Genomic DNA, 456,807 nt, shown 5'->3' with positions numbered 1-456,807 from the left:
CGTTGGACACCGCCTGCACGCGCGAGCCGCGCATGCCGATGCAGGCGCCGATCGGATCGGTGCGGGTGTCGTGCGCCAGCACCGCGATCTTGGCGCGGTCGCCCGGATCGCGCGCGCAGGCCTTGATCTCGACCAGGCCCTGGCCCACTTCCGGCACTTCCAGCTTGAACAGCTCGATCATGAATTCCGGCGCGGCGCGGCTGATGAACAGCTGCGGGCCACGCGGCTCCGAACGCACTTCGGCCAGGTAGCCGCGCACGCGGTCGCCGGCGCGCAGCACGTCGCGCGGGATGCCCTTGTCCTTGGGAATGAAGGCCTCGGCGTTGCCGCCCAGGTCCACGTAGATGTTGCCGCGCTCGGCGCGCTTGACCACGCCGGTGACCAGCTCGCCGACGCGATCCTTCCACGCGTCCACCACCTGCTGGCGCTCGGCCTCGCGCACGCGCTGCACGATCACCTGCTTGGCGGCCTGCGCGGCGATGCGGCCGAAGTCCGGATTCTCGATCTGCTCTTCGATGTAGTCGCCGACGTCCACGCCTTCGGCCTCGTCGACCGCGTCCATCAGGCGGATCTGCCGGTCGGGCGATTCCATCACCACGTCGTCGGCCACCACTTCCCAACGCCGGAAGGTCTCGTAGGTGCCGTCCTTGTGGTCGATGGTGACGCGCGTCAGCACGTCCTGGTCGGGGTAGCGCTTCTTCGCCGCCGACGCCAATGCGGCCTCGATCGCGTCGAAGATCACTTCGCGCGGCACGCCCTTTTCGTTGGCCACCGCGTCGACTACCAGCAACAGTTCCTTGCTCATTCTTTCGCTCCGCGCGCAGCCTCGTCGACCGCCGGTTCGTTGGATGGTTTCTTATTGGATTTTGCGTTCTTGCCGGCCGGCTTCGGCCCCTTGCCCGGCTTGGTCGGGGCCAGGCCCAGCGCCGCCCAGTCGGGCATGATCCGTGCCTTGTCGATGTTGTCGAAGTCCACCGCCAGTTCGGCGCCGTCGACCTCGAAGGTGATCCGGCCGGCATCGGCGTCGGCCTGCACGATGCGCCCCTGCAGGCGCCGACGGCCCTGCTGCGGCAGCTTCAGCACCACCTTGGCCGATTCGCCCAGGTGGCGGGAAAACTGTTCGGCGCTGAACAGCGGCCGGTCCACGCCCGGTGAGGACACTTCCAGCGTGTAGTTGCCGCTGATCGGGTCTTCCACGTCCAGTTGCGCCGAGACCTCGCGGCTGACCCGCTCGCAATCGTCGATGTTGACGATGCGCTCGGGCTGCTCGGCCAGCGGCACGTCGATGTACAGGCGCAGCGTGGCGCCACCGGGAGCCGGCAGGTACTCCGCCCCCAGCAGTTCCAGGCCCAACGCGTCCACGGTCGGGCCCAGCAGAGTCGCGATTTCGTTTGCCTTGTCGCTCACAGCCTGCCTTGCATCTGAAATGGTTGAAGAATCGGTTCGTGCATTTTCCGGACCCCGGAAACGACAAAGGGCCCTCTGGGCCCCTTGTCCGGTAAAACTCCGGTCACGCTGGATTCCGGTTGCGACGACGGGAACATGCGTCATCGCGAAGCCCAGATTTCCCTGCCGCAGACAACCGATGGACTGGTTGCCGCTGCAGACAAATATGGTAGCGGGGGCAGGATTTGAACCTGCGACCTTCGGGTTATGAGCCCGACGAGCTGCCAGACTGCTCCACCCCGCAGCAGAAGCGGAATTATGAAGAATCAGTGCGTCGATTGCAAGCCCTGATTTTCATCTCGACGCGGTAGCGAGGCTGCCGTGCGAAGGACGCCATGATAACCGCACACGATGGAAAACGAAACAGCAATCGCATCGCCGAATGCAAAAACGCCGACGCCGCCTTGCGGCGGCGTCGGCGGAAACAGCGGGAAAACCGCCCTTTCGCAATCAGGCCAGGTGCGCGAAGGCGCGCTGGCACCACGCCATCAGCGGGCTCCAGGCCAGGCCGAAGGCCAGCAGGCCCAGCGCGTTGACGCCCAATGCCACGCCCAGCACGCGATCGTCGTTGGCCGGCAGCGGCGAACCGACCGGCTCGTCGAAATACATCACCTTGATCACGCGCAGGTAGTAGAAGGCGCCGATCACCGCGCACAGCACCGACAGCACCGCCAGGCCGGTCCACCACAGGTTCTGGTCGGGCACCGCGACCACCGCGCCCAGCACCGCCAGCTTGGCCCAGAAGCCCAGGAAGGGCGGCACGCCGGCCAGCGAGGCCATGATGCACAGCACCAGCAGCGCCATCCACGGGTTGCGCGCGTTCAGGCCCTTGAAGTCGTCGATGTTCTCGGCCTCGAAGCCCTTGCGCGACAGCGCGATGATCGCGCCGAACGACGCGGTGGACATCACCGCGTAGCAGATCGCGTAGAACAGCGCCGCCGCATAGCCGCGCTCGCCGCCGCCGGCCACGCCCAGCAGCAGGAAGCCGATGTGCGAGACCGTGGAGTACGCCAGCATGCGCTTGAGGTTGCTCTGCGCCACCGCCATCAGGTTGCCGACCACCAGCGACAGCGCAGCCAGGCCGCCGATCACCCAGTGCCACTGCGCCGCCAACGGGCCCACGCCCACTTCCAGCAGGCGGTAGGCCATGCCGAACGCGGCCAGCTTGGAGGCCGAGCTGATGAACAGCGCGATCGGCGCCGGGGCGCCCTGGTAGACGTCCGGCAGCCACATGTGGAACGGCGCGGCGCCGAGCTTGAAGGCGACGCCGGCGATCATGAACACGGTGCCGGTGAGCAGCAGCATATGCTCGCGGCCGTTGCCGATCGCCTCGTGGATGCCGCTCAGGCTCAGCGTGCCGGTGGCGCCATAGATCAGCGACATGCCGTACAGCAGCAGGCCGGAGGCCAGCGAACCGAGCACGATGTACTTCATCGCCGCTTCGGTGGCCATGCCGTTGTCGCGGTTGGAGGCGACCAGCGCGTAGGAGCACAGCGCCAGCAGTTCCAGGCCCAGGTACACCATCAGCAGGCTGCCGGCCGACACCAGGATCATCATGCCGACCGTGGCGAACAACACCAGCACCGGGATCTCGCCCTGGTACAGATTGCGCTCGCGCAGGTAGCTCCAGCCGTAGATCAGGGTCAGCGCGCTGAGGCCGACGATCACCGTCTTCATCACGTCGGCGGCGGCGTCGCGCACGAACATGCCGTTGAATACCTCGCCCTGCCCGCCCACGCCGGCCAGCAGCATCGCGAACACCGCGACCAGGATCGCCACCGAGACGATGTGGGTCCAGGCCTTGTTGCGCTCGCTGATGAACAGATCGAGCATCAGCAGGAAGAAGGCACCGGCCGTCAGCACCAGCTCGGGCAGCAGGGGCGGCAGGTCGACGGTGGTCAGAGGCAGCAGCGCAGGGGTGGTCATCATCAAATCTCTGGAATCAATACGCTCGACGGCCGCTTACAGCTTGCTGGTGGCGATCTGCGCCGCCAGCTTCGCGATCGAGGGCTCCATCAGGTCGGTCAACGGCTTCGGATACAGGCCCAGGGCCAGCACGCCGAGCGCGAACACGCCCAGCACCAGCGCCTCGCGGCCGTTGATGTCCTTCAGCTCGGCCACGTGCGCATTGGCGACCTCGCCGAAGAACACGCGCTTGTAAAGCCACAGGGTGTAGGCGGCGGTGATCACCAGGGTGGTCGCCGCGCCGAAGGCCAGCAGCGGATGCGCCTGGAAGCTGGCCATGATGACCATGAACTCGCCGACGAAGCCGCTGGTGCCCGGCAGGCCCGCATTGGCCATGAAGAACAGCATCGCGAAGGTCGCGAACCACGGCATCACGTTGACCACGCCGCCGTAGTCGGCGATGCGGCGGGTGTGCATGCGGTCGTACAGCACGCCCACGCAGGAGAACATGGCGCCGGACACGAAGCCGTGCGAGATCATCTGCACCATCGCGCCCTGCAGGCCCAGCCGCGCGGCGTCGACGCTGCCGAAGCCGACCAGGGCGAAGGCGACGAAGGTGCCGAGGGTGACGAAGCCCATGTGCGCGATCGACGAGTACGCGATCAGCTTCTTCATGTCGTCCTGGACCAGGGCGACCAGGCCGACGTAGATCACCGCGATCAGCGACAGCGCGATCACCAGCCACGCCCACTCGTTGCTGGCGTCGGGCAGGATCGGCAGGTTGAAGCGCAGGAAGCCGTAGCCGCCGATCTTCAGCGCGATCGCCGCCAGGATCACCGAACCGGCGGTCGGCGCTTCCACGTGCGCGTCCGGCAGCCAGGTATGCACCGGGAACATCGGCACCTTGACCGCGAAGGCGATCAGGAAGGCGAAGAACAGCCAGGTCTGCTCCTTGGACGTGAGCGAGAGCTGGTACAGGTCGGCGAGCTGGAAGCTGCCGCCCTTCAGGTACAGGTAGATCAACCCGACCAGCATCAGCACCGAGCCGAGGAAGGTGTACAGGAAGAACTTGACCGCGGCATAGATGCGGCGCGGGCCGCCCCAGATGCCGATGATCAGGAACATCGGGATCAGCATCGCCTCGAAGAACACGTAGAACAGCATCGCGTCGGTGGCGGAGAAGATGCCGACGGTGACGCCTTCCAGGATCAGGAACGCGGCCACGTACTGGTTGACGCGCTTGTCGATCGAGGTCCACGCGCCGATCAGCGCCAGCACCGTGACCAGGGTGGTCAGCACGATCAGCGCGACCGCGATGCCGTCGGCGCCGAGGTTGTAGCCGATGTCGTACGCCGGGATCCAGGCGTGGGTCTCGACGAACTGCAGCGCGTCGCTGGCGTAGTCGAAACCGGTGAGCAGCGGCACGCTGAGCGCGAAGGTCAGCAACGCCACCAGCAGCGACGCCCAGCGTGCCGCACGCGCGTCGCGCACGGCGAGGACCAGGGCGCCGCCGATGATCGGCAGCCAGATCAGGATGGAGAGTAGAGGCCAGTTCGACACGTGTTCTTATTCCGTACAGGTCAACGCCAGAAATGCATCAGCACGCCCAGCAGGGCAATGAGACCGACGATCATCGCGAAGGCGTAGTGATAGAGGAAACCGGATTGCGTGCGACGCAGCAGGTTGGCCGCCAGGTCGATCACGCGTGCGGTGCCGTTGACCATGACGCCGTCCACGACATGCGTATCCACCGCGCGCGACACCTTGCCCAAGCGTACGCCGCCGCCGGCGAAACCGCCGATCCAGAGCTTGTCGAAACCGTACTTGTTCTCGAGGATCCACACCGGCACCGAGAAGGTCTTGCGCGCCTTCGCCGCCAGTTCCGGCTTCCACAGGTACAGGATCCAGGCCAGGACGAAACCGGCCAGGGTCAGGAAGAACGGCGGCTGGGTCAGGCCGTGCAGGGCGAACGCGACCGGGCCATGGAACTCCTCGGCCAGCGCACCGACGGTGTCGCGCGCCGGGTCGTAGAAGTCGACGATGCCGGTGAAGAAGCTGACTGCCTGGCCCTTGATCGCCGCCGCGGCATGGTGCCCCGCCCAGTCGGTGCCGAACAGCATCGGGCCGATGGTGAAGAAGCCGATCGCGATCGACGGGATCGCCAGCAGGATCAGCGGCACCGTCACCACCCACGGCGACTCGTGCGGTTCGTGCGCGCCATGGTGGCCGTGGTGGTCGTCATGCGCATGCGCGTCGTGCGCATGGGACTGCGCTTCGGCGTCGGTGTGGGCGCTGTCGTGGTGGGCATGCACGTCGTGCGCGTGCGCATCGCGGAAGCGCTCCTGACCGTGGAAGGTCAGGAACAGCAGGCGGAAGCTGTAGAAGCTGGTGATCAGCACGCCGCCGAGCACGGCCCAGTAGCCGTAGGTCGCGATCCAGCCATGCGAGGTATGCGCGTGGTGCTGCGCCGCCTCGATGATGGTGTCCTTGGAGTAGAAGCCGGCGAAGAACGGGGTACCGACCAGCGCCAGGGTGCCGATCACGCTGGTCCAGTAGGTGATCGGCATGTACTTGCGCAGGCCGCCCATCTTGCGCATGTCCTGCTCGTGGTGCATGCCGATGATCACCGAGCCGGCCGCCAGGAACAGCAGCGCCTTGAAGAAGGCGTGGGTCATCAGGTGGAACACCGCCGCCGAGTACGCCGACACGCCCAGCGCCACGGTCATGTAGCCCAGCTGCGACAGCGTCGAGTAGGCGACCACGCGCTTGATGTCGTTCTGCACGATGCCGATCAGGCCGGTGAAGAACGCGGTGGTGGCGCCGACGACCAGCACGAAGTTCAGCGCGGTCTGCGACAGCTCGAACAGCGGCGACATGCGCGCCACCATGAAGATGCCGGCGGTGACCATGGTCGCGGCGTGGATCAGCGCCGAGATCGGGGTCGGGCCTTCCATCGAGTCCGGCAGCCACACGTGCAACGGCACCTGCGCCGACTTGCCCATGGCGCCGATGAACAGGCACACGCAGATGATGGTGGACACGTTCCAGGCATGGCCCTGGAACAACTGCACCTGGGCCAGGCCGCCGGCGGCCTCGTTGCCCAGCACCGCGGTGGCGTTGGCGAACACGCTGGCGTAGTCCAGCGTGCCGAACCACAGCAGCACGCCGGCGATGCCGAGGATGAAGCCGAAGTCGCCCACGCGGTTGACCAGGAACGCCTTCATGTTGGCGAACACCGCGGTCGGGCGCTTGAACCAGAAGCCGATCAGCAGATACGACACCAGGCCCACCGCTTCCCAGCCGAAGAACAGCTGCAGGAAGTTGTTGCTCATCACCAGGCTCAGCATCGAGAAGGTGAACAGCGAGATGTAGCTGAAGAAGCGCTGGTAGCCCGGGTCATCGGCCATGTAGCCGATGGTGTAGATGTGCACCAGCAGCGACACGAAGGTCACCACCACCATCATCATCGCGGTCAGGCGGTCGACCATGAAGCCGACGTGGGCCGAATAGTGGCCGACCTCGAAGAAGGTGTAGAGGTTCTGGTTGAACGGCGAGGCGCCCTGCCCCACCAGCTGGTACAGGGTCCAGCACGACAGCGCGCAGCTGACCGCGACGCCGAGGATGGTGGCGAACTGCGCGCCCTTGCGGCCGACCTGACGGCCGAACAGGCCGGCGATGATGCTGCCGACCAGCGGGGCCAGCACCACCGCGATCAGCAGACTCTTGGAGAGCGTAATTTCCATCTGCAGGTCAGCCCTTCAGCGAATCGACTTCGGCCACGTTGATCGTGTGGCGGGTACGGAACAGCGTCACCAGGATCGCGAGGCCAATGGCGGCTTCGGCCGCGGCCACGGTCAGGATGAAGAACACGAACAACTGGCCGGCGGCGTCGCCGAGCTCGCGCGAGAAGGCGACGAAGTTGATGTTGACCGACAGCAGCATCAGCTCGATCGACATCAGCAGCACGATGACGTTCTTGCGGTTGAGGAAGATGCCGGCCAGGGCGATGCAGAACAGCACCGCGCCGAGCGCCAGCAGATGGCCTAGGGAGATCATGGCTGGCCCTCCTGCGATGCCGGCGGAGTGTGGAGCGTGGGCTTTTCGACGTCCATCTTGACGATGCGCAGACGGTCGCTGGCCTTGACCCGCGACTGGTCGCCCGGGTTCTGGGTCTTGATGCCGGTGCGCTTGCGCAGGGTCAGCATCACCGCGGCGACCACCGCCACGGTCAGGATGATCGCGGCGAACTCGAACGGCAGCAGGAACTGGGTGAACAGGGTCTTGGCCAGCCAGGTGATGTTGGAGGTGTCGGCGGCCTGGGCCGCGGCGTTGTCGGCCGGGAACGGCGCCGCGCTACGCGCCTTGACCCCGATCAGGGTGACCATCTGCACCAGCATCGCCACCGCCACCACCAGGCCGACCGGCAGGTAGCGCACCCAGCCTTCGCGCAGGCGGGCGGTGTCGATGTCCAGCATCATCACCACGAACAGGAACAGCACCATGACCGCGCCGACGTAGACCAGCACCAGGGTCACGCCGAGGAACTCGGCGCCCACCAGCAGCCACACGCAGGCGATGGAGAAGAAGGTCAGGATCAGGCACAGCACCGCGTACACGGGGTTGCGCACGCTGATCACCGCGCCGGCGGCGACCGCGGCGATGGTGGCGAAGATCCAGAAAGCGATATTTACCCAATCCATTTCGGAACCTCAGCGGAAGGGAGCGTCGGCAGCGCGGCGCTCGGCGATCTCGGCCTCGAGCCGGTCTCCGATCGCCAGCAACTGCGGCTTGGTGACGATGTTCTCGCCGCGCTTCTCGAAGTGGTACTCCAGCACCTGGGTCTCCACGATCGAATCCACCGGGCAGCTTTCCTCGCAGAAGCCGCAGTAGATGCACTTGAACAGGTCGATGTCGTAGCGGGTGGTACGACGGGTGCCGTCCTCGCGCTTGGTCGAGTCGATGGTGATCGCCAGCGCCGGGCACACCGCCTCGCACAGCTTGCAGGCGATGCAGCGCTCTTCGCCGTTGGGATAGCGGCGCAGCGCGTGCAGGCCGCGGAAACGCGGCGACTGCGGGAACTTCTCCATCGGGTACAGCACGGTGTACTTGGGACGGAACGTGTACTTCAAGGTCAGCCACAGGCCACCGAGCAGCTCGAGCAGCAGCAGGCTCTTGAAGTAATGGGTGATTTTATTCATCGCTTACACGCCCTTCTGGATCACGCCGTAGAACACCATCAATGCCGTCACCGCGATCCACACGATCGTCAGCGGGATGAACACCTTCCAGCCCAGGCGCATGATCTGGTCGTAGCGGTAGCGCGGGAAGCTGGCGCGGAACCAGATGTACGCGCTGGCGAAGAACAGCACCTTCATCAACAGCCACGGCCAGCCGCCGGTCCAGATCCAGTTGACCCAAGGCGAGACGTCGGCGGTGACCCAACCCTGGATCGGGCTCAGCCAGCCGCCCAGGAAGAAGATCGAGACCAGGAAGCTGACCAGGATCATGTTGGCGTATTCGGCCAGGAAGAACAGCGCGAACGCACCGCCCGAGTACTCGACCATGTGGCCGGCGACGATTTCCGACTCGCCCTCGACCACGTCGAACGGCGCGCGGTTGGTCTCGGCCACGCCGGACACCCAGTACACGATGAACAGCGGGAACAGCGGGATCAGGAACCAGTCGAAGAACCCGGAGCTGCCGGCCTGCGCCTGCACGATCGTGCTCAGGTTCAGGCTGCCGGCGGCGATCATCACGCCGACCAGGGCAAAGCCCATCGCGATCTCGTAGCTGACCACCTGCGCTGCCGAGCGCATCGCACCGAGGAACGCGTACTTGGAGTTGGACGCCCAGCCGGCCAGGATGATGCCATACACGCCCAGCGAGGTCATCGCCAGCAGGTACAGCAGGCCGGCGTTGGCGTTGGACAGCACCAGCTTGGCGTCGAACGGCACCACCGCCCAGGCGGCGAAGGCCGGCGCCAGGGTGATCAGCGGCGCGATCACGAACATCGCCTTGTGCGAGCTGCTCGGCTGGATGATTTCCTTGAACAGCAGCTTGAAGACGTCGGCGAAGGCCTGGAAGATGCCCATGCCCACGTACATCGGCCCGTGGCGCACGTGCATCCAGCCGATCAGCTTGCGCTCCCAGACCACGTAGAACGCCACCGCGATGATCACCGGCATGGCGATCACCAGGATCTTCAGCACGATCCACAGGACCACGCCGAGGGCGCCCAGGCCGAGGAACCACTGGTGCAGCGGGTCGACCACGTTCAACAGCATCTCGTTCATGCAGCCACCACCGTCACCCGACCGGCGCCCAGCGGCGCGGTCGCGCCGTGGCCCGTTTCGATCCAGGCCGCGCCCGGCGCGACCCGCTTGTCCGTCGCCAGCGGCAACGTGGCGCTACCCGCCGCGGTGCCGACCTTGACCATCTGCCCGTCGCGCAGGCCCAGCCGCGCCGCTTCGTCCGGATGCAGCGCCACGCCCGGCGCGCGGTTCAGCGGATGCTGCTGCAGCGCTTGCGCGCGGCGCACCACCGCATCGGTGCGGTAGATCGCCGGGCTGGCGGCCAGTTCCAGGCCCTCGTCCTGGCGTGCCGGCTGCGCCGAGCTCGCCGCGGCGACCTCGCGCGGCTGCAGGCCATCGCGCAGCCCGGCCAGGTCGATGAACTCGAAGCCCTGCAGGCCCAGTTCGCCGCCGAGCGCACGCAGCACGCGCCAGCCCTCGCGGGCCTCGCCCGGCAGCTTGCCGCCGGCGCGGGTGCGCTGGTCGCTGCCGTTGAGGTTGGTCAGCGTCGCCTCGATTTCCGGCAGCGCACCGATCGGCAGGATCACGTCGGCCACGTCGCGGGTGGAGGCGCAGGCGAAGTGGCTGAACGCCACCACCTTGGCACCGGCCAGCGCGCTGCGCGCGGCCGCGGCGTCGGCGAAGTCCAGCCCCGGCTCCAGGCCGTACAGCACGTAGGCGCTGCGCGGCTCGGCCAGCATCGCCGCGGCGTTGCGGCCGCGCGGCAGCACGCCGTAGCGCGACAGGCCCAGCGCGTTGGCGCCCTGCGGGATGCGGCACAGCGCCGCGCCGGTGGCGGCGGCGAAGTCGCGCGCGGCCGCACGCAGCGCCGCGGCCTGCGGATGGTTCTCGACCAGCGCACCGACGATCAGCACCGCACGGCCGGCGCCCTGCACCGCCTCGCGCAGCGCGCCGTCGGCCAGCGCCTCGGCGAACTTCGACGGCGCCACGATCTGGCGGCCGGCCTGGTCGAAGGCCACGTCGAAATCGACCGGGTTGATCGAATACACCTTGGTCTGGCGCTGCATCCGCGCCTTGCGCAGGCGTGCATGCAGCAGCGGCAGTTCGTGGCGCAGGTTGCTGCCCAGGATCACCACCACGTCGGCCTGCTCGATCTCCGCCAGCGGCAGCGCGAACGGCTCGGCCAGCGCGGCATCGGAGAAGTCGCGGTTGTACACGCGGTGATCGAGGTTGCCGCTGTCCAGGCCCTCGGCCAGGCGCGCCAGCAGCGCGCCCTCCTCGTTGGAGGTGGACGGATGCGCGAGCACGCCCAGCGCGTCGCCACGGTTGGCCTTGAGGATCTCGCCGGCGGCGGACAGTGCTTCCGCCCACGACACCTCGCGCCACTGTCCGTCGACCTTGCGCATCGGCCGCAGTGCGCGGTCCTCGGCGTACAGGCCCTGGTGCGAGTAGCGATCGCGGTCGGACAGCCAGCACTCGTTGACCGCCTCGTTGTCGCGCGGCACGGTGCGCAGCACTTCGCCGCGACGCACGTGCAGGAACAGGTTCGAACCCATCGCGTCGTGGTAGCCCAGCGACTCGCGCGCCACCAGTTCCCAGGGGCGCGCGCGGAACTGGAACACCTTGTTGGTCAGCGCACCGACCGGGCACACGTCGACCACGTTGCCGGACAGCTCGGTGGTCAGCGGCTTGCCGTCGTAGGTGCCGATCTGCAGGTTCTCGCCGCGGTACATGCCGCCCAGCTCGTAGGTGCCGGCGATGTCCGCGGTGAAGCGCACGCAGCGGGTGCACTGGATGCAGCGGGTCATCTCGGTGGCGACCAGCGGGCCGATGTCCTCGTCCGGCACCACGCGCTTGCGCTCGTTGAAGCGGCTGACCGAGCGGCCATAGCCCAGCGACACGTCCTGCAGTTCGCACTCGCCGCCCTGATCGCAGATCGGGCAGTCCAGCGGGTGGTTGATCAGCAGGAATTCCATGACGCTGCGCTGGTACTTCAGCGCCTTGTCGCTGCGGGTCTGCACCTTCATGCCGTCCATGACCGGCGTGGCGCAGGCCGGCGACGGCTTGGGCGACTTCTCGACGTCGACCAGGCACATGCGGCAGTTGGCCGCGATCGGCAGCTTCTCGTGGTAGCAGAAGCGCGGGATCGGGATGCCGGCCTTGTCGGCGGCCTGGATGATCATCGAGCCCTTCGGCACGACCAGCGACTGGCCGTCGATCTCGACGGTCACATGGCCTTCCGGCACGACCGCCGGGGTCGCGCCGGGATTGTTGGGTTGCGCGCTCATGCGGCGGCTGCCTCCAGCTTCTTGCCGTCAACCATCGAATGACCGTTGACGATGTAGTACTCGAATTCGTCCCAGAACTGGCGCAGGAAGCCCTGGATCGGCCAGGCCGCCGCTTCGCCGAAGGCGCAGATGGTGTGGCCTTCGATCTGCCCGGCGACGGTGCGCAACTGGTGCAGGTCTTCCATCGTGGCCTTGCCGGCGACGATGCGCTCCAGCACGCGGTGCATCCAGCCGGTGCCTTCGCGGCACGGGGTGCACTGGCCGCAGGATTCCTTGTGGAAGAACTGCGAGATGCGGCAGGCGAACTTCACGCAGCACACGCTGTCGTCCAGCACCACGATCGCGCCCGAGCCCAGGCCGGTGCCCAGCGCGCGCAGGGTGTCGTAGTCCATCTGCAGGCCCTTGAGCTGCTCGGCCTTCAGCACCGGCATCGACACGCCGCCCGGGATCGCGCCCTTGAGGGTGCGGCCCGGCTTCAGCCCGCCGGCCATCTCCAGCAGTTCGTCGAAGGTGGTGCCCAGCGGCACTTCGAAGTTGCCGCCCTTCTGCACGCAGCCGGAAACCGAGAAGATCTTCGGACCGCCGTTCTTGGTCTTGCTCAGGCCCAGGAACCATTCCGGGCCGTTGCGGATGATCGCCGGCACCGAAGCGTAGGTCTCGGTGTTGTTGATCGTCGACGGCTTGCCGTACAGGCCGAAATTGGCCGGGAACGGCGGCTTGTAGCGCGGCTGGCCCTTCTTGCCTTCCAGCGACTCCATCAGCGCGGTCTCTTCGCCGCAGATGTAGGCGCCGGCGCCCAGCGCGCCGTAGATGTCGATGTCGATGCCGCTGCCGAGGATGTCCTTGCCCAGCCAGCCATTGGCGTACGCGTCCGCCAGGGCCTGTTCGAAATGTTCGAACGGCTCGTGGTGGAACTCGCCGCGCAGGTAGTTGTAGCCCACGGTGGAGCCGGTGGCGTAGCAGGCGATGGCCATGCCTTCCACCACCGAATGCGGGTTGTAGCGCAGGATGTCGCGGTCCTTGCAGGTGCCGGGCTCGGACTCGTCCGAGTTGCACAGGATGTACTTCTGCGGTGCGCCCTTGGGCATGAACGACCACTTCAGGCCGGTCGGGAAGCCGGCGCCGCCACGGCCGCGCAGGTTCGACTGCTTGACCATCTCGATCACCTGCTCCGGCGGGATCTTCTCTTCGAGGATCTTGCGCAGCGCGGCGTAGCCACCGGTCTTCAGGTAGCTCTCGTAGGACCACGGGGTGTCGTAGTGCAGCGTGGTGTACACCACCTGGTGCGGCTGCGGCGCGGGGCCGACCGGGCCGGTGGGGGCGTGGGGATGCTGTGCCATTGCCGTTACTCCAACCCGTCCAGCAATTCGTCGACCTTGTCCTTGGTCAGATGCTCATGGTAGTGGCCGTTGATGACCATCATCGGTGCGCCGGCGCAACCGGCCAGACACTCTTCCTCGCGCTTGAGGTAGACGCGGCCGTCGGCGGTGGACTGGCCCAGCTTGCAGCCGAGCTTCTTCTCGGCGTGCGCGACCAGGTCTTCGGCGCCGTTGAGCCAGCAGCTGATGTTGGTGCAGAACGCGACGTTGTTGCGGCCGACCTTCTCGGTCTCGAACATCGAGTAGAAGCTGGCGACCTCGTAGGCCCACACCGGCGGCAGTTCCAGGTACTTGGCCACGCCGGCGATCAGCTCGTCGGTCAGCCAGCCCTGGTTCTGCTCCTGCGCCGCGTGCAGGCCCTGCAGCACCGCCGAACGCTTGCGATCCGGCGGGAACTTGGCCAGCCAGTGATCGATGTGCGCGCGCGTCTTGTCGCTCAGCACCACCATCGGATCGACGTCGCGCGCCGCTTCGAAATTACCTGTCGCCTTCATCGGTCGACCTCACCAAACACCAGATCATAGGTACCAATCATCGCCACCACGTCCGCCAGCATGTGGCCGCGCACGATCGCGTCCATCGACGACAGGTGGGCGAAGCCCGGCGCGCGCAGGTGCACGCGGAACGGCTTGTTGGCGCCGTCGGACATCAGGTAGCAGCCGAACTCGCCCTTCGGCGCCTCGACCGCGCAATAGGTCTCGCCGGCCGGCACGCAGTAGCCTTCGCTGAACAGCTTGAAGTGGTGGATCAGCGCTTCCATGTCGTCCTTCATGTCGGCGCGCTTGGGCGGCGCCACCTTGAAGTTCTCGACCATGACCGGGCCCGGGTTGGCCTTCAGCCACTTCACGCACTGCTTGATGATGCGGTTGGATTCGCGCATCTCGGCCACGCGCACCAGGTAACGGTCGTAGCAATCGCCGTTGGTGCCGAGCGGGATGTCGAAATCGACGCTGTCGTACTTGGCGTAGGGCTGCTTCTTGCGCAGGTCCCAGGCGATGCCCGAGCCGCGCAGCATCGCGCCGGTCATGCCCCAGGCATAGGCCTGCTCCGGGGTGACCACGCCGATACCGACGGTGCGCTGCTTCCAGATGCGGTTGTCGGTGAGCAGGGTCTCGTACTCGTCCACGCGCGCCGGGAAGGTGTCGGTGAACGCCTCCAGGAAGTCCAGCATCGAGCCTTCGCGCGCGGCGTTGAGCCGCTTCAGCGCGTTGCCCTTGTGCCAGCGCGATTCCTGGTACTTGGGCATGCGGTCCGGCAGGTCGCGGTAGACGCCGCCCGGGCGATAGTAGGTCGCGTGCATGCGCGCGCCCGACACCGCCTCGTAGACGTCCATCAGCTCTTCGCGCTCGCGGAACGCGTACAGCATCACCGCCATCGCGCCCAGGTCGAGCGCGTTGGAACCGACCCACATCAGGTGGTTCAGGATGCGGGTGATCTCGTCGAACATGGTGCGGATGTACTGCGCACGCTCCGGCGCCTCGATCCCCATCAGGGTCTCGATCGCGCGCACGTAGGCGTGCTCGTTGCACATCATCGACACGTAGTCCAGGCGATCCATGTAGCCGATCGACTGGTTGAACGGTTTGGACTCGGCCAGCTTCTCGGTGCCACGGTGCAGCAGGCCGATGTGCGGATCGGCGCGGACCACGGTCTCGCCGTCCATCTCCAGGATCAGGCGCAGCACGCCGTGCGCGGCCGGATGCTGCGGGCCGAAGTTCATCGTGTAGTTGCGGATTTCCTGCTTGGCTTCGGCAGGATTGCTGGCGAACCCGTCGTGCGCCTGGTGGTACTCGCTCACTTGGCGGACTCCTTCTGTGCTTCGCCCGCCGCAGTCTGGTAGCGCGCATCGTCGCGGATCACGCGCGGCACGCCCACGCGCGGTTCCACCGAGGTGACCGGCTCGTAGATCACGCGCTGCTTCTCTTCGTCGTAGCGCACTTCGACGTTGCCGATCAGCGGGAAATCCTTGCGGAACGGATGGCCGACGAAGCCGTAGTCGGTGAGGATGCGGCGCAGGTCCGGGTGCCCGGAGAACACCACGCCGAACAGGTCGAACGCCTCGCGCTCGAACCAGTTCGCGCCCGGCCAGATGTCGGTGACCGAGGCCACCACCGGCAGGTCTTCGTTCGGCGCGTAGCAACGCACGCGCAGGCGCTGGTTATGGCGGTAGGAGATCAGCTGCGCCAGCACCGCGTAGCGCTGCTGCGGGACCGGCATCGGCTGCACGCCGGCGGCGGTCTCGGCGCTGGGGAACTCGCCCCAGGCGAAGCGGCCCATGGCCTTGCCTTCGACGCCGCGGCTGAAGCCGTGCGAGGACACGTCCGAGGTGTCCCACTCGTCGCTGCCGTAGCCCAGGTAGTCCACACCGCACAGGTCGGACAGCTGTTCGAAACCGAACTCGTCGCGCAGCGCCAGGCAGGTGGCGTGCCAGGCGTCGGCCGGCACTTCCAGGGTGACTTCGCCGCGCGGAAGGGCCACGAAGACCTGGCTGCCGGGGAAACGGGCGCCGAGTCGGTCGCTAAAGGAAGATGCTTGCTCTGCCATGGGGGCTTGGCGTGCTCTCTGAGGAAAGAGGAATCAGCGCGCGATGGTCTGGGTTCGCCAGATCTTCTTCTGCAACTGCAGGATGCCGTAGACCAGGGCCTCGGCGGTCGGCGGGCAGCCGGGGACGTAGACGTCCACCGGCACGATGCGGTCGCAACCGCGCACCACCGAATACGAGTAATGGTAGTAGCCGCCGCCGTTGGCGCAGCTGCCCATCGAGATGACCCACTTCGGGTCCGGCATCTGGTCGTAGACCTTGCGCAGCGCCGGGGCCATCTTGTTGACCAGGGTGCCGGCGACGATCATCACGTCGGACTGGCGCGGCGACGGGCGGAACACCACGCCGTAGCGGTCCAGGTCCAGGCGCGCGGCACCGGCGTGCATCATCTCGACCGCACAGCAGGCCAGGCCGAAGGTCATCGGCCACATCGAGCCGGTGCGCGCCCAGTTCAGCAGCGCATCGACGCTGGTGGTGACGTAACCCTTCTCCAGCAGCGGGTTCTCGCCTTCGGGACGCAGGATGTCGTCCACCCGCCCTTCCGGGATCGGGTTGGTCATCAGGCGATCCAGGGTCTGAATCACTCCCATTCCAGCGCTCCCTTCTTCCACACGTAGACAAAACCGAGGAACAACATGCCGACGAACAGGCCCATGGTGACCAGGGAGCGAGCGCCCAGGTCCATGAACACCTGCGTCCACGGCACGATGAAGATGATTTCCAGATCGAAGACGATGAACTGGATGGCGATCAGGTAGTAGCGCACGTCGAACTTCATGCGCGCGTCCTCGAAGGCCTCGAAGCCGCACTCGTAAGGCGAGAGCTTCTTCAGGTCAGGACGCCGGGGACCGAGGAACCGCCCCACCAGCATCAGCGCGACGCCGATACCGGTGGCCACGATCAGAAACAGCAGGGTCGGCAAATATTCGGCCAGCACTCGCGATTCTCTCTTGCCTGTGCCCGCGCGCGTGCCGCGCAGGCATGGGATAGACGATTCTCCGGACAAGGGCGTGACGCCCCTGCGCAGAAACCGTAGCCAAACAATGGTGCCCAAGAGGGGACTCGAACCCCTACGACCTAAGTCGCTACCACCTCAAGGTAGTGCGTCTACCAATTCCGCCACCTGGGCTTGCGTAAAACCTGCGCGGCAATCCCGCCGCGCAGCATATTGTAACCGTCTTCAGTCTTTCTGCGACGGGGCAGGCGACTTTTCTTGTGCTTTTTCCGGCGCCTGCTGGGCAGCCGGGGCGGCGGCGGGCGCCGCAGGGGCCGCCGACGGCGCCTGCGGCACCTGCAGCTCGCCGGCCGGCGCGGCCGGCGCCGGGGTGGCGGACTGCGACATCACGCCCAGATTGGCGTCGGCCGGACGCGCGCTGTGGCCGGCGTACCAGGCCATGAACAGGCTGATGGCGAAGAACACCACGGCCAGCCACTTGGTCGACTTGGACAGGAAGTTGGACGCGCCACGCGATCCGAACACGGTGCCGGACGCGCCGGCGCCGAACCCGGAACCCGCCGCCGCACCGGCGCCGCGCTGCATCAGGATCAGCGCGATCATCGCGATCGCCACCAGCACGTAGACCACATTGAGGATGACCATCAGCATTTCGAAATCCGTCCGGACAGTACGACTTGGGGGACCAACGGCCGCCATCGGCGGCCGTTCGCTCAACAGGCGGCCGCCGCTCGCACGATGGCCAGGAATTCCGCGGCGACCAGCGAGGCGCCGCCCACCAGCCCGCCATCGACGTCCGGCTGCGCGAACAGCTCGGCGGCGTTGTCGGGCTTGACGCTGCCGCCATACAGGATCGGCAACGAATCCGCGATTCTAGCATCGCGCGCTGCCACTTCGCCACGGATGAACGCATGCACGGCCTGCGCCTGCGCCGGGCTGGCGGTGCGGCCGGTGCCGATCGCCCAGACCGGCTCGTAGGCCACCACCGCCCGGGCGAAGCCCTCGGCGCCGACCAGGTCCAGCACCGGCGCCAACTGCGCGGCGATGACCGCCTCGGTGCGCCCGGCTTCGCGCTGTTCCAGTGTCTCGCCCACGCACAGGATCGGGACCAGCCCGGCATGCATGGCGGCGGCGAACTTGCGCGCGACCAGCTCACTGCTCTCCTGGTGGTACTGGCGGCGCTCCGAATGCCCGACCAGGCCGTAGTCGGCGCCCACGTCGACCAGCATCGCCGCCGACACCTCGCCGGTATAGGCGCCCTTCTCGTTGCTGCTGACGTCCTGCGCGCCGAAGCGCAGCATCCGGTCCTCGAAATTTTCGATCAGGTCGCCCAGGTACGGCAGCGGCGGCAGGATCACCACCTCCACGTCGTGACCGGCCTCGTGCAACCCGGCGACGATCTCCCGCACCAGCTCGGCGGCGAAGTGGCGGGTGCCATGCAATTTCCAGTTTCCGGCTACGATCTTGCGTCGCATCGGCGCATCTCCGGCGAAAAAGTGCCGAGAGGATAGCCGATGCGCCGCCAAGGGCAGGTATCGCCGCGCCCCGCCCGCCGCCCCGCCCTTCCCCGCCGCCCGCTCCACGCGCAGAGACCGCCATGACCCAGCTTCCCGGCTACGCCCTGATCACCGGCGCCTCCAGCGGCATCGGCCGCGAGATCGCCCGCGAATACGCCCGCCGCGGCGTCCCGCTGATCCTGACGGCGCGCCGCGAGGCACAACTGCAGGCGCTGGCCGCCGAGCTGCGGCCGCAGGTGCCGGTGGAGGTGCTGGTCGCCGACCTGGCCGACCCGGCGGCGCCGGCGGCGCTGGTGGCGGAGCTGGAACGGCGCGGGCTGGCGGTGCGGATCCTGGTCAATAACGCCGGCTACGGCGTGCCCGGCCGCTACATCGCCCAGGACTGGGCGGTGCACGCGGCGTTCCTGCAGGTGATGGTCGGCGCGGTGTGCGAACTGACCTGGCGGCTGCTGCCGTCGCTGCGCGCCAGCGGCCACGGCCGCATCCTCAACGTGGCCTCGTTCGCCGCCCTGGTGCCCGGTGCCGACGGCCACACCCTGTACGCGGCCGCGAAGAGCTTCATGCTGCGCTTCAGCGAATCGCTGGCCCTGGAGAACGCCGACCGCGGGGTCGGCGTGTGCGCGCTGTGCCCCGGCTTCACCTGGTCCGAGTTCCACGACGTCACCGGCACCCGCGAACAGATGGACGCCCTGCCGCGCTGGATCTGGCTGCAGACCGCGGCCGTGGCCCGCGCCGGCATCGACGGCGCCGAACGCGGCAAGGTGCGGGTGGTGCCGGGTGCGGTCTACCGCGCCCTGCTCGGCCTGACCGCGCTGTTGCCCAATGCCCTGCTGCTGCGCCTGATGGGGCGTGGCTCGCACCGGATCAGGTCGGTGGAATAGCCCGCGACCTGCCGGCCCGGCGAGCGCGGTTCGGGTATCGCGCCGCGCAACGCCGGCAGCGCGCCTGCCAGACCCGACGCGGCCTACTCGGGAATGGGTGACACGTCCTAGGGCTGGTTGACGATATCGCCGTGCAGCGGCGCCAGCCTGGCCAGCAACCGGTTCTGCACGCGGCGCGGGATGCCGCGCTGGTCCATCGCCCACACCAGGTCCTCGACCAGCGCGTTGAAGTCCGCCTCGTGGATCGGCAGATGCTGGTGCGCCTGCTTCATCGGCTTGGCGGTATCGGCGCACGGCCCGTCGCTGAGGTGGCAGAACTTCTGCACCAGGCGCTGGTCCAGCATCACGATGTTGATCCGGGCGAAGTGCTGGACGATGCGCGGGTCGTCGGCGATGCGCGACAGCAGCGTCTCCACCAGCGCCTCGATGCCGGGCTGGCCACCCAGGTCGGCGTACAGCGTGCGCGGCGGTCGCGGGGCGCTGGCGCAGCCGGCCAGCAGCGCGGCCGTCGCCAGCAGGATCGGGATCAGGACGCGCATCGGCCTGGCCATGTCAGAACGCCACCTGCAGGGAGAGATAGGGCCCACGCTGGTCGCGCAGGGTGGCGACGTCCCCGAGGTCGGCCCAGGCGCCGACCACGGACACGCGCTTGTTTGGAAACCATGCCACGAACGCATCCGCCCAGGCGTCCTCGCGGGCGAACCCGAGGTTGTCCGGTTTCTGCCGGTATTCCAGGCCCAGCACCCACGACGGGTCGAGCACCACCGCGACGCTGGCCTCGGCCACCAGCCGGTAGGCATTGCCGCGATCGCCGCCGAACCCGAGCAGTCCGGTCTGGTTGGCGCGGGTGGCGCGCAGGGTGCCGTTGACCAGCAACTGGTAGCCGCCGGCCGCGTCCAGCCACAGCTTGGCGGCGCTGAGATAGACGTCGGTGCCATGGTCGGCACGCGCGCCGACCGCCAACGGCAAGCTGCCGTCGCGCAGCCGCTTGTACTGCACCCCCAGCGCCACCTGCGGCGCGGCGCCGTAGACCAGGTCGCCGCCCAGCCGCAGCTTGGCGCCAATCACGTCCTGGCCGAGCGCATGCCACGGCAGCGCCAGGCGCCGCTGCAACGTGCCCAGGTCCAGGCGCTGCCGCGCCAGCGACAGCTCCAGGCGGTTGCCCAGGGTCAGCGCCGCCCCCTGCACGTCCAGCCGGTAATCGCCGCTGTCCACGTGCGTGGCGAACAGCACCGCGCCGTCCTGATCGCGCGTGCCGTAGCCGGACAAGGTCGCCCACGGCACGATGCCGCCACCGCCGCTGCCTTCCACGCTGGAGGCGCCGCCGGTGGCCAGCAGCCGCCCCTGCCCGGCCCACGCCAGCCCCGGCAGCAAGGCCGCGACCGCTAGCAGCGCGCATCGTGGAGATCGGGGTCGGGTCATCGGGACGTCTCCTCGATCGGGGCCGGCGTGGTCGCACCGTCCTCCGCGCGCCGCGCACACCAGGCCAGCAGCGCCGGCGCATCCAGCGGCGGCGCGTACAGATAGCCCTGCGCCATGTCGCAGCCGTAGCTGCGCAGCAAGGCCTCCGCGGCGGCGTGCTCGACGCCCTCGGCCACCACTTGCAAGCCCATGTGGTGGCCCAGGTCGATGGTACTGCGCACGATCACCGCGTCGTCGCTGCCCGCGGCCAATTGCAACACGAAGCTCTTGTCGATCTTCAGTTCGTGCACCGGCATGCGCTTGAGCTGCGCCAGCGACGAATAGCCGGTGCCGAAGTCGTCGATGGACAGGCGCACGCCGCAGCGGCGCAGCTGCTGCAGCATGTGCAGGGCGTGCTCGACGTCGCGCATCAGCGCGCTTTCGGTCAGTTCCAGGGTCAGCCGCGGCGCGGCCAGGCCGTGCCGCGCCAGGCAGCCGCTGACGAACGCCGGCAGGCCCGGATCGTTGAGGTCCAATGCCGACAGGTTCACCGCCAGGCCCAGATCCAGGCCCTGGCCGCGCCACTGCGCCTGCAGGCGCATCGCCTCGTCGAGCACGAACTGGGTGAGTTGCTGGATCGCGCCGGAGTGCTCGGCCAGCGCAATGAACTCATCCGGCCCGATCGGGCCGAGCAGCGGATGCTGCCAACGCAGCAACACCTCCACGTGTTCGACCACGCCGCGCGCCAGGCAGATCTTCGGCTGGAAACGCAGCGACATCTCGCCGCGCGCGATCGCCTGGCGCAGGTCGCCGGTCAGGCGCAGGCGGCGCAGGTGCTGCTCGTCCTGCCCGTCGCGGTACACCGATGCGCCGCCGCCGTGTTGTCGCGCCTGCTGGCGAGCGATGTCGGCGCGGCGCAGCAGGGTGTCGGCATCGGCGCCATGCGCGGGAATCAGCGCGATGCCGATGCTGGCGTCGGCCAGGATCCGCGCCTGCGGCAGGCTCAACGGGTGCCGCAGTTGCGCCAGCAGTTCCGCGGCATACGCCTCCACCGCGGCGGCATCGGTGTGCGCCAGCACTACCATGAACTCGTCGCTGCCAAGCCGGCCGACCCGGTCCGGCGCGCGCACCGCCTGTTCCAGCCGGCGCCCGGTATGGACCAGCACCTGATCGGCGAAATCGTGGCCGAAGCTGTCGTTGAGTTCCTTGAAGCGCTCCAGGTCCAGCACCAGCACCGCCGCGGTGCTGGCATCGGCCTGGCAGGCCTCGACCACGGCCTGCAGGTGCTGCAGCAGCGCCGTGCGGTTGGGCAGCCCGGTCAGCGCATCGTGCCGCGCCTGGTGCAGGATGTCCTGCTCGCGACTGGCGATGCGGCGCTGCATGGCGCCGAAGCTGCTGGCCAGTTCGGTCAGTTCGGCGCCGGCGTGCAGCGGCAGCAGCGTCTGGTAGTCGCCGTGCTGGATGCGCCGCGTCGCCGCGACCAGTTGCGCGACCGGGCGGCTGACCCCGCGCGCCAGGAAGATCGCCGCCACCAGCGCGGCCAGCGTGGCCACCCCGGCCAGGATCAGGATGCGCAGCTTCAGCAGGCGGTACGGCGCATCGGCGCGGTCCAGCGAGGCCTGCAGCGCGACCATGACCCGACCGTCGTCGGACGCCGGCCGCACCCGCAGCAGGTAGCGCGCCTGCCCCAGCTGCAGTGGCTGCGCCGCCGCCGGCGCCAGCGGCGTGCGCCGCAGCTGCTGCTGGAACTGCGCGGCACGCAGCGGATCCAGGGTCGAGGCCAGCACCTGCGGGGCGCCCTGGGTGGTGAAGAAGGTCGCGTCCAGCCCGGTGGTCCCGACGAAGTCCTGGCCGAGTTCGTCGCCGGATTCCCCGCCGATCGCGACCCAGCCGACCCGTTGCGGCGCCAGCACCTGCACCAGCGCCAGACGCATGAGGCGCCGGTCCAGCAGCACGATGCCGACCGCGCTGCCGTTGCGCTGCGCCTGCCGCAGCAGCGGCTGCACCGCACGCAGTTGCTGCGCCTGCGGCAGCGCCGACAGCCCGGCCAGGAACTGGCCATCGGCCGTCAGCAGCAGGGCGCTGGGCGCGCGCACCCGCGCGGCGTGATTGCGCAGCGCCGACTGCATGGTCGGCACGTCGCCGCTGGTCACCGCGGCACGGAAGCCGAAATCGTCGGCGAGCACCGAGGCGGCCTGCAACAACTGCTCGTCACGGCGCTGGTCGATGCGCTGCCACACGCGCTCGCCCGTGCGCAGTTCGTCGTCCAGTTGCGCGGCGACGCTGCGCTGGGTCGCCACGTGCACCGCCAGGAACGTCAGCGCCTGGGCCGCCAGCACCACCAGCACCAGCAGCGCGGCGATGCGGGTGTGCAACCGCCACGGCTTCATCGGGTCGGCGCCGTCTGGCTGCGGCGGAACTTGTCCTGCAGCGCGCGGATGCGCGGATCTTCCGGGACGACCGGCGCCGGTCCGTGCGTGGCCAACTGCACCGCCTGGCGCAGCGGCGCGCGCCCCACCTGCAGGGGCTGCGCGTAGCCGGCGCCGCTCAGGCGCGGATGCCACACCCGCAGTTCGTAGGCGCCGGGCGGCACCTCCAGCCGCACCTGCGCGTCGGCGCCGGTCACCGCGAAGTACGGGGTGTCCAGCACCACCACGTAGCCGACCATCCAGTCGTGGATGTTGCAGCCCACCGTGACCAGGCCTGCCTGCTCGAAGCGCACCGGCTTGGCGGTACTGCCCTGGTACAGCGGCAGTTCGAAGCGCTTGGCCGGCGAGAAGGAATAGACCTGGTGGCGGATCTGGTCGCTGTTGGGAAAGCGCACCCAGCTGCCGGCCTGCACCGCCAGCACCGCAGGCACGAACTGCGAGTTGACCTGGTCCATCGTCGCCGTCGCCGAGGCCGGCGCGGGCGGGCGCGCCGGCGCGGCCGGTTGCAGGCTGACCACGGCATCGGCCAGCGGACCGGCGGCGTCGGCCACCAGCACCGTGACCGGGGTGGCCGCGGCCGGCAACGCCGCCATGCCCAGTACCACTGCAAGCCAGCGGCGGCGGCCCTGCCGCCAGAACGATCCCGTCCGCCTTGTCATCGCACCCTCGCTACGGGCCCGGCTGGCAGCGCCCGGACCTCCCGGACGGCGCGTCGAGGGCGACCTGCAAGCGATATCGGCCGTGAACGGACCCGGCTTGAGGCCGGCCCTGCCGCCAGACGTCCCGGCTGCGGCACGCAGCGTTGCGGGCGCGGCTTACTTCAGCTTGATCTCGCGCAAGCGCTCTTCCAGATAGCCCTGCGCGGTGATCGGCTCGGGGTAGCGGCTGGGGTTGTCGGCGCCGACGCAAGACGGCAGCACGTCGATCACGAAATCCGGGTTCGGGTGCAGGAAGAACGGCACCGAGTAGCGCGGCTGGCGCGCCTGCTCGCCCGGCGGGTTGACCACGCGGTGGGTGGTCGAGGGATACACGTGGTTGGTCAGGCGCTGCAGCATGTCGCCGATGTTGACCACGATGGTGTCGGCGTCGGAGGTGAACGGCACCCACTCGCCCTGCTTGGACTTCACTTCCAGGCCGGCGGCGCTGGCGCCGACCAGCAGGGTGATCAGGTTGATGTCCTCGTGGGCGCCGGCGCGCACGTTGGGGATGTCGTCGGCGGTGATCGGCGGGTAGTGGATCGGGCGCAGGATCGAGTTGCCCGAGTCGGTCTTGTCGACGAAGTAGTGCTCGGGCAGGCCGATGTGCAGGGCCAGCGCCGACAGCACGCGCGCGCCGAGCTGGTCCAGCGCCTGGTACAGGCCGTAGCCGTGGGCGCGGAAGCCGGGCACTTCGCTCGGCCACAGGTTCGGCGGCATCACGGCGCGGTACGGGGAGTCGTCGGCGATCTCGCGGCCGATGTGCCAGAACTCCTTCAGGTCGAAGTGCTTGGAGTCCTTGGCGGTCTCCACGCCGAAGGCGGTATAGCCGCGCGCACCGCCGCTGCCCGGCAGGTGGTACGTGCGCTTGGTCTCCTCGGGCAGAGCGAAGAACGCCTTGAACACGTCGTAGGCGGCGTCGATCTGCGCCTGGGCGATGCCGTGGTTGCGGATGCCGGCGAAACCCCACTCGCGGTAGGCCGCGCCCAGCTCGGCGACGAACGCCTCGCGGTCGGTGTCGAAACGGGTGATGTCGAGGGTGGGAATGCGCGCAGTCATGGCAGGAACCGTCATCTCGTAAGAGGGAACAAACGCCGCGCTCAGCGCAGCAGGCGGTACAGCAGGTAGAACGTGATCGCCTTGGCGACGATCACGAAGAGGGCAATGGCGATCGACTCACGCCGCGTCACGGACCGCCTCGGCCAGCGCGTCCAGGGTCTGCCGCATCAGCGCGGCATCGTCGGCCTCGACCGTGACCCGCACCACCGGTTCGGTGCCGGAGGCGCGCAGGAAGGCGCGCCCGCGCCCCTGCACCGCCGCCTGCGCCGCGGCCAGCGCGGTCTTCACGGTGTCGGCCTCGAGTGGGCGCACGCCCGGCTGCAGGCGCACGTTGATCGTCTGCTGCGGCACCGTCTGCAGACCGGCCAGCGCCTGGCGCAGGGTCTGCCGCGAACGCTTGAGCACTTCCAGCACCTGCAGCGCGCTGACGATGGCGTCGCCGGTGGTGGCGCGGTCCAGGCACAGCATGTGCCCGGAGGCCTCGCCGCCGAGCACGCCGCCGTGCTCGACCAGCGCCTGGTGCACGTAGCGGTCGCCGACCTTGGCGCGCAGGAACGGCACCTGCAACGCGGCCAGCGCCCGCTCCAGGCCATAGTTGGTCATCAGCGTGCCGACCACCGGCCCATGCAGGCGGCCGCTGGCCTGCCAGCCGCAGGCCAGCACGTACAGCAGGCCATCGCCGTCGACCGGGTTGCCCTGGTCGTCGGCCATCAGCACGCGGTCGCCGTCGCCGTCGAAGGCGATGCCCAGGTGCGCGCCGTGCTCGCGCACGTTGGCGGCGAGGTTGTCGATGTGCATCGAGCCGACGCCGGCATTGATGTTGAGCCCGTCCGGCGCCGCGCCGATCGCGATCACTTCCGCGCCCAGCTCGCGGAACAGCAGCGGCGCGATGTGGTAGGTCGCGCCGTGCGCGCAGTCCAGCACCAATTTGAGCCCACGCAGATCGAAGCCGCGCGGCACGCTGGCCTTGCAGAACTCGATGTAACGGCCGATCGCCTCGCGCGCGCGCATCGCCTTGCCCAGGCGCTCGGATTCGACCGTGGCGAACGGCGCGTCCAGCGCGGCCTCGATCGCCTGCTCGGTGGCGTCGTCGAGCTTCTCGCCGTGGGCGGAAAAGAACTTGATGCCGTTGTCGTAGTGCGGGTTGTGCGAGGCGCTGATGACGATGCCAGCGTCGGCACCGAGGGTTAGGGTCAGGAACGCCACCGCCGGGGTCGGCATCGGCCCGAGCAACTGCACGTTGGCGCCGGCCGCCACCAGCCCGGCCTCCAGCGCCGACTCGAACATGTAGCCGGAGATGCGCGTGTCCTTGCCGATCACCACGGTGGGCCGCGCGGTGCCGCCGGCGACCAGCACGCGGCCCAGCGCATTGCCCAGGCGCATCACGAAATCGGCGGAAATCGCCCCCTGCCCGACCCGGCCACGGATGCCGTCGGTGCCGAAGTATTTGCGTTGGCTCATGCGCTGGGGAATCGGGAATGGAGAATCGGGAATCGGGAACAGCCGGAGACGTCAAGGAATCGCGACAAACGCGGGCTTGCCGCGCGACGCACCGCACGCGCGACACCACGATTCCCCATTCCCGATTCCCGATTCCCGGCCCTCATGCCGCCTCGCTCTTCGCCGGGGCCGGCTGGCGCATCATCATCGCCAGCAGGTCGGACAGGCGGTCGCGCAGTTCGCGGCGGTCGCAGATCTGGTCGATGGCGCCATGCTCGAGCAGGAACTCCGAACGCTGGAAGCCCTCCGGCAGGGTCTCGCGCACGGTCTGCTCGATCACGCGTGGGCCGGCGAAGCCGATCAGCGCGTACGGCTCGGCGATGTTGATGTCGCCGAGCATGGCGAAACTGGCCGACACGCCACCGGTGGTGGGATGGGTCAGCACCGACACGTACGGCAGGCCGGCCTCGCGCAGGCGGCCGAGCGCGGCCGAGGTCTTGGCCATCTGCATCAGCGAGAACAGGCCCTCCTGCATGCGCGCGCCGCCGCTGGCGGAGAAGCACACGAACGGCGCGCCGATCTTCAGCGCGGTCTCCGCGGCCAGGGCGAAACGCTCGCCGACCACCGAGCCCATCGAGCCGCCCATGAAGGCGAAATCGAACGAGGCCGCGACCAGCGGCTGGCCCTTGAGCAGGCCCTGCATCGCCACCAGCGCGTCGTATTCGCCGGTGCTCTTCTGCGAGGCCTTGATGCGCTCGCCGTACTTCTTCTGGTCCTTGAACTTCAGCGCGTCGGTCGGGCCCAGGCGCGCGCCGATCTCGGTCGGCGCGGTGTCGGCGTCGAACAGCGCGGCCAGGCGCGCGCGCGCGCGGATCGCCATGTGGTGGCCGCACTTCGGGCACACCTCCAGGTTCTCCTCCAGCTCCGGCCGGTACAGCACGGCGCTGCAATTGGGGCACTTCTCCCACAAGCCTTCGGGAACGCTGCGCTTCTTGCTGGGCGTGCTGTCGGTGCGAATGCCCGAAGGCATCAATTTGCTGAGCCAACTCATGCGATGTGACGATCCATTGGGCGGCCGCGAGAGCCGCAGAGGGGCGACAGTCTAACTCGGTCCCCCGGTGGGCTGCAGACGGTGGCGCATGGAGCCGCCAGGCCGGCCGGCAGCTGCACAGGCGCTGCCAGGACGCCTGCTGCGGCTGGCGCGGCGTGGGAAGCGTGGCATCGCCGCCGCCATTCCACTTCGCCAACAATCGGGCCGGGCCAGCGGCGCGCGTCCCATCCGGTCGGCAATGCATGTGCACCGATGGTTCGCCCGCGCAGTGTTTGCGGCATCGCCGCAAACGCGAACGCCCGCGCATGGCGGGCGTTCGCGTACACACCGGGCGTGGCTCAGCCCGCGTCCAGCGCCTGCCGCAGCGGGGTCAGGAACGCCAGGGCGGCGTCGCGTGCGGCCTGCGGGCTGCTGGCCTCGGCCAGCGCCGCGACCAGGGCGCTGCCCACCACGACGCCGTCGGCATCGGTGGCCATGGCCTTGGCGCTGGCGGCGTCCTTGATGCCGAAGCCGGCCACCACCGGCACCGGGCAGCGCGCGCGCAACTGGCGCAGGCGATCGCCGGCGGCACGCGTATCCAGCCGGTCGGCGCCGGTCACGCCGGCGAAGCTGACGTAGTACAGGTAGCCGCGCGCTGCATCGCACAACAGGGCGATGCGCGCGTCGCTGGTGGTCGGCGAGGCCAGCACGATCAGGTCCAATCCCGCCTCGGCGAAGATTGCCAGGGTCTCGGCCGATTCCTCCGGCGGCAGGTCGACCAGCAGCACGCCGTCCACGCCGGCCGCCACCGCTTCCTCGGCGAAGCGCGCGGTGCCGTGGATCTCCACCGGGTTGAGGTAGCCCATCAGCACCATCGGCGTGGTCGCGTCGTCGCGGCGGAACGCACTGACCGTCTCCAGCACGTAGCGCAGGCCGGCGCCGCGAGCCAGCGCGCGCTCGGAACTGCGCTGGATGGTCGGGCCGTCGGCCATCGGGTCGGAGAACGGCACGCCCAGTTCGATCACGTCGGCGCCGGCCTCGACCAGCGCGTGCATCGCCGGCACGGTCGCCTCCAGCGACGGATCGCCGGCGGTGAGGAAGGGAATCAGGGCCTTGCGGCGTTGGGAATCGAGTCGGGCAAAGGTATCGGCGAGGCGGTTCATGGGGGACCTATGCACCCCTCTCCCGCAGGGAGAGGGGTGGGGTGAAAGTTAAGAGGCGAAGCGGTGCGGAGTTTGGGGACGGGGCTGCGCCCGCACCCGCATCCGGCGCTCCGCGCCACCTTCTCCCGAAGGAGAAAGGTCAAGCGTTACAGCGTCAGCCCTTCACGCGCGGCGATGGTGTGCACGTCCTTGTCGCCGCGGCCGGACAGGTTGCACAGCACCAGCGCGTCCTTGGGCAGTTCGCGCGCCAGCTTGATCGACTGCGCCACGGCGTGGCTGGACTCCAGCGCGGCGAGGATGCCCTCGGTATGCGCCAGCAGGTGGAACGCGGCCAGCGCCTCGTCGTCGGTGATGCCCTGGTAGACGGCGCGGCCGCTGTCGGCCAGGAATGCGTGCTCCGGGCCCACGCCCGGGTAATCCAGGCCGGCGGACACCGAATGGGTTTCGATGATCTGCCCGTCGTCGTCGCAGATCACATAGGTGCGGTTGCCGTGCAGCACGCCGGGACGGCCGGCGGCGATCGAGGCGGCGTGGCGACCGCTGCCGATGCCGTCGCCAGCGGCCTCGGCGCCGTAGATCTTCACCGAGGCGTCGTTGAGGAAGGCATGGAACAGGCCGATGGCGTTGCTGCCGCCGCCGACGCAGGCGCTGATCGCATCCGGCAGGCGACCGTAGTCGGCCAGCATCTGCGCGCGCGCCTCGCGGCCGACGATGGCGTTGAAGTCGCGCACCATGCGCGGATACGGATCGGGGCCGGCGACGGTGCCGATGATGTAGAAGGTGTCCTGCACGTTGGTCACCCAGTCGCGCATGGCCTCGTTGAGCGCGTCCTTGAGCGTGGCCGAGCCGGAGTGCACCGGCACTACCGTGGCGCCGAGCAGCTTCATCCGGTAGACGTTGATCTTCTGCCGCTCGATGTCGGTGGCGCCCATGTACACCACGCACTCCAGGCCCAGCCGCGCGGCCACGGTGGCGCTGGCCACGCCGTGCTGGCCGGCGCCGGTCTCGGCGATGATGCGGGTCTTGCCCATGCGGCTGGCCAGCAGCGCCTGGCCGATGGTGTTGTTGATCTTGTGCGCGCCGGTGTGGTTCAGGTCCTCGCGCTTGAGCAGGATCTGCGCGCCGCCGACTTCGCGGCTGAGCCGCTCGGCGTGGTAGATCGGGCTGGGCCGGCCGACGTAGTGGGTCAGGTCCTTGTCGTAGGCGGCGATGAAGGCTGGATCCTGGCGCGCGGCGTCGTAGGCGGCGGCCAGTTCCTGCAACGGGCCGATCAGGGTCTCGGCGACGAAGCGGCCGCCGTAGCGGCCGAAATGGCCGGCGGCGTCGGGATAGGCATGGAAGTCGCTGACGGGAACAGAGGACATGGCGCAAACCGGAGGGCAACAGGACAGGCCTGCACTTTAGCGCACACGTCGGCGCACAAAAACCGATAAAGTCTGACGCAAATTGTCAGGAAAACTCACATGACCAGCACACGCCGCCTGCCCTCGCTCAACGCCGTGCGCGCGTTCGAGGCCGCCGCGCGGCTGCGCAGCGTCGGCGCCGCGGCGGCGGAACTGCATGTCACCCATGGCGCGGTCAGCCGCCAGGTGCGGTTGCTGGAGCAGGAACTGGGGCTGCCGCTGCTGCAGCGCGACGGCCGCGGCATCCGCCCGACCGCCGCCGGCACGCGCCTGTGCGAGGCCGCCGGCATCGCCTTCGCGCAGTTGCACGAGGCGGTGGCGGAGCTGCGCCGTCCCGCGCGCCCGGCCGCGCTGGTGCTGGGCTGCCCCGGCAGCATCCTGGCCCGCTGGATGATCCCGCGGCTGCAGGCGCTGCAGCGCGACCTGCCGGCGCTGACCCTGCACCTGTCCGCGCACGAAGGCGACTTCGCCGCAGACCTGGACGGCCTGGACGCGGCGCTGCTGCTGGGCCAGGCGCCGTGGCCGGCGGACTGGCAGGTCCGCGTGCTGGCGCCGGAGCGGATCGGCCCGGTGCTCAGCCCTGCCCTGCCGCAGGCGCCCCCCCTGGCCACGGCCGCGCCGGCGGCGCTGCAGGACCTGCCGCTGCTGCATACGGTATCGCGCCCGCAGGCGTGGCCGGCCTGGGCCGAGGCACAGGGATTGGCGCCGGCGCAGTTGCACTACGGCACCGGTTTCGAACACCTGTACTACCTGCTGGAGGCGGCGCTGGCCGGGATCGGCGTGGCGATCGCGCCACAGCCGCTGGTCGCCGACGACCTGGCCAGTGGCCGCCTGCTGGCGCCGTGGGGCTTCGTCGCCACCGGCGGGCAGTGGGCGCTGTGCACGCGCCGCGAGGTGCAGGACCCGCGGGTCGACGCGCTGGCCCAGTGGCTGACGCAGGAGCTGCAGCGCTGAGGTCAACGGGACGCAGGCGACGCCGCAACCGCCTGCCTGCCCTTCCGCCGCGACGCGCTGCCGCGCTCAGCAGTTCGTATTCAACTCGTGGCAGTCGGCGCGGCGCACTTCCTCGACGAACTTGCGCATCTTGTGGCCGTCCTTGATGCCGGGCTGGCTCTCGATGCCGCTGGACACGTCCACGCCCCACGGCAGCGTGGCGATGATCGCGTCGAACACGTTGTCGCCATTGATGCCGCCGGCGAGCAGGAACGGCCGGTGCAGGCCGGTGGGCAGCCGCGACCAGTCGAAGGTCTTGCCCGAGCCGCCACTTTCGCCGGGCGCGTGGCTATCGAACAGGAAGCCGGCGGCGTTGGGGTACTGCAACTGCAGGGTGCGCGCGTTGACCTCGCCGCCGCCCATGGGCACCGCCTTCAGGTACGGCAGGTTGAAGCTGCGGCAAAAGCCGTCGTCCTCGTCGCCGTGGAACTGCAGCAGGGTCGGACGCACGGTGCGCAGCACCTCGCGCACCTCGTCCTTGGGGTTGTCGCGGAACAGCGCCACCACGTCGACCATGGGCGCGGCGGCCTGGCGCATCGCCCGCGCCTCGGCCGGCGCCACCCGCCGCGGGCTGCCATGGGCGAACACGAACCCGATCGAGTCCACGCCCAACTCGCCTGCCAGGCGGATGTCGCCGGCGCGGGTCATGCCGCAGAACTTGATGCGGGTGCGATACAACGTGCGATTCATAGCGTGACCTCGTCCGGAAGCGTCCAGTGGGCGGGATAAAGGGGACCGACGAACACCAGGCCCTGCGGCGGTGCCGTCGGGCCGGCGACGCGGCGGTCGCGTCCCGCGAGCAGTTCGCCAATCCAGGACACCGGCTTTTCGCCCGTTCCCACCATGACAAGGGAACCAACGATATTGCGCACCATGTGATGAAGGAATGCATTGGCCTGGACCTGGATCTCGACCAGGTCGCCGCTGCGGCTCACCGTGATCGACTGCAGCTCGCGGCGCGCGTGCAGCGCCTGGCACTGCACGCTGCGGAAGGCGCTGAAGTCCTGCTCGCCCAGCAGCGCCTGCGCTGCGGCGTGCATGGCCGCGGCCTGCAGCGGCCGCCGCTCCCAGCTCAGGGTCTGCCGGTACAGCGCCGGGCGCACCTGGCGGTTGAGCAGGCGGTAGCGGTAGCGGCGCGCGCGGGCCGAGAAGCGCGCATGGAAGTCGTCGGCCACCGGCACGCACCAGCGCACGCACACCGACGGCGGCAGCCGCGCGGTGGCGCCCAGCATCCAGCCGCGCGCCGGGCGCGACGCATCGCAGTCGAAATGCACCACCTGGCATTCGCCGTGGACGCCGGCATCGGTGCGGCCGGCGCAGATCACGCTCACCGGCGCGTCGGCCACCGACGACAGCGCCGCCTGCAGCGTGGCCTGCACGCTGGGACCACCGCTCTCGCCGAGCTGCTGCCAGCCCTGGAACTCGCTGCCGTCGTACTCCACGCCTAGCGCGTAACGCATGGCGACCTCCACTGCAGTCGGACACGGGCGTCGGCCCGCTGCGTGGCCGCCTCGCGCCTGGAACAGCACAATACGCCTGTCACTACGCAGCCGTGGCGGCAGTGCCCCGACAAGACGGGCAGCGCGCACACGCCCGCGCTCGCCCACCGCCGACGGGCAGGGTGCCGCGCCACCGTCCCGCTCCAGGCCGGACGGCCGCGGCGAGCGCGCCGCGCGCCGCCTGCCACCATCAGTCCAGCCGTCCCAACAATTGCAACGCCTCGGCGCGCGCGGCCGGGTCGCCGCTGGCCGCGACCTCGGTCAGCAAGGTACGTGCGGTCTCGTTGTCGCCCAGGTCCATGTACGCCACCGCCAGTTCCAGCCGCTCGCGGCCCACCGGCGGATACGGCGACGGCGCTTCGGCCGGCGCCGGTGCGGCAGGCGCCGGTGCGGCAGGCTGGTGCCAGGTCGGCTCCTGCCGGCCGGCGCCGGCGTCGCTGTCGACAGGAAGGTCGCTGCTCGGCACCGCGGCCAGCGGCGGCGGTTGCCGCCAGGCCGTCTCGGCCGCGGGCTCGACGGCCGGGATGGATTCCGGATGGGCCTCGGCCGGGTCGACGGAATGCAGGTCGTCATTGCCGGCGGACAGCGGCGCATCGGCCGACGCATGGCGCATCGACTGCTGCGCCAGCACGCGTTCGAAGGCGTCGTCGTCGAGCGTGGCGTGGTGGTCGGCGTGATCGTCGGCAACGTGGTCGGCACGCTCCCACGCCTCCAGCGCCTCCTCGTCGCGGGCGGCCGCAGCCTCCTCGGCCAACGGCTCGGGTTCCAGCGGCGGCAGTTCCGGCGCATCGACATCGCGGTGCGCGACCACCGGCACCGCGGCGCTCGCCGCCAGGGCCGCGTCGTCGTCGCGCGGCAACGGCGGCAGCGGCGACGGCTTGCGCCGGCGCGACAGCAACAAGGCACCGAGACCCAGCACCAGCAGGCTCAGCCCGCCCCACAGCCACAGCGGGAATCCCGCATTGGCCGGCGCCGGCGCGGCAGCGGCGGCCGGCGCCGCCTGCCCGGCCTGGGCCAGGCGCTTCTGCGCCGCGGCCAGGTCGCTGTTCTTCAGCGCGATCAGTTGCTGCTGCTGGGCCTTGAGCTTTTCGAGCTGCTCCACCCGCGAGCGCAGTTCCTGGACCTCGGCATCGCGTGCCGCGAGGTCTTCGCGCGCCTGCTGCAATTGTTGGGTCGCCACCATGTCTCCTTCGTCGCCGGCACCGGTGCCGGACTTGGTTCCCGCCTCGCGGCGCGTCGCCGGCACCGCCGGCGCGATTTCCAGGCGCGCGCCGGACGCGGCCGCCGGCGCCGCGGCGGCCGGCTTGGGGGCGGCCTGCGCCGTCGCCGCGTCCTGCTGCGCCTGTGCCGGCTGCGGCACCGGCGCGCGCGCCTGGCGCCATTGCGCCGCCTGCTCGCGCACCACGGCCTCGGCCGCGGCGGCATCCAGGCTGGCCAGGTCCTCCTCGCGCGGCGTGCGCAACACCGCGCCCTGCTTGAGCAGGTTGAGATTGCCGCGGATGAAGGCGTCCGGATTGGCGCGCAGCAGCGCGACCATGGTCTGGTCCAGCGAATGGCCGTTGCCGCGCGCGAGCTGGCCGGCGATCTGCGACAAGGTCTGCCCGGCGCGCACCGGCGCCAGCGCATCGCCGGGCTCTGCCGCCGGGGCCGGCGCCGGACGCGGCGTGGCAGCCGGCCTGGCAGTCGGCGTCGCTGGCGTCGTCGCAGCCGCCGGCGCGGGGGCGGCCGTGGATGCCTCACGGGTGATGCGGTCGGACGGCTGCGCCGCGGCCGGTGCATCTATCGCCGGCGCGTCGATCGCCGCAGCGGTGTTGGGTGCATCGATCAGTGCCGAATACTCGCGGATCAGCCGCCCCTGGCCCCAATCGACCTCGATCAGGAAGCTCAACGACGGCACGTCGACCGGCATGCGGCTGCTGACTTGGATCACCGCGCGGCCCTTGCGGGTCTGGGTGAAGCGGAACTGCAGATCGCTGACCAGGCCCTGCGGGCGTTCCAGCCCCACCCGCGCGAAGGTCGCCGGCGAGGCCAGCGCTACCCGCGCCCGCTCCAGTTCGCCGGGCTCGTTGGAAATCACCGGGATCTCGGCCAGGAACGGCTCGCCCGGCTTGGACAGCACGCGGATATCGCCCAGGCCCAATGCCAGGGCCGCCTGGCTGCAGGCCAGCAACAGCAGCGCCGCGGCCGCGCGACCGACATGGCGCAGCCCGCGCGCGGCAGAGACCGCATCGCCGCTGCAGCGACGGAACAAACGTGGTTGTAGGCGCATCCCGCCCCTGCCCCTTGGAGTCATGTCCATCAATATATATGAAGCGGGGAGTGGGGATTTGGGATTGGGGATTCGTTGCGGGCACTGCAGCGGCGGGGGTGCGCTCGCGCGGGTGCGGAAGCGGCTTCTCCCCTTGCCGGATCCGTGACAGACGAGCACTGCGACGCGCCTTGTCCTGCAGGAGCGGCTTCAGCCGCGATGGCGTTCCCGAGAACGCTTCGTCGCGGCTGAAGCCGCTCCTACGGATGCGCTCGTCATCATCGCGCCCGCAGGCGTTATCGCCGCCGCTTCTCGCAGCACGACACGGACCCCGGACACGACAACGGCCAGGGCATGTGCCACTGGCCGCTGCGTGATTGCCGGGAGATACCGCGCTTCGCAGCGCCGAAACGGCGCTGCGCGGCGCTGACGAACCCCCAATCCCGACTCCCGAATCTCAGCCCTCCTGGGCCACCAGCTCGGCCAACTGCACCGCGTTGAGCGCGGCGCCCTTGCGGATGTTGTCGGCCACCACCCACAGGTTGAGGCCGCGCGGGTGCGAGAAATCCTCGCGGATGCGGCCGACGAACACCGGGTCCTTGCCGGAGGCATGGGTCACCGGGGTCGGATAGCCGCCGGCCTTGTGCTCGTCGACCACTTCCACGCCGGGCGCCTGACCCAGCAGCGCGCGCGCCTGCTCGACGGTGATCTTGCGCTTGGTCTCGATGTTGACCGCCTCCGAGTGCCCGAAGAACACCGGCACGCGCACCGCGGTGGGGTTCACCAGGATGCTGCTGTCCTCGAGGATCTTCTGCGTCTCCCACACCAGCTTCATCTCTTCCTTGGTGTAGCCGTTGGGCTGGAAGTCGTCGATGTGCGGGATCAGGTTGAAGGCGATCTGCGCCTGGAACTTCTGCGGCTCGATGTCCTGGAACGCCAGCAGCTGCGCGGTCTGCTTGCCCAGTTCCTCCATGCCCGAGCGGCCGGCGCCGGACACCGACTGGTAGGTGGCCACGTTGATGCGCTCGATGCCGTATTCCTTGTGGATCGGCGCCAGCACCGGCATCAGCTGCATGGTCGAGCAGTTGGGATTGGCGACGATGCCGCGCGGACGGTGCTTCAGCGCGTGCGGATTGACCTCCGACACCACCAGCGGCACGTCGTCGTCGTAGCGGAAGGTCGAGGAATTGTCGATCACCACCGCGCCGGCCGCGGCGAACTTCGGCGCGTATTCCTTGGAAATGCCGCCGCCGGCGGAGAACAGCGCGATGTCCACGCCGGTCGGGTCGAAGGTGGCCAGGTCGAGCACGGTGACCTTCTGGCCGTTGAACTCGACCTGGCCGCCGGCCGAGCGCTCGGAGGCCAGCGGGTACAGCGTGGCGACGGGAAAACCGCGCTCGGCGAGGATGCTCAGCATGGTTTCGCCGACGGCACCGGTGGCGCCGACGACGGCGACGTTGAAACGACGGGTTGCATTGCTCATGGAAGGATTCGATCCGCAGGAGAAAAAAAGGGGAGGAACAGCCGCACTGCCACGTGGATTCGGGGAACCTGCCGTGCGCGCCGCGCGCGGCGCCGCAGGCTCCCTATCGTTTTTTGTCCGCCATCGTCCGCGCGCCGCCGGCCGCGGCGATCGCGTCCAGGTTCAGCGCATTGGGCGGACGCCCGGCGTCGGCACCGATGCCCAGCGCGGCAAGCAGGTTGTCCACCGCCAATGACACCATCGCGCGGCGCGTGGCCACGCTGGCGCTGCCGATGTGCGGGGTCAGCACCACGTTGCGCAACGCCAGCAGTTCCGGACGGATCGCCGGCTCGCCTTCGAACACGTCCAGCCCGGCCGCGGCCAGGCGCCCATTGGCCAGCGCGTCGGCCAGCGCGACTTCATCCACCAGGCCGCCGCGGGCGATGTTCACCAGCGTCGCGGTCGGCTGCATCTTGGCCAGCGCGGCGGCATCGATGACGTGGTGCGACTGGGCGCTGTACGGCAGCACCAGCAGCAGGTGGTCGGCGCGCGCCAGCAGTGCGTCGAAACCGACGTACTCGGCGCGATGCGCACGCTCCACCTCGGCCGGCAGGCGGCTGCGGTTGTGGTACAGCACGCGCATCGAGAAACCGGCGGCGCGGCGCGCGATGGCCTGGCCGATCCGGCCCATGCCGAGGATGCCCAGCGTGCTGCCGTGGACATCGGCGCCGAGCATGGTCTGGAACGACCACTGCTGCCACTGCCCCGCGCGCAGCCAGCGTTCGGCCTCGCCGATGCGCCGCGCGGCGGCCATCAGCAGGGCGAAGCCGAGATCGGCGGTGGTCTCGGTGAGCACGTCGGGGGTGTTGGTGGCGACGATGCCGGCCGCGCTGAGCGCGTCCAGGTCCAGATTGTTGTAGCCGACGCCGACGTTGGCGATGGCGCGCAACCGCGACGCGCCGGCGATCTCGGCGGCGCCGATGCGCTCGTTGAGGGTGACCAGGGCGCCGTCCAGCGGCGCCAGCGCCTGCGCCAGGTCCTGCGGCGAATACTTGGTCACGTCCGCGGTGGTGGTCAGCGCGCAATGCGCCCCCAGCCGTGCGACGACATCGTCGAACAGCGGCTGGCTGACCCACACCCGCGGCCGCGACTCAGCCATCGCCACCGCCTGGGATGCGCGGCGTCACCGTGCCCACGTCGCCGCATTGCGCGCGGTGGCGAAGCGCCTGGTCCATCAGCACCAGCGCCATCATCGCCTCGGCGATCGGGGTGGCGCGGATGCCGACGCAGGGGTCGTGGCGGCCGGTGGTGATCACGTCCACCGCCTGCCCGTCCACGTCCACCGTGGCGCCGGGCAGGCGCAGGCTGGAGGTGGGCTTGAACGCGACCGAGACGACGACCGGTTGGCCGGTGGCGATGCCGCCAAGCACGCCGCCGGCGTGGTTGGACTGGAACCCGTCCGGCGCGATCAGGTCGCGATGGTCGGTGCCCTTCTGGGTCACCGCGGCGAAGCCGTCGCCGATCTCCACGCCCTTGACCGCATTGATGCTCATCATCGCCGCGGCCAACTCGCCGTCGAGCTTGCCGTAGATCGGCTCGCCCCAGCCCGCCGGCACGCCGTCGGCGACCACGGTCACGCGCGCGCCGATCGAATCGCCGGACTTGCGCAGCGCATCCATGTACGCCTCCAGCTCCGGCACCTGCGGCGCGTGCGGCCAGAAGAACGCGTTTTCTTCCACTGCGTCCCAGGCGAAGCCCTGCGGCAGCAGCGGCCCGAGCTGGGACAGGTAGCCGCGCACGCGCACGCCGTAGCGCTGCGCCAGCCACTTCTTGGCGATGACGCCGGCGGCCACGCGCATGGTGGTCTCGCGCGCCGACGAGCGCCCGCCGCCGCGCGGATCGCGGATGCCGTACTTCTGCCAGTAGCTGTAGTCGGCATGGCCGGGGCGGAACTGCCGGGCGATGTCGGTGTAGTCCTTGCTGCGCTGGTCGGTGTTGCGGATCAGCAGGCCGATCGGGGTGCCGGTGGTGCGGCCCTCGTAGACCCCGGACAGGATCTCGATGGCGTCGGCCTCGCGCCGCGCCGAGGTGTGCCGGCTCTTGCCGGTGGCGCGGCGCTGCAGGTCGTGGGCGAATTCGCTGGCGTCCAGCTCCAGCCCCGGCGGGCAGCCATCGACCACGCAGCCGATCGCCGGCCCGTGCGATTCGCCGAAGGTGGTGACGGTCAGCAGCGTGCCGAAACTGTTCGCGCTCATGGCCGTCGCATCACCGGTCCGCGGCCAGCGCGGCGATGCGCGCGTGGTGCGTCAGCAGTTCGCTGCGCTCCACCGCGAAGATGCCCATCTGCCCGACCTTGAACTCGACCCAGGCAAAATCCACTTCCGGCAGCAGCTGCGCCAGCGCGCGCTCGGACTCGCCGACCTCGCAGATCAGCAGCCCGTCCTCGCTCAGGTGCGCCGGCGCGTCGCGCAGGATCTTCAGCGCCAGGTCCAGCCCGTCGTCGCCCGCGCGCAGGCCCAGTTCCGGCTCGTGCGCGTATTCCGGCGGCAGCGCATCGGTCTCGGCGTGGGTGACGTAGGGCGGATTGGTCACGATCAGCTCGTAGCGGCGCCCGCCCAGCCCGGCGAACAGGTCGGACTTGACCAGTTCGACGTTGTCGGCCAGCAGCCGCTCCTTGTTCTCGGCGGCCAGGCTCAGCGCATCGTCGCTGATGTCGACCGCGTCCACCTGCCAGTTCGGGTTGTAGTGGGCCATGGCGATGGCGATGCAGCCCGAGCCGGTGCACAGGTCCAGCGCGCGCTCGACCGGGCGGCCGGCCAGCCACGGCTCGAAGCCGGCCTCGATCAGTTCGGCGATCGGCGAGCGCGGCACCAGCGCGCGCGCATCGCTCTTGAAGCTGAGCCCGGCGAACCAGGCCTCGCCGGTGAGGTAGGCGGCGGGGATGCGCTCGGCGATGCGGCGCTCGAACAGCGCCAGCACCTGCGCCTTCTCCGGCGTGGTGACCCGCGCGCTGCCGTAGGCCGGGCCCAGGTCGTGCGGCAGGTGCAGCGCGTGCAGCACCAGTTGCGTGGCCTCGTCCAGGGCGTTGTCGTAGCTGTGGCCGAAGCTCAGCCCGGCGGCGTTGAAACGGCTGGTGCCGTAGCGGATCAGGTCGATGATCGTGTGGAGTTCGGCGGCCGCGTCGGCAGTCATGGCAACAGGCAAGGCAATTCGGCCCCCGATTATAGAGGCCCGGCCGCTATGATGAGCGTTCGTTGCATGGGAAATCAGTATGTTCAACCGCACCTTCGGCATCGTCCTGGTGGTTGCCCTGGCCGCCGGCCTGGGGCTGCTGCTGGCCCAGAAGTACTTCGGCGGCAGCGCCGCCCCGGCCTGGCCGGAGACCCGCACGGTGCGCATGTACCCGCAGCCGCGGCCCCTGCCCGACTTCCACCTGCGCCAGACCGACGGCACGCCGCTGGTGCCGGGCGAGCTCAAGGGCCACTGGACCCTGGTGTTCCTGGGCTTCACCGCCTGCCCGGACGTGTGCCCGACCACCCTGGCCGACCTGGCGCACGCGCAGAAGCAATGGGAGACGCTGCCGGACACGCTGCGCCCGCGCGTGCTGTTCGTCTCGGTCGACCCGCAGCGCGACACCCTGCCGCGGCTGGGCGAGTACGCCCATGCCTTCCATAAGGACACCATCGCCGCCACCGCCGACGTGCCCGAGCTGGAGCGCTTCGCCACCGCGCTGGGCTTCGTGTTCCAGAAGGTGCCGGGCAAGCACTACGCCGAGAACCCGAACGACTACAGCATGGACCACTCCGCCGCGATCGCGGTGCTCGACCCGCAGGGCCGCCAGGCCGGGCTGATCCGCCCGCCGTTCGATGCCGCGGCGATCGCCGCCGACCTGCAGGCCCTGACCAAGGCCACCGCCCCATGAGCCTGACCACCCGCCTGACCTACGTGCTGCCGCACCGGCTGCTGTCCTCGCTGGCGCGGCGCCTGGCCTATTCGTCGCGGCCCGGACTGAAGCAGTGGCTGATCGACACGGTGGTGCGCCGCTTCGGCGTGGACCTGAGCGAGGCCGCGCAACCGGATGCGCGCGCCTACCCGACCTTCAATGCCTTCTTCACCCGTGCGCTGAAGCCGGGTGCGCGTGTCGCCGATCCCGATCCGCAGGCGCTGCTGATGCCGGCCGACGGCCGCATCAGCCAGCTCGGCCGGATCGAGGACGGGCGCATCTTCCAGGCCAAGGGGCAGTCGTTCACCGCCGCCGAACTGCTCGGCGACGACGCCGCGGCGGCGCCGTTCGCCAACGGCCTGTATGCCACCGTGTACCTGTCGCCGCGCGACTACCACCGCGTGCACATGCCGTGGACCGGCACCCTGCGCGAAACCGTGCACGTGCCGGGGCGGCTGTTCAGCGTCGGCACCGACGCGGTGCGCACCGTGCCGCGCCTGTTCGCGCGCAACGAGCGCCTGGTCTGCCATTTCGACACCGACTTCGGCCCGATGGTCTCGGTGATGGTCGGCGCGCTGCTGGTGTCCGGCGTGGAAACCGTGTGGAGCGGCGTGGAGATCCCGCGCTACGCCGATCGCATCACCCGCAAGGATTGGCGCGGCAAGGGCATCACCCTGCAGCGGTTCGAGGAAATGGCGCGCTTCAACTACGGCTCCACGGTGATCGTGCTGCTGCCGCCGGGCGTGGTCGCGTTCGACCCGGCGCTGAAGGCGGAATCGCCGGTGCGGCTGGGGCAGGCGCTGGCGCGGTTGATGCGCTGAGGCGTGAGAGGGCCGCGCTGCGGCCCTTTCGCTTGAGGAGCGCCTTTGTGGGAGGGACTTCAGTCCCGACGCCTGGACGGTGAAAGACCGCCGGCATGTGCTGGATGGTGGTGTCGACGCCTCGCCTGAGACTGCGGCCGCCGTACCCTCATCCGGCGCTGCGCGCCACCTTCTCCCGAGGGGCGAAGGGATTGGATCGCGCTTTGTCTCGCAACTGGTGTGCAGCGACAGCCCCACTGTGGGAGGGACCTCAGTCCCGACGCATGGGCGGTGGAAGGACCGCCTTTCCCTGCGATGGATGACGGCAAGCCGGACGCCCGAGACTGCGCATGGCCCGCCCCTCATCCGGCGCTACGCGCCACCTTCTCCCGAGGGGAGAAGGGATTGGATTGCGCTTTGTCTCGCAACTGGTATGCAGCGACAGCGCCACTGTGGGAGGGACTTCAGTCCCGACGCATGGACGGTGGAAGGACCGCCTTTCCCTGCAATGGATGACGGTAAAGCCACAAGCCCGAGACTGCGCATGGCCCAACCCTCATCCGGCGCTACGCGCCACCTTCTCCCGGAGGGAGACGGGATCCTTACTTCTCGCAGCCCACCAGCTTCAGCGACTGGCCCGGCTTCAGGGCATAGCCCGGGGCGCGCAGGCCGTTGGCCTTGGCCAGTTCCTTCAGGTCGCAGTCGTGGCGGTCGGAAATCCGCCCCAACGTGTCGCCCTTGGCCACGCGGTAGTTGCGCACCTGCTTCTGCTTGGGCTTGGCCGGCGCGGGTCGGCCGGTGGCCACCGTGGTCGGCACGCCGGCGACCGGGCTGACGTCGCCCACCGCCACATTGCCGGTCAGGTCGGCGGCCGGCGCCGGGCTGCCGCTGCGCACCGCGGCGGTGACGTCGGCGGTGATCAGTGCGCGCGCCAGGTCGGCGCGCGGGCCACTGACGCAGTAGCGGTTGTACAGGCCGACGATCTTGGTGGTGGCGTTGATGGTCACCCCGGCCGGGATCCAGCCGTCCGGCTCGTAGCGCGGGTTGAGGTTGCGCAGGGCGCGCATGTAGCCGTCGCGGGTGCCGTCGCTGCCCAGGCAGATGGTCAGTTCGTAGATGGTGGTGGACTTGGCCAGGCGCAGCGTGGCCGGCTGCGCATTGATCTTGGGGAAGGCCACGCCGTACTGCTGCGGGTGCAGGAAGATCCACGCCGCGGCGATCACCATCGGCACGTAGTCCTTGGTCTCGGCCGGGAACTGGTTGTACACCGAGGCGTCCCAGAAGCTGCGGCCGGGCATCTGGTTGAACACGCGCGCCGCGCGGCCTTCGCCGCCGTTGTAGCCGGCCAGGGCCAGTTCGACGCTGCGGTTGAGCTCGGCCATGCGCTCGTTGATGTAGACCGCGCTGGCCTCGGCGGCGCTGCGCGCGTCGTAGCGGGTATCGAAGCCGGTGCCGTCCGGGCCCAGGCCGAAACGGCGCCCGGTGGCCGGCATGAACTGCATCAGCCCGGCGGCGCCCACCCGCGAATTGGCATGCACGCGGCCGTTGGACTCCTTGGCGATGATGCCGAACAGCAACGCCTCCGGCAGGCCGCGCTTCTCCCACTCCGGCCACATGATCGCGCGCAGGTTCTGGTAGTTCTCGTAGCTGCTCATCAGCGCCGGGCGCATGTCGGTCAGCCAGCGGCGGATGCCGGCCTGCACCGCCGGGTTGTACTCCACCATCGAATCGAAGGCGTGGCGCTTGTCGTTGAGCAGGCGTGCCGCGCGCGCGGCTTCCGGCACGTCGGCGGCCAGCGGGCTGATGTGGTCGGGGTCGGCCTGCAGCGGCGCCGCGTCTTCGTCGGCGGCGGCATCGGTATCGCTGGCCTGGCCCTGCGCGTCGGTCTTGGCCTTGAGCAGGCGCTTGTACGCGCCCAGGTAGGTGCCGACCTCGCAGCCACGCTGCTTGATGCAGGCCTGGATCACGTCCTCGATGTCTTCCAGCGCGGCGTCGCTTTCCTGGGTGCCCTTGGGGTCGCTGTTGCCGACCAGCACCATGGCGTCGTTGTAGCGCTTCTCGGCGGCGGCCAGGCGCTGGTCGAGGACGGCGATGGCGGCCTGGTCGCGGGCGGACACGCGGGCATGGGCGGCAGGAGCGGTGCAGGTCAGCGCCACGGCAGCCGCGACGGGCCACGCGTGGGTGAAGCGAAACGGAAGGGGCATGGTGGGACGCGGCGACGGAAAGGCCGCAGGGTAGCCCCCGCCGTCGCATCGCGGCAAGGTCGCCGCGGCCCTGGCCCGGCCCGCGGCGGGCCGACGTTCATGGCCGGCGGGCGTCCCGCGCTGCAACACGGACACCGCGCGCACCGTGCCCATGACCCGCGATGCCGTCGCCACGCCCGTGCCACAGCATCGAACGGCCACACCACGCAAAGCCCCCATTTCGCGGGGTGCGCATCGATGTCTGCATGGTGGCGCGACGCCCCCAACGCACCCGCGCGCGTTCGGTCATCCCGCAGACGCTCTAGAATCCAGGCACCTCATTGCGGACCCCGATATGGACCCGATCCTGCTAGGCAAAGGCGTGACCGACGACATCGCGGTGCTGCTGCAACCGCGCCTGGGCAACCGCCACGGCCTGGTCGCCGGCGCCACCGGCACCGGCAAGACCGTGACCCTGATGACCCTGGCCGAAGGCTTCTCGCGGATCGGCGTGCCGGTGTTCCTGGCCGACGTGAAGGGCGACGTGGCCGGCCTGGCGATGCCCGGCGACGGCAGCGAGAAGGTGCTGCAGCGCGCGGCGCAGATCGGCGTGCGCGACTACGCCCCGGCCGCCAACCCGGTGGTGTTCTGGGATCTGTACGGCAAGCTCGGTCATCCGGTGCGCACCACCGTCAGCGAGATGGGCCCCACCCTGCTGGCACGCGTGCTGGAACTCAACGACACCCAGGCCGGCGTGCTCGACATCGTGTTCAAGCTGGCCGACGACCGCGGCCTGCTGCTGCTCGACCTGGACGACCTGCGCGCGCTGCTGGCGCTGGTGGTGGAAGAGCGCAAGGACATCTCCACCGAATACGGCCTGGTCAGCGCGCAATCGGTGGCGGCGATCCAGCGCGCGCTGCTGCGCCTGGCCCAGGACGGCGGCGAAGGTTTCTTCGGCGAGCCGGCACTGGACCTGGCCGAGCTGATGCGGGTCGACCACGACGGCCGCGGCGTGATCGGCATCCTCGCCGCTGCGCAACTGGTGCTCAAGCCGCGGCTGTACTCGACCTTCCTGCTGTGGCTGCTGTCGGAACTGTTCGAGCAACTGCCGGAAGTGGGCGACCTGGACAAGCCCAAGCTGGTGTTCGTGTTCGACGAGGCGCACCTGCTGTTCGACGACGCGCCACCGGCGCTGGTGCAGCGCATCGAGCAGGTGGTGCGGCTGATCCGCTCCAAGGGCGTGGGCGTGTACTTCTGCTCGCAGTTCCCCGACGACGTGCCCGACAGCATCCTCGGCCAGCTCGGCAACCGCGTGCAGCACGCGCTGCGCGCCTACACGCCGCGCGACCAGAAGGCGGTGCGCACCGCCGCCGAAACCTTCGTCGCCAATCCCAAGCTGGACGTGGCCAAGGCCATCTCCCAGCTCGGCACCGGCGAGGCGCTGGTGTCCACGTTGCAGGACAAGGGCGTGCCGGCACCGGTACAGCAGACCCTGATCGCGCCGCCGCGCTGCCGCATGGGCGCGATCACCGAGGCCGAGCGCGCGCAGGTGCGCGCCGGCAGCCCGGTCGGCGCGCGCTACGACATGCCGGTCAACCGCGAATCGGCGGCGGAGCTGCTGGCGCGCCGCGTCGAGCAGAGCGCCGACCGCAGCGCCGCGCCGCCGGCACGCACCCGCGAACAGGACGAGGCCCAGGACAGCGGCTTCGGCCAGGCGGTCAAGGACGCGGTGTTCGGCACCAAGCGCCGCCAGGGCATGCTGGAGGCGATGGCCAAGCAGACCTCGCGCACCATCGGCAACCGCATCGGCCAGCAGATCGTGCGCGGCATCTTCGGCAGCATCTTCGGTGGCAAGCGCTGAGCGCAGCCGACGCCAAAGCAAGCTCCAGCATGGACAGGAACGCGATGAGCGCCTTTCAATGATGTCGCGCGCAGACAAGCTCACAACGCTCCAGGGAAGCTGCCACTGCGGCGGCCTGACCGTCGTGTTCTCGACGGATCAATCGGCAGAGGACATCCGTCCGCGCGCCTGCGACTGCAGCTTCTGCCAGAAGCATGGTGCGGCATACGTTTCCGATCCCGCCGGCACGCTGCGACTGACGGCCACGCATGCCGAGGCCGTGCATCGTTATCGCCAGGGCGCAGAGGCCGCCCAGTTCCAGCTGTGCCGCCAGTGCGGGGTGCTGGTCGCGGTCACGTTCGAGCATCAGGGGCGGCTTTACGGTGCCGTCAATGCCGGCTGTCTGGACAAGACGCCGGCGCTCGGGGCCGCAGCGCCGGTTTCTCCGCAATGGCTGGACGCCGAAGCAAAAATGGCCCGATGGCGGCAGGCGTGGGTGCCGGACGTGCAATGGGTCATCGCTGGCACCTGAGCATGCCTGCCGCACACCGTCGCCACCAGCGATCGACAGGCCCAGCGTGCAGAACGCTGGATTCGCGGGGACGCGCGGCCTTCGATCCAGGCGCTGCCACGCAGGTACAAAAACCGACAACGCGACGCTAGGCCAGCAGCCCGTGCAGCTTGGCGTACTGCAGCAGCATGATGGTCTTGGCGTCGGCGATCTCGCCGGTGTCGATCATCGCCAGCGCGGCATCGAGCGCCAGCTCCAGCACCTCGATCTCCTCGCCCTCGGCGGCCACGCCGCCACCGGCGCCGACCTTGTCGCGCTCCACGTACTCGCCCACGAAGAAATACAGCCGCTCGGTCACCGAGCCCGGACTCATGAACGCTTCGAACACCTTGCGCACGTTCTCGATCCGGTAGCCGGTCTCCTCCTCGGTTTCCTTGTGGATGCAGGTCTCCGGATCGTGGCGATCGAGCAGCCCGGCACAGGCCTCGATCAGCATGCCGTCGGGATTGCCGTTGAGCAGGGTCGGCAAGCGGAACTGGCGGGTCAGCATCACCGTGCCCTTGGCGCGGCTGTACAGCAGGATGGTCGCGCCATTGCCACGGTCGTAGGCCTCGCGCGTGAGCGCCTGCCAACTGCCGTCGTGACGCTGGAAATCGAAGCTGACCTTGCGCAGCACGTACCAGTTGTCCGACAGCACCTCGATGTTGGTGACGCGCACGCGCGGATTGCCGGAAACGAAGGAAGGGTCCAAGCGAGACTCCTGGGAGGGGAACGGCGAAACGGCGGGCTCGACGCGAGACGCACGCATCCGCCGCCGGGCGTGCAGTGTAGCCAGCGCACGCGCAGCCGCTGCGGCACGGGCGGCGCTTAGCGCAGCAGCACACGCCGCCCGTGCCAGCGTCGGCCGTCCGCTGCCGCACGCCCGCCACGGCCAGCGCCCGATTGCACCGGCCGCGGCCGACCCGCACAATCGTCTCACTTCGTAGACAGGGGGAGTCATGGAAGATCGTCGTCGCGCGGGCGCAAGCCGCGCCCATCGCAGCACACCCGAACCGTTCTGGGCGCGCACCCGCGCCATCGCGCTGTATCCGCTGCGCGGCGGCGCGCTGTACGCGCTGATCGCGCTGACCCTGTGCAGCCTGCTGGGACTGCTGCCCGGCATCGGCTGGATCCTTGGCATCGTCACCACCCTGGCGATCTACAAATACGCCTTCGAGATCCTGCGCCACACCGCCGACGGCTACCTGGACGCGCCGGAACGCGGCTTCGATGTCGGCGACGGCGTGGTGCTGCGGCTGCTGGCGATGATGATCCTGCTCGGCGTGGCGGTGTTCGCCGCGCTGCTGCTGGCCGGGCCGGTCGGCGGCCTGCTGATGCTGCTGGCGGTGGTGCTGCTGCAGCCGGGCATCCTCATTTCCCTGGCGATGGACGGCAGCCTGCGCCGCGCGCTGAACCCGGCCGTGTCGATCGGCCTGGCGCTGCGCATCGGCTGGCCGTACCTGGCCGCGTTCGGCCTGCTGTTCGTGATCCAGGCCAGCGCGCTGAGCGCCGCCGCCTGGCTGCAGCGCGCCCTGCCGCCGCTGGTCGCCGACCTGGCGGTCACCGTGGTGACGATCTGGGGCCTGTTCGCCGCCTTCCACCTGCTGGGCTATCTGGTCTACCAGTATCACGCTGTGCTGGGCTACGAACCGGCCGCCGAGGCGGCCAACGCCTTCGCCCGCCACGACCCGGACCAGCGCGTGCTCGACGAGGCCGAACAGCTGGTGCGCGACGGCCACACCGACGACGCGCTGCAGGTGCTGCGCAGCGAAGTGCGCACGCGCGCAGTGAGCCTGGGCGTGCACGAGCTGTACCAGCGCCTGCTGCGCGGCAGCGCGCGCCACGACGAACGCCGCGACCACACCCGCCAGTACATCCACCGGCTGCTGCAGGAAAAGCAGGAACGGCGCGCGCTGGCCTTGCAGCGCGAGGCGCTGGATGCCGATCCCGACTTCGTGCCGCTGCTGCCGGAGCAGGCCACGCTGCTGGCCGAACGTGCGCAGCTGGCGGGCCAGTTCCGGCTCGCCGCCGATGGGCTGCAGGCCGCTGTGCGCGGCTGGCCGAATGCGCCGGAACGCAGCGCCTGGTCGCTGCAGGCCGCGTTGCTGCTGGCCGAACGCTTCGGCGAGGACGCGCAGGCGCGCAGCCTGCTGGAGGACGCGCTGAGCCGCTGCGACGACGACGTGCAGCGCGGCAAGCTGCAGGCGGCGTTGCGCGCGGTGACGATCGCGCCGGTCTAGTCATGCGCGGAGCGGGACACGCTGGCGTGCCCCGCTGCCGTGCCGGGCAGCGCCCTCAGGCATTGGCGAGCAGGAACCGCGCCTTGTCCGCCGGCGGCAAATCCGGGTAGCGCACGATCAGCGCCTCCAGCACGCGCCGCCACTCCGCCGTGGCCTGGCGTTCGCCGTGGCCCAGCGCGAGCCGGAACCAGGCCTGCGCCTGCTGCTCGCGTGGCGAGACCGCATCCTGCGCCAGCAGCGCCTCCGCCTCCGCCAACAAGCCCAGCGCCATCCAGCGTGCGAACAGGGCCGCGCGCGTGGGCGCATCCAGGTCGCCGGCCGCCTGCAGCACGCCGGCCTGCTGCCGCGCCTCCTGCACGGACGGCGCCACCAGGTGCATCACCTCCATCGCCCTGGCCCGCGCCGACGCGGCCTGGCCGGCATTGGCGGCCAGGCGGTAGCGCGCCAGCGCCACATCGAAGCGCTGCGGCGCTTCCGCGGCCAGCGCATCCAGCAGCACGCCAGCCTGGTGGTGTTCCATTCGCCCCAGGTGCGCCTGCGCACGCGCCCAGCGGTCGTCGAGGGGCGCATCGGCCTCGTCGCGCAGGAACGCCTCGCGGGCCTGTCCGGCCGCCACCAGCACCGCGCCGAGCAGCGCGCCGACCACCAGGCCACCGGCATGCGCGTCGAAACCGATGCCGGCATCGCCATTGAACAGCAGGTTGTACAGTTCCCAGCCCAGCCACAGCGGCAGCAGCGCGATGGCCGGGGCGCGCACGTAGTCGAACAGCACCGCCGCCCAGTAGAAGAAGCGCACCGGGCGCCGCCCCCACACCACGCAGAACGCGCCCATCAATGCGGCAATGGCCCCGGAGGCGCCGAGCCCCGCCCCGGCTTCGCCCCAACGCCACCACAGGCTCGCCGCGCTGGCACCGAACGCACCGAGCAGGTACACCGCCAGGAACCGCCAGCCGCCGATCGCGCCTTCCAGCAGGGTGCCCAGCGCCAGCAGGAACAGCATGTTGCCGACCAGGTGCAGGGCGTCGGCATGCAGGAAGGCCGACGTGAGCATGCGTGCCGGCGCCCATTCGGAGCTGCGCTGCACATGGCGCAGGGTGAACACACGCTGCAGCAGCGTGTCGTAGCGCGCGCGCAGCGGCGCCCAGGCCTGTTGCGCATCGGCGTCCGCGAATGCGCTGCCGTCGCGCATGGCCTGCACGAAGCGCACATCGTGCAGGGTGGTGGCGCCGACGAAGGCCGGCCGCTCCGCCGCCGGCACCTGCTGCAGCCGTGCCAGCGCCTCGCGCTCGCCACTGCGCTCCAGGTAGCGCGCATAGGCCGGCGCTTCCAGCGCGCCAAGTCCGGAGTCCAGGTAGACGCGCAGCGCCTGCCGCAGCGGCGCCCCGTCGTGGCGCTGCCAGCCGACGTAGACCGCGACGTTGAGCAGGATCAGCAGCAGCGTGACCAGCGGGAAGTTGTCCCGCGACAGCGGCTTGTGCAGCGGCAGGATCAGCATCGGGCGACGTTCGTGTGCGGGGCGGCGCCAGCTTCGGCCATCGCCTGCGGGTGCGCAAGCCGCAGGCACGCGCTAGCATCGCCACCCCGCTCCACCGCAGTCGCATCGATGAGCCGCTGGCGTCCCCCTGCCGAGAAAAGCACCGCCCTGATCACCCCGGAAGGCCATGCCCGGCTCAAGGCCGAGCTGGAGGAGCTGTGGCGGGTGCGCCGCCCCGAGGTGGTCAAGGCGCTGGCCGCGGCCGCGGCCGAGGGCGACCGCTCGGAGAACGCCGAGTACACCTACCGCAAGAAGCAACTGGGCGAGATCGACCGCCGCGTGCGCTACCTGAGCAAGCGCCTGGAAGCGCTGCGCGTGGTCGCCGAGGCGCCGTCCGACCCGCAGGCGGTGTTCTTCGGCGCGCACATCGAACTGGAGGATGCCGACAGCGGCGAGCTGCGCCGCTACCGCATCGTCGGGCCGGACGAGACCGACGCGGCGCGCGGCTGGATCAGCATCGATTCGCCGCTGGCGCGGGCGCTGCTGAAGAAGCGCATCGACGACGAAGTGGAAGCGCAGTTGCCCGGCGGCCGCCACAGCTTCGTGGTGGTCGCGGTGGACTACGCCACGCCCTGAGCGCGCGGCGCCGTGGCGCCCCGCATGCGGCCGCCTGCGGCCTCAGAGCACCCGCAGGTCCAGCGGTTTTGCCGGCGACGCTTGCACCGGCAGCGCATCGCCGAACAGGTCGTGCTCGTCGCTGTCTGTGATCTCCACCTGCACCAGGTCGCCCGGCTTCAGCCCCAGCTCGCCGCCGTTCTGGATATGCACCAGGCCATCGATCTCCGGCGCATCGGCCTTGGAGCGCGCCACCGCGATGCCATCCTCCAGCAGGTCGACCAGGCACTCCTGCACGCTGCCGATCTTGGCCTCCAGGCGCGCGGCGGAAATCGCCGCCTGCCGTTCCATGAAGCGCGCCAGCCGCTCCTGCTTGAGTGCTTCCGGCACCGGATCCGGCAGCGCGTTGGCGCTGGCGCCTTCCACCGGCGAATAGGCGAACGCGCCAACGCGGTCCAGCTGCGCGGCGTCCAGGAACTCCAGCAACTGCTCGAACTCGGCGTCGGTCTCGCCGGGGAAGCCGACGATGAAGGTCGAACGCAGGGTGATCTCCGGGCACAGCGCGCGCCAGCGCTGCACGCGCTCCAGGGTGCGCTCCACCGCGCCCGGCCGCTTCATCAGCTTGAGGATGCGCGGGCTGGCATGCTGGAACGGAATGTCCAGGTACGGCAGCAGCTTGCCCTCGGCCATCAGCGGAATCACGTCGTCCACGTGCGGATACGGGTACACGTAGTGCAGGCGCGCCCACGCGCCCAGTTCCGACAGGCCCTCGCACAGCGCCTTCATCCGCGTCTGGTAGGCGCGGCCGCGCCACTCGCGCTCGGCGTACTTGAGGTCCACGCCGTAGGCCGAGGTGTCCTGCGACACCACCAGCAACTCGCGCACCCCGCCCTTCACCAACCGCTCGGCCTCGCGCAGCACCTCGTCGACCGGGCGCGACACCAGGTCGCCGCGCATCGACGGAATGATGCAGAAGCTGCAGCGGTGATTGCAGCCCTCGGAAATCTTCAGATAGGCGTAATGCCGCGGCGTCAGCTTGACCCCGATGTCGTCCTCGGCGCCCCGCGCGCGCGGCAGCAGGTCGACGAACGGGTCGTGGCGCGGCGGCAACGCCGCATGCACCGCTTCCATCACGCTCTGGTAGTCCTGCGGGCCGGACACCGCCAGCACGTCCGGATAGGCCGCGCGGATCTGCTCCGAACGCTTGCCCAGGCAGCCGGTGACGATGACTTTGCCGTTCTCGGCCATGGCCTCGCCGATCGCCTCCATCGACTCGGCCACCGCCGAATCGATGAAGCCGCAGGTGTTGACCACCACCACGTCGGCCGCGTCGTAGCTGGGCACGATCGCGTAACCCTCCACGCGCAGCTGGGTGAGGATGCGTTCGGAATCGACAAGGGCCTTCGGGCAGCCAAGGCTGACGAAGCCGACTTTGGGGGTCGCGAGAGACATTGGGGCCGGGGTCCGGGGGCCTGGGAGAAAAACAGCGCGCGAAGTATACCGGGCCGCGGCCGGGGCCGCCGGCGCGGCCGCAGCCGCGCGTGAGGCCACTCACCCCGACTTAGCCTGGGCCATGGATAATCCGCCGCTTCCCCCACGCCACAGGAATGCCGTATGGGCCACTGGACCACGCTCGACACCGCTCACGGCCAGGTTTCCGCCTGGCACGCCCTGCCCGAGGGCACGCCGCGCGGCGGCCTGGTGGTCATCCAGGAGATCTTCGGGGTGACCGACTACATCCGCCAGGTCGCCGACCGCTACGCCGCGCACGGCTACGAAGTGCTGGCGCCGGCGCTGTTCGATCCGGTGGAAAAGGACGCGCAGCTGGCCTACGACCAGGAGGGCGTGCGCAAGGGCCTGGAACTGGTCGGCGCGCTCGGCTTCGACCGCGCCCTGGACATCGTGCAGGCGGCCGCGCAGGCGCTGGCGCCGGCCGGCAAGGTCGGCACCCTGGGCTACTGCTGGGGCGGCAGCGTCGCGCTGCTGTCGGCGCTGCGCCTGGGCCTGCCCTCGGTGAGCTACTACGGCGGCCGCAACACCCAGTTCCTGGACGAGACGCCGAAGGCGCCGGTGCTGTTCCACTTCGGCGCGCAGGACGGCAGCATTCCGGCCGACTCGATCCAGCAGCACCGCGAGAAGCTGCCGCAGATGCAGACCTTCGTGTACCCGGCCGGGCATGGCTTCGACCGCCACGTGGATCCGAACCACTACGACGCCGATAGCGCCGAGCTCGCCCGCGAACGCAGCCTGGCGTTCCTCGCCGAGCACCTGGGCTGAGCCGCGGCATGGCCGACTTCGTCCTGGACCCGCGGCTGCAGGCCGACAGCGCGTTCGTCGCCGACGGGCCGCTGTCGCAGGTGCGGCTGATGGACGACGCCCGCTTCCCGTGGCTGCTGCTGGTGCCGCGGGTGGCCGAGGCCAGCGAGTGGATCGACCTGGACGGCGGCCAGCAGCGCCTGCTGCTGGCCGAGATCAACCAGCTCTCGCAGTTGCTGCGGCAGGAGCCGGGCGTGCACAAGCTCAACATCGGCGCACTGGGCAACGTGGTGCGGCAACTGCACGTGCATGTGCTGGGGCGGCATCCGGGCGATGCCGCCTGGCCCGGCCCGGTGTGGGGCAGCGGCGCGGCGCAGCGGCTGCCGGCCGAGGAACTGCAGGCGCGTATTGCGGCGTGGCGCCAGCGGCTACGATAGGCGCCCTTTTTTGCGGAAGCCGCGCCTCCATGAAATCCAATGTAATCGCCGCCATCGTGCTGATCGTGATCGGCCTGGTGTTCCTGGCCAACAACCTGGGCTGGACCAACCTGAGCCTGGGCCGGCTGATCGCCACCTGGTGGCCGGCGATCCTGGTCGCGGTCGGCGTCGGCATGCTGTTCGGCCGCGGCAAGTAGGTGGGGCGAGGATTGAGGATTCGGGAGTGGGGATTCGCGAAAGCGTTTCCCCCACTCTTAGCTGCTGCGTCGCGCTAGCGGCTTTCGGGGCGGCCCCTCCAAACGCAGGGGCGCCGTGTCGCGACCGCGGGCTCAGCGGCGGACGTTGACCACGCGGGTGCCGGCGATCAGGTCGTGCAGGCAGCGCTTGTCCTGGCGGAAGATGAACAGCGCGTCGACCAGGGCGTAGAGGCCGCCGACGATCGGCAGCAGCGAGATCGCCTGGGTCGGCAGATAGCGCAACGCGATCAGGCGCCAGAACGGCGGCTGCCCGCCGTCCAGGTCGGCGATGCGGATCCACAGCAGCTTCTTGCCCCAGGTCTGGCCGCTCTTGGCCAGCGGGTAGCCCTGCACCAGCAGGAAGATCACCATGCCCAGCACGCCGTAGCCCAGCGTGGCCAGAAACGACACCTGCACGCCGCTGCGTGCGGCCTCCATGACCTCGCCGAAGTAGCCGGTCAGCGCCGCCACCGGGAGGAACGTCGCCAACGAAATCACGCCGTCGATCAGCGCGGCGCCGAGGCGCTCGCCACGGCCGGCGAGGACCTCGCCGCCGGCGGTGTCCGGCAGCGCGGGCGGCAGCGCCGCGTCGGGGGCCTGGTAGGGATTGGGGTCGTTCATTGCGCGCTCCTTGTGCTGTGAAAGATCGGGTCGGGCGGTCAGGTCTTGGGCAGGGTCACGCCGGTCTGGCCCTGGTACTTGCCGCCGCGGTCCTTGTAGCTGGTCTCGCAGACGTCGTCGGCATCGGACTGGAAGAACAACATCTGCGCCACGCCCTCGTTGGCGTAGATGCGCGCCGGCAGCGGCGTGGTGTTGCTGAATTCCAGGGTCACGTGCCCTTCCCACTCCGGTTCCAGCGGGGTGACGTTGACGATGATGCCGCAGCGCGCATAGGTGCTCTTGCCCAGGCACACCACCAGGGTGTCGCGCGGGATGCGGAAGAACTCCACGGTGCGCGCCAGCGCGAAGCTGTTGGGCGGGATGATGCACTCGTCGGCCTCGATGTCGACGAAGCTCTTGGGGTCGAAGTGCTTGGGGTCGACGATGGTCGAGTTGATGTTGGTGAACACCTTGAACTCGCGCGAGCAGCGCACGTCGTAACCGTAGCTGGAGGTGCCGTAGCTGACGATGCGCTGGCCGTCGACCTGCTTGACCTGGCCCGGTTCGTAGGGCGCGATCATGCCGTGCTGTTCGGACATGCGGCGGATCCAGCGGTCGCTCTTGATGCTCATGGGGGTTCCTGATGCGGTGGCGGCGGCCGCAGCCTGCACGCCGGGAACGCGGCCAGCGAAGGGGCCGGCCGCAATAGCCGGCGATTCTAGCCGGTGCAGGGCATTCGCGGCAGGCGCCGCGTGCCGCTCAGCGCAAGGCCGCGGAGATCGGGATAGCCGCGCGCGGGCGCTTGCGCAGCTCTTCGGTCAGGCGCTGCGCGGTGGCCAGGTAGGCCTGCGCCGCGGCCGACGCCGGCGCGGCGGCCACCACCGGGGTGCCGGCGTCGCCCTGCTCGCGGATCGCGATCGCCAGCGGCAGCGACCCCAGCAGCGGCACGCCGTACTGCTGCGCCATGCGCTGGCCGCCGCCCTCGCCGAACAGGTGCTCGACATGGCCGCACTGGCTGCAGGTGTGCACCGCCATGTTCTCGACGATGCCCAGCACCGGCACCTCGACCTTCTCGAACATCTTCAGCGCCTTCTTCGCGTCCAGCGTGGCGATGTCCTGCGGGGTGGTGACGATCACCGCCCCGGCCACCGGGATCTTCTGCGCCAGGGTCAACTGGATGTCGCCGGTGCCCGGCGGCAGGTCGATCAGCAGGTAGTCCAGGTCGTCCCACAAGGTGTCGGCGAACAACTGGGTAAGCGCCGAGGTCGCCATCGGGCCGCGCCAGATCATCGGCGTGTCCTGGTCCACCAGCAGCCCGATCGACATCGCTTCGATGCCGAACGCACGCATCGGCTCGATGCTCTTGTCGTCCGGGCTGTCCGGACGCCCGCTCAGGCCGAGCATGGCCGGCACGCTGGGGCCGTAGACATCGGCGTCCAGCACGCCGACACGCGCGCCCTGGCGCTGCAGGGCCAGGGCCAGGTTCACGGCAGTGGTGGACTTGCCCACCCCGCCCTTGCCGGAGCCGACGGCGATGACGTTACGGATGCGCGGGTGCGGAGCGAGCTTGGGCTGGACGGCGTGGGCGGGGAGACGGGGGCGTTCGGTCATCGGGAACTCAATCAGGAAGCGTCCGGCAGCGCACGCAGCGGTGCACGGGACAAAGAGGACACATGGCCCGCGAATGGGCCGCGGGCAGCGGCAGCGTCGCGGGCCGCACAGACACATGACTATACAAGTGTCCCCGTGCAGGGTCCCGCGGCAACGCGACCGCTGGCGAATTTGCGCAAATGGCACCTCGGTAGCCGCAGCGGCGCGCCATTCGCCCGGGCCGGCCATCGGGGCGGACACCGACCCGTACAGGAGCCCGATGCAGGGATGCCAGGCGGTCGACGGCACGACACACGCCGCCACGCCCCACGATGGCGAATCTCGCTCACCGAAATGGTGCGCCGTCAACCTGACCAAGCCGCCGGAGACATCGATACCAGCTAATGGGGGCGGGCCCTCCCGGGCGCGCCTCGCACCGACGCAACGAAGTTCAGAAACCTGTACCTGTAATGCCCCGCAATGGTGCAAAGCAGCGTGGGATTTGTCTACACATACGCCGAAGCCCGCTGTTTACCGACGTTTCCTGCGTGTTCACGGCACTTTTCGCTTGTAGACGAAAAAAGTGACACCTATGTACAAACGGCGTTAAGTCCGTGTTACGTTTGGGTTGGTCGCAGGATGCGACCCCACTTTCAAGGCACATGTCGCGGCACGAGGCCCCTCGCCTTATCGATTGATTTTCGGGGATAGAGAAAGATGACTGCTCGTCATACTCGTAGTTTCAAGCACAGCCACCTGAGTGCCGCGCTGGCCTCCGCCATGCTTGTCCCGGCCGCGTTCGCCGCCTTCGCGCAGGACGCCACGACCGACGGCAAGACCGACAAGGCGACGGATCTGGAGAAGATCACCGTCACCGGCTCGCTGATTCCGCAGACCGAGATCGAGACCGCCACCCCGGTCACCACGATCAATGCCGAAGAGATCAAGGCGCGCGGCTTCAGCACCGTCGCCGACGTGCTGCAGAAGAGCTCGTTCGCCACCGGCGGCGTGCAGGGCGGGCAGAGCTCGGGCACCTTCACCCAGGGCGCGAAGACGGTGAGCCTGTTCGGCCTGCCGCCGGGCTACGTGAAGTACCTGATCGACGGCCGTCCGATGTCGAACTACCCGGCGCTGTACAACGGCAGCGACACCTTCAACAACATCAGCGGCATTCCGATCGACCTGGTCGACCGCATCGAGATCCTGCCGGGCGGCCAGTCGTCGCTGTACGGCTCCGACGCGATCGCCGGCGTCATCAACGTCATCCTCAAGAAGAAGATGGACGGCGCGGTGTTCAGCATCCGCGGCGGCGGCTACTCCGAGGGCGGCGGCAGCAACTTCCGCGCGACCTTCGCCGACGGCTGGACCTCGGCCGACGGCCGCACCAGCGTCCTGGGCGGCGTGCAGTACGAAGAAAAGGATCCGATCTGGGCCTACCAGCGCGACCTGACCAAGCAGTTCAACACGCAGGGCTACACCCCGCAGTTGGCGAGCCGCGATTTTCTGGTCTACGGTTACAACACCAGTTACAACTTCCTGGATCCGGCCAGGTGCGGCAATGTGACTGGGCTGTTCGGAGGCACAGAGGGCCTGCAGCAACGTCCCGGTTTTGGCGACACCTACTACTGCGGTTCCAAGTACACCCCGGGCTACCGCACCCTGGACAGTGGAAATAAGTCGCTGCAGGCTTACGTACACGCCACCCACGACCTGAACGACAACGTGCAGTTGTACGGCGATGTGCTCTACAGCCATGACGAGGTCAAATACAACTCTGGCTCCAACTACATCTGGTGGGGTACCTCCGCCGACTTCGGCTATTACTACGACCCAAGAGTGGGCGACTTGCTGAATCTGCAGCGCGCGTTCGCGCCTGAAGAAATGGGCATCAACGGCATCAAGGACACGATGAGCCGCGACAAGAGCGACTCGGTACGTGTGACCTTCGGCGCCCAGGGCCAACTCGGCCAGTCGAGCTGGGACTACGATGCCGGCGTCACCTACACGCAGTACAAGCTGGAAGAGCGCCAGCTGGTCCGCTACAAGAACGCGATCGACCAGTTCTTCGTAGACCGTGTACTGGGCCCGCAGCTCGGCCTTGATCCGTTCTACGGCGCTTATCCGGTGTTTACGCCAAACTACGCCGCCTTCTACACGCCGATCAGCCAAGCAGACTTCGCCAGCTTCACCGGCCAGGCCACCAACAAGAGCAAGACCTCCGACGGCATGATTCGCCTGCAGGCCACCAACGGCAAGCTGTTCAGCCTGCCAGGCGGCGACGCCGGCCTCGCGGTGGTCGCCGAGTATGGCAAGCAGAAGTGGGACTACGATCCGGACCCGGTGATTCTCAACGGCGAAGTCTGGGGCCTGACCTCGGTGGCCGGCGGTGGCCAGCGCGACCGCTACGCGCTGACCTCGGAACTGCGCATGCCGGTGTTCGACCCGTTGACCATCACCCTGGCCGGCCGTTACGACGCGTTCAAGGCCAGCGGCCGCACCATCGACAAGCCGACCTACAGCATCTCGCTGGAGTACCGTCCGTTCGAGACCCTGCTGCTGCGCGGCAAGTACGGCACCGCATTCCGCGCGCCGACCCTGTCCGACCTGTACCAGGGCCAGAGCGGCTACTACAACAGCGTCATCGACTACTACCAGTGCGCGCAGCGCGGCTATCTGCCGGGCAACACGGACTTCTGCCCCCCGGCTTACTCCAACCGTCAATTTAGGGGGACCTCGTCAGGCAACCTGGATCTGAAGCCGATCAATGCGGATGTGTGGAGCGCCGGCTTCGTGTGGTCGCCGGTGGATCGCATGGCGCTGACCGTCGACTACCTCAACTGGGACATCAGCGATGAGGTCACCCAGCAGAGCGCCAATGGCCTGAGCCTGCAGGATTACCGTTGCCGCGCCGGCATCGACGATGCCGCTTCGGCGCTGTGCCAGGCCACGTTCTCCCAGGTCACCCGTAACACCTCTGGTCAGATCATCGGCATCTACACGCCGAAGATCAACGTCTCCAACCAGAAGCTGGAAGCGGTCACCGCCTCGTTCCGCTATGGCTATGACTTCGGCCGCTGGGGCGACCTGAGCACCATCGTCAGCTACAGCGAGAACCTGCGCCACAAGTACGTGCGTTATGCAGGCGACAAGCCGGTGGATCTGCTGAACGACCCGTACTGGAGCACCGACCCGAAGCGCAAGTCGGACGCCTCGTTGACCTGGGACATCGGCAAGTTCTCGACCACTTGGTACGCGAGCTGGTTCGACAAGACCCCGAACTACGCCGCTACTATCAGCGCAGCTGGCTACGCAGCTCCTCGCGCCGGCAAATTGCCGTCGTACATCACCCACAACGCCAGCGTCACTTACAAGGCGTTCGAGGGCCTGGAGTTGTCGCTGATGGTGACAAACGTGTTCAACAAGATGCCGCCGTTCGACGCGTCCTATCAGGGCAGCGCACAGTGGGCGTACAACGAATACAACTTCGATGTGTACGGCCGTGCGTACTACCTGGAAATGCGTTACTCGTTCGGCAAGTAAGAGCGGACGCAGGGAGTCACGAAGCCCACCCGCAAGGGTGGGCTTTTTTTTGCCTTGCATTCGCGGCCCGCTCGGCGATCCGGCAATCGCGGAAGCCTGCCCATCGACGCATCGGCCACCCCCCGCCAGACGCGCGCGATTCGCGCACGACAGCGTTCCGGCACCGCGGCCGCCGGCGCGGGCCGCCCATGCTGTAATCGCGCCCAGCGCATCCGTCGTCGCCGATACCTGCATCCTCGTCGACGCCTCCGATGCCGCAATGCTTCCCATGGAGATACCCGGCATGCCGCGTCGCGACTTCGATCCGGCCACCTTCGCCGCGGATGGGCACGGCGTCGTCGCCGGCGCCGCCCTGGGCGGCGCAGTCACCGTGCTGACCTACGGCACCGAGGCGATCGGCGACGGTCCGCCGCTCCATGTCCACCCCTACGACGAAACCTTCGTGGTATTGACCGGACGTGCACGGTTCTTCGTCGGCGACAGGACGCTCGAGGCGGCGGCTGGCGAGGTGGTCTTCGGCCCCGCCGGCGTGCCGCACCGATTCGAGAACCTGGGGCCGGGCCGCCTGCAGACGATGGACATCCAGCATTCGCCGACCTGGATCCAGACCGATCTCGACTAGGCGAGGCCAGCCACGCGCGTGGCGGCAGCGGCGCCGCACTCAGCAACGCTGCGCAGACAAGCACCTAGCGCGCCTCGCCGCGCACCTCGCCTGCATCACGCGCAAGGACGCGGGTCGAATACGACAGCGACCGGCGACGGATCGGTGGAGACCGGCCGCATGGCCGGCCCAGCGGTTACGGGTAGAAAGAAGACAATAGCGCTTTGAGTTCGTCCAGATCCTCGCCGTAGCGCTGCCAGCGGCCCATGTAGGAACGCGTCATCGACGTGCGCACCTGCACCACGCTGGCGGTGGCCACCGGCGCCTGGTTCTGCTCGAAATGCAGGCAAGCCGCGTCCCAGGGCAGGCCGCAGAAGTCCAGCAACCGGCGCGTGGTCGGCTCCTGCGCGGTCACCAGGTCCTCGTAGTCGACCTGCAGGATGCGCTGCGGCAGCACCGCGTTCCAGTGCGCCATCAGCCGGTCGAACATCAGGAAGTAGCGGCCGACATCCATCAGGTCGAAGGAATAGTCGTAGTACGGCGAGGACAGCGCGAACAGCTGGCGGAAGTTGCTCAGGCAGGTATCCATCGGATCGCGCCGCAGGCACACGATCTTCGCCTTCGGCAAGGCGCGCGCGATGTGGCCGGCGTAAAGGAAATTGTGCGGCAGCTTGTCCACGAAGCGCGGCTTCAGCGCGGTGCCGGGGCGCGTGGATTCGACATAGCCGCGGCCGAGCGCACGCCAGTCCAGTCCCTGCACCTGGCTGAGCGTGGCGACGTCGAGGATCTCCGGCGATGGCGTGCCGGTCAGGCGCTTGAGCACCACCGAGAAGTTCTGCAGCTCCCCCGCCGAGTGCACCTGCGGATGGCTGGACAGGATCCGGTCGACCAGGGTGGTGCCGCTGCGCGGCATGCCGATCACGAAGATCGGCTCCTCGCTGTCGAAGCCCGCCACCGGCGCGTCGTCGGCGCGGAAGGTCCGATGCAGGGCGTCGAACAGGCGCGCATCGCGCTCGGAGGTATAGCCGCGCGCCCGCTTGTGTACCGACTTGCCCTGTACATAACCACGGAAGGCCGCGCGGTAGTCGCCGAGGTCCTCGTGCTCCTTGGCCAGCGCCAGGTTCAGGTACAGCACCGCGTCCGGAGTGTCGCCGGCCGACGCCAGCGCGGCGTCGAGCAAGGCCAGATTGTTCTCTTCCGGCGTCCACTTGCGCAGCTGCGACAGCGACAGATACACCTTCCAGTAGCGCGGCTCCAGCGCCAGGCAGGCGCGGTATTCGGCCTCGGCCTCCTGCAGCCGCCCGGAGAACAGCAGCGAGGTGCCCAGGTTGTAGCGGAAGCTGGCCTGCTGCGGCGCCGCCTGCACCGCCAGCGTGAACGCCCGCAGCGACGCAGCATGTTCGTTGACCTGGCTATAGACCACGCCCAGCGTGTCCAGGGTATGCGCATCGGTGGGCTGCAAGGCCATCGCATGATCGGCGAAACGCTGCGCATCCTGCAGGAATCGCCCCATCGCCAGCACCCGCGCCAGTTGCGCCGCGTAGTCGGCGCGCTCGGGGTTCAGGGTCGCCGCCTGATGCAGGTGCATGGCCGCAACCTGCATCTGCTGCAGCTCCAGCGCCGCCACGCCGGCGACGAAATGCACGCCCGGATGCTGCGGCAAGGCCTGCAGCAGATGTTGCGCGATGCGCTGCGCCTGCGGCCAGTCGCTGCGGTTGAGCGCGGCGATGGCCTGGTTGTAGAGCTGAACCTGTTCGCTCATGGATGCGCCCGATCTCCCCTGGAAGGCTGGCCGCGGTGGCATGCAGGCCCGCGACGGTCTCCGATTATGACTGCAGCGCAGCATGCGCGTGCACGCCGAGGGTGTCTGCCGCCCGTGGCTGACGCATGCGCCACGTTGGGCGAACGCGGTGCGAAACACCGCTCGCCTGGATGGAAGCGCCGCCGCGACAAGCAGTTACGTCAGCCCTGACCCCAGCGCGCAGCCGTCGAGGCGGCCCCTACAGCAGGCCCGCTTCAAAACCATGTCATGTAACGAAAATTTTTCGTTACTTTTCCGATTCGTTCATGCTACGGTCACGAAACGTGAAACGGACCTCACACTCTCTACACGTACCTGTCCAGGAAGGGACCCGGGTACTGCACATGCATCTAGGGGAAATTTGTCAATGTCAGTCAAAGCACCGACTCCCAAGCGGAGTCTTCTGGTCGTTGCTGTGTCCGCCATTCTGGCCCTGCCCGCCGCATCGGCGCTGGCGCAAAGCCAGCCCGCGAACGAGGAATCGGAAACGGAACAACTGACCGAGGCCACCGGCGCCAAGGCACGCACCCTCGAGAAGGTGACCGTCACCGGATCGCGCATCCAGCGCACCGAAGTCGAGGGCCCCTCGCCCGTCACCATCATCTCCGCCACCCAGATCGAGCGCGAAGGCTTCAACACCGTCTTCGATGCGCTGAGCACGCTCACCCAGGCCTCCGGCTCCACCCAGAACGAGCTGTTCCAGGGCGGCTTCACCCCCAACGCCAGCGTGATCAACCTGCGCGGCCTCGGCCCCGGCCGCACCCTGCTGCTGATCAACGGCCGCCGCGCCGCGGACTACCCGCTGCCGTACAACGGCCAGAGCAACTTCGCCAACTTCGGCAACATCCCGGCCGCGGCAGTCGATCGCATCGAGGTCCTCGCCGGCGGCGCCTCGGCCATCTACGGCTCCGACGCGGTCGCTGGCGTGGTCAACGTCATCCTCAAGACCAATTACGAGGGCGACCTGGTCAAGCTGCGCGGCAGCACGCTGACCCGCGGCGGCGGCGACACCGGCGACTTCCAGTGGATCGGCGGCAAGACCGGCGACCGCTGGAGCCTGACCTACGCCTTCGAATACACCGCCGGCGAGCCGCTGTACGGCTACCAGCGCGACTTCATGGATTCGGCGCTGGACAATCCGTTACCGCCGGACTTCGTCGGCATCCAGCCGACCGGCACCATGCGCGTGCGCCGCCGCACCGGCTCGACCGCCAACTCCTATTTCGCGCCGCCGGCCGGCGCGTGCGAACAGCTGGGCGACGAGTGGGTGCGCTGGAACTACCGCACTGCCAGCGCCAGCGGTGCCATCACCAACCTCGGCCAGGCCTGCGGCACGTTCAAGGACCCGGCCTACCAGACCATCCGCAACGAGAACAACGACCTGTCCGGCTACGCCTACGGCACCTTCGATTTCGACGGCGGCATGCAGGGCTGGGCCAGCCTGCAGGCGTGGTCCTCCGAGTCCAAGTACACCGCGGGCACCCAGTTCTGGTCCGGCCGCACCAATGGCGCGCTGTGGTTCGACCCCGGCTTCAACGCGCTGGTCGACGCGCAGCGCGTGTTCGCCCCGCAGGAAGCCGGCGGCGTCGAGCACCTGATGGCGCGCAACAAGGAGAAGTCCTACGACTTCGCCGCCGGCCTGCGCGGCAAGTGGGGCGACCGCTTCGACTGGGACCTGACCCTGTCGCGCGCCGAGTACAAGGTGAAGGTCGACCGGCCGCGCCTGGTGGCGTCGGCGGTCAACGACTACTTCCTGGGCCAGCAGCTGGGTACCCGCGTGGTCGGCGGCGCCACCTATCCGGTGTACCGCCTGAACCAGCAGCGCTACTACAGCGCGCTGACCCCGGACCAGTTCGCGGCGCTGAGCACCACGGTCAAGACCGACGCCAACTCGCACGTCAACCAGGGCAGCTTCGTCCTCTCCGGCGACCTGTTCGAACTGCCGGCCGGCGCACTGGGCTTCGCCGGCATCGTCGAAGCCTCGCAACAGGAGTACAAGCTCAATGCCGACCCGCGCATCCTGCCCGACTACACCGGCGCCGACCGTCCGTACAACCTCACCGGCACCGGCGGCGGCGGCAAGCGCGACCGCTACGCGCTGGGCGTGGAGCTGTCGATCCCGATCCTCAGTTCGCTGAAGGCGCACCTGGCCGGGCGCCTGGACAAGTACGACGACGTCACCGCGGTGGACGACGCCAAGACCTGGAACGCCGGCCTGGAATGGCGTCCGCTCGACAGCCTGCTGCTGCGCGGCTCCTACTCCACCAGCTTCCGCGCGCCCGACCTGCACTACGTGTTCGCCGATCGCAGCGGCTCGTTCTCCAGCATTTTCGACACCCGTCGCTGCCTGGAAAGCGGCCGCGCCGCGGCGCAGTGCCCGACCTCGGACACCACGGTGAACTACACCGCGTACGGCGTGCGCCAGGGCACCACCGACCTGTCCGAGGAAACCGGCACGTCGTGGACCGCCGGTTTCGTGTGGGACGTGCTCGAGGGCCTGTCGGTCACCGCCGACTACTACGACATCCGCCTGAAAAACGTGGTGGCCGACATCACCTCCACCTACATCCTCGACGGCGAAGCCGGCTGCGTGACCGGGCTGACCCGCAACCGCAACCCGTTCACCCTGGGTGCGCCGGGTTCGGCGTTCTGCGCCGACATGCTGTCGCGGGTGACCCGCCTCAGCGCGCCGGGCACGCCGAACGACGGCCAGATCACCGAGATCCGTCGCGGCCCGATCAACCGCGCCTTCCTCGGCACCAAGGGCATCGACGCGTCGCTGGACTACCGCCTGGACACCGACCGGCTGGGCGACTTCCGCTTCCAGGTGGGCTACTCGCACACCCTCGAGCAGAAGTCGGCCGAGTTCAAGGGCGACCCGATCCTCGACTACCGCGACGACCTGAGCAACTTCGACTTCCGCAGCCGCATCCGCACCACCGCAACCTGGCAGCGGAACGATTGGCAGGCGGCCGTGTTCATGCTCCGCTACGGCAGCCTGCCGAACTGGCAGGAAACCGGCCGCATCGCGCCGTACTTCATCTGGAACGCCAACGTGGGCAAGAAGCTGACCGACAAGCTGACGGTCAACTTCTACGTCAACAACGTGTTCGACAAGACCCACCCGAAGGACAGCGGCTACAACACGTATCCGTACTTCTGGCGTGCCTACAGCCCGTACGGCCGTGAAGTGGCGGCGGAGTTCCAGTACCGCTTCCGCTGAGCCGCGGCACGCGCACTGGAGGTCAGCGAGAGCCCGGCATCGGGCTCTCGCTGTGTGCAATCACGCAAAAAGGATGCTCGTGAAACGACTCGTTGCTTTCTGCGCGCTGGGGCTGTGCCTGCACGGCAGTGCCGCCGCGGCCGCGCCCCCGCCCATTTCGGATTTCGTCAAGCGCCCCACCTACAGTGCGGTCAAGATCTCGCCGGACGGTGAGTATCTCGCGCTCACCGTGGACCGCGGCGAACAGGACGTGCTGACCGTGCTCGGCACGCGCGACCTCAAGCCGATCAAGGTCAATGTACTGCCCGACGGCAAGAGCGTCGGCGCGTTCTACTGGACCGGCCGCAAGCGGCTGCTGTTCACCGCCGTCAAGAAGGTCGGTGCGTTCGAGCGGCCGATGGGCACCGGCGAATGGTTCGCGGTCGACGCCGACGGCAGCCAGCCGCGTACCCTGATCGAATACGGCACGCAAGGCGTCACCCAGCGCGGCAAGAGCGTGGGCCGCGAAGCCTTCTCATTACTCGACACGCTGCGCGACGACGAGCAGAACGTGGTCATGCAGGTGCGCTACCCGCGCTCCTCGGAGGGCGCCGGCACCGAGGTGGTGCTGATCGACACCCTCAGCGGGCGGCGCAAGTCGCTGGGCCGCGCGCCCAAGGCGAACTGCTCCATCGCCCTGGACGCCGCCAAGCAGCCCGCCTTCGCCACCTGCCAGAGCGACAAGGACGACGACACCGGCTACGACAGCCACAGCGAGGTGTACGCGCTGAAGGACGGCAAGTGGGAGCTGATCAACGCCAGCAAGGCCGACGGCGCGCGTCTGGACATCGCCTGGTCTACCGCCGACGGCCGCGTCTATGCCACCCGCGACGACGGCAAGGCGCCCGGTGCGTTCGGCTACCTGGATCCGCAGAGCGGACGTTTCGTTTCGCTGTTCCAGGACGCCACCAGCGAGGTCGCGCGCACCATCACCGCCACCGACGGCTCGGACACCGCACTGGCCGTCGTCACCGAGGCCGGCGCGCCGCAGGTCAAGCTGATCGACGAGGCGCATCCGGACGCGAGGCTGTACGCCAACCTGGCGGCGGCCTTTCCCGGCCAGTACGTCGACTTCGCCAGCGCCACCCGCACCGGCGACACCATCGTGGTCAGCGTGCGCAGCGACCAGAACCCCGGCGAGCTGTACCTGTACGAGCGCGCCACCGGCAAGGCGCGTTTCCTGATGAAGAGCCGGCCGTGGATCGATGCGGCGAAGATGGCCACGGTCACACCGATCCAGTTCACCGCCCGCGACGGCCTGCGCATCCACGGCTACCTCACCGTGCCGGCCGGGGCACAGGCCAAGAATCTGCCGCTGATCGTCAACGTGCACGGCGGGCCGATGGGGCCGCGCGACAGCTGGGGCTTCCATTCCGAGGCGCAACTGTTCGCCAGCCGCGGCTACGCCACATTGCAACTCAACTACCGCGGCTCCGGCGGCTTCGGCAAGGCGTTCATGGACCGTGCCTACGGGCAGTGGGACGGCGGCATCATGAACGACATCGTCGACGGTACGCAGTACGCGATCCAGCAGGGCCTGGTCGACAAATCGCGCATCTGCATCTACGGCGGCAGCTTCGGCGGCTACGCGGCGATGATGGCGCCGGTGCGCGCACCGGGCCTGTTCCAGTGCGCGTTCGGCTATGTCGGCATGTACGACGCCAAGCTCCAGCTGCGGCTCAGCGACACCAGCAAGAGCGAGAGCGGCAGGCGCTACCTGCTGCGCGCCTTCGGCAGCAGCAGTGCCGAGCAGGAGCGGATGTCGCCGATCCATCACGTACAGGCGCTGACCCTGCCGATCTACCTCGCCGCCGGTGCCCGCGACGACCGCTGCCCGCCGGAGCACACCGAAGCGCTGGCCAAGGCATTGCAGGACGCCGGGCATCCGCCCGAAGGCGTGATCGTGCAATCCGGCGAAGGCCACGGCTTCTACAAGGAAGAGCACAACCTCAATCTCTATACCAGGATGCTGGCGTTCTTCGACGCGCATCTGGGCGGTCGCGCGCAGGCCGGCGCATCCGCGCAGGCCGGCACGCCCTGACCCGGCGCGCAGACAACGCCACGGCGCGCCGCCGTGGCCCGCGCGGCGCGCTGCACACGCCGCGCCTTTCCTCGCCCTGGCCGCCATGCCAGGGTTTTTTTTGCCCTGCCGCGGGACCGCCGCTCAGCCGCGCAGCAGCGCCATCGCCGCGTTGTGGCCGGGCGCGCCGGTCACGCCGCCGCCGGGATGGGTGCCGGAGCCGCACAGGAACAGGCCCGGGATCGCACCGCGGTACGCCGCCTGGCCGAGCATCGGCCGCGCGCTGAACAACTGGTTGAGGCTCAGCGCGCCATGGAAGATGTCGCCGCCGATCAGCCCGAAGGTGCGCTCCAGGTCCAGCGGGCTCAGCACCTGCCGGCCCAGCACCGAGGCGGCGAAGCCCGGCGCGTAGCGCTCGACGGTGGCGATCATCAGCTCGGCGACCTCGTCGCGGTGCGCGTCCCAGCTGCGCCCGTCCGGCAACTGCGGCGCCACGTGCTGGCAGAACAGGCTGGCCACGTGCTGGCCCGGTGGCGCCAGGCTATCGTCCAGGGTGCTGGGAATCAGCAACTCGACGATCGGCTCGCGCGACCAGCCATGCCGGCGCGCGTCGTGATAGGCGCGGTCCATGTAGTCCAGGCTCGGCGCCAGCACGATGCCGGCGGTGAGGTGGTCGCCCGGCCCCGGCAGCGCGCTGAAACTGGGCAGGCGCGACAGCGCCACGTTCATGCGGAAGGTGCCCGACCCGCAGCGCCAGTGCGCCATGCGCGCGCGGGTCGCGGCCGGCACGTGTGCCGGGTCGAGCAGGCGTTCGTACAGCAGCTTGGGATTGACGTTGGCGACCACGCGCCGCGCCCGCAACCGCTCGCCCTGCTCGGTGACCACGCCGACCGCGCGCCCGTCCTCGACCAGGATCTCGCGCACGCCCGCATCGGTGCGGATCTGCGCGCCGGCGGCGGTCGCGGCGCGCGCCATCGCCTGGGTGATCGCGCCCATGCCGCCCAGCGCATGACCCCAGGCGCCCTTGACCCCGTTGCTCTCGCCGAACACGTGGTGCAGCAGCACGTAGGCCGAGCCCGGCGTGTACGGGCTGGCGTAGTTGCCGACGATGCCGTCGAAGCCGAACAGCGCCTGCGCCGCATCGCTCTCGAACCAGCGCTGCAGATACTCGGCGGCGGAGATGGTGAACAGGTCCAGCAGGTCCTGGCGCAGTTCCGCGTCCAGCGCGTGCAGGCGACGGCCGAGGCGGCCAGCGCGCAGCAGTTCGGGCAAGGCCTGCAGCCAGCCGCCGTCGGTCACGTTCGGCGGCGGCTGCAGCGCCAGCGCCCGCAGCACGTCGGCGATGCCCTCCAGCCGCGCCTCGTAGGCCGGCAGGCGTGCGGCGTCGCGCGCTGAGAACTTGGCCAGTTCGGCCTGGGTGTGGCCGGCGCCGGTCAGCAGGTAGCGACCGTCCGGCAACGGCAGGAAGTTGTTGCGCCGGCGCGGCACGACGCGCAGGCCGTGCCCGGCCAGGTCGAGATCGGCGATCACCTTGGGCTGCAGCAGCGACACCGTGTAGGACGCCACCGAGTTGCGGAACCCGGGGTGGAATTCCTCGGTCACCGCGGCGCCGCCGACCACGCCACGCCGCTCCAGCACCGTCACCTTCCAGCCGGCCCGCGCCAGGTAGGCGGCGCAGACCAGGCCGTTGTGGCCGGCGCCCACGATCAGGGCATCGCATGGCGATTCACGGGTCATGGCCGCATGGTAAGCCAGCGCCGGCGGGCCTGCCGACCGGCAGGCGACGCGGCCGTCCCAGGGCCCAACGCGCGCAGCCGCCCATGACCTTCGACACCCCTGAAACCTCCCGTGGCGGCGTAGAGTCTCGCCACGGCCCGTGCGGGCCATTCCTTTATCCACGTCGGCCTGGAGCCTGCCTGTGACCCTTCGCAATCCCAAGATGCTGCTGTTGACCCTGGCCGTGAGCGCCGCGCTGACCGGCTGCAACAAGCCCGAGAGCGCCGCGCCCGCCGCCGACGCCGCCAAGCCCGCGCCGGCCGCCGCCCCGGCCGCGGCGTCGACCGAGCTCAAGCTCGACACCAGCAAGCTGCCGGCCTACAACGCGTTCAACGTCGACGACCTGGACGCCAGCAAGAACGCCTGCGACGACTTCAACGGCTACGTCAACGGCAAGTGGCTGGCCGCCAACGAAATTCCCAAGGACCGCAGCAGCTGGGGCGCGTTCTCGATCCTGGACGAGCGCTCGGTGGCCGTGCAGCACCAGCTGGCCGAACAGGCCGCCTCTGCCGCCAACCCGCAGGGCGTGGAAAAGATCGTCGGCGACTTCTGGTCCTCGGGCATGGACGAAGCCAAGATCAACGCCCAGGGCATCGAGCCGCTGAAGGCCGACCTGGCCGCGATCGACGGCCTCAAGGATGGCCCGGCGATCGCCGAGTACCTGCGCCAGAGCGCGGCCAAGGGCGAGAACGGCCTGTTCGGCTTCGGTGCCGAGGCCGACTTCAAGAACTCGACGATGAACATGGCCTACGCCATGCAGGGCGGCCTGGGCCTGCCCGACCGCAGCTACTACGTCGATGCCGACAAGCAGGACAAGCTCAAGGCCTACCAGGCGCACGTGGCCAAGGTGCTGGAACTGGCCGGCGTGCCGGCCGCCGATGCGGCCAAGCAGGCGCAGGACGTGGTGGCGCTGGAAACCCGCCTGGCCAAGGTGTCCAAGTCCAGCGAGCAGCTCTCGCGCGACGCCGAACTGGCCTACAACCCGGTCACCCCGGCCGAGGCCGACAAGCTGACCCCGAACTTCCCCTGGACCAAGTTCTTCGAGTCGCAGGGCGTGGCCGTGCCGGAGAAGTTCTCGCTGGCGATCCCGGCGTTCCATCAGGAAGTGAGCAAGGCGCTGGGCGACACCGACCCGTCGGTGTGGCGTGCCTACCTGCGCTTCCACACCGTGGACAGCGCCTCGCCGTACCTGAGCGATGCCTTCGCGCAGGAGAACTTCGCCTTCTACGGCAAGGAGCTCAACGGCCAGGCCGAGATGAAGCCGCGCTGGAAGCGCGTGCTCGGCAGCATCGAGAACGGCGCCGGCGAGGCGATGGGCCAGATGTACGTCAAGGTCGCCTTCTCGGCCGACGACAAGGCCAAGATGCAGCAGTTGGTGCAGAACCTGAGCCAGGCGCTGAAGGCGCGCCTGGAGAAGCTGACCTGGATGAGCGACGAGACCAAGGCCAAGGCCCTGGAGAAGTGGAAGACCTTCACCCCGAAGATCGGCTACCCGGACAAGTGGCGCGACTACAGCAGCCTGACCACCAAGCGCGACAGCTACCTGGACAACGTGCGCGCCGCCACCGCGTTCAACTACAAGTACAACCTGAGCAAGATCGGCAAGCCGGTGGACAAGACCGAATGGGGCATGACCCCGCAGACGGTCAACGCCTACTACAACCCGCTGCAGAACGAGATCGTGTTCCCGGCGGCGATCCTGCAGCCGCCGTTCTTCGATCCGAAGGCCGACGACGCGTTCAACTACGGCGGCATCGGCGCGGTGATCGGCCACGAGATGACCCACGGCTACGACGACCAGGGCGCGCGCTTCGGGCCCACCGGCAACTTCGAGAACTGGTGGACCCCGGCCGACGCCAAGAAGTTCTCCGCGCTCACCGGCAAGCTGGTCCAGCAGTTCGACGGCTACGAAGTCGACGGCAAGCACGTCAACGGCAAGCTGACCCTGGGCGAGAACATCGCCGACCTGGGCGGCATCACCACCGCCTACGACGCCATGAAGAAGGCCACCGAGGGCAAGGACGACCCGAAGGTCGGCGGCATGACCCGCGACCAGAACTTCTTCATCAACTGGGCCACCGTGTGGCGCACCAAGTACACCCCGCAGAACGCGATGGTGCGCCTGACCACCGACCCGCACGCCCCGGCGCAGTTCCGCGCGATCGGCGCGCCGTCGAACCTGGAGGCCTTCGCCACCGCGTTCCAGTGCAAGCCGGGCGCGCCGATGGTGCGCAGCGGCGACAAGCGCGTGGTGATCTGGTAAGCGGCAGCGTCACCGCCGTCTCGCGAAAAGGCCCGGCATGTCCGGGCCTTTTTGTTGCGTGGCTGCCGGCCGCCGTCAGCGCCGGCGATGCCGAACGCCCTGCCCGGCCACCGACGCCCGTGGTCACCGACGCCGCTCGCTGAATCCGGTTGGGCGATGGACGCGCGTCATCGCCACAGTTGCACACCGCGGCTTGTTAAACTCCGCCGACTTTAATCCTGACCGGATGCGTTCCCGATGCCCAATGCCCGTCCGCTTGCCCTCGCCGTCGCCCTCGGCCTGATCGCCCTCGCCTCGGCCGCCGACGCCGCGCCCAAGAAGAAGCGCGCCGCCACGCCCAAGGCGCCGCCGATCAGCGCCGCCTGCAGCGATTTCTACGACGACGCCAACGCCGACTGGCTGAAGCAGAACCCGGTGCCGCAGACCGGTGCGGTCACCGCGCTGGGCCAGCTCGCCGAGCGCGCGCAGCAACAGCAGCGCGACCTGCTCGACGCGTCCATGCAGTCGCCGCAGAACGCGGTGCAGAAGGCGCTGGGCGACTTCTGGGCCAGCGGCCTGGACGAGGCCGCGGTGGAGAAGGACGGCTCCAACCCGATCGCGCCGCTGCTCGGCCGCATCGACGCGATCAAGAAGGCCAAGGACGTGCCGGCCTCGATCGCCGCGCTGCACCAGATCGGCATCCCGGTCGCGTTCAACTTCGGTGCCGACGTCGACCTGAAGGCGCTGGACCGCCACATCGGCTACTTCATGCAGGGCGGCATGGGCCTGCCCGACCCGGCCTTCTACACCCGCACCGACGCCGACACCCTGGCGCTGATGGGCCGCTACCGCACCTACGTCAAGCAGATCCTGACCCTGACCGGTACCCCGGCCGACCGGCTCGAGGCCGACACCCAGTCGGTGCTGCAGATCGAGACCGCGCTGGCGCGCAGCGCCAAGTCGCTGGCCGGCATCAACAACCCGTTCAACAACTACGCGCCGATCTCGACCAAGGAGTTGAACAAGCAGTACCGCAACCTGCAGCTCGACGCCTTCCTCAAGGCGCAGGGCGTCAACGACGACCTGGTGTCGATGGCCGACCCGGACATGTTCAAGCAGCTCGACGGCATGATCGTCAGCATCAAGCCCGAGCAGTGGAAGGCCTACCTGCGCTGGCGCGTGGGCGATGCGATGGCGCCGTACCTGTCCAAGAGCTTCCGCGACGCCAGCTTCGAGTTCCGCGGCCGCGTGCTGCAGGGCCAGGTCGCGCCGCCGCCGCGCTGGGCGCAGGTGCTGGACGCGATCAACGTCGCCGCCGGCCCGATGCTGGGCCGCGAGTACGTGGCCCGCTACCTGTCGGCCGACACCCGCCGCCAGGCCGAGACCATCGCCGACCAGGTGCGCGACGCGCAGATCGCCGCGGTCAAGCGCAGCACCTGGCTGAGCGAGCCGGCGCGCACCGAGGCGCAGGCCAAGCTGGCCGCGCTGAAGATCGAAGTCGGCGCGCCGCGCCGCGACCTCGACTACACCCTGCAGCCGATGGGCCGCGGCAGCTTCGGCGGCAACATGCTGATCGCCTCCACCTGGCGTCACCGCGAGGAGATGAAGCGCATCGGCAAGGGCAACGCCGACCGCCGCTGGGACGTGCTGCCGCAGCAGCCGGCGCTGACCTACGACATCGCCCAGAACCGTCTGATCGTCACCGCCGCGGTGCTGCAGCCGCCGGTGTACGCGGCCGGCGGCGACGCCGCGGCGCTGTACGGCGCCTACGGCGCGATGGTCGCGCACGAACTGATCGGCGCCATCGACAACAAGGGCAGCCAGGTCGACGCGCAGGGCCAGTTGCGCAACTGGTGGACCCCGGAGGACAAGAGCGCCTGGAACGCGCTGGCCGCCCGCACCGCCGCGCAGTACGGCGCCTACGACTTCCCCGGCGTGAAGGGGGCCAAGGTCAATGGCCCGTTGACCCAGGACGAGGACCTGACCGACATCGGCAGCGTCGAACTGGCCTGGCAGGCCTACGGCGCCGCGCAGCCGAGCGCCAGCGAGGCCGGCAAGCAGGCGTTCTACAAGGCCTGGGCCGGCCTGTGGGCGCAGCAGCTGTCGCCGAACGAAGCCGTGCAGCGGGTCACCGCCGACGTGCACGCGCCCGGCCGCTGGCGCACCAACGGCGCGTTGGCCAACCTGCCCGCCTTCGCCGCGACCTTCACCTGCAAGCCGGGCCAGCCGATGGTCCGCAGCGAGGCCGAGCAGATCCACCTGTGGCCGTGAGCCGCTGCCGGCGCTAGCCGCCGGCCAGGCACGCACAGCAAGACGGCGCGGGCAACCGCGCCGTCTTGCGTTTGCGACCTATACGAACACTACTGCGCTGTAAGCAATTGCAATCAATCCGCCCTAACTCGAGACAACGAAGGCTATTTCCCTACCCATACGATCAATGGATAAGGCTTGAGCTCATAACTCGCCAGAAGGTTTTTGGCCATTGCCCTCGTTAAATTCTTGAGCCGAAAAGAATCAAGGACCTCAGCGGATGGCTTACACGACCGCTCCAGCAAAAGATGGAACGCCTCCACTTGCGCTTCTTTGCTAGCAATCGCGAGCTGATCAATCGACAAGAACGCCTTGGCAATATGCTCCATGACCCGAAGTTCCCGCTCAGGATTCATATCACGCAACAGAGAATCACTAGTAGATTCACCGCCGAAAAAGCTAGTTGGAAAAATGCCATCCAATACATCGGCACGAAATTTTTGTTCCCGCGTAAGAGTACAATTTCCAATCGGAAATTCTTGCAACTGACTCAACGGAATTTTAAAAAGCACACTAGGAACTTGATCACTACTGCTCTCAGCCCCTGGCGGTAGCCGCTGCCCACCCGCGCAGCCCAATTTGTTTTCTACATGATCATGACGTACCGGCAATGAAAGACCGAGCTCCGCATTGATTTCACAACAGATAGTAAAAACAAAATCAGCCGCAACCTGGGGAGGAACACGAAAGAATTCACGACGCGAGTTTATGCGATAGCTTGCAAGTCGTTTATGGATTCGGCGCTCAGCCTCCCTACAATTCCCCACCAGGACTGAGCACACTAGATCAAAAGCTTTTGGCACACCGCTTGATCCAGCATAAAATTCTTTCGCCCGAACCCCCGGCTCGCGTAAAGTCATACCAATCTTTAGCACGTTCGGTCCAAGCGACGCGTTTTTCAGTACATAAACGCTTCCTTTCATAACCCACCAATAATCTAAAGCCAGCAGACACGAACTACTTATCCATCCGCGCCAAAGCTACGGTATAGATGTCCGCCAGCACGCTGCGCTCAGCGCACGATGCGCGGACGCGGCGGCTTGCGCTTGCCGAACGGCGGCTGGCCGCGCCAGTAGCGGATCATCAGCCAGCCGAACAGCATGCCGCCCAGATGCGCGAAATGCGCCACGCCCGGCTGCCAGCCGGTGAAGCCCATCAGCAGTTCCAGCGCGCCGAACACGATGACGAAGGTGCGCGCCTTCATCGGGATCGGCGGGAACAGCAGCATCACCCGCTGGTTCGGAAACAGCATGCCGAACGCCAGCAGCAGGCCGAAGATGCCGCCGGAGGCGCCCAGGGTCGGATATGGCTCGTTGCCGTTGCTGAGCATCCACCAGCCGACCAGCAACTGGCACAGGCCGGCACCGACCACGCACACCAGGTAGTAGGTCAGGAAGCGCTTGTTGCCCCAGGTCTGTTCCAGCGGCCCGCCGAACATGTACAGCGCCAGCATGTTGAACAGCAGATGCGAGAAGCTGCCGTGCAGGAAGCCATAGGTCAGCAACTGCCAGAGCTGGAAATTCTGCCCGGGCGAGAACGCATCGAAGGCGCCGATCGGCCACAGCATGAAGGGCGAGAACGTGTCCGTGCCGAGCAACATCTGCAGCAGGAACACCACGACGTTGCCGATCAGCAGCGCTTGGGTGACGGGCGGAAGTCTGGGGAACATGGTCGGGTCCGTGGCAACTGCCCCCATCATAGCCGCTCGCCGGAGACTGCACTCCAACCGACGCGGCGGCATCCGGCGCCTCGACTGCGATCGCCCCCCGGGGGAACCGCCACACCCTTCTCGATAATGTTTGTAAGAGCGACTTCAGCCGCGACGAACGACACCGGCCAACCCGCAGGCTGCGCAAAGAGCGTCGGGACTGAAGTCCCTCCCACAAGGACCAAGCCCTCTCTTCCAAGCACCATCACCAGTGCGGTGCGCCGAAGGGCGGATGGTGTTCGGGGCGCAGCCTCGTGCAGTTGAAACACCGCATGCGCTTCGCGCCCCGACCCTCACCCCAACCCCTCTCCCGGAGGGAGAGGGGCCTGCACCCCTTCTCCCCCCGGGACCATGGCCCCCTTTTTGGGGGAAGGTGCCCCGAAGGGGCGGATGAGGGTACGGGCGCAGCCTCGCGCAGTTGAAACATCGCATGCGCTTCGCGCCCTGCCCTCACCCCAACCCCTCTCCCCCGGGGGGAGGAGCCCCGAAGGGGCGGATGAGGGTACGGGCGCAGCCTCGTGCAGTTGAAATACCGCGTGCGCTTCGCGCCCCGACCCTCACCCAACCCCCGCTCCGCGCCCCGGCCCGCGCTTGCGGCGCGGGCGCTCCAGGGCACGCGCGCCAGTGGCGCGCACGCCGTGCCCTTTCGCCCTGGAGGGAGAGGGGCCAAGCCAATCACAGCCGACCTCTTCTGCTCGTTGAGACACCGGCCGCCGCAGTTCTCGTGGGCCTCGTTACCACGGCCCCCACATCTCGGCATCGAGATCGCGCACCGGCGCCGGCGCACGCTTCACCCGTCCGCCCTGCACCGCTACGCCTTCGGCGCGCAGGCGCTGGCATTGTTCGCGATAGCCACGCGAGCCTTCCGGAAACGCGATGCGGCCGTCGCTGCGCAGCACCCGGTGCCAGGGCAGCGCGGCGTCGGTGTTGCCGCCGAGCAGGCGTGCGACCAGGCGCGCGCGCCCCGGCAACCCGGCCAGCATCGCCACCTCGCCATAGCCGCGCACCTGGCCCGGCGGGATCGCCTGGATCGTCGCCAGGATCCGCGCGTGCGCCTGGGCCGTCGTCGTGGCCGACGCCGTTGCCGTCGCTGCGGGCGGCCGTCGTGGACTCATGCCGCCGGCCGCGCCCGCACCGGCCGCGACACCAGCAGCACGCCGCCCAGCACCAGCACGGTGCCGGCGATCTGCCACGGCCCCATCGCCTCGCCCAGCAGCAGCACGCTGAGCACGATGGTGGAGACCGGGCCGAGCATGCCGATCTGCGACGCCAGCGCCGAACCGATCCGCTGCACCGCCAGCATCGTCGCCAGCACCGGCACCGCGGTGCACAGCGTGCCATTGAGCAGCGACAGCGCGTACACGGGTGCCGGCAAGGCCAGCGCCTGCAGCGGCCGCAGCAGCAGGAACTGGGCGATGCACAGCGCGCAGGCGACCAGGCTGGCGTAGGCGGTCAGCCGCACCGCGCCGACCCGCGCCACCAGTTGGCCGCTGCCGACCAGGTAGGCCGCATAGGCCAGCGCGCTGCCGAACACCAGCAGGCTGCCCCAGGCGGTGCGCGCGCCGCCGATGCGCAGGTCGTGGCCGAACGCCAGCAGCACGCCCAGGTAGCTCAACGCCAGCGCCCACAGCTGGCGTCGCTGCGGCCGTCGCCGCCACAGCAGCACGCCGATCAGCAGCACCAGGGTCGGGGTGAGATAGAGGATCAGCCGCTCCAGGGTCGCGGTGATGTAGGCCAGGCCGAGGAAATCCAGGAAGCTGGCCAGGTAGTAGCCGAGCACGCCCAGCGCGACGATCCGCCAGCGGTCGCCGGGCTGCAGCGGCGGCGCGCGCCGCGCCGCCCACAGCGCCATCGCCGCGAAGCACGGCAGCGCCACCAGCATGCGCAAGGCCAGCAGGGTCACCGCATCGACACCATAGCGGTAGCCGAGCTTGACGATGATGGCCTTGCCGGAAAACGCGATCGCGCCGCCCGCGGCGAGCAGTACCCCGCCGAGGCTGGCCTGTGTGGCGGCGGGAGCGACGCTGGCGGAGGTGCCGGGCGCGCTCATCGCGCAGCGCCGCGGCAAGGAGGAGAGAACACGTGCATGCCGCCATTCTACGGCGCGACGGCCGGCCAGCCGTCGGATCGCCGCTTTCTCTCAGCGCATCAGCACCACTTCCTCGGCCGAGGTCGGATGGATCGCCACGGTGTCCTCCAGTTGCTGCTTGGTCACGCCCAGCTTCAACGCCACCGCGAATCCCTGCAGGATCTCATCGGCGCCATCGCCCAGCAGGTGGACGCCGACCACGCGCTCGTCGGTGCCGACGCACACCAGCTTGAACAGGCTGCGCTGCGGCGAGTCGGCCAGCGCCTGCAGCATCGGCCGGAAGTTGCTGCGGTACACGGTCACCGCGTCGGCGCCATAGCGCTCGCGCGCCTGCTCCTCGCCCAGCCCCACCTGGCCCAGCGGCGGGTGCGAGAAAACCACGCTGGGCACGTTCTCGTAGTCCAGCCGCGCCTGCGGCCGGCCGCCGAACACGCGGTCCATCAGCTTGCGCCCGGCGGCGATCGCCACCGGAGTCAGGCCGACCTTGCCGGCCACGTCGCCGATCGCATACAGCCCCGGCACGTCGGTGTTCTGGTAATCGTCCACCACGATCTCGTGCTTGTCGCCCAGGCGCACGCCCAGCGCTTCCAGGCCCAGGTCGCGGGTATTGGGGCGGCGCCCGATCGCGAAGAACGCCTTGTCGACGCTGTCGCCCGGCCGTCCCTGCGCATCGACCACGCACAGGCCCTCGCCGCTGCGGCGCAGGGCGCTGGCGCGGTAGCCGAAATGCAGGCGCACGCCCTGGTGGCGAAGGTTGTCGGCGAGCTGCCGCGCCAGTTCCGCGTCGAACCGCTCCAGCAGGCGCTCGCCCTGCACGTACAGCTCCACCCGGCTGCCCAGCGCCTGCAGCAGCCCGGCCAGTTCCACCGCGATGTAGCCACCGCCGACGATCGCCACCCGCGGCGGCGCCTCGCACAGGTTGAAGAAGTCGTCCGAGACCAGGCCCAGGTCGGCGCCTTCGATCTGCGGCCGCAACGGATGCGCGCCGGTGGCGATCACCACGTGGTTGGCGCTGACCCGCACGCCGTCGTCGCATTCGACGGTGTGCGCATCGACCAGCCGGCCGCGCCGCGGAATCAGCACCACGCCATCGGCATCCAGGCGCCGCCGGTAGCTGGCGTGGATGTTGCCGATGTAGCCCTGACGATGCGCCACCAGTTCCGCCCACGACAGCGTGGCCTCGGGAATGGCGAAACCGACCGCACGCGCCAGGTCGATGCGCTCGACCAGGTCCGCCGCCAGCCACATCGCTTTCTTCGGCACGCAACCGACATTGACGCAGGTGCCACCGAGCGCGTTCGGCTCCAGGATCGCCACGCGCGCGCCGTGGCTGGCGGCGCGGAACGCAGTGGCCAGGCCACCGGACCCGCCGCCCAGTACCAGCAGGTCGTAATCGCGGATCGGCCCGCTCACGACGCACGCTCGGCGCGCAGGGGGGCGGTATCGCTGGCGGGCGTGTTGCCGCCTCTCACGTCATCCATCGGCTGTCCTGTCGCATGTCTCGGTCGCCGCGGAGCATGCCATGGGCGGCCGCGCGGCAGATGTGAGGACGCCGCGGCAGCGCCTGCGCTCAGGCCGCGCCGCGGCGCATCGGCTGCCAGCGCAGATAGCTGGCCGAGCGCCACAGCCACTCCACCGGGCCGAAGCGGAACCGCTGCAACCACCAATGCGACACCACCACCTGCAGCGCGAACAGCGCGATTGCGAACGGGATCTGCCAGGCACGCGGCAAGCGCTCGAAGTTGCCGAAGCCATAGCCGTAGAACAGCGTGGTGCAGACCAGCGACTGCAGCAGGTAGTTGCTCAGCGCCATGCGCCCGGCCGGAGCCAGCCACTGCAGCGCGGGCGCGGCGCGCACCAGCCAGGCCGCATAGCCCAGCGCCATCAGGCCGCTGGCGATGCTGGCCAGGGCGTAGGCGCAGGTCAGGCGCAGATCCAGCCGTGCCGGGTCCATCCACGGCTCCAGCCGGAAGCTCAGCAGCATCAGCGCCAGGCCCAGCGGCAGCACGCCCCAGCGCAGCGAGGCGAGCAGCCGCGGAAAGCGCTGCGGGTGCGCGGCCAGGCCGCTGCGTACGCACCAGGCGCCGAGCAGGAACATGCCGAAGATGCTCGGCGCATTGAACAGCAGCCCGCTCAGCGATTCGGCCAGGTCGCGCGCGCGTTGCGCGGTGGCCTGGACATAGCTGCCGTGGCCGAATACCTCGCGCTGCTGCGCCAGCGCCGCAGCGCTGTGCTGCGCCTGCTCGGCCATGTCGCGCTGCCACTGCGCCGCAGCGTGCGGATCGGCCTGCGCCGCCGACGCCACCGCGCCGATCAGCAGCCACAGCGCCGGCGCGAACAGATACACCGCCAGCGCCATCCCCGGCAGCCAGCGCGTGGGCGCCTCGCGGAACGCCAGCAGCATGAACGCCAGCAGCGCATAACTGACCAGGATGTCGCCGGACCACAGCAGCAGCGCGTGCAGCAGGCCGATCAGCAACAGCCCCGCGCTGCGGCGCAGGAAGAACCCGCCGAACGGCCGCCGCGCGGTCTCGGCGCGCTGCGCCATCACCGCAAAGCCCATGCCGAACAGCAGCGAGAACAAGGTGTAGAACTTGCCCTGCACCAGGATGTAGACCAGTGCGTCGGCGATGCGGTCGGCGCCGCGCAGCGCCGGATCCAGGCCGGTCAGCGCCGCGTCCAGCGGACCGACGAAGCCCTCGATGTTCATCAGCAGGATGCCCAGCAGGGCGAAGCCGCGCAGCACGTCCAGCGTGGCGATGCGCTCGGCGGGCGCGACGGGCTGCAACAGGCGGGCGGAGGAAGCCAAGGCGGGCACCGGGCGGAAGGCCGGCGAATGTCCCCTCGCCGCGATCAGGAGGGCCGCCGGCGTCCGCGGCGGCGCGACGGCGCCGCTGCGCGCGGCGCCAGGGCCGGCGGCACCGGCGCGACCGGCACCGCCGCCAACGCAATCAGTGGTGGTGGCCGCCGTCGCCGTGCACGTGGCCGTGCTCGATCTCTTCGGCGCTGGCCTCGCGCACGTCGACGATCTCCACGTCGAAGTGCAGGTCCTTGCCGGCCATCGGGTGGTTGAGGTCGACGTCGACCACGCTCATGCCGACCTTCTGCACGGTCACCGCGCGCGGGCCGAAGTTGGTCTGCAGCACCACCTGGCTGCCCGGCTGCAGCTTGGCCGCGCCGAAATGCTTCTTCGGCACGCGCTGGCTCAGGCCCTCGCGGTATTCGCCGTAGGCGTCCTTGGCGGCCACGTCGACGCCGAAGCTGTCGCCGGCGGCCTTGTCCAGCATCGCGTTCTCCAGGCCCGGGATGATGTTGCCGTGGCCGACCAGGATCACCAGCGGATCGCGGTCCTTGGAGCTTTCGATCGGTTCTTGACCGACTTCCGAAACGGTGTAGTGGAAACGGACGACGCGGTCTTTTTCGATCTTCATGTGCACTCTGCGCTGTGGCTGCCGGGGGCAGACGGGATGGGCGGCTTGTCGGCCGCCGGGAGCGCCGCCATCATGGCGGCCTTCTGAGGTCGCGCATTATCCCGGCTCCATGCACAACACGCCAGTTTCGCCGCGCGGCCGCCGCGCGTTCCCGTGGTGGCTTCCGCTGCTGTGCACCGCCGCGCTGGCGGCCTGCGGACGCCACGAGGTCCGCCACACCCGGCCGGCACCGGTGACGGTGCGCGAGTGGCCGCAGGTGGCGCCTGCCGACCCGGTCGCGGCCAATGCGGTGCTGATGCGCGCGCTGGGCCTGGTCGGCACGCCCTACCGCTACGGCGGCAACACCCCCGAGTCCGGGTTCGACTGCAGCGGCCTGGTCGCCTACGTCTATCGCGACATGCTCGACCTGCGGCTGCCGCGCACCTCGCGCGAGCTGGCCGCGGTGCAGGGGCCGCGGATCGACCCGCAGCGCCTGAGCACCGGCGACCTGGTGTTCTTCGGCAGCGCGGGCAATGTGACGCACGTCGGCATTTACGTCGGCGAAGGCCGTTTCGTGCACGCCCCCAGCACCGGCGGGACGGTGCGCCTGGATTCGTTGGACGGGGCCTACTGGCGGGACCATTACACGGGCGCAAAACGGGTTTTGCGTTGAATTGTGATTTCACCCACATTCATAATTACGAAAATTTAACCTTATTTGAACTTCCTGTTTCTGTCTACAAGGCATGATCCCTCATCGTTTTATTTTGTGATCCAAGCGTGACGACCGAAGCCAAGACCTCTCCAGGCAAGACCGCCGTTCCCCGCCGGACCGCTTTCCGCCTCTTCTGCACCGCCTCGCTCTGTTTCTCGGCCCTCCCGGCCCTGGCCCAGACCGCTCCCGCCGACACCGTCGTCCCGGAAGCGATCGCGACCGTCGCCCCCGCTCCGGCCCAGGTCGGCGCCGCCGCGACCACCGCCCCGGCCGCCGCGCAGACCAGCAACACCATCGCCTCGGCCAAGCCGGCCGCCGCCAGCCAGACGCCCGCCGCGCCGTCGCGCAGCAAGGCCGACGCCGCCGCCACCGCCACCCTGGCCGCCCTGCTGCCGCACCTGGCCGCCAACGACACCATTCCGCTGATGGACCGCTCGGCGATGTTCGCCGGCGACATCAGCCGCCTGCTGGCCAACTACGACGTGTCCCAGCCGGTCCCGCGCGAAGGCGTGGTACCGGGCGGCGACAAGGTCCAGTCCGTGCTCAAGCGCGCCATGGCGCTGCTGGGCACCCCGTACCGCTGGGGCGGCGAAGACACCGAAGGCTTCGACTGCAGCGGCCTGGTCGGCTACGTATTCCGCACCGCACTGGGCATCGAGCTGCCGCGCGTGTCGCGCGAGATGGCCCGCGAGGCCAACGCCCAGCTGATCAAGGACCGCGACGCGCTGGCGCCGGGCGACCTGGTGTTCTTCGGCCGCAAGGGCCGCGTCGACCACGTCGGCCTGTATGTCGGCGAGGGCCGCTTCCTGCACGCCCCCAGCCGCGGCAAGGACGTGCGCGTGGACACGCTGACTTCGGGCTACTGGGGCGAGAAGTTCGTGCAGGCGCGCCGCGTGGCGATGTAAGCCGCCCCGTCTGCAGACACCTCAGGAAAGGCCGCTGGCGACAGCGGCCTTTTTTCGTTGCGGCGGTTTGCTGCCCCTGGGTGGCCGCCGGACCACTGGCGCACGGCGACGTCGCTCACAGGAGATAGCGACGAGCGGGCTAGCGTCGCAGCGGCCAGCGACACCTGCCCTCGCAACCACGGAGACCCGCCGGCGCGGCCGCACCTGGCATGCCGCGACTTGCGCTGCGCCGGCGGGACTCGCCGCATTGCCCCCCTGCAGTTGCGCGCCGTCCACGTTGCCCATCGGCACGCTACGCTGGCCAGCCTTGATCGCGTCACCGGCACTTCGATGACACTCCTTCCCTCGCCCGCCCTGCAGGTCTGCCATGCGGCCGCGTCCTGGCCGCGCCAACAGGCGGTGCGCTGATGCCGGCCGCCCCCACCCTGCCCACGCCCGCACAGGCACTGGCGCTCGCGCAATCGCTGTTGTCCACCCGTTACGCCGATGCGGCCTTCGGCTTCGCCGCCGGCTCGATCCTGCGCGGCGAAGGCACGCACCTGTCCGATCTCGACCTGGTCGTGGTCTATGCGCATCTGCCGGCCGCACGCCGCGAATCGTTCCTGGCCGACGGCGTGCCGGTCGAGGCCTTCGTGCACGATCCGGGTACGCTGGCCTGGTTCGTCGATGACGATGCGGCCCGCGGCCGCCCCAGCCTGCTGCACATGGTCGCCGAGGGCGCCATCGTCGGCACTGCGACCGACGCCGCACATGCCCTGCAAGGCCAGGTCGCCGCGCGGCTGCAGGCCGGCCCAGCGCCGCTGACGCAGGCGCAACGGGACGCGCTGCGCTACGAGATCACCGACCTGATCGACGACCTGTGCGGCGAACGCAGCGCCGCCGAGATCGTCGCGATCGGCGCCCTGCTGCATCCGCGCCTGGCGGAACTGGCGCTGCGCGGACGCGGCCACTGGTACGGCAGCGGCAAGTGGGTGCCGCGCCTGCTGGCACGGATGGACCCGGCGGTGGGCGCGCGCTTCGAGCAGGCCTTCGCCGCGCTGTTCGCCAGCGCCGACTGCGCGCCGGTGCTGGCCCTGACGCAGCAGGAACTGGCCGCGCACGGCGGCCGCCTGTCGATGGCGACTGCCGCACCGCGCCGGCGGACTGGCGCGCGTAGGCCGCGCGCTCAGCCGTGGTAGTGGGCGATGGTGTCCTCGATGCCCTTGCTCAGCTCCATCACCTTCTGCGCGTACTCCGCCAGGCGATGGTCTTCCGGGGTATCCGGATGCCAGGCCGGGACCGCGGTCGGCCGGCCTTCGACGCCGTCCAGGGCCACGAACACGATGATGCAATGCGTGCACAGGCGCGGCTCGCCGCCCATCGGATCGCGGGCGCGCACCTCGATGGCGAAATGCATGCTGCTGGTGCCGGTGTGGACCAGCTTGGCGCTGACCGTGACCATGTCGCTGATGCGGATCGGCGACACGAAGCGGATGCCGCCCACCGCCACGGTCACGCTGTAGTGGCCGCTCCAGCCCACCGCGGCGGCGTAGCCGACCTGGTCGATCCACTTCATCACCACGCCACCGTGGACCTTGCCGCCGTAGTTGACGTCGATCGGCTCGGCCAGGAAGCGGAAGGTCAGTTCGCGTTGGGTGCCGCTCATCGGGAGTCCATGCAGGGGAAGAAGGCGGCAGTCTGCCATGCGCCGACGCCGCCAATCGCAATGGCGCCGCAATGGCCTGCGGCCACGGCCGCGCTGGCGGCCGATGGAGTCGGCTACGCCGCGGCCAGCGCCAGGTTGTCGCGCTTGCGGATGCACAGCCACGGGAAATGCGGCTGGCGCCAGCGCAGCGCGCGCAGGCAGCGCGCGGACCAGCGGCGCGGGTCGAACAGCCGGCGCAACACGATGCCGTCCAGCGCTGCGTCGGTGTGCTGGTGGTACTGCTGCGCCAGTTCCGCGCAGCCCAGGTCGCTGAAGTAGCGCAGGCTGCGCGCGGCGCTGGCGCGGGCCTGCTCGGCGTCGGCATAGAACGGGCTATCGAGGATGTGCAGTTCGCCGTCGTGCTGCAGCAGCTGCAGCAGGCGCACGATCAGCACACGCGGGTCGGCGAAGTACGGGAGGCAGGCCGGCACCACCACCACATCGAACCGCTGCGTCGGCAGCGGCAGGCGCAGGATGTCGCCGGCGACGAAGCTCAGCCGCGGCGCGGCGGCGAATACCCGCGCCGCCTGCGCCAGTTCGGTGCGATTGACATCGACGCCGCAGACCTCGCGCTGCAGGCCGCTGGCCAGGCGATGCGACAGCCAGCCGTTGCCGCAGCCCAGTTCCAGCAGCGGCCCGTCGCCGCCGCGCGCACGCAGATGGCGCAGCAGGCGCCGGCACGATTCGGCACGCACCCGCCATTCGTAACTTGCGCCGAGTGCGCCGGACGGCTGCGGCAGCGTGCGCACCTGCGCGTCGCCGTAGAGCCGGCCTTCGCGGCGGCGCACCTCGAGATACCGCTGCTCGAACGGGTCGTCCGGCAACGCGTCGTGCACCAGCACGCCCTCGCGCAGCGTCAGCCCCGGCAACTGCCGCAGCTGCGCGCGCAGGCGCTCGACAGGCGCGCTCACGGCAGCATCAACGCACCTGGCCGGAACCGTCGACCGGCGGATCTTCCAGGCCGACATTGCTCGGCGCCGCCTCGTAGATGGTGCGGTCGAGCAGGCCGGTTTCCTTGGCCACCAGCACCGGCACCAGCATCTGCCCGGTCACGTTGGTCATGGTGCGCATCATGTCCAGCACGCGGTCGATGGCGTACAGGTAGCCGATCACCTCCAGCGGCAGGTTGGCCGCACTCAGCACCACCGTGGCCATCACCACCGCGGTGCCAGGCACGCCGGCGGTGCCGAAACTGCCCAGCACCGAGGCGATCAGCACCACGAAGTACTGGTTGGCGGTCAGCGGCACGCCGGTGTACTGGGCAATGAACACCGCGCACAACGCCGGGAAGATCGCGCCGCAGCCGTCCATCTTGATGCTCGCGCCCAGCGGCACCGCGAACGCCGCGTAGTCCTTGTTGACGCCCAGATTGTGGGTGATCGAGCGCAGCGCCACCGGCATCGCGGCGAAGCTGGAGGAACTGACGAAGGCCACCTGCATGCCCGGCGCGGCGCCGCGGAAGAACTTCCACGGGTTCAAGCCATGCACCAGCAGCAGGCCGCTGTACACCACCACGATGTGGATCGCGCAGGCCAGGTACAGCGCCAGCACGAAATTGCCGAACGGCAGCAGCTTGCCGAAGCCGTAGCCGCCGACCAGCGCGGCGATCAGGCCGAAGGTGCCGAGCGGGGTCATCTCCAGCACGAAGCGGGTGACCTGGATCATGATCTCGCTCATCTGCTTGGTGAGCTTGCGCGCCTCGGCCACGCGCTCGCCGAGCTTGACCATGGCAAAGCCGAGCAGCGCGGCGAAGAAGATCACCGGCAGGATCGAGCCGCGTCCGGCCGCCAGCACGGTCTCGCCGGCGGCATTGGTCTTGGTGCCGATGCCGGTGAGCGCGTAGAACGGATTGGACGGCACCACGTCCAGCAGCACCTGCACCGGGCTGGGCACGTCGCGCGGGGTCCAGGCGCTGTCCACGCGCAGGCCCAGGTGGCCGGCGCCCGGCTGCAGCACGGTGCCCACGGCCAGGCCGACGCCGACCGCCAGCGCCGCGGTGACCACGAACCACAGGAAGGTGCGCCCGCCCAGCTTGGCCACCGACTGCTGCCCGTGCAGCGCCGAGATCGCGTTGATGACCGCGAAGAACACCAGCGGCACCGCGATCATCTTGATCAGGGTGACGTACAGGTCGCCGAGCGGCTTGAACCAGGTTTCCGCGGTCGGGCCCAGTGCCCAGCCGGCCAGGGCGCCCAGCACGAAGCCGGCGACCACGCGCTGCCAGAACGGAATGCGTAACCAGGCCGTCACCAGTTTCATCGACGCTGTCCAGAAATCTCGGGGGTTTCGCACGATAGCGCACCCCGGCGGCAACGACGACGCCATGGCTGGAAAGGCGCGATGTCATCGGCGTGCCTTGTCGCAACCGGCATAATGCGGGGGACTTCGTTGTTCAGGACCCGTTCCGCGTATGCGCCTTCCCGTTTCCGCTCTCGCCGCCGCCTCCACCCTGCTGCTGGGTGCCTGCGCCAGCGCGCCGCACGCGCCGGCCGCCAGCGCCAACGTCGCGCCAATCGTCGTCCCCGCCGTCGCCCATCCGGCCGGCGAGACCGCGGCGTGGTGGTACCGCAGCGGCGCGGCCAAGGCCGCCAACAACGGCGCCATGCGCGGCAAGGCCAAGAACGTGATCCTGTTCCTGGGCGACGGCATGAGCCTGACCACGGTCGCCGCCGCGCGCATCCTCGACGGCCAGCGCAAGGGCGCCTCCGGCGAGGAGAACCAGCTGTCGTGGGAGGCGTTCCCCGCCACCGCGCTGAGCAAGACCTACAACACCGATTCGCAGACGCCGGATTCGGCCGGCACCATGACCTCGATCACCACCGGGGTGAAGACCCACATGGGCGCGATCGGCGTGTCCGCCGGCAAGCGCGACGCCTGCGCCGACAGCCTCGGCAAGCAGTTGCTGAGCTGGCTGGAACTGGCCGACAGCGCCGGCATGGGCACCGGCATCGTCACCACCACCCGCCTCACCCACGCCACCCCGGCCGCCACCTATGCGCACGTGCCCGAGCGCAACTGGGAAAGCGATGCCGACCTGCCGGAGAAGGCGGTCGCCGAGGGCTGCCGCGACATCGCCCAGCAGATGGTCGGTGCGCGCTTCGGCCGCGGCCCGCAGGTGATGCTGGCCGGCGGCCGCGGGCAGTTCACCACCGTCGAACAGCGCGACCCGGAGTACGACGACAAGGTCGGCCTGCGCCTGGATGGCCGCGACCTGGTCGGCGAATGGCGCCAGCGCCATCCGCAGGGCGCCTACGTGTGGACCCGCGGGCAACTGGAGGCGGCGCAGAACGCGCCGGCGCTGCTGGGCCTGTTCGAGCCGGACCACATGCAGTTCGACCACGACCGCGACCGCAGCGCCAACGGCGACCCGAGCCTGGCCGAGATGACCCGCGCCGCGATCCGCACCCTGTCGCAGGACAAGAACGGCTACGTGCTGATGGTCGAAGGCGGACGCATCGACCACGCGCACCACGCCGGCAACGCCTACCGTGCGCTTGACGAGACCATCGCGCTGTCGCAGGCGGTGCAGGCCGCGGCGGACGCGACCTCGGCCGAGGACACGCTGATCATCGTCACCGCCGACCACTCGCACACGCTCAACTTCGTCGGCTATCCGCAGCGCGGCAACCCGATCCTGGGCAAGGTGCGCGGCACCAGCGGCGAGGACGCCAACACCGGCGACCTGGCGCTGGACGGCAACGGCCAGCCCTACGCCACGCTCAGCTACGCCAACGGCCCCGGCTACACCGGCGCCAGCAACCAGCAGCCGGCCGGGGTCAAGACCTTCCCGCATGCGCCGAGCAGCTTCGAGCCGGCCAACGGCCGTCCCGACCTGACCCATGTCGACACCGAAAGCCCGGACTTCATGCAGGAAGCGCTGGTGCCGACCAAGGCCGAGACCCATGGCGGCGACGACGTCGGCATCTGGGCGCGCGGACCCGGCAGCAACGCGTTCCGCGGCAGCCTGGAGGAGAACGTGATCTACCACGTGATCGTGCAGGCCACGCCGACCCTGCGCGCGCGGCTGTGCCAGGCCGGCACCTGCAACGGCGACGGCGTACCGGTGGAGCTGCCCAAGCCGGCGGCCTTCATGACCAGCGCCGCGACTGCGCAATGAGCCGGTATCGGTCGCACGGCGGTCGCCTGCGTGCGGCCGTTGCCGTGTGCGCAGTGTTCGCTGCGTTTGCCGCGCTCGGCGCCGCGTCGATGGCCACGGCGCAACCGGCCGCCGAGGCCTGCCGACTGGGCGACCCGAATAGCGACCGGCCGGTGGTGCCGGGCTGCCGGCTCGGCGCCGACGGACGCCTGGTACTGACGCCGCAGGCGTTGCGACACCTGCATTTCGATCGCGACGGCCTAGCGCTGCTGAGCGTCGGCGCACGCTTCTACTATGTGCGCGCCGATGGCCACAGCCTGCCGGTGATCACCTGGGACAACGGCCCGGACGGCTTCACCGAAGGTCTCACCCGCGGCATCGTCGACGGCCGCATCGGCTTCTACGACCGGCAATTGCGCGAGGTGATCGCGCCGGTGCATGACTTCGCCTGGCCGTTCGCGCACGGCGTCGCCGAGGTCTGCGATGGCTGCAGCGCCGGCACACCCGACGCCGACGGTCATACGCCGATGCAGGGTGGCCGCTGGTACTCCATCGACCGCCACAACCGCGAAGTGCCGGCGCCAAAGCGCTGAGCCGATCAGCGTGCGCGGCATGGCCGCGCTGTCGCGGGCAACGTCGCCAAGGCTGGTCCTCTGCAACGCATCTCTTGCTGCAGCTCCACGATGTCGGCGGAAGCGCATCGTCCGCGAGGTGAGAAATTCCCGCGTCGGGACTGACGTCCCTCCCACAAGGAGCTGACTTACCTTTGCGCTGCTTAGGACGCCGTGGCGCGCTGGCCACAGGCCGGGCTTGGCGTGCTGGCGGCCGACGCCGAGCAGGCGCCCTGCCGAGCAGGCGATCGGGATAGTGCCGGCTGCCGAGAGCTGCGCTTGTGGGAGGGACGTCAGTCCCGACGCGCTGAGCCGAAAGGCGTCGGGACTGAAGCCCCTCCTACAGGGGATACTGCAGCTCTGGAGGTCATCTGGAGCCAGACGATCGTCTTCTGCTACCTCTCGCTGCATCGCTGCGATGTAAGGGAAACGCGGAATCTGCGAGATGCGGGTTCCTCGCGTCGGGACTGAAGTCCCTCCCACAGGGAGCTCCCTCACCTTTGCGCTGCTTCGGACGCCGTGGCGCGCTGGCCACAGGCCGGGCTTCGCATGCTGGCGGTCGACACCGAGCAGGCGCCTTGTTGAGCATTCGACCGGGATAGTGCCGAGTGCCGGGAACTGCGCTTGTGGGAGGGACTTCAGTCCCGACGCCTCGAGCTGAAAGGCATCGGGACTGAAGTCTCTCCCTCAGCGCTGGCCAGCCTCAAAGAGCTCGCCCTGGTCGCGCGTCGCGCTGGCAAGCGCTTGCGTCTACAGTGACGCGATGGCTCCGCGCGTCTCCACGTCCCCCTTGTCCGCCCTCGCCGCCGCACTGCCCGATCCGGCACCGGCGCCGCTGCTGCTCGGCTTCAGCGGCGGACTGGATTCGACCGTGCTGCTGCACCTGCTCGCGCAACACCCCTCCTATCGCGCCGCAGGCCTGCGCGCGCTGCACGTGCACCATGGCCTGCATGCCGAGGCCGACGCCTGGGCCGCGCAGTGCGCGCAGCTGTGCGCCGCGCTGGCGGTGCCGCTGCAGGTGGTGCGGGTGCAGGTGCCGCGCGACAGCGGCGATGGTCTGGAAGCGGCGGCGCGGCAGGTGCGGCGCGACGCCTTCGCGCAGGCGCTGCAGCCCGGCGAATGGCTGGCGCTGGCCCAGCACCGCGACGACCAGGCCGAGACCTTCCTGCTGCGTGCGCTGCGCGCGTCCGGCCCGGATGGCCTGGCGGCGATGCAGGCGCTGTCCGACTTCGCTGGCAGCCGCCTGTGGCGGCCGCTGCTGGCGCAGCCGCGCAGCGCGTTGCATGCCTATGCACGGCAGCACGGCCTGCAGTGGATCGACGACCCCAGCAATGCCGATCCCGGCTTCGATCGCAATTTCCTGCGCCTGCAGGTACTGCCGCTGCTGCGCCAGCGCTGGCCGCATGCCGACGCCGCCCTCGCTCGCAGCGCGGAGCTGTGCGCCGACGCCGGCGCGTTGCTGGACGCGGACGACCGCGCGGTACTCGAGACCCTGCAGGATGCCCCCGGCGCCCCACTGTCGCTCGTCGCGCTACGTGCCCTGCCCGCGGCACGGCGCGCGCGCGTGCTGCGGCGCTGGGTCGCGCAGGCCGGGCTGCCACCATTGCCGGCAGCCGGCCTGGCCGCGATCGAACGCGACCTGCTGCAGCCGCGCGCCGACGCCGCGGCGCAGTTCGCCTGGCATGGCGCCAGCGTGCGCAGTTGGCGCGACACGCTGTACGCCGAACGCGACCCCGCCCCCTGGCCTGCCGACTGGCACGCGCGGTGGGATGGCCGCGCGCCGCTGCCGTTGCCCGACGGCCGCCGCCTGCACCTGCTCGCCGACACCATGCTGGCCTTCGACACGCCGTTGCTGGTGCGTGCGCGCCGCGGCGGCGAACGCCTGCGCCTGCCCGGGCGTGCACAGTCGCAGTCGCTCAAGCACCTGCTGCAGACCCAGGCGCTACCGCCGTGGGAGCGCCAACGGCTGCCGCTGCTGTTCGACGCCACGCAGCTGCTGGCCGCCGGCCCGGACCTGCTGGCCGCGCCGCTGGACGCCTGGTTGCAGACGCACGCCGCACGCCTGGCGCTGGATCCGCGGCCAGTGCCGGCACCCGCGTCGCATTGACCCTGCTGCCGCCGCCGCGCACACTTTCGCCATGCCCAAGAAGCCTCAAGACGATGCCTCCCCGGTCGCCCGCTTCGAGCAGTCGCTCGAGGAACTGGAAGTGCTGGTGGAGAAGATGGAAGCCGGCGACCTGAGCCTGGAACAGTCGCTCAGCGCCTACGAGCGCGGTGTGGGCCTGTACCGGCAATGCCAGCAGGCGCTGGAGCAGGCCGAGTTGCGCGTGCGCCTGCTCAGCGATCCCGAGCAGCCCGACAGCGCCGAACCCTTCGAACCCGTGCCGCCCCATGGCGGCTGACGCGGCGTTCGCGCGCTGGCGCGAACGGGTGGAAACCGGTCTGCAGGCGCAGTTGCCGGCAGCGACGCTGGCGCCGCAGCGCCTGCACGCGGCGATGCGCCATGCCACGCTCGGCGGCGGCAAGCGCATGCGTCCGCTGCTGGTCTACGCCAGCGGCGCGTTGTTCGGCGCCGACGCTGCGCGCCTGGACGCGCCGGCGCTGGCGGTGGAACTGATCCACGCCTATTCGCTGGTCCACGACGACCTGCCGGCGATGGACGACGACGCCCTGCGCCGCGGCCAGCCCACCGTGCACATCGCCTTCGACGAAGCCACCGCGATCCTCGCCGGCGATGCACTGCAGAGCCTGGCGTTCGCGCTGCTGGCCAACGCCGAGGACGCGGCGCCGACGCTGCGCGTGCAGTGGCTGCAGACCCTGGCCGAGGCCGCCGGTGCGGCCGGCATGTGCGGCGGCCAGGCGCTGGACATCGACGCCACCGGCCGCGTGCAGGCGCTGACCGACCTGCAACGGATGCATGCGCTGAAGACCGGCGCGCTGATCCGCGCCAGCGTGCGCCTGGGCGCGCTCGGCGGCGGCGCCGACGCCGCGGCGCTCGCGCAACTCGACGGCTTCGCCACCGCGCTGGGCCTGGCCTTCCAGGTGCGCGACGACATCCTCGACGTGGAAGCCAGCTCCGAGCAGCTCGGCAAGACCGCCGGCAAGGACGCAGCGCAGGCCAAATCCACCTACCCTGCCCTGCTGGGCATGGACGGCGCCAAGGCCAAGCTGGCCGAACTGGCGCAAGCGATGCAGGACAGCCTGCACCGCTATGGCGGCTCCGCCGATGCGCTGGCGGCGCTGGCGCGGCTGGCGGTCGACCGCGCGCACTGAGCGTGGCGCTCGACGCGTGCGATTGCCGCGGCTCGCCGCACGCGTCGTTGCCACAGGAAATGCGCCGCCTCCGCGAAAACAAGGAGTGATGCTGGCGCTGGCCGCACGCAGCCCTTGATGGCCAAAGGTGCTGTTGCAGGAGCGGCTTCAGCCGCGACACGCGTCATCGGTAACGCCTGTCGCGGCTGAAGCCGCTCCTACAGGGACTCGAGGCGAGGTGTCTGGGGGCAATGCGGGAGGGACTTCAGTCCCGACTGCTTTCACCGTCCGATCGTCCGCTACTCCGGATCGTCGCGGCGGAAGCCGCTCCCCCAGTAACGCGCGATGAGGTGCCGGTGGGCAATGCGGGAGGGACTTCAGTCCCGCATGCTTTCATCGTCCGATCGTCCGCTACTCCGGATCGTCGCGGCCGAAGCCGGTCGCCCAGTAACGCGCGACGAGGTGCCGGAGGGCAATGTGGGAGGGACTTCAGTCCCGACTGCTTTCGCGGTCCGATCGTCCGCTACTCCGGTCGTCGCGGATGCCTGACAGTTGACTCCCACACCAGGCAACCAGGCGCATCTCGCGCCGCGGCAACCCGCGTTGTCGCAAAAGTCCCGACGCCGCTCGCACCGCTGCAGATCGCGCTGACGCCAGCGGCAGCGAAGGGAAATCCCCGAACTCGTCATTGCCTTCAACAAACGTCGCCGCCGCGCGGGCTTCACGCACTGCACGTGCATCGCACAGCGCGAGCGCCGCTTGGACGATCGCAACGCCGCCCTCGATCCAGCGCATGCGACGGCGTCGATGCCGCTGCAGCGCGCCAGTCACGCGCTGCGATGTACGAACGCAGTGCCCATACTGAGACCTGGCGCGCGCTTCGCTGGACGAAATCGAAGACAAACGCGCCTGCGGCGCGCACGCGCGCGGCACCGGGCTAGTTTGCTTCGGCCCCTGTGTTGGGGCGCCCACTTTCGACGGAGAGAGACTGCATGAAACACGCATCCCGGATCTCGGCAGCAATCGGCTTCAGCCTGGTCGGCATCATCTCGGCGGCTACCGCGCAATCGCAACTCACGCGCACGCCGGCGCCGCTGCAGGTCGAACTGACGCCGGTCGCCGACGCCGACGGCCAGCAGCGCGGCCAACTCGCGGTGACCGTCCGCAACACCGGCGAGCAGGTCGCGCGCGTGCCCAAGTGGGAACTGCCGCTGGGCGATCTCGACAACGCGCTGTTCCAGGTCCAGCGCGACGGCAAGCCGGTCGATTACGTGGGCCGCCTGGTCAAGCGCGCCGCGCCGCGCGCCGACGACATGGTGGTGCTGCAGCCGGGCGAAGCGCGGCAGGCACGGATCGATCTCGGCCAGGCCTATGACCTGAGCCGCAGCGGCACCTACAGCATCCGCCTCGACGCGCCGCTGCAGGGCGCCGCGTTCGCCGATGGCGCGCGCATGCTGCGCGCCGATGGCGAACCGCAGACGCTGTCCAGCGCGCCGCTGACGGTGTGGCTGGACGGCGGCCGCGGCCGCGCGGTGCGCAACGACCTGATGGTCGGCCCGCAGGCGGTGGTCAACGGCGTCAACTACGCCTCGTGCAGCACCAGCCAGATCAGCACCATCGGCAGCGCGGTGAGTGCCGCGCGCAACTACTCGCAGAACGCCAAGACCTATCTCAACGGCGGCAGCACCGGCGCGCGCTACACCACCTGGTTCGGCGCCTACAACGCCAGCCGCTACAGCACCGCCACCTCCAACTTCGTCAACATCGATTCGGCGATCGACCAGAACAACGGGCAGATCACCATCAACTGCGGCTGCAGCGACAGCTCCTACGCCTACGTCTATCCGAACCAGCCGTACCAGATCTACGTCTGCAACGCGTTCTGGAGCGCGCCGCTGACCGGCACCGACTCCAAGGCCGGCACTCTGATCCACGAAATGAGCCACTTCAGCGTGGTCGCCGGCACGCAGGACACCGCGTATGGGCAGAGCGCGGCCAAGAGCCTGGCCAAGAGCGATCCGGCCCGCGCGGTGAAGAACGCCGACAGCCACGAGTACTTCGCCGAGAACAATCCGTCGCAGAACTGAGTGCGGTAGGCCGGTGATCGCCCGGGCGCCGACCTGCCGTCGGCGCCCGGTTCGCGTGCAGCCCGTGCCGTACGCCTTGGTGGCTGGGTTCCCAGGCCACCCATCCTTCCAACCTGGGCAATCCCGCAGACCTAGGTGTCCAGCGCGCGCTCGGACACGCCCAGATGCGCGCCGAGCACGTGCCGGAACAGGCTGCGCAGATCGCTGGTGGCACGTAGATCGCGGACCTCATTCAGGGCCCACGGCGACAGATGCCGGCGTTCGCTCTGGTAGTCGACCTCGCTGCGCAATGGCGAGCACCTTGCAAACGCGCCGGTGGGGCCGCGGTGGACGGCCTGCGCTCCACTCTGCCGGCAGGCCTCCCAGACACAAAAAAAAGCCCGGCGCAGCGGCCGGGCCTTCGGAGACGCGTTGCAGCGGCGCTTACTTGATCAAGCGCAGCGCGAACGGGTAGCGGTAGGCGACACCTTCGTTGGCCTTGATGCCGGCCAGGATGCAGAACACCAGGTTCACCACCCACACCACCGGCATCAGCAGGCCGCCGATGACGATCACGCTGAGCACCACGCAGATCACGTACGCGATAGCGACGGTGATCTGGAAATTCAGCGCTTCCTTGGCCTGGTCGTTGAGGAAGGACTTGGCCGGGTTGTCCTTGTTGATCAGCCAGATGATCAGCGGCACGATGAAACCGGCGATGATCCCGGACAGGTGAGTGATCAGCGCGACCGTGCGGTCTTCCTGCGGCCCTGCCGAGGCCGGCGGCGGCGGCGGGGCGGTGACGTTGTCGAATTCGCTCATCGGTATTCCGTTCCTTTGGTGGTGAGGGGACAAGACGTTGGCGCGTCACTCTCGGCGGCCGGCGTAGCGCTGTCAAGCGATCCAGGCGCACCGCGCCGGACTTCGCGAAGGGCCGAATGCCTTCGCCGCGCCGGGCGCCACGCTAACGAACGCTTCCATACGGCAGCGGATAGCGGTAGCGCCGACCGCGCATGGCCCTGGCCGCGGCGCACAGGCTGAGGCACAGCGCCGCCAGCAGCATGAGGATCAGCAGCGGCCCGAATACAAGCACGGCACCGAAGATCAGCAGGGCCGGCGCCAGCAAAACCGCACTCAGCAGCGACAGGCCGAGGCCCAGCCGCATGGCCTGGCGCGCGTGTTCGGCGGCGAACGGCTGTGTGCGCCGCAGCGCCCACCATTGCATGCCCGGCAACAGCCACAGCAACAGCAGCCACCACAGCGCGTCGCCCAGGTGCACATTGCAGGCGGCGAACAAGCCGATCCACATCGACAGGTGCGCAAACGCCGCCAGCACGCGCTCCCACGCGGAGGCGGGGCCGCCGGTGATCGCGTTCTCGGTGTCGATTGCCTGCATGCCTAAGCGTCCTTGCGCGCTGCCTGCATCGGGCCGCTCAGTCGTTACCGGCCACCGTCATCCTGCCGACCAGCACCGCGCCGATGTGCACGTGCGAGCGCACATCGATGTCGGCGCCGACCGCCTCGATGTCCTGGAACATCTGCCGCAGGTTGCCGGCGATGGTGATCTCGTCCACCGGATAGGCGATTTCGCCGTTCTCGATCCAGAAACCGCCAGCGCCGCGCGAGTAGTCGCCGGTGACCGGATTGACGCCGTTGCCCATCAGGTCGGTGACCAGCAGGCCGCGCGGCAGGCCCTTGACGATGGCCTGCAGGTCCGCCGCATTGGCCGCCACCTGCAGGTTGTGCACGCCGCCGGCATTGGCGGTGGTCTGCAGGCCGAGCTTGCGCGCCGAGTAGCTGCCCAGCACGTAGCGCTGCAACACGCCGTCGCGCACCAGCGGCGCCTCGCGGGTAGCCACGCCCTCGCCGTCGAAGGCGGCCGAACGCAGGCCGCGGCGCAGGTGCGGCCGCTCGTCGATCGCGAACCATTCCGGGAACAGGCGGGTGCCGGCGCTGTCGAGCAGGAAGCTGGCGCGGCGATACAGCGCACCGCCGGACACCGCGCCGAGCAGATGCCCGATCAAAGAGCGTGCCGTCTCCGGCGCGAACAGCACCGGCACCTCGCCGGTCGGCAGCGAGCGCGGCTGCAGCCGCGCCACGGTGCGCTCGGCGGCGCGGCGGCCGATCGCCGACGCGCGCTCCAGGTCTTCGCGCGCCAGCGCGCTGCTGTACCAGCCGTCGCGCTGCATGCCGTCGCCCTGCCCGGCGATCAGCGTGCAGGCGATCGAATGGTGGGTACTGCGCTCGCAACCGATGAAACCGTGCGAATTGGCGTAGACCGACAGGCTCTCGCTGGTACCGGCCGAAGCGCCGTCGGAGTTGCTGATCCGCGCATCGGCGTCGCGGCCCGCGGCCTCACAGGCCAGCGCCAGGTCGATCGCCTCCTCGGCCTGCAGCGGCCATGGATGCCAGCGGTCGTAATCCGCCTGCTCGCGGGCCATCAGCGCCGCCTCGGCCAGCCCGGCGGCCACATCGTCCTCGGTGTAGCGGGCGATGGCGCAGGCCTGGGCCACGGTGGCCTCCAGGCTGGACTCGTGCAGGTCGGCGGTGCTGGCGCTGCCCTTGCGCTGGCCGAAGTAGACAGTGACGCCGATGCCGCGGTCGCGGGTGGATTCCACCGTCTCCACCGCGCCCAGGCGCACGTTGACGTCCAGCCCGCGGTCTTCGCTGCAGCTGACCTCGGCCTGGCTGGCGCCGAGCGCACGGGCGCGCGCCAGCAGCCGCTCAGCGATGTCGGACAGGCGCTCCAGGCGCTGCTGGCTGTCGTCGCGGTGCAAATCGGGGGTGATCGCGTTCAATGCTTTATCCTTGTTGTGCGAATCCCTTCGCCCCTGTCCGGCCGTCCTGGCCGGATGTGTTGATTTGATTTCCAGCCCGATCGAGTAGTACGAGCATGCGCGGACGCGACGAAGACACCGGTGAATTCCGCGGCGAAAGCCGCAGCCAGCAACGCCGCGAGGCGCTGGAAGTGCTGAGCCTGGGCGAGAAGCTGGTGGCGCTGACCCCGGCGCAACTGGCCAAGCTGCCGGTGCCCGAGTCGCTGCTGCCGCACATCGCCGAGACCAAGCGCATCACCTCGCACATCGCGCACAAGCGGCAGCTGGCGTTCCTGGCCAAGCAGATGCGGCGCGAGGACGAGGCGGTGCTGGAGGCGATCCGCGAGGCCATGGACGTCAACAGCGACAGCGCACGCCGGGAAGTGGCCGCCATGCACCGGGTCGAGGACTGGCGCGAGCGGCTGCTCGCCGAAGGCGACACCGCGCTGGCCGAACTGCTGGCCGAGCATCCCGATGCCGACCGCCAGCGGCTGCGCCAGCTGGTCCGCAACGCCAAGGACGAACGACTGAAGAACAAGCCGCCGCACGCCTATCGGGAGTTGTTCCGGGAACTGCGCGAGCTGATCCTGAGTGGTGCGTCGGGACTGGGGAATGGAGACTCGGGAATCGAACAAGACGACGACGACACGGCGTTCGACGACACGCGCGACTGAAGGACGGCAGCGTCGGCTGCCGCGCACGGCCGCCGCCACACTCCCAGCCCAGCGCGCGCGGCGCGCGATGAGCCTATCCGCCAGGCCGGCACTGCCGCAGCACACCGCGGCGCCCGCTCTGCCGATTCCCGTTTCCCGATTCCCCACTCCCGGCTCCTAGGCCGTCCCGCCCACGGTCAACCCGTCGATCAGCAGCGACGGCTGGCCCACGCCCACCGGCACGCTCTGCCCGTCCTTGCCGCAGACGCCGACGCCTTCGTCCAGCGCCAGGTCGTGGCCGATCATGCGCACCTTCTGCATGGTCTCCGGGCCGTTGCCGATCAGCGTGGCGCCCTTCACCGGCGCGGTGACCTTGCCGTCCTCGATCAGGTAGGCCTCGGTGGCCGAGAACACGTACTTGCCGCTGGTGATGTCGACCTGGCCGCCGCCGAAATTGACCGCGTACAGGCCCTTCTTCACCGAGCGGATCATCTCCTGCGGGTCGTGCTGGCCGGCGCGCATGTAGGTGTTGGTCATGCGCGGCATCGGCAGGTGCGCGAACGATTCGCGGCGGCCGTTGCCGGTCGGCGCCACGCCCATCAATCGCGCGTTGAGGGTGTCCTGCATGTAGCCGACCAGCACGCCGTCCTCGATCAGGGTGGTGCAGTTGGTCGCGGTGCCCTCGTCGTCGACGTTAAGCGAGCCGCGGCGGCCGTCCAGGGTGCCGTCGTCGACGATGGTGACGCCGGGCGAGGCCACGCGCTGGCCGATGCGACCGGCGTAGACACTGGTGCCCTTGCGGTTGAAATCGCCCTCCAGGCCATGGCCGACCGCCTCGTGCAGCAGCACGCCGGGCCAGCCCGGCCCCAGCACCACCTGCATCACCCCGGCCGGCGCAGGCACCGCCTCCAGGTTCACCAGCGCCTGGCGCAAGGCCTCGCGGGCGAAGGCTTCCGGGCGGCCGTCGGCGAACAGCGTGGTGTAGTCGTAACGGCCGCCACCGCCGGCGTAGCCGGACTCGCGGCGGCCCTGCTGTTCGACGATCACCTGCACATTGAGCCGCACCAGCGGGCGCACGTCGGCGGCGAGCACGCCGTCGCTGCGCGCCACCAGCACCGTGTCCACGCCGCCGGACAGGCTCACCATCACCTGCTGCACGCGCGGGTCGGCGGCGCGCAGGTACTGGTCCAGCCGCCGCAGCAACTCCACCTTGTGCGCGTTGTCCATCGCATCCACCGGGTCCAGTGCCGGATACAGCGCGCGGCCGCCGCCGCGCTGCAGCGCGTGCGCCGGCTGCGCGCCGCCGTCGCGGGAGATGGCCCGCGCCGACTGCGCGGCGGCCAGCAGGGCGTCGCGGTGGATGTCGTCGGAATAGGCGAAGCCGGTCTTCTCGCCGGAGATCGCGCGCACCCCCACGCCCTGCTCGATGGAGTGGGCGCCGTCCTTGACGATGCCGTCCTCCACGCTCCAGCTCTCGCGCCGCGAATGCTGGAAATACAGGTCGCCGAAATCGATGCCGGGGCCAAGCAGCGTGCCGAAGGCGCGCTCCAGGCTGGCGGCATCCAGGCCGGCGGGAAGCAACAGGCGGGTTTCGGCGAGGCTCAGGGCGTGATCGTTCATGGGCTCAACATGGGGGAGGAAGGCGCGCAGCGCAAGCGGCGCGCGGCAGCGAACGCGAATGACCCGTGCGCCGCGGGTCTCTGTGCCGTCACCCCTATCGCCTCGCAGGAGCGGCTTCAGCCGCGACGGGCCTTACCGGTAACGCCCCATCGCGGCTGAAGCCGCTCCTACGGACGGCACGCGATCTAGGGCGTACCCGACGGCGCCGGCGGCCGCGCCGATTCGCGCTCGATCACGTCCACCTTGGGATCCTTCCACGGCCCGGTGACCCGGTAGGTGCGTGCGCCGATGTTGCCCAACGGCTTGCCCAGCACCGCGTTGGCGGCGGCGCCGACCGCCGCGCCGACCGGCCCGCCGGCGACCGCACCGACCACGGTCAGCAGATTGCCGGACTTGGGATTGACGTCGATGGTCTGGTCGAACTGCTGCGCACGCAGATCCGCCTCGCCGCGCACCTTGATCTCGGCGGCCGGGCCATCGATGACCAGGTTGTCGCTGCGCGCCATCCCGTCGCCGAAGCGGATCTGGCCGTCGATGCGGTTGAAGGCGAACCCCTTGGAGAAGAAGTCGCGGAAATCGAACATCAACCGCCGCGGCAGCTGCGCCACGCTGAGCAGGCCGAGCACGCGCCCGGCGCCCGGGTTCAGCTCCAGCAACTGGCCGTTGCGCGCGGCCACGTCGAGCTGGCCCTGCACCGTGGCCAGCTGCAGACCGGCCGGCGTGCCCGGCCAGGCCGCGCTGAGCTTCAACTGGCCTTCGCCGCCGCGCACCTGGCCGCCGAAGTCCAGGTTCTGCATCAGTTCGCCCAGGTCGCGGCTGTCGACGTTGGCGTCGAGCTGGGTATGGGCGGTGGCGCCCTTGCCGCGCCAGTCGCCGCTGATGTCGATCTTCTGCTTGTCCGAGCGCAGGTGCAGTTGATCCACCTGCATGCCATCGGCGAGCTTGCGCGTGCGCAGCGAGGCCGCGCCGAGAGTGATCGCGCCGAAGCGCAGGTCGTCCACGTCCAGCGCCAGCGCCGGGATCGTGGCCGGATCCAGGCTGTCGGCGAACGGGCCGGCCGGGACCGGGCCGGCGCTGCCGGCGACGCCATTGTCGGCGGGCGTGGCGACCACCGCGGTCGGCGCGCCGTTCGCCGCCGGCAGCGTGGCCGTGGCCGAGCGCCAATGCACCCGCGCCAGGCGTCCGCCGAGCACGCCGCCGTCCTTGGTCGGCACGCTGAGGTCGCCGGCCAGGGCCGGGCCGTCCAGGTGCACGTCGATACTGTCGGTCTGCGGCAGCAGGCGCAGGCGGGTGTTGTCGAACACCCCGCCCAGCAACAGCAGGTGGTCGGCGAGGATCTCGATACGGCGCAGCGGCATCGGGTCTTCGCCGCCGTTGGCCGCGGCGGCGTTCGGATCGGGGCGGCTGACCACGCTGATCCAGTCGATGGCGTTCAGCGCCGCGGTGCGCCCGGTCACGACCAGGCCGCTGGCCGGCGGTTCGTCGGCGACATGGTCGCTGCCCATCACCACGCGCACGCCGGTCTTGCCGCCCTGGCTGCGCGCCGCCAGCGCCATCAACTTGCCGAAGACCACCTCGATGCGGCCGCTGCCGACCGGCAGCGGCACGTTGACCGAGGTCGCCAGCGGCGTCGCCGGCGCCTTGTCCATCGGCGCCGGCATCAAAAGCTCGGTGCCGACCAGGTCCGAGCGCAGCTGCAGCCGGGTCGGCGGCTGCGCGCCGCCGTCGGGCGTCTTGGGCAGGCCGACACCGATGTTCCAGCGCGAGCGGCCCTGCACATAGGGTTTGAGCCAGGCCATTTCCGGCACCCGGTCGAGCAGTTCGTTGGCGTCCAGCGACGCGCTCAGCGCGGCCTCGAAGGCCTGCTGCGGATCCTGCACGCCATCGCCGGCCCGCAGCGCCAGTTCGCCCTGGTGGCCCTGGTAGGACACGCTCAGCTTCTGCGCGGCGAACCCGGTATCGCTGTAGTTGGCGCTGCCGCGCATGTCGTCGAAGGCCAGGTCCCAGCGCTTGTCGGCGATATGCGCGCCGAGCAGGTCGACCGTGCCGCGCAGGTGGTGGGTGCCGACATCGGCCCGCAGCGGCTGCAGCAGATCGAAGGTGACGTCGGCCGGCCCCGAGGCGCTGAGCGCATCCAGGGTGTCGCCGTAACGGGCGCGCAGCGGGCTCTGCCGCAGCATCGCCAGCAGCTTGCCGGTCTCGGCGCGGGTGCTGGCCAGCACGCTGAGCTGGCCCTCCTTGTAGTCGGGCAGCGCCGCAGACAGCTGCTCCACCGGCACCCCGCCCATGCTGCCGCGGCCGTGCACCTCGAAACCGTTGCCGATGAAGGCGACGCTGGCGTCCACGTTCTCCACCGCCGGCCAGTCGTGCTGGAAGCGCACCTTGGCGTCCTCCAGCCGTGCGGTCGCCTCGAAGCGGCCGTTGTGGTCGGCGAACGGCCAGTCGTCCAGGTCGCCGGAGACCAGCGCGTGGCCGTCGCGCAAGCGCCCGCCCTGCAGCGCGGCGTCGAGCCAGTCGGTGGCGGCCTTGCTCATCTTGGAGTGCACCCAGAACTTCTTGGCCGCCACCACCGGCGCGTCCTGCAGGTCGGCGGCCAGGTCGATCCACGGCCGCGAGCCATCGCCCTGGAAGCGCAGCCCGCCGCGCACGTCGGCGCCGTAGTCGCTGCCCTGCACGCGCAGCCCGGGGGTCGCCACGCGCAGGCCGTCGCCGTCGCGGAAGGCGACGATGCGCCCGGCCAGTTGAACCTGGTGGACCACGCCGAAGCCGCTGGGCCAGTCGACCCGGACCGGGCTGCCGGCCTCCAGCGCCAGTTCGCCGGCCTGCGCATCGCCGTCGAAGCGGCCGCGCAGCCCGCTCACCCCGGGCGCGCCCCCGGCCGGCGCGAACGCCAGCTCGGCCAGGCGGCCCTGGCCGTACAGCGGGCCGCCGGGCACCCCGCTGACCGCCACCTGGGTCAGCTGCAGGCGCGGCTTCGCCACCGACAGCCAACTGCGCAGGCCGGGCGAGAGGCGGTCACTGAGTCCGGCCACGGCGATCAGCGGCGCCACGTCGAGATGGTCGCCGAACAGGGCGTAACGGCGCCCGCCGGCGACGGTCAGCCCGTCCAGGCGTTGCAGCGGCTGCCCGGCCTGGCCGAACTGCAGCTGCGGCGCATCCAGCCGCCAGCCGCCGTCGATCTGGCGCCAGCGCGCCTTCGCACGGAAGGTGGTGAAGGCCAGTTGCGGCCGGGTACGGCCGTCGGCCAGCGGCGCGCCGCGCAGGCGCAGTTCGCGCAGCGTGGCGTCGACGGTCACCCCGGCGACCCGGCGCTGCTGCAGGTCCAGCCAGGCCTGGACCTCGCCGACGCCGCCCTGCAGTTCGATGCCCGCCGCATGCAGCAGGCCGGCCCAGCCCGCCAGCTCCGCCGGCCGCACCGCCAGATAGGCCTGGCCGTCGCCGCGGCGGCGGTCCAGGTCCAGCACCGCGGTCAGCGGTGCCTGTTGCAGATCGCTCCAGCCCTGCACGCCCACCTGCAGGCGCTCGCCGTTCACGCGCATCCGCAGGTCGATCTTCGGCACCTGCGCTTCCAGTCCCAGCGACGGGGCGTGCACGCGCAGGCGGCCATCGATGACCTGCAGTTCGCCCAGCCCTTCCAGCGCATCCAGCGGATCGCCGCCCTGCCCCGAGGTCGGCAGGCCCTGCACGCTCCAGTTGCCGTCGTCGCCGCGCAGCAGGGTCAGCGCCAGGCCGCGCAGGCGCAGTTCGGTGAACGAGCGCCCGGGCAGCAGTCCGGCGTACATCGACACCAGCACCTCGGCCTGGCCGATGCGCACGCCGTCGCCGGCGCCGATGCGCAGCCCGTCCAGGCGCAGCAGCGGGCCGCGCCGGGTCCAGGCCGTCTCCAGCCGATCGAAGCGGATCGGCCGCCCGGCGCGCTCGCTCAACCACGCCGCCACCTGCTGCGGATGCCGCTCCACGAACGGCAGCGCCTGGCTCAGCGCCCCCACCGCCAACGCCACGCACACCAGCGCGATCGCCACCGCGTAGAACGCGAAACGGCGAGCCAGGCGCAGGCGGCGGCGCAGGGGGGTGTGCATCAGGTGCGGGGAGTGGGGAATCGGGAATGGGGAATCGCAAAAGCAGCACACGAACCGCTCATTGCCACGTGAAATTCGGCAAAGGAATCCGGGAATGCATCAGCGCCGATAACGCGCTCTTCCCCCATTCCCCATTCCCGAATCCCCAATCCCAGCCTCACAACAACACCACATCGAACTGCTCCTGCAGGTATTGTTCGTCGGCCTGGAAGCGGATGGTCTTGCCGAGAAATTCCTCCAGCTCGGCCACGGCCGCCGATTCCTCGTCGGTGATGCGCGCCACCACCTTGGTCGAGGCGATCACCAGCAGCCGCGCCGCGTCGAACTGGCGCACCGCGCGGGTGATCTCGCGGAAGATCTCGTAGGTCACCGTCTCGGCAGTCTTGATCGACCCGCGCCCGCTGCACTCCGGGCACGGTTCGGACAGCTGCCGCTCCAGGCTCTCCACGGTGCGCTTGCGGGTCATCTCCACCAGGCCCAGCGGCGAGAACTCGTACACCGTGGTCTTGGCGTGGTCGCGCGAGAGCGCCTTCTCCAGCGTGCGCAGCACCTGGCGGCGGTGCTCGGCGTCGTCCATGTCGATGAAGTCGATGATGATGATGCCGCCGAGGTTGCGCAGCCGCAGTTGCCGCGCCACCGCCTGTGCCGCCTCCAGGTTGGTGCGGAACACCGTCTCCTCGAGATTGCGCTGGCCCAGGAACGAGCCGGTGTTGACGTCGATGGTGGTCATCGCCTCGGTCTGGTCGATGACCAGGTAGCCGCCGGACTTCAGCGGCACCTGCTTGTCCAGCGCGCGGGCGATCTCGTCCTCGACCCCGTACAGGTCGAAGATCGGGCGGTCGCCGGTGTACAGTTCCAGGCGCTCGGCCAGCACCGGCATGTACTTGGCGACGAAGGCCTGCAGCCGCTCGAAGGTCTCGTGCGAATCGACCTTGACCTTCTCCACGTCCTTGCGGATCAGGTCGCGCACCGCGCGCAGCGGCAGGCTCAGGTCCTCGTAGATGATGCTGGCCGGGGCGCCGTCGCGGCCGCGCCGCTCGACCACGTTCCAGACCCGCGACAGGTAGGCGATGTCCTCGGCCAGCGCCTCGGCCGGCTGGCCCTCGGCATTGGTGCGGATGATGTAGCCGAAGCCGCCGTGGCTGGCGGCCAGGTCGGCGACCAGGGTCTTCAGGCGCTGCCGCTCGGCCTCGTCCTCGATCCGCGCCGACACCCCGATCACCCGCGACTGCGGCAGCAGCACCAGGTAGCGCGAGGGAATGCTGATCTGCGTGGTCAGCCGCGCGCCCTTGCTGCCGATCGGGTCCTTGACCACCTGCACCACGATGTCCTGGCCGTCGCGCAGCAGTTCCACGATCGGCACCGCCGCCGACACCGGCAGCGGCGTCGCTTCCTCGGTGTCGCCGTTGCCGACCGGCGCCGGCCGCACCACGTCGTTGGCGTGCAGGAACGCGGCGCGCTCCAGCCCGACCTCGACGAAGGCCGCCTGCATGCCCGGCATCACCCGTTGCACCCGGCCCTTGTAGATGTTGCCGACCACGCCGCGGCGCCAGCCGCGCTCGATGTGCAGCTCCTGCAGCATGCCGTTCTCGATGACCGCCACCCGGGTCTCGCGTGGTGTGACGTTGACCAGGATCTCTTGCGACATCACAGCACTCCGAAGGTGCGCAGCAGGTGGTGGGTCTGGTGCAGGGGCAGGCCCATCACCCCGGAATAACTGCCGTCGAGACGGCTGACGAAACGCTCGGCGCCGCCCTGGATCGCATACGCGCCGGCCCGCCCCATCGGCTCGCCGCTGGCCACGTAGTCGGCGATGTCGCGCGCCGACAGCGTGGCGAAGGTCACCGCCGTGGGCACCAGCACCACCTCCTCGCGGTCGGCGGCGACCAGCGCCACCGCGGTCATCGCCTGGTGGGTGCGTCCGGACAGGGCCGCCAGCATCGCCGCGGCGTCCTCGGCGTCGGCCGGCTTGCCGAAGACGCGGTCGTCCAGCACCACTTCGGTGTCGGCGCCGAGCACGACCGCGTCGGCGCTGTCGGCCAGCTGCGCCAGCCCGGCGCGGGCCTTGTCCAGCGCCACGCGGCGCACGTAGGCCTGCGCCGACTCGTCGGCCGCGCGCACTTCCGGCACCTCGAGATCGAGGATCCGGAACGGCACGCCGAGGCGGGTCAGCAGTTCGTTTCTGCGAGGGGAACGGGACGCGAGATACAGCATGGCCGAAGGATAACCCGAGCGGACTGGCTGAACGAACGCCGATGGCGCGACGATCGCTTCAACCCCGGCGAAGATCACGACGCGTTCATCGTCGCGGCAACACCCTCGCCCCATTCTTCAAGGAGAACATCGATGCGCGCATTGTCCGTCCGCCCGCTGCTGCTGGCCCTGTCCCTCGCCCTAGGAGGCACGATGACCGCCCACGCCCAATCCGCCGCGCCCGGCTACGCCGTGCCCGCCGACGGCACCCTGCTCAACATCGCCGCGCAGGCCGAGGCCAAGCGCACGCCGGACGTGGCCGCGATCTCGGCCGGCGTGGTCACCCAGGCCACCGACAGCGCCGCGGCGATGCGCCAGAACGCCGAGCAGATGACCAAGGTGCTGGCCGCGATCCGCACCGCCGGCATCGCCGACAAGGATGTGCAGACCAGCGGCGTCAGCCTCAACCCGCAGTACAAGTATGCCGAGAACCAGGCCCCGCAGATCATCGGCTACCAGGCCAGCAACTCGGTCAACCTCAAGGTGCGCGACATCGCCAAGCTCGGCAAGGTGCTCGACGCGCTGGCCGCGCAGGGCGCCAACCAGATCAACGGCCCCACCTTCGAGATCGACGACCCGGAACCGCTGTACGACCAGGCCCGGGTCGATGCGCTGAAGAAGGCGCAGGCGCGCGCGCAGAGCTACGCCAAGGCGCTGGGCCTGCGCGTGCGGCGCATCGTCAGTATTTCCGAGGGCAGCGGTGGCGGCGTGCGTCCGCCGATGCCGATGATGCGCGCGATGGCGATGAAGGCCGAAGCCGACACCCCGGTGGCCGCGGGCGAAAGCAGCGTCTCGGTCAACCTGGACGTGGTGTTCGAACTGGGCAAGTAAGCCGGCTGCCCGGCCCCACCTCGCGACGGCGCCTGCGGGCGCCGTCGTCGTGTCCGGATCCGGCAGCACCGCCCTTTGCCACTGTGGCACCCGGCGCCGATCTCCGCCAGCGCTTGCCAAAGCGACCGCGACCGGCGCACTGTCGAAACGCGGACGGGCGCCACGACCCCATCCGCCGCCCCCGTGCGTTTCCCCGTACCGCAGTCCACGACACTCCTATCGCAGAGGTGGATCCATGGTTCGCACGCAACTCCCCGCCCCGTCCTTCCGCATCGACCTGTCCCGGGTCCTGGCCTACAGCACCGCGATCGCCCTGCACGTGCTGGCCGCCCTGTTGCTGCTGCTTCCGCTCTCGCACGTGACCGCGCCACCGGAACCGGCGCAGGTGCAGCCGCCCTGGCAGCAACCGGTGGTGGTCAAGGTCACGCCGCCGCCGCCGACCATTCCCACTGTCGAGAAACAGGTGCCGACGCAGCCGCGCACGCCCACTGCGGTGCCGGTGCCGACCTCGACGCCGGAACCAGCGGTCGACAGCAGCCCGGTGGCGCTGGACAGCGCGCCCAGCGTCGACCCCACGCCCAGCATCGCCGCGCCCAGCCTGCCGCCGGCGAGCGTGGGCGCGCCGGTGGACGGCATGCAGTTGCAGTACCTGCGCGCGCCGGCGCCACCGTATCCGCGCGACGCGCTGCGCGAGCATCTGCAGGGCAGCGTGCTGCTGCGGGTACTGGTCGGCACCGACGGACAGCCGCTACAGGTCACCGTCGAGAAGAGCAGCGGCCACCGGGCGCTGGACCAGGCCGCCCGCGACCAGGTGCTCAAGCGCTGGGCGTTCCAGCCGGCGTTGCAGAACGGCACGCCGGTGCAGGCGTACGGGCTGGTGCCGATCGATTTTTCGCTGGATCGCTGAGGGTTGCGACGCGCGCGGCCGGGTCCGTCCGGCCGCGCGCATTCCGCAAAAATTCACTATTTGTTCACGATAGATACACCTAGATGGGAACCAGCCGACCGTCAAAAGGTCGGCACTTTCGTCAGAAAGACACAACCTGCGTTTCCAGTTAGGAGAGAAACTGTGAACATCCCGACCCAACGGCGTGCAACCCGCCGTTCCCTGCTGTGCGCCTCCGTGACCGGCGTGCTCGCCGCCTTCGCAGGCACTGCCGCCTTCGCCCAGGAAGCGGCCACCAATCTCGACCGCATCACCGTCACCGGCTCCAACATCCCGCGCACCGACACCGAGACCCCGTCGCCGGTGCAGGTGGTGACCCGCCAGGAAATCGACCGCACCGGCAAGACCTCGCTGGCCGAATACCTGCAGACCCTGACCGCCGACGGTGCCGGCTCGATTCCCAAGAGCTTCGGCAACGGCTTCGCTGGCGGCGGCGCCGGCATCTCGCTGCGCGGCCTGGGCGCCGGTTCCACCCTGGTGCTGTTGAACGGCCGGCGCATGGCCACCTATGGCCTGGCCGACGACGGCCAGAAGGTCTTCACCGACCTGAGCACCATCCCGCTGGACGCGGTCGAGCGGGTCGAAGTGCTGAAGGACGGCGCCTCGGCGATCTACGGTTCCGACGCCATCGCCGGCGTGGTCAACATCATCCTGCGCAGCGACTTCCAGGGCGCGATCCTGCGCGGCTCCTACGGCATCTCCGGCGACGGCGATGGCGATGCGCGCAAGGCCACCCTGACCGCCGGCACCGGCGACCTCGCCAGCGACGGCTGGAACGCGTTCTTCAGCCTGGACGTGGGCAAGACCGACGCGATCAAGATCAGCGACCGCAAGGACCGCAAGTGGATCGGCACCGGCGACATCCGGCGCTGGGGCTACGCGGCGCAGGACGCGCAATTCCTCGGCGGCGCCTACCTCAGCGGCGGCACCGCCGGCGGCACCGGCCCCAACGGCTCGGTGTTCAACACCGCCGGACAACTGGTGGCGCTCCCCGGCTGCGCCGGCCTGACCACCATCCCCGGCCAGAGCGACGCCACCGCGCAGGCGCAGGGCTGCCTGTGGGATCCGGCCCAGCAGTTCCGCGACCTGGCGCCGGAAGAGAAGTACGTCAACGTGTTCGGCCGCGCCAGCTTCGCCTTCGGCGAGGGCGGCGAGATCTACACCGAGATCGGCTACTCGAAGAAGAACACCGTGTTCTCCAACACCCCGTCGGCCGTGTCCGGCGGCTGGGGTTATCCGGGCGGCCCGGTCAACGCCAACAGCGGCGCCGGCGCCACCGTGCTCTACGCCGGCCATCCCGACAATCCGCTGCCCTACGCTGCGCGCCTGCGCTACAGCGCCTGGGACGTGGGCCCGCGGGTGACCGACAACACCAACGAGTTCAACCGCTTCCTGGTCGGCGTGAAGGGCAACTGGGGCGACTGGAGCTACGACACCGGCTACCTGCACTCGGGCACCAACCTGGTCAACAAGCGCACCGGCTTCCTGCGCTACAGCGCAGTGCGCTGCGTGCTGGGCAACCCGGCCTGCCCCGCCGGCACCTGGCGCATCGGCGACAATGCCAATCTGAACTCGCAGGCGCTGTACGACTACATCTCGCCGACCATCAGCGCCCGCGCCAAGTCCGAACTGGACATGTTCGACTTCAACGTCTCGCGCAGCCTGGCCGATCTCAAGGGCGGCCCGCTGGGCCTGGCGTTCGGCGCCGAATGGCGCAAGACCAGCAATAGCCTGACCCCGCAGACCTACACCGACGTCGGCGACATCATCGGCCTGGGCTACTCGGCCTACGACGGCACCCAGAACGTCTACGCCGCCCACGTCGAGCTGTCGGCGCCGGTGCTGGAGCAGCTGGAACTGTCCGCGGCGCTGCGCTACGACAAGTACGACGGCGGCGACGGCAAGGCCACGCCGAAGTTCGGCGTGAAGTGGACGCCGGCCGACTGGATCGCGCTGCGCGCCAGCTACGCCGAGGGCTTCCGCGCACCGAACCCGGCCGAGAACGGCGACGGCGGCCTGGCCGCGTTCTCCAACGCCCGCGATCCGGTGCGCTGCGCGATCGATCCGGCCAACGAGTGCACCGCGCGCTCGGTGGCGATCATCACCCGCCCGAACCCAGCGCTGAAGCCCGAGGAATCCAAGAGCTACTCGGTGGGCTTCGTGCTGCAGCCGACCTCGACCACCTCGCTGACCGTGGACGGCTGGGAGATCAAGCGCACCAACGAGATCGCCCAGGGCAGCACCGCCGACGCGATCGCCGCCGGCAACGTCCTGCGCGACAGCAACAACATCGGCGGCGTGCCGAACAGCGGCACCATCCTGGCGGTCAACACCGGCTACGTGAACGCGAACTCCTCGCGCGTGCGCGGCATCGATACCGACATCCGCCAAACCTTCGCGATCGGCCCCGGCCAGCTGGAGCTGGACGCGCAGTGGAGCCACCTGCTCAAGTTCGAGCGCACCGAAGGCGACACCACCGTCGACTACGTGGGCACGCACGGCAACTGCGACGTGACCAACTGCATCGGCACCCCGCAGGACCGCATCAACTTCGGCACCACCTGGAAGCAGGGCACCTGGAGCGTGAGCGGAGTGGTCAACTACATCGACAGCATCGAGAACAAGGATCGCCGCGGCGGCGACTACCAGGCGTTCTACGCCGACGGTACGCCGGTCAAGAAGATCGCCTCGTTCACCACCTTCGATCTGTCGGGCCGCTGGAACATCACCGAGGCCTTCGAACTGAACGCCTCGGTGCAGAACGTGTTCGACCGGATCGCCCCGCTGGATCCGACCACCTACGGTGCGGTCAACTACAACCCGCTGCACTACAGCGGCGCAATCGGCCGCTACTTCACGGTGGGTGCGAAGTACACGTTCAACTGATCGCGAACGTCGCACTGCAGTAACGAAAAGCCCGGGCGAGAGCCCGGGCTTTTTTCTGCATGATCGGCTCGCAGGCACCGGCATTCACTCGCACATTGATACCGCACGAGCGCGCGCAGTCCGCGATCAACGATCAGCGATCAGCGATCAGCGATCAGGCGCGATGGTAGGGATGATTGGCCAGCATCGCCGCGGCCCGGTACAACTGCTCGGCCACCACCAGCCGCACCAGCATGTGCGGCAGGGTCAGCGGCCCCAGCGACCAGGATTCGCTGGCCACCGCCAGCACCTCCGGCGAATGGCCCTCGGGACCGCCGATCAGGAACGCCAGATCGCGTCCCTGCCCGCGCCAGTGCTCCATGCGCTGCGCCAGTTGCTCGGAGCTGTGCTGCTTGCCGGGCACGTCCAGCGCCACCACCAGCGCGTTCTTCGGCAGCGCCGCCAGGACCCGGCGGCCTTCGTCCTCGATCGCGCGCTGCGCATCGCGGCCCTTGCCGCGCAGGCCGGGTTCGATCTCGACCAGCTCCAGCGGCAGCCAGTGCGAGAGCCGCTTGCGGTACTCGGCGAACCCCTGCGCCACCCAGGCCGGGGCGCGCTCGCCGGTGGCGATGAGGCGCGCCTTCATGGCGTCGACCGCCGCGCGCGCATCATCCGCGCTCCGCCACGCAAGCAGCCACGGCGGCGTCCTGCGCCTCGCGCGCCGCACGCTGCTCGCGCAGCCACTGCTTGAGCGTGGACGGCTGCTGCAGCGCGCGCCGGTCCTCCTCGCAATACGCGATCTCGTCCTGCAACTGGCGCTTGATCTGCGCCATCAGCGCATCCAGGCGCCGCGGCTGCGGGCGGCGCTCCAGGGCCAGCCCGTAGTCGGCCACGAACGCATCGACCACCTGCGCCAGCTCCCGCTCGACCTGCTGCAGTTGCGTGGCGAACATCGCGGCGTAGTCGCCGATCCGCTCCTCGGCCATGGACGCGATCCCGGCGTGGTCCAACTGGCCGATCTCCAGTTGCAGTTCCAGCAGGCCCAGCAGATCGTCCTGACGGTAGACGCGGTTGAGTTCCTGCATCAGCGCGGTCTTGCGTTCGCGTTGCCGCGCATCGGGCTCGCGGTCCGGGTGCAGCGCCGCGACCAGGCTGCGGTACAGCGCGCGCCGCGCCTGCTGCGGATCGAACTCGCTCGCGGCCGCCGGGCCCGCGCCGGCGCGGCGGCGCTTGGCATGCCGCTGCGCGCGCCCATCCGCATGCGCCTGTTGCTGGTGCTGGCGCTGCTGCAGTTGCGCGTAAATCGCTTCCGGCGACGGCAGGTGCTGCAGTTCTTCGATGGTCAGGCCGAACTCGGCGGCGAGCGCCGCCTGCATCGCGGCGTCTTGCAGGATGTCGCCGCCCTCGCCTTGCGCGCCGCGGTGGCGTGCATGGATCGGCTTCAGCGCGTCGAACCCGGGTTGCTCCAGCAGCGGCGCGGCCAGCGCGCAGAGCGTCTCGGACAAGTCCGCACGCTCGCGCTTGCCCAGCTTGTGCATGGCATGCGCGGCGTCCAGGTCATGCACCAACTGCGCCTGCGCCGCATCGCGCGCCCGCAGCAGCGGCTCGACCTGCGCATGGAACCGCTGTTCCCAGCGCGGCAGCGCCTCGCGCCAGTCGCGCAGTTCCTCGCGGGTCCGCTCCAGGCGTTCGATCAGCGCATCGAAGCGTTTGCGCGCCGGCGTGGCCAGCGGCTGCGCAGCGGTGTCGGTACCAGCGCGGATCCGGACGGACGGCGCGATATCGGACCCGCCAGCCGGCAGGCCGTCCTGCCGCTTAGGCATCGCGTGCCGTGTCGTCGCCGTCGTCGTCGCCCGGCGGCTGGTCGCCGACCGTCCACAGCCGCTCCAGCGCATAGAACTCGCGCACCCGCGGCAGCATCACGTGCACCACCACGTCGCCGAGGTCGACCAGCACCCACTCGGCCTCGCGTTCGCCTTCCACGCCCAGCGGCATCACGTCCAGGCGCTTGGCGTACTTGATGACTTCGTCGGCGATCGACTTGACGTGACGGGTGGAGGTACCGGAGACGATGACCAGGTAGTCGGTGACGCTGGACTTGCCGCGCACGTCGATTTCCGCCACGTCCTTGGCCTTGAGTTCCTCGACCGCCTCGCGGACATGGGCGAGCAGGACCGGCAGCGGCGGCGGCGGATTGGGGACTTGGGTCTTGATGACGTGGGCTTGACTGGACAAAGCGGCGAACTCGATGGAATGGGGCGAATTATAGGCGACCCCGGCACGACGCGTATTCAGCCAGCGGCGGCGGCACCGGACGCATACAGACCGTGGTCGCGGATGTAGGCGGCTACGGCCGGCGGCAGCAGGGCCGCCCAATCCTCGCCGGCGGCGATGCGCGCGCGCACCAGGCTGGCCGATTCGCTGCGCAGCGGCTGCCGCAGGCACCACAGCCGGCCGCCCGGCGCCCGGGTCAGCGCCTGCGGCGCGTCGGCCCAGTGTCCGGCCACCGCCTGCGCCAGCTCCGCCGGCACCGCCCGCTCCCAGCCGCTGCCGGCGCGGTCGGCGACGACCAGGTGCGCGGCCTCGAGCAGCGCCCGCCACTCGCGCCAGCCGTTGAAGCCCACGAAGCTGTCGCTGCCGATCAGCAGCGCAAGCGGCGCCTCGGCGCCGAGTTCGCCGCGCAACTCGCGCACCGTGTCGATGCTGTAGGAGGCCACGCCGGGCCGGGCCTGCGCGCGGCGCAGCTCGTGCAGGTCCAGCACCAGCCCCGGCGTGTCGGCGATCGCCAGCGCCAGCATCGCGCAGCGCTGCTGCGCATCGGCGCCGGGCGCCGGGCGATGCGGCGGATCGGCCGCCGGCATCAGCCGCACCGGCACCCCGAACGCATCCCGCGCCGCCCGCGCGATCGCCAGGTGGCCGTTGTGGATGGGATCGAAGGTGCCGCCGTAGATGAGGTGCAGTGGTGGGGAATCGGGAATGGGGAATGGGGAAGACGCAACAGCCGCGGGCTGCGGGGTCTCTGGCGGGACCGCAGCGCCGCTGTTCCCATTCCCGATTCCCGATTCCCGACTCCCGGCGTTCATACCACCAACAACCGCACCGCCCGCGCCTCGGCGATCGCCAGCAGCAGGCGCTCCAGCGCGATCCAGGCGTCGCCATCGGCGCGGCCCTTGGCGATGCGGTCGATGCGGCCGGCCTCGGCGGCGAAACGCTCCCAGCGGCGCGGTTCGGCATGCCGCTGCAGGGCGCGCTTGAACGGCGCCTGCCGCGACTCCCAGATGCCCTGCCCCTTCATCTCTGCGGCCAGGTTGCCGCCGGCGGCCTGCACCTTGGCCAGCGCCGCGGTGCGCAGCAGTTCCTTGATCAGGATCGGCAGCAAGGCGGCCACCGCCTCGCCCTCGGCGCGCAGGCCGGCGAGCATGCGCCGTACCGCCGGCGCCTGTCCGCCGAGCGTGGCCTCGGCCAGGCGAAACACGTCGTAGCGCGCGGCATCGGCGACCAGCGACTCCATCGCCGCCACGTCCAGCCCCTGGCCATCGGCCAGCAGGGCGAGCTTGTCGATCTCCTGCGCCGCCGCCAGCAGGTTGCCTTCCACCCGTTCGGCCAGGCGCTGCACCGCGCCGGCGTCGGCGCGCAGGCCCTTGCTGCGCAGGCGTCGCTCGATCCAGTCGCCCAGTTCGTGCGGCTTGATCGCCCAGGCCACGGCGATGGTGCCGATGCGGCCGACCGCGTCTGCCCATTTGCCCTGGTGCGCCTTGCTCCACTCGTTGCAGGTGATCAGCAGCACCACGTCCGGCGGCGGGTCGGCGCAGAACGCGCTGATGACCTCACCGCCCTCCTTGCCGGGCTTGCCGCTGGGCAGGCGCAGCTCGATCAGCCGTTGCGCGCTGAACAGGCTGGGCGCGTTGAAGCTGGAATACAGCTGACCCCAGTCGAAGTCGCGGCCGTCGGCGTCGAATACCTCGCGCTCGCTGATGCCGGCGGCGCGCGCGCGGGCGCGCACCGCGTCGGCGGCCTCGAGCACGCGCAGGGTTTCCGGGCCGGCGATCAGGTAGACCGGTTGCAGCGGCTGCGAGGCCGGCTGGGTGGCGAGCTGTTCGGGGCGCAGTTCCATGGCGACAGCCTACGCCGCTGCAGGCGAGTGCGGCGAACGCCGCGCGCCTGCGGCGAACCGCGCGGCCGCCGCGCGCGGCGGCGAAGGCAGCAGGGCGAGGCTCAAGGCTGCGGCGTGGTCGCCGGCTTGCCGTCGGCCGGCGTGGCGTCGGCAGGCTTGCCCTGCACCGGCGTGCCGTCGGTCGACGGCGGCGCGGCGTTGACGTCCTTGCCGTCGCGCACCTGGGCGCGCACCACGCTGTCGATCCGGCGCAGCATCGAGGCCGACATCTCCCGGCGCAGTTCGTCGGCCAGGATCTCGCGCTCGGTGGAGGTGCCGGTGGCGTCGGTCGGCGGCGACACGTAGTCGCGCGACAGCTCGATCACCTGCTGCGGCACCAGCACGCTGCCGTCGGCGCGACGGAACACGAAGATCGCCGCGTAGCGCAGGCTGTATTCCTGGGCGCGGCCCTCGGCGTCGAGCGCGATCGGCAGGTCGCCCCAGCGCTCGGACAGCACTTCCAGGCGGGCAACGCCGGTGTTGACGTCCTTGGGCGCGATCTGCGCGCCGGCCGCGCGCAGGCCGCGCTCGAGCAGCTTGGCCAGTTCGCTGTACGGCGCCGAGGACACCACCTTCACCGACGGCGTGTCGGCCGGCAGGGTCAGCTTGTTGCGCAGGTGGAAACCGCAGGCGGTCAGGGACGCCGCGAAGACGAGAGCGAGCAGGAGTCGGGTCATGGACACAGTCTGGAGGAGCCGGCTGGGTGCGGCAACAGGCGGCTAGCCTGCCGTACGCCGCGTGAACGCGGGTTGAGACCTGCCGCGCCGCGCGGCCGCGGCGCGGCCGATGCGGCGCGCCGGCTCACGCCGCCACCAGGTTCACGATCTTGCCCGGCACGATGATGATCTTGCGGATGCTCAGGCCTTCCAGGAACTTGGCCGCATTCGGCTCGGCCTGGGCCAGCGCCTCGATCTGCTCGCGCGAGGTGTCGGCACCGACCTCGATGGTGCCGCGCAGCTTGCCGTTGACCTGCACCGCCAGGGTCACCGCGTCGCGCACCAGCGCGGTCGGGTCCGGCTGCGGGAACGGCACGTCTTCCAGCAGCGTCGGCGCGTGGCCCAGCGCCTGCCACAGCGCGTGGCTGGCATGGGGGGTGATCGGGTTGAGCAGCAGCACCGCCGCTTCCAGCGCTTCCTGGCGCACCGCGCGGCCCTGCGCGCTGGCGTCGTCGAACTTGGCCAGCGCGTTGGTCAGCTCCATCACCGCGGCGATGGCGGTGTTGAAGCTGTGGCGGCGGCCGTAGTCGTCGGCGACCTTGCCGATGGTCTCGTGGGTCTTGCGCCGCAGCGCCTTGTGCTCGGCGTCCAGCGCGGCCGGGTCCAACGCCGGGGCGGCGCCGTCGGCGGCGTGCCTGTGCACCTGCGCCCACAGCCGGCGCAGGAACCGCGCCATGCCGTCCACGCCGGCCTCGTTCCACTCCAGCGACTGCTCCGGCGGCGCGGCGAACATCGAGAACAGGCGCACCGTGTCGGCGCCGTACTTGCCGACCATGGCCTGCGGATCGACGCCGTTGTTCTTGGACTTGGACATCTTCTCGGTGCCACCGATCAGCACCGGCTGGCCGTCGCCCTTGTGCACCGCGCCGATCACCCGCGCCTTGTCGTCGCGCTGCACGTCCACGTCGGCCGGATTGATCCAGTCCTTGGAGCCGTCCGGGTTCTGCCGATAGAAGGTCTCGGCGATCACCATGCCCTGGGTCAGCAGGTTGGTCGCCGGCTCGTCGCTGTCCACCAGGCGCGCGTCGCGCAGCAGCTTGTGGAAGAAGCGGAAGTACATCAGGTGCAGGATCGCGTGCTCGATGCCGCCGATGTACTGGTCCACCGGCAGCCAGTAGTTGCCGCGCTTGTCGACCATGTCCTTGGCGCCGGGCGAGGTGTAGCGCGCGTAGTACCAGCTCGACTCCATGAAGGTGTCGAAGGTGTCGGTCTCGCGCTCGGCCGCCGCGCCGCACTGCGGGCAGGTGGTCTTGCGCCATTCCGGATCGGTCTTCAGCGGCGAGCCGGTGCCGCTCAGCGCCACGTTCTCCGGCAGCAGCACCGGCAGTTGGTCTTCCGGTACCGGCACCGCGCCACAGCTTTGGCAATAGATCACCGGGATCGGGCAGCCCCAGTAGCGCTGGCGGCTGACGCCCCAGTCGCGCAGGCGGTAGTTGACCCGGCGCTGGCCCTGGCCCTTGCGCTCGAAGCGCTCGGCCAGCGCCTCGAACGCGCCTTGGAAGTCCAGCCCGTCGAACTCGGCGGAATTGACCAGTTCCAGCTCGCGGGTCTTGTCGCCGTACCAGTCCTGCCAGCGGCTCGGATCGTAGTGGCGCTCGTCGTCGTTCTTCGGCGCCTTCAGCGCGATCACCTGGCGGATCGGCAGGGCGTACTTGCTGGCGAATTCGAAATCGCGCTGGTCGTGGCCGGGCACCGCCATCACCGCGCCGGTGCCGTAGCCCATCAGCACGAAGTTGGCGACCCACACCGGCACCTGCTCGCCGCTGATCGGATGCACCGCGGTCAGGCCGGTGTCCATGCCGCGCTTTTCCTGGGTCTCCAGTTCCGCCTCGGAGACGCCGCCCTGCTTCAGCTCGGCCAGCAACGCGGCCAGCTGCGGATTGGACTTGGCCGCATGCAGCGCCAGCGGATGCTCGCTGGCGATGGACACGAAGGTCACGCCCATCAGCGTGTCCGGGCGCGTGGTGAACACGCGCAGCGGATCCAGCGCGCTGCCGTCGGCGTCGCGCACGTCGAACTGGATCTCCAGGCCCTCGGAACGGCCGATCCAGTTGCGCTGCATGGTCTTGACCGATTCCGGCCAGCCCGGCAGCTGGTCCAGGCCGTCCAGCAATTCCTGCGCGTAATCGGTGATGCGCAGGAACCACTGCGGGATCTCGCGCTTTTCCACCAGCGCGCCGGAGCGCCAGCCGCGGCCGTCGATGACCTGCTCGTTGGCCAGCACGGTCTGGTCGATCGGGTCCCAGTTCACCACCGCGTTGCGGCGGTAGGCCAGGCCCTTGCGCATCAGCCGGGTGAACATGCGCTGCTCGTGCACGTAGTACTCGGGCCGGCAGGTGGCGAACTCGCGCGACCAGTCGATGGCGTAGCCCAGCGACTTGAGCTGGCGGCGCATGTGGTCGATGTTGGCGTAGGTCCACTTCGCCGGCGCGGTCTTGTTCTTGATCGCGGCGTTCTCGGCCGGCAGGCCGAACGCGTCCCAGCCCATCGGCTGCAGCACGTTCTTGCCGATCATGCGCTGGTAGCGGCTGATCACGTCGCCGATGGTGTAGTTGCGCACGTGGCCCATGTGCAGCGCCCCGGACGGGTACGGCAGCATCGACAGGCAGTAGAACTTGGGCTTGTCGGAGGTCTCGTCGACCTCGAAGGCGCGGGTGGCGTCCCAGAATTGCTGGGCGGACGATTCGACCTGCTGCGGGTCGTAGGCGGTGGGCTCGACGGCGGACATGGAAACGGGCAAGGGCCAGGCGGCAACAAAGCGGCCAAGGGTACCGTAGCGCGGCAAGCCGCTCCAATCCCGGCGACGGACGGCAACGGCGCGCAACGCCCCCTGCGCGCCCGGTAGGCGCGGGGAACCGCGGCTGCAGTGGCTTCGGCGCCGTGGGCGAGCACGGCGGGCCTCGGCCATGGCACGGCACGCCGCGCCGACCGAGTGCGCAAGGCCCGCGGGGTCAGCCGCGGTGCGCGACCGCCTGCGGCCCCGGCCAGCAGGCCAGCAGCGCCAGCCAGCCCCACCACAGCAGGAACACCAGCCGCTGCGCCAGCGCCGGCGACAGCAGCCGGTCCAGCGCGAACGCCCCCAGCGCCACCAGCAGCGCCATCCCCAATGCCAGCGCGGCCCAGCCGCGCGCGGCGGGATCCCGGCGCGCGCCCAGCCCCAGCAGGGCCGCGGCCGCCACCAGCGCCACCACCCACAGCAGCCAGGCGCTGGCATGCAGTTGGGTCGCGCGCGCCTCCAGGTCGGTCGGGTCCAGCGGCAGCAGGCCCATGCCGGCAAAGGCCAGCCCCGCCAACAGCAGCAGTTGCCCGCCGACCCGCAGCGACCAGGGCGCGTGGCGGCCGGCGCGGCGCAGCAACTGCAGCGCCAGTGCCAGCGCCAGGCACCCGGGCAGCACGAACGCCAGCAGATTGAACGCCCAGGCATGCGGGATGCCGCGCGCACCGAGCAGGGCCAGCGGATGCGACCACGGCAGATACCCGGGCAGCACCGCGCCGAAGCCCAGCATCGCCGCCACCGCGGCCACCGCCAGCAGCGGCCCGACCCAGCGCATCACCCGTTCGCTCACCTCGCCCATCCGCCACCGTCCTTTCGCGCCGCCATGGCGCCTGCAGCCGCACATTGTCGCCGCTGCGGCCGCGGCCGGCACCCATGGCGCGGCGACGCCACCCTTGCATCGGCGCCGCCGTGCCTCCATACAGAGCGTCCTCTCGCCTGCGATGACACTGCCCATGTCCGACACGCCCCACGTTTTCGACGCCAAGACCGAGACCTTCGAAGCCGACGTGCTGCAGCGCTCGCTGCAGACGCCGGTGCTGGTGGACTTCTGGGCGCCCTGGTGCGGCCCGTGCAAGACCCTGAGCCCGATCCTGGAAAAGCTGGCCGCCGAGTACAACGGCGGTTTCGTACTGGCCAAGGTCGACGTGGACCAGGAGCAGCAGATCGCGGCGGCGTTCCAGATCCGCTCGGTGCCGACGGTGTTCCTGGTCAAGGGCGGGCAACTGATCGACGGCTTCCCCGGCGCGCTGCCCGAGGGCCAGTTGCGCGAGTTCCTGACCCAGCACGGGATCGTGCCGCTGGCCGCGCAGGAGCCGGCCGAGCCCGTGCCGGCCGCGCCGCTGGATCCGCACGCCGAGGTGCAGCGCCTGCGCGAGGCGGTGGCGGCCGAGCCGGACAAGGACGAACTGAAGCTGGACCTGGCCCTGGCCCTGGTCAAGGTCGGCGCCGCCGCCGAGGCCGAGGCGCTGATCGACGCGCTGCCGGCCAACCTGGCCACCGACGAGCGCGCGGTGCGGGCGCGGGCGCGGCTGGGCTTCGTCGGCGCGCTGCAGGCGGCACCGCCGCTGGAGACGCTGCAGGCCACGCTGGCGCAGGATCCGGGCGATCTCAAGGCGCGCTACCTGCTGGGCGTGCGCCACCTGGTCGGCGGCGACGACGCAGCCGCGCTGGAGCAATTCCTGGAGATGCTGCGCCAGGACCGCACGTTCGAGGACGGCCTGCCCAAGAAGGCGCTGATCGATGCGTTCCGGGTGATCGAGGACGAGGACCTGGTGGGGCAGTACCGCCGCAAGATGTCCGCCCTGTTGTTCTGAGACTACAATCGCATTTCCGGCGGCTGGCAACGGCGTCTCCAGCCGCCGCGACAGTCGGACACGCCCCGGCCTGCCTCATGGATGCCGTGATCAGGGACGAATGTTGCCTGGCGCCCCGCCGGCAGCAGCGCCCCGGTCTTTTGCCGGACAGATGATGTGAATCAGCAGTACGACCGCCGCATGCCTCTGCCCACCCTTCGCTCCCGGGCAAGCATGCGCCGGCTTGTCGGCCTGCTGTGCTGGATCGGCCTGCTGCTCGCTCCTGCCGCGATGGCGCAGGACTGGCACTACCGGGTGCGCCCCGGCGACACGCTGTGGGACCTGGGCCGGCGCTATCTGCGCCCGGACGTGGACTGGATGCTGCTAGGCCAGCACAACCAGGTGGCCGATCCGTACCGGTTGGCGCCGGGGGCGCGGCTGCGCTTCCCGATCGCCTGGCTCCGGGTGCAGCCGGCACCGGCGCGGTTGGTCGCGCTGCGTGGCCAGATCAGCGTGCAGACCGCCGACCGCGCGACGCTGTCGGCGCAGGAAGGCATGCCGCTGCCGATCGGCAGCGCGCTGCAGACCGGCGCCGACGCCAGTGCCACCGTGCAGTTCGCCGACGGCTCGCGCATGCAGGTGCGCGAGAACAGCCTGATCCGCTTCGACCAATTGATCCGCTACGGTGCCACCGGCATGGTCGACACGCGGGTACGGCTGGAGAAAGGCCGCACCAGCAACGATGTCATCCCCGCCAACGGCCCCGCCTCGCGCTACATCATCCAGACCCCGAGCAGCACCAGCAGCGTGCGCGGCACCCGCTTCCGCGTCGGCGCCGGCGACGGCCACCAGCTCGCCGCCACCGAGGTGCTGCAGGGCGCGGTGCGGGTGGCCGGCGGCGGCGGCCAGCGCCTGCTGCAGCCGGGCGAGGCGGCGCGGGTCGGCGCGGGGGCGGCGCCGCTGCCGGAACCGCTGCTGCCGGCACCGGTCCTGGACCTGGCGCGCAGCCGCCTGCAACACCCGCCCTACCTGCTGGCGTGGACGCCGCTGGCCGGCGCCAGCCGCTACCGCCTCGAGGCACTGGATGCGCAGCAGCGCGAAATCCTGCGCTACGCCCGCGAGACCGAGGCCAGCGCGCTGGTGCTGGACGACTTGCCCCCCGGGGATCTGCGGCTGTTGCTGCGCGGCGTCGCCGCCACCGGCGTGGAAGGCCAGGACGCCGAGCAGCCGCTGCTGGTCTCGGCCACGCCGCTGCCGCCGCTGACCGTGCAACCGCTGCAGCAGCAGCGACTGCGCATCGCGCGGCCGCGTTTCGCCTGGACCCGCAACCCGGAGGCGATCAGCAGCGTGCTGCAGCTGGCGCGCGATGCGCAGTTCCACGACCTGCTGCTGGAGCAGGAGACCGACGCGACCCATCTGCGCGCGCCGCAGCCCCTGCCGCCCGGCACCTACTTCTGGCGCCTGGCCTCGCGCGATGCGCAAGGCCGGCAAGGTCCGTTCGGGCAGGCGCTGACGCTGCATCTCAGCGATACGCCGGTCGATCCTGGCCTGGCGCCGGCGCAGGCCGAGCGCGGCACGCTGACCCTGCGCTGGCAGCCCGACCCGGACGCGCGCCATTACCGGGTGCAACTGGCGCGCGATCCCGCGTTCCGCCGCGGCCTGCTCGAACGCACCGTGACGCAGCCGCAGGTCGCGCTGCCGCGGCCGCGCCGCGGCACCTGGTACGTGCGCATCCAGACCCTGGACACGGAGGGCGAGGCCGCGCCGTTCTCGACGCCGCAGACGCTGGATCTGCCCTGCCGCTACTGCAAGCTCGGCACGGCCGGCGGCGCGCTGCTGCTATGGCTGGCGTTGTGAGCGCCGCGCTGCTGCGGCGCGTGCTGGCGGCGCTCGCCGCAGCCGCACTGGCCGCGGCCCTGAGCCTGGGCGATGTCACCGGGCGGCTGGACAACGCGCTGTACGACGCGGCGATCGCGCAGGCGCCGCGCCCGGCCGATCCGCGCCTGCTGCTGATCGCTATCGACGACCGCAGCCTGCAGGCACTGGGCCAGTGGCCATGGCGACGCGACCTGCACGCGCGCCTGCTCGACCGGCTCACCGCAGCGGGCACCGAACGGGTGGCGCTGGACCTGCTGTTCAGCGAACCCGACCAGCAACACCCGGACGACGACGCGCGCCTGGCTGCGGCGCTGCGGCGCAATGGCCGCACCGTGCTGCCGGTGATCGGCAGCGCCAGCGATGCGGACATGCCGCAGGAACTGCTGCCGATCCCCGCCATCGCCAGCGCCGCGGCGGCGTTGGCGCACACCGATCTCGCCGTCGATGCCGACGGCATCGCGCGCGGCGTCTACCTGCGCGCCGGGCTCGGCAGTGCGCACTGGCCGGCGCTGGCCGCGGCCCTCACCGGCCGCGCGCTGCCGCCGGCGCCGGCCACCCCCGACGCCCCCTATGCCTGGCATCGCGCCGACTACGTCGGCCTGCATTTCGCCGCGCCGTCGGCACCGTTCGCGCAGGTGTCCTACGTCGACGTCGCGCAGGGCCGGATCCCGCCGCAGTCCCTGCGCGCACGCCTGGCGATCGTCGGCGTCACCGCCACCGGCCTGGGGCAGCGGGTGATGACGCCGATGTCCGATGCGCGCTGGATGAGCGCGCCCGAGTACCAGGCCAACATCGCGGCGATGCTGTTGCGCGGCGACCCGATCCTGCCGTCGTCGCGCGCGGCCCAGGTGGCCGGGTCCGCGCTGCTGGTGCTGCTGGCCTGCCTGGGGACGCACTGCGCCGGCTGGCGGAGACGGCGCTGGCTGGCACCGCTGGCGAGCATGGCGGTGATCGCCGGCGGCAGCCTGCTGTGGCTGCTGGTCAGCCACCGCTGGTTCGCGCCGGGGGCGGCCCTGCTCGCCCTGGCCGTCGTCGCCGCCGGCCAGTTGTGCCTGCACGCGGCACGCTGGCGACGCCAGGCGCGTCGCGACGCACTGACCGGGCTGGTCAACCGTCACGGCTTCGAGCAGGACTTCGCCCAGGCCCTGGACGAGGCGCGGCGCAGCGGCCGGCCGCTGACGCTGATCATCGTCGATGTGGATCATTTCAAGCGCTACAACGACACCCTGGGCCATCGCACCGGCGACCGCGCACTGAAGCTGGTGGCCGCCGCGGTGGCACGGCATGCGCGACATCCGCGCGAGGTCGCCGCGCGCTTCGGCGGCGACGAGTTCGCCATGATCCTGCCCGCCACCGACGCCACCGATGCCGGCCGCATCGCCGCGGCGCTGGTCGAGGAGATCCGCGGGCTGTCGCTGCGCGCGCCGAACGGCAGCGTCGCCATCACCGCCAGCCTGGGCGTGCACAGCGCCACGGCGACAGCGCTCACGTCCGAGCGCGCCTTTTTCGAATCTGCCGACGCCGCGCTGTACCGGGTCAAGCGCGGCGGACGCGACGGCTACACGCTCAGCGACGCGCCGCCAGAGCACCATACGCATGCGTCTGGTACCCTGCCGCGCTCCGATCCACCCACTGCCGCGCCATGAAGCCATCGCTGTTCCGCCTGGGCCTGAACCTGTGGCCGCCGTTCCTGTTCGCCGGCATCCATGTGACCGCGCTGAGCGCCGACTACCGCCATGCGCGGGTCGAACTACGCATGCGCCCCTGGAACCGCAACTACGTCGGGACGCATTTCGGCGGCAGCCTGTTCGCCATGACCGACCCGTTCTGGATGCTGCTGACCATGCAGAACCTGGGGCGCGACTACTACGTCTGGGACAAGGCCGGCAGTATCGAGTTCGTGCGCCCGGGCCGCGGCACGGTCAGCGCGCAATTCGACCTGGACCAGGCCCTGTTGGACGACCTGCGCGCGGCCACCGCCGGCGGCGACAAGCACCTGCGCTGGTTCGAGACCGACGTCGTCGACGCGCAGGGCGAGGTGGTGGCGCGGGTGCGCAAGCAGGTGTACGTCAAGCGCAAGCCGCCGCGCTAGCGCGCCCTGCGGCCCGCGGCTTCGCCAAGGCCGACACTGCATCTGCGCAGGCGGACACACCCCGCATGCGAACGCGGCCGCGCCGGCGGCGTGCGCGGCGTTGCGACGCGGGCCGCCTGTGCACGCCCCAGCCCAATCGCAGCTGCACGGCCGCGCCGCGCGACCATGCGGCGGCGCACCAACGGTCATCACGCGCCGCTACACTACGCGGATGTCGCCCGATCTCTCCGCTCCCGCTCCCACTCCCCGCCCGTCCCTGCAACGGCTGTTCTTCACCGGTCTGCTGACGCTGTTGCCGATCTGGCTGACCTGGGTCGTGGTCAAGTTCGTGTTCGTGCTGCTCTCGGGGATCAGCAGCCCCTGGGTGGTGCCGCTGTCGGTGCGCATCGCCGCTTCGTTCCCGCGCGAGCTGGGCTGGGCCACCGCGCAATGGGTGCAGAACACCATCGCCCTGATCGCCACCCTGGCGGTGATCCTGCTGGTCGGCATCCTCAGCCGGCGCATGATCGGCCAGCGCCTGCTGCGCTGGTTCGAGGCGGTGATGCGCCGCATCCCGCTGGCCAGCGTGGTCTACGACAGCGTGCGCAAGCTGGTGGACATCCTGCAGACCCAGCCCGGCAGCACCCAGCGCGTAGTGCTGATCGACTTCCCGCACCGGGACATGAAGTCGGTGGGCCTGGTGACGCGGGTGATCAAGGAACACGGCACCGGCCGCGAACTGGCCGCGGTGTACGTGCCGACCACGCCCAACCCGACCTCGGGCTACCTGGAGATCGTGCCGGTGGAGCTGCTCACGCCCACCGACTGGAGCGTGGACCAGGCGATGAGCTTCATCATCTCCGGCGGCGCGGTGGCGCCGGAGAGCGTGCCGTTCACCCGGACCGTGGACCGCTGACGCCGATGCGCCGCGGCACGCTCGACGATCGCGCGGTCCGTCTGTTCATCGCCCTGGCGGCGTTCTTCTGCGTCAATGCCGCGCTGGCCGAGTTCATCGGGGTCAAGATCTTCGCTCTGGAAGACACCCTGGGCATCGCCCCGCTGAACTGGAACCTGTTCGGACAGGCCGGCTCGATGAACTTCACCGCCGGCACCCTGCTGTGGCCGCTGGTGCTCATCCTCACCGACACCATCAACGAATTCTTCGGCCGCCGCGGCGTGCGCTTCATCTCCTGGCTGGCGGTGGCGCTGATCGGCTATGGCTTCCTGTTCGCCTTCGCCGCGATCGCGCTGGCCCCGGCCGGGTTCTGGGTCACCGCGGCGCAGAGCCAGGGCGTGCCCGACTACCAGGCCGCGTTCGCCGCGGTGTTCGGCCAGGGCATGTGGACCATCGCCGGCTCGCTGGTCGCGTTCATGGCCGGCCAGTTGATCGACGTGGCGGTGTTCCACCGCATCCGCAGCGTGACCGGCGAGAAGCACGTGTGGCTGCGCGCCACCGGCTCCACCGCGGTCTCGCAGCTGATCGACAGCTTCGTGGTGATCTACATCGCCTTCGTGCTCGGCCCGCAGCACTGGTCGATGCAGCTGTTCCTGGCGGTGAGCACGCTGAACTACATCTGCAAGATGCTACTGGCGGTGCTGCTGATCCCGTTGCTGTACCTGATGCGGCGGCTGATCACCGACTACCTGACCCCCGAGCGCGCCGAACAGCTACGCGAGGAAGCGGCTGCCGACTGAACGCCGGCACACGCGCGAGCGCCCCGCACGCCCTCGCGCGCGGCCATCGTGCAGCGCCGCAGACGTCGGCCCCGCCTGGCCCGCCACGGCGAGGCGCGGACCGAATGCAGGGTCAGCAGGCGCCCGCGGGCAGCGGCCACGGGTGGCCTCCGCGGTGCGGATCGGGCAAGCTCCCCGCTCGCTTGTCGTTGGAGCCCGCAATGCCGCCCCGCTTTCCCCGCCTGCTGTCCCTTGCCATCGCCACCGCCCTGAGTCTGTCGCTGGCGGCCCCGGCGGACGCGGCCAAGAAGAAGACCACCAAGCAGACCACCGCGCAGACCCGCGCCAAGGCCAGCAAGGCGCGCAAGGCGCGGCCGGCACCGGCCCCGGTGGTGCTGACCAAGGCGCAGCAACTGAACAAGCTGTACGACGATTACTGGGAGGCCTCGCTCAAGCTCAACCCGCTGCAGGCCACCTTCCAGGGCGACAGCCGCTACAACGACCAGCTGCCGAACTTCCTCTCGGCCGCGTTCCGCCAGCAGTCGCACGACTTCACCGTGGAGTGGCTGGGCAAGGCCGAGGCGATCGGCAAGGACGGGCTGACCGGGCAGGACCTGCTCAGCTACGAGATCTTCGTCGGCGACGCGCGCAACGCGCTGGAGGCGGAGAAGTACCCGAGCTGGATGCAGCCGGTGAACCAGTTCTACAACGTCGGCAGCATCATGGTGATGCTCGGCTCCGGCACCGGCGCGCAGCCGTTCCGCACGGTCAAGGACTACGACAACTGGTCGCGGCGCGCGCTCGGCATCCCGGCGCTGTTCGACCAGGCCATCGCCAACATGCGCGAAGGCATGAAGGCCGGCGTGGTGCAGCCGCGCGCGCTGATGGAGAAGGTGCTGCCGCAGCTGGATGCGATCATCAAGCCCACCGCCGAGGAGAGCCTGTTCTGGGGGCCGGTGCGCAACCTGCCGGCGGACATCCCCGAGGCCGAGAAGCAGCGCATCACCGCCGAGTACAAGCGCATGATCGAGTACCGGATCATGCCCGCCTACCGCTCGCTGCGCGGCTTCATCGCCACCGAGTACCTGCCGGCCACGCGTACCACCGCCGGCGTCGGCGCCCTGCCCGGCGGCGACGCCTGGTACGCCTGGAACGTGCGCCAGAGCACCACCACCGACCTGACCCCGGCCCAGATCCACCAGATCGGCCTGGACGAGGTGGCGCGCATCCAGGGCCAGATCCAGGCGGTGATGAAGCAGGTGCGCTTCCGCGGCTCGATGCAGAAGTTCTTCAAGTTCATGCAGACCGACAAGCGCTTCACCTTCAAGAGCGAGGACGAGCTGCTGACCTACTACCGCGGCCTGGAAGGCCGGGTCGACGCGGCGGTGCCGCGCATGTTCTCGCTCAAGCCCAAGGCCGCGTTCGAGATCCGCCCGGTGGAACCGTACCGCGCGCAGTCGGCCGCCAGCGGCTCGTACATGCGCCCCAGCGAGGACGGCCGCCCCGGCATCTTCTACGTCAACACCTACGACCTGCCCAGCCGCAAGACCTGGGATGCGGAAGACCTGTACCTGCACGAGGCCATTCCCGGCCACCACTTCCAGCTCGGCCTGCAGCAGGAGCTGACCAACCTGCCCAAGTTCCGCCGCTTCGGCGGCGAGACCGCCTTCATCGAAGGCTGGGGCCTGTACGCAGAATCGCTGGGCAAGGACCTGGGCCTGTACCAGGACCCGTACAACTACTTCGGCTACCTGCAGAACGAGCTGTGGCGCGCGATCCGCCTGGTGGTGGACACCGGCCTGCACAGCAAGGGCTGGACCCGCGAGCAGGTGATCGACTACATGCTGCAGAACTCGGCCACCAGCCGCACCGATGCCGAGGCCGAAGCCGAGCGCTACATGGCCATCCCCGGCCAGGCGCTGTCCTATAAGATCGGCGAGATGAAGATCATGCAGCTGCGCGACTACGCCCGCGCGCAACTGGGCGACAAGTTCGACATCCGCGAATTCCATGCCGAAGTGCTGAAGGACGGCTCGGTGCCGCTGAATGTGCTGCAGGAAAAGATCGAGCGCTGGGTGGCGAGCAAGAAGGGATGAGCGGGCGAGGCCGCACGCGCGGAGCATGCGGCCCGAATGTCGCAAGATCTTTCGTAGGAGCGGCTTCAGCCGCGACCGGGCTTCACCAGGCATGTCCGGTCGCGGCTGAAGCCGCTCCTACAAAGGCCGCATCGGCGGCGGCGCCATCGCCCTCCCTTTGCGCTCATCGCACTCGGTGCGGATAGCAGGCCAATCCATTCAGGGCATTGGCTGCGCACGCCCCGCTTGTGGGAGGGACTTCAGTCCCGACGCCGTTCACTGCAACGCGTCGGGACTGAAGTCCCTCCCACAGTGCAGTCCCCGGCATGCCGAGTTGCTGCAATCGCACCGCGACGGCAGCAGGAGCTGCAACGACGTTCGTTTGGTGTCATCGCCCTCCCGTTTCCCCCATTCCACTCGGTGCGGATAGCACGCCAGTTCCATCAGGGCATGGGGCGAGCATGAACCCCTTGTGGGAGGGACTTCAGTCCCGACGCCGTTCACTTCAACGCGTCGGGACTGAAGTCCCTCCCACACAGTCCAAGACGGCTGGTCGGCCCCGGCATCCGCTGGACCATCGCCGGCGAAGACGTCGTGCTGCAGAGTGCAAGCGACCCGCCTCCTTTCTACGCCGCTGCCAGCCGCCGCGCCAGCTGCGCGATGTCCTGCGGCGTGGTGCGGCAGCAACCGCCGATCAGGCGGGCACCGGCCGCACGCCAGGCGTCGAGGTGATCGGCCAGGGTGCCGGCATCGGCACCGTCGGCCTGCCAGCATTTGCGGTCGGCGTCGTAGCGCTCGCCAGCGTTCGGATACACCACCAAAGGCAACCGGGTCAGTGTCGCCAGATGGCGCAACGCCGCGGTGGCCAGCGACGGGGCGACGCAGTTGACGCCCAGCGCGACCACCTGCGGATGACCGTCGAGCAAGGCCACCACGTTGTGCAGCGGCGTGCCGTCGCTGAGGTGCATCGCATCGCGCAGCGTGCAGGCGAACCAGGCGACGGTCTGCGAGAATGCCTCTATCACTTTCAGCAACGCCGCCATTTCCGCCAGCGACGGCTGCGTTTCACAGGCCAGCAGGTCCACGCCCGCCTCCACCAACGCGGCGATGCGCGGATGGTGGAACGCGCGCATCCGTGCCGGTGCCAGCACGTAGTCGCCACGATACTCCGCGCCATTGGCCAGGAAGGCGCCATACGGACCGACCGAGCCGGCCACCAGCAAGGTCCCCGCCTGCGGATGCAGCCCGAGATGGTCCTGCCGCGCCTGCTGCGCCAGTTCGACGCTGCACGCGATCAAGCGCTGCGCTTGCGCCAGGTCGATGCCACGCGCGGCAAAGCCCTGCGGCGTGGCCTGGTAGCTGGCGGTGATCGCGCACTGCGCACCGGCGGCGAAATAGTCCTGGTGCACCTGGCGGATCAGCTGCGGCTGCTCCAGCAGGATCTTCGCCGACCACAGCGGATCGGCGAGATCGCAGCCGCGCCGTTCCAGTTCGGTGGCCAGCGCGCCGTCGAGCACCAGGCAGCGGTCCTCGGCCAGCAGCGCGGCGAGCGGGTTGTGCGGCATGGCGCGGCCTCGCAGCGACGGAATGCGCAGTGTCGCAGACGGCGGCAGCGTGGTCGCGACGCTGCGCTATGCTGCCTCCATGCTATTCGCTCGATTACTGACGACGCGCGACCACACTGTCGCCACCGCCGCGCCGCAGGCGCGCACTGCCGCCCTCGCCCACGCCCACTTCCCGAGCGCGCCGCGATGACGTCACCGCTGACCCTCGACGGCCTGCACCACGTGGCGATCATCGCCTCCGACTACGCGCGCTCCAAGGATTTCTATTGCCGCATCCTGGGCCTGCCGGTGATCGCCGAGGTCTACCGCGACGCGCGCGACTCCTGGAAGCTGGATCTGGCCCTGCCCGACGGCAGCCAGCTCGAACTGTTCTCGTTCCCCGCACCGCCGCCGCGGCCGAGCCGCCCGGAAGCCTGCGGGCTGCGCCACCTGGCGCTGCGCGTGCGCGACCTGGAGGCGGCGGTCGCACACCTGCAGACGCACGGCGTGGAGGTCGAGCCGATCCGCGTGGACGAGTACACCGGCCGCCGCTTCACCTTCTTCGCCGACCCCGACGACCTGCCGCTGGAACTGTACGAGAGCGGCTGAACGCATGCCGGCGGTCACGCTGAACCGCATGCCGCAGTGCGGATTCCCAGCACCATACGCTTGGGTATACAGTCGGATCAGGCCGGCATCGCGCCGGCCGCACCGGACATCCCTCGGGAGGGGAACATGCGCACGAGCTTCAAGACCCTGATGCTGGCCCTGCCGCTGAGCGCGGCGGCATTCATGGCGCACGCCGCCGACACCACGCCGGTCGGCCGCTGGCAGACCATCGACGACGAAACCGGCAAGCCCAAGTCGATCGTGCAGATCGAACAGGCCGCCAATGGCACGCTGAGCGGCAAGGTGGTGGAGATCCTGCAGTCCAACCACGGCCCCAACCCGATGTGCGACAAGTGCGACGGCGAGCGCAAGGGCAAGCCGATCAAGGGCATGACCATCCTGTGGGGCCTCAAGCCCGACGGCACGGCGGTGTGGGACGGCGGCTCGGTGCTGGACCCGGCCAAGGGCAAGACCTACAAGGCCAAGGTCACCCTCACCGACGGCGGCAAGAAGCTGCAGATGCGCGGCTACATCGGCATCGAGGCCCTGGGCCGGACGCAGACCTGGATCAGGGAGTAGAAGCCGGGAATCGGGAGTGGAGAATCGGGAATCGTAAAAGCGGCATCTGTCGGCCTGAGACCACCCAACTCCGACAAGGCGCCTGCAAAGGCGCCTTTTTCGTGGGCCATCAGATCGCAGCCCACCGCTCTCGCGATTCCCCATTCCCAATTCCCCAATCCCGGCTCCATGCAATAATCCCCGGCCCCCAGAAACGCCGGCCGCCATGACCACCGCTCTCGTCACCACCGCCCTGCCCTATGCCAACGGACCGCTGCATCTGGGGCATCTGGTCGGCTACATCCAGGCCGACATCTGGGTGCGCGCGCGGCGGCTGCGCGGCGACCGCACCTGGTTCGTGTGCGCCGACGACACCCACGGCACGCCGATCATGCTGGCGGCGGAGAAGGCCGGGGTCACCCCGGAAGACTTCATCGCCGCCATCCAGGCCAGCCACGAGCGCGATTTCGCCGCGTTCGGCGTGGCCTTCGACCATTACGACTCCACCAACTCGGACGCCAACCGTGCCCTGACCGAGGCGTTCTACGCCAAGCTCGATGCCGGCGGCCACATCGCGCGGCGCTCGGTGGCGCAGTTCTACGATCCGGCCAAGGGCATGTTCCTGCCCGACCGCTACATCAAGGGCATCTGCCCGAACTGCGGCAGCGCCGACCAGTACGGCGACAACTGCGAGGTCTGCGGCGCCACCTATTCCCCGACCGAACTGAAGGAGCCCAAGTCGGTGATCTCCGGCGCCACGCCGGAGCTGCGCGATTCGGAGCACTTCTTCTTCGAGGTCGGCCGCTTCGACGGCTTCCTGCGGCAGTGGCTGGCCGGCGACGTGGCCCTGCCCGGGGTCAAGGCCAAGCTGATGGAATGGCTGGACAGCGAGGGCGGCCTGCGCGCCTGGGACATCTCCCGCGACGCGCCGTACTTCGGCTTCCAGATCCCCGGCCAGCCGGGCAAGTATTTCTACGTGTGGCTGGATGCGCCGATCGGCTACCTGAGCAGCTTCCAGACCCTGTGCGCAAGCCTGGGCGAAGCGTTCGAGCCCCACCTGGCCGCCGGCACCGCCACCGAGCTGCACCACTTCATCGGCAAGGACATCGTCAACTTCCACGGCCTGTTCTGGCCGGCGGTGCTGCACGGCACCGGCCACCGTGCGCCGACCCGCCTGCACGTCAACGGCTACCTGACGGTGGACGGCGCCAAGATGTCCAAGTCGCGCGGCACTTTCGTCATGGCCCGCACCTACCTGGACGTGGGCCTGGAGCCGGAAGCGCTGCGTTACTACTTCGCGGCCAAGTCCTCCGGCGGCGTCGACGATCTGGACCTGAACCTGGGCGACTTCGTGGCGCGGGTCAATGCGGACCTGGTCGGCAAGTTCGTCAACCTGGCCAGCCGCTGCGCGGGTATCGCCAGCAAGGCATTTCATGGACGACTCACGACATCCTCGCTGCAACAGGACCGAATCAAGCAGGTTGTCTCAGCATCCGGCCCTGACTGGCAAGCCCAATCCGAGCCAACCGATATCGAAACTGATGCGATTGCCACATTTGTTGCGGTCTCGAACCAAGCAAAAAATGCAACGCAGCATTACGAACGCAACGACTTCGGACGTGTCTGCCGGGAATTGATGGCCGCTGCAGACGCTGCAAACGAGTTTGTTGCCAGAGCCGCCCCTTGGAACCTTGCTAAAGACCAAAACCGTTCAGAAGAGCTGCGCATTGTGTTGTATGCGGCCCTGACGATGTTCAGGGACATCACCATTGCCCTTCAGCCAATTCTGCCCAACACGACGAAGCTAGCTCTCCGCTTCCTCAACATGGGGGAAGAGGAAGTACCGTTCGCAAGAATTGGCGATTATCCGCGCTTCCAAGAAATCCAGATCGAAACCTACGCCCCCCTGTTCACCCGTATCGACCCAAAGCTGCTCGACGCCATGACCGACGCCTCCAAGGACACCCTCGCCCCCGCTCCCGCCGCCGCGGCCCCCGCCGCCAAGCAGGAGGCGAAGGCAGTGACGAACCCGCAATCCCCCCTCCCCACTCCCGGCGTCATCGGCATCGACGACTTCGCCAAGCTCGACCTGCGCATCGGCAAGGTGCTGGCCTGCGAGTTCGTCGAAGGATCGGACAAGCTGCTGCGCTTCGAACTGGACGCCGGCGAGCTGGGCAAGCGGCAGATCTTCTCCGGCATCCGCGGCAGCTACGGCGAACCGGAGAAGCTGGTCGGCCGCAACGTGGTGTTCATCGCCAACCTGGCCCCGCGCAAGATGCGCTTCGGCCTCAGCGAAGGCATGATCCTGTCGGCCGGCTTCGACGGCGGCGCCCTGGCCCTGCTCGACGCCGACAGCGGCGCGCAGCCGGGCATGCCGGTGCGGTAAGGCCGGGATTGGGGAGTCGGGATTGGGATTTGGTTGAGCCACTCTCGGCGCCGATGGGTCCATGACGCGGTGACGAATCCCCAATGCCGAATCCCCAATCCCTCGCTCTATTCGACTTCGACCACACGGTCACAACCACTGATACCTATTCGGGGTTCCTGCGCCGTGTGGCGACGCCGGCGCAACAGGCGACTGCGCGCTGGACGGTCGGACCCTGGCTGGCCGGCTATCGGCTGGGCCTGGTGTCGGCGGCGGCGTTGCGCACGCGGGTCACCCGGCTGGTGTTCGCCGGACGCGACGCAGACGAGATCACCCGCCAGGCCGAGCACTATGCGCAGGAGGCGCTGCCGTTGGTGCTGCGGCCGGACATGCTGCAGCGGATCGCCTGGCATCAGGCCCGGGGGCACACCGTGGCGCTGGTGTCCGGCTCGCTGGACCTGTATCTGCGGCCCTGGTGCACGCAACATGGGCTGCACATGATCTGCAACCGCCTGGAAGTGCAGGACGGGCGTCTGACCGGCCGCTATCGCCACGGCGACTGCGGGCCGCGCAAGGCGGCGCTGATCCGCATGCACTACGACCTCGGCGCCTATCAGCGCATCTATGCCTACGGCGACAGCCGCGAGGACCGGCCGATGCTGGCGCTGGCGCACGAGCGCTGGTATCGCGGGCGCCGGATCGCCTGAGCCGATGACACGGCACGAGACCCCGCCGTGCACGCCCTCCGTGGCGCGGCCCGTGGCCGCAGCGGCGGCACGAAGCGGCGCCTAGACGCCACCGCGCGATCGCAGCGCGTGCAGGGCCAGCGGGAGCCAGGCACTGCGATCCAGATCGCGATCGATACCCACGGCGCCCCCCAGGGCGGGCCGCAACGGACGCCGCGCTACACTGTGCCGGATCGCCACGCCGGCGTTCCCGTTTTTTTTTCGCCCCTGCTCCACGCCGTGCGCCGCCGCACGCCGCCTCCGCCATGACGCCCGCCCCCGACACCCTGCTCGAACGCCTCGATCGCCTGCTGCCGCAGACCCAATGCGGCCAGTGCGGGTTCGACGGCTGTCGCCCCTATGCCGAGGCGATGGCCGCCGGCACGGCGCAGGTGGACCGCTGCCCGCCCGGCGGCGATGCAGGCGCGCGCGCCCTGGCGCGGGTGCTCGGGGTGCCTGCCCTGCCCTACAACCGCAGCCGCGGCACGCACGCGCCGCCGCAGGTGGCGTGGGTGGTCGAGGCCGACTGTATCGGCTGCACCAAGTGCATCCAGGCCTGCCCGGTGGACGCCATCGTCGGCGGCGCCAAGCACATGCACACGGTGCTGGCCCCCTTGTGCACCGGCTGCGCGCTGTGCCTGCCGGCCTGCCCGGTGGATTGCATCGTCCTGCGCTGAGACGGCCACCGCAACGCGGCCGCCACGGCGGGCGCATCCGGATCGGCGCCGGCCGCGTATGTCCTGGTGTCATCCCACCGGAGCGCCGTGCATGCCGACGTCGACCGCTGCCTTCCCACTCTTCCGACCGCACCTGCCGCTGGCCCTGGCCCTCGGCATCGCCGCCCTGATCGCTGCGGCGCCGGCCAGGGCCATGCTGCACTACGAGGGCGTCGCCTATGCCGCCGACGGCAAGCAGGTGCTGTATCGCGAAAGCCACTGGGTGCGCGAGGATGGTGCGCGCCTGGTGCTGTATCACTGCGCCGATGGGGCCGCATTCGCGCGCAAGCGCGTGGACGACGGCAGCGCCGCGCCGGACTTCGAGCTGGTCGATGCGCGCAGCGGCTACCGCGAGGGCGTGCGCCGCAGCGGCGGCGGGCGCGAGATGTTCAGCCAGGCCAAAGGCCAGGCCGAGCGCCGCGCACCGTTGCCGAAGAGCGACCAGGCGCAGGTGATCGACGCCGGCTTCGACGCCTACCTGCGCCAGCGCTGGGACAGCCTGGGCAGCGGCGCGCCGCAGCGTATCGCCTTCGTGCTGCCCAGCGAACTGCGCACGCTCGACTTCCGCATCACGCCCGGCCCGGCCGATGCCGAGGTGCGGCGCTACACCCTGAGCCTGGCCGCCTGGTACGGCACGCTGCTGCCCGACCTCAGCGTCGCCTACGCGCGCCAGGACCGGCGTCTGCTCGAGTTCCGCGGCGTCGGCAACATCCGCGACGCGCGCGGCCGCTACCCGAGCGTGCGCATCGAATTCCCCGAACGCCTGCGCGGCCAGGCCGATGCCGGCGCCTGGGAGCAGGCGCTGCGGCAACCGTTGGTCGCGCAATGCAGCGCGCGCTGAGCCGCGCCGCCAGCGCGTTCACGCCGGCCCGCGCCGCACCCGCTACAACCATGCCTGCGCATCGCCCGCGCATCGACGAGGACACCCCATGGCCAAGGCCTATCTGTGGTTCAACGCCGCGCTGTACGCGCTGCTCGCCGTCTGGTGCACGCTGCTGCCGGCGCAGACCGCCGCGGCGGTGGGCTATGTCGGCCTGGACCGGTCCGGCCAGTCCGAATACCTGGTCATCTACGGCGGCCTGCAGTTGGGCATGGCCTTCCTGTTCGGCTACTTCGCCCGCACCGGGCAGCTGCGCACCGGCCTGCTCCTGGCGCTGGCGTTCTACGTGCCCATCGTGCTCTACCGCAGCGCCAGCCTGCTGCGGTTGTGGCCGGTGGGCCCGACCACGACCGGCCTGGCCGTGTTCGAGATCGTCCTGCTGCTCGCCGCACTCGTGCTGTGGCGGCGCCAGCGCGCCTGAGCGACGGACGCGGCGAAAGCCTGTAGCATCGCGCCGACCTTCGCCACCGTATCCCGGCATGACCGAGACGCCCGATCACGACGAAGCAGGACAATTGCTGGTCGCCACCGCCAGCGGCGACAGCGCCGCCTTCGAGCGCCTGTACCGCAGCACCTCGTCGCGCCTGTTCGGCGTGTGCCTGCGCATCGTGCCGCAGCGCGGCGAGGCCGAGGACGTGCTGCAGGAAGTGTTCTCCTCGGTCTGGCGCAAGGCCGCGCAGTTCGACCCGCAGCGCGCGCGCGGCCTGACCTGGCTGACCATGATCGCGCGCAACAAGGCCATCGACCATCTGCGCGCACGTGCGCCGGCGCGGCAATCGGTGGCGCTGGACGACGCCGGCGAGCTGCAGGACGAAGGCCGCGATCCGCTCGCCGACACCGAGTGGCGGGTGGCCGGCCGGCGCCTGGACGTGTGCATGGGCGAACTGGAGCCGCCGCGCGGCGAGCTGATCCGTACCGCGTTCTTCGAAGGCATCACCTATGAAGAACTGGCCCATCGCAGCGGCACGCCGCTGGGCACGGTCAAGAGCTGGATCCGCCGCGGCCTGGCCAAACTGAAAGCGTGCCTGGAACGATGAACGCCTCCGTGCCCGATCCGCAGGAAACCCCGCCGCCGCGCGACGTGCTGGCCGGCGAATACGTGCTCGGCGTGCTCGACGCGCAGGAGCGGCGTGCTGCCGAGGCGCGCATCGACAGCGACCATGCATTCGCCGCGGCGGTGCTGCAGTGGCAACAGCACCTGATGCCGCTGGCCGACGAGATCGCGCCGGTGGCGGTGCCCGAACGCGTGTGGGTGCGCATCCGCGCCTCGCTGGGCCTGGATGCGCCGGCGCCACGCGCGCGTCCGGCCGCGCCCGGGTTCTGGGACAGCGTGCGGACCTGGCGCTGGCTCAGCGCCGGCGGCTTCGCCACCGCCACCGCCTGCCTGCTGGCGCTGCTGCTGGCGCGCGCGCCGGTGCCACCGCCGGCCGCGCAGCCGCCGCCGGTCGCCACCACCACGCCCAAGCCCAGCGGCATCGCGATGACCTCCACGCTGATGCAGGACGACGGCAAGCCCGGCTACGTGGCGCTGATGGACGCCGACAAGCGCAGCATCACCCTCACCCCGCTCGGCGGCACCCGCGACAGCGCCCGCGTGCCCGAACTGTGGCTGATCCCGGCCGACGGCAAGGCGCGCTCGATGGGCGTGTTCGACGAAGCCAAGGCGCGCGTGGCGCGCATCCCCGATGCGCTGATGCCCTTGCTCAGCGACGGCGCGGTGCTGGCGGTGACCATGGAACCGCCCGGCGGCGCGCCCGGCGGCGTGGCCACCGGCCCGGTCGTGGCCAAGGGCGGCATCAGCACGTTGCAGCTGGCGCCGTAGACAAATTGCGGCGGCCCTGCGCCGCCGCATCGCCCGCGCGCGGCCTCTTGGCGCGCGTCGCGGTGGTCGCCGACCGCCGCCGCCACGGCGTCGGCGGCGCGTATTCACTTAACCGCTACCGCAGCCTGGGCAGGATACGCGCGCTGTCATGCATGCGCGGTTCCGTCCTGTGTCGCGACACGATCGTCCCCCTCGGCGCTGTGATGCGCAGGCGGGGAACACGTGCGCCACGCGCGAGGGGCATGCACCACGCGCAGGGGACGGCGCGCGACGCGGGTGCATCCGTCTTCCGGTTTCGCCCGTATCGCTCCCCAAGTCCCCCAATGAGACGCGCTTGTGCCGAGTCCCGTTCCGGAACGCCCGCATTCGACAACGCCGCCTGCGCCGCGTGGCCGCATCCTGCGCACCTTGCGCCGCTGGTTCGACACCAGCGCCGAGATCGAACTGGACCCGGCGCGTGCCGACCGCATCGACTGGCTGCGCGCCGCGCCCTACATCGGCCTGCACCTGGCCTGCCTGGGCGTGTTCTGGGTCGGCGTGTCGTGGTTCGCCGTGGGCATGGCGGTGGCGATGTACGCGGTGCGCATGTTCGCGCTCACCGGCTTCTACCACCGCTATTTCGCCCACCGCGCGTTCAAGACCTCGCGCCCGGTGCAGTTCCTGTTCGCCGCGATCGGCGCCACCTGCGTGCAGCGCGGGCCGCTGTGGTGGGCCGCGCACCACCGCAACCACCATCGCCACACCGACACCCCGGCCGATCCGCATTCGCCACGCCAGCACGGCTTCTGGTGGAGCCATAGCGGCTGGTTCCTGACCCCGCGCGGCTTCCGCACCGATTGGGACGCGATCCCGGACCTGCGTCGCTTCCCCGAACTGCGCTTCCTCGATCGCTTCGACCTGCTGCTGCCGGTGCTGCTGGCGCTGGCACTGTTCCTGCTCGGCGAGTGGCTGCAGCAGCACGTGCCGCAGCTCGGCACCGATGGCCCGCAGTTGCTGGTCTGGGGCTTCTTCGTCTCCACCGTGGCGCTGTTCCATGCCACCTTCACCATCAACTCGCTGGCGCACCGCTTCGGCAGCCGTCGCTTCGACACCCGCGACGACAGCCGCAACAACCTGTGGCTGGCGCTGCTGACCTTCGGCGAAGGCTGGCACAACAACCACCATTTCTTCCCCGGCGCCGCGCGCCAGGGATTCCGCTGGTGGGAGTTGGACCTGACCTGGTACGGACTGAAGGCGCTGTCGTGGACCCGCGTGATCCGCGAGCTCAAACCGGTGCCGGCCGGACTGCTGCGCGCACAGGCGCGTGCCCGATGAGCCGGATCGCGGTGGTGGGCTCGGGGATCGCCGGCCTCGGCGCGGCATGGTTGCTGTCGCAGCGCCACGAGGTGACGCTGTACGAGGCGGCCGATTATCTCGGCGGCCACACCCACACCCATGCGATCGAACTGGACGGCGTGGAGTACGCGGTGGACAGCGGCTTCATCGTGTTCAATCCGCAGCACTACCCGCTGCTGAGCGCGCTGTTCGCGCGGCTCGGGGTGGAGTCGCAGCCGACCACGATGAGTTTCTCGGTGCACGAGCAGCGCACCGGGCTGGAATACAACGCCGGCACCCTCGGCGGCCTGTTCTGCCAGCGCCGCAATCTGCTGTCGCCGCGCTTCTGGCGGATGCTGCGCGACCTACAGCGGTTCTACCGCGAGGCGCCGCAGGTGCTGCACGACGCCACCCTGGCGCAGCTGACGCTGGGCGAATTCCTGCAGCGCCACGGCTACTCCGAGGTGTTCCGCGACTCGCACCTGGTGCCGATGGCCTCGGCGCTGTGGTCCTCGCCCTCGCGGCAGATCCTCGACTTCCCGATGCGCCAGTTGATCGGCTTCATGGCCAACCACCACATGCTGCAGGTCAGCGGCCGCCCGCAGTGGCGGGTGGTGCGCGGCGGCTCCAACAGCTACGTGCGCGCGTTGCGCAGCCGCTGGCGCGTGCGCGAGCGGCTGGGCACGCCGGTGCGCGCGATCCAGCGGACCGCGCACGGCAGCGTCGCCATCGCCTGCGACGCCGACACCCAGCAATACGACCACGCGGTACTGGCCTGCCACGCCGACGATGCGCTGCGCCTGCTCACCGATCCCAGCGAAGCCGAAACCGCGATCCTCGGCGCGATCGGCTACCAGGACAACGAGACCGTGCTGCACACCGATGCGCGCGTGCTGCCGCGCGACCGCCGCGCCTGGGCCGCCTGGAATGCGCACGTGCCGGCCGATCCGGACGCGCCGTGCACGGTGAGCTACTGGATGAACGCGCTGCAGTCGCTGCAGGCGCCGCAGCCGTTCATCGTCAGCCTCAACCGCACAGATGCGATCGATCCGGCCAAGGTGCTGCGACGCATGCGCTACCGGCATCCGCTGCAGACCCAGGCATCGGTGGCGGCGCAGGCGCGCAAGGGCGAGATCCAGGGCCAGCGCAACACCTGGTTCGCCGGCGCCGGCTGGGGCTTCGGCTTCCACGAGGACGGCCTGCGCAGCGCGGTCGACGTGGCCGCCGCGCTGGGGGTACCCTGGTCATGACCCTGATGCGCCGTGCTGCCGTGTCCGCCCCGCCGGCTGGCGCCGTCTCGACAACGTCGGCGGCGGCGGGCACGACCTTGCACGGCCTGCACAGCGCGGTGTACACCGGCTGGGTGCGGCATCGCCGCTATGCGCCGAAAGCGCTGGCGTTCCGCTATCCGCTGTTCCTGCTGTACCTGGACCTGGACGAACTGGAGCAGGTGTTCGCGCGGCGCTGGCTGTGGTCGGTGAACCGGCGCAACCTGGCCGAGTTCCGCCGCAGCGATTACCTCGGCGACCCTGCACAGCCACTGGACGAAGCGGTACGCGACCGCGTGCAGCAGCACACCGGCGAGCGCCCGCTGGGGCCAGTGCGCATGCTCACCCACCTGCGCTACTTCGGCCACTGCTTCAATCCGGTCACGTTCTACTACTGCCACGATGCGCAGCAACGCCTGCACAGCATCGTCGCCGAGATCACCAACACGCCATGGCGGCAGCGCCACGCCTACGTGCTGCCGATGGCCGAGGCGCGCAGTCATGGCGCCACGCATGCCTGGCGCTTCGCCAAGCGCTTCCATGTCTCGCCGTTCATGGCCATGGCGCACACCTACGCCTGGCGCTTCAGCGAACCCGGCGCGCAACTGCGCGTGCACATGGACGTGCTCGATCCCGCGCCGGCGACGACGCGGCGGCGCTTCGACGCCACCTTGGTGCTGCAGCGCCGCGCCCTCGGCGGCGCCAGCCTGGCGCAGGCGCTGCTGCGCTATCCGGCGATGACCCTGCAGGTCATGGCCAAGATCCACTGGCAGGCGCTGCGGCTGTGGCTGCGCGGCAACCCGGTGCACGACCACCCCGACCATTCCCTTCCGCGAGAACGCCGATGAACGCTCCGCACGCGCCCTCTTCCGACGCCGCGCTGACCCCGGCCGCACCGCCGGTGCGCGGTCTCGATCGCCTGCTGCGGCAGCGCCTGCTCGCCACGCTCGATGGCCTGCACGATGGTCAGCTGCGGATCGAGGAGGCCGGCACGCTGACCACGCTGGGCGATGCCAGCGCCGGCGCCGACGCGTTGCAGGCGCACCTGCGCATCCACGACCCGCGTTTCTACCGGCAGGCCGCGCTCAACGGCAGCGTCGGCGTCGGCGAGGCGTACATGGACGGGCTGTGGGACTGCGACGACCTGGTCGCGCTGGTGCGCCTGCTGGTGCGCAACCGCGACCGCCTGGACGCGATGGAGACCGGCCTGGCCCGGCTCGGCGGCCTGGCGATGCGCGGCCTGCACGCGTTCGCCCGCAACACCCGCGCCGGCAGCCGCCGCAACATCGCCGCGCACTACGACCTGGGCAACCAACTGTTCGAGCTGTTCCTGGACCGCAACCTGATGTACTCCTCGGCGATCTTCCGCGATGCCGACGCCGCCTTGGGCGAGGCGGCGCTGGAGCGCGCGGCCGAGCGCAAGCTGCAGCGCATCTGCGCCAAGCTCGATCTGCAGCCGCACCACCATCTGGTCGAGATCGGCACCGGCTGGGGCGGTTTCGCGCTGCATGCGGCCAAGCACCACGGCTGCCGCGTCACCACCACCACCATCTCGCGCGAGCAGTACGAACTGGCCCGGCAGCGCATCGCCGCCGCGGGGCTGTCGGACCGGGTCGAAGTGCTGCTGCGCGATTACCGCGATCTCGATGGTCGCTACGATCGCCTGGTCTCGATCGAGATGATCGAGGCGATCGGCCATCAGTACCTGGACACCTACTTCGGCAAGGTCGGCAGCCTGCTCAAGGACGACGGCCAGGCGCTGATCCAGGCCATCACCATCGAGGATCACCGCTACGCGCAGGCGCTCAAGTCGGTGGACTTCATCAAGCGCCACATCTTCCCGGGCAGCTTCATTCCCTCAGTGGCGGCGATGACCGGCGCGATCGGCCGCGCCAGCGACCTGCGCCTGTTCAACCTGGAAGACATCGGCCCCAGCTACGCGCTGACCCTGCGCGCCTGGCGCGAGCGCTTCATGGCCAAACTGCCGCAGGTGCGCGCGCTCGGCTACGACGAACGCTTCATCCGCATGTGGGAGTTCTATCTGGCCTACTGCGAGGGCGGCTTCCTGGAGCGCTCGATCGGCGACGTGCACCTGTGGCTGAGCAAGCCACGCGCGCGGCCGGCGCAGTTCGCTCCCGCGCTGGCGGGCGACGCATGAGCAACCTGATCAACTACCTGGCCCTGCAGGGGCTGTGGCTGGCCGCGGTCGTCGGCGCCGCGCACGGGCTGGCCTGGGCCGGCCCGGCGGCGCTGGCGCTGTTCGCGCTGTACCAGTTGCAGCCGCGCCGTCGCGCCCGTGGCGACGCCACGCTGATCGCCCTGGCGTTGCCCCTGGGCGCCGGTGTGGATGCCGCCATGCGCGCTGGCGACTGGGTGCGCTACGCCGCCGCGCCGCCGGCGCCGTGGCCGCCGCTGTGGATCCTGGCGCTGTGGGCCGGCTTCGCGCTGACCTTCCAGCATTCGCTGGCGTGGGTGATGCGCCATCCCTGGCGCGCGGCGCTGTTCGGCGCCACCGCCGGTCCGCTGGGCTATGTGCTGGCCGCGCGCGGCTGGCAGGCGGTGGCGCTGACCGAGCCATTGCCGCAGGCGCTGCTGGCGCTGGCGCTGGGCTGGGCCGCGGCACTGACCCTGCTGAGCCTGGCGATGCGCCGCCTGATGTCCCCAACGCCAGCGATGCCGGCAACCGGAGCGATGCGATGAACGCCTGGCCGCTGCTGCATGTGGGCGTGTTCACCGTGCTGGTCATGCTCGCCGGCTGGGCCTGGCAGCGACACACCCGCAACGCCGGCGTGGTCGACGTGTTGTGGTCGGCGTGCATGGCGCTGACCGCGGTGTACTGCGCCTGGCGTGCCGACGGCGCGTTGCTGCCGCGCGTGCTGACCGCCGTGCTGGGCGGGCTGTGGGGCGCACGCCTGGCCTGGCACCTGGGCGTGCGCGTGTTCGGCGATGCGCACGAGGACGGCCGCTATCGCGCCCTGCGCGAGCACTGGCACGGCGACCAGCGCAAGTTCCTGGCGTTCTTCCTCGGCCAGGCGCTGGTGGTGCTGGCGTTCGCTGTGCCGCTGTCGGTGGCCGCGCACAATCCGCAGCCGCAATGGAGCGTGTGGACCACGCTGGCGGTGGCGACCTGGCTGATCGCGGTCGGCGGGGAAAGCCTGGCCGACCGGCAACTGGCCGCGTTCCGCGCCGACTCGGCGAACAAGGGCACCACCTGCCGCCGCGGCCTGTGGCGCTATTCGCGGCACCCGAACTACTTCTTCGAATTCGTGCACTGGTTCGCCTACGTGTTCCTGGCGGTGGGCAGCGGCGCGCTGTGGGTCGGCGTGGCCGCGCTGGGACCGCTGCTGATGTTCGCCTTCCTGTACCGCGTCACCGGCATTCCCTACACCGAACAGCAGGCCCTGCGCTCGCGCGGCCGCGACTACGCCGACTACCAGCGCAGCACCAGCGCCTTCTTCCCCATGCCGCCGCGGCACTGAGCCGCGCCAGGAGATCCGCCGATGTCCAGCACCTTCGCCACTTCTTCCCCGCCCGCCGCGCCGGCCGAGCCGCTGGCCACGCGCCTGGCCGAATCCGGCCTGCTGCCCGACGCCATGCTGCGCGCGGCGATGCGCCGGTTGTGCGCGCAGCGCCTGCGCGACGAGCGCGACGGCGGCGCCGACGCGGCCTGGGAGCGCCAGCGCCTGCTGATCGAATCGCTGCGCGAGAGCGCCATCGCCATCGAGACCGACGCGGCCAATCGCCAGCACTACGAAGTGCCGCCGCGGTTCTTCGAGCTGTGCCTGGGCAAGCGCCTGAAGTACAGCAGCTGCTACTGGGACGCGAGCACGCCCGACCTGGACGCCGCCGAAGAACGCATGCTGCAGCTGTACGGCGAACGCGCGCAGTTGCGCGATGGCCAGCGCATCCTCGAGCTGGGCTGCGGCTGGGGTTCGCTGACCTTGTGGATGGCCGAGCAGTTCCCCGGCGCGCGCATCACCGCGGTGTCCAACTCGCGGCCGCAGCGCGAGCACATCGAAGCGCAGTGCCGCGCGCGCGGGCTCAGCAACGTCAAGGTGATCACCCACGACGCCAACACTCTGACCCTGCCGACCGAGAGCTACGACCGCGTGGTCTCGATCGAGATGTTCGAGCACATGCGCAACTACCGCGAACTGCTCAAGCGGGTCAGCCACTGGCTGGTGCCGGGCGGGCGGCTGTTCGTGCACATCTTCTGCCATCGCGACCTGGCCTACCCGTTCGAGGTGCAGGGCGAGGACAACTGGATGGGCCGGCACTTCTTCACCGGCGGCCTGATGCCGGCGGCCGACACCCTGCTGCAGTTCCAGGACGACCTGGCGATCGAACGCCGCTGGCTGCTGTCCGGCCAGCACTACGAGAAGACCGCCAATGCCTGGCTGCACAACCAGGACCGCCATCGCGATGCGCTGATGCCGGTGCTGCAGGCCACCTACGGCGCCGACGCCAAGATCTGGTGGCAACGCTGGCGCATGTTCTGGATGGCCTGCGCGGAACTGTTCGGCTACGAACAGGGCCAGCAGTGGGGCGTGGCGCATTACCGGTTCGTGCGGCGCTGAGGCGCTGGGGCGCCGGGAATCGAGAATGGGGAAACGGGAATGGGCGCCCGGCGAGTGCCGGCGTTAGCTGCGCATCCAAGGAACTTGCGATCAGTCGCGGCGGGCTCTACCGGAGAAGCCCGTCGCGGCTAAAGCCACGGCTTGACGCGGTCGCCCAGGCGACAGCACTGCCGCCTTTCCCATTCCCCATTCCCGACTCCCCATTCCCGGCTTTTACGCCGCCGCGGTAATGACGATCTCGATCTTCCAGGCCGGATCGGCCAGCTTGGCCTGCACGGTGGCGCGGGCCGGGGTGTTGCCCGGGCTGACCCACTCTTCCCAGACCTGGTTCATCTCGGCGAACTCGGCCAGGTCGGTCATGAAGATCTCCGCGCGCAGGATCCGGCTCTTGTCGGTGGCAGCCAGCGCCAGCAGCCGATCGATCGCCGCCAGCACCTGGCGGGTCTGGCCGGCGATGTCTTCGCTGGTGTCGTCGGCGATCTGCCCGGCCAGATAGGCCACGCCGTTGTACACGGTCATCTCCGACATCCGCGGGCCGGTATCGAAACGCTGGATCATGATGCGCTGTCCTGTAGTGGGAAGACCGCGCCATTGTCGCGCGATTGCGCCGCGCGTGCAGGCGCGGGCCGCCACAGCCGATACGCCACCGGCAACAGCCAGGCCAGGATCAGCGCGATCGCCAGCTTCTGGGTCAGTCCGCGCGGCGGCGCGCGCCACAGGACATGCGCCCATAGCGCCACGAAGGCCAGCACCGCCAGCATCAGCAGCGTCCCGGCACGATGCCGCCATGCCGGCTGCCGGCGCAGCCAGGCGCTCTGCAGCAGCATCGCCGTGGTCGCGCACAGGAACGCGGTCTGCGCGGACATCCCGTGCACCAGCGGCGCCAGCGGCGGTGCGCGCTGCGGCAGGTAGCTGTCGCCGATCGCCACCCCGCACAAGCCCAGCGCGGCGGCGCCGAACAGCAGCACCGGCGCACCGCTGCGCGCGGGTGGCGCCGCTTGCGCATACAGCCCGGCCGCCAGCGCGGCCACGCCGGCGGCCAGCAGGACGTAGACCGTGCGCAGCACCAAGCCGCCGGGACCGTGCAGATACTGGCTCAGCGTGGCCTGCTGCCACTGCAGATCGGTGCGCAGGACCTGCAACACCAACGCCACGCCGAGGAACAGCAACGCCAGCAGCAGCGCGGCGGCACCGGCCAGGCGCGTCCAGCGCGGCGGCGCGGGAAAGGGAGATGCGGACAGCGGCATCGACAGGCTCCGGAACCAACACAGACCATGGCCGCAACCGCCGGCCGCGGCCCCTGCCGCGGTCCCGACGCCGTGGCGACGTACGATTCCACTATCATGCGCGTCGCCGGCGCGGCCGGTATAGCCTAGAACGCGTGATGTACGGTGAGAGGAGTGGCATGGTGAGAGAAGGATCGGTATGCGCTGCGACGCGCGACCTGGGATGGCATCAGGCCAGCCCGCGCCGGGTCGGCTTCGCGCCGCTGATCGCTTCGCTTTCGGGACGTGGCACGTTGCGTGCACCGCGGGGTTGCGCGACAGGCCGGGGCAACCCGCCTTGTTTCGGCGCCTCACCCACCGCGTCGTAGCCACCCGTCCATAGCCTTCTCCATGTTCCTCACACGCTCTCATCCAACCGGTATCGCGATGGCCTCTCTTCGATCCGCCTGCAGTTCCGCTCCGGCCTCGTCCCGCATCGCGTGCCGCGGGTCGTGGCACCTTGCCGCCCGCCCGCAATGACCGACGCCGCGCCCTCCGCTCCCGCGCCCACTCCCGGCTGGCGCCGTGCGCTGCCGGTACTGGCCAGCCTGGCGATCCTGGCCCTGGCGCTGCATGCGCTGGCCACGGAGTTCAGTACCCACGGCTACAGTGCGATCCGTCACGCCTTCAACCAGCTGAGCCTCAGCCAGATCGTGCTGACCCTGCTGCTGGGCTTGAGCAGCTACGCCTGCCTGATCGGCTTCGACGCCGTCGGCCTGCGCCGCAGCGGGCGCAAGCTGCATCCGATGCGGATCAGCATCACCGCGTTCCTGGCGCATGCGGTCGGGCAGACCCTGGGCTTCGCCGCGCTGACCGGCGGCGCGGTGCGCCTGCGCGGCTACGGCCGGGTCGGGCTGAGCCTGGCCGAGATCGGCCAGGTGGTGCTGATGAGCACGCTCGGCTTCGTGTTCGGCGCCTGGCTGCTGCTGGCGCTGGCCCTGATCCTGGAGCCGGCCGCAGCGGCGCTGGCGCTGCCGGTCGGCGCGACCGCGGTGCGCGCCATCGGCATCGCGTTGCTGGTGGGCTTCGCCACGATGCTGTTGCTGGCCGGCCGCGACGGCCGCACCCTGCGCTGGCGCAGCCACGAACTGTGGCTGCCGGACCGGCGCACCACTCTGGGCGTGACCGCGCTGAGCGTGGTCGAGCTGGGCCTGGCCAGCGCCGCGTTCTACGTGCTGCTGCCCAACGAATCGGGCATCGAATACATCGGCTTCGTCGGCCTGTACCTGGTCGCGGTGGTGGCCGGCCTGGTGTCGACCGTGCCGGCCGGCCTGGGCGTGTTCGAATGGAGCCTGCTCAAGCTGCTGCCCGGCGTGGCCCCGGCGGCGGTGCTGGCGGCGGCGCTGATCTACCGCATCACCTACTACGTGGTGCCGCTGCTGCTGTCGGTGCTGATGGCGTCGCTGTCTGGCCTGCGCCGGCCGCTGGCCGCCAGTGCCGGCGGGGTGCGCGTGGCCTGGCGCACGCTGCGCCCGTGGCTGCCGCAGATCATCGCCCTGGCGGTGTTCGCGGTCGGCGCGGCGCTGGTCATCGACGGCACCCTGCCCACGCCCAAGCGCCGCCAGGACATGGCGCCGCTGTCGATCATGGAGACCTCGCACCTGCTGGCCAGCCTCGGCGGCGTGGTGCTGCTGCTGATCGGCCAGGGCCTGCAGCGGCGCAGCCATGCGGCCTGGGTGCTGGCGATCGGCATCTGCGTGCTGCTGCCGCTGCCGGCCTGGCTGCGCGGCGGCCACGTCTCGGTGGCGCTGTCCTCGCTGGTGGTGGCGGTCGGCCTGTGGGGCGCGCGCCGCGAGTTCTACCGCGAAGGCGCGCTGCTTGACGAGGCCTGGTCGTGGCCGTGGCTGCGCAACCTCGGCCTGGTGCTGATCGCCACGATCTGGCTGCTGTTCTTCGTCTACAGCCACGTCGAATACCAGAACGAGCTGTGGTGGGAGTTCGCCACCTCGGCCAACGCGCCGCGCGCGCTGCGCGCGGTGCTGCTGGTCAGCGTGGCAGTGGTGGTGTTCGGGATGGCGCGGCTGCTGCACAGCACCCGCTCGCCGTTGCCGCCGGCCGATGGCGCGCAGCTGGACGCGCTGGCGCCGGTGCTGGCCCAGGCCACCGATACCCAGGCCTGCCTGGTGCTGACCGGCGACAAGGCCCTGCTGCAGGCCGAGGAGGGCCCCGGCTTCGTGATGATGCAGCGCTACGGCGGCTCGCTGGTGGCGATGGGCGACCCGGTCGGCGCACCGGAGGTGGCCCGCGCGCTGATCTGGCGCTTCCGCGAGGAAGCCGACCGCATGGGCCTGCGCCCGGTGTTCTACCAGGTCGGCGAGCAGCACTGGCAGACCTACCTGGACCTGGGCCTGACCCTGGTCAAGCTCGGCGAGGAGGCGATGGTGTCGCTGGAGGGCTTCCACCTGGAAGGCCGCGACCGCGCCGACCTGCGCCAGGCCTGGAACCGCGGCAAGCGCAGCGGACTGAGCTTCCGCATCGTCGAAGCCGACGCGGCGGACGCGCTGATGCCGGTGCTGGCCGAGGTCTCGCAGCAATGGCTGGAAGACAAGGCCGGCGCCGAAAAGGGCTTCTCGCTGGGCAGCTTCGACACGGCCTACCTGCGCCGCTTCCCGATCGCGCTGGTGGAGTTCGAAGGCAAGGTCGTGGCCTTCGCCAACCTGTGGCAGGCCCCGGCCGGACACGAGCTGTCGGTGGACCTGATGCGGCATATCGCCGATGCGCCGAAGGGCACCATGGATTTCCTGTTCATCGAGCTGTTCCTGTGGGGCCGCGACCAGGGCTACAAGCGCTTCTCGCTGGGCATGGCGCCGCTGTCGGGCCTGGCCCAGCACCGCCTGGCCGGCCGCTGGAACCGCTTCGGCAACCTGATCGTGCGCCACGGCGAACGGTTCTACGGCTTCACCGGCCTGCGCCGCTTCAAATCCAAGTTCGCCCCCACCTGGCGGACACGCTATCTCGCCGCCCCCGGCGGCATGCACCTGCCCGCCGCCCTGCTGGACGTGACCCGGCTGATCTCGCTGGATCCGCGCAAACCGGAGTGAGGCCGGGATTGGGGAGCCGGGATTGGTGATTGGCCTGGCTATCCCTTTTCCGGGGCATTGCAAGGCTTCGCGCCGTACCCGCATCCGCCCCTTCGGGGCACCTTCCCCCGAAAAGGGGGCCGTCGTCCCGGTGGGAGAAGGAACAGCAAAGCCCCTCTCCCACCGGGGCGACAGGGTGGGCTTGCGCGTCACTGACGCGCGCACACCGGAGCGCCCGCGCCGCAAGCGCGGGCCGGGGCGCGGAGCGGGGGTTGGGGTGAGGGTACGGCCGCCCATGGAGTGCCCGGCGGCGGCCAACCTCGCTCGCCGCCTTGCGGGACCATGTTTCAGTGGCCCGCGTCGCGGCTGAAGCCGCTCCTACGACGGCGCGAGCAGGCAAGCCGGCACGCGCGACCAGCCACCAATCCCCAATCCCGACTCCCCAATCCCCGCGCCTACTGAATCCGCTGCAGGATTTGCTTGGCCAGGGTCGCGTAATCGCCCTGGAAGTGATGGTCGCCGGGCAGCTTGACCAGTTGCGCCCCGCCCTTGGGCAGGTCCGGGCACAGCGCGTCGTCGTCGTCCTCGCCGTAGATGCACAGGGTCTGCGCCGGCGGCATCTTCGCCACTTCCGGGGCGATCGGCAGGCCGTCGTCGCCGGAGCTGATCCAGTTGGACACGTGGAACTCGTAGTCGGCGGTCTTGCCCACCGACAGCAAGGCGGTCATCTGCACCTGGTCGCGCATCGCCTCCGGCAACTGGTTGTAGGCCGCCGGCAACACGTCGGCGCCCTGCGAGAAGCCGATCAGCACCACCCGCCCGCGCTGCCACAGGTGACTGTAGTGGCGGTAGATGCGGTCCAGGTCGGTGGCGAAGCCCTGCGGCGTGCGCTCGCTCCAGAAGTAGCGCAGCGAATCCACGCCCACCACCGGGATGCCAGCCTTGGCCAGGGCGCCGGCGACCTGCTGGTCCAGCCCGGCCCAGCCGCCGTCGCCGGAGACGAAGATCGCGAACACGTTGCCGTTGTCGGCATCGCCCGCACCCGCGGCGGCCGGCACTTCCACCACCGGCAGGCCGGCCAGGTCGGCCGGGGTCGGCGGCAGGCTGACCCCGGGGCGGTCGCCCAGCGAACGCACCGCCGCGCGCAGGCCCGGCAGCGCATCGCCGCTGGCGCTGCGGCGGAACTGCCGCGCCTGCGCCACCTTCTGCACGAACGCATCGCTCTGCTGGGTGCAGCGGTCGCGTCGGCTCTTGGCGTCGAGCGCCGCCAGCCACGGCACCGGCAGCGCCGTCGGCTGCAGGGCACGCGCCGGCGCGGTGATGCCGGCGCCGCAGATCTGGTCGTCGAGCACCTGCACCGGGCAGAAATCCTCGGTCAGCAGGCCCGCCAGCAGATGCTTGGGCGCCTGCGCGGCGACCGCATAGGCCAGCGCGGCGCCGTCGCCGTCGCCGACCAGCAACGGCAGGTGGTAGGTCGGCACGTGGAAATAGGCCTGCACGTAACGCGAGAAGTTCTCCACGTCGCCGGCCGAGAAGCCGCAGGTGCCGTCGATCTTGGCCAGCACCGCCTGCAGATGCGCGCTGTCGATCACCGCGACCATCGCGCCGTCGTCGCGCAGCGCCTCGATCTGGCGCATGCGCGCAGCGTCGGCGTGCTTGCCGCCGGCGAACCACAGCACCACGCGCTGCGCGTTGCCCTTGGGCAACAGCACCGGCACTTGCTCGAAGCGGCCATGGCTGAGCTTTTCCGGCGAGGCTGCCGGCGCACCCGCGCTTGGCGCGGCGGCGGCCGCAGCGCCCGGCGCCGCACCGGCGATGCCGGCCACCAGCAGTCCACCCAGTGCACATCCCCACACCCAACCGCCACGCTTCTGCATCATCCAGCCATCCTGAAAAGGCGCGTTAAAGATAATCCCGAACGGCGGCGGCGCGAAGCGCGGCGCGCGCCGCGGTTCATGCCGGGTACGCCGGAGAGGGCCATCACCGGCGCGGCCGGGGCCGTCAGCCGTCCGCGTCGGCGCCGGGATGGCGCAGCCGCCACGCCGCCAGCGCCTGCCGGTAGCGCTCCAGTTCCTCGTGGTAGAGGTCGTAGACGCACAGCGGGCAGCCGCTGTCGCAGCAGTCGCTGGGGGCCGGCGGCTGCGGCGCCTGCGGGCGGGGATCGGCGTTGGCGGCAGGGTCGGACATGGGGCTCCGTAGCGGCGGCCGGAACAGCCCGGCGCGGCAGTGTAGAAGAAGGCGGCGCCGGCCGCGGCGCCGCCCTGTCAGCCGATCGCCTGGCGCAGGTTGGCGCGGGCGGCCGCGTCGTAGCGCGCATGGAAGCGCTCGCTGAGGAAGATGCGCGGCTGCGCCAGAACGGTACGCAGGAAGGCGCGGCGCTTGCGTCGGTACAGCCAGCCCGGCACCACCCCGCGGTACTCCTCGGCGATGGCACGGTCGTAGGCGGCGAACGCCTGCGGCGCGGCGCCGAGGATCGCCATGTCGCAATCCAGGAACAACGCCGCATCCGCATCCACCGCGTCGACGGTCAGTTGCCCGTGGCGCGCGGTGAGCGCGATCAACTCGGCCACCCGCGCCGTCTCCACGCCGGCGTCCGGCAGCCACTGCGCGATCGCCGCCTCGGCCAGGCGCGCCGACTGCGCCTCGTTGTCGCTGCGGCCGGCGCGGTAGACCGCATCGTGGTAGAGCACGGCCAAATACACCTCGCGCGGCTGCCGCCAACCGGTGTCGGCGGCGACCTCGGCATAGTGCGCCAGCACCGCCTCGACGTGGCCGAAATGGTGATAGGCGCGCGGCGGCTCGGCATAGGCGGCGCGCAGCTGCGCCCACTGCGCCTCGGGCAGGGTCAGCGGCGCCGCGCTCATGCGCCGCTCCGCGCTGGATCGGCGCGCAACGGCCAACTCGCTTCGTGCAGGTAACGGCCCTGGCCCTGCACGCTGCGGATCAGGCTCAGCGACGCCGCCTGCCAGGGCAGCGCTGGTACGCGCTGCGGCGCCAGCGCCTGATCGACGTACGCCAGGGTCATGTGCGGCACATAATGGCCGTCGGCGCGTGCGGCCACGCCGTGCCGGGCCAATTGCTGCTGCAGCGCCTGGCGCAACGCCAGCAACGGCGCGGGTTCGGCATCGCCGCGCAGGACCAGCGGACGACTGCGCGCGCGGCTGTCGAAGGTCACCACCTGGTCGAATGCCAGCGCGAACGGCGCAGCAGCAAGCGCCTGCCCTGCAGCGCATGCCTGTTGCAGCAGGCGCGGCGGGATCCCGGCGTACTCGCCGAGATACTGCAAGGTCACATGCAGCCGCTCCCGCGGCAGCGCGCGTCCGTGCAGTCCACGGTCGTGGCACATCTGCTGACCGAGGCGATGGACCGCCTGCGCAGTCTGCGGATCGGGCAAGAGAGCGAAGAACAGACTTTCGCGCGCGGCGGGCGCGTCGAAGCCGAACGAGAACTGGGCGCCGGCAGGCGCGGCATCGGGAGACATGGGCAGCAGCGGCAGGCGCCGCAATCAGCTCGGGCAGCGGTCGAGGCCGCATGGTAGCAAGCACGCCCCGCCGCTGCCGACTCCGCGACGCCGACCCGGCAAGCACCGCGATGGCGGCGCGCCGGGTCGGCGACGAACGGCCTTACGCCGCGCTCTTCATCGCGTGCTTGCGGGTACGCATCACGTCGTGGCAGGCGCGCACTTCCGGCAGCAGCCGGGTGGCGGCATCGCGCGCGGCAACTGGGGTGTCGGCATCGGCGATGGTCTCGTTGAAGGCCTTCAGCAGGCGGTCCTCGGACTCTTCCAGTTCTGCCACATAGCCGTACTTGGTGTCGCCCAGCGCCGCACGGACCTTGCCGTACATCTGCTGCATGCTGCCGACCATGGTGCCGTGTTCTTCCGGCTTGCCGCCGATCGACTGCACCACCGCGCTCAGGCTGCTGACGATGTCCGACTTGACGCCGGCGATGCGCAGGAACAGTGCCGACAGTTCGGCGTCGCCCACCTTCTTGGCGGCTTCTTCGTAGAAGTCCTTGCCGTCGCGGGAAATGGCGATGAGGTCGTTGAGGCTGTGCGTGGTCTTGCTCCGGATGCTCATGGGAACTCCTGTGGCGAAGCCGGCGATATCGCGCAACGGGCACGCGGGGGTGGACCTTGGATATCGCGCGGCGCGGTCGAAAGAATTGCCGCGTTGCGTGGTGGTGGCGATGCTGGGCAGATCGGCATAAAGCGCACGTGAGCCGTTCGCCGTTGTTCGTCACGCCGCATTGCCGGTGGTGAACATGCGTTCATTGGGGTTTGCACGCAGTCAGGCATGTGGCGAAGTTTTCACCATCCTGTCTGCGCGTGTTGCGGCGCTTGGCCGGAAGCGACTTATCCACACCGTTGCCCCATGGTCGTCCACAGCGGCTGTGGATGACGCCCGTCGCCAGTCGCGCCGCCGGAAACCGTTCGTCGGCGCCGCCGCAGCGGCCTCCCCGCACCGCCGACAAGCCCCTATAGTGGAGGCGAGCCCTGGCCCTGCAGGGCACCGCGAGGGGTGCGTCATGTTCGCCTGGACCGCGTTCTCCCTGCTCGCCGCTGCCGCGGCCGCCCCGTCGCCGCCGCCCCCGCCGATGCCGCCACCGCACTTGGCAGCGGCAGTACAGAACGAGGCGACACCGCCAGCTCCTGCAACGCGCGTCGCGGGGACCGCCGCGCCGACGCCGACGCCGACGCCGGAGCAGATCATGCAGCTGCCGTCGGCACTGCACGCGCTGCTGCAGCAGCGCATCGACCGCAGTGCCGGCGCCGAGCACCGCCTGCAGCAACTGGTGGCGCTGGCCTTCGACGCCAACGGCCTGAACCTGCAGTACGACGCCAACGCCACGCACAGCGTTGCCGAGAGCTACGCCACGCGCCAGGTCAACTGCCTGTCCTTCACCCTGCTGTTCGTGGCGATGGCGCGCGACGTCGGGTTGCAGGCGCAGGTCCAGGAAGTGCGCCGCGTGCTGAGCTGGTAAGAGGACGGCAATGCGCTGTACAACGTCGGCCACGTCAACGCCGGCGTGCGCGTGGACAGCGGCCGCGGCAGCATCGACCTGGACCGCAGTGTGCTGATGGACCGGCGTGGGCCGCAGCCCATCTCCGACCGCCGCGCCCTCGCCCACTACTACAACAACCGCGGCGCCGAACTGATGGTCGACGGCGACCTGGACGGCGCCCGCGCGCATCTGGCGATGGCCTTGCAGATGGATCCGCGCTTCGCCGGCGCATGGAACAACCAGGGCGTGCTGGCGATGCGCGATGGCAACGGCGCCGCCGCGGCACGCGACTACGCCAAGGCGTTGGAGATCGACCCGGAGCACCTGCCGGCGCTGTCCAATGCCATCGGCCTGGCCCGGCGCCTGGGCGACGGCGCGCGCGAGGCCGCCCTGCAGCGGCAGATGGAACACGTGCGCCGGCGCGATCCGTTCCAGCAATACCTGCTCGGCACCGAGGCCGAGCAGCGCCAGGACTACGCCACAGCCATCGCCTACTACCGACGCGCGCTGCACCTGTACGACGGCGCCCATCTGCTGTACTTCGCCCTGGCCCGCGCCTACCTGCACAGCGGCGACACCCGCCGCGCATCCGTGGCGCTACGCGAGGCCATGGCACATGCAGATCCGGCCACCCAACCCCGCTACCAAGGCAAGCTGGAGGCGTTGCGGCGGCTGTCCTCGACCGCGCGGCCGCCGCGCTAGGGCCGCCCAGGGCGTGTCCTAGCCGGCCGCGTGCGCGCAGGCGCCACGACGTGCCGCCTGGCGCGCCCACAGGTAGATCAGCAGGCCGCCCACGGCCATCGCCGCGCCCACATAGCCGGTGGAGGTCCAGCCCAGGCCGGCGCCGATCGCGATGCCGCCCAGCCACGGTCCCAGCGCGTTGGCCAGGTTGAACGCGGCATGGTTGGAGGCCGCCGCCAGCGTCTGCGCGTCGCTGGCCACGTCCATCAGGCGGGTCTGCAGCACCGGCGCCAGCGCGCCCATGCTGCCGACCGCCACCACCGCCGGCAGCACCGCCCACGGCGAGGTCGCCGCCAGCGGGAACGCCAGCAACACCACCAGCGACCACAGCAGCACCAGCGGCACCGCGCGGAACTGCATGCGGTCGAACAGCCAGCCGCCGGCCAGATTGCCGAGCAATCCGCCCAGCCCGAACGCGCCCATCGCCACCGGGATCCAGTGTTCGGACACGCCGGTGACCTCCATCAGGGTCGGCGCCAGATAGCTGAAGACGCAGAACATGCCGGCGAAGCCGATCGAGCCGATGCCCAGCGCCAGCCACACCTGCGTCCGGTTGAAGGCGCGCAATTCGCGCAGCGGCGAGGGCCGCGCCTCCTGCGGATCGGCCGGCAGCAGACGCCACACCAGCACCACCGTCAGCACCGCGATCACCGCCACCAGGGCGTAGGCGTAGCGCCATTGCGCCACCTGGCCGAGCCAGGTCGCCAGCGGGTTGCCGACCAGCACCGCCAGGTTCAGGCCCAGCAGCACCCGGCTGACCGCCGCGCCACGCTGATCGGACGGACCGATCGAGGCGGCCACCAGCGTCGCCACGCCGAAGTAGGCACCATGCGGCAGGCCGGCGACGAACCGCGCCAGCAGCATGCTGTGATAGTCCGGCGCCAGCGCGCTGGCGAGATTGCCGAATGCATAGAAGCCCATCAGCGCCAGCAGCAGATGCCGGCGCGGCCAGCGCGCGCCGAGGATCGCCAGCAGCGGCGCACCGACCACCACGCCCAGCGCGTAGGCACTGATCAGATGCCCGACCTGCGGCGCATCGATGTCCAGGCCATGGCCGATGTACGGCATCAGGCCCATGGTGGAGAACTCGCTGGTGCCGATCGCGAAACCGCCCATCGCCAGCGCGAACAGGATCAGCACGTAGCCGCGCCGCGACAGCGGCGCCGTGGCGGAGGAGGTCATGCGCACGTCCAGAAAGGAGGGCTGCCCATTATTGTGCATCGCAGCAAGCCTTGCAGCCCCAGGGCTGCAACGCCGCGTTGCGGCGTGCCGCTGGCGACACCTCACGCGGCGATGTCCTCGCGAAGATGCCGCGGCAGCAACGCACTGTCCCATCGCGCCGCGGCGAAACCCTCGCCATCTGTCCCCATGTCCTGCACGCACGCCGCCTTGCAGCACTCCGCCGTAAGGTCGCCCGTCCCACCCCACCACCGAGAGACGCACCGATGACCGATACCGCTTCCCCGCTGTTCACGCCGCTGCGCCTGGGCGCGATCGCACTGGCCAACCGCATCGTGATGGCACCGTTGACCCGCAACCGCGCCGAAGGCGAAGGCCGCATCCCCTCGCCGCTGGCCGCCGAGTACTACGGCCAGCGCGCCAGCGCCGGCCTGCTCATCGCCGAGGCGACCCAGATCAGCCCGATGGGCCAGGGCTACAAGGACACCCCGGGGATCTACAGCGATGCGCAGGTCGCGGCCTGGAAGCAGGTCACCGACGAAGTGCATCGCCGTGGCGGCAAGATCGTGCTGCAGCTGTGGCACGTCGGCCGCATCTCGCACGTCAGCCTGCTGCCGGGCGGCGCCGCACCGGTGGCGCCCAGCGCGCTGCGCGCCGACGCCAAGACCTTCACCGCCGAGGGCTTCACCGATGTCTCCGCGCCGCGCGCGCTGCGCCTGGACGAAATCCCCGGGCTGATCGAGGACTTCCGCCGCGCCGCCCGCAACGCCATCGCCGCCGGCTTCGACGGCGTGGAAGTGCATGCCGCCAACGGCTACCTGATCGACCAGTTCCTGCGCGACGGCAGCAACCACCGCGACGACGCCTACGGCGGCAGCATCGAGAACCGCACCCGCTTGCTGTTCGAAGTGGTGCAGGCGGTGGCACAGGAGATCGGCGCCGACCGCACCGGCGTGCGCCTGTCGCCGGTGACCCCGGCCAACGACGCGCACGACAGCGATCCGCAGCCGCTGTTCGAGCGCGCGGTGGAACGCCTGGATCCGCTGGGCCTGGCCTTCGTGCACGTGATCGAAGGCGCCACCGGCGGCCCGCGCGACAACATCGCCTTCGACTATGCCGCGCTGCGCGCCAAGTTCCATGGCCCGTGGCTGGTCAACAACGGCTACGACAAGGCGCTGGCCGAAGCGACCGTGGCCTCCGGCCGCGCCGATGCGGTGGCGTTCGGCCGCCCGTTCATCGCCAACCCGGACCTGGTGGAACGGCTGCGCCGCGATGCGCCCTTGAACCAGGTGGACGCCGACACGCTGTACGGCGGCGGCGCCAAGGGCTACACCGACTATCCGACGCTGGATTGAACCCCGCTGCGTGGCGGCGGCACGCACGTGCCGCCGCCCGCATCAGCGGAGGCGATGACCCGATCAGCGTGCAGCATTGGCCACGCCGCTGCACGAGGCCCTTGTTCGGTTCCAGCGCGCCTAGAACACCAACCGCTCGCCGAGGAAATCGACGAACACGCGCAGCTTGGGCAGCATGTGCCGGCGCGACGGCCACAACAGATGGAAGGTGCCGGTGGAATCGACATAATCGTCGAGCAGCGTGCGCAGCGTGCCGGCCGCCAGTTCGGCGCGCACCGAGTGCTCCGGCAGGAAGGCGATCCCGCAGCCGCGCAAGGCCAAGCTCAGCCGCGTCTCGATGTTGTTGCAGACCATCGACACCGGCAACGCCAGGCCAGCCGCCGCCGCACCCAGCGGCCAGGCTTCCAGGCGCCCGCTGCTGCGGAAGCGGTAGTGCAGGCATTGATGCGTCAGCAGGTCCGCCGGCCGCAACGGCGTGCCGCAGCGCTGCAGGTAATCCGGCGCGGCCACCAGGCAGCGGCGGAAACTGCCCAGGCGGCGCGAGGCCAGCCGCGAATCGTCCGGCTCGGCCACGCGCAACACCGCATCGAACCCCTCCTCGATCACGTCCACCAGGCGGTCGTCGAAATCCAGGTCCAGTTGCACCTGTGGATAGGCGCGCATGAAGTCGCCCAGCACCGGCAGCAGCACGTTGTTGTTCATCGGCAGACTGATCCGCAGCCGCCCCTTCGGCGTTGCCGCCAGGCTGCCCAACTCGCCGCGCGCGGCTTCGACCTCGGCCAGGATGCGCCGGCAGCGCGGCAGGAACAGTTGGCCTTCGGCGGTCAGGGTCAGGCTGCGGGTGCTGCGATGGAACAGGCGCACCCCCAGCGACTGCTCCAGCCGCGCCACGCTCTTGGCCATCGCCGAGGCGGACAGGCCCAGCACCCGCCCGGCCTCGGCGAAGCCGCCGTTCTCCACCACCTGCACGAAGCCACGCAGGCTTCCCAGACTGTCCATCGCAGCACCCATTGCGGACATTCATGTCCTTGTAGCCAGGAACTCTACCCGTCTTTTTCGGCAATCGGCTGGCAGCCACGCTGTCACTTCCTCCGCCAAGCGCCGCCGCCATGCCTGCGTCCTCTGCCACCGCCTCCGCGTTTCCGCCCCCGGCGCTGCCGCCCCTGTCGCCACAGCAGGCCGCGCCGTTGGATGCCGCGATCGACGCCGCCCTGCAGCAGCAGCGGCTGGTCGGCGCGGTGGTGCTGGTCGCCCATCGCGGCGCCTGCATCTACCGCCGCGCCGCCGGCTGGGCCGACCGCGAGGCGAAGCGACCGATGCAGGAGGAGACCCGCTTCCGCCTGGCTTCGGTCAGCAAACTGATCGTCGCCACCGCGGCGTTGGCGCTGGTGGCGCAGGGCCGGCTGAGCCTGGATGCGCCGATCGCACGCTGGCTGCCGTGGTTCCGTCCCGCCCTCGCCGACGGCCGGGTGCCGGACATCAGCCTGCGCCAACTGCTCAGCCACAGCGCCGGATTGGGCTACCGCTTCCTCGAACCCGACGGCGGCCCGCTTGCGCGCGCTGGCGTCTCCGATGGCATGGACGCCAGCGGCCTGAGCCTGGAGGAAAACCTGCGCCGCCTCGCCCAGGTACCGCTGCAGTACGCGCCGGGCAGCGGCTGGGGCTATTCGCTGTCGATCGACGTCGCCGGTGCGGTGCTGCAGGCGGCTAGCGGCCAGCCGCTGGCGCAGTTGGTGCATGATCTGGTCACCGCCCCGCTGGGGATGCAGGCCACGGCCTTCCATGCCGAGGACGCCTCCAGCCTGGCGGTGCCTTACGTCAACGGCCAGCCTGCGCCGCACCGTCTGGGCGAAGGCGACGTGGTCGCGCCGCTGCCCGACGTCGCCGGCATCGTCTTCCATCCCTCGCGCGCGCTGGACCGCACCGCGTTCGCGTCGGCCGGCGCCGGCATGGTCGGCACTGCCGGCGACGTGCTGCGGCTGCTGGAGACCCTGCGGGGCGGTGGCGCGCCGCTGCTGCCGGCTGCACTGGTCGCGGAGATGGGCCGCGCCCAGGCCGGCGAACGCGGTCCGCCGGACGCACCGGGCTGGGGCTACGGCCTGGGCGTTGCGGTCCTGCGCGACCCGGCGCCGACCGCGACCCCGGAAACGCCCGGCACCTGGCGCTGGGGCGGCGCCTATGGCCACAGCTGGTTCCTCGATCCGGCGCGGCAGCTGAGCGTGGTGGCGCTGACCAACACGCTCTACGAGGGCATGTCAGGCGTGTTCGTCACCGAGCTGCGCGATGCGGTGTATGCCGCGGTACGCACCGAGTCCGCATGAGCGATGCGCTACGGCGCCGCGCGTCGCGCATCGGCACTGCGGCGACACCGTGCAGGCGCCGCCGCGGTACTCAGGGTGCGCTGGCGGCCGCCGCTTGCACCGGCGCGGCCGCCGGCGCGGACAGAGACGTCTGCAGGAAGCCCGCCACGCCGCTCCACAACGCGACGCGATGCTCGACGTCGGCGAAACCGTGGCCCTCGCCCTCGAAGCTCAATCCCACCGGCGGATTGCCGGCCATGTCCAGCATGCGCAACATGCGCCGGGTGTGCTCGTAGTCCACCCGGCGGTCCTCCAGGCCGTGCGCCAGCATCACCGGCACCTTGATCGCGTCGTAGTGGTACAGCGGCGAGGTGTCGATCATCTGCGCCAACTCCGCCTTGGGGTCGCCCAGGTACTTTTCCAGGTTCGCGCGTCCCTCGGCGCTGCGCGCGCTGTCGCTGGCGGTGTAGAACAGGATGCGATCGGCCACGCCGGCGATGGAAACGGCGCAGCGGAAGCGTTGCGGCCAGCGGATCGCCATCACCAGTGCCGAATAGCCGCCATAGCTGGCGCCGAGCACGCACATGCGCTGCGGATCCAGCGGATAGCGCGCCTGCGCCTGCACGATCGCCGCATCGATATCGTCCTCGATCAAGGTACCGAAGCTGCCGCGCCCGGCCTCGCGAAACGCGCGGCCGTAGCCGTCCGAGCCACGGAAGTTGACGCGCAGCACCGCATAACCCATCGAGGCGAGGAACTGCGTCTCCGCATCGAAGCCCAGCGCATCGGCAACGCCGATCGGTCCGCCGTGCGGAAACACCACCAGCGGCTTGGGTCCGGCGCCAGGCGGCAGGGTCACGAAGGCTTCCAGCGGCAGCCCGTCGCGGCTCTTGAATCGGAACACCTCGCTGGGCGCGAAGGCCATGCCATGCAGCCACGGCATGGCCTCGCCGATCGTGCGCGCCACGCGCTTGTTCAGGTCGAGATGGTAGAGCTGCGGCGGCTGGTCGGCGGCGTCGGCCCAGAGCACCATCTGTTTGCCGTCCGCATTGCGCGCCGCGATCTGTACGTTGCGCCCCGGCAAGGCCGCGCTGAGCGCGCGGCCCAGGCGCTCGTCGGCATTCTCGAAGTAGTGGCTGACCAGGCGGCCACTCTCGTAGTACGTGACGCCGATCGGGGTGCGCTGCGGGCCCTGGATCATGTCGACCACGTCGATCCCGCTGCGGCTGAACAGCGTTCGCACGATCTTGCGCGTGGCCACGTCGTAGGCGACCAGCTCCCGCTGCGCGCGTCCGTCGTCGGTCACCGCATAGATCTGGTCCGCCGCAAAGGACAGGCCCACCGGCTGGAAATCGCGCAGGTGGTCGAGCGTCATCACGTCGCGATAGGTCGTTCCTTCGCCATCGCGGTAGCGCAGCACGTAGCCGTCGTCGCGGCGCACGATGGCCAGGCGCAGCCGCCCTTCCCCATCGGTCAGCCAGCCGACGTCGCGCTCCAGGCCGACGTTCACTCGGTCGCGCAGGCGCGGCCGCCAGCGGTCGATCGCCGTCTGGCTGGACACGTCCAGGACCTGCACGGCGTTGTCGCCGTTGCTCAAGGTGGTGGCGTACAGCACCTGGTTGGGGCGTTGCGGCAGGGCATCGACCAGGAACCCGCCGTCGGGCAAGGTGAGCGGGCTCCATTTGCGCTTGCCGTCGGCCGCCACATCGGCGCGGATGCCGCGGACCACGTCGCGCCCGTTCTTCACCGGCACGGTGAACAGCAACGCGTCATTGCCGGCCCACAGCATCTGCTTGATCGGATCGACGCTGGTGGCGAGCAGGCGCTGCTGATCGCTGGACAGGTCCAGCAGTTCGATGCGCCATTCGTCCTTGCGCTCGTGCACCTGCAACGCCAGCAGATCGCCGCGCGGATTCAGGCTGAGGTCGGCGATGCGGTTGCCGCGGAACAGCGTGGCCGGCGCGATCGGCAGCGCGGCGCGCGGCGCAGGCGGCGTGCGCAGTGCGACCTGCGCGGCGGGGCGTGCGTCGGGGTGCTGCGCGAGCGCCTTGCGATAGAACTCCGGGAACGGATCCGGGTAGTGTCCGGCGTAACGCAGGGCGTAGCGTGCCCACAGCGCCGGATGGGTCTGTTGCAGCCAGTCCATCGCCGCCAATGCGCGATTGACCATGCCCATGTCGCCACTGAAGAACGAGGCCGGCCGGAACAGCAGATCGCCCGGGTAGGTGATCTGCCCCGGCTCGAGCCGGAAGCGGAACTCGTCGCTGTCGCGCAGGCTGTAGCCGAACTGCGGGGTCAACAGCACCCTGCGCCAGGCGTAGTCGCCGGCCGGCGCGATGTAGAGCCGGTAGCTGATGCCCGGCTTGAGCCCGGACATGGTGCCGCCACCGAAGACCTTGCCGTCCTTGTTCAGCTCCACGCCGCTCAATGCGACGTCGGTGTCCACCGCCACCACCACCAGGCCTTCGCCCGACGCCAGTTCCGGCGTCTGCCCCGGCTTGACCTCCTGCATGCGCGCCCAGGCCGGCAGCGCCAGCAGGCACAACCCCCATGCCAGGACCAGCGTGCGCGCCAGACGGCCGGCAGCCGTCGCCCCTGTGTACGTTCGCATGTGCATCCCCTGTTCCGTGTCTGCGCCGGTCTGGCCGGCGGCGCCCCCCGGCGCCGTTGCGCATGATAGCCGGCGCACCGTGCGGGCTGGGCGCCGGCGCGCAACACGCGAGAACGGCCAGGCCGCGGGGGGGCGCCTGTCCCTTCCCGGGCAGGAGGCACGCGGTGCGCAGTTGGCGCGCCCGGACGGGCGGCCTCCATCGGCTGACGGACGCAGCGCGCGGGAGCGGCCTCAGCCACCGCGACGGGCGGTCGCGACGAAGCCTGTCGCGGCTGAAGCCGCTCCTACGGGCAATCTGCGTCCGCGCAACTGCCGCGAACCTCGCCCAGCGCGCGGCCGCAACGTGCTACGTCGCGTCCGGCCGGGCGCGCCAGGCTCAGGCCTTGCGCAGGAAGCAGGTCTTCAGCACCAGGCCCTTGATCTTGTCCGAGTTGCCTTCGATGTGTTCGGCATCGTCCTCGACCAGGCGGATGCCGCGGATCACCGTGCCCTGCTTGAGCGGGATCGACGATCCCTTGACCTTCAGGTCCTTGATCACGACCACCGTGTCGCCGGCCTGCAGCACGTTGCCGTTGCTGTCGCGCACCACCGTCGCCGCGTCGTTGGCGGCCTCGGCCGCGACCGGCCACTCGTGGCCGCAGTCCGCGCACACCCAGTTGGCGCCGTCGACGTAGGTGTTTTCCAGGGTGCATTGCGGGCAGGCGGGTGCGGCGGGCATGGGAGTCCTTGATACGGCGACGACGGCGAGCCGCCTATTGTAGCTGCCCGCCCCGTGCCGCCGCGCGGCCGCCCCAGCCGCAGGAATGTCATGTCCGCTTCGTCCGGGTCCCGTCTCGCGATCTACGCCGCGCTCGCCGGCAATCTGGCCATCGCCATCGCCAAGTTCGTCGCCGCGGCGATCTCCGGCAGTTCGGCGATGCTCAGCGAAGGCGTGCATTCGCTGGTGGACACGGTCAACGAGCTGTTGCTGCTGTACGGCCTGCGCCGCGCCGCGCGCCCGGCCGACGCCACCCATCCGCTCGGCCATGGGCGCGAGCTGTACTTCTGGAGCTTCATCGTCGCCCTGCTGGTGTTCGCGCTTGGCGCCGGGGTGTCGCTGTACGAGGGCATCGCCCACATCCGCCATCCGCAGCCGGCCAGCGACCACACCCTCAACTACATCGTGCTGGGGCTGTCGCTGTTGTTCGAGGGCGGCTCGTGGTGGATCTCGCTGCGCGAGTTCCGCGCGCGCAAGGGCCGCCTGAGCTATGTGCAGGCGTTCCGCGAGAGCAAGGATCCGAGCCTGTTCACCGTGCTGGTGGAGGACAGCGCGGCGCTGGTCGGCCTGCTGATCGCGCTGGCCGGGCTGCTCGCCGCGCAGTGGCTGGACATGCCGGAGCTGGACGGCGTCGCGTCCGTCGGCATCGCCGCGGTATTGGCCTGCTCGGCGTTCGTGCTGGCGCGCGAGACCAAGGGGCTGCTGATCGGCGAGCCGGCGGCGCGCCCGCTCGGCGACGCATTGCGGCGCATCGCCGCCGCCGATCCGGACGTGCGCGCGGTCAACGGCGTGCTCAGCGTGCAGATGGGACCGGACCAGGTGGTGGCCGCGCTCAGCGCCGAGTTCGAGGACCAGCGCAGCACCGCGCAGATCGAAGCCTGCATCGAGCGCATCGAGGCGGCCGCGCGCGCCGAGCACCCGGAACTGCAGGCGCTGTTCGTCAAGCCGCAGACCCCGGAGACCTGGCTGGCCCGGCGCACCGCGCTGCGCCGCCCGCCGCCGGCCTGAATGCGCAGCGCGCGCCGCGGCGACTTGCGGCGATGCGCGGCTTTTCGTTAGGGTAGCCGGGTAGCACCCCTCTCATCGCGCTGTGACTGTGCCGGCGTATCCCCCTTACTCACTGAACGAGGTTTCCCATGGAGATCGCCAACGGGCTTGTCGCCACCATCCACTACACCCTCACCGACGATGCCGGTGAAGTGATCGACCAGTCCTCGCCGGACAATCCGCTGAGCTACCTGCACGGCGCCGGCAACATCGTGCCGGGCCTGGAAAAGGCACTGACCGGCAAGCGCACCGGTGAATCGGTCAAGGCCGACGTGATCCCGGCCGAAGGCTACGGCCCGCGCCACGAGCAACTGGTGCAGCAGGTGCCGCGCCGTTCGTTCCCGGACGCCGAATCGCTGGCGCCGGGCATGCAGTTCCAGGCGCAGACCGACCAGGGCCCGCTGCTGGTCACGGTCACCGAGGTCGGCGAGGAGCTGGTGACCATCGACGGCAACCACCCGCTGGCCGGGCAGGTGCTGCATTTCGCGGTGGAAGTGGCCGGTGTGCGCGAGGCCACCGAGCAGGAAAAGAACCAGGGCCACGCCGGCGCCGCGCTGTAAGCGACCCGGTTTCCGGTTTTCAACGAGGCCCGCCGATGCGGGCCTCGTGCGTCCCGGGCCGCGCTTGCGTCGCGCCGCGGCTTGCCCCACAGTGCGCGGCCCTCCCGCCCCCGGCACCGTCATGCGCCTCGGTATCGACTTCGGCACCAGCAATTCCGCCGCCGCCGCGGCGATCGACGGCCGCGTGGTGCCGATCGATTTCGGCACGCAGCAGCAGTTCCGCACCACGGTGTACTTCCCCGAGGTGATGCGCGACCCGGCCGAGTTCGACCTGACCCCGGCACTGGAACGGCAGGTGGACGAGCTGATCGAGTCCGGTCGCCGCGATGCGCTCGCCGCCGGACGCGACCGCAGCCCCGAGGCGCTGCGCCGCGATGCGATCCGGGTGGTCCGCCGGCAGTGGATGGAAACGCAGATGCGCGAGCCGCGCAGTTCCGCGGCGCTGCTGCAGAACGCGGTGTACGGCGACGACGCGCTGGACGCGTATTTCGTCGAAGGCGAAGGCAGCCTGGTGCAGAGTCCCAAATCGATGCTGGGCTACAACCTGCATCCGCGCGCACGCCAGACCATCACCGGCATCGCCGCGCACATCCTCGAACACATCCGCCTGACCGCCTCGCGGCAACTGGGCGTGCAGGTGCGCCGCACCCTGCTCGGCCGCCCGGTGCAGTTCCGCAGTTCGATCGGCGAGGCCGGCAACGCGCAGGCGCTGGAGATCCTGCACAGCGCGGCGATCACCGCCGGCTTCGACGACGTCGCCTTCCTGGAGGAACCGGCCGCTGCGGCGATGCACTACCACGCGGTCAGCCGCGAGCGCCACGCCGCGGTGGTGGTGGACATCGGCGGCGGCACCACCGACATCGCCTACGCCAGCGTCGGCGGCGACGCCGCGCCGCAGGTGCACCGCGCCTGGGGCATCCCGCGCGGCGGCACCGACATCGACCTGGCGCTGAGCCTGGCCGGGTTCATGCCGCAGTTCGGCCGCGGCCTCACCCGCGTGCCCTCGCACCACTACGTGGAAGCGGCGATGGTGCAGGACACCACCCGCCAGCGCGATTTCCGCCAGCACCGCTACGATGCCGTACCGGCACCCTACGACACGCGCCTGCAGGCCTTGCAGGAACCCGGCAACACTGCGCGCCTGTACCGCGCGGTGGAGCGCAGCAAGATCCGCCTCAGCGACGCCGAGCGGCACGAGGAAACGCTGGACTACATCGAAGCCGGGCTGCAGGTGCAGGTGCAGGCCGAGGAACTGGTGCAGGCCGCGCGCAGCTACCTGGAGGCGCTGCAGGAGCTGCTGGCACAGGTGCGCCAGGACATCGGCGGCGATCCGGCCGCGGTGTTCCTGACCGGCGGCATGTCGCGCGCCGGCTACCTGCAGCGCCTGGTCGCCGCGGCCTTCCCGCAGGCGCGCCTGGTCCACGGCGATCCCTCGTTCGGCGTGGTGCAGGGCCTGGCGCTGGCGGCCGCGCAGGACTAACGCCGCGCGGGCGAGCCGTCCGCGCGGCGTCCGATCTCACTCGCGTCCTCCGCATCCCCGCGGCCGACACCGTTCACACTGCGCCGCAACAACTGGCGTAGCATGGCGGCACGCTGAAGTCTCACGTCGCTACGCGCGTCTCGTCCGGCCGTTTCTGTCGCCCGACTCGCCCCCTTCTCGCGCCAATCTCCGTCCCGCTGTGGGCCGGACTCATCGGAAGCGCCATGTCCCCCGCCCTTGCCACGCGCCAGACCGAGCGCCTGGCCTCGCCGCTCCAGCCTCCGTGCCGACCGACAGGTCCGGCGCACGGCGGCCACGCATGAGCGAAGCCGCGCTGGACGCGACCGACGCCGACATCGCCTGCGACCGCTGCGACGCGATCTGCTGCCGCCTGACCGTGCTGGTGATGCCGGACGACCAGGTCCCCGTGCATCTCACCGAGTACACCCGCGAGGGCCTGCACGTGATGGCACGCGACGAGGACGGCTGGTGCGTGGCGGTGGACGGCGCGCGCATGTGCTGCTCGATCTATGCGCAGCGCCCGGCGATCTGCCGGAAGTTCGCGATGGCCGGCCCGTACTGCCGCGAGATCCGCCGCACCCACCACGAGCAACTGACCCGTGGCATTCCCCTGACGATGTACTGACTGCAGGAGTTCCAGCATGGCACGACCCACCGGCAACACCGCTTCGCCCAGCGCCAGGAACGCACGTGGCGCCAGCGCCGGCGACAAGGCGCAAAAGGGCCTCAGCCGCGAGCGCATCGAGTCCGACCTGGCCGCCTTCCATCAGGCCGGTGGCCGCGTCGAGGTGCTCGGCACCACCCGCGTGCTGAAGAAGGTCGACGTCGCCGACGCCGGCTAGGGCGTGTCGCCCACCCCCGAGCATGCCGCGCCGCGATTGCGTTTGCCTGCGGCAGCACACCGCGAGGACGTGGCCGGTCCACGCTGAGCGACGACGCGGCGCCAGGCACGTCACCACGGCGCCTCGGATCGGGGCGACGTCCGTACCGACAGGGCGCCCAACGCGGCCCCCTCGGGAAACCCGCCCCGGCCTGAAGGCACGGCGCCGTCTTCACGCCGGAAGCGCATACTGCGGTCTCGTCCAAGGTCTCGCTTCGGCATGCTCCTGCGCTCTCTGTCCGCCGAACTCGGCCAGCCCGCCTGCGGCAACTGTCGCGATGGCGAGCCGCTGGATTTCGCCGTGCGCATGGCATTCCAGCCGATCGTCGATGCCGCCAGCCGCTCGATCTACGCCTACGAGGCGCTGGTGCGCGGCGAGGACGGCAGCGGTGCGGCGGCGGTCTTGGCGCGGGTGCGCCCCGAGCAGATGTACCGCTTCGACCAGACCTGCCGGGTGCAGGCCATCGCCACCGCCGCGCAGTTGGGTTTGCGCACGCGCCTGTCGATCAACTTCATCCCCAATGCGGTGTACGAGCCGGCGACCTGCATCCGCCTGACCCTGAAGGCGGCCGAGCATTTCGGCGTGCCCACTGGCGACCTGATCTTCGAAATGAGCGAATCCGAACGCGTCGCCGACCTGCCCAAGGTCGTGCGCATCCTGCGCGACTATGCGCAGCGCGGCTTCCTCACCGCGATCGACGACTTCGGCGCCGGCCACTCCGGCCTGAACCTGCTCGCCGATTTCCAGCCGCACCTGATCAAGCTGGACATGGCGCTGATCCGGGGCATCGACGGCAGCGCCGCGCGCCGCCACATCGTCGGCGGCATCGTCGCGATGGCCGCGCCGCTGGGCTGCCGCATCCTCGCCGAGGGCGTGGAAACGCCCGCCGAGTACCGCGCACTGCGTGCGCTGGGCATCGACCTCTACCAGGGCTATCTGTTCGCCAGGCCGGCGCTGGAGGCGCTGCCCGAGGTCACCGAGGCGCAGTGGGACGCGCTGGAGCGCGCCGACTAAACGGGCGCCGCAAGCGCACGCAGCACGACTTGCCCGCAACGGCCTCGCTTGCGACCATCGCAGTCCCCCTGCGTTGTCCGATGTGCGATGCCCCCGCTCCATACCCTGTTGCCGCCGTGGACGCACCGCTGGCTCGATGTGATCGTGCCCGGCGCGCAGATCGTGCTGATCGTGCTTGCGGCGTGGTTGCTGCGCACCCTGCTGCGGCGGCTGATCCGGCGCCTGGGCGAGCATCACGCGCTGCCGCCGGAACTGGTGCTGATGGCGCGCCGCGGCAGCGGCTTCGTGATCTACGCCGCGGCGCTATTGCTGATCCTGGACCGCTTCGGCGTCTCCGGCGCCGTGCTGTGGACTGCCTTCACCGGATTCGCCGCGGTCGCGGCGGTGGCGTTCTTCGCCGCCTGGAGCGTGCTGTCCAACATCTTCTGCACGCTGCTGATCTTCACCACGCGCCCGTTCCGCCTGCACGACCACATCGAGCTGCTGGAGAACGGCGAGAAGCCAGGCCTGAAGGGCCAAGTGATCGACATCAACCTGATCTACACCACGCTGCGCGAGGAACGCGACGGCGACGGCGAGAGCGTGCTGCAGATCCCCAACAGCCTGTTCTTCCAGCGCAGCACGCGCCGTTGGCGCGGCCATCCGGTGCCGCCAGGACTCGGCTGAAAGCGCCGCGACACCAGCGATGCTGACGCCATCCACATGGCGCAGCCGGTATGGTCGCTGCCAGCCGCCTTGCGCGGCGATCTCCCCTTCCCGACCAGGTACAGCATGGAACCCGTCATTCCCCCGTTCGCCGACCTCTTCGCCCAACTTGGCCTGCCCAACAGCGAGGGCGAGATTCGCCAGTTCATCGCCCAGCACGCGCCGCTGCCCGATGACATGCGCCTGGAAGAAGCACCGTTCTGGACGCCGGCGCAGGCGCAGCTGTTGCGCGAGGAACGCCTGGAAGACGCCGACTGGGCGATCGTGGTCGATCAGCTCAACATCGCCCTGCACGCACGGCCCTCGACGCCAGGCGCCGACCACGCCGGCTGAGCGTCAACGCAACTGGCTGTCCTTGCTGCCGCGGCGGTTGTAGCCGCTGTGCTCGTGCTGCGCGCGGTCCTGCGCGTCCTGGCAAGCCACGCACAGGCGCACGCCCGGCACCGCCTTGCGTCGCGCCTCGGGAATCGGCGCATCGCAGTCCTCGCAGTGGCTCAGTCCCGGGCCCTGCGGCAGTTGGCTGCGCGCCCGCTTGATCGCATCCTCGACGGTCGCATCGATCTGGTCCTGCACCGCGCCGTCGCCTGCCCACCCAGTGGCCATGGTCGTCTCCGCACTGTTGCCCTGTCTGGATGATGCGGCCGCCCCCGGCGAATGCAATGCACGTCGGCTTCACTTTTCCGGGACATTCATGCGGCGCCGATGGACGGCCGGCGTCACCAGATCAGATCGTCCGGCACCTGGAACTGGCTGTAGTAGGGATCGTCCTCGCCGCTGGCCGGCGTTGCCGCCAGCGCATCGAACACGATGGTCGCCGGATCGCGGGCGACGATCCTGTCCACCACCGCACGCGGGATCGGCACGTAGCCGGCCTCCAGCCGCGCGATCACCACGCTGCCGGCGATCAGCTGCGTGCGCAGCGCCGCATCCACGCGCAGCCGCTGGATCTTGCCGGCATCGGTGAAGTGGTAGTCGATCTCGCCGTCGGCCTTGAGCTTGTGGCTTTCGACCAGTTGCCGCGCCTGCGCACGCTGCTCCTGCGCACGCGCCTGCGCGTTGCGTTCGGCGGACAGCGCGCGGTCGCGCTCCACCCGCTCCTGCCGCAACCGCTCGCTCTCGCGCTGCTCGGCGCTGGGCGGCGGCGGGGTCTTGCCCTGGCGCGCCTTGGCCTGCTCGCGCGCGACCTGCGCCACCTGGCTCTTCTTCACCAGGCCGGCCTTGAGCAGTTGCTCCTGCAGGGGATTGCGCATCGGAAGCGTCCACGGACTCGGATTCGGAAGCCGCATGATACCCGCAGCGCCGGCGGCCGCCCGCGAAGGCCCAGGCATGCGACGGGTGCGCGTGCAGCGCACGGCACGCTAAGGTGGCGGCATGGACACCCTGCGCTATCTCGTCGGCTACCCGCCCCAGGTCCTGGACCAGGTGCGCGAGCTGATCGCGCGCCAGCGCCTGGGCGACTGGCTGCGCAGCCGCTACCCCGAGGCCAATGCGGTGCGCACCGATCGCCAGTTGTACGACTACACCCAGGCACTGAAGGACCGCTGCATGCGCAGCGCCGAGCCGCTGCACAAGGTGATCTACGACAACCGCCTGCAGGCGGTGAAGCACGCGTTGGGCACCCACACCACGGTGTCGCGGGTACAGGGCGGCAAGCTCAAGGCCAGCCGCGAGATCCGCATCGCCGGCGTGTTCCGCGATGCGCCGGCTGCGTTCCTGCCGATGATCGTCGCCCACGAACTGGCGCATCTGAAGGAGAGCGCGCACAACAAGGCCTTCTACCAGCTGTGTGCGCACATGGTGCCGGACTACCACCGGCTGGAGTTCGACCTGCGCCTGTACCTGACCCAGCTGGAACTGGCCGAGCGCTGACACCGCTGCGTGGCAGCGCCCCCGCGACGCCCGTACACTGCGCCCCCGACCGATCGCCGCACCGCCGATGTCCAGCCCCGTCCGTCTCGACAAGCATCTCGCCGCCCTGCTGCCGTGTTCGCGCGGCGAGGCACAGCAGTACATCGAAGGCGGCTGGGTCAGCGTGGACGGCGTGGTGGTCGAGGAACCGCAGACGCCGATCACCACCCAGCAGGTGACGCTGGCGCCTGACGCGCAACTCGGCCCGGCACAGGCGGTGACCCTGCTGCTGCACAAGCCGGCCGGCATGCGCGCCGAAGAGGCGCTCGCGCTGGCGACGCCCGCCCACCGCAGCGCGCTGGATGCCAGCGACGTGCGTGTGCTCAAGCGCCATTTCCTGCGCCTGAGCATGCCGCTGCCACTGGAAACCGAAGCCAGCGGACTGCTGGTGCTGAGCCAGGACCGCCGCGTGCTGCGGCGGCTGAGCGAGGACGCGGCCACGCTGGAGCAGGAGTTCGTGGTGGAGGTCAGCGGCACGTTGCAGCCCTATGGCTTGCACCGGCTCGCGCATGGCCTGCGCCATGGACAGCGCACGCTGCCGCCGTGCAAGGTCAGCTGGCAGAGCGAACAGCGCCTGCGCTTTGCGATCAAGCACGTGCACCCGGGCCAGTTGCGCGACATGTGCGCGCAGGTCGGGCTGGAGGTGAGCGGGCTGCGCCGCCTGCGCATCGGCCGCATCCCGCTGGGCAAGCTGGCGCCGGGCGAATGGCGTTATCTGCCGGAGGGCGAGCAGTTCTGAGCGGTTGCGGGTGCTGCGGCGACGATCATCATTGCCAGCGCGCCCTACCCTCACCCCAACCCCTCTCCCGGGGGAGAGGGGCGAGAGCGCGCGCGGTGGATCAGGGCTGCGCGAGCGCGCGCTGGATCGCCTGCTCGGCCAGCGGCGCCATCACCGCATAGCCGGCGTTGTTGGGGTGCACGCCATCGATGGCCACGGTCTTGTCCATGCCGCCGTCGCGGTTGCTCAGCTTGCTGTAGTAATCCAGGTACACCGCGCCCTGCTGCTGCGCGTACTGCTGCATCCAGGCATTGAGCGCACGCACCTTCGGCGCCGGCTGCAGGCCCGGCCGCCACGGATAGTCGGTGACCGGCAGCACCGAGGCCAGCACCACCTTGATGTGGTGGGCCTGGGCCAGCTCGGTCATCGAGCGCAGGTTGTCCTCGATCATCTCCAGCGTGGACAGCCCGGTGTTGCCGGCCAGATCGTTGGTGCCGGCCAGGATCACCACCACCGCCGGCTTCAGGTCGATCACGTCCTGGCGGAAGCGCACCAGCATCTGCGCGGTGGTCTGTCCGGAAATGCCGCGGTTGACGTAGGCGGACTTGCCGGGGAAGAACGTGGTGCCTTCGCGGCGGCCCCACGCGTCGGTGATGGAATCGCCATAGAAGACCACGCGCGGTGCGTCCGCTGCCGGCGCCGGCAGCGCGGCATTGTCGGCGCGATAGCGCTGCAATTGCGCCCAGTCCAGCAGGCGCTGCTGCATCGCCTTCACTTCGTCGGGCTTGAGCGTGTCCGGGGCACGCGTGTACAGCGCATCAACCTTGCCCTCCAGCGCGGCGGTGGACGCCGGCGTTGCCGCCTGCACGGCACCGGCGGCCGTGGCGCACAGCGCGATGGCGAGGGACAACAGCGAGGGGCATTTCATCGAGGCATTCCTTGTGTGGACAACGTGATCGCACAGTGTAACCAAGCGCGCGCATCGGCCATGCGGCATCGCCGCAGCGGCAGCGCCAGGCCCCTCGCGCTGCACCGCGATTCAGTCCGCGCTCACGCGTCGAATCCTGCGCTCAGGATCGACAGCACATATCGCCACGCGCTACGTCGGCACGTCGCGCTGCGACCTGACGATGCAGTGCAACGCACGGCCGCGACCGCCATCGCACCATGGCCCGACCTGCGTCACGTGGATGCCGACACGATGACAGGGCGATGCCGTCGCCATTGTTTTTCGCTATCGCCGCAACCTTTTGCGAGCGCCCTAACTTTTTCGTAAGTACATGACACGCAAGGATTTCCACTTCTAGGATGGCCGCGGACGTGACGGGGGGATCCTCACTCCCAAGCCCGAAGGACATCCATGAAAACGCGTGATGCACACCAGAACCACTCCCGCCTGCGGCTGGCGTTGATTCCCGGCTTGATGTTCAGCGCAATGGCGATGGCGCAGTCCGCAGGCACCGCAGCGGCGACGACCGACACCACCGCCGCCAGCGCACAATGGCGCAGCACCTTCTCCGGCGGCACGCCGTTCGCCACGCACAGCCTCTGGGACAGCGCCGGCGGCGGCTTCCTCAACACCCGCTTCGCGCCCGGCGAATGGCAGATCACCCCGTTCAACGCGGCGCGCCTGAAGACCGCGTGGACCTTCACCACCCAAGGCGACGTGTCAGCCACGCCGACCGTGCAGGGCACGGCGCTGTACGTGCCCGACTGGGGCGGCCAGCTGTATCGCATCGACACCGACCTGGGCAAGGCGGTGTGGCAGGTGAAGCTGTCCGACTACACCGGCATCGCCGGTTCGTTGTCGCGCAACAGCCCGGCGATCGCGCGCGACAGCGTCCTGGTCGGCGACCAGGCCAGCGGCACCGTGCTGGCGATCGACAAGACCACCGGCAAACTGCTGTGGAAGACCCTGGTCGAATCCAACCCGCAGGCGCGCATCACCGCCTCGCCGGTGATCTACGGCGACCGCGTGTACGTCGGCGTCTCCTCGGGCGACTGGGGCGGGCTGAGCGCCGGCTACAAGTACACCTTCCGCGGCAGCGTCGCCGCACTGGACCTGAAGACCGGCAAGCTGCTGTGGAGCTTCCGCACCGCGCCGGAGGGCTACACCGGTGCGTCGGTGTGGGGCACGCTGGCGATCGATCCGCTGCGCCAGCGCGTCTACGCCACCACCGGCAACAACTACTCGGTGCCGACCGACGTGGCCAGTTGCGTCAAGAACGCCAACGGCGACAAGACCGCGCAACTGGCGTGCATGGCGCCGGACAACTACGTCGACTCGGTGCTGGCGCTGGACATGCGCAGCGGCAAGCCGGTGTGGACGCGCCGCCTGCAGGGCGCCGACGCCTGGTCGCTGTCGTGCCTGGTGGCGCCGACCAACGGCCTGTGCCAGGACCCGCAGGGACCGGACTACGACTTCAGCGGCGGCGGCGCCAACCTGTTCACGGTGATCCGCAACGGCAAGCCGCAGGCGCTGGTCGGTGCCGGGCAGAAGAGCGGCGTCTACTGGGCATTCGACGCCGACAGCGGGCAGACCGTGTGGTCGACCCAGGTGGGCCCGGGCGGCACCGCCGGCGGCATCGAATGGGGCTCGTCGGTGGATCCGTTCGCCGCGCGCGTGTACGTGGCCATCAACAACAACGAGCACACGCCCTACACCCTGGCGCCGGGCAACACCGAGACCTGGAATGCCGGCTCCTGGGCCGCGCTGGATGCGGCCAGCGGCAAGATCCTCTGGCAGGTCAAGGTGCCGGGCACCGACCCGGTGCAGACCGCGTTCGGCGCCGGCGGCCGCGGCCCGCTGGCCGCGTCGCCAGGCCTGGTCTATGCCGGTTCGATGTCCGGCGCGATGACCGTGCTCGACGCCAAGACCGGCGCCACCCTGTGGAGCTTCGATGCCGGCGGTTCGGTGTCCAGCGCACCGGCGATCGTCGATGGCGCGGTGTACTGGGGCGCCGGCTACAGCCGCTTCAACTTCGGCACCGGCGTCAACAAGCTGTACAAGTTCGTGCCGTCAAACCGGCGCCGCTGAGCGCCCACGGCGTCGCATCACGCGGATCGCATCGCCTCTCCTGCACAAGCAGGGGAGGCTTTTTTATGCGTCGCGCATAACCCGCCATCACACGCAATGTGAGCAGCTGTCTACGAAACCGGCCTCCCGAGCGTGACGCCTGGCACGCAATCATCGTGGCGTCGTCCGTAGCCTCGGCAGGCACCCTGAACTCGGGTGCAACGGCATCCGGTCCCCTGCCGGATGGTCTCGTCCCTCTTCGCAGAAGGAAGATCGATGAATCGCAAGCATGCGTTGTATCTGGCATTGCTGGCCGGCATTGCCGGCATGTCCCCCGTCGCCATGGCTGCCACTCCCCCAGCAGCCGAGATGGACTCCGCCCCGGTCGAAGCGCGCCCGGATGCCGCCGCACTCGGTGGCGCGGAACTGCGCAGCCTCACCCCGGGCAGCGCGCACGCGCCGCGCCTGATCGAACTGGCCGCACCCGACAGCAGCAAGGCCGCGGCGATGAAGCAGGCGCGCGGGCAACAGGTCAAGAACGGCCAGCCGCTGCAGATCGGCTTTTCCCGCGACGTCGCCAAGCCCGAGATCAACCTGCGTCGCCTGCGTTGGCAGACCCTGCCCAATGGCGCCCAGGTCACCAGTTTCGAAATCGTCTCGACCAACGCGCAGGCGCTGCGCGCGGCGCTGCAGCTCAGCGGCAGCGGCGCCCAGCCCGGCGATCCGGGCAAGGCGACGCTGCGCTTCGCCGGCGAGGATGGCCGTGTGTTCCAGCAGAGCGGCGCCGATTTCGCCGGCAGCCAGCCCGGCTGGTCGGCGGTGATCGCCGGCGCGCGCATGGTGGTGGAGATCGAACTGCCGGCGGGCCAGTATCCGCAGAGCTTCGCACTGAAGATCCCGCAGCTGTCGCACCTGGACATCAGCCCGGTCGCCAGCGACACGATGATGCGGCCGATGATCGGCGAGAGCGATTCGTGCGAGCGCGACATCGTCTGCCGCGCCAGTCCGACCTCCGGCTTCACCTCGGCGGCCAAATCGGTGGCGCGCATGACCTTCACCAGCGGCGGCAGCACCTACCTGTGCACCGGCACCCTGCTCAACAACAGCAACTCGCCCAAGAAGCCGCTGTTCTGGACGGCGGCGCACTGCATCAGCACCCAGACCGTGGCCAACACGCTGCAGACCTACTGGTTCTACGACGCCACCACCTGCGGCGGCTCCACGGTCAATTCCAACTACACCACGCTCGGTGGCGGCGCCTACCTGCGCCATGCCAACACCACCCGCGACACCTCGCTGCTGGAGCTGAAGAGCACTCCGCCCAGCGGCGCGTTCTATGCGGGCTGGAGCAGCTCGGCGATCGGCTCGACCGGCACCGCGATCGAAGGCATCCACCACCCCGCTGGCGACGTCAAGAAGTACTCGCTGGGCAAGGTCACCGCGCTGTCCAGCTCCATCGACGGCAAGTCGCCGCTGTACCGCGTGCAGTGGAGCACCGGCGTCACCGAAGGCGGCTCGTCCGGCTCCGGCCTGTTCACCGTCAACAGCAGCGGCGCCTACCAATTGCGCGGCGGCCTGTATGGCGGCACCTCGTACTGCAGCGCACCGAGCGATCCCGACTACTACTCGCGCTTTGCCGACGTGTATTCGTCGATCCAGCAGTATCTGAGCCCGTAAGCCAAGGTCCGGGAGGGCCGTACTCCCGCACCTGCGCCTAGGACAGGCCGTCTCACACGGGCGGCCTGTCCGTTTCGCACGCCGATGGCGCACACCAGCTACACTCGGCGCACTCCCCTCACCGGCAGATGCGCATTGGCCAAGCCCAACTACTCCTTCGAGAAACGTCAGCGCGAGCTGGCCAAGAAGAAACAGCAGGAAGAAAAAGAAGCGCGCAAGCGTGAAGCGCGCGCCGCAGCGGCCAAACCGGCATCCGACGATGCCGCCGCGCAGAACGACACCGATACCGCCAGCGACGCCTAGGGCGATGGCGGCACAGCAGGTGGCTGCCGGCCACCGTGGCGCCTGCGTCTATCCGCCTGCAGGCCGCGTCTGCTCAACGCGACCTGCCCGATCTTGGGCTCAACTGACCTTCTTGGCCAGCATCGTGCCCAGCACGAACAGCACCAGGGCGATGGCGATGCCGGCCCAGAACAGGAACTTGGCGACGCCCATCGCTGCGCCCGCCACGCCGCTGAAGCCGAGCGCGCCGGCGATGAGTCCGATGATGGCGATGATGATGGCCCACTTGATCATGATGCGGTCTTCCCGAAACGAGGACAGGCGCACGCCGTAGCGGCGTGCGGTGGCACCGGCAACGGCCGACGCTTGCCCGGGAGACTAGCCAGCGCGGCATGCGCAAGCGGTGAAACGCAGATGCACGCACCGTACACGCGTGGCGCGGCGCGCGACCGCTCAGGCGGTCCCGGCCTGCGCGGTCTGCGGCGGTGGCGACGCATCCGCCGGCAGGCTCGGCGGAAACCATTCCGCGCGGCGCAGCCAACCGGCCAGGAACTCGGCGTCGGCCGGACGCTCCGCCACCAGGCGCTGGTAGTAGGCGATCCGCTGCTGCCGGTACTGCGCATACACCTGCGCCGCGTCGGCCGTGGCGAGGGCGGCCAATGTGGTCGGCCCCATCTCTCCATCGATCACCAGTTGCGTCGCGCCCAGTTGCTGCAGGATGCGCTGCAACAACTCGATCGCCACGTTGCCGGCGTTGACGTAGAAATCGAACACGAGTTCGGCCAGCGTCTGCGAGGCGATCCGGTCGGCGCCGATCCGGTCCCAGTACGCCTGCTTGTAGATGGCCGCGGCCTGCTGCACGGTCAGCGCGCGCAAGGCCTGCAGGGTCGGCGCCTCGCCCAGCAGCGTCTGCGCATCACGCTGGAAGGTGGCCAGGCTGATGCCGTAGTTGGTGGCGCCGCCCGGATCGTTGGGATCGTCGACGAAGCCGCCTTCGAAGCGCAGCAACTGCGGGAGATACAGGTCGAACGAGGCCATGGCGAACTCCTTGCGGAGGCGATGCAGGTTGCCAACAGCGTGGCGCCCTCAGCGGCGCCACTCGGTTCCCGGGCACACCGGCATTCCGCCAGGCGCCCCCTAACTCACGGCGTGGCCATTGGCAGCGCTGGTGGCGCTGGTGGCGCTGGCGCATTTTCCGGAAAACCCAGCGCCTGCTCGGCCGCACGCGCGGTCAGCGCCATGTCCGCCCAGGGCGGATGCGCCGTCGTAGGCGGCAGTTGGCTGCGCATCAACCGCTGCGGATCGGTCTGGTCGGCGAAGGTGCCGCTCCAGGCCTGCGGCGTCTGCCACAGCGCATGCTGCAGCACGACCTGCATGTTGGCGATGGAGTGCCGTGGCAGCAGGTGCGGGAACCAGGCGCCGTTGACCTCGTAGGCGGTGCGGAACGCCTGCCCCACCGGCGCATAGCCGAACGTGGACGGCGGCAGCGATGGCACGTAGTCCCAGTAGTTGTAGCAGCGCGTGCTGTCGGCCGCGGCGATATGCGCGGCATAGACCTGCTCCCAGCTCGCGTCGCCGACCATCGGGCTGCAGAAGTTGATGTTGCGACTGGGCAGCGCCGGCCGGCTCAGCGCCAGGTCCAGCGAGAACAGCTGGCTCAGCGCGCCACCCAGGCTGTGCCCGGTGACGTAGACCTGGGTCGGCGCGAAGTGCTCCAGCAGCGCGAACAACTGCGCGCGCATCGAGGCGCGCATGGCGCCGCCCCTGGCGTCGTAGATGCCGTAGAACCCGGCCGACACCTGCGGCACCGGCGTGGCGGTGCCGGCGGTGGGCACGAAGGCAGTGGTGGAGAAGTCCAGGTCCTCGTAGATGTCCAGATCCGAGTCGGTGCCGCGGAACGCGAACAGATAGGTCCCGGCGGCGACCGTGGAGCGGAACAGCAGGCCGAACAGTTCCTCGCTGCCACCCAGCGGATCGCCGTCCCAGCCGGACCAGCGGGCGACCAGGCGGTAGTCGGACGGCGCCACAACCGGCTTGCCTTCGTAGGCGGCGTACGCGGCGATGCTGGCGGCTGCCATCGCCAGGGTCAGTTGCGGAGGCAACAGCGGTTGCGTCGCGGGAATCGCACTCATCGGCGAACGTCCTGTCGGAAAGCGCGGCGTGGACCGCGGGAACCGGCACACCTTCCCTGCGGAACCGTGGTCCGTCCGCCACGCTGCGGCCGCCATCGGGGAGATGGCCAAGTACAGCGGGGCGTGGTCGCTTAGTAGCACTGCCGATCCAGGCGATGCTTCGATACGCATCGCATCGCCCGTCGCAACGCAGCACTTGTCTACGACACCCGCGCGCACTGCCTCTCCACATCGCCTGCACCCTCCCGTCACGGACCGCGCGCGCCGCGCCCGGCACAGTGCAGGCGGGCACTGTCGCCCGCTCGGAGATCCGCATGGCCAGCCCGCAGGAACTGGAAGAGAAATTCTGGAAGGCATTGAAGTCCGACCGCACCGTGATGCTGGGTCTGGACGGCGTCGAGGACGGCCACGCCCGCCCGATGACCGCACAGTTCGAGGGCGATCACGGCGGCCCGATCTGGTTCTTCACCTCCAAGGACAACGCGCTGGTGCAGAAGCTGACGCAGAGCCAGCGGGTGATCGCGGCGTTCAGCGCCAAGAACCACGACCTGTTCGCCAGCATCAGCGGCACGCTCAGCGTGGACAACGACCAGGCGGTGATCGAGCGCCTGTGGAACGGCTTCATCGACGCCTGGTACGAACAGGGCAAGGACGATCCGAAGCTGGCGCTGCTGCGCCTGGATCCGGACCACGCGCAGATCTGGCTGAATGGTTCCAGCCTGATGGCCGGCATCAAGGTGCTGTTCGGGATCGATCCCAAGCGCGACTATCAGGACAAGGTCGCCGACGTGCCGCTGCGCTGAGGTCGACGCGCTCGCCACGCCGCCGTCGCGCCGGCTGCATGCGTGCAGCCGGGGCCTCCCGCTGGGCAGGCCGTCTCCTGCCCGCCGGGCGCATCGCGCCTGCATGACGTCGAGAAAACGCGCCGCGCGTCATGCGAGCGGCGCATGGCGTCGACCGTGCCGAAGCAACGGATCATTCGGCCTTTAGCAGTCCACGGATCGCATCGCGCAGCACCGCTTCGTTGGCCCGCAGGGCACGATCGACCTGGTCTTCGGCCGCCGCCTCCGCCACGCGCAACCAGGCCTGCACCGCCGCCGCGTCGCCGTGCCGCACGGCCATCAATGCCCGGCAGCGCGGGCGCAACGCAGGAGCGATCCAGTCCGCCTCCGCCGTCAGTCCCGCCTCCAGCATCTCCATCTCGGCGCTTCCTGCCATCGCACGCGAAAATGCGAATTCGCACCGCAGCAGCATGACCAGCGTCGCCCAGTGCGCGGCAGCGGGCCCCACTTCCGCGAGGCGCTGTTCCATCTGCGGTTGCAGTTCCGCCGCTTGCCGCCACTGACCACGCTGTTGCGCCGCCTTCAACGCAAACCAGCTGTGGCACAAGGCCAGATCGCTGCGTGCCAGCACGTCCAGGCGGGACGACGGCAGCCTGTCCGCGGTGACGCCCTTGCACGTCCACCCATTGAGTTCGGCAAGCACGTACGCCGGGGCATCCGCTTCGTGCCACCGCGCCACATTCACCCATTGCAAGCCGTCGGTTGCGCCCGACCGGCCCTGCACCGGCAACAGATTGATCAGCGCGACCGCGAAGTTGAGGACGCCGATGCCAACGCAGAATGCGCCCAGGTTGCTGTCCAGCCCGGCGCCTCGCGCGGCAAGCCATGCGATCGACGCCGCCAGCAGATTGGCCGCCGGCCCGCCGACGATCGTCAATCGATACTGCCGGCACAGCGACAGGGAGGGATCCGGCACGGGCAGCACGAAGCCGATCGGATGGCCGGGGCGCACGCGCCGCCAACGCATCCTCCAGCCACGGCGGCGCGCATGCAGTTGCAGCGGGCCGATATGGATCAGGTAGACGGTCATGCCCGCGGCACGCGCCGCCAGCACGTGGCCACACTCGTGCAGCGCCACCGTCGCCATGCCCGCCAGCGGAAGACTGAGCAGGATCACCGGCAACTCGACCATGCCCGGTGCCCAGACACCCTGGACCAGGGCGATAGCGCCGACCGCCATCGCCGAGACGCCGATCAGCAACAGCACGCCCTGCACGCCTGTCAGGAGCCGATTGAGCCAAGGCGATGGCATCCACACCCCGCGTGTTGTCCCGGCCGAACTCATGGCCGGCTCCGCGCGGCACCGAGCGGCCGCCTGCCACGCCGAAACCGTGCGGCGCACGCATGCGCATGCGCCGCCAGCAGGGCGCCACCTTCATGGACGGCGATCGTCGCCAGCGGCGCCAGCAAGCAGATCAGCCTCGGCGCCAGCGCGGACACGACAGCGATCGGCGCCTGCGTCGGCGCATGCTGTCTCGCGCTGCCGGCTGCGCCGACATCCCGTCGCATCGCCCGGTGGCCGAGCACCGCTGTGGCATCCGGCCGCTCTGCCGCACGTGTCGACCAATCACTGGCTGGACCACGCAACGGCGCCACCTAACGGCGATAGCGCACCGCCAACTGTGCGGCCGCGGCGGCGCGATGCCGGCGCAGGGCCAGGCCGAGCGCACTCATGGTCGCCACATCGGCGTCGCTGGCCTGCTCCTCCAGCGCGCGCTGCACGCGCGGCGACAGCCCCCAGTCCGCGGAGATGGCCTTGGCGCAGTGCGCCGACCAGGCCTCCAGCATCTCGGTCATCGCCGCCGGCGTGGGAGCCGCCTCGGCATGGCGTGCGTGGACATCGCGCAGCACCTGCACCACCGCGACCGCGCCCAGCCCGCACAGCAGCGCCAGCAATTGCGCGGCGTTCGCATCCTCGCGGTCCGGCACCTGCGCGGCGGCGTGCGCCGACAGCAGGGTGTGTTCCCACAGCACCGCCGCACAGCGGCCGAAGACACTGCCGTCGTCGACGATCACCGGCTGCAGCAACGCCGCGAGCACGATCTGGCGCAGGCCCTCGGTGCCGAGCAGGGCCACCGCCCGCTCCAGGTTCTCGATCGGCTCGGGATGGCGGCGGTAGACGACGCTGTTGGCGATGCGCAGCAGGTTGCCGGCCAGCGCCGGGTCCTGACCCAGGATCGTGGCGATGGCGTGGGCGCCGGCGGCCGGATCGTTGATCGCACGGGTCAGCTGCGGCAACAGGTGCGGGCGCCGCGGCGTGTAGCGCGGATGCGCATCGATGCGCGCCAGCACCGCGGCGGCATCGGCCATGACCGCCGGCGTGGCCGCGGCCGACGCGTTCACCGGCCGGCCGGCGAACGCCAGCTCGCACAGGCGCGCCAGGATCGCCGCATCCGGCACCGGATCCAGATCGATCAGCGCCGGATCGGCGAATGGGTCGATGCCCGGGTCCGCTGCGGCCACAGGCGCAGCCGATGCCGCGCGTGCAGGCGCTGCCGGCGCATCGAGTTGGCCCGCGCCCTCGAACGCCGTGCGCGCCTGCGGCGCTTCGGCCGCATCGCCATGGCCACGGCGCAGCCACCACCACAGTCCGGCCCCCAGCACCAGCACACCCGCACTGATGGCAATCCACATGATCGGCACGATCGTCGTCATCCGCAAAACATCGCCAGGTCCCCGCGCCCGGCCACCGGTGCGCGCCCACGCGGCGCGCCATGTCATTCAAGCACGCCGCGCGGGTTTCTGCGCAACGCCGACGTGATGCGGCGGCCGACCTCCGTCAGGCGGTCGGAGACACGCGCGATCGCGCTCCCCAGTCGCAAGCAAGCGGCGTGCCGGCGTTGCCCGTCACCACCCCGCCGGCCCGTGCGTCGACACCCAGCATCCCCTGCGTGCGGCAGGTGGCTGATCCGGCCCAGGCATGGGCTTGACCGCCTGCTTCCCGGCGGCGACCGCCACGCGCACGTTCAATGCGGCGCCGGCTCGGGGGCCGCGCGGTGGCCGTAGCTGAGCACGCGCGTGAGCTTCCACCCGTCCGGGTCCTGGCGCCACACCATCACGAACTTGGCGATGCCCTCGCAACGGCCACTGGCCAGGTCGCAGAAGCGGTGCTCCCCCTCCTCGATCGCCCCGAAGTCCTTGACCGGGTAGACCCGCAGCGTGCCGGGCACCAACGCACGACGGACCTTGCCGCAGATCCATTTGCGCGTGCTGTCGACGACGCTCGCGCGATCCCAGGTGACGCCGCCGGTGTCGTGGTAGAACTCCACGTCCGGCACGAACAGCGACTCGAACGCCGCCAGATCGCAGCGGTTGTAGGCGTCGAACAGGCGCTGGTCCAGCGCCGCGACGGTTTCGAACAGCGGTCCTGCAGCGCCGTCCCCGGCCGGTTCCGCGGCCCGGCTCGCCGCCGCGCACGCCATCAACACCCCCGCTGCCCAGGCTTTCATCGGTCACCTCTACGCTCGTCGATGCGAAGAACATGCGCTCCCCTGGGCAGCGGCCGCAAGCTGGCGACGCACGCAGGTGCCTTGCCGCGGCACCCGCGCAGGCACGCTCGCCGCCCCGGCGTCGACGGCGTCAGCGCCGACGCCCGACCGCGCCTACATGTTGCGCCGATACTCGCCACCCACCTCGTACAGCGCGTGGCTGATCTGGCCCAGGCTATGGGTCTTGACCGCTTCCATCAGTGCCGCGAACACGTTGCGGCGCTCGCGTGCGGTGCGCTGCAGCGCGCCAAGACCGGCGCCGTCGGCGGCCAGCGCCAGCGCATTGCGGCGCCGCTGCCAGTCCTGCACGTTGCCGATCTGCTGGTGCTTCTCCTGCTCGGTGGAGCGGATCAGCTCGATCTCGGTCGCGGTCTCGCCGGCGTGCTCCTTGGGCAGGAAGGTGTTGACCCCGACCAGCGGCAGGCTGCCGTCGTGCTTCTTGTGTTCGTAGTACAGGCTCTCTTCCTGGATCTTGCCGCGCTGGTACATGGTGTCCATCGCGCCGAGCACGCCGCCGCGCTCGCTGATCGCCTCGAACTCCTTGTACACCGCCTCCTCGACCAGGTCGGTGAGCTGCTCGACGATGAAGCTGCCCTGCCAGGGGTTCTCGCAGAAGTTCAGCCCCAGCTCCTTGTTGATGATCATCTGGATCGCCACCGCACGGCGCACGCTCTCCTCGGTCGGCGTGGTGATCGCCTCGTCGTAGGCGTTGGTGTGCAGGCTGTTGCAGTTGTCGAACAACGCGTACAGCGCCTGCAGCGTGGTGCGGATGTCGTTGAACTGGATTTCCTGCGCGTGCAGCGAACGGCCCGAGGTCTGGATGTGGTACTTCATCATCTGGCTGCGTTCGTTGCCGCCGTAGCGCTCGCGCATCGCCCGCGCCCAGATCCGCCGCGCCACCCGGCCGATCACCGTGTACTCCGGGTCCATGCCGTTGCTGAAGAAGAAGCTCAGGTTCGGCGCGAAATCGTCGACGTGCATGCCGCGCGCCAGGTAGTACTCGACGATGGTGAAGCCGTTGCTGAGGGTGAAGGCGAGCTGGCTGATCGGGTTCGCCCCGGCCTCGGCGATGTGGTAGCCGGAGATCGACACCGAGTAGAAATTGCGCACCTTCTGCTCGACGAAATACTGCTGGATGTCGCCCATCATGCGCAGCGCGAACTCGGTGCTGAAGATGCAGGTGTTCTGCGCCTGGTCCTCCTTGAGGATGTCGGCCTGCACCGTGCCGCGCACGCTGGACAGGGTCTGCGCCTTGATCTGCGCGTAGGTCGCCGCGTCCACCAACTGGTCGCCGCTGACCCCGAGCAGAGCCAGGCCGAGGCCGTCGTTGCCCGGCGGCAACTCGCCGTGATAGCGCGGGCGTTCGCGGCCATCGAACAGCCGCGCCAGGGTCTGCTCGGCCTGCGCCCAGCGCTGCGCGTCGGCCTTCAGGTACTTCTCCACCTGCTGGTCGATGGCGGTGTTCATGAACATCGCCAGGATCATCGGCGCCGGGCCGTTGATGGTCATCGACACGCTGGTGGTCGGCGCGCACAGGTCGAAACCGGAATACAGCTTCTTCATGTCGTCCAGCGTCGGGATGTTGACCCCGGAGTTGCCGATCTTGCCGTAGATGTCCGGGCGCGGCGCCGGGTCCTCGCCGTACAGGGTGACGCTGTCGAAGGCAGTGGACAGGCGCGCGGCCGGCTGGCCGACGCTCAGGTAGTGGAAGCGCCGGTTGGTGCGCTCGGGCGTGCCCTCGCCGGCGAACATGCGGATCGGGTCCTCGCCGGTGCGCCGGTACGGATACACGCCGCCGGTGTACGGATAGCTGCCGGGCAGGTTCTCCTTGCCCAGGAAAGTCAGCAGTTCGCCCCAGCTCTTGTAGCGCGGCGCGGCGATCTTCGGAATGGACTGGTGGCTCAGCGACTGCCGGTAGTTCTCCACCCGGATCGGCTTGCCACGCACCGCGTATTCGGTGACCGGGTCGGTGATCGACTTCAGCCGTTGCGGCCACTCGCGCAGCAGCTTCAGCGATTCGCTGGACAACGACTGCAAGGCATCGTTGTAGCGCTGGCGCAGCAACAGCAGGCTGGCGTCCACGGCGGCATCGGACGCCTCGGCGGACGTGCGCGGCGCCGGCAGCAGGTCGTGCGCCGCATACAGTTCCAGTTGCGCCGGCAGCTGCGGATCCTGCAGCGCGTGCAGCGCCTGCCAGAACGCCTGCGCACGGTCGGCCGCTTCGGCCTGGCGCAGCACGCCGGCATTGAGCGCCCGCCCCTGCTCGGCAATCTCGGCCAGGTAGCGCACGCGCGCGCCGGGAATCAGCACGGTGGCGCGCGGCTCCTTCAGCGTGGTGTCGAGCTGCGGATGGAAGTCGCAGTGCATCGGCATGCCCGGCGCGCCTGCCGCGGCCTCCACCTGCGTCGCCAGCTTCTCGCGCAGCAGGCGGCACAGATTGACGAACATCCAGCTCACGCCCGGATCGTTGAACTGACTGGCGATGGTCGGATACACCGGCACCGCCTCGTCCTCCAGCTGGAACGCCGCGCGGTTGCGCCGCCACTGCTTGCGCACGTCGCGCAGCGCGTCCTCGGCGCCGCGCCGGTCGTACTTGTTCAGCACCACCAGCTCGGCGAAGTCGAGCATGTCGATCTTCTCCAACTGGCTCGGCGCACCGTAGTCGCTGGTCATCACGTACACCGGGAAATCGACCAGATCGACGATCTCCGAATCGCTCTGACCGATGCCGGCGGTCTCCACGATCACCAGGTCGTAGCCGATGCCCTTCAACAGCGCGATGCAGTCCTTCAGCACGCGGTTGGTGGCGGCGTGCTGGCGCCGCGTGGCCATCGAGCGCATGTACACGCGCGGGCTGCGCAGCGCGTTCATGCGGATGCGGTCGCCGAGCAGCGCACCGCCGGTGCGGCGCCGGCTGGGGTCCACCGACACCACCGCGATGCGCATCTGCGGGAAGCTGGCCAGGAACCGATTGAGCAGTTCGTCGGTGACCGAGGACTTGCCGGCGCCGCCGGTGCCGGTGAGGCCCAGCACCGGCGCGGTGCGTCGGCTGCGCGGCTCGGCCGCGGTCGCCGCGCCGGACTGCCACTGCTTGCGCAGCAACGCCAGCTCGGCCTCCGAGAATGTCCCATCCTCGATCGCCGACAGCGTCCGACCGATCCCGATCTCGTCGTCGATGTCCGGCAGCGGGGAGCCGGCCGCGCTCGCGCCGCGTGCATCCGCCGCGGCCGCGCGCCCTTGCCCGGCCCGCGCCACCACGTCCTCGATCATCTCCACCAAGCCCATCTTCATGCCATCGTTGGGGTGGTAGATGCGCTCCACGCCGTAGGCCTGCAGCTCGGCGATCTCCTCGGGGGTGATGGTGCCGCCACCGCCGCCGAACACCCGCACATGGCCGGCGCCGCGCTCGCGCAGCATGTCCACCATGTACTTGAAGTACTCCACGTGCCCGCCCTGGTAGGACGACAGCGCGATCGCGTCGGCGTCCTCCTGCAGCGCCGCGCGCACCACGTCCTCGACGCTGCGGTTGTGGCCGAGATGGATCACCTCGGCGCCCTGCGCCTGGATCAGGCGGCGCATGATGTTGATCGCCGCATCGTGGCCGTCGAACAGGCTGGCGGCGGTGACGAAACGCAGGGGACTGGCGTCCGTCTGCGGCAACGGAACGCGGGACGCGGGAAGGCTCATCGTGCGGACATCGAAAAGAGAATGCCGCGATTCTAGGCGCGCAACGCGACACGGGCAGGTTGCGCTGCAGCATGCACGCTTGGGCGGCGCCCCGCATGCGCGCCGGCGCGCCTGGCTATCCGCTGCATGAATACGCCCCAGGCAGCGCGTCAACATCCGCGCCGGTCGCCGCGTTTCCTCTTGCGTCGGCACCCCGCCGATGCCTTCGGAGACCTCGCATGTTCGCTCGTCCCTTGTTGCTGGCCACCCTGCTCGGCGGCGCGCTCGCCGGCGGCATCGCCGCCGCGCCCGCGCAGGCGCGCGACGTGGTGGAACTGTCGGTCCGCACCGCGCCGCCGCCGCCACGCGTGGAACGGGTGGTGGTGCGCCCCGGCTACGTGTGGATGCCCGGCTACTGGCAGTGGAACGGCTACCACCACGTCTGGGTCGCCGGCCGCTACGTGGTGGAACGGCCGGGCTACGTCTACGTCGGCCCACGGTGGGAGCACCACGGCCCTGCCTATCGCTTCCGCGCCGGCTATTGGGTCCGCCGCTAGTCCATCCGCCCCACAGAAGACGCGCGATCGCCGTGCCGGCGGCGATCGCGGACCGCGCCGCCGCGGCATGCAGGGCCGCGGCCATGCGTCGACCAGCGCTGCCGTCCACGGCGCCAGCGCTCGCCCGCGCGTCACCGCACCCCGCGCGGTCACCACTACCGCAGGGCCGCCCCGGACGCCCACGCGCCGCCCCCCCTGTGCCAGGCGCCATTCCCGCCCCAATCCGCCCCGCTCAAAGCCTACGCAAGCGGTCCGGCGAACGGCCGCTGCTTGCCCCTGGCGTCGCACGCAGTGGCGAGATGCCCATGCCGCGGGCCGCGGCGCCAGCGCGCGGGCGGCAGGCAATTGCTTTAAAATGCCGCCATCGCGACGCTCAGGGCCTGTTCCGGAACCGTCGCGTTTTTGTTTTGCGCCACCCACCAGGCATGTTCCTGGACCATGGTGTCCGACACCTGCAACGCCAGCGGAGCCCCCATGCTTTTCGAAACGCTAGCCAACACCGGCCACGAACAGGTCGTCTTCTGCCACAACCGCGACGTGGGACTGCAGGCGATCATCGCCATCCACAACACGGTGCTCGGCCCTGCGCTGGGCGGCGTGCGCATGCGCCCCTACGCCAACACCGAGTCCGCCCTGCAGGACGCGCTGCGGCTCAGCCGCACCATGACCTACAAGAACGCGCTGGCCGGGCTCAACATCGGCGGCGGCAAGGCGGTGATCATCGGCGACCCGAAGAGCGACAAGTCCGAAGCGCTGTTCCGCGCCTTCGGCCGCTATGTCGACTCGCTGGGCGGCCGCTACATCACCGCCGAGGACGTCGGCACCGACGTCAACGACATGGAGCAGATCTACCTGGAGACCGAGTACGTCACCGGCGTGCACCAGGTGCATGGCGGCTCCGGCGACCCGGCCCCGTTCACCGCCTACGGCGCGCTGCAGGCGCTGATGGCCTCGCTGCAACGCAAGTTCGGCCACGAGGAGATCGGCAAGACCAGCATCGCCGTGCAGGGCCTGGGCCACATCGGCATGGAACTGGTGAAGCTGCTCAAGGAGCGCGGCGCCAAGCTGTACGTGACCGATCTGGACCCGGCGCTGGTCGCGCGCGCGGTGGCCGAGTACGGCGCCGAGGCGGTGGACCCGGACGACATCTACGACGTCGCCGCCGACGTGCTGGCGCCGTGCGCCCTGGAAAGCGCGCTCGACGAGGCCAAGCTGCCGCGGCTCAAGGTCAAGATCGTCTGCGGCACCGCCAACAACCAGTTGGCCAATCCGGCGGTCGGCGAGGAACTGCACCGCCGCGGCATCCTCTACGCGCCGGACTACGCGGTCAACGCCGGCGGCGTGATGAACGTATCGCTGGAAATCGACGGCTACAACCGCGAACGCGCGATGCGGCTGATCCGCAGCATGTACCACAACCTCGGCAAGATCTTCGACCTGTCCGAGCGCGAGAACATTCCGCCGCAACAGGCCGCCGACCGCATCGCCGAGGCGCGCATGCAGGCGATCGGCAAGCTCAAGCTGCCGCTGGGCCGCACCGCGCCGCGCTCGATGGGCCATCTGCGCGGCGAGTGACGCAGCGCCGCCTGCGCCGCAGGCGGAGAGGTCGCAGCGCGCAGGGCCGAACAGCCTGGCCCTGCCTGAGCGAGCCTGGTCCGGCGCGACACGCGCCGGACCGGTGACCGCAACTCAGAAGCCCAGGCGATAGCGCAGCGACACCGCACGGTCGTCGCCGCGCGGACCGAACCGCTGGTCGTAGCCCAACCCCAGCAACGCCCCATTCCAGCGGGTTTGCAGACTGGCGCCGAACAGGCCGCCCGAACGCGCCGGCTGCAAATCCACCAGCGGCGCCCAGGCGTTCACGCCGACGAAGCTGGCCTGCCGGTCCAGCCCCTGCGCGGCCAACGTCTGCTGCCACTCGGCATAGCCCTGCAGCGACCAGCCGCGCCCGCCGAATCCGCCACGCAGGCCGGCCAGTGCCTGGCTGCGCGAGGAACTGGCGGCATCGGCCATCAGCCCGAAGCCATCGCCGCCCTGTTCGCGGAAGCCATCGCTGTCGATGCGGCTGTAGTCCGCGCCCGCATACGGGGTCAGCCATGCCGGGCCGCGCCCGAACCGGTAGCCGACCTCGACGCTGGAGGACAGGAAGCGACCGGCGTAGCGGCTGGAGGCATCGGCGACGGTGTCGCCGAGCAGCAGGCTGCGGTCGAGCTGGCGCTGGTACTGGCCGCTGCCCAGTTGCGCCAGCGCGTAGGCGTTGCCGGCCACCGCACCGAGATAGGCCTGGCCCTGCACCTGGCGGTTGCGGCTGCGGTCCAGGCTGCCGGCGTCGCTGGCGCGACTCTCGCCGAAGGCGAAGCCGGCCACGGCGTGATCGCCCAGGCGCAGGTCCTGGCCCATCAGCCAGCCATCGAGCTGGAACTGGCTGCCGGCGAAGCTGCCCTGCCCGGTCTCGCCCAGGCGCTGGCTCCAGGCGCCGACCGCGCGCGGCTGGTCGACCAGCGTGTCGAAGCGGCTGGACAGCGCGCGCCGCTGCAGGTCCATGGTGTCGAAGGTCATCGCGGTGGCCGCGGCATGCGCCTCGCCGGACAGGCTGCGCAGCGTCGCCGACGCCGCCGCCACGCTCGGCGACTGCTGCACCGCGCCGGCCGCCTTGAGCAGGGTGCCGTCGACCGTGGCCGGGGCCTGGCTCAGCTGCGTGTTGAGCTGCGCGAACGCCGCGTCCACGCGCGTCGCCGACGCCAGGGTGGCCGCGGTGATGTTGCCGAAGCTGGCCGCGGCGGCGGTGACGCTCAGCGACTGCACGGTGATCGAGGCGCTGGTGGCGTCGTAGGACAGCGACGAGGTCAGGAACACGTTCGACGGCGTGGTCACCGAAGCGAACGTGCCGGTGAGCCCACCATTGGCCTCCAGCACCTTGTACGCGGTGTTGTTGACCACGTAGTCGCGCTTGCCCAGCACGTACAGCGAACCGCCCTGCAGGACGGCGCTGCCGCCGACCGATAGCTTGTCGCCGACCAGCAGGGCCAGGCGGCCATTGCTGCTCTGCACGTAGTTGCCGCTCAGGCTCAGGGTGGCCGCGCCGACCTGGAAGGTGCCGGCATTGGCGACGCTGCCGCCGAGCGCGCCGGTGCCGACGAAGGTGGCGCCATTGCTGATCGCCACGTTGGAACTGCCGAGGCTGGCCGCACTGAGCGTGCCGCCCTGCACCTGGGTGTCGCCGCTGTAGCTGTTCTGGGTGCCGCTCAGGGTCAGCGTGCCGCTGCCCTGCTTGATCAGCCCGCCGCTGCCGGCGATGTCGTTGGCCCAGGTCGAGCTGCCGGTGAACGCCACGGTCACGTCGCCCCAGTCGAAGCGCCCCGGCCCCTGCACCGCCTTGCCGACGTTGAGCAGGCCGTAGCCGAACGTCGCGTCCACGCCCGGCGTGCCCAGGTCGGTGGCGGTGCCGAGCAGGGTCTGCCGGACCAGGTCGTTGTTGAAATACGGGAAGGCCTGCCAGACCAGCGCCGCCGCACCGGACACCAGAGGCGCCGCGTACGAGGTGCCGCTGCCGTAGTAGTAGTCCGGGTTGCTGGTGGAGGTGGTCGCCTTGGGATCGACGAACACCTCGGTGCCGGGCGCGACCAGGCAGTAGCGCATCGCCGCGCCGCAGGCGTTGGAATACGACGCCAGTTGCGTGCCGGTGCTCGCATCCGTCGCCGCCACCACCAGCCAGCCGCGCTCCAGGTCCGCCGCCGGCAGCGTGCCGTTGGGGCCGGCCTTGCTGGGCAGCGAGGCGATGTCCGAGGGCGTGGACTTGGATTCGTTGCCGGCCGCGAACACCACCAGGCCGCCGTAGCCGAGCACGAACGGGCGGTACTCGTCGGCGATGGCGTTGGTCGAGTTCAGGTCGGTCCAGTAGATGCCGCCCCAGGAGTTGTTCATCACCTTGACCCCGGCATTGATCAGGTCCTGGTGCACCTGGGTCAGGCCCAGACCGCCGCTGACCTGGTTGCCGCTGCCGCTGCCGTCGTCCTTGGGCGGGGTATCGGAAATGATGCGCGCGGACACGATCTGCGCGCCCGGCGCGATCCCGCCCGGCCACTGCCCGACCGACTTGCCGGCCGCCAGCTGCGCCACGGTGGTGCCATGGCCGTCGACGTCGTCGACCTTGGTGTTGTTCTGGCTCGGGTCGACGTAGATCAGGTTCGACACCACCCGCCCGGCCAACGCCGGATGATTGCGGTTGACGCCGGTGTCGACCACGCCGATGCGGAAACCGCTGCCGTCGTAGCCGGCGTTGTGCGCGGCCAGCGTATTGGTCAGGGTCAGGTGCGCGTCGAACGCCGGCTGCGGAGGCGGCGGCGACGTTGGGGGCGGCGAGGTCGGCGGCGGGGGTGGAGGCGGAGGCGGCGAGGTCGGCGGCGGACTGCCATGGACCAGATTGCCGCCACCGCCACCGCCGCCACCGCACGAGGTCAGCGCAACCGCCACCGCGGCCGCCAGCAGCGACCGTGCCATCAATGCCCGCATGTGCTTCCCCTCTACCTTGATCTGCCGCACCGTCCGGTGCCGTTCCCATTCATCGGCCGTCGGCGACGGCGATAAAACCCACGCCAATCTACACCGAAACCTCGTATGCAGGGCGGCCGCTCACGCGACCTGCGATTGGCAGAATCCGCGCCGCGGCCGATAATCGGCGCACCTCTTTCGTAAGGGTTTGCCATGACCGAGATCGTCATCGCCGCGGCCAAGCGCACCGCCATCGGCGCGTTCCTGGGCCAGTTCAACGGCGTGCCCACGCCGACGCTGGGCGCCGCGGCCATCCGCGCCGCGCTGGAGCAGTCCGGCATCCCCGCCGCCGACGTCTCCGAGGTCATCATGGGCTGCGTGCTGCCGGCCAATCTCGGCCAGGCTCCCGCACGCCAGGCCGCGCGCACGGCGGGCGTGCCCGACGCCACCGGCGCCACCACCATCAACAAGGTCTGCGGCTCGGGCATGAAGGCGGTGATGCTGGGCCACGACCTGATCAAGGCCGGCTCGGCCAGCATCGTCGTCGCCGGCGGCATGGAGTCGATGAGCAACGCGCCGCACATGCTGCCGAACTCGCGCACCGGCAACCGCTACGGCAACTTCCAGGCGGTCGACCACATGGCCTGGGACGGCCTGACCAATCCCGACGACGGCCAGGCAATGGGCGTGTTCGGCGAGGCCACCGCGGAGAAGTTCGGCTTCAGCCGCCAGGACCAGGACGCGTTCGCGATCGAATCAGTGAACCGTGCGCAGGCGGCGCAGCGCGATGGCGCCTTCGCGGCGGAAATCGTCCCGGTCGCCGTCGCCACCCGCAAGGGCGAGGTGCAGGTCGACAGCGACGAGCAGCCGGGCAAGTCCGACGTGACCAAGATCCCGGCGCTGAAGCCGGCGTTCAAGAAGGACGGTACGGTCACCGCGGCCAGCTCCTCCAGCATCTCCGACGGCGCCGCCGCGCTGGTGCTGCTGGGCGCCGACGAGGCCGCACGTCGCGGGCTCGCGCCGCTGGCGCGGATCGTCGGCCACACCACCTTCTCGCAGGCGCCGGAGTGGTTCACCACCGCACCGGTGGGCGCGATCCGCAAGCTGCTGGACCAGGTCGGCTGGAGCCTGGACCAAGTGGACCTGTTCGAGATCAACGAAGCCTTCGCCGTGGTGGCGATGGTGCCGATCAAGGAACTGGGCCTGGACCACGCCAAGGTCAACGTCCATGGCGGTGCCTGCGCGCTCGGCCATCCGATCGGCGCCTCCGGTGCGCGCCTGCTGGTGACATTGCTAAATGCGTTGCGCAGCCGTGGCGGCCGCCGCGGAATCGCGACCCTGTGCATCGGTGGCGGCGAAGCGACAGCGGTCGCCATCGAATTGATTTGATTGAAATTAACCCCTGAAACACAAAAATGAATGCGCGTGCGCTTGACAGCCGACTTTGGCTTGTCATCATGTTGAGGGCGCGCATTCGCGCGTTGCCTAACTAAACGACGAGGATAGACACAATGAGCATCAACAAGCTGCTGATCGCAATGGCCCTGGGCCTGGCCCTGGCCGCGTGCTCGAAGCAGGAGCAGGCCCAGGACGCCGCCGCTTCGGCTAACGAAGCCGCCACCGACGCGCAGGCTGCTGCCGACCAGTCGGCTGCCGCCGGCGCCCCGACCGCCGACGCCGCTCAGGCCGCTGCCGACACCGCCGCGACCGCCGCCAACACCGCTGCCGACGCTTCGGCCGCTGCCGCCGCTGCCCCGACCGATGCCGCTGCCGACAAGGCTGCCGACACCGCCAAGGCTGCGGAAGACACCGCCGACAAGGCGAAGGACGCTGCTCAGGAAGCCAAGAAGTAATCACTTCTTGCTTTTTGCAGTCCTGAAAAAGCCGCTGGTCCGCCAGCGGCTTTTTCTTTGCCTGGCGTTTGCCGAACAGCGCGTGATGCCCCGCCATCGCTGCGCACCGCGCTCGCCGCATGCAGTCCTTCGCGCATGGCCGAGACGACGCCGCAGGGACAACCCGTGCGACCTGCGCGTCCCCAGACGCGTGCAAGGCGCCCGGATGCGCATCGCCCCCATGTGCCACGCACAGGCGAATGCACCGAGCGCAACGATCCGATCCCACCGATGACGGACGCCCGCTCGCGGACCTGCGCGCTGCAGTCCCAGGCTTTCGCCACCGGCACTCCCTCCCCTCCAGGGCGTTGGCCTTCCTGAACACTGCCCCATTCCACGGCCCCGCCTTGACGCAGGCTGCATGCGCGCCCGCCTAGGCTGCGCCGCGTCACCCACCCGTGGACGGAGAAGCCGCATGAACAAGACCCCGATCGTGGCCCTGCTGGGCGCCCTCGCACTGGCCGGCTGCCAGGGTCCGGAATCGCAGCAGGCGCAGCGCGACGCCAAGGTCGCCGCCGAGCAGACCGGCGAGGCCGCCAAGGAAGCCGCGGGCCAGGTCGCCCAGACCGGTCGCGAGGTGGTCGCCGATGCTCGCGACGCCGCGCACCGTGCCGCCAACTCCGAGGCCGTGCAGGACGCCTCGGCCGCGGCCAAGGAAATGGCGGCCGACGCCAGCGAGGCCACCGCGAATGCCGCGCAGAAGGTCGCCGACAAGGCCCGCGAGAACGCCAACGAAGACCCGCACAACGGCGATCGCGAGCGCCACTGAGTCACTGCCGCTCCCGCCCTGTGCGGGAGCGGCCCTGCGGCGCGGCATGCCGCGCGACGCAGCGGTTCGGCAGGTCTTTTTTTTGTGACGCCGGTCCAAGGCATTTGCGCCGTCACAGTAGACTTTTGCGATGCCGATCCTTCTTCGTGTGCGGGCCAGGACCCGCCTAGCCCTCCTGTTCTCCGCCGCGGTCTTCGTGCTGATCGGCTTCGGTGTCTTCACCGGCGCGCAGCGCGCCATCTCCGACGCCGAGCGCGTCGCCCATACCCACGAAGTCCTACGCAATATCGACGAGGTGCAAGCCACCTTGCTGATGACCGAGTCTTCGTTGCGCGGCTACGAGCTGACCAACAACCAGGCCTACCTGACGCTCTATTACGACAGTGCCGAGCGCGTGCCGCGGCAACTGGCGCAACTGCACAAGCTGGTCTCCGACAATCCGGCGCAGGTCGCCAACGTGCGGACGCTGGAGCAATTGGTGAACACGCGCCTGGCGCAGATGCGGCAGATGCTCGCGGTGTACCAGCGTGACGGACTGGAAGCGTTGCAGCGGGCGATGGCGCCGAACGTGTACCAGAGTTCCAGCGCAATCCGCGACCAGGTGCAACAGATGATCGACATGGAGCAGCAATTGCTGCAGCGTCGCGACCTGTCCAACCAGCGCAGCGCGGATATGCTGCTGGCGCTGGCCCTGGCCGGCATCCCGTTCGGCCTGGGCAGCGTCGGCGTGGTCTACGCGCTGCTGTTCCGCGAACTGCGCAACCGCAGCAACGCCGAGCAGGCCGCCTCGGTGGCCAACGAGAAGATGGAGGCGAGCATCCGCGAGCTGAAGCGCACCAGTGCGGATCTGAACGCGCTCAGCCGCTACACCGGCCTGCTGCAGAGTTGCGTGGAGCCGGCCGAGGCGCTGACGGTGACCGCACGCCTGCTCGCCGCGCTGATGCCCGACACCGGCGGCAGCGTCTACCTGCTGCGCGCCTCGCGCGACCGCGCCGAGGAGATCGTCAGTTGGGGCGAGCCGCCGGTCGGCAGCGAGCCGGCCGTGGCGCCGCAGGACTGCTGGGCCTTGCGCCGCGACAAGAGCCACTTCGTGCACGCGCAGGGCCACGACTCGGCCTGCGCGCACCTGCGCGAGGATCCGTCCGCCGTCGGCGCCAGCACCGCCTGCATTCCGCTGTCGGCGCAGGGCACGCAACTGGGGTTCGTGTACCTGGCCGGGCGCAGCGCGGGGCCGTTGCCGCGCATCGCCATCGCCGAGGCGGCCGCCGAGCAGCTGTCGCTGGCCTTGAGCAACCTGCGCCTGCGCGAGTCGCTGCGCCTGCAGTCGATCCGCGACCCGCTCACCGGCCTGTTCAACCGCCGCTACCTGGAAGAATCGCTCAACCACGAACTGGCCCGCTGCGGGCGCCGGCAGATGCCGCTGTCGCTGCTGATGCTGGACGTGGACCACTTCAAGCAGTTCAACGACCTGCATGGCCACGGTGGCGGCGACAGCCTGCTCGCCGCGGTCGGGCAGATGCTGTCGACACGGTTGCGCGGCGAGGACATCGCCTGCCGCTACGGCGGCGAGGAGTTCACGGTGATTCTGCCGGAGACCGGCCCGGAACAGGCGCAGGCGATCGCCGAACAGATCCGCAGCGCGGCTCAGCAACTGAGCGCCAGCGTGGACGGCAAGACGCTGCCGGCGGTGACCATGTCGATCGGCGTGGCCAGCTACCCGCGCGATGGCGTGGTCGCCACGACCCTGCTGCGCAAGGCCGACGCGGCGCTGTACCGGGCCAAGCGCTGCGGCCGCAACCAGGTGCAAGCCTACGATTCCACGCTGGACGGCATGGGCTGAACCGCCGGCGGCCACGGCCGGCCCGTCGTTCTGAAGAAAGCGTCACAAAATCGACGCGGTAGAGCGGCGATAGTCGCGCTTCCCCCGACTGGAGACGACAGCCCATGTCCATCTGGAAAGACCAGGGTCCCGCGCGCAAGGATGGCCTGCCGCCCGTTCCCGGCAACGGCGCAGCGCCGCCGGAGCCGCGTCCGCCGGGCGATGCCGCCCCAGGCGAACCGCTCGCCGCGGTCGCGGCCGCCGCACCCGCCGCCCGCGCCCCCGCGCCGGCCCCGGCCGCGAAGGAATCGCTGATCGCCGCCGACATCAGCATCGAAGGCAAGATCGAGGGCACCGGCCATATCCGCATCGCCGGCAAGTTCAAGGGCGACGTCAACGTGCAGGGCGATCTCACCATCGAGACCGGCGCCAAGCTCAGCGGCGGCGTGCGTGCCGACAAGGTCGTCATCGCCGGCGAGCTGGAGGGCAACATCGAATCGGCGTCGCGGGTGGAACTGCTTGCCTCCGGCGCGCTGATCGGCGACGTCAAGGCCGGCTCGCTGACCGTGGCCGCCGGCTCGCGCATGCGCGGCCAGGCCGACTTCGGCTGGGACGACGACAAGCACGCCCGCAAGGGCGGCAAGCCCGCGGAGTCCGACGCCGGCGCATGAGCAGCCCGCGTCCCGGCAGTCCGGGGGCGACCCGGACCTGCCCGCACTGCAAGGCCACCATCCTCGAAAGCGCCAGCGTCTGCCCGGCGTGCAAGCATCATCTGCGCTTCGATTCGGCGGTGCTGCAGCAATCGGCGCCGTCGGCGCTGGTACCGCTGCGGGTGGAGGGCAGCATCCGCCACCCGGCCGACGGCAGCGCCTGGGAATACACCGTGCTGGTCAGCATCCGCAACGGCCGCGGCGAGGAGATCAAGCGCCAACTGGTCGGCGTCGGCGCCATGCTCGACGGCGAGGAGCGCAGCTTCACGCTGTCGGTCGAGGCGACGCCAGTGCGTGGGGGCAAGCGCGGGAGGCACTAGCGCCTGTGGCGTGGGATTCGGGATTCGGGATTCGGGATTCGGGATTCGCAAGAGCCTAGCCGCTCTCCCATCGGGAGAGGGGTTGGGGTGAGGGTACGGTTGCGCGCCGCCGGTGAGGTTGCACTTGCTGCCTGGCTACGCTGGCTGTCGCACCTTCATCCGCCCCTGCGGGGCACCTTCTCCCGGAGGGAGAAGGAAATGCTTTCCGCTTGGCGAGGGCCCGATGGGCCACCACGCCGTACGCCTACGGCAAGGCGCGCGCCAGCAGTTCTTCCACCGGCGCACCCGGCTGCAGCGTGCCGAACGCCAATCCATGCGCACCGGCCAGGCGGCTGTGCACGAATGCAGTGGCGGCAGGACTGGCGCTGCGCAGCAGGAGCGCGGCCTGCACGACTAGTGCGATGCGTTCGGCCAGGTGCCGTGCGCTGAACGCGTCCACCTCGGCGTTGCCGGCCAACGGCGCGCGCAGTGCGTCCAGCGCTGCGTCGTAGACCGGGTCGATGCCGGCCGCCGTCTGCAGTTCCGCCAGCACCGCGGCGCCGGTGGCCGGTTCGCGCGCCAGCGCGCGCAGCACGTCCAGGCACTGGATGTTGCCGCTGCCCTCCCAGATCGAATTCAGCGGCGCCTGTCGGTACAGCCGCGGCAGGATCGACTCCTCGACGTAGCCGGCGCCGCCCAGGCATTCCTGCGCCTCGTTGACGAAGGCCGGCGCACGCTTGCACAGCCAGTACTTGCCCAGCGCGGTGGCGATGCGTGCGAACGCGGCCTCGGCGGCATCGGTATCGGCCGCGTCCACCGCGCGCGCCACCCGCAGCGCGAACGCGGTGGCGGCTTCCGATTCCAGGGCCAGATCGGCCAGCACGTTGCGCATCAGCGGTTGCTCGACCAGACGCTTGCCGAAGGCGATGCGATGCCGCGCGTGGTGCAGCGCCTGCGCCAATGCCATGCGCATCTGCGCGGCGGCGGCGAGCATGCAGTCGAGCCGGGTCAGCATCACCATGCCGATGATCCGTGCCACCCCACGCCCTTCCTCGCCGACGCGCTGCGCCCAGGCACCGGCGAACTCCACTTCGCTGGACGCGTTGGACCAGTCGCCCAGCTTGTCCTTCAGCCGCATCAGCCGCAGCGCGTTGAGCCGGCCATCGGGCAGGCGCCGCGGCAGCAGGAAGCAGGTCAGGCCGCCCGGCGCCTGCGCCAGCACCAGGAAGCCGTCGGACATCGGTGCGGAAAAGAACCACTTGTGCCCGACCAGGGTGTACGCGCCGTCGCCGTCCAGTGGCGTGGCGACGGTGGCGTTGCTGCGCACGTCCGAGCCGCCCTGCTTCTCGGTCATGCCCATGCCCAGGGTGATGCCGGCCTTGTCGGCGATCGGCACGTCGCGCGGGTCGTAGTGCGGCGCGGCGGCCTTGTCGGCCCACTCGCGCAAGGCCGGGTCCTGGCGCAATACCGCCACTGCGGCGTGGGTCATGGTCAGCGGGCAACTGGTGCCGGCCTCGGCCTGGTGGTGCAGGTAGCTCAGCGCGGCGCGCGCCACATGCGCGCCCGGCTGCGGGGCGTGCCAGGACAGTCCGGCCACGCCATGGCGCTTGGCCGCGTCCAGCAACTGGTGATAGGCCGGATGGAACTCGACCGTGTCGATGCGGTGGCCGTAGCGATCGTGCGTGCGCAACCGCGGGCGGTCGCGGTTGGCGTCGAAACCGAGCCGGTACAGCGTCTCGCCGGCGAGCGCACCGTAGTGCGCCAGCGCCGCGGCGAAGCCGTCGGCCCCCTCGCGTGCGATGGCCTCGCGCAGCACCGCGTCGTCGGCCCACAGATCGCGCGGTTCGAACGGCGGCGGCTGGTTGTCGACCGTATGCGTGGCGTAGGCCGGCAGGTCCGTGTGCATGCATCTCCCTCCCAGAAGCGCTGCACGCATTGTGGCCGATCCATCGCGCGGCCGCGAACCCGCGTGGCGGATTCTCATCTCCTGCACACCGGCTTGGACACAGTGGCGCCCATGCCGAATGCCGCTTCCCAGGACCTGGTGGTGCTGCGCCCGGAAGGGCTGTACTGCCCCGCCGGCGACTTCCATATCGATCCCTGGCGGCCGGTGCCGCGCGCGGTCATCACCCACGGCCACGGCGACCACGCGCGCTCGGGCATGGGCGAATACCACTGCGCCGCCGCCGGCCTGCCGATCCTGCGCTGGCGGCTGGGCGAGCAGGCCTATCGCGCCTACGACTACGGCACCCGCTTCACGCTCGGCCGCGCGCAGGTGTCGCTGCATCCGGCCGGGCATGTGCTCGGCTCGGCGCAGGTACGCATCGAAGTGGATGGCGAGGTCTGGGTCGCCTCGGGCGACTACAAGCGCCAGCCCGATCCGACCTGCGCGCCGTTCGAGGTGGTGCGCTGCGACACCTTCATCACCGAGGCCACCTTCGCCCTGCCGGTGTACCGGTGGCCGGACACCAGCGCGGTGGCGCGCGAGATCGTCGCCTGGCGCCGCGAGTGCAGTGCGCGCGGCGAGGCCGCGGTGCTGTTCTGCTACGCCCTGGGCAAGGCGCAGCGCGTGCTCGCCGAACTGCAGCCGTGGGACGACCAGCCGGCATTGCTGCACGGTGCGGTGGCGGCCGGCGTGGCGGTGTATCGCGAGGCCGGCGTGGCGATGCTGGAGACGCTGACGGTGTCCGAACTGGACAAGCGCGCCGACTACGCCGGGCAGTTGGTGCTGGCGCCGCCGTCGGCCGCCGGCAGCCCGTGGCTGCGTCGCTTCCGCCACGCGCAGCTCGGCTTCGCCTCGGGCTGGATGCGGCTGCGCGGCAACCGCCGCCGGCGCAACTACGACCGCGGCTTCGTGGTCTCCGACCATGCCGACTGGCCCGACCTGCTGCGCACCATCGACGAGACCGGCGCGCGTCGCGTGATTGCGACGCACGGCAACACCGACGCGATCATCCGCGCGCTCAACGAACGCGGCGTCGCCGCCGAAGCGTTCCGCACCGATTACGGTGGCGAGGAATGAAGCGCTTCGCCGCCCTGTACCGGCAACTGGACCAGAGCACCGCGACGCTGGACAAGCGCGCCGCGCTGGTGGCGTATTTCGAGCAGGCGCCGCCCGCCGACGCGGCCTGGGCGATCTGGCTGCTCAGCGGCGGCAAACTGCGGCGTATCGCCAACACCCGCGAATTGCGCGAGTGGATCGCGCAGGAAAGCGGCCTGCCCGGCTGGCTGGTGGACGACAGCTACGACCACGTCGGCGATCTGGCCGAGACCCTGACCCTGCTGCTCGACGATCCGGCGGAAACCCCGGACCCGGCGCCGCTGCGCGACTGGATCGAGGAGCGCCTGCTGCCGGTGGCCGCACAGGACGATGCCGCACGCCGCGTCGCGGTGGTGGCCGGCTGGCGCAGCCTGGCCTTCGACGAGCGCCTGCTGTTCAACAAGTTGCTCACCGGCGCGCTGCGCGTGGGCGTATCGCAGCGGCTGGTGCAGCAGGCGCTGGCGGCGATGTCCGGGATCGACATCGCCCGCATCGCCCAGCGCATGCTCGGCGCCTGGTCGCCGACGCCGCAGGCACTGGAGCAGTTGCTGTCCGAAGAGGTGCTGGCCAGCGACCGCCAGCAGCCCTACCCGTTCTTCCTCGCTTCGCCGCTGGAAGCCGAGGCCGACACGCTTGGCGCCATCGACGACTGGCTGCTGGAATGGAAGTGGGACGGCATCCGCCTGCAACTGATCCGCCGCGACGGCGAGGTGGCGCTGTGGTCGCGCGGCGAGGAACGCCTGGACGGGCGCTTCCCGGAAATCGAAGCCGCCGCGGCGACGCTGCCACGCGATGCGGTGATCGACGGCGAACTGCTGGCGTGGCGCGCGGGCGAGGACGCGCCGCTGCCGTTCACCGCCCTGCAGACCCGCATCCAGCGCCGCAAGCCCGGCGCCAAGACCCTGGCCGACACGCCGGCGCGCGTGCTCGCCTACGACCTGCTGGAACTGGACGGCCACGACCTGCGCGAGCAGCCGCTGCAGCAACGGCGCGCGCAACTGCAGGCCTTGCTGGAAGCGCACGCCGACCCGCGGCTGACGCTGTCGCCGCAGGTGCACGCCGCAACGTGGGAGCAGGCGGCGACGCTGCGCGAGGCATCGCGCACGCGCGGCGTGGAAGGCTTGATGCTCAAGCGTGCGACGTCGCCCTACCAGTCCGGCCGCCGCCGTGGCGACTGGTGGAAATGGAAGGTGGCGCCGCTGACCATCGATGCGGTGCTGCTGTACGCGCAGGCCGGCCATGGCCGGCGCAGCACGCTGTACACCGACTACACCTTCGGCCTGTGGGATGGCGAGCAACTGGTGCCGGTGGCCAAAGCGTACTCCGGCCTGGACGACAGCGAGATCCTGGCGCTGGACCGCTGGATCCGTGCGCATACCACCGAGCGTTTCGGACCGGTGCGCGCGGTGACGCCGTATCACGTGTTCGAGCTCGGTTTCGAGGCGGTGAATCGCAGCAGCCGGCACAAGTCCGGGATCGCCGTGCGCTTCCCGCGCATCCTGCGCTGGCGCCACGACAAGCCGTTCGCCGAGGCCGACCGCTTGACCACCCTGCAGGCGCTGGCGCGATGAGCGCAGCGGCGGCGCGCCGGCGCCCGGCCGATGCGCCGCTGTACGCCTGGTTCGCGCAGCAGGGCTGGCAACCGCTGCCGTTCCAGCGCGCGGTGTGGGGACATTACCTGGACGGCGGCTCGGGGCTGCTGCACACGCCCACCGGCAGCGGCAAGACCCTGGCCGCATTCGGCGGCCCGTTGCTGGAGGGCTTGCGTGCGCAGGCAGCGGCGCAGGCGGCCGCCGCCAAAAAGAAGCCCGCCCGTGGCAATGGCGCCAGCGCGACTGCCAAGACCGCCTCGCCGCCGCGCACGCGCCGGCAGGCGCAGCGCGACCTCAAGGTGCTGTGGATCACCCCGTTGCGCGCGCTCGCCGCCGACACCGTGCGCGCGTTGCGCGAACCGGTGCAGGCGCTGGGGCTGGACTGGCAGATCGGCCTGCGCACCGGCGATGCCAGCGCGCGCGACAAGCGCCTGGCGCGCAGCGGCAAGCTCGACGCGCTGGTGACCACCCCCGAATCGCTGGCGCTGCTGCTGTCCTATCCGGACACCGCGCCGCAACTGGCGACGCTGCGCTGCGTGATCGTCGACGAGTGGCACGAACTGCTCGGCAACAAGCGCGGCGTGCTGCTGCAGCTGTGCCTGGCGCGGCTGCGCGGCTGGGCGCCGGCGCTGCGCACCTGGGGCCTGTCGGCCACGCTCGGCAACCTGGACGAGGCACGCGACGTGCTGCTGCCGCACCTGCCGCAGGCGCCGATCGTGGCCGGGGTCAAGCCGCGCACGCTGACCCTGGAGACGCTCGCGCCGGCGGTCGGCGAGCGCTTCCCCTGGGCCGGGCACCTGGGCCTGGCGCAGTTGCCGCGGGTGCTCGAAAAACTCTTCGCGGTGCGCACCAGCCTGCTGTTCACCAACACCCGCGCGCAGGCCGAGCTGTGGCACCAGGCGCTGACCTCGGTATGGCCGGAGGAGGCGCACACGCTGGCGCTGCACCACGGCTCGCTGGATCCCGCACTGCGCAGTGCCGCCGAGCAAGGCCTGCGCGACGGCAGCCTGCGCTGCGTGGTGGCGACCTCGAGCCTAGACCTGGGCGTGGACTTCCCCGCCGTCGACCAGGTGCTGCAGGTCGGCAGCCCCAAGGGCGTGGCGCGGCTGCTGCAGCGTGCCGGCCGCGCCAAGCATCGCCCCGGCGAGGCCGGCCACGTGCTGTGCGTGCCCTCGCACGCGCTGGAACTGGTCGAGTACGCCGCGGCGCGTCGCGCCATCGCCCATGGCCGCATCGAATCGCGGCCCTCGCCACGACTGTCGCTGGACGTGCTGGCCCAACACTGCATCACCTGCGCGCTGGGCGGCGGCTTCGCGGCCGAGGCGCTGTACGCCGAAGTGCGCGGCACCGCCGCCTTCGCCACGCTGGATGCGCCGACCTGGCAGGCCGTGCTGGAGTTCGTGGTGCAGGGCGGACGCGCGCTGGCGCAGTACCCCGACTACCGCAAGGTGGTGCAGGACGAAGACGGCCTGTACCGCGTGCACGACCGCCGCATCGCCCTGCGCCATCGCCTGTCGATCGGCACCATCACCAGCGACGGCAGCGTGGCGGTGCGCTTCCTGCGCGGCGGCCGGCTCGGCGCGGTGGAGGAGCAGTTCGTCGGCCGCCTGCGCCGCGGCGACCGCTTCCAGTTCGCCGGGCGCCTGCTGGAACTGGTGCGGCTGGAGGACATGACCGCCTACGTGCGCCTGGCCAAGGGCGGCGACGGCAGCGTGCCGAAGTGGATGGGCGGGCGCATGCCGCTGTCCTCGGAACTGGGCCACGAGGTGGAGGCGGTGTTCGCCGATCCACGTGGCGAGGCCGAACTGCGCGCGCTGGCGCCGCTACTCGGCTTGCAGCGCGCGCTGTCGGCTCTGCCGGCGCCGCAGCGGCTGCTGGCCGAGCGCGTACGCGCCCGCGACGGCCAGCACCTGTTCGTGTATCCGTTCGCCGGTCGCCAGGTGCATGAAGGCCTGGCCGCGCTGCTGGCGCTGCGCTGGGGCCGACGCCAGCGCAATACCTTCAGCTTTGCCGCCAACGACTACGGCTTCGTGCTGTCGCCGGCGGAAGATGCGCCGATCGACGCGGCGCTGCTGCGCGAGATGTTGAGTCCGGCGCAGTTGTTCGAGGATCTGCGCGAGAGCCTCAACCTGGGCGAAATGGCGCGGCGCCAGTTCCGCGAGATCGCCCGCGTCGCCGGCCTGCTGCCGCCCAGCCTGCCCGGCCGCCTGCCGCGCAGCCTGCGCCAGTTGCAGGCCTCCAGCGGCCTGCTGTACGACGTGCTGAGCCGCTTCGATCCCGAACACCTGCTGCTGGCGCAGGCCGAGCGCGAGGTGCTGCAGGGTCAGATGGAACTGACCCGGCTCGCCGCGACCCTGGACGATTGCGCCGCGCGCGAGCTGGCCCTGCACAACCCGCGCAGCCTCACGCCGCTGGCGTTCCCGCTCTGGGCCGAAAGCATCCGCGGCCAGCTCAGCACCGAGGACTGGAAGGCGCGGGTGATGCGCGCGGCGGCGCAACTGGAGCAACGCCATGCGCGCTGAACTGGACTGGCTGCTGGCCGGTGAGCCGATGCGCCTGCTCGGCGACCGCGCGCTGTACTGGCCAGCGCGGCGGCGGCTGTTGATCGCCGACCTGCACCTGGGCAAGGCCGATATCTTTCGCCGCGCCGGCATCGGCCTGCCGCGTGGCGGCACCGCGCTCGACCTGGCGCGGCTGTCGGCCTTGCTGCAGGCGCAGGACGCGGTGGAACTGTGGATCCTCGGCGACGTGCTGCACGGCGCCGCAGCCGATGCCGACTGGCAACGGCAGTGGCATGCCTGGCGCGCGCAGCATCCGCAACTGCGGGTAGCGGCGATCGCCGGCAACCACGACCGCGCCCTGGCCGGCGCAGGGCTGGACATCGCCCTGCTCGGCGCGCAGGTGGAGGACGGCCCGTTCGTGCTGCGCCACGATCCGGTCACGGACGCGCAGCGCCACGTGCTGTGCGGACACCTGCACCCGCTGGCCAAGCTGCCCGGCATGCGCCCGCGCTGGCCGGCATTCTGGCTGCGCGACGGCATGACCGTGCTGCCGGCGTTCTCGCACTTCACTGCCGGTGTCGCCCCGGTGCTGGCGCCGGGCGAGCGCCTGGTGGCCTGCGTGGAGGGCGCGGCCTTCGCCCTGCCGGTAGCGGCGGCATAGGTCGGGCGCGGTTGCGTCTGATCGATCGTTGGCAGACACCACAAGGGACGCATCAGCTTGCGGGAGGGACGTCAGTCCCGACGCGTCCACCAACAAGGCGTCGGGGCTGAAGCCCCTCCCACAGTGCAATCGCACTGCGTTGCGCGAGTGTGTGGCAACGCTTGCCGCAAGACCCTTCGGTATCGCACCAGGCGGCCCATGACCGCGACCGAAGCAACAGTGCCCTGCCCTGTTGTGGGAGGGACTTCAGTCCCGACGCGACCAACTGATGGACGTCGGGGCTGAAGCCCCTCCTACACAGGATTGGCGAGTCGCGGCACGACAGTGTTGCAAGTGCAAACTCAGAACAACCGCGCAACAAGGATGCCCTGCCACCTGTCGTAGGAGCGGCTTCAGCCGCGACCGGGCCTTTCCCGATCGAGCCCGGTCGCGGCTGAAGCCGCTCCTACGACACCACGGCACCATCGCCGTCGGACCGCGCTCGCTGCGTTGCGCTCTGCACGCGCCGCCGCGACGAAGCACCGAAGCTCGCGTCCCACCGCGCCCGCGATGTCGCCGCCTACGGCAGCGACGCACGACGCGCCATCGCCTCCTGCAATGCCGCGACAAACTCCGGCGCCAGCGGCAGCTTGCCGAACCAGCCGTGCTGGGTGCCGCTGAGCACGCGCAGCATGTGCCCGCGGCCGCCGGGCATGCGCCCGGCCGGACGCATGCCCACGTCACGCAGCCGCGCCGCCAGGTCGCGCTCGGACTGGAACAGCGGGGTCAGCCAGCGGCTCCAGAACTGGTACAAGGCCACGTGCGCCTGGCGCTGCGCCTGGTAACGCGCCAGCGCCGCGTCGATGTCCGCGGCGGTGCGCAGGCTCTCGCTCAGCGCCCAGGCGTCCATCAGCGCCATGTTGACGCCCTGCCCCAGCTGCGGACTCATCGCGTGCGCGGCATCGCCGGCCAGCACCAGGCGGCCGCGGTACCAATGCCGCTGCACCGCGTCGCGGTAGCTGGCCCGCGCCAGTTGCGCCGGCGCATCGATCTGCGCCAGGCGTTCGCGCGCCTGCGGCCACAGCTGCGCGATCTCCTCCAGCCACGGCTGCATGCCGCGCGCCTGCCAACCATCGAAGTCGGCGGTCGGCAGGCTCCAGAAGAAACTCACCCGCGGCTCGGGATCGCCCGGGCGCGTGCCCACCGGCAGCAGGCCGATCATCTTGCGCGCGGCCACGTAGCGCTGGCGCAGCTCGTCGGCGAAGGCCCAGTCGCCGCGCGGCAGCAGGCACCACAACGCGCCCCAGGGATACACCCGATCCAGCCGGGTCGCCTGCACCTGCGCGCGCAACGCCGAGGCCGAGCCGTCGCAGGCGATCACCAGGTCGAACGGCCCATGCCAGCGGCCATGCTGGTCCTGCACCCGGCGCAGCGTGTCATCGATGGCGACGATGTGCGTATCGCGCTGCAAGGTGGCGTAGCCGTCCCAGGCCTGCGCCAGCAGCGCGAACAAGGCGCCGCGCTGCAGGCCCAACCCGAACAGGCGCGCGTCCAGGTCGCGATAGCGCATGTCCATCACCGCGCGCCCGCACGGGGTCTCGCCGTACAGGCGGTGCACCGGCGCACCATAGGCCAAGGCCTGCTCGAGCAGGCCGATCCGCCACAGCACCTGCAGGCCGGTCGGCTGCAGCAGGAAACCGGCACCCACCGGCCCGGGCTGCGCCGCGCGCTCGAACACCTGCACGCGGTGCCCGTCGCGCGCCAGCAGCAGCGCCAGCGTCTGGCCCGCCGTGCCGTAGCCGACGATGCCGATGTGCCGTCCTTGCTTCATTGCGTCCACTGCGTCCGGACGCCGCCACCGCGGCGGCGTCTCCCACAAAAAACCCCGCCGAAGCGGGGTTCAAGGCACAACCGAGTCAACGCGCGCGCTTACTCGACCGGCGTGATATTCGAGGCCTGCGCGCCCTTCGGACCCTGGGTCACGTCGTAGCTGACGCGCTGTCCTTCCTGCAGGCTGCGGAAGCCCTTGGAGTTGATCGCGGAGAAGTGCGCGAACACATCGGCGCTACCGTCTTCCGGAGAAATAAAACCAAATCCCTTGGCGTCGTTGAACCACTTGACGGTACCGTTCGGCATGGTGATGCGAGACCTTTTGCAGTGAATGGGTGGTGGTTGTGCGGCAGCCGCACCGGCGGAGTATGCAAAGCTTGCGCAGCGAAGACAATCACCCGCGCGCCAGTTCCCCCACCAGCTCCGGCAGGCCGACCGAGGCCGCCTCCACGTTGGCCAGCACCTCGGCCAGGGTGATCTCCTCGGCGTCGCCGCAGCCGGCCGCCCAGTTCGCCACGATCGCCAGGCAGGCGTAGTCCAGGCCCAGCTCGCGCGCCAGCCCGGCCTCGGGCATGCCGGTCATGCCGACCAGGTCGCAGCCGTCGCGGCGCAGCCGGGCGATCTCGGCGATCGTCTCCAGGCGCGGCCCCTGGGTGGCGGCATAGCAGCCGCCGTCGACCAGGGCGGTGCCGGTGACGCGCGCGGCGGCCAGGATCTTGCTGCGCAGCAGCGGCGAGTACGGATGGCCGAAATCCACGTGCAGCACCTCGCTGCCCGGCTCCTCGCACAGGGTGGAGATGCGCCCCCAGGTGTAGTCGATCAACTGGTCCGGGCAGGCCAGCACGCGCGGGCCGAAGCGTTCGGTGATGCCGCCGACGGTATTGAGCGCCAGCACCCGGGTGGCGCCGATCTGCTGCAGCGCAGCAAGGTTGGCGCGGTAGTTGATCTTGTGCGGCGGCAGCGAATGGCCTTCGCCATGGCGGGCCAGGAAGGCCACGCGGTGACCGAGCAGCGTGCCGACCCGCACTGGGCCGGAGGGCGCGCCGTAGCGCGTCTGCACCTCGTGGGTCTGCACGTCGTCGAGCTGCGCGAGCTTGTAGACGCCGGTGCCGCCGATGACGGCCAGTGCGATGTTGTCCATGCGGATCCTCGAACAGAAGGGAATGCCTGCGCCGGCGACACGCACCGGCAGCGGGAAATGGCAGCGGAGCGGCGAGGCTGGCTCGCCTGCCGCTTACTCCTTCATCGCGTAGATCGCCGGCAGGTTGCGCAGGGCTTCGTTGACGTCCATGCCGAAGCCGAACACGTAGCGGTCGGGCACCTCGACACCGATGTAGTCGGCGGTCACCCCGGGCACGCAGCGGTCGTGGCGCTTGACCGTCAGCGCGGCGATGCGCACGTCGGTGGCCCCCTGCTCCAGGCACCACTCGCGCACCGCCTTCAGGGTCAGGCCTTCGTCGAGGATGTCGTCGAGCAGCAGCACGCGGCGGCCGTACAGCGCGGTGGCCGGGCGGTGCTTCCACACCAGTTCGCCGCCGACGGTCTCGCCGCGGTAGCGGGTGGCGTGCAGGTAATCCAGTTGCAGGTCCTGGCCGCGGCTGCCCAGTTCCAGCGCCAGCTGGCCGGCGAACGGCAGCGCGCCATGCATGATGGTCAGATAGACCGGGGTTTCGCCGCGATAATCGGCAGCGATGGCGTCGGCCATGTGGGCAATGGCCTGGTCGATGCGCGTGCGATCGACCAGCAGGTCGGCCTGGGCCAGGGCCTGGGCGATGGTGAGAGTGGACATCAGGCGGTTTTTCCGAAGGTGGAGAGCAGATGGGATTGGGTGTGGCCGTAACGGGCGTCGGCCAGCAGGCCGTCCCAGCCTAGGCCGCCGCGGCCGATCAGGCCGAGCAGCGCGGCAGTGTTGAGCGGGCGGCCGCGCACCGCCTGCAAGGAATCTTCGACCAGTTCCGGGTGGCAGACCAGGACCACGTCGCAGCCGGCGTCCAGGTGCGCGGTGACCCGCGCGGCGACACCGCCGGCGGCGAACGAGGCGGCCATGCCGATGTCGTCGGAGAACACCACGCCGCGGAAGCCCAGGTCCTGGCGCAGGATCTGCTGGATCCAGCGCGGCGAGTAGCCGGCCGGCTCCGGCGCCACCTGCGGATAGACCACGTGCGCCATCATCACCGCATCGGCGCCGGCGGCGATGCCGGCGGCGAACGGCACCAGGTCTTCCTGGCGCAGGGTCTCCAGCGGACGCGTGTCTTCGGCGTTGTCGACGTGGGTGTCCTCCAGCACGGTGCCGTGGCCAGGGAAGTGCTTGAGGGTGGCGCCCATGCCGACGCTGTGCATGCCGCGCACATAGGCTTCGGCGAAGGCGGCGACCACCTGCGGGTCGTCGCTGAAGGCGCGGTCGCCGATGGCGCGGTTGCCGCGGGCCAGGTCCAGCACCGGGGCGAAGCTCAGGTCGACGCCGCTGGCGCGGATCTCGCTGGCCATCAGCCAGGCGTGCTGCTCGGCCATCTGCAGCGCCGAGGCCGGATCGCGCGCGTACAGCGCGCCGAAGCCCTGCAGCGGCGGCAGCGCGCTGTAGCCCTCGCGGAAGCGCTGCACGCGGCCGCCCTCCTGGTCCACGCAGATCAGCAGCGGCCGCGGCGCGGCGGCGCGGATCGCCGCGCTCAGCTCGGCCACCTGCGCGCGCGAGGCGAAATTGCGTTTGAACAGGACCACGCCGGCCACCGCATCGTGCTGCAGCCAGTCGCGCTCCTGCGCGGTGAGTTCGGTACCGGCAACGCCGATCGCGAGCATGCGGGGGATTCTCCTGCCGGCGCGGTTCAGGCGCCTGTGGGCCGGCATTGTCGCAGATGCCGGCGTCGGCGGCAGGTTGCGCCGCGCGAGCTGACATGCGGCGGTAACGAACTGCGTGCGCAGCGGTGGCGTGCGCAGCGAGGCGCCGGGCAATCCGGGCCGGGCCGCATGGCCGGTACCACCGCAGGGGATCCTCCTGCCAGCAGTCATGGACCGGTGCAGTGGTGCGGGATGCGGGAGACGCCCAGGCGACCTGACGTCAGGACCGGCAGGACGCCTGCGCACCACCGCGGCCCGCCGTCTTTCGCCGCATATGGCTGCCCAGCATGCGACCCATGGCGCGGAACTCGATGTGCCGCGCGCGCCTTTCTAGACCGTGCAGCCGTCAGGACCGCACTCGCGGCCCGCCTGGGCGTCGGCCAGCAGGCCGCGCACCGTGGCGGCGAACACCTCCGGCGGCTGCGCGCCCTGCAGCGCCTGGCGGCCATCGATGACGTAGGTGGGCACCGCGCGGATCCCCAACGCCTGCGCCTGCTGCAGTTCCGCCTGCACCTCGTCCAGGCCCTCGTCGCTTTCCAGCAGCGCCTGCACCCGCGCCGCCGACAGCCCGCCCGCGGCGCCGGCCTCGCACAGCGTCTGCACATCGGCCAGGTTGCGGCCCTCGGCGAAGTGCGCGTGGAACAACGCCTCGGCGACCGCATCGACGTCGCCCTCGCGCGCGGCCAGCCACAGCAGCCGGTGCGCCGGCAGCGTGGTCACCCGCACCTGGCCGCGGCCGAAGTCGAACGGCAGGCCTTCGGCGCGTGCGGTGGCCTGGGTCTGCGCCAGGATCTGCTCGGTACGCGCCGCACCGCCGAACTTGGCCGCATAGGCCTCGCGCAACGGCACCGGCTCGGCGCCGGCGTCCGGATCCAGCAAATACGGATGCCAGTGGATCTCCAGCGCCGGCGCGTCCGCGCCGAGCGACGCGAGACCGTGCTGCAGCCGGCGCTTGCCGATCCAGCACCAGGGGCAGACCACGTCGGACCAGATGTCGATGCGCATGAGCGGGGATTGGGATTGGAGATTCGGGATTGGCGAAAGCATAAGCCCGATTGCCGCGAGAAGCGGGGATTCGGGATTGGGGATTCGCAAAAGCGGGCCGCGTGCGGCGTTTGGCTTTACGCTTTTGCCAATCCCGAATCCCCACTCCCCCATCCCTGCCACTCGCAGAATGGACGGCTTGCCAGCGCCACGTTGTAGTACCGCGGGTCGTCGGTGACTTCGGCGCCGAGCCAGTCCGGCCTGGCGAACGTCTCGTCGGCGCTGTCCAGCTCGATCTCGGCGACCACCAGCCCGGCGTTGTCGCCGAGGAACTCGTCCACTTCCCAGAGGTGGCCCTGGTGCTGCACGAGATGCCGGCGCTTGTCGATCAGCCCGCCCACACACAGCGCCAGCAGCGCGCGCGCATCGTCCGGCGGAATCGGATACTCGAACTCCTGGCGGGTATGCCCGAGCTCGCGCGACTTCAGGTTGAGAAACGCCTCCTCGCCCTGCACCCGCACCCGCACCGACGCCTTCTGCGCCCCGCTGGCCAGCGCCGCCTGGTCGTTGAGATAGCCCTGCGCCATCGGCATCACCGCATGCGCCGCCGCGCGCCAACCGTCGCCGGTCACCAGGAATTTGCGTTCGATTTCGATGGCCATGGGAATCGGGAATGGGGAAAAGAGAATGGAAAAAGCTTAAACCCGCGCGCGTGCCGCTGTGACGAATCCCTACTCCCGATTCCCCATTCCCGGCTTTTCGAACACCGCAATGCTCTCCACATGCGCGGTATGCGGGAACATGTCCATCGCGCCGGCGGCCTTGAGTACGAAACCCTGGTCGTTGACCAGGTAACCGGCGTCGCGCGCCAGCGAGCCGGGATGGCAGCTGACGTAGACGATGCGCTGGAACTGCTTCAGCGGCAGTTGCTGCAGCACTTCCAGCGCGCCGGAGCGCGGCGGGTCCAGCAGCAGCTTGTCGAAGCCCTGGCGCATCCACGGCGCCTGGCGCTGGTCCTGGGTCAGGTCGGCGGCGAAGAACTGGGCGTTGTCCAGGCCGTTGCGCTGCGCGTTTTCCCGCGCGCGTGCCACCAGCCCGGCGTCGCCTTCCACGCCGACCACCTCGCGCACGGTGCGCGCCAGCGGCAGGGTGAAGTTGCCCAGGCCGCAGAACAGGTCCAGCACCCGGTCGCCAGGCTGCGCGTCGAGCAGCGCCAGCGCGTGCGCGATCATCTTCTCGTTGAGCGCGGCATTGACCTGGATGAAGTCCAGCGGCCGGAACGCCAGTTCCACGTCCCACTGCGGCAGCCGGAACGACAGCGGCACCTCCTGCGGATACAGCGGGTGCACGCTGTCCACGCCACCGGGCTGCAGGAAGATGGCGAAATCGTGTTCCTGGGCGAAGGCGATCAGCGCGTCCTGGTCGCGCGCGCTCAGCGGCTGCATGTGCCGGAAGGTCAGCGCCACCGCGGCGTCGCCGGCGATGAACTCGATCTGCGGGATATCGCGCTTGCCGTCCAGGCTTTCGACCAGCTCCGCCAGCACGCTCACCTTGAAGCCGATCTGCGGGATCACCGTATGGCAGACCGACAGGTCGGCGACGAAGCGCGGGTCCTGCTCGCGGAAGCCGACCAGGGTCTTGTCCTTCTTCTCCACCCGCCGCACCGAGAAACGGCCCTTGCGCCGGTAGCCCCAGGGCGCGCCGGTCAGCGCCGGCAGCACCGCCTGCGGGGTCACGTGGCCGATACGCTCCAGGTTTTCGGTCAGCACCCGCTGCTTGGCGACGATCTGCTGGTCCTCGGCCAGGTGCTGCAGCACGCAGCCGGCGCAGACCCCGAAATGTGGGCAGCGCGGCGTCACCCGCTGCGGCGAGGCCTGCAGCACCTGCACGGTGCGCGCCTCGTCGAAGTGGCGGTTGCGCGCGGTGGGTTCGGCCAGGACGGTCTCGCCGGGCAGCGCGCCGGCGACGAAGGCGACCTTGTCGCCCTCGCGGCGGGCCACGCCGCGGCCGTCGTGGCTGAGGTCGGCGATGTCGGTCTGGAAGGGCGTGCGGTCGAGACGGTTTCTGGATCGGGCCACGTGGCAACAGGCTGCGGGCGGAAAAGGGCGGCCATTGTCGCAGATGGACCGGGCCGGGACCGGCTTGCGATTGCCGCGCCGGCGAGGCAAAGTGGCGCGACGCACGCGCGCCGCCGCGCGGGATGCGACCACGCCGCATGGAGGCTCAGCATGGCATCGACCCAGGATCCGGTAACGCGACTGCTGCTCGTCGAAGACGACCCGATCAGCCGCGCCTTCTTCGACGCGACCCTGCAGGCGTTGCCGGCGCACGTGGACCTGGCCGACTCCGTCGCCAGCGCCCTCGCCCGCGCGCAGACGCAGGCGCACGACCTGTGGCTGATCGACGCCAACCTGCCCGACGGCAGCGGCAGCGAGTTGCTGCACGAGTTGCAGCGGCAACGCCCTGGCACCCTGGGGCTGGCCCATACCGCCGATGCCAGCGCCACGCTTCGCGCCCAGCTGCTCGACGCCGGGTTCGCCGACGTCCTGCTCAAGCCGCTCAGCACCGAGCGCCTGCGGCAGTCGGTACGCCGGCTACTGGCGCGCGGCCGCCTCGGCGGCGCACCCGGTACCGCCGAGCCGACCCTGGACTGGGACGAGACCACCGCGCTGGCTGCGCTCAATGGCGAGCGCGCGCACCTGATCGCCCTGCGCGAATTGTTCCTGGCCGAACTGCCCGGCACCCGCGACGCGGTCGCCTCGGCCCTGCAGCTCAGCGACGACCAGGCCGTACGCAGCCACCTGCACCGGCTGCAGGCCAGCTGCGGCTTCGTCGGCGCCGCCCGCCTGGCGCGCGCCGTGCGCCAGTTGCACGGCGACCCGACCTCCTCGCAGGCCCGCCACCAGTTCAGCGAGGCGGTGGCGGCGTTGTTGCACTGACGGCTGGGATTGGGGATTGGGGATTGGGGATGGCGCTCGATCTTCTGCGCGAGGCGGCGTAGACGCGGCGTCGGTCGCGACCGGCGCGTCGGACGCTGCCTCGCGATCCTGGCCTGGGCCACTCTCGTCCCCCACCTCCCGTCACGGATCCCGTACTGCACTGGCGCCCGTGACGGCCAAGTTGCAAATGAGATTCTTTATCAACTAAATTAACGCCCCGACGACATCTTCGGACCAGCCATCGCCCCGTCCGGTCACTACTGCAACAGGGGCATCGCATGTTTCAGACTTCACTCCACCGGCAAGCGCCGGCGATGGGCCTGCTGGCCCGCGCCTTGCTGGCCGCCCTCGTGGCCGCCACGTCCACCTCGGCCAACGCCCAGGACACCGCCACCGACGACGACACCCGCGGTGCCCAGCCACCGGCCGATGCCACGCAACTGGACACGGTCATGGTCAAGGGCCAGCGGCTCAGCCTGGACCTGCAGCAGGATGCGGCGGTCGGCGCGCTGGGCACGTCCCGCCTGCTGGACACGCCGTTCTCGGTGGCGCTGGTCGAAGAACCCGAGATCGCGCGGCGCCAGGCCACCACGCTGGGGCAGATCTTCATCAACGATCCGTCGGTGTTCGCCGCCGAGCCGCCGGCCAGCACCAACTGGTGGGGCACGCAGATCCGCGGCATCGAGGTGCGCAATTTCTACGTCGACGGCGTGCCGATGCTGATGGAATGGGGCGGCGAGTTCCCGCTGGAAGCGGTGCAGTCGGTGCAGGCGCTGAAGGGCCTGGGCGGCTTCATGTACGGCTTCGGCACGCCCGGCGGCATCGTCAGCTACCAGACCAAGCGCCCCACCGACACCGCGCTGCTGGCCACCACCTTCGGCTATCGCAACGACAGCGCATTCTCGGCCCAGCTCGACGCCGGCGGGCGCGCCAACGGGCCGGACTCCTTCGGGTACCGTCTCAACGGCGGCATCGAACGCGGCGATGCCTACAACGGCGCCGGCATCGACCGGAAGACGCTGGCGCTGGCGGTCGAGCAACCGATCGCCGAGAACCTGACCTGGCATGCGGAAGTGGTGCACGAGCGCAACACGCTCGAGCACGAACCGCTGTACTTCTACTGGGACAGCTACGACGGCGCGCACCTGCCGCGACCGACCAACGACTACGCCAAGATCCGCGTCGACGGCGCCTATTACAGGACCGCCCTGCTGCACGCGACCACCGGCCTGAACTGGCGCATCGACGAACGCTGGAGCGCGGCGCTGAGCCTGGGCGGCAGCCGCCGCCGGCACGAATCGCACAAGACGTTCGGCAACCTGCTCAATGAAGCCGGCGACTACGATGGCGTGGTCTACGACTTCGCCGGAGTGCTGCGCAACAGCGTGGCGCAACTGCTGGTCACCGGCCACGCAGACACCGGCCCGATCGCGCACACGCTGGTGTTCGGCGCCTCGGTGCAGCGCCAATGGGATCAATGGAGCAAGGCGTTCTCCTGGAGCCAGGAGTTCACCGGCAACCTCTACCGCCAGCAGACCTACCGCCCGACCCGCCGCCCGGACTACAGCCTGGCGCCGGTCAGCGCGGACCTGCGCCAGAAGGCGGTGTTCGTCAGCGACACCATGCAGTTCGGCGAGCACTGGCGGGCCATCCTCGGCGCGCGCCACGTGGACTATCAGCAGCGCGATCTGGATGGCGACGCGGCCGTGGACAGCGGTTACCGCACCTCGGTGACGACCCCGACCGTCGCGCTGATCTACAAACCCATCGACGACATCTCGCTCTACGCCAGCTACGTGGAAGCACTGGAACCGGGCAGCCGCGTGGGGAGCGATGCGGTGCCCGCCTATGCCAATGCCGGCAGCGTGCTGCAACCGACGGTGAGCAAGCAGTACGAGTTGGGCGCCAAGTGGCAGAGCGGACGCTTCGCCCTGACCACCGCCGCGTTCCGCATCGAACGCGGCGCCCAGATCGACGCCTACCGCGACGGCCAGCGCTACCTGACCCAGGACGGCCTGACCCTGTATCGCGGGCTGGAAGTGATCGGCAGCGTCGGCGTGACCGACGATCTGGAACTGGGCGTCGGCGGACTGTGGATGGACCCGCGTCTGGAGGATCTGTCGCCGGACAACGCGGCCCTGCGCGGCAACCGCCCGGCCGGCGCCGCACGCCGGCAACTGCTGGCCAATGCCACCTGGCGCGTACCGGGCGTGCGTGGCCTGAGCCTGCACGGCAACGTGCGCTACTCCGGCGACGCGTATTACGAGGATCAGAACCGCGTGCTCATCCCCGGGCACACCGTCGCCGCGGCGGGCTTCCAGTACGCCACCACGCTGGGCGGCTACGACGCGCTGCTGACCGGCAACCTCAACAATCTGTTCGATCGCAGCTACTGGAACCAGCACACGCTGGGCGAGGCGCGCAATGCCGCGCTGAGCCTGCGGATCGATTGGCGCTGAGCGGCTGCCTGCCGCGGCTGTCGCTGCGCGCGGCCGCAACAGCAGCGCGGCACTCACGCGTGGACGCCGCCGATCACGATGAAGCGGCGTTACGGAAACGGCTCTTTTTCCCTTCTGCGAGCTTGGCTGCGCCGGGCGTTGCCAGGAACGCCCGTCGCGGCTGATCCCGCAAAAGGGGACAAGAGCCGCTCCTACGAACTACCCGCCTCCGGTTGAGGTGCGGCCGACGCAGGCGCACGCTGGCACCGTCGTGCCGACTGCCCGGCGCTGCCGATCCGACGCCATCACGATGCCGCGGACGGCGGCGACCGAAGCGGCGCCTCCGGCGTGGACGCCAACGTCGAATCGGCCTGCGCATCCAGCTCCGCGTCCGCCTCCGGCGTCGCCACGGTCACTGCCGACTCCGCCGCGGTGGCGGCGGCGCTGCGCTGCCGCGCCAGGTCCTCGACCATTTCCCACGACTTCAGGCCACGCCCGCCGAGGTGGTGCAGCAGCACCACGCGCATGCCGCGGCGCAGGCCGGGTAGATCCTCGGCGACCGGTTCGGCGTCGTCGGCCAGGGCCAGCAGGGCGCGCCCGGTCGCCATCCCGCTGCGCTGGTCGTGGCCGCGGTCGCTCAACAACCGGCGCGGTCCGTGCTCGGCGTCGAGCACATAGCGCGCGGCCGGGTCGATCGGCTCGCCGTCGCCGTCGTGGCGTAGGTCGAAGCCCACGCCCAGCGCCTCCAGCAGGTCGCGTTCGAAGCAGCGCAGCGACCAGGCCAGCGGCGCCTCGGCCGCCAGCCGCGCCCGCACCCGCGCGTAGGCCAGGTACAGGTCCGGCGCCGGATCGTCGCGCGGCGCCAGGCGCAGGGTCAGTTCGTTGATGTAGAAGCCGGCCAGCATCGCCTCGCCGCTGAGCCGCGGTGCCGTGTCCACGGCCTCGGCCGCGCGCAGTTGCGCCAGTTCGCCGCGGCGCTGCGCGCTGAAGCGGATCGACTGCAGCGGCTGCAGCGCCGCGCGCAAGGCCTGCTTTTTCGGCCCCTGCACGCCGCGCGCCAGCACGCCGAGCCGGCCGTGGTGCACGCTCAGCACCTCCACCAGCAGGCTGGTCTCGCGCCAGGGCCGCGCATGCAGGACGAAACCGGGTTCGTGCTCGATCAAGGCGGTGGGAGCTGGGAATGGGGAGTAGGGAATGGGGAATCGGAAGGCAGGCCCGAATCATTGCCGAGCGATCCGATGAAAAGGCGGCTTTTCCGGCAGGAGCAGCTTCAGCGGCGATGGAGGTTACCGGGAAAACAGGTCGCGGCTGAAGCCGCTCCTACACATACCACGATTGCCTGGGACACGCGGAAATCCGATTCCCGATTCCCGATTCACCATTCCCGGCGTTATTCCCCGTACCCGAACGCCTTCAGCGCCGCCTCGTCGTCGGACCAGCCCTCGCGCACGCGCACCCAGGTCTCCAGGAACACCTTGGCGCCGAACAGGCGCTCCATCTGCTGGCGGGCCTTGGCGCCGATGTCCTTCAGGCGGGTGCCGCCCTTGCCGATCACGATGGCTTTCTGGCCTTCGCGCTCGACCCAGATCACCGCACCGATGCGCAGCAGCGCGCCGTCCTCGGCGAAGCGTTCGATCTCCACGGTGGTCGCGTACGGCAGTTCCTCGCCGAGCTGGCGCATCAACTGCTCGCGCACCAGTTCGCCGGCCAGGAAGCGCTGGCTGCGGTCGGTGATCTCGTCCTCGCCGAACATCGGCGGCGCTTCCGGCACCAAGGCCAGCAGGTCGCGCACCAGCGCCTCCAGGCCCTTGCGCTTGAGCGCGGAGATCGGGTGCACCGCGGCGAAGCTGCGGCCCTCGCTGACCTGCTGCAGGAACGGCAGCAGCGCGGTCTTGTCCTTGAGCCGGTCGACCTTGTTGACCACCAGCACCACCGGAATGCCGGCGTCGCTGAGCACGTTGAACGCCAGCGTGTCCTCTTCGTCCCAACGCCCAGCCTCGATCACCAGCAGGCCGGCGTCCACGCCTTCCAGCGAGCCGCGCGCGGCGCGGTTCATCACCCGGTTCATGGCGCGCTTCTGCTCGCGGTGCAGGCCCGGGGTATCGACCAGCAGCAACTGGCCGGCCGGGAAGCTGGCGATGCCCAGCAGCCGGTGCCGGGTGGTCTGCGGCCGGTTGGAGACGATGCTGACCTTGGCGCCCACCAGGGCGTTGGTCAGGGTGGACTTGCCCACGTTGGGGCGGCCGATCACGGCCACGCTGCCGCTGCGGTAAGGGGGGGTGGCTTGCTCGTTCACTTGCTCGAATCCAGTTGCTCGATGGCGGCGGCGGCGGCCTGCTGCTCGGCCAGGCGCCGCGAGGTGCCCTCGCCCTCGGTCACCAGGGCGGGCTCGGCGAGTACGCAGCGTACCCGGAATAGTTTGGCGTGGTCGTCGCCGGTCTCGCTGATCAGTTCGTAGGCCGGCAGGCTCCGCTGCCGGGCCTGCAGCCATTCCTGCAGGCGGGTCTTGGCGTCCTTCTCCACCTTGCCGACCGGCAGCGCCGCCAGCGCGGCCTCGAACCAGGGCAGGATCGTGGCGCGGCAGGTCTCGAAGCCGGCATCCAGATAGATCGCCGCGACCACGGCCTCCACCGCATCGGCCAGGATCGAGTCGCGGCGATGGCCGCCGGACTTCATCTCGCCCGGCCCCAGGGTCAGGCGTTCGCCCAGCTCCAGCTGCCGGCCGATCGCGGCCAGCGAGGCCTCGCGCACCAGCTCGGCGCGGGCGCGGGTCAGCGCGCCTTCGTCGGCCTTGGGCCAGCGCTGGTACAGCGCCTCGGCGATCAGCAGGTTGACGATGCCGTCGCCGAGGAACTCCAGGCGTTCGTTGTGCGGCGCACCGGCGCTGCGATGGGTCAGCGCCTGCGCCAGCAACTGCGGCTCGGCGAAGCGGTGACCGATGCGGTCACCGCGCAGGATGGTCTTACTGGGCACCACGCGTCGTCAGGTCCTGGGTGGCGTCGAACTTGCCGACCACGTCCAGATTGGCGATCAGCGGGCGGCGCACTTCGTAGGCCACGTGCATCTTCACCCCGGTATCGGTGCGCTCGAAGGTGACGTCGCTCGGCTTCACGTTGTCCGAGTTGTTGATGTCCAGGCGCCGGAACAGCGAGGCCTTGGCCTGCGACGGGTCCATCTCGGCGCTGCCGGCTTCCGTCGCCAGGCCCTTCATCGCCGAGCGCACCGCATAGAACTCCATGTACATCGGGAACAGCTTCATGCCGATGTAGACGAAGAATCCGACCACCGCCAGCACGATCACGAACGAGGTCAAGGTCATGCCACTTTGCTTGTGCTTCATCGCGCTTCCCCTCACGCAAGTCACTGAATGGTCGTTCCGATCCGCGACGGATCGAAACTGCCGCTGCAGAACCACCCTTCGCAATTGAGCCAGATCAGGAACGCCTTGCCGCGCAGGTTCTCCTCGGGCAGGAAATGGGTCTGGGTCCAGAACCGGCTGTCCTCGCTGTTGTCGCGATTATCGCCCATCACGAAGTACTTGCCCGGCGGCACCACCCAGTCGCCCTGGCCGGCCGGATTGTTGCGGTCGATCCATTCCAGTTCGGTGTGGGGACGGCCCGGCAGGTATTCGGTGAGCAGCGTGGCGCCGGTCATTTCCGCGCCCTTGCCCTTGCCGACGTACTCGCCCATCACCTTGTACTTCATCGGCGTGCCGTTGATGTACAGGGTGTCGCCGTGGAAGCCGATGCGGTCGCCCGGCAGGCCGATCACGCGCTTGATCCAGTTCTCGTCCGGCTTGTGCGGCGGCTTGAACACCACCACGTCGCCGCGCTTGGGCTCGCCGACCGGAATGATCTTCTGGTTGGTGATCGGCAGGCGGAAGCCGTAGGAGAACTTGTTGACCAGGATGAAATCGCCGACCAGCAGGTTCGGCATCATCGAGCTGGATGGGATCTTGTACGGCTCGGCGATGAAGCTGCGCAGGATCAGCACCACCGCCAGCACCGGGAAGAACGCCCGCGAGTAGTCCACCAGCACCGGCTCGGCGTCCAGCAACCCGGCCCGCGCGGCACGGCGCTTGGCGAAGAACAGCTTGTCCAGCAGGGTGATGATGCCGGTGGCGAAGGTCAGGACCACCAGCGCGATTTCAAACCATTTCATTCGTATTCCTTTGGAATGGGAATCGGGAATGGAGAATGGGAAATCGGGAAGGCAAGAGCATGCGCTCCTTCCATTCCCCATTCCCGATTCACGATTCCCAGCTACTTGTCCATCTGCAGTACAGCCAGGAAGGCTTCCTGCGGGATTTCCACGCGGCCGACCTGCTTCATGCGCTTCTTGCCTTCTTTCTGCTTTTCCAACAGCTTCTTCTTGCGCGAGACGTCGCCACCATAGCACTTGGCCAGCACGTTCTTGCGCATCGCCTTGACCGTGGTGCGGGCGATGATCTGCGAGCCGATCGCGGCCTGGATCGCCACGTCGAACATCTGCCGCGGGATCAGGTCCTTCATCTTCTCGCACAGCTCGCGGCCGCGGCGATCGGCGTGGCTGCGGTGCGCGATCAGCGACAGCGCATCGACCTTGTCGCCGTTGATCAGCACGTCCACGCGCACGAACGGGCCGGCGTCGAAGCGCACGAAGTGGTAGTCCAGCGAGGCGTAGCCGCGGCTGACCGACTTGAGCTTGTCGAAGAAGTCCAGCACCACCTCGGCCATCGGCAGTTCGTAGCTGATCTGCACCTGGCTGCCCAGGTAGTTGATGCCGATCTGGCTGCCGCGCTTTTCCTCGCAGAGCTTGATGATGTTGCCGATGTATTCCTCGGGGGTGAGGATGTTGGCGCGGATGATCGGCTCGCGGATCTCCTCGACCATGTTCACCGGCGGCAGCTTGGCCGGGTTGTCCATGCTGATGATGCTGCCGTCGGTCTTCAGCACCTCGTAGACCACGGTCGGCGCGGTGCTGATCAGGTCCAGGTTGTACTCGCGCTCCAGGCGCTCCTGCACGATCTCCATGTGCAGCATGCCGAGGAAGCCGCAGCGGAAGCCGAAGCCCATCGCCTCGGAGCTTTCCGGCTCGAAGCGCAGCGCCGCGTCGTTCAGGCGCAGCTTGTCCAGCGCCTCGCGCAGGTTGGTGTAGTCCTCGGCATCGACCGGGAACAGACCGGCGAACACGCGCGGCTGCATTTCCTGGAAGCCGGGCAGCGGCTTGCTGGCCGGGTCGCCGGCCAGGGTCAGGGTGTCGCCGACCGGCGCGCCGTGCACGTCCTTGATGCTGGCGGTGACCCAGCCCACCTCGCCCGCGCGCAGCGCCGGCAGCACCTTGCGCTTGGGCGTGAACACGCCGACGTTGTCGACCTGGTGGGTGCGGCCGGTGGACATCACCAGCAGCTTGTCGCCGGCCTTGATCTCGCCCTGCATCACCCGCACCAGCGAGACCACGCCCAGGTAGTTGTCGAACCAGGAGTCGATGATCAGCGCCTGCAGCTTGTCGGTGTCGCGCGGCACCGGCGGCGGGATGCGCTGCACGATCGCCTCCAGCACGTCGCGCACGTTCAGCCCGGTCTTGGCGCTGACCGCGACCGCGTCGGTGGCGTCGATGCCGATCACCGCCTCGATCTCGGCCTTGGCGCGGTCGATGTCGGCGGTGGGCAGGTCGATCTTGTTCAGCACCGGCACCACTTCCAGGCCCTGCTCCACCGCGGTGTAGCAGTTGGCCACCGACTGCGCTTCCACGCCCTGCGCCGCGTCCACCACCAGCAGCGCGCCTTCGCAGGCGGCCAGCGAGCGGCTGACCTCGTAGGAGAAGTCGACGTGGCCGGGGGTGTCGATGAAGTTCAGGTGGTAGACCTGCCCGTCCTGCGCGGTGTACGGCAGCGACACGGACTGGGCCTTGATGGTGATGCCGCGTTCGCGCTCGATCGGGTTGGAGTCGAGCACCTGCGCTTCCATCTCGCGCGCCTGCAGGCCGCCGCAGAGTTGGATGATGCGATCGGCCAGGGTCGATTTGCCGTGGTCGACGTGGGCGATGATGGAGAAGTTGCGGATGTTCCGCATCGAATCAGAGGACATGAGGTGGGCGGCGGCCAGGACCGTCGTCAGGATAACGGGCCATTATCGCATGGCCGGCGGCCGCTGGTGACGGCCGCCGGATTCGCCCCTGGCCCCGGGCGCCGACCCGGCTGGATCGGCACCGGGGATGGCGCCCGGCCACGGCCGGGCGCCCGGGATCAGCCGCCGGCGCGTACCGCGACGAAGCTGGTGGTGTCGCGGACGCGGATCAGCAGCATCACCACGTCACCCTTCTTGTAGGCGCTCAGCTGCTGGTTCAGGGCCGCCACGCTGCCGACCGGGGTGCGCCCGACCTGCAGGATCACCATGCCCGGGACCAGCTGCGCGTCGCGCGCGGCGCGGCCGGTCACCGCGGTGATGCGCACGCCCTTGCCCGGCTCCACGCCCAGTTGCTGGCGGGTGGCGGCGTCCAGATCCGCCACGTCGATGCCGAGCAGCGCGTTGGCCCCGGTGGCCGGGGCGGCGTTGTCGCCCACCACCGGACCGGCGTTGGGCTGGGCGTCGTCGGCCAGCGCGGTCAACTGCACGGTCAGCTCGCGCGGCTTGCCGTCGCGCAGGATGCCCAGGCGCACCTTGGCGCCCGGCTGCATCGCGCCGATCATCGGCGGCAGGTCACTGGAGGCGCCGATCTCGGTGCCGTTGACCGTGCGGATCACATCGCCCACTTCCAGCCCGGCCTTGGCCGCCGGGCTGCCCTGGACCAATTGGTTGACCAGCGCGCCGCGCGTATCCGGCAGACCCAGGCCCTGCGCCTTCAGCGAATCGATGGCGCCGACCATTACCCCGAGCTGGGCGCGGGTGACCTTGCCGGTCTTCTTGATCTGCTCGACCGCGCTCATCGCCAGGTCGATCGGGATCGCGAAGCTGATGCCCATGTAGCCGCCGGAGGCGGAGAAGATCTGCGAGTTGATGCCGACCACTTCGCCGCGGGTGTTGAGCAGCGGGCCGCCGGAATTGCCCTGGTTGATCGCCACGTCGGTCTGGATGAACGGCACGTAGCGCTGGTCGGCGTAAGGGTTGCTGCGACCGGTGGCGCTGACGATGCCGGCGGTGACCGAGTGGTCCAGGCCGAACGGCGAGCCGATCGCCACCACCCACTGGCCGGGCTTGAGCAGGTTGGAGTCGCCGATGCGCACCGTCGGCAGGTTCTTGCCGTCGATCTTCAGCAGCGCCACGTCGTACTGCTGGTCGCTGCCGACCACCTTGGCGGTGAACTCGCGGCGATCGGTGAGCTTGACCTTGACCTCGCTGGCACCGTCGACCACGTGGTGGTTGGTCAGCACGTAGCCGTCGGGCGAGATGATGAAGCCCGAGCCCATCGAGCGGCCCGCGGGACCATCGTCATCCGGCGCGCCGCCGCGCGGCTGCCCGGGCATCCCCGGCATGCCCTCCGGACCGAAGAAGCGGCGGAAGAACTCGGGGATCTGGTCGTCGTCGGGCATGCCGCCGCCGGAGCGCGCGGCCGCGGCGCGGCGGCTGATGGTGGTCTCGACATTGACCACGCCCGGCCCGACCTGCTCGACCAGCCGGGTGAAATCGGGAAGGTTGCCGACCAGTTGCGGTGCCGGCGCGGACTGCGCGGCCGGCGGCGTGGCGCTGGCGGCGCTGGGGCTGGGCTGCTGCGCGCAGGCGGCCAGCGGCACGGTCAGCGCCAGCAGGCCCAACAGATTGTGGCGGATACGGTGAGTCATCGGACGCGAGCCTCCGGTTCGGGAAGGGGAAGAACGAGGGGACGAAGCAACGGGGACCACGCGCCGGGTCGAAGCAGGACGCCTGCCGGCGCGCGGGGTCAGGGCTGCTGCTGCGGCGGCGGGTTGGCCACGGCGTCGGCAGGCAATCGGGGTTCGAACGGATAGAACGCCGCCGGGTCTGCGCCGCTGCGCGGGAAGCTGGCAGTGAAGGCGCTGCCGGCATCGGCGGCCGGCAGCGTCGAGCGCGGCCACGGCCGGGCCTGCAGCGGCGCGGCCGGATGCCCGAACGGATCGCTGGCGCGTTGCGCGACCATCGTCGGAGGCACGACCGGCGCCACGAACGGCGTCTGCGCGGGCGTCTTGGCTTGCGGCTTGGTGGGCGCCGCCGCGGCATAGGCGCGCTCGGCCGGGGCGCTGCGGGGCCGCGCGGCCTGCTCGCTGCGCGCGGCCTCGCGTCGCGCCGCCGCCTCCTGCCGGCGGTTGGCCGCGATCGCCATCGCCGGCGCCGCCGCGACGGCCGCGGCGAGGTCGCCCTGCGGATCGGCCGGCGCCGGCGCCGGTGCGGGCGTCGGGACCTGCGGCGTGGTGGCGACAGGCGCCGGTGTCGGCGCGGTGGCATCGGCCACCTGCGCCGGCGTCAGCGCTTCGGGGGTCTGCGGCAGGCGCTGGGTCACGAACAGGGCCAGCAGGGCAACCGAGGCGGCCAGGGCCGCACTGCCGCCCCAGCGCCAGGTGCGGCGCTTGCCGGCCGCGCTGGCCACTTGGGCGCGCGCGGCCTGCTGCACTTCGGCGGCCACCGCCTGGCGCACGCGGGCGCTGAAATCGCTAGGCGCCGGCACGCTGACGCGCCCGCGCAGGATGTCGCCGCACAGCTGCCAGCGCTCGTGGCAGCCGGACAGCTCCTCGTCGTGCTGCAGCCGGCGCAGCACGAAGCGCGCTTCGTCGGCCGGCAGTTCGCCGTCGATCAGGGCGGACAATTGCTGCCGGTAGTGCAGCTCGAACTTGTCCGGCGCTGCGCTGTCGGGCGCCGGCACTGGCTTGGGAAAGGGCGTGCTATCGGTCATACGCGGTGTCGCTCACGGGTGGCGCTGTCGGTATCCAGCAGGGGACGGAGTTCGGCGTCGATGGCCTCGCGGGCGCGGAAGATCCGCGAACGCACGGTGCCGATCGGGCAGCCCATCTTCTGCGCGATGTCCTCGTAGCTCATGCCCTCCACCTCGCGCAGGGTGATGGCGGTGCGCAATTCTTCCGGCAAGGCGTCGACCGCCTTCATTACCGTGCGTTCCAGCTCCTGGCGCATCAGTTCGCGCTCGGGCGTGTCGGTGTCGCGCAGCCGGGTGCCGCTGTCGAACTGCTCGGCATCGAGCACGTCGACATCGTCGGTGGGCGGCCTGCGGTTGTGCGCGACCAGGTAGTTCTTGGCGGTGTTCACGGCGATCCGGTGCAACCATGTAGAGAACTGGGCGTCGCCACGGAAGCTCCCCATCGCGCGGTAGGCGCGGATGAAGGTGTCCTGGGCCACGTCCTGACATTCGCTCCAGTCGGCGATGTAGCGCCCGATCAGGCCGACGATCCGATGCTGGTACTTGCGCACCAGCACATCGAACGCCGCGCTCTCGCCGCGCTGCACACGCCGGACCAGTTCCAGGTCCAGCTCCTGAGGTGTTTCGACATCGGCCATAGCGGGCCGCACTCCTGTCAGCCCAACCTACGTCGGACCCTCTGACCGCCAATTCGGAAAAAAGTTCAGCGCCCCTCAGCGGATCGCCGCCCCACGACGTTAACCGGCGTTCCGTTAGGCTGGCGCAAGGCCAGCGGTCGCGGGACCCGCGTCAATCCCCTTGCATTGGGATTTGACGCGACGGAAACAACCTCTGGATGATAACGATCTTCTCCATACACAAGCGGATGGTCCTCCCCATGCTTTCAGGCTTCGACGGGCTCCGATTCAGTCACTGGCAAGCGGACATTCGCGGCGACGGCGTCGTCGTGCTCAGCCTCGACCGCCAGGACGCGCCCGTCAACGCGCTGTCGCAGGACGTGCTGCTGGAGCTGGGCGACCTGCTCGAGCGCATCGCCATCGATCCGCCCAAGGGCGTGGTGATCCGCTCGGCCAAGGACAACGGCTTCATCGCCGGCGCCGACCTCAAGGAGTTCCAGGAATTCGACCGCCGCGGCACCGTCAACGACGCCATCCGCCGCGGCCAGGCCACCTTCCAGAAACTGGCGGAACTGCCCTGCCCCACGGTGGCGGCGATCCACGGCTTCTGCATGGGCGGCGGCACCGAGATCGCCCTGGCCTGCCGCTACCGCGTGGCCTCCAGCGATGCGGCCACCCGCATCGGCCTGCCCGAGACCAAGCTCGGGATCTTCCCCGGCTGGGGCGGCAGCGCGCGCCTGCCGCGGCTGATCGGCGCGCCGGCGGCGATGGACCTGATGCTCACCGGGCGCACCGTGTCGGCCTCGGCGGCACGTGCGATGGGCCTGGTCGACAAGGTCGCCGCGCCGGCCGTGCTGACCGATACCGCGGTGGCGCTGGCGCTGTCCGGCACCGCCCGTCCCTTCAAGCAGCGCGCCACCGCCTGGGCCACCAACACCTGGCCGGCACGCAAGCTGTTGGCGCCGCAGATGCGCAAGCAGGTGGCGCGCAAGGCGCGCAAGGAGCACTACCCGGCGCCGTACGCGCTGATCGGCGTGTGGGAACGCAGCGGTGGCAGCGGCATCCAGGCGCGCCTGGATGCCGAACGCAAGGCCGTGGTCAAGCTGGCCAGCACCCCGACCGCGCGCAACCTGATCCGCATCTTCTTCCTCACCGAACGGCTCAAGGCGCTGGGCGGCAAGGCGCACGGCATCCGCCACGTGCATGTGGTCGGCGCCGGTGTGATGGGCGGCGACATCGCCGCCTGGTCGGCCTACAAGGGCTTCGAGGTGACCCTGCAGGACCGCGAGCAGCGCTTCATCGACGGTGCGCTGAGCCGCGCTGGCGAACTGTTCGCCAAGCGGGTCAAGGACGACAGCAAGCGTCCGGCGGTGGCGGCGCGGCTGAGGGGCGACCTGGCCGGCGACGGCGTGCCGACGGCCGACCTGGTGATCGAGGCGATCATCGAGAATCCGCAGGCCAAGCGCGAGTTGTACCAGGCGCTGGAACCGCGCATGCAGCCGAATGCGCTGCTCAGCACCAACACCTCCTCGATCCCGCTGACCGAGCTGCGCGAGCACATCCAGCGCCCGGCGCAGTTCGGCGGCCTGCACTACTTCAACCCGGTGGCGCAGATGCCGCTGGTGGAGATCGTCTGCCACGACGGCCTGGCGCCGGAGAACCAGAAGCGGCTGGCCGCGTTCTGCAAGGCGATCGACAAGCTGCCGGTGCCGGTCGCCGGCACCCCCGGCTTCCTGGTCAACCGCGTGCTGTTCCCGTACATGCTGGAAGCGGCCACCGCCTATGCCGAGGGCATTCCCGGGCCGGCCATCGACAAGGCCGCGGTCAAGTTCGGCATGCCGATGGGCCCGATCGAGTTGATCGACACCGTGGGCCTGGACGTGGCCGCCGGCGTCGGTGCCGAGCTGGCGCCGTTCCTGGGCCTGCCGATCCCGGCGGCGCTGCAGACCGTGGAGCCGGGCAAGCGCGGCAAGAAGGACGGCCAGGGCCTGTACACCTGGGAGAACAGCCGCGCCAAGAAGCCCGAACTGCCCAAGGACTACCACGCCCCGGACGACCTGGAAGACCGCCTGATCCTGCCGCTGCTCAACGAGGCGGTGGCCTGCCTGCACGAAGGCGTGGTCGCCGACGCCGACCTGCTCGATGCCGGCGTGATCTTCGGCACCGGCTTCGCCCCGTTCCGCGGCGGCCCGATCCAGCACATCCGCGCCGCCGGCGCCGACGTGTTGCTGGCACGCCTGCGCGCCCTGCAGGCGCGTTATGGCGAGCGCTTCGCGCCGCGCCCGGGCTGGGAGTCGCCGGCGCTGCGCGAACCGGTGGTCTGAGGCGCGCACAGATTCCGCGCAGGAGCGGCTTCAGCCACGACGGGCATGATCGAGAACGTCCATCGCGGCTGAAGCCGCTCCGACAAAAGACGGCGTTGCGGCGACGGGCCGCGCGCATGCGCATGATCCGGACATCGCGGCGGCCGTCGGCGCCAAGGCGCTCGCAGGAGCGGCTTCAGCCGCGACCGGCATTCCCGGTGCTCGACGGCTGCCACTCCGGAACGGCAAACGACCGCGGCGCCGGCAGGCGTGCCATCCAGCAACCGCGCCGTTTACGGGTGCGAGTGGCCATGCGCATGGCCATGCCCGTGCGCGCGATGGCCATGGGCATGATCGTGTGCGTCATGACCCTGCCCGTGATGATCGTGACCACCGCCCTCGCCCGCCGCGGCCGGCGCGCCACACGGCGTGGCGCCGCAATGGCCGGCTTCCATCTGCAGGGTGATGTGATCGATGTCGAAACGCGCATGCAGGCCATCGCAGAGCGCGGCACGCAGTGCATCGGCGTCGGCACCCTCGGCCACCACCACGTGCGCGGTCAGCGCCGGCGTGCTGGAGGCCAGCGCCCATACGTGCAGGTCGTGCACACTGGCCACGCCGGGCGCCGCCTGCAGGTAGCCGCGCACCGCATCCAGGTCCACGCCCTTGGGCACGCCTTCCAGCAGCACGTTGATCGCCTCGCGCAGCAATACCCAGGTCCGCGGCAGCACCCACAGGCCGATCAGCACCGCCAGGATCGGATCGATCAGCTTCCAGCCGGTGACACGGATCGCCAGCGCGCCGACGATCACCGCGACCGAGCCGAGCATGTCGCTCCACACTTCCAGGTAGGCGCCCTTCATGTTGAGGCTCTCGCCGCTGCCGGCCTTGAGCAGGCGCATCGAGATCAGGTTGATCAGCAGGCCGAACGCGGCGATGCCGAGCATGCCGACGGTGGCGATCTCCTGCGGCTGGCGGAACCGCTGCACCGCCTCCCACAGGATGTAGCCGGCCACCACGAACAGCAGCGCGCCGTTGACCAACGCACCCAGCGCCTCCAGCCGCGCGTAGCCGTAGCTGCGTTTGGCATCGGGGGGGCGCCGGCTCAGCCGCACCGCGATCAAGGCGATCATCAGCGCCAGCGTGTCGGTGGCCATGTGCGCAGCGTCGGACAACAGCGCCAGGCTGTTGGTGACGAAGGCGCCGACCACTTCCACGACGAGGAACAGCGCGGTGAGGCCGAGCGCCCACCACAGGGGCTGCTCGTGACGGATCTCGGTGGGGGCGTGACTGTGATCGTGTCCCATGGGGCGACCGGGCGGCGATGCGGAGAAAGATGGCCGCTACCTTAGGCCGCCGCCAGCGCGGAGACTATTACACCTCCGCGGCGGCCGCCTGCCCCGGCACGAACACCGCACGGACGCAGCCGTCGTGCTTGTGCTTGAACAGGTCGTAGCCGCGCGCCGCCTCCTCCAGCGGCATCCGGTGCGTGGCCAGGAAGCGCGTCTTGAACGCGCCGCTGCGCGCCAGTTCCAGCAGGCGCGGCACGTAGTGCTGGCCGTGCTGCTGGGCGGTGCGTACGGTCAGCCCCTTGTTCATCACCGCACCGAGCGGGAACTTGTCCATCAGCCCGTACACGCCCAGGATCGATAGCGTGCCGCCCTTGCGGCAGGCCAGGATCGCCTCGCGCAACGCCTGGCCGCGGTCGGTATGCAGATGCAGCGCCTGCTTGACCCGGTCGTAGGCGTAGCCGAGGCCGGTGCCATGCGCCTCCATGCCGACTGCGTCGATGCACGCATCGGGTCCGCGCCCGCCGGTCATTTCGCGCAGCATCTCGACCACGCTGTCGACCGCGCTGTAATCGATCACCTCGTTGCCGAGCACGTCGCGCGCCAGCGCCAGCCGCTCGGGCAGGCGATCGATGGCGATGACCCGCTCGGCACCCAGCAGCCGCGCGCTCTGCTGCGCCATCAGCCCGACTCCGCCGCACCCCCACACCGCCACGGTCGCGCCGGGCTGGATGTTGCAGAAATCGGCGCCCATGAAGCCGGTGGGGCCGGCGTCGGACAGGAACAGCGCGTCCTCGTCGTCCACCTCCTCCGGGATGGCGAAGCAGCCGACGTCGGCATGCGGCACGCGGATGAAGTCCGCATGCGAGCCGGCGTAGCCGCCGAAGGCGTGGGTGTAGCCGTAGATGCCGGCGGTCGGATAGCCGAGCAGCGGCTCCTGCATCTCCCAGTTGGGGTTGGTGTTGTCGCACAGCGAGAATTCCTGGCGCCCGCAGTGCCAGCATTCGCCGCAGGAAATGAACGAGGGCACCACCACGCGCTGGCCGACGCGCAGGTTGCGCACCTGCGGTCCGACCTCGACCACTTCGCCCATGAATTCGTGGCCGATGATGTCGCCTTCGCGCATCGTCGGCAGGTAGCCGTCGATGAAATGCAGGTCCGAGCCGCAGGTGGTGCTGAGGCCGACCTTCAGGATGACATCGCGTGGGTTGACGATGCGTGGGTCGGGAACCGTTTCCACCCGCAGATCGTTGACGCCGTTCCAGCACAGTGCGCGCATGGCGGACTCCTAGTGTTCGTGGTGGTCGCGGCCGCGCGCGGACGGGTTGTCGCGCAACGTCGGCACTTCGCCGCACTCGATCCAGGCCTTGAACCGATGCAACACCTTGCCGACCAGTGCATCCGGGGCGGCGCCGACCAACTTGGCCACGGCCTGGGCGACGATGCCGCCCTCGACGCGGTACTCCACCGCCAGGGTGGTTTCGCAGCCGAAGCCATCCGGTGCGGCACGCACGCTCAGCGTGGTCTGCAGATGCAGACCGTGCTCGCCGCTGCCCACATAGCTGACCGACTCGCCAAGACAGGCCTCGCCGCGCCGGCACTCCAGTTCGAGGTGGCGCTCCAACGGCAGGCACAAGCGCCATTGCGAGGCGTAACCATCGCCGGACTGCAGTTCGGCCAGGCCCGACAGCACCTGTTGCTGCACGCCGACATCGCACCAGGCATCGAGGATCTGATGCGGTTCGCCCAGAATGCTGAGGGTACGGACCAGGCGCGTGCCGTCCAGGGTGGCGGCCGCGTCGTTGACCGGGGATTCGCGCATGGGAAGGCTCCTGGCAGGACCGGAACGATCGCGATGCGGGTCACGGCGCGTCGGCCGCGACCCGCAGCGCAGCTCAGCGGGTGGACGCGGCCGGCGGCGTGCCGCCACTCTGCAACTGCTGCGCCTTGGCCAGGTGCTCGGCCACGTGCGTGCGCGTGGTGCGCAGGTGCGCGGCGACCTCCGGGGTCTTGGCGGCGGGGATCAGGGTGCTGTCGAGCATCTGCAGCGCCGCCTGGTGGTCCTTGACCATCGCCATCACGTAGGCTTGCGCGAAGCGGTCGCCATCCAGTGCCTGCAGCTTGCCGGCCTCGGCCTTGGCCTTCTGCATCTGCTGCTGCGCCGGTGCGGCCTTGGCATCGGGTCCCCACGGCGCGATCTTGGCGTTGTTGTCGGAGTGCTCCTTGACCATCTGCATGGCGTAGTCGCGCACCGGGCCCTTGACCTGTTTCTGCAAGGCCAGGTTGCCGGCGTTGATCTCGCTGGTATTGATCGCCGACAGCACGCCGAGCGCCTGCTTCTCGTTGAGCGCAGACGCGCGCGCGGCTTGCACGCCCTGCATGCCGGACGACGTCTGCGCCGCGGACGTCGACGGCGTTTGCTGTTGCATCGCGCCGGGATCGTGACCGCCGGCCTGGCCGGAGGGATCGGTCTGCGCATGAGCAAGGCCGACGCCGAGAACCGACATCAGCGCCAGGGAAAGACCGGAACGGTAGCTACGCATGACAGTGTCCTTTGCATGAGAGGTGCTGCGCATGCTCCGCGGCGTGTCGTGAGCGCATGGTTGAACGCGGGTGCAGGCGATGCGAAATGCTGCAAATGCAAAGAAATCGAGGCTGGGCGATGCGGCGCATCGGCGCCCGTGAGGCTGCGGCGATTGACGCCACGGCGATGCGTGCATCACGCCGCCCGACGCGCCGTGATCCACGCTGGAGCGAACCCGTTTGCGGAGCGCAGCACATGGCACAACGACATCTCCCGCTGGCACAACAGGTGATCGTGATCACCGGCGCCTCCAGCGGCATCGGCCTGTGTACCGCGCTGCTGGCCGCCGAGCGCGGGGCCCGCGTGGTGCTGGTGGCGCGCAGCCAGGGTGTCCTCGACGCGACCGTGCAGGCGATCCGCGACGCCGGCGGCGAGGCGATCACGGTGGTCGCCGACGTGGCCGAGCGCGCGCAACTGGACGAGACCGCGACGGTGGCGATCCGGCACTTCGGCCGCATCGACACCTGGGTGAACAACGCCGGCGTGGCAATCTACGGCAAGCTCGCCGACGTGGACGAGCACGACAGCAGGCGCCTGTTCGACGTGAACTTCTGGGGCGTGGTGCATGGATCGATGGCGGCGCTGCCGCATCTGCTGGCCTCGCGCGGCAGCCTGGTCAACCTGGGCAGCGAGGCCTCCGAGGCGGTGATCCCGCTGCAAGGCATGTATGCAGCCTCCAAGCATGCGGTCAAAGGCTTCACCGACACCTTGCGGATCGAGCTGGAGCACCTGGACGATGCGCCGGTGTCGGTGGTGCTGATTCAGCCGACCGCGGTGAACACGCCGTATCCGCAGCATGCGCGCAACTACCTGCGCGAGGAACCGACGCTGCCCAAGCCGAGGATCGCGCCGCTGCGGGTGGCCGAGGCGATCCTGCACGCGGCCGAACACGGCGGCCGCGACGTGAAGGTGGGCCTGCTGGCCAGCGCCAACGTGGCGATGACCCATCTGCTGCCGCGCCTGGCCGACCGGCTCTCGGCCCTGCGCAGCGAACAGCAGCGGCAGGCGCAACCGGCGCGCGATCCGCAGGGCACGCTGTACCGCGCCGGCGAGAGCGGCCGCATCCACGGCGACTGACCGCGGCGCATCGCGCCGGCGCTACGGCAACCAGCGCAGCAGCAGCACGCTGAGGCTGGCCAGCGCCAGCAGCGACAGCGTCCCGGCCGCCAGCACGCGGCCACCGGACGCGAGCACCGTGCGCAAGTTCACCGACAGGCCCAGCGCGGCCATCGCCACCAGGGTGAACAGCAACGACAGCGCTTGCGCCGCCTCGATCACCGGCGCCGGCAACACGCCCAGCGCGCGCAGGCCCATCATGCCGACGAAGCCGAACACGAACCACGGCACCAGCGCGTGCGCCGGGCGCCGCTGCGCCGGCGCTCCGCCGCGGATCAGCCCCAGCAACAGCATCACCGGTCCCAGCATCAGCACCCGCATCAGCTTGACCAGCGCACCCACCTGCACGCTCAGCGCGCCCACCGGCACGGTCGCCGCCAGCACCTGCGGCACCGCGTACACGGTCAGGCCGGCGAGGATGCCGTAGTGGCGCTGGTCTAAACCCAGCAACGGCACCGCCAGCGGCAGCAGCAGCACCACCAGCACGCCAAGCGCAGCGGTGAAGGTGATCGCCGCGGCCACGTCGTCGGAGTCAGCGTCGATCACCGGCGCGGCGGCGACGATCGCCGAATTGCCGCAGATCGCGTTGCCGCAGGCGACCAGGGTGGCCAGCCGCGACGGCAGCCCCAGCGCGCGGCCGATGCCGTAGCCGAGCGCGATCGCCAGCAGCACCACCCCGGCGATGGCGCCCAGCAACAGGCCGCCGGCCGCGCCGATGGCGCCGATGCCGACCGACGCCCCGAGCAGCACGATCGCCAGTTCCAGCGGCAGCTTGGCGGCGAAGGCGATGCCGGGGTGGCTGGACGGCGGCAGCCGCCAGGCCGTGCGCAGCAGCGTGCCCAGCACGATCGCGAACACCAGCGCGTCGATCCAGCGCCGGCCCAGCCACTGCAGTTGCGCGCGCTCGGCCAGCCACGCCAGCGCCGCCACGGCGATGGCCAGGGCCAGCCCGGGCAGCAAGGTCGAACGTTTGTGCAGTTGCGTACGCATGGGAACGAACCGGATCGAAGTGGCGGCAGCGTGCGCCTGCAAACCGTTTGGTTCCATCGCATAATAGTGCACGTTTCGTTCGATCAGCCCGAACGGTGGCCGCATGACCCTGGAACAACTCGCGCTGTTCGTGGCGGTGGCCGAACGCCAGCACCTGACCCTGGGCGCACACGCCGCGCATCGCACGCCATCGGCGGCCAGCGCTGCGATCAAGGCACTCGAGCATCAGTACGGGGTCGCGCTGTTCGACCGGGTTGGCCGCGGCCTGGTGCTGACCGCGGCTGGCGCCGCGTTCTGCGAGGACGCCAAGGCGATCCTGGCGCGCAGCCGCGCCGCCGAACTGGCCCTGAGCGAATGGCGCGGCGTGCTGCGCGGCACGCTCGACCTGCACGCCAGCCAGACCGTGGCCAGCTATTGGCTGCCGACCCGGCTGATGGCGTTCCATGCGCGCTATCCGCAGATCGAGATCCGCCTGAGCGTGGGCAACACCGACAGCGTGGCGCGCGCGGTGCGCGAGGGGCGCGCCGAACTGGGCTTCGTCGAGGGCGGCGTGCAGGCCCCCGAGTTGCTGAGTTCGCCGCTGGACCACGACCGGCTGCGCGTGGTCGCCGCGCCGGACCATCCGTTGGCGGGGCGTCGCCGCCCCGGGCTGGCACGGCTGGTCGCCGACAGCACCTGGATCATGCGCGAACCCGGCTCGGGCACCCGCTCGGCGTTCGAGGCGGCACTGCGCGCCGCCGGCATCGCCCCGGAGCGCCTGCGCGTGGCCCTGTCCCTGCCCTCCAACGAAGCGGTGCTGTCGGCGGTGCAGGCCGGGCACAGCCTGGCGGCGATCTCGCAGCTGGCCGCGGCCCCATGGCTGGAGAGCGGCCGCCTGCAGCCCCTCGCCGTGGCGCTGGGCGAACGCAGCTTCCATGCGCTGCGCCACCGCGAACGCAGCCTGGGGGCGGCGGCCGCGGCCCTGCTGGGCTTGCAGGCCGCGTCCGCCGCGGCCTGAGGGTCGCGCGGACCGGCAGCGGGACCCGGCGCGCGACATCCATTCCAAAACGAGATAGCCCTCGGCAAATGCTTCATTGGAATGGAATGCCTGGCGCTTCTATCCTCGCTCCCGGTCTCTCGCGCGCCAAGGCAGCGAATCGGGGATGTCCGTGCAGTCATCGCCGGACATGCCACGCCCGCCCCGCCACGCCGGCAGACACGTCATCGAGGACAACGATCGGGACAGCCTGCCGTCATGCAGTGCCGCCCTGCCGATGCCCCCAGGACCGGATTTTTCCGGCCCATGCCAACTTGATCGGTCACTTTTTGTCCTGGGAGGGAACAAAAATGCCTTTGGAACAGCTCCGTCGCCCGGCCGGCCGGCGCGCGCACCGCCCTGCCGCCCGCAATCTGCTGGGCGCGGCCATCGTCCTGGCCCTGTCCGGCAACTTCGCCGCGCACGCGCAGAGCGCCCCCGCCGATCCGGCGGCCGCGGCCACGCCGCCCGCCACGACTGACGCCAAGAACGGCCAGCAGCCGGTCACCCTGGACAACGTGATGGTGGTCGGCCAGCGCGCCAGCCTGGAACAGGCGGTGCAGGCCAAGCAGCTCGACGACCACGTGGTCGAGGTCATCTCCGCCGACAACATGGGGCAGATGCCCAATGTCACCGTGGCCGAGGCGCTGGTGCGCCTGCCCGGCGTCAACGGCACCCGCGACCGCGGCAACGAAAGCCTGGCCACGGTGCGCGGCCTCGGCCCGCGCATGACCATGGGCACGGTCAACGGCCGCGAGATCGCCTCTTCCGAACCCAACCGCGCGGTGCGCTGGGAAGTGTTCCCCACCGAGATCGTCTCCACCGTCAAGGTCTACAAGACCCCGTCGGCGGACCTGATCGCCGGCGGCATCGCCGCCACCGTGGACATCTCCACCATCAATCCGCTCGACCACACCGGCCCGACCTTCGTCGCCACCGCCGGCCCGGTGTACTACGACGAGGCCAAGGACGCACGCGACTATTCGCCGTGGGGCCAGCGCCTGGGCGCGAGCTGGATCCACCGCATCAACGACAACCTCGCGGTCGCGCTCGGCGCCACCTACCAGAAGCAGAAGAACGCCGGCGTCTCGATCGGCACCTGGGGCTACACCGACGCCAGCAACGCGCGCGACGTCGATGGCGACGGCAAGGTCGACTACACCCCATGGGGCGCGGCCGACCAGCTCAAGCTGACCGAGCAGACCCGCACCGGCGCCATGGGCACCGTGCAATGGCGCTCGGGCAACCTGGAACTCAAGCTCGACGGCCTGTACTCGCGCATCCGCATCGACGAGGACCAGCGCCAGAACTGGTTCAACAACCTCGGCTACAGCATCTACTCGGCCAGCAATCCGTACACCACGCCCGGCTCGTCCTACACCATCGTCGATGGCGACGTGGTCGCCGGCACCCTGGCCAATTCCAATCTGCAAGTGGACCACGTCATCGCCAACTACGACGAGGTCAAGACACTGGCGGCCGGCGGCCTCAACGCCAAGTGGCGCGGCGACGTGTGGACGCTGGGCAGCGACCTGTCGTTCTCGCAGGCCAAGCGCGACAACGACTGGCGCGCGGTGCGCTTCGGCAGCAATCCGGACACGGTGTCGTTCGACTTCCGCCACGGCGTCACCCCCACCATCAGCACCAGTTCCGACGCGCCGGAATGGGGCATCAGCGGCCAGACCGAACCGCAGGCACTGCGCGACCGCATCGCCGCGCTGGCGCTGAGCGCCAGCCGTGCGATCGCCGATTCGCCGGTCACCGCGCTGGAGTTCGGCGCGCGCGCCGCGCGCCGCGAGAAGCAGAACCGCCACTTCACCAGCTTCCAGTCCGGCTATAGCCAGCCGATCTCGGCCTACCAGGACCTGATCTACCCGGAGACGATGCCGGACCTGAACGTGCCGACCCTGACCGGCGGCGACCTGGACGCGATCGCCAGGCTCGGCTTCGGCGGCTTCGATCCCAGCCTGGCCGTCGAACAGCGCCTGGACCACTGGAACGTCGAGGAAAACGTGCGCGAGGCCTTCGCCAAGGCGGTGTTCAGTTCGCAGTGGTTCGGCGTCGACGTCACCGGCAACGCCGGCGTGCGCGTGGTCCACACCGATACCGACAGCCACGGCTACGACACCGTCGGCGGCGTGGTGCAGCCGAGCAGCGCCGGCAAGACCTACACCGACGTGCTGCCCAGCGCCACGGTCAACTTCCTGATCGATCCCGAGCGCATCCTGCGCGTCTCGGTAGCCAAGGTGATGGCGCGGCCGCCGCTGGACGAACTGCGCACCGGGCGCGCGCTCGACGACCCCAACACCACCGTCGGCCAGCTCACCGGCAGCGGCGGCAACCCGCAGCTCAATCCGTTCCGCGCCACCCAGCTCGACCTGTCCTACGAGTGGTACTTCCACAAGGAAGCACTGGCCGCGCTGGCGCTGTACCGCAAGTGGGTGGATTCGAGCATCGGCTACAAGACCCAGCACGAGACCATCGACGGCCGCGACTACCTGATCAGCGGTCCGTTCAACGGCGGCGGCGGCTACATCAACGGTGCCGAGCTGACCTTCCAGACGCCGTTCTTCTTCATCCCGCACATGGAGAACTTCGGCATCTACTCGAACTACTCGTACGTGGAATCCAACCTGCACGAGTTCTCGCCGGCGGACAATCCGCTGCCGCTCAGCGGCCTGGCGCGCAACACCGGCACGCTGGACCTCTGGTACAACAACAGCAAGTTCGAAGCGCGGATCGGCTACAAGTACCACAGCCCCTACACCGTGGTGTACGGCTGGAACGCGGCGCGGCTGGCGCGACTGGAAAGCGAAGGCACGGTGGACCTGAGCCTGGCCTGGCGCTACAGCGAGCACCTGGGCTTCAAGTTCCAGGTCGGCAACCTGACCAACGAACCGTTGCGCGCGTACAGCGACAACAAGCGCAACCGGCTCGCCAACCAGGACGATGGCGGCTACCAACTGTTCGGCCGCCGCTTCGCCCTGGAAGCGACCTACACGTTCTGAGCCGGTGGAGACCCGCATGCGATCCAGACGCACCTGGCTGCCAGCGCTCGCGCTGGCCCTCGCCACCGCCCTCACCGCGCCCATGGCCGGCGCCGGCACGCTGTACCTCGGCGCCGACCTGTCCTACGTCAACGAGATGGAGGATTGCGGCGTGCAATACCGCGACCACGGCGCGGTGCGCGACCCGTTCGAGCTGTTCCACGCGCACGGCGCCAACCTGGTGCGCGTGCGCCTGTGGAACGATGCGCGCTGGACCCGCTACAGCGACCTGAGCGACGTCAAGAAGACCATCCGCCGCGCGCGCGCGCAGGGCATGCAGGTGCTGCTGGACTTCCACTACTCCGACGACTGGGCCGACGGCGACAAGCAACTGATCCCCAAGGCCTGGGCCAGCATCACCGACCAGGACGAACTGGCGCGCACGCTGTACGGCTTCACCTACGACACGCTGAGCGCGCTGGACCGCGCCGGGCTGATGCCGGAACTGGTGCAGGTCGGCAACGAGAGCAATTCCGACCTGATGGACAGCCAGCCCTGGGACAAGCGCCGGCCGATCGACTGGAGCCGCAACGCCAAGCTGTTCAACGCCGGCATCCAGGCGGTGCGCGACGCCGGCGCGCGCTCGACGATCAAGCCCAAGGTGATGCTGCACATCGCCCAGCCGGAGAACGTGGAGCCGTGGTTCGCCGCCGCGGCCAAGGCCGGCGTACGCGACTTCGACTTCATCGGCATCAGCTACTACCGCAAGTGGTCGCGCGAGACCATGGACCAGCTGGGCGCCACCATCAAGCGCCTGCGCCAGCGCTATCCAGCCGAAGTGATGGTGGTGGAGACCGCCTATCCGTGGACGCTGGAAAGCGGCGACCCCTCGCCCAACCTGCTCGGCGCCGACTCGCTGATCAAGGGCTACCCGGCCACGCCGCAGGGCCAACTGAAGTACCTGGTTGACCTCACGCAACTGGTGGTCGACAACGGCGGCAGCGGCGTCGTGTACTGGGAACCGGCCTGGACCAGCAACCAGTGCAAGACCCGCTGGGGCGTCGGCTCCTCGTGGGAGAACGCCAGCTTCTTCGATTTCCGCCACGGCAACGAACTGCTGCCCGGCATCGGCTTCATGCGGCACGCCTACCGGCCGGCACCGGCCACGACGACCGGCAAGAGTGCCACGCCGGCGCAGGACGCGCGGCCATGATCGAACTGAGCCGCCGCGACCTGCTGCGCTCGCTGGTCGCCGGCGGCGTGCAGGTGGCGGTCCCCGGTGCCGCTGCGGCCCTGGCGCCGGCCGCGCTCGCGGCTGCGCCTGCCAGCGACAACGCCATGCCGCCACTGCCGCTGGACCTGGACGACGACGCACCGCGCCGGCGCCTGCTGTGCGATGGCGGCTGGCGTTTCCATCTCGGCCACGCCGACGATCCGGCACGCGACTTCCATTTCGGCACCTTCCAGCGCACCTACGCCAAGGCCGGCAAGGACACCGCCGACGCCGCCCTGCTCGGCTTCGACGACAGCGACTGGGAGCGCATCGACCTGCCGCACGACTGGGCGGTGGCGCTGCCGCCGCGCCAGGACCCGAGCTCCACCCTGGTCAACGGCGAAGACCCGGCCGCCGCGCATGGCTACACGCCGCTGGGCCGCACCGATCCGCAGACCAGCATCGGCTGGTACCGCCGCGTGCTGGAGATTCCAGCCGAGGACCTGGGCAAGCGCATCAGCCTGGAATTCGACGGCGTGTTCCGTGATTGCATCGTGTTCTGCAACGGCCACATCGTCGGCCGCAACGGCAGCGGCTACTGCGGCTTCGAGGTCGACCTCAGCGACGTGCTCGACTACGGCGCCCGGAACATCATCGCCGTGCGCGTGGACGCCACCCTCGGCGAAGGCTGGTTCTACGAGGGCGCCGGCATCTACCGCCACGTCTGGCTGCGCACCACCGATGCGCTGCACGTGCCGGTGGACGGCGTGTACGTGCGCAGCGCCTGGGACGGCGGCGACGCGCAGGCCCTGGTGGAAACCGAACTGGGCAACAACGGCGCCACGCCACGCCAGTGCAGCGTCGTGTCGGTGATCCGCTCGCCCGACGGGCGCATCGTCGCCCAGGCCAGCTCGGCGCCGGTCACGGTCGAACCGGGCGTGGTGCAGCGCGTGCAGCAGACCCTGGAGCTGGGCACGCCCGCGCCGTGGTCGCCGGAAAACCCACAACGCTACACGCTGTCCACGCGCCTGATCGGCGACGGTCGCACCTGCGATGCGACCAGCACGCACTTCGGCGTGCGCCGCCTGCAGTTCGATCCGCAGCGCGGCCTGCTGCTCAATGGCGCGGCCTACAAGCTGCACGGCACCAACAACCACCAGGACCATGCCGGCGTCGGCACCGCCATTCCCGACCGCCTGCACGAATGGCGCCTGCGCCAGCTCAAGTCGATGGGCTGCAATGCCTACCGCAGCGCGCACAACCCGGCCTCGCCGGCGGTGCTGGAGCTGTGCGACCGGCTGGGCCTGCTGCTGATCGACGAAACCCGGCGCATGTCCTCCGACGACGAGGCCATGGCCGAACTGACCGCGATGGTGCGGCGCGGCCGCAACCATCCCTGCGTGATGCTGTGGTCGCTGGGCAACGAAGAGCCGCAGATGGTCACCGCGCGCGGCGCGCGCATCGTCGCGCGCATGCAGCGCCTGGTGCGGCGGCTGGACCCGACCCGGCCCACCACCTTCGCCATGGACAAGGGTTTCGACGACGGCGTCGGCCAGGTCGTGGACGTGGTCGGCTTCAACTACCGCACCACGCAGATGGACGCCTTCCATGCGCGCCATCCGCAGATCCCGGTCTACGGCAGCGAGACCGGCAGCACCGTCGGCGTGCGCGGCAACTACCGCACCGACGACGTGCGCGGCTATGCCCGCGCCTACGACCTCGACTACCCCTGGTGGGCCAGCAGCGCCGAAGCCTGGTGGAGCTATGTCGCGCAGCGCCCGTACATCGCCGGCGGCTTCGTCTGGACCGGCTTCGATTACCGCGGCGAGCCGACCCCGTATAACCGCTGGCCGAACGTGGCCTCGCAGTTCGGCATCCTCGACAGTTGCGGCTTCCCCAAGGACAACTACTGGTACTACCGCGCGCAATGGACCGCCGAACCGGTGCTGCACCTGTTCCCGCACTGGAACTGGGACGGCCTGCTGGACGAGCGCGACAACGGCATGGTCGACGTCTGGTGCCACAGCAACCTGGACGCGGTGGAACTGCTGGTCAACGGCGTTAGCCAGGGCCTGCAGCAGGTGCCGGCCTACGGCCACGTCGAGTGGCGCGTGCGCTACGCGCCCGGCCGCATCGAAGCGCGCGGCTACCGTGACGGCAAGCAGGTGCTGACGCAACGCCGCGAAACCGTCGGCGCGCCGGCCGCGGTCCGCCTGCGCTGCGATCGGGCGAATCTGCTGGCCGACGCCGAGGATGTGGCCGTGATCGCGGTGGAGATCGTCGACGCGCTGGGCCGCATCGTGCCCACCGCCGGCGACACCGTGCACTTCGCCGTCCGCGGTCCCGGCCGCCTGATCGGCGTGGGCAATGGCGACCCGTCCAGCCACGAACGCGACAAGGCCGACCAGCGCCGCGCCTTCAACGGCCTGTGCATGGCGTTGCTGCAGACCACGCGCGCGACGGGCACGCTGACGCTGGAGGCCACGGCGCCGGGGTTGGCATCGGCGCGACTGGTACTGCCGGTGGAACGCGCGCGGTCGCGTCCGTTCGTGGCCTGAGCGATGCCGCGGCCATGCCCAGCATGGCCGCGCTCCACTACTGCTTGATCGGCAACCGGCGCTCAATCTCCGGGCGGCACCTGCGCGTCCGATCGCGCGCCGCGCTCCATCCAGCGTGGGCGGCGGCAACGCGGATAGGTCGCCCGCAACCCCAATCCACTAAACTTGCCTCCCCCACGGGCGGCCTGCCGCCCCATGCCCCTGTCGCAGCGGCGGCGCATCCCATGCGCTGCCGCCCCGCACGTCCGCACGAAGGCGCCATGACCTCCGAGAAAGTCCCCGAACACACCCCGCTGATGAAGCAGTTCTTCGCCGCCAAGTCCGAGTATCCGGACCTGTTGCTGTTCTTCCGCATGGGCGATTTCTACGAACTGTTCTACGACGACGCGCGCAAGGCCGCGCGGCTGCTGGACATCACCCTGACCCAGCGCGGCAGTTCCGGCGGTGCGCCGATTCCGATGGCCGGGGTGCCGGTGCATGCCTACGAAGGCTATCTGGCGCGGCTGGTGGCGCTGGGCGAGTCGGTGGCGATCTGCGAGCAGATCGGCGACCCAGCCCTGGCCAAGGGCCTGGTCGAGCGCAAGGTGGTGCGAATCGTCACCCCCGGCACGGTGACCGACGAGGCCTTGCTGGACGAGCGCCGCGACACCTTGCTGATGGCCATCGCGCGCACCAAGCAGGGCTACGGCCTGGCCTGGGCCGACCTGGCCGGCGGCCGCTTCCTGGTCAACGAGGTGGACAGCGAGGACGCGCTGGAAGCGGAACTGGCGCGGCTGGAGCCGGCCGAGCTGCTGGTGCCCGACGAGGACCAGTGGCCGGAATTCCTGCGCGAGCGCCGCGGCGTGCGCCGCCGGCCACCGTGGCTGTTCGACGCCGACAGCGGCCGTCGCCAGTTGCTGGCGTTCTTCCAGTTGCACGATCTGAGCGGCTTCGGCATCGACGACAAGCCGCGCGCCACCGCCGCCGCCGGCGCCTTGCTCGGCTACGTGGAGGAAACCCAGAAGCAGCGCCTGCCGCACCTGACCGCGATCGCGATGGAGACCGCCGGCGAGGCGATCGCGATGAACGCGGCCACCCGCCGCCACCTGGAACTGGACACGCGCGTCGACGGCGACACCCGCAATACCCTGCTCGGCGTGCTCGACAGCACGGTGACGCCGATGGGCGGGCGCCTGCTGCGGCGCTGGCTGCACCGTCCGTTGCGCCTGCGCGAGGTGCTGGTGCAGCGTCACCACGCGGTCGGCACGTTGATCGATCGTGGTGCCGATGCCGACCTGCGCGAGGCGTTCCGCGCGCTCGGCGATGTCGAGCGCATCCTCACCCGCGTCGCCCTGCGTTCGGCGCGCCCGCGCGACTTCTCCACCCTGCGCGATGGCCTGGGCCTGTTGCCGAAGGTGCGCGCAATCCTGGCGCCGCTGGATTCGCCGCGACTGGCGGCACTGGCGGCGGAGCTGGGCCAGCACGACGAGATCGCGCACCTGCTGGCCTCGGCGATCGCCGAGCAGCCGCCGCTCAAGCTCAGCGACGGCGGCGTCATCGCCGCCGACTACGACGCCGAGCTGGACGAGCTGCGCCGGCTCAGCACCCACGCCGACCAGTTCCTGATCGACCTGGAAGCGCGCGAACGCGCCAGCAGCGGCATCGCCACGCTGAAGGTCGGCTACAACCGCGTGCACGGTTACTACATCGAGATCAGCAAGGGCCAGGCCGACAAGGCGCCGGTGCACTACAGCCGGCGCCAGACCCTGACCAACGCCGAGCGCTACATCACCGAAGAACTGAAGAACTTCGAGGACAAGGTGCTGTCGGCACGCGAGCGCGCGCTGTCGCGCGAGAAGCTGCTCTACGAAGGCCTGCTGGACACGCTGGGCGAGCGCCTGGAGCCGCTCAAGCGCGCCGCCGCCGCGCTCAGCGAGCTGGACGTGCTGGCCAGCTTCGCCGAACGCGCACAGGCACTGGACTGGACCCAGCCGGAGCTGGACAGCGGCGCCTGCCTGCGTATCGAACGCGGCCGCCACCCGGTGGTGGAAGCGGTGCGCGAGCAGCCGTTCGAACCCAACGACCTGGACCTGCACCCCGACCGGCGCATGCTGGTGATCACCGGCCCGAACATGGGCGGTAAGTCGACCTACATGCGCCAGAACGCGCTGATCGTGCTGCTCGCGCACATCGGCAGCTACGTGCCGGCACGGCGCGCGGTGATCGGCCCGATCGACCGCATCCTCACCCGCATCGGCGCCGGCGACGACCTGGCCCGCGGCCAGTCCACCTTCATGGTCGAGATGGCCGAGACCAGCTACATCCTGCACCACGCCACCGCGCAGTCGCTGGTGCTGATGGACGAGATCGGCCGCGGCACCTCCACCTACGACGGCCTGGCCCTGGCCGATGCGGTGGCGCGCCACCTCGCCCACCACAACCGCTGCTACACGCTGTTCGCCACGCACTATTTCGAGCTGACCGCGCTGGCCGACGAATCGGTCGAAGGCGGCCCCAGCGGCATCGCCAACGTGCACCTGGACGCGGTTGAGCACGGCGACCGCCTGGTGTTCATGCATGCGGTCAAGGACGGCCCGGCCAACCGCAGTTTCGGCCTGCAGGTGGCGGCGCTGGCCGGCCTGCCCAAGGCCACCGTGGCGCAGGCGCGGCGGCGCCTGGCGGAACTGGAGCAGCGCGGCGGCGAGAGCCATGCCTCGCAGATGGCACCGCAGGCGCTGGACGCGCCGCAACAGTTCGGCCTGTTCGCGGCCACGCCGTCCGCCGCGCAGGAAGCGCTGGCCGCACTGGATCCGGACGAACTCACGCCCAAGCAGGCGCTGGAAGCGCTGTACCGGCTCAAGTCGCTGCTGTAACGCGGCGTGCGCCGTAGCCCCTCTCCCACCGGGAGAGGGGTTGGGGTGAGGGTCCGGCGCGAAGCGTCTCGCAGTGTTTGGGTGCACGAAACTTCGCTCGTACCCTCATCCGCCCCTGCGGGGCACCTTCCCCCAAAAAGGGGGCCATGGTCCCAGCGGGAGAAGGGAAGCGCTAGAGCCCCTCTCCCTCCGGGAGGGGGTTGGGGTGAGGGTCCGGCCACACGGCATACCCAGCCGCCAGTGCTCCACAGTCCGCTAGACGCTCGCCGGCACCGCGCTAGGACGCGGCATGAACGGATTCGGATGCGCAGCCACCAACGCATCGTCGATGGCCGCGGCACGCTGCGCCGCCGGCCGCGCCAGGTGCCGCTGCACGAACGCGACGAACGCCGGCCGCGCCTGCAGCACGCCGATGCGCGTGTAGAAGCCGAGGAACGCGGCGGCATACAGGTCGGCCGCGCTGAAGCGGTCGCCGGCCAGGTACTCGCGACCGGCGACGCCCTGCTCCAGCATGTCCAGCAAGTCCTCGCCATGGCCGTAGCCCGCGCTGTGCGCCGGCGCCAGCGTGCCGTGCTGTTGCGCGGTCAGGAAGGCTTCGGCCGGCCCGGCCAGCAGGAACAGCCAGCGGTAGTAGTCTCCCCGCGCCGACGACCCCAGCGGCGGCGCCAGTTGCCGTTCCGGCACCAGATCGGCCAGGTAGGCGCAGATCGCCGCGTTCTCGGTGACGGTCGTGGTGCCGTGGACCAGCGCCGGCACCTTGCCCATCGGATTGATCGCCAGATAGTCCGGCGCCTTCATGCCGGTGCCGTAGTCGAGGATCTGCGCGCGGTACGCCAGGCCGGTTTCTTCGAGCATCCAGCGCGCGATGCGGCCGCGCGACATGGGGTGGGTGTAGAGCACAAGATCGTGGGACATGGTCGGACTCCGTGGTGGACGCCGCGCAGTCTGCGCCGCCCCTGCTGACAGCCGCTGTCAGGAGCCGACGCGGTGTCCGGTGGCGGCACGCCAGCGCCGGATCAGCAGATGCCTGCGGTCCGGATAGCGCGTGCCGTCGTCGCGCAGCGCCAGCACCCGGTCGGCACGGAAATGGCGGAAATCGCCGCGCAGTTCGCACCACGCCGCGATCATGCCGTAGCCGCCCAGGAAGGCCATCGCGAACGGCCAGATGCGCCGCTGCGAGGCGACGCCGCCGGCATCGGCGTAGTCCATGTACAGCACATGTTCCAGGCGGATGCCGCGGCGCAGGACCGGCAGCCACGGCGCCGCCGGCTGCGCGGGTGGGGCCGCGGGCACCAGCAACCCGCTGGTCTCCAGCGCCAACCGCAACGGCGCCGGCAGCGTCGCCCCGATCCGGGCGATGGCGCGCTGCGCCGCCTGCGCCAGTTCCGGATCGGCCTGGCTCGCCACCCAACGCGCGCCCAGGGTCAGCGCCTCCAGTTCGTCTTCGCTGAAGTTCAACTCCGGCAGCAGGAAGCCCGGGCGCAGCACATACCCCACGCCGGGATCGCCGAGGATGTCGGCGCCCTGCCCGCGCAGGCTGGCGATATCGCGGTACAGCGTGCGCAGGCTCACGCCCAGGTCGGCGGCGAGCTGCGCCCCGGCCACGGGTCGGCGGCGCCCGCGCAGGGCGTCGAGCAGGCGCAGCAGACGGGTGGCGCGTTGGGTCATCGCGACAGGATAGTGCGGCACGCACACGAGCGCAGCCGCGTTCGCATGGCGCGTGCCAGCGCGTGCCGTCGTGCGCGGACCGTATACTCGGCCGCTGCCAGGCGGGAGCGCGGCAGCGGCCGGGCCATCGCGCGTGGACGCGCCCACACAAGGAGAGAACACCGCATGTCGACACGCCGGCCAAGCACCCCGCCCGCGGCCTGCCGCGCCCACGCCGACAGGTCCTGAGGAGCGCCGCATGGAGATCTTGGTGTTCGTCATCGGCGCCGTGGTGGGCGCGGTGCTGTCGCGCGTGCTCGGGCATGCGCGTTCGGCGCGGACTTCGGCCGCCCCGCCCGATCCCGCCCCGGCCGGCAGCGCCCCATCCGATGCGCAGGACGCCGACCTCGCCGACGCGCCCGAGCAGCAGGTGCAGCGCCTGCGCCAGCAGGTGGAAGCGCTGGACGACCAGATCCACAGTCCCGCCGACCTGGCGCGGGTCGCGCAGTTCGAGCAAGGTGCCGCGCTGCTGGCCGGTCCGGCGTTCTCCGACCAGGCCGTGATCGAGGCGCTCGGCAGCCCCGGCTGGGCATTGCCGTCGATGGCGGCCGTGGCGCTGCAGCACCGCCGCAACAGCGATCTCGACCCGGTGCTGGAACTGCTGCCGCACCTGGGCTCGTATCCCCTCAACTTCGTGCTCGACTACCTGCAGGCGCAGCCGGATGCCGACCACCTGCACGTGCTGCTGCGGCAGGCGCGCGACTGGTGGTGGGACGTCGTCCCGTTCCGGCAGCGTTTGCGCGCTTACCTGCACTGGGCCGCGAGCAAGGCGCCGGCGGACCGGGCGGTGGATGTCGACGGCCTGGACGATGCCGCAGTGGCCAAGCTGGGCGAGATCCTCGGCCGGTTCAAGGAGCCGGTGCTGGATCCCTTCCTGCAACGCCTGCAGGAGGCGCGCGCGCAGCGCCGCGAGCAACGCGTGCTGGGCGGTTTCGGCCGCGTCGTGGCCGCGGTGCCGCCGCGCCTGCGCCTGCCGCACCCGACGCTGGACGCAGCGCTGCAGCGCGCCTACGACCTGGTGACGGCCGTCCCGCCGCAACCGGTGCTGCTGGTCGGCGAACACGGTGTGGGCAAGAGCGTGCTGATCGACCTGCTGAGCGAACGCCTGCTGGCGGAAGGCTGGCGGGTGTTCGAGGCGACCGCGGCAGAGATCCTCGCCGGGCAGAGCTACATCGGCGAGCTGGAGGGCCGTATCCGCGAAATGCTCGCGGTCCTGCACCGCGAGCGCGCGCTGTGGCGCGCGCCGGACTTCTACGACCTGCTGCACAAGGGTGCGCATGCGCGCGACCCGAGGGGCATCCTCGACCTGGTGATGCCGGCGCTGGAGCGCGGCGAATTGCGCCTGATCGGCGAGATCACGCCACAACAGCTGGCGCAGCTGCAGGTGGCACGGCCGACGACGCGGTCGCGCTTCGAGGTGGTGACGCTGGCGCCGGCGGCACCCGCCGCACTGGCCCAGATCGGTGCGCAGTGGGCGCAGGCGCAGCAGCAGACGCTGCAGGCGGAAGTGATCGACGCGCACACCCTCGCCGAGGCCGAGCGCATGGCCGCGCAGTATTTCCCCGAGCAGCATGAGCCGGGGCGGCTGCTGCGGTTGTTGGAGGAAACCCTGCAGGCGGCCACCAGCGCCGAGGTGCCGCGCCTGCCGCTGGACGACGAAGCCCTGCTGCAGGCCGTGTCGCGGCGCAGCGGCCTGCCGCTGGACGTGATCGACGATCGCCAGCGGCTGGATCTGGACGCGCTGCGCCACTTCTTCCGCCAGCGCGTGCTCGGCCAGGACGAGGCGGTGGAGACCCTGCTCGACCGCATCGCCATGCTCAAGGCCGGCCTGATCGACAGCCGTCGTCCGATCGGCGTGTTCCTGTTCGCCGGCCCGACCGGCACCGGCAAGACCGAGCTGGCCAAGGCGCTGGGCGAACTCCTGTTCGGCACCCCCGAGCGCCTGCTGCGCCTGGACATGAGCGAGTTCCAGGGCGAGGACGCGCTGTACCGGCTCACCGGCGACGACAGCGCCGGGCAACGCACGCTGATCGCGCGCATCCGCGAACAACCGTTCTCGGTGGTGTTGCTGGACGAGTTCGAGAAGGCCCACCCCAAGGTCTGGGACCTGTTCCTGCAGGTCTTCGACGACGCCCGCCTGAGCGACCGCAACGGCAATACCGCGGACTTCCGCCACAGCATCATCATCCTCACCAGCAACGTCGGTGCCACGCTCGCCCGCGCCGCCGGCCCGGGCTTTGCCACGGTGGCCGGCGGCTACTCGCGCAGCGCGGTGGAAAAGGCGGTGTACGAGACGTTCCGCCGCGAGTTCGTGAACCGGCTCGATCGTCTGGTGCTGTTCAACCCGCTGGACCGCGCGCTGATGCGCGAGATCCTGCACAAGGAACTGGATCGCACGCTGACCCGGCGCGGCCTGCGCAATCGCGCCTGGGCGGTGGAATGGGAACCGTCGGCGATCGAGTTCCTGCTCGACCGCGGCTTCACCCCGGACCTGGGCGCGCGGCCGCTGCGGCGTGCGATCGAGCAGCATCTGCTCGCCCCCCTGGCGCGCAGCATCGTCGAGCAGACCGCGCCGGAGGGGGACCAGTTCCTGTTCGTGCGCGGCGCCGGCGATCGCCTGGACGTCCGTTTCATCGCCCCGGACGCGCCCGCCGCGGCGCCGGCGCCATCGGCGGCGGGACGCGCGGACGCGCCGCTGGACCTGCGCGACATCGTGTATGCGCCCGTGGCCGACGAGGCAGCGCTGGCGCGGATGGATGCCGCGCTGAGCGCACTGCAGGCACTGCAGGCCAGCGACGCCTGGCAGCAGGCGCGCGATGCCGATTTTGCCAGCATGGGCGAACGCGATTTCTGGTCGCAGCCGGGGCGTTTCCAGGTGCTGGACCGCATCGAACGCCGCGACCGCATCGACAGCGCCCTGAACAGCGCGGTACGCATGCGCGCGCGGCTGCAGGCGGCACAGTCCGATGGCGGGTTCGTCGGACGCCTGGCGCAATTGCTGTGGCTGCTGCGACTGGCCTGCGATGCGCTGCAGGACCAGCGCGCGCAGGATGCGCTGCTGGATCTGCGCATCGGCGCCAGCGAACTGCACCGCCACGGCGCCGATGCGCGCCAGTGGTGGCAGCGCGTGCTGCAGATGTATCTGGCCTGGGCCGAACAGCGCAACATGCGGGTGGACGTGCTGCGGCAGGATCCGGAACAGGGCCACGCGTGGCTGGCCATCGGCGGCTTCGGCGCGCTGGACCTGCTGGAAATGGAGAGCGGCCTGCACGTGCAGGAACAGGACGCCGACGAACCGGCCTTGCGCCGCCTTGCCGTCCAGGTCCGGGTCGCCGCCGACGTGGCCGGACAGCCACGGCGCCCGGCACAGGCCGAGGACGAGTTGCGCGTGTGCCGGCGCTACCGGATCGCGCCGTCGCCGCTGGTGCGCGACAGCGTGCGCGGCTGGCGCAGCGGTCGGCTGGAGCGGGTCCTGGGCGGCGATTTCGACGTGATGCCGATCGCCTGAATATAAGGGCGGCGCGCAGCGCCCGGTTCGATGCGGCATGCGATGGCGCATCGCGTCGTCCGTGCTGGAACGGCCACGCAGGCAACCGGAACGCGACCCGTCGCTCGGCGGCCGTCGACGCACCACGCGCGCGTTACCGCATTGCCATCAAAGCAATAGCCAGTAACTATCGATTGATTAGAAGAATTCGAATTCTATAGATCGCCGCTTCCGCCTATCGTGTCTCCAGTTCCACCGTACCGCCGCCGTATGATCGCGGCGTCGCGCCACCCCATATCGTTCCTCCAGATCAAGGCAGCCTCCCATGACCAGCGAATCGAAATGCCCGTTCCACCAGGCTGCCAGCGGCAGCGGCACCAGCAATCGCGACTGGTGGCCCAAGCAGTTGCGCGTGGACCTGCTCAACCAGCATTCGGCCCGCTCCAATCCGCTGGATCCGCAGTTCGATTACGCCAAGGCGTTCAAGCAACTCGATCTCGACGCGCTCAAGCGCGACCTGCACGCACTGATGACCGACTCGCAGGACTGGTGGCCGGCCGACTTCGGCCACTACGGCCCGCTGTTCGTGCGCATGGCCTGGCACAGCGCCGGCACCTACCGCACCGGCGACGGCCGTGGCGGCGGCGGCCGTGGCCAGCAGCGCTTCGCTCCGCTCAACAGCTGGCCGGACAACGTCAGCCTGGACAAGGCCCGGCGCCTGCTGTGGCCGATCAAGCAGAAGTATGGCCAGGCCATTTCCTGGGCCGACCTGCTGATCCTCACCGGCAACGTCGCGCTGGAATCGATGGGCTTCAAGACCTTCGGCTTCGCCGGCGGCCGCGCCGACACCTGGGAGCCCGACCAGGACGTGTACTGGGGCCGCGAGACCAAGTGGCTTGGCGGCGACGAACGCTATTCGCGCGGCTCGCCGGGCGTGGACGAGGCGCACGGCGTGCTGGTGAAGGACGACGACAGCGAAGTGCAGCACAGCCGCGACCTGGAGAACCCGCTGGCCGCGGTGCAGATGGGCCTGATCTACGTCAATCCGGAAGGCCCGGACGGCAATCCCGATCCGCTGCTGGCGGCCAAGGACATCCGCGACACCTTCGGCCGCATGGCCATGAACGACGAAGAGACCGTGGCGCTGATCGCCGGCGGCCACACCTTCGGCAAGACCCATGGCGCCGGCCCGGCCGACCACGTCGGCGCCGAGCCGGAAGCGTCCGACCTGGAGAGCCAGGGCCTGGGCTGGTCCAACAGCTTCGGCAGCGGCAAGGGCGGCGACACCATCACCAGCGGCCTGGAAGTCACCTGGACCACCAAGCCGGCGCAGTGGACCAACGAGTTCTTCGAGCACCTGTTCAAGTTCGACTGGGAACTGAGCAAGAGCCCGGCCGGCGCGCACCAGTGGGTGGCGAAGAACGCCGAGGCGGTGATTCCGGACGCGCACGATCCGTCGAAGAAGCACCTGCCGACCATGCTCACCACCGACCTGGCGCTGCGCTTCGACCCGGCCTACGAGAAGATCTCGCGCCGCTTCCTGGAGAACCCGCAGCAGTTCGCCGATGCCTTCGCCCGCGCCTGGTTCAAGCTGACCCACCGCGACATGGGCCCGCGCGCGCGCTATCTCGGCCCGGACGTGCCGGCCGAAGAACTGCTGTGGCAGGACCCGATCCCGGCCGTGGACCACCCGCTGGTCGACGCGCAGGACATCGCCGCGCTCAAGCAGACCCTGCTCGACTCCGGGCTGAGCGTGGCGCAACTGGTGTCCACCGCCTGGGCGTCGGCATCCACCTTCCGCGGTTCGGACATGCGCGGCGGCGCCAATGGCGCGCGCATCCGCCTGGCCCCGCAGAAGGACTGGGAGGTCAACCAGCCGGCGCAGTTGGCGCAGGTGCTGGCCACGCTGGAGCGCGTCCAGGCGCAGTTCAACGGTGCGCAGCGCGACGGCAAGAAGATCTCGCTGGCCGACCTGATCGTGCTCGGCGGCGTCGCCGCGGTGGAACAGGCGGCCAAGCTGGCCGGGCAGACCGTCGACGTGCCGTTCGTGCCGGGCCGCATGGACGCCACGCAGGAACAGACCGACGTGGAGTCGTTCGCGGTGCTGGAACCGATCGCCGACGGCTTCCGCAACTACGCCAGGCGCCGTTACGCGCTGTCGGCCGAAGCGCTGCTGATCGACAAGGCGCAGTTGCTGACCCTGACCGCGCCGGAGATGACCGTGCTGGTCGGTGGCCTGCGCGTGCTCGGCGCCAACAGCGGCCAGTCCGCGCATGGCGTGTTCACCGATCGCCCGGGCGTGCTCAGCAACGACTTCTTCGCCAACCTGCTGGACATGGGCACCGAGTGGAAGGCGACCTCGGAGATGAAGGACGTCTACGAAGGCCGCGACCGCCACAGCGGCGCGGTGAAGTGGACCGGCACCCGTGCCGACCTGGTGTTCGGCTCCAACTCGGTGCTGCGCGCCGTGGCCGAGGTCTACGCCAGCGCCGACGCGCAGGAGAAGTTCGTGCGTGACTTCGTCGCCGCCTGGACCAAGGTGATGCAGCTGGATCGCTTCGACCTGACCGCCTGACGCCACACCGTTCGCTCCACGACAACGCCCCGCTCGCCGGGGCGTTGTCGTTTCCGTCGATGTCGCCAGTGTCGGTGGCGGCCGCGGTGCATCGACGTGAGCCAGAGATGGCAGCGGATCGTTCCGCAGCTGACGGCGTCGCCGATTACGGCAGAATTGCACTTGTGGGATGGACTTCCGTCCCGACTGCTGGCCACCCCGGGCAGACCTCGATCGTCGCGACTGACGTCGCTCCCCCAGGGATAAACTGCGTGCCGTCAGCGTGCCGTAGGAGCGGCTTCAGCCGCGACCGCACCACTACGAAAGCGTCGCCGCACCAACAGCCCAGGCGGCGTGCACGCACCCAGCCCACCCCGTCACCCATGCGCGCCGGCCAGCCCCGCGGCAACGCACCAACTCGGCTACAACGCGTCCAGGTCGCCGAGCGCGCGGATCAGGCGGCGGGCGCGCTTGTCGGGTTTGCCGTCCGGGGCTTGGTAGCCGTTGCGCTCGGCGCTGCGCTGCGCGCGCAGTTGCGCGCGGCGTTCGCGCGAGGCCTCGCTCTCCTGGTACAGCGCCTGCGCCACGCTGGCCGGGCCGCGGGTGTCGCTCAAGCCCAGCACCTGGATCTCGAACACCTCGTCGCCGCGCTGCACGCGCAACTGTTCGCCCACGCGCACCGCGCGCGAGGACTTGGGCCGCTGCCCGGCCACGTCCACCTTGCCGGTTTCCACCGCCTGCTTGGACAGGCTGCGGGTCTTGAAGAAGCGCGCGGCCCACAGCCAGACATCCAGGCGCACCGCGGCAGCTTGCACGACAGATTCATTCATTGCGTTGCTCGACATCCACTTGCGTTGGGGGTTGCAGGCAGCCAGAGGGCGATGCGGGATCGGACGCCATGGCGCCGACCGAAAGCATGAGCGGCGCACATGTCTCCCGGCACAGATGGCGATGCCGTCGCGTCAATACAAGCACCGCACCTGCCAGGTTCCGCCCCTCCAGGATGAATGGGTTGGCAGGGAAGAATGGAGAGCGGGCGGCGCCCGGCCGCGATGCAGGCGCGCCCGGGCGCCGCTTGCCCACGTCGATCGTCACATGCCGATCCGCGCGTCGATCCACGCCCACCCCAAGGGATGCATGACGCGATCTGTGCCGAACGCGCGCCCATCCTCGCCGCATGTGCAGACCACGCATGACCCGCGCAGGGCTGGCCATCGCGCATGACGGCCCAGGCGTCGTGAGGCGGCCAAGGACCCGACCCGTGCACGCCGGGTGCACGGACGCGACAGAGCGCGGTTCGCCCATCGCCCCACCGCCATCGGTCGGTGCTAGTGTGGCCGGCTCACGCTCGATCCCGACCCGCGATGCCCAAGCCCGCCGTGCTCACCGAAGGCCCGATCGGCCGCCAGTTGCTGCTGTTCTCGCTGCCGATCCTGGCCGGCAACATCGCGCAGTCGCTCAACGGCTCGGTCAATGCCGTCTGGATCGGCCGCTACCTGGGCGAAGCGGCACTCACCGCGGCGGCCAACGCCAACAGCATCATGTTCTTCCTGATCGGTTCGGTGTTCGGCATCGGCATGGCCGCCACCATCCTGATCGGCCAGGCGATGGGCCGCGGCGACGTGGCCCAGGCGCGGCGGGTGATGGGCACCAGCGCCACCTTCTTCATCGGCATCTCGGTGCTGATCGCCGCCGGCGGCTGGTGGCTGGCGCGGCACCTGCTGGCGGCGATGGGCACGCCGGCGGCGTCGCTGCCGCTGGCCGAGGCCTACCTGCGGGTGATCTTCCTGGCGATGCCGCTGCTGTACACCTTCGCGTTCCTGTCGGCGGCGCTGCGCGGCACCGGCGATTCGCGCACGCCGTTCCGCTTCCTGCTGCTGTCGGTGGTGCTGGATATCGGCTTCAACCCGCTGCTGCTGTTCGGGCTGGGCCCGTTCCCCAAGCTGGGCATCGCCGGGGCGGCCTGGGCCACCTTGATCGCGCAGGCGGTATCGCTGGCCGGGTTGCTGCTGTACCTGCGCCACAAGCGCCACGTGCTGTGGCTGGGCCGCCGCGACGCGCGGCTGTTCCGGCTCGACCTGCCGATCCTGCGCGCGCTGATCGTCAAGGGCGTGCCGATGGGGCTGCAGATGGTGCTGATCTCGCTGGCGATGATCGTGATGATCGCGCTGGTCAACGGCTACGGCACCGACACCTCCGCCGCCTACGGCGCGGCGCTGCAGCTGTGGGCCTACCTGCAGATGCCGGCGATGGCGATCGGCGCGGCCTGTTCGTCGATGGCCGCGCAGAATGTCGGCGCGCAGCGCTGGGACCGGGTCGCGGCCACCGCGCGCAAGGGCGTGCTGTTCAACTTCCTGCTGACCGGCGCGCTGATCGCGCCGTTGATCCTGTTCGACCGCTGGACCCTGGCGCTGTTCCTGCCGCCGCACAGCGAGGCGCTGGAGATCGCGCGCCATCTCAACCACATCGCGGTGTGGTCGTTCCTGTTCTTCGGCGTCACCTTCGTGATCTCCGGCGTGGTCCGCGCCACCGGCGCGGTGATCCCGCCGCTGCTGATCCTGGCGCTGTCGCTGTGGGGCATCCGCGTGCCGTTCGCGCAATTGCTGCAGCCGCAGCTGGGCGTGGACGCGGTGTGGTGGAGTTTCCCGACCAGCGCCACCTGCGCGATGCTGGTGTCGCTGGCGTATTACCGCTGGGGCAACTGGCGCAAGGCGCGGATGCTGGCGCCCTCGCGGCCGGACACCGTGGCGCATCCGGCGGAAGTGCCGGCGCAGCCGCCGGCACCGGTCGCCGACGTGGCGGTGGCGCAGGATCCGGCGCGCTGAGCGCCTGGGCGGCGGCAATGACTTGCCGCCGGATCCCCCCATTTGTAGGAGTGGCTTCAGCCGCGACCAGGCCGCGGACCATCGTCACGAAGGACGCAGGCGCTCGACGGCGAGCGGTTCTGGGAATGCCTGGTCGCGGCTGAAGCCGCTCCTACGAAGGCATCGCGCGCGGCGTCGGTTGAAAACAGCGCTGGGACTGAATGCACCACGGGCCACGGCGCACATGCTGCCATCCCCCCAAACGCAAACGGCCGCCCGAAGGCGGCCGTTGCGGCAGCGACCCGAGGGTCGCCGGGATTACTCGGCCTTGGCGGCGGCCGCAGCGGCCTGGCGCGCGACCTTGGCCTGCGCAGCGGCGGCCAGATCTTCCTTGATGCGGGCGGCCTTGCCTTCCAGGCCGCGCAGGTAGTACAGCTTGCCGGCGCGGACCTTGCCGCGGCGCTTCACTTCGACCGAGTCGATAGTGGCGCTGTGGGTCTGGAACACGCGCTCGACGCCGTAGCCGTGCGAGATCTTGCGCACGGTGAACGAGGAGTTCAGGCCGGCGTTCTTGGTGCCGATCACCACGCCTTCGTAGGCCTGCACGCGCTCGCGGTTGCCTTCCTTCACCTTGACGTTGACGACGACGGTGTCGCCCTGGTTGAACTCCGGCAGCTTGCGCTGGATCTGGGCGGCTTCGAAGTCGGCCAGGATGGTCTTGTTGAGCTTGCTCATGGTGGGCACCGCTTGTGTCTGGTGAGGTGGTCCGGCAGTCGCCGCACGGCGATTGCGCGATATCGGATGGGCCAAGCACGGAACGCACTGGCCGGAAAGCCGGGCATTTTAACCCAGCCCGGCGGCCATGGCTAGGGCCTGGGTGGATTTTCCTGTTCGGCGGCCAGGGCCGCCTCCCGCTCCTGGCGGAATTCCTGCAGCAGACGGCGGTCGGCCGCACTCAGCGCCGCCTCGTCCAGCAGTTCCGGGCGCCGCAGCCAGGTCCGCCCCAGCGCCTGCATGCGCCGCCAGCGCGCGATCGCGGCATGGTTGCCGGAACGCAGCACCGCCGGCACCTCGCCCAGCGCGTGTTCGCGCGGATGGGTGTAGTGCGGGCAGTCGAGCAGGCCGTCCGGCCCCTCGAAACTGTCCTGAGCGGCGGATTCGGCGTCGTTCAGCGCCCCCTCCTGCAGCCGGGTCACCGCATCCACCAGCACCGCCGCGGCCAGTTCGCCGCCGGACAGCACGTAGTCGCCGATCGAGATCTCCTCGTCCACCGCGGCGGCGACGAAGCGCTCGTCCACGCCTTCGTAGCGCCCGCACAGCAGCAGCAGCCGTGGCAATGCGGCCAGTTCGCGCGCCTTGGCCTGGGTCAGCGGCCGCCCCTGCGGGCTCAGGTAGATCAGCGGCGCCGGCTGCGGATCGGCCGCGCGCACCGCCTCAAGGCAGGCCTGCAGCGGCTCGATCATCATCACCATGCCGGGGCCGCCGCCGAACGGGCGGTCGTCGACCTTGCGGTAGCCGCCGCTGGCGTAGTCGCGCGGGTTCCAGCCGTGCAGCTCCAGCAACGCCCGCTCTTGCGCACGCCCGACCACGCCGAACCCGGCGCACTGGGCGACGAACTCGGGGAACAGGCTGATGACGTCGATGCGCATGAGGCTGGGAATGGAGAGTCGGGAATGGGGAATGGGAAAAGCAAAAGCCAAAGCGGCCGCATGGCCGCATCGCTCAGAACTCGGGGTCCCAGTCGACCACGACCAGGTTGGCCTCGAAATCCACCGACTTGATGTAGTCCGGCTGCACGAACGGCACCAGCCGCTCGCGGTCGCCGCGCACCACCAGCACGTCGTTGGCGCCGGTGGAGAACAGGTGCGACACCTGTCCCAGCGCCACGCCGTCGACGGTGCGCACGTCCAGGCCTTCCAGGTCCACCCAGTAGTACTCGTCCGGGCGCGGCGGCGGCAGGCTGCTGCGCGCCACGTAGATCTCGGTGCCGCGCAGGGCTTCCACCGCGTCGCGGTCGGTGACCTCGGGCAGCGTGGCGATCAGGTACTTGCCGGATTCGCGGCCGCGCACGCCGGTGAGGCTGCTCTCGCTGCCGTCGGGCTTGCGCACGATCCAGGGCTGATAACGGAAAATGGCGAGGCGCGGCTCGGTCCAGGACTCAAGCTTGGCCTCGCCACGGATGCCGAACGCGCCGAGGACCCGACCGAGCAGGATGCGGCGCTGGCTGTCTTTCATCGGGGCAAACGCAAGGGCCGCGCACTCGGCGCGGCCCGCGGAATCAGGCCGCAGCGGCCTGGTTCTTGGTGGCTTCCTTGTACAGGTTGCGCACCTTGTCGGTCAGCTGCGCGCCATTGGACACCCAATGATCGACGCGGGCCAGGTCCAGCACCACGCGCGGCTCGGCGCCCTGGGCGACCGGGTTGTAGTAACCGACGCGTTCGATGTTGCGGCCGTCGCGCGCGCTGCGCACGTCGGTGACGATGATGTGGTAGAAGGGGCGCTTCTTGGCGCCGCCACGGGTAAGGCGAATCTTGACCATGGTGAGTTTCCGGTGTTGCCCAGTCGCCAGGATGGCGCGGTGAACCGACGAGTATAGCGACCGTCCCCGCCGCTGCCAAGTCGTTGCCGCTGACGCGGCAAGGGATTGGGGATCCGGGATTGGGGATCGCCAGAAGCGGTGCCGATGGCCGCGAGATGCCTCTTGAGCCGCCTAGATCGCCTGCCAGGGCTGGGTGCGCAGTGCCTGCTCCAGCAGGGCCAGCAACTCCTCGGCCGGGCGCAGCGCGCGCCCGTCCACCGCCGCCACCGCCTGCTGCCCGCGGGCGTTGCAGGTGAAGGCGGCCACGTCCGCCCCGAGTTCCTGCAGCGAGAGTGGCCGCTCGCGCTGCGCCACACCCAGCTGGGCCAGACCCGCCTGCAGCAACCGCTGCTGGGTGCCGCGCAGCGCCGGCGCCTGCGGCCAGTGCAGGCAGGCCCCGTCCCACAGCCCCAGGTTCCAGGTCGGCCCCTCGGCCACCTGCCCCTGTGCGTCCACGAACAGCGCATCGTCGGCGCCGGCCTGCAGTGCCAGGCGGCGCTGCTGGAATGCGCCGAACGTGCCGACGTGCTTGAACTGCGGCGCCTCGCGCGCGAACACGCTGCTGCGCAGGCGCAGCGGCGCCGCCTCGGCCTGGGCCGGTTCCGCCAGCGATACCAGCAGTTCCACCGCGCAGTCGTCGGCGGCCCGGCGCAACGTGAAGGTCGGCGCGACCACCGTGATGCGCAGCGACGCATCGCCGCTGCCGAACGCGGCCAGCGCCGCCCGCAGTGCGTCGCGCACGCGATCGGCCGGCAACGCGCTGCCGAACAGCGCGGCGTTGGCCTGCTGCAGCCGCTGCAGATGCAGCTCGAGCCCGCGTACGCCGCCGCCGCGGACCTGCATGGTGCTGAAATGCCCATAGTTCACCAGGGCGGCCGCGGCCAGCAGCTCGGCCGGCGCAGGCTGCCCGTGGTGAAAAACCTGTGCGCTCACGACAAGGCCTGCGCCTGTGCCCACCAGCGCGTCAGCAGCGCCGCCACCGGCTCGGCCGGCGCCATCCATGCCGACTGCCCCGCCCAGGCCTGCATCGCCGCGAGGCGGTCGGCACGCTGCGCGGCCTGGCGCATCGGCGCGGTCAGCGCACGCTGTACCGGGTACGGCCGCGGCGGCGGTGCGTCCGGCGCGGCGGCGGCGCGCACGTAGTCGGTGACCAGCGCCCGGCCCAGGCGACCGGAGAAGGCGCGGGTCAGCGTGGTCTGCTCGGGTTCGGCCTGGGCCAACGCGGCCGCCCAGGCCGGCGCCAGCGCCGCCTCGGGGGTACGCAGGAAGGCGGTGCCGATCTGCACCGCGCTCGCGCCCAGGGTCAGCGCGGCGGCGATGCCGCGGCCGTCGCCGATGCCGCCGGCGGCGATCACCGGGATCTGCAGACGATCGGCCAGCCGTGGCAGCAGCGCAAACAGCCCGGTCAGCTGCCGCTCGGCACGGTCCGCGGCGAAGGCGCCACGGTGGCCGCCGGCCTCGGCGCCCTGCGCGACCACCGCATCGGCGCCGGCGGCCTGCGCGGCCAGCGCCTCGTCCAGGGTGGTGGCGCAGGCGAACCAGGCGATCCCGGCCTGCTGCAGGCGCTGCACCTGGTCCGGCCGGAACAGACCCATGATCGAGGAGGCCACCGCCGGGCGCGCCGCGAGCAGGGCCTCGAACTGGGCATCGAAATCGGCCGGCGCCGCATCGCCGGCGGCCGCCGCGACCGGCGGCCCCCAGGCAGCGAGAAAGGCGCGCACGTCGGCCTCGGCGGCGGCATCGCGCGCGGGCGGCGGATCCGGCACCCACAGGTTGACCTGCGCCGGCCCGCCACCGGCGGCGCGGAACGCATCCATCCACGCCCCGATGTCCTGCGGCGCGGACAGCACCGCGCCCATCGCACCCATACCGCCGGCCGCGGCGACCGCGGCCGACAGCGGCACCGGGCAGGCGCCGGCCATGGGGCTGAGCAGGATCGGCAGGCGCAGGCCGAAGCGCTCGCAGAACTGCAGCGCCCGCGCCTGCGCCGCGGAGACCGGGCGTGGCGACGGCGCCATCTCAGCCGGCCTGCTGCAACAACTGCACGATGCGCGGCCAGCCCATGTGCTGCGCCAATTCCAGCGCCGTTCGTCCCTGCGGCGTGCGCAGCGACGGGTCGGCGCCATGCTGCAGCAGCAACGCCACCGGCTGGTAGTTGCCGGCCAGCGCGTCGCGCTGCAACAGCGTCCAGCCCTGCCCGTCACGCGCATGCACCGCCTCGGGGTGGCTGCGCAGATTCTCGTCGATGCGCGGCGCGATGTTCTCGCTCATCGGGTGCTCGCGCAGCGACAGTTCGGCAGCCGCGTCGGCGGCGGCGCCGACGTCCGTCGCCTGCGTCGGCACCAGCTGCACCTGCCCGGGCGGACCGAATTCCAGTCCCCAGGCCGCATCGTGTTCCGCGCGCTCGTCGGCCGCCATCTCGCGCCGCTGCGCGTCGATGGTGTAGCCGCCATAGACCTTGCCGCCGATGACGTACATCCAGTCCTCCAGTTCGGCGAACGGCAAGGCCACCTCGGCGCCGGCCTGCAGCGACGCGATGTCGTGCGGATCGTTGAGCAGCGTGCCGGAGACGGTCTCGCCATCGAACTGCACGTCGCCGACCCACATGTGTTCGAACGGCGGCGCCTCGGGATCGCCGGCATCGGTCGCGAATGCGAACTTCACCGCCGCCATTTCCAGCCCCGGCACGATGCGCCGGTACTCCCAGGACAGTTCGCGCCAGAAGAACTTGAACGTCCCGCGGGCGGCGATGTAGGCCGCCTGCATCGCGGCGTCCTCGTCGCCGGTGAAATACATCGCATGCTCGCTCATCAGCGTGATGTCCCTTTCAAAAAAAATCCACGGTCCGACGGCAACGCCGCCGTCCAGGCAATGCCTCGCGCGGCTCGCCCGACGGACACGCTCAGCGGAACGGCAGGCCGCCGCGGCCGCCCATGCCGCCGAGCATGCCCTTCATGCCGCGCATCAGGCCCTTCATGCCGCCGCCGGCCATCTTGCTCATCATCTTTTCCATCTGCTGATACTGCTTCATCAGCTTGTTGACGTCGGCCGGCTGGGTGCCGGAGCCGCGGGCGATGCGCGCGCGGCGCGAGCCGTTGAGCAAGCCCGGGTTGCGCCGCTCCTTCTTGGTCATCGAACCGATGATGGCGATCATCCGCGGCACGTCCTTGTTGCCGGCGACCTGCTGCTTGAGATGGTCGGGGATCTGGCCCATGCCCGGCAGCTTGTCCATCAGCCCGGACAGGCCGCCCATGTTCTGCATCTGCTCGAGCTGATCGCGCATGTCGTTGAGGTCGAACTTCTTGCCCTTGGCGACCTTCTCGGCCAGCTTCTGCGCCTTGTCCTTGTCGACCTGGTGCTCGACCTGCTCGACCAGCGACAGCACGTCGCCCATGTCGAGGATGCGGCTGGCCAGGCGATCGGGGTGGAACACGTCCAGGCCGTCGGGCTTCTCGCCGACGCCGATGAACTTGATCGGCTTGCCGGTGATGTAGCGCACGCTCAGCGCGGCGCCGCCACGGGCGTCGCCGTCGGTCTTGGTCAGCACCACGCCGGTCAACGGCAGCGCCTCGCTGAACGCCTTGGCGGTGTTGGCCGCGTCCTGGCCGGTCATCGCGTCGACCACGAACAGGGTCTCGGCCGGGGTGATCGCCGCATGCAGCGCCTTGATCTCCTCCATCATCGCCGCGTCGATGGCCAGGCGGCCGGCGGTATCCACCAGCAGCACGTCGACGAAGGACTTGCGCGCGTCGGCGATGGCGGCGCGGACGATGTCCACCGGCTTCTGCGAGGCCTCGGACGGGAAGAACAGCACCCCGACCTGCTCGGCCAGGGTCTTGAGCTGCTCGATCGCGGCCGGGCGGTACACGTCGGCCGACACCACCATCACCTTCTTCTTGCGCTTTTCCTTCAGGTGCTTGGCCAGCTTGCCGACCGTGGTGGTCTTGCCCGCGCCCTGCAGGCCGGCCATCAGCACGATCGCCGGCGCCGGCACGTTGAGGTTGAGGTCGCTGGCGGCCGAGCCCATCACCGCGGTCAGCTCGTCGCGCACGACCTTGATCAGCGCCTGGCCCGGGGTCAGGCTCTTGAGCACTTCCTGGCCAACCGCGCGCACCTTGATGCGCTCGATCAGCGCCTGCACCACCGGCAGGGCGACGTCGGCCTCGAGCAGCGCGATGCGCACTTCGCGGGTGGCTTCGCGGATGTTCTCCTCGGTCAGGCGACCGCGGCCGCGCAGGCGCTGCATGGTGCCGGAGAGGCGTTGGGTGAGGGATTCGAACATGCGGGCGGGTCGCGAGCGGGAAACGGCCGTCGATTATAGCCGGGCGCGCCGCCGATCCCGGGCGCCGCCGTCACGGCGGCCTGTCCGATATGCGAAACTGCCGCGATGCTCATCACCGTCCTCGCCACCCTGCTGTACCTGGCCGCCACCGGCCTGCTGATCGCCGCGGTGGTGCGCGACCGGGTGGACCGCAGCCGCGCCTGGCTGTGGCCGGCGCTGCCGGCGGTGGCGCTGCACGCCGGCTATCACGTGCAGGTCGCCCTGCACACCGCCGGCGGCCCGGACATGCATTTCTTCGCCGCGCTGTCGCTGGTCAGCCTGGGCATGGCGCTGATGACCACGCTGGTCGGCGCCAGCGGGCGCATGGCCGCACTGGGCGTGGTGGTGTTCCCGCTGTCGGCGGCGCTGCTGCTGGCCTACCACGGCTATGGCCACGAGCCGGCGCCGGTGCTGGACTGGCGGCTGCAGCTGCATGCCTGGCTGGCGCTGCTTGCCTACGCCACGCTGGGCATCGCCGCCCTGCTGGCGGTGATGCTGTGGCTGCAGGAACGCGCGCTGCGACGCCGCGACTTCCATCCCTGGCTGCGCGCGCTGCCGCCGCTGACCGCGCTGGAGACGCTGCTGTTCCGCACCATCGTGGTCGGCTTCATCCTGCTGACCCTGACCCTGTTGACCGGGGTGCTGTTCGTGCAGGATTTCCTGGCGCAGCGGCTGGTGCACAAGACCGTGCTCAGCGTGCTGTCGTGGATCGTGTTCGGTGCGCTGCTGTTCGGCCGCTGGCGCTACGGCTGGCGCGGGGTCAAGGCGGTGCACTGGACCCTGGCGGCAATGGTGCTCCTGCTGCTGTCGTTCTTCGGCAGCAAGTTCGTGATCGAACTGGTGCTGGGGCACGCGCAGTAGCCTGGCGAGGCTAGCGCGGCGTGTGTTTTTGTAGGAGCGGCTTCAGCCGCGAGCGGGCATTCCTGGGAGTGCCCGGTCGCGGCTGAAGCCGCTCCTACAACACTCCAGCATCAACCGCCGCCCTGCTCCGCCAGCGCTGCCTCCACCGCCGCCCACTCCGCGTAGCGGCCGACCTCGGCGAACCGGTACACGATGCGATGCCGGTAGATCTCCCCGGGACGCAGAATGCAATCGGGAAAGCCCGGCTGGTTCGGCGCGTCCGGATAGCCCTGCGGCTCCAGGCAGATGCCGCGGCCCAGCGCCGGATGCTGCCGGTCCAGGCCCTGGCCCTCGTACAGCTGCACGGCCGGCATCGGGCTGGCGATGCGCATGGCCACGCCGCTGTGCGGCGAATACAGCAGCGCGGTGCAATCGTGGCCGTCGGCCAGCACCAGGCAATGGTCGTAGCCGGCACTTAGCGTCAGTTGCGGATCGGTTGCGATGTCCTTGTCGGCGATGGCACGCGCCTGGCGGAAATCGAACGGCGTGCCGGCCACCGCGGCGACCTCGCCACGCGGCAACAGCGCGGCATCGCGCACCGGCAGGTAGCGGTCGGCCGGCACCCGCAGCCACTGCGCCGCGGCGGGCACCGCGGCGTCGCCGGCCAGGTTGAAATAGGGGTGATGGGTGAGATTGAGCGGGGTCGGCGCATCGGTCTGCGCGACGAATTCGACGCTCAGGCAGCGGCCGTCGACGCGGTAGGTCGCCTCCACCGCGACGTTGCCCGGGTAGCCCTCCTCGCCCGCCGGCGAGTCGTAGCGCAACTGCAGCGTGCGCTCGGTCTGCGCCAGCACCGTCCACACCCGGCGGCCGAAGCCCAGCGCGCCGCCATGCAGGTGATTGGCGCCCTCGTTGGCGGTGACCGCGTAGTGCCGGCCATCGACGGTGAAGGCCGACCCGGCGATGCGGTTGCCGAAGCGCCCGACCAGCACGCCCAGGTAGGCCGGGTCCTGCAGGTAGTCCTGCAGCGTCGGCAGGCCCAGCACCAGCTCGGTCTCGCCATGCGCGCCGCGCAGGCGCAGGCTGCGCAACAGGCCGCCGTAGGTCAGCAGTTCGGCGCGCAGGCCGTCGCCGCTGTCCAGGACCACGCGCTGGATGGCGGTACCGTCGGGAAGATGACCGAAGAGCGAGGACATGCAGGAGCCTGGAGTCGGTGTGCGCATGCGCGGGGCCCGCAGCATAACCAGCGAGGACGCGGCGCGGCCATCGCTGCGCGAGCATCGGCCGTGCGCTGTGCGATAGCGCGCACACTCGCGGACCGGGCTGCGCGGGGGGCGGTGCCGCGTATTGCAATTCGGATATGGCGGCAGCGCATTCGGACATTGGTCCGCTCTGCGCGTCTCTTTTATGCTCGGGACAGGGGCAACCGGGGACAGGCGCGGAGCGACGCGTGCCGGGGGTTGCGCCACCCGAATACGGCATCGGTCTGGCGCCACGTCGTGGCCGCCTGCCGGCCGTCACTCCCATGCAGCGCTGGCGACGGCGCGCCTACCCGACAAGGAGTTCCCGATGCGTTCGCCCCGTTTCCTGAAGCAACGTGCGGCGCGGTGGCGGCGGCTGCCGCTGATCGCCGCGACGCTCGGCCTGGCACTGGCCGCCACGCTGGCGCAGGCCGCCGACGTCGAGGTGCGCGGCACCTTGCGTGCCGACCGCCCTGGCCCCGCGGTGTCGCGCCACCTGTTCGGGCAGTTCGCCGAGCACCTGGGCACCGGCATCTACGGCGGCGTCTGGGTCGGCCCGGACTCGACGATCCCCAACACCCGCGGCTACCGCAACGACGTGGTCGCCGCGCTGAAGGCACTGAACGTGCCGGACATTCGCTGGCCCGGCGGCTGCTTCGCCGACGAGTACCACTGGCGCGACGGCATCGGCCCGCGCAGCCAGCGCCCGACCAGCGTCAACACCCACTGGGGCGGCGTGGAGGAACCCAACAGCTTCGGCACCCACGAGTTCATGGACTTCACCGAACTGCTCGGCACGCAGGCCTACGTGGCCGGCAACGTCGGCGACGCGGCGCCGGACGAGATGGCGCAGTGGGTGGAATACATGACCGCGCCCACGCGCTCGACCCTGGCCGAACAGCGCCGCCGCAACGGCCGCCAGACGCCGTGGAAGGTGCCGTTCTTCGGCGTCGGCAACGAGCTGTGGGGCTGCGGCGGCAACATGCGCGCCGAATACGCCGCCGACGTGTTCCGCCGCTACCAGACCTTCGTCAAGGCGCCGGCCGACCAGAAGATCATGAAGATCGCCCCCGGCCCCAGCGATGCCGACTATCACTGGACCGAGGTGATGATGCGCGAGGCCACCAAGTTCATGGACGGCCTCAGCCTGCACTACTACACCATCCCCGGCGGCTGGCCGCCGCGCGCCTCCTCCACCAGCTTCGACGAGGCGGCCTGGATCGAGACGCTGTCGCGCACCCTCCTGATGGACGAGCTGATCACCAAGCACAGCGCGATCATGGACAAGTACGACCCGGACAAGAAGGTCGCGCTGGTGGTCGACGAATGGGGCACCTGGTACAAGGGCCTTCCGGACGTGAACCCGGGTTTCCTGCGCCAGCAGAACACCTTGCGCGACGCGCTGGTGGCCTCGCTCAACCTGGACATCTTCGTCCAGCATGCCGACCGCGTGCGCATGGCCAACATCGCGCAGATGGTCAACGTGCTGCAGGCGATGATCCTCACCGACGGCGACAAGATGCTGCTCACGCCGACCTATCACGTCTTCATGCTGTACAAGCCGTACCAGGACGCGACCGCGCTGCCGCTGCAGATCACGACGCCGGACTACCGGCATGCCGGCTACACGGTGCCGGCGGTGCACGGCTCGGCGGTGCGGGCCAAGGACGGGCACGTGTACGTGGCGCTGACCAATCTGGACCCCAACCGCAGCGCCAACGTCGCAGTCCAGGTCGATGGCGTGCAGGCGCGCGGCGTCGCTGGGCAGATCCTGACCGCCCCGACCATCGACGCGCTCAACACCTTCGCCCAGCCGCAGGCGGTGCGCCCGGCCGCGTTCGACGGCGCCCACCTGCGCAGCGATACATTGCAGGTGGCGCTGCCGGCCAAGGCGATCGTGATGCTGAAGCTGCAGTAGCCCGCAACCACTGCCACGCTCCTAGCCCCTCTCCCCCCCGGGAGGGGTTGGGGTGAGGGTCGGTCGCGCCGCACATCCATCCCAGTCCCACGCCACCGCTCGAAAGCGCGCGCGAGGGAGAGCTACCTGCCAGCGCATCCCCCACCTCCCCGCCAGTGAGGGCGAACTAGAACGATTCGTGCGGCGCACTCGCCCCGCTCCCACCCGAGGGCTGGAGTCCTGGGCGGCGCGACCTTCTGCGCGCTAGTCCTCCGGATCAGTCAGCAGCGCGAACAGCGACTGCCCGTCCGGTGCGACCAGGTCGCTGACCGCCCAGCAACCGTTGCCGCGGCGCTGCAACTCGATCTTGACCGAGCGCGCCCGCGCGGCGCGGCCGCCGAGTGCGAGCCGGTAGTCCATGCGCACTTCCACCACGGTGGCCTGCGAACCGCCCGAGACCAGGGTGAAGGTCGGCGCGCCCTGGATCTCGCCGTCCTGCGCGCTGGTCCACGGATCGAAGTCCAGCCGGCACACGCCCTCGCGTGCGGCGCAGCGCTGGTCGGCCTGCAACGCGTGCGCGAAGGCCGGCGTCAGCAAGCCGTCCAGGTTCTGCGGTTGCCAGTAGAAATCGCGCGCCTTGTACAGGCGCTCGGCCATCTGCAACGGCGTCGCGCATGCCGGCGGCTGCGCCGCGGCGAGCGACGGCGACAGGGCAAGCAGGGTCAGGAAGGCAAGACGGCGATGCATGGGCGGCTCCGGCGATCGGGGCCGGCTATGAAGCCCGGTTCGCGGCGCCGACGCAAGCGCCAGGCCTCGGCGTGGCGAATGGAACGTCGCGCGCCATCGTCAGGTGGACGCGGGCGGCGCACAGGAGCCGCTGTGGACGCCTGGCCGATGAGCATGCCGAGCGCCGTCCGCCTCCATCTGGCGGCTGCGCGGCCGTAGTGCACTCAAAAAAAAGAGGAGCCGGCGAACCGGCTCCTCGTCCTCCTGCCGCATTGCCGGATGGCAATCCGGCTCACTCGGCCTTGACGGGCGCATAGCCGTCGAAGGTCATGCTCGCCGATGCCCGTCCCTGGGTCAGCGAGCGCAACGCAGTGGCATAGGCCTGCAGTTGCGCCAGCGGCGCCTGTGCCACGACCTCGGCGCGGGCCCCACGCTCTTCGATCGCCACGACGCGTCCCTCGCGCCGCTGCAGATCGCCGAGCACGTCGCCGACGCTGTGCGCGGGCGTGTCGATCGCCACCGCCATCACCGGCTCCAGCAACTGCGTGCCGACCTGCGCCAGCGCCGCCTTCACCGCGTCCGACGCCGCGCGCTGGAACGCCAGGTCCGACGAATCCACCGCATGCGCCTGGCCATCGACCAGCACCACGTCCACACCGACCACCGGATGACCGAGCGGGCCTTGCGCCAGCGCCGCACGCGCGCCTTTCTCGGTGGCGGCGACGAAGGCCTTCGGCACGACGCCGCCGCGGCTGCGGTCGACGAAGGTCACCGCGCCGTCCGCGCGCGGCAGCACGTCCAGCACCACCTGCGCGAACTGGCCCTGGCCGCCGTTCTGCTTGGACAGCCGTGCGGACACGCCCAGCGCGGCCGCACGCGGCGTTTCCTGGTAGGCCACGCGCGGCGCACCGGTGCGCACGTCCACGTGCCACTCGCTGCGCAAGCGCTCCACCATCACCTCCAGGTGCAACTCGCCCATGCCCCAGATCACCGCCTCGCCGGTCTCCGGATCGCTGTCGACGCGGAAGGACGGATCCTCCTGCGCCAGCCGCGCCAGGCCCTGACCCAGCCGCACCAGCTCGGCCGCATTGGCCGCGCCGAGCCGCCACGCCAGCACCGGTGGCTGCGTGCGGATGCGTTCCAGCACCCACCGCGCCTGCACGCCGCTGAGCGTCTCGCCGCTGACCGCGTCCTTCCAGCCGAGCACGGCGACGATCTCGCCGGCCTCGGCCTGCGCCACATCGTGGGTGCGCTGCGCCTGCACCACCGCCAGCCGCCCGACCCGGCGCGGACGCCGGGCATGCGACGTCCACACGGTGTCGCCGACGCGCAAGGTGCCCGAGTACACGCGCACGAACGCCAGCGGTCCCTGCGCGGCATGCGCGAACTTGAACACCAGCGCCGCCAACGGACCGGACGGATCCGGCGCGAGCAACGTCTCGTGTCCGCCTTCGCCACCGGCATTGCCGTCGGCGTCGGCCCGCGCAGCCACCGGCGCTCGGTCCAGCGGCGACGGCAACCAGTCGACGATCGCGTCCAGCAACGGCTCGATGCCCTTGCGCTTGAACGCCGACCCGGCCAGCACCGGCACCCCGGCGCCGGCCAGGGTGGCCCGGCGCAAGGCGCCGCGCAGCAGCTCGGCGTCGATCGCGCGCTCCTCGAGATAGGCCTGCGCCAGCGCCTCGTCGTGTTCGGCCACCGCGGCGACCAACTGCTCGCGCGCCTCCGCGAACGCGGCCGCCTCCTCGGCATGCCAGGCGCGCGTGTGCAGTTGCCCCGCGTCGTCCCAGGTCAGCAGGCGGCCGCCGACCAGGTCGCTCCAGCCGTCGAAGCCGGAGTCGCCCGGAACCGGCACGCCGACCGCCCAGACCGTCGCGTCGAGCTTGCTGCGCAACTGCGCCAGCACGCCGTCGAACGACGCGCCGGCACGGTCCATCTTGTTGACGAACGCGAGCATCGGCACGCCGTGGCGGCGTGCTTGCCGCCACACGGTCTCCGACTGCGGCTGCACGCCGTCGACCGCGGAGAACACCGCGACCGCGCCGTCGAGCACGCGCAGCGAGCGTTCCACCTCGATCGCAAAATCGATGTGTCCTGGGGTGTCGATCAGGGTCAGGCGATGCGTCGGCTGCCCGGCCGGCGCCCACTGCACCTGCACCGCGGCCGCGCCGATGCTGATGCCGCGCGCGCGTTCGATGTCCGAGAAGTCGGTGGTGGCGGCGCCATCGTGGACTTCGCCGAGACGATGGATCGCACCGGCGGCCCACAACAGGCGTTCGGTGAGGGTGGTCTTGCCGGCGTCGATGTGGGCGATGATGCCGAGGTTGCGCCAGCGGGAAAGGGTGTTCGTGTTCATGAGAAAGGTTCCGCATTGCCAACACTGGGGAAGCCGCATGCCCCGGTTGGCGAGGCGGGCATGCGGCTAGGGTTCGGGTTCGGCGGCGTAGTGCATGGCACGTTCTCCTTGGCGTGTCGGAACGGTGGAACAGCGAAAAACAGGCATAAAAAAAGCACCCATCGGGTGCTTGTCTGCGGCGGATCGGCGATGGCCGGCGTCAGCGCACGGCGTCGTCCATTCCTTCAGGCAGGCGCACCCGGCCTGCGCTGACGCGCAGGGCGTTGGGCAATATCAGCAGCGGTGCGTACGGCATGGCGGCGTGACGATGGGTGCGAATGAGGGCGACAAGTCTGGACCTGCGCGAGGGCCCGGTCAATGCGGGCGGCGCGGCGCCGCTGGAACGCTCGGAGGCGGTGCGTGCAACGCTGGCGCGCATGCACTCGATGCCGACGCCGCACGGGCGCACGGGCGCACTGCCGTATGCCCCTGCGGCGCCATGGGGCGGAACATTCCGCTCGCACCGCCTCGAATCGTCGCGCCGGTGCGGCAGAGGGCCTGCCGGCACCGGCGCGATGTGCGCATCACCACCCGATGTTGGTGTTCTGTACCAAGCCGGCAGCGGCGTTCGGGCCCTTCCAGAGCACGTTGCCCATCGCCACGCCGTACTGGCCGCCACCCCAGAACAGCGATTCCTTGCCGCTTGAGCGGCAATGGTTGCCGATGATGCTGACTCTGGAGATGTTGTTGAAGAACATCGCGGTGTCGCGCGTGTTGTTGAAGATGTTGTTGTGGACGGTGATGTCGTGGATGCGGCCGACGGTGTCGGAGACCACCGACAACTGGAAGTCGCCTCCTTCGAAGGTGTTGTCGGCGAAGGTGATCGAGTTGGCGTCCTGGCTCAACGAGCACACCACCGTGCCGGGTTGCCCCGACAGCCAGTTGCCGATGCATTTGACGTAGGAGCTGTTGTTGGTGACCTGCACCGAAGCCACCTTGACCTGGTCGATCACGTTGTGCGAGATGTTGATCTCCATGCCGCGGTCGACGTAGACGCCGATGCCCGAACCGGCGGAGGCGAGAATGGTGTTGTTGACGATCCTGACCCCTTCCGGCTGCGCCGACGTCGACCCCAGATAGACGCCCCCGCAGCCGAGCATGTAGTTGCCCTCGACGAACGAATTGATGCCGCCGTCGCGGTTGTAGACCGCGTAGTCGCCGATGGAATTGAAGAAACACTCGCGGATCTGGTAGCCCTCGCCGCCGACGCAGTGGAAGCCGTTGGACAGGAACCGCGAGAACGCCACGCCGCGGATCAGGATGGTGCGGTCGTCCGGACGATCCGGTGCGGAGTACGCGTACTCCACGCCGTTCTGCGCGCGGTTCATGCCATCCAGCCCCAGGTCGAACAGTGCGGCATTGCCGCCGAGCACATAGACCAGGGCCACGTTGGCCGGGAAGTTGTCGCCGGCGCGAATGGCGCAGTTCTGCCCCGCGCCGGCCACCACGAAACCGGCCGCGCTGTTGACCTTGCTCTTCACGAACAGCGGCGCGTCGACCCGATAGGAGCCCGCGGGAAAGAACACGTAGCCGCCATCGGTGCCCACGCTGTCCAGGGCCGCCTGGATCGCCGGCTGGTCGTTGCTGGCACCATCGCCGACCGCGCCGAAATCCTTGACGTTGACGATGGGGGACGATGGTGCCGCTGCCTGCGTGGTGTTGGGATTGGCGTTGGCGCCGGCGACGTCCACGCCGGCGAGCGCGGCCACTCCTGCCATGCCGCCAAGGCCCACGAAACGGGAAAAGTCACGGCGCGACATTCCCGCCGCAGGACGTTGTCCATTCGAATGCTGTTGCATTTCCATCTCTCGTCTTGGTGAAAAGGGTGTTGGTGAAGAAGCCGCATCGGCGGCAGCGCATGTGATCCGAAAAAAGTTTCAGCCTGCACCTGCCAGCGACGGCGATCGCGCCGGAGGCAGCGATGCGCCGTCCGCGGTCGGTCGGGGTCAAACGGTCCAGATCTCGCCGAAGACCCGTTCGAAGTTCAGGCCCAGCACCTTGTCGGCGACGCGGGCGCTGTAGCCCTGGCGCAGCAGTGCGTCGGCGACGCGTTCGAGCTTGCGCGGGGTGTTGGCGTCGGGCAGATAGGGCAGCCGGTTCTCGCCCGGGGCGCCGATGCCGTCGCGGCGGCGCTGCACCAGGTCCGCCTCGAACGCGCGCCGGTCCTGCTCGGTGATCGGGAAGAACAGCGAATCGGTGCCGATGCCGACATGGTCCTCGCCGCACACGTCCAGCGCGTGCTGCAGGTGGCGCATGTAGTCGGCCAGGTGCGGTTGGCGGCTGTCCTCGGTCAGGAACGGCAGCATGTAGACGCCCATCACCCCACCCTTGCCGGCCAGGGCGCGCAGCTCGGCGTCCTGCTTGTTGCGCGGATGCGCGAACACCGCGGCACAGCCGGCGTGGGTGATGACCGGCGGGCGCTGCGACAGGGCGATGCCGTCGCGGGTGGTCTGCAGGTTGGAATGGCTCAGATCCAGCGCCACCCCGAGCCGGTTCATGCGCGCGATCGCGTCGCGGCCGAGCGCGGTGACGCCGCCGCTCTCGCCGTCCAGGCAGCCCACGCCGAACGGCGTGGTGCGGTTGTAGGTGAGTTGCATGACCCGCACACCGAGCTGGCGGAACAGATCGATGCGCGCGGGCCTGTCCTCCAGCATCGCCGCCGACTCGAAGGAAAAAATCAGCGCGACGCGCCCCTCGCGCTTGGCGCGGCGCAGGTCGGCCGGATGCAGCACCTTGAGGAAGTGCTGCGGATAGCGCTCGACCAGCGCCTGCGCGGCGGCAATGTCCTGCACGGCGGTCTCGAAGTCGCCGGCCGCACCGCCCAGCGTGGTCTTCAGCGCCGACACGCCGGAGTCGCGCAATTGCTGCAGCAGCTGCGGCGTATCCGGGCCGCCGAACACCTGCCCGATCGAGGCCAGCGCATTGGCGTCGAGCACCAGCGCGCGCCGGTACAGCGCGTCGGCATCGCCCGCATCGGCAGCGGCGGCGCTGGCGATGGCGGCCCCTGGCAGCAAACCGGCCACTGCGCCCGCGGCACCGGCGCCCAGGCATTGCCGCCGCGTCCATCCCTTGCTCATCGCTTCGCTCCCCGGTGCGTCCTGCGGTGTCGGCCCGCATGGGTGACGGGCATGCGCGATGCGCGCGCGAGGCACCATACCGCAAACGCGCCCCGCCCCACCACGTGACGCGGCGCCCGCATGGATTTCGCGGCCCCGGCCTCCTATCATCCGCCGACACTTCCAGGACGGCCGCCCATGACCACCCCGCAGATGTCGGTGTACTTCTTCCTGCAGGCGGCGGTGATCCTGCTGGCGTGCCGCCTGGTCGGCCTGCTGGCCAGGCGCCTGGGCCAGCCGCAGGTGGTCGGCGAGATGATCGCCGGCGTCGCGTTGGGGCCGTCGCTGTTCGGCGCGCTGCTGCCGGACGTGCAGCAGGCACTGTTTCCCAAGCCGACCCTGGACATGCTGTACGTGGCCGCGCAGTTCGGCGTGGGCCTGTACATGTTCCTGGTCGGCACCGATTTCCGCGGCGACCACTTCCGTACGCGCTACCGCAGCGCGATGGGCGTGTCGCTGGCCGGCATCGCCGTGCCGTTCGTGCTGGCGTTCGTGCTGGCGCCGTGGCTGCTGCACGTGCCCGGGCTGTTCTCGGCCAAGACCAAGCTGCTGGAGGCGTCGCTGTTCCTGGGGGCGGCCATCGCCATCACCGCGTTCCCGATGCTGGCGCGGATCATCCACGAGCGCGGTCTCACCGGCAGCCCGCTGGGCACCCTGGCGCTGACCGCCGGCGCGGTCGACGACGCCGCGGCCTGGTGCATCCTGGCGGTGGTACTGGCCAGCTTCGGCGGCAGCTGGGGCAGCGCCTATCTGGCAATCGGCGGCGGCGTGGGCTATGCGCTGTTCATGCTGCTGGTCGGCCGCCACTGGCTGCGCCGCCTGGCCGACCACGTGCGCCCCGACCAGCCGCTGAGCGCCGGCGTGCTGGCGGTGGTGCTGATGCTGTTCTGCACCAGCGCCTGGGCGATGGATGCGATCGGCATCCACGCGGTGTTCGGCGGCTTCCTGCTCGGCGCCTGCCTGCCCAAGGGCGCGCTGACCGAGAAGCTGCGCGAGCAGTTGCAGCCGTTCGTGGTGGTGTTCCTGCTGCCGATGTTCTTCACCTTCTCCGGCCTCAAGACCGAACTGAGCGTGCTGCTGGATCCGCAGATCCTGCTGGCCGCCGGCGTGGTGCTGCTGGCCTCGTTCCTGGGCAAGGGCATCGCCTGCTGGGGCGCGGCACGGCTCAGCGGCGAGAACAACCGCAATGCGATGGCGATCGGCGCGTTGATGAACGCGCGCGGCCTGATGGAACTGATCATCATCAACATCGGCCTGCAGGCCGGGGTGATCGAACAGGGTCTGTTCTCGATCCTGGTGCTGATGGCCATCACCTCCACGCTGATGGCCACGCCGCTGTTCAACTGGGTGATGCGCCGCGCGGGCGGCGATGCGCTGCCGGCGGTGGCGGGCGGGAGGCCCTGAGGCACGCAGGCGCTCGACGGCGGCCCGCACCGCAACCACGATTCGCGGCGAGCAGTTCGTCGGGCCCTGCCCGCCCTACCCGGATCCCGGACGAAACGCGCCGTCAGAGCGGCGTCAGCCGCCACAGTCCATAGGGGTTGGCGAACAGATCGCCGGGTTGGAACTGGCTGCTGGCCTCGGCCTGGAGCCGATAGCGCGGCGCGCCGTGCGCGACGGAAAAGGTGTGACCCTCGCGCACGTCGGGCGCTTCGTTGAACAGGTAGCAGGTGAAGGTGTGCAGCAGGCCGACCGGATCGGGCGCGGCCTGCGCCGCGACGATCGCGTCCTTCATGCCGAACTGGTGCATGCCGCAGGAATGCACCTGCTCGCCGGTGATGTTGAGCACATAGGCGCGATGGGCACTGCCCAGCGGCAGGTCCGCGCACAACTGGCGCCAGTCGGCCGGGCTGTGGGCAACGCCGCTGCTTTCCACCTTGACCCCCAGGCCGCCGGCGTCCAGCAACGCCGCGGCCGCGCGCATCATCGTCTCGGCACGCACCCGCGAACCGCCAGCGCCGATGAGGTAGACGACGGACGCATGCGTGCCGATGCGCGCCATGTCCGCGGAACCGCGCCAGTGCGGTCCGGCGGCGGCGAACGCGTCGGCCATGCGTGCATCGTGTGGCTCGTGCTGCAGTTCGCATGCCTGGCCGCTGTCCATGTGCATCAGCACCTGCCCGGCGAACAGGTAGCCGCCGCTGTCCTGGACGATGCGTGCCAGCAGCTCGGACCGATCCGGCCATGGGCCGGGAATGCAGAGCACGATCTTGGGGGGCTCGATCAAGGGAGGCGGCTCCTTGCCGTCAGATGGAATCACATGCGCGAGCAGTTCACCGGCAGGGCCGCCGCCGCGACGACGCGCCGGCCATGACCGCCGCGATTCAGGTCAGCGCTGTCATCACGCCCTTGCGGTAGGCCGGGCGCTGCTGCAGGCGCTGGTACCAGGCATGAAGATGCGGCAGCGTCGGGCGCTCGATCGGCATCTCGAACCAGGCATAGGCGAAACTGCCCAGCGGGATGTCGCCCATCGCGAAGTGCTCGCCCGACAGCCACGGCTGCTGTGCCAGCGCGGCGTCGGCGGTGCGCAACAACTCGGCCGAGTGTTCCAGCGCGGCGGCGATCCTGGCGGCGTCGCGCTGCTCGGGCGCGGTGCGCAGCACGCCCCAGAACAGATCACGGAAAGCGCCGGCGAAGCGCGAGGTGGTCCAGTCCATCCACTTGTCGCCCTGCGCGCGCAGCACCGGATCCTGCGGATACAGCGTGTCCGGCGCGTAGCGCGCGGCCAGGTAACGCACGATGGCGTTGGATTCCCACAACGCCAGGCCATCGTCCTCGATGGCCGGCACCAGGCCGTTGGGATTGAGTGCGCGATAGGCTGGTGCGTCGTTGCCGCCGAACGCGCCGCCGACCTCGATGGAGGTGTAGGCCAGGCCGATCTCCTCGGCGCACCACAGCACCTTGCGCACGTTGCTCGAATTGTGGCGGCCCCAGATCTTCAGCATGTCGGCGCTCCCGTTGCGTCCGGGAATTCTACGCCGCCGCGCCGCTCAATCGCCCATCGCGGCGTCCGGCAGGCGCCGGGTCAGCAGCCGCTGCAGCAGGCAGAACAGCAGCAGCAGGCCGCCGATCACGATGCGCGTACACCACGAGCTGAGCGTGCCGTCGAACACGATCAGGGTCTGGATCGCGCCCAGGATCAGCACGCCGAACAAGGTGCCGATCACGTAGCCGCTGCCGCCGGCGAGCAGGGTGCCGCCGATCACCACCGCGGCGATGGCGTCCAGCTCCAGGCCCTGCGCGTGCAGGCTGTAGCCGGACAGCATGTAGAACGTGCACACCACCCCGGCCAGCGCCGAGCAGAAGCCGCTGAAGGCGTAGACGCGCACCTGGGTCGCCTCCACCGGCAGGCCCATCAGCCGCGCCGAGGCCTCGCTGCCGCCGAGCGCATACACGCAGCGGCCGAAGCGGGTGCACTGGGTCAGCCACATGCCCAGCGCCACCATCGCCAGCGCGATCAGCGCGCCGACCGACAGCGACGCGCCGCCACCCAGCGGCAGCCGTGCCTGCGCGACCGCGGTGTACAGCGGGTCGGTGATGGGGATCGAATCGACGCTGATCAGCGTGCTGGCGCCGCGCGCCAGGAACATGCCGGCCAGGGTGACCACGAACGGCTGCAGACGGTAGCGCTGGATCAGCAGGCCCATGCCCGCGCCGAACGCGCTGCCGAGCAGCAGCACCAGCGGGATCGCCGCCAGCGGCGACCAGCCATGGCGCTCGACCAGCGACGCCGACAGCACCGTGGCGAAGGCCAGCACCGCGCCCACCGACAAATCGATGCCGCCGCTGAGGATCACCAGGCTCATGCCCACCGCGGCGATGCACAGGAAGGCGTTGTCGATCAGCAGATTGGCGAGCACCTGCGGCGCCAGGAAGCCGTCGTAGAGCACGCCGCCGGCCGCGAGCATGGCCACGAACAGCGCCACGGTGATCGCCAGCGGCAGGCGTGCGCCCTGCAGCATCCCCGCCGCCTTGCGCCGGCCGGACACCGCCAAGCGCGGAGCCGCCGTGCTCATGGCCGCACCTGCGGCGGCGGCCGCTTGATCCAGCCGCGCAGGGTGGCGCGGAAGGCCGGCGACTGCAGCAGCATCACCGCGAACACCAGCAGCGCCTTGATCAGCATGGTGACCTGCGCCGGCACGCCGAACGCGTAGATGGTCGCGGTCAGGGTCTGGATGATCAGCGCGCCGATCACGCTGCCGGCCAGGCTGAAGCGGCCGCCATCGAGCAGCGTGCCGCCGAGGGTGACCGCGAGGATCGCGTCCAGTTCCATCAGCTGCCCGGCGTTGTTGGCATCGGCGCTCTTGACGTTGGAACTGATCAGCAACCCGGCCAGGCCGGCGCTGAACGCGCAGAACACGTACAACAGCACGGCGATCAGCCGCGCCCGCACGCCCGCCACCCGCGCCGCACGCGGGTTGTGGCCGATCGCGCGTACGAACAGCCCCAGCGCGGTGCGCCCCAGCAGCAGCTGCAGCGCCAGGAATACCGCCGCGACCACGAACAAGGCGAATGGCAGGCCGAGCAGGAAGCCGTTGCCGAGGTAGAAGTACGGCGGGTAGTAGATGGTCAGGATCTGCCCGTCGCCGATGAGCTGCGCGATGCCGCGCCCGGCCACCATCAGGATCAGCGTGGCGATGATCGGCTGCATGCCGACCTTGACCACCAGCAGCCCGTTCCACAGCCCGCACAGCGCCGCCACCAGCAGCGGCGCCAGCAACACCGCCCACAGCGGGAAGCGGCTGTGCTCGCCGCCGCCGATCATCCAGGCCGCCACCGTCGCGGCGATCGCCACCACCGCGCCAACCGAGATATCCAGGCCGCGCACCGCGATCACCAGGGTCATGCCCATCGCCACCAGCGCCAGCGGCGCGGCGCGGTTGCCGATGTCGACCAGGCTGCCGTACAGGTGGCCGTCGCGCCATTGCAGGCTCAGGAAGCCGGGGTCGAACAGGCCGTTGCCGAGCAGCAGCACGGCCAGCGTCGCCAGCGGCCAGAACAACGGGTGCGCGCGCAGCCGTGCCGGCCGGCGCGGCACGGTGGTGTCGGGCGTGGCGGCGGCGCTCACGCCGCACTCCCGGCGATCAGGTCGAAGATCGCTCGCTCGCCGCAGCCACCGGGCAGTTCGCCGACCAGGCGGCGTTCGCGCAGCACCGCGATGCGGTCGGCGATGCGCGCGATCTCGGCGACCTCGGCGGAGATGAACAGCACCGCCATGCCCTCGCGGGCCAAGGCCAGGATCCGGGTCATGATGTCTTGCTTGGCGGCGATGTCGATGCCGCGGGTGGGTTCGTCGAGGATCAGCAGCCGCGGCCGCGTCGCCAGCCAGCGCGCCAGCACCACCTTCTGCTGGTTGCCGCCGGACAGCAGCCCCACCGGCGTCTCCAGGCTGGCGGTCTTGATGCCGAGCACATCCACGTAGCCCTGCGCGATGCGCACCTGCTCGGCCGGCGCCAGGAACCGGCGCAGACCCAGGCGCGCCTGCAGCGCCAGCACGATGTTCTCGCGCACCGACAGCTCGGCCACGATGCCCTCGGTCTTGCGCTCTTCCGGGCACAGCGCCAGGCCATGGGCGATGGCATCGGGCGGGCCGCGCAACGCCACGGCGCGGCCGTCGATCGCCACGCGACCGCGATCGGCACGGTCCAGCCCGAACAGCAGCCGCGCCAGTTCGGTGCGGCCGGCGCCGAGCAGGCCGGCCAGGCCCAGCACCTGGCCGCGGCACACGTGCAGATCGACCGGCTGCAGCTGGCCGCGCCGTCCCAGGCCCTGCGCCTGCAGCAGCGGCACCGCGTCCTCGGGTGCGGCCGCGCGCACCGTGGCGGCCGCGGCGCTGGCCGGATCGAGCGCGCGCCCGACCATCGCCGCGACCAGTTGCGGCGCGGGCAGCGCATCGGGCGTGTATTCGCCGACCAGGCGCCCGTTGCGCAGCACGCTGATGCGGTCGGCCACCGCGTACACCTGGTCCAGGAAGTGGGTGACGAACAGGATCGCCATGCCGGCCTCGCGCAGCGCACGCATCACCCGAAACAGCTCGGCCACCTCGCCTTCGTCGAGGCTGGAGGTGGGTTCGTCGAGGATCAGCACCCGCGCCGACACACCGACCGCGCGCGCGATCGCCACCATCTGCTGCACCGCCACCGGATAGCTGCCCAGCGCGCGGCGCACGTCGACGACGATGCCCAGGCGCTGCAGGCTGGCCTCGGCTTCGCGTTCGACCCGGCGCCAGTCGATGCGCCGCGGCCAGCCGTGCAGCGGATAGCGGCCGGCGAACAGGTTCTCGGCCACCGACAGGTTCGGGCACAGGTTCACTTCCTGGTACACGGTGCTGATGCCGAGGCGTTGCGCCTGCTGCGGCGAGGCCGGCGCGACGACCGCGCCGTCCAGCGCGATGCGCCCGGCATCGGCCGCCGTCACCCCGGTGAGCAGCTTGATCAGCGTCGACTTGCCGGCGCCGTTCTGGCCCATCAGCGCGTGGATCTCGCCGCCGCGCAGGCGCAGCGCCACGTCCTCCAGCGCGGCCACGCCGGCGTAGGCCTTGCTCAGTCCCTGCGCCTCCAGCACCAGCGGATGCATGCGCGCGCCCTCAGTACTTGCGCTTGGGCAGTTCGGCCGCGGCCTGGTCCTGGGTGTACACCGACTCCTCGACCACGATGCGCTTGGGCAGCGGCTTGCCGGCCTTGAGGTCGCGGATGGCCTGCACCAGTTGCGGGCCGAGCAGCGGATTGCATTCGACGGTCACGTTGAGCTTGCCCGCCTGCATCGCCTCGAACGCGCCCTTCACTCCATCCACCGAGATCACCAGGATGTCCTTGCCGGGCTTCAGCCCGGCTTCCTCGATCGCCTGGATCGCGCCGATGGCCATGTCGTCGTTGTGCGCATAGAGCACATCGATGTTGCGCCCTTCCGCCTTCAGGAACGCCTCCATCACTTCCTTGCCCTTGGCGCGGGTGAAGTCGCCGCTCTGCGAGCGCACGATCTGGAAGCGCGGATGCGCCGCCAAGATTTCCTTGAAGCCCTTCATGCGATCGATCGCCGGCGCCGAGCCGACGGTGCCCTGCAGTTCGACGATGCGCACCGGTTTGTCGCCGTCCTTCAGTGGCGAGCGCTCGACCAGCCAGCGCGCCGCCTTGCGCCCTTCCTCGACGAAATCCGAGCCGATCAGGGTGACGTAGAAGCTATCGTCGGACACCTTCACCGCGCGGTCGGTCAGCACCACCGGGATCTGCGCGGCCTTGGCCTCGCGCAGCACCGTCTCCCAGCCCGACTCCACCACCGGCGAAAACGCGATCACGTCCACGCGCTGGGCGATGAACGAGCGCAGCGCCTTGATCTGGTTCTCCTGCTTCTGCTGCGCATCGGAGAACTTCAACTTCATGCCGGCATCGGCCACGGCCTGCTTGATCGAGGCGGTGTTGGCGGTGCGCCATTCGCTCTCCGCGCCGACCTGACTGAAACCGACGGTCAGTTGCCCGGGCGCCTTGCCGGCGTCCTTGCCGCCGCCGGAACAGGCGGCCAGCGCCATGCCCAGCAGTGCCGCGATTCCCAGCGCCCGCATTCCCGACGTGTGCTTCTGCATAGCCCCTCCTCGTTGATGGCACGCTGGCGGCGGACGGGCCCGGAGGCCGCGACGCGCCGCCCACCCTCCCAGGCCGGCGTGCGCTGGTTCGATCAGTTCATGGTGCGGACGTATAGGCGGTCTTGACCGTGGTGTAGAACTCCACCGCATAGCGGCCCTGCTCGCGCGGGCCATAGCTGGACGCCTTGCGTCCGCCGAACGGCACGTGCGGGTCGACGCCGGCGGTGGGCAGGTTGACCATCACCATGCCCGCCTGCGCATGCCGCTTGAAATGCGTGGCGTGCTTGAGCGAGCGGGTGGCGATGCCGGCGCACAGGCCGAATTCGGTGTCGTTGGCCAGGGCCAGCGCGTGTTCGTAGTCGTCGGCCAGCAGCACCGCGGCGACCGGGCCGAACACTTCCTCGCGGGCGATGCGGTGCTGCGGCTGCGCGGCGACCAGCGCCGGGCGCAGGTAATAGCCGCGGTGCGCGCACTCCAGCGCCTCGCCGCCGTAGAGCAGTTCGGCGCCTTCCTCGCGGGCGATGCGCAGGTAATCGCGGTCCTGTTCGAACTGGCTGGCGCTGGCGACCGGGCCGATGTCCACGCCCGCCTCCAGCGCATGGCCGATCTTCAGCGCGGCCAGGCGCGTGCGCAGGCGCGCGACGAACGCATCGTGCACCGCGCGTTCGACGATCAGCCGGCTCGACGCGGTACAGCGCTGACCGGTGGAGAAATAGGAACCGTTGACCGCGATCTCCGCCGCCAGGTCCAGGTCGGCATCGGCCAGCACCACCAGCGGATTCTTGCCGCCCATCTCCAACTGGATCTTCAGCCCGCGCTCGGCGGCCTGCTTGAGCAGCCGGTTGCCGGTCGGCACCGAGCCGGTGAAGCTCAGCGCATCGATGCCGCGCTCGCCGACCAGCGCCTGGCCGACCGTGCTGCCGCTGCCGAGCACCAGGTTGAACGCGCCATTGGGCAGGCCGGCGCGGCTGAGGATCTCGGCCAGCGCCCAGGCGCAGCCGGGCACGATCTCCGCGGGCTTGAACACCACCGTGTTGCCGTAGGCCAGCGCCGGCGCGATCTTCCACGCCGGGATCGCCAGCGGGAAATTCCACGGCGCGATGATGCCGACCGTGCCGACCGGCTCGCGGGTGATCTCGACGTTGACCCCGGGCCGGGTGGAGGCCAGCGTCTCGCCGGGAATACGCAGGGCCTCGCCGGCAAAGAACTTGAAGATCTGCCCGGCACGCGCCGCCTCGCCGATGCTCTCCGGCAAGGTCTTGCCCTCTTCCGAGGCCAGCAGCGCGCCCAGCTCCTGCTTGCGCGCCAGGATCTCGCTGCCCACCGCGTCCAGCGCGTCGGCGCGCTGTTGCGGGGTGCTCGCGGCCCATGCCGACTGCGCCGCGTTGGCCGCGGCGATCGCCTCGCGCACTGTGGCCGCGTCGACGCTGCCGGCCTCGCCGACCGGGGCCGACAGGTCGGAGGGATTCTCGTCGGGAGCGAGGTCGCCGCCGGCCACCCAGCGGCCGTCGATGTAGCTCTGGAACTGTCGGGTCATGCCTACCTCCGTGCGGTTCTACAGCGCGCGCACGCCGCCCAGGGCGAATCCGCTGTCGACGCGCTGCAAGGGATTGACCAGCGCCGCGCCGAACTCGGCCAGTTCGATCTCGAAGCGGTCGCCGGGCTGCGCCTGCACGCCGTCGGCAAAGCTCAGCGTCGCGGTGCCGAAGAAATGCAGGTGCACGTCGCCAGGCACGCGGTGCGCGGCGTACTTGAAATGGTGGTATTCGAGATTGGCCAGCGAATGGCACATGTTGGCCTCGCCGGTGACGAAGGGCTTCTCCCAGATCACCGCGTCGCCGCGGCGAATGCGGCTGTGGCCGCGCAGGTCGCGCGGCAGTGCGCCGCAGCGCAGCTCCGGGCCGACCGCGCAGGCGCGCAGCTTGGAGTGGGCCAGGTACAGATAGTTCTGGCGCTCGGTGACGTGGTCGGAGAACTCGTTGCCCAGCGCGAAGCCGAGCCGGTACGGCACGCCGTCGGCGCCGATCACGTACAGCCCGACCAGTTCCGGCTCCTCGCCGCCGTCCAGGGCGAAGTCCGGCGACGGCAGCGGCGCGCCCGGCGCGACCAGGCTGCTGCCGTCGCCCTTGTAGAACCATTCCGGCTGCGCGCCGGGCTGGCCGTCGCGCGGGATGCCGCCGTCCACCCCGAGCTGGAAGATTTTCATCGAATCGGTGAGCGTGCCCTGCGCCGCCTGCTGCTGCAGGTTCTGGTGCATGGCATCGCGCGTGGCGGCGCTGCCCAGGTGGGTCAGGCCGGTGCCGGTGACCCGGCAATGCGCCGGGTCCGGATGGGTCAGCGGCGGCAGCACCCGGCCGGCGGCCAGCAGTGCGGCGTAGTCGAGCACACGCTCGCCGCGCAGCTGCTGCGCCTGCGCCTCCAGGCTGTTGCCGGCGGCCAGCGCCGCGTTGGCCAGCGCGTAGGTGGAGTCCACCTCGCGCAACAGCCGCACCTGGCGGCCGTCGTCTTCCACCACGCCGACGCCGGGCGTGCCGGCGTCATCGAGCAACTGGATCAATCGCATGCATCGGTCGCCTGTCGGAATGCGGACGCGCAGCGCGCGACGCGGAACCCGCGCGACGCGATGCGCCGGTCCTATTCTGGCCGGACGACCTATATGCAACAAATATCGGTTTTGGCTTAATGTATACGAACATTCGTATCTTTCTGAGCGCCATGCCCGCTGCCCCGCCCTGGTTCGTCCGCGCCCGCCTGAAGACCCGGCAATTGATGCTGCTGCTGGCGATCGAGGAGGAAGGCAACATCCACCGCGCCGCCGAGACCTTGAACATGTCGCAGCCGGCCGCGTCCAAGCTGCTCAAGGACCTGGAGGACATGCTGGCGGTGCCGCTGTTCGAGCGCCTGCCGCGCGGCATGCGCGCGACCTGGTACGGCGAGGCGATGATCCGCCACGCGCGCATCGCCCTGGCCAGTCTCGGCGAGGCCGGTGCCGAGATCGAGGCGCTGAAGGCCGGCTATGCCGGCAGCGTCGCCGTCGGCGCGATCGCCGGCCCGGCGATGAGCCTGCTGCCGTCGGCCCTGGCCCAGGTCGGCGCGCAGCATCCGCTGCTGCGGGTGAGCCTGCGCGTGGACGGCAGCGACGTACTGCTGGAGCAGCTGGCGCAGAACAAGCTCGACATCGTGGTGGCGCGGCTGTTCGCGCGGCACGACAAGCGCCACCTGCACTACCAGGCGCTGGCCGAGGAAAAGGTCTGCGCCATCGCCCGCCCCGGCCATCCGCTGCTGGCGGCGCCGGCGCCGACGCTGGCCGTGCTGGCCGAGGCACCGTGGATCGTGCCGCCGGACGGCAGCGTGCTGCGCCATCGCTTCGAACTGATGTTCCAGAACGCCGGGCTGGAGGCGCCCAAGCGGGTGATCGAGACCTCGGCGCTGGTGGTCCTGCCGCAACTGCTGCGCCACGGCGACGCGCTGGCGGTGGTCCCGGAGGACGTGGCCCGGCATTTCGCCGACCACGGCAGCGTGGCGATCGTGCCGGTGGCGCTGTCCTGCCGCATGGACGCCTTCGGCCTGATCACCCGCCGCGACTGGCTGCTGTCGCCGGGCGCGCGGATCGTGCTGCGGGCGCTGCAGGAGGCGGCCGCGGCGGTCTACGGCGTCGCCGCGGCAGTGGACGCGCAGTCGCTACCGACGGACAGTGAATCGCGTCGGGACTGAAGTCCCTCCCACAAATCTCCTGCGCGTACCGGCGCGCGGCTTTTTGTAGGAGCGGCTTCAGCCGCGACGCGCAGCAGTGCGGGGCTCACCTGTGACCGTCCAAAGACGGCCGATCGCGTCGGAACCGAAGTCCCTCCCACAATGCTCCAGCGCGCACCGGCGCATGGCTCTTGTAGGAGCGCCTTCAGCCGCGACGCGCGCGAACCGGGAATTCTGCGCCGCTCAGGTCCAGCCGCCGTCCACCACGAACTCCTGCGCGGTGATCGCGCGCGCCTCGTCCGAGGCCAGGAACAGCGCCATGCGCGCGATGTCCTCCGGCATCACCTTGTCCGGCAGGCACTGGTTGCGCGCCAGTTCGCGCTCGCCGGCCTCGTCCAGCCACAGGGTGACCTGGCGCTCGGTCATCACCCAGCCCGGGGTCAGCACGTTGATGCGGATCCGCGCCGCGCCCAGGTCGCGGGCCAGGCCGCGGGTCAGGCCGTTCACCGAGGACTTGGCGGTGGCGTACACCGGGTAGCCGCCGGTCTTGCTCTGCCAGCCGGTGGAGCCGAGGTTGACGATGGAACCCCCGCCCAGCCGCTGCATGCCCGGCACCACCGCCTGGATGGCGAAGAACGCCGCACGCTGGTTGATCGACACGCAGCGCTCCCAGTAGTCCGGGGTCACCGCCTCCAGCGCGTGGCGGTCGTCGCTGCCGACGTTGTTGAGCAGTACGTGGAAATCGCCCAGCGCGGCCGCCGCGTCGCCGATTGCCGCCTGTAGCGCGGCCACGTCGGTGACGTCGCAGCGGCGCCACCACGGCGCGGTCAGGCCGGCCGCGGCCAGGCGCTCGGCCAGCGCGGCGCTGGCCTCGGCTGCGACATCGACGAAGGCCACCTGCGCGCCCTGCGCGGCGAAGGCCTCGACAAGCGCGGCGCCGATGCCGGAACCGCCGCCGGTGATGAAGACGCGGCGCCCGTGCAGGCTGCCGTAGGTTGCGTTGCCGAGGGAGGAAGGCGCCGCGCTTGCCGAGTTGTCCATGCCGTTTCGCTCTAGGTGGATAGGATTTCGATATATGAAAACAAATATCCATTCGAAGATATTTGCTATTTTTCACGTATCAATATGCCCGCTAGCATCCCCCGCGTAAAGCATCCGGGGGCGGCTTGCGCACAAGGCGGATCCCGGCGTCCTGGACTCGAGGAATCCGCCGACATGGGCTCACCCAGCAAACCGCCGCGCCGCAGCCAGGCGTGGTTCGGGCGCGAAGGCAAGCAGGGCTTCTACTACCGCAGCTGGCTCAAGAGCGCCGGCCATCCGCACGACATGTTCGACGGCCGCCCGGTGATCGGCATCTGCAACACCTGGTCGGAACTGACCCCGTGCAACGGCCACCTGCGCGAACTGGCCGAACACGTCAAACGCGGCGTGTACGAGGCCGGCGGGTTCCCGCTGGAGTTCCCGGTGATGTCGCTGGGCGAGACGCAGATGCGCCCCACCGCGATGCTGTTCCGCAACCTCGCCAGCATGGACGTGGAGGAATCGATCCGCGCCAATCCACTGGACGGGGTGGTGCTGCTGATGGGCTGCGACAAGACCACCCCGGCGCTGCTGATGGGCGCGGCCAGCGTGGACCTGCCGACCATCGGCGTGTCCGGCGGGCCGTCGCTGTCGGGCAACTGGCGTGGGCAGCCGCTGGGCTCGGGCACCGGCGTGATCGAGATGTCGGAGATGGTCCGCGCCGGCACCCTGAGCCAGGACGATTTCGTCGAGGCCGAAGCCTGCATGCAACGCTCCAAGGGCAGCTGCATGACCATGGGCACCGCCTCGACCATGGCCAGCATGGTCGAAGCACTGGGCATGTCGCTGCCGGAGAACGCGGCGATCCCGGCGGTGGACGCGCGCCGCGCGCGGCTGGCGCGGCTCAGCGGGCGGCGCATCGTGCAGATGGTGGAAGAGGACCTGCGCATGTCGCAGGTGCTGACCGCCGATGCCTTCGCCAACGCGATCAAGGTCAACGCGGCAATCGGCGGCTCCACCAACGCGGTGCTGCACCTGCTCGCCCTGGCCGGCCGGGTGGGCGTGCCGCTGCAACTGGACGACTGGGACCGGCTCGGCTCGCACCTGCCGTGCCTGGTGAACCTCAAGCCGTCCGGCCAGTACCTGATGGAAGACTTCTACTACGCCGGCGGGCTGCCGGCGGTGATGCGCGAACTCGGCGCCGAACTGGCGCTGGACGCGCGCACCGTCAATGGTCAAACCCTGGGCGAGAACGTGGCGCAGGCGCCGTGCTGGAACCGCGAGGTGATCCACCCGCTGGACGCGCCAGTGCGCGCGGAGGCCGGCATCGCCGTGCTGCGCGGCAACCTGGCGCCGGACGGCGCGGTGATCAAGCCCTCGGCCGCCTCGCCGCACCTGTTGCGGCACCGCGGGCGTGCGGTGGTGTTCGAAAGCATCGAGGACTTCAAGGCGCGCATCGACGACGAGGCGCTGGACATCGACGCCGACTGCATCATGGTGCTCAAGCACTGCGGCCCGCGCGGCTACCCGGGCATGGCGGAGGTCGGCAACATGCCGCTGCCGCCGAAGCTGCTGCGCGCCGGCATCACCGACATGGTGCGCATCTCCGACGCGCGCATGAGCGGCACCGCTTACGGCACCGTGGTGCTGCACGCCTCGCCCGAGGCCGCGGCCGGCGGCCCGCTGGCGCTGGTGCGCGACGGCGACATCATCGAACTCGACGTCCCCGGCCGCGCGTTGCACCTGGAAGTCAGCGACGAGGAACTGCTGCGTCGGCGCAGCGAATGGACCCCGCCGCCGGCCCCGACGCGCGGCTGGAGCAAGCTCTACGTGGAGCACGTGCAACAGGCGCACCTGGGCGCGGACCTGGACTTCCTGGTCGGCGGCAGCGGCGACGCGGTGGCGCGCGATTCGCATTAGCGGCCGCGGCCAGATGCATCCACCCTGCTTTCCTAGGAGCGGCTTCAGCCGCGACAGGCGTTACCGATAGCGCCCATCGCGGCTGAAGCCGCCCCCACAGGAGCTCGCGGCGAGCCCGCCGTGTGCACTGTGGGAGGGACTTCAGTCCCGACGCATTGCGCCATCGGAAAGCGCGCCATTCCGTGCATCGCGGCTGCATGACAGTCGACTCCCACAGAAAGTGGCGAACACCGGCTTCTTCCCACGCATCGCAGCCCACGTCACCGAACCGTCATCTGCAGCTTCTAGCCTGCCCCGCACCCCAGGGACAAGGCAGGCTCGGTGGCGGCTCCCCCCAAACGCGCATGGGCGCGCATGTTCGCGGAACACGGTCCGGTGCTGCGCGGCTTCTTCGTGCGCCGCGGCGCACGCGAAGACGCCGAGGACATGGTGCAGGAGACCTATCTGCGGCTGCTGCGCGCGCATCGGCAGCAGGGCGAGGCCATCGCCAATCCCGAAGCCTATCTGTACACCGTCGCGCAGAACCTGGCGCGCGAACAGGCCGCGCGTCGCCGCCAGGCGCCGCTGCGCATCGACGAGATGGAGCAGTTCTCGCAATTGCTGGCGGCGGGAGACGACGTGGAAGACAGCGCACACCGGCGGCAACGCCAGCAGCACCTGCAGGCCCTGCTCGCCGACCTGCCCGCGCGCACCCGTGCGGTGCTGGTGATGCAGTACCGCGACGGGCTGAGCTACAAGCAGATCGCCGAACGCATGGGCGTGTCGCCGCACATGGTCAAGAAACACGTGGTGCGCGGTCTGTCGGCCTGCCGCCGCGCGCTGGCCGACAGCGGAGAGCGCTGGTGAACGACAGCGCCTTCTCGTCGCGCAGCGCCATCGCCGAGGCCGCGCACTGGCATGCCTTGCAGCGCATGCAGCCGCTGGACGCGCAACAGGAACAGCAGCTGCTGGACTGGCTGACCGCCTCGCCGCAGCACCTGCGCGAGTATCTGGCGATGCAGCGCGTGGCCGGCGACCTCGGCGAGGCGCTGCGCGGCATGGACCTGGACGTGGATGCCTTGCTGGCCAGCGACGCCGCCGCCGATGGTGCCGCAGCCAACAACGTGATCGCCCTGCCCTTGCCGCGGCGTGCGACCGCGACAGCAACAGCGCGCGCGGCGCGATTCCATGCCGCGCCACGCTGGCGCCTGGCCGCGGCCGCCGCGGTCTGCGCGGTCGCGGTGCTGGTCGGCTGGGCCTGGCCGCGCCCCCAGACCTACCGCACCGCGCTCGGCGAACAAGGCCGCGTGCAACTGGCCGACGGCAGCGTGGTGCGGCTCAATGCGCAGACCCGGGTGCGCGCCACGCTGACGCCGTGGAGCCGGACGCTGCAGTTGCTGCAGGGCCAGGCCAGTTTCGTGGTCGCCGCCGACCGCCGCCCGCTGCAGGTGCAGGCCGGCGGCCTGCGCGTGGAGGACATCGGCACCACGTTCGACATCGCCCTGCACCGGGATCAGGCCCGCGTCGAGGTGTCGTCCGGTCGCGTGCACGTATGGCGCCAGGACCAACCGCAGCAGCCGATGCTGGCCGATCTCGGCGCCGGCCAGAGCGCGCGCATCGATACCGCCGATGGGCGGGTCGAACTCGGCAACGAGGACGTCGCGGCCATGCATGCCTGGTGGCAGCACCGCATCGTGTTCCGCGACGAACCGCTGGCCAATGTCGCCGAAGACTTCAACCGGCTCAACCGCACCCGCCTGCTGATCGACGACGCCGACGCGGGTGCGATGCGGCTGACCGGCAACCTGCGCGGCGACGATCTCGCCGCGTTGCGCGCCTTCCTGGATGCGCAGCCGACATTGCAGGTACACGCAAGCGCCGACGGCATCCACGTGCGCAGCCGCGCGCCGACGCCAGTGCGCCCGCAGTAGCGTGCAGGGTCGTCGCGCGCGGCGCGGCGCACGCATCGTCCAGACCGAATGATCGGCGCGCCGTCGCGTGCCATCAGCGCGTCACACGCGTCGTGCACGCGCGTCTCCGTGCGCGCGGCGCCAGCCCCCGCCGCACGTGTCACAGAAAATTCATCGAAAAACGGTGCCCGATCGTCGCGGTCGCGCCTCGTAGTCCGGGGACAGCGCAGGCAAACGCCCGATGGCGATGCCACGCGCACCACCACCCCGCTCTCACAGGACCCGACGATGCGCCGCACCCTGTTCCTTTCCATCGCCCTCGCCCTGCATGCCGGCGCCGCCGGCGCGCAGACCGCGCCCGTCGCGGTCGATGCGATTCCCGCGCAGCCGCTGGCGCGCGCGCTCAACGCGCTGTCGCGGCAAACCGGCCTGCAGTTCGTCTATGCCGCCGGCAACACCGGCAATCCGCAGACCCATGGCAGCCGCGCCGGCGCGGCGCCGGAACAGGCCCTGCAGCAACTGCTCGACGGTACCGGCCTGCGCTACCGCTTCCTGACCCCGACCACGGTGACGATCGAGGCGGCGAACGCGCCGGCCGAGGCTGCCGCCACCGTGCCGGCGACCATGACCGCCGCACCGACACCGACACCGACACCGACAACGCCGGCGGACGCGCCGGTCAAGCAACTGGACGGCATCCAGGTGCTCGGCAGCTACGCCGGCAGCCTCAGCGCTGCGCTGCGCGAGAAGCGCTACGCCGACAGCGTGGTCGACGTGATCGCCGCCGAGGACATCGGCAAGCTGCCGGCGCAGAACGTGGCCGAAGCGCTGCAGCGCGTGCCCGGCGTGTCGATCGTGCGCGACCGCGGCGAAGGCGTGTACGTGCGCGTGCGCGGCCTCGGGCCCAACTTCCAGGTGACCACGCTCAACGGCCAGACCATGGCGGTCAACGAGAACGTGCGCACCTCCGGCCAGACCGGCCGCCAGTTCCGCTACGACACGCTGCCGGCGGAACTGGTTGCCGGCCTGGACGTGATCAAGAGTCCCACCGCCGACCTGGACGAGGGCGCGATCGGCGGCATCGTCAACGTACGCACGTTTCGCCCGCTGGAACTGGGCAAACCCCTGACCAACGTGTCGCTGGAGTCGAGCCAGGCGCAGCGCACCCACGCCAACGATCCGCGCGTGTCCGGCCTGTTCAACTGGGTCAACGCCGACGGCACCTTCGGCCTGCTGCTCTCCGGTGCCTATGCGCAGCGCAGCCTGCGCCAGGACCGGGTCAACGAGGTGAGCTGGGACTACTACCGCGACGGCGTGCCGGGCGTGCCCGGCGCCCACTACGTGCCCACCGGCCTGCGCCCGACGCTGGAACTGGAGCAGCGCGAACGCACCGGCATCGCCGCTTCGCTGCAATGGAAGCCGAGCGCAGCCTGGGAAACCAACCTGGACCTGCTGTACGCCAAGCAGACCGTGCACTACGACGAATACAGCCTGGGCGTGGGCTTCGACAGCCTGGCCAAGCTCAGCAACCTGCGCGTGGCGCACGGCGGCATCGCCGGCTTCGACTACCGCAACGGCCAGGTGCAGATCTCGCGCGAGACCTCCGGCATCACCGACGACAACCGCAGCGCGCGCCTGTCCAGCACCTGGAGCGGCGATGCGTGGACGCTGGGCGCGGTGGCGTTCCACTCGCAGGCGCACAGCTACGACTCCGATCCGATCCGGCGTACGCGCCTGCGCAGCGGCACCACCCTGTCGATGCGCGTGGACATGCCGCAGGCCGATGGCGACGACGTGCCCGACTGGCGCTTCACCAACGGCTTCGACCCGACCAACCCGGCCAGCGTGGCCGGGCGCCGCCTGGAATGGCGCGAGATCGATGCGCACGACAAGGAGGACGCGCTGCAGCTCGACGCCAAGCGCGCGCTCGGCGACGGTTTCTTCCGCGACCTCAAGTTCGGCGCCAAGTACCGGCAGCGATCGCGCACCTACGATCGCGCCGACCTGCTGCTGACCAGCATCGCCGGCGTGCGCTTCCCGGCCGGCAACTTCACCGCGCTGCCGGTGGACGACATGCTCGCCGACGCCAACGGCAGCCTGCCGCGGCAGTGGCTGGCGCCGATCGAATCGACCTTCTTCGGCACCTGGCCGACCGCGGCCGACCTGGTCAACACGCCCAACAGCGCCGACCTGCAGAACTCCTACGAGGTGAAGGAGAAGATCGGCTCGGCCTACGCGATGGCCGACTTCGGCAGCGAACTGGCCGGCCGCGAACTGCGCGGCAACCTCGGCGTGCGCCTGGTGCGCACCGAGCAGACCACCGACGGCCACGCCGATGTCAACGGCGGCGCGCAACCGGTGCACTTCGCGCGCAGCTACAGCAACGCGCTGCCCTCGTTCAACGCCGCCTGGGACGTGCGCGAGGACATGGTGCTGCGCAGTTCCGCGGCCAAGGTCATCACCCGCCCCGACCTCACCGACCTGTCGTCCAAGCTCACCTTCAATTCCAGCGGCGAAATCCTCACTGCCAGCGGCGGCAATCCGTCGCTGCGTCCGTTCGAGGCCTGGCAGTACGACCTGACCTTCGAGTGGTACATCGACGGCACCTCGGCGCTGACCGGCGGCGTGTTCTACAAGGACATCTCGCGCTTCATCCAGACCCAGTTGTCGAACCTGCAGTACCAGAACCAGACCTACCTGCTCTCGTCCAAGACCAACGGCAGCCAGGCCAGCGTCAAGGGCGTGGAAGTGGCCTACCAGCAGGTCTTCGCCGGCCTGCCGGCGCCGCTGGACGGGCTGGGCATGCAACTCAACTACACCTGGACCGACAGCGAGGCCACCTACCGCGACGGCAGCCGCACCTTCACCGACAGCCTCGAAGGCGTGGCCAAGAACACCTACAACGCGGTGCTGTTCTACGAGAAGGGGCCGCTGATGGCGCGGGTGAGCTACAGCTGGAGCGACGACATCGTCAACGCGGTCGGCACCGCCAACGTCGCCACGCTCAACAGCGACCAGTTCGGCAGCCTCGACGCCAACGTGGCCTGGAAGGTCAACGACACCCTGTCGGTGTTCGTCAACGCGATCAATCTCACCGGCGCGGTGCAGCGCCAGTACGTCGGCGACCGCCTGTTCGGCGGCTACACCGACTACGGCCGCACCTGGTCGGTGGGCGTGCGCGCACGCTTCTGATCCGCCGCGCTGCCGCCACGCGCGGCAGCCGCCCGGCGCCCGTTGCCTGCACGGCCGCGGGCGCCCGCCATCGCACCGTGCGCCGCGCGCGCGGCGCACCGCCTCTGCCTGGAGCTTGCCGATGCCACTGCTGTCGCGCCTCGCCACCCTCGCCCTGTTCGCCCTCGCGCCGCTGGCCTGCGCCGCGGCACGCGCGCAACCGGCCACGACAGAAACGCTGGAAAAAGTCATCATCCTCAAGCGCCACGGCGTGCGCGCGGCGATGTCCAGCACCGAGCAACTGGAGCGCTACTCGGTGCGCCCCTGGCCGCGCTTCGCGGTGCCCGCCGGATATCTCACCGCGAACGGCGCGGCGCTGGAACGGCTGTTCGGTGCTTATTACCGCGCCCGCTACGCGCCGCTGGGGCTGTTCGCCGGCGACGGCTGCGCGGCCGCGTACTACTGGGCCAACCGCACCCAGCGCACCGTGGCCTCTGCGCAGGCGCTGGCCAGCACGCTGACCCCGGGCTGCGCCAACCCGGTACACAGCGTCGCCGACGGCACCTCCGATCCGCTGTTCGACGGCGCGCCCGCCCTGCGCACTCCCGCCGCGGTGGCGCAGATGCGCGCGGCCATCGCCGGCCGCATCGGCGGCGATGCGCAGGCCTGGAATGCGGCCCAGGCCGACGCGGTGGACAGCCTGCAGCAACTGCTGCTGCAGTGCGCGCAACGGCCCTGCCCGGCCGACGCCGGCAGCGGCAAGCTGCGCCTGGATGCGGTGCCGGCACGACTGGGCGACGCCGAGGATGCGATCCCCGACATCGAAGGCCCGGCCGCGGCCGCCTCCGGCCTCAGCGAAAGCCTGCTGATGGGCTGGGCCGACGGCCAGGACTTCGCCGCGCTCGGCTGGCGCGGCGTGGACGCAGCCAGCCTGTTGCGCGCCTTCGCCCCGCACCAGGCGGAATTCGCGCTGCGCCTGCGCGCGCCGGCGGTGGCACGCATGGCCGCCTCGCCGCTGGCGGCGCGGCTGCTGGCGACGCTGCTGGACGGCAGCGGCCAGGCCACGCGTGCCGCGCCGATCGGCGGCGCGGCACGGCTGGTGGTGCTGTCCGGCCACGACGGCACCCTGACCCTGCTGGCCGGCATGCTCGACCTGCACTGGCAACTGCCCGGCTACCAACCGGACCAGACTGTGCCCGGCGGCGCACTGGTATTCGAGCGCTGGCGCCGCGCCGACGGCGAGCGGGTGATCCGCCTGCGCTACATCGCGCAGAGCCTGGCGCAGCTGCGCGAACGCCGCGCGTTGACGCTGCAGGCGCCGCCGCTGAGCTCGCCCGTGTTCATCCCGCAGTGCAGCCGCGCCGACGCCGCCTACGACTGCCCGCTGCCGGCCTTCGCCGCCGCGGTCGAGGCCGCACTCGATCCGCGGTTCCTGACCCCATGACGCCACGTGCGCCGGCCCCGGCCGGTCGCGCGGCGGCATCGGTGCCTTCCGGCACCGCCCCTGGCGCTAGCGCCATCCGCTGTTCCTCCCAACCCGCAAGAGGCGATTCATGATCCAGCATCTACGCACCCTCGTGAGCTACGGTATCGGATTGAGCCTGGCCTGCACCGGCGTGGTCCACGCGCAATCGGACGTCGGCGTCCTCGACGTGCTCTCCTACAACGTCGCCGGCCTGCCGCAGGGCATTTCCAGCAGCAACCCGGCCGCCAACACGGCGCAGATCGCACCGAAGCTGGCGCCCTACGGCCTGATCAACGTGCAGGAAGATTTCAACTACCACGCCACGTTGTACGCAGGCGACAAGCACCCCTATCGCACGCCCACCAGCGGCGGCGCTGCAATCGGCGATGGCCTCAACACGCTGAGCAACTACCGCTTCGACGACTTCACCCGCGTCAAGTGGGACAAGTGCAACGGCACCGACTGCCTCACCCCCAAGGGCTTCAGCTACATGCGCGTGCGCCTGGACGACGGCGTACTGCTGGACGTGTACAACGCGCATCCCAACGCCGGCACCGAGAGCGGCGACCTGGCCGCACGCCGCGCCAACATCAGCCAGCTCTCGCAGTTCATCCAGACCTGGTCGGCCGGCAACGCGGTGCTGGTGATGATGGATTCCAACACCCGCTACACCCGTGCCGACGACAACATCCGCACGCTGATCGCCGCCAACGGCCTGACCGACACCTGGGTGGAACTGGTCAAGGGCAGCGCCCCCGCCGCCGGTGCCGCACCGCTGCTGTGCGGCACCCCGCCGACCAACGACTGCGAGGTGGTGGACAAGATCCTGTACCGCGACGCGCCGCAGCTGACCCTGGTCGCCAACCGCTACAAGCTCGACGACGGCAACTTCTACGACAGCGACGGCAAGCCGCTGTCCGACCACTACCCGCTGGCCGCGCAGTTCGGCTGGGCGGTCGGTACCACCGTGCGCACCAGCGACCAGTTCGGCGGCCCGCATGGCACCCCGTTCAACGACATCGCCAAGGGCGCCGAGCAGCGCACCATCGCCAGCGTGACCCTGCGTGGTGCCGAGCGCCTGGACGGCATCGCGCTGGGCCTGGACAACGGCAGCACCCTGGCCCACGGCGGCAGCGGCGGCGATCCGGTCACGCTGCGTCTGGCTGCCAACGAGCGGCTGACCTCGGCCACGCTGAGCGTGGGCCAGTACAACGGCCACACCCGGCTGTTCTCGCTGAGCCTGCGCACCAACCAGGGCCGCAGCCTCAGCGCCGGCACGCCGACCACCGAGACCTACACGCTCACCGCGCCCGGCGGCTGGCACATCGCCGGCTTCACCGGCCGCGACGGCGACGAGATCGACAAGCTCGGCGTGGTGTACCGCAAGGATTGACGGACCCGCAGGCGCCATCGCGCCTGCGGCGCCGCAACGGCAACGGCGCGCGTGGCGACGCGCGCCGTTCGCTGTGCGCAAGCATCATGGCCTGACTGCGATCCATGGCCAATCCCACGCATCGATGTGCAGCGAATGGATGCATCGCATGCTGCCGCGGCGAGCGGAGCGCTCCACGCCAGCCGCGCGATGCGACGGCGGCGCGACCTGGACCGTGCCATCGCACGCACCGCGCCGGGATCCGCAGCGATGCCACCCGAAGGGACGGCGAAGACGCGACCGCCGAGGCGCGGCTTATTCGCTCGCCGCTTCCAACGCCTGCGCCAGGCGCTCCACCGCGATCACTTCCATGCCCTTGACCGTGCCGGTCTTGGGCGCGTTGGCTTTGGGCACGATGGCGCGCTTGAAGCCGTGCGTGGCGGCCTCGCGCAGCCGGTCCTCGCCGTTGGGCACGGGACGGATCTCGCCCGACAGGCCGACCTCGCCGAAGGCGATGGTCTTCTCCGCCAGCGGTCGGTCGCGCAGCGACGACAGCACCGCCAGCAGCACCGGCAGGTCGGCCGCAGTCTCCTGCACGCGGATGCCGCCGACCACGTTGACGAACACGTCCTGGTCGCCGACCACGATGCCGCCATGGCGGTGCAGCACGGCCAGCAGCATCGCCAGCCGGTTCTGCTCCAGCCCCACCGCCACGCGTCGCGGGTTGGACAGCGGCGAGGCATCGACCAGCGCCTGCACTTCCACCATCAGCGGCCGCGTGCCTTCGCGGGTGACCATCACGCAACTGCCGGGCTGGTGCGCGCTGCCGCCGGAGAGGAAGATCGCCGACGGATTGGAGACTTCCTTCAGCCCCTTCTCGCCCATCGCGAACACGCCCAGCTCGTTGACCGCGCCGAAGCGGTTCTTGAACGCGCGCAGCAGGCGGAAGCGGCTGCCGCTCTCGCCCTCGAAGTACAGCACCGCATCGACCATGTGCTCGAGCACGCGCGGGCCGGCGATGCCGCCTTCCTTGGTGACGTGGCCGACCAGGAACACCGCGGTGCCGGTCTCCTTGGCATAGCGCACCAGCCGCGCCGCACTCTCGCGCACCTGGCTGACCGAACCGGGCGCGGCGGTCAGCGCCTCGGTCCACAGGGTCTGCACCGAGTCGGCGACGATCAGCTTGGGCCGCGCCGCGCTGGCGTGCTGCAGGATGTGCTCGATGCCGGTCTCGGCCAGCGCGTTGAGGCCGTCCAGCGGCAGGTCCAGGCGCACCGCGCGCCCGGCGACCTGGCCCAGCGATTCCTCGCCGGTCACGTACAGCACCGGCAGGGTGCCGGCCATCTTCGCCAGCGCCTGCAGCAACAGCGTGGACTTGCCGATGCCGGGATCACCGCCGATCAGCACCACCGCGCCTTCCACCAGACCGCCACCGAGCACCCGGTCGAACTCGCCGATGCCGGTGGAGACCCGCGCCTGGTCGCGATGCTCCACGTCCTTGAGCGCGGTGATCTTCGGTGTCTCGGCCTTGCCGGCCCAGCCGCTGCGGCGCGCCGCGGCCGGTGCCTTGGCCGTGGCCGCGCTCTCCAGCACGATCTCGCTCAGCGTGTTCCAGGCGCCGCATTCGGTGCACTGGCCCTGCCATTTGGTGTATTCAGCGCCGCACTCGCCGCAGACATAGGCCGTTTTCGCTTTCGCCATCTGCTTCTGGTCCGCTCAGACAATGCATCAGCATAGTGGCTGGCGGTCTCAAGGTCCGCGACGGAGGTGCGCCACGATCGTCCAGCGGCATCGGCGAACCGAAAAACCACGCATTTTTGTAGGAGCGGCTTCAGCCGCGAACGAGCGTTACCGGTGCTGCCCCGTCGCGGCTGAAGCCGCTCCTACGACAGACGCACCGTATGCCTGCTCAACGCAGCGGCGGCGATCGATCACTTGCCGCACAGCGCGACGCGGACGCAGCTCCCCGCCGCCCGGCATGACGACGCCGGGCGGGGGGCCATCGCCGCCTCAACGCGCCTTGTACAACTCGCTCAAGCGATCCGGGGTGCCGGCGATGCGCTCCAGGTGCGGATACTGCAAGCCGCCGTGGTAGGCGATGCGCAGCGTGTCGTAACGGTCGCCGCGCTTGACCAGCAGTTCGATCGGGGCGCTGCCGCCCTTGGCCGCGGTGATCGCGTCCTTGAGCGCCTCGGCGCTGTACTCCTGGCCACCGACCGCCACCACGCGGTTGCCGGCGATGAGGCCGGCGTTGAACGCCGGGCTGTCCCACAGCACGGACTGCACCTGGCCCTGCTGGTCCAGGCTCAGGCCCAGCGAATAGCTCAGGTCCAGGCTCTTGTTGCGCGCCTCGCTGGTCTTGTTGGCCGCGTTCGGCTGATCGGTATAGACCAGCTTCCAGCCGCTGGCCTCGATGCCGCCGACCAGCGAACCGTGCTCATCGAGACGGCTGCGCAGCAGGGTCGCCCAGTCGTACTTGGCGATGCCGTCGAGCGTGGCGACGATGTCGTCGAAGGTGTAGGGGTTCACGTCCCAGGCGCCGTCGTGCATGCCGAAGAACGCCTTGGCGAAGTCGTCCAGCGAGCGCTTGCCGCCGCTGAGCTCGCGCAGCTTGGCGTTGACCTCCAGCCAGACCATCTGCCCGCCGGAATAGTAGTCCTCGCTCAGTTGGTAGCTGCGGTAGGCGCGCGGCCGGCGCATCGACATGGTCGGGTCGTTGGTGGTGTCCTGCAGCGCGCGCCAGGCCAGGCCGGGCCGGCCGCGCTGATAGGTGGCGGCGACGTTGGCCAGCATGTCGCGGGCCTGGTCCTGGGTCCACAGCCCCGCGCGCGCGGCGATCACCTCGCCCCAGAACTGGGTCTGGCCCTCGTACAGCCACAGCAGGCTGTCGCCCATCGGCACGTTGAAGTTGGGCGTGGCCAGGTCGGCACCGCGGCGGTACTTGCCGTTCCAGGAGTGGTTGAACTCGTGCGCGAGCAGGTCGCGCATCTCCCAGCTCTTGTCCCACTCGGTGAAGTAGTCCAGCGGGCCGCTGTTCTCGCTGGAGCGGTGGTGCTCCAGGCCGATGCCGCCGAGCTTGTCGGTCAGCGCCAGCAGGAACTCGTAGTGGTCGAAGTGGCGCGCGCCGTACAGCTTGTCCATCTGCTGCACCAGGGCCACGTGCGCCTTGACCTGCTCGGGCTTGGCCTCCAGCGACTTGGGCTTGTCGGCGAACACGTTCAGCGCCACCGGCGCCTTGCCCTTGGCATCCAGCACGATGCGCTTGTAGTACTTGCCGGCGAACATCGGCGAGTCGACCAGGTCGTCGAAATCGATCGGCTTGAAGGTCACCGTGTCGCCGGTCCGCGACGCGGTCTCCAGCGCCGTGGCGTAGTCCCAGCCGGCCGGCAGGGTCACGCTGGCCTGCGCCTTGATGTTGCGCGCGTACACCCCGGCCGGATATAGCGCGGTGGTGTTCCACTGCAGGTTGAGCATCTCCGGGGTCATCATCACCCGGCCCTGGCCGTCGCCCTGCGAGGACAGGAACTGGTACTCGGCGACGATCTCGCTGACGCCGGCGGGCACGTCGATCTTGAACGCATAGACGTCGTACTGGTCGCGCGTCCACGGCAGCACCTTGCCGTTGGCCTTGATCACCAGCCCGGCCAGCTTGTCGATCGGGCCGGTCGGCGAATGGTTGCCGGGGATCCACTGCGGGTACAGCAGGGTCATCGGTCCCGGCGCGGCCGGGATGGTGGTGCGCACGCGGAAGATGCGGTGCGCCAGATCGGTGGCGTCGACATCGATCTTCAGCGTGCCGGCGAACGGCACGTCGCGCGGCGGGGCGGTCTGCGCCGAGGCCTGGAACGCGACAGTGGCGGCCAGCAGCAACGGCGCCATCCAGGCGGTGGACTTTCTCATGGGGTCTCCAGGGGGGGCGAACGACAGCGGACAAGCAAACCCCCATGCTATGCCCGCGCCGCCGCCGCGTGCCATGCCATAGGTCATGCCCGCGGCGATCGCCGCGCCTGGCACCGCGCTCCACGAGACGCGAGCCCCGCACACGCAGCGGATCGCGCTTCAGTACCTGCGCACGGGAAAGCGCCCGGAGAACCCATCGAACACGGCACGCTCCACGTCGAGACGATGCCGAAACTCCGCCGAATCGGTCATTCCGAAGCCGAGCTCATCGGCCTGCCCCGCCGCGAGGCCGGCGAAGATGGCGTCGCAGAAGTCGTCCAGGTCCGCGCCATGCGCCATGCCAGGGCCTGCCAGGCCGGTGCGGACAGCGGGTGGGATGATTTCCACGACCCTGACCGGCGTCGCGGAGAGCGCGAAGCGGAGGTTGACCGTATAGCTGTGGAGCGCGGCCTTGCAGGCGCTGTAGACCGGGGCGAACGGTTGCGCAACGAAGGCGCCGCCGGAGGAGACATTGGCGACGAGCGCAGGCTCGCCATGCTGCCGCAACAGCGGGACCAGCAGATGGTTCAGATGCACGACGGCAGCGAACAGGATGTCGATCTCGCGCTGGCGCTCGGCCCAGGGCGCCTGGTCGTCGGCGAGCGCGACGCGTCGCTGGATGCCGGCGTTGTTGACGACCACGCGCAGCCTCGGATGCCGCGCGTGCAGGTGCTGCGCGAGTCGCTCGCGCTCTTCGGCCACCCCGATGTCGTTGACCAGGGTCTGCAGGCCGGGCGCGGCCTTGGCCGCGCGGTCGAGCTTGCCGGCATCACGGCCGGTGACCAGCACGTTTGCGCCTGCGGCCAGGAAGCGCCGCGCGAGGCCGAACCCGATGCCGTCGCTGCCGCCGGTCAGCAACACATCCACACCTGCAAAGGTCGTTGCGGACATCGTCCTCGCCTCCATCGAATGCGGGCCGCTCGGCAGGCATCGCCTGCCGGCCCATGGCCGTTGTGAAGTTGTCATGTCAACCCAGGAATACGCCCATCGGGTTGTCATGTCAACCGGCGGGGTCTATGGTGACGGCATGAAACACGCGCGACTTTCCACACGCGAGCTGGCGATCTGGCACGCCTTCAAGCAGATGGGCCAGACGGTGATGGCGGCCGTCGAAAAGGACCTGGCCGCCGGGGCCGGCCTGACCGGCAGCGACTTCGGCGTGCTGTCGCGGCTCGTGGATCTGGGCAAGGGCGAACTGCGCCAACAGGCGCTCGCCGATTCCATGGGATGGCACAAGAGTCGGCTGTCGCATCAGCTCACGCGCATGCAGGCGCGCGGCCTGGTCCGCCGCAACGGCAGCGAGCCGCGCGTGGTGACGGTCGCCATCACCGCCCTGGGCGAGGACAAGATCGCGGCGGCACGCTCGGTCCACGCCGCCTCGGTCAGAACCCGGCTGCTCGATCGCCTCAGCACGGAAGACGCGCAGACACTGCTGAACCTCGCCGCGACGCTCGGCGCAGACCAGCACTGACCTCGGCGCGCCGCGCCTCGTTTCCGCAGGGCGCGCGGCGTCGATGCAGGCTTGCGTCGCCTTGGTATGCCGATCGCGGCTCCCGCAGGTGCCGGCCCGCCACGCCGATATCGGAGCGCTTGGCCTGCCCTTGCAGCGCTGCCGGGCTGCAGCCCGTAGAACGCAAAAGGCCGCCCGGAGGCGGCCTTCGCGAACCTGCGGCGGTGCCGCCCTCAATGCATCATGTTGACGTTGAGGTTGTGCATCACCCACAGCGAGCCGACCACCACGATGCCGATGATCAGCAGCGAGAACAGGCCCACGTGCACGTTGGAGCGCTGTTCGGCCGAACGGTCCATGTGCAGGAAGTAGATCAGGTGCACCAGCATCTGCACCGCGGCCAGCACCGCGATGACGATGACGGTGACGCCGCGCGGGAAGGCCCCGCTCATCACCATGCCGAACGGGATCACGGTCAGGATCACCGCCAGCACGAAGCCGACCAGGTAGGACTTCAGGCCGCCGCCATGGCCGTGCTCGGCGTGCGCGTCGGAGGACGAATGATGGTTGGCCATTACAGCGCTCCCAGCAGGTAGACGATGGTGAACACGCCGATCCAGATCACGTCCAGGAAGTGCCAGAACAGGCTCAGGCACGCCAGGCGGGTCATGTTGCGCGGGGTCAGGCCGTTCTTGGCGATCTGGATCACCAGCACCGTCATCCACAGCAGGCCCGAGGCCACGTGCAGACCGTGGGTGCCGACCAGGGTGAAGAAGGCCGACAGGAACGCGCTGCGGCCGGGGCCGGCGCCCTCTTCGATCAGGTGGTGGAACTCGTAGAGTTCCATGCCCAGGAAGCCCAGGCCCAGCGCCGCGGTGACCGCCAGCCAGCCGTACAGGCCGCCCATGCTGCGCTTGTTCGCCGAGATCATCGCCAGGCCGAAGCCCAGGCTGCTGAACAGCAGCAGGAAGGTCTCCACCAACACGAACTTCAGGTCGAACAGTTCCTTGGCGGTCGGGCCGTCCACCGTCGCACCGGCCAGCACCGCGTAGGTGGCGAACAGGCCGGCGAAGATGAGGCAGTCGCTCATCAGGTAGACCCAGAACCCGAAGACGGTGTTGCCGCCCGCGTCGTGATGTTCGTGGTCGTGGTCGTGGCCGCCCGCGTGGGCGGCGTGGGGATCGAGCGTCGTGGAAGCCATGGTTCAGACCGCCTTTGCGGCGTTGGCCGCGTGTTGCTGTTCCAGCAGGGCGAAACGCGCGTTCTCGATGCGTTCCACTTCCTCCGCCGGGACCCAGTAATCGATGTCGTCATCGAAGGTGCGCGCGATGAAGCTGCCGATCATGCCGACCAGGCCGATCACCGCCATCCACCAGATGTGCCAGGTCAGCGCGAAACCCAGGACGATGCTGAAGGCACCGATCCAGAAACCCGCCGCCGTGTTGCGCGGCATGTGGATCGGTTCGTACTTGGCCGGACGGGGCCAGCCCTTGCCCTTGAGCTTGTCTTCCCAGAACTGGTCGCGGTCGTCGATGTGCGGCAGCACCGCGAAGTTGTAGAACGGCGGCGGCGAGGAGGTCGCCCACTCCAGGGTCCGGCCGTCCCACGGGTCGCCGGTCAGGTCCAGGTTGTCCTTGCGCTTCCAGATGCTGTAGCCGATCTGCACCAGGTTCAGGAAGATGCCGGTACCGATGATCGCCGCACCCGCCGCGGCCACCATCAGCCACGGCGCCCACTCCGGGTGGTTGTAGCTGTTCATGCGCCGGGTCATGCCCATGAAGCCGAGCACGTACAGCGGCATGAAGGCGACGAAGAAGCCGATGATCCAGCACCAGAACGAGGCCTTGCCCAGCTTCTCGTTGAGCTTGAAACCGAACGCCTTCGGGAACCAGTAGGTCAGGCCCGCCAGGTAGCCGAACACCACGCCGCCGATGATCACGTTATGGAAGTGCGCGATCAGGAACAGGCTGTTGTGCAGCACGAAGTCCACCGCCGGGATCGCCAGCATCACGCCGGTCATGCCGCCGATGACGAAGGTGATGATGAAGCCGATGGTCCACAGCACCGGTGCGGTCATGTGCACGCGGCCGCGGAACATGGTGAACAGCCAGTTGAAGATCTTCACGCCGGTGGGGATCGAGATGATCATCGTCGTGATGCCGAAGAAGGCATTGACGTTGGCGCCCGAACCCATGGTGAAGAAGTGGTGCAGCCACACGATGAACGACAGCACGCCGATGCACGAGGTCGCGTACACCATCGAGGTGTAGCCGAACAGGCGCTTGCGGCTGAAGGTGGCGATCAGCTCGGAGAAGATGCCGAACGCCGGCAGGATCAGGATGTAGACCTCCGGGTGGCCCCAGATCCAGATCAGGTTGACGTACATCATGGCGTTGCCGCCACCGTCGTTGGTGAAGAAGTGCGTGCCCAGGTAGCGGTCCGCACCCAGCAGCGCCAGCGCCACGGTCAGGATCGGGAACGCGGCGATGATCAGGATGTTGGTGATCAGCGCGGTCCAGGTGAAGATCGGCATGCGCATCAGGGTCATGCCCGGCGCGCGCATGCGCATGATCGTCACGAAGAAGTTGATGCCGGTGAGCAATGTGCCCAGGCCCGAGATCTGCAACGCCCAGATGTAGTAGTCGACACCGACGCCTGGACTGTATTCCAGCCCGGACAGCGGCGGGTAGGCCAACCAGCCGGTCTGCGCGAACTCGCCCACGCCCAGGGAGATGTTGACCAGCGCCGCGCCGGCCACGAACAGCCAGAAGCTCAGCGAGTTCAGGAACGGGAACGCCACGTCGCGCGCGCCGATCTGCAGCGGCACGATCAGGTTCAGCAGGCCGGTCATGAACGGCATGGCCATGAAGAAGATCATGATCACGCCGTGCGCGGTGAAGATCTGATCGTAGTGGTGCGGCGGGAAGATGCCTTCGTTGCCGCCGTGCGCGATCGCCTGCTGGGTGCGCATCATCGCCGCATCGGCGAAGCCGCGCAGCAGCATGACCAGCGCCACCACGATGTACATGACGCCGATGCGCTTATGGTCGACCGAGGTGAACCACTCCTTCCAGAGATAGCCCCACAGCTTGTACTTGGTGACCGCGGCCACGACCAGCAGGCCGAGCAGGCCGGCGCCGCCGAGCGCCGCCATGATGATCGGCTCGTGGTACGGAACCGCCTCGAGCGTGAGTTTGCCTAGCATCACTTGTCTCCAGAAGTGCACATGGCGACCGGCTCAGCAGCCGATGCCGGATGAGCGTCGTGGCCTTCCATCTTGTGGCCCTTGCCCATCATGTATTTGTCGATCAACGACTTGAACAGGCCGTCCTGCACCGAGGCGTAGTACGTCACCGGGTAGGCGGCCTTGTCGTTGCGGTTGGCCGCCAGCACCTGGAACTCGGCCTGGTTCAGGGTCTTCTGCGACGCCTTGACCTTGGCCACCCACGCGTCGAAGCCGGCGCGGTCGGTGGCATGCGCGGCGAAGCCCATCTTCGAGAAGCCGTGGCCGCTGTAGTTCGCCGACAGGCCGAACATCTCGCCCGGCTCGTTGGCGATCAGGTGCAGCTTGGTCTCCATGCCGGCCATCGCGTAGATCTGCGTGCCCAGGTGCGGGATGAAGAACGAGTTCATCACCGTGTCGGAGGTGATCTTGAAGTTCAGCGGCGTGTCGACCGGGAACGCGATCTCGTTGACCGTGGCGATGCCCTGCTCCGGATAGATGAACATCCACTTCCAGTCCAGCGCCACCGCCTCGATGGTGATCGGCTTGACGTCCGACTCCAGCGGCTTGTACGGATCCAGCGCATGCGAGGAGCGCCAGGTCAGCACCGCCAGGACCAGGATGATCATGCACGGGATCGACCACACCACCACCTCGATCGCGGTGGAGTGCGACCAGTTCGGCTCGTAGCGCGCCTTGGTGTTGGACGCGCGGTAGCGCCAGGCGAAGGCCAGGGTCATGACGATGACCGGGATCACCACCAGCAGCATCAGCACCACCGAGGTGATCAGCAGCGTCTTCTCGTCGTGGCCGATCTGACCCTTGGGGTTGAGGATGGCCGAGTTGCAGCCGGCCAGCAGCAGCGCGGCCAGCAGCAACAGACCGGAGCGCAGCGAGCGCCGGAGTTGTTTCAACGGAATCATCGAACGATCCAATTGCGTAGGGGATGCGAACCGCGCGGGAGCGGGAGGCGGGGCGCCGCACAAGGGCTGTCCCGCATCCGCCGCGGCATCCGGGCCGGCATGCGCGATCAACGACGCATTTTATGCTGCCGTGCGGCAACTCCGGAAGTCATTGACAAGCCCAGGCGGGCGCCAGGCCGCGTTTTTATGTGCGACACATTGCCGCACCCGGCTGCGACACGGCGTCGCAGGTTGCGGTGCGCACGGACCTGCGTCGCAGAAAGCGGCCTCGCAGAAACCAGGAAGGCAGCCTTGCGGCTGCCTTCTGGGTGCAACTGGTGCCGGAAACAGGAGTCGAACCTGCGACCTACGCATTACGAATGCGCCGCTCTACCGACTGAGCTATTCCGGCGGAACTGGCAATTCTAGGCGTCGGCCCAGGCCGGGGTCAATCGCTGCCCGGGCCTTCGCGCGCGCGCCGCAATCGATGGGTTACCCTCCCGCCCCGTCGTCCGCATCCCCCGCACATCGTGAAGTTGTTCGCCTGGTTCTGGCTCGCGTTCCTGCTGTTCTTCGCCCTGCCCTTCCCCTGCATCCTCTACTTCGGCAGCGACTGGCCACGCGTGCTGGCCCAGCCCAGTTCGCCCGCATGGGCGCTGACCCTGCTGGCGCTGTCGCTGGGCCTGTGGCTGCACCTGCTCTACGCCTACCTGGACACGCTGCTGCTGATGCCGGGACGCGCCCTGCAACGCGTGCGCCACCTCCTCGCCCACGGCGTGCGCCGCGAGGCGCTGATCGAACGCGCCGCACCGACCGGCGTCGAGGTCAAGGGCTGGCCGCAGCTGTCGCTGACCCTGGCCTTCGACAACCTGGCCGGCACCCCCATCCGCGACACCCTGGTGATCGTGGACCGCAAGCCGGCGCAACGCCGCTTCGAGAGCGGCCGGACCGTGCCGCTGCGGCTGAGCACCACGCCGGGAACCACCCCGAACCTGGTGCTGGAGGACGCCGAGCCGGCTCTGGACCGCGCCAGCCTGTGGCGCCGGGCGGCCGGCGCCGTGCTGCTGGTGGTCCTGGTCGGCGCGGCCTACGTCGTGGCCTGGCGCCTGCAGAACCGCGGGCTGGGCTGGACCTTCCTGACCTTCAACCACCCGCTGCTGATGTGCGCGCTGGTGCTCAACGGCTACGTGCTGGCGCTGCGCGTGATCCTGCGCGTGGTCCGCCGCAACGCCACCGACGAAACCCTGAAGTACCGCGGCCTGCGCGCCCGTGCGCGGGTGCTGGACGTGCGCCAGACCGGCACCACCCTCAACGAGCAGCCGCAGGTGGAGTTCCGTGTGGCGTTCGAGGACGCGTCGGGCACTCCGCACGAGGCGACGATGCGGCGGTTCGTGTCGCTGCTCGACGTCGGGCAGCTTCCGCGCGAGACCGTGTCGGTGCTGTACGACCCGCAGCATCCCACCCGCGCCGACCTGGAGCTGCCATGAAGACGCCGCCCACCCCCGTGGTCTTCGCCGGCGTGGTCCTGCTGCTCGGCGGCCTCGCCTTCGCCGGCGGCGCCTGGGACACCATCCGCGCCACCCTGCAGGCGGGCCCGCGCCTGCAGGCGGCGGGCCCAGGGGCTGCCCTGCAATCCCCCTCCACGCCGCAATCGCTGGTGGCGCCGACCACGACCGCTCCCGCTGCCGACACCCGCCCGGAGCCGACGCCGGCACCGCGCGGCAACCTGCTGTTCGACCTGGAGCGGCTGCGCGCGGCGCGTCAAGCACTGGTGGACCTGCCCGACCTGCAGGGCCACGATCTGCGCGTGTTCCATGCCGTGCACTTCTACGACAATCGAATCGGACTCCAGTTGCTGGACCCCGCGCGGCCGGGCCACGTGGACGACTACAGCTTCCACGACGAGGCCTGGCACAAGGGCGCGCCGGTGGATCCGCGCATGTTCGGCCCGTTCCTCAAGCCGGCCACCGACACCGCCGCCTTGCAGGACATCGATTTCGAGGGCGCCTATCGGGTGGCCACGGCCCTGAAGGAACAGGGCGAGGCGCTGCAGGCCGAGCCGGAGAAGGTGGATCACGTGTACGTGCTGATCGGCCGGCGCGGCCGCTTGCGCTGGATGCCCGATGGCGTGGAAGGCGATCACGTCACCATGGGCATCCTGTTCGATGCACAGGGGCGGCCGCGGGGCATGCAGCGCCAGTGAGCGTGGATGGCTGCGGCGCGGCCAGGCGCCGGAGGCCAGACGTGCGATGCCGGCACCGCTGCCAGGACGCTTCGCGCTCATGTGAGACGGCTTCGGGGCGCCGCCAATACCCTGTTGGTGCGCATCGCGCCGTCTCGGTGATCTCGTAGGAGCGGCTCTTGTCCCCTTTTCGGGATCAGCCGCGACGGGCGTTCCCGACAAGGCACGTCGCGGCTGGAGCCGCTCCTACGGCTCGCCACGACAGCCGCCTCTCCAGTGCAGAACGCGCGACCGCACGCGCCCGTCAGTCGACCAGGCGCAGCCGCAGTTCCTTGGGCAGGGCGAACACCATCGATTCCGGTTCGCCCGCCAGTTCCGACACGCCGTCGGCGCCGAGTTCGCGCAGCCGCGCGATCACCCCGTCCACCAGCACCTGCGGCGCCGAGGCGCCGGCGGTCAGGCCGACCCGGCACTTGCCGGCGATCCAGGCCGGGTCGATCTCGTCGGCGCCGTCGATCAGGTAGGACTCCACCCCGTCGCGCCGGGCCAGTTCGCTCAGCCGGTTGGAATTGGAGCTGTTCGGCGAGCCGACCACCAGCACCAGGTCGCACTCCCTGGCCAGGTCGCGCACCGCGTCCTGGCGGTTCTGCGTGGCATAGCAGATGTCGTCGTTCTTCGGGCCCTGCATCGCCGGGTAGCGCGCACGCAACGCCTCGATGATGCCGCGGGTATCGTCCACCGACAGCGTGGTCTGGGTGGTGTAGGCCAGGTTCTCCGGCTGCTTCACGTCCAGCGTGGCGACCTGCTCGATGTCCTCGACCAGGTAGATGCGGCCGGTGCCGCATTCGCGGTCCCACTGCCCCATCGTGCCTTCCACCTCCGGGTGGCCGGCGTGGCCGATCAGCACCACGTCGCGGCCGGCGCGGCAGTGCCGGGCCACCTCGAAATGCACCTTGGTGACCAGCGGGCAGGTCGCGTCGAACACCTTCAAGCCACGCCGCTCGGCTTCCTGACGCACCGCCTGGGCCACGCCGTGGGCACTGAAGATCACCGTGTTGCCGTCGGGCACTTCGTCCAGTTCCTCGACGAAGATCGCGCCGCGCTGCTTGAGGTCGTCGACCACGAAGCGGTTGTGCACCACCTCGTGGCGTACGTAGATCGGCGCGCCCAGGGTTTCGATGGCGCGCTTGACGATCTCGATCGCGCGATCGACGCCGGCGCAGAAGCCGCGGGGGTTGGCGAGCAGGACATCCATTGGCTAGATCCGCCGGCCGCAGGGGACCAGGCGCTTCGACAGGGAGAGTGGCACCGATTATCCCGCTTTTCGCTTCGCCTTGCCGTCGAACACGCCGAACAGGGCGATGCCGATGGCGCCGGCGACGATCGCCGAGTCGGCGATGTTGAACGAGGGCCAGTAGTGCTCGCCCACGTACCACTGGATGAAATCGACCACGTGGCCGTGCATCAGCCGGTCGATCACATTGCCGATCGCCCCGCCGATCACCAGCGCGTACGGCAGCGCGCTGCGCCACTCGCCGCGCGGGGTGCGCGCCAGCCACCAGGCCAGCAGGGCGCTGATGCCCACCGCCAGCGCGGTGAAGAACCAGAGCTGCCAGCCGCCGGCCTGGCTCAGGAAACTGAACGCGGCGCCGGTGTTGTAGGTCCGGTACCAGTTCCAGAAGCCGGGAATCACCGGCACCGCGGTGAACTCGGGCAGGCTGGACAGCACCCAGGCCTTGCTCCACTGGTCCAGGCCGATCACCACGGCCGACAGCAGCAGCCAGATCAGGGCGGAGGGGTTGGGTCGTGCGGTCATGCGGGAAGTCCGCCTTGGGCGAATGAGGAAAAAAAGGACGGTCGGCGCCGCGGCGACGGCGCCGCCGAGTGCCCCGGCGACGCGCACACCGCATGGCCGGGGAGGGAACTCAGAACCAGCGGCGCTCCTCGCCCGGTCCTTCGATGTTGCTGACGCAACGGCCGCACAGTTCCGGGTGCGCCGGGTCGGCGCCGACGTCGGCGCGGTAGTGCCAGCAACGCACGCACTTGGGCTTCTCGGTGGCCTGGGCGCTGACGAAGATCTCGTCGGTCGTGGCCTCGCGCACCACCACGTCGCCGCTGATGAACAGGAAGCGCAGTTCTTCCTGCAGCGGCTGCAGCTTCGCCGCGGTGGCGGCGTCGGCGGCGACGGTGATCTCCGCCTCCAGGGCGGCACCGATCACGCCGTTGCCGCGCATCGGCTCCAGCACCTTGGCCACCTGCTCGCGCAGCGCCAGCAACTGCTCGAAGTCGGCCGCGCTCAGCGGCGCGTCTTCCGGCAGCGGCGCCAGGCCCTCGTACCAGGTCGCGAACAACACGTTGCCCAGGTGCGCACCGGGCAGGTAGCCCCACAGCTCGTCGGCGGTGAAGCTCAGGATCGGCGCGATCCAGCGCACGAAGGCCTCGGCCACATGGAACATCGCGGTCTGCGCCGAGCGCCGGCCGTGCGAGTCCTCGGCCATCGTGTACAGCCGGTCCTTGGTCACGTCCAGGTACAGCGAGCCCAGGTCCACGCTGCAGAAGTTCAGCAGCGCCTGCACGATCGCGGCGAAGTCGTAGCGCGCATAGGCGGCCTTGATCTGCTCCTGCACCTCGTAGGCGCGGTGCACGATCCAGCGGTCCAGCGCCACCAGCTCCGGCAGCGGCCGCAGGTGCATGGCCGGGTTGAAGCCGTGCAGGTTGCCGAGCAGGAAGCGCGCGGTGTTGCGCAGGCGCCGGTAGGCGTCGGCGTTGCGCTTGAGGATCTCCTGCGACAGCGACATCTCGTTGCTGTAATCGGCCGAGGCGATCCACAGGCGCAGGATGTCCGCGCCCAGCGTCTTCATGATGTCCTGCGGCTCGATGCCGTTGCCCAGCGACTTGGACATCTTGCGGCCGTGCTCGTCCACGGTGAAACCGTGGGTCAGGCACTGCCGGTACGGCGCGGCGTGGTCCAGCGCCACGCCGGTCAGCAGCGAGGACTGGAACCAGCCGCGGTGCTGGTCGGAGCCTTCCAGGTACAGGTCGGCCGGCTTGGGCAGGCCGCGTTCGGTCAGCACCGCCTCGTGGGTGACGCCGGAATCGAACCAGACGTCGAGGATGTCGGTGATCTTCTCGTAGTCGGCCGCCTCGTCGCCGAGCAGCTCGGCAGCGTCGAGCGCGTACCACACGTCCACCCCGCCCTCCTCGACCCGGTCGGCGACCTGGCGCATCAGCTCGGTGCTGCGCGGATGCGGCTCGCCGGTCTCGCGGTGCACGAACAGCGCGATCGGCACGCCCCAGGTGCGCTGGCGCGAGATCGTCCAGTCCGGGCGCCCGGCGACCATGCCGGCGATGCGCGCCTGGCCCCAGGACGGGTACCAGTGCACGCCCTCGATGGCCTGCAGCGCCTCGGCACGCAGGTTGGCCTGCTCCATCGAGATGAACCACTGCGGGGTGGCGCGGAACGCGATCGGGGTCTTGTGCCGCCAGCAGTGCGGGTAGCTGTGGACCATGCTGGCGCGCGCCAGCAGCAGCCCGCGTGCGGCCAGCAGGTCGGCGATGACGTCGTTGGCCTTCCAGATGTGCAGCCCGGCCAGCTCCGTGCCATCGACCGCGGGGGTCGAGGGCAGGTACACGCCGCGCGCATCCACCGGGTTGATCTGCGCAGCGCCGTAGCGCTCCAGCAGCCCGTACGGCTTGACCGCCACGTAGTCCTCCTGGCCGTGGCCGGGCGCGGTGTGCACCGCGCCGGTGCCGTCGGTGTCGGACACGTGGGTGCCGAGGATCACCGGCACGTCGCGCTTGTCGTAGAAGGGATGCGCCAGCACCTGGTGTTCCAGCGCCGCGCCGGCGACGCGGCCGTGCACCACCACCTCATCGACGCCGTAGCGCTGCAGCGCGCGCTCGGCCAGCGCATCGGCCAGCACCAGCCAGCGGCGGCGGCCGTCGCGGGCCGGGCCTTCGACCAGCGCATAGACCAGCTCCGGCCCCAGCGACACCGCCAGCGAGGCCGGCAGCGTCCACGGCGTGGTGGTCCAGATCGGCACGGCCACTTCGGCGCCGTCCGGCAGGGTCGCGCCGAACGCGGCGGCCAGCGCCGCGCCGTCGCGGGCCGTGTAGGCCACGTCCACCGTCGGCGACTGCTTGTCGGCGTACTCGATCTCGGCCTCGGCCAGTGCCGAACCGCAGTCGAAGCACCAGTGCACCGGCTTCACGCCGCGGGTCAGGTGGCCGTTGTCGACGATCCTGGCCAGCGCACGGATCTCGTTGGCCTCGAAATGGAAGTCCAGCGTGCGGTAGGGGTTGTCCCAGTCGCCGATCACGCCCAGGCGCTTGAAGTCGCGGCGCTGGATGTCGATCTGCTCGTTGGCGTATTCGCGGCACTTCTGCCGGAACTGCTCCGCATCCAGCTTGACCCCGACCTTGCCGAACTTCTTCTCGATCGCGATCTCGATCGGCAGGCCATGGCAGTCCCAGCCCGGGATGTACGGCGCGTCGAAGCCGGACAGGTACTTGGACTTGACGATGATGTCCTTGAGGATCTTGTTGACCGCATGCCCGAGGTGGATCGCGCCGTTGGCGTAGGGCGGGCCGTCGTGCAGCACGAACAGCGGCCGGCCCTGGGCGTTGTCGCGCAGCCGCGTATACAGGCCCTCGCTCTCCCAGCGCGCCAGGATGTCCGGCTCGCGCTTGGGCAGGTCGCCGCGCATCGGGAACTCGGTCGCCGGCAGGTGGAGGGTGGCTTTGTAGTCCTGGGTCACGGGCAGTTACCGGTCGGTGGTCTTCAGGGGGAGGTCCGCGCGCGGGGCGGCGGACACGGGCGGCAGGCCCGTGGCGGCCGGCGCGGCGAGCAGTTGCCGCGCCAGCGCGGCGTCGCGGTGCATCTGCGCGGTCAGCGCCGGCAGATCGGCGAAGGTTTCCTCGTCGCGCAGCTTGGCGACGAACTCCACCTCGATGTGGCGACCGTACAGGTCGCCCTGGAAATCGAACAGGTGCGCTTCCAGCAGCGGCTCCACGCCCTGCACGGTCGGGCGGGTGCCGAAACTGGACACCGACGGCCATGGCTGCGCCGCCACCCCGTGCACCCAGGTGGCGTAGATGCCGGACAGCGCCGGAGTCCGCGCGAAGCGCAGGTTGGCGGTGGGATAGCCGAGCGTGCGCCCGAGTTGCTTGCCGCGCACCACGCGGCCGCCGATCGCGTACGGGCGGCCGAGCAGCTCGGCGGCATGGACGAACTCCCCCGCCACCAGCAACTCGCGGATGCGGGTGCTGGAGATGCGCTCCTCGCGCAGGTGCACCGGCGCGATCTCGTCGGCGGCGAAGCCGTGCTGGGCGCCCAGCGCGCGCAGCAGCGCGATGTCGCCGCCGCGCTTGTGGCCGAAGCGGAACGCCGGGCCGATCCAGACCTCGCGCGCACGCAGGCGCTCGACCAGCACGCGCTGCACGAAGTCCTCGGCGCTCATCGACGCCATGCGCCGGTCGAAGCGCAGCAGGCCGACGCTGTCGATGCCGAGCCGGTGCAGGCCCTGCACCTTGGCCCGGGCCAGGGTCAGCCGCGGCGGCGGCGCGGCCGGGGCGAAGAACTCGCGCGGCAGCGGCTCGAAGCTCAGCGCCACCGCCGGCACGCCAGCCCCGCGCGCGCGCGCGATCGCCTGCCGCACCAGCGCGCGGTGGCCCAGGTGCAGGCCATCGAAGGCGCCGATGCAGACCACGCTTCCCTGCGGGAACAGCGTCCCGCCCTCGACGTCTCTAAACAGCCTGCTCATTCCTCGGTCCGAAGCGCCGGCGCAGGAGGCGCCGGTCGATGTTGCGTAACCGTCGAGTATAGCGGCTGGGGCAAGGCCCCGGGCGCAGCGCCCCGCCACAGGAGCGGCTTCAGCCGCGACCGGGGATTTCACCGGCACCCCCAGGTCGCGGCTGAAGCCGCTCCTACGACTCCCGAATCCCCACTCCCAGCCCTTCTCAGCTCTCGCGCAGATCCCGCGGCCGGAAGCCCAGCGCCAGCAACGCCAGCAGGTAGACCGCGCCGCCGCCGCCCACCAGCAGCAGCAGGCTGCCGATGCGGTGCCACTTGTCCATGGTGGTGAACGCCGGCAGCCAGTGCAGGCCCAGCGCCAGCACCGCGGCCATCGCCGCGCAGGCCACGCCCAGGCGCAGCAGGTAACCGCCCCAGCCCGGCTTGGGCTGGTAGACCTGGTCGCGGCGCAGCCAGCGCCACAGCAGCGACAGGTTGAGGTAGCTGGCCACCGCGCTGGCCAGGCCCAGGGCCAGGTGCAGGCCCGGCACCGCCTCCAGCGCCGCGCGCACGCCCTGCGCGCGCAGTTCCGCCGGCACCCACAACTGGTACAGGATCGCCAGGAACAGCAGGTTCAGCGCCATGTTGGCGACCAGCGCGGCGACGCCGGCGCGCACCGGCGTGCGCGTGTCCTGGCGCGAGTAGAACGCCGGCAGCAACACCTTGAGCAGGGCGAACGCCGGCAGGCCGAAGCTCAACCCGAACACCGACATCGCCGCCATGCGCGTGTCGAAGGCGGTGAACTTGCCGTACTGGAACAGGGTCGCCACCAGCGGCTGGCTCAGCAGCATCAGCCCCAGCATCGCCGGCACCGCGATCAGCAAGGTGGTCCGCAGCCCCCAGTCCAGCGCGCTGGAAAAGCCCGCGCGGTCGGTCTTGACGTGGTGCCGCGACAGCGCCGGCAGGATCACCGTGCCCAGGGCCACGCCAAACACGCCCAGCGGCAGCTCCAGGAAGCGGTCGGCCTGCGACAGCCAGCTCTGCGAGCCGGCGTACAGGAACGAGGCGATCACCGTGTCCAGCAGCAGGTTGATCTGCGCGATCGAGGAGCCGAACAGGGTCGGCACCATCAGGGTCAGCACCCGGCGCACGTCCGGGTGCTGCCAGCCCCAGCGCGGCAGGGTCAGCAGGTCGATGCCACGCAAGGCCGGCAACTGGAACAGCAACTGCAGCACACCGGCCACCAGCACCGCCCAGCCCATCGCCAGGATCGGCACCTGCAGCCGCGGCGCCAGCCACAGCGCGCCGGCGATCATGCACAGGTTGAGGATCACCGGGGTCAGCGCCGGCAGGCCGAAGCGGTGGAAGCTGTTGAGCGCACCGCCGGCCAGCGCGGTCAGCGACACGAACAGCAGGAACGGAAAGGTCAGCCGCAGCAGGTCGACGATCAGCCCGAACTTGGCCGGGTCGTCGCTGGCGCCGGGATTGAACAGCAGCGCCACCTGCGGGGTGAAGATCAGCCCCAGCGCGGTGACCAGCAGCAGCACCCCGCCCAGGGTGCCGGACACCCGCGACATCAGCGCGCGCAGGTCGGCGTGCGGGCGGGTCTCCTTCACCTCGGTGAACACCGGCACGAAGGCGGTGGCGAACGAGCCTTCGGCGAACAGCCGGCGCAGGAAGTTGGGAATGCGGAACGCCACCCAGAACGCGTCGGTGGTGGCGTTGGCGCCGAAGGAAATGGTGATGGCCTGGTCGCGCACCAGCCCCAGCACGCGCGAGACCATGGTCATGCTGCTGAAGGAGAGCAGCCCGCGGAACATGCGCGGCGTGCTCATGCGGCGGCCCTCTTGACAATTGACTTGACGCGAATATTCGGACGCTTCATACTCTCCCGCTTGTTTTTATCCACCACACAGCTTTCCAGGAAACCACCACCGTGGCCAATATCAAGTCCGCCAAGAAGCGCGCCAAGCAGACCGTCGTGCGCAACGCGCGCAACACGGCTCAGCGTTCGATGCTGCGCACCGCCGTCAAGAAGGTCATCAAGGCCCTGGACGCCAACGACGCAGCCGGCGCCGAAGCCGCTTTCGCCATCGCCCAGCCGATCCTCGACCGTTTCAGCTCGCGCGGCCTGATCCACAAGAACAAGGCTGCCCGTCACAAGAGCCGCCTGAGCGCCCGCATCAAGGCGATCAAGACCGCCGCCTGATCGGCTACCGTCGACGCCGGGAGCGCCTGCGCTTCCGGCTGCACCACGAAAAAGCCCGGCCTCGGCCGGGTTTTTCGTGTGCGCATCACCTCGCCCTGCGCGCCGCGGTGCGGCGCAGCGCTCAGGCGCCATTGGCAGCTGCCTCCAGCGCCTCCTCGCGCTGGCGGTCGAAGAACGCCATCACGTCCTTCATGATCGGCCAGGTGCCTTCGCGACCCAGCGCCGACACCAGGTACCAGGGCTGGGTCCAGCCCAGCTCGGCGACGACCTGCTCGGCCAGCGCGCGCGCCTCGTCCTCGAACATCAGGTCGGCCTTGTTCAGCACCAGCCAGCGCGGCTTGGCCAGCAGCTCCGGATCGTGCTTCTGCAGCTCGCGCTCGATCGCGCGCACCTGCTCGGTCGGCGAGACGCCGTCCACGCCACCCTCCATCGGCGCCAGATCCACCAGGTGCAGCAGCAGGCGGGTGCGCTGCAGGTGGCGCAGGAACTGCGCACCGAGGCCGGCGCCATCGGCGGCGCCCTCGATCAGCCCGGGAATGTCGGCGATCACGAAGCTGCGGTAGGCCTCGACGCTGACCACACCCAGGTTCGGGTACAGCGTGGTGAACGGATAGTCGGCGACCTTCGGCGTGGCGGCGGACACCGCCCGGATGAAGGTGCTCTTGCCGGCATTGGGGAAGCCGAGCAGACCGACGTCGGCCAGCAGCTTCAGCTCCAGCTTGAGCGTGCGCTGCTCGCCCTCTTCGCCCGGCGTGGCCTTGCGCGGCGCACGCGTCACCGAACTCTTGAAATGCATGTTACCCAGGCCGCCCTTGCCGCCCTGCGCGACCAGCAGGCGGTCGCCGTGCGCGACCAGGTCGCCGATGACCTCGTCGGTCTCGACGTTGACCACCACGGTGCCGACCGGCACGGTGATGGTCAGGTCTTCGCCGGCCTTGCCGTACATCTGCCGACCCATGCCGTTCTCGCCGCGCTGCGCGCGGAACGCGCGCTGGTGGCGGAAGTCGACCAGGGTGTTGAGATTCTCGTCGGCGACCAGCCACACGCTGCCGCCGTTGCCGCCATCGCCACCATCGGGCCCACCCAGCGGGATGAACTTCTCGCGGCGAAAGCCGATGCAGCCATTGCCGCCATTGCCGGCCGTGACCTGGATTTCCGCTTCGTCTACGAGTTTCATGGATAACAACCGGGAATGGGGAATGGTGAATCGGGAATGGAAAAGCGAGCCGTCGCCACGGCGACGATTCTATGTCGCAGCCACAGATCGGCAAAATCCATCACTGCATTGCCTGGCGCAGCCAGGACAGGGCGAGTTCACAGGAGGCGCGTTTGCGATTCCCCATTCCCCATTCCCAGCCACAAAACAAAAACCCCGCCGAAGCGGGGCTTTCGTCAGCAAGCCTGCGCCATGGCGCATGCCCTGGACACCGGCACTTACGCCTCGGTGACCACGCTCACGGTGCGGCGCTTCTTGGCGCCCTTCACCGAGAACTCGACCTTGCCGTCGACCAGCGCGAACAGGGTGTGGTCGCGGCCCAGGCCGACGCCGGCGCCCGGGTGGAACTGGGTGCCGCGCTGACGCACGATGATGTTGCCGGCTTCGATGGCCTGGCCGCCGAACATCTTCACGCCCAGGTACTTCGGGTTGGAGTCGCGGCCGTTGCGCGAGGAACCTACGCCTTTTTTGTGTGCCATGACTGCTGCTCCTTACTTCTTGTCGCCACCGGCGATGCCGGTGATCTCGATTTCGGTGTAGTGCTGCCGATGACCCTGACGCTTCATGTGGTGCTTGCGGCGGCGGAACTTGATGATGCGCACCTTGTCGGCGCGGCCGTGGGCCACGACCTTGGCGGTGACGGCGGCGCCCTTCAGCGCGTCGCCGATCTTGATGCCGTCGCTGTCGCCCAGCATCAGGATGTTGTCGAACGTGATCTCGTTGCCGGCTTCGACTTCGAGCTTTTCCACGCGGAGCGTTTCGCCCTGCGCGACGCGGTATTGCTTACCGCCGGTGACCAGTACTGCGTACATGACCAGACTTCCTCTGTAGTTATTGTGGTCGTTCCCGTCGTGCCGTTTCGGGCAGACAGGAGCGGGATTGTAAGCCGCCGCACGCGACAGCGTCAAGCCCACCCAGACCCGGACTGTCAAGCCCCGCGGCCTGGCGCGGCTGCCTGAACCAGCCAGCCGCCGGCGCCCGGCGGCGCTGGGATCTGCGGCAATTGCCCCCACCTGACAAGCTGGGTACGCTGATCGATTGCCGTCCCCTTTCCGCCCCCACACTGGCCAGCGGCACCGCCACGGCCGGCACATTCCGGAATCTCTTCATGGCGATGGATTACATCCGCATCCGCGGCGCGCGGACGCACAACCTCAAGAACCTCGACCTCGACTTGCCGCGCGACAAGCTGATCGTGATCACCGGCCTGTCCGGGTCCGGCAAGTCCTCATTGGCGTTCGACACCATCTATGCCGAAGGCCAGCGCCGCTACGTGGAGTCGCTGTCGGCGTACGCGCGGCAGTTCCTCAGCGTGATGGAGAAGCCCGACATCGATCACATCGAGGGCCTGTCGCCGGCGATCGCGATCGAGCAGAAGTCGACCTCGCACAACCCGCGCTCCACCGTCGGCACCATCACCGAGATCTACGACTACCTGCGCCTGCTGTACGCACGCGTCGGCCAGCCGCGCTGCCCCGACCACGGCTATCCGCTGGAAGCGCAGACGGTCAGCCAGATGGTCGACCACGTGCTGACCCTGGACCCGGAGCAGCGCTACATGCTGCTGGCGCCGGTGATCCGCGAGCGCAAGGGCGAGCATGCGCAGGTGTTCGAGCAGCTGCGCGCGCAGGGCTTCGTGCGCGTGCGCGTGGACGGCGAGTTGTACGAGATCGACGCGGTGCCGGCGCTGGCGCTGCGCCAGAAGCACACCATCGAGGCGGTGATCGACCGCTTCCGCCCGCGCGAGGACATCAAGCAGCGCCTGGCCGAGAGTTTCGAGACCGCGCTGAAGCTGGCCGACGGCATGGTGTCGGTGCAGTCGCTGGACGACACCGCGGCCGCGCCGCACCTGTTCTCCTCCAAGTACAGCTGCCCGGTCTGCGACTACTCGCTGCCGGAACTGGAACCGCGCCTGTTCTCGTTCAACGCACCGATGGGCGCCTGTCCGAGCTGCGACGGCCTGGGCGTGGCCGAATTCTTCGATCCCGAGCGGGTGGTGGTGCATCCGGAGCTGTCGCTGTCGGCCGGCGCGGTGCGCGGCTGGGACCGGCGCAACGCGTATTACTTCCAGCTGATCGCCTCGCTGGCCAAGCACTACAAGTTCGATGTCGACGCGCCCTGGCAGTCGCTGCCGGCGAGCGTGCGCCAGGCCGTGCTGTACGGCAGCGGCGACGAGACCATCACCTTCACCTACTTCACCGACGCCGGCGGCCGCACCCAGCGCAAGCATCGCTTCGAAGGCATCATCCCCAACCTGGAGCGCCGCTACCGCGAGACCGAATCGCCGGCGGTGCGCGAGGAACTGGCCAAGTACATCAGTGAACGGCCGTGCCCGGACTGCAAGGGCGCACGCCTGAACAAGGCCGCGCGCAACGTGTTCGTCGCCGACCGCCCGCTGCCGGACCTGGTGGTGCTGCCGATCGACGACGCGCTGAGCTTCTTCCGCCAGCTCGACCTGCCCGGCTGGCGCGGCGAGATCGCCAGCAAGATCGTCAAGGAGATCGCCGAGCGGCTCGGCTTCCTGGTCGACGTCGGCCTGGATTACCTGACCCTCGAGCGCAAGGCCGACACCCTGTCCGGCGGCGAGGCGCAGCGCATCCGCCTGGCCAGCCAGATCGGCGCCGGCCTGGTCGGCGTGATGTACGTGCTCGACGAGCCCTCGATCGGCCTGCACCAGCGCGACAACGAACGCCTGCTCGGCACCCTCACCCGCCTGCGCGACCTCGGCAACACGGTGATCGTGGTCGAGCACGACGAGGACGCGATCCGCCTGGCCGACTACGTGCTGGACATCGGCCCGGGGGCCGGCGTGCACGGCGGCGAGGTGGTCGGCCACGGCAGCGTGCAGGACCTGCTGAAGGCGCCGCGCTCGCTGACCGGGCAATACCTGTCGGGCAAGCGCCGCATCGAGATCCCGGCCAAGCGCCACAAGGCCAATCCGAAGATGACCCTGCACCTGCGCGGGGCCACCGGCAACAACCTCAAGAACGTCGACCTGGACATCCCGGCCGGCCTGCTGACCTGCATCACCGGCGTGTCCGGCTCGGGCAAGTCGACCCTGATCAACGACACCTTGTTCACCCTGGCGGCGAACGAGATCAACGGCGCCTCGCACAGCGTGGCGCCGTACCGCGAGATCGAGCACCTGGACCTGTTCGACAAGGTCGTGGACATCGACCAGTCGCCGATCGGGCGCACCCCGCGCTCCAACCCGGCCACCTATACCGGCCTGTTCACGCCGTTGCGCGAACTGTTCGCGCAGGTGCCGGAAGCGCGCTCGCGCGGCTACTCGCCGGGCCGCTTCAGCTTCAACGTGCGCGGCGGCCGCTGCGAGGCCTGCCAGGGCGATGGCCTGATCAAGGTGGAGATGCACTTCCTGCCGGACGTGTACGTGCCCTGCGACGTCTGCCACGGCAAGCGCTACAACCGCGAGACGCTGGAGATCCTGTACAAGGGCTTCAACATCAACGACGTGCTGGAAATGACCGTCGAGGATGCGCTGAAGCTGTTCGAGCCGGTGCCGTCGATCGCGCGCAAGCTGGAAACCCTGGTCGATGTGGGCCTGAGCTATATCAAGCTCGGCCAGAGCGCGACCACCCTATCCGGCGGCGAGGCGCAGCGCGTGAAGCTGTCCAAGGAACTGTCGCGGCGCGATACCGGCCGCACCCTGTACATCCTCGACGAGCCGACCACCGGCCTGCACTTCCACGACATCGAGGCGCTGCTGGGCGTGCTGCACAAGCTGCGCGACGAAGGCAACACCGTGGTGGTGATCGAACACAACCTGGACGTGATCAAGACCGCGGACTGGATCGTCGACCTGGGACCGGAAGGCGGCCACCGCGGCGGCACCATCCTGGTCACCGGCACGCCGGAAGACGTGGCGGCCTGCCCGCAGTCGTACACCGGCCAGTTCCTGGCGCGGATGCTGCCCTCCACCAGCGCGCGCCCGGAGCAGCCGGCGGCGATGGCCAACAAGCCCGATGCGCGCCCGCCGCGCAAGGTCAAGCCGGAAAAGCCGGCGAAGAAGCAGGCGGTGGCGGCAAAGAGCGACAAGGCCAGCAAGAGCACCACCAGTACCGGCACCAAGAAGAAGAAGGACGTTTGATGAGCAGCGAACACAAGATCCTGGCGCGCATCCCGATCAGCGTGCGCTGGCGCGACATGGACAGCATGGGCCACGTCAACAACGCCAAGTACATCTCCTACCTGGAAGAGGCGCGCGTGCGCTGGATGCTGGGCGTGGAAGGCGTCTCGATGCGCGACCGCATCGCACCGGTGGTGGCGGCGACCAACGTCAACTACCGCGCACCGATCGTGTGGCCCAACGACATCCTGGTCGAGCTGTTCGTCGAGCGCCTGGGCACCAGCAGCGTGACCATCGGCCACCGCATCGTCGACCAGCAGGACGAGAGCCGGCTCTATTCCGACGGCAACGTGGTGGTCGTGTGGATGGACACCCAGACCGGCAAGAGCGCGCCGCTGCCGGACGCGGTGCGCAAGGCGACGAGCTGAGGCCTGTGCCGGCGCCGGGACCGACCCGGCGCAAGGCAACCCATCGCAGTACCGGCGACATTCGCGCTTGAATTCGCCGGCGCAGCGCGCGACCGCCCCGCGGCGCGTACTCAGTCAAGCACCTGCAGGCACCTCTGATAGCCCGCTTTTTGCAGCGCCGCAGCCCTTGTAGGCGCGGCTTCAGCCGCGACGCGCGTTGCAGTGAATGCCTGTCGCGGCTGAAGCCGCTCCTACAAGGTACGAAGGACTCCCCCTTACATCGCCTGCTTGCGCACGGTCAGCGTCGCATCGACCTTGCCGCCATCGTCCAGTTGCAACTGCAGCGGCACGGCCTGGCCTTCGGTCAGCGCACCCGTGCCCTGCATCAGCATCAGGTGCATGCCGCCGGGCTTGAGTTCGACGCGGGCGCCGGGGGCCAGCGGCACACGCTCGACCGCGCGCATCCGGCTGACGCCGGCGACGAGCGTGGTCTCGTGCAGCGACACATCGCCGAAGCGGGGGCTGCTGACGCCGGTGACCGTGACCGGCTTGCCGCAGCCGTTGTGGAGCACGCCGTAGCCGGCGGTCATCGGCATGGCCGGATTCGGCGGCAACCGCACCCAGCCCTGCTCCAGGGTGACGCAGGCCGGTTCCGCGGCCGATGCCGCGGTGGCGACCGCGCATAGCACCATCAATACGCCAGCGAATGGTTTGGTTATCATCGCCGCGGTTCCTTCTTCGAAAGCAGACCGCAGCATGACGACGCTCATCGACGTGATCAACCACGGCCCCATCCGCGAGCTGCGCCTGGCGCGGCCGCCGGTCAACGCGCTGGACACCGAGCTGTGCCAGCAACTGATCCAGGCGATCGAGCAGGCCGGCGCCGACGGCGCGCACGGCCTGGTGCTGTCCGGCAACGAGCGGCTGTTCTCCGCCGGCATGGACGTGCCGCACCTGCTGAGTCACGGCGACGACCGCGCCAAGCTGCTCGCCAGCTGGCAGCAGTTCTTCGGCGCGGCGCGCGCGCTGGCCGCCAGCCCGATGCCGGTGGTGGCGGCGCTGACCGGCCACGCCCCGGCCGGCGGCTGCGTGCTGGCGCTGTGCTGCGACTACCGGGTGATGGCGCGCAGCCCCGAGCCGGCGCGCCCGGTCACCATCGGGCTCAACGAGACCCAGGTCGGCCTGGTCGCCCCGGAGGGCATCCAGCGCCTGCTGCGGCGGGTGGTGGGCGCGCACCGCGCCGAACGCCTGCTGGTCGGCGGCGACCTGGTCAGCGCCGAGCGCGCGCTGGAGATCGACCTGGTCGACGAACTGGTCGATGCCGACCTGGTGGTGGCGCGCGCGCTGGCCTGGCTGCTGGAACTGCTGAAGCGGCCGGGGCAGCCGATGCTGCAGACCCGCGCCATCGCCCGCGCCGACCTGCGCGCCGCGCTGGCCGACGAGCACATCGGCCTGGAGCGGCTGATCGACGACTGGCAGGCACCGGACACCCAGGCCGCACTGCGCGCGCTGGCGGCGCGGCTGGGCAAGGGCTAGGGCGTGCCATCGATCCCCGGGCATGCCGCGCCACGGTTGCACGCGTCCGGGTGAGCGGGACAGAAGACGTGCGCCCAGGCCCGAGCGATCGCGCGGCCGCAGGCGCGCGCGGACGGCCCGGTATAATCGGCGCACGTCCGTCGCCAGGCCCCGCCTCTTGTCCGCCAAGCCCGCCCCCGTCGTCTCCGAACTGATCGAGCTGCTGTCGCTGGAGCGGCTGGAGGACAACCTGTTCCGCGGCCAGAGCCGCGACATCGGCACCAAGTACGTGTTCGGCGGCCAGGTGCTGGGCCAGGCGCTGTCGGCAGCGCAGGCCACAGTGGAGAACGCGCGCCGCGTGCACTCGCTGCACGCCTACTTCCTGCGTGCCGGCGACATCGAGCATCCCATCGTCTACGACGTGGACCGCACCCGCGACGGCGGCAGCTTTTCGGTGCGCCGGGTCACCGCGATCCAGCACGGCAAGGTGATCTTCTTCTGCGCGGCCTCGTTCCAGGAACAGGAAGACGGCGCCACCCACCAGCTGAAGATGCCGGAAGTGCCGCAGCCGGAAGACATCGAACCGACCCCGGCGGCCCGCCCGGAAGTGCTGGCGACGCTGCCGACCAAGGTGCAGCGCTGGCTCTCGCGCGGCGGCCCGTTCGAGTTCCGCCACGTGTATCCGCGCGACGAACTGAATCCGCCCAAGCGCCCGCCCTTCCAGCAGATGTGGCTGCGCCTGAGCGAGCCGGTCGGCGATGCGCCGGAACTGCACCAGGCGCTGCTCGCCTATGCCTCGGACTTCCACCTGCTCGGCACCGCCACCTTCCCGCACGGCATCAGCTACTACACGCCGAACGTGCAGATGGCCTCGCTCGATCACGCGCTGTGGTTCCATCGCCCGTTCCGCGCCGACGACTGGCTGCTGTACTCGCTGGACAGCCCCAGCGCGCAGGGTGCGCGCGGCCTGGCGCGCGGGCAGTTCTTTACCCGCGACGGCACCCTGGTGGCCAGCACCGCGCAGGAAGGCCTGATCCGCGTGGTGCCCGACGCCGGCGCCGCGGCGCAGGTTCCGGCGAAGCGCTGAGGACACCGACATGCGTCAGATCTTCAGCAGCCAGCGCGTGGAAACCGCCGAAGGCGTGGCCGCGCTGCTGCGCGATGCCGGTATCGAGGTGCGGCTGAGCAACGGCCGCTCCTACCGCAGCCGCCGCAGCGGCCAGTTCAGCTATCTCGACCCGGTAGCGGCGCAGGCCCAGCCCACGGTGTGGGTGGTGCATGCCAACGACCAGCCGCGTGCGCGCGAACTGCTGCGCGACGCCGGCCTGCTCGACAGCACCCGCCGCGACCCCGAACAGGGCCGTGCGCCGTACTTGAACGAGTTCCGCTCGCAGGTGGAAGTGGACGCCGGCAAGCGCTGGGCCTGGCGCATCCGCATCGCCCTGCTGCTGGCGATCGGCGCGGCGGCGCTGGTGACGGTGCTGCGCCACCGCGACAACCGCGCGCCTACTGCCGCGCCGGCCCAGCCTGCCGCGACGCAGCAGGCCACGCCACCGGCGCAGGACACCGGCAGCGACGAAGTGCGCGTGCGCGTGCAGCCGGCGCCGCGCGGCAACTGAGGCAGCGCGCGCGGCGCCGTGCCGCGCGCATCGGCTGCGGCGCTGCCCTTACTGCTGCAGCATCCTGCCTGTCTGCGCCGCACTGCGCACGCCACCCACGCCTGCACGCCGCGACGCTGCGTCGCGACAGCGCGCGAATGCCCGCCTCCCCACAGCAAAACGCCCCTGCACCTTGCGGTACAGGGGCGCGGTCGATCGGCGCCTTGATGCAGTGAAGCCGTGTTGCGGCGAATGACTCAGTTGTTGTCCGGCGCCGGCATCGGCGGCGGCGGCGTGTCGCCACCGCGCGGTCCGCCCGGGCGATGCGCCCAGCGCTTGGCCTGTGCCGCATCGAACTCGGCGCGGCTGAGCATGCCGTCCTTGTTGGTATCGGCCGCGGTGAACCAGGCATCGCGATGCTGCTTGGCGCGCAGCTCGAAGTCGGCACGGTCGATGTAGCCGTCCTTGTTCACGTCCATCTTGTCGAAGCGCGCGGCGAGCTTGGGATCGGCCTGCGCTTCGGCGCGGCTGATGCGGCCGTCGTTGTTGGTGTCCAGCTTGGCCATCATCGCGCCGGGCACGCCGTGTCCACCCGGGCCACCCGGACCGCCGTGGCGGCCGTGCCGCGGCCACTCGTCGCGGCTGAGCTTGCCGTCGTGGTTCTTGTCCAGCGCGTCGAAATGTTCGGCCAGGCGCGGATCGGCGGCGGCTTCGCTGCGGTCGATGACGCCATCGCCGTTCTTGTCGAGCGCGGCGATGCCGCCGGCAGCGGCGGGCGCGGCGGGATCGGCCGGCGGCGGCGGAACGGCGGCGTAGGCGGCACCGGACAGGACGGCCAGCACGGCCAGGGCGAGCAGCGGGTTGCGAGACTTCATGGGTCACTCCCTGAGGATGATGAGGAACCTGCCAGGACGGCAGGCGTCCGGCGCCGCGGGCGGCCCGCGCAACGGGCCGGCGCGGTGGCGCCTTCCCTGCAGACAACGCCCCGCCGTCGCCGTGGTTGACCCGCCGCCGGGCGTATTCATGGACGGGACAGTCGCGGCTCCTGCGATGGCGAAGCGCTATGCTCGGCGCATGGCCATCCATTCCGACGCCAGCGACGACCTGCGGCTGTTCCAGACCGGCCAGCACGCGTGCGGCTACTGGCCCGAGCGGCAAGCCCGCGACCTGGTGCTGGACCCGCACGACCCGCGCCTGGGCGCGCTGTATCCGCTGGCGTTGAGCTGGGGCTTCCGCCGCTCCGGCGACCTGGTCTATCGCCCGCACTGCGATCACTGCCGTGCCTGCGTGGCGGTGCGCATCCCGGTCGAGGACTTCGTGCCCGATCGCAGCCAGCGCCGCTGCCTGGCGCGCAATGCCGATGTCGAGGTGCGCATCGTCGCCGCCGAACGCAGCGAGGAACAACTGGCGCTGTACCAGCGCTACCTGCAGCATCGCCATCCCGGCGGCGGCATGGATGATCATGGCGCGCACGAGTTCGACCAGTTCCTGATCGGCCGCTGGTCGCACGGGCGCTTTCTGGAACTGCGCCAACGCATGCCGGATGGGCGGCGTGGGCCGCTGCTGGCGGTGGCCGTCACCGACATCACCGCGCAGGCATTGTCGGCGGTCTACACCTTCTACGACCCGGACGCCGCCGCGCGCGGCCTGGGCACGCTGGCGATCCTGCAGCAGATCGCCTGGGCGCGACGCGACGGCCTGCGCCATCTGTACCTGGGCTACTGGATCCGCGGCCACCAGAAGATGGACTACAAGCGCCGCTTCCGGCCGCTGCAGGCCTACGACGGCCGCCACTGGCGCGACTTCGACGACTACCTGCGCCAGCTCGGCGGCTAGCCGCCGGCAACCGATATCGCGCTGCCCAGCCGATGCCGCCGCACGTCGCCGCGCCATCGTGCGGACATGCAGCGCGTGCGAAACTTGGCGCATGACATCACGCCTCCTCCTGCTCGCCCTGACCCTGTTGTGCGGCGCCTGCGCGCACACCGCTCCCACCGCCCCTGCGATGACCGAGGCCCCCGCGCCAGCCGCCACGACGCTGCGCTTGGCCACCTACAACACCTCGCTCAATGCCGACGCACCCGGCGGCCTGATCGCCGCGCTGCAGGGCGACAGCGCGCAGGCGCGCAAGATCGCCGCGGTGCTGCAGCAGGTGCGACCTGACATCGTGCTGCTCAACGAATTCGACTACGACGACGCGCACCGCGCCGCCGACCTGTTCGAACAGCGCTACCTGGCGGTGCCGCAGCCGCATGGCGGTGCGGCGCTGCGCTATCCCTACCGCTACCTGGCGCCGGTCAATACCGGCGTGCCCAGCGGCCTGGACCTGGACAACGACGGCCACGTCGGCGGCGAAGGCCGTGCGCGCGGCAACGACGCCTGGGGTTTCGGCCTGCATCCCGGCCAGTACGGCATGCTGCTGCTGTCCAGGTACCCGATCGACACCGCGGCGGTGCGCAGCTTCCGCCTGCTGAAGTGGAGCGCGATGCCCGATGCGCTGCGCCCGGTCGACCCGGCCACCGGCCGCTTCTTCCACAGCGACGCAGTGTGGGCGCAACTGCGGCTGTCGTCGAAATCGCATTGGGACGTCCCCGTGCGTACCCCACTGGGCGTGCTGCATGCGCTGGTGTCGCATCCGACCCCGCCAGTGTTCGACGGCGCGGAAAAACGCAACGCCGCACGCAACCACGACGAACTGCGGCTGTGGCGCGATTACCTGGACGATGCCGGCAGCGGCAAGGCGCGCTGGCTGTGCGACGACGCCGGCCGCTGCGGCGGACTGGCCGCCGATGCGCAGTTCGTGATGCTCGGCGACCTCAACAACGACGTGATCGACGGCGACGGCCGCCACGACGCGATCCGCGCCCTGGTGACGCATCCGCGCGTGCTGCAATACCCCACCCCGCACAGCGCCGGCGGCGAGGAAACCACCCGCGCCTACGCGGCCACCGGCATCGGCCATCGCGGCCCGCCGCAGCAGGTCACCGGCGATTTCGGCCCCAAGGCCGGCACCATGCGCCTGGATTACGTGTTGCCGTCGCGCAACTTCCGCTACCTGGGCAGCGGCGTGTTCTGGCCGGCGTCCAGCGATCCCGCCGCCGCCATCGCCGACGGCAGCGACCACCATCTGGTCTGGGTCGACGTCGCCGCGGGACGGTAAGCGAAGGCGAGAGCACACCGCGCAGGTCGCGACGCGGCCCGTGCAGCACATCCCCGGCGGCTCCATGGGCCGCCGCGTTGTTTCTGGCAGACCATTGCCCGCGTTGCCCGTGGACCGCCTGCCGCGCAGCCCGCGGCAGGCGTCGCACCGGCCGGCGCCCGTGTGGGAGGGGCTTCAGCCCCGACACGCGTGCCTTCACCGCCTTCGGCACCGACGCCTTTCCACGGCCCACCCGCGACGTTCGCGCGACTGCCGCGCCGCGCACCGGCATCGGCCTTGATCCAGATCAAGGGCAAGCCCACGCCGACGCGGTCCAATGCCCTCCGCACCCGGTCGGGATGCGCAAGCAGAAGGCGAGCATGCGAACGCAACAGTTGCAACAGGCGCTGGAAGGCCTCAACGGCGCCACCGCCGACATCGAGGCCTCGGCGCTGATCTCCCTGGACGGGCTGATGATCGCCTCGGCGATGCCGCAGGGCATGGACGAGGACCGCGTCGGCGCGATGTCCGCGGCGCTGCTCGCGCTGGGCGAGCGCAGCGCGCGCGAACTGGCGCGCGGCGCGCTGGAGCGGGTGCTGATCCAGGGCGAGTCGGGCTACGTGATCATGAGTGCGGCCGGCCGCGAGGCGGTGCTCACCGTGCTGGCCAAGCCCAGCGCCAGGCTGGGCCTGGTGTTCCTGGACATCAAGCGCGCCGCGCAGGCGCTGCAGCAGATCCTGTAGGGGGCCGCCATGCCGCTGCCGCCGATGGATCCGCCGCACGAGCCGCACCGCAGCACCGAACTGCGCTACCACGACGGCAGCCGCCGCACGGTGTACTGGAGCGAACGCGAGGTGGCCTACCCGGACGGGCGCCTGATCGTTTCGCGCACCGACCTGGACGGCATCATCACCCACGCCAACGACGCCTTCGTCGAACTCAGCGGCTGGCCGCGCGAACTGCTGATCGGTGCGCCGCACTGCATCCTGCGCCACCCGGAGATGCCGCGGCGCGCCTTCCGCGCGCTGTGGGAGACCGTGCTGGCCGGCGACAAGTGGCACGGCTACGTCAAGAACCTGCGCCGCGACGGCGCCTGCTACTGGGTCTACGCCACCGCGCTGCCGAACGTGCGCGACGGCCGCGTGGTCGGCTTCACCTCGGTGCGACGCAAGCCTTCGCGGCGACGCATCGATGCGCTGCAGCCGCTGTACGCGCAATGGCTGCAGGACGAGCGCGCGGAGACGCCGGCATGAGCCATACCTTCCTGGTCGCGCCGGACTTCGCGCCCGAATACTTCGGCGGCTGGTACCTGCTCAGCACGGTGTTGCAACGCCGTGCCGGCATCGGCCTGCGCCTGCTGATGCCGGCCGACGCCACCGAACAGCGGCAACTGCTGGACGGCGGCGGCGTCGACCTGGTGTACGCCAGCCCCTTCGACGCCAGCGCGCTGATCCGCGACCGCGGCTATCTGCCGCTGGTGCGGCCGCGCGGGCACGCCGACGAGGTGGTGATCGCCACCGCGGCCGAGGCGCCGGCGCGTTGCGTGGAAGACCTGCCCTACGGGTGCCGCATCGCCCTGACCGCCAACCACGACGTACGCTTGATCGGCCTGCGCCTGCTGGAGCCGGCCGACCTGGAGCCGGAACGCATCGCCTGGCGCCCGGCCGGCAGCTATGCCGCAGTGGCACGGCTGCTGCTCGAAGGCGAAGCCGACGCCGGCCTGTTCCTGGCCACCGCCTACCACGGCCTGTCGCGGCTGACCCGCGCGCGGCTGCGCCCGCTGGTGGAAAGCGCGCTGTGCGACATCGGCCATGTGCTGCTGGCGCATCCACGCCTGGGGCCACAACTGCCGGTGCTGCGCGAGGCCCTGCTCACGCTCGGCGATGCCGCGCACCGCGAAGACCAGGCGGTACTGGACGCGCTGGGCCTGGAGCGCGGTTTCGAGGCGATGGCCATGGAGGACGCGGAATTCATGATCGACCTGATCGACACCTTGCTGGACTGAGGCGCCCATGGCCACTCCTGCCGCCCGCGATCCCGCACGCCTGGTGATGCGCACCCATGCCCGCGCCCTGCTGCGCGACCCGCGCGACGCCGCCGCGCACCTGGCGCGGCTGCACGCCGCGCTGCAGCTGCACGACAACGAACCGACCCAGGGCGTGCTCGCCGACCTGTTCGTGGCCTTGCCGCGACACGACATCGCCCTGCGCCAGCTGGCGCTGCAGATGGCGGCAGCGCATCTGCCGCCACACGTGGCCGAGGCGTTCCAGCGCCACAGCCAGGGACATGCGCTGCTGCCGATCAACGCCCTGGCCACGCGCTGGAGCGTGCTGGCGCGGCCGTCGGCCGACGTGCCGGCGCGGGTGCGCCGGGCCAGCCCGGACCATTCGCGGCGGATGGTGCGCGAGGTGGTGGACGCTCTGTGCGACGGTGCACCGATCGCCGCGGCGCGTTGCGAGCGCGAGTTCCTGGACTACTGCATCAGTTGCCAGGACAAGCTCGCCTTCATGCTCGCCACCCGCGAACTGCGCCGCCACGCACTGGCCCTGGGCGACCGCTGGGACCGCACCGCACGCTGGCTGCAGCAACGCGAGCCGCTGGGCGGCCGCAGCGTCGACGCCCTCTCCTTTTCCAGCGCGAGTGCGCCGCGATGACTGTCCCCGAACCGACCAGCTCCGAACCGACCTGGCTGATGCCGACGCCGCATGGCGTGTTGCACGGCTTCGCCAGCGCCACGCCCGACCGCATGCAGCGCGCGTTGCAACTGCTGCTCGGTGCGCACGGTGCGTTGTCGCTGCAGGAATGGCGCCAGCGCGTGGGCGGCGACGCGCAGCGCCTGCTGCAGGACGCGCGCGAACAGCAATGGGTGCAGTTGCTGCGGCGCGCCGTGCCGGGCCCGGAAATCCGCCTGGACGATTTCGCCCAGCACGTGATCGCGCCGCTGTCGGCCGAACGCCGCGCGGTGCTGGCCTCCGACAGCGGCTTCTGCCTGGGCCATGCCGGCCTGGACCAGGAGCAGGCCGAGACGCTGAGCGTGGCCGCGGCCGACTTCGCCGGCTTCGCCCAGCGCCAGAGCGCACGCGGCTGGCACGGCGCGCACCGCTACGTGGCGTTCTACAGCGAGCCGCAGCTGCTGCTGCCGGACTGGTCGTTCGTGCCGTTCTGGGTCGACGGCGCCGGCTACTGGCTGGTCCTGGGCGGCGAGGCGCTGCTCAACAACCTGGCGATGGTGGAGCTGGTGTGGAGCATCCGCCTGGCCGCGGCGCGGTTTGCGCCGCCGGCTTGAGGGGCCGGGAATGGGGAATCGGGAGTGGGGAATGGGAAAGCGGGTCCACTTTGGCCCCGCTTTCCGAGCGCTCGCAGTTTTATGCGTCTAGATCGATGGTGAGGGCGGCGGCGGCGTCGCGGGCGGTCTGGCGTGCCTGTTCGATATCGGCACCGCGGGCCAGGGTCACGCCGACGCGGCGGTGGCCGTGCACGCTTGGCTTGCCGAACAGGCGCAGGGCGGTGTCCGGCGCCTGCAGGGCGGCGTCGACGTTGCCGAAGCGCGGCACGCCTTCGCCGTGCGCCAGCAGCGCGCACGAGGCCGACGGGCCGTTCTGGCGGATCGACGGAATCGGCAGGCCGAGGATCGCGCGCGCATGCAGGGCGAACTCGCTCAGCTCCTGCGACACCAGGGTGACCAGGCCGGTGTCGTGCGGCCGCGGCGACACTTCGCTGAACCAGACCTCGTCGCCCTTGACGAACAGCTCCACGCCGAACAGGCCCCAGCCGCCGAGATCGTCGGTGACCGCGCGGGCGATGTCCTGCGCCCGCTGCAGGGCCAGCGCCGACATCGGCTGCGGCTGCCAGCTCTCGCGGTAGTCGCCGTCCTTCTGCCAGTGCCCGATCGGATCGCAGAACACAGTGCCGCCGGCGTGGCGCACGGTCAGCAGGGTGATCTCGTAGTCGAAGTCGATGAAGCCCTCGACGATGCAGCGGCCGGCGCCGGCGCGGCCGCCGGTCTGCGCGTACTCCCAGGCCGCATCGATGTCGGCGGCGCTGCGCAGGGTGCTCTGGCCCTTGCCGGAGGACGACATCACCGGCTTGACCACGCACGGCAGGCCCACCGCGGCGATCGCGTCGCGGTACTCCTCTGGCGTGTCGACGAAGCGATACGGCGACGTCGGCAGGCCCAGGGTCTCGGCGGCCAGGCGGCGGATGCCTTCGCGGTCCATGGTCAGCCGCGCCGCGCGCGCGGTCGGAATCACCCGCTGGCCGAGGTCGCGCTCCAGCGCCACCAGGGTCTCGGTATGGATCGCCTCGATCTCCGGCACGATCAGGTGCGGCTGCTCGCGCGCGATCAGCTCGCGCAGCGCCATCGCATCGAGCATGTCGACCACGTGGCTGCGGTGCGCGACCTGCATCGCCGGCGCATCGGCGTAACGGTCGACCGCGATCACTTCCACGCCGAAGCGCTGCAGTTCGATCGCCACTTCCTTGCCCAGTTCGCCGGAGCCGAGCAGCAGCACGCGGGTGGCGGAAGCGGACAGCGGGGTTCCCAGAGTGACCATGGCGGCGGCGCCTGCGCGAAGAGGGGGCACCATTCTAACGGCCCGGCGCCCCGCGCCGGCAGCGCAGCGGCCGTGCCATCGCCAGCGTGCAGCGAAGTGCTATCTTCTGCAGCGTCACTGGGGATGTCGCCATGCACGCACGCAGCGCCGAAAACCGCCACGGCACGCCCTGCCGCACCGCCGGGGAGTGCCCATGCAATCGCTGATGCCGGCCGAGGCGTACATCGACGAGGCCTGGTTCGCCCGCGAACGTACCCAGCTGATGATGCCGCTGTGGCAGTTCGTGGCGCCGCGCATGCTGCTGGACAAGCCCAACGCCTTCGTGCGCCGCTCGGTGTGCGGGGTGGATGTGGTGGTGCAGAACATCGACGGCGAACTGCGCGCCTTTGACAATCTGTGCCTGCACCGGCAGAACCCGCTGCAGCAACAACCGCAGGGCGTGCGCCCGCTGGTGTGCAGCTACCACGGCTGGCGCTACGGCGCCGACGGCGGCGTGGACAACATCCCGTTCCAGGACGATGCCTACCGCCTGGCCCCGGAGGCGCGCGCCTGCCTGCGGCTGCGCCGCTTCGCGGTGGCCTGCATCGGCAAGCTGGTGTTCGTGAACCTGTCGGCCGCGCCGATGCCGCTGGAGGCGCAGTTCTCGCTGGAGGCGCTGGAAATGCTGCGCGCCGCCTCCGAGCAGTTCGACGACGAAGTGCTGGTGGCGACCTTCGAGGCCAACTTCAACTGGAAGCTGGCCTACGAGAACCTGCGCGACGCGCTGCATCCGCGCTTCGTGCATGCACGCACGCTGGCGCAGCAGGTCAAGTTCCAGGTGCAGATGGACGATGCCGGCATCGCCGAGGCGCGCCACTACCACGCCGAGGGCAGCGCCTCGCGCGAGGCGCACCTGGCGCGCCTGCGTGAGTTCAGCAGCGGCGGCCTCAACGAACCGCTGCTGGCGATGGCGCACTACCCCTGGCACGCGCACGTCGAGCGCTTCGGCACCGACGACTGGTATCTGAACTGGCTGCTGTACCCGAACCTGCACATCGCCTCGGGCTCGGGTGGCTATTCCTTCATCATCGAGCACCACCAGCCGGTGTCGGCGCAGCGCACCGACCTGCTGGTCTACTACGTCACCGCGCGCAAGAAGCATCGCTATCCGGGTTCCGACGCGGTGCTGCTGGGGCATCTGCACGGCGCCGAGAAGGTGCTGCGCGAGGACATCGACATCATGGAACAGGTGCAGTCGGGACTGCGCGCCGGCGCCCCGCGCGCCGTGCTCGGCGACTACGAGCACGCCAACATGCAGATCGAACGGTGGTACATGGACGTCATGGAGGGCCGCCATGTCCTCTGAAAAATACGTGGTGGGCAGCGGTGCGCTGCTGCGCTGGGCACTCGCGGCCTGGGCGGAGGCGGCGCCGGACTGCGTGCTGCACCCGCTGGACGTGGCGCAGGGCAAGGACTACCGCTTCGACCTGGATGCCCTGCATGCGCTGGCCGACACCGGCGCCACCGCCTTCGTCGCCTGGGGCGCGCAGTTCCTCAACTTCCGCCGCCAGGAGCTGATGGGCGAACTCAAGGCGCGCGGCTTCAAGATGCCGCCGCTGATCTGCCGCGGCGCGCAGGTGGCGGCCAGCGCGCGCGTCGGCGAGAACTGCGCGATCGGCGCCGGCGCCATCGTCGATGCGCACTGCGACATCGGCTTCAATGCCTGGATCGGCGCAGCGGCGGTGCTGGAATCGGCGGTCAAGGTCGGCGCCTCGGCGTGGATCGAGGCCGGCGTGACACTCGGTGCCGACGCGCAGATCGGCGCCCAGGCCACCCTCGGCCGGCAGGTGGACATCGGCCCCGGCGTGCGCATCGGCAAACGCTGCCAGATCGAGATCCCCGGCCGCTACCGCAACGACATCGCCACCGGCACCCACCATCTCGACGGTTTCCGCACGCCGGTGCTGATCCTGGGCGGGTGAGTGGCCGCCTGCGGCGGCCGGGATTGGGGATTCGGGAATCGGGATTGGCAAAAGCGCCGGATCGGCGCCGGCGCGGCAGCGCGCGCGGCCGATGCATGCACATCGGCTCGCGCCCGCCAAGCCGATCTCCCGACCGTCGCCGCAACGCATACCCCCCTACCTCGCAGCTTCGCCCCCTTCTGCGCTTAGGCAGCGGGTGCCGTGCGCAGCCACGGCAGTGGCGAGTGCGATTCACGAGACGTCTCTTGGCCCCATCCATCCCCATGGGCCCGCTTCCACGATTCCCCATTCCCGAATCCCCAATCCCAGCCCCTTGCAAACTGATATCAATTTGATATCTTCTCGTCCAACCACCCAAGGACGTCCACCATGAAAGAGCAGCCCCGTTCCTCCCTGCCCGGCATTCCGATGATCGTGGGTCTGGTCCTGGTGTTCGTGGCCGGCGCCGGCGCGATCATCGCCACCGGCGTGCTGCAGCCATCGGCGATGCCGTGGACCCTGCTGGTCGCGATCCCGGTGCTGACCGTCGCGCTGTTCCTGGTGGTCGGCCTGTACGCGCTGGAACCGAACCAGGCCGCGGTGCTGAGCCTGTTCGGCCGCTACGTGGGCACGGTCAAGGATCCTGGCCTGCGCTGGAACAACCCCTTCTTCAGCAAGCGCAAGGTCAGCCAGCGCGTGCGCAACTTCGAGAGCGGCCGGCTCAAGGTCAACGAGCTGGACGGCAGCCCGATCGAGATCGCCGCGGTGATCGTGTGGCAGGTGATGGACGCGTCCGAGGCGGTCTACAACGTCGACGACTACGAGAGCTTCGTGCACATCCAGTCCGAGGCGGCGCTGCGCGCGATGGCCACCAGCTATCCCTACGACCAGCACGAGGACGGGCAGATCTCGCTGCGCAGCCACCCCAGCGAGATCAGCGAACAGCTCAAGCGCCACCTCGACGAACGCCTGACCCAGGCCGGGGTGGACGTCATCGAGGCGCGCATCAGCCACCTCGCCTACGCCCCGGAAATCGCCCAGGCGATGCTGCAGCGGCAGCAGGCCAACGCGGTGATCGCCGCGCGCACGCGCATCGTCGCCGGTGCGGTAGGCATGGTCGAGATGGCCCTGGCCGAGCTGCAGAAGAACGGCGTGGTCGAGCTGGACGAGGAGCGCAAGGCGCACATGGTCAGCAACCTGCTGACCGTGCTGTGCTCGGACCGCGGCACCCAGCCGATCGTCAACGCCGGCTCGCTGTACTGACGTGTCCATGAGCATGCACGCCATCGCGCCGCTGGCACTCGCCCTCTCCGGCCTGCCGGCCCTGGTCATCGCTGCCTGGGTCGGCGGCAAGGGCGACGACCGCGCGCGCGGGCTGGGCCTGCGCTGGGCGCTGATCGGCCTGGCGATCCTGATCGGCGCGGCGGCGCTGTACTGGACCGGCGGCCAGCGCGTCGGCGTCTATGCGGTGGCGATCGCGCTGCTGCTGACGGTGAACGCGCTGATCGTGTCGATGCTGCTGCACCTGCGGCGCAGCGACGCCGCGCGGCAGGAGCGGTCATGAGCGAGAAGAAGGCCTACCCGCTGCGCATCAACGCCGACGTGCTGGCGGCGGCGCAGCGCTGGGCCGACGACGAACTGCGCAGCCTCAACGCGCAGATCGAATACGTGTTGCGCGACGCGCTGCGCAAGGCGGGCCGGCTGCCCAAGCCCGGCGACGACAAGGAACGCACATCATGAGCAAGCGCTGGGAATATCTCACCGTCGAGGCCAAGACCACGCTGATGCTGGGCCTGAAACTGGACGAACTCCAGGCCGACCTGAACAAGCACGGCAAGCTCGGCTGGGAACTGGTCAACGTCCTCGCGCTGCCGGGCACCAAGCCGCTGATGATGTTCAAGCGGGAGCTCTGACATGCATCCGCATCGGGTTCTCGAGCCTGCACGGGTGGCGCTGCTGCGCCCGCGCTCGGCGCTGGCAGCAGCCGCCGGCGCGTTGCTGGATCGCCTGCAGGCCGGCGGCCTCGCCGCGGTCGAAGCCGACCAGCACCGCGATCCCGCCGTGAACCACCTGCGTATCGCTCGTCGCGATGCACCCGGACCGGCCGCGTACGCGACGCCCGGCCACGTCGACCCGGCCCTGATCGACGATGCCGTCGCCTGGGTGCGCGCCCTGCCCGCCAGCCACGGAGCCATCCCATGAGCCGGCCGCGATCCACGTCGCCCTCGCCGGCACGGCAGTATCCTGTGGCGCCGGCGCGTCGGCTGGGCCTGGCCGTATGGCTGTGGCTGCCGCTGCTGCTCGTGGCCGCGGTGATCGGCGCCTTTGCGCTGCACGCCGCACGGCCCGGCGCGCTCTGGTGGCATTTCGGGTTATTGGCTCTGATCGGTGTGGCCGGCACCGCCACCTTCGCGCGGCAGCGCGTGCTGTTGCACGACGGCCTGGTGGAAATACGAGCGACCTTCCTGACCAAGCGCGTGCCGCTGCCCGCGCTGCGCCTGGAGGCCGCGCGCGTGGTCGCGCTGTCCGAGCACACCGGCTTCAAGCCGGCATTGAAGCTGTTCGGTTTCGGCTACCCCGGTTTCCACGCGGGCTACTTCCGGACCCGCGACGGGCACAGGGCGTTCTGCCTGATCACCGGCGATCGCGTGCTGGCCGCACCGCTGCACGATGGCGGCTGGCTGCTGCTCAGCGTCGAACAGCCCAGGCAGGTGCTGCAGGAATGGCAGACGCTCTCGGCGCGGGCGCCCGGCAGCGAAGGGACACCCCGCGCAGCCCGCCGCCTGGCCTGAGTCCGACACGCGTCGCCGCGTCGTCGCTGTTGCGACCGGCGCACAGGGCACGACATGCTGCGCGCGGTGCGGCAAGCTCTCGCGGTTCGCACGCGTCCAGTACGTCGAGGACGCCAAGTCGGGCGTTCTGGCGTATGCGAGACGATATGCTGGAACACCAGCCACGCTCGTCCTCGTCGCCAGCCGCGTGCGTCGCGACGACGGCGACGGCTTCGCCCTCCATATGACGCCTCGAGGATCGCCCCGATGGACGACACCCCGCCCCGCGAGATTCCCGCCACCGCCCCGGCGCTGCCGCCGACGCTGTCGGCGCGGCTGCACGGGCTGCACTGGCATCGCAACCTGGTCGGCGAAGCCGGCGCCCAGGTCTACCGGCTCGGCGGTGCCGGCACGCCGGATCTGTACCTCAAGCGCGGCAGCGGCGCCTCGCACGACGACGTGGTGGACGAGTTCGCGCGGCTGCACTGGCTGCGCGGAACCGGCTGCGTGCCGCGCGCACTGCATTTCGAGGCCGACGCCGCCGGCGCCTGGCTGCTGAGCGAAGCGCTGCCGGGCAAGACCGCCTACCAGTGGTTGCAGGAAGCACCCGCGCAGGCCGATCGCATCGTGCAGGCGCTGGGCCAGTTCCTGCGTCGCTTCCATGCCGTGCCGATCGACACCTGTCCGTTCGACGCCAGCCACCCGCTGCGCTTGGCCGCGGCGCAGCAGCGGCTGCAGGCGGGCCTGGTCGACACGGAGGACTTCGACGCGGCGCGTGCCGGCTGGTCGGCGGACGCAGTGTGGCAGGCGATGACCGCGCTGCTGCCGCTGGTCAGCGAACGCGTGCTGTGCCACGGCGACTATTCGCTGGACAACATCCTGCTCGACGCGCCGGACCGCGTCGTCGGCGTGATCGATCTCGGCCGCGCCGGCATCGCCGATCCGTACCAGGACCTGGCGATCCTGGCCAATTGCCTGGACGAGTTCGGCCCGGCGCTGGCCGACCGCTTCTTCGCCGCGTACGGCATCGCCACGCCGGACCGCAAGCGACTGCAGTTCCACCAACTGCTCGACGAGTTCTTCTGAGCCGCGCCTGCCGCATCGCGCGCGGTGCAGCAGGAGCGCCCCGGCGACTGGCCGCCCGCGGTGCTTGGCTCTACCCTGTGCCGATGCGCACCATTCCCCACCTGCTGCTCAACACCGAGACCATCGAACTGCTGCCGGCCGCGCGGCTGCGCGCCCGCAGCAATGCCGACGCGCGCCAGCTCGCGCAGGCGACCTGGCTGCTGCGGCGCAAGCACGACGGGCGCTACCTGGCGACCGCGAACGCACACGGGTTGCACGCGCTGGTGCCGCGGCTGATGCACGAACCCGGCATCGAAGCGGCACTGGATCGGCTCGACGCGCTGCCCGCACGCGGCGCACTGCGCGATGACGACGCCTGGTTGCCGCTGCACGCACTGCAGGCGCAACTGGACCAGTTGGGCCTGGCCGCCGACGCCTACGCACGGCGCAGCGGCCTGCCGCTGCAGCCGGAACCGGCCACCCTGCACGCGGCCGGCGCCGACCGCTACCGGCGCCCGCTGTGGCTGAGCGCGGGTGCGGCACGCGCCTGGCACGCGCTGCGTCGTGCCGCCGCGCGCGATGGCGTGGTGCTGGAGGCAATCTCCGGCTATCGCAGTCACGCGTATCAACTGGGCATCTTCGCGCGCAAATTCGCCCGCGGGCAGACCCTGGAGCAGATCCTCGCGGTCAATGCCGCACCGGGCTTCAGCGAGCACCACAGCGGGCACGCCCTGGACATCGGCACGCCCGGCGAGCCGCCAGCGGAAGAAAGCTTCGAACGCACGCCCGCCTTCGCCTGGCTGCGCGCGCACGCCGGCGCCTTCGGCTACCGGATGAGCTATCCGCGCGACAACCCGCATGGCATCGTCTACGAACCCTGGCACTGGTGCTGGCAGGAGGCCGCTTGCGCATGATCCGTTCCCACACACGCCGGCCGCGCGCCGGCACTGCCGCCTGGCGGGCACTGACGCTTCTGGCCCTGGCGCTGCCCACCTGCGCCGCCGCGCAATGGCACGACCGGCAGGGCCAGCCCCTGCCCGACAGCGCCGAGCGCGGGCACGACAAGGCCTTCGCCGCCGCGCTGCAGATCGCCGACGACGCCGACTTCGCCACGTTCGCGCAGGAGTGGGGGCAGACCGAGGCCGCGCATGCGCCGCAGCTGCGCACGATCGCGCGCGTGCATCGCGGCCAGTTGCTGCGTGTGGCGCTGCTGTACTCCGGCTGCGCGCCCAGCCCCAACAACGGCGGCGCCTGCGATGCGCAGATGAGCCTGCGCGTGCTCGGCCCCGACGGCGGCACCACCCTGCAGGATCCGATGCGGCCACTGGGCATGGGCGGCCCGCCGGCCGCCGCCGGCCTGCTGGAACTGGCACCGCTGTCGGTGCAACTGCGTTTCGAGGACAGCGACCCGCTCGGCACCTACACCGTGCAGGTCACGGTCAACGACCCCAGCCAGGATGCGTGGGTGCGGTTGAAGGCGCAGGTGGAACTGGTCGGCAGCGACTGAGCCGCGTGCGGATGTCCAGGTGGTCGTGGGGACGCGCCCCCCGTTGCCCTCGCTGTGCGCCACGACGTTTCGGCCTCGCACGCCGTCAGGAATCTTTCATCGACACAAGGAGGTCGCAACGTCCGAAAACCCCTATGCCACGCCGCAGGCGCAGAGCCCACAAACCGCACTGCATCCCGCGAAGGCGCCCTCTCCCATCCTGCGCAAGATCGCCGCCGGCTGGATCGTCGGCGGCCTGATGACCACGCTCAACCTCCTGCTGAGCATCCGCGCCATCACTGCCGGCGATTCCGCCAAAGCGCTGATCCACTGCACCAGCATGCTGCTGGTAGCGGCGCTTGCGTACGGCACCTACCGCAAGAGCCGCATTGCCGCATGCCTGCTGCTCGCCTCCTACGTTCTCGCACGCATCAGCCATCTCGTCGCTGGCAACGCCGATGGCCTGGGCATCGCCGTGCTGGTCACGTTGGCCTATCTGAGCGCAGCGCGGGGCACCTTCCAGTACCACCGCTGGCTGCGGCAGGAGCAGCGCGTTCCGGCGGAGCACCGCCAGGACTGAGCCGACGGCACGCTGTTCCGCGTACCCTCAGCAACGTGCGCGCGCCCCGACCACCACCACGGGCACGACCGCGCCTGCCCGCCCAGGCGACGCGCCAGGGCACGTGCGCATTGCAGCGCATGACGACACCTTTACCTGGTGCGCTCGCGGCTACGCTTCACCCACTTTTTGTACTGCGCTACGCGACGACACTCAGCGCCGCAGCGCATCCACCGCCCACAGCAGCCAGCCCAGCATCAGCGTGGTGCCGCCGATCGGTGCCAGCCGGGTCGGCCACTGCGCCAGCGCGTTGCCGGCCAGGCTGCCGGAGAACAGCAAGGTACCGAGCAGCAACAGGCACAGCGCCAAGCGCCCGAGCAGGCGCTCGCTGCGGCGTCCCAGCGCCGCCAGCGCCACGCCGTGGCCGAAGGCGTACAGCGCCGCGGTCTGCAGGTGCGATTGCACCAGGGGCTCGGCCACGCCGTGCGAGGCATAGGCGGACAGGCCGATGGACACGGCCGCCAGCAGCGCGCCGGCGCTGCACAGGCAGAACGGCCCGCGCGTACGGCGATCGAACGTCAGCATGTGCGTTCCCTCCGGGAGCATGGCAGCGTTTGCCGTCCCCCATAAACAGAACGCGCCGCAAGATGCGGCGCGTTCCGGTTCACTCGTCCACCAGGGCAGGACTTACTTGATCGCCCAGTAGATGTCGTAGGTGCCTTCCGGCGTGAACGCCTTGTCCACGCCGCCCTTCCAGGCTTCGTACGGACGGTCGGTCACGTCGTAGCCGCTGGTCGCGGCCCAGGCACGCAGCGCGTTGCGCGCCGCATCCAGGCCCGCCATGTGGCCGGTGTAGCTGGCGAAGGCGGAACGGTGCGCTTCGGTCCGCACGTAGGTCACCGGGGCGCCCTGCGGGATGGTCACCTTCAGCGGCTCGCCAGCGGCGGCAACCGGGGTGGCATCGACCGGCGCGGCAGCCGCGTCGTCCTTCTTGTCGTCCTTCTTCTCATCCTTCTTGGCGTCGTCCTTCGGCGCGCCACCGGCACGCTTGCGCACCGGCTGGGCGACGTCGAAGGCGTACTTGTCGGCGCCGAAGTCGGTGGTGACGATGCGCACCGGACCGGCCGCTTCCAGGCCGTTGGCGTCCATCACCCGCTTGATCCATTCCTGGTTGTCCTTGATGGACTTCTTGATGGAGTCGTTGTCGCGGTCGATGTTGCCGGCGTTGACCACCAGCAGGTCCTCGGCCGGGACGTCGACGACCTTCAGGTCCTTCAGCGGGGTATCGTCGGAGCGGTAGTCCACGTTCGGCACGGTGGCCAGCACGTTGCTCAGGCGCGACAGGCCCAGCTTGATGTCGTCGCCGACATGGCGGCTGACGTACAGGCCGGCGTAACGACCGAGCAGATCCCAACCGTACTTGACGGTGTAGTCCTGGGTGATCTTCACGTTGCGGCCGTTCTTGCCGGTCGACTCGAGCTTGAAGGTGGTGGTCTTGTCCCTGCCCTTGGTCTCGTCCTCGATGGCGATGACCACGTCCTTGTTCTTCTCGGTCGAGGTGATGGTCCAGCTACCCTTGCCGATGTAGCCCTCCTTGGAGCTGTAGTCCAGGCGCGCGCCGACGCCGGATTCCGGGCCGGAGAGCTTCAGCTCGATGCGCGGGTCGCGCAGCACCAGGGGGTTCCAGTCCTTGAACCGACGCAGGCTGTTGACCGTGTCATAGACGATGGTCATGCGCCGATTGGTCTCGACGCTTTCGGACATGTGACGCTCCGAGGGCAGCACCACGCCGACAATGACGAACAGGCCAGCCACGATCCCCAGGGCGATCAGGAACTCGATAATACGGGTCATTCAGGAGGTCTCCGGGGCCGATCCCACGGCCGGGTTGATGAAGCGAAGCGCCCATCCTAGCAGGCTTCGCTGTCCGTGGTCAGCACATCACGGAATGCCGCTTCGCCCCGTGCCGCAACGGGCTTGCGCGGTGCCTGCGACGGCCGCGGGAACGGCACCGCAGGCGACCAGACCATTGTCCCGGCAACGGCACCGGACAGGCCTGCGCGCCCGGTCTCCGGCCGCATCGAAGCGAGCAACGGCAGCGCCGTCGGTACGGTGGGCGTGCCGGAAGCGTGCGTGACCCAGGCCAGACCACTTGCCTGCATGGGACAAGCTCGCCCCTCCTGCGGCGGCATCTAGTGCATGGCACCCGGCGGCACCGGACCGGCCCGACGTGCGCGTTACCGGCCTGCGCGGGCCGTCATCCTGTCTCGTTCAGACCACCTGCAGCGCCGGGCCGGGCCTCCGGTCCGTCAGACCAGTTGCAGCTCGAACGCCTTCAGCACCGCCCGCGTGCGGTCGCGCACGCCGAGCTTGGAGAGAATGTTGGAGACGTGGTTCTTGATCGTGCCCTCGGCCACGCCCAGCGAATTGGCGATCTCCTTGTTGGAGAAGCCGCTGGCCATCAGCCGCAGGATCTCGGTCTCGCGGTCGGTCAGCGGGTCGGGCCGGTCCAGGCTGACGAAATCGTTGCGCATGTGCTCCAGGCCCGAGAGCAGGCGCTGGGTCACCGCCGGCTGCACCAGCGAGCCGCCGGCGGCCACGGTACGGATCGCGCCGACCAGTTGTTCCAGCGACACGTCCTTGAGCAGATAGCCCTTGGCCCCGGCCTTGAGCCCGGCCAGCACCAGTTGGTCGTCGTCGAAGGTGGTCAGGATGATGGTCGGCGGCAACGCCGCGGCCCGCGACAGCACCTGCAGCGCCTCCAGCCCGGACATCGAGGGCATGCGCATGTCCATCAGCACCACGTCGGGCAGCACCTGCGGGATCAGCTCCACCGCCTGGCGGCCGTCGCTGGCCTCGGCCACCACCTCGATGCCGCCGTCCAGCGCCAGCAGCGAGCGGATGCCCTGCCGCACCAGGGTTTGATCGTCGACCAGGCAAACACGGATCATCACAACACTCCTTGGGGAACGGCGGGCGGCAACAGGGTGGCGGCGCCGGGAACCGCGGCGCGCAAACGGAAGCCCGCGCCGGGCGCGGCGGTCACGTCCAGGCTGCCGCCGTACTGGCTCAGGCGCTCGCGCATGCCGCGCAGGCCGTTGCCGGGGGCCAGGGTCTCGCAACCGCGGCCGTCGTCGCGCGCCTGGATCACCACCTGCGGGCCGTCGCGGCGCACCTCGATCCACAGATTGTCGGCCTGGGCGTGGCGCACCGCGTTGGTGATGATCTCCTGGGTGCAGCGCAGCAATACGTGCGCGCGCTCGGGATCCTCCACGGTCAGCGGCTCCTCCACCTGCAGATGGATCTGCAGCGACGGCACCCGCTCTGCCAGCGGCCGCAACGCCGCCGCCAGGTCGATCGCGCCGCTGTCGCGCAGCTGGCTGACAGCCTCGCGCACGTCGGTCAGCAGCAGCTTGGCCAGGGTATGCGCCTGCTGCACGTGCTCCTGGGCGCGGCCCTCGGTGATGTGGCCGGCCACTTCCAGGTTCAGGCTCAGCGCGGTCAGGTGGTGGCCGAGCAGGTCGTGCAGTTCGCGCGAGATGCGCGTGCGCTCGTTGACCCGGGCGCTCTCGGCCAGCAGCGCGCGGGTGGCGCGCAGCTCGGCGTTGAGCTGGCGCTGCTCCTCCCGCGCCTGGGTCTGCTGCCGCGCGACCAGGCTGGTGACGAAGATGAACATGGAAAAGCCGCCGTACAGCAGCGACTGCATCAGCGCCTCGAACGGCGGGAAGCCGATGGTCAGGTACACCGGCAGCACCGCCAGCTGGCTCAGCAGCAGCCAGGCCACGCCGGCACGCACCGGTAGCAGCCAGGGGATCACCCCCGCCGCCACCATCATCAGGATGCTGCCCAGCCCCGACCGGTGCAGATAGCCGACCGCCAGCGCGCAGATGGTCAGCAGCACCAGCATGCCGCGGTCGTACCAGCGCACGCCGTCGCCGCTGTGCAGGCGCCGGGTCAACAGGAAATAGACCACGCCGAAGCCCAGGTAGCTGGTCAGCAGCAGCCACACCTCGCCGCTGGGCATCCGTCCCGATTCCTCGACCGGCTCCCAGTACAGGTACAGCAACGGCATGCAGATGACGGCCCAGGTGAACAGGCCGGCATAGCGCAGAACGCGGGTATGGCTGAGATATCCCAACATGCAGCCATCTTAGGATGAACGGCGCGCATTGCACTCCCACGGAAGTCATGCCGGCGCGGCTCGCCGCCCCGGGTCGCGCGTGCGATAATCCGGCCCGGCGGCCCGCACGGGGCCGCGCGCGCATCAGCAATGGAGTCTCAATGTCGATCGTCATCCGCGACGTGCGCGAGCACGAGCTCGATTCGGTCCTGGCCCTGAACAACAACGCCGGACTGGCGATCCTGCCGCTGGATTCGGCCAAGCTGCACCGCTTCTACGAAACCGCAGAGTACTTCCGCGTCGCCGAGCGCGACGGCAACCTGGCCGGCTTCCTGGTCGGCTTCGGCAGCGACAGCGACCACGACAGCAGCAATTTCGCCTGGTTCCGCGAGCGCTATCCGCAGTTTTTCTATATCGACCGCATCGTGGTGGCCAGCCGCCGCCGCGGCGGTGGCGTCGGCCGGGCGTTCTACGCCGACGTGCAGAGCTATGCCGAGTTGCGCTACCCGCAACTGGCGTGCGAGGTTTTTCTGGATCACGGCGCCGATGCGGCGCTGCTGTTCCATGGCAGCTTCGGCTTCCGCGAAGTGGGCCAGAACACGATGAACGAAGTGGAGGTGCGTGCGAGCATGCTGTTGAAGGATCTGTGCAGTTACGCCTGGGTGCGCGAAACCTACGGCGACACCCTGCCCGAGCTGCCCTGGGCCGGCCATGCCCATCGTCTGCAGCGGGCGCAGCGCCCGACCGGGACCTGAGCGTGTCGTCGGTGAATCTGGATTTCGAGCAGGCCGGCGAACTGAAGATCGGCCAGGTCGGCATCGCCAACCTGCGCGTGCGCACGCTGGACGTGGCGCGGCTGAGCCAGGAGATGCGCGAGCGCGTGCAGCGCGCGCCCAAGCTGTTCGGCCGTGCGGCGGTGATCATCGATTTCGGCGGCCTGGCGCAGACCCCGGACACGGCCACCGCGCAGGCGCTGCTGGACGGCCTGCGCGACGCCGGCGTGCTGCCGGTGGCGCTGGCCTACGGCACCCGCGAGATCGAGGAACTGTCGGTGACGCTGGGCCTGCCGCTGCTGGCCAAGTTCCGTGCGCAGTACGAGCGTTTCGATGGTGGCGCCCCCGCCGCCGCGCCGGCGCCGGTCTCGCCGCCGCCGCCTCCGCCTCCGCCGCCGCCCGCTCCGGCGGCGCGGCCGCAACCCGGGCGCATGCAGAAGAACGCGGTGCGCTCCGGGCAGCAGCTGTATGCGGAGAATTGCGACCTGACCGTGATGGCCACCGTCGGCGCCGGCGCCGAGGTGATCTCCGACGGCAGCATCCACATCTACGGCACCTTGCGCGGTCGCGCGCTGGCCGGTGCCCAGGGCAACACCGAGGCGCGGATCTTCTGCCGCGACTTCCACGCCGAACTGGTCGCCATTGCCGGCCACTACAAGGTGCTGGACGATATTCCCAAGGAACTGCGTGGCAAGGCCGTCCAGGTCTGGCTGGAGCAGGACCAGATCAAGATCGCCGCGCAAGACTGACGCGGCCCCAACACGAACGTATCAGGAGATAGTCCTTTGGCTGAAATTATCGTTGTCACCTCCGGCAAGGGCGGCGTCGGCAAGACCACCACCAGCGCGAGCCTGGCCTGCGGGCTGGCGCGACGCGGCAAGAAGGTCGCCGTGATCGACTTCGACGTGGGCCTGCGCAACCTCGACCTGATCATGGGCTGCGAGCGCCGCGTGGTGTACGACTTCGTCAACGTGGTGCACAACGAAGCCACGCTGAAGCAGGCGCTGATCAAGGACAAGCGCTTCGACAACCTGTTCGTGCTGGCCGCCTCGCAGACCCGCGACAAGGACGCGCTGACCCAGGAAGGCGTGGAGAAGGTACTCAAGGACCTGGCCGCCGACGGCTTCGACTACATCGTCTGCGACTCGCCGGCCGGCATCGAGAAGGGCGCGTTCCTGGCGATGTACTTCGCCGACCGCGCGGTGGTGGTGGTCAATCCGGAAGTGTCCTCGGTGCGCGACTCCGACCGCATTCTCGGCCTGCTCGACTCCAAGACCCACAAGGCCGAGAGCGGCAAGAGCCTGCCCGCGTTCCTGCTGCTGACCCGCTACAGCCCGGCGCGCGTGGAAACCGGCGAGATGCTGAGCATCGGCGACGTGGAGGAAGTGCTCGGCCTGAAGGCGATCGGCGTGATCCCCGAATCCGGCGACGTGCTCAACGCCTCCAACAAGGGCGAGCCGGTGATCCTGGACGGCGAATCCCCGGCCGGCCAGGCCTACGAGGACGCCGTGGCGCGCATCCTCGGCGAGGAACGTCCGATGCGTTTCATCTCCGTGGAGAAGAAGGGCTTCTTCACCAAGTTGTTCGGAGGGTGAGCATGGGACTATTCGATTTCCTCAAGACCAAGAAGAACACCGCCGAGACCGCGAAGAACCGCCTGCAGATCATCATCGCGCAGGAACGCAGCCAGCGCGGCGGCCCGGACTACCTGCCGCTGCTGCAGCGCGAGCTGCTGGAAGTGATCAAGAAGTACGTCAACATCGACGCCGACGCGGTCAAGGTGGACCTGGTCAAGGACGGCGAGCACGACGTGCTCGACATCTCCGTCGCCCTGCCGGAAGGGCCCACGCCCTGAGGCCGCGCGTCGGCCGTGGCCCATGCCGCGGCTGACGTGCCGGTCCAGGCCGGCGCCGTGACGGGCCGTGCCTGCCGCGATCGGGCGCGCCGCCGCGCCCTTCCCTCCCAACGACGTTCAGACGATGCAGACCGACGCCGCCCTTCCCGCTGCCGCCGCCCAGGTCCTGACCGTGGGCGCCATCGGTCTGGACGCGCCGCGCGCGCTGCTGGCCGGCTATGGGCTGGCCCTGCACCGCGTCGCCGACGGTGCCGCCATTCCCGGCAGCTACTGGGGCGAACCGGAGGCCGGGGTGATCGCCAGCGACGTCTACGTGCGCGACGACACGCCGGTGCATTCGCTGCTGCACGAAGCCTGCCACCTGATCGTGCTGCCGCCGCAGCGGCGCGCGCAGGTGCATACCGATGCCACCGACTCGGTGGAAGAGGAAGACGCCACCTGCTACCTGCAGATCGTGCTGGCCGATGCGCTGCCCGGCGTCGGCCGCGCACGGCTGATGGCGGACATGGACGCCTGGGGCTACACCTACCGGCTGGGCTCCACCCGCGCCTGGTTCGAACAGGACGCCGACGACGCGCGTGCCTGGCTGGCGCAACGCGGGCTGCTGCCGGCGCAGGCCTAGCGTTCTTTCCTAGGGCGCGGGCGACGGCGACGCAGCGCCCTGGTGCTTCAAGGCGCTGCTCAGGTCCAGGGTCGCGCGGGTGCCGCTGCCGGCCAGCGAATCCAGGTGCAACGCCCAGCCCAGGTGCTCGCACAACCGCGCGATCAGGTCCAGGCCAATGCCGCTGCCTTCGCGGCTGCCGCCGCCGCGCGCCATGCGCATGTAGATCGCGCTGATCTCTTCCGGGCTCATGCCGTGGCCGGGATCGTCGATGCAGACCACGCCCGGCGCCGGCATGGTGATCTCGATGCGGCCCTTGTCGCTGTTCTCGATGGCGTTGCGCAGCAGGTTGCCGATGGCCACCTGCACGATCGCCAGCGGGGTCAGCACCTCGCACGGCGGCAGCGGCGCCAGCACCAGTTCCAGGCGCTTGTCCGCGCACAGGTGGCGGTGATCCTCGACGATCTCCGGCAGCAACTGGTCCAGCCGCACCAGGTCGTTGCCGCGCGCCAGCCGCGCCGGATCCTTGGCCAGCACCAGCAGCAGCGAGATCAACTGGCCCACGCCGCTGGCGGTGCGGCGGATGCGCAGCAACTGGTTGCGTACGCTGGGCGGCACGTCGTGCTGCTCCAGCGCCAGTTCGGCGGCGCCGCCGATCACCGCCACCGGGGTGCGCAGTTCGTGGCTGGTGCTGTCGATGAAGGCGCGCTCGCGCTCCACGAACAGGTCGTTGCGCGCCAGGTAGTCGTTCAGCGCCTCGGCGATCACCACCTGCTCGGCGCTGGCGCGCGGATGCACCTCGATGCGCTGCCCGGGCCGGTCCGGCCGCAGGCTGCCGATGCGCTGGGCCATGTCGATCAACGGCTGCACCACCCGGCCCATGCCCCAGGCCACCAGGGCGCCGAGCAACAGCACCGCCACCGCGTTGGACACCAGCATCCACAGCGCCAGATTGTCCTCGTGGTCGTGCAGTTCGGTGATGTCCAGCGCCAGCGCCAGGCGGCGCCCGCGCACGTCCTGCACCAGCACCACCTTCTCGCTGCCTTCCAGCTGCACTTCGTCGTGCAGGCCGGGACCCAGTGCCGCCACGACCGGCGGCAGCGGCGCGCCGCCCTCGTCGCCGTACAGGCTCACCGTGCGGGTGTCGATCCAGCGGTACTCCGGGTCGGCCGCGCTGCGCGCCAGGAAGTGGTCCAGCTCGGAGGTCAGCAGCGAGCGCCAGGTGAGCTGCTCGGCCTGGTCGTTGACGATGTAGCCATGCACGAACACCGCCAGCGACAGCAGCGCCGCGTAGCCCACCAGCCACAGGGTCAGGCGCTGCCGCAGCCCGGCCCTAGTCGGCATGCTCGCCCTCGTGGGGACCGACCACCGCCAGGCGGTAGCCGATGCGCGGCAGGGTGTGGATCAGCTTGGCCGCGAACGGGCCGTCGACGCTGCGGCGCAGGTCGTAGATGTGCGAGCGCAGCATGTCGCCGTCCGGCGGCTCGTCGCCCCACAGCGCCTGCTCCAGGCGGTCGCGGGTGACCGCGGCCGGGCTGGCCTGCATCAGCACCTCCAGCAGCTTGCGGCAGGCCGGGTACAGGTGCAGGGTGCGCCCGCCGCGGGTCACCTCCAGCGTGGACAGGTCCAGTTGCAGGTCGCCCACCCGCAGCAGCCTGCTGCGGCCGCGGCCGCTGGCGCGCACCAGCAACGCCTCCAGCCGCACTTCCAGCTCCGGCAGCGCGAACGGCTTGGTCAGGTAGTCGTCGGCGCCGGCGCGGAAGCCGGCGATCTTGTCCGGCAACTCGTCGCGCGCGGTCAGCATGATTACCGGCACGTCGGCGTGGTGTTCCTCGCGCAACGCGCGCAGCACCTGCTGCCCGTCCAGCCGCGGCAGCATCCAGTCCAGGATCAGCGCGTCGTAGCGCTGGGTGGTGGCCAGGTGCAGCCCGGTGACGCCATCCGGTGCCGCATCCAGGGTGTGGCCGCGCACCTCGAAGTAGTCGAACAGGTTGGCGACCAGGTTCCGGTTGTCTTCTATGACCAGCAGCCGCATGGGGGCGCTCGAATTCGGGGGACGGACCCGCCCATGCTAGCGGAAGCGTGTCGGAACGCCGTCAGAACGGCGGCGCGTCTTGATCGAATCTCGACAAAACCTGGAAAGGATCCCAACACGACGGTCTCAGGCTGCCCTCCCCGCACGCCACCGCCGAGGCCCGACCGCCCCGCTCCCGAACCCCTTCCCACCTCCAGACGCCGGTGGCCCGGCGCTTGCATGACCGCGGCCGTGCGCAACCTTTGCTGAAGCCTCGGCCCTCCCATCCCGCAGTTCCGACAGCTATCCGACACCTGCAACCCGACCATGCCCCCACTTTCCCGCCGCCCCTGGCCGCCTTCGTCGACCATGCTCAGTACGCCCCTGCGATTGTCCGCTGCGGCGGCGCCCTCCCTCGGCGCACGCCGGTACTTCTATCTCTCCCACCTGTGGGTGCCGCTGACGCTGGTGCTGCTGGCCAGCACCGTGCTGATGGGCCTGGGTGGCGATTTCTGGATCGCCGACCTGCTGTATCGCTGGGAAGGCGGGCAATGGGCGCTGAAGGATGCGGCGCTGACCCGTAGCCTGATCCACCACGACGGCAAGATGCTCAGCGCCGCGGCGTGGGCGGTGACCGCCGCGCTGGCGGTGTGGGCGTGGCGCCGTCCCGATGGCCGCCGCTACCGTCTGCCGTTGCTGTACCTGTTGCTGGCGGTGGGGCTGAGCACCGGGGTGGTGTCGCTGCTGAAGTCGGTGACCCACATGGACTGCCCCTGGGACCTGACCCGCTACGGCGGCGAGCGGATCTTCGTGGGCCTGTTCGAGACCCGCCCGGCAGGCATGCCGCGCGGGGTATGCTTCCCCGCCGGTCATTCCAGTGCCGGCTATGCCTGGGTGGGGCTGTACTTCGTCGCGCTGGCGCTCAAGCCGGCCTGGCGCTGGCCAGCACTGGCGATCGGCCTCGGGGGAGGCTTGCTGTTCGGTCTCGGCCAACAGCTGCGCGGCGCGCATTTCATGTCGCACGACCTGTGGACGCTGGCCCTGTGCTGGGGCGTGGCACTGGGCCTGTACCGGGCGATGCTGTGGCCGGACGCGATGGCGTCGCAGGCCGACCGACGCCTCTCCATCACCAACGATTCCGCCGCATGAGCCATCCCGTCGCCCCGCCCTCGCCGTCCACCGCCTCCCGCGCCCGCTGGTGGGCCTGGCGCCCGCAGCTGAGCAACGAGATGCTGGCGCTGGCCGCCAGCGCGTTCTTCGCGCTGGCCTGCAACGGCATGTTCTGGCGCAGCGCGATGAGCGGCCACGCCGGCGACGTGAAGCTGGCGCTGTCGCTGTTCCTGCTGCTGCTGGCGGTGCACGGCCTGCTGCTCGGCCTGCTGCTGTGGCGCGGCATCGCCAAGCCGGTGCTGACGGTGCTGCTGATCACCACCGCGTTCGCCGCGCACTACATGAACAGCTACAGCGTCTACCTGGACGCGGACATGCTGCGCAACGTGCTGGCCACCGACCACAAGGAATCGCGCGAGCTGATGACCCCGGCGCTGATCGCGCCGCTGCTGTTCTACGCGGTGCTGCCGATCCTGGTGCTGTGGCGGGTACGGCTGATCCGGCGTTCGCCGCTGAAGGCGCTGGCGATCCGCGCCGGTTTCCTGGTCGGCATGCTGGCGCTGGGCGGCATCGCCGCGATGCTCTCGTTCCAGGACCTGTCGGCGATGATGCGCAACCATCGCGAGATCCGCTACCTGGCCACGCCGATCAACTACCTGGTCGCGCTGCGGCAGAACTTCAAGTCCGACAGCCCCACGCGCAAGGCGCCGAAACTGCCGCTGGAACACGACGCCAAGGCCACCGCGCGCGCGCCGGGCAGCAAGCCGCGGCTGCTGGTGGTGGTGCTGGGCGAGACCGCCCGCGCGCAGAACTGGGGCCTCAACGGCTATGCGCGGCAGACCACGCCGGAGCTGGCCAAGCGCGACGTGATCAACTTCCCCGACATGCACTCCTGCGGCACCAGCACCGAGGTCTCGGTGCCGTGCATGTTCTCGCCGTTCGGCCGCCACGACTACAACGAGAGCAACATCCGCAAGCACCAGTCGCTGCTGCACGTGCTCGAGCACGCCGGCATCGCCACGCTGTGGCGCGACAACCAGTCCGGCTGCAAGGGCGTGTGCGACGGCCTGCAGATCCAGCACCTGGACGATGCCAAGGATCCGCAGCTGTGCAGGGACGGCCGCTGCATGGACGAGATCCTGCTGCAGGACCTGGCCGCGCAGGTGCGCGCCAAGCCCGGCGACCGCGTGGTGGTGCTGCATCAGCTCGGCAGCCACGGCCCCAGCTACTTCGAGCGCTACCCGGCCGCGTTCCGCCGCTTCACCCCGACCTGCGACACCGCCGACCTGGGCAACTGCAGCCGCGAACTGATCACCAACGCCTACGACAACACCTTGCTGTACACCGATCACCTGCTGGCGCGCACCATCGACACGCTGCAGGCGATGCCCGACTACGACACGGCGATGATCTACCTCTCCGACCACGGCGAGTCGCTGGGCGAGAAGGGCCTGTACCTGCACGGCGTGCCCTACGCGATCGCGCCGCAGGAGCAGACCCACGTGCCGATGGTGATGTGGTTCTCGCCGGGCTTCGCCAGCGCGCGCGGCCTGGACCTGACCTGCCTGCAGGCGCGGTCGCGCAAGTACGCCGACCAGGACAACCTGTTCCCGTCGGTGCTGGGCTTGATGCAGGTCAGGACCGGCGTCTACGACCGCTCGCGCGACCTGTTCGCGCAGTGCGCCAAGCCGCAATGACCGAGCGTCCACGCGCCGCCCTGGCGTGATCGGACATGGCGGCGCGGCCAAGGGCGCGCCGCTCGAACTTGCGGCGGTGCGGGCGGGCCACTAGCCTTCCGGGCAATCGCCCTGCAAGGATTCGCCGTGAACCACCGCTCTCCGCTGCTCGCGCTGTGCCTCGGCGCGAGCCTGCTGACGCTGTCCGCCTGCCGCAAGGAACCCGCGGCCGAGACCGCCGCCCCGGCCGCAGCGCAGCCCGAGGGCGAAAGCGCCGACCAGTTCGTCGCCCGCATCAACGAGGAGTACCGCGCGCTGCTGCCGGAACTGACCGCGGCGCAGTGGCTGTCGGCCACCTACATCAACGGCGACAGCGAGCGGCTGGCGGCCAAGGCCAATGCGCGCTGGCTGACCACGCTCAACGGCTGGATCGCGCAGGCGCGGCGCTACGATGGCAAGCCGATGTCGGCCGACAGCGCCCGCGCGCTGCGCCTGCTGCAGCAGATGACCGCGATGCCGGCGCCGCGCGATCCGGCGCGGCTGGCCGAACTGGCCGCGCTGGCGACGAAGATGGAGGGCGCCTACGGCGCCGCCTCCTACTGCACCGGCGAGGGCGATGCGCGGCGCTGCCGGCAGTTGGGCGAACTGGAGGACGTGCTGCGCCGCAGCCGCGACTACGACCAGCAACTGGATGCCTGGCAGGGCTGGCACGCCGCCGTGCAACCGATGCGCAAGGACTACCAGCGCTTCGTCGAACTGGTCAACGAAGGCGCGCGCGACATGGGCTATGCCGACACCGGCGCGCTGTGGCGCAGCGGCTACGACATGCCGCCCGCGCAACTCGCCGCCGAGACCGACCGGCTGTGGACCCAGGTCAAGCCGCTGTACGAACAGCTGCATTGCTACGCGCGCGGCAAGCTCGACGCCGAATACGGCAAGGACAGGGGCGAGGTGGCCGGCGGCCTGCTGCCGGCGCATCTGCTCGGCAACATGTGGCAGCAGGACTGGAGCAACCTGTGGGACCTGCTGCAGCCCTATCCCGGCGCCGGCAGCCTGGACATCACCGACGCGCTGGAACGGCAGTACCAGGGCGACCTGAGCGCGGCGCTGGCGCGGCGCAACGGCGACACCTCGGCGGAGGCGCGGTTCATGGCCCAGCGCGAGGCGCAATTGCTCAGCGCGCGGCAGATGACCGAGCGCGCGCAGGACTTCTACACCTCGCTGGCGATGCCCAAGCTGCCGGACAGCTACTGGACGCGCAGCCAGTTCATCAAGCCGCTGGACCGCGACGTGGTCTGCCACGCCAGCGCCTGGGACATGGACATGGCCGGCGACGTGCGCACCAAGATGTGCGTCAAGCCGAACGAAGAGGACTTCACCACCATCTACCACGAGCTCGGCCACCTCTATTACGACCTGGCCTACAACCCGCTGCCGCCCCTGTTCCAAGGCGGCGCCAACGACGGTTTCCACGAAGCCATCGGCGACACCGTGGTGCTGGCGATGACCCCGCAGTACCTGCATTCGATCGGCCTGGTCGACGCACCGCAGGTCGGCCGCGAGGCACTGATCAATGCACAGATGCGCATGGCCCTGAGCAAGGTGGCGTTCCTGCCGTTCGGGCTGATGATCGACCGCTGGCGCTGGGGCGTGTTCGACGGCTCGATCGCCCCGGACCGCTACAACCAGGCCTGGTGGGAGCTGAAGGCCAAGTACCAGGGCGTGGCGCCGGCCACACCGCGCGGCGAGGACTTCTTCGACCCCGGCGCCAAGTACCACGTGCCGGCCAATACGCCGTACACCCGCTACTTCCTCTCGCACATCCTGCAGTTCCAGTTCTACAAGAGCCTGTGCGATGCGGCCGGCTACAAGGGCCCGCTGTACGAGTGCACCTTCTACGGCAACAAGGAAGCCGGGCAGAAGTTCTGGTCGATGCTGCAGCGCGGCGCCAGCCAGCCGTGGCAGGCCACGCTCAAGGAACTGACCGGCAGCGAGCGCATCGACGCCGGCCCGCTGCTGGAATACTTCGCGCCGATGCAGGAATGGCTCAAGCAGCAGAACCAGGGGCGGATGTGCGGATGGGATCCCGCGGCGCAGGCGTCGGCACAGGCCAGTCCGGCCACCCCCGCTGCATCCGCGCCCACGCCGGCGCCGACGACGCCACTGCGCCAGCGCTGAGCAGCCACGCATCCCGCTAGCGGATCAGTCGTCGGCCAGCCGCGCCCAGCGCTCGTGGTCGCGCCAGATCCCGCCGATGCGCAGGTAGCGCGGCGAATAGCCTTCGCGGCGGAAGCCGGCGCGCTGCGCCAGGGCCAGCGAGCGGGTATTGTCCGGCTGGATGTTGGCTTCCACCCGGTGCAGGCCCAGTTCGGCGAAGGCGTAGGCCACGCACAGGCGCAGCGCATGCGTCATCAGCCCGCGGCCCTCGCAGCCGGCCATGGCGTGGTAGCCCAGGTAGGCGCTCTGGAAACAGCCGCCGACCACCTGGCTGAAGGTGAACAGGCCGGCGAGCGCGCCCGTGCTGCGTTCGCGCGCCAGCAGGGCGATGTTGCTGCCGTCCAGGGTCTGCGCGTACCAGGCCTCGAACCCGGGCACGTCGGTGAACGGATAGGTCCACGGGTGATGCAGGGCGACGCTGGCGCGGTGCGCCTGGACCAGCGCGATGCCGTCGCGGCGCCGCACCCGCGCCAGCGACACGGCCTCCTGCGCAGCCTGGGCGGCGCTCTGGCCCATGGCCTCAGGCCGGCGCCGCCGCGCCGCCGTCGTCGCGGCGCATGACCTGGGCGTGGCGCGTCTTGAACTCTTCGAAGCTCAGGCCCTGCGCCTGCGCATCGGCATGCGCGGCGTCCTTCAGCGCGTCCGAGTACATCAGCCGCACCGGCGTGCCGGCGCGCTCGTGCAGCTCCGCCGCCTGCATGATCAGCGACAGCACCTGCGCGGCGCTCTCGCTCTGCCCGGCGATGCGCCCGTCCATGCCCAGTACCCACTCGCCGTCGCGGCGCACGATGCCGGCAAGCAGGGTGCGCTGCTGGTCGCGCAGCTCCGCGTGCGGTTCGATGGGCGCGGCCGGCGCGGCGCCCTCGGCGCGGTGGCGCAGGCGCTCGGCCAGCTTCTTGCGCAGATCGCGGCGCTGCTTGGACTGGATGGACATGCGGTTTCCTCAACGATGACCCGACGACGATAGCCCAACCGCGGCCATGCTCACAGCGGATCGGCCGGCTCCAGCCGCGGCACCTGCGCGTCCGGCCGCGGCAGGCGCTTGCCGCTGCGCCGCTCCCAGCGCCAGAAGCTCCAGCCCAGCAGGAAGAACGCGCCCGAGCCCAGCGCCAGGTGCAGCGCATGGCCGCTGAGCAGCGGCGACAGCACCCCGGCCACCAGCACGGTGACCATCAACTGGGTGAAGGCCTGCAGCGACGAGGCCAGGCCACGCTGGCGCGGATACATGTCCAGCACCGCCAGCGCCAGGATCGGGAAGATCAGCGCGGTGCCCAGGCCGGCGAAGAAGATCGGCAGCACCGCCCACGGCAGCGCGATGGCCGGCACCAGCGCGGTGTAGGCGATGTTGCCGGCTATCGACAGGCCGCAGCAGACGAAGCCGAAGCGCACCTGGCGCATCGGCCCCAGCCGCCCGGCCATGCGCCCGGACAGGAACGCGCCCAGGGTCATGCCGCCGATGGTGGGCAGGAACAGCCAGGCGAAGTCGCGCTCGGTCTTGCCCAGCAGATCGATCATGAACACCGGCGCCGAGGCGATGTACAGGAACACCCCGCCGAAATTGAACGCGCCGGCCGCGGCCAGGCGCTGGAACCGTGGATTGAGCGCGATGCCGATGTAGTCGCGCAGCAGCGTGCGCGGCGCCAGCGGCGTGCGCGCCTGCGGCGGATGCGTCTCCGGCATCCAGCGCAGGGTCGCCACCAGCAGCAGCGAGGAGAAGCCGACCAGGAACCAGAAGATCATCGGCCAGCCGCGGCCGCTGCCCAGGATCCAGCCGCCGATGATCGGCGCGATCGCCGGGGCGATGCCGAAGATCATCGACACCTGGCTCATCAGCCGCTGCGCATCGTCGCCGTGGTACAGGTCGCGGATCACCGCGCGGCCGACGATCATGCCGACGCCGGCGGAGACGCCCTGCAGCGCGCGGAAGACCAGCAGGGTCGGCAGGTCGCGCGACAGCGCGCAGCCGGCCGACGCCAGGATGAACACGACCAGCCCGGCGACGATCACCCGCCGCCGCCCCAGCGCGTCGGACAGCGGCCCGTGCGCCAGGCCCATCACCGCGTAGGCCAGCAGGTACACGCTGACCGTCTGCTGGATCGCCACCGGATCGGCGTGCAGGCGCTGCGCCAGCTGCGGGAACGCCGGGAAGATGGTGTCGATGGAGAACGGGCCGAACATCGCCAGCCCGGCCAGCAACAGGGCCATGCGGCGTGTGGACACGGACGGGAGCGTCATGGGGACATCATCCTGAAAAGCCGGCCGCGGCGGCCACAGGACGGGCGCACACGCGACGACGCCGTCCGGCATGGACGGGCGTGAGAGAAAGGGGTACGGCCATGATACGCGCGGCGGCCGCCTGCGCGCATCCACCATGGCTTGCCCATTCAGCCTGGCGTGGGGACGAACGGCCCGCCGTGGGCGCCGCCGGCCACGCTATAATCGCGGCGCAGCAAGGTGGGAGAAGCGGGGCGACCCGCTGCCGAAGGCGCAAACGCCCGTAATCGCTCAGGCCCGATACCACCCGCACCAAGACTCTGGAGAGACCGGTCAAACCCGGCGCCGAAGGGGCACGAAGCGCAGCGCCAGCCGCCGCTTCCAAACTCTCAGGCAAAAGGACAGAGGGGCATTGGGAAGACGCGTGCTTCCCGTCGATCGTGCCCGCCGCTGCGGCCCGACGATGGCCTTGCGCGCGTCCCCGCCTCCTCGTGCCTTCCTCAGCCGGACGACTGCCATGTCTCACACCTCTTCGCTGCGCGACCTCGAACACCATTCGGCCTTCATCGAGCGCCACATCGGCCCGAACGACGCCGAGATCGCGCACATGCTGCGCACCGTCGGCCACGACTCGCTGGAGGCGATGACCGACGCGATCGTGCCCGGCAACATCAAGTCGCCGGCCGCGCTGGCGCTGCCCGACGCCATCACCGAGGAAGAGGCGCTGGCCAAGATCCGCGCCATCGCCGACAAGAACACCGTGTTCCGCAGCTTCATCGGCCAGGGCTACTACGGCACCCACACGCCGAAGGTGATCCTGCGCAACATCCTCGAGAACCCGGCCTGGTACACCGCCTACACCCCGTACCAGGCGGAGATCTCGCAGGGCCGCATGGAAGCGCTGATCAACTTCCAGACCATGTGCGCCGACCTCACCGGCATGGAGATCGCCAACGCCTCGCTGCTGGACGAAGCCACCGCCGCGGCCGAGGCGATGACCCTGGCCAAGCGCTCGGCCAAGTCCAAGTCCGACACCTTCTTCGTGCACGACGCGGTGCACCCGCAGACCCTGGAACTGCTGCGCACCCGCGCCGAGCCGCTGGGCATCGTGCTGCGCGTGGGCACGCCGGAGGAAGCGCTGCAGGCCGAGTGCTTCGGCGTGCTGCTGCAGTATCCCGATAGTTTCGGTCACATCGGCGAGCACAAGGCGCTGGCCGACGCGGTGCACGCGCAAGGCGGCCTGGTCGCCGTCGCCACCGACCTGCTCGCGCTGACCCTGATCGCCGCGCCCGGCGAATGGGGCGCGGACATCGTGGTCGGCAACTCGCAGCGTTTCGGCGTGCCGTTCGGCTTCGGCGGCCCGCACGCCGCGTTCATGGCCTGCCGCGACGCCTACAAGCGCTCGATGCCGGGCCGCCTGATCGGCGTGTCGATCGACGCCGCCGGCAACCCCGCCTACCGCCTCACCCTGCAGACCCGCGAGCAGCACATCCGCCGCGAGAAGGCCACCTCCAACATCTGCACCGCGCAGGTGCTGCTGGCGGTGATGGCCTCGATGTACGCGGTCTACCACGGCCCCGAGGGCCTGGTGCGCATCGCCCGCCGCACCCACCGCCTGGCCGCGATCCTGGCCGCCGCGCTGCGCGGCGCCGGCGTCGCCGTCGGCGAGCGCTTCTTCGACACCCTGCACGTCACCGGCGTCGACGCCGAGGCCATCCATGCCAAGGCGCGTGCGGCCGGCATCAACCTGCGCGCGATCGACAGCACCGCGCTGGGCATCAGCCTGGACGAGACCGCCACCCGCGCCGACGTGATGGCGCTGGCGCAGCTGTTCGGCGCGCAGGCCGACGTGGACGCGCTCGATGCCGCCACCGCCGACGCGCTGCCGCCGCAGCTGCTGCGCCACAGCGCGTTCCTGCAGCATCCGGTGTTCAACACCCACCACAGCGAGCACGAACTGCTGCGCTACATGCGCGCGCTGGCCGACAAGGACCTGGCGATGGATCGCACCATGATCCCGCTCGGCAGCTGCACCATGAAGCTCAACGCCACCGCCGAGATGATCCCGGTGACCTGGCCGCAGTTCGGCGCGATCCACCCGCTGGCCCCGGCCGAGCAGAGCGTCGGCTACAAGCAACTGATCGACGAACTGGAAGCGATGCTGGTCGAGTGCACCGGCTACGACGCGGTCAGCCTGCAGCCCAACTCCGGCGCGCAGGGCGAGTACGCCGGCCTGCTGGCGATCCGCGCCTACCACCGCGCGCGCGGCGAAGGCCATCGCGACATCTGCCTGATCCCCGAATCGGCGCACGGCACCAACCCGGCCTCGGCGCAGATGTGCGGCATGACCGTGGTGGTGACCAAGTGCGACGGCAACGGCAACGTCGACGTCGCCGACATCCGCGCCAAGGCCGAGAAGTATTCCGACCGCCTGGCCGCGCTGATGATCACCTACCCGTCCACCCATGGCGTGTTCGAGGAAGACGTGGTGGCGATCTGCGAGGCGGTGCACGCGCACGGCGGCCAGGTCTACACCGACGGCGCCAACATGAACGCGCTGGTCGGCCTGGCCAAGCCCGGCAAGTGGGGCTCGGACGTGTCGCACCTGAACCTGCACAAGACCTTCTGCATCCCGCACGGCGGCGGTGGCCCCGGCGTCGGCCCGTGCGCGGTGAAGGCGCACCTGGCGCCGTACCTGCCACGCACCCTCGGCGGCGACGGCGACGTCGGCATGGTCTCGGCGGCCAGCTTCGGCTCGGCCTCGATCCTGCCGATCAGCTGGATGTACATCACCATGATGGGCAACAGCGGGCTGCGCAAGGCCACCCAGGTCGCGCTGCTCAACGCCAACTACATCGCCAAGCGCCTGGCGCCGTACTACAAGACGCTGTACACCGGCCGCAACGGCCTGGTCGCGCACGAGTGCATCCTCGACGTGCGCCCGCTGGAGAAGACCAGCGGCATCGGCGCCGAGGACATCGCCAAGCGCCTGATCGACTTCGGCTTCCACGCACCGACGCTGAGCTTCCCGGTCGCCGGCACGCTGATGGTGGAGCCGACCGAGAGCGAATCGCAGCACGAGTTGGACCGCTTCATCGACGCGATGATCCAGATCCGCGAGGAGATCGCCGCGATCGAGGACGGCCGCCTGGACCGCGAGGACAACCCGCTCAAGCACGCCCCGCACACCGCCGCGCAGGTCACCGCCAGCGAGTGGACCCACGCCTACCCGCGAGAGCTGGCCGCGTTCCCGCTGCCGACGCTGAAGCAGCAGAAGTACTGGCCGCCGGTGGCGCGCGTGGACAACGTGTACGGCGACAAGAACGTGATGTGCGCGTGCATCCCGGTGGAGGCATACAAGGAAGACGCGGTGGTCTGACCGCAACGTCGTTCGACGATGCATCCGAGACCCAGCCTCGCGCGCGAGGCTGGGTTTTTTTGTGCGTGCGCATCGCGCACCGCGGTAGACAAGTGCGCCGTCACACGGCGCGTTGTACGGCCCGTTCACGCCGTGCCGCCCAGGATCGGGACTTCCGCCACGTCCGCGCCTTCACGTATCGGGCACACCACCGCGACGCCCTCTTCCGCCACGCACCGGAGCGACCTTCCATGGCCAGCCGCAAGCGCACGCCCAGCGATTCCACATCATCCACCGCCCTCGTTTCCACCGCTGCGCCTGCCGATCAGCGCGGCCATGGCGATGAGTTGCATCAGCAAGCCGGCGGCACGCATCCGCCGCTGACCACCAACCAGGGCATTCCGGTCGCCGACAACCAGAATTCGCTGCGCGCCACCCCGCGTGGGCCGACCCTGCTGGAAGATTTCATCCTGCGCGAAAAGATCACCCACTTCGACCACGAGCGCATTCCCGAGCGCATCGTGCACGCGCGCGGCAGCGCCGCGCACGGCTACTTCGAGCTGACCGCCTCGCTGGCCAAGTACACCACCGCCTCGCTGCTCACCGAAGTCGGGGTGAAGACCCCGGTGTTCAGCCGCTTCTCCACCGTGGCCGGCGGCGCCGGCTCGGTGGACACCCCGCGCGACGTGCGCGGCTTCGCGGTCAAGTTTTACACCAAGGAAGGCAACTGGGACCTGGTGGGCAACAACATCCCGGTGTTCTTCATCCAGGACGCGCTGAAGTTCCCGGACCTGATCCACGCGGTGAAGATGGAGCCGGACCGCGGCTTCCCGCAGGCGGCCAGCGCGCACGACACGTTCTGGGACTTCGTCTCGCTGATGCCCGAGTCGCTGCACATGATCATGTGGGCGATGAGCGACCGCACCATCCCGCGCTCGCTGCGCATGATGGAAGGCTTCGGCATCCACAGCTTCCGCCTGCTCGACGCCGAAGGCCGCAGCACCTTCGTCAAGTTCCACTGGCGCCCGAAGCTCGGCCTGCAATCCACGATCTGGGACGAGGCGGTGAAGCTGGCCGGCGCCGATCCGGACTTCCACCGCCGCGACCTGTTCGAGGCGATTCAGCGCGGCGACTTCCCGGAATGGGAACTGGGCGTGCAACTGTTCACCCAGGAACAGGCCGACAGCTTCCCGTTCGACCACCTGGACGCCACCAAGCTGATCCCGGAGGAACTGGTGCCGCTGCAGATCGTCGGGCGCATGGTGCTGGACCGCTGGCCGGACAACTTCTTCGCCGAGACCGAGCAGGTGGCGTACTGCCCGGCCAACATCGTGCCCGGCATCGACTTCTCCAACGACCCGCTGCTGCAGGGCCGCCTGTTCTCCTACCTGGACACCCAGCTCAGCCGCCTGGGCGGGCCCAACTTCCACCAGTTGCCGATCAACGCGCCGAAGTGCCCGTTCGCGAACATGCAGCGCGACGGGCACATGCAGATGGGCGTGCCCAAGGGCCGCGTCGCCTACGAACCCAGTTCACTGCAGGCCGACAGCCCGCGCGAGACCGCGCGCGGCTTCGTCAGCCATCGCACCCAGCCCGACGACGGCGCCAAGGGCCGCGTGCGTGCCGAGAGCTTCGCCGACCACTACAGCCAGGCGCGGCTGTTCTACCGCAGCCAGACCCCGCCGGAACAGGCGCACGTGGCCTCGGCGCTGGTGTTCGAACTGTCCAAGGTCGACACCGCGCACGTGCGCGAGGCCGTGGTCGGGCACCTGCGCCACATCGATCCCAAGCTGGCGCAGCGCGTCGCCGACGGCCTGGGCATGGACGGATTGCCACCGGCGCCGCCGGCCGCGGTCGCCCCGCAGGATCTGCCGCTGTCGCCGGCGCTGCAATTGATCGGGCGGATGAAACCCACCCTGCAGGGCCGCGCGATCGGCATCCTGATCGACGAGGGCTCGGACGCCAAGACCGTGCGCGAGCTGCGCAAGGCCGCCAGCGACGCCGGTGCCGCGGTCAAGATCGTGGCACCCAAGCTCGGCGGTGCCGTGCTCAGCGACGGCAAGCGCCTGATCGCCGACGGCCAGTTGGCCGGCACGCCCTCGTTCGTGTTCGACGCGGTGGCAGTGGTGCTGTCGGCCGAAGCCGGCAAGCGGCTGAGCAAGGAATCGGCAGCCATCGACTTCGTCAGCAACGCCTTCGCCCACCTCAAGGCCATCGCCGCCGACGCCGGCGCGCAGCCGCTGCTGAAGGCCGGCAACGTGCAGAAGGATGCCGGCGTGATCGAGGCCAGCGACAGCAAGGGCTTCGTCGCCGCCGCCAAGACCCGGCAGTGGAGCCGCGAGCCGAAGCTGCGCCTGTTGGCCTGAGCAATGCGGTGGTTCCCGCCATGGCGCCGCACGGTGGCGCCATGGCGAGACCCGCATTTCCGCCACCGTCCGCCGCCCTGATGCCCCCGACGAGGCGTCCGAGACAGGCTCCAGGGCCTGCCTGACGCCGCCCGAAAAATCGCCTGGTCAATTTTTCGCCACCCCTCTTGACACTGTTGTGTCACGGGCCGGCGTCGGCCTTATCCACAACCTTATGCAGAAGTCATCCACACCCCCTGTGGACAACGGGGCGCGTGCGCCCTCACCTCCGCCAAACCACCAAGTAATTGATTCAGAACAAAAAGCAATGTCACGGACTTGACAAGATTGGGCCGAGCGGCTCCTGGGCGGCCAGCCGCCAGGCGCGACGGCAAAAACTTATCCCGAACCCCGGCGGGGCGTGTCTACCGCCACCCCAGGTGAAGGGGGCGTGAAAATTTCACATGTCGACGACGGACGGTGAGCCGACCTCCCAAAGCCCCTGTCGTACCGGCCGTCGGCCGTGGCCTGGGGGCACACGACCGCGGCGTCGATGCCGCACTGCGGCACTCCTGCAAGACGTCTCAGCCTCCGGCGCCGGACCGCCACGAAGGCAGGCCCGTCGCGGGACCGCGCCCATCGCTGCCTCGTCGCCTGGATGGACCGCCGCGCCGCGCTCAGGCCATGACGTCGCCGTCGGCCGCCGGCAGCAGCGCATTGACCAGGCGGCGCTCCATCTGCTTGAGATAGTCGCTGAAGCCGCCCCGGGCACGCGCCACGCGCCGCGCGCTGGTGGTCACCACCGGTTGCGCGCGCCGCGCGATCCGCGCCTGCACGCGCACCATCGCCTCGACCAATGCCACGTCCTCGTGCGCGGCCAGCGGCAGGAAGCCGCCGCAGCGCCGGTACAGCTCGGCGCTGAGGCCCAGGTTGGCGCCATGCACGTGCGGGTGGTCGTCCTCACGGCACTCGCCGGCCAGATAGGCATCGCGCACCCTGGTGTCGTACTCGGCCCAGTCGTCCACCGTGACGATGCCGCAGAACGCGTCGCTGGCGCAGTCCAACTGGGCCGACAGCCAGTTCGCCGGCACCACCGAGTCCGCATCGGTACAGGCCAGCCAGCGTGCGCCGGCGGCCAGCGCCGCCTGCGCCGCCGCCGCACGCGCGCTGCCGACATTGCCGCTCTGCAGCGCGATGGCGTGCGCACCATGCGTGGCGACGATGCCGGCCGTGCCGTCGCTGCACCGGTCCAGGGCGACGAACACCTGCACGTCCTCGCCGCGCAGGCCCGTGCATCGCGCCGCGCGCGCCACCGAGCGCAGGCAGGCGCCGATCAACGCCTCCTCGTCGTGCGCCGGGATCAGCACCGCGATCACCGCAGCCGCTCCGCCGCGGCCACCGAATACGGGGTCGCGCTCCAGGCTTCGAGCAACACGTCGTCGTCCTCATAGCGCAACAGCCGCGGCAGCGCCAGGCGCTGCGCCAGGCGGGCGTGCACCGCACGCCCGTCCATGCAGGCCTGCGCGAACGGATGCAGCCAGTGGCAGGCGACCAACACGCCCTGCTCGCTCAGCGAAGCGCGCAAGCGCTGCGCGCATTCCTGCAGTTGCGGCAGCGGCAGGTAGTAGCCGACCTCGCTGAACACGATCAGGTCGAAACGGCCCGTCGGCCAGGTGCGCGGATGCTCGGCCTGTTGCACCTGCACGTGCGCCGTGGCGGCATTGCGCTGGGCGGCCAAGGCCACCGCGCGCTCGGAGAGGTCGGTGGCCAGCAGCGCATCGCAGCGCGGCGCCAGGGCGGCGGTCAGTTCGCCGTTGGAGCAGCCGAACTCCCAGGCACGCGCGAAGCGCGCGCGCGGCAGGCTGGCCAGCAGCAGCGCGCGTTTGCGCGCCTCGTACCAGCGCTCGCGATAACCGAACGGATCGTCGTCGCGGTAGAGGGCGCCGAAATAGGCCTGGACCGAACTCATGCGACAAAGACCTCGAAGCGGCGGGCGAACCGTTGCAGGACCTGCGGCGGCAGGATCGGCGATGACACCGTCGGCTGCGCGGTGCCCAATTGCGAAGCGAAGCACTGCAGCGCGTCTTGTTTGGCCTGCCAGTCGGCGTCGTTCAAGGCATAGCGGACGGCGCCGTGCAGGGCCGGCGGCGCGGTGTCGGCCTGCAGCCAGTGCCAGGCCCAGACCGGGAATTCGAGCAGACGTGCATCGACGGCGGCGACGGCCTGCCGCACCGCGCGCGCGCTGGCCTCGTGGTCGGGATGGCCATCGCGGTGCCAAGTGGTCAGCACCAGGTCGCCGGCGTGCAGCTGCGCATGCAGGCGTTCGGCCAGCATCGTCTCCTGCGCGCCGACCTGGCCATCGCCCAGACCCAGGTGACAGATCGCGGCGGGGTCGACGCCCAGGCGGCCCACGGCGGCGGCAAGCTCGGCGCGACGCACCGTGCGCAGGCGCTGCGGCGTCCAGTACGGATCGTGCGGATAGCAGGCCTCGCCGTCGGTCACCGCAATCAGCTGGACGGGGACGCCCAGCCGGCGCGCGCACGCGATCGCGCCGCCACAGCCCAGCGCTTCGTCGTCCGGATGCGGCGACACCACCAGCAATCGCGCGGCGCCCGCGATCAGGTCTTCGATCGGACGCTGCGGCAACGCGGCCAGCCAGGGCGAACGCTGCCATGCCGACTCCGGCGTGCCGTCGCCATGGATCTGCGGCTTCGGCGCACTCACAGCCGCCATGGCCGCGCCTGCTCGCCCAGCGCCTGGCCGAGCGCGGCCCAGTCATGCTCGGCATGGCTCTGCCGCACGAACACCGCGAGGTCGGCGCAACGCAGCGCATGTTCGCGGTCGCTGCACAGCGGCGCTGGGCCGAGTGCCCGGCCGACGCGATCGAGCACATCGGTGGCCGCGCGTTCCACGAACGAACGCAACCGGATCACCGCATGCCGATGGGCCTGCCCGGGCGCGGCATCGATGGCGGCGGCCAGGTCGCGCAGCAACGCGCGGGCCGCGCCGAGCTGCTGGTCGATCACGCCCAGGTGCATCGCCGCATGCGGGTCGCGCGGCAGCTTGGGATGCGCGCGCAGACGCTCGGCCACCGCGCACGCGGCACCGTACCAGCACGCCGCGATGCCGGCGCCGCCGTGCCAGAACCCGGGGCGATGCAGATACTGGCCCGGCGCGCCGACCGCCAGCGCCGGGACCGCATCGAAGGTCACCGGCCCGCTGACCACGCGGGCCATGCCGACCGCGGCCCAGGCCTGTACGTCGATGGCGATGCCGGGCTGGCGCAGTTGCACCTGCACCAACTGCTGCCGCTCCGCGTCGTGCGCGGTGATGAGCGCCTGGTCGACGATGCCGGCGCCGGAGCACCAGGCCTTGCGGCCGTGCACCTCGCCGCGTGGCGCATTGCCGCGATAGGCCAGGCGCGCGTCCGGCGCTTCCGCAGCCCACACCGCGAACAGCTGCCCGGGCGGCGGCGCCGGCGCACCAAGTTCGGCGAGGATCGCCTGTGCGTCGTAATGCGCTTCCAGTACCTTGGCCAGGCACACGTCGACCGCGGCGATCTCGGCGAGGATCCGCCAGCGGTCCAGGGTGTCGCCGCCGCCAGGCAGCGGCAAGTGTGGATAGCGTGCCAGCGCGTGCAGCGCAGCGGCGCGCAAGGCATCGGCATCGCCGAGGGCGGTGGGAAGGCGCAGTTCGGTCAAGCGAGTCCTCTATGCGAAGGCGGCAGGCAAAGTCGGCGCCGCCGCCATGTGATCACAGCAGACTGCGTGCGCATGGCGCGTGTGCGCGCGGCACGGCAACGTCCACACGCATGAAGCATTCATCCCCGGCGCGTGGCCATCGCCATACCGATGCCGCGGTGGCGATGGCGTTGCGCGGGCTTACGGGGTCAGGATCACCTTGCGGCAGTCCTGCTCCTTCTTGTCGAAGATCGAGTAGCCCTGCGCCGCTTCGGCCAGGCTCAGGCGGTGGGTGATGATCTCGTTCGGGCGCAACCGGCCCTCGCCGATGTGCTCCAGCAGTTCCGGCATGAAGCGCTGCACGTGGGTCTGGCCCATCTTGAAGCTCAGCCCCTTGTCGAAGGCATCGCCGAACAGGAAGCCGTGGATGAAACCGGCATACACGCCGGGCACGCTGACGGTGCCGCCACGGCGGGTCGCAGCGATGCACTGGCGCAGCGCAGTGCCGCTGCTGCCTTCCAGCTTCAGCGTGGCCATCACCGTCTCCACGGTGCTGCCCTTGGCCTCGAAGCCCACCGCGTCGATGCTGACATCCACGCCGCGGCCGTCGGTCTGGCCGACGATGATGTCGGCCGGATCGTCCACTTCTTCGAAGTTCAGCGGGATCACCCCGTAGGTGCGTTGGGCGAAGTCCAGCCGATACGGATAGCGGTCGACCATGAAGATGCGCTCGGCGCCGAGCATGCGGCAGCAGGCCGCAGTCATCAGCCCGACCGGGCCGGCGCCGAAGATCGCCACGGTGCTGCCCTGGCGCACGCCGGCATTGAGCGCGGCCTGATAGCCGGTGGGCAGGATGTCGGACAGGAACAGCACCTGCTCGTCGTGCAGCACGTCCGGCACCACCAGGGGGCCGACGTTGGCCTTGGGCACGCGCACGTACTCGGCCTGGCCGCCGGCCACGCCGCCATACAGATGGCTGTAGCCGAACAGCGCCGCCGGCGGGCGGATGCCCTTCTGGTTCAGCGCCGCACCCTTGCCGGTGTTGGTGGTCTCGCAGGCAGCGTATTCGGTCAGGCGACAATGGAAGCACTCGCCGCAGGCGATCACGAACGGGATCACCACGCGGTCGCCCTTCTTCACCCGCTGCACGTCCGGGCCGACCTCCTCCACCACGCCCATGAACTCGTGTCCGAGCACGTCGCCGGTGTGCAGGTCGGGGATCTTGCCGCGGTACAGGTGCAGGTCCGAGCCGCAGATCGCGGTGGCGGTGACGCGCAGGATGATGTCGTCGGTCTCCACCAGCACGGGGTCGGGAACGGCTTCCACGCGCACGTCCCGGGTGCCGTGATAGGTCAGAGCTTGCATGGGTAGTTCCTTTCGTCTGCGAACACGTGCATGCAGTGTCGCTGCCGATGCCGTGCATCGTCGGTGACCATGCCGTGAGTCCGATGTCGCGACCGCGGTGCATGCCTTGCAGGCCGTGCCCTGCGTGCACGCGCCGCCGCTGCATTACCATGCGCCGTCCCCACTGCGAGCCATGCCATGCCCGACAGCCTCCACGACCTGCAGACCGCCCAACGCGCCTTCGCCGACGCCCGCGACTGGGGCCAATTCCACAGTCCGCGCAATCTCGCCGCGGCGCTCTCGGTGGAAGCGGCGGAACTGCTGGAACATTTCCAATGGCTGGACGACGCGCAGAGCCTGCAGCTGTCTGCAGAAAAAAAGCAGCAGGTCGGCAGCGAGATCGCCGACGTGCTGCTGTACCTGGTGCAGCTGTGCGACAAGCTGGGCATCGACCCGATCGACGCCGCGCAGCGCAAGATGCTGGCCAACGCCGCCAAGTATCCGGTGGAGCTGGCCAAGGGCCGCATCACCAAGTACACCGAGCTGTAAGCACACCAGGCGGCGTACAGGGCGGAAGTGCAATGCGCGGCGGCGGCGTGCGCCGCCACGCATCATCGGCGGCTAGGCGCTCGCCCTCGAACTGCGCTTGCGCGCGGACGACGTCTTGCTGGCGCGCTTGCTGGTCGTGCGCTTGCTGGCAGCGCTCTTCTTCGCCGGCGTCTTCCTGGCGGTCGACTTTTTCGAGGCGGTCTTCTTCGAGGCGGTCTTCTTCGAGGCCGTCTTTTTCGTCGCCGTCTTCTTTGCCGAAGACGCCTTGCTCGCGGCCTTCTTGGCCGTCGCCTTCCTCGCCGACGTGGACGTCGCCGTGCTCTTCTTTGCGACGGACGCGCGCGTAGCGGACTTTTTGGCCCGGGTCTGCGCCGCCTCCTTGGCCGCGGCCTTGCGCACCGTCGCCCCCTTGGCCTGCGCGGCCTTCTTCGCCGCCGCCGAGCGGCTGCTGGCGCTGCGCTTCTTCGCCGCGCGCTTGGTCTGCGTCGACAGCGCCTCGCTGCCCACGGTCTTGCGCGCGGTCGTGCCCTTGCTGGCGGTCTTGAGCGCCTTCTTGGCGCCGCGCGAGCGCGTCGGCGACGGCTTGCCCTGCTTGCCGCCCTTGGCCTCTTCCTGCGCGATCTTCTTCTTGGTGGACTTCGACGCGGTCTTCGACGCACCGGTCTTGACCCCGGCACGGCGCGCCTTGGACAGACCGATGGCGATCGCCTGCTTGGTCGACTTCACCTGCGTCTTGCCCTCGCGCACGCGGTCGATCTCCTCACGCACGAATTCGCCGGCCTGGGTCGTGCCAGCCTTGCCTTCGCGCTTGGCGCGGCGCGCACGGGTGGTGGTGGATTGCTCCGGCATCGATACGTCTCCTGATAGCGGCCACAACGGCCATCCGCTTCGGGTGTAGCAACGCCCAGGTCAAGAGCAGGCATACGACAGGCGAAGCGCGCGTGCATGCGCCCGCAGGCAGACGATGGCGCGATCAGCCGTCGCGGCCGCACAGCGCCGGCGAATAGGTCTGGATGGCGTGCTGGATCGGCGCATGGCGCCCGTACATCAGCACAGCGATCAGGGCCACCGACAAGATGGCATACACACGCAGGCGAGCAGGCAGCTGCGGCGCACCGCGCCACTGCAGGTAACAGGCGGTCGTCACAGCCCCGATGACCACGCCGACCGCGACCTCGGACAGGCTGTGCGCACGCGCATAGATGCGGGCGATGGCGATCACGCTGGCGATGGCGAACCCGCAGGCCACCGCCAGCCGCGGCCGCGGGCGGGCGCGCAGGCACAGCATGCAGGCCATCGGCCACACGCAGGCGGCGAGCATGGTGTGTCCACTGATCACCCGGAACTGCAACGCACGCAACTCCACGCCGCAGCCGGCGTAGAGAATCTTGGTGGCACCGACCAGAGCCGCAGCGGTGGCCACCAGACCCAGCCAGGTGCCGGCGGCGCGCCACCCGCCACTGCCCAGCGCCAGCCAAACGGCGCAGACGAGCGCCAGCGGCAAGGTCATCGCCGCGTCGCCGAAGTTGCTGATGGCAGACCACATGCTGGAAAAACGTCCTTCGGCGTACGCGTCGTTTGGGGGCACCGACGCGGTGCGCCGTGGCCGCCATGATACGGGCGATCGCTCGAACGGAGGATCGTGGTGCGCAGCGCGCGACAAAGGCGCGAGCGCGGCCACGACAAGCCCGGCTCCTGCTCCATCCGCCGCATCGCCCTGCGCGTACCGGGGCTTCCCGAACCACCGCCAGCCCCTCGCAGGAGCGGCGTCAGCCGCGACCGGCTTTACCGGGAATGCACCTCGCAGTTGAAGCCGCTCCTACAGCACGGGCCCCGAAGCAATCAAAGGCGCCCTGACGCCGCTTCTGCACGACACCCTGCATCTGTTCACGTTCGGCGCAAGCACTGCGCCGCATCCGCTCCTCAGCGCGCGCGTGCGGCACGCCGCGCTGCGGCAGCCTGCGGCGCCGGCTCCCAGCCGAACACGCTGCGCCCGCCATAGGCGTGCGATTGCGCGCGCTCTTCGGCGATGTAGTCCTCCACCGACGGACCGCGCGCGGTCGGCTCGAGCAGGCGTGCCTGCGCGTCCAGGCGGCGGATCGCCTCCAGCTTCTCCTCGCGGCCCAGCTTGGCCTGCGCCACGGCGGTCTTGAGCACGCCGATGGTGTGGTCGTAGACCCGCGTCGGCACCGGGAACGGATGCCGGTCCTTGCCGCCGTGGGCCAGCGAGAAGCGCGCCGGGTCGCTGAAGCGGCATGGCGTGCCATGCAGCACCTCGGCCACCAGCGCCAGCGCGCGTACGGTGCGCGCGCCGACGCCCGGCACCTGCAGCAGATCCTGGAAATCGCGCGGGCCGCAGTCGGCGGCGGCGGCCAGCGCGCCGTGCAAGCGCCGCACCACGACGTCGCTGCCGCGCACCTCGTGGTGGTCGGGCAGCGACAGATGCGGCAAGTCGGCCGGCCGGCGCTCGGGCACTGCGGCCGCCGCCGGCGCGAACAGGTCGCCGGTGGCGGCGAACAGCGCATCGCCGGCCGGCACGGTATCGCACCGCCGCAACACGGTGCGGGGCGGCGCTGCGGCTGCGGTGTCCGGCGCCTGCGCGGCCTCCAGCGCCGCGTATTCGCGGGCGATGCGCTCCGGCGCCAGCGTCTGCAACAGGTCCACCTGTGCCGCGCGCGCGGCGGCGGCACGATGATCGGCGAGATTGACGATGCGGCCCTGGCGCGGACCGTCGATGGCCGCATGCGGCGCATCGACGAAGCTGCTCAGCCCCTCCGACAGCCAGTGGTAGCGGCGCGCCTGCTTGCGCGCGCCGTGCATGCCTTGCTGCACCACCACCCAGCGTCCGTCGTCGCTGACGATGAAGCCGTGCAGGTACAGGTCGAAGCCGTCCTGCACCGCGGCGCTGTCGACCTTGGCCACCAGGCGGCTAACCCGCGCCAGGTCCGCGCCGTCCAGGCCGGTGCGCTCGCCCACCGCCTGCAGCTCGTCCGGCGTGGCCCGCGAATGCCGCCCGCGGCCGCCGCACACGTGGATGCCCAGTTCGCCGGACAGCGGCGCCAGGCCGCGCTTGAGCGCGCCCAGCACGCTGGTGGTGATGCCGGAGGAATGCCAGTCCATGCCCATCACCGCGCCCAGCGACTGGAACCAGAACGGATGTGCCAGCCGCCGCAGCAGTTCGTCGCGGCCGTAGCTGTGCACGATGGCCTGGCACATCACCGCGCCGAGCCGGGTCATACGCGCGCCCAGCCAGTGCGGCACGCGGCCACCGTGCAGGGGCAGATCGGCGCTGCCGGAACGTCGGCTCATGGGGGCTCCGGGAAAGTGGTGCACCAGGGTAGCCAGTGCCGGTCTCACCGGGCGAGCCGGCAGGCGCGCGCGGGCAGGCGGCGGGCAACGCGCGCGACGCGGGGTCGCGTCCGATGGGAGCCCCTCTGTTCGACATCGGCGACGACACGCCGGGCTGAGCACGCGCATCGCGGCTCAAGCCGCTCCTTCGCAGCAAACCGGCAGGACGCAGGGAGTGCTTCGAACTGATGCGGGAAGGGCGTCAGCCGCGAGTGCAGGATGCGGCGGCAGGCCCACGATCGTGCACTGCATCACAGCTTTCCTTCCCCGATGGGGTAGCGTGGCCGCCGGGGTCCACACGGGGGGTTGCCGATGGCGTTTCGTAGCACGCGGCGCGGGCTGTTGCTCGGCGCCGGTTCGTTCGCGTTGTTGTCGCACGTGCCGATGGGCCTGGCCCTGCCGCGCGCGCCGGCGAAGACGCCGGCCTTCATCGACGCACTGATCGCACGGATGACGCCGGAAGAAAAGGCCGGGCAGCTGACCCTGTTCGGCTCGGCGCAGCAGACCGACGCGGCCGCGGCCGCCAACCCGGTCAACGTGCGCCCCACCGCCGAGGGCCAGTTGGCCGCCGCGCGCGCCGGGCGCCTGACCGGCATCTTCAACGGCTCCAACGTGCGCTGGCACCAGCAGTTGCAGCAGGGCGCGCTGGAAAGCCGGCTGAAGATCCCGATGCTGTTCGCCGCCGACGTGATCCACGGCTTCACCACCGTCTTCCCGGTGCCGCTGGGCGAAGCCGCCAGCTTCGAGCCGGAACTGGCGCAGCGCACCGCGCGCGCCGCCGCGCTGGAAGCCAGCGCGGTCGGCATCGACTGGACCTTCGCGCCGATGGTCGACATCGCCCGCGATGCGCGCTGGGGCCGCGGCGTGGAAGGCAGCGGCGAGGACGTGCTGCTGGGCCGGCGCTTCGCCGAGGCGCGCGTGCGCGGCTTCCAGGGCGAAGGCATCGATCATGCCGACGCGCTGGCCGCCTGCGCCAAGCACTTCGCCGCCTATGGCGCCGCCGAGGCGGGCCTGGACTACAACACCGTCGACATCTCCGAACGCACCTTGCGCGAAGTGTATTTCCCGCCGTTCCAGGCCGCCTTCGGCGCCGGCGCGGTGACCACCATGGCCTCCTTCAACGAGCTGTCCGGCGTCCCTGCCACCGCCAACACCTGGCTGCTGAGCCAGGTGCTGCGCGGCGAATGGAACTACAGCGGGCTGGTGGTCTCCGACTACACCGGCGACCTCGAACTGGTCGCGCACGGCTACGCCCGCGATGCGCGCGACGCGGCGCGGCTGGCGTTCCTGGCCGGGGTGGACATCAGCATGCAGAGCGGGCTGTACCTGCAGCACCTGCCCGGCCTGGTGGCCGCCGGCGCGGTGCCGATGGCGCGGCTGGACGACGCGGTGCGCCGCGTGCTGCGCTTCAAGGCCGCCTTGGGCCTGTTCGACGACCCGTTCCTGCGCATCGTGCCCGAGCGCGCGCAGGCGCGGCAGCGGCGTCCGGAGACGCTGGCGCTGGCGTACGAAGCCGCGCGCAAATCGGTGGTGCTGCTGAAGAACGAGGGCGAGCTGCTGCCGCTCAAGCGCCAGGGCCAGCGCATCGCGCTGATCGGGCCGATGGCCAGCAACTGGGTGGACAGCGCAGGCCCGTGGACGCTGTTCGGCGGCGACGACAGCGGCAATGACCTGGCCACCGCGCTGCGCGCGCAGCTGGCCGAGCCGGCGGCATTGCAGGTGGTGGAAGGCTGCGCCTTCGAGCACGCACTGCCGGGTGGCGTGCAGGCGGCCGTCGCGGCGGCGACCGCCGCCGACGTGGCGATCCTGGCGATCGGCGAACCGCTGCGCTACTCCGGCGAAGCGCAGTCGCGCACCGAGATCGTCATCCCCGGCGTGCAGCAATCGCTGCTGGCGGCGGTGGCCGCCACCGGCACGCCGGTGGTGGTGGTGCTCAGCAACGGCCGTGCGCTGGTGCTGGACGGCGCGGTGCTGGAAGCGCCGGCGATCCTGGTCAGCTGGTTCCTCGGCTCGGCCTCCGGCCCGGCCCTGGCCGACATCCTGTTCGGCGTGCATGGCCCCTCCGGGCGACTGCCGGTGAGCTTCCCGCACGAATCGGGGCAGTCGCCGTACTACTACGCGCACAAGCCCACCGGTCGCCCCGATCCGCGCCCGAACGCGCTGACGCCGTTCACCACCCACTACCGCACGATCTCCAACACCGCGCTGTTCCCGTTCGGCCACGGTCTCACCTACGGCCGCATCGAGTACGGCGAACTGAGCTTGAGCGCATCGCGGCTGACAGCCGGCGGCACGCTGAAGATCGCCGCGCGCATCCACAACCGCGGCTATCACGACGCCGAGGAAGTGGTGCAACTGTACGTGCGCGATCGCAGCGCCAGCATCACCCGCCCGGTGCGCGAGCTGAAGGATTTTCGCAAGGTCGCGGTGCCGGCTGGCGGCAGCGCGGGTGTCGAATTCGTGCTGCGCCGCGAGGATCTGCTGTTCGTCGGCCAGGCACTCACGCCGACGGTGGAACCGGGCCAGTTCGACCTGTGGGTGGCGCCCTCGGCGCAAGCGCCGGGGTTGTCGGCCAGCTTCGAACTGCTGGGCTGATCGCAGCGCGCCTTCGCTGAGCGAGGCGGAAACGCTGCTGGCGCTTCACGTCGGCGGCACTGTGCGCTCACGCGGTGCTGCCATGCACACCGCTCAGATGGGGGCATCGCCTGCCGCACTGCCGCGCACCGGGTGCAGGATCCCGTGCATCGCACGCGCAGACGATGCCACTCCGGCGGCGTCTGCGATGCGCGCCGCCGCGTCTTCCCCCACGCCAGGAGCCGCGCCATGCACGACCACGATCCCGACCATTCCGCCGGCCGCCGTCGCGCGCTCGGTGCCCTCGGTAGCGGCCTGGCCGCGGGCGGCGCATTGGCGATGTCCGCCGGTGCCAGCGCGCAACCCGCGGCTGCCGCTGCCGGCGGCGCCGCCCGACCACCGATGCAGAACCCGCGCACGCAATACCCACGGCCGCCGTTCGACACGCCGAAGCAGGAATGGCCCGGGCTGGCCTCGAAGATGGTGCCGGTGCCCGATCACGGCGAGCGCAGCTACGTCGGCTCCGGCCGGCTGAGCGGGCGCAAGGCGCTGATCACCGGCGGCGATTCGGGCATCGGCCGCGCCGCGGCCATCGCCTTTGCCCGCGAAGGCGCGGACGTGGCGATCAACTACCTGCCACAGGAAGAATCGGATGCGCGCGAGGTGGTCGCGCTGATCCGCGCGGCCGGGCGCAAGGCCGTGGCCATTCCCGGCGACCTGCGCGATGCCGCGTTCTGCAAGCAACTGGTCGCACAGGCGGTGCAGCAGCTCGGCGGCCTGGACATCCTGGTCAACAATGCCGCGCGCCAGACCGCGCAAAAATCCCTGCTGGACATCGACGACCAGCAACTGGACGACACGCTCAAGACCAACCTCTACGCGCTGTTCTGGATCACCCGCGCGGCGCTGCCGCATCTGCCGTCGGGCGCGGCGATCATCAACACCACCTCGATCGTCGCCGACGACCCGCCGGAATCGCTGCTCGACTACGCCACCACCAAGGGCGGCATCGTCAGCTTCACCAAGAGCCTGGCCAAGCAACTTGCGCCCAAGGGCATCCGTGTCAACGCGGTGGCACCGGGGCCGTACTGGACGCCGCTGCAGCCCAGCGGCGGGCAGTTCATGGACAAGCTCAAGACCTTCGGCGCCGACGGTCCCACCGGCCGCCCCGGCCAGCCGGCGGAGATCGCGCCGATCTACGTGCTGCTCGCCTCGCAGGAATCCAGCTTCACCACCGGCAGCGTGTTCAGCAGCGTGGGCGGCCGCGGCAACGTGGGTTGAGGCCTCGTACCGTTGTCGGCGACGTAGGAGCGGCTTCAGCCGCGACAGGCAGTCCCGGTAACGCCTGTCGCGGCTGAAGCCGCTCCTACATGGGATTTACATCAGGCGACCGGCCCTCACTGTCGCAGCCCGATCACCCCGCCAACTCCGCTGCCAGGAACGGCGCGGTTCGACTGTCGGCCTGTCGCGCCACCACACCCGGCACACCGGCCGCCACCACCTTGCCACCCGCGCCGCCGGCACCCGGCCCCATGTCGATGATCCAGTCGCTGGCGGCGGCCACGCGCATGTCGTGCTCCACCGCCACCACCGTGTTGCCCGCCTCCACCAGCCCGTGCAACTGCCGCAGCAGCGTGTCCACGTCGGCCGGATGCAGGCCGGTGGTGGGTTCGTCCAGCACGTACACGGTGCCGCGACGCTGCGCACGCTGCAGTTCGGTGGCCAGCTTGATGCGCTGTGCCTCGCCACCGGACAGTTCGGTGGCCGGCTGGCCCAGCCGCAGATAGCCCAGGCCCACTTCCACCAGCACCTGCAGCGGACGCGCGATCGGCACATCGTCGGCGAAGAAATCCAAGGCCTGCGCTACAGTCATCCGCAGCACCTGCGCGATGTTGCGGCCGTGCAGTTCGATCTCCAGCGTCTTGGCGTTGTAGCGCGCGCCCTGGCAGGTGGGGCACGGCGCATACACGCTGGGCATGAACAGCAATTCCACGCTCACCGCGCCCTCGCCTTCGCACGTTTCGCAACGGCCCTTGGCCACGTTGAAGGAAAAGCGCCCGGCATCGTATTTGCGCTTGCGCGCCGCCGGCGTGGCCGCGAAGCGCTTGCGCACGTGGTCGAACAGGCCGGTGTAGGTCGCCAGGTTGGAGCGCGGCGTGCGGCCGATCGGCGCCTGGTCCACCTGCACCAGCCGCCGCACGTGCTGCAGGCCGTCGGCGATGTAGCCGTCGGTGGCGACGCGCGCACCGCGCTCCAGCGGATCCAGTTCCTCTTCCGCCTCGGCCGGTGCCTGCCCCAATTGCGTGCCCAGCAACTCCACCAGCGCCTGGCTGACCAGCGAGGACTTGCCCGAGCCGGACACGCCGGTGACGGTGGTGAACACGCCCAGCGGAATGTCCACGTCCAGCGCGACCACATTGTTGCGGCTGACCTCGCGCAACTGCAGCCAGGCCTCCGGCGTGCGCGGCGCATGCGCGGCAGCCTGCGGTTCGGCGAACAGGTAACGGCGCGTGGACGAGGCCTGCACCTGCGCCAGTCCCGCCGGCGGACCGCTGTACAGCACCTGCCCGCCGTGCTCGCCGGCGCCAGGGCCGACATCGACGATCCAGTCGGCGTGGCGGATCACGTCGATCTCGTGCTCGACCACGAACAGCGAATTGCCCGCGCCCTTGAGCTGGTCCAGCGCACCCAGCAGCGCCTGCGTGTCGGCCGGATGCAGGCCCGCCGACGGCTCGTCCATCACGTAGACCACGCCGAACAGTTGCGAGCGGATCTGCGTGGCCAGGCGCAGCCGCTGCAGTTCGCCAGGCGACAGCGTCGGCGTGCTGCGCTCCAGGGTCAGATAGCCCAGGCCCAGCGCCTCCACCACCTGGATCCGCGCCAGCAGATCCTGGGCGATGCGCTGCGCGGCCAAAGCCTGCTCGGGATGCCGTGAACGGCCTTGCAGGCGTCCTTCCGCCGCGGGCCGCAACAGTTCGGCCACCTCGCCGAGCGGGCGCTGCGACAGTTCGCCGATATCCAGCCCGGCGAAGGTCACCGACAGCGCCTCGCGGCGCAGGCGCTTGCCGTCGCAGCTGGGGCACGCGGTGCTGATGAGGTACTGCGCCACGCGTTTCTTGATCAGCGCGCTCTGAGTGGTGGCGAAGGTGTGCAGCACATAGCGGCGCGCGCTGCTGAAGGTGCCCATGTACGCCGGTTCCTGCTTGCGCTTGAGCGCGCGCTGGGTCTCGGCCAGGCTGAAGCCGGGATACACCGGCACGGTCGGCTGTTCGTCGGTGTACAGGATCCAGTCGCGAGCCTTCTTCGGCAGCTTCGCCCACGGCACGTCGACGTCGTGGCCGAGCGTGGTGAGGATGTCGCGCAGGTTCTGCCCGTGCCAGGCCGGCGGCCACGCCGCGACCGCACGCTCGCGGATGCTCAGCGAACGGTCCGGCACCATCGACGCCTCGGTGGCGTCGTAGATGCGCCCCAGCCCGTGGCAGGTGGGGCAGGCCCCGGCCGGCGTGTTCGGCGAGAAACCGTCGGCATGGATGATGCCCTGCCCCGGCGGATACGTGCCGGCACGCGAATACAGCATGCGCAGCGAGTTGGAGATGGTGGTGACGCTGCCCACCGACGAGCGCGTGCTGGGAGCGCCGCGATGCTGCTGCAGTGCCACCGCCGGTGGCAGGCCATCGATGGCGTCGACGTCGGCCACGCCGGCCTGGTCGATCAGCCGCCGCGCATAGGGCGAGATCGAATCCAGATAACGTCGCTGCGCCTCGGCGAACAGCGTGCCGAACGCCAGCGACGACTTGCCGGAGCCGGACACGCCGGTGAACACCACCAGCGCATCGCGCGGCAGTTCCACATCCACATCCTTGAGGTTGTGCTCGCGCGCACCGCGGACGCGTACGAAACCGGAAGCGGCGAAAGCGGGAGGCGTGGACATGGGCGGGACCGGCAACGCGAAGGAGCGCGCAAGCTTAGCCGGTCGGCTGCCATGGGCGTGTCGCGGTGGCTATGCGGCAGCGTGTTCGGTCCGTCATCGGCATGGAACGGCGCGCAGTCGCCGGCGACGCAAGTCTCAGCTCAACGCAGGCGCCGCCAGCGTGTCGGTGTCCTCGTCGCGCGCAGCCAGTGCCTGCATCCGCGCCACCGCGCTGGAGAAAGCGCGCAGCACCGCCACACCGCGTTCGGCATAGATCGCATGCAGCGCCTGGTAGTACCACAGCGTGCCGTCGCGGCCGGCAGTGAAGCGCTCGAACACCGCCGTGCCGACATCGGGATCTTCCAGGTCGGCGACGATGCTGCGCGCGTTGTAGAGCTTGTCGCAGGCCGACACCAGCAGCACCGCGTCCGGCGCCTCGGCCAGATGCGCCAGATAGGCCTGCTTGCGGATGCGCCAGTCGCGGCGCTTGGCCGGCACGTCGGTCTGCGCTGCCTTGCGTTCGGCCGTGGCGTCGGTACAGGCCATTACCATGTCCGCCACCGCTTCGCCGAACTGCGCCCGGATCACCGCCTCGTGGCCGGCGCCACAATCCTCCACCACATCGTGCAGCAGCGCCGCGATCGCCTGCTCCTCGTCGCCGCCGGCCTCCAGCACCAGCGTCGACACGCCCAGCACGTGGCTCAGGTACGGCACCTTGCCGCCCTTGCGGAACTGGCCGGCATGGGCGATGCGCGCATAGTCCACGGCGCGCGCGTAACGTTCGGTGAGAGCGGTCATGCGGCGATCCTGACGGAACAGGCTGGCATTATCGCCAAACTGGCCGCCGTGAGCGCGTGGAGACGCGCGTGGACATGGCCGCCGTTCGAGCCGCGCGTGACGGGCACTGCCTGCGTGATCGGCCGACAGCCCGCGCGTATGCGCGCTGCCGCGTCACCCTGCCCTGGCCGAAGCTTCTTCCCCACTTACACTTGCCTGCTTCCCTATCACCCAACGCCCGCACATGGACGTCCGTCATCTCGACCAGCACGCACCGGAACTGCCGCAGATCGCCGCCTGGTACCACGCGGCGTGGGGCCAGGAGGCAGGCTTCTCGCTGGACGACGAACTGCGCCAACTGCAACGCGCGCCGGATGCGCACGGCCTGCCACGGCGGCTGGTGGCCTTCGACGGCGCCCGCGCGATCGCCGTGGCGCAGCTGAAATACCGGGAGATGGACGCCTTCCCCCAGTACCCGTACTGGCTGGGCGGCGTGTACGTGGGCGCGGCCTATCGCGGACGTGGCATTGCCGGCCGCCTGCTCGCCCAGGCCCTGGCCGACGCCACGACCCTGGGTCTGGGCGCGCTGTATCTGCAGACCGAGCACCTGGACGGCGGCCTGTATGCCCGCCACGGCTGGCAGCCCGTGCAGGAAGCCGATTCCTACGGCAGCCGCGTGCTGCTGATGGTGCGCCCGGTCGGCTGAGCGGGTGCCCGCGCCGCCGCGCCTGCACATTACTTTTCCCCCGCGCCGCGTTAACGTGGCGCTTGGAAAGATGGAGCGGCCTTCCCTAACCTACCGCTCGATCCACACACGCATGAATGCAGCGCCGAGGATGCAACCCACCATGATCACCGACACCGCCCACGCCGTGGACGATACCGCCACCGACAGCGCCCCGACCCCGCCCGCGCGCCGTGCAGCCATCTCCGGCCGCGCCGCCGCGCACAGCGTGTACCGCTCGCCGCTGTCCGCCGATGACGCAGGCGACGACGCGCTGCGCCTGCGCGAACAACGCGCCAAGCGCGCGGCGCAGGTGGCCGCGGTCGGCACCGTCGCCGCCCTGGCGGCCGTGGCCCTGATTGCTTGGCGGCGCGCGCGGCGCTGACTCGCACCTGGCGCATCCGGCATGATGCGCCGAGCAGGAAGCTCGCCACCGCCCACGCAAGGAACGTCCTCATGACGCCGTGGCACCGCATCGCCCAACTCACCGGCCTGGCGCTGGTCGCCAGCGCGTGCAGCATGTCCGCCGCCGCCCGCAAGACGCCCATGGCCTCGGCGGCACTGCGCGTTCCGGCCGACCTGCCCAACCAGCGCCTGTTGGACTGCGCCGAATCCAGCATCGCCACCCTGTCCGAGACCAGCAGCTCCTGGCCCAAGGTCACCCGCGAAGATGCGGCGCGAGGCATCCTGGAATCGGGCGACTTCCCCGAAGCGAACCGCAGCGGCTTTCGCCTGCGCCTGGAGCGTCTACCGGGCGCCAGCCAGGCCAATCTCGCGCTCAAGGGCGCTGGCGCCTATTTCGTCGACCTGGGCGTCGACCAGGCGATGCAGGATCTCAAGACCGCACTGGATCGCTGCGTCGCCACGCAACCACAGTGAGTCCGAATAGGACACGGCAGTTCTGACCCCCACGCCATCACAGCGACCAAGGAAGGACACGACCATGCCCAATTACGCCATCGAAGCCCGCTCGCTCGGCGTCATCGGCATCGCCGGCCACGCCTTCTGGGTGCTGCGCGACGAACACGGCAAGGCCGTGGCGGAACTGCATGGTCTGGCCACCGATCGCCAGACCGGCCAGGCCATCCCCATCGGCACCGACGCCACCCGGCACGCGCTGCGCGCCTGGCATTACCCGCACGATCCTGCCTACGCCCACTCCATCGGCGAGAAGGTCGACAGCACCACCTACATCCGCGACGACCAACCGGCGCGCACGGTGGCCACCGGCGACAAGCGCGAGATCCTGGAGCGCTGGAATACCGCGGTGCGCGCCGTACCGGAACTCAACGCGCAGGACCGCGACTACCCGAACTACGGCTTCAAGCTCTTCGGCGAAACCGTCAACAGCAACTCGATTTACCGCACCTTCGGCGAGCTGATGGACGCGCCCGTGCAGCGCTTCCCCCGACGCCTCGAACCGGGCATCGGCAACCGAATGCTGTCGCCGGAACGCACCGAGGAGCTGCGGTATCACGCACCGGGCGAACAGGAACAGCAGATACGGCCGATGGCGCACGCGCTCTGAACTGACGGTGGCGAGCGAAGCACCAACGCCAGATAGAGATCTGTAAAGACCGGCTATCGCCGTGTCTTCCGCGAGTAAGACGACTGCGGCAGTCCCGGCCACGAGATCTCGCGCAACACCAGTTCCACCTGCTCGGCCAGTAGCTCCATGCACGCCGACAGCTCGCCGGTCCGCGCGATCGCCGCGATCTCGCGTTCCTCGTCCGCACTTCGCGGGCGCGCCAGCCGCGCCAGGAACCGGATGTGCTCGCCCAACCGCACCAGCCGGAACTGACTCTCCTCCGGCAGAAAATAGCCCGTCGCCTCGAAATCCACGTTGTCATCAGACATACTCGCCGCCTCCATCCATGAAGTGCCCCCTCCGGGCGGAGGCTCGAAACCGCAGACAGCCGGCGCTTCCGTTGCGGGTACTGCAGTCATCCCACTGCGGATGCACCACGTCAGATCGACTGCACCTGCAAAGGAGTGGACACAAAGACGCCCTTGGCCGGAGGTATCACCATGCTCCCGCCGAAGCCAACCCACACACCACTAGGACCGAATGAAACCGCTAACAGGAAAAGCAATGCATCGACGCAACTTTCCTAAACAGCAGACACCTTCTTTTGCGCTCGCGGCACGCCGCCGCAGAGCGTGCCCTCACCCACCACATCGAACTGACGCCAATCCGGCACATGCGCGCTCATCAGCGCCTTGAATACCTTTCCATGGGTCGAATAGCGTAGATGCAAGAGCTCGTGGACAATCACGTAGTCTTGGAATCGCGGGTCTCGATCAAGCAGATCGACAGCCAACGTAATGATTCCTGACGATGAGCATGAGCCCCATTTCTTGCGCATCTCCTGGACGCGCACAACGCGCGGATTCACCTTGAGCTTCACCGCCCAGGTCATCGCGCGACGCTTCAGATCCTGCGCGGGATAACCCGAGGGCTTCACTTATTGCCCTCCATCAGCAGGATCCGAACGACGAGGTCCACAACGCGCGCCCGTTCCGTCGCAGCCAAGGCCAGAAACGGCTTGTACATTGCCGCGCGTAGTCGCCGCTGCTCGTCGGCGTTGACCAGTGCATTCGGGAATCGGCCTAGCAGTTCCTCCGCCTCCTTGGCCAACAGCATCGGATCGAGGGCTTGCGCCTTGACGGCCATGTCGTCACGCAGCACCCAGGCCACGGCAAAGGCGCGAGCGGACAAACCGCTGTCACGGGCCGCCTTCATCGCCGCTTCCTTTTCCGTCGCCAGTGCTGCCAACTGATCCATGGCGGCCAAACCGGTCGTGTTGCGCTCCTCCAAGTCCTTCAGAATGCGTTCGGCGCGGTCTTTTAATGGTTGAAGCACGGGCGCAGCGGCAGGATCCGAGTCGATTTCATGCTGCAGGCCGCGCACGAGATTGAACACCTTGCCCTCGTCACTGCCCTTGTCGCCGCGCAAGGATTGCAGCGTGGCTACATCGAAGGTGACGCTCTTGGTGAGCCGTCCCAATCCCTGCTGCTCGGCGCTTTCTTCGATCAGCCGGCGAGTCTTGTAGGCCAGATCGGCGATAAAGCCGACCTTCTCCGCATAGGCATTGCGCACCGCCGCATACAGTTGACTCAACTGCTTGTAGCTGGCGATGTGGTCGCGCAGCTCCGGCGAGGGAGAGAGGATTTCCCACAGCGCCTCGATTTCCTTGTAGTGCTCGAAGAACGTCTTGCGTGCCTCCGGTTCGAGGAAGCGCCCAAACACCAACTTCTCCAAGCGCTCGTCAGGCGCCCCATCGACATTGGCATCCAGGTAGTCCCGCTTGGCCTGGGCGATGCGGCGCAGGAAGTCCTGCAAGAGCACGTCCAGATCCTCGATCACGCCCCCCACGTCGCTGGAATCGAACTTCAGCGCTTTCTTCAGTTCGCGCAACACGCCGACGAAATCCACGACCAGCCCCACGCGCTTCTGCACGCCGTTGGCATCCACATACGGCCGGTTCACACGCGCGATGGACTGCAGCAGCACATGGTCGCGCATCGGCTTGTCGAGGTAGAGGCAATACAGCGGCGGTGCGTCGTAGCCGGTAAGCAGCTTGTCGGTGACAATCAGAATCTTCGGATTCTCGGCGGACTTCTTGAACAGCAGGCGCGCCTGTTCCTCGGCCTCGTCGGAAAGCTGCAACTTCGCAACCAGCGGTCGGTCGATCACATCGGCTGCGTTCTGGGTATAGACAGGCTCGCTCCATTCCGGCGGCAACAGCTTGTCCAACGCCTGTTTGTACTTGGCGCAGGCTTCCCGGTTCACCGCCACTACGAACGCCTTGTAGCCAAGCGGCAGCACGTTTTCCTTGAAGTGCTCTGCAACGAACGCCGCCACCTTCTCGATGCGGTCGTCGGCAGTCAAAAAGGTGCGCAAGCCCACGGCGCGATCGAGCACCTTGTTGAGCTCTTCCACATCCGACACGCCTTCGCTCTCGGCCAGGGCGAAGAATTCCTTGTCCAGCCGCTCGGCGGGCACGGTCATTTCGCTGGGCGCCATCACGTGCTTGATCGGCAGCGTGGTCTCGTCGGCGATGGACTCGGCAATCGAGTACTTGTCCAGATAGCCGGCGTCGTCCTGCGTGCCGAAAATCTTGAACGTCCCTTCGCCCTGTGCGCTGCGCGCGATCGGCGTACCGGTGAACCCGATGATGGTGGACTTGGGCAACGCTGCCATCAGGTAGGTGCCCAGGTCCTTCGCCACCGAGCGGTGCGCCTCGTCGATGAAGACATAGACGTTGTCGCGGGCACAGCTATCCTTCCTGATGTCCTCGAACTTGTGGATCATCGAGATGATGAGACCGCGAAAGTCTGCATCCAGCAGCTGCTGCAACCTCGCCTTGTTGCTGGCGCGCTCCACCGCGATGTCCTGCGCCTGCATCTCGCCCAGCAGCCGCTCCACCCAGCCCTTCAACTGGCCTTCCAGCTCAGTGCGATCCACGATCAGGAGCACGGTGGCATTCTGGAAGCGTGCCTTGTCCTCCAGGATCTGCCGCGCCGCCGTCAGCAGCGTGAAGGTCTTGCCCGAGCCTTGCGTGTGCCAGACCAGGCCGCGCGTCTTGGCCGGGTCTGCGCAGCGCGCCAGGATGGCGTCGATCGCACGGCGTTGGTGCTGGCGCAGCACGGACTTGCGGGTTTCGCCGTCCTGCACGTAGAACAGGATCCAGTGCTGCAACGTGCGCAGGAACTCGCTCGGCTCGAAGAACGCCTGCACCGCGAAGCGGTAGCTCTCCTCCGGCGCCTGTTTCCAGCGCGCCATGTCGCGACGGTTGGCGTTCCACGTCACCCCATACCAGTAGTCGAGCAGGTGCGTCACGTTGAACAACTGCGTGGTCGCCAGCAACTCCGGCGTTTCCAGTTCGTAGCGGCGCAGTTGCTGGATGGCCCGCTCGATGGCACCGCCGTCCTTCGGGTTCTTGTGCTCGACGATGACCACCGGCACACCGTTGACCACGAACATCACATCGGCGCGGTTGCCCTTGGGCCGTGCCGGCGACTTGCTCTTCCATTCCCAAGTCACATGAAAGACGTTGCCCGCCGTATGCTCGAAGTCGATCAGCGTCACCGTGCGGTGGCGCTTTTCGGCATCGTCGTACCAGGCGCGTTCGCCGCGCAGCCATGACAACAGTTCGCGGTTGCCTTCGATGCTGGCGGGTAGCGCGTCGAGCGTTTCGACGATGGAACGCACCGCGTCGGCCGTCAGCCACGGGTTGAAGGCTGCAAGCTTGCTTTCCAGCACGTCGCGGAAGAGGGTGCCGGCATCGCCGCCGCGTTTGGCGCGCGCGTCGTCGGGCGAGATCGTCGTCCAGCCGATGTCTGCCGCGTGGCGCACCATCGGGAACTGCACAGTTCCTGCTTCGCTGATTTTCAGGGGCTTGTTCATGCCGTGGCCTCAGCGAGTTGTGCAGGTGCACCAAGTAGCGCAGACAAGTCGAGATCGGCGACTCGGATTTCCCCCGTCATGAGCTTATGCAGCAGGGACTGGAACAGCTCTTCCAGTACTGCGCGCTTTTCGCGGTGCAGGGCGACCTTGCGATCCAAGGCATCGAGGATGGCGACGATTTCGCTTTGTTCGTCAAGAGTTGGCGGAATCGGAACTGGAAATTCCTTGAGTTTGGTGCTATTGATGCAAGCCAAGTTGGTTGTTTTGTGTGCGACTTTGAGAAAATACGCTTTTCCGTAAGCGCTCTGCGCAAGGTAGGCGAAAAACTCTGGCAGCAGCTGGCCGCGATCAGGACGCACCGCAAACACGTGATTTTGATGGACACAAAAGTCCAGTTCACCGCGCCAGATAAATCCACGCCCCAACTTGTCGAAATCTCCGCCTTCCGTAAGAACAACATCACCAGGGAGCAAGCGATACCTCTGAATTTCAGATTGACGGATGCGGATGGTTTTCATCTCCCGTAGATCGAGGCGGCCATCTTGCACATTGGCTACCCGAAGATATGGCACGTCCACAGCTTCGTCCTCAGGAAGTTTTCGCCCTTTTGCGGCGCCGGTCTGAACAGTTGCGCATTCATTCAACGGAATAACGGTCCACGCTTCTGGGATAGAGCCAAATCCGGTTTCCTTCTGCGCCTCGTCGCGCAAGCCGCGCGTGAACAGGCGGCTCATAGCGGCGCGCTTGAGTTCTTGTAACACCCCCAGTTGCGCAGACTGCTGTACCAGTGCCGATTCGGTTTGACGTAGCACAGCAGCAATCGCCTTCTGCTCATCTTCGTCAAAAGGATAGGAAAGCACCTTTTCCTTGAGGACGGCGAAGTGCCGGTTGTAACCACGCGCAGGCAAGTCAATCGCGCGGCAGGCGTAGAAGAAGAACAACGGGTCAATGCCGGGCTTCGGTCGCAACAGTTGCGTGCCGTCCGCGCCACGCGCGAATGGCTCATCCAAGAACTTGAACGCGCGGGTATGGTCGCCAAACACCACGAGCGGAAGCGGCGTTTCGATAATGGCGCCTTCATCATCAGTCCAGCCCGCAATCCGTTGCTGCCCCTGGTCTATGACAGGAAATCGACCTGACTGCTTGTAGTCCCGCGATTGAATCTTGCTCTTGCCCGCGACGGAAACCGGAACAATGCAATCAGCCACAGATTCGGTATTCCAAGATTCAGATTTCATGCACCCTCCGCCTTTGCCAATGGACGCAAGAGTTGCAGCAGGCGAGATGTGAGACTGGCTTCTTGTTTGTTGAGTTTTTCGAGCGTGAATAGGAGATTCGGAATCGAGCCGATCTGTGCGCCGCCTTCTTGCCCAACCCAGCGACTCGGACTCAGGTTGTAGTCCGCTTCTTCCTCCGCCTGCTGCGCAGTGATGACCGCCATCTCACCCTCGACCGGCTCGCCCTTCAGATACATCGCCGCCAGCGTGCGGATAGCGTCCTCGGGTAGGTAGTTCTTCGGCTTGCCCTTGCGCGAATACCGGCTGGCATTGAGCAGATGGATCTTGCCCTTGCGCGCGGCAGGCTTGCGCTTGTTCAGCACCACGATCACACCCGCCGCGGTGGTGTTGTAGAACAAGTTTTCGGGCAGCAGGATCACCCCATCCACCAGGTCGCGGTCCACGAACCATTTGCGGATGTTGCGCTCCTTGTCCTCGTTCTTGCTGCCGCTGCCGCGTGTGACCGCGCCGGTGTCCAGCACCACGCAGGCGCGGCCGGCCTCGTCCATCGCGGCCAGGGTGTGCTGCAACCAGGCCCAATCGCCCTTGCCGCTGGTGACGCCGCCCGCCGCCTGGAACCGCTCGAACGGATCGTTCTTGAACAGGTCCGGGGTGAAGGGCTGGTTCCACATCGGGTTGGCGATGAGGATGTCGTGGCCGCGAATCCTGCCCGCCGCATCGCGGAACTTGGGATTGATCATGGTGTCGCCGCGCGCCAGCTCCACCTCCATGTCGTGGATGATGGCGTTCATGCGTGCCACAGCGTAGCTTTCGGCCTGCAATTCCTGGCCACTCAGCTTCACCGGCACGCGGCTGGTGGGATCGAGCTCGCGGGCGACGAGCTGCAGCTTGATCAGCAGGCCCGCGGAACCGCAGGCGTAGTCATGGCAGGTTTCGCCGGGGCGCGGGCGCAGGATGTGCGCCATCAGGAAGCCCACCTCGGTGGGCGTGAAGAACTCGCCCGCACTCTGGCCGGAGCCTTCGGCGAACTTGCGCAGCAGGTATTCGTAGGCGCGCCCCAGAAAGTCCGGCTGCACGTCCGCCAGGCCGAGGCGATAGCGCGGATCGGAGAAGGTTTCGACCACGCCACGCAGTTTGGCGGGGTTGATGTCGCGCTCGCCATTGCGCTCGGCCGCGAAGTCCACCACATCCAGCACGCCAGACAGGTCGGGGTTGTGCTTTACAACGGCGCGCACAGCGCGGGTGAGGTGTTCGCCAATGTCACGCGGGGCGGTGCTGCGGCCTTTGTCGTCCACTGGCCAGTCGTAGGCTTCGCGCCCGCTGAGCACGGACCAGCGCGCTTCAGGCGGCAGGTAGAAGCGCAGCAGCGAGTGGTCAGATTCGGCGATTTCCAGCGCGGTGGGGCGATCGCCGTAGTCCTCGGCCAAGCGCGTGATTTCGTCGTCGAACACGTCGGACAGGCGCTTGAGGAACAGCAGTGGCAGCAGGTAGTCCTTGAACTTGGCCGCGTCCTTCTCGCCCCGAATGGAGCAGGCGGCGTCCCACAGCATTTGCTCCATCGGCTTGGTGGTGGGAGCCGCCGCCGCCCGCCGCCCCCGGCGAGGCGTTGCAGCAACAGACGCCTGCCCCTCCCCTGCGGCGGAAACTTCCGACACGCCAGCCTCCAGCGCAAGCGCAGCGATTGCCTCCTGTGCCGCGCGTTGCGGCTTACTGATGCCGCCTTCCCAGCGATTGACGGTGGCAAAAGAGACCCCAAGACGGTCGGCGAGCTGTTCCTGGGTGAGATTGAGTTCTGCGCGGATAGCACGAAGCGTCGCAGTGAAAGAAGTTAAATTTGTCATGTTTGCTATATTTGCAATATAGCGAAATCATGTCAAGGAAATTTTTACCCGTGAGGGCTTAAGCGCTCTGCCATGGGACAGCTACCCCAAAATTCACCCAAACCTTTGATTTACCTGAACTTCACTCACTCGCCCCCAGCAAGAAACCACACCGGCTTGAGCGGCAAACGCGCCCGGGCGATGTCGTCGAGTTGCGCATAGTGCGCCGTCCACAACCCCAGCAGCTTGCGCGCATCGATCAGGCTGATGCGCCGATGCGACTGCCGCGCTTCGTAGTCGGCATCCTTGGTGAAACCGGACAAGGCGACGAACAGGCCCACGTCGCCTTCGCCGAGCACGGCCATGAAGCTGCGCAGGCCCATCACGTCGATGCGCGGAGAGTTGGCGTTGCGCTTGACCTGCACCTTGATGCGCGGCGGCCGGGTGCCGAGCGGGTCGTTGTAGGCGATGATGTCGGTGCCGCCGTCCTTGCCGGGCGGGGCGATCCAGGCGACGTGGTAGCCCATCGCCTTCAGCAGTGAGCCGACCAGTTCCTGGAAGTCGTATGGCGGCATCGCCGCCAGGTACGCCTCGATCTCGGTCCAGGCCATCTCCTCGGCTTCTTCAAGGGTGATGGTGGCCGAGCCTTCGCCGAGTTCTTCCTCACCCTCCTCGTCCTCCACGGGGTCCGGCTGGGCGCTCTTCCATTTCCGGTAGAGCTGGCCGACCGCACGGGTGAATTGTTCGGGGTCGGGATAGGCCTGCAAGGCAGCTTCACCATCGGGCGTCAGGGTCCAGATACCCTTGTCCTTGACCATCCAGCCGGCCTTGACCGGCGCCACAGTGCTGAAGCGCACGATCTTCTCGAAACGGCGGCCGCCGGTCTGGTAGTCCCCTGCCTCGTACTCGGTCATCGTGACCTGCTTCGCCAGCACCTCCAGCGCATCGCTGGCCCGCATCCCCTCCGGCTGCGCCTTGAGGATCTGGAACAGCATGCGGATCAGTTCGCCTTTGCGGCGCTTGGTGATGTTGGCCATCGGCTCTCCATGTCTCCGGTGTGTTAGCGCGGGGAACGGGTCATGATAGCCGCCTTCACGCATTGCGGAATTCCAGCCACGCTTTGCCGCGCACACGCCCTGTCGAAGCAAACGCATCCCCAGGCGGCCTCCCGACTCCGCATCCGCGGGCTCATATCTTTAGTTCCCAGAGTCTTCAATACGTAGCAGGTCGGTAGCGTTGCAGCCCACCTGCTTTGACTCAGTGATAGTCGTCTTCGCGCTGATGCCGAACCGCCAGCACGGTGACGCATTGGCTGTCCTCGATCTCGAACAGCAGCACATAGCCACTGGCGCCAAAGCCGATCACCAACTCGCGCAGAAATGGATCCCCTGGGCCTGCCTTGCGGCAGCTCAACGGCGCAAGTTCAAGCACGGTGATGCCGTCTCGGATGGCCTGCAGCGCGCGCTCGGCCACGGTGAAATCGCCCTCTGCGCGTTGCAGCAGCCAGTCGTAGAGGCGCGAGAGGTCTTCGCGCGCTTCCTCCGTGAAGCGGACGGTGAATCCCACGCTGGCTTAGCCCTTCTGGGCCGTATCCAGCCGGGACTGCAGCCCAGCCAGCACGTCTTTCGCGTCGATGTAGAGGCCCGACTGCCGGGCGCTATCGCGCGATGCCAGGCCGCGCGCGATAAACGCGTCCTGCTGCTGTCGCAGCTGAACTTGGGCGCGCACGGACTGCTCGACGAAGCTGGACAGGGTTTCGCCCTTTTGCAGCACCGCCTCGGCAGCCTCGCGCAGTGCAGGATCGACCCGGAGCGAAGGCAGGGATGCTGATTTCATGCGACACCTCATGCGTTGCAATTGCAACGCATGATGACAGGCGGACGCAATGTCTTCAACCAAGAACCCACTTGTGTGTGGGTGCCACTCGAATCGCTAGGCCAATTCCTCAGGCCACGCCCTGCCCCACCACAAACACCACCCCATCCCCCCCACCCCCGCTCTGCCGCAACCGCCCCTCTGTCTCCATCGCCTCCAGCGACACATCCGCACCGAGGTCAGTCGCCACACCCTCCAGCGTCAACCCCACCCAACGATCGCGGCCGGCATGCTTGGCGCGGTACAGCGCGGCGTCGGCGATGCGCAGGCTCAGCGGCCAGTCGCCGCCGGGGTGGGCGGGGAACAGGCTCACGCCCATCGATACAGTGAGGGCGATGCGGCCGCTCGGGCGCACCAGCGGTTCGGCCTGCAGGCGTTCGCGCAGGCGGCGAAACAGGCGTGGGGCGTCGGCCAGGGTGCCGCCGGGGCAAATCCACAGGAACTCTTCGCCGCCCCAGCGGGCGATGATGTCGGTGCTACGTGCACACTCGCGCAGCAGGTCGCCCAGGTGCATCAGGGCGTGGTCGCCGCCTTCGTGGCCGTGCAGGTCGTTGACACGCTTGAAATGGTCGACATCCAGCAGCGCGATCAGTAGCGGTTCCTGCGTGCGCTCCGGCGTCGCGGCGGCCTCACGTGCCTGCAACCAGGCGGTGATGTAGCGGCGGTTGCGCAGGCCGGTGAGGGCGTCCTCTTCGCTCTGGCGGCGGATGGTGGCGGTAAGCTGTTCCAGTTCGCGGTGCTGGGTCTGGATCTCGTCGTTCTTGCGCGCCAGTTCGGCGTTGATGCGCCGGCGCACGCGGCCTTCGCGCACCTTGAGCAGGAAGAAGCCGGCCAGCGCCAGCAGTGCGGCGAGCAGACCGTACAGCACGCTGCGCTGGCGCTGTTCGCGCGCCTGCAGTTGCGCGTAGGCGGCCTGTTCGGCGGCGCGGGTGCGGCCGAGCGCGGCCAGTTCGCTCTTCTTGCGCGCCAGGTCCACCGCCGATTCAAGCTCGGCGATGCGGGTCTTGGATTCGACATTCACCGCTTCGTCGTTGACTGCCTTGTATTCGCGCATCAGCGCCAGCGCCTCGTGGTCGCGGCCGAGCGCGTCGAGGTTGTCGATCATGCGCGGGTACAGTTCCAGCCGCCGCGGCACGTTGTCCGAGTGCGCGAACAACTGCCGCGAGCGCTCGAACGCGGTGGCTGCGGCCTCGCGCTGGCCGAGGTCCGCCAGGGTGACGCCAAGATTGGAATAGACGATGGCGGCTTCGCCGTTGTCGCCATGATCGCCGCCATGCGCAACGTTCTCCAGCGCCGCGGCGGCTTCGCGCAACAGCGGCAAAGCCTCCTGCGGGCGATGCTGGCGACGCAGCACGTTGGCGAGGTTGTTCAGCGGCCCGACCACCGACGCCTTGTCGTCGGCGCGCGCCGACGCCAGCGCCTGCCGGTAGATGGCCTCGGCACGCGGCAGCTCGTTGGCGCCTTCGTAGGCCGAGCCGAGGTTGTTGAGCACATCGGCGCGCGCCAGTCCCTTGCGCGGCTTGGCATCGTAGGCGGCCAGCGCACGTTGTCCGTACTCGATCGCCTTTTCCCACTCGTGGGCATAGACGAACACGCCGGTGGCGTTGTGCAGCATGGCGGCGTCGTCCGGTTTGCCCAGCGCCTTGCCCACGCGCTCCACTTCGAGCACGGCGGCGATGGCATCGGGCATGCGGCCCTGCTGCGAGGACACGATGAAGATGATCTGATTGGCGTTGTACTCCACCAGGTCGGGATGGGTGCGCACCTTCGACAAGGCGATGCGGGCGACGCGCAGGGCGTCGTCCTGCGCGCCCATCAGGTAGTAGGAAGCAGCGAGCATTCGCCACAGTTCAGCGATCTTTGGTTCGTCCGGCAGTTCTTTTTCCAGGCGCCGCATCTCGCCCTCAAGCTGGGCGATGCGAGCAGCATCGCGGGGCCGCCAGATGTCGCCATTGAGCTTTTTGAGCAAACGCAGCCGCTGCTGCGGCGACAACGGCTGGGCGAGCAACGCCGAGCCGATGGACACCACGGTGTCCGGCTGACCCGCCGCGGACGCCGCGTCCACCAGTTCCAGGCCAAGGGGAACCAAGCCCTGCTTGTCGGCCGCGGCCTCCCACGCCGGCAAGCCCATGCGCAGCGCGGCCGTCGGATCGTCGGCACGCACGGCCGCCACGCAGGCCGGCAACGCCTGCGCCGGCACGCACGCGGGCGCCGACGTCGTCTGTGCCGCCGCGCACGGCGCGAGCACACCCCACCACAGCAGCGCCCCGAGCGACTGCCAGACCAAGCGACTGCGCACTGCCTTCTCCCCCAAGATGCCGCGGCGCACGCCGGAGTCCTGGGCGCGGCAATTGCCGGCGCAATCTGGTTCTCCGCGTGCCGCTGCCGATGTGCAGCGACGCCGACCCGTGCACTGCTATCGGCCGCGAAGGCGATTTCTTGAGTCCTATCCCACGGAGGAAGGAACTTGGCGCACGCTACGCCTCCATGCATTTGCGCCAGGGCGGACCGCAACCAGCCCCTTTCCCATCGGGAGAGGGGTTGTGGTGAGGGTCGCAGCACGCTGTGCACCGCGCATCCCGGATCCCGACGCCCCCATCACAGCGGCGTCAGGTGCCGGAGCTGCGCATCATCGGGAAACGCCCGCACGCGGTAGCGCGGCGGATACAGCGGCGGCTGCGGCTGCATCAGGTCGCCGAATGCAGTAATCGCCTCGTCCCAGGCCACCACGACGACCTCGTCCCCCTCGGCGTCGTCGCGCGGGACGATCAAGGCAATCCTGTCGACCCTGGGCAGCAACGTGTCGACGCCCTTGGTCCAGGTGCAGAGCGAAAACTGCCGCACACCCTCGTCGCGCTCCTGGTAGACGCTGAACGATGCGACGAAGATGTCCTGCTCAGTGGCGTCGTGGAGCTTGTCCAGCGCCGCCTTCTGATCGGCATAGGCAGGCGCGTCCAGCAGCCGGCGCAGGTCCGCCTGGCGCTGGCGCTGCTCGGGCGACGCCAGCGCGAACGGCACGATGCGGCGCGCCTCGTCGTAGGTGAACACCAGCGCCGACACGCTGCGCCCTTGCGCGGCCACTTCCAGGCTCAGTTCCAGCATCGCGCCGATGGCGGCCGCATCGCGATCGCCCACCACCAGCAGGCAGTCGCGCGCCGGCAGCATGAACAGCGGATTGCCCGCCACCGGAACGCGGTACAGCACATCGGGCAGCAAGGCACGACTGGTGTCGTAGGCGTCCTGCCATGCGCCGCGGAACACGCCGGGTGCGACTTCGACAAAATGGTCGGCGGTTGCCTCGCGCAGATTGTCGCGGGCGATGGCCAGGCCTTCGTCCAGGGTGATCCCCCATGCCGCGCGCGGCCCCTGGAACAGCGTGGAAATCGTGTCCGGCAGATCCAGCGCCAGCAGTTCGACGCAATCCTCGGCAATGTCGCGCCATGCATACGGGAATGGCGCATCAAGACCCTTCTCAAGCACGTGCTCCAGCCGCAGCTCCTCGAACATGCCGCGATTGCGGATCACCGGCATCAGCGTCGCGCGCACCTCTTCGAATGTCTTTTCCCGTCCACTCTCTTCCTGTGCGTTGAGCGATGACGTCACGTAGGCGCGCAATGCCTCGGCGCGGCCCTTGCGCGGCGCGGTCTTGTAGGCCTGATAGGCGTTGTGCAGATAGATGGTGTAGCCGTTGCCGCCGACCAGCCGGAACGCGTCGGGCTGATAGACCAACTCCTCGCGATAGCCGCGCGCGCGCAGGGCGTCGGTGTACATCGTGGCGAAGGCATCGGGGCTGGGCGTGCGGTTGAACAGCGTATCGAACAGTGCAGCGAACATCGGCGGTCGTCCTTGTCGAGTGGCGGCATGTGGGTGCCGCGCGGAATGCTAGCGCAGCTTCGCTGTAGCCGCAGATCGACGCGGACTGTTGCTCGTGCAAAGGCAACCCAGCAATTGCGAGCGCGCGGAGCCGCAAGACGACACGCGCGCTACTTGCAGCCATCCGCACACCCGCACGCATTCCCGGCGCGCCACATCATGCATCTCGGTGTGCGCGTTCAAGTAAAAAGCCCCGCTGTCGCGGGGCTCTTTGGAGACTCGGCGCCTCCTTCTCCCGCGTACGGGAGAAGGATCCGCGTGCCACCTGCGTCAGGCAAACGGATCCTGCAGCACCATGGTGTGCTCGCGGTCCGGGCCGGTGGAGACGATCGAGATCGGGCAGCCGGCCAGTTCCTCCAGCGCGCGCAGGTAGGCGCGGGCGGCGGGCGGCAGTTCGTCCCACACGGTGATGCCGTGGGTGTTCTCGCTCCAGCCCGGGAATTCCAGGTACACGGGGGTGCACTCTTCCCAGCCCTGCGCGTCCAGCGGCGCGTATTCGGTGCGCTTGCCGCGGTACTCATAGGCGATGCACACCCTCAGCTTCTCCATGCCGTCGAGCACGTCGAGCTTGGTGATGCACAGGCCGGAGATGCCGTTGATGGCCACCGCGCGCTTGAGCGCGACGATGTCCATCCAGCCGCAGCGGCGCGGACGGCCGGTGGAGGCGCCGTACTCGGCGCCGCGGTCGCGGATGCCCTGGCCGATCTCGTCGTCCAGTTCGGTCGGGAACGGGCCGCCGCCGACGCGGGTGGCATAGGCCTTGGCGATGCCCAGCACGTAGTCGATGTCCTGCGCGCCCACGCCGGTGCCGGCCAGCGCGCCGCCGACGGTGGTGTTGGAGCTGGTGACGTAGGGATAGGTGCCGTGGTCGATGTCCAGCAGCGCGCCCTGCGCGCCTTCGAACAGCACGCGCTTGCCCTGCTTGCGCAGGTCGTGAAGGATGCCGGCGACGTCGGACTTCATCGGCTGCACGTACTCGCCGAAGGCCAGCGCTTCGTCGAAGGTCTTCTGGAAGTCGACCGCTTCCACGCCCAGGTACTTGGTCAGCACGAAGTTGTGGTAGTCCAGCGCGGTGCGCAGCAGCTCTTCCAGCTGCGGCGGGTAATGCAGGTCGGCGACGCGGATGCCGCGGCGCGCCACCTTGTCTTCGTAGGCCGGGCCGATGCCGCGGCCGGTGGTGCCGATGGCCTTGCCGCCGGCGGCCTTCTCGCGGGCCTGATCCAGGGCGATGTGGTACGGCATGATCAGCGGCGCGGCCGGCGAGATCTTCAGGCGCGAACGCACTTCCACGCCGGAGGTCTCCAGCTCCTCGATCTCCTTGCGCAGCGCGGCCGGGGAGATCACCACGCCGTTGCCGATCAGGCACAGCGCGTCGGCGCGCAGGATGCCGGACGGGATCAGGTGCAGGACGGTCTTCTTGCCGTTGATGACGAGGGTGTGGCCGGCATTGTGGCCGCCCTGGAAGCGGACGACGGCGCCGATTTCCTCGGTGAGCAGATCGACGATCTTGCCTTTGCCTTCATCGCCCCACTGGGCGCCGAGCACGACAACTGACTGACCCATGGCTGGGTAACTCCTGGTTTGCTGCGCGACCGTCGGGGCCACGCGGATGTGGTGGCCGTGCGGGGACGACCGGCACCGGTGCGGCCGCTCCATCGGGGAGCGTCCAGGCGGCGGCGGACCCATACACGGAAAAAGCCGGTCGAGACGCTCGCGTGGAGCGGGCCCGGCCGGCTTTTGTGCATTATCCGGGTTTTGGGTGGCAGTCACCACCCCCTGACCGGCCGCGTTCAGGCCCGGCGACCGCCACCCGCCTGGCTCAGCCGCGCACCCACCACAGCGCCAGCAGGCCCACGCCGACGGCAATGGCGCCGGCCCCACGCAACTGCCGCGGCGGCATGCTCAACATCTGCTGGACCATCCGCCGCCATGCCTCCGGCGCGGCGAACAGCAGCAGGCCTTCGAGGATCACCATCAGGCAGACCGCGGCGATGAGATCGTGCATGGCGGTCGCCAGAGATGAGTGGCCGTCAAGACGGATGCAGGAGTATCAGAGCAAGAGCAACAGCTTCCGCTGAAGCGGGTCACTTTTCTTTGCTTGTGCAAAGAAAAGTAACCAAAAGAAAGCACACCCCGACTCCGCGCCCTTCGCGCTGCGCGCTACGGGTCCGCGAACAGGACGGGATTCGCGGAAGGGGCATCCTGCCCCTGCCGCGAACGGCGCACATCCATGTGCGCCGCCCTTCGGGTTTTTCCCGCCCTGTTCGCCGCTACGTAGGGGGCCCGGCACATCAAAAGCGAAGCAAAAGCAACAATCGCAAGAGCAAAGAAGAGGCTGAGCAGGGAACCCGTCCTTACGAATCCCCAATCCCCACTCCCCAATCCCACCCCTCAGCGATCGCTCTTGAGGTACTGCAGGAACGGATCGTTCTTGTCGAGCACGATCACGCCGTTGCCGTCGGCCATGGCGCCGCGGTAGGCCTCCAGGCTGCGGTAGAAGGCGTAGAACGACGGGTCGGCGGAGCCAGCCTTGCCGTAGACGCTGGCGGCCTCGGCATCGCCTTCGCCGCGCAGCTTCTGCGCGTCGCGCTCGGCCTCGGCGACCAGCACCGTGCTCTCGCGGTCGGCCTGGGCACGGATGGTCAGCGCCTGCTCCTCGCCCTCGGCGCGCAGCTTGGCCGCTTCCTGCTTGCGCTGCGCGCGCATGCGCTCGTACACGTCGGTGATCACCTGGCTGTCGGTCGGCAGGTCGATCTGCTTGATGCGCAGGTCGACGATCTGCATGCCCAGGGTCTTGCTGGCCGCGTTGATGGCCACCAACTGCTTGGCGATCAGTTCGCTGCGGTCGCCGGACACCAGCTGCTGCAGGGTGCGCGAGTTGATCTGGTTGCGCAGCGAGTCGGTGATGATCGGCGCCAGCAGGCTGTTGGCCACCTTCTCGTCGCCGCCCTGGGTGGCGCGGTAGAAGGCGCGCACGTCGGAGATGTAGCCGATGGCGAAGAAGCTGACGCTGACGTCCTTCTGCTCGGCGGTGAAGTAGCGCGCGGGGGTGGTGTCGATCACCTGGAAGCGGCGGTCGAACATGCGCACCGACTCGACCAGCGGCACCTTGAAGTGCAGGCCCGGCTTGAGGTCGGCACGCACCACGCGGCCCAGGTTCAGCACCATCGCCGCCTTGTCCTCGGGCACCACGAACACCGAGCTGAGCAGCGCGAACAGCGCGACGACGGCAATGCCGGCCCACAATGACAGTTTCATCGCTGGATCTCCTCACGGCCGGTCGGGCGCGGCGTGCGCTCCGGGTTGCGGACACTTTCGGCCGAACTGCTGTTCAAGGACGGCATCAGCACCTCCTGCGGCACCGTCGGCAGCGATCCGCCAGTGGTCGGCGAGGTCGGCGGGGTGGACGTGGCGGGCGCCTTGCCCTCGGCCGGCATCGGCACGTAGATCAGCTGGCGGCCGTCGCCGCCGATGACCTTGCGGTTCTCCGCCAGCACCTGCTGGATCGTCTCCAGCCACAGCCGCTTGCGGGTGACCTCCGGCGCGTTCTGGTACTGCTGCTGGAGCAGGGTGAAGCGCTCGGCGTCGCCCTGCGCGCGGGCGATCGCCGCTTCCTTGTAGCCTTCGGCGACGGTACGGGTGCGTGCCGCCTGGCCGCGCGCCTCCGGCACCACCTTGGCGGCATAGGCCTGGGCCTCGTTGATCAGCCGCTCCTTGACCTGCTGGGCGCCGTTGACCTCGTCGAAGGCCGACTTCACTTCCTCCGGCGGACGCGCGTCGGGCAGGGTCAGGCCGGTCACGATCAGGCCGGTGTGATAGGCCTTCAGCGCGGCCTGCAGGCGCTCGCGCGCGGCCACCGCCATCGGGCCGCGGTTGTTGAGCACCGTGTTGAGATCGGAACGGCCGATCTGTTCGCGCACCGCGCTCTGCGCGGCCTGCTCCAGCACCAGGTCGGCGTTACGCGCACCGAACACGTAGGTGCGCGGGTCCTCGACCCGGTACTGCACGTTGAGCGAGACGTTGACGATGTTCTCGTCGCCGGTCAGCACCGGCAACTGGCTATCGAAGGTCTTGATGCGGGTGGCATCGACCTTGCGCACGGTCTCGATCGGCCACGGCAGCTTGAAGTTCGGGCCGGGTTGCAGGATCCGCGAGAACTGGCCGAAGCGCAGGACCACGCCGCGCTGCTGCTCGCCGATCAACTGGAAGCTGCTGAACAGCAGCAGCAGCACCACCGCGCCGAGGATCCAGCGGCCGATGCCGCCGCCATCGCCGAACAGGTCCTTCAACGGACCGGGCAAGCCGCCCCACTTTCCTCCCCCATTGCCGCCACGCGGCGGCCAGGGACCGCGCCCGTGATTGTCCGGGCCGTCTCCGCCCTTGCCGCCAGGTGTATTCCAGGCCATGCATGCTCCAAGAAGGAAGGTGGCGACGCGTCGGTCACGCGCCGGTCACCGGATAATGAGTCGCCGATTCTACAAGATGGGGCAGGCCCGCCGTTTCGAAAGGGTATCTTGGTGCATTCCTGCGTGCCGACCAAGGTGTTCCATGTCCGTTCCCGCCCAGTTCTCCGCCTTCCGCATCCACCAGGACGCCGCCGGCTACCACGCCGGCATCGCCCCGCTGTCGCTGGACCAGCTCAACGACGGCGAAGTGGTGATCCGCGCGGCCTGGTCTTCTGTGAACTTCAAGGACGCGCTGGCCGGCACCGGCCAGGGCAAGATCCTGCGCCGCTTCCCGCTGGTCGGCGGCATCGACGTGGCCGGGCACGTGGTCGCCTCCAGCGACCCGGCGTTCAAGGAAGGCGATGCGGTGCTGGTCACCGGCTGCGGCCTCAGCGAGACCCGCGACGGCGGCTACAGCGAGTACGTGCGCCTGGAGTCGAAGTGGGTGGTGCCGCTGCCGGTCGGGCTGAGCCTGCGCGAGAGCATGGTGCTGGGCACCGCCGGCTTCACCGCGGCGCTGGCGCTGCTGCGCCTGCTCGACAACCGCCAGACGCCGGCGCATGGCCCGCTGTGCGTGACCGGCGCCACCGGCGGGGTCGGCTCGCTGGCGATCGACATCTTCAGCCGCGCCGGCTTCGAGGTGCATGCGGTCAGCGGCAAGGCCGACCGCGCCGCGCAGCTCAGGGCCTGGGGCGCCACCCAGGTGCTGGGCCGCGAGGCCCTGCAGACCACGCGGCCGCTGGACTCGGTGCGCTTCGGCGGCGGCCTGGACAACGTGGGCGGGGCGATGCTGACCAGCCTGCTGGCGCAGACGGCGCCGTACGGCAACGTCGCCAGCGCCGGCCTGGCCGCGACCGCGGAGCTGGACATGACGGTGATGCCCTTCATCCTGCGCGGGGTGTCGCTGCTGGGCATCGGCTCGGCCGGCACCGCCCGCGACCTGCGCGACCGCATCTGGCAGCACCTGGGCAGCGACTGGAAGCCGCGCCACCTGGACACGATCTGCACCCGCGAGGTGGATCTGGCCGGGCTGCCGGAGGTGTTCGCCACGATGCTGGCCGGGCAGTCGTTCGGGCGCACCGTGGTGCGGCTGGATCCGAGCGCGTAGCCACGCCGACGCTTTGTGACACGCAGCGCTTTCCGCCCTCGCGCCGCTGCCACTACACTCGAAGCTTCCTAGGGGGAACCACATGGCACGCATTCTGATCGTCGACGATTCGCCGTCGCAGTTGCTGGGCATCCAGCGCATCGTGGAAAAACTGGGGCACGAAACGATCACCGCCACCGACGGCGCCGCCGGCGTGGAAGCGGCCAAGGCAGCCTTGCCGGACCTAGTGCTGATGGACGTGGTGATGCCCAACCTCAACGGCTTCCAGGCCACCCGCACCCTGCGCCGCGAACCGACCACGCAGAACATCCCGGTGATCCTGGTCACCACCAAGGACCAGGACACCGACCGCATGTGGGGCATGCGCCAGGGCGCCCGCGCCTACATCACCAAGCCGTTCTCCGAGGACGAGCTGTACGAGGTGATCGAGCGGGTGTTCAGCGGTGAGGATGTGCCGTAGAAGCCGGGATTGGGGATTGGGGATTGGGGATTGGGGATTGGGGATTCGTAAGGGCGGGTTTACGGGCGGCGTTTGAGCGCGCGGCGTAAGGCCGCATTGCAATCGGTGCCCCTTGTAGGAGCGGCTTCAGCCGCGACAGGGGTTACCGGTAACGCCCGTCGCGGCTGAAGCCGCTCCTACGACAAGCCGGGCAATGGATGGAACCAAAAGAAGAGCAGGTGGCGTCTCTTGTGGGAGGGGCTTCAGCCCCGACGCTTCAAAGGTCGAGGCGTCGGGGCTGAAGCCCCTCCCACAGAAAAGCAGCACAGCTGCAGACTTGCGAAGCGCGTACGCTGATCGGCGATGCCGCTGTGGCCGTGCGCCGCAGCGGCTCTAGCGCAGTCACGCTTGCAGGCGCATGACGAGCCGGGCCGCGCAAGCGGGTACGGCCGCTTTATCGGGCCGGCATGGCGGCTGAAGCCGCCCCTACAACGCCACAGTGCGAAGGGACGCCGCTCTTGCGAATCCCCAATCCCGACTCCCCAATCCCCCGCAATCAAACGGCTTCGCCAAAGGCCTTGGCCAACCCGCGATACGCCTTGCGCTGCGCTTCGGTTTCCGGCGCCGGCGCCAGCACTTCCAGTTCGACGATCTGGTCGCCCGGCGGGGTACCCGGCAGGCCGCGGCCGCGCAGGCGCAGCTTGCGGCCGGCGTCCGATTCCGGGGGAATCTTCAGTTCCACCGCCCCGCCCAGGGTCGGCACGCTGATGGTGGTGCCCAGCGCCGCCTGCCAGGGCGTCACCTGCAGGGTGTAGAGGATGTTGCGGCCGTCCACCTCGAACTGCGGGTGCGCGGCGTACTCGATCTCCAGCAGCAGGTTGCTGCCGCCGTTGCCCTGCCCGCTCAGCCGGATCACCTGGCCGGGGCGCACGCCCTTGGGCACGCGCACGTCCAGTTGCTTGCCGTTGATGGTGATGCGCACGCTGTCGCCGGCATACACCGCTTCCAGCGGCACCGCCAGCTTGGCGCGGGTATCGCCGCGCGGCGTGCCCGGCCCCGGACCCGGGCCGGCGCCGCCCTGGCGGGCGCGCTGCTGGCGGGCGAACAGGCTCTCGAAGAAATCGCTGAAGCCGCCGCCAGCGCCGCCATTGCCGAACACTTCCTCGAAATCGAAGCCCTGCGCGCCGCCGTAGTTGGGCGGCGCGTGGAACTCCTCGCCCGGGCGGTAGCCCTGCGCGCGCAACTGGTCGTAGGCGGCGCGCTTGGGCGGGTCGCGCAAGGCCTCGTAGGCCTCGTTGACGGCCTTGAACTTTTCCTCGGCCCCAGGCTCCTTGCTGACGTCGGGATGGTACTTGCGCGCCAGCCGCCGGTACGCGGTCTTGATCTCGGCATCGCCGGCGCTGGGTTCCACGCCCAGGGTCGCGTAGTAATCCTTGAATTCCATCCATCACCTCAAAAAAGAGTCGGCCCGCCGCCTTGCGGCAACGGGCCGGTTGCATGCACTGCGCCATCGCCCGGCCATTCTACGGCCGGCGGCGAGGGCGCGGCGTCGCGAGGGCGACGCCGCTGCGGGCGGGCGCTTACTGGACGATCGTGGCCCCGGTATCGACCTGGATGCGACGCGGCGTGCTCGCCGGACGCTTGGGGATGCGCACTTCCAGCACGCCATGGTAGCCGGTGGCGGAAATGCCGTCCGGATCGGCGCTGTCGGGCAGCGCGAAGCGACGGTGGAAGCTGCCGTAACGGCGTTCGATGCGCGAGAAGCGCTCGCTGTCGGCGGCCGACTCGCTCTTGCGCTCGCCCTTGATCGAGAGGATGCCCTTGTCCATCGACACCTCGATCTCCGACGGGTCGATGCCCGGCAGGTCGGCGTACAGCACGAAGCGCTCCGGCTCTTCCTTGATGTCCACGCGCGGCACCCACTGCGCGGTGACGACGGCCGATTCGTCGGTGCCGCCATTGGGGTCGAAGAAGCGGTCGAACACCTGCTTGATCTCGTTCTGGAATGCGGCCTGGGCCGGCCACTGGCGATAACGGACGATGCTCATCGTGGTCTCCTGAAACGTGAATGAGGTACACCCCCGGAGGGGCGGTTCGCGGCGGCGGGACCGGCCCGCCGTCCATGCCCGTCAGATAGGCGTGCCGCGGCGCTTTTCAAGGCGTTGACGCCACCTTCCCATTTCCGTTTCTAGACTCGGTTCATCCAAGGAGCCCGACATGCCCATCCAGACCGGCGAACGCATTCCCGAAGTGGTGCTGCAGCGCATCCGCGACGGCGTGGAAGCGGTGGATACGCGCACCCTGTTCGACGACCGCCGCGTCCTGCTGTTCGCGGTGCCCGGCGCCTTCACCCCGACCTGTTCGGAGAAGCACCTGCCCGGCTATGTGGAGCACTTTGAGGAGTTCCGCAAGCGCGGCATCGAGGTGTACTGCATGGCGGTCAACGACCCGTTCGTGATGCAGGCCTGGGGCAAGAGCCAGTTGGTGCCGGACGGCCTGCAGATGCTGTCCGACGGCAACGGCGACTTCGCCAAGGCGCTGGGCCTGGAACTGGACGCCAGCAGCTACGGCATGGGCGTGCGGGCGCGGCGCTTCGCGCTGTACGCCGACGACGGCGTGGTGCGTGCGTTGTTCGTCGAAGCACCGGGCGAGTTCAAGGTCTCCGCCGCCGACTACGTACTGCAACACCTTCCCGACTGAATCCCCTTACCCACCACAGGAAACGGCCAGCCATGTCCAACAAGCCAGCCACCCCGAACACCGACGCCAAGCCGCTGCAGCACACCGCCGGCCTCACCGACACCGCCACGCTGCGCGCCAATGCCCGCCAGAGCATCGAGGACGGCGCGATCACCAAGAGCTACAGCGCCGACCGCGAGGCGGTGATCAAGATGCTCAACGACGCGCTCGCCACCGAATACGTGTGCGTGCTGCGCTACTACCGCCACTACTTCATGGCCGCCGGCATGCTTGCGGACGCGGTCAAGGCCGAGTTCCTGGAGCACGCGCAGCAGGAGCAGGCGCACGCGCACAAGCTGGCCGAGCGCATCGTGCAGCTGGGCGGCGAGCCGGACCTCAATCCGGATACCCTGACGGCGCGTTCGCATGCCGAGTACAAGGAAGGCGAGGATCTGCGCGACATGGTCAAGGAAAACCTGATCGCCGAGCGCATCGCCATCGACAGCTATCGCGAGATGATCAACTTCGTCGGCGACAAGGACACCACCACCAAGCGCATCCTGGAAGACATCCTGGCCCAGGAAGAAGAGCACGCCGACGAGTTCTCGGACATGCTGGAAGGCTGGATCGGCAAGTAAGCCGGTTTCGCTTTTACGCGCTTTCGTAGGAGCGGTTTCAACCGCGACAGGCCGTGCTGATGACGCCTGTCGCGGCTGAAGCCGCTCCTACTGTTCTTCTGGTCTGACACACATGGTTGAAGCAACTGCAAAGGCTTTCGCCCTGACGGGCGAGTTACTTTTCTTTGCTCGCGCAAAGAAAAGGTAACCAAAAGAAAGCGCGCCCTGCCTTCGCGCCCTCCGCGCTGCGCGCTCCGGGTCCGCGAACCAGACGGGATCCGCGGAAGGGGCATCCTGCCCCTGCCGCGGACGGCGTACATCCATGTACGCCGCCCTTCGGGTTTTTCCCGCCTGGTTCGCCGCTTCGGAAGGGAACCCGGTAAATCAACAGCCGAAGCAACAGCAACAGCAACAGCGCAAGCGCAAGCGGAAGCGGAAGCGGAAGCGGAAGCGGAAGCATCGAAGCATCGACGAGGAGTACGAACAACCCCGAAGCAGCCCAACAACAACGTTCAGCAGCTCAGACGTTCAACAACAAAAACTCCCGCTCCCACGAACTGATCACCCGGAAAAACGTCTCGTACTCCTTGCGCTTGACCGAAATGTACGCCCGCACGAAGCGCGGCCCCAGCAACTCCTGCAACGGCGCGCACCGCTCCAGCTCGTCCAGCGCCTCGCCCAGCGAGCGCGGCAACTGATAGCCCATCTCCTTGCCGCTGCCCGTGGTCGGCTCGGTCGGCTCGAGCTTCTCGCGGATCCCGAGCAGGCCGCAGGCCAGCGTCGCCGCCATCGCCAGGTAGGGATTGGCGTCGGAACCGGCGAAGCGGCTCTCCACGCGCATGTTCTCGATCGTGTCGATCGGCACCCGCAGGCCGCAGGTGCGGTTGTCGAAGCCCCACAGCACATTACTCGGCGACACCTCGCCGAACATCAGCCGGCGATAGGAATTGACGTTGGGCGCGAAGAACGCCATCGCCATCGGCACGTACTTCTGCAGGCCCGCCAGGTAATGGGCGAAGGTGCGGCTGTACTCGCCGGCACGGCGGCCGCTGAAGACGTTCTTGCCGTGCTTGTCCACCAGGCTCTGGTGGATGTGCATCGCACTGCCCGGCTCGTTCTCCATCGGCTTGGCCAGGAACGTCGCGTAGACGCCGTGGCGCAAGGCCGCCTCGCGCATGGTGCGCTTGAACAGGAATACCTGGTCGGCACGCGACAGTGCGTCGTCGTGGGTGAAGTTGACTTCCAGCTGCGCCGCGCCGGATTCGTGGATCAGCGTGTCCACGTCCAGTTCCATCGCGTCGCAGTAGTCGTACATCAGGTCCAGGATCGGGTCGAACTCGTTGACCGCGTCGATCGAGTACGACTGCCGCGCCGTTTCCGGGCGCCCGGAACGGCCGGCCGGCGGCAGCAGCGGGAAGTCCGGGTCGGTGTTCTTCTGCACCAGGAAGAACTCCAGCTCCGGCGCCACCACCGGCTTGCAGCCGATCGCCGCGTAGGCCGCGAGCACGCCGCGCAGCACGTTGCGCGGTGCCAGGTCGTGCGGCTGGCCTTCCTTGGTATAGCAATCGTGGATCACCTGCGCGGTGGGGTCGGCGGCCCAGGGCACCATGCGCACCGTGTCCGGGTCCGGACGCAGTTGCATGTCCGAATCCGACGGCGAGGTCAGGTCGTAATAGTCGTCCGGGTAATCGCCGGTGACGGTGGTGGCGAAGATGCCCTCGGGCAGCCGCGTGCCGTAGTCGTGCGAGAACTTGGCGGCGGGAATGATCTTGCCGCGGGCGTTGCCGGTGATGTCCGGCACCAAGCATTCGACCTCGGTGATGTGGCGTTCCTTGAGCCAGCGCCGCAGCGAACTTTCCTGCTGTTCCGGCGTGTGCTTGCGCGATCGGGGTCGACTGGCCATGGGACTCAGTGCCTGCGGGTGGCCGCATAGTGGCGACAGGCGTCGCCGAAGGATTGGAAGATGCCGAGATAGAACGGGTCGTCCAGCACCCGCCACTCCGGATGCCATTGCACGCCCAGCAGGAAACCGGGGCCGATGCCGCGGAAGGCCTCGATCAATCCATCCGGCGCCAGCGCCTCGACGATCAGATCGCCGCCGAGCCGGGCCACGCCCTGGCCATGCAGCGAGTTGACCCGCACCCGCCCACGGCCAGCGATCTCTTCCAGCCAGCCGCCTTCGCTCAGCGTCACTTCGTGCGCCGGCGCGTACTGCGCTTCCAGCGGCGCCTGCGGATCCTCGCGGTGATCGGACAGCCCCGGCTGCGCATGCACCTTCTGATGCAGGGTGCCGCCGAGGGCAACGTTGACTTCCTGGAAGCCGCGGCAGATCGCCAGGATCGGCAGGCCCAGCGAGATCGCCTGCGGAATCAGGTCCAGCGTGTTGGCGTCGCGCGCCGGGTCGTGCAGGTTGCCGAGCCAGCTCGGCTCGTCGCTGTAATGGTGCGGCTCGATGTTGCTGACCGCACCGGTCAACAGCAGGCCGTCGAGCCGCGTCAGCCAGGCGCGGGCGTCGACCGGCGGCTGCAGCGACGGCAGCAGCACCGGGGTCACCCCCGCACCGTCGACAGCGGCGCGCAGATACTTTTCGCCCGCAGCCAGGAACGGATGATGGCCGATGAGCTTGCGGTCGGTCGGCACGCCGACCAGGGGCGATACGGCCATGCGAAGAACTCGTGTGGCGTCACCGCAAGTTACCGCGGGCGTTTTATTTTTACAACACGACACGCAGTGGGACACGGCGCACAGCGCACCGACAGACGTGATGACGGACCTGCGCGACGGCGCAACTTCCCGTGCAATGCCGCAAAAGCGCACTACGGCCACCGTTGCGCGTGATTGAGCGCCAGCGCATGGGGCACGTGCCGCTGTTGAGTATTCTTGACGCCATCAGGCTCTGCTAAGCTCGAAACACTCCTGCAGCCCGCCGCGATGATCCGCATGCACGATGCCCCGCTGCTGCCCCCGGACGACGCCCAGACCCTGCAGCGCATCGCCGGCTGCGAGCAGATCGACCTGCTGCTGCCGGACTGCAACGGCCTGCTGCGCGGCAAGCGCATCGCCCGCGACGCGCTGGACAAGGTGTACCGCGACGGGGTGTGCCTGCCGATGTCGCTGATCGCCACCGACATCACCGGCAACACCGTCGAGGAAACCGGGCTGGGCTACGACATCGGCGACGAGGACCGGCTGTGCTTCCCGGTGCCGGGCAGCCTGCGACCGGTGCCGTGGGCGCCGGTGCCGTCGGCGCAACTGCTGCTCACGATGCAGGACGGTGCCGGCGGTGCGCTCGACTTCGCCCCGCGCCAGGTCTTGGCGCAGGTACTGGCGCGTCTGCAGGCACGCGGGCTGACGCCGGTGATCGCGGTGGAACTGGAGTTCTACCTGTTCGACCCGCACGCCGATGCGCAAGGCCTCCCGCAGCCGCCGCTGCATGCTCACAGCGGGCTGCGCAACGACAGCACCCAGGTCTATTACATGCAGGAGCTGGACGACCAGCGCGGCTTCACCGATGCGGTCGCCCAGGCCTGCCGCGCGCAGGGCATCCCGGCCGATACCGCGGTCGCCGAGTACGCGCCCGGCCAGTTCGAGATCAACCTCAAGCACCGCGCCGATGCGCTGGCCGCCTGCGACGATGCGGTGCTGCTCAAGCGCGCGATCAAGGCGATCGCGCAGCAGCAAGGCCTGCTCGCCAGCTTCATGGCCAAGCCCTTCGCGGCGCAGTCCGGCAGCGGCTTGCACCTGCACGTGAGCCTGCTCGACGGCGCCGGCGACAACGTGTTCGCCTGCACCCCGCAGGCACCGGCGGCGCCCTTGCGCCACGCCATCGGCGGGCTGCAGCGCAGCGCCGAGGACTGCCTGCTGCTGTTCGCACCGCACGCCAACAGCTACCGGCGCTTCGTCGCCAATGCCTTCGTCCCGCTCAACGACAGCTGGGGCTTCAACAACCGTACCGTGGCGATGCGGGTGCCGCACAGCGACCCGGCGAACACCCGCATCGAACACCGCATCGCCGGCGCCGACGCCAATCCCTACCTGGTCGCCGCGGCGGTGCTGGCCGGCATCGAACACGGCCTGGCGCAAAACATCGATCCGGGCCCGCCAACCCAGGGCAACGCCTACGCGCAACACGCCGCACGCGAACCGGACTGGCGCGGCGCGATCGCCCGTTTCCTGGACAGCGACTTCGCCGCCACCGCCTTCGGCACGCGCTTCCGCCATATCTACGGCCAGCAGAAGCGCCGCGAGCTGCTGGATTTCCAGGCGCAGGTCAGCGATGTGGACTATCGCTGGTATCTGCGCACAGTTTGAAGGCCGGGACTCGGGAATGGAGACACGGGAATCGAAAGCAGCGAGAGCGAAAGCGACTGGAGCCCAGGACATGGTGCGCCTGGGCCACCACAGCAGTTCGCCGCCATGACCGGCGCTTCTCCCATTCCCCATCCCCAAGTCCCCATTCCCGGCGCTTCCTGGTACCTCGACAGCGCTGCGCCGTTCCCGGCGCAGGAACCGCTGCGCGGAAGCGTGCGCGCCGACGTGTGCATCCTTGGCGCCGGCTATACCGGGTTGAGTGCGGCGCTGGCGCTGGCCGAGGCCGGGTATCGGGTGGTGGTGCTGGAGGCGCAGCGGGTCGGCTGGGGCGCGTCCGGGCGCAACGGTGGCCAGGCCATCGTCGGCTACGGCTGCGAGCAGCACACCCTGGAAACCTTGCTTGGCCAGGACGATGCGCGGCTGCTGTTCGATTTCTCCCGCGACGGCATGCAGTTGCTGCGTAGCCGCATCGCCCGCCACGGCATCGCCTGCGACTGGCGCGACGGCCATGCCCACGTGGCGATCAAGCCGCGCCAGGAACGTGCGCTGCGCGCCGGCATCATCGAGATGGCGCAGCGCTACGACTATCCGCTGCAATGGTGGGACCGCACGCAGTTGCAGTCGCAGCTGCGCAGTCCGCGCTACCTGGGGGCGATGTACGACGCGGCCAGCGGCCACCTGCATCCGCTGGAGTACGCGCGCGGCCTGGCGCGGGCGGCGCTGGCCGCCGGCGTGCGCATCTACGAACAGACCCCGGCCACGCAGCTGCTGCGCGGCGCGCGGCCGATCCTGCGCAGCGCGCACGGCGAGGTCGAAGGCGAGTTCGCCATCCTCGCCGGCAACGCCTGGCTGCGCGGCATCGCCCCGGAACTGGAATCGCGGATCATGCCGGTCGGCACCTACATCGGCGCCAGCGCGCCGCTGGGCGAGGCGCTGGCGCGCGAACTGATCGGCAACGACATGGCGGTGGCCGACGTCAACTGGGCACTGGACTACTTCCGTCTCAGCCGCGACCACCGGCTGCTGTTCGGCGGCCGCGCCAGCTATTCGTCGCTGCCGCCGCCTGGCCTGCGCGGGGTGATGACACGACGCATGCGTCGGGTGTTCCCGCAATTGCGTCACGTCGAACTGGAATCGGTGTGGGGCGGCTACGTCGACATCACCCGCAACCGCGCCCCGCACTGGGGCCGGCTAACCCCGAACGTGTACTTCGCGCAGGGCTTCTCCGGCCACGGCGTGGCCGCCACCGGGCTGGCCGGCGCGGTCATCGCCGCGGCGATCGGCGGACAGGCGCAGCGGCTGGACGTGTTCGCGCGGATCCCGCACGCGCCCTTCCCTGGCGGCCGCCTGCTGCGCACGCCGCTGCTGGTGGCGGCGATGTCCTGGTACAAGCTGCGCGACGCGCTGTGGTAGCCGCAGGCGGGCCCGCGCCACCCTCAAGTTTGCGCGCACGCGGCCGCTAACCGGGGTTCCATCCCCCGGATTGCCGCCCGCGAGGCATGCATGTCGCACCCGTTGTCGATCTCCCCGATCGCCCCCGACGGCAGCCCTGCACAGCAGCGCATCCTGCTGGTGGAAAACTCGCGCACCTTCACCGACCTGCTGCGCGCGGCGATCGAGCAACGGGTCGAGCTGCCGGTGGTCGTGGTCTCCACCCTGGCCGAAGCCGCCGCTGCGCTGGACGATGGCGGCTCCTGGTTCCTGGCGCTGACCGGGCTGGTGCTGGCCGACGGCGACCGCGACACCGTGGTCGACTTCTTCATCGCGCGCGGGCTGCCCACGGTGGTGGTCAGCGGGGTCTACGACGAAGGCCTGCGCAAGCGCATCCTGACCCAGCAGATCATCGATTTCGTGCTGAAGAACGCGCCGGACAGCATCGACTACCTGGCCTGGCTGGTGCAGCGGCTGGCGCGCAACCGCGCCATCACCGCGCTGGTGGTGGACGACTCGCCGTCGGCGCGCGCCTACGCCGCCGCGCTGCTGGCGATGTACGGCTACAAGGTGGTGGAGGCCGCCGACGGCGCCGCCGGGCTGCGCGCGATCGAGGCCAACCCGTCCATCCGCCTGGCGGTGGTGGACCAGGAAATGCCGGGCATGGAGGGCGTGGAGTTCACCCGCCGGCTGCGCACCCTGCGCGCACGCGACATGCTGGCGGTGATCGGCCTGTCCGGCAACAACGACCCATCGCTGGTGCCGCGCTTTCTCAAGAACGGCGCCAACGACTTCCTGCGCAAACCCTTTTCGCGCGAGGAATTCTTCTGTCGGGTCTCGCAGAACGTGGACCAGCTGGAACTGATCGGCACCCTGCAGGACCTGGCCACGCGCGACTTCCTCACCAGCCTGCCCAACCGCCGGCACTTCCTCGAGCAGAGCCAGCGGGCGCTGCCGCGATGGCTGGCACGGCAGCAGCCGGTCAGCGTGGCGATGCTCGACATCGACCACTTCAAGCACATCAACGACACCTTCGGCCACGAGGCCGGCGACGAGGCGCTGCGCGTGGTCGCCGCGACCCTGGCCGCGCATGCGCGGCCACAGGACATGGTGGCGCGCTTCGGCGGCGAGGAGTTCTGCATGCTGGCGCCGGGCCTGGACGCCGCTGCGGCCACCGACTACTTCGAGGCCCTGCGCGTGCGCATCGCCGACCTGCGGGTCGCCATCGGCACGCAGACCCTGCACCTCACCATCAGCATCGGCGTCAGCAACAGCGGGCCGCAGCGGCAGACGCTGCATGCCCTGCTGACCGAGGCCGACAAATACCTGTACCTGGCCAAGGCCGGCGGCCGCAACCGGGTCGAATGCGCCCCGGCCGCGGAACCGGCGTTCAGCGACGCTGCCGTCGAATCGCCAGCAACGCCAGCAAGGTCAGCAGCGCAGCCGCACTGAGGTAGTAACCTACCCACGGCAGGCCGTACTGCTCGGCCAGCCACACCGCCACGTAGGGCGCCGGCGCCGCGCCGACGATGCCGGCCAGGTTGAATGCCAGCGAGGCGCCGGTGTAGCGCACGGGCACCGGATACAGCTCGGCCAGCAGCGTGCCGCAGGGGCCGTAGGTCAGGCCCATGAAGAAGAAGCCCAGCGCCAGGAAGCCCAGCACCTGCCACGGCTGCCCGGCCTGGAACAGCGGCGCGAACAGCAGCCCGAACGCGATGATGGCCACGCTCGCCAGCAGCATCGCCGGGCGCGTGCCGCGGCGGTCGCCGTACCAGGCCGACAGCGGAATGCCGGCGGCGAAGAACAGGATGCCGACCATCTGCAGCAGCAGGAACTGCTCGCGGCTGTAGTGCAGGGCGTTGGTGCCATAGCCCAGCGCGAACACCGTCATCAGGTAGAACAGCACGAAGGTCGCCAGCACCGCGAGCGTGCCCAGCACCGTCGCGCCGACGTGCTGCGACAGCACCGTCTGCATCGGCATGCGCACCCGCTCGTTGCGGTCCAATGCGCGCTGGAAGTCCGGCGTCTCGTGGATGCGCAGACGCACCCACAGCCCGGTGATCACCAACAGGGCGCTGGCGACGAACGGGATGCGCCAGCCCCAGCGCAGGAACTGTGCGTCGTCCAGCGCCGCGTCCAGCAACAGGAAGATCCCCGAGCACAGCAGGAAGCCCAGTGGCGCCCCCAACTGCGGGAACATCCCGTACCAGGCGCGCTTGCCCGGCGGCGCGTTCTCGGTGGCCAGCAACACCGCCCCGCCCCACTCGCCGCCCAGGCCCAGCCCCTGGCCGAAGCGGCACAGCACCAGCAGCGCCGGTGCCCACACGCCGATCCGGTCGTAGCTAGGCAGCAGGCCGATCAGCACGGTGGACAGGCCCATGGTCAGCAGCGCCGCCACCAGCGTGGCCTTGCGCCCGACGCGGTCGCCGAAGTGGCCGAACAGCCCCGACCCCAGCGGCCGCGCGACGAAGGCCACGGCGAAGGTCGCCAGCGACTGCAACTGCGCCGCAGCGGGATCGCCCGCGGGGAAGAACAGCTTCGGGAACACCAGCACCGCAGCGGTGGCGTAGATGTAGAAATCGAAGAACTCGATGGTGGTGCCGACCAGACTGGCCAGCAGCACGCGGCGCGGCGAGTTGACGGGCGGAACGGCAGACGCGGCAGCGGTCATGGAGGCAATATCGGCTGGCAACCGGCCGATTCTGGCAGTCCCGCCCCGCCTTGTCTCGCGCGCGTGCGCCGCGCTGCGACTCAGGAGGGCAACTGCGCGCGACCGGCAGCCGTCAGCACCGCCACCTCGCGCTCGCCGGCGCGCTGCACCCGCACCCAGCCCGGCCCCGCCTGCCCGGCGAGCTCGGCGTCGCCCAGCCACGCCAGGGTGCGCAACAACACGCTCATGCGCACGTCCAGGCGCTTGCATACGCGGGCCAGCGCCATGCCGTCCGGCGCCTCGGCCAGCAACGGCAGCAGGCGCGCGGTCAACGCCGGATCAGCGGACAAGCGCGACTCCGATGTCGCGTGGGGCGGCCGCGGCGGCCTCGGCCAGATGCGCGGTGACCACCACCGGAATCGACTTGGAGGTGGGCGTGCGCGCCTCGTCGGCGAAGCTGGACAAGGGCACCAGCGCATTGGTCTCGGGGTAGTAGGCCGCCAGGCAGCCGCGCGGGATGTTGTAGGCGACCAGCATGAAGCGCTTGGCCTGCCGCGGCACCCCGTCCTCGCACAGGCTGTGCAGGTCCACCCAGTCGCCCGCCTGCATGCCCAGGTCGGCGATGTCGGCGGCATTGATGAACAGCACCCGGCGCTCGCCGAACACGCCGCGGTAGCGGTCGTCCAGGCCGTAGATGGTGGTGTTGTACTGGTCGTGCGAGCGCGTGGTGGCCAGGGTGAACACCAGTTGCCCCGGATGCTGCCGGCGCGCGCGGTGGATCGGATTGTCGGTCGGCACCGCATGCGGCTTGAACACCGCACGGCCCTCCGGCGTGTCCCACACGCGGTCGCGCGCGCCATTGGACAGGCGGAAGCCGCCCGGCACCCGCACCCGCGTGTTGAAGTCGGCGAAGTCGTCGAACATCTGTGCGATCAGGTCGCGGATGCGGTCGTAGTCGGCCACCAGCCAGCGCCAGCGCACCGTGCTGCGCGCGCCGAGCGTGGCCTCGGCCAGGCCCGCCACGATCGCCGGCTCGGACAGCAGCTGCGGCGAGGCCGGCGGATTGATGCCGCCGGACAGGTGCACCATGCTCATCGAATCCTCGACACTGACGTGCTGCGGCCCGCCCTCCTGGATGTCGATCTCGGTGCGGCCCAGGCACGGCAGGATCAGCGCGTCGCGGCCGTGCACCAGATGGCTGCGGTTGAGCTTGGTGGTGACATGCACGGTGAGCTCGCAGCGGCGCAGCGCGCGATGGGTGGCCTCGGTATCGGGAGTGGCGGTGGCGAAATTGCCGCCCATGGCGAAGAACACCTTGGCGCGGCCGTCGGCCATCGCCTCGATCGCGCCGATCGTGTCGTAGCCGGGCGCGCGCGGCGGGGCGAAGCCGAACACCTTCTGCAGGCGGTCCAGGAACGCCTGGGGCGGCTGCTCGTAGATCATCATGGTGCGGTCGCCCTGCACGTTGCTGTGGCCACGCACCGGGCACAGGCCGGCGCCGGGGCGGCCGAGGTGGCCGCGCAGCAACAGCAGGTTGGCGATCATCTGGATGGTCGCCACCGAATGCTTGTGCTGGGTGATGCCCATGCCCCAGCAGGCGATCAGCCGCTCGGCCTTGAGGTAGATCTCGCCGGCCTGGCGCAGTGCGGCCTCGCTGAGCCCGGCTTCCTCGACGATGGTGTCCCACGGCTCGGCCGCGACCTCAGCGGCGAAGGCCTCGAAGCCGGCGGTGTGGCGGTCGATGAACTCCAGGTCCAGCAACCGCGGCTGCCCGCTGCGCGCCGCCTCGGCGTCGCGCTCCAGCACGTGCTTGATGATGCCCTTGACCGCGGCCAGGTCGCCGCCGATCTTCAACTGGAAGTAATCCGAGGAGATGCGGGTGGAGCCGTTGTGCAGCATCTCCAGCTTGTCCTGCGGGTCGGCGAACTTCTCCAGGCCGCGTTCGCGCAGCGGGTTGAACGAGGCGATCGCCGCACCGCGCTTGGCCGCCTGGCGCAGTTCGCCGAGCATGCGCGGATGGTTGGTGCCGGGATTCTGGCCGAAGATGAAGATCGCATCGGCCAGTTCGAAATCCTGCAGCGAGACCGTGCCCTTGCCGACCCCGATCTGTGCCTTGAGCGCAGTGCCGGACGGCTCGTGGCACATGTTGGAGCAGTCCGGGAAGTTGTTGGTGCCGAACTCGCGCACGAACAACTGATACAAAAACGCGGCCTCGTTGCTGGTGCGCCCGGAGGTGTAGAAGATCGCCTCATCCGGCGAGGCCAGGCCGTTGAGGTGTCGGGCGATCAGCGCGAACGCCGCGTCCCAGTCGATCGGCACGTAATGGTCGGTGTCGGCGTCGTAGCGCAGCGGCTGGGTCAGTCGGCCCTGCCCTTCCAGCCAGTAGTCGCTGTAGCGGGCCAGTTGCGCGACGCTGTGCTGGGCAAACAGTTCCGGCGTGGCGCGGCGCGCGGTGGATTCCGCGGCCACCGCCTTGGCGCCGTTCTCGCAGAACTCGAAGGTCGAGGTGTGGTCGCGATCGGGCCAGGCGCAGCCGGGGCAGTCGAAGCCGTCGGGCTGGTTGGCGTGCAGCAGGGTCTTGCCGCCCTGCACCGCCACGTCCTGCTCCATCAGGTGCTTGGCCACGGCGCGCAGCGCGCCCCAACCGCCGGCCGGTTGCGTGTACGGCTGGATGGTCTTCTTGCTCATGCGGGCTCTCCGGCGGGTTCGGTCTGCGCTAGGCGCTGCGGATGGCTGTAGACGACGTAATCGTGATCGCGGGCGAAGCCGATCAGGGTCAGGCCGGCGCTGTCGGCGAGCGCGACGGCCAGCGCCGTGGGCGCGGAAATCGCGGCCAGTAGCGGGATGCCGGCCTGCGTGGCCTTCATGACCATCTCGTAGCTGGCGCGGCTGGTGACCACGGCGAAGCCGGCGCCAGGATCGAGGCCGGCGCCGACCAGCGCACCGATCAACTTGTCCAATGCGTTGTGGCGGCCGACGTCTTCGCGGATCAGTTGCAGTGCCCCCTGCGCATCGGCCCAGGCCGCGGCATGGGTGGCGCCGGTCAACGCGTTGAGCGTCTGCTGCGCGCGCAAGGCGCGCAAGGCACGGGCCAGGGACGCGGCCGCGATCGGCACCCCGGCCGGCACCGGCCGCGGCGTGCGCAGCACCGCCTCCAGCGACGCGCTGCCGCACACCCCGCAGCCGCTGCGCCCGTCGAGGTTGCGACGCCGCGCCTGCAACGCGGCGGCCTGTTCCGGCGGGATGCGCAGGCGCAGCGACACACCTTCCAGGTAGGTCTCCACGGCCTCGATGCGTAGCTGGTCCGGTGTTGCCACGATGCCCTCGCTGAGCGAGAAGCCCAGTGCGAAATCCTCCAGGTCCTCCGGCGTGGCCATCATCACCACGAACGGCGTGTCGTTGTAGGCGAACGCCACCGGCACTTCGGCCGCCACCAGGTCCAGGGCGACGGCCGTGCGCCCGTCGCGGTGACGGCGCACGCCGCGCGCGACCGCACCTGGCCTGGACGACGCACCCGAAGACATCGCAACCCTCCCGACTCAGTGGAACAGCACGAACGCTTTCTGCAGGGTGACCCAGATGCCCCACAGCATCGGCAGCCCGACCGCCAGCCAGGCCAGCACCAGCAGCAGCGGGTTGCCGCCGCGGCCGACCAGCGCCTGCTGCGCCGCATCCGGCGCCTGGGCGCTGCTGCCGGCCCGTTCGTGGGCCAGTTGCTTCTCCGCGGTCAGCTCCTGCGGGGTCATGAAGTGCCTGGCCGCCACCGGCCGTACCAGCAGGTTGCAGATCAGGCCCAGCACCAGCATCCCGGCCAGGATGTACATGGTCGTGTTGTACACCTGTGAGGGCGGCACACCCATGCCCAACTGGTACTCGCGCATGTAGCCGACCACCACCGGGCCGAGGATGCCGGCGGTGGCCCAGGCGGTCAGCAGACGACCATGGATGGCGCCGACCATCTGCGTGCCGAACAGGTCGGCCAGGTAGGCCGGGATGGTGGCGAAGCCGCCGCCGTACATCGATACGATCACGCAGAAGATGCCGACGAACAGCGCGCTGCCGCCAACCTTGCCGGCCCACGGCGCGGCCGCGTACAGGGCGATGCCGAGCACGAAGAACAGCGAGTACGTGTGCTTGCGCCCAAGCTTGTCGGACATGCTGGCCCAGAAGAAGCGCCCGCCGATGTTGAACAGGCTGAGCAGGCCGGTGAAGCCGGCGGCGATGGCGGCAGTGGCGGCCAGTTGCGTGGGATCGAGGCTGGCGAAGCCGGCATCCACGCCGATCAGGCGGCCGCCGAACACCTCCTGCAGCATCGGCGAGGCCATGCCGATCACGCCGATGCCGGCCGACACGTTCAGGCACAGCACGCCCCACAGCAACCAGAACTGCGGGATGCCCCAGACCTTGCGCACGTGCACGTGGTGGGCGGTGATCATCGCGTTGGCGCTGGCCGCCGGCGCGGTCCAACCGGCCGAGGTCCAGCCGCTGGGCGGCACCCGGTAGCCGAACGCGCCGGCCATCATGAACACGAAATACAGCCCGGCCATCACCAGGAAGGTTTCCTTCACGCCCACCGAGTTGGGGCCGGCGAAATGCCGCATCAGCGCATCGGCCAGCGGGCTGCCGATCATCGCGCCGCCGCCGAAGCCCATGATCGCCATGCCGGTGGCCATGCCGCGGCGGTCCGGGAACCACTTGATCAGCGTCGACACCGGCGAGATGTAGCCCAGCCCCAGGCCGATGCCGCCGATCACGCCCGAACCTAGCCACAGCAGCCAGATCTGGTGCAGGTGGATGCCCAGCGCCGAGATCACCAGCCCGCCGCACCAGCACAGCGCCGCGACCACGCCGGCCTTGCGCGGGCCGGCGCGCTCCAGCCAGCCGCCCCACAGCGCCGCCGAGCAGCCCAGCAACACGAAGAACAGCGTGTACATCCACTGCAGCTCGCTGATCTTCCAGTCGCAACTGGACGAGACGATGCGCACCAGGAAGCCCATGTCGGGTGGACAGGCCACCGCCTCGGTGATGCCCAGCGCCTTGGACAACGGCAGCCAGAACACGCTGAAACCGTAGGCCATGCCGATGCACAGATGGATTGCCAAGGCCGCAGGCGGCACCAGCCAGCGGTTGAAGCCGGGCCCGGCGACGATGCGTTCCTTCGAAAGCAGGCCGGGGCGATCGGTCGGCGCGGAAGCGGCAACGCGGTGCGAGTCGTTCATGCGGTGTCCCCTCGGAGGCGTCGGCGCCCTGGGTGCGGATGACGCGCCTGCGGCGTCTCCACGATGCCGCCTGCCGAACGGTCTGCCGACGCGCGACCGCATGCGCCGAGCGTAGTACAAAACACGCGGTGGCGCCGCGCCGTCCATCGCAAGCGTGCCGTGCGCCTGTGCTTGTGCGGCGCACGATGGACAGGCAGCCCCAGCGACGCCGCTCGCGCAGGCAACGCACGGCCCTGTGCGATTCCGCCAGTGCGCGCCGGTCGGTTAGGCTTGCGGCCCCCGCCTGCGGAATCGCCCCATGCTCGTCCCCTACCGCGTTGGCCTCGCCGCCAGCCTCCTGCTCGGCAGCCACCTGGCCCAGGCCGCCGCGTTGCCCGCCGACGTGCTGCACCAGTTGCCGGCCGGCTACCAGCCACTGGCGCAGCTGCAGGCCGATCTCGATGGCGACGGCCGTGCCGACTACCTGCTCGCGCTGCAGCAGCGCGGCGAGGCGCAACGCGATCCGGCACCGGCACGGCCGCTGCTGATCTTCGTGCAGCAGGCCGACGGCCACTATCGGTTGGCGGCGCGCAACGACCGGGTGATCCTCAAGCGCGACGAGGGCGGCCAGTGCGACCCGTTCACCGATGGCGACGATCCGTTCGCCGCCAAGGGCCGCTACTTCACCGTGCAGAACGGGGTGTCCTGCGGCCAGCACTGGACCGATTTCATCACCTTCCGCTACGACCCGCAGCGCAAGCAGTGGCTGTTCCACAAGCGCATCCAGCAGCGCTGGGAACTGAACCCGAATCCCTCGCCCGACGCAGACGCCCTGGTCAAGGACGGCGATCAGGTGCAGGCGGCCGACCCGCGGCATCCGGTCGATTTCGCCGATTACGTTCCGCGCTGAGCGGCGCGTCGCGCTGGGTAGCGCGTGCCTGGCACTGATGCGCGCTCGCTGACACGCGCACGCCGCACCCGTGCAGTGCCGCGTCCGAATGCGGCCAGCGTGTTGCCGCGGCGACCGGCACGCTGCGCGCTCCATCCGTTCCTGGAGCGCGCATGTCCAGCTTCCGTTGCGTCGGCCTGCCGGCCGCACCGTTCGCCGCCCTGTTCGACCTCGACGATGCGCAACTGCAGGCGCGCCATGCGCAACGCGTCCGCGCCGACAGCGCGCTCGGCTATCCCTGCCGGATCAGCCTGGAGGACGCGCGGCCCGGCGAGGAACTGCTGTTGCTGCACTACCTGCACCAGCCCGCGCAGACCCCGTACCGCGCCGCCGGACCGATCTACGTGCGCCGCCACGTCGCCACCGCCGCACCGGCGCCGGGCGACGTGCCCGATGCGATCGTCCGCCGCCTGATCTCGCTGCGCGGCTACGACGCCGGCGACATGCTGATCGCCGCCGACGTGCAGCCGGGCGAGCGCATCGCCACCGCGATCGCCTGCGCCTTCGCCGACCCGCGGGTGCGCTACCTGCATCTGCATCATGCACGGCAAGGCTGTTTTGCGTGCCGGGTGGATCGGGAGCCGGGATTGGGGAGTCGGGATTGGGGATGAGTGGCGGCACCGCGACCTGGAACACCCCCGGCGCTGTAGGAGCGGCTTCAGCCGCGACAGGCATTCCCGGGAGAGCCCGTCGCGGCTGAAGCCGCTCCTACGACATCCGCAGCCGCAGCCCCGCTTTTCACCAATCCCGAATCCCCAATCCCCGCTCCGGGCTACTCCCCCAGCTTGATCCACGTCGCCTTCATCTCCGTGTACTTGTCGAAGGCATGCAGCGACTTGTCGCGGCCGTTGCCCGATTGCTTGTAGCCGCCGAACGGGGCGGTCATGTCGCCGCCGTCCCAATAGTTCACCCACACGCTGCCGGCGCGCAGCTTGCGCGCCACGCGGTGCGCGCGGCCGATGTCGCGGGTCCACACGCCGGCGGCCAGGCCATACTCGCTGTCATTGGCCATGCGCAGGGCGTGCGCCTCGTCGTCGAAGGCGATCACCGACAGCACCGGGCCGAAGATCTCCTCGCGGGCGATGGTGTGCTCGTGGCCGACCTCGTCGAAGATGGTCGGCTCCACGTAGCAGCCGCCGGGCACCACCTCCACGCGCTTGCCGCCGAGCAACAGACGCGCGCCTTCGGCGTTGCCGCGGGCGATGTAGTCGAGCACGCGGTGGGTCTGGGTCTCGTCGACCAGCGCGCCCATGGCCGCGTCGTCGTCGAACGGATGCCGCGGCTGCAGCGCACGCCCGGCCGCGACCACGCGTTCGACGAAGCGATCCTTGATCGAGCGCTCCACCAACAGGCGCGAGGCCGCGGTGCAGACTTCGCCCTGGTTGTAGAAGATCGCCGTGGCCGCCGCCTGCGCTGCCTGCTCCAGGTCCGGTGCATCGGCGAACACCAGGTTCGGGCTCTTGCCGCCGCACTCCATGTACGCGCGCTTCATGTTCGACAGCCCCGCGCATTGCAGCAGGCGCCGGCCGACCGCGGTGGAGCCGGTGAACACCAGCCCATCCACGTCCATGTGCAGCGCCAGCGGCTCGCCGGCGCCCTTGCCGTCGCCCGGCACCACGTTGAACACGCCGTCGGGAATGCCCGCCTCGGCCACCAGCTCGGCCAGGCGCAGCGCGCTCAGCGGCGATTTTTCCGAGGGCTTGAGCACCACCGAGTTGCCCGCGGCCAACGCCGGGGCGATCTTCCACGCCGCCATCAGCAGCGGGAAATTCCACGGCACGATCGCGCCGACCACGCCCAGCGGCTCGCGGGTGATCAGGCCCAGTTCGTCCTGTCCGGTCGGCGCCACTTCGCCGTACAGCTTGTCCACCGCTTCGGCGGTCCAGGACAGGCAGCGCACCGTCGCCGCCAGATCGATCCGGCGCGCATCGCGCACCGGCTTGCCCATGTCCAGCGATTCCAGCAGCGCCAGTTCGTCGGCGTGGCGTTCGACCAGCTGGGCCAGCGCCAGCAGGGTCTTCTTGCGCTGCGCCGGCTTGGCCTGCGACCAGTGCCCGGCCTCGAAGCTGCGCCGTGCCGCGGCGACCGCACGGTCGATGTCCTCGGCCCCGCCTTCGGCCACGTGGCCGAGCAGGCGGCCGTCGATAGGGCTGAGGCAGTCGAAGGTCTTGCCGCTGGCGGCATCGACGTAGCGGCCGTCGATGAAGGCCTGGGTCCGCGGACGCAGCGTGTCGGCCATCGCCTGCCAGGCGTCGCGGATGCGGGGTGCGGTCATCGGGAACTCCTGCTGCGGCGGAAGGATCGGAATGGCACGGCGGCCTGCCGGCTGCGGCGCGGAGGGGCGCCGGGCGCTCTCAGAACGTGGCCGGCGTATTGGCGCTGACCAGCACTGCGGTCTCGCGGCCGACGTTGCGGAACCGGTGCGGCACCCGGCTCTCGAAATAGTAGCCCTCGCCGGCGCGCAGCACCCGCACCTGGCTGCCGACGGTGATCTCCACCTCGCCGGCCACCACCACCCCGCCCTCTTCGCCGTCGTGCACCAGCATCGCGCTGCCGGTGTCGCTGCCGGGCGGCATCACCTCGCGCAGGATGCACATCTGCCGCTGCGGGCGATGCTGGCCGACCAGGTAGTAGTGGATGCCGTCGCTGCCGACGTCGGGCAGTTCGTCGGCGCGATAGAACGGCGCATCGGCCGCGCCGGCGTCCAGGTCCTGGGTGAAGAATTCGGCCAGCGAGATCGGGATGCCATCCAGCACCTTCTTCAGCGAACTCACCGAGGGGCTGACCTTGTTCTGCTCGATCAGCGAGATGGTGCTGTTGGTCACGCCCACCCGCTTGGCCAACTCGCGCTGGCTCAGGCCGTGGGCGGTGCGAACCCGGTGCAGGCGGGCGCCGATATCCATCGCAGGGAACGCCGGTGGCGGTGTTGCCGGATACTTTACACACCCGCCCCGGGCGGTCAATTTCGTGCGCCACGCCGGTGCTGCGGCGCAACCAGGAAAAGCCCGTCCAATGCATGCGGACGGCGCCACGCCGGGTCACACCCGGCGCCTCGGCATGGTGTAAAGTTTTTTCAACATCCCTCGCGTGGAGCCTGCGATGCGCCCCCAGCCGCCCCTCTCGTCCCAGGCGCTGTCCGACCACTACGCCGCGCAGGCCACACGCGAACCGGACACGCTGGATGCGTTCTGGATGCCGTTCACCGCCAACCGCCAGTTCAAGGCGCGGCCGCGGCTGCTGGCCTCGGCCGAGGGCATGCATTACCGCAGCGTGGACGGGCGCCAGATCCTCGACGGCACCGCCGGCCTGTGGTGCTGCAACGCCGGCCACGCGCGGCCGCGCATCGTCGAGGCGGTGGCGCGGCAGATCGCCACGCTGGATTTCGCGCCCACCTTCCAGATGGGCTCGCCGCTGCCGTTCGTGCTCGCCGAGCGGCTGGTGGAACTGGCGCCGCCGGGCCTGGACCACGTGTTCTACACCAACTCCGGCTCCGAGTCGGTGGACACCGCGCTGAAGATCGCGCTGGCCTACCACCGTGCCCGCGGCGAGGGCCAGCGCACCCGCTTCCTCGGCCGCGAGAAGGGCTACCACGGCGTCGGCTTCGGCGGCATCTCGGTGGGCGGACTGCCGAACAACCGCAAGGCGTTCGGCCCGCTGCTGCCCGGCGTGGACCATCTGCGGCACACCCTCGACCTGGAGCGCAATGCGTTCTCGCGCGGCCTGCCGACGCATGGCGCGGAACTGGCCGAGGATCTGGAGCGGCTGGTGACGCTGCACGATGCCTCCACCATCGCCGCGGTGATCATCGAACCGATCTCCGGCTCGGCCGGCGTGGTGCTGCCGCCGCACGGCTACCTGCAGCGCATCCGCGAACTGTGCGACAAGCACGGCATCCTGCTGATCTTCGACGAGGTCATCACCGGCTACGGCCGCGTCGGCCACGCCTTCGCCGCGCAGCGCTTCGGGGTGACCCCGGACATGATCACCACCGCCAAGGGCCTGACCAACGGCTGCGTGCCGATGGGCGCGGTATTCGTGTCCCACGCCATCCACGAGGCGTTCGCGCATGGCCCGGCCAACGTCATCGACCTGTTCCACGGCTATACCTACTCCGGCCATCCGCTGGCCTGCGCCGCCGCGTTGGCGACGCTGGACACCTACGCCGAGGAGCAGTTGTTCGACAAGGCGATCGAACTGGGCCCGGTGTGGGAGGAGGCGATCCATCGGCTGCGCGATCTGCCGCACGTCATCGACATCCGCAACTTCGGCCTGATCGGCGCGATCGAACTGGCCCCGCGCAAGGGCGCGCCCGGCGCGCGCGCCTACGAGATCTTCGAGCGCTGCTTCCACGAGGGCAACCTGCTGATCCGCGTCACCGGCGACACCATCGCGCTGTCGCCGCCACTGATCGTCGAGCCCGTGCACATCGAACGCATCTTCGCAGTGCTGGCCGACATGATCCGCAGCACGCCCTGACCCCTCTCTCACCCAACCCACCGCCCGCGCTCCCCACGCGCCGCGTCTGCCTGGAGAACCGCTCATGCTGGTCGGCGTTCCGAAAGAGATCAAGAACCACGAGTACCGGATCGGGCTGACCCCGTCCGGGGTCCGCGAACTGGTGCTGCACGGCCACCAGGTGCTGGTGCAGCGCGGCGGCGGCCAGGCCATCGGCCTCACCGATGCCGAGTACGAACGCGCCGGCGCGCGCATCGCCGAGGATGCGGCGAGCGTGTTCGCGCAGGCCGAGATGATCGTCAAGGTCAAGGAACCGCAGCCGGAGGAATGCGCGATGCTGCGCCCCGGGCAACTGCTGTTCACCTATCTGCACCTGGCGCCGGATCCGCAGCAGGCCGCGGCGCTGCAGCGCTCCGGCTGCACCGCCATCGCCTACGAAACCGTCACCGACGGCCACGGCGGCCTGCCGCTGCTGGCGCCGATGAGCGAAGTCGCCGGGCGCATGGCGATCCAGGCCGGCGCGCATGCGCTGGAGAAGGCGCAGGGCGGCTCCGGCGTGCTGCTCGGCGGCGTGCCCGGGGTCACCCCGGCACAGGTGCTGGTGATCGGCGGCGGCGTGGTCGGCATCAACGCCGCACGCATGGCGATGGGCCTGCACGCGCGCGTGACCGTGCTGGACCGCTCGCTGGAGCGGCTCAAGTACCTGGACGAACTCTACGGCCAGCAGCTGACCACGCTGTACTCCACCCGCGCTGCGATCGAGCAGTGCCTGCCGCACACCGACCTGGTGATCGGCGCGGTGCTGATCCCCGGCGCCGCCGCGCCCAAGCTGGTGTCGCGCGAACAACTGGCGCTGCTGCGGCCCGGCTCGGTGCTGGTGGACGTGGCGATCGACCAGGGCGGCTGCTTCGAGACCAGCCACCCGACCACCCACCAGCAACCCACCTACGAGGTCGACGGCATCGTCCATTACTGCGTGGCCAACATGCCCGGCGGCGTGGCCCGCACCTCCACCTTCGCCCTGACCAACGCCACCCTGCCGTTCGTGCTGCTGCTGGCCGAACACGGCCTGCAGGCGCTGCGCGACGACCAGGACCTGCGCAACGGCCTCAACGTGCACGCCGGCAAGCTCACCCACCGCGCGGTGGCGCAGGCGCTGGGCCAGGACTTCGTGCGACCGCTGGACGCGCTGGGCTGACGGTTGCCTGTGAGGCCGGGAAGCCGGGAATGGAGAATCGGGAATAGGGAATCGAGAAGGCACTGCAGCGCGCGCATTGGGCAATCCGTCAGCCGCATCGCTTGCTCTTGCTGTTGCTGTTGCTTTTGCTGTTGCCATTCCCGACTCCCCATTCCCGATTCCCGATTCCCGGCACACACCCCACGACCCGCCGCAACGCAGCACGCGCCAACGGAGGCCGGGTGTAGCCTTGCGCCACCCCGGCGCCCGGCCGGGGTCCATTGCCGCCACAGGAGCCGCTCCATGATCAAGGTCAGCGTGATGTATCCGTACACGCCAGGCGCCCGTTTCGACCATGCCTACTACCGCGACACGCACATGCCGCTGGTGCAGGCACGCATGGGCGCCGCCTGCCTCCGCTACACGGTGGACAAGGGCCTGTCCGGCGGCACCCCCGGCAGCGATCCGACCTACATCGGCATGTGCCACATCTTCAGCGAGTCGGTAGAGGCCTTCCAGGCCGGCTTCGGCCCGCACGCGGAGGAGATCCTCGGCGACATCAAGAACTACACCGAGCTGACGCCGGTGATGCAGATCAGCGAGGTGGTGGTGGGCTGAAGCCGGGAATGGAGAAACGGCAATAGGGAATCGAAAGCGCCACATGCCCCAAAAACCGCGTGATGCGGCCGCGACACGCGCTGTTGCCATTCCCGATTCCCCACTCCCGATTCCCGGCCTCTACAATGCCGCCCCCCGAGCCACACCGTGTCGCCCATTGATGAACATCGTTGTCAAAGAAGACCTCAAGGCCTATATCGATCCGCTGACCCCCGACGAGTACGCCGCGCTGGAACGCAGCCTGCTGGCCGAGGGCTGCCGCGACGCGCTGGTGCTGTGGGGCGACATCCTGGTCGATGGACACAACCGCTACGGCATCTGCCAGAAGCACGGCCTGCCGTTCCAGACCGTGCAGAACACCCGCTTCCAGTCGCTGCAGGACGTGCACCTGTGGATGATCGACCAGCATCTGGGCCGGCGCAGCGTCTCCGATTTCCAGCGCGGCGTGCTGGCGCTGCGCAAGCGCGAGATCCTCGCCGAGCGGCGTGCCAGTGCGGCCGCCGCGGACGCACCCGCGGCCGACGCCGCCGAGCTGGACGCTGCTGCCGCCGAGGCGGCGAGCGACGCCGATACGCCGCCCTGGGCCGACGCGCCGGCGCCGTTGAGCCGCGCCGACCTGGCGCGCGTGGCGCGGCTCAGCAACAGCCAGGTGGTGCAGATCGAGAAGATCCAGAAGCAGGCCGCCGCCGAAGTGGTGGAAGCGGTCAAGTCCGGTGCGATCTCGATCAATGCCGCCGCCGCGGTGGCCAGCCTGCCCGAGGAGGAACAGCGCGCCGCGGCGATGGCCGGCAAGGACGAACTGAAGCAGGCCGCCAAGCGCGCCCGCGAGTCCAAGCGCAAGCCCAAACCGGCGCCGCCGGCCGCGTCCGAAGACGCGGCTCCGGCAGCGGACGCCGACGGCGACGCGACGCTGGCATTGCGCCAGCGCGTGGCCGACCTCGAAGCCGAGAACCAGGCGCTGCGCGAGGAAGTCGCGGCGCTGCGCGCGCAGTTGCCGGGCTGATCCGCGCGCACGCGCATCTGGCGACCCTGCCGGAGACCGCGGCCGCCGTCCATGCAGCCGCGCTCACCGCGCACTGCGTAGACTCGTCCGCATGAGCGTGTCTTCCGGCCCCACCCTGCCCCCCGATCCGCGCCGCGCGCAGTTGCGGCGCATGAAGCTGCTGGCGGCGCTGTTGCTGCTGGCGATGCTGTGCGGCTTCCTGCTCAGCCATGCCATGGGCCTGCACGGCGTGTGGGCCTGGGTCGGCGCATTCTGCGAAGCGGCCACGGTCGGCGCGCTGGCCGACTGGTTCGCGGTGGTGGCGCTGTTCCGGCATCCGCTGGGACTGCCGATTCCGCACACCGCGATCATCCCGCACGGCAAGGCGCGCATCGCCGACAGCCTGGCGGTGTTCGTGCGCGACCAGTTCCTGGAACCGGGCGCGCTGCTGGCCAAGCTCAACGCCTTCGACCCCGCGGCGCGGCTGGGCCAGTGGCTGGCCGAACCGGCGCAGTCGGCGCGGCTGGCCGACCTGGCCCGCGGCTGGGCGCTGCAGGCGCTGGACCTGCTGGACGAGGCCGCGGTGCGGCGCCGCATCCACGGCTTCGTGGTGGCGCGGCTGCGCGACTGGGACGCCGCGGCCACCGCCGGCGACATCCTCGGCCTGCTCACCGCCGATGGCCGCCACCAGGCGCTGCTCGACGAAGCGCTGACCCGGCTCGGCCGGCACCTGGACGATGCCGCGGTCAAGCAGCGGGTCTCGGCGATGATCGTCAAGTACGCGCGCCGCGAATGGCCCAAGCTGGTCGGCACCGTGGAATGGGTGAAGCCGGTCGAGGGCATCGCCGACACCCTCGCCGAGCGGCTGGCGCATGCGCTGCTGGAGGAACTGCAGGACGTGCTGTCGCAGCCGCAGCACCCGCTGCGCCAGGACTACGAGCGCTGGCTCGGCGGCTATGTGCAGCGGCTGCGCGCCGATCCGGCCACCGCCGACAGGGTGCAGGCGCTGAAGCAGCGCCTGATCGAGCACCCCGGCGTGCAGGAGTACGTGCAGGGCCTGTGGGACCAGATCCATGCGGCGCTGCGCGAAGACCTGTCGCGCCAGGACGGCGCGCTGGTGCAGCACCTGCAGCGCGCCCTCGGCGCGCTCGGCCAGTCGCTGGCGCAGGATCCCGCGCTGCGCGAGGCGCTCAACCAGCACCTGCTCGGCGGCGCCGAGCGGCTCACCCAGCGTCTGCGCAGCGGCGTCACCGAGCACATCGCACAGACCGTGAAGGGCTGGGACGAACGCCACCTGGTCGAGCAACTGGAATTGAGCGTCGGCCGCGACCTGCAGTACATCCGCTTCAACGGCACCCTGGTCGGCGGGCTGATCGGGCTGGCGCTGCACGCTGCCGTCACGCTGCTTGGCTGAGCGTGGATGACGAGGATGCAATGCCCCGCTCGCGCGGTTGGCCAGGCGCCGGCCCGCGACGCGATGCAGACGCACCGTGTCGCGGACCGCTCGCCCGCGACGCGCCGTGCCATCCACGCAGCAAGGTGTAGACACGCCTCGGTTCTTTCGCCGGCAGGACTGGCGCGGCCGCACCGCCCGCGCTAGCGTTGCGGCATGGCCTGCGGGACGTTCGCCGTGACTGTGAACGCCATTCCGCAACCAGCCCGGGGGAAGCCGATGCGCGTGCCGAACGCGCGTTCGCCAAAGGAAGGGGGAGCATGTCGAAGAAACGCCGGACATCCGTTTCCGGCCCTGCGCGTCCGGCGCGGCTCGCCGCGCTGGCCGTGCTGGTCGTCGGACTCCTCGCCGCGCTGCTGATCGCGCACGGCGTGCAACAGCGCAACCGCGCACAGGCGCAAGCGCGCTTCCAGCAACTGGTCTCGCACGTAGCCAGCGACCTGCGGCAACGCCTGGACATGTACGAGCACGGCCTGCGCGGCGCGCGTGGGGCGGTGATCGCAGCCGGCGGCGACCGCATCTCGCGCGCGCGCTTCGCCCGCTACAGCGCCTCGCGCGACTATCCCCACGAATTTCCCGGCGTGCGCGGCTTCGGCTACATCCAGCGGGTGCCGCGCGCCGACGAGGCCGCGTTCCTGCAGCAGGCCCGCGCCGACGGTGCGCCATCGTTGCAGATCGGCGAACTGGCCCCGCACGACGGCGACCGGTTCGTCATCGTCTACATCCAGCCGGCACGGTCCAACAACGCCGCCGAAGGTTTCGACATCGCCTCCGAGCCGGCACGGCGCACGGCGGCGATCGCGGCGGCGCGCTCGGGCGCGCCCACCATCACGGCGCCGATCCGCCTGGTGCAGACCCCGGGGCTGGGCAACGGCGGCTTCCTGCTGCTGTTGCCGGTGTACCGCGAAGGCCTGCCGCTGCAGACCCCGGAACAACGCTGGCAGGCCACCAGCGGCTGGGCCTACGCACCGCTGAACATCGCCGAGGTGCTGGCCTCCTCCGACGACCACAGCAACGAGCTGCGCCTGAGCCTGGCCGACAGCCGAAACCCGGCCCAGCCGTTCTACCGCGACGACGCCACGCCGATCCTGGCCGGCGGGCCGGCCGCCGAACGCACCCTCACCGTGTATGGGCGCCAATGGCGGATCGGGGCGCAGGCCACGCCGGGCTTCGTGCGCTCGCTGGATCAATTCTCCCCGCTGCTGGCCGGCGCCCTGGCCGGCGGCATCGCGCTGCTGCTCGCCGCACTGCTGTACGTGTTCCTGACCAGCCTGCGCCGCCGCGACCTGATCCTCAGCGAGCAGAGCCAGCTGGCCGCACTGGTCGCCGGCACCAGCGAGGCGATCGTCGCCGAAGACCTGCACGGCCGGGTGACCCACTGGAACCCCGCGGCCATGCGCATCTTCGGCTATACGCCGGAGCAGGCCATCGGCCAACCTCTGCAGCAGCTGCTGGGCGCGCAGATCCGCGATCCGGCCGGCGGCGGCGACGGCGTGCGCGAACTGCGCCACCGCGATGGCCACATCGTCAGCGTGCTGGCCAGCGTCTCGCCGATCGCCGGCACCGGCGGTGGCACCATCGGCCATTCGCACCTGCTGCACGACGTCACCGAGCAGGTGCGCGCGCAGGCGCGCGTGCTGGAGCTCAACGCCACGCTGGAGCAACAGGTGGCCGAGCGCACCAGCGAACTGGTCACCTATTCGGCGCTGCAGCGCGTGATCCTGGCCAATGCCGGCTACGCGATCGTCGCCACCGATCCCGATGGCGTCATCACCCTGTTCAATCCCGCCGCCGAGACCCTGCTCGGCTACGCCGCGCACGAACTGATCGGGCGCAAGGCCACCGGCCTGTTCCTGGACCCGGAGCAACTGAGCGCGCGCGCCGAACGCATGGCCGCGCAGTCGGGCATGCCGGTGCAGCCCTCGTTCGAGTCGGTGGCGGCGCTGTCCACGCTGGGGCGCAGCGATACCCGCGAGTGGACCTACCTGAGCAAGGACGGCCATGCCTTCCCGGTGCTGCTCACGCTGAGCACGCTGCGCGACGACGACGAGCGGGTGATCGGCTACCTCGGCATCGCCGTCGATCTGACCGAGCAGAAGCGCCACGAGCGCGAACTGCGCCTGGCGATCGACGCGGCCGAAACCGCCAACCAGTCCAAGAGCGATTTCCTGGCCAACATGAGCCACGAGATCCGCACGCCGATGAACGCGATCCTGGGCATGCTGTATCTGCTGCGGCACAGCGCGTTGTCGCAGGCGGCGCAGGACATGATCCAGAAGATCGAGTTGTCCGCGCGCAACCTGCTGGAGATCATCAACGACATCCTCGACTTCTCCAAGATCGAGTCCGGGCGCATCGACCTGGAATCGGCCCCGTTCGATCTCAACGAGTTGCTGGAGAACATCGCGGCCCTGATGACCTCGGCGACCAGCGCCAAGCCGGTGGAGATGATCGTCGAGCCGCTGCCGCCGGGCTGCCGCTGGCTGCGTGGCGATGCGCTGCGCCTGAACCAGGTGCTGATCAATCTGGTCGGCAACGCCATCAAGTTCACCGAACAGGGCGAGGTGGCGCTGTCGGTCCGCGCCTTCCCCGGCGGGGAACCCGGCAAGCTCAAGCTGCTGTTCTCGGTGCGCGACACCGGCATCGGCATCCCGCGCGAGAAGCAGAGCCTGATCTTCTCGCCGTTCCTGCAGGCCGATACCTCCACCAGCCGCCGCTATGGCGGCAGCGGCCTGGGCCTGACCATCAGCCGGCGCCTGGTGGAACTGATGGGCGGGCAACTGGAAGTCCAGAGCGCCCCCGGCCAGGGCAGCGATTTCTACTTCGTCATTCCGTTCGCGGTGGCGCCGGCACCGGCCGCCGACGCCGAACCGGCGCAGGCGCGGCGGGTGCTGATCGCCGACGACCACGACCTGGTGCGACGCAGCCTGACCGACATCGCCAACGGCTTCGGCTGGCAGGTGGAAGCGGTGTCCAGCGGCAGCGCCGCACTGGCCGCGGCCGCGCCGGAACGTGCCGAGTTCGACGTGATCCTGCTGGACTGGCGCATGCCCGACCTGGACGGGCTGAGCGTGGCCCAGCGCATCCGCGCGCAATCGGCGCCGGACCGGCAGCCGATCATCGTCATGGTCACCGCCTACGAGCGGCGCATGATCCAGGAGCAACAGCCCGGCGTGGCCGACGTGGATGCGGTGATGACCAAGCCGGTCACCGCCTCGGCCCTGCAGCGCACCATCGGCATGCTGCTGGCACGTCGCAGCGGCGACCTGCCCGCGCCGCCGCCCGGCGACGGCGTGGCGCGCCTGGCCGGGGCGCGCTTGCTGGTGGTCGACGACAGCGACATCAACCGCGAGGTCGCGCAGCGCATCCTCGAAGGCGAAGGCGCGCTGGTCGACCTGGCACAGGACGGCGCCCAGGCGCTGCAGCGGCTACGCCGCGATCCCGGCCGCTTCCACGTGGTGCTGATGGACGTGCAGATGCCGACCATGGACGGCTACGAAGCCACCCGGCAACTGCGCGCCGATCCGGACCTGGCCGCCGTGCCGGTGATCGCCCTCACCGCCGGCGCCTATCGCCAGCAACAAGAGATGGCGCTGTCCAGCGGCATGAACGACTTCATCGCCAAACCCTTCCAGGTCGAGGACCTGATCGCGATCATCCGCCGGTTCCTGCCGCCGAACCTGGCCGCGCTGCCGCTGCTGCCGCTCGCATCGCCAGCGTCGGGGCTGCCGACGGACGACTGGCCGGTCAGCGACCCGGCGTTGCTCGATACCATCCAGGCGCGGCGGCTGTGGGGCGAGCGCGATCCGTATCGACGCTATCTGCTGAGGCTGCTGCAGGAGTATCCCGACCCGGCAGCGAGCGTCCGCACCCTGCTGGACGCGCAGCGCCCGGCCGAGGCCATCTCCCTGGCGCACAAGTTGCGCGGTTCGGCCGGATCGCTGGCATTGCCGGCGTTGAGCGTCGCCAGCGCCGCGCTCGAAGAACGCTTGAGCACCGCGCCGACGCAGGCCGAAGCCGCCATCGCCGCACTGGCCGCAGCGATGGCCGACACCGCCGCCGAAGTGCTGCGCTTCGCCGACGCCACCCCGGGCGCGACGGGACCCGCGGCCGCAGCCGACACCGAGGTGGACCCGGCGACGCTGCAGGCGTCCTGGTACCAGGTGCTGCAGGTGCTGGACAGCGACGATCCGGACCGCATCGACCACACGCTGCGGCAACTGGCCGCGGTCCTGCCGTCGGCGCAAACCGCCGAGCTGCAGCAGTTGCTGGAGAATTTTTCCTTCCGCGAGGCCGAGGCCAAGGTCAGGCAATGGCTGGCCGATGCACACGATTGAGCGCGCGTAACGAGACACCACCATGACCCAGCCGTGCATTCTCTGTGTCGACGACGAACCCAGCAACCTGGCGCTGATCCGGCAGCTGCTGCGCGAGGACTACGCGCTGGTGTTCGCCAAGAACGGCGCCGAAGCGCTACGCGGGGTGGCCAAGCACCGTCCGGCGCTGATCCTGCTGGACGTCGACCTGCCCGACGTCGACGGCTACACCCTCGCCCGCACGCTCAAGGAAGATGCGCGCAGTGCGGCGATCCCGATCATCTTCGTCACCGGCAAGGACAAGGACACCGACGAGAGCATCGGCTTCGACGCCGGCGGCGTGGACTACATCACCAAGCCGTACTCGCCGAGCATCCTGCGCGCGCGGGTGCGCACGCACCTGTCGCTGGTCAGCGCCGCCAGCCTCGCCGACAGCCACCGCGCCGCGATCGAGATGCTGGGCATGGCCGGCCACTACAGCGACTCGGATACCGGCACCCACATCTGGCGCATGGCCGCCTACGCCCGTGCGCTGGCGCTGGCCGCCGGCTGGTCGCGCGAGGACGCCGACCTGCTGGAACAGGCCGCGCCGATGCACGACACCGGCAAGATCGGCATCCCCGATGCGGTGCTGAAGAAGCCCGGGCCGCTGGACGCGGACGAGTGGCAGGTGATGAAGCGGCACCCGCGGATCGGCTACGACATCCTCAGCCGCAGCAGCGCGCCGCTGTTCCGTCTCGCCGCCGAGGTGTCCCTGTACCACCACGAGCACTGGGACGGCGGCGGTTATCCGGCCGGCCTGTCCGGCACGCAGATTCCCGAATCGGCACGGATCGTGGCGCTGGCCGACGTGTTCGACGCCCTCACCTCGCCGCGCCCGTACAAGGACGCATGGCCGCTGGAACAGGCCCTGGCGCTGTTCCGCGACAAGTCCGGCAGCCAGTTCGAGCCGCGCCTGGTGCAGTTGTTCGAGGCGATCCTGCCGCAGATCCTGCAGATCCAGGCGTACTGGAACGAACGCGAAGCCGGGGAAGACCCGCCGCAACGCGGCAAGGCGCAGATCCCCTTGCGGCATCACGGCAGCTGATACACGCCCCTCTCCCCCCGGGAGAGGGGTTGGGGTGAGGGTACGGCGCGAAGCGACTCGCAGAGATGGAGGACACGAGGCTTCGCCCGTACCCTCACCCGCCCCTTCGGGGCACCATCTCCCGGATGGAGAAGGAACAGCGCACTACGCTCCGCGACAGGCGTTACCGGTAACGCCCATCGCGGCTGAAGCCGCTCCTACGAGGTACCCGCGCGCGCAGCGCCTCCATCAACGCCGCCGCAAACGCCAGGCGCGGTGGATGCGCGGGTTGCGCTCGAAATCCGGATCGATGGTCTGCGCGCTGATCTCCTCGCACACCGCGAACTCGGCCAGCGCGTTCTCGTCCAGCTTGAAGCGGCGGAAGTTGTTGGAGAAGTACAGCACGCCCTCGGGCATCAGCCGTGCCACCGCCGCACGCAACAGCCGCACGTGCTCGCGCTGGATGTCGAAATCCTCGGCGCGCGCGGAATTGGAGAAGGTCGGCGGGTCGCAGAAGATCACGTCGTAGCGGTTCTTCTCCGCCTCCAGCCAGCTCAGCGCGTCGGCCTGCACCAGCCGGTGCTGGGCGCCGCCCTTGCCGTTGAACGCCAAGTTGTCGGCGCACCACTGCAGGTAGGTGCCGGACAGGTCCACGCTGGTGGTGGAATCGGCGCCGGCCACCGCCGCCTGCACGCTGGCCACGCCGGTGTAGCAGAACAGGTTGAGGAAGCGCTTGCCGCGCGCCTGCTGCGCCATCGTCCCGCGCAGTGGGCGATGGTCGAGGAACAGCCCGGTATCCAGGTAGTCGAACAGGTTCACCCGCAGCAGCGCCTCGTGCTCGCGCACCACCAGGAACTCGCCGCGCTGCTCGAAACGGCCGTACTTGCTGCCGCCCTTGCCGCGCTCGCGGGTCTTCAGCGCCACCTGTTCGGCCGGCACCGCGAACACCTCGCGCGCGGCCGCCAGCAGTTCGTTGCGGCGGCGGCGCACGTCCGCATCGGGAATGCTGTCCGGCGCCGCGTATTCCTGCACGTGCAGGAAGGTGCGCGCCTGGCCGCCGTCTTCCTGGTACACGTCGATCGCCGCCGCGTATTCGGGCAGGTCGGCGTCGTAGGCGCGGTAGCAGCTGACCCGCTCGCGCGCGCGCCAGCTCTTGAACTTGCGCAGGTTCTTGCGCAGGCGGTTGGCGACCATCTGCGCGCCGTCGCTGAGCGCGCGCGGTTCCTCACTGGCAGCGGCCCGCGGCGCGACCGCGATCGGGTCGCAGACGATCAACGGGCACTCCAGCGCGCCGTTGAACATCTGGTACTTCTTGGCCGCGCGCAGGCCGGTGGCATAGGCCAGTTCGTCGCTGCCGCACAGCAGGCTGGCGCGCCACTGCGGCACCGCCCGCTTGAGCGCATCGCCCAGGCGCCGGTACAGCGCCGCGTCGGCGGCCAGGCGCTCGTCGTAGGGCGGATTGCACACCACCGTGCCAAGCGCCTGCGCCGGCGCAGGCAATGCGGCGACATCGTGCACGGCGAAGGCGATCGCCTCGGCCACGCCGGCGGCCTGCGCGTTCTCGCGCGCCGCGCGCAGCGCATGCGGGTCGATGTCGCTGCCGTAAAGCACCGGGCGCAATGCGGCGCGACCGGTTTCGGCACGCTGCCGCGCCTCGGCCAGCAGCGCACGCCAGGCCGCCAGGTCGAACCCCAGCCAGCGGCTCGGCGCGGCATCGGCATCGGTGTCGCCGCGCTGCTGCGCCGCCAGTTCGCCGCGCAGCAGGCCCGGCGCCACCTCGGCGGCCATCAGCGCGCCTTCGATCAGCAGCGTGCCGCTGCCGCACATCGGATCCAGCAGCCCGCCGCCTTGCGCGTACAGCGCCGGCCATTGCCCGCGCAGCAACACCGCCGCGGCCAGGTTCTCCTTCAGCGGCGCCTCGTTCTGCGCCTGGCGCCAGCCGCGCCGGTGCAGCGAGCCGCCGCCCAGGTCCACCGACAGCGTGGCGCGGCCCTTGCGCAGCGACAGGTTCAGGCGCAGGTCCGGGTGCTCCACGTCCACCGACGGCCGCTCCAGGCCCTCGCCGCGCAGCGTGTCCACCACCGCATCCTTGACCCGCTGCGCGGCGAAGCGCGCATGGGTGATGCCGGTGCCGGACACATGCGCGTCCACCGCCAGGGTGTGCTGTGGCGCCAGATGACTGCGCCACGGCAGCGCGGCCACGCCGGCGTACAGCGCCGCCTCGTCGGGGCAGTCGAAGGACTGCAACGGCCACAGCACGCGGCTGGCCAGGCGCGACCACAGCACCGCGCGTTGCGCGTCCTGCAGGCTGCCTTCGGCATTGACGCCGGCGACGGTGGCGGTGGCCTGGGCCACGCCGAGCGCGAGCAGCTCATCGACGAGCAGGTATTCCAGGCCCTTGGCGCAGGAGACGAAGAATTTCACGGAAGGCGGACCAGGACGGACGGGAGGGAGGCACGGCGGACGCCGCGCGCGTGGCGCATCGCAGCGCCGGATCCGGCGTTGCCGCGGCCGCGGCCGCGGATCGGGGTGAGCACGCGAACGCACCGCACCGGAACGGCGCGCAGAATACCACAGGGCCTGCGCGCGCCTGCCTGCTGCGCAGGTCCTGGCGCAGTGCACGCCGCGGCCGCCACTGGCCTCGTCCGCCTGGCATGGAGAGGCCGCCCACCGGCGCTCGCCTGGCCACCGACCCAGCGCCGTGACAGTTGCAGGCGGCGCTGCAGACGCGCCCGCCCACGGCCGTGGTGGCACACAACGCATCGCTCAATGCGAGGCCACGAATCCGGCCCCTGGCGCGGCCGGCGGCACCGCGAACTCGGCGCGCATGCGCCGCGCCTCGGCCATCGGCGGCCGGCCGAACAGACGTTTGAACTCGCGGGTGAACTGCGAGGCGCTCTCGTAGCCGACCGCGTGGCAGGCGCCCGCTGCGGTCATGCCCTCGCGCGCCATCAGCAGGCGCGCCTGGTGCAGGCGGATCGATTTCAGGTACTGCATCGGCGCGACCTGGGTCACCGCCTTGAAATGGGCATGGAACGACGGCGTGCTCATCCCGGCCTCGCGCGCCAGCTCCGCCACGTCCAGACGCCGCGCGTGGTCGCGGTGGATGCGTTGCAGGGCGCGACCGATGCGGCCGAAATGGCCTTGTTGCGCCAGGGCAGCGCGCAGCCCATGGCCTTGCGGTCCGGTCAGCACGCGGAAGTACACCTCCCGCACGAGCGCGCGGCCGAGGATGGCCGCGTCCAGCGGGTGGCTCAGCGCCTGCAGCAGGCGCTGCACGGTCTGCCGCAACGCCGCGTCCATCGGACTGGACACCATGCTCGCCGGCGCCTGCGCGAGCGGCACCGGACCGGCCTGGTCCAACTCGACCAGCAGCCCCGCCGCAAGCTGGAAATCCAGATGCAGATACAGCGCCAGCAGCGGCCGCTCCGCGCTGCCATCGGACTGCATGGTGAAGGGCACCGGGACGGCGACGGACAGATAGTGCTGCTCGTCGTAGACGTACACCGCATCGCCGAAATGCCCGCGCTTGGCGCCCTGGCAGACGATGACGATGCCCGGGTCGTACAGCACCGGCGTGTCGGTCAACGGCCGGTCCGAACGCAGCACGCGGACATCTGGCAACGCGGTCAGGGTGTAGCCCTCCTGCGGTGCCAGGGCACGCAGCAAGTCCACGGAACTGGCGGAAGACGTCATAGAAACAGGCAAGGATCGCAGAGAGCGCGGCATCGGAGCGGCGCGTCGATCATCGCATCATTCGCCCCTCATCCTCTCGGGAGCGTGCCATGGCACTGCAGCAAACCTTGCTCATCACCGGCGCCAGCAGCGGCTTCGGCCGCGCGTTGGCTCAAGCGGCGCTGGCGGCCGGACATCGGGTCGTCGGCACCGTGCGCAGCGCGCAGGCGCGGCAGGAGTTCGAGGCGCTCGGCGCCGGGGCGATCGGCCGTGTGCTGGACGTCACCGACGTCGAGGCCATTCCCGGCCTCGTCGCCGAACTCGAAGCCACGGTCGGGCCGCTGGACGTGCTGGTCAACAATGCCGGTTACGGCCACGAAGGGATCCTGGAGGAATCGCCTCTGGATGCACTGCGGCGCCAACTCGACGTCAACGTGGTCGGCGCCGTGGCGATGATGCAGGCGGTCCTGCCCTCCATGCGGCAGCGTCGCCGCGGGCACATCGTCAACATCACCTCGATGGGCGGCTTCATCACCATGCCCGGCATCGCCTACTACTGCGGCAGCAAGTTCGCGCTGGAGGGCATTTCCGAAGCGCTGGGACAGGAGGTCGCCGCGCTGGGCATCCACGTGACGGCGGTGGCGCCAGGGTCGTTCCGCACCGACTGGGCGGGCCGTTCGATGGTCAGGACGCCGCGCAGCATCGCCGACTACGACGCGCTGCTCGATCCGATCCGCGACGCCCGCCAGGCCAAGAGCGGCCGCCAGCGCGGCGACCCGGCCAAGGCCGCCCAGGCCATGCTGGCGTTGATCGAGGCGCCTGCACCACCTGCGCACCTGCTGCTGGGCAGCGACGCGCTGGCTCTGGTGCGTGACAAGCTCGACCGCCTGAAGGCGGACATCGCCGCATGGGAGGCGGTGAGCCGTTCCACCGATGCCTGAGCGGCGGCCGCCACGCCGGCTGCGACGCGCGCCGACCACCCGGCATCGATGAAGACTGCCGACTGCGTAGATCACCGCGACAAGGATGCTGGCGCTGTTGCTGCCCTCCCCCCGCTCGCTACGCAACACCCGACGGCACGACCACGTCGACGACAGCGCACGCCACTCACCACGGCGTCAGCCGCCACGCCTCGGCATCGGCCTGCAAGCGCTGCTGCAGGCACAGCGTGTCGAGGAATGCCGCATCGTGCGAGACCACCAGCAGCGCGCCGGGATACTGCAGCAACACCGCACGCAGCGCGTCGCGGGACTCGCGGTCCAGGTGGTTGTCGGGCTCGTCCAGCAACAGCAGCTCGGCTGGCGGCGTGCGATAGAACGCGCAGGCCAGCGCGGTCTTCAGCCGTTCGCCGCCGCTGAGCTGGCCGCAGGGCACGCCGATGCGCTGCGCGTCCAGGCCGAGCAAGGCCAGCCGCGTGCGCAGGTCGGCGAGCGCCATGCCGGGCGCGGCGGCCTGCAGCTGCGCCAGCGCGGTGGCGGCCGGGTCCAGCAGCGCCAGCGACTGGTCCAGGTAGGCGCTGGCGGTGCATACCAGGCAACTGCCCGACCGCGCCGGCACCTGCCCGGCCAGCGCGCGCAACAGGGTCGACTTGCCGCTGCCATTGGCCCCGACCACGCCGATCCGTGCGCCGCCCTGCACCACCAGGTCCAGCGGTTGCCGCGTCGCCGGCGCGAACGGCAGTTGCAGCGCCTGCAGCTCCACCAGGCGCCGGGTCGCCGCATCGGCCGGCGCCGGCGCGAACAGCGCCACCGGCGCATCAGGCTGCACTTGGCGCGCCGCCTCGGCGATCCGCGCCAGGCTGCGCGCCTGGGCGGCCTGGCGGTCGCGCACGCGTTTGCCGGCGCTGTCCTGGCTGCGCTGCTTTTGCCGGCCGAGCAGGATCGGCGCCTGGTTGGCCGTGCCGGCGTGCTGCCGACCGCGCGCACTGCGCCGCTGCTGTCGATCGTGCTGCGCCTGCCAGGCGGCGCTGTCGCGCGCATGCTGCCGCTTGTGCTGCGCCAGTTCGGCCTGCGCGGCCTCGCGCTCGCGCGCCCGGCACTGCAGGTAGAACGCGTAGTCGCCACCGTAGTCGCGCAGCCCGCCGGGCGACAACTCCAGCGTGCGCTGCATGTCCTGCAGCAACAGCGCATCGTGGCTGATCACCAGCAGGCCGCCCGGCCAGCGCTGCAGCGCTTCGCGCAGGCGCTGCCGCTGTGCCGCGTCCAGGTGCAGGGTCGGCTCGTCCAGGATCAGCGCATCGGCCTCGGCCAGCCAGGCGCCGATCAGCGCCACCCGCATCGCCTCGCCGCCGCTGAGCGTGGCCGCCAGGCGGTGCGGCTCCAGCGCGCCCAGGTCGTGCGCGTACAACTGCGCCTGCAGGCGCTGGGCAATGTCCCAGCGCTCGCCGAGCGCGTCGAAATCCGCCGCGTCGGCGCTGCCGGCCTCGATCCGGGCCAACGCCCGCAACGCCGCGCCCACGCCGGCCAGGTCGGCGACGGTGGCGTGCGGCGCCGGCGCGATCTGCTGCGGCACGTAATGCAGGCGGCCGTGGCGCACGCAGCGCCCGGCGCTGGGCGTCAGTTCGCCGGCGAGCAGGCGCGCGAACACGCTCTTGCCGACGCCGTTGCGGCCGACCAGGCCGGTAGGCCGCGAATCGAGCGCGACGTGCAGATCGGAAAACAGGATCCTGCCATCGGGCAGGACATGGGTCGCGCTGTCCAGCGCAAGCAGCGGATGCGTCATGGGAACCTCCATGGATGCCGGTCGTGCCCGCCAAGAGATCGGCAGGAAGGACGAAGGCCGTCGCGAAGACGGCGGCATCAATGGCGCATCGGCGTGGATCCTCGATGAAGGTGCGGGACGATGCTAGCGCACCCGACCCGTGTCGGGCGAGATCGCGCGGCGCGGGCTCAGGGCGCGGACAGGAAGGCCGGGTGGTAGGCCACCTCGGCCATCGGCGGCAGGCGTTCGCCGAAGGCCAGCGCCTGGAAGGCCTCCACCGGCGCGCCCGGCAGGGTCAGCCCCGGTTCCGGGCGAAAGCCGAAGCGTGCGTAGTACGCCGGGTCGCCCAGCACCACGCAGCCGGCCGCACCCAGTGCCTGCAACTGCGCCAGCGCCTCGCGCACCAGCCGCGCGCCCAGGCCCTGGCGTTGATGTCCCGGTCCCACCGACAGCGGCCCCAGGCCGTACCAGCCGCGGCTGCCGTCGGACAGGCTCACCGGCGACACCGCCACGTGGCCGACGACGTAGCCCTCGTGCTCGATCACCAGCGACAGGGTCAGCGCGCCGTCCGCGCGCAACCGCTCGATGATGTCCTGCTCGTCGTGGCGGCTGTGTGCGACGCGGAAGAACGCGACCAGGGTCAGCGCCTCGATCGCCGTCGCGTCGGCCGGCCGCTCCGCACGCAAGAGCATGTCGCCGGATGCGCTCACAGGCGCTCCAGCAGTTCGGCGAAGGCCTGCGCCGACGTCGCCACGTGCTCGCCCAGGCGATGCGTATCGTCGACCAGCAGCAGCCGCGCTGCGCGCGCCTGCGCCCAGGCGATCACCTCGGCGGCGGGAATCAGTTCGTCGCGCCAGGCATGCACCACCGAGGTCGGCACCGGCGCCGCGTCCAGCGCCGGCAGGTGTCCCATCCGCGTCGGCGGCACCATCAGGAACAGGCCGCGCACCGGCACGTGCAGCGACACCTGCGCGGCGATGTAGGCGCCGAGGCTGGACCCGGCCAGCACCAGCGGCCCGCGCTGCGCCGCGGCCTGCGCCAGTTCCAGCAGGCGCTGCAGGCGCGTCGGCAGGTCGCCGAGCGGGCTGATGTCGCGGCGCGCGTCCAGGTCGGTGTAGTCCGGGCGCGAATGGCTCCAGCCCAGGCGCTCCGCGACCTCGGCCAGCGCCGTCACCTTGATCGCGTCCGGCCCGCTCTCGAAACCGTGCGACAGGATGCAGTGACCGCGGCTCACAGCGCCACCACCGCATCGCCCAGGCGCAGCGTGCCGCCCTGCACGATGCGCGCGCACAGGCCGCCGTGGCCGCGCATGGCGTTGTAGCCGCCCGGCCCCAGCGCCTGCTCCATGCGCGAGCACGGATCGCACGGCGCGATGCCTTCCAGCTCGACCTCGCCGATGCGAAAGCGGCGCCCCTTCAGTGCGATCAGCGGAATGCCGGAGACCACCAGGTTGCGCCGCAGGGTCGCCGGCGCCACCGCCGCATGGCCGGCCAGCGCGGCGATCGCCGGCAGGTGTTCGGCCTGGATCAGGGTGACGCCGCGCTTGCCGTTGCGCCCGGCGTAGCGGTCGCCGTGCAGGCCGCCATCGGTCTGCGCCGCGGCGGCGTCGACTTCGTGCATCGGCACGTCGCGCGCCGGGCGCAGGCCGATCCATTCCACGCGTCCGGCGCGCGGCAGTGTGGCCAGCAGGGTCGCCAGCGGGCTTTCGGAATTCAGGGTCATCGGCGAATGCTAGCATCCGCGCATGTCGCCCACCTCGCCGCTGCCGGTCCACGATGCGCCCCTGCCCTACGTCGGCCTGCTGGAGGAGCGCGCGCCGGACAGCATCACGCTGGCGGTGATCCACTGCACCGAGTTGCCGGACCTGGCCAGCGCGCGCCTGTACGGCGAGCGCGCGCTGTATCCGTCCGGCACCGGCAACAGCGGCCATTTCTACATCGACCGCGACGGCAGCGTGCACCGCTACGTGCCGCTGCAGCGCGTCGCGCACCACGTGCGCGGCTACAACCGGCAGTCGCTGGGCATCGAGCTGGTCAACCGCGGGCGCTATCCGCTGTGGCTGGATTCGCGCCACCAGGCGATGACGGAGCCCTACCCGCCGGCGCAAATCCAGGCGCTGATCCGGCTGCTGCAGCAGTTGCGCGCGGAACTGCCGCTGTTGCGCCACATCGCCGGACACGAGGCGCTGGACCGCAGCCTGGAAGCGGCCAGCGACGATCCGGCGCGGCAGGTGCAGCGCAAGCTCGATCCGGGACCGCGCTTCCCCTGGCCACAGGTACTGGAGGCAGTGGCGCTGGCGCCGTATGCGCCGTCGCCGTGACCGCGCTGCAGGCGGTGGATGGAACGGCTGATTCGGGCCGCGACGGAGCACCAGACAACGTCGCATTCGCACGATGTGTAGGAGCGGCTTCAGCCGCGACGGGATGCACCGGGAAGGCCCTGTCGCGGCTGAAGCCGCTCCTACAAGATTCCTGCGCGCTCAGCGCGCGCCGACGTAGTTCTTCTCGCCGGCGGTCACCGCCACGTCCAGGCGATTGCCGACCGGCGCCAGCGGACACACCACGTGCGGGGTGAACGCGCATGGCGGGTTCTGCGCCAGGTTGAAGTCCAGCACGATGCGGTCGCCCTGCGGCGCCGGCACGAACAGATAGCGCGCGCCGCCGTAGCTCTCGCGGCCGCTGGTGCGGTCGGAGAACGGCAGGAACAGACGCTGGCTGGCGCCGTCGCGCAGCACCTGCAGGCGGTAGTGCCGCCCCTGCAGGACGAAGTCGGCGCTGCCGACCACGGCCAGCGGCTGCGGCGTGCCGATCGAGGTCAGCAGCACCATCGCCTGCGGCGCCGGCACCGGATGCCAGTCGGCCAGCACCCGCCACTGCGGATCGATCGGGAAGTAGTCGATGCCGCGGAAGCGCGCGCGCGCCGGCGCCTGCGGATCACGGAAACGCCAGCCGAACAGGTTGCCGGTGCGCACCACGTAGAACTCCTGCGCACCCAGCGTCAACCGCGTCTGGGTGTCGTGCGCCGCGTCGGTCTCCAGGCGGCCTCCCGCGAACGGCTGGCCATTCACCTGCACCGCCGCGTCCGCGGCGGGCTGGAACTGCACGCCCTCCTGCAGATCCACCTGCAGCACGCCCAGATGCGCCGGACCGGCCGGCAACTGCACGTCGTTGTCGGGCGCGCTGCCGACCCGGTGCAGGCCGCTGTGCAGGCGGCCGGAGCCGGTGAAACTCAACCAGCCCGATGGCGCGCGCAACGTCGCCAGCCGCTGCGCGCGGCTGTGCTGCACAGACTCGCGGTAGTGCGTGGCCGATTGCGCGCGCGGCGAGGCATCGGCGCCATCGGCCGCCGCGCCCCGGTCGCCGCAGGCGGCCAGGCCCAGCAGCATCGCCAGCCCGCAGGCCTCACGCCACCGCATGGTGCCGCCCCCTGTCGCGTGCCATCGTGCGTGCGTTCCGTATGCGCCGACGCCGGCCCTAGCCGACGGCGCGCGGCCGCGACGGGTCGGCGATCCAGCCGCTCCAGGAGCCCGCATACACGCGCGCACCGTGCAGTCCGGCATGTTCCAGCGCCAGCAGCAGATGGCAGGCGGTGACGCCGGAGCCGCACATCAGCACCACCTCGCGCGGATCGCGCCCCTGCAGCAAGGGCTGCAACTCGGCGCGCAGTTCCTGCGCCGGGCGCAGGCGGCCATCGCGCAGGTTCTGCGCCAGCGGCCGGTTGAGCGCGCCGGGCACGTGCCCGGGCAGCGGGTCGATCGGCTCCACCTCGCCACGGAAGCGTTCGCCGGGGCGCGCATCGAACAACCAGCCCGGCGCCTCGTGCAGGCGCGCGGCAACCTCCTCGGCGGAGACGATGCGCGCCGTGTCGAACGCCTGCGGATACGGCGGCAGCGGCGACGGTACCGCGACCGCGTCGGTTTCCGGCAGGCCCAGCCGGCGCCATTCGGCCAGGCCGCCGTCGAGCACGGCGACGCGGCGATGGCCGAGCAGGCCCAGCATCCACCACAAGCGGGCGGCGGCCATGCTGCCGTCGCCGGCGTCGTAGACCACCACCTGGTGCTGCGGGCCGATGCCCCATTGCCCCAGGGTGCGCGCGAAGGCCGCGTCGTCCGGCAACGGGTGCCGGCCCAGGCCGGGACGGCTGAGATCGGACAGATCGGCGTTCAGATCGGCGTAGACCGCGCCGGGCAGGTGCGACTGCACATAGGCCTCGCGCGCCGCCGCTGCGGCGGCAGGATCGAGCAGCGCCGCCGGCACGAACCGCGCATCGACCAGGCGCAGCGCGGGATCACCGAGCGCGGCGGCCAAGGCCGGCGCCTCGACCAGGGTGTGCCATTCGGGGGACGTTGCGCTCATGCGGTTTGCTCCAGTCGGCGGCGCAGGTTGAGCAGGATCGCCGCGGTCGCGCCCCAGATGCGCTGGCCGGGCCAGCCGTACTCCAGCACGACGCGCGGGCGTCCGCGGTAATCGGTCTCGATGCTGCGCAGGTTGTCCGGCGCCATCAGGTAGGCCAACGGCACCTCGAATACCTCCGCCACCTCGCCCGGATGCGGCTGCGGCACGAAGCGCGGATCGATCGCCGCGACCACCGGCATCACCCGGAAGCCGCTGATGGTGACGAACGGATCCAGGTAGCCCAGCGGCTCGGCCTGGCTCGCCGCCAGCGCGATCTCTTCCTCGCTCTCGCGCAGCGCCGCGGCCACCGCATCGGCATCGCTGGCCTCGATGCGGCCGCCGGGAAAGCTGACCTGGCCGCCGTGGTGGCGCAGGCTGTCGGTGCGCCGGGTCAGCAGCACGTAGGTGCCGTCGGCGCGCGGCACCAGGCCGGCCAGCACCGCGGCTTCCACCGGCGCACCGTCCGGCAGCAGATCCTGCAATTCGTGGTGGTTCCAGCCCGGCCCCGTCGGCGGCTGCTGCAACGGATGCAGCGCGCGCAGCAGATGTGCGCGTTCGGCCAGGCGCTGTCCCGGCGACGGCGACCAGCCGCGGCCCGGCAGCACCTCGTCCATGTAGCGGCGGCGTTCGGCGTCGCTCATGCCGCGCCAGCGTGCGATCTCGTCGCCGCTGCGCAGGCAGCCTGCGCAATAGCCCTGCGCATCGAGACGGCAAATACCGATGCAGGGCGTAAGCGGGGCATGCGGAACGGGATCCATCGGATTCGACACCTTGCCAGCCTAGCGCGATTCGTCGGCGCCGTCGTCGCCTGCCAAAAAAAATTGCGCCGGCATCGCTGCCGGCGCAATCGTCGTGCACTGGAGCGGCGTGCTTACTTGACGCTGACCAGCTTGATCTCGAACTGCACCGCCACGTTCGGCGGGAACGGCGTACGCGGATCGGCGCCGTACGCCTTGTCCGGCGGCAGGGTCACTTCCCACTTGGAGCCGGCCGGCATCTGCAGCAGCGTGTCGCGCATGGCCTGCATCTCGACTTCGCTGACCTTGATCGCCGGGATCTGCTGCGCCGGACGCGCCTGCGCCGGGCGCTGGCCGAACGGGTACGGACCGGCCACTTCCAGCTGCACCGTGCTGGCCTGGGTCGGCTTGGCGCCCTTGCCGGCCTCGATCACGCGGTACTGCACGCCGCTGGGCAGGGTCTGCACGCCAGCCTTGGCCTTGTTCTGGGCCATGAACTGGTCGCTCTTGGTCTTGTTCTCGGCAGCGGCCTTCTCGTAGTCGGCCTTGGCCTGCTGGGCGCGGGCCTGCTCGCGCTTCTGGAACGCTTCCACCGCCGGCTTAAGCTGGTCGGCGCTGACCGCCGGCTGCTTCTTGGCGTAGGCGTCCTGCAAGCCCTTCACCACCGCATTGATATCGAGCTGCTCGCCGCGGCCGGTGAGTTCGGCAAGGTTGTTGCCGTAGTCGTAGCCGAAGTAATAGCTCAGCTTGCCCTTCTCGGACGAGGTGTCCTGGGCGAACGCATTGCCGCTCAGGGCGAGGGCCGCGACAGCGACCGCAATAGAACGCAACTTCATCAAACAATTCTCCAGGGTGGTGGCACAGGGCGGCCCGTGCCGCCTGAGATGACGCGTTAGGATAGCCGCCGCGGCGCATAACCGCTACCGACGACGCTGCTCTGACTGGTGCGGCCCGCCGAGAGTTCCCATTACTTTTTTTTAACAACCAGGAATGCACATGTCCGGCACGCCGGTCCTCGCCGATACCCAGGGTGCGATCCGCATCCTCACCGTGAATCGAGCCGACAAGCTCAACGCCTTGAATCGCCAGGTTTTGCAGGCGCTGGATGCGGCCTTCGCCGCGGCCGCGGACGACCCGCAGATCCGCGTGGTGGTGCTGACCGGCGCCGGCGAGAAGGCCTTCGTGGCCGGCGCCGACATCGCCGAAATGAACGAACTGACACCGGTGCAGGGCCGCGATTTCTCGCAGCTGGGCCAGCGCCTGATGCGCCGGATCGAGCGCATGCCCAAGCCGGTGCTGGCGATGGTCAACGGTTTCGCCCTCGGCGGCGGGCTGGAACTGGCGATGGCCTGCCACCTGCGCGTGGCCGCCGAGGGCGCCCGCCTGGGCCAACCGGAGATCAATCTCGGCCTGATCCCCGGTTTCGGCGGCACCCAGCGCCTGCTGCGGCTGGTCGGCCGCGCCGCGGCGCTGGAGCTGTGCCTGCTCGGCGCGCCGATCGACGCGGCGCGCGCATTGCAGTTGGGCCTGGTCAACCGCGTGGTCGCGGCCGGCGAACTGCAGGCGACCACGCTGCAGCTGGCGCAGCAACTGGCCGAGGCCGCACCGCTGGCGTTGCGCGGCATCCTCGACGCGATCCAGATCGGCGGCGAAGGCGCGATCGAACAGGGACTGGAGTACGAGACCGCGCAGTTCGGCCTGCTGTTCTCCAGCGAGGACATGCGCGAAGGCACCCGCGCCTTCCTGGAGCGGCGCCCGCCGCAGTTCCGCAACCGCTGAGCCCACGCACGATGTCGCACGCCCCCGTTTCCGCCACGCCGCTGCAGTTGCTGCGCTGGGTCCTGGACGACGATCTGGATGCCGCGATCGATGGCGGCCTGATGGACTACCGCGGCACCGATCCCGGCGACGATGCGCTGGACCCGGCGCATCCGCAGTTGCGCGCGCAGGTGCTCGCCGCGCAGCAGCGCCTGCGCGATGCCTGGGCGGCACGCGCGCGCTATCGGGCGCGCAGCGCGCGGCTGGAACGCCGTGCCGCGGCGCGCCAGGCGCGGCGTGAGGCCGTTGTACCGACCGCCACGGGCACGACTCCCGCCGCCCCCAGCGCGCCGGCCCTGCCCGCGGCGGCCGCGGCGATCCTGGCCCGCGCCAAGGCCAAGGCCGCGCAGCGAGGCGGCCGATGAGCGCGACCGCCAGCGCGCCCGTGCGGCGCGGACGCCTGCTGAGCAAGGACGAGATCCACGAGCTGTTCTCGCGCCTGTCCGAACTCAATCCCAGCCCGACCACCGAGCTGGAGTACAGCACCCCATTCGAACTGCTGATCGCGGTGATCCTCTCGGCGCAGGCCACCGACGTCGGCGTCAACAAGGCCACCCGCCGCCTGTATCCGGTGGCGAACACGCCGGCGGCGATCCTGGCGCTGGGCGAGGATGGGCTGAAGCGCTACATCTCCACCATCGGCCTGTTCAACGCCAAGGCCAAGAACGTCATCGCCACCTGCCGCATCCTGGTCGAGCAGCACGGTGGCGACGTGCCGCGTGCGCGCGACGCGCTGGAAGCCCTGCCCGGCGTCGGCCGCAAGACCGCCAACGTGGTGCTCAACACCGCCTTCGGCGAGCCCACCATGGCGGTGGACACGCACATCTTCCGCGTCGCCAACCGCACCGGGCTGGCTCCGGGCAAGGACGTGCGCGCCGTCGAGGATGCGCTGCTCAAGCGGGTGCCGGCACAGTTCCTGCACGACGCGCACCACTGGCTGATCCTGCATGGCCGCTACGTGTGCAAGGCGCGCAAGCCCGACTGCCCGCAGTGCGCGATCCGCGACCTGTGCCGGTACAAGGACAAGACGCCGGGTTGAGCGCGCAGTCGCAGGCAGGCGCTCGCGTCATCCCTGCGCCACAGCCTTGGGCGCCGGTTGGTGCGCGACTGGGAACATCGGCTCCGGCAACCAGCGCGGCACGCAAGGTCCGCCGCTCCGCACGTCGCGACTGAAGTCGCTCCCACAATGGCGTTCCGCAAGCGGGAACCTGGTGGTGCGGGAGGGGCTTCAGCCCCGACAGCAACTAACACCCGGAGCCGATGGCTGCGCTCGTCGCGGTTGAAACCGCTCCTGCAGTTCTCCCCAAGCCGCCGCCTGGTTGCACTGCAGGAGCGGCTTCAGCCGCGACGGTTTCCGTCGCGACACGGCCTCGCCTGCCCGCATCGCGGTTGAAACCGCTCCTACAGGACGCCGACCGGCCAGGCGAAGCACTGCCGGCCACACCACCGACTACGCCGCACGCTGTCCTTCCACGCGTCGGTCCAGTTCCTTCCAGTCCACTACCAGGGCGCAACCGCGGGCCGACGCGTTGCGGCTCCAGTCGCGCAGCAGTTCCAGGCAGGCGTGGTCGACGTGGCGTAGCCGTGCCACGTCCAGGTGCAGTTCGGTATTCGGCGGCAGCCGCTCCAGGGTCCGCGCCATCGTCGGCACGCGCAGGAAGGTGGCCGAGCCCTCCAGCGACAGGCGCAGCTTGCCGCTCCCCTCGCCTGCGCCCGCGCTGGCGGCGTCTTCATGCGCATGCACGCCGACCGTCAGCCGCGACTGCTGCAACGCCAGCCGCAGCAGCGACAGCGCAAAGCCGATCAGCACGCCGGTCAGCAGGTCGGTGGCGACGATGGCGAAGGTCGTCGCCAGGTAGATGGCGGCGGTGCCGCGTCCGTAGGCGGCCAGTTCGCGCACCTGCCCCAGCTTGACCATCTTCAGCCCGGTGTAGACCAGGATGCCGGCCAGGCACGCGACCGGGGTCATCCGCAGCAGCCACGGCAGCAACAGCGCGAACACCAGCAGCCAGGCCGCGTGCAGCATGGTCGACACGCGCGTGGCCGCACCGGCCTGCACGTTGGCGGCGCTGCGCACGATCACCCCGGTCATCGGCAAGGCGCCGAGCAACCCGCACAGCATGTTGCCAACGCCCTGCGCGGCCAGTTCGCGGTCGTACTGGGTGCGCGGCCCCTGGTGCATGCGGTCCACCGCCGCCGCCGACAGCAGGGTCTCGGCGCTGGCGATGAAGGCGAAGGTGAGCGCCGACAGCAGCAGCGTGGCATCGAGCACGCCGAGCATGTCGTCCAGGCTCGGCACCCGGATCGCCGAGAGCAGGTTGGCCGGCACGTCGACCTTGCGCACGTCCAGCGCCTGCAGCTGCACCAGCGCGGTCATCGCCACCACCGCCAGCAAGGCGCCGGGCACGAAGCGCAGGCGCTGCGGGCGCAGCCGCTCCCACGCCAGCATGATCGCGATGGTGCCCAGGCCGACCAGCAAGGCGGCGCGGCCCACGCCGGCGTCCAGCGCGCGCCACAGCACCGCCGGCAAGGCGGCGAAGTTCTCCAGGCCGCGCGCCTTCGGCGCCGCGTCCAGCAGCACGTGCGATTGCGAGGCCACGATCAGGATGCCGATGCCCGACAGCATGCCCGCCACCACCGCCGGCGAGGTCATGCGGAACCACACGCCGGCGCGGCACAACCCGGCCAGCAACTGGATCGCGCCGGCCAGCAGGATCACAGGCCCCAGCGCCGCCACGCCGTGCGCGCGGACCAGTTCGAACACCAGCACCGCCAATCCCGCCGCCGGCCCGCTGACCTGCAGCGGCGAGCCGGCGATCAGCCCGACCACCAGGCCGCCGACGATGCCGGTGATCAGGCCGGCGGCCGGCGGCATGCCCGACGCGATCGCGATGCCCATGCACAACGGCAAGGCGACCAGGAAGACCACCACCGAAGCCAGCAGGTCGCGGCCGAAGGCGCCGCCGCGCAGGTAACGGGCCAGCGCCGAGGCGCCGGCCGGAGCGTGCTCTGTCATGGTGTGCATGGGCGGCTCCTCAGACGGCGACGTTGCGCAGGACCGGCGCCAGGCGCGGCGGCGGCGTGGCATCGGGCGGGCGTCGACCGGCTTCCGGCAGCAGTGGCAGGAACCGCCCTTGCTCGGCGTCGAAGGCGCGGATCTCGCCATGGCCGATGTCGTAGATCCAGCCGTGGATGCGCAGTGCGCCGCGCGCCAGCCGCGCCGCCACCACCGGTTGCGTGCGCAGGTGATCCAGCTGCGCCACCACGTTTTCCTCGGTCAGGCAGTGCAGCGCATCCTCGGCATGGGCGGCATGGCCGTGCTGCGCGGCGACATGGCGCGCGCTGTCGGTGTGCTTGAGCCAGGCCGCCACGGTCGGCACCTCCTGCAGCGACGCGGGATTGAGCACCGCCTTCATCGCGCCGCAATCGGTATGGCCGCAGATCACGATGTGCTCGACCTGCAGCACCGCCACCGCGTACTCGATCGCCGCGACCACGCCGCTGACGTGCTGCGAGTACGGCGGCACCACGTTGCCGATGTTGCGGTAGACGAACAGCTCGCCGGGCTGCGCGGCGAACATCAGTTCCGGCATCACCCGCGAATCGGCACAGGTGATGAACAGCGTGTGCGGGGTCTGGCCGGCGGCGAGTTGCCGGAACAGCCCGCGCTGGCGGGGATAGACCTCGTTGCGGAAGTGGCGGAAACCGTCGAGCAAGCGTTGCATGGGATATCTCCAGGCATGGGGGAGCGAGGCCGTACCGCACGCGGCACGACGCAGACGCAAACAACAGAGGGGATCGGCATCGCCAGTGCGGCGACGCAGGCGTCAGGCCCGGGATGGAGGACGCAGCGCGGGGCGGCGATAGCTGCGGCAAGGCGCTGCCGGTGGCACCGGCAGGACCGGCCGGATCAGGAGGGTCGGCGGAAACAACGCGGGCGCGACCGCGAGCGGTGCGTCGTGCGGATCGGTGTCGGCAGCTGGCGCGTCCAGCTCGGGCGGCACCCCATCGAGGTCAGCATCGACATCGCTGGCGCAGGCGCTCGCGCACAGCGCTGCCGGTGCCGCCGCTGCGGCCGATCCTGCACGGATCGCGGACAGCGCCAGCAACGCGGTCAACATCAACATGGACAGACGGGCGAGCATGCTTCGACAGTAGGAAGGCACGTCGCCGCTGACAAGTGCTGCGCCGCACAATTCACTGCATCGTCCACGGCCGTCGACGCGAACCGTGAAAGACACCCCGGCCCGCGCCAATGACGCGGGCCGGGGTGTCACGCCGCAAAAAAGAAAGGCGGCGCAGTGCGCCGCCTTTCGTACAGCATGCGGGAATCTCCGCGCATCAGAACGACAGGTCGCCCCAGACGCCGAATTCCTTGGTTTCCACGTCGGTTTTCTTGCTGGCATTGTCCTGGTGCGTGTACTTGTACACGGTGGCCAGCTTCAGGTTCTTCAGCACCGGGAACTCGACGCCGACGTTCCAGTACTTGTCGGCCAGGGTCGGGTCGAGGGTCTTGCTCAGGTCGGTCTTGTCGTAGCGGGCGAAGGCGTTGATGCCGCCGTCGGTCAGCGCCACGCTGCCCCACACCGACCAGCCACTGGACTTGTCGGTGGCCGCGGTCAGCACGTTGTTGAGGTTCTTGGCCTGGAAGTACTCGCCGCCCAGACGGAAGTTGGAATCGGCGTAGGCAACCATCGCATCGGCGCGGGTGTAGTCGTGCTGCGCGTCGAGGATGTCGGTTTCCTTGCCCAGCTTGCCCGAGTAGGCGCCGACGGCGATGGCCAGGTTCTGCATCGGCATGTAGGCGACGCGGCCTTCCACGTCCATGCCCTTGCCGCGGGTCGGGTTCTTGTAGCCGGCACCGTTGACCACCGACATCGCGTAGTTGACCTGCGAGCCCAGGTCGCCGAAGGCGTGCAGGCCCCAGTCGGAGGAGTTGGCGTACTTCAGGCGGTCGGTCAGGGTGTTCTCGACGTAGCGGTAGCCGTAGAACTTCTCGACGAACGGCACCCACGGCATGTCGGCGGCACCGATGCGCAGCGCGAAGGCGTCGTCGAACTTGCCCTGCACGTAGGCCTTCTTGACGAACAGCTGGGTGTTGGACAGCGCCGAGCTGTACTGGAAGTCGGTGGTCAGGTTGGCCGACCAGATCTCGTTGAAGCTGTGGTCGACGGTCAGGTAGAAGCGCTTGACGTCCAGACCGGTGCCGCTGGCGGCGGTCTTGGCGCCGCCGCTGGTGCGGTCGATGTTGGTCAGGTCGAAGAACATGCGGCCGCCGATCTTGTTGTCGTTGACCAGCTTGGCGAGCTTGTCGACCTTGGCGGCGCTGGCCTGCGCCGATTCGGTCGCCTGGGCCTGCACGACATTCACTTCCGACTGCGCGTCGGACTGCGCCTGCAGGGCTTCCGACTGCGCCTGCAGCTGCTGGACCTGGGTCTGCAGCGCTTCGATCTGGGCCTGCAGCTGCTGCAGCTGGGCAGCGCTGACGGCGGGCGGATTGCTGCTGGCCTTGGCCTTCGCCGCGAACGCCTGCGGCGCCGACGCCAGGCCGAGGCTGGCGAGGATCGCCGTGGCGAGAACATGAGAACGCATTAGGATGTCTCCGATGGGTGGTGGCAGGGTGGGATGGGTGCGGTGCGGCCCCAGTGCGACGGCCCGACCATTTGTAAAGATTCCGTCAAAGACATGACGGTTTTGAGTCAGCTTCGTGTCGGAACGAAGGCATTCCCGCCCGGACAGGCTGTCACCGGACTGACATCTGATTTTCTTCAGACGTTCATGAAAAAGTCTTGGAATGCAGCCGATGCCGGCAGGGGTGCCGGCTTCCCACCTATTCCAGGAGTTCTCCCGATGCGTTCCCTCAAGCTCCGACTGCTGGCAGCCGCCGCGGTCGCTACGTTTTCGCTCGCGGCGCAAGCCACCGATGTCACCGGCGCAGGCTCCAGCTTCGTCTATCCGGTGCTGTCGAAGTGGTCGGCTGCCTATGCCGAGAAAAGCGGCAACCGCGTCAACTACCAGTCGATCGGTTCCGGCGGCGGCATCGCGCAGATCCAGGCGGCCACGGTCGATTTCGGCGCTTCCGACAAGCCGCTCAGCGGCGCGGAGCTGGACAAGTTCGGCCTGGGCCAGTTCCCGGTCGTGATCGGCGGCATCGTGCCGGTGTTCAACGTGGCCGGCGTGGCCCCGGGCGCGATGAAGCTCGACGGCACCACGCTGGCCAACATCTTCCTCGGCAAGATCAGCAAGTGGAACGACCCGGCGATCGCCGCGCTGAACCCGGGCCTGGCCCTGCCCGACCTGAAGATCACCATCGTGCACCGCTCCGACGGTTCGGGCACCAGCTTCAACTTCACCAACTACCTGTCCAAGGTCAGCCCGGAGTGGAAGAGCAAGGTCGGCGAAGGCACCGCCGTGCAGTGGCCGGCCGGCATCGGCGGCAAGGGCAACGAAGGTGTGGCCGCCTACGTCAAGCAGATCCGCGGCGGCATCGGCTACGTCGAGTACGCCTACGCGCTGCAGAACAAGCTCAGCTACGCCGGCATGAAGAACGCCGCCGGCCGTTTCGTGATGCCGGACGACAAGACCTTCTCCGCTGCCGCCGCCACCGCGGACTGGAAGTCGGCCAAGGACTTCAACCTGATCATGACCAACGCGCCGGGCCAGGACGCGTGGCCGATCACCGCCACCACCTGGGCCATCATGTACAAGAAGGCCAAGAAGCCGGCGTCGTCCAAGGCCGCGCTGGACTTCTTCAAGTGGTCGTTCGAGCAGGGTCAGCCGCAGGCCAAGGCGCTGGACTACGTGCCGCTGCCGGAGCCGCTGGTCAAGCAGATCGAAGCCTACTGGGCGCAGAACATGAAGTAAGCCGGCGTCTCGCCCGTGCCGGCGCGCGCGCCGGCACGGCGATACCCGAGGGCGCGGACCGCAGGGTCCGCGCTTTTTTTGTCCCCGACGGCAGGCATCGCCTGCCTGCGATCGGCACCTGCCCGCCGCATGACAGGCTCATGCGGGGCGGCGCGACGGCCGCATCCCGTGATGGCGTCCGCCAACCCATCCGCAAGTCATCTGGCTGTAACAAAAATATCATTTCATAGCGAGCATCCGCCGGATGTCCCGGCGCTCTTCGCTACGGAGTGACCCCATGAAACTGCAGCCGGCGCGCATTGCCGTCCTGTCCCTCGCCCTGGCCTTCGCCGTCACCGCCTGCCAGCCCGGCAACGGCGACAAGCAGGGCGCCGCCGATGCGGCCGGCGGGACGCCCGCTGCCGCGCCGGCCGCCGGCGCCAAGACCGCGGCGGAGATTTCCGGCGCCGGCGCCTCCTTCATCTATCCGCTGATCTCCAAGTGGTCGGCCGACTACAACGCGGCCACCGGCAACAAGATCAACTACCAGTCCATCGGTTCCGGCGGCGGCATCGCCCAGATCAAGGCCGGCACGGTCGATTTCGGCTCCTCCGACAAGCCGCTGGACAGCGCCGAACTGGCCGCGGCCGGCCTCGGCCAGTTCCCCTCGGCGATTGGGGGGGTGGTGCCGGTGGTCAACCTGGACGGCATGGAAGCGGGCAAGCTGAAGCTGACCGGCCCGGTGCTGGCCGACATCTTCCTGGGCAAGATCAGCAAGTGGAACGACCCGGCGCTGACCGCGCTGAACCCGGGCGTGACCCTGCCCGACACCAAGATCAACCTGGTGCACCGCTCCGACGGCTCGGGCACCAGCTTCAACTTCACCAACTACCTGTCCAAGGTCAGCCCGGAATGGAAGGGCAAGGTCGGCGAAGGCACCTCGGTGCAGTGGCCGGGCGGCGTCGGCGGCAAGGGCAACGAAGGCGTGGCCTCGTACGTGCAGCAGATCAAGGGCTCGATCGGCTACGTGGAACTGGCCTACGCGCTGCAGAACAAGATGCCGTACGCGTCGATGCAGAACGCCGCCGGCAACTGGGTGCAGCCCAACGCCGAGAGCTTCGCCGCGGCGGCCGCGTCGGCCGACTGGGCCAACGCCAAGGACTTCAACCTGGTCATCACCAACGCCGCGGGCGCGCAGGCGTGGCCGATCACCGCCACCAACTTCATGCTGATGCACAAGCAGGCCAAGGACCCGGCGCGCAGCAAGGCGACCCTGGACTTCTTCAAGTGGGCCTTCGAGAAGGGCCAGCCGCAGGCCGACGCACTGCACTACGTGCCGCTGCCGCCGGAGCTGGTGCAGCAGATCGAGGCCTACTGGAGCAAGGAGTTCAAGTAAGCGCCATGCCGGCGCGCGTTGCGCGCGCCGCGGCGGCAAGCGGCGACCGGTGGTGCGCTCCAGGCGCCGCCGGTCGCCGTCTCGGCATCTTGTGATCCGGACTTTCGGGTTCCCGCCTGTGCGGGAGCGATGCAACCACCCACCGCGCGCGGTCACTGCCGCCGCGGCCACGATCGGAGCGCGCAGGCGCGCGCTCCGGCGACGACCGAGCCCATGAACAGCACTGTCCTTCCCGAAGCGATGTCGGCGCCCCGCGGACGCGACCTGCGTGACGCCCGCGCCGACCGCGTGTTCCGCTGGATCCTCACCGCCACCGTCGTGTTCGTGCTCGTCGCCCTGGGCAGCGCTGCGCTGTCGATGCTGTGGGGCGGCCGCCATGCCCTGCAACTGCAGGGGCTGAGCTTTTTCTACTCCAGCGAGTGGAACCCGGTCGAGAACAAGTACGGCGCGCTGGCGCCGATCTACGGCACCCTGGTGACCGCGCTGATCGCGATGCTGATCGCGGTGCCGGTGAGCTTCGGCATCGCCTTCTTCCTGACCGAGGTGGCGCCGCGCTGGCTGCGTGGCCCGGTCGGCACCGCGATCGAACTGCTGGCCGGCATCCCCTCGATCATCTACGGCATGTGGGGCCTGTTCGTGCTGGTGCCGATGATGACCGAGTACGTCACCCCCTGGCTCAACGACCACCTCGGCACGCTGCCGCTGATCGGCCCGATATTCCAGGGCCCGCCGCTGGGCATCGGCCTGCTCACCGCCGGCTTCGTGCTGGCGATCATGGTGATCCCGTTCATCTCCTCGGTGATGCGCGAGGTGTTCCTGACCGTGCCGACCCGGCTCAAGGAGTCGGCCTACGCGCTGGGCTCCACGCGCTGGGAAGTGAGCTGGGACATCGTGCTGCCCTACACCCGCTCGGCGGTGATCGGCGGCATCTTCCTGGGCCTGGGCCGCGCGCTCGGCGAAACCATGGCGGTGGCCTTCGTGGTCGGCAACACGGTGCGGCTGTCGCCCTCGCTGCTGGAACCGGGCACCACCATCGCCGCGCTGATCGCCAACGACTTCGGCGAAGCCACCGAGACCTACCGCTCGGCGCTGCTGCTGCTGGGCTTCGTGCTGTTCATCGTGACCTTCATCGTGCTGGCGATCGCCCGCCTGATGCTGGCGCAACTGTCGCGCAAGGAGGGCAACTGAGATGGCCGCCGACGTCGCCCACCGCCTGTACAACCGCCGCCGCGTGGTCAACGCCGTGGCGCTCACCCTGTCCTGCCTGACCGCGCTGTTCGGGCTGGTGTTCCTGGCCTGGATCCTGTGGACCCTGGTGGCCAAGGGCATCTCCGGCATCAACGTGGACCTGTTCACCCGCATGACCCCGCCGCCCGGCGAGGAAGGCGGCCTGGCCAACGCGTTCTTCGGCAGCGCGGTGATGTGCGGCCTGGCGCTGCTGATCGGCACCCCGCTGGGCGTGGCCGCCGGCACCTGGCTGGCCGAATACGGCAACGCGCGCAAGACCGGCCAGGTGGTGCGCTTCGTCAACGACATCCTGCTGTCGGCGCCGTCGATCGTGCTCGGCCTGTTCGTCTACACCCTGTACGTGATGCAGACCGGCGGCCGCTTCTCGGCGCTGGCCGGCGCGCTGTCGCTGGCCTTCATCGTGCTGCCGGTGGTGGTGCGCACCACCGACGAAATGCTGCGGCTGGTACCGGCGCAGATGCGCGAGGCGGCGCTGTCGCTGGGCATCCCGCAGTGGAAGGTGACCATGCAGGTGCTGTACCGCAGCGCCTCGGCCGGCATCGTCACCGGCGTGATGCTGGCGCTGGCGCGCATCAGCGGCGAGACCGCGCCGCTGCTGTTCACCGCCTTCGGCAACCAGTACTGGAACAACAACATCTTCCAGCCGATGGCCAGCGTGCCGGTGGTGATGAACTCCTTCGCCGGCAGCCCCTACCCGAGCTGGCAGCTGCTGGCCTGGTCCGGCGCCCTGGTGCTCACCGTGTTCGTCCTGCTGGTCAGCCTCGGCGCGCGCGCCCTGCTGGTGCGCAACAAGATCTCCAACGATTGATACCCCTATGGACCCGGCCATGAACGATCACCACAACGCCGCCCCGATGCACCGCATCGCCATGCCCAACGGGCACACCGCGCTGGCGCCGTCGCCGGTCAAGATCGCCGCGCGCGGCCTGGACTTCTACTACGACAAGTACCACGCGCTGAAGGGCATCAACCTGGAAGTGCCGGAGAAGCGCGTCACCGCGCTGATCGGCCCCTCCGGCTGCGGCAAGTCCACCCTGCTGCGCATCTTCAACCGCATCTATGCGCTGTATCCGAAGCTGGAAGCGCGCGGCGAGGTGCTGCTGGACGGCGAGAACATCCTCTCGCCGAAGTACCCGATGAACCGCCTGCGCAGCAAGGTCGGCATGGTGTTCCAGAAGCCGGTGCCGTTCCCGATGACCATCTTCGAGAACGTCGCCTACGGCATCCGCCACCACGAGAAGCTGTCCAAGGCCGACATGGCCGACCGCGTCGAGCACGCCCTGCGCCAGGGCGCGCTGTGGGACGAGGTCAAGGACAAGCTCGGGCAGAGCGCGCTGGGCCTGTCCGGCGGCCAGCAGCAGCGCCTGTGCATCGCCCGCGCCGTGGCGCTGCGCCCGGACGTGCTGCTGCTCGACGAGCCGACCTCGGCGCTGGACCCGATCTCCACCAGCCGCATCGAGCAACTGGTGGAAGAGCTGAAGACCGACTACACCATCGTCATCGTCACCCACAACATGCAGCAGGCCGCGCGCGTGTCCGACTACACCGCCTTCATGTACCTGGGCGACCTGATCGAGCACGACCGCACCGAAATCATCTTCTCGCAGCCGAACAAGCAGCAGACCGAAGACTACATCACCGGCCGTTTCGGCTGAGCCGCTGCGGCCGCCGCTGCCTGGTCGCAGCGGCCGCGCCCGCCGCCCTCCGGGCGGGCGCCCGGCGACGCCAGCACCGCAACGCCAGGCATGGCCGCGGCGACACCAACGCACTTATTGGACCTACGACATGAACACTCAGCCCAACGAGCACATCGTGAAGAGCTACGACGAAGAACAGCATCGCCTCGCCGCCGAGATCGTGCGCATGGGCGAAACCGCGGTGGCGCAGTTGGAAGCGGCGCTGGACGTGGTCGAACGCCGCGACGACAACGCCGCGCTGCGCATCGTCGTCAACGACGAAGCGATCGACGCGCTCGAGCACTCCATCAGCCACGACGTGATGCGCCTGGCGCTGCGCGGGCCGATGGCGCGCGACCTGCGCGAGATCCTGGCCGGCCTGCGCATCCCCGCCGACGTCGAACGCATCGGCGACTACGCGGCCAACGTGGCCAAGCGCTCGATCGCGCTGAACATGTCGCCGCCGATGCCGCAGACCCTGGGCCTGCGCCAGCTCGGCAAGCTCGCCGCCGAACAGGTGCGCGCGGCGCTGGCCGCCTACCAGCACAACGACGCCGACGCCGCCCTGCTGGTGCGCCAGGGCGACGCGCAGCTGGATGCGCAGTACACCGCGCTGTTCCGCGAGCTGCTGACCTACATGATGGAAGACCCGCGCAACATCACCCCGTGCACGCATCTGCTGTTCATGGCCAAGAACCTGGAGCGGATCGGCGACCACGCCACCAACATCGCCGAGAACGTGTGGTTCCTGGTGCACGGCGACCAGCCGCTGCCGCCGCGCGACAAGCGCGACGAGACCAGTTCCACCAGCGGCATCTGACCCCTGCCGAGCGGACGGCGATACGCCGTTCCGCCGTCGTGGTCTCCCTGGGCTCCGTGCGCAACGGAGCTTTTTTGTCGCCACGCACCGCCACATGCAGCGCCGCGCGGCAACGAGTAGGCTTGGCGCACTCCGGCCACCGCGGCCGGCGCCCATCCATCGCCAGGAGCCTGCGCATGTCCACTTCGTCCCGTCCGTCCCCTGCCCTCGCCGGCGCGGTCCTGCTCGGCGGCATCGGCCTGTCCGCCTCCGCCCTGGCCATGACCGACCTCGCCCAGGGCTACGCGCTGGGCGCACAGGCCGCCGTCACTCCGCCGCAACGCACCGAGGCGGTTGCACCGGCAACGCCGACACCCGCACCGGCGGCGCAAGCCGGGCAGGCCGCCGATCCGGCCAAGGCCAGCGAGGGCGGGTGCGGCGCAAAGGCCGGCGACGGCAGTTGCGGCGCACACACGTCAGCGGCGACACCGGCCAAGCCCGCGGCGGCCGCTGCCGCGGCCACGCCGCAGGCCAAGCACGACGACAAGGCCATGGCCGAAGGCAAGTGCGGCGAGGGCAAGTGCGGTGGCAGCCTCTGAACCAAGGCCGCTGGCCGCGTCCAGTGCCGGCCTCGGGCTGCGCCGCGGCCTGCTCCAGGACCTGCTGCAGGCGCCAGCGGATGCGTTCGATTTCCTCGAATGCGCGCCGGACAACTGGATCGGCGTCGGCGGCCGTCCCGGGGAACTGCTGCAGACGCTGAGCGCGCGCCATCCGCTCAGTTGCCACGGCCTGTCGCTGTCGCTGGGTGGCCTGGCCGCGCTGGACACCACCCTGCTGCAGCAGACCCGGGACTTCCTCGACCGGCACCGGGTGGCGCTGTACAGCGAGCATCTCAGCTACAGCGCCGACGACGGCCAGCTCTACGAGCTGCTGCCGCTGCCGTTCACCGACGAGGCGGTGCGCCACGTCGGTGCACGCATCGCCCAGGTGCAGGACGCGCTGGGCCGACGCATCGCGGTGGAAAACGTCTCCTACTACGCCGCGCCCGGCCAGGCCATGAGCGAAGCCGCGTTCGTGGCGGCGGTGCTGGACGAGGCCGACTGCGATCTGCTGCTGGACATCAACAACGTGCACGTCAATGCCAGCAACCACGGCGACGACGCGCTGGCCTTCCTCGCCGCGATGCCCAGCGCGCGCATCGCCTCGTACCACGTCGCCGGTCACCGCGACGACGCCGCCAGCGGGCTGAAGATCGATACCCACGCCGCGCCGGTGGCCGACCCGGTCTGGGAGTTGCTTGGCGCCGCCTACCGCCTGCACGGCGTGCGCCCCACCGTGCTCGAGCGCGACGGCCAGTTCCCGCCGCTGCACGCGCTGCTCGACGAAGTGCAGCGCATCCGCGCCGTGCAGGCGCAGTCGCGCGGCGCATGAGCGCGACCCTGCGCGCCCAGCAGTTCGCGCTCACCCGGCATCTGCGCGATCCGCAGCGGTACCCGCCGCCGGCCGACATCCCGCCGCAGCGCCTGGCGGTGTACCGCGCCCTGTTCTTCGACAACCTGGCGCAGTTGCTGGGCGGCCAGTTCCCGGTGCTGCGCGCCACCCTCGGCGACGCGGACTGGGCGGCGCTGCTGCGCGCGTTCTGCGCCGAGCACCGCGCCCGCACGCCGCTGTTCCCGCGCCTGGGCGAGGAACTGGTGGCATTCCTGCAGCAGCGCGCGCCCGATCCGCAGCGTCCCTGGCTGGCCGACCTGGCGCACTACGAAACCGTGGAACTGCAGGTGCAGATCGACGACGCCGCGCTGCCGCCGCACGATCCGCACGGCGACCTGCTCGACGGCATCCCGCTGCTGTCGCCCTGGCTGCGCCTGCTGCGCTACCGCTGGCCGGTGCAGCGCATCGGCCCGGCCTGGCAGCCGGACATGGCGCCGGCGCAGCCGACCTGCCTGTTGGCGCGACGCGAGGCCGACGGCCAGGTGCGCTTCGCCGAACTGGCGCCGCTGGCCTATGCCGTGCTGGCGGCGCTGCAGCCCGGCGCGCGCAGCGGACGAGCGCTGCTGCTGGACCTGGCCGCCGCGCACGGCCTTGCGCCGGACGCCCTGCTGCACGAGGGTAAGGCCCTGCTGCAGCGGCTGCGCGCGCAGGGTAGCGTGCTCGGCACGCGGCTGCCGGCCTGACGCCGCGGCGGCCGACGGCCGCGCTCTGCTAACCTTGGCGGATGAACGATTCGGTCGACAGCCCCTCGCAACCCCTGGTCATCACCCCGATGTCGCGGCGTTTCCGCGGCTACCTGCCCGTAGTGGTGGACGTGGAGACCGGCGGTTTCGACTGGAACAAGCATGCGCTGCTGGAGATCGCGGTGGTGCCGATCGAGATGGACGATTTCGGCCAGCTGTATCCCGGCGTCACCGCCAGCGCGCACGTGGTGCCGGCGCCCGGCACCCTGATCGATCCGAAGTCGCTGGAGGTCACCGGCATCGTCCTGGACCACCCGTTCCGCTTCGCCAAGCCCGAGCGCGAGGCGCTGGACCACGTGTTCGCGCCGGTGCGTGCGGCGGTGAAGAAGTACGGCTGCCAGCGCGCCATCCTGGTGGGCCACAACGCCCATTTCGACCTCAACTTCCTCAACGCCACGGTCGCCCGCTGCGGCCACAAGCGCAATCCGTTTCATCCCTTCAGCGTGTTCGACACCGTCACCCTGGCCGGCATCGCCTACGGCCAGACCGTGCTGGCGCGCGCGGTACAGGCCGCGGGCTTCGACTGGAACGCCGCCGACGCGCACAGCGCTGTGTACGACACCGAGCAGACCGCGCGCCTGTTCTGCAAGATCGCCAACGCCTGGCCGGCGCCGCCGGTCGGCGCGGCGCCATAGCCTCGGCATGTATTGCACGACACGCGCGCGCCGACGTCGGGTTGGCCCGGCGGCATCGCGGCCGAACGCCCCGTGGTAACGCCGCGCACTCGCCGGCAGCGGCTCGCGTGACCCGCCACCTGCTATTCGTCTGCAGGCGCAACCGGCTGCGCAGCCCCACCGCCGAGCAGGTGTTCGCTACCTGGCCCGGCGTGGAAACCGCCTCGGCCGGCGTCGATCACGATGCGGACACCCCGGTCACCCCGGAATTGCTGGCGTGGGCGGACATCGTCTTCGTCATGGAACCGGCGCATCGCGCCAAGCTGTCGCGCCGGTTCAAGCGCCACCTCGACCGCGCACGCATCGTCTGCCTCGACATCCCCGACGACTACGGCTACATGGATCCGGCGTTGGTGCAGCTGCTGACCGCGAAGGTGTCGCGGCACCTTGCTGCGCGCTGATCCTGCGCTCGCCCGCCGCATCCAGCGCGCGGGCGTTGGCGCTCCGCCCGTGTACAAGGCCCCTCGCCTGCACACGACGACGCGCATCATGACGAACATGACCCCACAAACGATCACCCTCCCAGTGAACAAGACCGACGCCCTGACCTTCCTGCGCGCGCAGCAACCGCTGCCCGACGACGACCAGCTCAGCCAGGCCTGATCGAGGCCTATGACGCGGCGAGACGGCTGTTTGTCGCCGATCCCGATCGCGCCGCGCTCCCGCTGTTCCTGCGCTCCTTCGGCACCGGCGACGGCTGGGGCGTCTATCCGTTGGTCGAGGACGTGTTCCATGCCTGCGACCGCAGCGACACCGTCGCCGCGATCCGGGAGGCGCTGGAAGATCCCACGCTGCCCGACGGGAGCCGCTACTGGGTCACGCAGCTGGCGGCGGCCTTTCCGGACTCGACCTTGCGCGAGGGCCTGGCGCGGTCGTTGCGGTCGGCGCATCCGGACGTCCGTGAGGCCGCAGCACTGGCGCTGGAGGTGAGGAACGACCGGCAGGCGCGCTGAGCTGGCCAGGCAGGCCTCGGCTTCGCGGGCGAGCAGGCGACACGCATTGGCCTCACACTATGCCCTCTGGCGCTCCACTGTCCCAAGTCTCCTCCAACGATCCAGTCGTCCTATGAGCAAGCATTCTGGCTTCGGGCTGTTCACGATGTTCTACTTCGCCATCTTCATCGGCATGTTTCTGGCCGCTCCGTTGCTGCTGATGACCCCATGGCACGCCCGAAATCCGAACGCCTGGCTCCTATCGCTTGGCGCGATGGGCGTGTTGCTGTCGCTTCTGCTGTTGTGCCATCGCCAGTGTTCCGGCCCCTCGCTCTCGTTCACGGAAGGTCTTCTGTTCGTGACGGGATTCATGATGACAGGCTGGTCGATGCTCTCGGCGGTCTTCGTCTTTCCTGCCCTGCTGCTGGTTACCTTGGCGGCCATCATCGTGTCGGCAGCGTGCCTGCCGCTAGGTGGCAGAACGCGATCGGCCACGCTGTTTCATCGCCTTGTCCTGTTCGTCTATCGCCATCGTCTGATCCAGTAAGCGCCCGGCGACATCGCCGCAGGCAGTCGACAACGGACGGCGCCTCTCTGCGACGGCGGACGGCATGCTCGCCCCACCTAGTGCTATCGCACAGACTGGCTATCGACGCGGAGTGTCCGCACGCGACGGGAATGAACGACAACCTCAGCCCACGCACACCCGATCGCGCCCCAGCCCCTTGGCGCGGTACAGCGCCCCGTCGGCGCGCTCCAGCCACTGGCTCGCGGTTTCGTCCGCGCGCAGCGCGACCAGGCCGCCGCTGAAGGTGACGCGCAGCGCCGGTGCATCCGGCGCCCACTGCAGGCGCGCGTGGAACAGGTCGCGCAGGCGCGTGGCGAAGCG

Annotated in this window: 401 protein-coding genes, 3 tRNA genes, 1 other RNA gene, 2 pseudogenes and 1 riboswitch (2 of these 408 only partly in view); of the genes and pseudogenes, 185 read left to right on the top strand and 222 right to left on the bottom strand. The window is 69.8% G+C overall.

Annotated features, from left to right (window positions below; translation table 11 throughout):
• The 20 genes from nusA to tpiA all read right to left on the bottom strand — a co-directional run.
• Positions 1 to 805: the 5' portion of a transcription termination factor NusA gene (nusA, locus tag M3U25_RS02790; RefSeq protein WP_017908136.1), read on the bottom strand. The gene continues 707 nt to the left of window position 1, outside the view; 805 of the gene's 1,512 nt are visible here — the first part of the coding sequence; the start codon lies at positions 803 to 805; its stop codon lies off the left edge, out of view.
• The gene (rimP, locus tag M3U25_RS02785; RefSeq protein ID WP_355495064.1) at positions 802 to 1,407 is read right to left on the bottom strand and encodes a ribosome maturation factor RimP; all 606 of its coding nucleotides are present in this window, start codon (positions 1,405 to 1,407) and stop codon (positions 802 to 804) included. The genes nusA and rimP overlap by 4 nt, the downstream gene beginning before the upstream one ends.
• A 206-nt stretch (positions 1,408 to 1,613) precedes the next feature.
• Positions 1,614 to 1,690: transfer RNA gene (locus M3U25_RS02780), tRNA-Met, on the bottom strand.
• A 206-nt stretch (positions 1,691 to 1,896) separates the two neighbouring features.
• Positions 1,897 to 3,372: an NADH-quinone oxidoreductase subunit NuoN gene (gene nuoN / locus M3U25_RS02775; protein ID WP_355496320.1), complete on the bottom strand. Its 1,476-nt coding sequence runs from the start codon at positions 3,370 to 3,372 to the stop codon at positions 1,897 to 1,899.
• A gap of 36 nt (positions 3,373 to 3,408) precedes the next feature.
• The gene (locus M3U25_RS02770; protein WP_242156718.1) at positions 3,409 to 4,911 is read right to left on the bottom strand and encodes an NADH-quinone oxidoreductase subunit M; all 1,503 of its coding nucleotides are present in this window, start codon (positions 4,909 to 4,911) and stop codon (positions 3,409 to 3,411) included.
• Positions 4,912 to 4,931: 20 nt separating this feature from the next.
• Positions 4,932 to 7,094, bottom strand: a complete 2,163-nt coding sequence (nuoL, locus tag M3U25_RS02765) for an NADH-quinone oxidoreductase subunit L (protein WP_355495068.1) — start codon at positions 7,092 to 7,094, stop codon at positions 4,932 to 4,934.
• A gap of 7 nt (positions 7,095 to 7,101) precedes the next feature.
• Positions 7,102 to 7,407 carry an NADH-quinone oxidoreductase subunit NuoK gene (gene nuoK / locus M3U25_RS02760; RefSeq protein WP_017908131.1) on the bottom strand — a complete coding sequence of 102 codons (306 nt, stop codon included), beginning with the start codon at positions 7,405 to 7,407 and terminating at the stop codon, positions 7,102 to 7,104.
• Positions 7,404 to 8,051, bottom strand: coding sequence for an NADH-quinone oxidoreductase subunit J (locus M3U25_RS02755; RefSeq protein ID WP_242156716.1), 648 nt, complete (start codon positions 8,049 to 8,051; stop codon positions 7,404 to 7,406). Before M3U25_RS02755 ends, nuoK begins: the two co-directional genes overlap by 4 nt.
• 9 nt (positions 8,052 to 8,060) lie before the next feature.
• Entirely contained in the window at positions 8,061 to 8,549 is a 489-nt protein-coding gene (gene nuoI / locus M3U25_RS02750) for an NADH-quinone oxidoreductase subunit NuoI (protein ID WP_012915532.1), read from the bottom strand.
• 3 nt (positions 8,550 to 8,552) lie between these two features.
• Complete coding sequence (nuoH, locus tag M3U25_RS02745; RefSeq protein ID WP_160947095.1) at positions 8,553 to 9,644, bottom strand: NADH-quinone oxidoreductase subunit NuoH; 1,092 nt, start codon at positions 9,642 to 9,644, stop codon at positions 8,553 to 8,555.
• The gene (gene nuoG / locus M3U25_RS02740; protein WP_355495075.1) at positions 9,641 to 11,890 is read right to left on the bottom strand and encodes an NADH-quinone oxidoreductase subunit NuoG; all 2,250 of its coding nucleotides are present in this window, start codon (positions 11,888 to 11,890) and stop codon (positions 9,641 to 9,643) included. Before nuoG ends, nuoH begins: the two co-directional genes overlap by 4 nt.
• The gene (gene nuoF / locus M3U25_RS02735; protein WP_209031858.1) at positions 11,887 to 13,230 is read right to left on the bottom strand and encodes an NADH-quinone oxidoreductase subunit NuoF; all 1,344 of its coding nucleotides are present in this window, start codon (positions 13,228 to 13,230) and stop codon (positions 11,887 to 11,889) included. The genes nuoG and nuoF overlap by 4 nt, the downstream gene beginning before the upstream one ends.
• Positions 13,231 to 13,235: 5 nt before the next feature.
• A complete protein-coding gene (gene nuoE, locus M3U25_RS02730) occupies positions 13,236 to 13,763 on the bottom strand; it encodes an NADH-quinone oxidoreductase subunit NuoE (RefSeq protein ID WP_048489486.1) in 528 nt (175 codons plus the stop codon).
• Positions 13,760 to 15,067 (bottom strand): NADH-quinone oxidoreductase subunit D, encoded by a 1,308-nt coding sequence (locus M3U25_RS02725; protein ID WP_242156714.1) that lies wholly within the window; start codon positions 15,065 to 15,067, stop codon positions 13,760 to 13,762. Before M3U25_RS02725 ends, nuoE begins: the two co-directional genes overlap by 4 nt.
• Complete coding sequence (locus tag M3U25_RS02720; RefSeq protein WP_242156713.1) at positions 15,064 to 15,813, bottom strand: NADH-quinone oxidoreductase subunit C; 750 nt, start codon at positions 15,811 to 15,813, stop codon at positions 15,064 to 15,066. Before M3U25_RS02720 ends, M3U25_RS02725 begins: the two co-directional genes overlap by 4 nt.
• 33 nt (positions 15,814 to 15,846) lie before the next feature.
• Positions 15,847 to 16,401 (bottom strand): NADH-quinone oxidoreductase subunit B, encoded by a 555-nt coding sequence (locus M3U25_RS02715; protein ID WP_010343006.1) that lies wholly within the window; start codon positions 16,399 to 16,401, stop codon positions 15,847 to 15,849.
• Positions 16,392 to 16,748, bottom strand: coding sequence for an NADH-quinone oxidoreductase subunit A (locus tag M3U25_RS02710; protein ID WP_010343005.1), 357 nt, complete (start codon positions 16,746 to 16,748; stop codon positions 16,392 to 16,394). Before M3U25_RS02710 ends, M3U25_RS02715 begins: the two co-directional genes overlap by 10 nt.
• Positions 16,749 to 16,855: 107 nt before the next feature.
• Positions 16,856 to 16,940: transfer RNA gene (locus M3U25_RS02705), tRNA-Leu, on the bottom strand.
• A gap of 51 nt (positions 16,941 to 16,991) precedes the next feature.
• Entirely contained in the window at positions 16,992 to 17,417 is a 426-nt protein-coding gene (secG, locus tag M3U25_RS02700; RefSeq protein ID WP_160947100.1) for a preprotein translocase subunit SecG, read from the bottom strand.
• Between the two features lie 62 nt (positions 17,418 to 17,479).
• A complete protein-coding gene (gene tpiA, locus M3U25_RS02695) occupies positions 17,480 to 18,241 on the bottom strand; it encodes a triose-phosphate isomerase (RefSeq protein ID WP_160947101.1) in 762 nt (253 codons plus the stop codon).
• Between the two features lie 122 nt (positions 18,242 to 18,363).
• Here tpiA and M3U25_RS02690 point away from each other — a divergent pair, with 122 nt between their 5' ends.
• Entirely contained in the window at positions 18,364 to 19,164 is an 801-nt protein-coding gene (locus M3U25_RS02690; protein ID WP_355495085.1) for an SDR family NAD(P)-dependent oxidoreductase, read from the top strand.
• A 107-nt stretch (positions 19,165 to 19,271) separates the two neighbouring features.
• On the opposite strand, the gene M3U25_RS02685 is transcribed toward M3U25_RS02690, so the two are convergent.
• The 9 genes from M3U25_RS02685 to trpB all read right to left on the bottom strand — a co-directional run bounded on the left by M3U25_RS02685 (position 19,272) and on the right by trpB (position 29,745).
• Positions 19,272 to 19,715 carry a group 1 truncated hemoglobin gene (locus tag M3U25_RS02685; RefSeq protein WP_355495088.1) on the bottom strand — a complete coding sequence of 148 codons (444 nt, stop codon included), beginning with the start codon at positions 19,713 to 19,715 and terminating at the stop codon, positions 19,272 to 19,274.
• Between the two features lies 1 nt (position 19,716).
• Positions 19,717 to 20,586, bottom strand: a complete 870-nt coding sequence (locus M3U25_RS02680) for a DUF3034 family protein (RefSeq protein ID WP_355495091.1) — start codon at positions 20,584 to 20,586, stop codon at positions 19,717 to 19,719.
• Positions 20,583 to 22,955, bottom strand: coding sequence for an EAL domain-containing protein (locus M3U25_RS02675; protein ID WP_355495094.1), 2,373 nt, complete (start codon positions 22,953 to 22,955; stop codon positions 20,583 to 20,585). Before M3U25_RS02675 ends, M3U25_RS02680 begins: the two co-directional genes overlap by 4 nt.
• Positions 22,952 to 23,587, bottom strand: a complete 636-nt coding sequence (locus M3U25_RS02670) for a methylamine utilization protein (RefSeq protein WP_355495097.1) — start codon at positions 23,585 to 23,587, stop codon at positions 22,952 to 22,954. Before M3U25_RS02670 ends, M3U25_RS02675 begins: the two co-directional genes overlap by 4 nt.
• 222 nt (positions 23,588 to 23,809) lie before the next feature.
• Positions 23,810 to 24,748: a 2-oxoglutarate and iron-dependent oxygenase domain-containing protein gene (locus M3U25_RS02665; RefSeq protein ID WP_355495100.1), complete on the bottom strand. Its 939-nt coding sequence runs from the start codon at positions 24,746 to 24,748 to the stop codon at positions 23,810 to 23,812.
• 117 nt (positions 24,749 to 24,865) lie between these two features.
• Positions 24,866 to 26,209 (bottom strand): phosphoglucosamine mutase, encoded by a 1,344-nt coding sequence (gene glmM / locus M3U25_RS02660; RefSeq protein ID WP_355495103.1) that lies wholly within the window; start codon positions 26,207 to 26,209, stop codon positions 24,866 to 24,868.
• A gap of 142 nt (positions 26,210 to 26,351) precedes the next feature.
• Entirely contained in the window at positions 26,352 to 27,239 is an 888-nt protein-coding gene (gene accD, locus M3U25_RS02655; RefSeq protein ID WP_355495106.1) for an acetyl-CoA carboxylase, carboxyltransferase subunit beta, read from the bottom strand.
• 338 nt (positions 27,240 to 27,577) lie between these two features.
• Positions 27,578 to 28,381 (bottom strand): tryptophan synthase subunit alpha, encoded by an 804-nt coding sequence (trpA, locus tag M3U25_RS02650; RefSeq protein ID WP_355495108.1) that lies wholly within the window; start codon positions 28,379 to 28,381, stop codon positions 27,578 to 27,580.
• A gap of 146 nt (positions 28,382 to 28,527) precedes the next feature.
• Entirely contained in the window at positions 28,528 to 29,745 is a 1,218-nt protein-coding gene (gene trpB, locus M3U25_RS02645) for a tryptophan synthase subunit beta (RefSeq protein WP_160947109.1), read from the bottom strand.
• Between the two features lie 99 nt (positions 29,746 to 29,844).
• Here trpB and M3U25_RS02640 point away from each other — a divergent pair, with 99 nt between their 5' ends.
• Positions 29,845 to 30,738, top strand: a complete 894-nt coding sequence (locus M3U25_RS02640) for a LysR family transcriptional regulator (RefSeq protein WP_355495111.1) — start codon at positions 29,845 to 29,847, stop codon at positions 30,736 to 30,738.
• Positions 30,739 to 30,804: 66 nt separating this feature from the next.
• On the opposite strand, the gene M3U25_RS02635 is transcribed toward M3U25_RS02640, so the two are convergent.
• The 7 genes from M3U25_RS02635 to prmB form a co-directional block, all read right to left on the bottom strand.
• On the bottom strand, positions 30,805 to 31,467 hold the full coding sequence (locus tag M3U25_RS02635; protein WP_242156695.1) for a phosphoribosylanthranilate isomerase: 663 nt from the start codon (positions 31,465 to 31,467) through the stop codon (positions 30,805 to 30,807).
• Positions 31,464 to 32,237: a tRNA pseudouridine(38-40) synthase TruA gene (truA, locus tag M3U25_RS02630; RefSeq protein WP_355495115.1), complete on the bottom strand. Its 774-nt coding sequence runs from the start codon at positions 32,235 to 32,237 to the stop codon at positions 31,464 to 31,466. Before truA ends, M3U25_RS02635 begins: the two co-directional genes overlap by 4 nt.
• A 229-nt stretch (positions 32,238 to 32,466) precedes the next feature.
• Complete coding sequence (locus M3U25_RS02625) at positions 32,467 to 34,452, bottom strand: FimV/HubP family polar landmark protein (RefSeq protein WP_355496323.1); 1,986 nt, start codon at positions 34,450 to 34,452, stop codon at positions 32,467 to 32,469.
• Between the two features lie 529 nt (positions 34,453 to 34,981).
• Positions 34,982 to 36,007 (bottom strand): aspartate-semialdehyde dehydrogenase, encoded by a 1,026-nt coding sequence (locus M3U25_RS02620; RefSeq protein WP_355495118.1) that lies wholly within the window; start codon positions 36,005 to 36,007, stop codon positions 34,982 to 34,984.
• Positions 36,008 to 36,110: 103 nt separating this feature from the next.
• Positions 36,111 to 37,145, bottom strand: a complete 1,035-nt coding sequence (locus M3U25_RS02615; RefSeq protein WP_355495121.1) for a D-glycerate dehydrogenase — start codon at positions 37,143 to 37,145, stop codon at positions 36,111 to 36,113.
• Positions 37,138 to 38,241, bottom strand: coding sequence for a chorismate synthase (aroC, locus tag M3U25_RS02610; protein WP_355495125.1), 1,104 nt, complete (start codon positions 38,239 to 38,241; stop codon positions 37,138 to 37,140). The genes M3U25_RS02615 and aroC overlap by 8 nt, the downstream gene beginning before the upstream one ends.
• 10 nt (positions 38,242 to 38,251) lie before the next feature.
• Positions 38,252 to 39,178, bottom strand: a complete 927-nt coding sequence (prmB, locus tag M3U25_RS02605; protein WP_160960969.1) for a 50S ribosomal protein L3 N(5)-glutamine methyltransferase — start codon at positions 39,176 to 39,178, stop codon at positions 38,252 to 38,254.
• 79 nt (positions 39,179 to 39,257) lie between these two features.
• Between prmB and M3U25_RS02600 the strand changes: the two genes are divergently transcribed.
• Positions 39,258 to 39,908 carry an SCO family protein gene (locus M3U25_RS02600; protein WP_355495130.1) on the top strand — a complete coding sequence of 217 codons (651 nt, stop codon included), beginning with the start codon at positions 39,258 to 39,260 and terminating at the stop codon, positions 39,906 to 39,908.
• Positions 39,905 to 40,750, top strand: coding sequence for an archaetidylserine decarboxylase (gene asd / locus M3U25_RS02595; protein WP_355495133.1), 846 nt, complete (start codon positions 39,905 to 39,907; stop codon positions 40,748 to 40,750). The genes M3U25_RS02600 and asd overlap by 4 nt, the downstream gene beginning before the upstream one ends.
• 581 nt (positions 40,751 to 41,331) lie before the next feature.
• On the opposite strand, the gene M3U25_RS02590 is transcribed toward asd, so the two are convergent.
• Positions 41,332 to 42,933, bottom strand: coding sequence for a transglycosylase SLT domain-containing protein (locus M3U25_RS02590; RefSeq protein WP_355495136.1), 1,602 nt, complete (start codon positions 42,931 to 42,933; stop codon positions 41,332 to 41,334).
• Positions 42,934 to 43,084: 151 nt separating this feature from the next.
• Here M3U25_RS02590 and M3U25_RS02585 point away from each other — a divergent pair, with 151 nt between their 5' ends.
• Positions 43,085 to 44,773, top strand: a complete 1,689-nt coding sequence (locus M3U25_RS02585; protein ID WP_355495139.1) for a helicase HerA-like domain-containing protein — start codon at positions 43,085 to 43,087, stop codon at positions 44,771 to 44,773.
• A gap of 58 nt (positions 44,774 to 44,831) precedes the next feature.
• Entirely contained in the window at positions 44,832 to 45,284 is a 453-nt protein-coding gene (locus M3U25_RS02580) for a GFA family protein (RefSeq protein WP_355495142.1), read from the top strand.
• Between the two features lie 127 nt (positions 45,285 to 45,411).
• Here M3U25_RS02580 and M3U25_RS02575 read toward each other — a convergent pair whose 3' ends face one another.
• A complete protein-coding gene (locus tag M3U25_RS02575) occupies positions 45,412 to 46,014 on the bottom strand; it encodes an NUDIX domain-containing protein (protein ID WP_355495145.1) in 603 nt (200 codons plus the stop codon).
• A gap of 247 nt (positions 46,015 to 46,261) precedes the next feature.
• On the opposite strand from M3U25_RS02575, the gene M3U25_RS02570 reads away from it, so the two are divergent.
• On the top strand, positions 46,262 to 47,542 hold the full coding sequence (locus tag M3U25_RS02570; protein ID WP_355495148.1) for a hypothetical protein: 1,281 nt from the start codon (positions 46,262 to 46,264) through the stop codon (positions 47,540 to 47,542).
• Between the two features lie 55 nt (positions 47,543 to 47,597).
• Here M3U25_RS02570 and M3U25_RS02565 read toward each other — a convergent pair whose 3' ends face one another.
• The gene (locus M3U25_RS02565; protein ID WP_355495151.1) at positions 47,598 to 49,037 is read right to left on the bottom strand and encodes a rhomboid family intramembrane serine protease; all 1,440 of its coding nucleotides are present in this window, start codon (positions 49,035 to 49,037) and stop codon (positions 47,598 to 47,600) included.
• Positions 49,038 to 49,145: 108 nt separating this feature from the next.
• Here M3U25_RS02565 and greB point away from each other — a divergent pair, with 108 nt between their 5' ends.
• The gene (greB, locus tag M3U25_RS02560) at positions 49,146 to 49,652 is read left to right on the top strand and encodes a transcription elongation factor GreB (RefSeq protein ID WP_017909114.1); all 507 of its coding nucleotides are present in this window, start codon (positions 49,146 to 49,148) and stop codon (positions 49,650 to 49,652) included.
• 42 nt (positions 49,653 to 49,694) lie between these two features.
• Here the strand turns inward: greB and rimO are convergent, their stop codons facing one another.
• Entirely contained in the window at positions 49,695 to 51,083 is a 1,389-nt protein-coding gene (gene rimO, locus M3U25_RS02555; RefSeq protein ID WP_355495155.1) for a 30S ribosomal protein S12 methylthiotransferase RimO, read from the bottom strand.
• Positions 51,084 to 51,245: 162 nt separating this feature from the next.
• Between rimO and M3U25_RS02550 the strand changes: the two genes are divergently transcribed.
• The 3 genes from M3U25_RS02550 to M3U25_RS02540 are packed head-to-tail and all read left to right on the top strand — an operon-like array spanning position 51,246 to position 52,521.
• Positions 51,246 to 51,908 carry a dienelactone hydrolase family protein gene (locus tag M3U25_RS02550; RefSeq protein WP_242156679.1) on the top strand — a complete coding sequence of 221 codons (663 nt, stop codon included), beginning with the start codon at positions 51,246 to 51,248 and terminating at the stop codon, positions 51,906 to 51,908.
• 8 nt (positions 51,909 to 51,916) lie between these two features.
• Positions 51,917 to 52,324: an HIT family protein gene (locus M3U25_RS02545; protein WP_355495159.1), complete on the top strand. Its 408-nt coding sequence runs from the start codon at positions 51,917 to 51,919 to the stop codon at positions 52,322 to 52,324.
• A 29-nt stretch (positions 52,325 to 52,353) separates the two neighbouring features.
• The gene (locus tag M3U25_RS02540; RefSeq protein WP_003467495.1) at positions 52,354 to 52,521 is read left to right on the top strand and encodes a DUF5668 domain-containing protein; all 168 of its coding nucleotides are present in this window, start codon (positions 52,354 to 52,356) and stop codon (positions 52,519 to 52,521) included.
• Positions 52,522 to 52,653: 132 nt separating this feature from the next.
• Here M3U25_RS02540 and M3U25_RS02535 read toward each other — a convergent pair whose 3' ends face one another.
• The 3 genes from M3U25_RS02535 to apbC form a co-directional block, all read right to left on the bottom strand.
• Positions 52,654 to 53,181, bottom strand: coding sequence for an RDD family protein (locus M3U25_RS02535; RefSeq protein ID WP_355495166.1), 528 nt, complete (start codon positions 53,179 to 53,181; stop codon positions 52,654 to 52,656).
• 38 nt (positions 53,182 to 53,219) lie between these two features.
• Positions 53,220 to 53,792, bottom strand: coding sequence for a dCTP deaminase (gene dcd, locus M3U25_RS02530; RefSeq protein ID WP_010340509.1), 573 nt, complete (start codon positions 53,790 to 53,792; stop codon positions 53,220 to 53,222).
• Positions 53,793 to 53,919: 127 nt separating this feature from the next.
• The gene (gene apbC / locus M3U25_RS02525; protein WP_160947778.1) at positions 53,920 to 54,771 is read right to left on the bottom strand and encodes an iron-sulfur cluster carrier protein ApbC; all 852 of its coding nucleotides are present in this window, start codon (positions 54,769 to 54,771) and stop codon (positions 53,920 to 53,922) included.
• A gap of 759 nt (positions 54,772 to 55,530) precedes the next feature.
• Between apbC and M3U25_RS02520 the strand changes: the two genes are divergently transcribed.
• Positions 55,531 to 58,290, top strand: coding sequence for a TonB-dependent receptor (locus tag M3U25_RS02520; protein WP_355496325.1), 2,760 nt, complete (start codon positions 55,531 to 55,533; stop codon positions 58,288 to 58,290).
• A 283-nt stretch (positions 58,291 to 58,573) separates the two neighbouring features.
• Complete coding sequence (locus tag M3U25_RS02515) at positions 58,574 to 58,912, top strand: cupin domain-containing protein (protein ID WP_355495171.1); 339 nt, start codon at positions 58,574 to 58,576, stop codon at positions 58,910 to 58,912.
• Positions 58,913 to 59,087: 175 nt separating this feature from the next.
• On the opposite strand, the gene M3U25_RS02510 is transcribed toward M3U25_RS02515, so the two are convergent.
• Positions 59,088 to 60,653 (bottom strand): sulfotransferase, encoded by a 1,566-nt coding sequence (locus M3U25_RS02510; protein WP_355495173.1) that lies wholly within the window; start codon positions 60,651 to 60,653, stop codon positions 59,088 to 59,090.
• 454 nt (positions 60,654 to 61,107) lie between these two features.
• Between M3U25_RS02510 and M3U25_RS02505 the strand changes: the two genes are divergently transcribed.
• A complete protein-coding gene (locus M3U25_RS02505; RefSeq protein ID WP_355495176.1) occupies positions 61,108 to 63,915 on the top strand; it encodes a TonB-dependent receptor in 2,808 nt (935 codons plus the stop codon).
• Positions 63,916 to 63,988: 73 nt separating this feature from the next.
• Entirely contained in the window at positions 63,989 to 65,995 is a 2,007-nt protein-coding gene (locus tag M3U25_RS02500; RefSeq protein WP_355495179.1) for a S9 family peptidase, read from the top strand.
• A 123-nt stretch (positions 65,996 to 66,118) separates the two neighbouring features.
• On the opposite strand, the gene M3U25_RS02495 is transcribed toward M3U25_RS02500, so the two are convergent.
• Positions 66,119 to 67,711, bottom strand: a complete 1,593-nt coding sequence (locus M3U25_RS02495; protein ID WP_355495182.1) for an NAD(P)/FAD-dependent oxidoreductase — start codon at positions 67,709 to 67,711, stop codon at positions 66,119 to 66,121.
• 202 nt (positions 67,712 to 67,913) lie between these two features.
• On the opposite strand from M3U25_RS02495, the gene M3U25_RS02490 reads away from it, so the two are divergent.
• Together M3U25_RS02490 and M3U25_RS02485 are read left to right on the top strand one after the other, a co-directional pair.
• Positions 67,914 to 70,013, top strand: a complete 2,100-nt coding sequence (locus tag M3U25_RS02490) for a M13-type metalloendopeptidase (protein ID WP_355496328.1) — start codon at positions 67,914 to 67,916, stop codon at positions 70,011 to 70,013.
• A gap of 237 nt (positions 70,014 to 70,250) precedes the next feature.
• The gene (locus M3U25_RS02485) at positions 70,251 to 72,263 is read left to right on the top strand and encodes a M13 family metallopeptidase (RefSeq protein ID WP_355495185.1); all 2,013 of its coding nucleotides are present in this window, start codon (positions 70,251 to 70,253) and stop codon (positions 72,261 to 72,263) included.
• A 143-nt stretch (positions 72,264 to 72,406) separates the two neighbouring features.
• On the opposite strand, the gene M3U25_RS02480 is transcribed toward M3U25_RS02485, so the two are convergent.
• From M3U25_RS02480 to M3U25_RS02450, 7 genes are all read right to left on the bottom strand, one after another.
• Positions 72,407 to 73,225 carry a GIY-YIG nuclease family protein gene (locus M3U25_RS02480; protein ID WP_355495188.1) on the bottom strand — a complete coding sequence of 273 codons (819 nt, stop codon included), beginning with the start codon at positions 73,223 to 73,225 and terminating at the stop codon, positions 72,407 to 72,409.
• Positions 73,226 to 73,314: 89 nt separating this feature from the next.
• Positions 73,315 to 73,971 (bottom strand): rhomboid family intramembrane serine protease, encoded by a 657-nt coding sequence (locus tag M3U25_RS02475; protein WP_355495191.1) that lies wholly within the window; start codon positions 73,969 to 73,971, stop codon positions 73,315 to 73,317.
• 773 nt (positions 73,972 to 74,744) lie between these two features.
• On the bottom strand, positions 74,745 to 75,125 hold the full coding sequence (locus M3U25_RS02470) for an MGMT family protein (RefSeq protein WP_355495194.1): 381 nt from the start codon (positions 75,123 to 75,125) through the stop codon (positions 74,745 to 74,747).
• On the bottom strand, positions 75,122 to 76,060 hold the full coding sequence (locus M3U25_RS02465; protein ID WP_160947962.1) for a DMT family transporter: 939 nt from the start codon (positions 76,058 to 76,060) through the stop codon (positions 75,122 to 75,124). Before M3U25_RS02465 ends, M3U25_RS02470 begins: the two co-directional genes overlap by 4 nt.
• A 90-nt stretch (positions 76,061 to 76,150) precedes the next feature.
• Positions 76,151 to 77,512 carry a glutathione-disulfide reductase gene (gorA, locus tag M3U25_RS02460; protein WP_355495198.1) on the bottom strand — a complete coding sequence of 454 codons (1,362 nt, stop codon included), beginning with the start codon at positions 77,510 to 77,512 and terminating at the stop codon, positions 76,151 to 76,153.
• 157 nt (positions 77,513 to 77,669) lie between these two features.
• Positions 77,670 to 78,890, bottom strand: a complete 1,221-nt coding sequence (locus M3U25_RS02455; RefSeq protein WP_355496331.1) for a DUF418 domain-containing protein — start codon at positions 78,888 to 78,890, stop codon at positions 77,670 to 77,672.
• 160 nt (positions 78,891 to 79,050) lie between these two features.
• Complete coding sequence (locus tag M3U25_RS02450) at positions 79,051 to 79,530, bottom strand: peptidylprolyl isomerase (protein WP_160947964.1); 480 nt, start codon at positions 79,528 to 79,530, stop codon at positions 79,051 to 79,053.
• A gap of 109 nt (positions 79,531 to 79,639) precedes the next feature.
• Here M3U25_RS02450 and M3U25_RS02445 point away from each other — a divergent pair, with 109 nt between their 5' ends.
• From M3U25_RS02445 to M3U25_RS02435, 3 genes are all read left to right on the top strand, one after another.
• Positions 79,640 to 80,182, top strand: a complete 543-nt coding sequence (locus M3U25_RS02445) for a C40 family peptidase (protein ID WP_242156666.1) — start codon at positions 79,640 to 79,642, stop codon at positions 80,180 to 80,182.
• A 107-nt stretch (positions 80,183 to 80,289) separates the two neighbouring features.
• Positions 80,290 to 81,129 (top strand): NlpC/P60 family protein, encoded by an 840-nt coding sequence (locus M3U25_RS02440; protein WP_355495203.1) that lies wholly within the window; start codon positions 80,290 to 80,292, stop codon positions 81,127 to 81,129.
• A gap of 407 nt (positions 81,130 to 81,536) precedes the next feature.
• Entirely contained in the window at positions 81,537 to 82,307 is a 771-nt protein-coding gene (locus M3U25_RS02435; protein WP_355495206.1) for a nucleotidyltransferase domain-containing protein, read from the top strand.
• On the opposite strand, the gene M3U25_RS02430 is transcribed toward M3U25_RS02435, so the two are convergent.
• The 3 genes from M3U25_RS02430 to M3U25_RS02420 all read right to left on the bottom strand — a co-directional run bounded on the left by M3U25_RS02430 (position 82,295) and on the right by M3U25_RS02420 (position 85,072).
• Entirely contained in the window at positions 82,295 to 82,774 is a 480-nt protein-coding gene (locus tag M3U25_RS02430; protein WP_010341292.1) for an acyl-CoA thioesterase, read from the bottom strand. The genes M3U25_RS02435 and M3U25_RS02430 overlap by 13 nt on opposite strands.
• A 113-nt stretch (positions 82,775 to 82,887) precedes the next feature.
• On the bottom strand, positions 82,888 to 83,655 hold the full coding sequence (locus M3U25_RS02425; protein ID WP_355496334.1) for a class I SAM-dependent methyltransferase: 768 nt from the start codon (positions 83,653 to 83,655) through the stop codon (positions 82,888 to 82,890).
• Between the two features lie 76 nt (positions 83,656 to 83,731).
• On the bottom strand, positions 83,732 to 85,072 hold the full coding sequence (locus tag M3U25_RS02420) for a dicarboxylate/amino acid:cation symporter (protein ID WP_152182838.1): 1,341 nt from the start codon (positions 85,070 to 85,072) through the stop codon (positions 83,732 to 83,734).
• Between the two features lie 151 nt (positions 85,073 to 85,223).
• Here M3U25_RS02420 and M3U25_RS02415 point away from each other — a divergent pair, with 151 nt between their 5' ends.
• From M3U25_RS02415 to M3U25_RS02395, 5 genes are all read left to right on the top strand, one after another.
• Positions 85,224 to 86,930 carry an alkaline phosphatase gene (locus tag M3U25_RS02415; RefSeq protein WP_355495212.1) on the top strand — a complete coding sequence of 569 codons (1,707 nt, stop codon included), beginning with the start codon at positions 85,224 to 85,226 and terminating at the stop codon, positions 86,928 to 86,930.
• A gap of 53 nt (positions 86,931 to 86,983) precedes the next feature.
• A complete protein-coding gene (locus M3U25_RS02410; RefSeq protein WP_355495215.1) occupies positions 86,984 to 87,502 on the top strand; it encodes a WG repeat-containing protein in 519 nt (172 codons plus the stop codon).
• Positions 87,503 to 88,310: 808 nt separating this feature from the next.
• A complete protein-coding gene (gene tilS, locus M3U25_RS02405; protein ID WP_355495218.1) occupies positions 88,311 to 89,627 on the top strand; it encodes a tRNA lysidine(34) synthetase TilS in 1,317 nt (438 codons plus the stop codon).
• 31 nt (positions 89,628 to 89,658) lie between these two features.
• Positions 89,659 to 89,922, top strand: coding sequence for an exodeoxyribonuclease VII small subunit (locus tag M3U25_RS02400; protein WP_242156658.1), 264 nt, complete (start codon positions 89,659 to 89,661; stop codon positions 89,920 to 89,922).
• On the top strand, positions 89,912 to 90,793 hold the full coding sequence (locus M3U25_RS02395; RefSeq protein ID WP_355495223.1) for a polyprenyl synthetase family protein: 882 nt from the start codon (positions 89,912 to 89,914) through the stop codon (positions 90,791 to 90,793). The genes M3U25_RS02400 and M3U25_RS02395 overlap by 11 nt, the downstream gene beginning before the upstream one ends.
• A gap of 468 nt (positions 90,794 to 91,261) precedes the next feature.
• Here the strand turns inward: M3U25_RS02395 and M3U25_RS02390 are convergent, their stop codons facing one another.
• Positions 91,262 to 91,567, bottom strand: a complete 306-nt coding sequence (locus tag M3U25_RS02390; protein ID WP_355495226.1) for a hypothetical protein — start codon at positions 91,565 to 91,567, stop codon at positions 91,262 to 91,264.
• Positions 91,568 to 91,764: 197 nt separating this feature from the next.
• Here M3U25_RS02390 and M3U25_RS02385 point away from each other — a divergent pair, with 197 nt between their 5' ends.
• A complete protein-coding gene (locus M3U25_RS02385) occupies positions 91,765 to 92,859 on the top strand; it encodes a M35 family metallo-endopeptidase (RefSeq protein WP_355495229.1) in 1,095 nt (364 codons plus the stop codon).
• 131 nt (positions 92,860 to 92,990) lie between these two features.
• Here the strand turns inward: M3U25_RS02385 and M3U25_RS02380 are convergent, their stop codons facing one another.
• The 4 genes from M3U25_RS02380 to pmbA all read right to left on the bottom strand — a co-directional run bounded on the left by M3U25_RS02380 (position 92,991) and on the right by pmbA (position 95,636).
• Positions 92,991 to 93,149, bottom strand: a complete 159-nt coding sequence (locus tag M3U25_RS02380) for a hypothetical protein (protein ID WP_355495232.1) — start codon at positions 93,147 to 93,149, stop codon at positions 92,991 to 92,993.
• Positions 93,150 to 93,282: 133 nt separating this feature from the next.
• Positions 93,283 to 93,660: a DUF4870 domain-containing protein gene (locus M3U25_RS02375; protein ID WP_019797965.1), complete on the bottom strand. Its 378-nt coding sequence runs from the start codon at positions 93,658 to 93,660 to the stop codon at positions 93,283 to 93,285.
• Between the two features lie 142 nt (positions 93,661 to 93,802).
• A complete protein-coding gene (locus tag M3U25_RS02370; protein ID WP_355495236.1) occupies positions 93,803 to 94,234 on the bottom strand; it encodes a DUF4870 domain-containing protein in 432 nt (143 codons plus the stop codon).
• 37 nt (positions 94,235 to 94,271) lie between these two features.
• Positions 94,272 to 95,636, bottom strand: a complete 1,365-nt coding sequence (pmbA, locus tag M3U25_RS02365; RefSeq protein ID WP_355495238.1) for a metalloprotease PmbA — start codon at positions 95,634 to 95,636, stop codon at positions 94,272 to 94,274.
• Positions 95,637 to 95,731: 95 nt separating this feature from the next.
• Here pmbA and yjgA point away from each other — a divergent pair, with 95 nt between their 5' ends.
• Complete coding sequence (gene yjgA, locus M3U25_RS02360; protein ID WP_355495241.1) at positions 95,732 to 96,328, top strand: ribosome biogenesis factor YjgA; 597 nt, start codon at positions 95,732 to 95,734, stop codon at positions 96,326 to 96,328.
• Between the two features lie 156 nt (positions 96,329 to 96,484).
• On the opposite strand, the gene tldD is transcribed toward yjgA, so the two are convergent.
• From tldD to M3U25_RS02340, 4 genes are all read right to left on the bottom strand, one after another.
• On the bottom strand, positions 96,485 to 97,927 hold the full coding sequence (gene tldD, locus M3U25_RS02355) for a metalloprotease TldD (protein WP_160947978.1): 1,443 nt from the start codon (positions 97,925 to 97,927) through the stop codon (positions 96,485 to 96,487).
• Between the two features lie 185 nt (positions 97,928 to 98,112).
• Positions 98,113 to 102,006 (bottom strand): YhdP family protein, encoded by a 3,894-nt coding sequence (locus tag M3U25_RS02350; protein ID WP_355495246.1) that lies wholly within the window; start codon positions 102,004 to 102,006, stop codon positions 98,113 to 98,115.
• 157 nt (positions 102,007 to 102,163) lie between these two features.
• Positions 102,164 to 103,654 (bottom strand): ribonuclease G, encoded by a 1,491-nt coding sequence (gene rng / locus M3U25_RS02345; protein WP_010340444.1) that lies wholly within the window; start codon positions 103,652 to 103,654, stop codon positions 102,164 to 102,166.
• The gene (locus tag M3U25_RS02340; RefSeq protein WP_242156650.1) at positions 103,654 to 104,220 is read right to left on the bottom strand and encodes a Maf family nucleotide pyrophosphatase; all 567 of its coding nucleotides are present in this window, start codon (positions 104,218 to 104,220) and stop codon (positions 103,654 to 103,656) included. Before M3U25_RS02340 ends, rng begins: the two co-directional genes overlap by 1 nt.
• Before the next feature lie 132 nt (positions 104,221 to 104,352).
• Between M3U25_RS02340 and M3U25_RS02335 the strand changes: the two genes are divergently transcribed.
• The 3 genes from M3U25_RS02335 to M3U25_RS02325 all read left to right on the top strand — a co-directional run bounded on the left by M3U25_RS02335 (position 104,353) and on the right by M3U25_RS02325 (position 108,922).
• Positions 104,353 to 105,090, top strand: coding sequence for an SIMPL domain-containing protein (locus M3U25_RS02335; protein WP_160947981.1), 738 nt, complete (start codon positions 104,353 to 104,355; stop codon positions 105,088 to 105,090).
• A gap of 235 nt (positions 105,091 to 105,325) precedes the next feature.
• Complete coding sequence (locus M3U25_RS02330; protein WP_355495252.1) at positions 105,326 to 105,997, top strand: TonB family protein; 672 nt, start codon at positions 105,326 to 105,328, stop codon at positions 105,995 to 105,997.
• A 162-nt stretch (positions 105,998 to 106,159) separates the two neighbouring features.
• Entirely contained in the window at positions 106,160 to 108,922 is a 2,763-nt protein-coding gene (locus M3U25_RS02325) for a TonB-dependent receptor (protein ID WP_355495255.1), read from the top strand.
• A gap of 154 nt (positions 108,923 to 109,076) precedes the next feature.
• Here the strand turns inward: M3U25_RS02325 and rlmH are convergent, their stop codons facing one another.
• The 8 genes from rlmH to M3U25_RS02285 all read right to left on the bottom strand — a co-directional run bounded on the left by rlmH (position 109,077) and on the right by M3U25_RS02285 (position 117,345).
• On the bottom strand, positions 109,077 to 109,547 hold the full coding sequence (rlmH, locus tag M3U25_RS02320; RefSeq protein WP_242082102.1) for a 23S rRNA (pseudouridine(1915)-N(3))-methyltransferase RlmH: 471 nt from the start codon (positions 109,545 to 109,547) through the stop codon (positions 109,077 to 109,079).
• A gap of 22 nt (positions 109,548 to 109,569) precedes the next feature.
• Entirely contained in the window at positions 109,570 to 110,724 is a 1,155-nt protein-coding gene (locus M3U25_RS02315) for a J domain-containing protein (protein WP_355495260.1), read from the bottom strand.
• The gene (rsfS, locus tag M3U25_RS02310; protein WP_160961088.1) at positions 110,717 to 111,136 is read right to left on the bottom strand and encodes a ribosome silencing factor; all 420 of its coding nucleotides are present in this window, start codon (positions 111,134 to 111,136) and stop codon (positions 110,717 to 110,719) included. Before rsfS ends, M3U25_RS02315 begins: the two co-directional genes overlap by 8 nt.
• Positions 111,137 to 111,192: 56 nt before the next feature.
• Positions 111,193 to 111,984: a nicotinate-nucleotide adenylyltransferase gene (gene nadD, locus M3U25_RS02305; RefSeq protein WP_355495265.1), complete on the bottom strand. Its 792-nt coding sequence runs from the start codon at positions 111,982 to 111,984 to the stop codon at positions 111,193 to 111,195.
• Positions 111,981 to 113,015, bottom strand: a complete 1,035-nt coding sequence (holA, locus tag M3U25_RS02300; protein WP_242082105.1) for a DNA polymerase III subunit delta — start codon at positions 113,013 to 113,015, stop codon at positions 111,981 to 111,983. Before holA ends, nadD begins: the two co-directional genes overlap by 4 nt.
• Before the next feature lie 101 nt (positions 113,016 to 113,116).
• Entirely contained in the window at positions 113,117 to 113,731 is a 615-nt protein-coding gene (gene lptE, locus M3U25_RS02295; RefSeq protein ID WP_160947989.1) for an LPS assembly lipoprotein LptE, read from the bottom strand.
• A gap of 124 nt (positions 113,732 to 113,855) precedes the next feature.
• On the bottom strand, positions 113,856 to 116,498 hold the full coding sequence (gene leuS / locus M3U25_RS02290; RefSeq protein ID WP_355495270.1) for a leucine--tRNA ligase: 2,643 nt from the start codon (positions 116,496 to 116,498) through the stop codon (positions 113,856 to 113,858).
• 223 nt (positions 116,499 to 116,721) lie between these two features.
• Entirely contained in the window at positions 116,722 to 117,345 is a 624-nt protein-coding gene (locus tag M3U25_RS02285) for a DUF998 domain-containing protein (protein ID WP_355495272.1), read from the bottom strand.
• 154 nt (positions 117,346 to 117,499) lie between these two features.
• On the opposite strand from M3U25_RS02285, the gene trxA reads away from it, so the two are divergent.
• The 7 genes from trxA (at position 117,500) to M3U25_RS02250 (ending at position 126,058) form a co-directional block, all read left to right on the top strand.
• Positions 117,500 to 118,360 (top strand): thioredoxin, encoded by an 861-nt coding sequence (trxA, locus tag M3U25_RS02280; protein ID WP_355495275.1) that lies wholly within the window; start codon positions 117,500 to 117,502, stop codon positions 118,358 to 118,360.
• 213 nt (positions 118,361 to 118,573) lie between these two features.
• Entirely contained in the window at positions 118,574 to 120,196 is a 1,623-nt protein-coding gene (locus M3U25_RS02275) for a FecR domain-containing protein (protein WP_355495278.1), read from the top strand.
• Positions 120,193 to 121,863, top strand: a complete 1,671-nt coding sequence (locus M3U25_RS02270) for a CHASE2 domain-containing protein (protein WP_355495281.1) — start codon at positions 120,193 to 120,195, stop codon at positions 121,861 to 121,863. The genes M3U25_RS02275 and M3U25_RS02270 overlap by 4 nt, the downstream gene beginning before the upstream one ends.
• The gene (locus M3U25_RS02265; protein ID WP_160947995.1) at positions 121,860 to 122,309 is read left to right on the top strand and encodes a DUF4442 domain-containing protein; all 450 of its coding nucleotides are present in this window, start codon (positions 121,860 to 121,862) and stop codon (positions 122,307 to 122,309) included. The genes M3U25_RS02270 and M3U25_RS02265 overlap by 4 nt, the downstream gene beginning before the upstream one ends.
• Positions 122,310 to 122,520: 211 nt before the next feature.
• Positions 122,521 to 123,204 carry a DUF502 domain-containing protein gene (locus tag M3U25_RS02260; RefSeq protein ID WP_019797897.1) on the top strand — a complete coding sequence of 228 codons (684 nt, stop codon included), beginning with the start codon at positions 122,521 to 122,523 and terminating at the stop codon, positions 123,202 to 123,204.
• A gap of 5 nt (positions 123,205 to 123,209) precedes the next feature.
• A complete protein-coding gene (locus M3U25_RS02255; protein WP_355495286.1) occupies positions 123,210 to 123,983 on the top strand; it encodes a queuosine precursor transporter in 774 nt (257 codons plus the stop codon).
• A gap of 200 nt (positions 123,984 to 124,183) precedes the next feature.
• A complete protein-coding gene (locus M3U25_RS02250; RefSeq protein WP_242156636.1) occupies positions 124,184 to 126,058 on the top strand; it encodes a DUF885 family protein in 1,875 nt (624 codons plus the stop codon).
• 605 nt (positions 126,059 to 126,663) lie between these two features.
• Here M3U25_RS02250 and mmuM read toward each other — a convergent pair.
• The gene (mmuM, locus tag M3U25_RS02245; protein ID WP_355495291.1) at positions 126,664 to 127,602 is read right to left on the bottom strand and encodes a homocysteine S-methyltransferase; all 939 of its coding nucleotides are present in this window, start codon (positions 127,600 to 127,602) and stop codon (positions 126,664 to 126,666) included.
• A 186-nt stretch (positions 127,603 to 127,788) separates the two neighbouring features.
• Between mmuM and M3U25_RS02240 the strand changes: the two genes are divergently transcribed.
• The 16 genes and pseudogenes from M3U25_RS02240 (at position 127,789) to M3U25_RS02165 (ending at position 142,415) form a co-directional block, all read left to right on the top strand.
• Positions 127,789 to 128,190 carry a VOC family protein gene (locus tag M3U25_RS02240; protein ID WP_355495294.1) on the top strand — a complete coding sequence of 134 codons (402 nt, stop codon included), beginning with the start codon at positions 127,789 to 127,791 and terminating at the stop codon, positions 128,188 to 128,190.
• 126 nt (positions 128,191 to 128,316) lie between these two features.
• A complete protein-coding gene (locus M3U25_RS02235) occupies positions 128,317 to 128,769 on the top strand; it encodes a DUF2147 domain-containing protein (RefSeq protein WP_242156634.1) in 453 nt (150 codons plus the stop codon).
• Between the two features lie 205 nt (positions 128,770 to 128,974).
• Entirely contained in the window at positions 128,975 to 131,134 is a 2,160-nt protein-coding gene (gene metG, locus M3U25_RS02230) for a methionine--tRNA ligase (protein ID WP_355495298.1), read from the top strand.
• 83 nt (positions 131,135 to 131,217) lie between these two features.
• Complete coding sequence (locus M3U25_RS02225; RefSeq protein ID WP_355495301.1) at positions 131,218 to 131,820, top strand: HAD family hydrolase; 603 nt, start codon at positions 131,218 to 131,220, stop codon at positions 131,818 to 131,820.
• A 284-nt stretch (positions 131,821 to 132,104) separates the two neighbouring features.
• Positions 132,105 to 132,515, top strand: a complete 411-nt coding sequence (gene rnfB, locus M3U25_RS02220) for an Rnf electron transport complex subunit RnfB (protein ID WP_355495304.1) — start codon at positions 132,105 to 132,107, stop codon at positions 132,513 to 132,515.
• A 91-nt stretch (positions 132,516 to 132,606) separates the two neighbouring features.
• Positions 132,607 to 133,395: a hypothetical protein gene (locus M3U25_RS02215; RefSeq protein ID WP_355495306.1), complete on the top strand. Its 789-nt coding sequence runs from the start codon at positions 132,607 to 132,609 to the stop codon at positions 133,393 to 133,395.
• Between the two features lie 88 nt (positions 133,396 to 133,483).
• Positions 133,484 to 133,855: a DUF4345 domain-containing protein gene (locus M3U25_RS02210; protein ID WP_242156626.1), complete on the top strand. Its 372-nt coding sequence runs from the start codon at positions 133,484 to 133,486 to the stop codon at positions 133,853 to 133,855.
• Between the two features lie 58 nt (positions 133,856 to 133,913).
• Positions 133,914 to 134,471, top strand: a complete 558-nt coding sequence (locus M3U25_RS02205; protein WP_160948006.1) for a sigma-70 family RNA polymerase sigma factor — start codon at positions 133,914 to 133,916, stop codon at positions 134,469 to 134,471.
• Entirely contained in the window at positions 134,468 to 135,256 is a 789-nt protein-coding gene (locus tag M3U25_RS02200; RefSeq protein ID WP_242156622.1) for an anti-sigma factor, read from the top strand. The genes M3U25_RS02205 and M3U25_RS02200 overlap by 4 nt, the downstream gene beginning before the upstream one ends.
• A gap of 336 nt (positions 135,257 to 135,592) precedes the next feature.
• The gene (locus tag M3U25_RS02195) at positions 135,593 to 136,570 is read left to right on the top strand and encodes an acyl-CoA desaturase (protein ID WP_242156620.1); all 978 of its coding nucleotides are present in this window, start codon (positions 135,593 to 135,595) and stop codon (positions 136,568 to 136,570) included.
• On the top strand, positions 136,567 to 137,820 hold the full coding sequence (locus M3U25_RS02190; RefSeq protein ID WP_355495311.1) for an FAD-dependent oxidoreductase: 1,254 nt from the start codon (positions 136,567 to 136,569) through the stop codon (positions 137,818 to 137,820). The genes M3U25_RS02195 and M3U25_RS02190 overlap by 4 nt, the downstream gene beginning before the upstream one ends.
• An 86-nt stretch (positions 137,821 to 137,906) precedes the next feature.
• Positions 137,907 to 138,686, top strand: a pseudogene (locus tag M3U25_RS02185) (DUF1365 domain-containing protein); the annotation flags it as partial.
• Positions 138,683 to 139,996 carry a cyclopropane-fatty-acyl-phospholipid synthase family protein gene (locus M3U25_RS02180; protein WP_160948010.1) on the top strand — a complete coding sequence of 438 codons (1,314 nt, stop codon included), beginning with the start codon at positions 138,683 to 138,685 and terminating at the stop codon, positions 139,994 to 139,996. The pseudogene M3U25_RS02185 and the gene M3U25_RS02180, both read left to right, overlap by 4 nt.
• A complete protein-coding gene (locus M3U25_RS02175; RefSeq protein ID WP_355495315.1) occupies positions 139,993 to 140,538 on the top strand; it encodes a DUF2878 domain-containing protein in 546 nt (181 codons plus the stop codon). The genes M3U25_RS02180 and M3U25_RS02175 overlap by 4 nt, the downstream gene beginning before the upstream one ends.
• A complete protein-coding gene (locus M3U25_RS02170; RefSeq protein WP_355495317.1) occupies positions 140,535 to 141,317 on the top strand; it encodes a DUF1295 domain-containing protein in 783 nt (260 codons plus the stop codon). The genes M3U25_RS02175 and M3U25_RS02170 overlap by 4 nt, the downstream gene beginning before the upstream one ends.
• Before the next feature lie 21 nt (positions 141,318 to 141,338).
• On the top strand, positions 141,339 to 142,415 hold the full coding sequence (locus M3U25_RS02165) for a cyclopropane-fatty-acyl-phospholipid synthase family protein (protein WP_355495320.1): 1,077 nt from the start codon (positions 141,339 to 141,341) through the stop codon (positions 142,413 to 142,415).
• A gap of 213 nt (positions 142,416 to 142,628) precedes the next feature.
• Here M3U25_RS02165 and M3U25_RS02160 read toward each other — a convergent pair whose 3' ends face one another.
• Together M3U25_RS02160 and M3U25_RS02155 are read right to left on the bottom strand one after the other, a co-directional pair.
• Positions 142,629 to 142,973, bottom strand: coding sequence for a RidA family protein (locus M3U25_RS02160; RefSeq protein WP_242156613.1), 345 nt, complete (start codon positions 142,971 to 142,973; stop codon positions 142,629 to 142,631).
• A complete protein-coding gene (locus M3U25_RS02155; protein WP_355495323.1) occupies positions 142,970 to 143,662 on the bottom strand; it encodes a DUF998 domain-containing protein in 693 nt (230 codons plus the stop codon). The genes M3U25_RS02160 and M3U25_RS02155 overlap by 4 nt, the downstream gene beginning before the upstream one ends.
• 494 nt (positions 143,663 to 144,156) lie before the next feature.
• On the opposite strand from M3U25_RS02155, the gene mprF reads away from it, so the two are divergent.
• The gene (gene mprF, locus M3U25_RS02150; RefSeq protein WP_355495326.1) at positions 144,157 to 146,721 is read left to right on the top strand and encodes a bifunctional lysylphosphatidylglycerol flippase/synthetase MprF; all 2,565 of its coding nucleotides are present in this window, start codon (positions 144,157 to 144,159) and stop codon (positions 146,719 to 146,721) included.
• 434 nt (positions 146,722 to 147,155) lie between these two features.
• Here mprF and M3U25_RS02145 read toward each other — a convergent pair whose 3' ends face one another.
• The 5 genes from M3U25_RS02145 to M3U25_RS02125 all read right to left on the bottom strand — a co-directional run bounded on the left by M3U25_RS02145 (position 147,156) and on the right by M3U25_RS02125 (position 150,779).
• Positions 147,156 to 148,580, bottom strand: a complete 1,425-nt coding sequence (locus M3U25_RS02145; protein ID WP_242082124.1) for an AcvB/VirJ family lysyl-phosphatidylglycerol hydrolase — start codon at positions 148,578 to 148,580, stop codon at positions 147,156 to 147,158.
• Positions 148,581 to 148,701: 121 nt separating this feature from the next.
• Entirely contained in the window at positions 148,702 to 148,887 is a 186-nt protein-coding gene (locus M3U25_RS02140; protein WP_160948016.1) for an oxidoreductase-like domain-containing protein, read from the bottom strand.
• 77 nt (positions 148,888 to 148,964) lie between these two features.
• Positions 148,965 to 149,564 carry a hypothetical protein gene (locus M3U25_RS02135; protein ID WP_355495330.1) on the bottom strand — a complete coding sequence of 200 codons (600 nt, stop codon included), beginning with the start codon at positions 149,562 to 149,564 and terminating at the stop codon, positions 148,965 to 148,967.
• Positions 149,561 to 150,181, bottom strand: a complete 621-nt coding sequence (gene thpR / locus M3U25_RS02130; RefSeq protein ID WP_355495333.1) for an RNA 2',3'-cyclic phosphodiesterase — start codon at positions 150,179 to 150,181, stop codon at positions 149,561 to 149,563. The genes M3U25_RS02135 and thpR overlap by 4 nt, the downstream gene beginning before the upstream one ends.
• Before the next feature lie 142 nt (positions 150,182 to 150,323).
• The gene (locus M3U25_RS02125) at positions 150,324 to 150,779 is read right to left on the bottom strand and encodes a PA2169 family four-helix-bundle protein (protein WP_355495336.1); all 456 of its coding nucleotides are present in this window, start codon (positions 150,777 to 150,779) and stop codon (positions 150,324 to 150,326) included.
• Between the two features lie 448 nt (positions 150,780 to 151,227).
• Between M3U25_RS02125 and M3U25_RS02120 the strand changes: the two genes are divergently transcribed.
• Positions 151,228 to 151,683, top strand: coding sequence for a hypothetical protein (locus M3U25_RS02120; protein ID WP_355495338.1), 456 nt, complete (start codon positions 151,228 to 151,230; stop codon positions 151,681 to 151,683).
• Positions 151,684 to 151,734: 51 nt separating this feature from the next.
• Positions 151,735 to 152,406: a tetratricopeptide repeat protein gene (locus M3U25_RS02115; RefSeq protein ID WP_355495341.1), complete on the top strand. Its 672-nt coding sequence runs from the start codon at positions 151,735 to 151,737 to the stop codon at positions 152,404 to 152,406.
• An 18-nt stretch (positions 152,407 to 152,424) separates the two neighbouring features.
• Here the strand turns inward: M3U25_RS02115 and M3U25_RS02110 are convergent, their stop codons facing one another.
• Positions 152,425 to 153,627 (bottom strand): MFS transporter, encoded by a 1,203-nt coding sequence (locus M3U25_RS02110; protein ID WP_355495344.1) that lies wholly within the window; start codon positions 153,625 to 153,627, stop codon positions 152,425 to 152,427.
• A 263-nt stretch (positions 153,628 to 153,890) separates the two neighbouring features.
• On the opposite strand from M3U25_RS02110, the gene M3U25_RS02105 reads away from it, so the two are divergent.
• A complete protein-coding gene (locus tag M3U25_RS02105) occupies positions 153,891 to 154,979 on the top strand; it encodes an alkene reductase (protein WP_355495347.1) in 1,089 nt (362 codons plus the stop codon).
• Between the two features lie 120 nt (positions 154,980 to 155,099).
• On the opposite strand, the gene M3U25_RS02100 is transcribed toward M3U25_RS02105, so the two are convergent.
• A complete protein-coding gene (locus M3U25_RS02100) occupies positions 155,100 to 155,978 on the bottom strand; it encodes a LysR family transcriptional regulator (RefSeq protein ID WP_242156603.1) in 879 nt (292 codons plus the stop codon).
• A 110-nt stretch (positions 155,979 to 156,088) separates the two neighbouring features.
• On the opposite strand from M3U25_RS02100, the gene M3U25_RS02095 reads away from it, so the two are divergent.
• Positions 156,089 to 157,300, top strand: coding sequence for a serine hydrolase domain-containing protein (locus M3U25_RS02095; protein ID WP_242156602.1), 1,212 nt, complete (start codon positions 156,089 to 156,091; stop codon positions 157,298 to 157,300).
• Between the two features lie 70 nt (positions 157,301 to 157,370).
• On the opposite strand, the gene M3U25_RS02090 is transcribed toward M3U25_RS02095, so the two are convergent.
• Complete coding sequence (locus M3U25_RS02090) at positions 157,371 to 159,896, bottom strand: S9 family peptidase (RefSeq protein ID WP_355588472.1); 2,526 nt, start codon at positions 159,894 to 159,896, stop codon at positions 157,371 to 157,373.
• Positions 159,897 to 160,266: 370 nt separating this feature from the next.
• On the bottom strand, positions 160,267 to 160,608 hold the full coding sequence (locus M3U25_RS02085) for a zinc ribbon domain-containing protein YjdM (protein ID WP_160948022.1): 342 nt from the start codon (positions 160,606 to 160,608) through the stop codon (positions 160,267 to 160,269).
• A gap of 90 nt (positions 160,609 to 160,698) precedes the next feature.
• Here M3U25_RS02085 and M3U25_RS02080 point away from each other — a divergent pair, with 90 nt between their 5' ends.
• The 8 genes from M3U25_RS02080 (at position 160,699) to M3U25_RS02045 (ending at position 166,688) form a co-directional block, all read left to right on the top strand.
• The gene (locus M3U25_RS02080) at positions 160,699 to 161,655 is read left to right on the top strand and encodes a cation diffusion facilitator family transporter (RefSeq protein WP_355495356.1); all 957 of its coding nucleotides are present in this window, start codon (positions 160,699 to 160,701) and stop codon (positions 161,653 to 161,655) included.
• A 128-nt stretch (positions 161,656 to 161,783) separates the two neighbouring features.
• Entirely contained in the window at positions 161,784 to 162,254 is a 471-nt protein-coding gene (locus M3U25_RS02075) for a peptidylprolyl isomerase (protein WP_242156598.1), read from the top strand.
• 121 nt (positions 162,255 to 162,375) lie between these two features.
• Positions 162,376 to 163,734: an Hsp70 family protein gene (locus tag M3U25_RS02070; RefSeq protein WP_355495359.1), complete on the top strand. Its 1,359-nt coding sequence runs from the start codon at positions 162,376 to 162,378 to the stop codon at positions 163,732 to 163,734.
• Between the two features lie 319 nt (positions 163,735 to 164,053).
• Positions 164,054 to 164,380 (top strand): YkgJ family cysteine cluster protein, encoded by a 327-nt coding sequence (locus M3U25_RS02065; protein ID WP_355495362.1) that lies wholly within the window; start codon positions 164,054 to 164,056, stop codon positions 164,378 to 164,380.
• Between the two features lie 16 nt (positions 164,381 to 164,396).
• Complete coding sequence (locus tag M3U25_RS02060) at positions 164,397 to 164,597, top strand: hypothetical protein (RefSeq protein WP_355495365.1); 201 nt, start codon at positions 164,397 to 164,399, stop codon at positions 164,595 to 164,597.
• Between the two features lie 258 nt (positions 164,598 to 164,855).
• Complete coding sequence (locus M3U25_RS02055) at positions 164,856 to 165,650, top strand: EAL domain-containing protein (RefSeq protein WP_355495368.1); 795 nt, start codon at positions 164,856 to 164,858, stop codon at positions 165,648 to 165,650.
• A gap of 87 nt (positions 165,651 to 165,737) precedes the next feature.
• Positions 165,738 to 166,316: a mechanosensitive ion channel domain-containing protein gene (locus M3U25_RS02050; RefSeq protein WP_355495370.1), complete on the top strand. Its 579-nt coding sequence runs from the start codon at positions 165,738 to 165,740 to the stop codon at positions 166,314 to 166,316.
• 105 nt (positions 166,317 to 166,421) lie between these two features.
• Positions 166,422 to 166,688, top strand: coding sequence for a DUF2789 domain-containing protein (locus M3U25_RS02045; protein WP_242156594.1), 267 nt, complete (start codon positions 166,422 to 166,424; stop codon positions 166,686 to 166,688).
• Positions 166,689 to 166,691: 3 nt separating this feature from the next.
• On the opposite strand, the gene M3U25_RS02040 is transcribed toward M3U25_RS02045, so the two are convergent.
• Both M3U25_RS02040 and M3U25_RS02035 read right to left on the bottom strand, forming a co-directional pair.
• The gene (locus M3U25_RS02040) at positions 166,692 to 166,958 is read right to left on the bottom strand and encodes a DksA/TraR family C4-type zinc finger protein (RefSeq protein ID WP_010342319.1); all 267 of its coding nucleotides are present in this window, start codon (positions 166,956 to 166,958) and stop codon (positions 166,692 to 166,694) included.
• A gap of 113 nt (positions 166,959 to 167,071) precedes the next feature.
• The gene (locus M3U25_RS02035) at positions 167,072 to 167,605 is read right to left on the bottom strand and encodes a DUF2058 domain-containing protein (RefSeq protein ID WP_242156593.1); all 534 of its coding nucleotides are present in this window, start codon (positions 167,603 to 167,605) and stop codon (positions 167,072 to 167,074) included.
• A gap of 121 nt (positions 167,606 to 167,726) precedes the next feature.
• Between M3U25_RS02035 and M3U25_RS02030 the strand changes: the two genes are divergently transcribed.
• Together M3U25_RS02030 and M3U25_RS02025 are read left to right on the top strand one after the other, a co-directional pair.
• The gene (locus M3U25_RS02030) at positions 167,727 to 168,224 is read left to right on the top strand and encodes a YgjP-like metallopeptidase domain-containing protein (RefSeq protein ID WP_242156592.1); all 498 of its coding nucleotides are present in this window, start codon (positions 167,727 to 167,729) and stop codon (positions 168,222 to 168,224) included.
• 67 nt (positions 168,225 to 168,291) lie between these two features.
• Positions 168,292 to 169,002 carry an rRNA pseudouridine synthase gene (locus tag M3U25_RS02025; protein ID WP_355495377.1) on the top strand — a complete coding sequence of 237 codons (711 nt, stop codon included), beginning with the start codon at positions 168,292 to 168,294 and terminating at the stop codon, positions 169,000 to 169,002.
• Positions 169,003 to 169,102: 100 nt separating this feature from the next.
• On the opposite strand, the gene M3U25_RS02020 is transcribed toward M3U25_RS02025, so the two are convergent.
• Positions 169,103 to 169,909: an SGNH/GDSL hydrolase family protein gene (locus tag M3U25_RS02020; protein WP_242156589.1), complete on the bottom strand. Its 807-nt coding sequence runs from the start codon at positions 169,907 to 169,909 to the stop codon at positions 169,103 to 169,105.
• A gap of 507 nt (positions 169,910 to 170,416) precedes the next feature.
• On the opposite strand from M3U25_RS02020, the gene M3U25_RS02015 reads away from it, so the two are divergent.
• The 3 genes from M3U25_RS02015 (at position 170,417) to M3U25_RS02005 (ending at position 173,977) form a co-directional block, all read left to right on the top strand.
• Positions 170,417 to 172,018 (top strand): PQQ-binding-like beta-propeller repeat protein, encoded by a 1,602-nt coding sequence (locus tag M3U25_RS02015; protein ID WP_355496337.1) that lies wholly within the window; start codon positions 170,417 to 170,419, stop codon positions 172,016 to 172,018.
• Positions 172,019 to 172,273: 255 nt separating this feature from the next.
• Positions 172,274 to 173,674 (top strand): serine protease, encoded by a 1,401-nt coding sequence (locus tag M3U25_RS02010; RefSeq protein ID WP_355495380.1) that lies wholly within the window; start codon positions 172,274 to 172,276, stop codon positions 173,672 to 173,674.
• Between the two features lie 135 nt (positions 173,675 to 173,809).
• Positions 173,810 to 173,977, top strand: a complete 168-nt coding sequence (locus tag M3U25_RS02005; protein ID WP_242156586.1) for a hypothetical protein — start codon at positions 173,810 to 173,812, stop codon at positions 173,975 to 173,977.
• A 99-nt stretch (positions 173,978 to 174,076) separates the two neighbouring features.
• Here M3U25_RS02005 and M3U25_RS02000 read toward each other — a convergent pair whose 3' ends face one another.
• From M3U25_RS02000 to M3U25_RS01990, 3 genes are all read right to left on the bottom strand, one after another.
• Positions 174,077 to 174,250 (bottom strand): DUF1328 family protein, encoded by a 174-nt coding sequence (locus M3U25_RS02000; RefSeq protein ID WP_160948036.1) that lies wholly within the window; start codon positions 174,248 to 174,250, stop codon positions 174,077 to 174,079.
• 159 nt (positions 174,251 to 174,409) lie between these two features.
• A complete protein-coding gene (locus M3U25_RS01995; RefSeq protein WP_355495385.1) occupies positions 174,410 to 174,994 on the bottom strand; it encodes a glycosyl hydrolase 108 family protein in 585 nt (194 codons plus the stop codon).
• A gap of 104 nt (positions 174,995 to 175,098) precedes the next feature.
• Positions 175,099 to 176,088 (bottom strand): lipase family protein, encoded by a 990-nt coding sequence (locus M3U25_RS01990; RefSeq protein ID WP_355495389.1) that lies wholly within the window; start codon positions 176,086 to 176,088, stop codon positions 175,099 to 175,101.
• 314 nt (positions 176,089 to 176,402) lie between these two features.
• Between M3U25_RS01990 and M3U25_RS01985 the strand changes: the two genes are divergently transcribed.
• Entirely contained in the window at positions 176,403 to 176,891 is a 489-nt protein-coding gene (locus tag M3U25_RS01985; RefSeq protein ID WP_152237959.1) for a pyridoxamine 5'-phosphate oxidase family protein, read from the top strand.
• Between the two features lie 172 nt (positions 176,892 to 177,063).
• On the opposite strand, the gene M3U25_RS01980 is transcribed toward M3U25_RS01985, so the two are convergent.
• From M3U25_RS01980 to M3U25_RS01965, 4 genes are all read right to left on the bottom strand, one after another.
• Positions 177,064 to 178,137, bottom strand: a complete 1,074-nt coding sequence (locus tag M3U25_RS01980; RefSeq protein ID WP_355495393.1) for a M50 family metallopeptidase — start codon at positions 178,135 to 178,137, stop codon at positions 177,064 to 177,066.
• Between the two features lie 389 nt (positions 178,138 to 178,526).
• The gene (locus M3U25_RS01975; protein WP_242156578.1) at positions 178,527 to 179,585 is read right to left on the bottom strand and encodes an HDOD domain-containing protein; all 1,059 of its coding nucleotides are present in this window, start codon (positions 179,583 to 179,585) and stop codon (positions 178,527 to 178,529) included.
• Between the two features lie 311 nt (positions 179,586 to 179,896).
• Positions 179,897 to 180,379, bottom strand: coding sequence for a nuclear transport factor 2 family protein (locus M3U25_RS01970; RefSeq protein WP_355495399.1), 483 nt, complete (start codon positions 180,377 to 180,379; stop codon positions 179,897 to 179,899).
• A 153-nt stretch (positions 180,380 to 180,532) separates the two neighbouring features.
• Positions 180,533 to 184,105 carry a methylmalonyl-CoA mutase family protein gene (locus M3U25_RS01965; RefSeq protein ID WP_355495402.1) on the bottom strand — a complete coding sequence of 1,191 codons (3,573 nt, stop codon included), beginning with the start codon at positions 184,103 to 184,105 and terminating at the stop codon, positions 180,533 to 180,535.
• Positions 184,106 to 184,323: 218 nt separating this feature from the next.
• On the opposite strand from M3U25_RS01965, the gene M3U25_RS01960 reads away from it, so the two are divergent.
• On the top strand, positions 184,324 to 184,641 hold the full coding sequence (locus M3U25_RS01960; protein ID WP_355495405.1) for a hypothetical protein: 318 nt from the start codon (positions 184,324 to 184,326) through the stop codon (positions 184,639 to 184,641).
• Between the two features lie 474 nt (positions 184,642 to 185,115).
• Positions 185,116 to 186,216 (top strand): Glu/Leu/Phe/Val dehydrogenase dimerization domain-containing protein, encoded by a 1,101-nt coding sequence (locus M3U25_RS01955; protein WP_010342303.1) that lies wholly within the window; start codon positions 185,116 to 185,118, stop codon positions 186,214 to 186,216.
• A 114-nt stretch (positions 186,217 to 186,330) separates the two neighbouring features.
• Here the strand turns inward: M3U25_RS01955 and M3U25_RS01950 are convergent, their stop codons facing one another.
• Entirely contained in the window at positions 186,331 to 189,141 is a 2,811-nt protein-coding gene (locus M3U25_RS01950; protein ID WP_355495409.1) for a S8 family serine peptidase, read from the bottom strand.
• A gap of 204 nt (positions 189,142 to 189,345) precedes the next feature.
• Between M3U25_RS01950 and M3U25_RS01945 the strand changes: the two genes are divergently transcribed.
• From M3U25_RS01945 to M3U25_RS01920, 6 genes are all read left to right on the top strand, one after another.
• Complete coding sequence (locus M3U25_RS01945; protein ID WP_355495412.1) at positions 189,346 to 190,521, top strand: thiolase family protein; 1,176 nt, start codon at positions 189,346 to 189,348, stop codon at positions 190,519 to 190,521.
• 122 nt (positions 190,522 to 190,643) lie between these two features.
• Complete coding sequence (locus M3U25_RS01940) at positions 190,644 to 190,985, top strand: hypothetical protein (protein WP_048490955.1); 342 nt, start codon at positions 190,644 to 190,646, stop codon at positions 190,983 to 190,985.
• 454 nt (positions 190,986 to 191,439) lie between these two features.
• Positions 191,440 to 191,793, top strand: a complete 354-nt coding sequence (locus M3U25_RS01935) for a hypothetical protein (protein WP_355495416.1) — start codon at positions 191,440 to 191,442, stop codon at positions 191,791 to 191,793.
• A gap of 130 nt (positions 191,794 to 191,923) precedes the next feature.
• A complete protein-coding gene (locus tag M3U25_RS01930; RefSeq protein ID WP_355495419.1) occupies positions 191,924 to 193,633 on the top strand; it encodes a diguanylate cyclase in 1,710 nt (569 codons plus the stop codon).
• A gap of 104 nt (positions 193,634 to 193,737) precedes the next feature.
• Entirely contained in the window at positions 193,738 to 194,283 is a 546-nt protein-coding gene (locus M3U25_RS01925) for a polymer-forming cytoskeletal protein (RefSeq protein ID WP_355495422.1), read from the top strand.
• On the top strand, positions 194,280 to 194,642 hold the full coding sequence (locus tag M3U25_RS01920) for a hypothetical protein (RefSeq protein ID WP_152181262.1): 363 nt from the start codon (positions 194,280 to 194,282) through the stop codon (positions 194,640 to 194,642). The genes M3U25_RS01925 and M3U25_RS01920 overlap by 4 nt, the downstream gene beginning before the upstream one ends.
• A 244-nt stretch (positions 194,643 to 194,886) precedes the next feature.
• Here the strand turns inward: M3U25_RS01920 and M3U25_RS01915 are convergent, their stop codons facing one another.
• Positions 194,887 to 196,527, bottom strand: a complete 1,641-nt coding sequence (locus M3U25_RS01915) for an acyl-CoA dehydrogenase family protein (protein WP_355495426.1) — start codon at positions 196,525 to 196,527, stop codon at positions 194,887 to 194,889.
• A gap of 111 nt (positions 196,528 to 196,638) precedes the next feature.
• On the opposite strand from M3U25_RS01915, the gene M3U25_RS01910 reads away from it, so the two are divergent.
• The 4 genes from M3U25_RS01910 to pdeM are packed head-to-tail and all read left to right on the top strand — an operon-like array spanning position 196,639 to position 202,415.
• The gene (locus M3U25_RS01910) at positions 196,639 to 197,643 is read left to right on the top strand and encodes a ligase-associated DNA damage response exonuclease (RefSeq protein ID WP_355495428.1); all 1,005 of its coding nucleotides are present in this window, start codon (positions 196,639 to 196,641) and stop codon (positions 197,641 to 197,643) included.
• Positions 197,640 to 199,232: an ATP-dependent DNA ligase gene (locus M3U25_RS01905; protein ID WP_355495431.1), complete on the top strand. Its 1,593-nt coding sequence runs from the start codon at positions 197,640 to 197,642 to the stop codon at positions 199,230 to 199,232. The genes M3U25_RS01910 and M3U25_RS01905 overlap by 4 nt, the downstream gene beginning before the upstream one ends.
• Positions 199,229 to 201,775, top strand: a complete 2,547-nt coding sequence (locus tag M3U25_RS01900) for a ligase-associated DNA damage response DEXH box helicase (protein ID WP_355495433.1) — start codon at positions 199,229 to 199,231, stop codon at positions 201,773 to 201,775. The genes M3U25_RS01905 and M3U25_RS01900 overlap by 4 nt, the downstream gene beginning before the upstream one ends.
• Entirely contained in the window at positions 201,765 to 202,415 is a 651-nt protein-coding gene (gene pdeM, locus M3U25_RS01895) for a ligase-associated DNA damage response endonuclease PdeM (protein WP_242156562.1), read from the top strand. The genes M3U25_RS01900 and pdeM overlap by 11 nt, the downstream gene beginning before the upstream one ends.
• A 559-nt stretch (positions 202,416 to 202,974) precedes the next feature.
• Here the strand turns inward: pdeM and M3U25_RS01890 are convergent.
• The 8 genes from M3U25_RS01890 to rlmD form a co-directional block, all read right to left on the bottom strand.
• Positions 202,975 to 204,225, bottom strand: coding sequence for an NAD(P)/FAD-dependent oxidoreductase (locus M3U25_RS01890; RefSeq protein ID WP_355495436.1), 1,251 nt, complete (start codon positions 204,223 to 204,225; stop codon positions 202,975 to 202,977).
• 98 nt (positions 204,226 to 204,323) lie between these two features.
• Positions 204,324 to 204,530 (bottom strand): cold-shock protein, encoded by a 207-nt coding sequence (locus M3U25_RS01885; RefSeq protein WP_003488188.1) that lies wholly within the window; start codon positions 204,528 to 204,530, stop codon positions 204,324 to 204,326.
• An 88-nt stretch (positions 204,531 to 204,618) separates the two neighbouring features.
• Positions 204,619 to 205,371 (bottom strand): S-methyl-5'-thioinosine phosphorylase, encoded by a 753-nt coding sequence (locus M3U25_RS01880; protein WP_184502614.1) that lies wholly within the window; start codon positions 205,369 to 205,371, stop codon positions 204,619 to 204,621.
• 87 nt (positions 205,372 to 205,458) lie between these two features.
• Positions 205,459 to 206,013, bottom strand: coding sequence for a hypoxanthine-guanine phosphoribosyltransferase (locus tag M3U25_RS01875; protein ID WP_160948345.1), 555 nt, complete (start codon positions 206,011 to 206,013; stop codon positions 205,459 to 205,461).
• Positions 206,013 to 207,020, bottom strand: a complete 1,008-nt coding sequence (gene nagZ, locus M3U25_RS01870; RefSeq protein WP_355495507.1) for a beta-N-acetylhexosaminidase — start codon at positions 207,018 to 207,020, stop codon at positions 206,013 to 206,015. The genes M3U25_RS01875 and nagZ overlap by 1 nt, the downstream gene beginning before the upstream one ends.
• A 369-nt stretch (positions 207,021 to 207,389) precedes the next feature.
• Complete coding sequence (locus M3U25_RS01865) at positions 207,390 to 208,064, bottom strand: DsbA family oxidoreductase (protein ID WP_355495510.1); 675 nt, start codon at positions 208,062 to 208,064, stop codon at positions 207,390 to 207,392.
• A 116-nt stretch (positions 208,065 to 208,180) separates the two neighbouring features.
• On the bottom strand, positions 208,181 to 208,705 hold the full coding sequence (locus tag M3U25_RS01860) for a CYTH domain-containing protein (protein ID WP_355495513.1): 525 nt from the start codon (positions 208,703 to 208,705) through the stop codon (positions 208,181 to 208,183).
• Between the two features lie 69 nt (positions 208,706 to 208,774).
• Entirely contained in the window at positions 208,775 to 210,121 is a 1,347-nt protein-coding gene (gene rlmD / locus M3U25_RS01855) for a 23S rRNA (uracil(1939)-C(5))-methyltransferase RlmD (protein ID WP_355495516.1), read from the bottom strand.
• A 150-nt stretch (positions 210,122 to 210,271) separates the two neighbouring features.
• On the opposite strand from rlmD, the gene M3U25_RS01850 reads away from it, so the two are divergent.
• Together M3U25_RS01850 and M3U25_RS01845 are read left to right on the top strand one after the other, a co-directional pair.
• Positions 210,272 to 210,982, top strand: a complete 711-nt coding sequence (locus tag M3U25_RS01850; RefSeq protein ID WP_355495520.1) for a response regulator — start codon at positions 210,272 to 210,274, stop codon at positions 210,980 to 210,982.
• 278 nt (positions 210,983 to 211,260) lie between these two features.
• Positions 211,261 to 213,441: a TonB-dependent siderophore receptor gene (locus M3U25_RS01845; protein WP_355495523.1), complete on the top strand. Its 2,181-nt coding sequence runs from the start codon at positions 211,261 to 211,263 to the stop codon at positions 213,439 to 213,441.
• 284 nt (positions 213,442 to 213,725) lie between these two features.
• Here the strand turns inward: M3U25_RS01845 and recO are convergent, their stop codons facing one another.
• The 9 genes from recO to rpoE form a co-directional block, all read right to left on the bottom strand.
• On the bottom strand, positions 213,726 to 214,583 hold the full coding sequence (gene recO / locus M3U25_RS01840) for a DNA repair protein RecO (RefSeq protein WP_242156547.1): 858 nt from the start codon (positions 214,581 to 214,583) through the stop codon (positions 213,726 to 213,728).
• 227 nt (positions 214,584 to 214,810) lie between these two features.
• Positions 214,811 to 215,716, bottom strand: a complete 906-nt coding sequence (gene era / locus M3U25_RS01835; protein ID WP_010340598.1) for a GTPase Era — start codon at positions 215,714 to 215,716, stop codon at positions 214,811 to 214,813.
• Entirely contained in the window at positions 215,713 to 216,393 is a 681-nt protein-coding gene (rnc, locus tag M3U25_RS01830) for a ribonuclease III (protein WP_355495528.1), read from the bottom strand. The genes era and rnc overlap by 4 nt, the downstream gene beginning before the upstream one ends.
• Positions 216,383 to 216,760 (bottom strand): DUF4845 domain-containing protein, encoded by a 378-nt coding sequence (locus M3U25_RS01825; RefSeq protein ID WP_355495531.1) that lies wholly within the window; start codon positions 216,758 to 216,760, stop codon positions 216,383 to 216,385. Before M3U25_RS01825 ends, rnc begins: the two co-directional genes overlap by 11 nt.
• A gap of 20 nt (positions 216,761 to 216,780) precedes the next feature.
• Positions 216,781 to 217,581: a signal peptidase I gene (gene lepB / locus M3U25_RS01820; protein WP_242156546.1), complete on the bottom strand. Its 801-nt coding sequence runs from the start codon at positions 217,579 to 217,581 to the stop codon at positions 216,781 to 216,783.
• A 101-nt stretch (positions 217,582 to 217,682) separates the two neighbouring features.
• Positions 217,683 to 219,473, bottom strand: a complete 1,791-nt coding sequence (gene lepA, locus M3U25_RS01815) for a translation elongation factor 4 (RefSeq protein ID WP_017917407.1) — start codon at positions 219,471 to 219,473, stop codon at positions 217,683 to 217,685.
• Between the two features lie 173 nt (positions 219,474 to 219,646).
• Positions 219,647 to 221,179, bottom strand: coding sequence for a DegQ family serine endoprotease (locus M3U25_RS01810; RefSeq protein WP_355495535.1), 1,533 nt, complete (start codon positions 221,177 to 221,179; stop codon positions 219,647 to 219,649).
• Between the two features lie 98 nt (positions 221,180 to 221,277).
• A complete protein-coding gene (locus M3U25_RS01805) occupies positions 221,278 to 222,243 on the bottom strand; it encodes an RseA family anti-sigma factor (protein WP_355495538.1) in 966 nt (321 codons plus the stop codon).
• Positions 222,240 to 222,860: an RNA polymerase sigma factor RpoE gene (rpoE, locus tag M3U25_RS01800; RefSeq protein WP_160948332.1), complete on the bottom strand. Its 621-nt coding sequence runs from the start codon at positions 222,858 to 222,860 to the stop codon at positions 222,240 to 222,242. The genes M3U25_RS01805 and rpoE overlap by 4 nt, the downstream gene beginning before the upstream one ends.
• 239 nt (positions 222,861 to 223,099) lie before the next feature.
• On the opposite strand from rpoE, the gene M3U25_RS01795 reads away from it, so the two are divergent.
• Positions 223,100 to 225,163 (top strand): 3-hydroxyacyl-CoA dehydrogenase NAD-binding domain-containing protein, encoded by a 2,064-nt coding sequence (locus M3U25_RS01795; RefSeq protein WP_355495542.1) that lies wholly within the window; start codon positions 223,100 to 223,102, stop codon positions 225,161 to 225,163.
• 272 nt (positions 225,164 to 225,435) lie between these two features.
• Here the strand turns inward: M3U25_RS01795 and M3U25_RS01790 are convergent, their stop codons facing one another.
• The 4 genes from M3U25_RS01790 to M3U25_RS01775 all read right to left on the bottom strand — a co-directional run bounded on the left by M3U25_RS01790 (position 225,436) and on the right by M3U25_RS01775 (position 228,938).
• Positions 225,436 to 226,449 carry a cation diffusion facilitator family transporter gene (locus tag M3U25_RS01790; RefSeq protein WP_355495545.1) on the bottom strand — a complete coding sequence of 338 codons (1,014 nt, stop codon included), beginning with the start codon at positions 226,447 to 226,449 and terminating at the stop codon, positions 225,436 to 225,438.
• A 67-nt stretch (positions 226,450 to 226,516) separates the two neighbouring features.
• Positions 226,517 to 227,710, bottom strand: coding sequence for a zinc-dependent alcohol dehydrogenase (locus M3U25_RS01785; RefSeq protein WP_355495548.1), 1,194 nt, complete (start codon positions 227,708 to 227,710; stop codon positions 226,517 to 226,519).
• Between the two features lie 9 nt (positions 227,711 to 227,719).
• Positions 227,720 to 228,253 carry a hypothetical protein gene (locus tag M3U25_RS01780; RefSeq protein ID WP_355495551.1) on the bottom strand — a complete coding sequence of 178 codons (534 nt, stop codon included), beginning with the start codon at positions 228,251 to 228,253 and terminating at the stop codon, positions 227,720 to 227,722.
• A gap of 73 nt (positions 228,254 to 228,326) precedes the next feature.
• Positions 228,327 to 228,938: a DUF4142 domain-containing protein gene (locus M3U25_RS01775; protein ID WP_355496342.1), complete on the bottom strand. Its 612-nt coding sequence runs from the start codon at positions 228,936 to 228,938 to the stop codon at positions 228,327 to 228,329.
• A gap of 272 nt (positions 228,939 to 229,210) precedes the next feature.
• Here M3U25_RS01775 and M3U25_RS01770 point away from each other — a divergent pair, with 272 nt between their 5' ends.
• On the top strand, positions 229,211 to 230,092 hold the full coding sequence (locus tag M3U25_RS01770) for an SDR family oxidoreductase (RefSeq protein WP_355495554.1): 882 nt from the start codon (positions 229,211 to 229,213) through the stop codon (positions 230,090 to 230,092).
• 21 nt (positions 230,093 to 230,113) lie between these two features.
• On the opposite strand, the gene M3U25_RS01765 is transcribed toward M3U25_RS01770, so the two are convergent.
• Positions 230,114 to 231,121 (bottom strand): putative sulfate exporter family transporter, encoded by a 1,008-nt coding sequence (locus tag M3U25_RS01765; RefSeq protein WP_355495556.1) that lies wholly within the window; start codon positions 231,119 to 231,121, stop codon positions 230,114 to 230,116.
• A gap of 103 nt (positions 231,122 to 231,224) precedes the next feature.
• Between M3U25_RS01765 and M3U25_RS01760 the strand changes: the two genes are divergently transcribed.
• The 5 genes from M3U25_RS01760 (at position 231,225) to mutS (ending at position 241,746) form a co-directional block, all read left to right on the top strand.
• Entirely contained in the window at positions 231,225 to 232,118 is an 894-nt protein-coding gene (locus M3U25_RS01760; protein WP_355495559.1) for a LysR substrate-binding domain-containing protein, read from the top strand.
• Positions 232,119 to 232,447: 329 nt separating this feature from the next.
• Positions 232,448 to 235,144: a TonB-dependent receptor gene (locus tag M3U25_RS01755; RefSeq protein ID WP_355495562.1), complete on the top strand. Its 2,697-nt coding sequence runs from the start codon at positions 232,448 to 232,450 to the stop codon at positions 235,142 to 235,144.
• A gap of 16 nt (positions 235,145 to 235,160) precedes the next feature.
• Entirely contained in the window at positions 235,161 to 236,336 is a 1,176-nt protein-coding gene (locus tag M3U25_RS01750) for an arabinogalactan endo-1,4-beta-galactosidase (protein ID WP_355495565.1), read from the top strand.
• A complete protein-coding gene (gene galA / locus M3U25_RS01745) occupies positions 236,333 to 238,894 on the top strand; it encodes a beta-galactosidase GalA (protein WP_355495568.1) in 2,562 nt (853 codons plus the stop codon). The genes M3U25_RS01750 and galA overlap by 4 nt, the downstream gene beginning before the upstream one ends.
• 260 nt (positions 238,895 to 239,154) lie before the next feature.
• Positions 239,155 to 241,746, top strand: a complete 2,592-nt coding sequence (gene mutS, locus M3U25_RS01740; protein ID WP_355495573.1) for a DNA mismatch repair protein MutS — start codon at positions 239,155 to 239,157, stop codon at positions 241,744 to 241,746.
• Positions 241,747 to 242,001: 255 nt separating this feature from the next.
• On the opposite strand, the gene M3U25_RS01735 is transcribed toward mutS, so the two are convergent.
• Together M3U25_RS01735 and M3U25_RS01730 are read right to left on the bottom strand one after the other, a co-directional pair.
• Positions 242,002 to 242,661, bottom strand: coding sequence for a glutathione S-transferase family protein (locus tag M3U25_RS01735; RefSeq protein WP_355495576.1), 660 nt, complete (start codon positions 242,659 to 242,661; stop codon positions 242,002 to 242,004).
• Between the two features lie 57 nt (positions 242,662 to 242,718).
• Positions 242,719 to 243,414, bottom strand: coding sequence for a YafY family protein (locus tag M3U25_RS01730; RefSeq protein ID WP_355495579.1), 696 nt, complete (start codon positions 243,412 to 243,414; stop codon positions 242,719 to 242,721).
• A gap of 238 nt (positions 243,415 to 243,652) precedes the next feature.
• Here M3U25_RS01730 and M3U25_RS01725 point away from each other — a divergent pair, with 238 nt between their 5' ends.
• Together M3U25_RS01725 and katG are read left to right on the top strand one after the other, a co-directional pair.
• Positions 243,653 to 246,961, top strand: coding sequence for an AAA family ATPase (locus M3U25_RS01725; protein WP_242082179.1), 3,309 nt, complete (start codon positions 243,653 to 243,655; stop codon positions 246,959 to 246,961).
• A 304-nt stretch (positions 246,962 to 247,265) separates the two neighbouring features.
• Entirely contained in the window at positions 247,266 to 249,515 is a 2,250-nt protein-coding gene (gene katG / locus M3U25_RS01720; RefSeq protein WP_355495582.1) for a catalase/peroxidase HPI, read from the top strand.
• Between the two features lie 401 nt (positions 249,516 to 249,916).
• Here katG and M3U25_RS01715 read toward each other — a convergent pair whose 3' ends face one another.
• Entirely contained in the window at positions 249,917 to 250,324 is a 408-nt protein-coding gene (locus M3U25_RS01715; RefSeq protein ID WP_160947682.1) for a S4 domain-containing protein, read from the bottom strand.
• A gap of 534 nt (positions 250,325 to 250,858) precedes the next feature.
• On the opposite strand from M3U25_RS01715, the gene M3U25_RS01710 reads away from it, so the two are divergent.
• Positions 250,859 to 252,319 carry an MATE family efflux transporter gene (locus tag M3U25_RS01710; RefSeq protein WP_355495586.1) on the top strand — a complete coding sequence of 487 codons (1,461 nt, stop codon included), beginning with the start codon at positions 250,859 to 250,861 and terminating at the stop codon, positions 252,317 to 252,319.
• Between the two features lie 297 nt (positions 252,320 to 252,616).
• Here the strand turns inward: M3U25_RS01710 and rplS are convergent, their stop codons facing one another.
• The 8 genes from rplS to ffh all read right to left on the bottom strand — a co-directional run bounded on the left by rplS (position 252,617) and on the right by ffh (position 259,158).
• Positions 252,617 to 253,033, bottom strand: coding sequence for a 50S ribosomal protein L19 (gene rplS / locus M3U25_RS01705; RefSeq protein WP_010342237.1), 417 nt, complete (start codon positions 253,031 to 253,033; stop codon positions 252,617 to 252,619).
• A 131-nt stretch (positions 253,034 to 253,164) separates the two neighbouring features.
• Positions 253,165 to 253,947 (bottom strand): tRNA (guanosine(37)-N1)-methyltransferase TrmD, encoded by a 783-nt coding sequence (gene trmD / locus M3U25_RS01700; RefSeq protein ID WP_355495591.1) that lies wholly within the window; start codon positions 253,945 to 253,947, stop codon positions 253,165 to 253,167.
• 73 nt (positions 253,948 to 254,020) lie between these two features.
• Positions 254,021 to 254,533, bottom strand: a complete 513-nt coding sequence (gene rimM / locus M3U25_RS01695; protein ID WP_160947679.1) for a ribosome maturation factor RimM — start codon at positions 254,531 to 254,533, stop codon at positions 254,021 to 254,023.
• A 43-nt stretch (positions 254,534 to 254,576) separates the two neighbouring features.
• The gene (gene rpsP, locus M3U25_RS01690; protein WP_010342240.1) at positions 254,577 to 254,837 is read right to left on the bottom strand and encodes a 30S ribosomal protein S16; all 261 of its coding nucleotides are present in this window, start codon (positions 254,835 to 254,837) and stop codon (positions 254,577 to 254,579) included.
• A 171-nt stretch (positions 254,838 to 255,008) separates the two neighbouring features.
• Positions 255,009 to 255,809 carry an aminotransferase class IV gene (locus M3U25_RS01685; protein ID WP_355495596.1) on the bottom strand — a complete coding sequence of 267 codons (801 nt, stop codon included), beginning with the start codon at positions 255,807 to 255,809 and terminating at the stop codon, positions 255,009 to 255,011.
• Positions 255,806 to 256,894, bottom strand: a complete 1,089-nt coding sequence (locus tag M3U25_RS01680) for a nitronate monooxygenase (RefSeq protein ID WP_355495600.1) — start codon at positions 256,892 to 256,894, stop codon at positions 255,806 to 255,808. The genes M3U25_RS01685 and M3U25_RS01680 overlap by 4 nt, the downstream gene beginning before the upstream one ends.
• Position 256,895: 1 nt before the next feature.
• Complete coding sequence (locus M3U25_RS01675) at positions 256,896 to 257,687, bottom strand: DUF2314 domain-containing protein (RefSeq protein WP_355495603.1); 792 nt, start codon at positions 257,685 to 257,687, stop codon at positions 256,896 to 256,898.
• Between the two features lie 91 nt (positions 257,688 to 257,778).
• Positions 257,779 to 259,158, bottom strand: a complete 1,380-nt coding sequence (ffh, locus tag M3U25_RS01670; RefSeq protein WP_160947675.1) for a signal recognition particle protein — start codon at positions 259,156 to 259,158, stop codon at positions 257,779 to 257,781.
• A gap of 105 nt (positions 259,159 to 259,263) precedes the next feature.
• Between ffh and ccsA the strand changes: the two genes are divergently transcribed.
• Positions 259,264 to 260,058: a cytochrome c biogenesis protein CcsA gene (gene ccsA / locus M3U25_RS01665; RefSeq protein WP_160947674.1), complete on the top strand. Its 795-nt coding sequence runs from the start codon at positions 259,264 to 259,266 to the stop codon at positions 260,056 to 260,058.
• Positions 260,059 to 260,168: 110 nt separating this feature from the next.
• Here the strand turns inward: ccsA and M3U25_RS01660 are convergent, their stop codons facing one another.
• Positions 260,169 to 261,233, bottom strand: a complete 1,065-nt coding sequence (locus M3U25_RS01660; RefSeq protein WP_355495608.1) for an aldose epimerase family protein — start codon at positions 261,231 to 261,233, stop codon at positions 260,169 to 260,171.
• A gap of 373 nt (positions 261,234 to 261,606) precedes the next feature.
• On the opposite strand from M3U25_RS01660, the gene M3U25_RS01655 reads away from it, so the two are divergent.
• Complete coding sequence (locus tag M3U25_RS01655) at positions 261,607 to 263,196, top strand: alpha-L-arabinofuranosidase C-terminal domain-containing protein (protein WP_355495611.1); 1,590 nt, start codon at positions 261,607 to 261,609, stop codon at positions 263,194 to 263,196.
• Positions 263,197 to 263,439: 243 nt separating this feature from the next.
• Here the strand turns inward: M3U25_RS01655 and M3U25_RS01650 are convergent, their stop codons facing one another.
• The 5 genes from M3U25_RS01650 to M3U25_RS01630 form a co-directional block, all read right to left on the bottom strand.
• Positions 263,440 to 263,922: a hypothetical protein gene (locus M3U25_RS01650; RefSeq protein WP_355495613.1), complete on the bottom strand. Its 483-nt coding sequence runs from the start codon at positions 263,920 to 263,922 to the stop codon at positions 263,440 to 263,442.
• A 73-nt stretch (positions 263,923 to 263,995) separates the two neighbouring features.
• A non-coding RNA gene (locus tag M3U25_RS01645) (sX9 sRNA) lies at positions 263,996 to 264,071 on the bottom strand.
• Positions 264,072 to 264,193: 122 nt separating this feature from the next.
• Positions 264,194 to 266,257 carry an elongation factor G gene (fusA, locus tag M3U25_RS01640; RefSeq protein ID WP_355495616.1) on the bottom strand — a complete coding sequence of 688 codons (2,064 nt, stop codon included), beginning with the start codon at positions 266,255 to 266,257 and terminating at the stop codon, positions 264,194 to 264,196.
• Between the two features lie 563 nt (positions 266,258 to 266,820).
• Positions 266,821 to 268,005: a glycosyl hydrolase family 28-related protein gene (locus M3U25_RS01635; protein ID WP_355495619.1), complete on the bottom strand. Its 1,185-nt coding sequence runs from the start codon at positions 268,003 to 268,005 to the stop codon at positions 266,821 to 266,823.
• A gap of 237 nt (positions 268,006 to 268,242) precedes the next feature.
• Positions 268,243 to 269,373: a membrane dipeptidase gene (locus M3U25_RS01630; protein WP_355495622.1), complete on the bottom strand. Its 1,131-nt coding sequence runs from the start codon at positions 269,371 to 269,373 to the stop codon at positions 268,243 to 268,245.
• A gap of 177 nt (positions 269,374 to 269,550) precedes the next feature.
• On the opposite strand from M3U25_RS01630, the gene M3U25_RS01625 reads away from it, so the two are divergent.
• Positions 269,551 to 270,816, top strand: a complete 1,266-nt coding sequence (locus M3U25_RS01625) for a cation:proton antiporter (protein ID WP_355495625.1) — start codon at positions 269,551 to 269,553, stop codon at positions 270,814 to 270,816.
• 103 nt (positions 270,817 to 270,919) lie between these two features.
• Here M3U25_RS01625 and M3U25_RS01620 read toward each other — a convergent pair whose 3' ends face one another.
• The 8 genes from M3U25_RS01620 to araD1 form a co-directional block, all read right to left on the bottom strand.
• Complete coding sequence (locus M3U25_RS01620) at positions 270,920 to 271,639, bottom strand: hypothetical protein (protein WP_355495628.1); 720 nt, start codon at positions 271,637 to 271,639, stop codon at positions 270,920 to 270,922.
• A 97-nt stretch (positions 271,640 to 271,736) separates the two neighbouring features.
• Positions 271,737 to 272,357, bottom strand: coding sequence for a glutathione S-transferase (locus tag M3U25_RS01615; protein ID WP_355495631.1), 621 nt, complete (start codon positions 272,355 to 272,357; stop codon positions 271,737 to 271,739).
• 45 nt (positions 272,358 to 272,402) lie between these two features.
• The gene (yjfF, locus tag M3U25_RS01610; RefSeq protein WP_355495634.1) at positions 272,403 to 273,428 is read right to left on the bottom strand and encodes a galactofuranose ABC transporter, permease protein YjfF; all 1,026 of its coding nucleotides are present in this window, start codon (positions 273,426 to 273,428) and stop codon (positions 272,403 to 272,405) included.
• Positions 273,425 to 274,480, bottom strand: coding sequence for an ABC transporter permease (locus M3U25_RS01605; protein WP_355495637.1), 1,056 nt, complete (start codon positions 274,478 to 274,480; stop codon positions 273,425 to 273,427). Before M3U25_RS01605 ends, yjfF begins: the two co-directional genes overlap by 4 nt.
• Positions 274,477 to 275,988, bottom strand: coding sequence for a sugar ABC transporter ATP-binding protein (locus tag M3U25_RS01600; protein ID WP_355495640.1), 1,512 nt, complete (start codon positions 275,986 to 275,988; stop codon positions 274,477 to 274,479). Before M3U25_RS01600 ends, M3U25_RS01605 begins: the two co-directional genes overlap by 4 nt.
• A 10-nt stretch (positions 275,989 to 275,998) precedes the next feature.
• The gene (locus tag M3U25_RS01595) at positions 275,999 to 276,991 is read right to left on the bottom strand and encodes an ABC transporter substrate-binding protein (RefSeq protein WP_355495643.1); all 993 of its coding nucleotides are present in this window, start codon (positions 276,989 to 276,991) and stop codon (positions 275,999 to 276,001) included.
• 97 nt (positions 276,992 to 277,088) lie between these two features.
• Positions 277,089 to 278,528 (bottom strand): aldehyde dehydrogenase family protein, encoded by a 1,440-nt coding sequence (locus M3U25_RS01590; protein WP_355495646.1) that lies wholly within the window; start codon positions 278,526 to 278,528, stop codon positions 277,089 to 277,091.
• 18 nt (positions 278,529 to 278,546) lie between these two features.
• On the bottom strand, positions 278,547 to 279,554 hold the full coding sequence (gene araD1, locus M3U25_RS01585; protein ID WP_355495649.1) for an AraD1 family protein: 1,008 nt from the start codon (positions 279,552 to 279,554) through the stop codon (positions 278,547 to 278,549).
• A 152-nt stretch (positions 279,555 to 279,706) separates the two neighbouring features.
• Here araD1 and M3U25_RS01580 point away from each other — a divergent pair, with 152 nt between their 5' ends.
• Positions 279,707 to 280,705, top strand: a complete 999-nt coding sequence (locus M3U25_RS01580) for a LysR substrate-binding domain-containing protein (protein WP_355495652.1) — start codon at positions 279,707 to 279,709, stop codon at positions 280,703 to 280,705.
• A gap of 222 nt (positions 280,706 to 280,927) precedes the next feature.
• Here M3U25_RS01580 and M3U25_RS01575 read toward each other — a convergent pair whose 3' ends face one another.
• A complete protein-coding gene (locus tag M3U25_RS01575) occupies positions 280,928 to 281,725 on the bottom strand; it encodes an SDR family oxidoreductase (protein ID WP_355495655.1) in 798 nt (265 codons plus the stop codon).
• Positions 281,726 to 281,899: 174 nt separating this feature from the next.
• Here M3U25_RS01575 and M3U25_RS01570 point away from each other — a divergent pair, with 174 nt between their 5' ends.
• The 6 genes from M3U25_RS01570 (at position 281,900) to M3U25_RS01545 (ending at position 291,542) form a co-directional block, all read left to right on the top strand.
• Positions 281,900 to 283,624 (top strand): IlvD/Edd family dehydratase, encoded by a 1,725-nt coding sequence (locus M3U25_RS01570; protein WP_355495658.1) that lies wholly within the window; start codon positions 281,900 to 281,902, stop codon positions 283,622 to 283,624.
• A gap of 321 nt (positions 283,625 to 283,945) precedes the next feature.
• Positions 283,946 to 284,470 (top strand): RNA polymerase sigma factor, encoded by a 525-nt coding sequence (locus M3U25_RS01565; RefSeq protein ID WP_184502487.1) that lies wholly within the window; start codon positions 283,946 to 283,948, stop codon positions 284,468 to 284,470.
• A gap of 65 nt (positions 284,471 to 284,535) precedes the next feature.
• Positions 284,536 to 285,534 (top strand): FecR domain-containing protein, encoded by a 999-nt coding sequence (locus tag M3U25_RS01560; protein WP_355496345.1) that lies wholly within the window; start codon positions 284,536 to 284,538, stop codon positions 285,532 to 285,534.
• 267 nt (positions 285,535 to 285,801) lie between these two features.
• Entirely contained in the window at positions 285,802 to 288,705 is a 2,904-nt protein-coding gene (locus M3U25_RS01555) for a TonB-dependent receptor (protein ID WP_355495662.1), read from the top strand.
• A gap of 121 nt (positions 288,706 to 288,826) precedes the next feature.
• Positions 288,827 to 290,128 carry a histidine-type phosphatase gene (locus tag M3U25_RS01550; protein WP_355495665.1) on the top strand — a complete coding sequence of 434 codons (1,302 nt, stop codon included), beginning with the start codon at positions 288,827 to 288,829 and terminating at the stop codon, positions 290,126 to 290,128.
• Between the two features lie 109 nt (positions 290,129 to 290,237).
• On the top strand, positions 290,238 to 291,542 hold the full coding sequence (locus M3U25_RS01545) for a jacalin-like lectin (protein ID WP_355495668.1): 1,305 nt from the start codon (positions 290,238 to 290,240) through the stop codon (positions 291,540 to 291,542).
• A 294-nt stretch (positions 291,543 to 291,836) separates the two neighbouring features.
• Here the strand turns inward: M3U25_RS01545 and radA are convergent, their stop codons facing one another.
• The 3 genes from radA to M3U25_RS01530 all read right to left on the bottom strand — a co-directional run bounded on the left by radA (position 291,837) and on the right by M3U25_RS01530 (position 296,351).
• Positions 291,837 to 293,222: a DNA repair protein RadA gene (gene radA, locus M3U25_RS01540; RefSeq protein WP_242082206.1), complete on the bottom strand. Its 1,386-nt coding sequence runs from the start codon at positions 293,220 to 293,222 to the stop codon at positions 291,837 to 291,839.
• A 309-nt stretch (positions 293,223 to 293,531) separates the two neighbouring features.
• Positions 293,532 to 295,421, bottom strand: a complete 1,890-nt coding sequence (locus tag M3U25_RS01535) for a tetratricopeptide repeat protein (protein ID WP_355495671.1) — start codon at positions 295,419 to 295,421, stop codon at positions 293,532 to 293,534.
• A gap of 159 nt (positions 295,422 to 295,580) precedes the next feature.
• Complete coding sequence (locus M3U25_RS01530) at positions 295,581 to 296,351, bottom strand: SDR family NAD(P)-dependent oxidoreductase (protein ID WP_355495673.1); 771 nt, start codon at positions 296,349 to 296,351, stop codon at positions 295,581 to 295,583.
• A gap of 73 nt (positions 296,352 to 296,424) precedes the next feature.
• Between M3U25_RS01530 and M3U25_RS01525 the strand changes: the two genes are divergently transcribed.
• Positions 296,425 to 296,931, top strand: coding sequence for a MarR family winged helix-turn-helix transcriptional regulator (locus M3U25_RS01525; RefSeq protein ID WP_355495675.1), 507 nt, complete (start codon positions 296,425 to 296,427; stop codon positions 296,929 to 296,931).
• A gap of 212 nt (positions 296,932 to 297,143) precedes the next feature.
• Here M3U25_RS01525 and cyoD read toward each other — a convergent pair whose 3' ends face one another.
• The 5 genes from cyoD to M3U25_RS01500 form a co-directional block, all read right to left on the bottom strand.
• Complete coding sequence (gene cyoD / locus M3U25_RS01520) at positions 297,144 to 297,485, bottom strand: cytochrome o ubiquinol oxidase subunit IV (protein ID WP_019796085.1); 342 nt, start codon at positions 297,483 to 297,485, stop codon at positions 297,144 to 297,146.
• Complete coding sequence (gene cyoC / locus M3U25_RS01515; RefSeq protein ID WP_010341156.1) at positions 297,485 to 298,111, bottom strand: cytochrome o ubiquinol oxidase subunit III; 627 nt, start codon at positions 298,109 to 298,111, stop codon at positions 297,485 to 297,487. Before cyoC ends, cyoD begins: the two co-directional genes overlap by 1 nt.
• Before the next feature lie 3 nt (positions 298,112 to 298,114).
• On the bottom strand, positions 298,115 to 300,115 hold the full coding sequence (gene cyoB / locus M3U25_RS01510) for a cytochrome o ubiquinol oxidase subunit I (protein ID WP_355495681.1): 2,001 nt from the start codon (positions 300,113 to 300,115) through the stop codon (positions 298,115 to 298,117).
• Entirely contained in the window at positions 300,115 to 301,056 is a 942-nt protein-coding gene (cyoA, locus tag M3U25_RS01505; RefSeq protein ID WP_242082211.1) for a ubiquinol oxidase subunit II, read from the bottom strand. Before cyoA ends, cyoB begins: the two co-directional genes overlap by 1 nt.
• A gap of 315 nt (positions 301,057 to 301,371) precedes the next feature.
• Positions 301,372 to 301,447, bottom strand: a tRNA-Thr gene (locus M3U25_RS01500).
• Between the two features lie 118 nt (positions 301,448 to 301,565).
• On the opposite strand from M3U25_RS01500, the gene M3U25_RS01495 reads away from it, so the two are divergent.
• Together M3U25_RS01495 and M3U25_RS01490 are read left to right on the top strand one after the other, a co-directional pair.
• Positions 301,566 to 302,522, top strand: a complete 957-nt coding sequence (locus M3U25_RS01495) for a hypothetical protein (protein ID WP_355495684.1) — start codon at positions 301,566 to 301,568, stop codon at positions 302,520 to 302,522.
• Positions 302,519 to 303,238 carry a hypothetical protein gene (locus M3U25_RS01490; RefSeq protein WP_355495687.1) on the top strand — a complete coding sequence of 240 codons (720 nt, stop codon included), beginning with the start codon at positions 302,519 to 302,521 and terminating at the stop codon, positions 303,236 to 303,238. The genes M3U25_RS01495 and M3U25_RS01490 overlap by 4 nt, the downstream gene beginning before the upstream one ends.
• 283 nt (positions 303,239 to 303,521) lie before the next feature.
• Here the strand turns inward: M3U25_RS01490 and ispH are convergent, their stop codons facing one another.
• From ispH to murJ, 5 genes are all read right to left on the bottom strand, one after another.
• A complete protein-coding gene (gene ispH, locus M3U25_RS01485; protein WP_355495690.1) occupies positions 303,522 to 304,472 on the bottom strand; it encodes a 4-hydroxy-3-methylbut-2-enyl diphosphate reductase in 951 nt (316 codons plus the stop codon).
• Between the two features lie 57 nt (positions 304,473 to 304,529).
• Complete coding sequence (gene lspA, locus M3U25_RS01480; RefSeq protein ID WP_160964381.1) at positions 304,530 to 305,033, bottom strand: signal peptidase II; 504 nt, start codon at positions 305,031 to 305,033, stop codon at positions 304,530 to 304,532.
• A 109-nt stretch (positions 305,034 to 305,142) separates the two neighbouring features.
• A complete protein-coding gene (ileS, locus tag M3U25_RS01475) occupies positions 305,143 to 307,974 on the bottom strand; it encodes an isoleucine--tRNA ligase (RefSeq protein ID WP_355495694.1) in 2,832 nt (943 codons plus the stop codon).
• Positions 307,975 to 307,980: 6 nt separating this feature from the next.
• Positions 307,981 to 308,979, bottom strand: a complete 999-nt coding sequence (locus M3U25_RS01470; protein ID WP_355495697.1) for a bifunctional riboflavin kinase/FAD synthetase — start codon at positions 308,977 to 308,979, stop codon at positions 307,981 to 307,983.
• Positions 308,980 to 309,175: 196 nt separating this feature from the next.
• Positions 309,176 to 310,768 carry a murein biosynthesis integral membrane protein MurJ gene (gene murJ / locus M3U25_RS01465; RefSeq protein ID WP_355496348.1) on the bottom strand — a complete coding sequence of 531 codons (1,593 nt, stop codon included), beginning with the start codon at positions 310,766 to 310,768 and terminating at the stop codon, positions 309,176 to 309,178.
• Between the two features lie 116 nt (positions 310,769 to 310,884).
• On the opposite strand from murJ, the gene rpsT reads away from it, so the two are divergent.
• Complete coding sequence (gene rpsT / locus M3U25_RS01460; protein ID WP_010341167.1) at positions 310,885 to 311,157, top strand: 30S ribosomal protein S20; 273 nt, start codon at positions 310,885 to 310,887, stop codon at positions 311,155 to 311,157.
• Between the two features lie 121 nt (positions 311,158 to 311,278).
• Here the strand turns inward: rpsT and cgtA are convergent, their stop codons facing one another.
• The 3 genes from cgtA to rplU form a co-directional block, all read right to left on the bottom strand.
• Positions 311,279 to 312,334, bottom strand: coding sequence for an Obg family GTPase CgtA (gene cgtA, locus M3U25_RS01455; protein WP_355495701.1), 1,056 nt, complete (start codon positions 312,332 to 312,334; stop codon positions 311,279 to 311,281).
• Between the two features lie 257 nt (positions 312,335 to 312,591).
• Positions 312,592 to 312,852, bottom strand: coding sequence for a 50S ribosomal protein L27 (rpmA, locus tag M3U25_RS01450; protein ID WP_010341169.1), 261 nt, complete (start codon positions 312,850 to 312,852; stop codon positions 312,592 to 312,594).
• Positions 312,853 to 312,864: 12 nt separating this feature from the next.
• Positions 312,865 to 313,185, bottom strand: a complete 321-nt coding sequence (gene rplU, locus M3U25_RS01445; protein WP_010341170.1) for a 50S ribosomal protein L21 — start codon at positions 313,183 to 313,185, stop codon at positions 312,865 to 312,867.
• A 296-nt stretch (positions 313,186 to 313,481) separates the two neighbouring features.
• On the opposite strand from rplU, the gene uvrA reads away from it, so the two are divergent.
• A complete protein-coding gene (gene uvrA / locus M3U25_RS01440) occupies positions 313,482 to 316,481 on the top strand; it encodes an excinuclease ABC subunit UvrA (RefSeq protein WP_242156482.1) in 3,000 nt (999 codons plus the stop codon).
• A complete protein-coding gene (locus M3U25_RS01435) occupies positions 316,481 to 316,888 on the top strand; it encodes a thioesterase family protein (protein ID WP_355495706.1) in 408 nt (135 codons plus the stop codon). The genes uvrA and M3U25_RS01435 overlap by 1 nt, the downstream gene beginning before the upstream one ends.
• 254 nt (positions 316,889 to 317,142) lie before the next feature.
• On the opposite strand, the gene M3U25_RS01430 is transcribed toward M3U25_RS01435, so the two are convergent.
• Positions 317,143 to 317,589: a copper chaperone PCu(A)C gene (locus M3U25_RS01430; protein ID WP_355495708.1), complete on the bottom strand. Its 447-nt coding sequence runs from the start codon at positions 317,587 to 317,589 to the stop codon at positions 317,143 to 317,145.
• A 34-nt stretch (positions 317,590 to 317,623) separates the two neighbouring features.
• On the opposite strand from M3U25_RS01430, the gene M3U25_RS01425 reads away from it, so the two are divergent.
• The 3 genes from M3U25_RS01425 to M3U25_RS01415 all read left to right on the top strand — a co-directional run bounded on the left by M3U25_RS01425 (position 317,624) and on the right by M3U25_RS01415 (position 320,001).
• Positions 317,624 to 318,403: an enoyl-CoA hydratase/isomerase family protein gene (locus M3U25_RS01425; protein ID WP_355495711.1), complete on the top strand. Its 780-nt coding sequence runs from the start codon at positions 317,624 to 317,626 to the stop codon at positions 318,401 to 318,403.
• Positions 318,404 to 318,560: 157 nt separating this feature from the next.
• On the top strand, positions 318,561 to 319,469 hold the full coding sequence (gene tesB / locus M3U25_RS01420) for an acyl-CoA thioesterase II (protein WP_242156478.1): 909 nt from the start codon (positions 318,561 to 318,563) through the stop codon (positions 319,467 to 319,469).
• Positions 319,470 to 319,479: 10 nt separating this feature from the next.
• Positions 319,480 to 320,001: a DUF2007 domain-containing protein gene (locus tag M3U25_RS01415; RefSeq protein ID WP_355495715.1), complete on the top strand. Its 522-nt coding sequence runs from the start codon at positions 319,480 to 319,482 to the stop codon at positions 319,999 to 320,001.
• A gap of 236 nt (positions 320,002 to 320,237) precedes the next feature.
• Here the strand turns inward: M3U25_RS01415 and M3U25_RS01410 are convergent, their stop codons facing one another.
• Positions 320,238 to 320,855: an EF-hand domain-containing protein gene (locus M3U25_RS01410; RefSeq protein ID WP_355495718.1), complete on the bottom strand. Its 618-nt coding sequence runs from the start codon at positions 320,853 to 320,855 to the stop codon at positions 320,238 to 320,240.
• Between the two features lie 121 nt (positions 320,856 to 320,976).
• Here M3U25_RS01410 and M3U25_RS01405 point away from each other — a divergent pair, with 121 nt between their 5' ends.
• From M3U25_RS01405 to M3U25_RS01375, 7 genes are all read left to right on the top strand, one after another.
• Positions 320,977 to 321,816: an arginyltransferase gene (locus M3U25_RS01405; RefSeq protein WP_355495721.1), complete on the top strand. Its 840-nt coding sequence runs from the start codon at positions 320,977 to 320,979 to the stop codon at positions 321,814 to 321,816.
• Positions 321,817 to 321,907: 91 nt separating this feature from the next.
• On the top strand, positions 321,908 to 323,140 hold the full coding sequence (locus tag M3U25_RS01400; RefSeq protein ID WP_355495724.1) for an endonuclease/exonuclease/phosphatase family protein: 1,233 nt from the start codon (positions 321,908 to 321,910) through the stop codon (positions 323,138 to 323,140).
• A 338-nt stretch (positions 323,141 to 323,478) separates the two neighbouring features.
• Positions 323,479 to 323,862, top strand: a complete 384-nt coding sequence (locus M3U25_RS01395) for a roadblock/LC7 domain-containing protein (RefSeq protein WP_355495727.1) — start codon at positions 323,479 to 323,481, stop codon at positions 323,860 to 323,862.
• Between the two features lie 9 nt (positions 323,863 to 323,871).
• On the top strand, positions 323,872 to 324,372 hold the full coding sequence (locus tag M3U25_RS01390; RefSeq protein WP_160947634.1) for a PAS domain-containing protein: 501 nt from the start codon (positions 323,872 to 323,874) through the stop codon (positions 324,370 to 324,372).
• On the top strand, positions 324,369 to 325,124 hold the full coding sequence (locus tag M3U25_RS01385; protein ID WP_355495730.1) for a PhnD/SsuA/transferrin family substrate-binding protein: 756 nt from the start codon (positions 324,369 to 324,371) through the stop codon (positions 325,122 to 325,124). Before M3U25_RS01390 ends, M3U25_RS01385 begins: the two co-directional genes overlap by 4 nt.
• A 7-nt stretch (positions 325,125 to 325,131) precedes the next feature.
• Positions 325,132 to 325,773 (top strand): hypothetical protein, encoded by a 642-nt coding sequence (locus M3U25_RS01380; RefSeq protein WP_242156472.1) that lies wholly within the window; start codon positions 325,132 to 325,134, stop codon positions 325,771 to 325,773.
• A complete protein-coding gene (locus M3U25_RS01375; protein ID WP_355495734.1) occupies positions 325,770 to 326,405 on the top strand; it encodes a hypothetical protein in 636 nt (211 codons plus the stop codon). Before M3U25_RS01380 ends, M3U25_RS01375 begins: the two co-directional genes overlap by 4 nt.
• A gap of 79 nt (positions 326,406 to 326,484) precedes the next feature.
• Here the strand turns inward: M3U25_RS01375 and purT are convergent, their stop codons facing one another.
• Complete coding sequence (purT, locus tag M3U25_RS01370; protein WP_355495737.1) at positions 326,485 to 327,672, bottom strand: formate-dependent phosphoribosylglycinamide formyltransferase; 1,188 nt, start codon at positions 327,670 to 327,672, stop codon at positions 326,485 to 326,487.
• 193 nt (positions 327,673 to 327,865) lie between these two features.
• Here purT and M3U25_RS01365 point away from each other — a divergent pair, with 193 nt between their 5' ends.
• The 12 genes from M3U25_RS01365 to M3U25_RS01310 all read left to right on the top strand — a co-directional run bounded on the left by M3U25_RS01365 (position 327,866) and on the right by M3U25_RS01310 (position 335,514).
• A complete protein-coding gene (locus tag M3U25_RS01365) occupies positions 327,866 to 329,017 on the top strand; it encodes a Rieske 2Fe-2S domain-containing protein (protein ID WP_355495740.1) in 1,152 nt (383 codons plus the stop codon).
• Positions 329,007 to 329,633 (top strand): DapH/DapD/GlmU-related protein, encoded by a 627-nt coding sequence (locus M3U25_RS01360; RefSeq protein WP_355495743.1) that lies wholly within the window; start codon positions 329,007 to 329,009, stop codon positions 329,631 to 329,633. Before M3U25_RS01365 ends, M3U25_RS01360 begins: the two co-directional genes overlap by 11 nt.
• Before the next feature lie 369 nt (positions 329,634 to 330,002).
• Positions 330,003 to 330,875 carry an SPFH domain-containing protein gene (locus M3U25_RS01355; RefSeq protein WP_355495746.1) on the top strand — a complete coding sequence of 291 codons (873 nt, stop codon included), beginning with the start codon at positions 330,003 to 330,005 and terminating at the stop codon, positions 330,873 to 330,875.
• A gap of 13 nt (positions 330,876 to 330,888) precedes the next feature.
• Positions 330,889 to 331,176 (top strand): hypothetical protein, encoded by a 288-nt coding sequence (locus M3U25_RS01350; protein WP_355496353.1) that lies wholly within the window; start codon positions 330,889 to 330,891, stop codon positions 331,174 to 331,176.
• Positions 331,173 to 331,352 carry an Arc family DNA binding domain-containing protein gene (locus M3U25_RS01345; RefSeq protein ID WP_148828821.1) on the top strand — a complete coding sequence of 60 codons (180 nt, stop codon included), beginning with the start codon at positions 331,173 to 331,175 and terminating at the stop codon, positions 331,350 to 331,352. Before M3U25_RS01350 ends, M3U25_RS01345 begins: the two co-directional genes overlap by 4 nt.
• On the top strand, positions 331,349 to 331,525 hold the full coding sequence (locus M3U25_RS01340) for a DUF4177 domain-containing protein (protein WP_355495749.1): 177 nt from the start codon (positions 331,349 to 331,351) through the stop codon (positions 331,523 to 331,525). Before M3U25_RS01345 ends, M3U25_RS01340 begins: the two co-directional genes overlap by 4 nt.
• Before the next feature lies 1 nt (position 331,526).
• The gene (locus tag M3U25_RS01335; protein WP_355495752.1) at positions 331,527 to 331,814 is read left to right on the top strand and encodes a hypothetical protein; all 288 of its coding nucleotides are present in this window, start codon (positions 331,527 to 331,529) and stop codon (positions 331,812 to 331,814) included.
• The gene (locus M3U25_RS01330) at positions 331,811 to 332,404 is read left to right on the top strand and encodes a hypothetical protein (protein ID WP_355495755.1); all 594 of its coding nucleotides are present in this window, start codon (positions 331,811 to 331,813) and stop codon (positions 332,402 to 332,404) included. The genes M3U25_RS01335 and M3U25_RS01330 overlap by 4 nt, the downstream gene beginning before the upstream one ends.
• A gap of 246 nt (positions 332,405 to 332,650) precedes the next feature.
• Complete coding sequence (locus M3U25_RS01325) at positions 332,651 to 333,469, top strand: APH(3') family aminoglycoside O-phosphotransferase (RefSeq protein ID WP_355495758.1); 819 nt, start codon at positions 332,651 to 332,653, stop codon at positions 333,467 to 333,469.
• 83 nt (positions 333,470 to 333,552) lie between these two features.
• Positions 333,553 to 334,362 (top strand): M15 family metallopeptidase, encoded by an 810-nt coding sequence (locus M3U25_RS01320; RefSeq protein ID WP_355495761.1) that lies wholly within the window; start codon positions 333,553 to 333,555, stop codon positions 334,360 to 334,362.
• On the top strand, positions 334,359 to 334,955 hold the full coding sequence (locus M3U25_RS01315; RefSeq protein ID WP_355495764.1) for a hypothetical protein: 597 nt from the start codon (positions 334,359 to 334,361) through the stop codon (positions 334,953 to 334,955). The genes M3U25_RS01320 and M3U25_RS01315 overlap by 4 nt, the downstream gene beginning before the upstream one ends.
• 43 nt (positions 334,956 to 334,998) lie before the next feature.
• Positions 334,999 to 335,514, top strand: coding sequence for a hypothetical protein (locus M3U25_RS01310; RefSeq protein ID WP_355495766.1), 516 nt, complete (start codon positions 334,999 to 335,001; stop codon positions 335,512 to 335,514).
• 192 nt (positions 335,515 to 335,706) lie between these two features.
• Here the strand turns inward: M3U25_RS01310 and M3U25_RS01305 are convergent, their stop codons facing one another.
• The 4 genes from M3U25_RS01305 to M3U25_RS01290 form a co-directional block, all read right to left on the bottom strand.
• Positions 335,707 to 336,078, bottom strand: a complete 372-nt coding sequence (locus tag M3U25_RS01305; protein ID WP_355495769.1) for a DUF423 domain-containing protein — start codon at positions 336,076 to 336,078, stop codon at positions 335,707 to 335,709.
• A 102-nt stretch (positions 336,079 to 336,180) separates the two neighbouring features.
• The gene (locus tag M3U25_RS01300) at positions 336,181 to 337,347 is read right to left on the bottom strand and encodes a polyketide cyclase (protein WP_355495772.1); all 1,167 of its coding nucleotides are present in this window, start codon (positions 337,345 to 337,347) and stop codon (positions 336,181 to 336,183) included.
• A gap of 455 nt (positions 337,348 to 337,802) precedes the next feature.
• Positions 337,803 to 338,444, bottom strand: coding sequence for a response regulator transcription factor (locus M3U25_RS01295; RefSeq protein ID WP_010341202.1), 642 nt, complete (start codon positions 338,442 to 338,444; stop codon positions 337,803 to 337,805).
• Positions 338,444 to 339,634 (bottom strand): sensor histidine kinase, encoded by a 1,191-nt coding sequence (locus M3U25_RS01290; protein WP_242156458.1) that lies wholly within the window; start codon positions 339,632 to 339,634, stop codon positions 338,444 to 338,446. The genes M3U25_RS01295 and M3U25_RS01290 overlap by 1 nt, the downstream gene beginning before the upstream one ends.
• Before the next feature lie 140 nt (positions 339,635 to 339,774).
• Here M3U25_RS01290 and M3U25_RS01285 point away from each other — a divergent pair, with 140 nt between their 5' ends.
• The 5 genes from M3U25_RS01285 (at position 339,775) to M3U25_RS01265 (ending at position 342,863) form a co-directional block, all read left to right on the top strand.
• Positions 339,775 to 340,368 (top strand): GNAT family N-acetyltransferase, encoded by a 594-nt coding sequence (locus M3U25_RS01285; protein ID WP_019801958.1) that lies wholly within the window; start codon positions 339,775 to 339,777, stop codon positions 340,366 to 340,368.
• Between the two features lie 2 nt (positions 340,369 to 340,370).
• Positions 340,371 to 341,135, top strand: coding sequence for a septum site-determining protein MinC (gene minC / locus M3U25_RS01280; RefSeq protein WP_355495778.1), 765 nt, complete (start codon positions 340,371 to 340,373; stop codon positions 341,133 to 341,135).
• A 36-nt stretch (positions 341,136 to 341,171) separates the two neighbouring features.
• On the top strand, positions 341,172 to 341,981 hold the full coding sequence (minD, locus tag M3U25_RS01275) for a septum site-determining protein MinD (protein WP_355495781.1): 810 nt from the start codon (positions 341,172 to 341,174) through the stop codon (positions 341,979 to 341,981).
• Positions 341,982 to 341,983: 2 nt separating this feature from the next.
• A complete protein-coding gene (gene minE / locus M3U25_RS01270) occupies positions 341,984 to 342,241 on the top strand; it encodes a cell division topological specificity factor MinE (RefSeq protein ID WP_017910131.1) in 258 nt (85 codons plus the stop codon).
• 124 nt (positions 342,242 to 342,365) lie between these two features.
• Complete coding sequence (locus M3U25_RS01265) at positions 342,366 to 342,863, top strand: hypothetical protein (protein WP_017910132.1); 498 nt, start codon at positions 342,366 to 342,368, stop codon at positions 342,861 to 342,863.
• Between the two features lie 9 nt (positions 342,864 to 342,872).
• On the opposite strand, the gene M3U25_RS01260 is transcribed toward M3U25_RS01265, so the two are convergent.
• Positions 342,873 to 344,186 carry a HAMP domain-containing sensor histidine kinase gene (locus tag M3U25_RS01260; RefSeq protein ID WP_355495786.1) on the bottom strand — a complete coding sequence of 438 codons (1,314 nt, stop codon included), beginning with the start codon at positions 344,184 to 344,186 and terminating at the stop codon, positions 342,873 to 342,875.
• Complete coding sequence (locus M3U25_RS01255; protein WP_355495789.1) at positions 344,176 to 344,877, bottom strand: response regulator transcription factor; 702 nt, start codon at positions 344,875 to 344,877, stop codon at positions 344,176 to 344,178. The genes M3U25_RS01260 and M3U25_RS01255 overlap by 11 nt, the downstream gene beginning before the upstream one ends.
• Positions 344,878 to 345,225: 348 nt before the next feature.
• Between M3U25_RS01255 and M3U25_RS01250 the strand changes: the two genes are divergently transcribed.
• The 3 genes from M3U25_RS01250 to M3U25_RS01240 all read left to right on the top strand — a co-directional run bounded on the left by M3U25_RS01250 (position 345,226) and on the right by M3U25_RS01240 (position 349,820).
• Complete coding sequence (locus M3U25_RS01250; protein WP_242156453.1) at positions 345,226 to 346,005, top strand: phosphatase PAP2 family protein; 780 nt, start codon at positions 345,226 to 345,228, stop codon at positions 346,003 to 346,005.
• On the top strand, positions 346,002 to 347,663 hold the full coding sequence (locus M3U25_RS01245; RefSeq protein WP_242156451.1) for a phosphoethanolamine--lipid A transferase: 1,662 nt from the start codon (positions 346,002 to 346,004) through the stop codon (positions 347,661 to 347,663). Before M3U25_RS01250 ends, M3U25_RS01245 begins: the two co-directional genes overlap by 4 nt.
• A gap of 126 nt (positions 347,664 to 347,789) precedes the next feature.
• Entirely contained in the window at positions 347,790 to 349,820 is a 2,031-nt protein-coding gene (locus M3U25_RS01240) for a M2 family metallopeptidase (protein WP_355495794.1), read from the top strand.
• A gap of 24 nt (positions 349,821 to 349,844) precedes the next feature.
• Here the strand turns inward: M3U25_RS01240 and M3U25_RS01235 are convergent, their stop codons facing one another.
• The 3 genes from M3U25_RS01235 to M3U25_RS01225 are packed head-to-tail and all read right to left on the bottom strand — an operon-like array spanning position 349,845 to position 352,094.
• A complete protein-coding gene (locus M3U25_RS01235; protein ID WP_242156448.1) occupies positions 349,845 to 350,375 on the bottom strand; it encodes a GNAT family N-acetyltransferase in 531 nt (176 codons plus the stop codon).
• Positions 350,376 to 350,379: 4 nt separating this feature from the next.
• On the bottom strand, positions 350,380 to 350,793 hold the full coding sequence (locus tag M3U25_RS01230) for a hypothetical protein (protein WP_242156447.1): 414 nt from the start codon (positions 350,791 to 350,793) through the stop codon (positions 350,380 to 350,382).
• Positions 350,794 to 350,843: 50 nt separating this feature from the next.
• A complete protein-coding gene (locus M3U25_RS01225) occupies positions 350,844 to 352,094 on the bottom strand; it encodes a multidrug effflux MFS transporter (protein WP_355495799.1) in 1,251 nt (416 codons plus the stop codon).
• Positions 352,095 to 352,383: 289 nt separating this feature from the next.
• Positions 352,384 to 352,488: riboswitch (glycine riboswitch) on the top strand.
• A 102-nt stretch (positions 352,489 to 352,590) separates the two neighbouring features.
• On the opposite strand from M3U25_RS01225, the gene gcvP reads away from it, so the two are divergent.
• Together gcvP and M3U25_RS01215 are read left to right on the top strand one after the other, a co-directional pair.
• Complete coding sequence (gene gcvP, locus M3U25_RS01220) at positions 352,591 to 355,452, top strand: aminomethyl-transferring glycine dehydrogenase (protein WP_355495802.1); 2,862 nt, start codon at positions 352,591 to 352,593, stop codon at positions 355,450 to 355,452.
• Positions 355,453 to 355,682: 230 nt separating this feature from the next.
• On the top strand, positions 355,683 to 357,797 hold the full coding sequence (locus M3U25_RS01215) for a catalase (protein WP_355495805.1): 2,115 nt from the start codon (positions 355,683 to 355,685) through the stop codon (positions 357,795 to 357,797).
• A gap of 656 nt (positions 357,798 to 358,453) precedes the next feature.
• Here M3U25_RS01215 and M3U25_RS01210 read toward each other — a convergent pair.
• The 5 genes from M3U25_RS01210 to M3U25_RS01190 form a co-directional block, all read right to left on the bottom strand.
• Entirely contained in the window at positions 358,454 to 359,152 is a 699-nt protein-coding gene (locus M3U25_RS01210; RefSeq protein ID WP_355495808.1) for a glycosyltransferase family 2 protein, read from the bottom strand.
• Positions 359,149 to 359,745, bottom strand: a complete 597-nt coding sequence (locus M3U25_RS01205) for a class I SAM-dependent methyltransferase (RefSeq protein ID WP_355495811.1) — start codon at positions 359,743 to 359,745, stop codon at positions 359,149 to 359,151. Before M3U25_RS01205 ends, M3U25_RS01210 begins: the two co-directional genes overlap by 4 nt.
• Positions 359,742 to 360,509 carry a PIG-L family deacetylase gene (locus M3U25_RS01200; protein WP_355495814.1) on the bottom strand — a complete coding sequence of 256 codons (768 nt, stop codon included), beginning with the start codon at positions 360,507 to 360,509 and terminating at the stop codon, positions 359,742 to 359,744. The genes M3U25_RS01205 and M3U25_RS01200 overlap by 4 nt, the downstream gene beginning before the upstream one ends.
• Positions 360,497 to 361,477, bottom strand: a complete 981-nt coding sequence (locus M3U25_RS01195) for an acyl-CoA dehydrogenase (RefSeq protein WP_355495817.1) — start codon at positions 361,475 to 361,477, stop codon at positions 360,497 to 360,499. The genes M3U25_RS01200 and M3U25_RS01195 overlap by 13 nt, the downstream gene beginning before the upstream one ends.
• A gap of 180 nt (positions 361,478 to 361,657) precedes the next feature.
• Positions 361,658 to 362,821: a zinc-dependent alcohol dehydrogenase gene (locus M3U25_RS01190; RefSeq protein ID WP_355495820.1), complete on the bottom strand. Its 1,164-nt coding sequence runs from the start codon at positions 362,819 to 362,821 to the stop codon at positions 361,658 to 361,660.
• Positions 362,822 to 362,998: 177 nt separating this feature from the next.
• On the opposite strand from M3U25_RS01190, the gene M3U25_RS01185 reads away from it, so the two are divergent.
• On the top strand, positions 362,999 to 363,349 hold the full coding sequence (locus M3U25_RS01185; RefSeq protein WP_355495823.1) for a nucleotide pyrophosphohydrolase: 351 nt from the start codon (positions 362,999 to 363,001) through the stop codon (positions 363,347 to 363,349).
• Positions 363,350 to 363,703: 354 nt separating this feature from the next.
• On the opposite strand, the pseudogene M3U25_RS01180 reads toward M3U25_RS01185, so the two are convergent.
• The 3 genes and pseudogenes from M3U25_RS01180 to M3U25_RS01170 form a co-directional block, all read right to left on the bottom strand.
• A pseudogene (locus M3U25_RS01180) lies at positions 363,704 to 364,198 on the bottom strand (DUF6496 domain-containing protein); the annotation flags it as partial.
• A gap of 124 nt (positions 364,199 to 364,322) precedes the next feature.
• Complete coding sequence (locus M3U25_RS01175) at positions 364,323 to 365,030, bottom strand: phosphatase PAP2 family protein (protein ID WP_355588461.1); 708 nt, start codon at positions 365,028 to 365,030, stop codon at positions 364,323 to 364,325.
• A 242-nt stretch (positions 365,031 to 365,272) separates the two neighbouring features.
• Positions 365,273 to 366,658 (bottom strand): DUF763 domain-containing protein, encoded by a 1,386-nt coding sequence (locus M3U25_RS01170; RefSeq protein ID WP_355495829.1) that lies wholly within the window; start codon positions 366,656 to 366,658, stop codon positions 365,273 to 365,275.
• A 351-nt stretch (positions 366,659 to 367,009) separates the two neighbouring features.
• Between M3U25_RS01170 and M3U25_RS01165 the strand changes: the two genes are divergently transcribed.
• Together M3U25_RS01165 and M3U25_RS01160 are read left to right on the top strand one after the other, a co-directional pair.
• Complete coding sequence (locus tag M3U25_RS01165; protein WP_355495832.1) at positions 367,010 to 369,292, top strand: glycoside hydrolase family 3 N-terminal domain-containing protein; 2,283 nt, start codon at positions 367,010 to 367,012, stop codon at positions 369,290 to 369,292.
• Between the two features lie 381 nt (positions 369,293 to 369,673).
• On the top strand, positions 369,674 to 370,552 hold the full coding sequence (locus M3U25_RS01160) for an SDR family oxidoreductase (protein ID WP_242082458.1): 879 nt from the start codon (positions 369,674 to 369,676) through the stop codon (positions 370,550 to 370,552).
• A 133-nt stretch (positions 370,553 to 370,685) separates the two neighbouring features.
• On the opposite strand, the gene M3U25_RS01155 is transcribed toward M3U25_RS01160, so the two are convergent.
• The gene (locus M3U25_RS01155; protein WP_355495836.1) at positions 370,686 to 373,202 is read right to left on the bottom strand and encodes an excinuclease ABC subunit UvrA; all 2,517 of its coding nucleotides are present in this window, start codon (positions 373,200 to 373,202) and stop codon (positions 370,686 to 370,688) included.
• Between the two features lie 135 nt (positions 373,203 to 373,337).
• On the bottom strand, positions 373,338 to 373,979 hold the full coding sequence (locus tag M3U25_RS01150; protein ID WP_355495839.1) for an HD domain-containing protein: 642 nt from the start codon (positions 373,977 to 373,979) through the stop codon (positions 373,338 to 373,340).
• Between the two features lie 223 nt (positions 373,980 to 374,202).
• Here M3U25_RS01150 and M3U25_RS01145 point away from each other — a divergent pair, with 223 nt between their 5' ends.
• From M3U25_RS01145 to M3U25_RS01130, 4 genes are all read left to right on the top strand, one after another.
• Entirely contained in the window at positions 374,203 to 374,664 is a 462-nt protein-coding gene (locus M3U25_RS01145; RefSeq protein WP_355495842.1) for a GNAT family N-acetyltransferase, read from the top strand.
• 142 nt (positions 374,665 to 374,806) lie between these two features.
• Entirely contained in the window at positions 374,807 to 375,067 is a 261-nt protein-coding gene (locus M3U25_RS01140) for a hypothetical protein (RefSeq protein WP_237473312.1), read from the top strand.
• Positions 375,068 to 375,138: 71 nt separating this feature from the next.
• Complete coding sequence (locus tag M3U25_RS01135) at positions 375,139 to 375,561, top strand: hypothetical protein (protein ID WP_355495847.1); 423 nt, start codon at positions 375,139 to 375,141, stop codon at positions 375,559 to 375,561.
• A 64-nt stretch (positions 375,562 to 375,625) separates the two neighbouring features.
• On the top strand, positions 375,626 to 376,210 hold the full coding sequence (locus M3U25_RS01130; protein ID WP_355495851.1) for a hypothetical protein: 585 nt from the start codon (positions 375,626 to 375,628) through the stop codon (positions 376,208 to 376,210).
• A 53-nt stretch (positions 376,211 to 376,263) separates the two neighbouring features.
• Here the strand turns inward: M3U25_RS01130 and M3U25_RS01125 are convergent, their stop codons facing one another.
• The 14 genes from M3U25_RS01125 to hflK form a co-directional block, all read right to left on the bottom strand.
• Positions 376,264 to 376,539, bottom strand: a complete 276-nt coding sequence (locus M3U25_RS01125; protein ID WP_355495854.1) for a hypothetical protein — start codon at positions 376,537 to 376,539, stop codon at positions 376,264 to 376,266.
• A 254-nt stretch (positions 376,540 to 376,793) separates the two neighbouring features.
• A complete protein-coding gene (locus M3U25_RS01120) occupies positions 376,794 to 377,147 on the bottom strand; it encodes a M48 family metallopeptidase (protein WP_355495858.1) in 354 nt (117 codons plus the stop codon).
• Entirely contained in the window at positions 377,144 to 380,092 is a 2,949-nt protein-coding gene (locus tag M3U25_RS01115) for an HsdR family type I site-specific deoxyribonuclease (RefSeq protein ID WP_355495861.1), read from the bottom strand. Before M3U25_RS01115 ends, M3U25_RS01120 begins: the two co-directional genes overlap by 4 nt.
• Positions 380,089 to 381,330, bottom strand: coding sequence for a restriction endonuclease subunit S (locus M3U25_RS01110; protein WP_355495864.1), 1,242 nt, complete (start codon positions 381,328 to 381,330; stop codon positions 380,089 to 380,091). Before M3U25_RS01110 ends, M3U25_RS01115 begins: the two co-directional genes overlap by 4 nt.
• On the bottom strand, positions 381,327 to 383,171 hold the full coding sequence (locus M3U25_RS01105; protein WP_355495867.1) for an N-6 DNA methylase: 1,845 nt from the start codon (positions 383,169 to 383,171) through the stop codon (positions 381,327 to 381,329). Before M3U25_RS01105 ends, M3U25_RS01110 begins: the two co-directional genes overlap by 4 nt.
• A gap of 125 nt (positions 383,172 to 383,296) precedes the next feature.
• Entirely contained in the window at positions 383,297 to 384,187 is an 891-nt protein-coding gene (locus M3U25_RS01100) for a restriction endonuclease (protein WP_355496357.1), read from the bottom strand.
• Positions 384,188 to 384,407: 220 nt separating this feature from the next.
• Positions 384,408 to 384,716: a type II toxin-antitoxin system RelE/ParE family toxin gene (locus tag M3U25_RS01095; protein WP_355495870.1), complete on the bottom strand. Its 309-nt coding sequence runs from the start codon at positions 384,714 to 384,716 to the stop codon at positions 384,408 to 384,410.
• A 6-nt stretch (positions 384,717 to 384,722) separates the two neighbouring features.
• On the bottom strand, positions 384,723 to 384,986 hold the full coding sequence (locus M3U25_RS01090; RefSeq protein ID WP_355495874.1) for a YlcI/YnfO family protein: 264 nt from the start codon (positions 384,984 to 384,986) through the stop codon (positions 384,723 to 384,725).
• Between the two features lie 109 nt (positions 384,987 to 385,095).
• A complete protein-coding gene (locus M3U25_RS01085) occupies positions 385,096 to 387,324 on the bottom strand; it encodes a tetratricopeptide repeat-containing diguanylate cyclase (protein ID WP_355495877.1) in 2,229 nt (742 codons plus the stop codon).
• A gap of 299 nt (positions 387,325 to 387,623) precedes the next feature.
• Positions 387,624 to 388,859, bottom strand: coding sequence for a hypothetical protein (locus M3U25_RS01080; protein WP_355495880.1), 1,236 nt, complete (start codon positions 388,857 to 388,859; stop codon positions 387,624 to 387,626).
• A gap of 309 nt (positions 388,860 to 389,168) precedes the next feature.
• Entirely contained in the window at positions 389,169 to 390,461 is a 1,293-nt protein-coding gene (locus tag M3U25_RS01075; RefSeq protein ID WP_355495883.1) for an adenylosuccinate synthase, read from the bottom strand.
• 256 nt (positions 390,462 to 390,717) lie between these two features.
• Complete coding sequence (locus M3U25_RS01070) at positions 390,718 to 390,903, bottom strand: DUF2065 domain-containing protein (RefSeq protein WP_242156410.1); 186 nt, start codon at positions 390,901 to 390,903, stop codon at positions 390,718 to 390,720.
• A 386-nt stretch (positions 390,904 to 391,289) separates the two neighbouring features.
• Complete coding sequence (locus M3U25_RS01065; RefSeq protein ID WP_160966319.1) at positions 391,290 to 392,156, bottom strand: protease modulator HflC; 867 nt, start codon at positions 392,154 to 392,156, stop codon at positions 391,290 to 391,292.
• Positions 392,153 to 393,304, bottom strand: a complete 1,152-nt coding sequence (hflK, locus tag M3U25_RS01060) for an FtsH protease activity modulator HflK (RefSeq protein WP_355495888.1) — start codon at positions 393,302 to 393,304, stop codon at positions 392,153 to 392,155. The genes M3U25_RS01065 and hflK overlap by 4 nt, the downstream gene beginning before the upstream one ends.
• A 142-nt stretch (positions 393,305 to 393,446) precedes the next feature.
• Between hflK and M3U25_RS01055 the strand changes: the two genes are divergently transcribed.
• Both M3U25_RS01055 and pilH read left to right on the top strand, forming a co-directional pair.
• Entirely contained in the window at positions 393,447 to 394,451 is a 1,005-nt protein-coding gene (locus M3U25_RS01055) for an acryloyl-CoA reductase (RefSeq protein WP_355495891.1), read from the top strand.
• Positions 394,452 to 394,533: 82 nt separating this feature from the next.
• Complete coding sequence (gene pilH, locus M3U25_RS01050; protein ID WP_242156407.1) at positions 394,534 to 394,911, top strand: twitching motility response regulator PilH; 378 nt, start codon at positions 394,534 to 394,536, stop codon at positions 394,909 to 394,911.
• Between the two features lie 535 nt (positions 394,912 to 395,446).
• Here pilH and M3U25_RS01045 read toward each other — a convergent pair.
• Positions 395,447 to 396,334 carry a DnaJ C-terminal domain-containing protein gene (locus tag M3U25_RS01045; RefSeq protein ID WP_355495895.1) on the bottom strand — a complete coding sequence of 296 codons (888 nt, stop codon included), beginning with the start codon at positions 396,332 to 396,334 and terminating at the stop codon, positions 395,447 to 395,449.
• 136 nt (positions 396,335 to 396,470) lie between these two features.
• A complete protein-coding gene (locus M3U25_RS01040; RefSeq protein ID WP_160946351.1) occupies positions 396,471 to 396,938 on the bottom strand; it encodes an Hsp20/alpha crystallin family protein in 468 nt (155 codons plus the stop codon).
• 169 nt (positions 396,939 to 397,107) lie between these two features.
• Between M3U25_RS01040 and M3U25_RS01035 the strand changes: the two genes are divergently transcribed.
• Entirely contained in the window at positions 397,108 to 397,590 is a 483-nt protein-coding gene (locus M3U25_RS01035; RefSeq protein ID WP_160946352.1) for a peroxiredoxin, read from the top strand.
• Positions 397,591 to 397,622: 32 nt separating this feature from the next.
• Positions 397,623 to 398,207 carry a ferritin-like domain-containing protein gene (locus tag M3U25_RS01030; protein WP_242156404.1) on the top strand — a complete coding sequence of 195 codons (585 nt, stop codon included), beginning with the start codon at positions 397,623 to 397,625 and terminating at the stop codon, positions 398,205 to 398,207.
• Positions 398,208 to 398,706: 499 nt separating this feature from the next.
• On the opposite strand, the gene M3U25_RS01025 is transcribed toward M3U25_RS01030, so the two are convergent.
• Both M3U25_RS01025 and M3U25_RS01020 read right to left on the bottom strand, forming a co-directional pair.
• On the bottom strand, positions 398,707 to 400,089 hold the full coding sequence (locus M3U25_RS01025; RefSeq protein ID WP_160945883.1) for a glutamine synthetase family protein: 1,383 nt from the start codon (positions 400,087 to 400,089) through the stop codon (positions 398,707 to 398,709).
• A gap of 5 nt (positions 400,090 to 400,094) precedes the next feature.
• The gene (locus M3U25_RS01020) at positions 400,095 to 400,850 is read right to left on the bottom strand and encodes a gamma-glutamyl-gamma-aminobutyrate hydrolase family protein (RefSeq protein WP_160945882.1); all 756 of its coding nucleotides are present in this window, start codon (positions 400,848 to 400,850) and stop codon (positions 400,095 to 400,097) included.
• A gap of 267 nt (positions 400,851 to 401,117) precedes the next feature.
• Between M3U25_RS01020 and M3U25_RS01015 the strand changes: the two genes are divergently transcribed.
• The 3 genes from M3U25_RS01015 (at position 401,118) to M3U25_RS01005 (ending at position 405,380) form a co-directional block, all read left to right on the top strand.
• Positions 401,118 to 402,497, top strand: a complete 1,380-nt coding sequence (locus M3U25_RS01015) for a glutamine synthetase family protein (protein ID WP_355495902.1) — start codon at positions 401,118 to 401,120, stop codon at positions 402,495 to 402,497.
• A 105-nt stretch (positions 402,498 to 402,602) separates the two neighbouring features.
• Positions 402,603 to 403,910 carry an FAD-binding oxidoreductase gene (locus M3U25_RS01010; protein WP_355495905.1) on the top strand — a complete coding sequence of 436 codons (1,308 nt, stop codon included), beginning with the start codon at positions 402,603 to 402,605 and terminating at the stop codon, positions 403,908 to 403,910.
• 90 nt (positions 403,911 to 404,000) lie between these two features.
• Positions 404,001 to 405,380 (top strand): diguanylate cyclase, encoded by a 1,380-nt coding sequence (locus tag M3U25_RS01005; RefSeq protein WP_160945879.1) that lies wholly within the window; start codon positions 404,001 to 404,003, stop codon positions 405,378 to 405,380.
• On the opposite strand, the gene M3U25_RS01000 is transcribed toward M3U25_RS01005, so the two are convergent.
• The 5 genes from M3U25_RS01000 to M3U25_RS00980 all read right to left on the bottom strand — a co-directional run bounded on the left by M3U25_RS01000 (position 405,319) and on the right by M3U25_RS00980 (position 411,797).
• On the bottom strand, positions 405,319 to 406,599 hold the full coding sequence (locus M3U25_RS01000; RefSeq protein ID WP_355495909.1) for an MFS transporter: 1,281 nt from the start codon (positions 406,597 to 406,599) through the stop codon (positions 405,319 to 405,321). The two genes, M3U25_RS01005 and M3U25_RS01000, sit on opposite strands and share 62 nt — an antisense overlap.
• Positions 406,600 to 406,679: 80 nt before the next feature.
• Positions 406,680 to 406,928 carry a hypothetical protein gene (locus tag M3U25_RS00995; RefSeq protein ID WP_355495912.1) on the bottom strand — a complete coding sequence of 83 codons (249 nt, stop codon included), beginning with the start codon at positions 406,926 to 406,928 and terminating at the stop codon, positions 406,680 to 406,682.
• Positions 406,918 to 409,266: an FdhF/YdeP family oxidoreductase gene (locus tag M3U25_RS00990; RefSeq protein WP_355495915.1), complete on the bottom strand. Its 2,349-nt coding sequence runs from the start codon at positions 409,264 to 409,266 to the stop codon at positions 406,918 to 406,920. Before M3U25_RS00990 ends, M3U25_RS00995 begins: the two co-directional genes overlap by 11 nt.
• Positions 409,263 to 410,102, bottom strand: coding sequence for a formate dehydrogenase accessory sulfurtransferase FdhD (gene fdhD, locus M3U25_RS00985; RefSeq protein WP_355495918.1), 840 nt, complete (start codon positions 410,100 to 410,102; stop codon positions 409,263 to 409,265). The genes M3U25_RS00990 and fdhD overlap by 4 nt, the downstream gene beginning before the upstream one ends.
• A gap of 15 nt (positions 410,103 to 410,117) precedes the next feature.
• Positions 410,118 to 411,797 carry an OFA family MFS transporter gene (locus M3U25_RS00980; protein WP_355495921.1) on the bottom strand — a complete coding sequence of 560 codons (1,680 nt, stop codon included), beginning with the start codon at positions 411,795 to 411,797 and terminating at the stop codon, positions 410,118 to 410,120.
• 298 nt (positions 411,798 to 412,095) lie between these two features.
• On the opposite strand from M3U25_RS00980, the gene M3U25_RS00975 reads away from it, so the two are divergent.
• Together M3U25_RS00975 and M3U25_RS00970 are read left to right on the top strand one after the other, a co-directional pair.
• Entirely contained in the window at positions 412,096 to 412,686 is a 591-nt protein-coding gene (locus tag M3U25_RS00975) for a hypothetical protein (protein ID WP_355495924.1), read from the top strand.
• Between the two features lie 152 nt (positions 412,687 to 412,838).
• Complete coding sequence (locus M3U25_RS00970; RefSeq protein WP_355495927.1) at positions 412,839 to 413,336, top strand: DUF1203 domain-containing protein; 498 nt, start codon at positions 412,839 to 412,841, stop codon at positions 413,334 to 413,336.
• Positions 413,337 to 413,497: 161 nt separating this feature from the next.
• On the opposite strand, the gene M3U25_RS00965 is transcribed toward M3U25_RS00970, so the two are convergent.
• Complete coding sequence (locus M3U25_RS00965) at positions 413,498 to 415,000, bottom strand: aldehyde dehydrogenase (protein ID WP_355495930.1); 1,503 nt, start codon at positions 414,998 to 415,000, stop codon at positions 413,498 to 413,500.
• A 79-nt stretch (positions 415,001 to 415,079) separates the two neighbouring features.
• Positions 415,080 to 415,628: a cupin domain-containing protein gene (locus M3U25_RS00960; RefSeq protein ID WP_242159288.1), complete on the bottom strand. Its 549-nt coding sequence runs from the start codon at positions 415,626 to 415,628 to the stop codon at positions 415,080 to 415,082.
• Positions 415,629 to 415,824: 196 nt separating this feature from the next.
• Here M3U25_RS00960 and M3U25_RS00955 point away from each other — a divergent pair, with 196 nt between their 5' ends.
• From M3U25_RS00955 to M3U25_RS00925, 7 genes are all read left to right on the top strand, one after another.
• Positions 415,825 to 417,201: an aspartate aminotransferase family protein gene (locus tag M3U25_RS00955; RefSeq protein ID WP_355495934.1), complete on the top strand. Its 1,377-nt coding sequence runs from the start codon at positions 415,825 to 415,827 to the stop codon at positions 417,199 to 417,201.
• 64 nt (positions 417,202 to 417,265) lie between these two features.
• Positions 417,266 to 418,378 carry an alanine dehydrogenase gene (gene ald / locus M3U25_RS00950; protein ID WP_355495937.1) on the top strand — a complete coding sequence of 371 codons (1,113 nt, stop codon included), beginning with the start codon at positions 417,266 to 417,268 and terminating at the stop codon, positions 418,376 to 418,378.
• Between the two features lie 282 nt (positions 418,379 to 418,660).
• The gene (locus M3U25_RS00945) at positions 418,661 to 418,975 is read left to right on the top strand and encodes an EthD family reductase (RefSeq protein ID WP_242080889.1); all 315 of its coding nucleotides are present in this window, start codon (positions 418,661 to 418,663) and stop codon (positions 418,973 to 418,975) included.
• A gap of 160 nt (positions 418,976 to 419,135) precedes the next feature.
• A complete protein-coding gene (locus tag M3U25_RS00940) occupies positions 419,136 to 419,978 on the top strand; it encodes a plasmid replication/partition related protein (RefSeq protein WP_355495941.1) in 843 nt (280 codons plus the stop codon).
• Between the two features lie 151 nt (positions 419,979 to 420,129).
• Entirely contained in the window at positions 420,130 to 421,371 is a 1,242-nt protein-coding gene (locus M3U25_RS00935; protein WP_355496360.1) for a DUF445 family protein, read from the top strand.
• A 299-nt stretch (positions 421,372 to 421,670) separates the two neighbouring features.
• Positions 421,671 to 425,747 (top strand): CHASE domain-containing protein, encoded by a 4,077-nt coding sequence (locus tag M3U25_RS00930; RefSeq protein WP_355495943.1) that lies wholly within the window; start codon positions 421,671 to 421,673, stop codon positions 425,745 to 425,747.
• A gap of 22 nt (positions 425,748 to 425,769) precedes the next feature.
• Complete coding sequence (locus M3U25_RS00925) at positions 425,770 to 426,813, top strand: HD domain-containing phosphohydrolase (protein WP_242159294.1); 1,044 nt, start codon at positions 425,770 to 425,772, stop codon at positions 426,811 to 426,813.
• 228 nt (positions 426,814 to 427,041) lie between these two features.
• Here the strand turns inward: M3U25_RS00925 and rlmKL are convergent, their stop codons facing one another.
• Both rlmKL and M3U25_RS00915 read right to left on the bottom strand, forming a co-directional pair.
• Positions 427,042 to 429,216, bottom strand: a complete 2,175-nt coding sequence (rlmKL, locus tag M3U25_RS00920) for a bifunctional 23S rRNA (guanine(2069)-N(7))-methyltransferase RlmK/23S rRNA (guanine(2445)-N(2))-methyltransferase RlmL (protein ID WP_355495948.1) — start codon at positions 429,214 to 429,216, stop codon at positions 427,042 to 427,044.
• Positions 429,217 to 429,558: 342 nt separating this feature from the next.
• Positions 429,559 to 430,488, bottom strand: a complete 930-nt coding sequence (locus M3U25_RS00915; RefSeq protein ID WP_355495950.1) for an AraC family transcriptional regulator — start codon at positions 430,486 to 430,488, stop codon at positions 429,559 to 429,561.
• 89 nt (positions 430,489 to 430,577) lie between these two features.
• Here M3U25_RS00915 and M3U25_RS00910 point away from each other — a divergent pair, with 89 nt between their 5' ends.
• Positions 430,578 to 431,408, top strand: coding sequence for an oxidoreductase (locus M3U25_RS00910; protein ID WP_355495953.1), 831 nt, complete (start codon positions 430,578 to 430,580; stop codon positions 431,406 to 431,408).
• A gap of 166 nt (positions 431,409 to 431,574) precedes the next feature.
• Here the strand turns inward: M3U25_RS00910 and M3U25_RS00905 are convergent, their stop codons facing one another.
• The 4 genes from M3U25_RS00905 to M3U25_RS00890 all read right to left on the bottom strand — a co-directional run bounded on the left by M3U25_RS00905 (position 431,575) and on the right by M3U25_RS00890 (position 434,889).
• Complete coding sequence (locus M3U25_RS00905; protein ID WP_355495956.1) at positions 431,575 to 433,188, bottom strand: ABC-F family ATP-binding cassette domain-containing protein; 1,614 nt, start codon at positions 433,186 to 433,188, stop codon at positions 431,575 to 431,577.
• Between the two features lie 167 nt (positions 433,189 to 433,355).
• Positions 433,356 to 433,859 (bottom strand): N-acetyltransferase, encoded by a 504-nt coding sequence (locus M3U25_RS00900; RefSeq protein ID WP_355495960.1) that lies wholly within the window; start codon positions 433,857 to 433,859, stop codon positions 433,356 to 433,358.
• A 14-nt stretch (positions 433,860 to 433,873) separates the two neighbouring features.
• Positions 433,874 to 434,401, bottom strand: coding sequence for a hypothetical protein (locus M3U25_RS00895; RefSeq protein ID WP_355495962.1), 528 nt, complete (start codon positions 434,399 to 434,401; stop codon positions 433,874 to 433,876).
• Positions 434,398 to 434,889 carry an MOSC domain-containing protein gene (locus M3U25_RS00890; RefSeq protein WP_242159300.1) on the bottom strand — a complete coding sequence of 164 codons (492 nt, stop codon included), beginning with the start codon at positions 434,887 to 434,889 and terminating at the stop codon, positions 434,398 to 434,400. The genes M3U25_RS00895 and M3U25_RS00890 overlap by 4 nt, the downstream gene beginning before the upstream one ends.
• A gap of 22 nt (positions 434,890 to 434,911) precedes the next feature.
• Between M3U25_RS00890 and M3U25_RS00885 the strand changes: the two genes are divergently transcribed.
• Positions 434,912 to 435,487, top strand: coding sequence for an N-acetylmuramoyl-L-alanine amidase (locus M3U25_RS00885; protein ID WP_355495967.1), 576 nt, complete (start codon positions 434,912 to 434,914; stop codon positions 435,485 to 435,487).
• 159 nt (positions 435,488 to 435,646) lie between these two features.
• Here the strand turns inward: M3U25_RS00885 and M3U25_RS00880 are convergent, their stop codons facing one another.
• From M3U25_RS00880 to M3U25_RS00865, 4 genes are all read right to left on the bottom strand, one after another.
• A complete protein-coding gene (locus tag M3U25_RS00880) occupies positions 435,647 to 436,582 on the bottom strand; it encodes a DUF1684 domain-containing protein (RefSeq protein ID WP_355495970.1) in 936 nt (311 codons plus the stop codon).
• A 58-nt stretch (positions 436,583 to 436,640) separates the two neighbouring features.
• Positions 436,641 to 437,522, bottom strand: coding sequence for a sulfurtransferase (locus M3U25_RS00875; protein ID WP_355495972.1), 882 nt, complete (start codon positions 437,520 to 437,522; stop codon positions 436,641 to 436,643).
• The gene (locus tag M3U25_RS00870; RefSeq protein WP_242159304.1) at positions 437,519 to 438,319 is read right to left on the bottom strand and encodes a DUF1289 domain-containing protein; all 801 of its coding nucleotides are present in this window, start codon (positions 438,317 to 438,319) and stop codon (positions 437,519 to 437,521) included. The genes M3U25_RS00875 and M3U25_RS00870 overlap by 4 nt, the downstream gene beginning before the upstream one ends.
• A 113-nt stretch (positions 438,320 to 438,432) precedes the next feature.
• Positions 438,433 to 439,134: an FKBP-type peptidyl-prolyl cis-trans isomerase gene (locus tag M3U25_RS00865; RefSeq protein ID WP_242159305.1), complete on the bottom strand. Its 702-nt coding sequence runs from the start codon at positions 439,132 to 439,134 to the stop codon at positions 438,433 to 438,435.
• A gap of 160 nt (positions 439,135 to 439,294) precedes the next feature.
• On the opposite strand from M3U25_RS00865, the gene M3U25_RS00860 reads away from it, so the two are divergent.
• From M3U25_RS00860 to nth, 3 genes are read left to right on the top strand one after another with little or no spacing between them, the layout of a single operon-like run.
• Entirely contained in the window at positions 439,295 to 440,077 is a 783-nt protein-coding gene (locus tag M3U25_RS00860) for an enoyl-CoA hydratase-related protein (RefSeq protein ID WP_355495977.1), read from the top strand.
• An 11-nt stretch (positions 440,078 to 440,088) separates the two neighbouring features.
• Positions 440,089 to 440,481, top strand: a complete 393-nt coding sequence (locus M3U25_RS00855; RefSeq protein ID WP_160945852.1) for a hypothetical protein — start codon at positions 440,089 to 440,091, stop codon at positions 440,479 to 440,481.
• A complete protein-coding gene (gene nth, locus M3U25_RS00850) occupies positions 440,478 to 441,155 on the top strand; it encodes an endonuclease III (protein WP_242159308.1) in 678 nt (225 codons plus the stop codon). Before M3U25_RS00855 ends, nth begins: the two co-directional genes overlap by 4 nt.
• Positions 441,156 to 441,566: 411 nt before the next feature.
• On the opposite strand, the gene M3U25_RS00845 is transcribed toward nth, so the two are convergent.
• From M3U25_RS00845 to M3U25_RS00830, 4 genes are all read right to left on the bottom strand, one after another.
• The gene (locus M3U25_RS00845) at positions 441,567 to 443,132 is read right to left on the bottom strand and encodes a SulP family inorganic anion transporter (RefSeq protein ID WP_355496363.1); all 1,566 of its coding nucleotides are present in this window, start codon (positions 443,130 to 443,132) and stop codon (positions 441,567 to 441,569) included.
• Positions 443,133 to 443,151: 19 nt separating this feature from the next.
• Positions 443,152 to 443,841 (bottom strand): carbonic anhydrase, encoded by a 690-nt coding sequence (locus tag M3U25_RS00840; protein WP_355495981.1) that lies wholly within the window; start codon positions 443,839 to 443,841, stop codon positions 443,152 to 443,154.
• Positions 443,842 to 443,943: 102 nt separating this feature from the next.
• Positions 443,944 to 444,261 (bottom strand): hypothetical protein, encoded by a 318-nt coding sequence (locus tag M3U25_RS00835; RefSeq protein ID WP_242159309.1) that lies wholly within the window; start codon positions 444,259 to 444,261, stop codon positions 443,944 to 443,946.
• Between the two features lie 196 nt (positions 444,262 to 444,457).
• Complete coding sequence (locus M3U25_RS00830) at positions 444,458 to 445,708, bottom strand: porin (RefSeq protein ID WP_355495986.1); 1,251 nt, start codon at positions 445,706 to 445,708, stop codon at positions 444,458 to 444,460.
• A gap of 258 nt (positions 445,709 to 445,966) precedes the next feature.
• On the opposite strand from M3U25_RS00830, the gene pstS (M3U25_RS00825) reads away from it, so the two are divergent.
• The 13 genes from pstS (M3U25_RS00825) to M3U25_RS00765 all read left to right on the top strand — a co-directional run bounded on the left by pstS (M3U25_RS00825) (position 445,967) and on the right by M3U25_RS00765 (position 456,465).
• Entirely contained in the window at positions 445,967 to 446,980 is a 1,014-nt protein-coding gene (pstS, locus tag M3U25_RS00825) for a phosphate ABC transporter substrate-binding protein PstS (RefSeq protein ID WP_019796907.1), read from the top strand.
• Positions 446,981 to 447,257: 277 nt separating this feature from the next.
• Positions 447,258 to 448,355, top strand: coding sequence for a phosphate ABC transporter substrate-binding protein PstS (gene pstS / locus M3U25_RS00820; RefSeq protein WP_242080877.1), 1,098 nt, complete (start codon positions 447,258 to 447,260; stop codon positions 448,353 to 448,355).
• A 213-nt stretch (positions 448,356 to 448,568) separates the two neighbouring features.
• On the top strand, positions 448,569 to 449,543 hold the full coding sequence (gene pstC, locus M3U25_RS00815; protein WP_160945845.1) for a phosphate ABC transporter permease subunit PstC: 975 nt from the start codon (positions 448,569 to 448,571) through the stop codon (positions 449,541 to 449,543).
• A 1-nt stretch (position 449,544) separates the two neighbouring features.
• Entirely contained in the window at positions 449,545 to 450,411 is an 867-nt protein-coding gene (gene pstA / locus M3U25_RS00810) for a phosphate ABC transporter permease PstA (protein WP_160945844.1), read from the top strand.
• 19 nt (positions 450,412 to 450,430) lie between these two features.
• A complete protein-coding gene (gene pstB, locus M3U25_RS00805; RefSeq protein WP_355495993.1) occupies positions 450,431 to 451,258 on the top strand; it encodes a phosphate ABC transporter ATP-binding protein PstB in 828 nt (275 codons plus the stop codon).
• A gap of 130 nt (positions 451,259 to 451,388) precedes the next feature.
• On the top strand, positions 451,389 to 452,099 hold the full coding sequence (gene phoU, locus M3U25_RS00800; RefSeq protein WP_160945842.1) for a phosphate signaling complex protein PhoU: 711 nt from the start codon (positions 451,389 to 451,391) through the stop codon (positions 452,097 to 452,099).
• A 176-nt stretch (positions 452,100 to 452,275) separates the two neighbouring features.
• A complete protein-coding gene (locus M3U25_RS00795) occupies positions 452,276 to 452,677 on the top strand; it encodes a hypothetical protein (protein ID WP_160945841.1) in 402 nt (133 codons plus the stop codon).
• Positions 452,664 to 453,509 carry a DUF692 domain-containing protein gene (locus M3U25_RS00790; protein WP_355495998.1) on the top strand — a complete coding sequence of 282 codons (846 nt, stop codon included), beginning with the start codon at positions 452,664 to 452,666 and terminating at the stop codon, positions 453,507 to 453,509. The genes M3U25_RS00795 and M3U25_RS00790 overlap by 14 nt, the downstream gene beginning before the upstream one ends.
• Positions 453,506 to 454,252, top strand: a complete 747-nt coding sequence (locus M3U25_RS00785) for a putative DNA-binding domain-containing protein (protein ID WP_355496001.1) — start codon at positions 453,506 to 453,508, stop codon at positions 454,250 to 454,252. Before M3U25_RS00790 ends, M3U25_RS00785 begins: the two co-directional genes overlap by 4 nt.
• Before the next feature lie 41 nt (positions 454,253 to 454,293).
• Positions 454,294 to 454,947 (top strand): ribonuclease T, encoded by a 654-nt coding sequence (gene rnt / locus M3U25_RS00780; protein ID WP_017911007.1) that lies wholly within the window; start codon positions 454,294 to 454,296, stop codon positions 454,945 to 454,947.
• A gap of 107 nt (positions 454,948 to 455,054) precedes the next feature.
• A complete protein-coding gene (locus M3U25_RS00775; protein ID WP_355496006.1) occupies positions 455,055 to 455,387 on the top strand; it encodes a low molecular weight protein tyrosine phosphatase family protein in 333 nt (110 codons plus the stop codon).
• A gap of 312 nt (positions 455,388 to 455,699) precedes the next feature.
• Complete coding sequence (locus M3U25_RS00770) at positions 455,700 to 455,939, top strand: hypothetical protein (protein WP_355496009.1); 240 nt, start codon at positions 455,700 to 455,702, stop codon at positions 455,937 to 455,939.
• Between the two features lie 112 nt (positions 455,940 to 456,051).
• A complete protein-coding gene (locus M3U25_RS00765; RefSeq protein ID WP_355496012.1) occupies positions 456,052 to 456,465 on the top strand; it encodes a hypothetical protein in 414 nt (137 codons plus the stop codon).
• 144 nt (positions 456,466 to 456,609) lie between these two features.
• Here M3U25_RS00765 and M3U25_RS00760 read toward each other — a convergent pair whose 3' ends face one another.
• Positions 456,610 to 456,807: the final stretch of a two-component regulator propeller domain-containing protein gene (locus tag M3U25_RS00760; RefSeq protein WP_355496366.1), read on the bottom strand. It continues 2,664 nt past the right edge of the window; only the last 198 of its 2,862 coding nucleotides appear in the window; its start codon lies beyond the right edge, outside the window; the stop codon is at positions 456,610 to 456,612.

It is taken from the genome of Xanthomonas sp. PPL134 (assembly GCF_040595915.1).
Taxonomy (GTDB): Bacteria; Pseudomonadota; Gammaproteobacteria; order Xanthomonadales; family Xanthomonadaceae; genus Xanthomonas_A; species Xanthomonas_A indica.
Note: the sequence above shows the minus strand (reverse complement) of the source record. Positions and strands in the feature narration are given on the sequence as shown.

Bases quoted from the DNA above. Each gene is read 5' to 3' on its own strand.
- nuoN (WP_355496320.1), bottom strand. From the start codon at position 3,372: ATGACCACCCCTGCGCTGCTGCCTCTGACCACCGTCGACCTGCCGCCC.
- nuoL (WP_355495068.1), bottom strand. From the start codon at position 7,094: ATGGAAATTACGCTCTCCAAGAGTCTGCTGATCGCGGTGGTGCTGGCC.
- nuoK (WP_017908131.1), bottom strand. From the start codon at position 7,407: ATGATCTCCCTAGGCCATCTGCTGGCGCTCGGCGCGGTGCTGTTCTGC.
- M3U25_RS02755 (WP_242156716.1), bottom strand. From the start codon at position 8,051: ATGGATTGGGTAAATATCGCTTTCTGGATCTTCGCCACCATCGCCGCG.
- nuoI (WP_012915532.1), bottom strand. From the start codon at position 8,549: ATGAATAAAATCACCCATTACTTCAAGAGCCTGCTGCTGCTCGAGCTG.
- nuoH (WP_160947095.1), bottom strand. From the start codon at position 9,644: ATGAACGAGATGCTGTTGAACGTGGTCGACCCGCTGCACCAGTGGTTC.
- nuoG (WP_355495075.1), bottom strand. From the start codon at position 11,890: ATGAGCGCGCAACCCAACAATCCCGGCGCGACCCCGGCGGTCGTGCCG.
- nuoF (WP_209031858.1), bottom strand. From the start codon at position 13,230: ATGGCACAGCATCCCCACGCCCCCACCGGCCCGGTCGGCCCCGCGCCG.
- nuoE (WP_048489486.1), bottom strand. From the start codon at position 13,763: ATGAAGGCGACAGGTAATTTCGAAGCGGCGCGCGACGTCGATCCGATG.
- M3U25_RS02720 (WP_242156713.1), bottom strand. From the start codon at position 15,813: ATGGCAGAGCAAGCATCTTCCTTTAGCGACCGACTCGGCGCCCGTTTC.
- M3U25_RS02715 (WP_010343006.1), bottom strand. From the start codon at position 16,401: ATGGGAGTGATTCAGACCCTGGATCGCCTGATGACCAACCCGATCCCG.
- secG (WP_160947100.1), bottom strand. From the start codon at position 17,417: ATGCTGATGGTCATCCTCAATGTGGTCTACGTGCTGGTGGCGATCGCG.
- tpiA (WP_160947101.1), bottom strand. From the start codon at position 18,241: ATGCGACGCAAGATCGTAGCCGGAAACTGGAAATTGCATGGCACCCGC.
- M3U25_RS02690 (WP_355495085.1), top strand. From the start codon at position 18,364: ATGACCCAGCTTCCCGGCTACGCCCTGATCACCGGCGCCTCCAGCGGC.
- M3U25_RS02685 (WP_355495088.1), bottom strand. From the start codon at position 19,715: ATGGCCAGGCCGATGCGCGTCCTGATCCCGATCCTGCTGGCGACGGCC.
- M3U25_RS02680 (WP_355495091.1), bottom strand. From the start codon at position 20,586: ATGACCCGACCCCGATCTCCACGATGCGCGCTGCTAGCGGTCGCGGCC.
- M3U25_RS02675 (WP_355495094.1), bottom strand. From the start codon at position 22,955: ATGAAGCCGTGGCGGTTGCACACCCGCATCGCCGCGCTGCTGGTGCTG.
- M3U25_RS02670 (WP_355495097.1), bottom strand. From the start codon at position 23,587: ATGGCGGCGTTGCCGGCCGCGGCCACCCCGGTCACGGTGCTGGTGGCC.
- M3U25_RS02665 (WP_355495100.1), bottom strand. From the start codon at position 24,748: ATGACTGCGCGCATTCCCACCCTCGACATCACCCGTTTCGACACCGAC.
- glmM (WP_355495103.1), bottom strand. From the start codon at position 26,209: ATGAGCCAACGCAAATACTTCGGCACCGACGGCATCCGTGGCCGGGTC.
- accD (WP_355495106.1), bottom strand. From the start codon at position 27,239: ATGAGTTGGCTCAGCAAATTGATGCCTTCGGGCATTCGCACCGACAGC.
- trpA (WP_355495108.1), bottom strand. From the start codon at position 28,381: ATGAACCGCCTCGCCGATACCTTTGCCCGACTCGATTCCCAACGCCGC.
- trpB (WP_160947109.1), bottom strand. From the start codon at position 29,745: ATGTCCTCTGTTCCCGTCAGCGACTTCCATGCCTATCCCGACGCCGCC.
- M3U25_RS02640 (WP_355495111.1), top strand. From the start codon at position 29,845: ATGACCAGCACACGCCGCCTGCCCTCGCTCAACGCCGTGCGCGCGTTC.
- M3U25_RS02635 (WP_242156695.1), bottom strand. From the start codon at position 31,467: ATGAATCGCACGTTGTATCGCACCCGCATCAAGTTCTGCGGCATGACC.
- truA (WP_355495115.1), bottom strand. From the start codon at position 32,237: ATGCGTTACGCGCTAGGCGTGGAGTACGACGGCAGCGAGTTCCAGGGC.
- M3U25_RS02620 (WP_355495118.1), bottom strand. From the start codon at position 36,007: ATGAGCAATGCAACCCGTCGTTTCAACGTCGCCGTCGTCGGCGCCACC.
- M3U25_RS02615 (WP_355495121.1), bottom strand. From the start codon at position 37,145: ATGGCTGAGTCGCGGCCGCGGGTGTGGGTCAGCCAGCCGCTGTTCGAC.
- aroC (WP_355495125.1), bottom strand. From the start codon at position 38,241: ATGAGCGCGAACAGTTTCGGCACGCTGCTGACCGTCACCACCTTCGGC.
- prmB (WP_160960969.1), bottom strand. From the start codon at position 39,178: ATGACTGCCGACGCGGCCGCCGAACTCCACACGATCATCGACCTGATC.
- M3U25_RS02600 (WP_355495130.1), top strand. From the start codon at position 39,258: ATGTTCAACCGCACCTTCGGCATCGTCCTGGTGGTTGCCCTGGCCGCC.
- asd (WP_355495133.1), top strand. From the start codon at position 39,905: ATGAGCCTGACCACCCGCCTGACCTACGTGCTGCCGCACCGGCTGCTG.
- M3U25_RS02590 (WP_355495136.1), bottom strand. From the start codon at position 42,933: ATGCCCCTTCCGTTTCGCTTCACCCACGCGTGGCCCGTCGCGGCTGCC.
- M3U25_RS02585 (WP_355495139.1), top strand. From the start codon at position 43,085: ATGACCCGCGATGCCGTCGCCACGCCCGTGCCACAGCATCGAACGGCC.
- M3U25_RS02580 (WP_355495142.1), top strand. From the start codon at position 44,832: ATGATGTCGCGCGCAGACAAGCTCACAACGCTCCAGGGAAGCTGCCAC.
- M3U25_RS02570 (WP_355495148.1), top strand. From the start codon at position 46,262: ATGGAAGATCGTCGTCGCGCGGGCGCAAGCCGCGCCCATCGCAGCACA.
- M3U25_RS02565 (WP_355495151.1), bottom strand. From the start codon at position 49,037: ATGCTGATCCTGCCGCTGCACAAGCCGCTGTCGCGGGACAACTTCCCG.
- greB (WP_017909114.1), top strand. From the start codon at position 49,146: ATGAGCCGCTGGCGTCCCCCTGCCGAGAAAAGCACCGCCCTGATCACC.
- rimO (WP_355495155.1), bottom strand. From the start codon at position 51,083: ATGTCTCTCGCGACCCCCAAAGTCGGCTTCGTCAGCCTTGGCTGCCCG.
- M3U25_RS02550 (WP_242156679.1), top strand. From the start codon at position 51,246: ATGGGCCACTGGACCACGCTCGACACCGCTCACGGCCAGGTTTCCGCC.
- M3U25_RS02545 (WP_355495159.1), top strand. From the start codon at position 51,917: ATGGCCGACTTCGTCCTGGACCCGCGGCTGCAGGCCGACAGCGCGTTC.
- M3U25_RS02540 (WP_003467495.1), top strand. From the start codon at position 52,354: ATGAAATCCAATGTAATCGCCGCCATCGTGCTGATCGTGATCGGCCTG.
- M3U25_RS02535 (WP_355495166.1), bottom strand. From the start codon at position 53,181: ATGAACGACCCCAATCCCTACCAGGCCCCCGACGCGGCGCTGCCGCCC.
- dcd (WP_010340509.1), bottom strand. From the start codon at position 53,792: ATGAGCATCAAGAGCGACCGCTGGATCCGCCGCATGTCCGAACAGCAC.
- apbC (WP_160947778.1), bottom strand. From the start codon at position 54,771: ATGACCGAACGCCCCCGTCTCCCCGCCCACGCCGTCCAGCCCAAGCTC.
- M3U25_RS02520 (WP_355496325.1), top strand. From the start codon at position 55,531: ATGCTTGTCCCGGCCGCGTTCGCCGCCTTCGCGCAGGACGCCACGACC.
- M3U25_RS02515 (WP_355495171.1), top strand. From the start codon at position 58,574: ATGCCGCGTCGCGACTTCGATCCGGCCACCTTCGCCGCGGATGGGCAC.
- M3U25_RS02510 (WP_355495173.1), bottom strand. From the start codon at position 60,653: ATGAGCGAACAGGTTCAGCTCTACAACCAGGCCATCGCCGCGCTCAAC.
- M3U25_RS02500 (WP_355495179.1), top strand. From the start codon at position 63,989: ATGCTCGTGAAACGACTCGTTGCTTTCTGCGCGCTGGGGCTGTGCCTG.
- M3U25_RS02495 (WP_355495182.1), bottom strand. From the start codon at position 67,711: ATGACCCGTGAATCGCCATGCGATGCCCTGATCGTGGGCGCCGGCCAC.
- M3U25_RS02490 (WP_355496328.1), top strand. From the start codon at position 67,914: ATGCTGCTGTTGACCCTGGCCGTGAGCGCCGCGCTGACCGGCTGCAAC.
- M3U25_RS02485 (WP_355495185.1), top strand. From the start codon at position 70,251: ATGCCCAATGCCCGTCCGCTTGCCCTCGCCGTCGCCCTCGGCCTGATC.
- M3U25_RS02480 (WP_355495188.1), bottom strand. From the start codon at position 73,225: ATGAAAGGAAGCGTTTATGTACTGAAAAACGCGTCGCTTGGACCGAAC.
- M3U25_RS02475 (WP_355495191.1), bottom strand. From the start codon at position 73,971: ATGTTCCCCAGACTTCCGCCCGTCACCCAAGCGCTGCTGATCGGCAAC.
- M3U25_RS02470 (WP_355495194.1), bottom strand. From the start codon at position 75,125: ATGAGTCCACGACGGCCGCCCGCAGCGACGGCAACGGCGTCGGCCACG.
- M3U25_RS02465 (WP_160947962.1), bottom strand. From the start codon at position 76,060: ATGAGCGCGCCCGGCACCTCCGCCAGCGTCGCTCCCGCCGCCACACAG.
- M3U25_RS02450 (WP_160947964.1), bottom strand. From the start codon at position 79,530: ATGAAGATCGAAAAAGACCGCGTCGTCCGTTTCCACTACACCGTTTCG.
- M3U25_RS02445 (WP_242156666.1), top strand. From the start codon at position 79,640: ATGCACAACACGCCAGTTTCGCCGCGCGGCCGCCGCGCGTTCCCGTGG.
- M3U25_RS02435 (WP_355495206.1), top strand. From the start codon at position 81,537: ATGCCGGCCGCCCCCACCCTGCCCACGCCCGCACAGGCACTGGCGCTC.
- M3U25_RS02430 (WP_010341292.1), bottom strand. From the start codon at position 82,774: ATGAGCGGCACCCAACGCGAACTGACCTTCCGCTTCCTGGCCGAGCCG.
- M3U25_RS02420 (WP_152182838.1), bottom strand. From the start codon at position 85,072: ATGAAACTGGTGACGGCCTGGTTACGCATTCCGTTCTGGCAGCGCGTG.
- M3U25_RS02415 (WP_355495212.1), top strand. From the start codon at position 85,224: ATGCGCCTTCCCGTTTCCGCTCTCGCCGCCGCCTCCACCCTGCTGCTG.
- M3U25_RS02400 (WP_242156658.1), top strand. From the start codon at position 89,659: ATGCCCAAGAAGCCTCAAGACGATGCCTCCCCGGTCGCCCGCTTCGAG.
- M3U25_RS02395 (WP_355495223.1), top strand. From the start codon at position 89,912: ATGGCGGCTGACGCGGCGTTCGCGCGCTGGCGCGAACGGGTGGAAACC.
- M3U25_RS02390 (WP_355495226.1), bottom strand. From the start codon at position 91,567: ATGCGCTGGATCGAGGGCGGCGTTGCGATCGTCCAAGCGGCGCTCGCG.
- M3U25_RS02385 (WP_355495229.1), top strand. From the start codon at position 91,765: ATGAAACACGCATCCCGGATCTCGGCAGCAATCGGCTTCAGCCTGGTC.
- M3U25_RS02375 (WP_019797965.1), bottom strand. From the start codon at position 93,660: ATGAGCGAATTCGACAACGTCACCGCCCCGCCGCCGCCGCCGGCCTCG.
- M3U25_RS02370 (WP_355495236.1), bottom strand. From the start codon at position 94,234: ATGCAGGCAATCGACACCGAGAACGCGATCACCGGCGGCCCCGCCTCC.
- yjgA (WP_355495241.1), top strand. From the start codon at position 95,732: ATGCGCGGACGCGACGAAGACACCGGTGAATTCCGCGGCGAAAGCCGC.
- tldD (WP_160947978.1), bottom strand. From the start codon at position 97,927: ATGAACGATCACGCCCTGAGCCTCGCCGAAACCCGCCTGTTGCTTCCC.
- M3U25_RS02350 (WP_355495246.1), bottom strand. From the start codon at position 102,006: ATGCACACCCCCCTGCGCCGCCGCCTGCGCCTGGCTCGCCGTTTCGCG.
- rng (WP_010340444.1), bottom strand. From the start codon at position 103,654: ATGTCGCAAGAGATCCTGGTCAACGTCACACCACGCGAGACCCGGGTG.
- M3U25_RS02340 (WP_242156650.1), bottom strand. From the start codon at position 104,220: ATGCTGTATCTCGCGTCCCGTTCCCCTCGCAGAAACGAACTGCTGACC.
- M3U25_RS02335 (WP_160947981.1), top strand. From the start codon at position 104,353: ATGCGCGCATTGTCCGTCCGCCCGCTGCTGCTGGCCCTGTCCCTCGCC.
- M3U25_RS02330 (WP_355495252.1), top strand. From the start codon at position 105,326: ATGGTTCGCACGCAACTCCCCGCCCCGTCCTTCCGCATCGACCTGTCC.
- rlmH (WP_242082102.1), bottom strand. From the start codon at position 109,547: ATGAAGGCGCGCCTCATCGCCACCGGCGAGCGCGCCCCGGCCTGGGTG.
- M3U25_RS02315 (WP_355495260.1), bottom strand. From the start codon at position 110,724: ATGCCTAAGCGGCAGGACGGCCTGCCGGCTGGCGGGTCCGATATCGCG.
- nadD (WP_355495265.1), bottom strand. From the start codon at position 111,984: ATGAACGCCGGGAGTCGGGAATCGGGAATCGGGAATGGGAACAGCGGC.
- holA (WP_242082105.1), bottom strand. From the start codon at position 113,015: ATGGAACTGCGCCCCGAACAGCTCGCCACCCAGCCGGCCTCGCAGCCG.
- lptE (WP_160947989.1), bottom strand. From the start codon at position 113,731: ATGACCCGACTCCTGCTCGCTCTCGTCTTCGCGGCGTCCCTGACCGCC.
- leuS (WP_355495270.1), bottom strand. From the start codon at position 116,498: ATGTCCGCCGTCGAGCCCACCGCCTACGACCCGCAGCAGGTCGAATCG.
- M3U25_RS02285 (WP_355495272.1), bottom strand. From the start codon at position 117,345: ATGGGCGAGGTGAGCGAACGGGTGATGCGCTGGGTCGGGCCGCTGCTG.
- trxA (WP_355495275.1), top strand. From the start codon at position 117,500: ATGTCCGACACGCCCCACGTTTTCGACGCCAAGACCGAGACCTTCGAA.
- M3U25_RS02275 (WP_355495278.1), top strand. From the start codon at position 118,574: ATGCGCCGGCTTGTCGGCCTGCTGTGCTGGATCGGCCTGCTGCTCGCT.
- M3U25_RS02265 (WP_160947995.1), top strand. From the start codon at position 121,860: ATGAAGCCATCGCTGTTCCGCCTGGGCCTGAACCTGTGGCCGCCGTTC.
- M3U25_RS02260 (WP_019797897.1), top strand. From the start codon at position 122,521: ATGTCGCCCGATCTCTCCGCTCCCGCTCCCACTCCCCGCCCGTCCCTG.
- M3U25_RS02255 (WP_355495286.1), top strand. From the start codon at position 123,210: ATGCGCCGCGGCACGCTCGACGATCGCGCGGTCCGTCTGTTCATCGCC.
- M3U25_RS02250 (WP_242156636.1), top strand. From the start codon at position 124,184: ATGCCGCCCCGCTTTCCCCGCCTGCTGTCCCTTGCCATCGCCACCGCC.
- mmuM (WP_355495291.1), bottom strand. From the start codon at position 127,602: ATGCCGCACAACCCGCTCGCCGCGCTGCTGGCCGAGGACCGCTGCCTG.
- M3U25_RS02240 (WP_355495294.1), top strand. From the start codon at position 127,789: ATGACGTCACCGCTGACCCTCGACGGCCTGCACCACGTGGCGATCATC.
- M3U25_RS02235 (WP_242156634.1), top strand. From the start codon at position 128,317: ATGCGCACGAGCTTCAAGACCCTGATGCTGGCCCTGCCGCTGAGCGCG.
- metG (WP_355495298.1), top strand. From the start codon at position 128,975: ATGACCACCGCTCTCGTCACCACCGCCCTGCCCTATGCCAACGGACCG.
- M3U25_RS02225 (WP_355495301.1), top strand. From the start codon at position 131,218: ATGCCGAATCCCCAATCCCTCGCTCTATTCGACTTCGACCACACGGTC.
- rnfB (WP_355495304.1), top strand. From the start codon at position 132,105: ATGACGCCCGCCCCCGACACCCTGCTCGAACGCCTCGATCGCCTGCTG.
- M3U25_RS02215 (WP_355495306.1), top strand. From the start codon at position 132,607: ATGCCGACGTCGACCGCTGCCTTCCCACTCTTCCGACCGCACCTGCCG.
- M3U25_RS02210 (WP_242156626.1), top strand. From the start codon at position 133,484: ATGGCCAAGGCCTATCTGTGGTTCAACGCCGCGCTGTACGCGCTGCTC.
- M3U25_RS02205 (WP_160948006.1), top strand. From the start codon at position 133,914: ATGACCGAGACGCCCGATCACGACGAAGCAGGACAATTGCTGGTCGCC.
- M3U25_RS02200 (WP_242156622.1), top strand. From the start codon at position 134,468: ATGAACGCCTCCGTGCCCGATCCGCAGGAAACCCCGCCGCCGCGCGAC.
- M3U25_RS02190 (WP_355495311.1), top strand. From the start codon at position 136,567: ATGAGCCGGATCGCGGTGGTGGGCTCGGGGATCGCCGGCCTCGGCGCG.
- M3U25_RS02180 (WP_160948010.1), top strand. From the start codon at position 138,683: ATGAACGCTCCGCACGCGCCCTCTTCCGACGCCGCGCTGACCCCGGCC.
- M3U25_RS02175 (WP_355495315.1), top strand. From the start codon at position 139,993: ATGAGCAACCTGATCAACTACCTGGCCCTGCAGGGGCTGTGGCTGGCC.
- M3U25_RS02170 (WP_355495317.1), top strand. From the start codon at position 140,535: ATGAACGCCTGGCCGCTGCTGCATGTGGGCGTGTTCACCGTGCTGGTC.
- M3U25_RS02165 (WP_355495320.1), top strand. From the start codon at position 141,339: ATGTCCAGCACCTTCGCCACTTCTTCCCCGCCCGCCGCGCCGGCCGAG.
- M3U25_RS02160 (WP_242156613.1), bottom strand. From the start codon at position 142,973: ATGATCCAGCGTTTCGATACCGGCCCGCGGATGTCGGAGATGACCGTG.
- M3U25_RS02155 (WP_355495323.1), bottom strand. From the start codon at position 143,662: ATGCCGCTGTCCGCATCTCCCTTTCCCGCGCCGCCGCGCTGGACGCGC.
- mprF (WP_355495326.1), top strand. From the start codon at position 144,157: ATGACCGACGCCGCGCCCTCCGCTCCCGCGCCCACTCCCGGCTGGCGC.
- M3U25_RS02145 (WP_242082124.1), bottom strand. From the start codon at position 148,580: ATGATGCAGAAGCGTGGCGGTTGGGTGTGGGGATGTGCACTGGGTGGA.
- M3U25_RS02140 (WP_160948016.1), bottom strand. From the start codon at position 148,887: ATGTCCGACCCTGCCGCCAACGCCGATCCCCGCCCGCAGGCGCCGCAG.
- M3U25_RS02135 (WP_355495330.1), bottom strand. From the start codon at position 149,564: ATGAGCGCGGCGCCGCTGACCCTGCCCGAGGCGCAGTGGGCGCAGCTG.
- thpR (WP_355495333.1), bottom strand. From the start codon at position 150,181: ATGTCTCCCGATGCCGCGCCTGCCGGCGCCCAGTTCTCGTTCGGCTTC.
- M3U25_RS02125 (WP_355495336.1), bottom strand. From the start codon at position 150,779: ATGAGCATCCGGAGCAAGACCACGCACAGCCTCAACGACCTCATCGCC.
- M3U25_RS02120 (WP_355495338.1), top strand. From the start codon at position 151,228: ATGTTCGCCTGGACCGCGTTCTCCCTGCTCGCCGCTGCCGCGGCCGCC.
- M3U25_RS02110 (WP_355495344.1), bottom strand. From the start codon at position 153,627: ATGACCTCCTCCGCCACGGCGCCGCTGTCGCGGCGCGGCTACGTGCTG.
- M3U25_RS02105 (WP_355495347.1), top strand. From the start codon at position 153,891: ATGACCGATACCGCTTCCCCGCTGTTCACGCCGCTGCGCCTGGGCGCG.
- M3U25_RS02100 (WP_242156603.1), bottom strand. From the start codon at position 155,978: ATGGACAGTCTGGGAAGCCTGCGTGGCTTCGTGCAGGTGGTGGAGAAC.
- M3U25_RS02095 (WP_242156602.1), top strand. From the start codon at position 156,089: ATGCCTGCGTCCTCTGCCACCGCCTCCGCGTTTCCGCCCCCGGCGCTG.
- M3U25_RS02090 (WP_355588472.1), bottom strand. From the start codon at position 159,896: ATGCACATGCGAACGTACACAGGGGCGACGGCTGCCGGCCGTCTGGCG.
- M3U25_RS02085 (WP_160948022.1), bottom strand. From the start codon at position 160,608: ATGCCCGCCGCACCCGCCTGCCCGCAATGCACCCTGGAAAACACCTAC.
- M3U25_RS02080 (WP_355495356.1), top strand. From the start codon at position 160,699: ATGTCCGCTTCGTCCGGGTCCCGTCTCGCGATCTACGCCGCGCTCGCC.
- M3U25_RS02075 (WP_242156598.1), top strand. From the start codon at position 161,784: ATGGAGATCGCCAACGGGCTTGTCGCCACCATCCACTACACCCTCACC.
- M3U25_RS02070 (WP_355495359.1), top strand. From the start codon at position 162,376: ATGCGCCTCGGTATCGACTTCGGCACCAGCAATTCCGCCGCCGCCGCG.
- M3U25_RS02065 (WP_355495362.1), top strand. From the start codon at position 164,054: ATGAGCGAAGCCGCGCTGGACGCGACCGACGCCGACATCGCCTGCGAC.
- M3U25_RS02060 (WP_355495365.1), top strand. From the start codon at position 164,397: ATGGCACGACCCACCGGCAACACCGCTTCGCCCAGCGCCAGGAACGCA.
- M3U25_RS02055 (WP_355495368.1), top strand. From the start codon at position 164,856: ATGCTCCTGCGCTCTCTGTCCGCCGAACTCGGCCAGCCCGCCTGCGGC.
- M3U25_RS02050 (WP_355495370.1), top strand. From the start codon at position 165,738: ATGCCCCCGCTCCATACCCTGTTGCCGCCGTGGACGCACCGCTGGCTC.
- M3U25_RS02045 (WP_242156594.1), top strand. From the start codon at position 166,422: ATGGAACCCGTCATTCCCCCGTTCGCCGACCTCTTCGCCCAACTTGGC.
- M3U25_RS02040 (WP_010342319.1), bottom strand. From the start codon at position 166,958: ATGGCCACTGGGTGGGCAGGCGACGGCGCGGTGCAGGACCAGATCGAT.
- M3U25_RS02035 (WP_242156593.1), bottom strand. From the start codon at position 167,605: ATGCGCAATCCCCTGCAGGAGCAACTGCTCAAGGCCGGCCTGGTGAAG.
- M3U25_RS02030 (WP_242156592.1), top strand. From the start codon at position 167,727: ATGGACACCCTGCGCTATCTCGTCGGCTACCCGCCCCAGGTCCTGGAC.
- M3U25_RS02025 (WP_355495377.1), top strand. From the start codon at position 168,292: ATGTCCAGCCCCGTCCGTCTCGACAAGCATCTCGCCGCCCTGCTGCCG.
- M3U25_RS02020 (WP_242156589.1), bottom strand. From the start codon at position 169,909: ATGAAATGCCCCTCGCTGTTGTCCCTCGCCATCGCGCTGTGCGCCACG.
- M3U25_RS02015 (WP_355496337.1), top strand. From the start codon at position 170,417: ATGGCGATGGCGCAGTCCGCAGGCACCGCAGCGGCGACGACCGACACC.
- M3U25_RS02010 (WP_355495380.1), top strand. From the start codon at position 172,274: ATGAATCGCAAGCATGCGTTGTATCTGGCATTGCTGGCCGGCATTGCC.
- M3U25_RS02000 (WP_160948036.1), bottom strand. From the start codon at position 174,250: ATGATCAAGTGGGCCATCATCATCGCCATCATCGGACTCATCGCCGGC.
- M3U25_RS01995 (WP_355495385.1), bottom strand. From the start codon at position 174,994: ATGGCCTCGTTCGACCTGTATCTCCCGCAGTTGCTGCGCTTCGAAGGC.
- M3U25_RS01990 (WP_355495389.1), bottom strand. From the start codon at position 176,088: ATGAGTGCGATTCCCGCGACGCAACCGCTGTTGCCTCCGCAACTGACC.
- M3U25_RS01985 (WP_152237959.1), top strand. From the start codon at position 176,403: ATGGCCAGCCCGCAGGAACTGGAAGAGAAATTCTGGAAGGCATTGAAG.
- M3U25_RS01975 (WP_242156578.1), bottom strand. From the start codon at position 179,585: ATGACGACGATCGTGCCGATCATGTGGATTGCCATCAGTGCGGGTGTG.
- M3U25_RS01970 (WP_355495399.1), bottom strand. From the start codon at position 180,379: ATGAAAGCCTGGGCAGCGGGGGTGTTGATGGCGTGCGCGGCGGCGAGC.
- M3U25_RS01965 (WP_355495402.1), bottom strand. From the start codon at position 184,105: ATGAGCCTTCCCGCGTCCCGCGTTCCGTTGCCGCAGACGGACGCCAGT.
- M3U25_RS01960 (WP_355495405.1), top strand. From the start codon at position 184,324: ATGTTCGCTCGTCCCTTGTTGCTGGCCACCCTGCTCGGCGGCGCGCTC.
- M3U25_RS01955 (WP_010342303.1), top strand. From the start codon at position 185,116: ATGCTTTTCGAAACGCTAGCCAACACCGGCCACGAACAGGTCGTCTTC.
- M3U25_RS01950 (WP_355495409.1), bottom strand. From the start codon at position 189,141: ATGGCACGGTCGCTGCTGGCGGCCGCGGTGGCGGTTGCGCTGACCTCG.
- M3U25_RS01945 (WP_355495412.1), top strand. From the start codon at position 189,346: ATGACCGAGATCGTCATCGCCGCGGCCAAGCGCACCGCCATCGGCGCG.
- M3U25_RS01940 (WP_048490955.1), top strand. From the start codon at position 190,644: ATGAGCATCAACAAGCTGCTGATCGCAATGGCCCTGGGCCTGGCCCTG.
- M3U25_RS01935 (WP_355495416.1), top strand. From the start codon at position 191,440: ATGAACAAGACCCCGATCGTGGCCCTGCTGGGCGCCCTCGCACTGGCC.
- M3U25_RS01930 (WP_355495419.1), top strand. From the start codon at position 191,924: ATGCCGATCCTTCTTCGTGTGCGGGCCAGGACCCGCCTAGCCCTCCTG.
- M3U25_RS01925 (WP_355495422.1), top strand. From the start codon at position 193,738: ATGTCCATCTGGAAAGACCAGGGTCCCGCGCGCAAGGATGGCCTGCCG.
- M3U25_RS01920 (WP_152181262.1), top strand. From the start codon at position 194,280: ATGAGCAGCCCGCGTCCCGGCAGTCCGGGGGCGACCCGGACCTGCCCG.
- M3U25_RS01915 (WP_355495426.1), bottom strand. From the start codon at position 196,527: ATGCACACGGACCTGCCGGCCTACGCCACGCATACGGTCGACAACCAG.
- M3U25_RS01910 (WP_355495428.1), top strand. From the start codon at position 196,639: ATGCCGAATGCCGCTTCCCAGGACCTGGTGGTGCTGCGCCCGGAAGGG.
- M3U25_RS01905 (WP_355495431.1), top strand. From the start codon at position 197,640: ATGAAGCGCTTCGCCGCCCTGTACCGGCAACTGGACCAGAGCACCGCG.
- M3U25_RS01900 (WP_355495433.1), top strand. From the start codon at position 199,229: ATGAGCGCAGCGGCGGCGCGCCGGCGCCCGGCCGATGCGCCGCTGTAC.
- pdeM (WP_242156562.1), top strand. From the start codon at position 201,765: ATGCGCGCTGAACTGGACTGGCTGCTGGCCGGTGAGCCGATGCGCCTG.
- M3U25_RS01890 (WP_355495436.1), bottom strand. From the start codon at position 204,225: ATGAAGCAAGGACGGCACATCGGCATCGTCGGCTACGGCACGGCGGGC.
- M3U25_RS01885 (WP_003488188.1), bottom strand. From the start codon at position 204,530: ATGCCGAACGGTACCGTCAAGTGGTTCAACGACGCCAAGGGATTTGGT.
- M3U25_RS01875 (WP_160948345.1), bottom strand. From the start codon at position 206,013: ATGTCCACTCTCACCATCGCCCAGGCCCTGGCCCAGGCCGACCTGCTG.
- nagZ (WP_355495507.1), bottom strand. From the start codon at position 207,020: ATGCTCGCGATCGGCGTTGCCGGTACCGAACTCACCGCGCAGGAGCGC.
- M3U25_RS01865 (WP_355495510.1), bottom strand. From the start codon at position 208,064: ATGCGCATCGACATCTGGTCCGACGTGGTCTGCCCCTGGTGCTGGATC.
- M3U25_RS01860 (WP_355495513.1), bottom strand. From the start codon at position 208,705: ATGGCCATCGAAATCGAACGCAAATTCCTGGTGACCGGCGACGGTTGG.
- M3U25_RS01850 (WP_355495520.1), top strand. From the start codon at position 210,272: ATGGCATCGACCCAGGATCCGGTAACGCGACTGCTGCTCGTCGAAGAC.
- M3U25_RS01845 (WP_355495523.1), top strand. From the start codon at position 211,261: ATGTTTCAGACTTCACTCCACCGGCAAGCGCCGGCGATGGGCCTGCTG.
- M3U25_RS01825 (WP_355495531.1), bottom strand. From the start codon at position 216,760: ATGAAGCACAAGCAAAGTGGCATGACCTTGACCTCGTTCGTGATCGTG.
- lepB (WP_242156546.1), bottom strand. From the start codon at position 217,581: ATGAAATGGTTTGAAATCGCGCTGGTGGTCCTGACCTTCGCCACCGGC.
- lepA (WP_017917407.1), bottom strand. From the start codon at position 219,473: ATGCGGAACATCCGCAACTTCTCCATCATCGCCCACGTCGACCACGGC.
- M3U25_RS01810 (WP_355495535.1), bottom strand. From the start codon at position 221,179: ATGACTCACCGTATCCGCCACAATCTGTTGGGCCTGCTGGCGCTGACC.
- M3U25_RS01805 (WP_355495538.1), bottom strand. From the start codon at position 222,243: ATGACCGATAGCACGCCCTTTCCCAAGCCAGTGCCGGCGCCCGACAGC.
- rpoE (WP_160948332.1), bottom strand. From the start codon at position 222,860: ATGGCCGATGTCGAAACACCTCAGGAGCTGGACCTGGAACTGGTCCGG.
- M3U25_RS01795 (WP_355495542.1), top strand. From the start codon at position 223,100: ATGCTTTCAGGCTTCGACGGGCTCCGATTCAGTCACTGGCAAGCGGAC.
- M3U25_RS01790 (WP_355495545.1), bottom strand. From the start codon at position 226,449: ATGGGACACGATCACAGTCACGCCCCCACCGAGATCCGTCACGAGCAG.
- M3U25_RS01785 (WP_355495548.1), bottom strand. From the start codon at position 227,710: ATGCGCGCACTGTGCTGGAACGGCGTCAACGATCTGCGGGTGGAAACG.
- M3U25_RS01780 (WP_355495551.1), bottom strand. From the start codon at position 228,253: ATGCGCGAATCCCCGGTCAACGACGCGGCCGCCACCCTGGACGGCACG.
- M3U25_RS01775 (WP_355496342.1), bottom strand. From the start codon at position 228,938: ATGTCGGTTCTCGGCGTCGGCCTTGCTCATGCGCAGACCGATCCCTCC.
- M3U25_RS01770 (WP_355495554.1), top strand. From the start codon at position 229,211: ATGGCACAACGACATCTCCCGCTGGCACAACAGGTGATCGTGATCACC.
- M3U25_RS01765 (WP_355495556.1), bottom strand. From the start codon at position 231,121: ATGCGTACGCAACTGCACAAACGTTCGACCTTGCTGCCCGGGCTGGCC.
- M3U25_RS01760 (WP_355495559.1), top strand. From the start codon at position 231,225: ATGACCCTGGAACAACTCGCGCTGTTCGTGGCGGTGGCCGAACGCCAG.
- M3U25_RS01755 (WP_355495562.1), top strand. From the start codon at position 232,448: ATGCCTTTGGAACAGCTCCGTCGCCCGGCCGGCCGGCGCGCGCACCGC.
- M3U25_RS01750 (WP_355495565.1), top strand. From the start codon at position 235,161: ATGCGATCCAGACGCACCTGGCTGCCAGCGCTCGCGCTGGCCCTCGCC.
- galA (WP_355495568.1), top strand. From the start codon at position 236,333: ATGATCGAACTGAGCCGCCGCGACCTGCTGCGCTCGCTGGTCGCCGGC.
- mutS (WP_355495573.1), top strand. From the start codon at position 239,155: ATGACCTCCGAGAAAGTCCCCGAACACACCCCGCTGATGAAGCAGTTC.
- M3U25_RS01735 (WP_355495576.1), bottom strand. From the start codon at position 242,661: ATGTCCCACGATCTTGTGCTCTACACCCACCCCATGTCGCGCGGCCGC.
- M3U25_RS01730 (WP_355495579.1), bottom strand. From the start codon at position 243,414: ATGACCCAACGCGCCACCCGTCTGCTGCGCCTGCTCGACGCCCTGCGC.
- M3U25_RS01725 (WP_242082179.1), top strand. From the start codon at position 243,653: ATGGAGATCTTGGTGTTCGTCATCGGCGCCGTGGTGGGCGCGGTGCTG.
- katG (WP_355495582.1), top strand. From the start codon at position 247,266: ATGACCAGCGAATCGAAATGCCCGTTCCACCAGGCTGCCAGCGGCAGC.
- M3U25_RS01715 (WP_160947682.1), bottom strand. From the start codon at position 250,324: ATGAATGAATCTGTCGTGCAAGCTGCCGCGGTGCGCCTGGATGTCTGG.
- M3U25_RS01710 (WP_355495586.1), top strand. From the start codon at position 250,859: ATGCCCAAGCCCGCCGTGCTCACCGAAGGCCCGATCGGCCGCCAGTTG.
- rplS (WP_010342237.1), bottom strand. From the start codon at position 253,033: ATGAGCAAGCTCAACAAGACCATCCTGGCCGACTTCGAAGCCGCCCAG.
- trmD (WP_355495591.1), bottom strand. From the start codon at position 253,947: ATGCGCATCGACGTCATCAGCCTGTTCCCCGAGTTCGTCGCCCAGTGC.
- rimM (WP_160947679.1), bottom strand. From the start codon at position 254,533: ATGAAAGACAGCCAGCGCCGCATCCTGCTCGGTCGGGTCCTCGGCGCG.
- rpsP (WP_010342240.1), bottom strand. From the start codon at position 254,837: ATGGTCAAGATTCGCCTTACCCGTGGCGGCGCCAAGAAGCGCCCCTTC.
- M3U25_RS01680 (WP_355495600.1), bottom strand. From the start codon at position 256,894: ATGGCGCCGTCGCCACGCCCGGTCTCCGCGGCGCAGGCGCGGGCGCTG.
- M3U25_RS01675 (WP_355495603.1), bottom strand. From the start codon at position 257,687: ATGAGCGAGCATGCGATGTATTTCACCGGCGACGAGGACGCCGCGATG.
- ffh (WP_160947675.1), bottom strand. From the start codon at position 259,158: ATGTTCGAATCCCTCACCCAACGCCTCTCCGGCACCATGCAGCGCCTG.
- ccsA (WP_160947674.1), top strand. From the start codon at position 259,264: ATGCTCATCACCGTCCTCGCCACCCTGCTGTACCTGGCCGCCACCGGC.
- M3U25_RS01660 (WP_355495608.1), bottom strand. From the start codon at position 261,233: ATGTCCTCGCTCTTCGGTCATCTTCCCGACGGTACCGCCATCCAGCGC.
- M3U25_RS01655 (WP_355495611.1), top strand. From the start codon at position 261,607: ATGCGTTCGCCCCGTTTCCTGAAGCAACGTGCGGCGCGGTGGCGGCGG.
- M3U25_RS01650 (WP_355495613.1), bottom strand. From the start codon at position 263,922: ATGCATCGCCGTCTTGCCTTCCTGACCCTGCTTGCCCTGTCGCCGTCG.
- fusA (WP_355495616.1), bottom strand. From the start codon at position 266,257: ATGAACACGAACACCCTTTCCCGCTGGCGCAACCTCGGCATCATCGCC.
- M3U25_RS01630 (WP_355495622.1), bottom strand. From the start codon at position 269,373: ATGAGCAAGGGATGGACGCGGCGGCAATGCCTGGGCGCCGGTGCCGCG.
- M3U25_RS01625 (WP_355495625.1), top strand. From the start codon at position 269,551: ATGACCACCCCGCAGATGTCGGTGTACTTCTTCCTGCAGGCGGCGGTG.
- M3U25_RS01615 (WP_355495631.1), bottom strand. From the start codon at position 272,357: ATGCTGAAGATCTGGGGCCGCCACAATTCGAGCAACGTGCGCAAGGTG.
- yjfF (WP_355495634.1), bottom strand. From the start codon at position 273,428: ATGAGCACGGCGGCTCCGCGCTTGGCGGTGTCCGGCCGGCGCAAGGCG.
- M3U25_RS01600 (WP_355495640.1), bottom strand. From the start codon at position 275,988: ATGCATCCGCTGGTGCTGGAGGCGCAGGGACTGAGCAAGGCCTACGCC.
- M3U25_RS01595 (WP_355495643.1), bottom strand. From the start codon at position 276,991: ATGCAGAAGCACACGTCGGGAATGCGGGCGCTGGGAATCGCGGCACTG.
- M3U25_RS01590 (WP_355495646.1), bottom strand. From the start codon at position 278,528: ATGACCCGACAGTTCCAGAGCTACATCGACGGCCGCTGGGTGGCCGGC.
- araD1 (WP_355495649.1), bottom strand. From the start codon at position 279,554: ATGCGATTGATCCAGTTGCTCGATGACGCCGGCACGCCCGGCGTCGGC.
- M3U25_RS01580 (WP_355495652.1), top strand. From the start codon at position 279,707: ATGCCCGCTGCCCCGCCCTGGTTCGTCCGCGCCCGCCTGAAGACCCGG.
- M3U25_RS01575 (WP_355495655.1), bottom strand. From the start codon at position 281,725: ATGGACAACTCGGCAAGCGCGGCGCCTTCCTCCCTCGGCAACGCAACC.
- M3U25_RS01570 (WP_355495658.1), top strand. From the start codon at position 281,900: ATGGGCTCACCCAGCAAACCGCCGCGCCGCAGCCAGGCGTGGTTCGGG.
- M3U25_RS01560 (WP_355496345.1), top strand. From the start codon at position 284,536: ATGCAGCCGCTGGACGCGCAACAGGAACAGCAGCTGCTGGACTGGCTG.
- M3U25_RS01555 (WP_355495662.1), top strand. From the start codon at position 285,802: ATGCGCCGCACCCTGTTCCTTTCCATCGCCCTCGCCCTGCATGCCGGC.
- M3U25_RS01550 (WP_355495665.1), top strand. From the start codon at position 288,827: ATGCCACTGCTGTCGCGCCTCGCCACCCTCGCCCTGTTCGCCCTCGCG.
- M3U25_RS01545 (WP_355495668.1), top strand. From the start codon at position 290,238: ATGATCCAGCATCTACGCACCCTCGTGAGCTACGGTATCGGATTGAGC.
- radA (WP_242082206.1), bottom strand. From the start codon at position 293,222: ATGGCGAAAGCGAAAACGGCCTATGTCTGCGGCGAGTGCGGCGCTGAA.
- M3U25_RS01535 (WP_355495671.1), bottom strand. From the start codon at position 295,421: ATGAGAAAGTCCACCGCCTGGATGGCGCCGTTGCTGCTGGCCGCCACT.
- M3U25_RS01530 (WP_355495673.1), bottom strand. From the start codon at position 296,351: ATGTCCGCAACGACCTTTGCAGGTGTGGATGTGTTGCTGACCGGCGGC.
- M3U25_RS01525 (WP_355495675.1), top strand. From the start codon at position 296,425: ATGTCAACCCAGGAATACGCCCATCGGGTTGTCATGTCAACCGGCGGG.
- cyoD (WP_019796085.1), bottom strand. From the start codon at position 297,485: ATGGCCAACCATCATTCGTCCTCCGACGCGCACGCCGAGCACGGCCAT.
- cyoC (WP_010341156.1), bottom strand. From the start codon at position 298,111: ATGGCTTCCACGACGCTCGATCCCCACGCCGCCCACGCGGGCGGCCAC.
- cyoB (WP_355495681.1), bottom strand. From the start codon at position 300,115: ATGCTAGGCAAACTCACGCTCGAGGCGGTTCCGTACCACGAGCCGATC.
- cyoA (WP_242082211.1), bottom strand. From the start codon at position 301,056: ATGATTCCGTTGAAACAACTCCGGCGCTCGCTGCGCTCCGGTCTGTTG.
- M3U25_RS01490 (WP_355495687.1), top strand. From the start codon at position 302,519: ATGAAGACGCCGCCCACCCCCGTGGTCTTCGCCGGCGTGGTCCTGCTG.
- ispH (WP_355495690.1), bottom strand. From the start codon at position 304,472: ATGGATGTCCTGCTCGCCAACCCCCGCGGCTTCTGCGCCGGCGTCGAT.
- lspA (WP_160964381.1), bottom strand. From the start codon at position 305,033: ATGACCGCACGACCCAACCCCTCCGCCCTGATCTGGCTGCTGCTGTCG.
- M3U25_RS01470 (WP_355495697.1), bottom strand. From the start codon at position 308,979: ATGAGCAGGCTGTTTAGAGACGTCGAGGGCGGGACGCTGTTCCCGCAG.
- murJ (WP_355496348.1), bottom strand. From the start codon at position 310,768: ATGTTCCGCGGGCTGCTCTCCTTCAGCAGCATGACCATGGTCTCGCGC.
- cgtA (WP_355495701.1), bottom strand. From the start codon at position 312,334: ATGAAACTCGTAGACGAAGCGGAAATCCAGGTCACGGCCGGCAATGGC.
- rpmA (WP_010341169.1), bottom strand. From the start codon at position 312,852: ATGGCACACAAAAAAGGCGTAGGTTCCTCGCGCAACGGCCGCGACTCC.
- rplU (WP_010341170.1), bottom strand. From the start codon at position 313,185: ATGTACGCAGTACTGGTCACCGGCGGTAAGCAATACCGCGTCGCGCAG.
- uvrA (WP_242156482.1), top strand. From the start codon at position 313,482: ATGGCGATGGATTACATCCGCATCCGCGGCGCGCGGACGCACAACCTC.
- M3U25_RS01435 (WP_355495706.1), top strand. From the start codon at position 316,481: ATGAGCAGCGAACACAAGATCCTGGCGCGCATCCCGATCAGCGTGCGC.
- M3U25_RS01430 (WP_355495708.1), bottom strand. From the start codon at position 317,589: ATGATAACCAAACCATTCGCTGGCGTATTGATGGTGCTATGCGCGGTC.
- M3U25_RS01425 (WP_355495711.1), top strand. From the start codon at position 317,624: ATGACGACGCTCATCGACGTGATCAACCACGGCCCCATCCGCGAGCTG.
- M3U25_RS01415 (WP_355495715.1), top strand. From the start codon at position 319,480: ATGCGTCAGATCTTCAGCAGCCAGCGCGTGGAAACCGCCGAAGGCGTG.
- M3U25_RS01410 (WP_355495718.1), bottom strand. From the start codon at position 320,855: ATGAAGTCTCGCAACCCGCTGCTCGCCCTGGCCGTGCTGGCCGTCCTG.
- M3U25_RS01400 (WP_355495724.1), top strand. From the start codon at position 321,908: ATGACATCACGCCTCCTCCTGCTCGCCCTGACCCTGTTGTGCGGCGCC.
- M3U25_RS01395 (WP_355495727.1), top strand. From the start codon at position 323,479: ATGCGCAAGCAGAAGGCGAGCATGCGAACGCAACAGTTGCAACAGGCG.
- M3U25_RS01390 (WP_160947634.1), top strand. From the start codon at position 323,872: ATGCCGCTGCCGCCGATGGATCCGCCGCACGAGCCGCACCGCAGCACC.
- M3U25_RS01385 (WP_355495730.1), top strand. From the start codon at position 324,369: ATGAGCCATACCTTCCTGGTCGCGCCGGACTTCGCGCCCGAATACTTC.
- M3U25_RS01380 (WP_242156472.1), top strand. From the start codon at position 325,132: ATGGCCACTCCTGCCGCCCGCGATCCCGCACGCCTGGTGATGCGCACC.
- M3U25_RS01375 (WP_355495734.1), top strand. From the start codon at position 325,770: ATGACTGTCCCCGAACCGACCAGCTCCGAACCGACCTGGCTGATGCCG.
- purT (WP_355495737.1), bottom strand. From the start codon at position 327,672: ATGGTCACTCTGGGAACCCCGCTGTCCGCTTCCGCCACCCGCGTGCTG.
- M3U25_RS01365 (WP_355495740.1), top strand. From the start codon at position 327,866: ATGCAATCGCTGATGCCGGCCGAGGCGTACATCGACGAGGCCTGGTTC.
- M3U25_RS01360 (WP_355495743.1), top strand. From the start codon at position 329,007: ATGTCCTCTGAAAAATACGTGGTGGGCAGCGGTGCGCTGCTGCGCTGG.
- M3U25_RS01355 (WP_355495746.1), top strand. From the start codon at position 330,003: ATGAAAGAGCAGCCCCGTTCCTCCCTGCCCGGCATTCCGATGATCGTG.
- M3U25_RS01350 (WP_355496353.1), top strand. From the start codon at position 330,889: ATGCACGCCATCGCGCCGCTGGCACTCGCCCTCTCCGGCCTGCCGGCC.
- M3U25_RS01345 (WP_148828821.1), top strand. From the start codon at position 331,173: ATGAGCGAGAAGAAGGCCTACCCGCTGCGCATCAACGCCGACGTGCTG.
- M3U25_RS01340 (WP_355495749.1), top strand. From the start codon at position 331,349: ATGAGCAAGCGCTGGGAATATCTCACCGTCGAGGCCAAGACCACGCTG.
- M3U25_RS01335 (WP_355495752.1), top strand. From the start codon at position 331,527: ATGCATCCGCATCGGGTTCTCGAGCCTGCACGGGTGGCGCTGCTGCGC.
- M3U25_RS01330 (WP_355495755.1), top strand. From the start codon at position 331,811: ATGAGCCGGCCGCGATCCACGTCGCCCTCGCCGGCACGGCAGTATCCT.
- M3U25_RS01325 (WP_355495758.1), top strand. From the start codon at position 332,651: ATGGACGACACCCCGCCCCGCGAGATTCCCGCCACCGCCCCGGCGCTG.
- M3U25_RS01320 (WP_355495761.1), top strand. From the start codon at position 333,553: ATGCGCACCATTCCCCACCTGCTGCTCAACACCGAGACCATCGAACTG.
- M3U25_RS01315 (WP_355495764.1), top strand. From the start codon at position 334,359: ATGATCCGTTCCCACACACGCCGGCCGCGCGCCGGCACTGCCGCCTGG.
- M3U25_RS01305 (WP_355495769.1), bottom strand. From the start codon at position 336,078: ATGCTGACGTTCGATCGCCGTACGCGCGGGCCGTTCTGCCTGTGCAGC.
- M3U25_RS01300 (WP_355495772.1), bottom strand. From the start codon at position 337,347: ATGACCCGTATTATCGAGTTCCTGATCGCCCTGGGGATCGTGGCTGGC.
- M3U25_RS01295 (WP_010341202.1), bottom strand. From the start codon at position 338,444: ATGATCCGTGTTTGCCTGGTCGACGATCAAACCCTGGTGCGGCAGGGC.
- M3U25_RS01290 (WP_242156458.1), bottom strand. From the start codon at position 339,634: ATGTTGGGATATCTCAGCCATACCCGCGTTCTGCGCTATGCCGGCCTG.
- M3U25_RS01285 (WP_019801958.1), top strand. From the start codon at position 339,775: ATGTCGATCGTCATCCGCGACGTGCGCGAGCACGAGCTCGATTCGGTC.
- minE (WP_017910131.1), top strand. From the start codon at position 341,984: ATGGGACTATTCGATTTCCTCAAGACCAAGAAGAACACCGCCGAGACC.
- M3U25_RS01265 (WP_017910132.1), top strand. From the start codon at position 342,366: ATGCAGACCGACGCCGCCCTTCCCGCTGCCGCCGCCCAGGTCCTGACC.
- M3U25_RS01260 (WP_355495786.1), bottom strand. From the start codon at position 344,186: ATGCCGACTAGGGCCGGGCTGCGGCAGCGCCTGACCCTGTGGCTGGTG.
- M3U25_RS01255 (WP_355495789.1), bottom strand. From the start codon at position 344,877: ATGCGGCTGCTGGTCATAGAAGACAACCGGAACCTGGTCGCCAACCTG.
- M3U25_RS01250 (WP_242156453.1), top strand. From the start codon at position 345,226: ATGCTCAGTACGCCCCTGCGATTGTCCGCTGCGGCGGCGCCCTCCCTC.
- M3U25_RS01245 (WP_242156451.1), top strand. From the start codon at position 346,002: ATGAGCCATCCCGTCGCCCCGCCCTCGCCGTCCACCGCCTCCCGCGCC.
- M3U25_RS01235 (WP_242156448.1), bottom strand. From the start codon at position 350,375: ATGGGCCAGAGCGCCGCCCAGGCTGCGCAGGAGGCCGTGTCGCTGGCG.
- M3U25_RS01230 (WP_242156447.1), bottom strand. From the start codon at position 350,793: ATGTCCATCCAGTCCAAGCAGCGCCGCGATCTGCGCAAGAAGCTGGCC.
- M3U25_RS01225 (WP_355495799.1), bottom strand. From the start codon at position 352,094: ATGACGCTCCCGTCCGTGTCCACACGCCGCATGGCCCTGTTGCTGGCC.
- gcvP (WP_355495802.1), top strand. From the start codon at position 352,591: ATGTCTCACACCTCTTCGCTGCGCGACCTCGAACACCATTCGGCCTTC.
- M3U25_RS01215 (WP_355495805.1), top strand. From the start codon at position 355,683: ATGGCCAGCCGCAAGCGCACGCCCAGCGATTCCACATCATCCACCGCC.
- M3U25_RS01205 (WP_355495811.1), bottom strand. From the start codon at position 359,745: ATGAGTTCGGTCCAGGCCTATTTCGGCGCCCTCTACCGCGACGACGAT.
- M3U25_RS01200 (WP_355495814.1), bottom strand. From the start codon at position 360,509: ATGGCGGCTGTGAGTGCGCCGAAGCCGCAGATCCATGGCGACGGCACG.
- M3U25_RS01190 (WP_355495820.1), bottom strand. From the start codon at position 362,821: ATGCAAGCTCTGACCTATCACGGCACCCGGGACGTGCGCGTGGAAGCC.
- M3U25_RS01185 (WP_355495823.1), top strand. From the start codon at position 362,999: ATGCCCGACAGCCTCCACGACCTGCAGACCGCCCAACGCGCCTTCGCC.
- M3U25_RS01170 (WP_355495829.1), bottom strand. From the start codon at position 366,658: ATGAGCCGACGTTCCGGCAGCGCCGATCTGCCCCTGCACGGTGGCCGC.
- M3U25_RS01165 (WP_355495832.1), top strand. From the start codon at position 367,010: ATGGCGTTTCGTAGCACGCGGCGCGGGCTGTTGCTCGGCGCCGGTTCG.
- M3U25_RS01160 (WP_242082458.1), top strand. From the start codon at position 369,674: ATGCAGAACCCGCGCACGCAATACCCACGGCCGCCGTTCGACACGCCG.
- M3U25_RS01155 (WP_355495836.1), bottom strand. From the start codon at position 373,202: ATGTCCACGCCTCCCGCTTTCGCCGCTTCCGGTTTCGTACGCGTCCGC.
- M3U25_RS01150 (WP_355495839.1), bottom strand. From the start codon at position 373,979: ATGACCGCTCTCACCGAACGTTACGCGCGCGCCGTGGACTATGCGCGC.
- M3U25_RS01145 (WP_355495842.1), top strand. From the start codon at position 374,203: ATGGACGTCCGTCATCTCGACCAGCACGCACCGGAACTGCCGCAGATC.
- M3U25_RS01140 (WP_237473312.1), top strand. From the start codon at position 374,807: ATGATCACCGACACCGCCCACGCCGTGGACGATACCGCCACCGACAGC.
- M3U25_RS01135 (WP_355495847.1), top strand. From the start codon at position 375,139: ATGACGCCGTGGCACCGCATCGCCCAACTCACCGGCCTGGCGCTGGTC.
- M3U25_RS01130 (WP_355495851.1), top strand. From the start codon at position 375,626: ATGCCCAATTACGCCATCGAAGCCCGCTCGCTCGGCGTCATCGGCATC.
- M3U25_RS01125 (WP_355495854.1), bottom strand. From the start codon at position 376,539: ATGTCTGATGACAACGTGGATTTCGAGGCGACGGGCTATTTTCTGCCG.
- M3U25_RS01115 (WP_355495861.1), bottom strand. From the start codon at position 380,092: ATGAACAAGCCCCTGAAAATCAGCGAAGCAGGAACTGTGCAGTTCCCG.
- M3U25_RS01110 (WP_355495864.1), bottom strand. From the start codon at position 381,330: ATGAAATCTGAATCTTGGAATACCGAATCTGTGGCTGATTGCATTGTT.
- M3U25_RS01105 (WP_355495867.1), bottom strand. From the start codon at position 383,171: ATGACAAATTTAACTTCTTTCACTGCGACGCTTCGTGCTATCCGCGCA.
- M3U25_RS01100 (WP_355496357.1), bottom strand. From the start codon at position 384,187: ATGGCCAACATCACCAAGCGCCGCAAAGGCGAACTGATCCGCATGCTG.
- M3U25_RS01090 (WP_355495874.1), bottom strand. From the start codon at position 384,986: ATGAAATCAGCATCCCTGCCTTCGCTCCGGGTCGATCCTGCACTGCGC.
- M3U25_RS01080 (WP_355495880.1), bottom strand. From the start codon at position 388,859: ATGTTCGCTGCACTGTTCGATACGCTGTTCAACCGCACGCCCAGCCCC.
- M3U25_RS01075 (WP_355495883.1), bottom strand. From the start codon at position 390,461: ATGGGTCAGTCAGTTGTCGTGCTCGGCGCCCAGTGGGGCGATGAAGGC.
- M3U25_RS01070 (WP_242156410.1), bottom strand. From the start codon at position 390,903: ATGCACGATCTCATCGCCGCGGTCTGCCTGATGGTGATCCTCGAAGGC.
- M3U25_RS01065 (WP_160966319.1), bottom strand. From the start codon at position 392,156: ATGAAACTGTCATTGTGGGCCGGCATTGCCGTCGTCGCGCTGTTCGCG.
- hflK (WP_355495888.1), bottom strand. From the start codon at position 393,304: ATGGCCTGGAATACACCTGGCGGCAAGGGCGGAGACGGCCCGGACAAT.
- M3U25_RS01055 (WP_355495891.1), top strand. From the start codon at position 393,447: ATGTCCGTTCCCGCCCAGTTCTCCGCCTTCCGCATCCACCAGGACGCC.
- pilH (WP_242156407.1), top strand. From the start codon at position 394,534: ATGGCACGCATTCTGATCGTCGACGATTCGCCGTCGCAGTTGCTGGGC.
- M3U25_RS01045 (WP_355495895.1), bottom strand. From the start codon at position 396,334: ATGGAATTCAAGGATTACTACGCGACCCTGGGCGTGGAACCCAGCGCC.
- M3U25_RS01040 (WP_160946351.1), bottom strand. From the start codon at position 396,938: ATGAGCATCGTCCGTTATCGCCAGTGGCCGGCCCAGGCCGCATTCCAG.
- M3U25_RS01035 (WP_160946352.1), top strand. From the start codon at position 397,108: ATGCCCATCCAGACCGGCGAACGCATTCCCGAAGTGGTGCTGCAGCGC.
- M3U25_RS01030 (WP_242156404.1), top strand. From the start codon at position 397,623: ATGTCCAACAAGCCAGCCACCCCGAACACCGACGCCAAGCCGCTGCAG.
- M3U25_RS01025 (WP_160945883.1), bottom strand. From the start codon at position 400,089: ATGGCCAGTCGACCCCGATCGCGCAAGCACACGCCGGAACAGCAGGAA.
- M3U25_RS01020 (WP_160945882.1), bottom strand. From the start codon at position 400,850: ATGGCCGTATCGCCCCTGGTCGGCGTGCCGACCGACCGCAAGCTCATC.
- M3U25_RS01015 (WP_355495902.1), top strand. From the start codon at position 401,118: ATGATCCGCATGCACGATGCCCCGCTGCTGCCCCCGGACGACGCCCAG.
- M3U25_RS01010 (WP_355495905.1), top strand. From the start codon at position 402,603: ATGACCGGCGCTTCTCCCATTCCCCATCCCCAAGTCCCCATTCCCGGC.
- M3U25_RS01005 (WP_160945879.1), top strand. From the start codon at position 404,001: ATGTCGCACCCGTTGTCGATCTCCCCGATCGCCCCCGACGGCAGCCCT.
- M3U25_RS01000 (WP_355495909.1), bottom strand. From the start codon at position 406,599: ATGACCGCTGCCGCGTCTGCCGTTCCGCCCGTCAACTCGCCGCGCCGC.
- M3U25_RS00990 (WP_355495915.1), bottom strand. From the start codon at position 409,266: ATGAGCAAGAAGACCATCCAGCCGTACACGCAACCGGCCGGCGGTTGG.
- fdhD (WP_355495918.1), bottom strand. From the start codon at position 410,102: ATGTCTTCGGGTGCGTCGTCCAGGCCAGGTGCGGTCGCGCGCGGCGTG.
- M3U25_RS00980 (WP_355495921.1), bottom strand. From the start codon at position 411,797: ATGAACGACTCGCACCGCGTTGCCGCTTCCGCGCCGACCGATCGCCCC.
- M3U25_RS00975 (WP_355495924.1), top strand. From the start codon at position 412,096: ATGCTCGTCCCCTACCGCGTTGGCCTCGCCGCCAGCCTCCTGCTCGGC.
- M3U25_RS00970 (WP_355495927.1), top strand. From the start codon at position 412,839: ATGTCCAGCTTCCGTTGCGTCGGCCTGCCGGCCGCACCGTTCGCCGCC.
- M3U25_RS00965 (WP_355495930.1), bottom strand. From the start codon at position 415,000: ATGACCGCACCCCGCATCCGCGACGCCTGGCAGGCGATGGCCGACACG.
- M3U25_RS00960 (WP_242159288.1), bottom strand. From the start codon at position 415,628: ATGGATATCGGCGCCCGCCTGCACCGGGTTCGCACCGCCCACGGCCTG.
- M3U25_RS00955 (WP_355495934.1), top strand. From the start codon at position 415,825: ATGCGCCCCCAGCCGCCCCTCTCGTCCCAGGCGCTGTCCGACCACTAC.
- ald (WP_355495937.1), top strand. From the start codon at position 417,266: ATGCTGGTCGGCGTTCCGAAAGAGATCAAGAACCACGAGTACCGGATC.
- M3U25_RS00945 (WP_242080889.1), top strand. From the start codon at position 418,661: ATGATCAAGGTCAGCGTGATGTATCCGTACACGCCAGGCGCCCGTTTC.
- M3U25_RS00940 (WP_355495941.1), top strand. From the start codon at position 419,136: ATGAACATCGTTGTCAAAGAAGACCTCAAGGCCTATATCGATCCGCTG.
- M3U25_RS00935 (WP_355496360.1), top strand. From the start codon at position 420,130: ATGAAGCTGCTGGCGGCGCTGTTGCTGCTGGCGATGCTGTGCGGCTTC.
- M3U25_RS00930 (WP_355495943.1), top strand. From the start codon at position 421,671: ATGTCGAAGAAACGCCGGACATCCGTTTCCGGCCCTGCGCGTCCGGCG.
- M3U25_RS00925 (WP_242159294.1), top strand. From the start codon at position 425,770: ATGACCCAGCCGTGCATTCTCTGTGTCGACGACGAACCCAGCAACCTG.
- M3U25_RS00915 (WP_355495950.1), bottom strand. From the start codon at position 430,488: ATGACGTCTTCCGCCAGTTCCGTGGACTTGCTGCGTGCCCTGGCACCG.
- M3U25_RS00910 (WP_355495953.1), top strand. From the start codon at position 430,578: ATGGCACTGCAGCAAACCTTGCTCATCACCGGCGCCAGCAGCGGCTTC.
- M3U25_RS00905 (WP_355495956.1), bottom strand. From the start codon at position 433,188: ATGACGCATCCGCTGCTTGCGCTGGACAGCGCGACCCATGTCCTGCCC.
- M3U25_RS00900 (WP_355495960.1), bottom strand. From the start codon at position 433,859: ATGCTCTTGCGTGCGGAGCGGCCGGCCGACGCGACGGCGATCGAGGCG.
- M3U25_RS00890 (WP_242159300.1), bottom strand. From the start codon at position 434,889: ATGACCCTGAATTCCGAAAGCCCGCTGGCGACCCTGCTGGCCACACTG.
- M3U25_RS00885 (WP_355495967.1), top strand. From the start codon at position 434,912: ATGTCGCCCACCTCGCCGCTGCCGGTCCACGATGCGCCCCTGCCCTAC.
- M3U25_RS00880 (WP_355495970.1), bottom strand. From the start codon at position 436,582: ATGCGGTGGCGTGAGGCCTGCGGGCTGGCGATGCTGCTGGGCCTGGCC.
- M3U25_RS00875 (WP_355495972.1), bottom strand. From the start codon at position 437,522: ATGAGCGCAACGTCCCCCGAATGGCACACCCTGGTCGAGGCGCCGGCC.
- M3U25_RS00870 (WP_242159304.1), bottom strand. From the start codon at position 438,319: ATGGATCCCGTTCCGCATGCCCCGCTTACGCCCTGCATCGGTATTTGC.
- M3U25_RS00865 (WP_242159305.1), bottom strand. From the start codon at position 439,134: ATGAAGTTGCGTTCTATTGCGGTCGCTGTCGCGGCCCTCGCCCTGAGC.
- M3U25_RS00860 (WP_355495977.1), top strand. From the start codon at position 439,295: ATGTCCGGCACGCCGGTCCTCGCCGATACCCAGGGTGCGATCCGCATC.
- M3U25_RS00855 (WP_160945852.1), top strand. From the start codon at position 440,089: ATGTCGCACGCCCCCGTTTCCGCCACGCCGCTGCAGTTGCTGCGCTGG.
- nth (WP_242159308.1), top strand. From the start codon at position 440,478: ATGAGCGCGACCGCCAGCGCGCCCGTGCGGCGCGGACGCCTGCTGAGC.
- M3U25_RS00845 (WP_355496363.1), bottom strand. From the start codon at position 443,132: ATGACAGAGCACGCTCCGGCCGGCGCCTCGGCGCTGGCCCGTTACCTG.
- M3U25_RS00840 (WP_355495981.1), bottom strand. From the start codon at position 443,841: ATGCAACGCTTGCTCGACGGTTTCCGCCACTTCCGCAACGAGGTCTAT.
- M3U25_RS00835 (WP_242159309.1), bottom strand. From the start codon at position 444,261: ATGCTCGCCCGTCTGTCCATGTTGATGTTGACCGCGTTGCTGGCGCTG.
- M3U25_RS00830 (WP_355495986.1), bottom strand. From the start codon at position 445,708: ATGCGTTCTCATGTTCTCGCCACGGCGATCCTCGCCAGCCTCGGCCTG.
- pstS (WP_019796907.1), top strand. From the start codon at position 445,967: ATGCGTTCCCTCAAGCTCCGACTGCTGGCAGCCGCCGCGGTCGCTACG.
- pstS (WP_242080877.1), top strand. From the start codon at position 447,258: ATGAAACTGCAGCCGGCGCGCATTGCCGTCCTGTCCCTCGCCCTGGCC.
- pstC (WP_160945845.1), top strand. From the start codon at position 448,569: ATGAACAGCACTGTCCTTCCCGAAGCGATGTCGGCGCCCCGCGGACGC.
- pstA (WP_160945844.1), top strand. From the start codon at position 449,545: ATGGCCGCCGACGTCGCCCACCGCCTGTACAACCGCCGCCGCGTGGTC.
- pstB (WP_355495993.1), top strand. From the start codon at position 450,431: ATGAACGATCACCACAACGCCGCCCCGATGCACCGCATCGCCATGCCC.
- phoU (WP_160945842.1), top strand. From the start codon at position 451,389: ATGAACACTCAGCCCAACGAGCACATCGTGAAGAGCTACGACGAAGAA.
- M3U25_RS00795 (WP_160945841.1), top strand. From the start codon at position 452,276: ATGTCCACTTCGTCCCGTCCGTCCCCTGCCCTCGCCGGCGCGGTCCTG.
- M3U25_RS00785 (WP_355496001.1), top strand. From the start codon at position 453,506: ATGAGCGCGACCCTGCGCGCCCAGCAGTTCGCGCTCACCCGGCATCTG.
- rnt (WP_017911007.1), top strand. From the start codon at position 454,294: ATGAACGATTCGGTCGACAGCCCCTCGCAACCCCTGGTCATCACCCCG.
- M3U25_RS00765 (WP_355496012.1), top strand. From the start codon at position 456,052: ATGAGCAAGCATTCTGGCTTCGGGCTGTTCACGATGTTCTACTTCGCC.